Annotated in this window: 288 protein-coding genes, 3 tRNA genes, 1 rRNA gene, 3 pseudogenes, 1 riboswitch and 1 other annotated feature; of the genes and pseudogenes, 173 read left to right on the forward strand and 122 right to left on the reverse strand. The window is 52.8% G+C overall.

Annotated elements, in window-relative coordinates; translation table 11 throughout:
* The 3 genes and pseudogenes from OGX92_RS09985 to pdxY form a co-directional block, all read left to right on the forward strand.
* Positions 1-315: pseudogene (locus OGX92_RS09985) on the forward strand (IS1-like element IS1B family transposase); the annotation flags it as partial.
* A gap of 237 nt (positions 316-552) precedes the next feature.
* Complete coding sequence (locus OGX92_RS09990) at positions 553-1,818, forward strand: aromatic amino acid transporter (RefSeq protein WP_003830097.1); 1,266 nt, start codon at positions 553-555, stop codon at positions 1,816-1,818.
* A gap of 11 nt (positions 1,819-1,829) precedes the next feature.
* Entirely contained in the window at positions 1,830-2,687 is an 858-nt protein-coding gene (pdxY, locus tag OGX92_RS09995; RefSeq protein ID WP_197385316.1) for a pyridoxal kinase PdxY, read from the forward strand.
* A gap of 500 nt (positions 2,688-3,187) precedes the next feature.
* Here the strand turns inward: pdxY and OGX92_RS10000 are convergent, their stop codons facing one another.
* Positions 3,188-4,741, reverse strand: a complete 1,554-nt coding sequence (locus OGX92_RS10000; RefSeq protein ID WP_193134969.1) for an L-lactate permease — start codon at positions 4,739-4,741, stop codon at positions 3,188-3,190.
* A 436-nt stretch (positions 4,742-5,177) separates the two neighbouring features.
* Here OGX92_RS10000 and dld point away from each other — a divergent pair, with 436 nt between their 5' ends.
* From dld to OGX92_RS10020, 4 genes are all read left to right on the forward strand, one after another.
* The gene (dld, locus tag OGX92_RS10005) at positions 5,178-6,875 is read left to right on the forward strand and encodes a D-lactate dehydrogenase (RefSeq protein WP_286586499.1); all 1,698 of its coding nucleotides are present in this window, start codon (positions 5,178-5,180) and stop codon (positions 6,873-6,875) included.
* Positions 6,876-6,949: 74 nt separating this feature from the next.
* Complete coding sequence (locus OGX92_RS10010) at positions 6,950-7,669, forward strand: (Fe-S)-binding protein (RefSeq protein WP_001102107.1); 720 nt, start codon at positions 6,950-6,952, stop codon at positions 7,667-7,669.
* 10 nt (positions 7,670-7,679) lie between these two features.
* Complete coding sequence (locus OGX92_RS10015; protein ID WP_286586500.1) at positions 7,680-9,107, forward strand: LutB/LldF family L-lactate oxidation iron-sulfur protein; 1,428 nt, start codon at positions 7,680-7,682, stop codon at positions 9,105-9,107.
* Positions 9,100-9,795 carry a LutC/YkgG family protein gene (locus OGX92_RS10020; protein ID WP_003830091.1) on the forward strand — a complete coding sequence of 232 codons (696 nt, stop codon included), beginning with the start codon at positions 9,100-9,102 and terminating at the stop codon, positions 9,793-9,795. Before OGX92_RS10015 ends, OGX92_RS10020 begins: the two co-directional genes overlap by 8 nt.
* A 49-nt stretch (positions 9,796-9,844) precedes the next feature.
* Here the strand turns inward: OGX92_RS10020 and gntP are convergent, their stop codons facing one another.
* On the reverse strand, positions 9,845-11,188 hold the full coding sequence (gntP, locus tag OGX92_RS10025; RefSeq protein WP_003033260.1) for a gluconate permease GntP: 1,344 nt from the start codon (positions 11,186-11,188) through the stop codon (positions 9,845-9,847).
* 261 nt (positions 11,189-11,449) lie between these two features.
* Between gntP and uxuA the strand changes: the two genes are divergently transcribed.
* The 5 genes from uxuA to OGX92_RS10050 all read left to right on the forward strand — a co-directional run bounded on the left by uxuA (position 11,450) and on the right by OGX92_RS10050 (position 17,225).
* On the forward strand, positions 11,450-12,634 hold the full coding sequence (uxuA, locus tag OGX92_RS10030; protein ID WP_003830090.1) for a mannonate dehydratase: 1,185 nt from the start codon (positions 11,450-11,452) through the stop codon (positions 12,632-12,634).
* Between the two features lie 80 nt (positions 12,635-12,714).
* Positions 12,715-14,190: a fructuronate reductase gene (locus OGX92_RS10035; RefSeq protein ID WP_003830089.1), complete on the forward strand. Its 1,476-nt coding sequence runs from the start codon at positions 12,715-12,717 to the stop codon at positions 14,188-14,190.
* Positions 14,191-14,366: 176 nt separating this feature from the next.
* Positions 14,367-15,140 (forward strand): Uxu operon transcriptional regulator, encoded by a 774-nt coding sequence (gene uxuR / locus OGX92_RS10040; RefSeq protein ID WP_286586501.1) that lies wholly within the window; start codon positions 14,367-14,369, stop codon positions 15,138-15,140.
* Positions 15,141-15,766: 626 nt separating this feature from the next.
* Positions 15,767-15,976, forward strand: a complete 210-nt coding sequence (locus OGX92_RS10045; RefSeq protein ID WP_003830087.1) for a hypothetical protein — start codon at positions 15,767-15,769, stop codon at positions 15,974-15,976.
* Between the two features lie 193 nt (positions 15,977-16,169).
* Positions 16,170-17,225, forward strand: coding sequence for a porin (locus OGX92_RS10050; protein ID WP_003830085.1), 1,056 nt, complete (start codon positions 16,170-16,172; stop codon positions 17,223-17,225).
* A gap of 62 nt (positions 17,226-17,287) precedes the next feature.
* Here OGX92_RS10050 and OGX92_RS10055 read toward each other — a convergent pair whose 3' ends face one another.
* The 8 genes from OGX92_RS10055 to OGX92_RS10090 all read right to left on the reverse strand — a co-directional run bounded on the left by OGX92_RS10055 (position 17,288) and on the right by OGX92_RS10090 (position 24,195).
* Entirely contained in the window at positions 17,288-17,689 is a 402-nt protein-coding gene (locus OGX92_RS10055; protein ID WP_003830083.1) for a hypothetical protein, read from the reverse strand.
* Between the two features lie 191 nt (positions 17,690-17,880).
* Complete coding sequence (locus OGX92_RS10060; protein ID WP_286586503.1) at positions 17,881-19,068, reverse strand: MFS transporter; 1,188 nt, start codon at positions 19,066-19,068, stop codon at positions 17,881-17,883.
* A gap of 94 nt (positions 19,069-19,162) precedes the next feature.
* Complete coding sequence (locus tag OGX92_RS10065) at positions 19,163-19,414, reverse strand: putative Se/S carrier protein (protein ID WP_003830079.1); 252 nt, start codon at positions 19,412-19,414, stop codon at positions 19,163-19,165.
* On the reverse strand, positions 19,411-20,178 hold the full coding sequence (gene yjiL, locus OGX92_RS10070; RefSeq protein WP_003830076.1) for a putative 2-hydroxyacyl-CoA dehydratase activator YjiL: 768 nt from the start codon (positions 20,176-20,178) through the stop codon (positions 19,411-19,413). Before yjiL ends, OGX92_RS10065 begins: the two co-directional genes overlap by 4 nt.
* Positions 20,179-20,187: 9 nt before the next feature.
* The gene (locus OGX92_RS10075; RefSeq protein ID WP_003830073.1) at positions 20,188-21,339 is read right to left on the reverse strand and encodes a double-cubane-cluster-containing anaerobic reductase; all 1,152 of its coding nucleotides are present in this window, start codon (positions 21,337-21,339) and stop codon (positions 20,188-20,190) included.
* Between the two features lie 95 nt (positions 21,340-21,434).
* The gene (locus tag OGX92_RS10080; protein ID WP_003830072.1) at positions 21,435-21,899 is read right to left on the reverse strand and encodes a GNAT family N-acetyltransferase; all 465 of its coding nucleotides are present in this window, start codon (positions 21,897-21,899) and stop codon (positions 21,435-21,437) included.
* 13 nt (positions 21,900-21,912) lie between these two features.
* Complete coding sequence (locus tag OGX92_RS10085) at positions 21,913-23,193, reverse strand: DUF445 domain-containing protein (RefSeq protein ID WP_003830070.1); 1,281 nt, start codon at positions 23,191-23,193, stop codon at positions 21,913-21,915.
* A 75-nt stretch (positions 23,194-23,268) separates the two neighbouring features.
* Positions 23,269-24,195 carry a LysR family transcriptional regulator gene (locus OGX92_RS10090; protein WP_003830068.1) on the reverse strand — a complete coding sequence of 309 codons (927 nt, stop codon included), beginning with the start codon at positions 24,193-24,195 and terminating at the stop codon, positions 23,269-23,271.
* A gap of 219 nt (positions 24,196-24,414) precedes the next feature.
* On the opposite strand from OGX92_RS10090, the gene OGX92_RS10095 reads away from it, so the two are divergent.
* Entirely contained in the window at positions 24,415-25,647 is a 1,233-nt protein-coding gene (locus tag OGX92_RS10095) for a dicarboxylate/amino acid:cation symporter (RefSeq protein WP_003830065.1), read from the forward strand.
* Positions 25,648-25,677: 30 nt separating this feature from the next.
* A complete protein-coding gene (metC, locus tag OGX92_RS10100; RefSeq protein ID WP_003830063.1) occupies positions 25,678-26,868 on the forward strand; it encodes a cystathionine beta-lyase in 1,191 nt (396 codons plus the stop codon).
* 79 nt (positions 26,869-26,947) lie between these two features.
* Here the strand turns inward: metC and mdtM are convergent, their stop codons facing one another.
* The 3 genes from mdtM to OGX92_RS10115 form a co-directional block, all read right to left on the reverse strand.
* Entirely contained in the window at positions 26,948-28,189 is a 1,242-nt protein-coding gene (gene mdtM / locus OGX92_RS10105) for a multidrug efflux MFS transporter MdtM (protein WP_003830061.1), read from the reverse strand.
* Between the two features lie 324 nt (positions 28,190-28,513).
* The gene (locus OGX92_RS10110) at positions 28,514-29,164 is read right to left on the reverse strand and encodes a LysE family translocator (protein ID WP_003830059.1); all 651 of its coding nucleotides are present in this window, start codon (positions 29,162-29,164) and stop codon (positions 28,514-28,516) included.
* Between the two features lie 48 nt (positions 29,165-29,212).
* Entirely contained in the window at positions 29,213-30,028 is an 816-nt protein-coding gene (locus tag OGX92_RS10115; RefSeq protein WP_286586504.1) for an AraC family transcriptional regulator, read from the reverse strand.
* Positions 30,029-30,258: 230 nt separating this feature from the next.
* Between OGX92_RS10115 and OGX92_RS10120 the strand changes: the two genes are divergently transcribed.
* On the forward strand, positions 30,259-31,221 hold the full coding sequence (locus tag OGX92_RS10120) for an Rpn family recombination-promoting nuclease/putative transposase (protein ID WP_003830053.1): 963 nt from the start codon (positions 30,259-30,261) through the stop codon (positions 31,219-31,221).
* A gap of 51 nt (positions 31,222-31,272) precedes the next feature.
* Here OGX92_RS10120 and OGX92_RS10125 read toward each other — a convergent pair whose 3' ends face one another.
* Positions 31,273-32,685, reverse strand: a complete 1,413-nt coding sequence (locus tag OGX92_RS10125; RefSeq protein WP_003830051.1) for an aminotransferase-like domain-containing protein — start codon at positions 32,683-32,685, stop codon at positions 31,273-31,275.
* A 177-nt stretch (positions 32,686-32,862) separates the two neighbouring features.
* On the opposite strand from OGX92_RS10125, the gene OGX92_RS10130 reads away from it, so the two are divergent.
* The 6 genes from OGX92_RS10130 (at position 32,863) to OGX92_RS10155 (ending at position 36,495) form a co-directional block, all read left to right on the forward strand.
* Positions 32,863-33,027 carry a DUF1127 domain-containing protein gene (locus OGX92_RS10130; protein WP_003019180.1) on the forward strand — a complete coding sequence of 55 codons (165 nt, stop codon included), beginning with the start codon at positions 32,863-32,865 and terminating at the stop codon, positions 33,025-33,027.
* A gap of 148 nt (positions 33,028-33,175) precedes the next feature.
* On the forward strand, positions 33,176-33,640 hold the full coding sequence (locus tag OGX92_RS10135; RefSeq protein WP_003830047.1) for a MarR family winged helix-turn-helix transcriptional regulator: 465 nt from the start codon (positions 33,176-33,178) through the stop codon (positions 33,638-33,640).
* A 5-nt stretch (positions 33,641-33,645) separates the two neighbouring features.
* Complete coding sequence (locus OGX92_RS10140) at positions 33,646-34,713, forward strand: HlyD family secretion protein (RefSeq protein WP_286586506.1); 1,068 nt, start codon at positions 33,646-33,648, stop codon at positions 34,711-34,713.
* A complete protein-coding gene (locus OGX92_RS10145; RefSeq protein ID WP_048215011.1) occupies positions 34,703-35,767 on the forward strand; it encodes a DUF2955 domain-containing protein in 1,065 nt (354 codons plus the stop codon). Before OGX92_RS10140 ends, OGX92_RS10145 begins: the two co-directional genes overlap by 11 nt.
* 151 nt (positions 35,768-35,918) lie before the next feature.
* Complete coding sequence (locus tag OGX92_RS10150; RefSeq protein ID WP_003830043.1) at positions 35,919-36,206, forward strand: BrnT family toxin; 288 nt, start codon at positions 35,919-35,921, stop codon at positions 36,204-36,206.
* Complete coding sequence (locus tag OGX92_RS10155) at positions 36,193-36,495, forward strand: BrnA antitoxin family protein (RefSeq protein ID WP_286586509.1); 303 nt, start codon at positions 36,193-36,195, stop codon at positions 36,493-36,495. The genes OGX92_RS10150 and OGX92_RS10155 overlap by 14 nt, the downstream gene beginning before the upstream one ends.
* Positions 36,496-36,607: 112 nt before the next feature.
* On the opposite strand, the gene yjiA is transcribed toward OGX92_RS10155, so the two are convergent.
* From yjiA to OGX92_RS10175, 4 genes are all read right to left on the reverse strand, one after another.
* Entirely contained in the window at positions 36,608-37,564 is a 957-nt protein-coding gene (yjiA, locus tag OGX92_RS10160) for a GTPase (protein ID WP_003830040.1), read from the reverse strand.
* Between the two features lie 12 nt (positions 37,565-37,576).
* Entirely contained in the window at positions 37,577-37,771 is a 195-nt protein-coding gene (locus OGX92_RS10165; protein ID WP_003830038.1) for a YbdD/YjiX family protein, read from the reverse strand.
* Between the two features lie 106 nt (positions 37,772-37,877).
* Positions 37,878-40,028, reverse strand: a complete 2,151-nt coding sequence (btsT, locus tag OGX92_RS10170; protein ID WP_003830033.1) for a pyruvate/proton symporter BtsT — start codon at positions 40,026-40,028, stop codon at positions 37,878-37,880.
* A 413-nt stretch (positions 40,029-40,441) separates the two neighbouring features.
* Positions 40,442-40,984 carry a hypothetical protein gene (locus OGX92_RS10175; protein WP_003830032.1) on the reverse strand — a complete coding sequence of 181 codons (543 nt, stop codon included), beginning with the start codon at positions 40,982-40,984 and terminating at the stop codon, positions 40,442-40,444.
* A 191-nt stretch (positions 40,985-41,175) separates the two neighbouring features.
* Between OGX92_RS10175 and tsr the strand changes: the two genes are divergently transcribed.
* Positions 41,176-42,837 carry a methyl-accepting chemotaxis protein gene (gene tsr, locus OGX92_RS10180; protein ID WP_063941063.1) on the forward strand — a complete coding sequence of 554 codons (1,662 nt, stop codon included), beginning with the start codon at positions 41,176-41,178 and terminating at the stop codon, positions 42,835-42,837.
* Positions 42,838-43,068: 231 nt separating this feature from the next.
* Here tsr and OGX92_RS10185 read toward each other — a convergent pair whose 3' ends face one another.
* The 3 genes from OGX92_RS10185 to OGX92_RS10195 all read right to left on the reverse strand — a co-directional run bounded on the left by OGX92_RS10185 (position 43,069) and on the right by OGX92_RS10195 (position 46,126).
* A complete protein-coding gene (locus OGX92_RS10185) occupies positions 43,069-43,584 on the reverse strand; it encodes a GNAT family N-acetyltransferase (protein ID WP_063941064.1) in 516 nt (171 codons plus the stop codon).
* A 52-nt stretch (positions 43,585-43,636) separates the two neighbouring features.
* Complete coding sequence (locus OGX92_RS10190; protein ID WP_003830025.1) at positions 43,637-44,998, reverse strand: MFS transporter; 1,362 nt, start codon at positions 44,996-44,998, stop codon at positions 43,637-43,639.
* Positions 44,999-45,211: 213 nt separating this feature from the next.
* Positions 45,212-46,126, reverse strand: coding sequence for a GntR family transcriptional regulator (locus OGX92_RS10195; protein ID WP_286586510.1), 915 nt, complete (start codon positions 46,124-46,126; stop codon positions 45,212-45,214).
* Positions 46,127-46,263: 137 nt separating this feature from the next.
* On the opposite strand from OGX92_RS10195, the gene OGX92_RS10200 reads away from it, so the two are divergent.
* Together OGX92_RS10200 and OGX92_RS10205 are read left to right on the forward strand one after the other, a co-directional pair.
* Positions 46,264-47,286 (forward strand): zinc-binding alcohol dehydrogenase family protein, encoded by a 1,023-nt coding sequence (locus OGX92_RS10200; RefSeq protein ID WP_032942306.1) that lies wholly within the window; start codon positions 46,264-46,266, stop codon positions 47,284-47,286.
* A 13-nt stretch (positions 47,287-47,299) separates the two neighbouring features.
* On the forward strand, positions 47,300-48,745 hold the full coding sequence (locus OGX92_RS10205; RefSeq protein ID WP_286586512.1) for a tagaturonate reductase: 1,446 nt from the start codon (positions 47,300-47,302) through the stop codon (positions 48,743-48,745).
* Positions 48,746-48,850: 105 nt separating this feature from the next.
* On the opposite strand, the gene opgB is transcribed toward OGX92_RS10205, so the two are convergent.
* From opgB to OGX92_RS10235, 6 genes are all read right to left on the reverse strand, one after another.
* A complete protein-coding gene (gene opgB, locus OGX92_RS10210) occupies positions 48,851-51,142 on the reverse strand; it encodes a phosphatidylglycerol--membrane-oligosaccharide glycerophosphotransferase (RefSeq protein WP_149335427.1) in 2,292 nt (763 codons plus the stop codon).
* Positions 51,143-51,372: 230 nt separating this feature from the next.
* Positions 51,373-51,864, reverse strand: coding sequence for a YjjA family protein (locus OGX92_RS10215; RefSeq protein WP_003830016.1), 492 nt, complete (start codon positions 51,862-51,864; stop codon positions 51,373-51,375).
* Between the two features lie 70 nt (positions 51,865-51,934).
* Positions 51,935-52,672 (reverse strand): replicative helicase loader DnaC, encoded by a 738-nt coding sequence (gene dnaC / locus OGX92_RS10220; protein WP_003019133.1) that lies wholly within the window; start codon positions 52,670-52,672, stop codon positions 51,935-51,937.
* 2 nt (positions 52,673-52,674) lie between these two features.
* A complete protein-coding gene (dnaT, locus tag OGX92_RS10225; protein ID WP_003830011.1) occupies positions 52,675-53,214 on the reverse strand; it encodes a primosomal protein DnaT in 540 nt (179 codons plus the stop codon).
* Between the two features lie 125 nt (positions 53,215-53,339).
* The gene (locus tag OGX92_RS10230) at positions 53,340-53,813 is read right to left on the reverse strand and encodes a threonine/serine exporter (protein WP_003830008.1); all 474 of its coding nucleotides are present in this window, start codon (positions 53,811-53,813) and stop codon (positions 53,340-53,342) included.
* On the reverse strand, positions 53,804-54,580 hold the full coding sequence (locus tag OGX92_RS10235) for a threonine/serine exporter family protein (RefSeq protein WP_003830006.1): 777 nt from the start codon (positions 54,578-54,580) through the stop codon (positions 53,804-53,806). Before OGX92_RS10235 ends, OGX92_RS10230 begins: the two co-directional genes overlap by 10 nt.
* Before the next feature lie 458 nt (positions 54,581-55,038).
* Here OGX92_RS10235 and OGX92_RS10240 point away from each other — a divergent pair, with 458 nt between their 5' ends.
* Complete coding sequence (locus OGX92_RS10240) at positions 55,039-55,764, forward strand: helix-turn-helix transcriptional regulator (RefSeq protein ID WP_286586513.1); 726 nt, start codon at positions 55,039-55,041, stop codon at positions 55,762-55,764.
* Positions 55,725-56,402: a DNA-binding transcriptional activator BglJ gene (bglJ, locus tag OGX92_RS10245; RefSeq protein WP_003830003.1), complete on the forward strand. Its 678-nt coding sequence runs from the start codon at positions 55,725-55,727 to the stop codon at positions 56,400-56,402. The genes OGX92_RS10240 and bglJ overlap by 40 nt, the downstream gene beginning before the upstream one ends.
* Positions 56,403-56,459: 57 nt before the next feature.
* On the opposite strand, the gene OGX92_RS10250 is transcribed toward bglJ, so the two are convergent.
* Complete coding sequence (locus OGX92_RS10250) at positions 56,460-56,918, reverse strand: YbaK/EbsC family protein (RefSeq protein ID WP_003830001.1); 459 nt, start codon at positions 56,916-56,918, stop codon at positions 56,460-56,462.
* A gap of 235 nt (positions 56,919-57,153) precedes the next feature.
* Here OGX92_RS10250 and OGX92_RS10255 point away from each other — a divergent pair, with 235 nt between their 5' ends.
* Entirely contained in the window at positions 57,154-57,297 is a 144-nt protein-coding gene (locus OGX92_RS10255; protein WP_003829999.1) for a hypothetical protein, read from the forward strand.
* Entirely contained in the window at positions 57,287-58,630 is a 1,344-nt protein-coding gene (locus tag OGX92_RS10260; RefSeq protein WP_003829998.1) for a PTS cellobiose transporter subunit IIC, read from the forward strand. The genes OGX92_RS10255 and OGX92_RS10260 overlap by 11 nt, the downstream gene beginning before the upstream one ends.
* Positions 58,631-58,659: 29 nt before the next feature.
* On the opposite strand, the gene fhuF is transcribed toward OGX92_RS10260, so the two are convergent.
* Together fhuF and OGX92_RS10270 are read right to left on the reverse strand one after the other, a co-directional pair.
* Positions 58,660-59,448, reverse strand: coding sequence for a siderophore-iron reductase FhuF (fhuF, locus tag OGX92_RS10265; protein ID WP_286586514.1), 789 nt, complete (start codon positions 59,446-59,448; stop codon positions 58,660-58,662).
* A gap of 108 nt (positions 59,449-59,556) precedes the next feature.
* A complete protein-coding gene (locus OGX92_RS10270; protein WP_003829994.1) occupies positions 59,557-60,633 on the reverse strand; it encodes a GGDEF domain-containing protein in 1,077 nt (358 codons plus the stop codon).
* A gap of 255 nt (positions 60,634-60,888) precedes the next feature.
* On the opposite strand from OGX92_RS10270, the gene OGX92_RS10275 reads away from it, so the two are divergent.
* Positions 60,889-61,125: a DUF1435 domain-containing protein gene (locus OGX92_RS10275; RefSeq protein ID WP_003019100.1), complete on the forward strand. Its 237-nt coding sequence runs from the start codon at positions 60,889-60,891 to the stop codon at positions 61,123-61,125.
* A gap of 39 nt (positions 61,126-61,164) precedes the next feature.
* On the opposite strand, the gene OGX92_RS10280 is transcribed toward OGX92_RS10275, so the two are convergent.
* The 4 genes from OGX92_RS10280 to rsmC form a co-directional block, all read right to left on the reverse strand.
* Positions 61,165-61,250 (reverse strand) — tRNA-Leu (locus tag OGX92_RS10280).
* A 32-nt stretch (positions 61,251-61,282) separates the two neighbouring features.
* Positions 61,283-61,368: transfer RNA gene (locus OGX92_RS10285), tRNA-Leu, on the reverse strand.
* 28 nt (positions 61,369-61,396) lie between these two features.
* A tRNA-Leu gene (locus OGX92_RS10290) sits at positions 61,397-61,483 on the reverse strand.
* A 221-nt stretch (positions 61,484-61,704) separates the two neighbouring features.
* Positions 61,705-62,736, reverse strand: coding sequence for a 16S rRNA (guanine(1207)-N(2))-methyltransferase RsmC (gene rsmC, locus OGX92_RS10295; RefSeq protein WP_063941071.1), 1,032 nt, complete (start codon positions 62,734-62,736; stop codon positions 61,705-61,707).
* 103 nt (positions 62,737-62,839) lie between these two features.
* On the opposite strand from rsmC, the gene holD reads away from it, so the two are divergent.
* The 8 genes from holD (at position 62,840) to OGX92_RS10335 (ending at position 69,228) form a co-directional block, all read left to right on the forward strand.
* Positions 62,840-63,253: a DNA polymerase III subunit psi gene (gene holD, locus OGX92_RS10300; RefSeq protein WP_003829988.1), complete on the forward strand. Its 414-nt coding sequence runs from the start codon at positions 62,840-62,842 to the stop codon at positions 63,251-63,253.
* Positions 63,222-63,668: a ribosomal protein S18-alanine N-acetyltransferase gene (rimI, locus tag OGX92_RS10305; RefSeq protein WP_003829985.1), complete on the forward strand. Its 447-nt coding sequence runs from the start codon at positions 63,222-63,224 to the stop codon at positions 63,666-63,668. The genes holD and rimI overlap by 32 nt, the downstream gene beginning before the upstream one ends.
* 14 nt (positions 63,669-63,682) lie before the next feature.
* A complete protein-coding gene (gene yjjG, locus OGX92_RS10310) occupies positions 63,683-64,363 on the forward strand; it encodes a pyrimidine 5'-nucleotidase (RefSeq protein WP_008786125.1) in 681 nt (226 codons plus the stop codon).
* 92 nt (positions 64,364-64,455) lie between these two features.
* Positions 64,456-66,045: a peptide chain release factor 3 gene (gene prfC / locus OGX92_RS10315; RefSeq protein WP_003829982.1), complete on the forward strand. Its 1,590-nt coding sequence runs from the start codon at positions 64,456-64,458 to the stop codon at positions 66,043-66,045.
* Between the two features lie 308 nt (positions 66,046-66,353).
* Positions 66,354-66,971: a molecular chaperone OsmY gene (gene osmY / locus OGX92_RS10320; RefSeq protein ID WP_003829980.1), complete on the forward strand. Its 618-nt coding sequence runs from the start codon at positions 66,354-66,356 to the stop codon at positions 66,969-66,971.
* A gap of 127 nt (positions 66,972-67,098) precedes the next feature.
* Complete coding sequence (locus tag OGX92_RS10325; RefSeq protein WP_003019081.1) at positions 67,099-67,260, forward strand: DUF1328 domain-containing protein; 162 nt, start codon at positions 67,099-67,101, stop codon at positions 67,258-67,260.
* A 121-nt stretch (positions 67,261-67,381) separates the two neighbouring features.
* Positions 67,382-68,455 carry a patatin-like phospholipase family protein gene (locus OGX92_RS10330; RefSeq protein WP_126956944.1) on the forward strand — a complete coding sequence of 358 codons (1,074 nt, stop codon included), beginning with the start codon at positions 67,382-67,384 and terminating at the stop codon, positions 68,453-68,455.
* Positions 68,452-69,228: a metal-dependent hydrolase gene (locus tag OGX92_RS10335; protein ID WP_003829976.1), complete on the forward strand. Its 777-nt coding sequence runs from the start codon at positions 68,452-68,454 to the stop codon at positions 69,226-69,228. Before OGX92_RS10330 ends, OGX92_RS10335 begins: the two co-directional genes overlap by 4 nt.
* 130 nt (positions 69,229-69,358) lie before the next feature.
* On the opposite strand, the gene OGX92_RS10340 is transcribed toward OGX92_RS10335, so the two are convergent.
* Positions 69,359-70,222, reverse strand: a complete 864-nt coding sequence (locus OGX92_RS10340) for a YjjW family glycine radical enzyme activase (protein ID WP_257662277.1) — start codon at positions 70,220-70,222, stop codon at positions 69,359-69,361.
* Positions 70,194-71,744, reverse strand: a complete 1,551-nt coding sequence (locus OGX92_RS10345) for a YjjI family glycine radical enzyme (RefSeq protein ID WP_003829973.1) — start codon at positions 71,742-71,744, stop codon at positions 70,194-70,196. Before OGX92_RS10345 ends, OGX92_RS10340 begins: the two co-directional genes overlap by 29 nt.
* Positions 71,745-72,005: 261 nt before the next feature.
* On the opposite strand from OGX92_RS10345, the gene deoC reads away from it, so the two are divergent.
* The 4 genes from deoC to deoD all read left to right on the forward strand — a co-directional run bounded on the left by deoC (position 72,006) and on the right by deoD (position 76,442).
* Positions 72,006-72,785 carry a deoxyribose-phosphate aldolase gene (gene deoC / locus OGX92_RS10350; protein ID WP_003019042.1) on the forward strand — a complete coding sequence of 260 codons (780 nt, stop codon included), beginning with the start codon at positions 72,006-72,008 and terminating at the stop codon, positions 72,783-72,785.
* 135 nt (positions 72,786-72,920) lie between these two features.
* Positions 72,921-74,243, forward strand: a complete 1,323-nt coding sequence (gene deoA, locus OGX92_RS10355; RefSeq protein WP_016151609.1) for a thymidine phosphorylase — start codon at positions 72,921-72,923, stop codon at positions 74,241-74,243.
* A 51-nt stretch (positions 74,244-74,294) separates the two neighbouring features.
* Positions 74,295-75,518, forward strand: a complete 1,224-nt coding sequence (deoB, locus tag OGX92_RS10360) for a phosphopentomutase (RefSeq protein ID WP_003019037.1) — start codon at positions 74,295-74,297, stop codon at positions 75,516-75,518.
* Positions 75,519-75,722: 204 nt separating this feature from the next.
* Complete coding sequence (deoD, locus tag OGX92_RS10365; protein WP_000224864.1) at positions 75,723-76,442, forward strand: purine-nucleoside phosphorylase; 720 nt, start codon at positions 75,723-75,725, stop codon at positions 76,440-76,442.
* Positions 76,443-76,529: 87 nt separating this feature from the next.
* Here deoD and lplA read toward each other — a convergent pair whose 3' ends face one another.
* A complete protein-coding gene (gene lplA / locus OGX92_RS10370) occupies positions 76,530-77,546 on the reverse strand; it encodes a lipoate--protein ligase (protein ID WP_286586515.1) in 1,017 nt (338 codons plus the stop codon).
* 37 nt (positions 77,547-77,583) lie between these two features.
* Positions 77,584-78,225 carry a YtjB family periplasmic protein gene (locus tag OGX92_RS10375; protein ID WP_003829948.1) on the reverse strand — a complete coding sequence of 214 codons (642 nt, stop codon included), beginning with the start codon at positions 78,223-78,225 and terminating at the stop codon, positions 77,584-77,586.
* A 115-nt stretch (positions 78,226-78,340) separates the two neighbouring features.
* Here OGX92_RS10375 and serB point away from each other — a divergent pair, with 115 nt between their 5' ends.
* The 3 genes from serB to nadR all read left to right on the forward strand — a co-directional run bounded on the left by serB (position 78,341) and on the right by nadR (position 82,093).
* Positions 78,341-79,309 carry a phosphoserine phosphatase gene (serB, locus tag OGX92_RS10380; RefSeq protein WP_286586516.1) on the forward strand — a complete coding sequence of 323 codons (969 nt, stop codon included), beginning with the start codon at positions 78,341-78,343 and terminating at the stop codon, positions 79,307-79,309.
* 83 nt (positions 79,310-79,392) lie between these two features.
* On the forward strand, positions 79,393-80,775 hold the full coding sequence (radA, locus tag OGX92_RS10385; protein ID WP_003829944.1) for a DNA repair protein RadA: 1,383 nt from the start codon (positions 79,393-79,395) through the stop codon (positions 80,773-80,775).
* Positions 80,776-80,863: 88 nt separating this feature from the next.
* Complete coding sequence (gene nadR, locus OGX92_RS10390) at positions 80,864-82,093, forward strand: multifunctional transcriptional regulator/nicotinamide-nucleotide adenylyltransferase/ribosylnicotinamide kinase NadR (protein ID WP_482889789.1); 1,230 nt, start codon at positions 80,864-80,866, stop codon at positions 82,091-82,093.
* A 162-nt stretch (positions 82,094-82,255) separates the two neighbouring features.
* Here nadR and ettA read toward each other — a convergent pair whose 3' ends face one another.
* A complete protein-coding gene (gene ettA / locus OGX92_RS10395) occupies positions 82,256-83,923 on the reverse strand; it encodes an energy-dependent translational throttle protein EttA (protein ID WP_003829940.1) in 1,668 nt (555 codons plus the stop codon).
* 211 nt (positions 83,924-84,134) lie between these two features.
* On the opposite strand from ettA, the gene sltY reads away from it, so the two are divergent.
* Complete coding sequence (sltY, locus tag OGX92_RS10400) at positions 84,135-86,072, forward strand: murein transglycosylase (RefSeq protein WP_286586518.1); 1,938 nt, start codon at positions 84,135-84,137, stop codon at positions 86,070-86,072.
* Positions 86,073-86,161: 89 nt separating this feature from the next.
* Entirely contained in the window at positions 86,162-86,488 is a 327-nt protein-coding gene (trpR, locus tag OGX92_RS10405) for a trp operon repressor (protein ID WP_032934222.1), read from the forward strand.
* A gap of 89 nt (positions 86,489-86,577) precedes the next feature.
* On the opposite strand, the gene yjjX is transcribed toward trpR, so the two are convergent.
* A complete protein-coding gene (gene yjjX, locus OGX92_RS10410) occupies positions 86,578-87,102 on the reverse strand; it encodes an inosine/xanthosine triphosphatase (RefSeq protein ID WP_003829935.1) in 525 nt (174 codons plus the stop codon).
* Between the two features lie 174 nt (positions 87,103-87,276).
* Here yjjX and gpmB point away from each other — a divergent pair, with 174 nt between their 5' ends.
* Positions 87,277-87,924 carry a 2,3-diphosphoglycerate-dependent phosphoglycerate mutase GpmB gene (gene gpmB, locus OGX92_RS10415; RefSeq protein WP_003019006.1) on the forward strand — a complete coding sequence of 216 codons (648 nt, stop codon included), beginning with the start codon at positions 87,277-87,279 and terminating at the stop codon, positions 87,922-87,924.
* On the opposite strand, the gene robA is transcribed toward gpmB, so the two are convergent.
* The gene (gene robA, locus OGX92_RS10420; protein ID WP_003829933.1) at positions 87,921-88,790 is read right to left on the reverse strand and encodes an MDR efflux pump AcrAB transcriptional activator RobA; all 870 of its coding nucleotides are present in this window, start codon (positions 88,788-88,790) and stop codon (positions 87,921-87,923) included. The genes gpmB and robA overlap by 4 nt on opposite strands.
* 211 nt (positions 88,791-89,001) lie before the next feature.
* Here robA and creA point away from each other — a divergent pair, with 211 nt between their 5' ends.
* From creA to creD, 4 genes are read left to right on the forward strand one after another with little or no spacing between them, the layout of a single operon-like run.
* Entirely contained in the window at positions 89,002-89,475 is a 474-nt protein-coding gene (creA, locus tag OGX92_RS10425) for a protein CreA (protein ID WP_286586519.1), read from the forward strand.
* Between the two features lie 12 nt (positions 89,476-89,487).
* The gene (creB, locus tag OGX92_RS10430; RefSeq protein ID WP_003829928.1) at positions 89,488-90,177 is read left to right on the forward strand and encodes a two-component system response regulator CreB; all 690 of its coding nucleotides are present in this window, start codon (positions 89,488-89,490) and stop codon (positions 90,175-90,177) included.
* Entirely contained in the window at positions 90,177-91,601 is a 1,425-nt protein-coding gene (gene creC / locus OGX92_RS10435; RefSeq protein ID WP_003829926.1) for a two-component system sensor histidine kinase CreC, read from the forward strand. Before creB ends, creC begins: the two co-directional genes overlap by 1 nt.
* Positions 91,602-91,658: 57 nt before the next feature.
* Positions 91,659-93,020, forward strand: a complete 1,362-nt coding sequence (gene creD, locus OGX92_RS10440; protein WP_267394620.1) for a cell envelope integrity protein CreD — start codon at positions 91,659-91,661, stop codon at positions 93,018-93,020.
* Between the two features lie 60 nt (positions 93,021-93,080).
* On the opposite strand, the gene arcA is transcribed toward creD, so the two are convergent.
* On the reverse strand, positions 93,081-93,797 hold the full coding sequence (arcA, locus tag OGX92_RS10445) for a two-component system response regulator ArcA (protein ID WP_001194359.1): 717 nt from the start codon (positions 93,795-93,797) through the stop codon (positions 93,081-93,083).
* A gap of 95 nt (positions 93,798-93,892) precedes the next feature.
* Here arcA and yjjY point away from each other — a divergent pair, with 95 nt between their 5' ends.
* The 6 genes from yjjY to thrC all read left to right on the forward strand — a co-directional run bounded on the left by yjjY (position 93,893) and on the right by thrC (position 100,278).
* The gene (gene yjjY, locus OGX92_RS10450) at positions 93,893-94,033 is read left to right on the forward strand and encodes a YjjY family protein (protein WP_042998021.1); all 141 of its coding nucleotides are present in this window, start codon (positions 93,893-93,895) and stop codon (positions 94,031-94,033) included.
* A gap of 399 nt (positions 94,034-94,432) precedes the next feature.
* Entirely contained in the window at positions 94,433-95,119 is a 687-nt protein-coding gene (locus OGX92_RS10455) for a tRNA/rRNA methyltransferase (RefSeq protein ID WP_003829762.1), read from the forward strand.
* 325 nt (positions 95,120-95,444) lie between these two features.
* Positions 95,445-95,571 (forward strand) — a sequence feature (Thr leader region).
* Positions 95,450-95,515 carry a thr operon leader peptide gene (gene thrL, locus OGX92_RS10460; protein WP_032337689.1) on the forward strand — a complete coding sequence of 22 codons (66 nt, stop codon included), beginning with the start codon at positions 95,450-95,452 and terminating at the stop codon, positions 95,513-95,515. Its footprint overlaps the feature before it by 66 nt.
* A 23-nt stretch (positions 95,572-95,594) precedes the next feature.
* Complete coding sequence (gene thrA / locus OGX92_RS10465; RefSeq protein WP_286586520.1) at positions 95,595-98,057, forward strand: bifunctional aspartate kinase/homoserine dehydrogenase I; 2,463 nt, start codon at positions 95,595-95,597, stop codon at positions 98,055-98,057.
* 1 nt (position 98,058) lies between these two features.
* Positions 98,059-98,988 (forward strand): homoserine kinase, encoded by a 930-nt coding sequence (gene thrB / locus OGX92_RS10470; protein ID WP_008786144.1) that lies wholly within the window; start codon positions 98,059-98,061, stop codon positions 98,986-98,988.
* Positions 98,989-98,991: 3 nt separating this feature from the next.
* Positions 98,992-100,278: a threonine synthase gene (gene thrC, locus OGX92_RS10475; protein WP_149281238.1), complete on the forward strand. Its 1,287-nt coding sequence runs from the start codon at positions 98,992-98,994 to the stop codon at positions 100,276-100,278.
* Between the two features lie 84 nt (positions 100,279-100,362).
* Here thrC and yaaA read toward each other — a convergent pair whose 3' ends face one another.
* Positions 100,363-101,136, reverse strand: coding sequence for a peroxide stress protein YaaA (yaaA, locus tag OGX92_RS10480; protein ID WP_286586521.1), 774 nt, complete (start codon positions 101,134-101,136; stop codon positions 100,363-100,365).
* Between the two features lie 77 nt (positions 101,137-101,213).
* Positions 101,214-102,644 (reverse strand): alanine/glycine:cation symporter family protein, encoded by a 1,431-nt coding sequence (locus OGX92_RS10485; RefSeq protein WP_063941080.1) that lies wholly within the window; start codon positions 102,642-102,644, stop codon positions 101,214-101,216.
* Positions 102,645-102,917: 273 nt separating this feature from the next.
* Here OGX92_RS10485 and tal point away from each other — a divergent pair, with 273 nt between their 5' ends.
* The 3 genes from tal to OGX92_RS10500 all read left to right on the forward strand — a co-directional run bounded on the left by tal (position 102,918) and on the right by OGX92_RS10500 (position 106,001).
* Complete coding sequence (tal, locus tag OGX92_RS10490) at positions 102,918-103,871, forward strand: transaldolase (RefSeq protein WP_003829752.1); 954 nt, start codon at positions 102,918-102,920, stop codon at positions 103,869-103,871.
* 110 nt (positions 103,872-103,981) lie between these two features.
* A complete protein-coding gene (mog, locus tag OGX92_RS10495; RefSeq protein WP_286586522.1) occupies positions 103,982-104,569 on the forward strand; it encodes a molybdopterin adenylyltransferase in 588 nt (195 codons plus the stop codon).
* A 124-nt stretch (positions 104,570-104,693) separates the two neighbouring features.
* On the forward strand, positions 104,694-106,001 hold the full coding sequence (locus OGX92_RS10500) for an MFS transporter (RefSeq protein ID WP_286586523.1): 1,308 nt from the start codon (positions 104,694-104,696) through the stop codon (positions 105,999-106,001).
* Between the two features lie 34 nt (positions 106,002-106,035).
* Here OGX92_RS10500 and satP read toward each other — a convergent pair whose 3' ends face one another.
* Together satP and OGX92_RS10510 are read right to left on the reverse strand one after the other, a co-directional pair.
* Positions 106,036-106,602: an acetate uptake transporter gene (satP, locus tag OGX92_RS10505; protein WP_003829744.1), complete on the reverse strand. Its 567-nt coding sequence runs from the start codon at positions 106,600-106,602 to the stop codon at positions 106,036-106,038.
* A 364-nt stretch (positions 106,603-106,966) separates the two neighbouring features.
* Entirely contained in the window at positions 106,967-107,371 is a 405-nt protein-coding gene (locus tag OGX92_RS10510; RefSeq protein WP_003829741.1) for a DUF2541 family protein, read from the reverse strand.
* Between the two features lie 384 nt (positions 107,372-107,755).
* Between OGX92_RS10510 and dnaK the strand changes: the two genes are divergently transcribed.
* Both dnaK and dnaJ read left to right on the forward strand, forming a co-directional pair.
* Positions 107,756-109,678, forward strand: coding sequence for a molecular chaperone DnaK (gene dnaK / locus OGX92_RS10515; protein WP_003829739.1), 1,923 nt, complete (start codon positions 107,756-107,758; stop codon positions 109,676-109,678).
* Positions 109,679-109,763: 85 nt separating this feature from the next.
* The gene (dnaJ, locus tag OGX92_RS10520; protein ID WP_003829737.1) at positions 109,764-110,897 is read left to right on the forward strand and encodes a molecular chaperone DnaJ; all 1,134 of its coding nucleotides are present in this window, start codon (positions 109,764-109,766) and stop codon (positions 110,895-110,897) included.
* A gap of 68 nt (positions 110,898-110,965) precedes the next feature.
* On the opposite strand, the gene OGX92_RS10525 is transcribed toward dnaJ, so the two are convergent.
* Positions 110,966-114,295, reverse strand: a complete 3,330-nt coding sequence (locus OGX92_RS10525) for a DEAD/DEAH box helicase (RefSeq protein ID WP_286586524.1) — start codon at positions 114,293-114,295, stop codon at positions 110,966-110,968.
* A gap of 248 nt (positions 114,296-114,543) precedes the next feature.
* Between OGX92_RS10525 and nhaA the strand changes: the two genes are divergently transcribed.
* Together nhaA and nhaR are read left to right on the forward strand one after the other, a co-directional pair.
* The gene (gene nhaA, locus OGX92_RS10530; protein ID WP_003829733.1) at positions 114,544-115,710 is read left to right on the forward strand and encodes a Na+/H+ antiporter NhaA; all 1,167 of its coding nucleotides are present in this window, start codon (positions 114,544-114,546) and stop codon (positions 115,708-115,710) included.
* 38 nt (positions 115,711-115,748) lie between these two features.
* A complete protein-coding gene (gene nhaR / locus OGX92_RS10535; RefSeq protein ID WP_003829732.1) occupies positions 115,749-116,648 on the forward strand; it encodes a transcriptional activator NhaR in 900 nt (299 codons plus the stop codon).
* Between the two features lie 58 nt (positions 116,649-116,706).
* Here the strand turns inward: nhaR and rpsT are convergent, their stop codons facing one another.
* Positions 116,707-116,970, reverse strand: a complete 264-nt coding sequence (gene rpsT / locus OGX92_RS10540) for a 30S ribosomal protein S20 (RefSeq protein ID WP_003018940.1) — start codon at positions 116,968-116,970, stop codon at positions 116,707-116,709.
* A gap of 105 nt (positions 116,971-117,075) precedes the next feature.
* On the opposite strand from rpsT, the pseudogene OGX92_RS10545 reads away from it, so the two are divergent.
* The 7 genes and pseudogenes from OGX92_RS10545 to rihC all read left to right on the forward strand — a co-directional run bounded on the left by OGX92_RS10545 (position 117,076) and on the right by rihC (position 124,088).
* Positions 117,076-117,291, forward strand: a pseudogene (locus tag OGX92_RS10545) (DUF2575 domain-containing protein).
* Positions 117,292-117,298: 7 nt separating this feature from the next.
* On the forward strand, positions 117,299-118,237 hold the full coding sequence (gene ribF, locus OGX92_RS10550) for a bifunctional riboflavin kinase/FAD synthetase (RefSeq protein WP_003829725.1): 939 nt from the start codon (positions 117,299-117,301) through the stop codon (positions 118,235-118,237).
* A 37-nt stretch (positions 118,238-118,274) separates the two neighbouring features.
* Complete coding sequence (gene ileS / locus OGX92_RS10555; protein ID WP_003829724.1) at positions 118,275-121,091, forward strand: isoleucine--tRNA ligase; 2,817 nt, start codon at positions 118,275-118,277, stop codon at positions 121,089-121,091.
* Complete coding sequence (gene lspA / locus OGX92_RS10560) at positions 121,091-121,588, forward strand: signal peptidase II (protein WP_003018932.1); 498 nt, start codon at positions 121,091-121,093, stop codon at positions 121,586-121,588. Before ileS ends, lspA begins: the two co-directional genes overlap by 1 nt.
* Before the next feature lie 117 nt (positions 121,589-121,705).
* A complete protein-coding gene (fkpB, locus tag OGX92_RS10565) occupies positions 121,706-122,155 on the forward strand; it encodes an FKBP-type peptidyl-prolyl cis-trans isomerase (RefSeq protein ID WP_191221847.1) in 450 nt (149 codons plus the stop codon).
* A gap of 1 nt (position 122,156) precedes the next feature.
* The gene (gene ispH / locus OGX92_RS10570; RefSeq protein ID WP_003018925.1) at positions 122,157-123,107 is read left to right on the forward strand and encodes a 4-hydroxy-3-methylbut-2-enyl diphosphate reductase; all 951 of its coding nucleotides are present in this window, start codon (positions 122,157-122,159) and stop codon (positions 123,105-123,107) included.
* A gap of 66 nt (positions 123,108-123,173) precedes the next feature.
* A complete protein-coding gene (gene rihC, locus OGX92_RS10575; protein WP_126319298.1) occupies positions 123,174-124,088 on the forward strand; it encodes a ribonucleoside hydrolase RihC in 915 nt (304 codons plus the stop codon).
* Here the strand turns inward: rihC and OGX92_RS10580 are convergent, their stop codons facing one another.
* Positions 124,089-124,997 (reverse strand): LysR family transcriptional regulator, encoded by a 909-nt coding sequence (locus OGX92_RS10580; RefSeq protein ID WP_126319296.1) that lies wholly within the window; start codon positions 124,995-124,997, stop codon positions 124,089-124,091. It abuts the gene before it with no gap.
* Between the two features lie 92 nt (positions 124,998-125,089).
* Between OGX92_RS10580 and OGX92_RS10585 the strand changes: the two genes are divergently transcribed.
* The 5 genes from OGX92_RS10585 to caiF all read left to right on the forward strand — a co-directional run bounded on the left by OGX92_RS10585 (position 125,090) and on the right by caiF (position 132,331).
* Positions 125,090-125,722 carry an alanyl-tRNA editing protein gene (locus tag OGX92_RS10585; protein ID WP_286586525.1) on the forward strand — a complete coding sequence of 211 codons (633 nt, stop codon included), beginning with the start codon at positions 125,090-125,092 and terminating at the stop codon, positions 125,720-125,722.
* Positions 125,723-125,990: 268 nt separating this feature from the next.
* Complete coding sequence (gene dapB / locus OGX92_RS10590; RefSeq protein ID WP_008786159.1) at positions 125,991-126,812, forward strand: 4-hydroxy-tetrahydrodipicolinate reductase; 822 nt, start codon at positions 125,991-125,993, stop codon at positions 126,810-126,812.
* Positions 126,813-127,267: 455 nt separating this feature from the next.
* Positions 127,268-128,416 (forward strand): glutamine-hydrolyzing carbamoyl-phosphate synthase small subunit, encoded by a 1,149-nt coding sequence (gene carA / locus OGX92_RS10595; protein ID WP_003829709.1) that lies wholly within the window; start codon positions 127,268-127,270, stop codon positions 128,414-128,416.
* 17 nt (positions 128,417-128,433) lie between these two features.
* On the forward strand, positions 128,434-131,658 hold the full coding sequence (carB, locus tag OGX92_RS10600; protein ID WP_286586526.1) for a carbamoyl-phosphate synthase large subunit: 3,225 nt from the start codon (positions 128,434-128,436) through the stop codon (positions 131,656-131,658).
* 277 nt (positions 131,659-131,935) lie between these two features.
* Positions 131,936-132,331: a carnitine metabolism transcriptional regulator CaiF gene (caiF, locus tag OGX92_RS10605; RefSeq protein ID WP_003829705.1), complete on the forward strand. Its 396-nt coding sequence runs from the start codon at positions 131,936-131,938 to the stop codon at positions 132,329-132,331.
* A 76-nt stretch (positions 132,332-132,407) separates the two neighbouring features.
* Here caiF and caiE read toward each other — a convergent pair whose 3' ends face one another.
* The 6 genes and pseudogenes from caiE to caiT all read right to left on the reverse strand — a co-directional run bounded on the left by caiE (position 132,408) and on the right by caiT (position 139,550).
* Positions 132,408-133,004 carry a carnitine operon protein CaiE gene (caiE, locus tag OGX92_RS10610; RefSeq protein WP_286586527.1) on the reverse strand — a complete coding sequence of 199 codons (597 nt, stop codon included), beginning with the start codon at positions 133,002-133,004 and terminating at the stop codon, positions 132,408-132,410.
* Positions 133,005-133,059: 55 nt separating this feature from the next.
* Positions 133,060-133,845, reverse strand: coding sequence for a crotonobetainyl-CoA hydratase (gene caiD, locus OGX92_RS10615; RefSeq protein WP_286586528.1), 786 nt, complete (start codon positions 133,843-133,845; stop codon positions 133,060-133,062).
* Positions 133,846-133,899: 54 nt separating this feature from the next.
* Positions 133,900-135,453, reverse strand: a pseudogene (caiC, locus tag OGX92_RS10620) (crotonobetaine/carnitine-CoA ligase).
* Between the two features lie 61 nt (positions 135,454-135,514).
* Positions 135,515-136,732, reverse strand: a complete 1,218-nt coding sequence (gene caiB, locus OGX92_RS10625) for an L-carnitine CoA-transferase (protein ID WP_126956952.1) — start codon at positions 136,730-136,732, stop codon at positions 135,515-135,517.
* 123 nt (positions 136,733-136,855) lie between these two features.
* On the reverse strand, positions 136,856-137,998 hold the full coding sequence (gene caiA, locus OGX92_RS10630; RefSeq protein WP_003018898.1) for a crotonobetainyl-CoA dehydrogenase: 1,143 nt from the start codon (positions 137,996-137,998) through the stop codon (positions 136,856-136,858).
* A 34-nt stretch (positions 137,999-138,032) separates the two neighbouring features.
* Positions 138,033-139,550, reverse strand: coding sequence for an L-carnitine/gamma-butyrobetaine antiporter (gene caiT, locus OGX92_RS10635; RefSeq protein WP_003829695.1), 1,518 nt, complete (start codon positions 139,548-139,550; stop codon positions 138,033-138,035).
* 480 nt (positions 139,551-140,030) lie between these two features.
* Between caiT and OGX92_RS10640 the strand changes: the two genes are divergently transcribed.
* From OGX92_RS10640 to folA, 9 genes are all read left to right on the forward strand, one after another.
* Positions 140,031-140,801: an electron transfer flavoprotein FixA gene (locus OGX92_RS10640; protein ID WP_286586529.1), complete on the forward strand. Its 771-nt coding sequence runs from the start codon at positions 140,031-140,033 to the stop codon at positions 140,799-140,801.
* Between the two features lie 15 nt (positions 140,802-140,816).
* Positions 140,817-141,758 carry an electron transfer flavoprotein subunit alpha/FixB family protein gene (locus OGX92_RS10645; RefSeq protein ID WP_126956913.1) on the forward strand — a complete coding sequence of 314 codons (942 nt, stop codon included), beginning with the start codon at positions 140,817-140,819 and terminating at the stop codon, positions 141,756-141,758.
* Between the two features lie 48 nt (positions 141,759-141,806).
* Positions 141,807-143,093 (forward strand): FAD-dependent oxidoreductase, encoded by a 1,287-nt coding sequence (locus OGX92_RS10650; RefSeq protein WP_200920813.1) that lies wholly within the window; start codon positions 141,807-141,809, stop codon positions 143,091-143,093.
* Entirely contained in the window at positions 143,090-143,377 is a 288-nt protein-coding gene (gene fixX / locus OGX92_RS10655) for a ferredoxin-like protein FixX (protein WP_000203736.1), read from the forward strand. Before OGX92_RS10650 ends, fixX begins: the two co-directional genes overlap by 4 nt.
* 146 nt (positions 143,378-143,523) lie before the next feature.
* The gene (locus OGX92_RS10660) at positions 143,524-144,867 is read left to right on the forward strand and encodes an MFS transporter (RefSeq protein WP_003829621.1); all 1,344 of its coding nucleotides are present in this window, start codon (positions 143,524-143,526) and stop codon (positions 144,865-144,867) included.
* A 91-nt stretch (positions 144,868-144,958) separates the two neighbouring features.
* Positions 144,959-145,192 (forward strand): YgdI/YgdR family lipoprotein, encoded by a 234-nt coding sequence (locus OGX92_RS10665; protein WP_003018880.1) that lies wholly within the window; start codon positions 144,959-144,961, stop codon positions 145,190-145,192.
* A 211-nt stretch (positions 145,193-145,403) separates the two neighbouring features.
* Complete coding sequence (gene kefF, locus OGX92_RS10670) at positions 145,404-145,934, forward strand: glutathione-regulated potassium-efflux system oxidoreductase KefF (RefSeq protein ID WP_286586530.1); 531 nt, start codon at positions 145,404-145,406, stop codon at positions 145,932-145,934.
* Positions 145,927-147,789 (forward strand): glutathione-regulated potassium-efflux system protein KefC, encoded by a 1,863-nt coding sequence (gene kefC, locus OGX92_RS10675; protein ID WP_003829616.1) that lies wholly within the window; start codon positions 145,927-145,929, stop codon positions 147,787-147,789. Before kefF ends, kefC begins: the two co-directional genes overlap by 8 nt.
* 198 nt (positions 147,790-147,987) lie before the next feature.
* Positions 147,988-148,467 carry a type 3 dihydrofolate reductase gene (folA, locus tag OGX92_RS10680; protein WP_003018873.1) on the forward strand — a complete coding sequence of 160 codons (480 nt, stop codon included), beginning with the start codon at positions 147,988-147,990 and terminating at the stop codon, positions 148,465-148,467.
* A 96-nt stretch (positions 148,468-148,563) separates the two neighbouring features.
* Here the strand turns inward: folA and apaH are convergent, their stop codons facing one another.
* The 6 genes from apaH to lptD are packed head-to-tail and all read right to left on the reverse strand — an operon-like array spanning position 148,564 to position 155,357.
* Complete coding sequence (gene apaH, locus OGX92_RS10685) at positions 148,564-149,412, reverse strand: bis(5'-nucleosyl)-tetraphosphatase (symmetrical) ApaH (protein ID WP_063941094.1); 849 nt, start codon at positions 149,410-149,412, stop codon at positions 148,564-148,566.
* 10 nt (positions 149,413-149,422) lie between these two features.
* Positions 149,423-149,800: a Co2+/Mg2+ efflux facilitator ApaG/CorD gene (apaG, locus tag OGX92_RS10690; protein ID WP_003018867.1), complete on the reverse strand. Its 378-nt coding sequence runs from the start codon at positions 149,798-149,800 to the stop codon at positions 149,423-149,425.
* Between the two features lie 2 nt (positions 149,801-149,802).
* Positions 149,803-150,624 (reverse strand): 16S rRNA (adenine(1518)-N(6)/adenine(1519)-N(6))-dimethyltransferase RsmA, encoded by an 822-nt coding sequence (gene rsmA / locus OGX92_RS10695; RefSeq protein WP_003829609.1) that lies wholly within the window; start codon positions 150,622-150,624, stop codon positions 149,803-149,805.
* On the reverse strand, positions 150,617-151,609 hold the full coding sequence (gene pdxA / locus OGX92_RS10700) for a 4-hydroxythreonine-4-phosphate dehydrogenase PdxA (RefSeq protein WP_126319277.1): 993 nt from the start codon (positions 151,607-151,609) through the stop codon (positions 150,617-150,619). The genes rsmA and pdxA overlap by 8 nt, the downstream gene beginning before the upstream one ends.
* Complete coding sequence (surA, locus tag OGX92_RS10705; RefSeq protein ID WP_003829603.1) at positions 151,609-152,895, reverse strand: peptidylprolyl isomerase SurA; 1,287 nt, start codon at positions 152,893-152,895, stop codon at positions 151,609-151,611. Before surA ends, pdxA begins: the two co-directional genes overlap by 1 nt.
* A 53-nt stretch (positions 152,896-152,948) precedes the next feature.
* Entirely contained in the window at positions 152,949-155,357 is a 2,409-nt protein-coding gene (gene lptD, locus OGX92_RS10710) for an LPS assembly protein LptD (protein ID WP_286586531.1), read from the reverse strand.
* Positions 155,358-155,736: 379 nt separating this feature from the next.
* On the opposite strand from lptD, the gene djlA reads away from it, so the two are divergent.
* Positions 155,737-156,552, forward strand: coding sequence for a co-chaperone DjlA (gene djlA / locus OGX92_RS10715; RefSeq protein ID WP_003829600.1), 816 nt, complete (start codon positions 155,737-155,739; stop codon positions 156,550-156,552).
* 112 nt (positions 156,553-156,664) lie between these two features.
* Here djlA and rluA read toward each other — a convergent pair whose 3' ends face one another.
* The 6 genes from rluA to araB form a co-directional block, all read right to left on the reverse strand.
* Positions 156,665-157,324: a bifunctional tRNA pseudouridine(32) synthase/23S rRNA pseudouridine(746) synthase RluA gene (gene rluA, locus OGX92_RS10720; RefSeq protein ID WP_003829598.1), complete on the reverse strand. Its 660-nt coding sequence runs from the start codon at positions 157,322-157,324 to the stop codon at positions 156,665-156,667.
* An 11-nt stretch (positions 157,325-157,335) separates the two neighbouring features.
* On the reverse strand, positions 157,336-160,242 hold the full coding sequence (gene rapA / locus OGX92_RS10725) for an RNA polymerase-associated protein RapA (RefSeq protein ID WP_286586532.1): 2,907 nt from the start codon (positions 160,240-160,242) through the stop codon (positions 157,336-157,338).
* Between the two features lie 177 nt (positions 160,243-160,419).
* Positions 160,420-162,771 carry a DNA polymerase II gene (gene polB / locus OGX92_RS10730; RefSeq protein WP_240389386.1) on the reverse strand — a complete coding sequence of 784 codons (2,352 nt, stop codon included), beginning with the start codon at positions 162,769-162,771 and terminating at the stop codon, positions 160,420-160,422.
* Positions 162,772-162,861: 90 nt separating this feature from the next.
* Entirely contained in the window at positions 162,862-163,557 is a 696-nt protein-coding gene (araD, locus tag OGX92_RS10735) for an L-ribulose-5-phosphate 4-epimerase (protein ID WP_126319269.1), read from the reverse strand.
* 105 nt (positions 163,558-163,662) lie between these two features.
* Positions 163,663-165,165 (reverse strand): L-arabinose isomerase, encoded by a 1,503-nt coding sequence (gene araA / locus OGX92_RS10740; protein ID WP_286586533.1) that lies wholly within the window; start codon positions 165,163-165,165, stop codon positions 163,663-163,665.
* 10 nt (positions 165,166-165,175) lie between these two features.
* Positions 165,176-166,885 carry a ribulokinase gene (gene araB, locus OGX92_RS10745; protein ID WP_240389388.1) on the reverse strand — a complete coding sequence of 570 codons (1,710 nt, stop codon included), beginning with the start codon at positions 166,883-166,885 and terminating at the stop codon, positions 165,176-165,178.
* Positions 166,886-167,224: 339 nt separating this feature from the next.
* Between araB and araC the strand changes: the two genes are divergently transcribed.
* Positions 167,225-168,070: an arabinose operon transcriptional regulator AraC gene (gene araC, locus OGX92_RS10750; protein ID WP_003829586.1), complete on the forward strand. Its 846-nt coding sequence runs from the start codon at positions 167,225-167,227 to the stop codon at positions 168,068-168,070.
* 119 nt (positions 168,071-168,189) lie between these two features.
* A complete protein-coding gene (locus tag OGX92_RS10755; protein ID WP_240389389.1) occupies positions 168,190-168,957 on the forward strand; it encodes a DedA family protein in 768 nt (255 codons plus the stop codon).
* A gap of 85 nt (positions 168,958-169,042) precedes the next feature.
* Here OGX92_RS10755 and thiQ read toward each other — a convergent pair whose 3' ends face one another.
* The 4 genes from thiQ to sgrR form a co-directional block, all read right to left on the reverse strand.
* Entirely contained in the window at positions 169,043-169,741 is a 699-nt protein-coding gene (gene thiQ / locus OGX92_RS10760; protein ID WP_286586534.1) for a thiamine ABC transporter ATP-binding protein ThiQ, read from the reverse strand.
* Complete coding sequence (thiP, locus tag OGX92_RS10765) at positions 169,725-171,335, reverse strand: thiamine/thiamine pyrophosphate ABC transporter permease ThiP (RefSeq protein WP_240389390.1); 1,611 nt, start codon at positions 171,333-171,335, stop codon at positions 169,725-169,727. The genes thiQ and thiP overlap by 17 nt, the downstream gene beginning before the upstream one ends.
* On the reverse strand, positions 171,311-172,294 hold the full coding sequence (thiB, locus tag OGX92_RS10770; RefSeq protein ID WP_063941099.1) for a thiamine ABC transporter substrate binding subunit: 984 nt from the start codon (positions 172,292-172,294) through the stop codon (positions 171,311-171,313). The genes thiP and thiB overlap by 25 nt, the downstream gene beginning before the upstream one ends.
* A gap of 30 nt (positions 172,295-172,324) precedes the next feature.
* Positions 172,325-172,422, reverse strand: a riboswitch (TPP riboswitch).
* A gap of 47 nt (positions 172,423-172,469) precedes the next feature.
* Positions 172,470-174,125 (reverse strand): HTH-type transcriptional regulator SgrR, encoded by a 1,656-nt coding sequence (sgrR, locus tag OGX92_RS10775; protein ID WP_191235767.1) that lies wholly within the window; start codon positions 174,123-174,125, stop codon positions 172,470-172,472.
* A 99-nt stretch (positions 174,126-174,224) separates the two neighbouring features.
* Here sgrR and sgrT point away from each other — a divergent pair, with 99 nt between their 5' ends.
* The 5 genes from sgrT (at position 174,225) to idnR (ending at position 179,099) form a co-directional block, all read left to right on the forward strand.
* Positions 174,225-174,353: a glucose uptake inhibitor SgrT gene (gene sgrT / locus OGX92_RS10780; RefSeq protein ID WP_003829577.1), complete on the forward strand. Its 129-nt coding sequence runs from the start codon at positions 174,225-174,227 to the stop codon at positions 174,351-174,353.
* Positions 174,354-174,461: 108 nt separating this feature from the next.
* On the forward strand, positions 174,462-175,640 hold the full coding sequence (locus OGX92_RS10785) for a sugar efflux transporter (protein ID WP_003829576.1): 1,179 nt from the start codon (positions 174,462-174,464) through the stop codon (positions 175,638-175,640).
* 278 nt (positions 175,641-175,918) lie between these two features.
* Positions 175,919-176,683 (forward strand): gluconate 5-dehydrogenase, encoded by a 765-nt coding sequence (gene idnO / locus OGX92_RS10790; RefSeq protein ID WP_003829575.1) that lies wholly within the window; start codon positions 175,919-175,921, stop codon positions 176,681-176,683.
* 57 nt (positions 176,684-176,740) lie between these two features.
* Entirely contained in the window at positions 176,741-178,024 is a 1,284-nt protein-coding gene (locus tag OGX92_RS10795; protein ID WP_286586535.1) for an MFS transporter, read from the forward strand.
* An 82-nt stretch (positions 178,025-178,106) separates the two neighbouring features.
* A complete protein-coding gene (idnR, locus tag OGX92_RS10800; protein ID WP_032934258.1) occupies positions 178,107-179,099 on the forward strand; it encodes a DNA-binding transcriptional regulator IdnR in 993 nt (330 codons plus the stop codon).
* Between the two features lie 45 nt (positions 179,100-179,144).
* Here idnR and leuD read toward each other — a convergent pair whose 3' ends face one another.
* From leuD to leuL, 5 genes are all read right to left on the reverse strand, one after another.
* Positions 179,145-179,750: a 3-isopropylmalate dehydratase small subunit gene (leuD, locus tag OGX92_RS10805; protein ID WP_003829572.1), complete on the reverse strand. Its 606-nt coding sequence runs from the start codon at positions 179,748-179,750 to the stop codon at positions 179,145-179,147.
* 10 nt (positions 179,751-179,760) lie between these two features.
* Entirely contained in the window at positions 179,761-181,161 is a 1,401-nt protein-coding gene (leuC, locus tag OGX92_RS10810) for a 3-isopropylmalate dehydratase large subunit (RefSeq protein ID WP_286586536.1), read from the reverse strand.
* A 2-nt stretch (positions 181,162-181,163) separates the two neighbouring features.
* Positions 181,164-182,255, reverse strand: a complete 1,092-nt coding sequence (leuB, locus tag OGX92_RS10815) for a 3-isopropylmalate dehydrogenase (protein WP_003829570.1) — start codon at positions 182,253-182,255, stop codon at positions 181,164-181,166.
* Positions 182,255-183,826: a 2-isopropylmalate synthase gene (gene leuA, locus OGX92_RS10820; protein ID WP_003829569.1), complete on the reverse strand. Its 1,572-nt coding sequence runs from the start codon at positions 183,824-183,826 to the stop codon at positions 182,255-182,257. The genes leuB and leuA overlap by 1 nt, the downstream gene beginning before the upstream one ends.
* Before the next feature lie 90 nt (positions 183,827-183,916).
* Entirely contained in the window at positions 183,917-184,003 is an 87-nt protein-coding gene (gene leuL, locus OGX92_RS10825) for a leu operon leader peptide (protein ID WP_048998978.1), read from the reverse strand.
* Positions 184,004-184,657: 654 nt separating this feature from the next.
* Between leuL and leuO the strand changes: the two genes are divergently transcribed.
* From leuO to mutT, 23 genes are all read left to right on the forward strand, one after another.
* Positions 184,658-185,605 carry a transcriptional regulator LeuO gene (gene leuO, locus OGX92_RS10830; RefSeq protein WP_020996231.1) on the forward strand — a complete coding sequence of 316 codons (948 nt, stop codon included), beginning with the start codon at positions 184,658-184,660 and terminating at the stop codon, positions 185,603-185,605.
* 318 nt (positions 185,606-185,923) lie between these two features.
* On the forward strand, positions 185,924-187,648 hold the full coding sequence (gene ilvI, locus OGX92_RS10835) for an acetolactate synthase 3 large subunit (protein ID WP_003829567.1): 1,725 nt from the start codon (positions 185,924-185,926) through the stop codon (positions 187,646-187,648).
* Positions 187,649-187,650: 2 nt separating this feature from the next.
* Positions 187,651-188,142, forward strand: coding sequence for an acetolactate synthase small subunit (gene ilvN, locus OGX92_RS10840; protein ID WP_003829566.1), 492 nt, complete (start codon positions 187,651-187,653; stop codon positions 188,140-188,142).
* A 264-nt stretch (positions 188,143-188,406) separates the two neighbouring features.
* Positions 188,407-189,411 carry a catabolite repressor/activator gene (cra, locus tag OGX92_RS10845; protein WP_003018794.1) on the forward strand — a complete coding sequence of 335 codons (1,005 nt, stop codon included), beginning with the start codon at positions 188,407-188,409 and terminating at the stop codon, positions 189,409-189,411.
* Between the two features lie 613 nt (positions 189,412-190,024).
* Positions 190,025-190,483, forward strand: coding sequence for a division/cell wall cluster transcriptional repressor MraZ (mraZ, locus tag OGX92_RS10850; RefSeq protein ID WP_286586537.1), 459 nt, complete (start codon positions 190,025-190,027; stop codon positions 190,481-190,483).
* A gap of 1 nt (position 190,484) precedes the next feature.
* Positions 190,485-191,426 carry a 16S rRNA (cytosine(1402)-N(4))-methyltransferase RsmH gene (gene rsmH, locus OGX92_RS10855; RefSeq protein ID WP_003018789.1) on the forward strand — a complete coding sequence of 314 codons (942 nt, stop codon included), beginning with the start codon at positions 190,485-190,487 and terminating at the stop codon, positions 191,424-191,426.
* Positions 191,423-191,788: a cell division protein FtsL gene (ftsL, locus tag OGX92_RS10860; RefSeq protein WP_000625651.1), complete on the forward strand. Its 366-nt coding sequence runs from the start codon at positions 191,423-191,425 to the stop codon at positions 191,786-191,788. The genes rsmH and ftsL overlap by 4 nt, the downstream gene beginning before the upstream one ends.
* A 15-nt stretch (positions 191,789-191,803) precedes the next feature.
* Positions 191,804-193,570, forward strand: a complete 1,767-nt coding sequence (gene ftsI / locus OGX92_RS10865) for a peptidoglycan glycosyltransferase FtsI (protein ID WP_003829538.1) — start codon at positions 191,804-191,806, stop codon at positions 193,568-193,570.
* Positions 193,557-195,044, forward strand: coding sequence for a UDP-N-acetylmuramoyl-L-alanyl-D-glutamate--2,6-diaminopimelate ligase (gene murE, locus OGX92_RS10870; RefSeq protein WP_003829536.1), 1,488 nt, complete (start codon positions 193,557-193,559; stop codon positions 195,042-195,044). Before ftsI ends, murE begins: the two co-directional genes overlap by 14 nt.
* Entirely contained in the window at positions 195,041-196,399 is a 1,359-nt protein-coding gene (murF, locus tag OGX92_RS10875; RefSeq protein WP_003829534.1) for a UDP-N-acetylmuramoyl-tripeptide--D-alanyl-D-alanine ligase, read from the forward strand. The genes murE and murF overlap by 4 nt, the downstream gene beginning before the upstream one ends.
* Positions 196,393-197,475 carry a phospho-N-acetylmuramoyl-pentapeptide-transferase gene (gene mraY, locus OGX92_RS10880; RefSeq protein ID WP_003018774.1) on the forward strand — a complete coding sequence of 361 codons (1,083 nt, stop codon included), beginning with the start codon at positions 196,393-196,395 and terminating at the stop codon, positions 197,473-197,475. Before murF ends, mraY begins: the two co-directional genes overlap by 7 nt.
* Positions 197,476-197,477: 2 nt before the next feature.
* A complete protein-coding gene (gene murD / locus OGX92_RS10885; RefSeq protein WP_149384459.1) occupies positions 197,478-198,794 on the forward strand; it encodes a UDP-N-acetylmuramoyl-L-alanine--D-glutamate ligase in 1,317 nt (438 codons plus the stop codon).
* Complete coding sequence (gene ftsW, locus OGX92_RS10890; protein WP_003829529.1) at positions 198,794-200,038, forward strand: cell division protein FtsW; 1,245 nt, start codon at positions 198,794-198,796, stop codon at positions 200,036-200,038. Before murD ends, ftsW begins: the two co-directional genes overlap by 1 nt.
* The gene (gene murG / locus OGX92_RS10895) at positions 200,035-201,102 is read left to right on the forward strand and encodes an undecaprenyldiphospho-muramoylpentapeptide beta-N-acetylglucosaminyltransferase (protein WP_003829528.1); all 1,068 of its coding nucleotides are present in this window, start codon (positions 200,035-200,037) and stop codon (positions 201,100-201,102) included. Before ftsW ends, murG begins: the two co-directional genes overlap by 4 nt.
* 51 nt (positions 201,103-201,153) lie before the next feature.
* On the forward strand, positions 201,154-202,629 hold the full coding sequence (murC, locus tag OGX92_RS10900) for a UDP-N-acetylmuramate--L-alanine ligase (RefSeq protein ID WP_286586538.1): 1,476 nt from the start codon (positions 201,154-201,156) through the stop codon (positions 202,627-202,629).
* Entirely contained in the window at positions 202,622-203,542 is a 921-nt protein-coding gene (locus OGX92_RS10905) for a D-alanine--D-alanine ligase (RefSeq protein ID WP_240389393.1), read from the forward strand. The genes murC and OGX92_RS10905 overlap by 8 nt, the downstream gene beginning before the upstream one ends.
* Position 203,543: 1 nt before the next feature.
* On the forward strand, positions 203,544-204,377 hold the full coding sequence (ftsQ, locus tag OGX92_RS10910) for a cell division protein FtsQ (protein ID WP_003018758.1): 834 nt from the start codon (positions 203,544-203,546) through the stop codon (positions 204,375-204,377).
* Positions 204,374-205,636: a cell division protein FtsA gene (gene ftsA / locus OGX92_RS10915; RefSeq protein WP_003018755.1), complete on the forward strand. Its 1,263-nt coding sequence runs from the start codon at positions 204,374-204,376 to the stop codon at positions 205,634-205,636. The genes ftsQ and ftsA overlap by 4 nt, the downstream gene beginning before the upstream one ends.
* Before the next feature lie 62 nt (positions 205,637-205,698).
* The gene (gene ftsZ / locus OGX92_RS10920) at positions 205,699-206,850 is read left to right on the forward strand and encodes a cell division protein FtsZ (protein ID WP_003018753.1); all 1,152 of its coding nucleotides are present in this window, start codon (positions 205,699-205,701) and stop codon (positions 206,848-206,850) included.
* A gap of 100 nt (positions 206,851-206,950) precedes the next feature.
* Positions 206,951-207,868, forward strand: a complete 918-nt coding sequence (gene lpxC, locus OGX92_RS10925; RefSeq protein ID WP_006686706.1) for a UDP-3-O-acyl-N-acetylglucosamine deacetylase — start codon at positions 206,951-206,953, stop codon at positions 207,866-207,868.
* A 283-nt stretch (positions 207,869-208,151) separates the two neighbouring features.
* Positions 208,152-208,658 carry a secA translation cis-regulator SecM gene (gene secM, locus OGX92_RS10930; protein WP_126956890.1) on the forward strand — a complete coding sequence of 169 codons (507 nt, stop codon included), beginning with the start codon at positions 208,152-208,154 and terminating at the stop codon, positions 208,656-208,658.
* A gap of 60 nt (positions 208,659-208,718) precedes the next feature.
* Positions 208,719-211,424 (forward strand): preprotein translocase subunit SecA, encoded by a 2,706-nt coding sequence (gene secA / locus OGX92_RS10935; RefSeq protein ID WP_003829517.1) that lies wholly within the window; start codon positions 208,719-208,721, stop codon positions 211,422-211,424.
* A gap of 56 nt (positions 211,425-211,480) precedes the next feature.
* A complete protein-coding gene (gene mutT, locus OGX92_RS10940; RefSeq protein WP_063941107.1) occupies positions 211,481-211,870 on the forward strand; it encodes an 8-oxo-dGTP diphosphatase MutT in 390 nt (129 codons plus the stop codon).
* A gap of 173 nt (positions 211,871-212,043) precedes the next feature.
* Here the strand turns inward: mutT and yacG are convergent, their stop codons facing one another.
* Genes yacG through coaE form a run of 3 tightly spaced genes read right to left on the reverse strand, consistent with a single transcriptional unit; the run spans position 212,044 to position 213,611 of the window.
* Positions 212,044-212,238, reverse strand: coding sequence for a DNA gyrase inhibitor YacG (gene yacG / locus OGX92_RS10945; RefSeq protein WP_003018740.1), 195 nt, complete (start codon positions 212,236-212,238; stop codon positions 212,044-212,046).
* A 9-nt stretch (positions 212,239-212,247) separates the two neighbouring features.
* On the reverse strand, positions 212,248-212,991 hold the full coding sequence (zapD, locus tag OGX92_RS10950; RefSeq protein ID WP_286586539.1) for a cell division protein ZapD: 744 nt from the start codon (positions 212,989-212,991) through the stop codon (positions 212,248-212,250).
* Entirely contained in the window at positions 212,991-213,611 is a 621-nt protein-coding gene (gene coaE, locus OGX92_RS10955) for a dephospho-CoA kinase (RefSeq protein ID WP_240389394.1), read from the reverse strand. The genes zapD and coaE overlap by 1 nt, the downstream gene beginning before the upstream one ends.
* 225 nt (positions 213,612-213,836) lie before the next feature.
* Here coaE and OGX92_RS10960 point away from each other — a divergent pair, with 225 nt between their 5' ends.
* On the forward strand, positions 213,837-214,880 hold the full coding sequence (locus OGX92_RS10960; protein WP_003829510.1) for a GMP reductase: 1,044 nt from the start codon (positions 213,837-213,839) through the stop codon (positions 214,878-214,880).
* A gap of 60 nt (positions 214,881-214,940) precedes the next feature.
* Here the strand turns inward: OGX92_RS10960 and hofC are convergent, their stop codons facing one another.
* From hofC to nadC, 4 genes are all read right to left on the reverse strand, one after another.
* Entirely contained in the window at positions 214,941-216,140 is a 1,200-nt protein-coding gene (gene hofC, locus OGX92_RS10965) for a protein transport protein HofC (RefSeq protein WP_286586540.1), read from the reverse strand.
* Positions 216,130-217,515: a type II secretion system protein GspE gene (gene gspE / locus OGX92_RS10970; protein ID WP_286586541.1), complete on the reverse strand. Its 1,386-nt coding sequence runs from the start codon at positions 217,513-217,515 to the stop codon at positions 216,130-216,132. Before gspE ends, hofC begins: the two co-directional genes overlap by 11 nt.
* Positions 217,516-217,524: 9 nt before the next feature.
* Positions 217,525-217,962 (reverse strand): prepilin peptidase-dependent pilin, encoded by a 438-nt coding sequence (ppdD, locus tag OGX92_RS10975; RefSeq protein WP_063941110.1) that lies wholly within the window; start codon positions 217,960-217,962, stop codon positions 217,525-217,527.
* Between the two features lie 243 nt (positions 217,963-218,205).
* Positions 218,206-219,099: a carboxylating nicotinate-nucleotide diphosphorylase gene (gene nadC / locus OGX92_RS10980; RefSeq protein ID WP_003829503.1), complete on the reverse strand. Its 894-nt coding sequence runs from the start codon at positions 219,097-219,099 to the stop codon at positions 218,206-218,208.
* Positions 219,100-219,186: 87 nt separating this feature from the next.
* Here nadC and ampD point away from each other — a divergent pair, with 87 nt between their 5' ends.
* Together ampD and ampE are read left to right on the forward strand one after the other, a co-directional pair.
* A complete protein-coding gene (ampD, locus tag OGX92_RS10985; protein ID WP_126956884.1) occupies positions 219,187-219,750 on the forward strand; it encodes a 1,6-anhydro-N-acetylmuramyl-L-alanine amidase AmpD in 564 nt (187 codons plus the stop codon).
* Positions 219,747-220,601 (forward strand): beta-lactamase regulator AmpE, encoded by an 855-nt coding sequence (ampE, locus tag OGX92_RS10990; RefSeq protein ID WP_286586542.1) that lies wholly within the window; start codon positions 219,747-219,749, stop codon positions 220,599-220,601. The genes ampD and ampE overlap by 4 nt, the downstream gene beginning before the upstream one ends.
* A gap of 92 nt (positions 220,602-220,693) precedes the next feature.
* Here the strand turns inward: ampE and OGX92_RS10995 are convergent, their stop codons facing one another.
* The 3 genes from OGX92_RS10995 to aroP form a co-directional block, all read right to left on the reverse strand.
* Positions 220,694-221,644 (reverse strand): glycoside hydrolase family 43 protein, encoded by a 951-nt coding sequence (locus tag OGX92_RS10995; RefSeq protein WP_126319236.1) that lies wholly within the window; start codon positions 221,642-221,644, stop codon positions 220,694-220,696.
* Complete coding sequence (locus OGX92_RS11000) at positions 221,644-223,050, reverse strand: glycoside-pentoside-hexuronide (GPH):cation symporter (RefSeq protein WP_003829494.1); 1,407 nt, start codon at positions 223,048-223,050, stop codon at positions 221,644-221,646. The genes OGX92_RS10995 and OGX92_RS11000 overlap by 1 nt, the downstream gene beginning before the upstream one ends.
* A gap of 158 nt (positions 223,051-223,208) precedes the next feature.
* Positions 223,209-224,582 carry an aromatic amino acid transporter AroP gene (gene aroP / locus OGX92_RS11005; RefSeq protein WP_008786209.1) on the reverse strand — a complete coding sequence of 458 codons (1,374 nt, stop codon included), beginning with the start codon at positions 224,580-224,582 and terminating at the stop codon, positions 223,209-223,211.
* 564 nt (positions 224,583-225,146) lie between these two features.
* Between aroP and pdhR the strand changes: the two genes are divergently transcribed.
* The 4 genes from pdhR (at position 225,147) to lpdA (ending at position 232,242) form a co-directional block, all read left to right on the forward strand.
* Positions 225,147-225,911: a pyruvate dehydrogenase complex transcriptional repressor PdhR gene (gene pdhR / locus OGX92_RS11010; RefSeq protein WP_003018699.1), complete on the forward strand. Its 765-nt coding sequence runs from the start codon at positions 225,147-225,149 to the stop codon at positions 225,909-225,911.
* 163 nt (positions 225,912-226,074) lie between these two features.
* Complete coding sequence (gene aceE, locus OGX92_RS11015) at positions 226,075-228,738, forward strand: pyruvate dehydrogenase (acetyl-transferring), homodimeric type (RefSeq protein ID WP_048214932.1); 2,664 nt, start codon at positions 226,075-226,077, stop codon at positions 228,736-228,738.
* A gap of 14 nt (positions 228,739-228,752) precedes the next feature.
* The gene (gene aceF / locus OGX92_RS11020; protein WP_003829487.1) at positions 228,753-230,642 is read left to right on the forward strand and encodes a pyruvate dehydrogenase complex dihydrolipoyllysine-residue acetyltransferase; all 1,890 of its coding nucleotides are present in this window, start codon (positions 228,753-228,755) and stop codon (positions 230,640-230,642) included.
* Between the two features lie 175 nt (positions 230,643-230,817).
* Positions 230,818-232,242, forward strand: coding sequence for a dihydrolipoyl dehydrogenase (gene lpdA, locus OGX92_RS11025; protein ID WP_003829486.1), 1,425 nt, complete (start codon positions 230,818-230,820; stop codon positions 232,240-232,242).
* 120 nt (positions 232,243-232,362) lie between these two features.
* Here the strand turns inward: lpdA and OGX92_RS11030 are convergent, their stop codons facing one another.
* The gene (locus tag OGX92_RS11030) at positions 232,363-233,157 is read right to left on the reverse strand and encodes a DUF2950 family protein (protein WP_008786213.1); all 795 of its coding nucleotides are present in this window, start codon (positions 233,155-233,157) and stop codon (positions 232,363-232,365) included.
* A gap of 10 nt (positions 233,158-233,167) precedes the next feature.
* Positions 233,168-234,772 carry a DUF3300 domain-containing protein gene (locus tag OGX92_RS11035; RefSeq protein ID WP_286586543.1) on the reverse strand — a complete coding sequence of 535 codons (1,605 nt, stop codon included), beginning with the start codon at positions 234,770-234,772 and terminating at the stop codon, positions 233,168-233,170.
* Positions 234,773-235,220: 448 nt separating this feature from the next.
* On the opposite strand from OGX92_RS11035, the gene acnB reads away from it, so the two are divergent.
* Both acnB and yacL read left to right on the forward strand, forming a co-directional pair.
* Positions 235,221-237,818, forward strand: coding sequence for a bifunctional aconitate hydratase 2/2-methylisocitrate dehydratase (gene acnB / locus OGX92_RS11040; protein WP_003829483.1), 2,598 nt, complete (start codon positions 235,221-235,223; stop codon positions 237,816-237,818).
* A gap of 174 nt (positions 237,819-237,992) precedes the next feature.
* Positions 237,993-238,355, forward strand: coding sequence for a protein YacL (gene yacL / locus OGX92_RS11045; protein WP_003018670.1), 363 nt, complete (start codon positions 237,993-237,995; stop codon positions 238,353-238,355).
* A 33-nt stretch (positions 238,356-238,388) separates the two neighbouring features.
* Here yacL and OGX92_RS11050 read toward each other — a convergent pair whose 3' ends face one another.
* Positions 238,389-238,736, reverse strand: a complete 348-nt coding sequence (locus OGX92_RS11050; RefSeq protein WP_003018667.1) for a YacC family pilotin-like protein — start codon at positions 238,734-238,736, stop codon at positions 238,389-238,391.
* A gap of 153 nt (positions 238,737-238,889) precedes the next feature.
* Here OGX92_RS11050 and cueO point away from each other — a divergent pair, with 153 nt between their 5' ends.
* The 3 genes from cueO to hpt all read left to right on the forward strand — a co-directional run bounded on the left by cueO (position 238,890) and on the right by hpt (position 243,137).
* Positions 238,890-240,509, forward strand: coding sequence for a multicopper oxidase CueO (gene cueO, locus OGX92_RS11055; RefSeq protein WP_063941118.1), 1,620 nt, complete (start codon positions 238,890-238,892; stop codon positions 240,507-240,509).
* 184 nt (positions 240,510-240,693) lie between these two features.
* Entirely contained in the window at positions 240,694-242,349 is a 1,656-nt protein-coding gene (gene tcp / locus OGX92_RS11060) for a methyl-accepting chemotaxis citrate transducer (RefSeq protein ID WP_063941119.1), read from the forward strand.
* A 251-nt stretch (positions 242,350-242,600) separates the two neighbouring features.
* The gene (gene hpt, locus OGX92_RS11065) at positions 242,601-243,137 is read left to right on the forward strand and encodes a hypoxanthine phosphoribosyltransferase (RefSeq protein WP_003018658.1); all 537 of its coding nucleotides are present in this window, start codon (positions 242,601-242,603) and stop codon (positions 243,135-243,137) included.
* A 93-nt stretch (positions 243,138-243,230) separates the two neighbouring features.
* Here the strand turns inward: hpt and can are convergent, their stop codons facing one another.
* Positions 243,231-243,893, reverse strand: a complete 663-nt coding sequence (gene can, locus OGX92_RS11070) for a carbonate dehydratase (RefSeq protein WP_003018654.1) — start codon at positions 243,891-243,893, stop codon at positions 243,231-243,233.
* Positions 243,894-244,001: 108 nt separating this feature from the next.
* On the opposite strand from can, the gene OGX92_RS11075 reads away from it, so the two are divergent.
* The 4 genes from OGX92_RS11075 to OGX92_RS11090 all read left to right on the forward strand — a co-directional run bounded on the left by OGX92_RS11075 (position 244,002) and on the right by OGX92_RS11090 (position 247,530).
* Positions 244,002-244,928: an ABC transporter ATP-binding protein gene (locus tag OGX92_RS11075; RefSeq protein ID WP_003829469.1), complete on the forward strand. Its 927-nt coding sequence runs from the start codon at positions 244,002-244,004 to the stop codon at positions 244,926-244,928.
* On the forward strand, positions 244,925-245,695 hold the full coding sequence (locus tag OGX92_RS11080; RefSeq protein WP_003829467.1) for an ABC transporter permease: 771 nt from the start codon (positions 244,925-244,927) through the stop codon (positions 245,693-245,695). The genes OGX92_RS11075 and OGX92_RS11080 overlap by 4 nt, the downstream gene beginning before the upstream one ends.
* Positions 245,696-245,798: 103 nt before the next feature.
* Positions 245,799-246,239, forward strand: coding sequence for a PTS sugar transporter subunit IIA (locus OGX92_RS11085; protein ID WP_003829464.1), 441 nt, complete (start codon positions 245,799-245,801; stop codon positions 246,237-246,239).
* 61 nt (positions 246,240-246,300) lie between these two features.
* Positions 246,301-247,530 (forward strand): polysaccharide deacetylase family protein, encoded by a 1,230-nt coding sequence (locus OGX92_RS11090; RefSeq protein WP_286586545.1) that lies wholly within the window; start codon positions 246,301-246,303, stop codon positions 247,528-247,530.
* 5 nt (positions 247,531-247,535) lie between these two features.
* On the opposite strand, the gene OGX92_RS11095 is transcribed toward OGX92_RS11090, so the two are convergent.
* From OGX92_RS11095 to thpR, 16 genes are all read right to left on the reverse strand, one after another.
* Positions 247,536-248,639, reverse strand: a complete 1,104-nt coding sequence (locus OGX92_RS11095; protein ID WP_286586546.1) for a fimbrial protein — start codon at positions 248,637-248,639, stop codon at positions 247,536-247,538.
* Between the two features lie 8 nt (positions 248,640-248,647).
* Entirely contained in the window at positions 248,648-249,259 is a 612-nt protein-coding gene (locus tag OGX92_RS11100) for a fimbrial-like protein (protein ID WP_063941123.1), read from the reverse strand.
* 17 nt (positions 249,260-249,276) lie between these two features.
* Positions 249,277-249,864: a fimbrial protein gene (locus tag OGX92_RS11105; protein WP_284962134.1), complete on the reverse strand. Its 588-nt coding sequence runs from the start codon at positions 249,862-249,864 to the stop codon at positions 249,277-249,279.
* 29 nt (positions 249,865-249,893) lie between these two features.
* Positions 249,894-250,532, reverse strand: a complete 639-nt coding sequence (locus OGX92_RS11110; RefSeq protein WP_286586547.1) for a fimbrial protein — start codon at positions 250,530-250,532, stop codon at positions 249,894-249,896.
* 27 nt (positions 250,533-250,559) lie between these two features.
* Positions 250,560-253,160, reverse strand: a complete 2,601-nt coding sequence (locus tag OGX92_RS11115) for an outer membrane usher protein (protein ID WP_286586548.1) — start codon at positions 253,158-253,160, stop codon at positions 250,560-250,562.
* Between the two features lie 59 nt (positions 253,161-253,219).
* Entirely contained in the window at positions 253,220-253,966 is a 747-nt protein-coding gene (locus OGX92_RS11120) for a fimbrial chaperone (RefSeq protein ID WP_032934256.1), read from the reverse strand.
* A gap of 82 nt (positions 253,967-254,048) precedes the next feature.
* Positions 254,049-254,642 (reverse strand): fimbrial protein, encoded by a 594-nt coding sequence (locus tag OGX92_RS11125; protein WP_003829452.1) that lies wholly within the window; start codon positions 254,640-254,642, stop codon positions 254,049-254,051.
* Between the two features lie 418 nt (positions 254,643-255,060).
* Positions 255,061-255,441: an aspartate 1-decarboxylase gene (gene panD, locus OGX92_RS11130; protein WP_000621526.1), complete on the reverse strand. Its 381-nt coding sequence runs from the start codon at positions 255,439-255,441 to the stop codon at positions 255,061-255,063.
* 95 nt (positions 255,442-255,536) lie between these two features.
* The gene (gene panC / locus OGX92_RS11135) at positions 255,537-256,391 is read right to left on the reverse strand and encodes a pantoate--beta-alanine ligase (RefSeq protein ID WP_003829231.1); all 855 of its coding nucleotides are present in this window, start codon (positions 256,389-256,391) and stop codon (positions 255,537-255,539) included.
* Between the two features lie 11 nt (positions 256,392-256,402).
* A complete protein-coding gene (gene panB, locus OGX92_RS11140) occupies positions 256,403-257,194 on the reverse strand; it encodes a 3-methyl-2-oxobutanoate hydroxymethyltransferase (protein ID WP_003829230.1) in 792 nt (263 codons plus the stop codon).
* Positions 257,195-257,314: 120 nt separating this feature from the next.
* The gene (gene folK, locus OGX92_RS11145; protein ID WP_003829228.1) at positions 257,315-257,806 is read right to left on the reverse strand and encodes a 2-amino-4-hydroxy-6-hydroxymethyldihydropteridine diphosphokinase; all 492 of its coding nucleotides are present in this window, start codon (positions 257,804-257,806) and stop codon (positions 257,315-257,317) included.
* A 51-nt stretch (positions 257,807-257,857) separates the two neighbouring features.
* Positions 257,858-259,255, reverse strand: coding sequence for a polynucleotide adenylyltransferase PcnB (gene pcnB, locus OGX92_RS11150; protein ID WP_204192014.1), 1,398 nt, complete (start codon positions 259,253-259,255; stop codon positions 257,858-257,860).
* 71 nt (positions 259,256-259,326) lie between these two features.
* Complete coding sequence (gluQRS, locus tag OGX92_RS11155) at positions 259,327-260,223, reverse strand: tRNA glutamyl-Q(34) synthetase GluQRS (RefSeq protein ID WP_003829223.1); 897 nt, start codon at positions 260,221-260,223, stop codon at positions 259,327-259,329.
* 70 nt (positions 260,224-260,293) lie between these two features.
* Positions 260,294-260,749, reverse strand: coding sequence for an RNA polymerase-binding protein DksA (gene dksA / locus OGX92_RS11160; protein ID WP_003829221.1), 456 nt, complete (start codon positions 260,747-260,749; stop codon positions 260,294-260,296).
* A 177-nt stretch (positions 260,750-260,926) separates the two neighbouring features.
* A complete protein-coding gene (gene sfsA, locus OGX92_RS11165; RefSeq protein ID WP_149335387.1) occupies positions 260,927-261,631 on the reverse strand; it encodes a DNA/RNA nuclease SfsA in 705 nt (234 codons plus the stop codon).
* Positions 261,632-261,645: 14 nt separating this feature from the next.
* Positions 261,646-262,176, reverse strand: a complete 531-nt coding sequence (thpR, locus tag OGX92_RS11170; protein WP_003829217.1) for an RNA 2',3'-cyclic phosphodiesterase — start codon at positions 262,174-262,176, stop codon at positions 261,646-261,648.
* 73 nt (positions 262,177-262,249) lie between these two features.
* Here thpR and hrpB point away from each other — a divergent pair, with 73 nt between their 5' ends.
* From hrpB to fhuB, 10 genes are all read left to right on the forward strand, one after another.
* Positions 262,250-264,679 (forward strand): ATP-dependent helicase HrpB, encoded by a 2,430-nt coding sequence (hrpB, locus tag OGX92_RS11175; protein WP_063941128.1) that lies wholly within the window; start codon positions 262,250-262,252, stop codon positions 264,677-264,679.
* Positions 264,680-264,814: 135 nt separating this feature from the next.
* The gene (gene mrcB, locus OGX92_RS11180; RefSeq protein WP_079225472.1) at positions 264,815-267,355 is read left to right on the forward strand and encodes a bifunctional glycosyl transferase/transpeptidase; all 2,541 of its coding nucleotides are present in this window, start codon (positions 264,815-264,817) and stop codon (positions 267,353-267,355) included.
* 651 nt (positions 267,356-268,006) lie between these two features.
* On the forward strand, positions 268,007-268,549 hold the full coding sequence (locus OGX92_RS11185) for a fimbrial protein (protein WP_149335385.1): 543 nt from the start codon (positions 268,007-268,009) through the stop codon (positions 268,547-268,549).
* A 50-nt stretch (positions 268,550-268,599) separates the two neighbouring features.
* Entirely contained in the window at positions 268,600-269,313 is a 714-nt protein-coding gene (locus tag OGX92_RS11190) for a fimbrial biogenesis chaperone (RefSeq protein ID WP_003829210.1), read from the forward strand.
* Positions 269,314-269,344: 31 nt separating this feature from the next.
* Entirely contained in the window at positions 269,345-271,828 is a 2,484-nt protein-coding gene (locus OGX92_RS11195) for a fimbria/pilus outer membrane usher protein (protein WP_286586550.1), read from the forward strand.
* Positions 271,829-271,961: 133 nt separating this feature from the next.
* Positions 271,962-272,963, forward strand: a complete 1,002-nt coding sequence (locus tag OGX92_RS11200) for a fimbrial protein (protein ID WP_149335383.1) — start codon at positions 271,962-271,964, stop codon at positions 272,961-272,963.
* 222 nt (positions 272,964-273,185) lie between these two features.
* The gene (fhuA, locus tag OGX92_RS11205; RefSeq protein ID WP_126956860.1) at positions 273,186-275,360 is read left to right on the forward strand and encodes a ferrichrome porin FhuA; all 2,175 of its coding nucleotides are present in this window, start codon (positions 273,186-273,188) and stop codon (positions 275,358-275,360) included.
* 47 nt (positions 275,361-275,407) lie between these two features.
* Positions 275,408-276,205, forward strand: coding sequence for a Fe3+-hydroxamate ABC transporter ATP-binding protein FhuC (gene fhuC, locus OGX92_RS11210; RefSeq protein ID WP_003829206.1), 798 nt, complete (start codon positions 275,408-275,410; stop codon positions 276,203-276,205).
* Positions 276,205-277,095, forward strand: a complete 891-nt coding sequence (gene fhuD, locus OGX92_RS11215) for a Fe(3+)-hydroxamate ABC transporter substrate-binding protein FhuD (protein ID WP_063941132.1) — start codon at positions 276,205-276,207, stop codon at positions 277,093-277,095. Before fhuC ends, fhuD begins: the two co-directional genes overlap by 1 nt.
* Complete coding sequence (gene fhuB / locus OGX92_RS11220) at positions 277,092-279,074, forward strand: Fe(3+)-hydroxamate ABC transporter permease FhuB (protein WP_286586551.1); 1,983 nt, start codon at positions 277,092-277,094, stop codon at positions 279,072-279,074. Before fhuD ends, fhuB begins: the two co-directional genes overlap by 4 nt.
* Positions 279,075-279,187: 113 nt before the next feature.
* Here the strand turns inward: fhuB and hemL are convergent, their stop codons facing one another.
* Complete coding sequence (hemL, locus tag OGX92_RS11225) at positions 279,188-280,468, reverse strand: glutamate-1-semialdehyde 2,1-aminomutase (protein WP_257662309.1); 1,281 nt, start codon at positions 280,466-280,468, stop codon at positions 279,188-279,190.
* Between the two features lie 168 nt (positions 280,469-280,636).
* Here hemL and clcA point away from each other — a divergent pair, with 168 nt between their 5' ends.
* From clcA to erpA, 3 genes are read left to right on the forward strand one after another with little or no spacing between them, the layout of a single operon-like run.
* Positions 280,637-282,058, forward strand: coding sequence for a H(+)/Cl(-) exchange transporter ClcA (gene clcA / locus OGX92_RS11230; protein WP_063941135.1), 1,422 nt, complete (start codon positions 280,637-280,639; stop codon positions 282,056-282,058).
* A 23-nt stretch (positions 282,059-282,081) separates the two neighbouring features.
* The gene (gene yadW, locus OGX92_RS11235; RefSeq protein WP_122973801.1) at positions 282,082-282,147 is read left to right on the forward strand and encodes a small protein YadW; all 66 of its coding nucleotides are present in this window, start codon (positions 282,082-282,084) and stop codon (positions 282,145-282,147) included.
* Positions 282,140-282,484, forward strand: a complete 345-nt coding sequence (erpA, locus tag OGX92_RS11240; RefSeq protein ID WP_008786260.1) for an iron-sulfur cluster insertion protein ErpA — start codon at positions 282,140-282,142, stop codon at positions 282,482-282,484. The genes yadW and erpA overlap by 8 nt, the downstream gene beginning before the upstream one ends.
* Positions 282,485-282,603: 119 nt before the next feature.
* Here the strand turns inward: erpA and OGX92_RS11245 are convergent, their stop codons facing one another.
* From OGX92_RS11245 to mtnN, 3 genes are read right to left on the reverse strand one after another with little or no spacing between them, the layout of a single operon-like run.
* The gene (locus tag OGX92_RS11245) at positions 282,604-283,227 is read right to left on the reverse strand and encodes a TRIC cation channel family protein (protein WP_003829199.1); all 624 of its coding nucleotides are present in this window, start codon (positions 283,225-283,227) and stop codon (positions 282,604-282,606) included.
* Positions 283,228-283,263: 36 nt separating this feature from the next.
* Entirely contained in the window at positions 283,264-284,064 is an 801-nt protein-coding gene (gene btuF, locus OGX92_RS11250; RefSeq protein ID WP_003829197.1) for a vitamin B12 ABC transporter substrate-binding protein BtuF, read from the reverse strand.
* Positions 284,057-284,755 carry a 5'-methylthioadenosine/S-adenosylhomocysteine nucleosidase gene (mtnN, locus tag OGX92_RS11255; protein WP_003829195.1) on the reverse strand — a complete coding sequence of 233 codons (699 nt, stop codon included), beginning with the start codon at positions 284,753-284,755 and terminating at the stop codon, positions 284,057-284,059. Before mtnN ends, btuF begins: the two co-directional genes overlap by 8 nt.
* A gap of 83 nt (positions 284,756-284,838) precedes the next feature.
* On the opposite strand from mtnN, the gene dgt reads away from it, so the two are divergent.
* The 3 genes from dgt (at position 284,839) to cdaR (ending at position 289,225) form a co-directional block, all read left to right on the forward strand.
* Complete coding sequence (gene dgt, locus OGX92_RS11260; protein ID WP_126956855.1) at positions 284,839-286,356, forward strand: dGTPase; 1,518 nt, start codon at positions 284,839-284,841, stop codon at positions 286,354-286,356.
* Between the two features lie 129 nt (positions 286,357-286,485).
* Positions 286,486-287,919, forward strand: coding sequence for a serine endoprotease DegP (gene degP / locus OGX92_RS11265; RefSeq protein WP_003829191.1), 1,434 nt, complete (start codon positions 286,486-286,488; stop codon positions 287,917-287,919).
* A 148-nt stretch (positions 287,920-288,067) separates the two neighbouring features.
* A complete protein-coding gene (gene cdaR / locus OGX92_RS11270) occupies positions 288,068-289,225 on the forward strand; it encodes a DNA-binding transcriptional regulator CdaR (protein ID WP_003829189.1) in 1,158 nt (385 codons plus the stop codon).
* Positions 289,226-289,318: 93 nt separating this feature from the next.
* On the opposite strand, the gene OGX92_RS11275 is transcribed toward cdaR, so the two are convergent.
* The 4 genes from OGX92_RS11275 to map all read right to left on the reverse strand — a co-directional run bounded on the left by OGX92_RS11275 (position 289,319) and on the right by map (position 294,251).
* Complete coding sequence (locus OGX92_RS11275; RefSeq protein ID WP_003018562.1) at positions 289,319-289,705, reverse strand: DUF3461 family protein; 387 nt, start codon at positions 289,703-289,705, stop codon at positions 289,319-289,321.
* A 109-nt stretch (positions 289,706-289,814) separates the two neighbouring features.
* Complete coding sequence (dapD, locus tag OGX92_RS11280) at positions 289,815-290,639, reverse strand: 2,3,4,5-tetrahydropyridine-2,6-dicarboxylate N-succinyltransferase (protein ID WP_003829186.1); 825 nt, start codon at positions 290,637-290,639, stop codon at positions 289,815-289,817.
* A 31-nt stretch (positions 290,640-290,670) separates the two neighbouring features.
* Positions 290,671-293,343, reverse strand: a complete 2,673-nt coding sequence (glnD, locus tag OGX92_RS11285) for a bifunctional uridylyltransferase/uridylyl-removing protein GlnD (RefSeq protein ID WP_164563110.1) — start codon at positions 293,341-293,343, stop codon at positions 290,671-290,673.
* Positions 293,344-293,456: 113 nt separating this feature from the next.
* Positions 293,457-294,251, reverse strand: coding sequence for a type I methionyl aminopeptidase (gene map / locus OGX92_RS11290; RefSeq protein ID WP_003829182.1), 795 nt, complete (start codon positions 294,249-294,251; stop codon positions 293,457-293,459).
* A 449-nt stretch (positions 294,252-294,700) separates the two neighbouring features.
* On the opposite strand from map, the gene rpsB reads away from it, so the two are divergent.
* From rpsB to tilS, 20 genes are all read left to right on the forward strand, one after another.
* Complete coding sequence (rpsB, locus tag OGX92_RS11295) at positions 294,701-295,426, forward strand: 30S ribosomal protein S2 (protein ID WP_003018553.1); 726 nt, start codon at positions 294,701-294,703, stop codon at positions 295,424-295,426.
* A gap of 136 nt (positions 295,427-295,562) precedes the next feature.
* Positions 295,563-296,414, forward strand: coding sequence for a translation elongation factor Ts (gene tsf, locus OGX92_RS11300; RefSeq protein WP_003018551.1), 852 nt, complete (start codon positions 295,563-295,565; stop codon positions 296,412-296,414).
* Between the two features lie 145 nt (positions 296,415-296,559).
* The gene (pyrH, locus tag OGX92_RS11305) at positions 296,560-297,285 is read left to right on the forward strand and encodes a UMP kinase (RefSeq protein WP_003018549.1); all 726 of its coding nucleotides are present in this window, start codon (positions 296,560-296,562) and stop codon (positions 297,283-297,285) included.
* A gap of 139 nt (positions 297,286-297,424) precedes the next feature.
* Entirely contained in the window at positions 297,425-297,982 is a 558-nt protein-coding gene (gene frr, locus OGX92_RS11310; protein ID WP_003018547.1) for a ribosome recycling factor, read from the forward strand.
* Between the two features lie 183 nt (positions 297,983-298,165).
* Positions 298,166-299,362, forward strand: coding sequence for a 1-deoxy-D-xylulose-5-phosphate reductoisomerase (gene ispC, locus OGX92_RS11315; RefSeq protein WP_286586552.1), 1,197 nt, complete (start codon positions 298,166-298,168; stop codon positions 299,360-299,362).
* A 187-nt stretch (positions 299,363-299,549) separates the two neighbouring features.
* Positions 299,550-300,308: a (2E,6E)-farnesyl-diphosphate-specific ditrans,polycis-undecaprenyl-diphosphate synthase gene (gene ispU, locus OGX92_RS11320; RefSeq protein WP_008786266.1), complete on the forward strand. Its 759-nt coding sequence runs from the start codon at positions 299,550-299,552 to the stop codon at positions 300,306-300,308.
* 12 nt (positions 300,309-300,320) lie between these two features.
* Positions 300,321-301,178, forward strand: coding sequence for a phosphatidate cytidylyltransferase (gene cdsA, locus OGX92_RS11325; protein WP_003829174.1), 858 nt, complete (start codon positions 300,321-300,323; stop codon positions 301,176-301,178).
* Between the two features lie 11 nt (positions 301,179-301,189).
* Positions 301,190-302,542, forward strand: coding sequence for a sigma E protease regulator RseP (gene rseP / locus OGX92_RS11330; RefSeq protein WP_003829173.1), 1,353 nt, complete (start codon positions 301,190-301,192; stop codon positions 302,540-302,542).
* A 29-nt stretch (positions 302,543-302,571) separates the two neighbouring features.
* Positions 302,572-304,983 (forward strand): outer membrane protein assembly factor BamA, encoded by a 2,412-nt coding sequence (gene bamA / locus OGX92_RS11335; protein WP_003829172.1) that lies wholly within the window; start codon positions 302,572-302,574, stop codon positions 304,981-304,983.
* A gap of 122 nt (positions 304,984-305,105) precedes the next feature.
* On the forward strand, positions 305,106-305,591 hold the full coding sequence (gene skp, locus OGX92_RS11340; RefSeq protein ID WP_003018533.1) for a molecular chaperone Skp: 486 nt from the start codon (positions 305,106-305,108) through the stop codon (positions 305,589-305,591).
* 3 nt (positions 305,592-305,594) lie between these two features.
* Positions 305,595-306,620, forward strand: coding sequence for a UDP-3-O-(3-hydroxymyristoyl)glucosamine N-acyltransferase (gene lpxD, locus OGX92_RS11345; RefSeq protein WP_003018531.1), 1,026 nt, complete (start codon positions 305,595-305,597; stop codon positions 306,618-306,620).
* A 103-nt stretch (positions 306,621-306,723) separates the two neighbouring features.
* Positions 306,724-307,179, forward strand: coding sequence for a 3-hydroxyacyl-ACP dehydratase FabZ (fabZ, locus tag OGX92_RS11350; protein WP_003018528.1), 456 nt, complete (start codon positions 306,724-306,726; stop codon positions 307,177-307,179).
* A gap of 3 nt (positions 307,180-307,182) precedes the next feature.
* Positions 307,183-307,971, forward strand: coding sequence for an acyl-ACP--UDP-N-acetylglucosamine O-acyltransferase (gene lpxA, locus OGX92_RS11355; protein ID WP_003018525.1), 789 nt, complete (start codon positions 307,183-307,185; stop codon positions 307,969-307,971).
* Complete coding sequence (gene lpxB, locus OGX92_RS11360; protein ID WP_063941139.1) at positions 307,971-309,119, forward strand: lipid-A-disaccharide synthase; 1,149 nt, start codon at positions 307,971-307,973, stop codon at positions 309,117-309,119. Before lpxA ends, lpxB begins: the two co-directional genes overlap by 1 nt.
* On the forward strand, positions 309,116-309,712 hold the full coding sequence (gene rnhB, locus OGX92_RS11365) for a ribonuclease HII (RefSeq protein WP_003018518.1): 597 nt from the start codon (positions 309,116-309,118) through the stop codon (positions 309,710-309,712). The genes lpxB and rnhB overlap by 4 nt, the downstream gene beginning before the upstream one ends.
* 24 nt (positions 309,713-309,736) lie before the next feature.
* Entirely contained in the window at positions 309,737-313,219 is a 3,483-nt protein-coding gene (gene dnaE, locus OGX92_RS11370) for a DNA polymerase III subunit alpha (protein WP_286586553.1), read from the forward strand.
* A 12-nt stretch (positions 313,220-313,231) separates the two neighbouring features.
* Positions 313,232-314,191 carry an acetyl-CoA carboxylase carboxyl transferase subunit alpha gene (gene accA, locus OGX92_RS11375; protein ID WP_003829164.1) on the forward strand — a complete coding sequence of 320 codons (960 nt, stop codon included), beginning with the start codon at positions 313,232-313,234 and terminating at the stop codon, positions 314,189-314,191.
* 99 nt (positions 314,192-314,290) lie between these two features.
* Positions 314,291-316,429 (forward strand): lysine decarboxylase LdcC, encoded by a 2,139-nt coding sequence (ldcC, locus tag OGX92_RS11380; protein ID WP_286586554.1) that lies wholly within the window; start codon positions 314,291-314,293, stop codon positions 316,427-316,429.
* Between the two features lie 66 nt (positions 316,430-316,495).
* On the forward strand, positions 316,496-316,885 hold the full coding sequence (locus OGX92_RS11385) for a VOC family protein (protein ID WP_008786273.1): 390 nt from the start codon (positions 316,496-316,498) through the stop codon (positions 316,883-316,885).
* Positions 316,886-316,946: 61 nt separating this feature from the next.
* Entirely contained in the window at positions 316,947-318,242 is a 1,296-nt protein-coding gene (gene tilS / locus OGX92_RS11390) for a tRNA lysidine(34) synthetase TilS (protein ID WP_286586556.1), read from the forward strand.
* Positions 318,243-318,284: 42 nt separating this feature from the next.
* Here tilS and rof read toward each other — a convergent pair whose 3' ends face one another.
* Entirely contained in the window at positions 318,285-318,545 is a 261-nt protein-coding gene (gene rof, locus OGX92_RS11395; protein WP_003018503.1) for a Rho-binding antiterminator, read from the reverse strand.
* On the reverse strand, positions 318,532-318,732 hold the full coding sequence (locus OGX92_RS11400) for a YaeP family protein (protein WP_003018499.1): 201 nt from the start codon (positions 318,730-318,732) through the stop codon (positions 318,532-318,534). Before OGX92_RS11400 ends, rof begins: the two co-directional genes overlap by 14 nt.
* Positions 318,733-318,920: 188 nt before the next feature.
* On the opposite strand from OGX92_RS11400, the gene OGX92_RS11405 reads away from it, so the two are divergent.
* The 3 genes from OGX92_RS11405 to nlpE are packed head-to-tail and all read left to right on the forward strand — an operon-like array spanning position 318,921 to position 320,614.
* Entirely contained in the window at positions 318,921-319,466 is a 546-nt protein-coding gene (locus OGX92_RS11405) for a YaeQ family protein (RefSeq protein WP_003018497.1), read from the forward strand.
* Positions 319,463-319,885, forward strand: a complete 423-nt coding sequence (arfB, locus tag OGX92_RS11410) for an alternative ribosome rescue aminoacyl-tRNA hydrolase ArfB (protein ID WP_032942412.1) — start codon at positions 319,463-319,465, stop codon at positions 319,883-319,885. Before OGX92_RS11405 ends, arfB begins: the two co-directional genes overlap by 4 nt.
* A gap of 30 nt (positions 319,886-319,915) precedes the next feature.
* Positions 319,916-320,614, forward strand: a complete 699-nt coding sequence (gene nlpE, locus OGX92_RS11415; protein ID WP_085951559.1) for an envelope stress response activation lipoprotein NlpE — start codon at positions 319,916-319,918, stop codon at positions 320,612-320,614.
* Positions 320,615-320,658: 44 nt separating this feature from the next.
* On the opposite strand, the gene proS is transcribed toward nlpE, so the two are convergent.
* The 6 genes from proS to metN form a co-directional block, all read right to left on the reverse strand.
* Positions 320,659-322,377 carry a proline--tRNA ligase gene (gene proS / locus OGX92_RS11420; RefSeq protein ID WP_164563107.1) on the reverse strand — a complete coding sequence of 573 codons (1,719 nt, stop codon included), beginning with the start codon at positions 322,375-322,377 and terminating at the stop codon, positions 320,659-320,661.
* 113 nt (positions 322,378-322,490) lie between these two features.
* The gene (gene tsaA, locus OGX92_RS11425; RefSeq protein ID WP_003829147.1) at positions 322,491-323,198 is read right to left on the reverse strand and encodes a tRNA (N6-threonylcarbamoyladenosine(37)-N6)-methyltransferase TrmO; all 708 of its coding nucleotides are present in this window, start codon (positions 323,196-323,198) and stop codon (positions 322,491-322,493) included.
* Positions 323,195-323,599: an envelope stress sensor lipoprotein RcsF gene (gene rcsF, locus OGX92_RS11430; protein WP_003018477.1), complete on the reverse strand. Its 405-nt coding sequence runs from the start codon at positions 323,597-323,599 to the stop codon at positions 323,195-323,197. Before rcsF ends, tsaA begins: the two co-directional genes overlap by 4 nt.
* 116 nt (positions 323,600-323,715) lie before the next feature.
* Positions 323,716-324,531: a methionine ABC transporter substrate-binding lipoprotein MetQ gene (metQ, locus tag OGX92_RS11435; protein ID WP_003829145.1), complete on the reverse strand. Its 816-nt coding sequence runs from the start codon at positions 324,529-324,531 to the stop codon at positions 323,716-323,718.
* A gap of 44 nt (positions 324,532-324,575) precedes the next feature.
* Positions 324,576-325,229, reverse strand: coding sequence for a methionine ABC transporter permease MetI (locus tag OGX92_RS11440; RefSeq protein WP_003018471.1), 654 nt, complete (start codon positions 325,227-325,229; stop codon positions 324,576-324,578).
* Positions 325,222-326,253, reverse strand: coding sequence for a methionine ABC transporter ATP-binding protein MetN (metN, locus tag OGX92_RS11445; protein WP_003829140.1), 1,032 nt, complete (start codon positions 326,251-326,253; stop codon positions 325,222-325,224). Before metN ends, OGX92_RS11440 begins: the two co-directional genes overlap by 8 nt.
* 189 nt (positions 326,254-326,442) lie before the next feature.
* Here metN and gmhB point away from each other — a divergent pair, with 189 nt between their 5' ends.
* The gene (gene gmhB / locus OGX92_RS11450) at positions 326,443-327,009 is read left to right on the forward strand and encodes a D-glycero-beta-D-manno-heptose 1,7-bisphosphate 7-phosphatase (protein ID WP_008786280.1); all 567 of its coding nucleotides are present in this window, start codon (positions 326,443-326,445) and stop codon (positions 327,007-327,009) included.
* A 369-nt stretch (positions 327,010-327,378) separates the two neighbouring features.
* A 16S ribosomal RNA gene (locus OGX92_RS11455) occupies positions 327,379-327,535 on the forward strand; the annotation flags it as partial.

The raw sequence follows: 327,535 nt of genomic DNA on the forward strand, positions 1-327,535 counted from the left end.
GACAGGCTCCGGAAGACGGTTGTTGCGCACGTATTCGGTGAACGCACTATGGCGACGCTGGGGCGTCTTATGAGCCTGCTGTCACCCTTTGACGTGGTGATATGGATGACGGATGGCTGGCCGCTGTATGAATCCCGCCTGAAGGGAAAGCTGCACGTAATCAGCAAGCGATATACGCAGCGAATTGAGCGGCATAACCTGAATCTGAGGCAGCACCTGGCACGGCTGGGACGGAAGTCGCTGTCGTTCTCAAAATCGGTGGAGCTGCATGACAAAGTCATCGGGCATTATCTGAACATAAAACACTATCAATAAGTTGGAGTCATTACCGTTTCTTTACTGCACGCTTTGATTACATCTAAAAAATAGTTATGGCCCCATCACATGATGGGGCTTTTTTGTATTCCTTTTCCATGAACAGGAAGCCTTTGCGGTGCTCGTTACCGTGACATAACTAAAAAAAAGTAAACCCTGACTCCGACATTTTTATTATCCGCATGATGTACAAATGACAGCTGTAATTATAACGAATAGTCTACAGGAACATTTATCATGGATATTAATGCCATTGAGCGACAGAGTAGTACCCCCGGACTGATTAGCGGAACCATGTTGGTTATCGCAACCGTAGTGGGTGGCGGGATGTTCTCCCTGCCGATTGCGATGGCCGGCGTATGGTTCCCCGGTGCGTCTGTTATTCTTCTGTTTATCGCCATCATGATGTTATTAACCGGTCTGATGCTGGTTGAAGTTAATCTGCATTATGGTGCCGGTGCCAGTTTTAATACCTTTACTCAGGATTTATTAGGCCGTAAGTGGAATATCGTAGTCGGTATCGCTTTCGGCTTTGTGCTGTATATTCTGACCTATGCCTATATTTCCGGATCGTCAGCGGTGATGGCGCAAACCGTGTTCAAATACAGCGGCGTGCGCTTTCCGGCGAATATCTCGGTGGTGATCGTCAGTATGCTAGTCGGCGCGATTGCCTGGTACAGCTCCTTGCTGGTTGGACGCATCACTACCGTGTTGATTATCGGTAAGTTTATCGCGTTCTTTGCTACTTTCTCCGGGCTGGTTGGTCATATTGAAGTGGCGAAACTTGTCGACAGCGTGGCGGTGGCGCTGCCCAACTCACAGTACCTGCCTTACATTCTGATGACGCTGCCGTTCTGTATTATCTCGTTTGGTTTTCACGGTAACGTGCCGAGCCTGGTCAAGCTGTATGGCAAGAGTGGGGTCCCGAATATCACGCGTTCGATTATCATCGGTACGCTGTTTGCCCTGCTGCTGTACATCTTCTGGCTGGGCGTCACGATGGGTAACATCAGCCGTTCCGCGTTCCCGCCAATTATCGCCAAAGGCGGCAATATCGATGTGTTTGTTGAGGCCATCAGCGAGCTGTTCACCAGCCGGTATATGGATCTGATCCTGACCTTCTTCGGCAACTTCGCAGTAGCCAGTTCTCTGCTGGCGGCGACGCTTGGCTTGTTCGATTATATCGCCGACCTGTTTCACTTCCCGGATGACGGCATGGGCCGCCTGAAAACCGCGCTGGTGACCTACTTTCCGCCAGCCGCCGTGTGCTTCTTCTTCCCGAACGGTTTTGTGCACGCGATTGGCTACGCCGGTCTGGCCTTTACCATCTGGAGCGTGATCCTGCCGCCGTTCCTGGTGAAAGCCGCGCGGAAACGTTTCCCGACCGCCAGCTATACCGCGCCTTGTAATAACACCGTGCTTAACCTGGTGATTGTCTGTGGGGCGGTTGTCTATCTGACGGTTGTTCTGGACGTATTTGGTCTGCTGCCAACGTTTCGTTAGACGGAGTCAAAATGAAAAACGTGTTGTCTGTTCAGTCGTCAGTCGTTTATGGCTATGCCGGAAATAAAGCCGCTGTGCTGCCGATGCAGCTTTCGGGGATCGATGTCTGGCCGTTTTACACCGTACAGTTTTCCAACCACACCCAGTACGGGATGTGGCAGGGCATGGCGATGCCGCACGGCGAGCTGAGTGCCATCATCAGCGGGCTGGATGACCTGCAAAAGCTGGCGCAATGCGATGCCGTGCTGTCCGGGTATCTTGGAGATAAACGTCATTGTGAAGAGGTGAAGCACGCGGTCACCACCATTCGTCAGCGTAATCCGCAGGCGCTCTATTTTTGCGATCCGGTGATGGGCGATCCGCAAAAAGGCTGCATTGTCGCGCAGGGCGTAGAGTCCTTTTTTGTCGATGATGCCATTCAACTGGCCGACATAATGGGACCGAATCTCTATGAGCTGGGCGTGCTGACTGGCAGACAACTGCGTGGTTTTGACGAGGTGGTGGAAGCTGCGCAACAGCTGGTGGCATGGGGGGTGAAAAAGGTGCTGGTGAAGCATCTCGGCGACTGCTCACGGGACAAACAGGCGTTTGAAATGCTGCTGGTGACGCCGGAACAGATGTTACACATTGCCCGGCCGCTGTATACCTTTGCCAAAATGCCGGTGGGCGTTGGGGATCTGATTTGCAGCGTGATGCTGGCCTCACTGCTCAATGGTTATGAGGATAAGCAGGCGCTGGAGCGGACCACCAGTGTCGTCGATGCGGTGATGCGACTGACAAAAGAGTATGATTCGTATGAACTGCGGCTGATAGATGCGCGTCACCAGATAATGGATCCGCAAATTCTCTATCGGGCAGCGGTACTGTAGCGTCGCAGGGAGGCTTTATGTTTCTGACATTGCTGCGGCTTCAGCATCCGCTGGTCTACCGTTTTGCGTGGCTTCGTCTGTGGGTGGCGGTGTTAAGAGCATGCGGTCTGCGTAAGAGAAAGGGGTGAGCATTTTACGCTGCTGTTGCTGCCGGATGCGGCTCGCGCCTTATCCGGCCTATAAATGAGCGTGAAACGCAGGCCTATAAATGAGTGTGAAATGTAGGCCTGATAAGCGAAGCGCCATCAGGCATAAGTGCCAGGTATTACACGCGGAAGTAGCGTGGTGGAATCAACGCGGAAAAGGCGTCGAACTTCTTCACCATCTTTTTCCAGAACAACATAACAACAATCCTCGATTTGAAACATCGGCGCTATTTTAGTCAGCGCCGACAAATCGTAAAGCCTGTCGCCTTGTTCCGTTTCTGGGGTGGTGTAAACCTTTTTGGTCACTGTGTCGTCAAATACGATTGCCGCGAATTTGACGGGGTTGACAATGGCTTACGCCATAAACCAGTAATAAAAGAGACCGACTTTCAGGCCAAGGATCACAATGTAGGCACAGCAGTATTTCATGGTGCCAGACATGATCTGATTGGCCTGACCGTCCATTTTGGTGGCAGAAACCGCGATGGCGATGCTTTGCGGCGAAATCATTTTGCCCCCCGTAGCGCCAGAGGTATTGGCCGCCGCCAGCCAGTTGGGATCGATGTGTAACTTGCTGGCAGCTATGGTTTGCAGCTTGCCGAACAGAATGTTCGAGTTGGTATCGCTGCCGGTAACGAACGTGCCCAGCGCGCCAATCACCGGGGCGAGGAAGACGTACGAGCTGCCGGTCAGATCGACAATCGACTGCGCCAGCGTGGAGATAATCCCGCTGAGATCCATCACCGTGGCCAGCGCGACGATCGCCATAATTGCCACGATAGAGTTTTTAAGCTGGAAAATCGTTTTGATAAATACTTCCAGCATCCCGCGTGCGGACGCTCCCTGAATAAAACCGCCGATAATGGTCGCAAAGATAATCAGCATCCCTGGTGTGGTCACCCATTCAACTTTCAGTGCCATCGTTTTGCCGTCAGCCAACGTGAAATGCAGCACAGAAGCCAGTTGGGACGCCGTACCTTTTATTGTCGGGAACAGCGGCGAACACAGCAGGATAAACACAAAAATAAACAGATAGATAGAGCCCACGCGGAACAACACTTTTGCCGAGCGCGGCGTGGTTTCGCGGGTATGGCTGACCTCAATGCGCCACTCGGGATCGGTTTTCCCTTTGCGCAGGCGACTGACCATCGCCACGGCAAACAGGCTGACCAGGCTACCGGCAAAGGCGGGTAATTCCGCGCCAAGATGGATGGCGACAAAATATTGTGGAACCAGCGTGGAAATGCCGCAAATCAACGTGATAAGAAATACGCCGCGAATGGCTTTCAGGCCACCGCCAATAATGCAGACAATCACAAACGGCAGCAGGATATTAAACAACGCGAGCTGCAAAATAATGGTTCCGCCTAAGGTATAAACCGGCAGATTAACCTGTTCAGCCAGAATAGAAACCGGGATCCCGACCGCGCCGAATGCGGTGGGAACGGTATTCGCCACGAGAGAAGCAATCGCTGCTTTCAGCGGGTTGAATCCCAGCGCAATCAGAATGCCGATCGGAATAGCGACCGCCGTGCCATAGCCCGCTGCGGCTTCAAGAAATCCACCAAAACACCATGAAATCAGCAGCACCTGAATACGCTTATCTTCGCTAATACTGGCGAGAATATCGCGCAAAATATCCAGCGCTTTGGTCGCCTGCATGACGTTATAACTGAAAATAGCGCCGAGGATCACAATCACGATCGGCCATAGTCCCTTCAGTGCGCCATACCCTATCGCGGCTTTCAGATTTTGTACGGGCATTTCCCAGAATATTGCCGATAGTGCAGCGGTGAATACCAAAGAGATCAGTACGGAATAATGGATGGGCATTTTTAATTTCAGTATTAAAAATACCATCAGCAGCAAAGGAGAGAGTGCCAGAGCAAACATTAAATATTCGTGCATTACAATTCCCGATTTACTTTTTTAGACTTAACTATATTTAGGGGGAAGGAAGCTACCTGAATAATAAAATAAAAAATGCAAACTGAATCGCTTCAGTGAAATAAAGTTACAAAGGTTAATAATTGTATAAATAATGTTATTTTTTTATTAAATATGAATAACCACTAAATATAATAATACCCATTAGAGTTAATCATTAATAGGTATGAAGCGGTCTTTGCAATAAATGAAATAAGCGTTTTGGCATCCAGTAAAAGAACGGAGTATGAATTATGTGGTAGTAGTAATTTCATTAAAAAAATGTGAGCGGTACCGAAAGAAATAAAATGGGGTATTGCATGTGGATATTGATTGAGGGAATATTCTGTTTTGTCATACAAATGAACTTATAGCCATTTTCACTGGCCCTGATATAAGGAGCGGAGAGCCGCCCTCCATGAAACATACTGATAATAAGACCTTTTTGACGACTCTTACCCAATTGGTTGGCCCTGCTCATATCCTCACCGAACCGTCAAAAACTGCGCGTTACCGTAAGGGATTCCGCTCGGGTCAGGGTGATGCTCTGGCGGTGGTTATCCCCGGCTCTTTGCTTGAACTCTGGAAAGTCCTTAGCGCCTGCGTTGAGGCCGATAAAATAATCCTGATGCAGGCGTCGAACACTGGCCTGACCGAGGGTTCGACGCCAAATGGTAATGACTACGACCGCGAGATCGTCATTATCAGCACGCTGCGGCTGGACAGTCTGCATGTGCTGGATGAGGGCAAGCAGGTGCTGGCTTATCCGGGCACCACGCTGTACTCGCTGGAAAAGGCGCTGAAGCCGTTTGGCCGTGAGCCGCATTCGGTGATCGGCTCTTCGTGCATCGGCGCGTCGGTTATCGGCGGTATCTGTAATAACTCGGGCGGTTCTCTGGTCCAGCGAGGCCCGGCTTACACCGAGATGTCGCTGTTTGCCCGCATTGATGAACAGGGACGCTTGCAGCTGGTCAATCACCTTGGCATTGAGCTAGGTCAGACGCCAGAGCAAATCCTTGCCCGGCTGGATAACAATGCGATTGAAGCCGCGCTCGTCAACCATGACGGGCGTCACGCGCACGATCACGACTATGTTAGCCGCGTGCGGGACATCAATGCCGACACGCCAGCACGTTACAACGCTGACCCGGATCGCCTGTTTGAATCCTCTGGCTGCGCGGGCAAGTTAGCGGTGTTTGCCGTACGTCTGGATACCTTTGAAGCCGAGAAGAACCAGCAGGTCTTTTATATCGGTACCAATCAGACTGATGTCCTGACCGAGATTCGCCGCCACATCCTGGCGAATTTTACAAACCTGCCGGTAGCTGGGGAGTATATGCACCGCGATATCTATGATATTGCAGAGAAATACAGCAAAGATACCTTCCTGATGATCGACAAACTTGGTACGGACAAAATGCCGTTCTTCTTCAACCTGAAGGGGCGTACCGAGGCCATACTTGAGAAGGTGAAGATTTTTCGTCCGCACTTTACCGACCGCGCTATGCAGGCTTTTAGCCATCTGTTCCCGAGCCATCTCCCGGCGCGGATGAAGACCTGGCGCGATAACTATGAACACCATCTAATGCTGAAAATGTCAGGCGATGGTGTGGCCGAAGCCCAGGCATGGTTAACGGACTATTTTAAATCGGCCGAGGGCGCGTTCTTTACCTGTACCGCGGAAGAGGGCAGTAAGGCGTTTCTGCATCGTTTTGCCGCTGCGGGCGCTGCCATTCGTTATCAGGCCGTTCATTCCGATGAGGTTGAGGATATTCTCGCGCTGGATATTGCATTACGCCGTAATGATACCGAATGGTATGAGCATTTACCGGCAGAAATTGATAGTCAGTTGGTGCATAAACTCTATTACGGTCATTTTATGTGCTATGTCTTCCATCAGGATTATATCGTTAAAAAAGGCGTAGATGCCCACGCGTTAAAAGAACAGATGCTGGAATTACTGCGCCAACGCGGAGCGCAATATCCGGCGGAACACAATGTCGGTCATCTGTATAAAGCGCCGGAAAATTTGGCACGTTTTTATCAGGAAAATGATCCGACCAACACTATGAACCCAGGTATTGGTAAAACCAGCAAACATAAAAACTGGGCATGAAATACGAATGAACATTTGTTTGATATCGCGATATCAAGCGCAATAAACAGAAATGAAGCAATGGAGTAGTTATTGTGAATGTAAATTTCTTTGTTACCTGCATTGGTGACGCACTGAAATCACGGATGGCACGAGACTCCGTATTGCTGCTGGAAAAACTGGGGTGTCGCGTGAATTTCCCCGAGAAGCAAGGGTGTTGCGGTCAGCCAGCCATCAACAGCGGTTACATCAAAGAGGCGATCCCTGGGATGAAAAACCTGATCGCCGCGCTGGAAGACAACGACGATCCGATTATCTCCCCTGCGGGCTCCTGCACCTACGCGGTAAAAAGCTACCCGACGTATCTGGCCGATGAACCGGAATGGGCGCTACGTGCTGAGAAAGTTTCCGCGCGTATGCAGGATCTCACCTCCTTTATCGTCAACAAACTGGGCGTGGTGGACGTTGGCGCCAGCCTGCAGGGGCGCGCTGTGTATCATCCTTCCTGTAGCCTGACCCGCAAACTGGGGGTGAAGGAAGAGCCGCTCACGCTGCTGAAAAACGTGCGCGGACTGGAGCTGCTGACGTTTGCCGATCAGGATACCTGCTGCGGCTTTGGCGGAACGTTCTCGGTCAAGATGGCCGAAATATCCGGTGAGATGGTGAAAGAGAAAGTCTTACATCTGATGGATGCAAAGCCGGAATATTTGATTGGCGCAGACGTCAGCTGCCTGCTGAACATTGGCGGCCGACTGCAACGGGAAGGCCAGCCGGTCAAAGTGATGCATATTGCTGAAGTGCTGATGAGCCGCTGAGGGGAAAGAGATGTCGATAAAAACCAGCGATGTAGAATTTAAACTGCGCATTCGTCAGCAGATAGAAGATCCGATCATGCGCAAAGCCGTGGCTAATGCGCAGGAGCGTATCGGCGCAAATCGGCAAAAAATGGTCGATGAGTTAGGCCACTGGGAAGACTGGCGCGATCGTGCCAGCCAGATCCGCGATCACGTTCTGAGCAACCTCGACGCTTACCTGTATCAACTCTCCGAGAAAGTGACGGAAAACGGCGGGCACGTCTATTTCGCCAAAACCAAAGAAGATGCCACTCGCTACATTTTGCAGGTTGCGCAAAGTAAAAATGCGCAGAAGGTGGTGAAGTCCAAGTCGATGGTGACCGAAGAGATCGGCGTCAACCATGTGCTGCAGGATGCCGGAATCCAGGTGATCGAAACCGATCTCGGGGAATATATCCTGCAACTGGATCAGGATCCTCCTTCGCACGTCGTGGTCCCGGCGATTCATAAAGATCGCTATCAGATCCGCCGCGTGCTGAACGAACGTCTGGGGTATGACGGCCCGGAAACCCCGGAAGCCATGACCTTATTCATTCGTCAGAAGATCCGTGAGGATTTCCTCAGTGCCGAAATCGGTATTACCGGCTGTAACTTTGCCGTGGCGGAAACCGGCTCGGTGTGTCTGGTGACCAACGAAGGCAACGCGCGCATGTGCACCACGCTGCCGAAAACGCACATTGCGGTGATGGGCATGGAGCGTATCGCGCCGACCTTTGCCGAGGTGGATGTGCTGATCACCATGCTGGCGCGCAGCGCCGTGGGCGCACGTCTGACGGGCTACAACACCTGGCTGACCGGCCCGCGTGAGGCGGATAACGTTGACGGACCGGAAGAGTTCCATCTGGTGATTGTCGATAACGGTCGCTCGCAGGTGCTGGGCTCAGAGTTTCGCGATGTGCTGCGCTGCATCCGCTGCGGAGCCTGTATGAACACCTGTCCGGCGTACCGTCACATCGGCGGACACGGCTATGGCTCTATCTATCCTGGACCTATCGGCGCGGTGATTTCTCCGCTGCTCGGCGGCTATAAAGATTTTAAGGATCTGCCGTACGCCTGTTCTTTATGCACGGCCTGTGACAGCGTCTGCCCGGTGCGCATTCCTCTGTCAAAACTGATCCTGCGTCATCGCCGGGTGATGGCCGAGGAGGGCATTACGCCGAAAGTCGAGCGACGGGCGATCAAGATGTTCGCCTATGCCAATAGCCATCCGGGGCTGTGGAAAGTCGGGATGATGGCGGGCGCGCATGCGGCGAGCTGGTTTATCAATGGCGGCAAAACCCCGCTCAAGGTTGGCGCGATTGGTGACTGGATGGAGGCGCGCGATCTGCCTGATGCTGACGGCGAGAGCTTCCGCAGCTGGTTTAAGAAACATCAGGCGCAGGAGAAAAAGAATGGATAACCGTACCGCGTTTTTAAACACCATCGCCCAGGCGCTGGGTCGCCCGCTGCGTTTCGAACCGCAAGCGGATGCCGCGCCGGTTAACAACTATGCCAACGAGCGCCTGACCGAGCTTAGCCCGCAGCAGCGCTGCGATGCGTTCATCCAGTTCGCCAGCGAAGTGATGCTGGCTCGCTGCGAGCTGACTCGCGAGGACCTGGCCGCAGACGCGGCGTTACGCCTGTGCGAAGAATTGGGTCAGCAGCCGGTGGTGCTGAGCGGCGACAGCCGGCTGGTGGAGCTGGGTATCACCGAACGCTTGCAGCAGGAATGCAACGCCGTGGTCTGGGATCCGGCGCGTGGTAGCGAAAATATTACCCAGGCCGAGCAGGCGAAAGTCGGCGTAGTGTATGCCGAATATGGCCTGACCGAGTCCGGCGGCGTGGTGCTGTTTTCCGCACCGGAGCGCGGGCGTTCCCTGAGCCTGTTGCCGGAGTCCTCGATTTTCGTGCTGCGTAAAAGCACCATCCTGCCGCGCGTGGCGCAGCTGGCAGAAAAACTGCATCAGAAAGCACAGGCCGGTGAGCGTATGCCATCGTGCATTAATATCATCAGTGGACCCAGCTCGACGGCGGATATTGAGCTTATCAAGGTGGTTGGGGTACATGGCCCGGTGAAGGCGGTGTATCTGATTATTGAGGATTGTTGAGGCAGGATGGAAAACCGCTCTGGCGCTATAGGCCAGAGCGGTATCGACGTTATGCAATCATGCTGATGATCAACACGATAATCAGGCCAACCACGGAGTTTACCAGCTCCAGCAGACCCCAGGTTTTCAGCGTATCCTTCACCGACAGGTCAAAGTAGCCTTTGAACAGCCAGAACGAAGCATCGTTGATATGGGTCAGTGTGTTGGAACCCGCCGCTGTTGCCAGTACCAGCAACGCCGGGTCGACGCCGACCAGTTGACCGGTTGCCGGGTCGAGGATTGCTGCGCTAATAATCCCCGCGGCCGTCATGGCTGAGACCACGCCCTGACCCGTTGCCAGACGAATCAGTACGGTTATCAACCACGCCATAATGTACGGAGAAATATTACCGTGCGACATCAGCATGCCGATGGTATCGCCGATGCCGGTATCGATAATGGTTTGCTTCAGTACGCCGCCCGCGCCGATGATCAGGATCACCATGGCGATGCTTTTCACCGCGTTTTCAAAGGCGTTCATTACCCACTGCATGTCATGACCGCGCGCGGTACCAAACAGCACGAAGGCGACAACCATGGCGATAAACATTGCAATCGGCGAGGAGCCTAAGAAGTTGACCACTTCCCACGCCTGCGTCCCTTTCACCAGCCAGATGTTGGCGATGGTGGTGGAGATCATGATGATCGCCGGGATCAGCGGCACCAGGATAGAAACTCCGAAGGACGGCAGGTTGTTCTGGTCAACCGGTACGTCGGCCTTCATGAATGACGGCGTTGGACGATCGAGGTTGCCGAGGAATTTCGGCAGAATAAGCCCGGCGCAGATCACGCTCGGAATGGTCACCAGGATACCGTAGATGTAGACCATGCCCATGTCAGCGCCGTAGGCGTTAACCAGCGCGACCGGACCCGGCTGCGGTGGGAACAGTGAGTGAGCGGTGGTGGCGGCGGCAACCGCAGGAATCGCCAGCTTGAGGAACGGGATCTTCGCTTCCGCGGCAATGACGATCACCAGCGGTGCCAGCATAATAAACGCCACTTCATAGAACATCGCCAGGCCGAAGATCAGACCAATAATGATCACCGACAGCTGCACGTAACGTAGACCGAGTCGCGCCAGCAGTGTATGGGCAATCTGATGCGCCGCCCCGGAGTCAACCATCAGCTTACCGATGACTGCCCCGAATACCACGATAATCGCCAGCTCACCCAGCGTGCTGCCAAAGCCGGATTTCATGGTATGCAGCAGTTCCATTAAATCCATTCCCGCCAGCATACCGACCGAGAGTGCCGCCAGCAGCAGGGCGACCATCGAGTTTATTTTGAATCTTAAATTGAGCACCAGCATCAGGCCGATGCCGAATACAACCCACAGAATATTGAGAACGTGCATATAACGTCTACCTTACTTTGGTTGAACTATTATGATTTTGGTTGAGATGTTACATATATTGGTCAACCTATGATGCGATGGATGTCACATTGCGTTACATGTTTACATTAATACTGGGTTGTCTGGACGTAAAAAGGCGATCTAATCAGCAGGTATCGTGATTTGGTTAACCAATTTAGCGCTTCAGGTTGACATGTAATACCAAAAGGAGGAATTTATGTGCCATATCGTCGAGTCCATAACGTAAATGAGGAATAAAACATGGAACAGACATGGCGCTGGTATGGTCCTAACGATCCGGTCACCTTAGCGGATGTACGTCAGGCGGGTGCTACGGGCGTTGTTACCGCCTTGCACCATATCCCGAACGGGGAAGTGTGGACGGTTGATGAGATCCTAAAACGCAAAGCCATTATTGAGCAGGCGGGTCTGGTATGGTCGGTCGTCGAAAGCGTACCGATCCACGAAGACATTAAAACCCGTTCCGGCAACTATCAGCAGTGGATTGCCAACTACCAGCAAAGCCTGCGTAACCTGGCCGAGTGCGGCATTCGTACCGTGTGCTACAACTTTATGCCGGTTCTCGACTGGACCCGTACCGACCTGGAATACGTCCTGCCGGACGGCTCCAAAGCGCTGCGTTTCGATCAAATTGAATTTGCCGCCTTTGAGCTGCATATCCTCAAACGCCCGGGCGCGGAAGCGGACTACACCGCCGAAGAGATTGCGCAGGCGCATGAACGCTTCACCACCATGAGCGAAGAAGACAAAGCACGTCTGACCCGCAATATCATCGCCGGTTTGCCGGGCGCGGAAGAGGGCTACACGCTCGACCAGTTCCGCCAGCATCTTGAACGCTATAAGGATATCGATAAAGCTGCGCTGCGTGAGAATTTTGCCGTCTTCCTGAAGGCGATTATTCCTGTAGCAGAAGAGGTCGGTGTGCGCATGGCGGTACACCCGGACGATCCGCCGCGCCCAATCCTTGGCCTGCCACGCATTGTTTCCACCGTGGAAGACATGCAGTGGATGGTCGATACGGTCAACAGCATGGCGAACGGTTTCACCATGTGTACCGGCTCCTACGGCGTTCGTGCGGATAACGACCTGGTCGACATGATCAAACAGTTTGGCCCGCGCATTTACTTCACCCATTTGCGCTCCACGCTGCGTGAAGATAACCCGAAAACTTTCCATGAAGCGGCGCATCTTAACGGCGACGTCGACATGTACGAAGTAGTGAAAGCGATCGTTGAGGAAGAACAGCGCCGTAAAGCCGAGGGCAAAGAGGATCTGATTCCTATGCGCCCGGACCACGGTCACCAGATGCTTGACGACCTGAAAAAGAAAACCAACCCAGGTTACTCCGCGATTGGTCGCCTGAAAGGCCTGGCGGAAGTACGTGGCGTTGAGATGGCTATCCAGCGCGCTTTCTTTAGCCGCTAAAGCAGTGTTGCCGGTCGCCTGTCTGGCCGGCTTTTTTCTTTTCTCTCCGTTGGTCTTTCCGACGGGATCTGGAGTTCACGATGACAACGACAATTGCCAATAGCAACCTGCCGGTTGCACGCCCCGCATGGGACAGCTCTCGTCTGCAATCCCGCATTGTTCACCTGGGATGCGGCGCTTTCCACCGCGCGCATCAGGCGCTGTACACCCACCATCTGCTGGAAACCACCGACAGCGACTGGGGTATCTGTGAAGTTAACCTGATGCCGGGTAATGACTGCATACTGATTGAAAACCTGCGCAAGCAACAATTGCTGTATACCGTGGCGGAAAAAGGCGCGGACAATACCGTGCTGAAAGTGATTGGCTCAATGAAAGAAGCCCTGCACCCGGAGCTTGACGGTTGTGACGGTATTTTACAGGCTATGGCGCGCCCGCAGACGGCAATTGTCTCGCTGACGGTCACGGAAAAAGGCTACTGCACCGATGCCGCCAGCGGCCAGTTAGATCTCAATAACCCGCTGATTAAACACGATCTGGCGAATCCGGCCGCGCCGAAATCGGCGATTGGTTACATCGTACAGGCGCTGCATCTGCGTCGTGAGCAGGGGCTGGCGGCCTTTACCGTGATGTCCTGCGATAACGTGCGCGAAAATGGCCATGTGGCGAAAGTTGCGGTGCTGGGCCTGGCGCAGGCGCGCGATCCGCAGCTGGCGCAGTGGATTGAAGCGAACGCCACTTTCCCATGCACCATGGTCGACCGCATTGTTCCGGCGGCGACGCCAGAAACGTTGCAAGAGATTGCCGACCAGTTGGGCGTTTACGATCCGTGCGCTATCGCCTGCGAACCGTTCCGCCAGTGGGTGATTGAAGACAACTTTGTTAACGGTCGTCCTGACTGGGACAAAGTCGGCGCACAGTTTGTTGCCGACGTAGTACCGTTTGAAATGATGAAACTGCGCATGCTCAACGGTAGCCACTCTTTCCTCGCTTATCTGGGCTATCTTGGCGGTTATGAAACCATCGCTGACACTATGACCAATCCAGCGTACCGCAAAGCGGCGTTTGCACTGATGATGCAGGAGCAAGCGCCAACGCTGTCGATGCCGGAAGGTACCGATCTCAGTGCCTACGCGACGCTGCTGATCGAGCGTTTCAGCAACCCGTCTCTGCGCCACCGTACCTGGCAGATTGCGATGGATGGCAGCCAGAAACTGCCGCAGCGCCTGCTGGATCCGGTGCGTCTGCATCTGCAAAACGGCAGCGGCTGGCGTCATCTGGCACTGGGCATCGCGGGCTGGATGCGCTACACCCACGGTGTGGATGAACAGGGGCAAGTCATTGATGTTGTCGACCCAATGCAGGCCGAATTCCAGCGCATTAACCAACAGTTCCAGGGAGCCGAACGGGTGACGGCGCTGCTGGGGTTAAGCGGCATTTTTGGTCACGATCTGGCGGAAAACGCCGATTTTGTGGAAACGATTATCGCGGAGTATCAACAGTTGTGTGAACACGGCGCACGCGAGTGCGTTGCAGCGTTAAGCGCTGACGCATAACCTCCCAGGTATGACGGGTCAATCAAAATACTAATTTGGTTGACCCGTTTTCTGTTTTTGGCTTCCCGCAAATGCTATAGTTCAGGCGAAAAAAACGTTATTGGTAGGCCGGATAAGGTGTGCGCAGTCATCCAGCCTCCGGATTCTGAATTGACGCATCTGACGGACATAACACGATGAAATCAAACACTTCTCAGCAAAGACCCTACCAGGAAGTGGGTGCAATGATCCGCGATCTGATTGTCCAGACGCCGTACCTGCCTGGTGAGCGCTTACCTCCGGAGCGTGAAATCGCCGAGAGGCTCAATGTCACTCGCACGGTGGTGCGCGAAGCGTTAATCATGCTGGAAATTAAAGGTCTGGTGGACGTGCGTCGTGGTGCCGGGATCTACGTACTCGACAATGCAGAAGCACAGACTATCGACAGTTCGGATGTGAATCATTGCAATGATGCAGGCCCGTTTGAGCTGCTACAGGCGCGACAGCTGCTGGAAAGCAACATCGCCGAATTTGCCGCGCTGCAGGCCACCCGCGAAGATATCGTCAAAATACGCCAGGCGTTGCAGCTGGAAGAGCGGGAGCTGGCCTCCAGCGAACCCAACGGTTCTGAAAGCGGTGACATGCAGTTCCATCTCGCTATCGCCGAGGCCACGCATAACAGCATGCTGGTGGAGCTGTTCCGCCAGTCATGGCAGTGGCGCGAGAACAACCCGATGTGGATCCAGCTTCATAGCCATCTCGATGATACCCACTATCGTAAAGAGTGGATGGGTGACCACAAGCAGATCCTGGCGGCGTTAATCAAAAAGGATGCTCGCGCGGCCAAGCTGGCGATGTGGCAGCATCTGGAAAACGTCAAACAGCGCCTGCTGGAGTTTTCAAATGTTGATGACATCGACTTCGATGGCTATCTGTTTGACTCCTGGCCGCTGGATAAAGTTAACGCTTGATTTTACCACCTCTCACGCGGGCTGTTGCGGCCCGCTCGCATTGCATAACAACCTTTCTTTTCACGTCTTAAACCTCATGTAAAAAATGGTTTCCATAGTCTTCAATGATCATTTTTTTCGCCGCCCCTGTGTGATGTAAATTGATTTTCATCAATTAAAAACAACTTATTTTTGCTTGCGAAAAAATGCGCTATTTACCTTATTTTTACCTTTTTGTGCTTATTTTTAGACAATGCAGGTCTGTATTAAGTGAGAATCAAAGTGATTTCCGCTGCAGATAGTGCAGGGCCGCCTGGCATAACAGCGCATAAAAACTGGTGGTTTGCTTAAAAGTAGACATTAATAATGGCATGTAACTCATTGTCTGTAGTGATGTTTTGATTGTGCATTATTATTAATGTGAATGATTCGTGGATTTTTAATCATATGAATAAAAACGGATATATGTAAAGCTAACATTACACATTATTCTATAATCAAGTTATCTTTCATTTGAAATAACGTTCCAGTTTTTTGTTCTTTATTAACAGTTTCATTACTATTGTGACTGTATTTTGCCGTTGACATGTTTTTACACTGACTGCATATTTCATCGCCATAAGCGTGTTTGCGTTCAGGAGATGATTATGCCCTCTCGAGATTACCCTGATATCCGAAAAGCCAGGGGAACCCGATCAAAAGATATGGTTCTATTAAGTGCCCGTGTCGATACTTCTCTATGGGAATATGTTCGGACGCTGGCATTTGAAACTCGTAAAAGTAAACAAGACATTATTGCCGAGGCATTAATGTTGCATCGCTCTATTAATGAGAGCACAAGCGAAGAATCTAAGTAATTACTCTCTGTTCGGGTTTTCTTTAAAACCCAAAATTGAAACAGGTCTTGCCACTTCATTATTGCCTTTATTGGTATATTTTTTCGGTGTGTTATTGGTGTTTCCCCTTATCTGGAGGGGACTTTTTTATGTGGGCATCCCGCCTTCATAACAAAGTTGATAGCAAAATTCACAATTAAAAGTGAGTAATAACATGAAAAAGTCAGTAGTGGCATTAGCTGTAATGGCATTAGGGGTAACCTCCGTTCATGCAGCGGAAATTTATAATAAAGATGGCAACAAACTGGATCTGTACGGCAAAGTAAAAGCGGTCCATTCCTGGACTGACGGCAATAACGCCGATGAGACCTACGCGCGTCTGGGTTTTCGCGGTGAGACACAAATCAACGATCAGCTGACCGGTTATGGCCAATTTGAGAGTCAGTTTGATGCCTCTAAAGCAGAAGGTTCTCAGAATGGCGTTAAGACACGTCTGGCGTTTGCTGGCCTGGATTACGGCCATGACGTTAGCTTTGACTACGGTCGTAACTACGGTATCGCTTACGACGTGGGAGCTTACACTGACACTCTCTCAGAGTTCGGCGGTGACTCCTTTGAAGATGCTGACCGCTTCCTTACTTCACGCACTTCTGGCGTTGCAACACTCCGTACCAAAAATCTGTTTGGTGCCGTTGATGGTTTGAGCGTTGGTGCGCAATATCAGGGGCAGGACGATACCAATACGGATCCGACCAAACAGCACGGCAACGGCTACGGCTTCTCCCTGGGCTATGACAATATCGCGGATTCTGGTGTTTCTGCCATTGCGGCCTATACAAAAAGCTCAATTACCGCGGCCCAAAAGAAAGGCAATACAGACGGTATATGGGATGGTGAAAACGCAGAGTTCTGGGGCGCAGGCCTTAAGTATGATGCAAACGCAATCTACGTTGCGACCATGTACGGCGAATCCCACAACCTGCTCCTGAATACGCGCGAAAAAAATTCTCAGGGTGTCCCTCAGGATGCGGACAAAGCGCAGCACTTTGAAGCGATGGCGGCCTATGTGTTTGATTTTGGTCTGCGTCCGAACGTGGGCTACGTCCATACGCGTGACAACAACAATAACGATCTGACCGAATACGTTGCGCTGGGCACAGACTACTACTTCAACAAAAACATGGTTGCTGATGTGGGTTACAAAATTAACCTGCTTGATGGCAAAGACGGCGACAACAAGGTTGTTGCGGGTCTGACCTATCAGTTCTAAGTAGTTATACTAGTACGAAAAAGGCGTCTTGGTTAAGACGCCTTTTTTACATTTGCTGGAGTTTAAACCGGCTGACTCTCTTTCATCTGTACACCGTTAAACAGCCATTGCCAGATGCCCACTTTTACCCATGCGACCACGCAGAGGATCAGATAAAAAAGCGGATTATGGGTAATGGTAACGCGCATGACTTCCATTAAATCCACATGCAAATTTCCGGCAATTGCCATATTGATAACAAAAATAGAGGCTACCGCGCTGGCCAGTAAAATAAGTATGGCATGTAACTTTGTTATCTCCGGTAACTTGCCAGAGGCCCATTGCCATAAGAATGTTGTTGATAACAGGAAGATAATAAACAATCCCAGTGCGCCAAATAAGCCAAAGTCTTTATAATCCTTTAGCGTGCCAATTAAACCCGCTAAAATAATTAACCCCAGTAGTATTTTTTTAAACCACGACATGTGCCTTTCCCGAAGATGGTGTTGATGTTGAATTAATATGTCCATTTTTACGCATTTTAAATTGAGTTTATAAATGAACAGCCGGGGATTATAAATTGTCTGACGGATAATTGCCGATTATTTGCGGTTTATTAAATGCTGACATTTAATTGCGGACTAATCCGAATATATCTTCTTTAGACGTTAGCCGGTTATACCCTTTTGGGCGAGGCGAAACGCTGTTTGTATAATTGCGTGAGGCTGATAAGTGCCGCAATAAACAACGCGACCGCGCCGCACACCGTGGCGTTAACGATCGCCTGTGCGCCGCTTCCCAGCAGGCTGGTTAATAGCGGACCAAGTATTTGCCCAATGCCGTAAGTCAGAGTGACCAGGCCCAGCAGATTAATATTGCGCGGTACGCTAAGTTGTCGGGCAAGCGGCATCACCAGTGAAGTGGTTCCCATAAACGTTGCGCCAAGCCCCATGCTGCTTATCACCAGCAGCGGCAAGGAGCCGCTGGCGAGCGTCATGACCACGCAGGCGCTTTGAATCAGCAAATTCACCGTCAGGCATTGCAATACACCCCAGCGTCGGGCGGCCCACAGCCAGGCGAAACACCCCGGAATTATCGATATGCCGACCAGCGACCAGAGATGGGCAGTCAACAGCGGCGAACCGGCACTTTTCGCCATCAGCGGCAGGTAGGTGGCGACAATGATGTAGCCAAATCCGGCCAGCCCGTACAGTAGCGCCAGCAGCCACCAGGACATAGGCTGATACTCTGTTTTTACCGGGGCCGCAGCGGGGAGCATGTGGTCGCGAGATGGCAGGAGTATAACCAGTAGCACGAAGAACAGAGCCGAGGCTGCCGCTGCGCCCAGCCAGAGCGTGTGCGATGAAAGCGCAAAATGCAGACCGATAATGACATATTCATTGCCCAGCAAAATGCCTGCACCAACGCCGGAGAACAACGCCGCGATCACGAAGGGATGCCGGGTATGATGCAGAACGATCATTGAGCCAAAGATCATCATACCGGCACTGGCGACGCCTGCCAGAAAGCGGATCAGCATCACCAGCGCGGGCTGCGTAAAGCTGGCCATCGCCAGAATCAGCCCTGCGGTAGCGAGCGCGGACGTTAGCAGCATCGGGCGTAAGCGTGAGGGAAGATGGAAGAGCCCGAAGGAGAAGAGCAGGCTTCCTGCCAGATACCCGGCGTAGTTGGCGCTAGCAATCCAGGAGAGTTGGTCAAACGTAAATAGACCTTCCGACAGCAGCACTGGCAGCATTGGTGTATACAGAAAGCGTCCAATTCCCATACCCAGTGTTAAGACCAGCATGCCAAAAAGCGCGACGCTGATGGCATGACGATTTGAATCTGGGCTTCCCTGGGACATACGGACTCTCATTTCGCGCTGTTAGCTGATAATTGTTATATTACATGCGTAAATGATAATGAAAAGTAAAATAAAACTAAGTCCCTTGACCCGTTCAGGAAGGAGGAAAAGTGGCAAGGCAGCGCCAGTCTCCGTTTTCAAGACGGTAGATAGATTCGGTATGGCCCGGAATTATCCACTCATCCTCCTTGCCAGCAACACAGTCGATGTAAATGCACAGCCCGCAACCACCGCGTAGCTCGCGGGGAATATCTGCCACCCGAAAGCACATACCCGCAGCCTGTAGCGCTTTACGCGTTTTGATGACGCCGAGGGTAGTATGAAACAAAAACAGTGTTTCCTTCACTCACGTTTCCCCTGACGCTGACCAATTAACGCGGCCCCAATCGCCCCAGCAAACTGCGCGTCGGGATGCGTGTGTACGGGAATGCCAATGTGGCCTTCAAGCATACGAGCAAAGGCGTGACAGTGGCTTACTCCCCCGGTAAATAACAGTGGAGCCTGCCCTGAAAGCCGTCCGATGAAATTCGCGCTGCGTCGGGCCATCGCGTTGATCACACCTGCTAAAATGGCCTCCGGCGCGACACCCGCAGAGCGCAGGCTGATAACCTCTGACTCGGCAAAAACCGTACACATGCTGGTGATGGCATGTGGTTCGACGCCAGCGGTAATCGCATCTAGCTGCTCTACGCTGGCGCCGAGCGTGCGTGAGATGACTTCCAGAAATCGTCCGGTCCCTGCCGCACATTTGTCGTTCATCAAGAAATCGCTGAGGTTGCCATCATCATCTAACTGGATGACTTTACTGTCCTGACCGCCGATATCAATCACTGTGCGGGTGCCGGGAGCCAGCAAGCGCGCCCCCAGCCCGTGGCAGGAAATTTCAGTGACCTGTTTGTCGGCATAATCCACGAGCTGCCGTCCGTAGCCAGTGAGGGTTAAAAATGGTCTATCGTTCAGCCCCGCTTGCAGCGTTTCCCATGCCTGAGCGATCGCTTCGGCAGGGCGAAAAGGTGTTGGGCAGAGGAAGCGACGTCTGATGACGTTCCTTTCCAACAAAATACCTTTAGTCGCCGTGGAGCCGGAATCGATCCCTATTGAGTATGTCATCCCTGTTCCTCACAACATTTCAATGAACGCGGCGACACGAGTGCTAAGTTGGCCGATATCCGCGCTGGAGTAGTCGGTTTCAATAGCGATATAGGGAATGTTGTGCTGCTGGCGGACGTGGCGTTTAATGGCCAGTGATTCAACGGCGTAAGTGTGGCAAGCCTGTAAAATGACATCGACGACGCCGTCAGCCTGGTACTCTTCAACCATTTGGCTGAGCATTTTCAGACGTTGATCGTTAGGGGAAATACATGAGCAGCCGATGGCGAGGTATTTATCGGTCAGCGCGTCGTAGACGTCGCCAGTTTCCTCCACGCACTGTTCAGTGGCTTTCGCACCGGTACAGTTTTCATAACCCACCACCCAACCGCCGTTTTCTTCAATGGCACGAACCACTTTTTCTGCCGCGCCGCCGATGGGGCAGCCGGTTATCAGTATGCGTGGACGTGACGCCAGACGTTTCCCGGCCTGCCATTCCTGATGTACCCGCTCGGCCATGCTATTAAGCTCGTCGATCAGTGCTGCTTTATCAAAGCGGAAGGTTGCACCGTAGACGACTTTCAGAATGTCACTGCCGCTGAGTGCGGGTGGGTTGAGCTGACCAACGCGGTAGAAGTTTGCCAGTGCACGACGTTCCTGGTTTTTTAGAATGACGGCTTCACGTAGCGCGGCTTCGGTTATCGGGGTGCCAAAACGGGCTTCGATTACCTGCTGCAAACGCAGGATCTCGGCTTTCCACAGCGCCCGCGAAGCCGCATCACTGGCGCTGTTGGGCAGTTGCATCACATGTACCGCTTTAAATTCAGCCATGTACTCGTACATCTTCTTTTTACCATCGCAGGTCGTTTCGCCCACCACCAGGTCAGAGAAGTAGAAGTACGGACATTTATCCGTTTTACCAAACCCGTAGCTGCTTTTGATCAGTGGACACAGGTTTCGTGGCAGATCTTTTTCGGCCTCTTCAATCGTTTCATCAGAGGTTGAGCATAGCGAAACGACGACCGCGCCTGCCGCCATCGCTATCTCCTGCGGCATAAAGGTGCAATAGGTCCCAACGAGCGGGATACCCTGCTCTTTAAGATCCATTACGGTGAGAAAACCTTTCTGACGGGCGTCGGAGAATTGATTAAAAATGGCGGGTAAATCGGTGATTAGCGACATGATTTTCCTTCCCCGTAACACGGGAGACAGTAAAAAGACGTCGCATTATAACCATGCAATTTATCTGGCTTTATTGATGTACAACAATTGTGCGCTTACAGATTACGACTGTAGACCCGTGAGACTTCCCCCCACGGATGATAGCCCGGCCCGTCAAAGTAAAATCCCGCTTTCTCGTATAAGCCTTCCAGGTCAGTACACAAATGGAGCTGCATAAAGCCTAGCTGTTTAGCCTGCTGCGCAATATGTTCAATCAGGCGAAATGCCAGACCGTGACCACGATAGCGAGGATCGACATAGAGCGCGCATAGCCACGGCCACAGTTCGCCGCGACTGATAAAATCATTAGTGATCAATCCGGCGCAGCCAACAATGCTGTCGCCGTCCTGCAGCCAGTACCACTGCGGTAGCGGGTTCTTTGCGCCAATGCAACGATGCAGCGCATCTTCGTATACCTTCACGGAGTCTTCTGAGGCCCATTGTTGCTGAAAGTAAGCGGTGACCTCGTGCAGTTTTTCCGGTGTTTCGCGCAGGGAAAAAATGCGGATGTTCATCGTCATTGAATTTTTCTCCTTAAAAATTCGCCAGCGTCAGCAGGGACGGAATTTGCGACAACAGATATAACACCAGCCCAATAGAACCGCCAACCAGCGTGCCGTTGACGCGGATAAACTGCAAATCTTTACCGATGTTCAGTTCAATTTGCTGCGACATATCGCGTGCATCCCAGCTTTTCACCGTGTCGCTAATATGGCGCGTCAGGAAGGTGGCGAACTCTGGCGCTACTTTATGCGCGGCCTGTTCCAGATGCCCATTCAGTGAGGCGCGCAGGGCGCTGTCGGCTACCAGCGTTTCGCCAAACCATTGTCCCGCACTAGCGATACGCTGCTTCACGCGGGAATCGTCGGCGTTAATGTCGGTTTTCACCCACTGACGCAGGTCTGCCCACAGCTCGCCAAGATAACGGTTGAAGGCTTCATCTTCCTTCAGATAGCTTTTCAGGCTTTCGGCCCGCACGGCCATCTCCGGATCGTGTTTGAGCTTATCGATGAGTTTAAACGTGGCGCGATCGAAGGCATGGCGGATCTGATGCGCGCGATCGTGGCTGATGTCATCCAGCAAGGAGTTAACGGCATCAGACACCAGCTCGGCACTGTGCTCGCCCAGCCATTCGGTCGGCAGGATCTTCGCTTTCAGCGGATGTTCGGTTTCCAGCCAGTGCACGACCTGTCTGGCGATAAACGCTCGCGAGCTGTCGCGCTGGAGCAGGGCGATCAGTTGGGCGATCAGCGTGTCGAGCAGCACCTGATGGCGATTGTTTTTGGTCATGCTTTCCAGCATCAGCGCACTGGTACCTGAGAGATCGACCTTGTCGATGGCCTTGTGCACCGCCCGCTTGATCAGCCGCTGAATGCGCGAGTCGTCGGTCAGTTCGAGAAAACCGCTCATAATTTGCAGCAGATGCTGGCCGATGCGCTGGGCGTTTTCCGGCTGGCTGAACCAGTTGCCGATCAACAGCGCCGGTTCATGGCGGCGGATCAGCGCGACCAGCGACTGGGTATCGAGAAATTTTTCCTGCACAAATTGCCCGAGATTTTCGCCGATCCGATCCTTATTGCGCGGGATAATCGCCGTGTGCTGCGAGATAAACGGGATCGGCACCCGGCGAAAAAGCGCCACCACGGCAAACCAGTCCGCCAGCGCGCCCACCATCGCCGCTTCGGCGATCGCTTTGATCCCCAGTACCCAAAAGTTAGGCGGCAGAAACAGCGTGATGACGAAAGTGGCAGCGGCAATCAGCAGCAATGAGAGCGCCAGTCGCTTGGCGCGTTTGAGTTCAGCAATTTTATTCATAGGCTTAAGGATAGAGCCAGACGGGGGGATCGCGCAAAAAATGTGGAGCGCCTCCCATTTTCAGGTGGGCTGGGCTTACTCCGGGATCCAGTTGTCCCAGGCGGGTAAGGGGCCGAGTTCCGCCACCAGAAAATCGATAAACGATCGCACCTTCGGATTGCTGTACTTGCTGGGAAAGTACAGCGCATACAGGGCGTGAGTTTCACAGGTGATGGTGCCGTCGAGCATCAGCGGCGTTATCTCTTCTTTTTGAATATGATCGCCAATCAGATAGGTGGGCAAATACGCCACTCCCTGATCTTCTAACACCGACTTCAGTAATACCAGGCTGCTGTTGGCCTGGATTGGCATATGCAGTTTTAACTGGTGCAGGCGATCCTGTTCATCCGCCACCTTCAGCACCGGCGTGAGGCCTGGGTAAACCAGACAATCATGGTTGACCAGGTCGCTTCGGCGCTGGGGCATGCCTTTTTTGGCAAGGTAGCCGGGTGAAGCGCAGTACGCCCAGCGAACAGGCACCAGCTTGCGCATCGCATAGTTTTGCGGCGGTGCGGTGGAGATGCGCAGGGCGATGTCGAAATCTGTTTCGTTCAGATTCACAAAGTTATCGTTGAGATCGATATACAGATTCACATCCGGGAACTGGGAGCGATATTTATCCACCAGGTTCACCAGCCGGGAATAACCAAACGCAATTGAGCAGGTTATGCGTAATTCACCCTGCGGGCTGTGGTAATAACCGGAAGTGGTATTCAGCGTTTCATCGAATTCTTTCAAAAGCTTATTAGCGCGGTTGAAGAGATATTGCCCTGCGTCGGTCAGGGTAATACTGCGGGTGGTGCGTTTAATTAATGTCGTGCCCAGCGTGTCTTCCATCGCAGCCAGACTTTTGCTGACCGCAGATGGCGATACGTTGAGCTGCGCCGCGGCTTCTGACAATCCTCCGCAGTCGACGATTTTAGTAAAAAACTCCAGATGCTTGAGTGAAATCGGCGTACTCATAGTTTCCTTTAATTCACAAGTGATTTGCAAAAACGGTACGAATAGGCCGTTACATTCGCGTTTTAAACATGCAACTATTGAATCACAGGAAACAACTTGCTGGCAAAATGAAAAAATAACAACTTAAGTGAGTTACGTCACAAAATAAAAGGAGGCGAAACGGAAACTCATCACATTGTGAATTTAATCTCATTAATTATTATTCTAAAGGTACCGATTATGTGGTCACGACTCGAACCCTACAAATCGTCGATTATTTTATTAGTTGCTCTGGTGATTGGCGGCTTATTAGGTATTTATGCCCCATCGTTTGCAAGTAAACTCCAGCCAATAGGTCAGATATTCTTAAACCTGCTATTTATGATTATTGTGCCGCTGGTGGGGATCAGCGTTATGTCTTCGATCGCCAGTATGACCGACCTGAAAAGGCTGGGGCGCATTATGGCGATTATCTTTATTGTTTCGATCGCCATGGCCTTTATTCCAGCCGCCGGGATCGTCGCGCTGGCGCTCTGGTATAACCCGGCGCAGGGCGTCACTATCGATCTCTCACAGTCGGTACAGGCGGGCAGCGGTAAGATGGATTTTGTCAGTATGATCACCACCAGCGACTTTATCGGACTGTTTTCTAAGTCCAATATTCTGGCGCTGATCGTAATGGCGATCATCGCCGGTGTCGCAATTGGCCAGTCGGATCAGGCCGGTAAACGCATTGCGTCGCTGCTGGAAGACGCCAATACCGTGATCATGAAGATCGTGTCGATCATTATGAAGGTCGCGCCGATTGGTCTGGGCTGCTACTTCGCCGCCACCATGGCCAGTCAGGACTCTGCACTACTGTTAACCTTTGCCCGCGCCATCGGCCTGTTTATGGTTGCCACGCTGGTCTACTTTGTTTTTGGCTCAATTCTCTATTCGTATATTGGCGGCGGTATTCCGGCGGTCAAAGCCTTCTGGCGTAACGCGATTGAACCGTCTGCGACCGCGCTGGGGACCTGCTCTTCACTGGGGACGCTGCCGGTGACGCTGCGTGCCGGTAAGGCGATGGGGATTAACCCGGAAATCGTTGATGTCTCCATTCCGCTGCTGGTTAACCTCAACAAGGGCGGCGTGGCGATGATTGCCGCGCTAAAAATTGTCTTTATCTATTCCGTGCTGGGCATGGAATTCACCACCGAAACCTTCTTCCTGACGATGCTGATTGCGGTGCTCTCCGCCATTATCGTTGGTGGCGTACCGGGCGGGGCGTTCCTCGGTGAAATCTTTATCGTCACCACGCTGGGCCTGCCGATGGAAGCAATCCCGATGCTGGTGGTGCTGGGCACCATTACCGATGCGCCGGCCACACTGATTAACGTTATCCATGATTTGAATGCGGCGCAGATTGTTGAACGGTTCGCTGGAAAAAAGCAGACCAACACTGAAATAAACTCTACTGCTGCGGTGGTATAGGTCTCACACGGATTAAGAACAGGAGATGTTATGAAAGACGCAATGAAGCTTGAAACGCACCTGGTTGTTGCTGGTCGCGACAAACGCTATACCCAGGGAGCGGTGAATCCGGTTATCCAACGCGCCTCTTCACTGGTATTTGATACCGTGAAGGACAAGAAATTTGCCACCGCCAATCGCGCTAACGGCGAGCTGTTTTACGGTCGTCGCGGAACCTACACCCACTTTGCCTTTCAGAAGGCAATGAGCGAGCTGGAAGGCGGCGTTGGCTGCGCGCTGTACCCTTGCGGCGCTGCGGCGGTGACAAACGCGATTCTGGCGTTTGTTCAGGGTGGTGATCATATTCTGATGACGGGTGCGGCCTATGAACCAACCCAGGATTTTTGCAATAAGATCCTGAGTAAATTCAACGTGGAAACAACGTATTACGATCCGCTGATTGGTGCAGGTATCGTCGATCTTCTGCGTCCGGAAACGAAGGTGGTATTCCTTGAGTCACCAAGTTCTATCACCATGGAAGTCCAGGACGTGCCGGGGATGGTGAAGGCTATCCGCGCGGTGAATCCGGAGATTGTTATTATGATCGACAACACCTGGGCGGCGGGCGTGCTGTTCAAAGCGCTGGATTATGGCGTGGATATTTCCATTCAGGCGGGAACGAAGTACACCATCGGTCATTCGGACGGCATGCTGGGCACGGCGGTGTCGAACGCCCGTTGTTGGGATCGTCTGCGCGAGAACTCCTATCTGATGGGGCAAACGCTGGACGCCGATACGGCCTACAATGGCAGCCGCGGATTGCGCACCCTGGCGGTACGCCTTAAGCAGCATCAGGAGAGCAGCATCCATATTGCCCGCTGGCTGTCGGCAAGGCCGGAAGTGGCACGGGTGAACCATCCGGCATTACCGGAATGTCCGGGCCATGAGTATTTTCAGCGTGATTTTATCGGAAGCTCAGGCCTGTTCTCGTTTGTGCTGAAAAAGAGATTGACCGACGAACAGATGGCGAATTTCCTCGATAACTTCTCGCTGTTCCATATGGCCTATTCGTGGGGCGGATTTGAATCGCTCATTCTGGCGAACCAGCCGGAAGAGCTGAACAGCATTCGCCCGGCTGGAGAGGTGGATTTCAGCGGTACGCTGGTCAGGGTGCATATCGGCCTTGAGGATATCGACGACCTGATTGCCGATCTGGAAGCGGGATTTGCACGCATTGCGTAAGGTGAGGTGAGCGTAGCCGGATGCGGCGCAAGAGCTTATCCGGCCTACATAGTTGTCGTAGGCCGGATAAGCGGGCAGGTTAGTTTTCAGTGGCTAACGTCGTTGCCTCATGCTGGCGTACCCGTTTGAGTAAACCTGCCAGCGTGAACACGACAGTGAGCCCTGCCGCAACCGCCAGCAGATGAAACGAAATCCTGCCGCCGTTAAACCATAGCCAGCGCCCAATTTCGACAGAAACCGCCATCACCGTCAGGATCACCATATTCAACGATGCGGAAACCGTACCCTTCGGTAAGTTGTTGGAAAACAGTGTAAAGCGGAACAGCGTTGGGAAGATCATCCCAATACCAAACGCATACAGGCTGGTCCCCAGCACCGACCACAGCCAGACGTGCGGCCACAGTAAATTGCCGACAATCAGCACTGCCAGCCCGCTCAGCTGTATAGGTGCGGCCCGCCATATGAAGCGTGGTTGGGTCGGATCTTTCACGAAACGAACCACCACCATATTGGCGACGATAACTGCGCCGAACACCGGGGCCTGTGCCCAGGCAAACTCCGATGTGGTCATGCCGCCAGCATCGATCAGAATAACCGGTGAGACCGCCACCCAGCTCATCATCGGGATATAGCTTAACGACAGCGTGGCTGCGCCAAACAGGAACACCCGGTTGCGGAAAACGTCGCGGAAATCACGCACTACGCCGCGGGCACTGAACGGCACCGCGCCGCGCTGGACGGTTTCCGGCATGGCTAACATTAACCCAATCAGGGCGATAAGCCCCATGACGGCAATGATGGCAAACAGGATCTTCCAGTGTACAAAGTGCATCAGCGCGGCCCCGGAGAGCGGGCCGATAACCGGTGCAACCAACACAATGGAAGTGATTATCGCCATTAACTTAATGGCCTTCGTTTGCCCAAACGCCTCCTGCACCGTGACATAGCCAACGGTCGCGATAAAGCAGATGCTGGTGCCCTGCACAAATCGGGCTACCAGAAATTGCGTCATTGAGGTGGTGAACAGCGTGGCAGCGCAGGCGAGGGTAAAGATTAACGCCCCCGCAATCAGCACGGGTCGACGGCCAATTCGGTCGGAAAGCGGCCCCAGCAGCCATTGCAGCGCCATGCCGCCCGCCAGATAGAGGCTCACCGCAGCGGGTGCCAGGCTAACATCGGCGTTGAAATCACGTACCACATTGATGATGCCAGGCTGGATCAGGTCCGTCGACAGATAGGCGGCGAAGTCATATAAAATCAACGCGACAGGAAAAAATAGCGTTGTGGCGCGTTGGGAGAAAAACGCGAGAATCCGTTGCATAAAACAGCTCCTTGTCGGGAGAAAACCCTCAACGGGAATAGCGAAATTCAATACCGTCTTTGAGACGTCAGACCGATGACAGAAAAAAGCAGACTGCAAATGTACTGAATTTCATGTAATCAAAAACGCTGTCTACGCGAAGCGCAAACAGAAGATACGCTCACTGACGCGGGGTCAGAAAACGTAACGATTACAGGTAACAATCAGCACATCGCACCTCAGGAAGAGTAAGTTGAACGGGTAATAACCATCCGCAGTGTAATGCGGATTGGATATTAATTAAACGAGTTTATCCGGTTTATGTGCAGAAAATCGCCCTGGAAATCAGACTACGATGCTCGGCAAAAATCGCAGCGCGATGGCACAACCGAAGATAATCAATACACCCCCAGCGATACGTTCCACCCATAATATCCCTCTGGATAACCGTCGCTGGATCTGCGGTAAACCGATGAACATCACGATCAGCAGATCCCAGCACAGCACTACGCTGGTCATCCAGATCCCGCTCATGGTTTGCTGCAGCAGCGTCACCGACGGGCCGAGCAGGGCGGCCATTAGCGCCAGATAGAACAGCGCATTTTTTGGGTTGAGCAGTGACGAACCCAATCCCAGCAGTAGCTGTTTGCCAAATCCTGGACAGGTAGACTGGGTGTCTGTTCCGGTCAGCGTTTGCGGGCGGCTGCGTACCAGCAGGCTGCCAATCCACAATAAATAAAGCGCGCCCAGCAGCTCAATAACCGTAAACAACAGGGGAAGCTGGCGCAGGATCCCCCAACCGATAATTGCCAGCAGAACATACAGCCCGTTGCCGAAAGCGATCCCCACGCACAACCCGGCGCTGCCGCGCATCCGGTATCGTGCGGCGTAACCGACCAGTAAAAAGAAGTCCGGCCCGGGGCTAAGCAATGCGACGAAATGCGCCAGCGCCAGCGCGGGAAAAGCAGAAGGAAAAAGTACAGAAAGCAGCGACATAGCGACCTCAGAGAATGAATCTGAGAGCACCGTACGCCTGACGCAGCGCTAATTATTGTCTGATATTGATCGTCCCAACGCGTACTGGCGCGGTGTGGCGGCGGTGTAGCGAACAAAGGTGCGATGGAAATGGCTCTGGTCGGCAAACCCGCTCTGGTATCCGACATCGGCAATTTCGTCTCCGGCCCGCAGCCGCTGGCGAGCATAGTCAATCCGTATGATGTTCAGATAACTTCCTGGCGTCAGCCCGGTATCTTGCTTAAAGGTACGGATCAGCGTCTCTTTACGCATATGACACTCATGTGCCAGCTCATCGAGCGAGGGCGGCGCGAGCAGGCTGGACTGCAACCGTTCGCGCAGATACTGGTTGGTTGCGCTTAGGTTGTCTTGTGTGACCGACTGCAACGGCAGCGTGTGCAGCAATGCTTGTGCGGCATCCGTTATTTGCGCGGTTTGGCGTTGCGGCATGAGCGTCACAAGGTGCATATAACGCTGGAATAATTGCGCATCGCGGATTACGGGAGCAGGCGTGCAAAGCCGCTGATTGGTGTTCTGTGCAGGCAGATTAGCAAGACACCACTGGGCATCAAGATAAAGCATATGATAGCTACGAAACTGTCCGTTAACAGGATTACAGCTGTGAGGTGCCAGCGGCGGTATCACAATTAGATCGCCCACCTGCAGATGGTATTCCTCGCCATCGCACTGACAGCACGTTTCCCCCTCGAGAATTGCCCCAATCGAGAGCTGAGAGTGGTGATGCCGCTTATAGGCCTGCTGGCTCTGCCAGGTGCTGCGCAGTTCCAGCCACGGCAACTGCTCATCACGCCAGAACGATTGTGGAATATTCCGGGTATGCGTCACATCGTGTCCTCGCTGAAAGTGATGATTTGTTATAGCACAGGCCGAGTGGTGAAAAAGTGGGAATGCGCATTGAGATGGCGATTTTGCGTGACGTGTTCCAGACAAATGCAGACGTTACATAAGGGCGTTGTTATCCCGGAAATCGCCTCGTAAAGAGAGAAAGTTGCAGGTGAGGATGTGGTTTTCCGGCGCTACAGTCATGGCATCTTATTTTCAGGTGAAGGATCGCCATGAACAAAGCTTCCGCTTTAACACCGCATGATGCGGTTTTTAAAACATTTTTACGTCACCCTGAGACTGCACGGGATTTTCTGCAAATACATCTTCCCGCTTCGCTGCGCGAGCTTTGCGATCTTCAGACGCTTAAACTCGAGTCAGACAGTTTCGTTGAAGAGAATTTACGTGCGTACTATTCCGATGTGCTGTGGTCGGTGAAAACGACGGATGGGGATGGATATATTTATGTAGTGATTGAACACCAAAGCACACCGGATGCGCATATGGCATTCAGACTGATGCGCTATGCGGTAGCGGCCATGCAGAAACATTTAGATGCCGGGCATCAGCAGTTGCCGCTGGTGGTGCCGATGCTGTTTTATCACGGCGCTAAAAGCCCGTACCCTTATTCGCTGTGCTGGCTGGATGAGTTTGCCAACCCGAAGCTGGCTCGTCAGCTGTATGCTGCGGCGTTTCCGCTGGTGGATATTACGGTTATTCCGGATGACGAAATTGTGCAGCATCGACGTATGGCGCTGCTGGAGTTAATCCAAAAACATATCCGTCAACGCGATCTTATGGGATTGGTTGAGCAAATTGTTTCCCTGCTACTTACCGGACTGACTAATGACAGCCAGATAAAGACACTGTTTAATTATATTTTACGAACTGGCGATGCACCTCGATTCAGTGAGTTTATTCGCGGGGTTGCCGAACGTTCACCGCAGCACAAGGAGCATTTGATGACGATTGCGGACAGATTGCATGAGGCAGGATTTCAAAAAGGATGGCTTGAAGGTAAGCAGGAAGGTAAACAAGAAGGCAAAAAAGAAGGCAAACAGGAAGGGCTAATAAAGGGACGACGTGATGAGGCGCTACGTATTGCCCGCACCATGCTGGCAGATGGCATCGATATCAGCACGGTACAAAAAATCACCCGACTTTCCGTTGAAGATATTCAGGGCGTAAGCCATTAGAAATGACTTAAACCGTGCAATCGCCTGCACGGGAGCACCGGGTGGTCCGGTTTACTCTATTGCCGTTTTTACCGCCTCGCCGAGCTTCTGCATTACTTCCCGATGCTTCTCGTTTGGCGGCAACGCGCAGTTGATGCGCACACAGTTGCGATACTTCCCCGATGCGGAGAACAGCGAACCCGGCGCAACCTGGATTTTCAGGCGACAAAGCTGCTTAGCGACACAGACCATATCGACCTGGAGCGGTAGCTCGACCCACAGCATAAAGCCGCCTTTTGGTCGGGTGATGCAGATCCCGCAGGGAAAGTATTCCCGTACCCAGCAGGTGTAGATTTCCATATTGCGCTGATAAATCTGGCGCATACGCCGGATATGCCGATGATAATGACCTTCGCGCACAAAGGAAGCCGCTGCCAGTTGCGTAGCGGGAACGTTAGTTCCAATGACGGCGTACTTCATGTGCAGCAGTTTGTTGTAATAGCGACCGGGCACCACCCAACCCACACGCAGACCGGGGGCGACGGATTTGGTAAACGAACTGCAGAGTATTACCCGACCGTCGCTGTCCCAGGAGTGGATCGTGCGCGGGCGGGGATACTCTGTGGCCAGTTCGCCATACACATCGTCTTCAAAAATCACAATATCGTGCCGTTGGGCGAGGGCGAGCACCGCCCGTTTACGCGCATCCGGCATAATAAATCCGAGCGGATTGTTGCAGTTTGGAACCAGCAGCATACCTTTGATCGGCCACTGATCCAGCGCCAGCTCCAGCGCTTCAATGCTGATCCCGGTATCCGGATCGGTTGGGATCTCAATCACCTTGATCCCTAAGCCGCGCAGTAGCTGCATCGTGCCGTAGTAGGCCGGTGATTCAACGGCGACAATATCTCCGGGCTGGCAGACCGTCAGCAGCGCCAGCGACATTCCGCTCTGACTGCCGCTGGTGATCACAATATCGTCTGCATTGACCACTGAACCGCCGTCCAGCATCAGCCGTGCAATCTGCTGACGCAGTTCACGGCATCCGGATATTTCATCGTAGCCCAGTATCGCGCGCAGATTATGCTGCGCCACGCGGCTGAGCTCGCGCCACAACGGCTTCAGGCTCGGTTGATCAATGTCGGGCACGCCGCTGCTAAACGGAATTATCGATTTGTCCGCGTTGCCCTTTAGCATATCCAGCACCTGATCCCACTGGGTGATTTCGACCGGACGCTGTACCGGACGCGACATCGGTGGCACGGGTGGCTGCGCTTTTTGTGGCGCGACAAAATAACCGGAACGTGGCTGGGGCGTGATCAGCTGGCGCTGTTCCAGAGTCTGATACGCCTGCTGGACGGTGCTGATGCTGACCCCATGCTCCTGGCTCAGGCTGCGAACCGAGGGCAGTTTTTCGCCATGGCGATACAGCCCCTGCTCAATGCGTTCGGCCAGCAGATTGGCCAGATGTTGGTAACGCGTCATGCTGTATCCCTCATGGGTACCATACAGATTAAAAAATCAGTACAGATTGGCGTGAAAAAAGCGATGCAGAACTCTTTTTAACCAATCTGTATGTTAAATAAAAGTACTTTGTGAGTCTGTATTGTTTTAGGCCAGATCCGTGAAGATAAAGCCTCTGGCAAGGCGGGGAGGCAAGGTATGGAATTTCACGAGAATAAAGCAAAACAGCCGTTTATTGGGTTTGTACTGATCTGGCGGGCATACAAGGCGTGGCGGCTTCGAGCGCAAACGCGGCGCTTATTGCAACAGATGAGCGATGAGCGGCTGCGGGACGTCGGGCTGCGACGCGATCAGGTGGAGTGATTTTCTTTCATCGACAGAGGCTGGGGGGTTATCGTCCCGGCCTCTTTTATATTCACGATATTTATCAATTCATGCTTCTGGATAGCCTGTTCCTTGATACTTACCATGATAAGTATTATTTTCTTTTCAGCGATGAGGGGAAAATAAGATGACTGAAGATGAACTGTTTGCCCGCCGACCAATGGGGATGCGCATGGCAATGGTGGTGCGCCAGTGGCGGGCCATTATTGATGCTGCCATCACCGATACAGGCCTGACGCAGTCCAGCTGGACGGTACTGATGCAACTGTATCAACTGGGAGACAACGTCTCAGTCAGTGAACTGGCACAAATGCAGGGCATCGAACTGCCGCCGCTGATGCGCACCCTCTCGCAGCTGGAAAAGCAGGGCTATCTGCTGCGTTCCACATCGCCTTATGACAAACGCATCCGCCTGCTAACGCTGACCGCGCAAGGCCGCGCAAGGCTGGACGAACTCAACCGGGTGATAGAGACATACCAACATCGCGTCACCTGCACCATCCCTGAGGCGGAACTCGCTTCCTTCAGCGCCACGCTCAATCAAATCGCCTGCAATCTGCGGACAATCCGCGAAGAAGACAATCAACACTAAAAAATATGATGACCCCAGAACAAAAATTTGCCCGTTGGGTAAGGGTGAGTATTGCCGCTTTCCTGGTAATATTCGCCTGGTTTATCGTTGCCGATATCTGGATCCCGCTGACGCCGGACTCCACGGTGATGCGTGTGGTAACGCCCGTTTCCTCACGCGTTTCCGGCTACGTCTCGCAGGTGCATGTACACAATAATAGCCAGGTGAAGAAGGGCGATTTGCTGTACGAACTGGATCCGACGCCGTTTATCAATAAGGTCGAGGCTGCGCAAATCGCCCTTGAGCAGGCGAAGCTGAGCAATCAACAGCTGGATGCGCAGATAGCTTCCGCGCGCGCCAACCTGCGCACCGCGCAATTCAACGCCCATAACGATAAGACCACCCTTGATCGCTATCAGCGCCTGAGCGCCATGCAGAACGTGTCGCAATCCGATCTCGACAAGGTGCGTACCGCCTGGCAGACCAGCGAGCAGTCGGTGGCGGCGCTGAATGCCAGTATTCAGAACCTGCTGATCCAGCGCGGCGAGCGCGATGACAAGCGTAACGTGACGCTGCAAAAATACCGTAACGCGCTGGAAGAGGCGCAACTGAACCTCGGCTGGAGCAAAGTATTTGCCCAGACCGACGGTACGGTGAGTAACCTCCAGCTTAGCCCCGGACTTTACGCCACCGCCGCCACGCCGCTACTGGCGCTGGTCAGCCATCAGACCGATATCGTGGCTGACTTTCGCGAGAAAAGCCTGCGCCACACTCGGGTAAATACCGATGCCGCCGTGGTGTTCGATGCCATGCCGGGCAAGGTCTTCTCTGCCCGCGTCACCAGCAGCGATGCCGGTATTCTGGCGGGTCAGGAGCAGGTTAACGGCCAGTTGTCGCAACCGGAACAGTCTACCCGCTGGGTGCGCGATGCTCAGCGTATGCGTATTCACGTCGTGCTAAACGAACCGCTCGACACGCCGTTACCGACCGGGGCGCGCGCCACGGTACAGCTGTATAACAGCGAGGGGATGTTCGCCCGCACCTTTGCCGGAGCGCAGATCCATCTCGTTAGCTGGCTGCATTATGTCTATTAACACGCTGGCCCACGTCTTTACGCCGCACGGGAACATTGTCTACACCGCCAATGATTTTCGCCAGACCCTGCGTATCTCCGTTGCCGGGACAATCGCGCTGAGTATCTCGACATTCTACAACGTGCAGTACGGCGTATTTTTTGTGGTTTATCCGCTGATGCTGCTGTCGCTGGTGCCGGTGTTCAACCGCCATGTGGCAACACAGTTTGTGTTCAGCGCGGCGGTTAACTGTGTCGAAATGGTGCTGATCGTCGGCTATCTTTCACAGTGGCCGCTGGTTATGACACTGGTGGTGTTTGGCCTGTACGTGATGCGTTTTCGTTTTATGAGCAAAGGCCCGCTGTTTCTGCTCGGCTCGATGGGCGTGGTGTGCCAGAGCACGATGCTCAACTTTATGAGTTATCCCACCACCAACTGGCATACGCTGATGTTCTCCAATATGGAAGCCTGCGTCATGGCAGTGGCGCTGAGCGCGCTGCTGCATTATCTGATCCCGGACGTAGAACCTCGCCAGCCGCCACCGCGCATTGAGAAAGATGCCGCCCGGGTGCGCCATGAATCGCTGCTTTCCGGTACGGTGGCGACGATGATTTTTGTTGTCTTCCAGATCTGTGATTTGAGTGATTCGCTGTCGGCACTGATGGCAGGCATTTTGATCCTGTTTCCGATGCACTATCGTGGCGCGGTGATTAGCTCGATCTGGCGCGTGGTTGGGGTGGTGCTGGCCTGCCTGTATATTCTGCTGGTACAGCTGCTTATCTATGATTTCAGCAACCATATGGTGCTGATGATGCCACTGATTGGCCTCGGGCTGGCGTTCAGCGCCCGCCTGCACGTAATGGAAAAAGTCGGCGCAGGCGTGGGGTTTGCCAGTATCACCACCATCGGCATTATGTTTGGCCAGAACCTGCACCCGGATCAGGACCTGGTGTTCAGCGATCTGTACCGCATCACCTCCGTCACCGTTGCGCTGGTGGCAACGCTCACCATGGTGTTTCTGGTACACCGGGTGTTGAACTGTTTTGCCGCGACGCGATTTGTGATTACCGAGTGAGTGGGGCAAGTGCCGGATGGCGGCCGCGCCTGATCCGGCCTACAAAATTCAATTCCTGATCGTCAAATTGTGAAGCTATTTCCAACAACCGAGGTATAATTGCAAGATAATTGTATATACGTTTTTGTATATACAATTAGGGATGAAATACATGCCAATGGAGTTTGAATGGGATGCAAACAAAGCACAAAGTAACCACCGTAAACATGGTGTTCGCTTTGAGGACGCAGTATTGGTTTTCGACGATCCCCGGCATTTGTCCAGACAGGATCGTTATGAGAACGGTGAGTATCGGTGGCAGACCATCGGTCTCGTTCATGGCATTGTGGTTATTCTGGTTGCCCATAGCGTTAGGTTTGAAAGTGGCTTTGAAGTCATTCGTATCATCAGTGCCAGAAAGGCAGACAGTAAAGAGAGGAATCGTTATGAGCATGGTTAAACATAAACGCGGCAGCGTATCCGCGCTGAGTGCTCAGCATGAGGCTGAACTGAAGGCGCTGGCGAATAAACCGGATGATGATATTGATTACAGCGACGTTCCCGTGACCGAAGATGAGCAGTGGTCAGAGGCTCATCGCGGTAAGTTTTTCCGTCCGTTGAAAACGCAGGCATCGGTGCGCATTGATGCCGATGTGATGGAGTGGCTAAAGCGCCCCGGGAAGGGTTACCAGATACGGCTGAATGCTATTTTGCGCGAGGCTATGCTGAGAGAGCAAAACAAGAAATAGCCTTATACTGGGGCAGTAAGTGCCGGATGGCGGCTGTGCCTTATCCGGCCTACGGGGAAGTGCTATTTCCAGGCCCGGTAAGCGTAGCGCCACCGGGCAATTCAGCAGGGGATTACTTCTTCAATCCCGCAAATGCCGCTCTGATCTCGTCTTCCGGCAAATTAATGCCGATAAACACCAGTTGGCTGTGCGGTTGCTCGTCGCCCCACGGGCGGTCCCAGTCGGCGCTGTACAGGCGCTGCACGCCCTGGAACAGCAGGCGGTTCGGCTCGCCTTCAATCCACAGCATGCCTTTATAGCGCAGCAGCTTCTCGGCGGATTCCAGCAGCAGGTTTTCCATCACTCGCGACACGTCGCTGATGTTTACCGGGTAATCCAGCTCGACGACGATCGAGGAGATATCGTTTTGCTTGTCGGCGATAAAGTGGAAGCGCGGTTTGGCGCTGACCACGTTCTCTTCCAGCATAAAACCGTTGGTGTCGAACAATTGCGCGAGGTCGATATCGCCATGCGTCACGGTGTAAATCGGCGCACGGGCGTTGATGCGCGACAGGCGCTCACGCAGTTTTTCGCTTTCACCCGCGACGTCGGTTTTGGTCAGCAGGATCCGGTCGGCGTAGCCGACCTGCGACTGGGCGATGGTGAACTGGTTCATCTGCTCGTCGGCATGTACCGCGTCAACCAGCGCAATTACGCCGTCCAGCAGGTAGCGTTCGCAAATCACTTCATGGGAGAAAAAGGTCTGGATGATCGGGCCGGGATCGGCCATGCCGGTGCATTCGATCACCAGACGGTCGAAATTGATGGCGCCTTTGTCGAGGTTATCGAGCAGGTCTAACAGTGCGTCTTCCAGCTCACTGGAGCGGGTACAGCAAATGCAGCCGTTGGTCAGGGTTTTGATCTGCGTGGCGCGATCGCCAATCAGCTGATCGTCCACCGAGACTTCGCCGAATTCGTTTTCGATAACGGCAATCTTGTAACCGTGCTGCTCGTTGAGAATATGGCGCAGCAGGGTGGTTTTACCCGCGCCAAGAAAACCGGTGAGTAGGGTAACTGCAATCGGGGTCATTCACTTCTCCTTCTAACAGCAACTGCTTCCGCCGCTACCGTAGCGGGCTTCCTGGCGCTCGCGGAAGAATTCTTCGTAGGTCATGTACGGCTTATCGGGATGGTTGGTCTTCATGTGCTCGACGTAGTTGTCGTAGTCCGGAATACCAATCAGCATTTTCGCCGCCTGACCGAGATATTTTTTTGCCTGACCTAAAGTACCAAACATGGAACGCCCTGTTAATGAATAAAGCCGGATGGCGGCTTGCGCCTGATCCGGCCTACGTTAACTTTACTTTGTAGGCCGGGAGCGCAGTGCGCCACCCGGCTTCAGGTTAGTGGTGTGAAGAGGTCTTCACGCCGCCTTCCGGCACCGGTACATACGGCGTCTCTTTATCAGAGCGACCGTTGATGGCGCGGGCTTTCTGCCAGGTACGGAACCCGTAGAAAATGATGCTGTACACCACCACCAGGAACAGAATACTCAGACCTGCGTTGGTGTAGTTGTTGACGACGATGTGGTTCATGTTGGCAATCTGCTGAGCGGTCAGTTCGCCGCCGTTAGCAATCTTCTCTTTGTACTGATTCGCCATGAAGAAGAAGCCTTCCATCTGCGGGTTGGTGCTGAACAGTTTCAGACCCAGCGCCCATGTGGTGCAGATAAGCAGCCATACTGCCGGAACAACGGTAACCCAGATGTATTTGGTGCGCTGCATTTTAACCAGTACCACGGTGCCGAGAACCAGTGCCACGGCAGCCAGCATCTGGTTAGAGATACCGAACAGCGGCCACAGGCTCTTAACGCCGCCCAGCGGGTCAACAACGCCTTGATACAGCAGGTAACCCCACAGGCCTACGCAGCCCGCAGTACCGATGATACCCGCAACCAGAGAATCGGTTTTCTTCAGGAACGGCACGAAGTTACCCAGTAAATCCTGCAGCATAAAGCGGCCAGAACGGGTACCGGCATCCAGTGCGGTCAGGATGAACAGCGCTTCAAACAGAATACCGAAGTGGTACCAGAAGCCCATATCAGCCATCGGCAGCACTTTGTGGAACACGTGAGCGATACCAACGGCCAGCGTCGGTGCGCCACCTGCTCGGTTCAGAACGGACGGTTCACCGATGTCTTTCGCGGTTTGCAGGATCTGCTCAGGCGAAATGACGAAGCCCCAGGAGCTGACGGTCGCTGCCGCATGTGCGGTGACGTCTTTCAACTGCGCCATAATCAGCGGTGCGTTTTCGCCGCTCATTTCATGCAGGTTCGGCATGGTGATGCCAAGGCCCGCAGGCGGGGTGTTCATCGCGAAGTACAGACCTGGTTCGATGATAGACGCGGCAACCAGCGCCATAATTGCGACGAAGGATTCCATCAGCATCGCGCCGTAACCGATAAAGCGCGCATCGGTTTCACAGGCCAGCAGCTTCGGTGTGGTACCGGAAGCAATCAGCGCGTGGAAGCCAGATACCGCACCACACGCGATGGTGATGAACAGGAACGGGAACAGAGCGCCTTTCCACAGCGGACCGGTACCATCAACGTACTGGGTCATCGCTGGCATTTTCAGTTCCGGGTTGAGGATAACAATCCCCACCGCCAGACCGACGATAACGCCGATTTTCAGGAAGGTAGCCAGATAGTCGCGCGGGGCGAGGATCAGCCATACCGGCAGCAGCGCAGAGATAAATGCGTAGCCGATCAGGGTAAAGGTAATGGTGGTGTCTTTAAAGGTCAGCGCCGGGCCCCAATACGGGTCGTGCGCAATCACGCCGCCGAAGTAGATAGAAGCTACCAGCAGCACAATACCAATCACCGACACTTCGCCCACGCGTCCCGGTCGCAGGAATCGCATGTAGATCCCCATGAACAACGCGATAGGTACGGTTGAGCAGACGGTGAACACACCCCACGGGCTTTCTGCCAGCGCTTTCACTACGATCAACGCCAGTACTGCGAGGATGATGATCATGATTAAGAAGCAGCCGAACAGCGCAATGGTTCCCGGGATCGGGCCCATCTCTTCTTTGATCATCTCACCCAGAGATGCGCCGTTACGGCGGGAAGAGATAAACAGCACCATGAAGTCCTGTACCGCACCGGCCAGCACGACGCCTGCCAGCAGCCACAGCGTACCGGGCAGGTAGCCCATCTGCGCGGCCAGTACCGGCCCAACCAGCGGACCTGCACCTGCGATAGCGGCAAAGTGGTGACCAAACAAGACGTTACGGTTGGTTGGAACGTAGTTCAGACCGTCATTGTTGATGACCGCCGGCGTGGCACGCGTTGGGTCAAGTTTCATCACCTTTTGGGCGATGTACAGGCTGTAGTAACGATAGGCCACCAGATAAACAGAAACTGAGGCGACCACGATCCACAGGGCACTAATGTGTTCACCCCGACGTAATGCCACTACCGAGAGGCAGAATGCACCGATGATTCCGAGAATCACCCAGGGTATGTGCTTGAATATCTTTTTCGTATCCATAGTAAAACCTGGTTTTTTACCCGTTATACTTCAAGTTGTATGTGCGTTGGCTTCATTCGCTCACCCCAGTCACTTACTTTTGTAAGCTCCTGAGGATTCCCTCATTTGCCGCCTTCTTACAACTCGAATTATCTAGGGTACCTATTAATAATTGGCCGAAGCCGCGTGGGTTTGATCTTGTGTTTGAGGAGGTTATTTGACTGCTATGTTGGGGGGATCTTGCCAGAGAATTACGCGCGTAAAGTAAGGTAAATAAGTGAGCGGTTGTATGTCAGCTTAAGCGGTCCCAAGTGTCAGTGAGCGGTAAACTGCGGGGGGAACGGGGAAATTTATGTGATTGAGATCACGGCAATATAGCGTTTGCCTGTCTACATGCCGTGTTTTCTCACTGACAAAGCACCTCACTGAGAGACTCAGATTACGATATAACAGTAAGGCGTATGTTCGATGTCTCTGAGCAACACATGTTTCTTACGTGATTTAGTCAGGTAATATTTTTCATCCAGATAGTAGTCAATGAGTTCATCGAGACGCTCTTTATCTATGCGGGGCGTTACCCCCAGCGTCCAGAAGCTACGCAGCTCTAATTCCGAACGTTTGATTTTTGCGCTTTTAACCAAATCAGCAATCATATTTCTGACGCAGCTTGTCGGATCCTGGTTCTGTTTGAGTTCAAGCGCAATGTAGCTATCTTGCGTCCAGCCTTTTTTCCGCAACAAGAAATCTGCACGCACTGACAAACGCTGTGGATTTTTCCGGAGATCGCAAGCAAGAGTTTGTTCACGCCACCATTCATGACCCGTCGAAGCCAGCAGATTGGCAAATTCTATCTGCATCCAGACTTCCCAACCGGAGATGTTGTACTGATCGATGATATTGAGCTTTTGGCGAATATCTTCACGTTCAAAAAAGTGGTGTGCGAGGGTGGATAGGTGATCAAAATCGCGATTTAACATAGAAGCATCCTTTCCTTCAAAAACCGGAATCCTACACCTAGGACGTAATGGAACGACTAATTTTTTGCGTAATTTGTCATAGGGAACGGTATTTAATGTGAAAACGATAATTCTGTGGCAATTGCTGGCACCATAAAGTTTTCTCTTTCCAGGCCGAAAACCAGAGTATCTGTCTAGCGGAAAGAGAAAACATGTTAAAACGAATGAAGATTGTTACCAGCTTACTGCTGGTATTGGCGCTATTTGGCCTTTTACAGCTCGCCTCGGGCGGCTTGTTTTTTAACTCACTTAAGAATGACAAAGAGAACTTTACCGTTCTGCAAACCATTCGCCAGCAACAGTCTGCGCTGAACGCCACCTGGGTTGAGCTGCTGCAAACGCGTAACACCCTGAACCGGGCAGGCATTCGCTACATGATGGATCAGAGCAATATCGGTAGCGGCGCGACCGTTGCCGAGCTGATGCAGGTGGCGAGTACGGCGCTGAAGCTGACGGAAAAAAACTGGGCGATTTACGAGTCGCTCCCGCGCGATCCGCGCCAAAGCGAAGCCGCTTTCCAGGAGATCAACCGCACCTATGACATCTATCATGGTGCGCTGGCGGAGCTGATCCAGTTACTGGGTGACGGGAAGATCAACGCATTCTTTGATCAACCGACGCAGAGCTATCAGGATGGCTTTGAGAAGCAGTACATGAGTTACATGCAGCAGAATGATCGCCTGTATGACATCGCGGTGGAAGATAACAACAGCTCTTACAGCCAGGCGATGTGGGTGCTGATCTGCGTGCTGATTACCGTACTGGCGGCGATTATTGCGGTGTGGTTTGGTATCAAGCTGACCCTTATCTCCCCAATGAACCGTCTGATCGACAGCATTCGTCATATCGCCAGCGGTGATCTGGTGAAACGTATTGAAGTGGAAGGGTCCAACGAGATTGGGCAACTGGCGGAAAGCCTGCGTCACATGCAGGGTGAGCTGATGAATACCGTGGGTGACGTGCGTAACGGTGCCAACGCGATTTACAGCGGTGCCAGCGAGATTGCGATGGGCAACAACGATCTCTCCTCCCGTACCGAGCAGCAGGCGGCTTCCCTGGAAGAAACTGCGGCCAGCATGGAACAGCTGACGGCGACCGTTAAGCAGAACGCCGAAAACGCGCGTCAGGCCAGCCATCTGGCGCTGAGTGCTTCTGAAACCGCGCAGAAAGGCGGCAAAGTGGTGGATAACGTGGTGCAAACCATGCGTGACATCGCGTCCAGTTCGCAGAAAATCGCCGACATTATCAGCGTCATCGACGGCATTGCCTTCCAGACTAACATTCTGGCACTCAATGCCGCAGTAGAAGCCGCGCGTGCGGGTGAGCAGGGCCGTGGATTTGCGGTGGTTGCGGGTGAAGTACGTAACCTGGCCCAGCGTAGTGCGCAGGCCGCGCGCGAGATTAAGAGCCTGATTGAAGACTCGGTCAGCCGCGTGGATGTTGGTTCAACGCTGGTAGAAAGCGCCGGTGAAACCATGGATGAGATCGTCAATGCGGTAACCCGCGTGACCGATATCATGGGTGAAATCGCCTCTGCTTCTGATGAACAGAGCCGCGGTATTGACCAGGTTGGTCTGGCCGTTGCCGAGATGGATCGCGTGACGCAGCAGAACGCCTCGCTGGTGGAAGAATCCGCCGCCGCCGCTGCGGCGCTGGAAGAGCAGGCCAGCCGCCTGACTCAGGCCGTTGCCGTGTTCCGTATTCAGCATGACCAACAGCGTGCTCGCGATGTTGCGACAGCAAAACCGGTTTCAACGGTCCAGCCGCGCAAAGCCGCGGTAACGGATGCCGGGGATAACTGGGAAACGTTCTAAGCCTGTGATGCCGGATGGCGCTGTCGCTTATCCGGCCTACGGGAAAGTTACGTGGTTGCCGGATGGCGCTGTCGCTTATCCGGCCTACGGGAAAGTTACGTGGTTGCCGGATGGCGCTGTCGTTTATCCGGCCTACGGGGAAAGATACGTGGTTGCCGGATGGTGCTGCCGCTTATCGGGCTTACCGGAAATGTTACGTAGGCCCGATAAGGCGTAGCCGCCATCGGGCAATTAGCGCAACATCAGATGCATGGCGCAGCGCGATTCAAATGCCAGTCCATGCGCTGCTTCCTCTTCTCTTTTCTGGCGCAACTTTGCAGGCAGCGTCTCGTCAGCCAGTATTTCAAATCCCAGTCGCGCGTACCATGGCACATTCCACGGCACATCGCGGAAGGTGGTCAGCGTGAGCGACGTGTAACCTTTCTTGCGCGCCTGTTCGGCAACATACTCAATCAATCTGCGGCCAATTCCTTTTCCCTGCCACTCCAGATGCAGCGACAGTTCAGCAATAAACAGCGATGACCCCAGCGTTTCGGCAACCAAAAAACCGACCGGAAGCGCATCGACCTGCGCCAGCCAGCTCATGCCTGCGGCGGCAAAAGCCTGATGCTGAGCAGCCGATAAAATCTGGTCTTCAGCAATCCACGCCAGTTCGGGGATGAGTAAAAAACGTTGCCCCGCAGATCGTTCGATGGCGGGAAGAGCGGCAGTATCTGCCAGGGTAGTGGCGCGCAAGGTGATGTTCATACGAGGAGCATAACATGCCCGATAAACGTGGTGTTATCGGGCATCTGGAGGATTAATCTTTACGCGGATCGCTGATGGGTTGGCGAACCAGGAAGATGTAGGCGAGGGCACCCACCATGGTGACGCAGCCGCAGATGATCAGCGCCAGGCGGAAAGAGTTGGTGGTATCAACTATAAAACCGGTGACGATCGGTGCGAACGACGCGCAGATAAAGCTGGCAAAGTTCTGGATACTGCCCACGGAAGCGGTCATACGTGAGGCGACGGCGACGTGGATCAGACCCCAGCACGAGGTACCTGCGAAGTGGATACAGAACAGCGCCATACCGATCAGTAACACGGCGGCCATTGACGTTGTGGCCTGCGGCACGACGAAGGTGAAGGCTGCGGAGCAGAACATCCCGGCGATAATACAAATCTTACGGCTCTTAATCGGCGCCATACCGCCTTTCACCAGCCAGTCGGTGACAAAACCGTTAATTAGCATGCCGGCTGCGCCAAACAGGAACGGGATCGCCGCCATTAATCCGGTGCTTTTTAAATCCAGGTTGTAGGAGGTTTGCAGGTAGCCCGGCAGCCAGGCCAGGTATAGCCATGCGGTATAGTTGATGCCGCTAAAGCCCAGCATCATGCCCCACATGGTACGGTTGCGGAACAGGCTGCGCCATTCGGCAAAGCTCAGCGGATCGCGGCGGGCATTGACGCTACCGGCGTTCAGGTACGCTTGTTCCGTAGCGCTCAGCTCAATTTGCTCGCGGTTGCGATACAGCATGTACCAGCCGATGGCGAGGAAAATACCCAGCACGCCAATGGTGATGAACATCCAGCGCCAGCCCATTACCAGCATCATGGCAGCCAGAATCGGCGGGCTAATGGCAACCCCGATGGTGGAGGCGGCGTTGAATAATCCCATCGGGCGGCCGCGCTCTTTGATGTTAAACCAGTCGTTGATGACCTTTACGCCGCACGGGTTCATTGGCGCTTCGCCGATCCCCATCCCGATACGCACCAACACAAACTGGGTGAAGCTGTGCACCATGCCGGATAGTGCCTGAAACAGCGACCAGAAGAACATCCCCAGTCCCAGCATAATGCGCGGACCTTTGCGATCCAGCAGCGGACCGCAGGGCAGTTGCGCAATACCGTAAGCAAGAGAGAATACCGACAGCAGCACGCCGATTTGCGTGGCGCTCAACCCCAGTTCTTCACGAATCGTTAAGTTGGCGACCGACAGTGAGCTGCGGTCGAGGTAATTAATCACCGCAGCAAAAAATAATAAAATCATTGCTGTGGTCTGGATACGTTTAATTCGGCTACTGCGTTGCACCATGCCCTCAGGCGGAACATTAATATCCGCAGATGACGACGTGCCAAACGAAGAACTTGGGTCGAGGGTAATATTATTTTTTTCCACGCCGGACTCCTGAACCTCAATAATTTATTTTTCACACAGCAGGACTGTGCAGTATTGAAAAAATACCAGTGATGAATCAATTTGCTCATCACTGCTCACAAAAGTTTTTAATGCAGTCGACTTAGCGTGAGCATAGGCAAGAGGTATTTTTCAGGCGTTTTTATTTTTATAAAATCGTGCTCCCGGTAATGATTTGCTGTTTTTTATCGGTACTTAATGAGCGACGTTACAACCCTGGTTGATGGAGCGAATCATCGATTGTTTGGCTGAATTCAAATGGTTACAGAGCGCGAGGGTGGCATCCAGGTCGCTGCGACATATTAGCGCGCTGAGGATGGTCATATGCTCATCAATGGCAATGATGTTACGCTGCTTGAGGTCGCTCTCATCCCACTGATAGTGGAAGTGGAAAATCACGGAGATGATTTCAAGTGATTGATTAAAAAATACATTATCGGCAGCAGAGAGTAGCAAAGCATGGAACTCACGATCTAACTGCGAGAACATGCGAAAGCTGCTGCCAATGCTGTCGCGTAGGATCCGATGGCGCTCCAGCAGCGTTTTAGCCTGCAACCAACGCGGGTCATCGTCAGGCAGATTGAGGAAATGCTGCAGAGAATGCGTTTCCAGCATCTCTCTGAGTTCAAACAGCTGTTCCGCATAGGCCTGATCGAACTGCTTCATGCTCCACTGACCGCGTTTTTCGTTTTTAATCAGGTTGTAACGTTCGAATTTTAAAAGATATTCCCGTACTACCACCGGGCTGACGCCTGCAGCTCTGGCAAGCTGCAGTTCGGAGAAGCTCTCGCCTGCACGCAGCTGTCGCTGGTTGATCATGGTGAAAAACGCCTGTTCAAAAATCCGGTTTTGCTCGGTCATGGAGGCGGTGGTGCAGGCAAAACCATCGTCATGGTCGGGTTTTCGCACGATGACGTAGTGGCTGCCGACCTGGGTCAGAACGCCGCACTCGCATAAGTGGCTCAGCATATGGCGCACGGTGGTGCGGCTGATGTTGTACATCTCCGCCAGTGCGCTTTGTGAGGGGAGTGGGGAAGGGATATGACCACGCGCCATATCATCGATTATCTGGTTAATCACATTGTGGCGTAAGTTCTGCGAACGGCTCATGGCTTCTCCTTTTTATCTATTAAAACCCGATTTAAAACATTTTTATGCGCTGGGATTCACAGATTGTGTTTCTGCTTTCTCCGTCTTTTTTATTTTCGTTGATATCTGAGGCAACAAAAAAACAGGAGAGCAGAATCATGTCTACGATGAATACGTTGATTTGCCAGGAACCTAAAAAATTAGTCTGGAAAGAGCGCGAAATACCTATTCCGGGTGAGGGTGAAGCATTAATTAAAATTAAGTCGGTAGGAATTTGTGGTACCGATATTCATGCCTGGGGTGGCAATCAACCTTTTTTCAGCTACCCGCGTGTATTAGGGCATGAAATATGTGGGGAAATTGTCGGTCTGGGTAAGAATATACAGAATCTGAAAAATGGTCAGCAGGTGGCGGTTATTCCTTACGTGGCCTGCCAGCAGTGTCCGGCATGCCTGAGCGGGCGCACCAACTGCTGCGAGAAGATTTCAGTGATTGGCGTGCACCAGGATGGCGGTTTCAGTGAATATCTGTCCGTTCCGGTGACCAACCTGCTGGATGCGCAGGGGATTGACCCACAGGCGGCGGCGCTGATTGAGCCTTATGCCATCAGCGCCCATGCGGTACGCCGGGCGGCGGTGGCTCCGGGTGAGCAGGTACTGGTGGTCGGTGCGGGTCCGATTGGTCTGGGGGCGGCAGCGATTGCCAAAGCCGATGGCGCACAGGTGGTGGTCGCCGATACCAGTCCAGCACGCCGGGAGCACGTGTCTTCCCGGTTGGGACTCCCGGTTATCGACCCATCCGCTGAAGATTTTGATGCGCAGCTGCGCGCTCAGTTTGGCGGTTCGTTGGCGCAAAAGGTTATTGATGCCACGGGGAATCAGCATGCGATGAACAACACGGTGAATTTGATTCGTCATGGCGGCAGCATCGTTTTCGTTGGGCTGTTCAAAGGCGATTTGCAGTTCTCTGACCCTGAGTTCCACAAGAAAGAGACCACCATGATGGGCAGTCGCAACGCCACGCCGGAAGATTTCGCCAAAGTGGGCCGTTTGATGTCGGAAGGCAAACTGACCGCTGACATGATGCTTACGCACCGTTACGCGTTTGCCACACTGGCAGAAATCTACGAACGGGATGTGATTAACAACCGTGAGCTGATTAAAGGCGTGATCACGTTCTGAGAGGGGAAATGCGATGAAGACATTGAATCGACGTGATTTTCCGGGGGCCAGCTACCCAACGCGCGTGATCCAGTTTGGTGAAGGAAACTTCCTGCGGGCGTTTGTTGACTGGCAACTGGATATCCTCAACGAGCAAACCGATCTGAACGCTGGCGTGACCATCGTTCGCCCGATCAATACCGATTTTCCGCCGTCGCTGAATACCCAGGACGGGCTGTATACCACGCTTATTCGCGGGCTAAACGAGCAGGGCGAGGCGGTGAGTGAGGCGCGGCTTATCCGTTCGGTGAATAACGAAATCAATCCGTATCAGGATTTCGCGGCGTATCTGGCGCTGGCGCACAATGCGGACATCCGTTTTGTGTTTTCGAATACCACCGAAGCCGGAATTAGCTATCACGCAGCGGACCGTGTGGATGACGCGCCGCCGGTGAGTTTTCCGGCCAAGCTGACACGCCTGCTGCTGGAGCGCTTTAACCACTTTGCGGGCGCGGTGGATAAGGGCTGGGTAATTATCCCGTGCGAGCTTATCGACTATAACGGTGAGGCGCTCAAAACGCTGGTGCTGCGGTATGCGCAGGAGTGGCAACTTCCTCCGGCATTTGCCGACTGGGTGGAGACGGCAAACACGTTCTGTTCCACGCTGGTCGACCGTATTGTCACCGGCTATCCGCGTGAAGAAGCCGCTGCGCTGGAGGCTACGCTAGGCTATCACGATGCATTTCTCGATGCCGCGGAGCATTTTTACCTGTTTGTGATCCAGGGGCCGCAGTGGCTGGCAGAGGAGCTGAAGCTGGCGCAGTGTCCGCTGAATATCCGGGTGGTGAGCGATATCAAACCGTACAAAGAGCGCAAGGTCGCTATCCTCAATGGTGCGCATACGGCTCTGGTGCCGGTCGCGTGGCTGTGCGGGCTGGAGACCGTTGGTGAGGCGATGCAGGATGCTGATGTCCGCCGCTTTGTCGAAAGAGCGATTAGTGAGGAGATTATTCCGGTGTTGGATCTCCCGGCGGACGAATTGCGTGAATTTGCCGACGCGGTGAGCGGGCGTTTTCAGAACCCCTACATTCGCCACCAGTTGTTTTCCATTGCGCTTAATGGGATGACCAAATTCCGCACCCGAATTTTGCCGCAGCTGCTGGCGGGTCAGCACAATGGGCGCTGGCCCGTGCGGTTAACGTTTGCCCTCGCTGCGCTGCTGGCGTTTTATCGTGCAGAACGCGACGGGGAACGCTATCCAATACAGGATGATGAGCAGTGGGTAAGCCTCTATGCCAGCCTGTGGCCGCGAGTTGGCAATGATTTAACGCTGCGTGAACTGGTGGATGCCGTGCTTGGCGATGCGGCGCACTGGGGAGAGGATTTGACGTTGTTACCTGGCCTTGCCGGGCAGGTCACGGCCAATCTGGAGATGATTCTGGTGCAGGGTATGCGCCAGACGGTGAAAGGTCTGGAATAAGGTTGCCATGCAGCGCCCGGTGTGGTGTTGGGCGCTGTTTTTTTTCAGACAATACATTCGGTTAACGATAGGTCTGATAAGCAAAGCGCTATCAGACCTATCATGTTACGAACCCTGAGCCACGACTTTGATTTCAACCATTCCGATCCCCAACTTACGCGGTGAGTGACCGAGAATATTGCCCTCGTTGGTGGCGACCGGATCGGGTGGAACAATTACCAGCGTATCGGCATCAGCCGGGTTATCAAAATGTAAGATGGTGGTGGTGACGTCATGGCCTAACACCAGCGTCTGTTCCTCGTTGCCAACGCGCACGGGAATAGGGCGATTAGCATTGTCGCCGAAGGCTTTCGCGGTAATGACCAGATCGAATTTCTTCGGTAGCGGGGCTTTGTACTCAATCGTTACTTCTTCGCTGAGCTGCGCATTGGACCAGCGTCCCCAGGATTCGGGGCGTGAAATACCGCTAAACTGTTTGACCTCTTCCGGCGCGCCCGCCACGTTGAAAACGAAGCTATCTGCTTTGTAGCGAATGTCATTATCGACAATTTTCAGCGTATCGACGTTACCTTTATAGCGCTCCATGTCGATCACCGTGTCTTTAAATACGGTTTTACTTTTCCACTTAGCTTTATCGACGTGCTGTACGATTTGCTGCCCGCCCAACTGCCCCTGTGATACGCACCAGTCGGTAGAAAGCGCCAGCTCCGGCGCCCACAGTTGCGCCATTTTGTAGCAGCGATCGACCCAGACGAAGTTATCGCGTGGGGCGAAATCTGCCAGTTGGAAGCGCAGCGGGGCCGAGTATTCGCTTTCCGGCAGCGGCTCGACGCGTTTGTCCGATACGCGCAGCAGCAGCGGCAGGCGGAAATGACTGCCGGAGAAAGAGATCATATTTTTGTCCTGGTCGACGGTGAACTCTTTCATCTCTTTCGGGAAATTCCACAGGCGAATGATATCGGGCTTCCACGCCAGCATTTTTTCTTTGATGTTCAGGAACACTTCCGACACGGATTCGCTCGACAAGCTGCTGCGGCCAAGGCCGATAAAGTTATCGCCGCCGAGAATATCCAGTACCGTTGCGCCGTTATCCATCGTGTTACGTTTCACCGCCAGCGTGTCCTGTTGCGGTTGATCGCCGCGCAGCACGAAGAACAGGTTGTTGCGGTCCTGCTTGTTCAGATACTTCCATGCGGTGTTGTTCATCGCCAGATGATCGGAAGACACCACGATAACGGTATCTTTAAACCACGGCGATGCTTTGATTTTATTGATAAATTCGGCAATGTTTTCCTGGCTGCAGCTGACCGCGCTGAACGATTGGTTGGCCTTCCCGTCGATGTCATAACGTTTACGGTTGCAGCTACGGGAGATAAAACCATCCGGATGATGGGTATCCACGGTCAGGGTAAACAGTGAAAAACGCTGGCCCGAGCGCGAAAGCTCTTCGAATTTTTTCCACGCTTCGTCCAGCACGGTATCGTCGTAGAAGCCCCAGTCGTTACGATAGGTCGGGTCCGCCACCACGCTTTTTAACTCTTCCGCACCATACAGATGGTCAAAGCCGTGAGATTTCAGGAACACGTCTTTGCCAGCAAAGCGCAGGTTGGCACCCTGCACAAAGTAGTTCTGATAGCCGGAGTTTTTCAGGATATCGCCCAGACAAATATTGTTAGGGAAGAAACTTGAAACAGACGCAGAGGCGTTGCCTTCAAACGGCGCAAACAGCGGAATACCGCACTGGGAGGCGACCATGCCCGCGATGGTGTAATCCGTACCCGGCAGCTGCATGGTGTTGCTGAAATCCAGACCTTCGTTTTTCAACGCGCCGAGTTCCGGGGTCAGATCCGGGAATGCGTCGTTATTAAAATAGGTGCGTTCGAGGCTTTCGCCGTAGATATAAACCAGGTTCAGCTTCGGGTTGGGAATGGTTTTTGATGGCTCTTTATAATACGTCGGGAAATCCGGGTCGCCATCGCGTGACTGCGACTTCACCAGTTCGGTTATCTGGTGAAACGCTGGGCTGGCGTCAACGGAGGCCAGCGCCAGCAGCAGGGCCAGCAGACTGTAACCCACGTGATGCGGGTGATGGCGACGGCGGCGCAGAACCCAGCCGAGAGCGACAAAAACGGTCGTCAGCGCCAGCGCGATCCCAACGCCCGGCAGGATATATTTGCCGATACCTGCACCGGTCAGGCTGTTGGTCAGCGTGTACAGAACCGCGTCATTGATCCCGTCGCCGGTGAAATAGTCACTGGCGTACAGCGTGATATTCAAGACAATAAAAATCCCCAGCACCGTTAACGTGGCGGCAAACCACCAGGTGTTGCGACCCGCTTTCCAGGCATAAATCAGCACTGAAGCGAGAAACAGAGTGATGGAGATTAATTCTGACAACGGTCGATCCTCAGTAAACCGGGCAATTGCCTGGCAGGCTAATCATTTGGTGAGAGAACAATGTAATAGCGTTGTTACATTGCTGCAATTGTAGTGACATTAAATTACGTTGTTATTCAGAATTGGTTTAGTTATGCGCGTTTTTGTGGGGAAATACTGTTTATTTGGAATGTGAATGTATTGTCGAAAATAAATAGATGCCGCGCAGGTTATACGCGGCATGTCGTGCGTCAGGAAATGAAGTTCATGCCCTGTTTTAACACCAGATCGCAGGCCTTGGTTTTTACCTGCTTCGCCAGCGAGCTGTTGCCAATCGTGTTCAGGTCCAGCTGTTGACCATCTTTGGCGTTGAGCAGACCCTGAATCCCGTCCATATAGTTGGTGTCTTGCTTCTGCTCAGGAGCACTGAGCCCCAGTTTATCCAGCACCTGGTTTTTGACGTTTTGCGTGTCGGTGACCGAGGCCAGCTTCTGTTTCGCGCAATATTCCAGGATCCCGGCGGCGTTATTCATGCTGCTGGAGGTCAACGACTGATTGCTGCCATTCAGCAGGCTGGTCAGGGAAGAGAGCGACGAGCTGCTTTGCGAGCCGGAGCTTTGTTTGCTCAGCTCACTGGCCGCGCTGGAGAGCGAATCCTGCCAGGAGGCGGCGAAAACGCTGGTAGAGATGAGCGTGCTGGCGGCAAGCGCACAGCACAGCAGACGTTTGGTAGTTTTCATCATTATATGCAACTCGTGTTATGCCTTTTCAGCGCAGTATAGCGCTGGCGGTCTTAGGAGTGGTCCTAATACGTTAATACTCTTTACCGGTGACCCGACTACGGTAGCTTTCCCAGTTAAAAATGACCCACAGGCTGTTGCCAAGGCGCATACGATCCATCACGCGCTCGCCGAGCAGCTTGTTCATTTCATCCATATTGCTGTTAGTTAACATACCGGTCGGACGTTTTGAGGACGAACGGCGATCGACAATCTGGTTAATGATCACTTTTTCATAGCGGGATTCGGTCTGCATGCCGATCTCGTCGATCACCAGCAGATCCACATTGCTCAGATCGTTGAGCAGCTGTTCTTCGCTGGTTTCACGATTACTGAACGTTTCTTTCATCGCCGACATTATATCGGCCACGGTAATGATCAACACTGACTTACCACGCAGCAGCAGTTCGTTGCAGATGGCGGCGGCTAAATGGTTTTTGCCGGTGCCGGGTTTGCCGGAGAAGATAAAGCTGGCGATGTTGCCGTCAAACTCTTCAACATACTGGCGGGCTTTGCTCAGGGCGTTCATCTGACCTTCGCACTCTACCCGATAGTTTTCGAACGAACAGTTCTGATGCAGCGGGCGGATACCGGAACGGTTGAATGTGCGCTGCATTTTCATAGCCCGGTTTTCGCGGGCCAGCGCTGCGGCACGAATTTCACCTTGCTCTTTTTGCCATGCCAGCAGCTCTTCGCCCGTTTTAAAGGCGGGCTCGACATTAGGTGGCATCATTTTTTGCAGACGTTTCATCAGGTCGCCAACGTTTTTCATCGTTATCCTCTAAAACCCGGTGGAATGTGGCTGTCAGGTTCACTGACGCTGTTCACATCGCGCTTTGGCATTCCGCCATTGCTGGCCCGTCCAATCTGAATGCTGCGCGCCAGTTTTTGCTGCCACTGAATATGGTGAAAGACTTTTCCTTCAGCCTGCCAGTAGGCAACAAATGAGGCCAGTTCTTCAGCAGTAACCGGCTCTCTCAACGCTACGCCCCATAAAGCGGCCTGACGCTGAAAGTCGGCATCAGGCTGCCAGGCAGCGTACATCGCAAATTTCCCCATTGGTACGGCAACGGGAGCAGCTTGCGGCTCTTCATAAAATTGATCATCTAATGTCACATCGCTTCCCGGGCGTGACAGTTTCTCCTCAAGCGCCAACAGCTCAGCCAGTCTCGCAGGCGTCACCGCGTAAAACGCTGGCGCATTGTTAGCGAATACGGCTACGGCGCCACCCGCAGACCTGGCCAGCACGGCGTGGTGATCGTGTAGTAAGGCGTCAATGCTAGTGACGTCTGGCGTCAAAATTTTGCAGGGCATAATGTTTCTCAATACTGAACAACAACCGAGAAGGGGACTGCTTTTATAGTAACACAGAGAAGAAGGAGAGCAGCAGATGAGGGGGGAGATTCCCCTCTCTGCATGGCATTAAAGAAAGTGCACCGTCAAACGCGTGGGCGTTTGCGATACAGCCATAACCCTGGCACGGATAGTCCGATGGAGAGCGCGCCGACAATTGATGAGGCTTTCAGGAAATTGGTCAGCAGGGTGATCATCAGCGCTTCGCTGTAGCCAAAATGGCCGATTTTTACCGCCGAGATCATGGCGGTGTAGGCGGAGATCCCAGGAAACATCGGGATCACTGCCGCAACGGTAAAGACTTTCGGATGCGCCAGATACCAACGCGACCACTGGATCCCAATGCAGCCGACCAGCAGCGATGCCATAAAGGTTGACCATTCGATATTAAACCCTGCGCTCATCATTGCCATTCGCGAACCGTGACCGAGCGCGCCGAGTAACGCACACCAGGGGAGCGCCCGATGAGGGACATTAAATACCATGGCAAATCCTACTGCCGGGATCGCCGACAGGATCATGTCCTGCATTAACGCCAACATGAAATCGATCACGCCCATCCGCGCAGCCCCCATAAGGTCATCGACATGACCACGCCAATGCAGGTCGCCAGTGTAAGCAAACTGGCAATTGCCCAGCGGGCGAGCCCGGTATTAATGTGTCCCTTAAACATATCCGCGACGGAGTTGATCAGCGGAAAGCCTGGAACCAGCAGCAGCACGCTGGCAGCCATGGCGATGGTCGGGGTGTGGTTAAACGTCGGTAGCGTCAGCAGCAGACCAGAAATCGTTGTCGCCACAAACGCGGTGATGCAAAAGTTAATTTGTGGGTGCAAATGCCGGGATGCCAGAATCTGACGGATATACATTGCCACCATACTGGCGAAAAAAGTGATCACCGCACCATCCCATCCGCCGTTATTGAGCTTACAAAAGCAGGCGCAGGACAAGCCGACCATGAAGGCGACCAGCCATCTTGGATAGCGTAGCGGCTTAATCTGGCTAAAGCGTTTCTCTACCCCTTTAATATCCAGCAGTTTATGTTCCGCCAAAATGACAATGTGCTGCACTTCCGTCACGACGTGCATATTAATGCCGCGATCCTGATTTTTTCGCGTTGATGTCAGGCATTGCCCGTCTTTAATGGTGGTCAGGACGATAGCGTTAGAGGAGATGGCGCTTTCTACGCTATCCATGCCAAGTGCCAGCCCGAGTCGGGTGGATAACTCGTCAACCAGAGCGCTTTCTGCCCCATGCTGAAGTAAAAAAAGTCCGCATTGAATACATAACCGTGTAACCGTTCGCTGTGACGACTGCTCTGTTTGCATGGCTCGCTCTGACTGAAAAGGATCTCTTTGAGTGACGAATGTCTTCTTTTTATCATGAAGCATGAGCCCGCTGGCTCTGGCTAAGATCAATCTTTGTGTCGAAAAAAGACACAGGTGATACGGTTGCGGTATCTTAACGCCCCCGTTCGCTAAGGTACGAGGGGGAGACATGATTGAAATGTAGCGTTATTTTCCCGGATGGCAAATACGTAAGCCATGCTAACGATCTATTGTAGTTATTATAATTGTACAGATAATGTATTTATACGTAATTGTGCAATAATAGCTTAGAATTTGGCGCTATTTGGATGGTGCCGTCAATACTTTTTGAAATAAATACCAAGGATAACAATTCACCCCGCTTATTGTTCGGAGTATTTTCCTGTGAGTTAAGATTATTAATCCACCTGGGAAGATTTAATTAAGTACGATTGCGGACTGGTGAGTGTGGAGGGGATATGTTGCCAGGACGCTGCAAAAACGCAATTATTATTAGTAAATCACCGATTATACAAACTGGTCTTAAAGGTATAATGCAGGGAAAGTTCTCCGATTACGAACTTACCTACTGTCGTTCTGTTGAAGAACTGACGTTATTACAGCTACGGTGTGCTGATTTGGTGATTGCTGATTTAACCGGAGACTGCAATTATCCTCGTTCAGTCTGCGAGCAATATTATTCTTTATTATCTCAATATCGTGATATTCACTGGGTATTTCTCGTATCTCGTATCTTTTATCCTCTGGCGGTTGAACTACTGATGTGTCCTGTCAGTTCGCTGCTCTCTGACGCCGAGCCGATTGAAAGTTTAGTGAATGTCATTCACGCGGAAAATACACGAGCAGAGAGAATAAGCAAGGCACTGCTCTCTCCGCCTGCTATGCCGCAATTATTAGACCATAGCGCACGATCTATTGTTCTCACTCTCTCTGAAAGAAAAGTATTGCGCCTCCTTGGGAAAGGCTGGGGGATTAACCAGATTGCGGCGTTGCTGAAAAAAAGCAATAAAACAATAAGTGCCCAAAAGAATAGCGCTATGCGTCGCTTGTCGATAAATAGCAATGCAGAAATGTATGCCTGGATAAATAGTTCTCAAGGATCGCGAGAACTTAATTTACCTTCAGTTTATGGAGAAACCACGGAATGGAAAGCAGAATCATCAAAAGAAACGTTGCACTGGTAGAAAAGTGCACGATGAGCAGCGTGGGTATTAAGAGTTTATTTAATACCATACCGGATGACCAATATAAACTTCATCTCTTTTCAAACCAGCCCGCTTTTAGCCAGGCAATGTTAAAGATGTCGTTTTCGGCAGTTATTTTTTCCCTCTCTGCAATCAGAACCGATCGTAGAGCAGGGTTGGCCTATTTAACGGAGCTGGCGATAAATTATCCGCGGATTCGCCGTGTGGTGATTGCCGATGATGACGCTGAAGCGCGTTTAATTGGTTCTCTGTCCCCCTTGCCGTTAGATGGCGTTGTGAGTAAAGCTTCTTCGTTAACGGTGTTGCAGGACGCGTTATTTACGGCGTTAAGCAGCCCTGGCCGGGGAACCGAAGGCACGAAAAACCATTGGTATATTAATCAAAGCCGTATGCTCAGTCCGACAGAACGAGAAATACTGCGCTTTATGTCGAATGGTTATTCGATGCCACAGATTGCTGTTCAGCTTGAACGGAACATCAAAACCATTCGGGCACACAAATTTAATGTGATGTCCAAACTGGGGGTCAGCTCGGATGCCGGGTTACTGGATGCGGCCGATATCCTGCTGTATCTGCGTGCTGGAGAGCCAGCGCCTTTTATGCAGGCGGTTTCGTGACGGGCAACGTTGACGTGTTTCTTGCTGGGTTTGGCCGCCGGTTTAGCGTGTGAAACATTACTGACACACGTCAACCCAGGTGGCAGAAGTCAGTTCAGCCATCCTTTCAGGCGTGATGCGAACCGCGCTGTGGATGGCACCTGCGGCAGGCAGCACTTCAGCGTAGTGTTTCAGAGAAACATCACAGTACACTGATATCGGTGTTTCTAATCCGAAGGGGCAAACGCCGCCAACGGGGTGCCCCGTCGCGTTCACGACCTCATCACTACTTAACATTCGGGCTTTGGCACCGAACGTACTCTTTAGCTTTTTATTATCCAGTCGGGCATCGCCTTTTGCTACGACCAGGATGATATCGTTCTTCACCTTTAGCGAAAGTGTTTTCGCTATTTGGCCAGGTTCAACGTTATGGGCTTTTGCTGCCAGATCAACGGTTGCTGTGCTCTGGTTTAATTCGATGATCTCGATATCTGGTGCATGTTGCGCCAGGAATTGGCGTACTGATTGCAAACTCATTCTTCTCTCCCTATCGCTTACAGATAGCCCTGCACAGCAGAAAACTGCAGGATGTAATTTGTCATAGGGGCAACCACACTGTAAATATTTTATTGTAACAACATAGCAACATTAACAGTTTTTCGATCTTCTTCACAATCAAAGAAACCGGTTACAGTAACCGGTTGCAGAATGCTGAAATGACGATTAATACTGAAGTTGTCACTTCCTCTGTATCACATAATAAGAGCCATCTATGAAACTTAACTCGAAAAGCGGTAGCGCTGGTGTTCCTCCCGGCACGGTTGCGAAAAGTGGTAATGGGCTTTACGTGGTGGCGGTGTTGATGCCAGCACCGTTGCAGGGTTTTGCACAACGGGAGAACGGCTATGTCTACTAACCATGCTGTGTTTAACGTGATTTTCCGTTTTGTTGAAAATTACGTTAGTCCTGTCGCCGGGCGCATCTCTTCGCAACGACATGTAATGGCCATTCGCGACGGTTTTATTTCGGCGATGCCTTTTATGATTGTAGGCTCTTTTCTGCTGGTTTTTGCCTATCCGCCGTTTTCTCCGGATACCACCTGGGGATTCGCCCGCGCGTGGCTGGATCTGGCAAAACAGTTTGAAGGCCAAATCCTCACACCGTTTGATATGACGATGGGGATTATGTCGGTCTACATATGTGCGGCTATTGCTTATAACCTGGGTAAGCACTATGTGAAGTCGCATCAGTTAGATCCGTTTATGTGTGCGATGCTATCAATCATGGCTTTTTTGCTGATTGCCGCGCCAAAAACCAAAGGCACAATGCCGGTTGATAGCCTGGGAGGAACGGGGATTTTCACCGCCATCCTGGTGGCCATTTACTGTGTTGAAATGATGCGCTTCCTGAAGGCGCACAACATCGGCATCCGTTTACCCGATCAGGTGCCGCCGATGATCAAAAACTCTTTCGATCTGCTGATCCCGGTGCTGGTGGTAGTACTGACGCTTTACCCGCTGAGTCTGGTGATACAGTCGCAGTTTGACATGCTGATCCCGCAGGCCATTATGGCCATCTTTAAACCACTGGTGTCGGCTGCAGATTCTCTGCCGGCGATACTTCTGGCGGTATTGATTGGCCACCTATTGTGGTTTGCGGGTATTCACGGCGCGGCAATTGTGTCGGGAATGCTGCAAATGTTCTGGCTAACTAATCTTGGAATGAACCAGTCGGCGCTGGCGCAGGGCGCGCCGTTACCGCATATCTTTATGGAAGCGTTCTGGACGTTCTTTATTGTGGTCGGTGGGTCAGGCGCAACGATGGGGTTGGTGATTTGCTATCTGCGTAGTCGTTCGGCTCATCTACGCTCGATTGGGCGTCTGAGCGTAGTCCCCAGCATTTTTAATATTAACGAACCGGTGATTTTTGGTACGCCGATTGTCATGAACCCGGTGTTTTTTATCCCTTTCCTGCTGGCCCCAATGGTGAATGCGGTACTGGCCTGGGCGGCGATGAAACTGGATTTAATTGGGCGGGTCATTTCAGTGGTTCCCTGGACCGCACCGGCACCGGTTGGCGCGGCATGGGCATTAGGCTGGGATTATCGTGCGGCTATCCTGGTGGTGCTGTTGGCGCTGGTGTCGGCCGTTATCTACTTCCCGTTCTTTAAAGTCTACGAAAAGCAGCTATTGGCGCAGGAAAAAGAAGAGGCGCAGCGTATGGAAGAGGAAAACCAGCAGGTTGCATAAATATCTGGCGAGGGGCTACGGCTCCTCGCTTACTTCAGCGTGCAGTCTCCGCATTGCTGAACGTCAGGCAGGCGATAGCGTTGGCAGCAGGTTTTGCGTACTAACAGCCCCTCACGCGGAACAACGGTTCGCCACAGAGGGTTATCCTGACCGCAGGAGAGTTGTTTCTCAAAAAAGCAGGTCTGGCGCAGCGTGGTCAGCAGTTCCTCACCTAGCAACGGCTTCATTTCCGTTAAATACCAGTGAATTAAATATCCGGTGTTGCTCCAGATAAGCTTCGCGTTGATCTCGCCCGTCGCTTCCAGCGCCTGCACAACCGGCGTCAGCGCTGAGAGAATCAGCGTTTCCATGCGTTGTTGAGGGGACAGAGCTGTTGCCTGGTGATCCTGATGGACGTCGATCCAGAAGCAGGCCGCTCGGCCCGTTTCGTGAAACTCTATGCGCATATGTTCAGGAGAGATGTCGATAGCCTCTTTTTGCGTCAGCAGAGCCACCATTAACGGAGGCATCATCAGGCCGATATACCATTGCGCCCAAAGAGAAATCAGGGGCTTATTTTCGCGGGGTAGCGTGGGCTGGTTGCGATAGATATGGTCTGAATAAACGGCCAGCAACGAGCTAAGCATCGCCGGTTGTGTCCATTCATGCAGCGTCATTGCACCTGGCACAGGCGTTTCGTCAAGACGAATGAAGTCCAGCAGGTGCTCGCGAGTTTTGGCTATCGTTGCGCGTACGGCAGCAGCCAGCGAGGGCATCTCTGAGGGGAGATGGCTACGCCAGATGACATCTTCAACGATCGGTGCGGAACGATAAGCCATGTCGATATAAGGATGTTAATATTAATGATAATGATTGCTAATCCTATAATTGACATTGAGCGATGGCAAGATCTTTGTCGCCATCCCGAGCGGCAGCGCACAGAAAGCTCAGGTAGAGGGGCAGTTTACCCGCAGCTCATCGCTGACCAGGGTATTGTTACGCCCAAGATTCTTGGCCTCGTAAAGGGCTTTATCCGCTTTGGCGATAGCAGCATCAATATCCTGTTCTACCAGAGGTGCAATGCCGATACTGACGGTTACGTTGGTTGCCACGCTCTCATTAAACATGTGAGGGATTTTAAGGTCGTACACTTTCTGGCGGATACGTTCGGCGGCAGCCTGGGCCTGCTGTGGATCGACCGCGGTCAGCAAAATCATAAATTCTTCACCGCCAAAACGCGCCACCACATCCCGGGAGCGTACGGAGTCTCGGATGGCGGCAGAAACACGGATCAACGCCTGGTCGCCCATCATATGTCCGTAATGATCGTTATAGGATTTGAAATGGTCGATATCCAACAGCAGAACGAAGTGCCTCGAATTACTCAGAGCCAACAGCGTATCGAGCCGGTGTTGCAGCCCCCGGCGATTATACAAACCGGTTAGCGGGTCGAGCATGCTGAGCCCGTTCAGGGTTTCCCTCTCCTCCAGCAGTTTGTACATCAGTTGCTGAGCGAATCCATCGTAGCGCTTTTGTATCACATGCTGGATGGCGATACCGGCCATAGGCAGCGCCATAAAATAGAAAATCCGCAAACCATGTTCGCTGCCGTTAAGCCATAAACAAACGGCGACGGAGGGGAGTGAGTGGAGCGTAAACGCGATGATATTATTGGCAAAAGCGATAGAGCCAATAAACAGTACGCTGAGCAGCGCTATTAACAGGAAATAATAATCATTCTGACCTAGAGCGTTATATTTCAAGAATATATGTAACGCCCATAACAAGCCAAAAACGATTGAAATAAAAGGGAGATTAATTCTTTTATCCGCGTATTTCCCATGCCATACCAGCAGCAGTGTACTCATCACCAGCATCAGCAACGCCGGTACTGATAAGGCTTTGACCGCAAACAGAGGGAAAAAAAGCGTAAACAGCGCGGAGACTGCGTTGAGCAGTAGAAACAGTCGTAAAGAGAGTTGGTATTTTTTTGTGCGCAGAGTTCGCCAGGATTGTACTGTCATAGGTAAATATTGTTAGTTATCTGCAATGTACGAAGGTGTGTTGGTAAATAAAACAAATAACGAACGGGGTATCATTCGCAGAGGTTTTTATTGTTTTTAGTTGAAGAGCTAACCGGTGAGCAATTTATCACCTTGGATTATTCATGTCATCAATCGTTAAGTAAAACTCATATAATTGATAGTGCTTCACGGCTGACAAATGAGAAACTTTATCATATGATATTGGTTATCATTATCAATGCCATAGGTGAAATCATGTTGCAACGTACGCTGGGCAGTGGATGGGGTGTTCTGCTGCCGGGAATGCTGATTGCCGGGATGGCATATAGCGACCTGTCGGTCTACGTATGGAAGGTGATGATTGTATTAGGATTACTGCTGACTTCGCTCATGCTGTACCACAAACGTTTACGGCACTTTGTTTTGTTACCTTCATGCGCGGCACTGATTGGTGGCATTGTTTTGGTAATGATGAACTGGAATCAGGGATGAACAAAACAGAGAAGGAAATCGAGAGGGAAATAAGATAATTGGTGCGAGGGGGGGGACTCGAACCCCCACATCCTAAGGACACTAACACCTGAAGCTAGCGCGTCTACCAATTCCGCCACCTTCGCACAGTCATCTTATTTTTTTGATATCGCCTCGTTGGTGCGAGGGGGGGGACTCGAACCCCCACATCCTAAGGACACTAACACCTGAAGCTAGCGCGTCTACCAATTCCGCCACCTTCGCCCAGTGCGAGCAATATCAACGTGGATTATGGTGCGAGGGGGGGGACTTGAACCCCCACGTCCGAAAGGACACTAACACCTGAAGCTAGCGCGTCTACCAATTCCGCCACCTTCGCATACCATCGACACTCAAAAAGTATCGTTACCACGGGGGCGGATTTTAGAGATTTTATGCAGGGCGTCAACTGTTAATTATCGAACTTAACGTGATTGCCGAAAAAAAAGGCGTTTCTTCGGCTTTGGTGTTTTATGCAGGCCGGATAAGCGATAGCGCCATCCGGCGTTGCTCGGTGTCACGCCGGATGGCGGCGTAAACGCCTTATCTGGCCTGGAGCAGTTAGGCTTTTTTCGCCTGACGCGTCATTATGGTGCGATAGACCTTGAAGCGCCCGGTCTGCGCGATAACTTCGTGGAAGCCAAACACTTCATCCAGTACCTTCGGATAAGGCAGGAAGGCGTTCGCCACAATACGCAGTTCACCACCGCTGTTCAGATGACGCACGGCTCCGCGAATCAGCGTTTGTGCTGCATCAAGGCTGGTCTGCATACCGTCGTGGAACGGCGGGTTGGAGATGATCATATCAAATCGACCCGTCACGTCAGAAAAGACGTTACTGGCGATGACGTCACCTTCAATGCCGTTGGCTGCAAGCGTTGCGCGGCTGGCTTCAACGGCGGCGGCGCTAACATCGCACAGGGTTAAGCGCACTTTCGGCGAGTGGCTGGCTAAGGCGACGGAGAGAACGCCTGCGCCACAGCCGACATCCAGCACTTTGCCTTTGGTGTGCGGCGTCAGCGTGGAGAGCAGCAGTTGGCTGCCAACATCCAGGCCGTCACGGCTGAAGACGCCCGGCAGCGTTTTGATGGTCAGATTTTCTGTCTGGTATTCATCCCAGTATTTTTCTGCATCAAAGACCGGCTGTTTTTCCAGACGACCGTGGTACAGGCCACAGCGACGTGCGCTGTCGACTTTGTTTAACGGTGCGTATTCGGCCAGCATCTGCTCTGCGCTACGTACACCGCTGCGATTCTCACCGACAACAAAAATATCGGTGCCCACCGGTAACAGCGACAGAATGTTCATCAACTGGAACTGGGCTTCCGGCTTATTCTTCGGCCAGTAGTAGATCAGCGTATCGCTATCGGCAACGTCATCGGCCTGCGCGACGAGGCTGAAGCGGACGTTGTTGCCCATCTGGCGGTTAAGCACCTGCCAGTGGTGAAGTTGCTGGGTGTGCGCACGGCTGGCGGCGCTTTCAAAATGGGCAGGCAGGTCATCCTGCAAATCACCGGCAAACAGAATACGGCTTTGTTCGAAATCATCACTGTGGCGCAGCAAGACTTCACTTGCCGGGGTAAAAGCAGACATGGAATGCTCCTTAAATTGTACAGCGGGGGATTATAGTTGTTTGATGGCACGGATTCGACAAATTTGCTATATTTGCGCCCCTGATAGACAGGAGTGTTTCGCTATGACATCCCGACGAGACTGGCAGTTACAGCAACTGGGCATTACGCAGTGGTCGTTGCGTCGTCCTGGCGCACTGCAGGGCGAGATCGCGATTTCCATTCCTGCGCATGTCCGTTTGGTGATGGTTGCTGCACAGTTACCCGCGCTAACCGAACCGTTGATCAGCGATATTTTACGCGCATTAACCGTTAGCCCGGATCAGGTTTTACAACTGACGCCTGACCGTGTCGCCATGCTGCCGCAAGGCAGTCGCTGTAATAGCTGGCGGCTGGGAACCGAAGAGCCGCTGCTGCTGGAGGGCGCTCAGGTCGAGAGTCCTGCGTTTAATGAATTACGGGAAAACCCAGCGGCACGCGCCGCGTTATGGCAACAAATCTGCGCATATGAACACGATTTCTTCCCTCGAGCCGACTGATTTACCCGCAGCATTTCAGATTGAAAAACGCGCCCACGCTTTTCCGTGGAGTGAAAAAACATTTGCCAGCAACCAGGGCGATCGCTACCTCAATTTTCAGTTGAGGGTTGACGACGTGATGGCCGCCTTTGCAATTACGCAGGTCGTACTGGATGAAGCGACGTTGTTCAATATCGCCGTCGATCCTGACTTTCAGCGCCGGGGCCTGGGGCGTGAGCTGCTGGAGCATCTGATCGATGAGCTGGAAAAGCGTGGCATTTTGACCCTGTGGCTTGAAGTGCGCGCCTCGAATGCGGCCGCTATCGCGCTGTACGAAAGCTTAGGCTTTAACGAGGCGACGATCCGTCGCAACTACTATCCAACGGCCGATGGTCACGAAGACGCCATCATCATGGCGTTGCCAATCAGCATGTAAGATAAGGTGTAATGATGAAGAAGTGGGACTGGATTTTCTTTGATGCCGACGAAACGCTGTTTACGTTTGACTCGTTTACCGGCTTACAGCGGATGTTTCTCGACTATAGCATTACCTTTACCGCTGAAGATTTTCAGGACTACCAGGCCGTGAATAAACCGCTGTGGGTGGATTACCAAAACGGCGCGATTACCTCATTACAACTGCAGCATGCCCGTTTTCAGAGCTGGGCCGAACGCCTGAAGGTTGAACCGGGCCAGCTTAATGACGCATTCATCAATGCGATGGCGGAGATCTGCTCACCGTTGCCGGGGGCGGTTTCTCTGCTCAATGCGATTCGTGATAAAACGAAAATCGGCATCATTACTAACGGCTTTACCGCGTTGCAGCAAATCCGCCTTGAGCGGACGGGGCTGCGCGACTATTTCGACCTGCTGGTGATTTCTGAGCAGGTTGGGGTGGCAAAACCCGACCCCCGTATTTTTGACCATGCGCTGGAGCAGGCGGGTAATCCTGACCGTTCTCGCGTGCTGATGGTGGGTGACACCGCAGAGTCCGATATTCTTGGCGGCATTAACGCCGGGCTATCCACCTGCTGGCTAAATACGCACCACCGCGAGCAGCCAGCGGGCATTCAGCCGACCTGGACCGTAGCGTCATTAAGCGAACTGGAGCAGCTCCTGTGTAAACACTGATTGCCTCCCCCCCGTTGATGGGTAAAATAGCCGCAATTTTTCGTATTCAACTTGCCCGGCCCGTTGCCGTGCTTACCTAAGAAGATTTGACTATGACGTTGTCTCCTTATTTGCAAGAGGTGGCCAAACGCCGCACTTTTGCCATTATTTCTCACCCGGATGCCGGTAAAACGACAATTACTGAAAAGGTACTGTTATTCGGACAGGCCATTCAGACCGCCGGTACGGTAAAAGGCCGTGGCTCCAGCCAGCATGCAAAATCTGACTGGATGGAAATGGAAAAGCAGCGTGGTATCTCCATTACCACCTCTGTGATGCAGTTTCCGTATCATGACTGCCTGGTGAACCTGCTGGACACCCCGGGGCACGAAGACTTCTCCGAAGATACCTATCGTACTCTGACGGCGGTGGACTGCTGCCTGATGGTTATCGATGCCGCAAAAGGCGTCGAGGATCGTACCCGTAAGCTGATGGAAGTTACCCGTCTGCGCGATACGCCGATCCTGACCTTTATGAACAAACTCGACCGTGACATCCGCGATCCGATGGAGCTGCTGGATGAAGTCGAGAACGAACTGAAAATCGGCTGTGCGCCAATCACCTGGCCGATTGGCTGTGGTAAGTTGTTCAAAGGTGTCTATCACCTTTATAAAGATGAAACTTACCTGTATCAGACCGGTAAAGGCCACACCATTCAGGAAGTGCGTGTTGTTAAAGGTCTGAACAACCCGGAACTTGATGCTGCCGTGGGTGAAGACCTGGCGCAGCAGCTGCGTGACGAGCTGGAGCTGGTGCAGGGCGCGTCCAACGAGTTCGACCATGAGCTGTTCCTCGCGGGCGAAATCACCCCGGTCTTCTTCGGTACCGCGCTGGGTAACTTCGGCGTTGACCATATGCTGGACGGCCTGGTGGAGTGGGCGCCTGCGCCGATGCCGCGTAAAACCGACACCCGCGTCGTCGAAGCCTCAGAAGAGAAGTTCACCGGTTTCGTGTTTAAAATTCAGGCCAACATGGACCCGAAACACCGTGACCGCGTGGCGTTCATGCGTGTGGTATCCGGCAAGTATGAGAAAGGCATGAAAATGCGCCAGGTGCGCATTGGTAAAGACGTGGTTATCTCCGACGCACTCACCTTTATGGCCGGTGACCGTTCTCATGTGGAAGAAGCGTATCCGGGCGATATTCTCGGTCTGCATAACCACGGCACTATCCAGATCGGCGATACCTTTACCCAGGGCGAAATGATGAAGTTCACCGGTATTCCGAACTTCGCACCGGAGCTGTTCCGCCGTATTCGCCTGAAGGATCCATTGAAGCAGAAACAGCTGCTGAAAGGGCTGGTTCAGCTGTCAGAAGAGGGCGCAGTACAGGTATTCCGTCCGATCGCCAATAACGATCTGATCGTGGGCGCGGTGGGTGTGCTGCAGTTTGACGTGGTGGTTTCACGTCTGAAGAGCGAGTACAACGTTGAAGCGATTTATGAATCTGTCAACGTAGCGACTGCGCGCTGGGTAGAATGTTCTGACGTGAAGAAATTCGAAGAATTTAAGCGTAAGAACGAAATTCAGCTAGCTCTTGATGGCGGCGATAACCTCACCTATATCGCACCAACCATGGTTAACCTGAATCTCACCCAGGAACGTTACCCGGACGTTCAGTTCCGTAAAACACGCGAACACTAATCGACCTTCCAGGGCACGGTATCCGCCGTGTCCTGCAACTTTTCCTGTCTTTTAAATCCCTTGCGGAATGTTCTTAAAACCTCGCGTTTTTCTTTTGTTTGCCTGTTTTTTAATCAATTCTGACTGCGATCACGAAATCGTGAACTATATTTAACAATGTGATGACATAAATATCGGCGTTTAATGCTTTTTAGGCTGTCTGTTGCAGCGTCTATTGCTGATATTTATTCCACTTACAAGATTAGTTGCTGGTTCAGGCCGTGTAACGGCAGAGCATAGCTTTTAGCAAAACATACAGGAATACATCGATGACAATGACAGGACTTAAGATTTCTAAAACGCTGCTGGCCGTGATGCTGACCTCCGCTGTTGCAACGGGTTCTGCTTATGCAGAAAACGCTACGATGGATAAAGCGCAATCCGGCGTCGAAAGTGCGGGGCAGAAAGTCGATAGCTCTATGAACAAAGTCGGTAATTTCATGGATGACAGCACCATCACCGCGAAAGTAAAAGCCGCGCTGGTGGACCACGAAAGCATTAAGAGCACCGATATTTCCGTCAAAACAGATCAAAAGGTGGTGACACTAAGCGGGTTTGTTGAAAGCCAGGCACAGGCCGAAGAAGCGGTGAAAGTGGCGAAAGGCGTTGAGGGCGTGACCTCCGTTAGCGACAAACTGCATGTGCGTGATAGTAAAGAAACCTCCGTTAAAGGCTATGCGGGCGATACGGCAATCACCAGTGAGGTAAAAGCCAAGCTGCTGGCCGATGATATCGTCCCTTCCCGCAAGGTGAAAGTTGAGACCACCGATGGCGTTGTGCAACTTTCAGGCACCGTCGATTCACAGGCTCAAAGCGATCGTGCTGAGAGCATCGCCAAAGCGATTGATGGCGTGAAAAGCGTCAAAAACGATCTCAAAACTCAGTAATTAGACTTAATTCGTCCTCCTGACGTTTGTCGGGAGGCGTGTTGTGCACCACACTGAAAATATCGCCGATGGGCAGCCTGAGCGCTCATATCAAGCGGTGAAATTAACTATGGTAAAGGAGAAGCATATGTTTCGATGGGGCATCATATTTCTGGTTATCGCGTTAATTGCCGCCGCACTCGGTTTTGGTGGACTGGCGGGTACTGCAGCCGGCGCAGCGAAAATTGTGTTTGTGGTGGGGATCATTTTGTTCCTGGTCAGCCTGTTTACCGGGCGTAAACGACCCTAGTACGTAAACCGTAAAGAAAAATTGCTACTAAGCCAGTCCATTGGACTGGCTTTTACGGTTTTAGCGTCAGGCAATTTGCGTTACTTTGTTGCTCTATTACAAAAACAACAGGAAGGCAGAGGTGGGGCAGAGAATACCCGTCACGCTCGGTAATATTGCGCCGTTATCGTTACGTCCATTTCAACCAGGCAGTGTGGCGCTGGTGTGCGAGGGCGGGGGACAAAGAGGCATCTTCACCGCCGGCGTACTGGATGAGTTCATGCGCGCGCAGTTCAATCCCTTTGATCTCTACTATGGGACGTCGGCTGGCGCGCAAAACCTTTCAGCCTATCTCTGTAACCAGCCCGGTTACGGCCGCAAAGTTATTATGCGTTACACCACCCGACGCGAATTTTTTGACCCGGTGCGTTTTGTGCGTGGGGGAAATCTGATCGATCTCGACTGGCTGGTGGATTCGACTGCAACGCATATGCCGCTGGCGATGGACAACGCCGAGCGCCTGTTTGCCGCAGGGAAAGCATTTTATATGTGCGCCTGTCGGGGCGATGATTACACGCCCGGCTATTTTTCGCCGAACCGGCAAAACTGGCTCGACCTCATTCGAGCCTCCAGCGCGATTCCCGGGTTCTACCGCACAGGGGTTGTATTGGACGGCGTGAACTATCTGGATGGAGGAGTTAGTGATGCCATACCTGTGCAGGAGGCAGCGAAGCAGGGGGCAAAAACGTTGGTAGTGATTCGCACTGTGCCTTCGCAAATGTACTACACCCCGCAGTGGTTCAAACGTATGGAGCGCTGGTTGGGTGAAAGTAGCCTGCAACCGTTTCTGAATCTGGTGCAGCATCATGAGACCAGCTATCGTGCTATCCAGAGTTTTATTGAGAAGCCGCCGGGCAAGCTGCGTATTTTTGAGATCTATCCGCCAAAACCACTCCATAGCATGGCGTTGGGCAGCCGTATTCCGGCACTGCGGGAAGATTACAAAACCGGACGCCTGTGCGGTCGTTACTTTCTGGCGACAGTCGGCAAACTGTTGGCGAAAAATGCGCCACTGCCTCGTCAGACGCCGAAGATGGTGGTGCCGGGGCCGGTGGTAGTTCCTCCCGCGCCGGTGGCCAACGATGCCCATGTGCCAGTGGTGACCAATGTGCCTCAGGCGAACGACACGACGTTTGATAATGAGGATTTGGCGTGAGTTATCGTTTTATCGATACGCATTGTCACTTTGATTTCCCGCCGTTTACCGGCGATGAATCTGCCAGCATTCAGCGCGCGGTGGAGGTTGGTGTACAGAGCATTATCGTTCCGGCCACACAGGCGGCGAATTTTCCCCGCGTACTGGCGTTAGCGGAAAATTATCCTCCATTGTTTGCCGCGCTTGGTCTGCATCCCATTGTTATTGAACAACATAGCGATGACTGCCTGGACCAGTTGCAACAGGAGCTGGATAAGCGCCCACGAAAACTGGTGGCGCTAGGCGAGATTGGATTGGATCTGTATCGGGACGATCCGCAATTCGATAAGCAAGAGTGGGTGCTGGAAGCGCAACTAAAGCTGGCGAAGCGGTACGAATTGCCGGTGATCCTGCATTCGCGGCGCACCCATGACAAGCTGGCGATGCACCTGAAACGTCATGCTTTGCCGCGAACTGGTGTTGTGCATGGTTTTTCCGGGAGCGTGCAGCAGGCAGAGCGCTTTGTGCAACTGGGATACAAAATTGGCGTGGGAGGCACCATTACCTATCCGCGCGCCAGTAAAACCCGCGAGGTAATGGCGCAATTACCGCTGGAATCGCTGTTGCTGGAAACCGACGCGCCGGATATGCCGCTCAATGGCTTTCAGGGGCAGCCTAACCGGCCGGAGCAGGTAGTCAGAGTCTTCGACGTCTTATGCGATCTGCGCCCGGAACCTGCGGACGTGATCGCTGACGCGCTGTATCGTAATACCACGGCGTTGTTTAATGTGTGATTGGATGGCGTATCCGGCCGACAAATGTGTGCGCTCCGTAGGCCTGATAAGCGAAGCGCATCAGGCATAACTTCGTCGGATGGCAGCTGTGTTTTTTCCGGCCTACAGATGATGTCGTCGCATCCGGCAATCACAGGTACAGCGCCGGGAAAATCAAATTATCCACCCCGCGTTCGCGCAATCTTTGCGCCAGCTGTTCCACATCCTCCGGCGTGGCGCTCGGCCAGTCCTTCGCTTCGCCATACACCCCGTGCGCATGGAAGGCATTCAGCCGCACAGGTACGTCACCGGTGCGTATGATAAACGCCGCCAGCGCATCAATATGCTGTAGATAATCCACCTGACCAGGAATAACCAGCAGGCGCAGTTCCGCCAGTTTTCTCTGCCCGGACAAAAAGGTAATACTTTTTTTAATCAGCGTGTTATCGCGGCCGGTAAGCTGCCGATGACACGTGCTGTCCCAGGCTTTTAAATCCAGCATTACGCCGTCGCACACCGGCAGCAGCTTCTGCCAGCCGGTTTCGCTCAGCATGCCGTTGCTGTCGACCATGCAGGTCAGGTGTTGCAACTGCGGATCGGTTTTTATCGCGGTAAATAGCGCCACAATAAAGGGGAGTTGAGTAGTCGCTTCACCGCCACTAACGGTTATCCCTTCGATAAACAGTGACGCTTTACGAATATGTTGCAGCACTTCATCAACGCTCATACTCTGCGCCATAGGCGTGGCCTGCTGGGGGCACATATGCAGGCAGGTGTCACACTGCTGACACATATCGGACTGCCACCACACTTTCCCCGCGCTCAGGTTCAGCGCCTCATGCGGGCAATGAAGCACACACTCCCCGCAGTCGTTGCAGCGTCCCATCGTCCACGGATTGTGGCAATTTTTACAGCGCAGATTACATCCTTGCAGAAACAGAGCCAGGCGACTGCCCGGCCCGTCGACGCAGGAGAAAGGAATCAGCCTACTGACTAAAGCGCATCTGCTGTTCATGGCTAATCACGCGAGGTTGTCGTTCCAGAATGCGCGTATTGCGCGCGGCTTCTTCGCCAAGCCAGGTGGTGTTGGTTCGTGACCCTTCGGCGCGATACTTTTCCAGATCCGACAGGCGCACCATGTAACCCGTAACGCGAACCAGATCGTTGCCGCTCACGTTGGCGGTAAACTCGCGCATTCCGGCTTTAAACGCCCCGAGGCACAACTGCACCAGCGCCTGAGGATTACGCTTGATGGTTTCATCCAGCGTGAGAATGTCACTGATCCCGGCGTGATAAAACGCGTGATGTGGTGCGACGGTTTGCAGATGGGTGATCGGGTCCGGCTCATCGCCGTAAGGCAGGCGTGCACCTGGCGTGGTGCCGATGTCAGAACTGATCCCCGACTGTGCATGCAGCATCGCGCGCTGCTTCCAGCCATATTTCACCGGGGTGTTTTCGACAAATTCCGCCAGTTGGGTGCTGATGCGATAGCCGAGCTGATTGGCGAACTCATCTTTCCCATAGCGCGCATTCTGTCCCGCCTTATCGCACAGCAGGTTCACCGCCTCCGCCAGGCCGTACATCCCGAACATAGGCACAAAACGTTCGGGATCAATCAACCCTTCCTGCACGAGGAAGCTATTCTCAAAGAAATGTGATTTCTCATAGAGGAATTCACATCGTGAATCAATGATGGCGATTTGCTGCTGGCAGTAGTGCGGTAGGGTGCGCGTAAAGAAGTCATCGACAGAGGTGCTGCGCTCTGCGATGGCTTTCAGATTAAGCCTGACCAGCGTGCTTCCACCCCCGGCGAGCGGCAAAGAGTTGTAACAACTGACGACGCCATACTGACCTTTTGTGAAAATTTTATCATTTTCAGGGCCGTTGGAAATATGCGGCTTACTGCACTCGCAGATATTTTGCGCCACGTTGAGCAGCAGATCGTCAGGTGTGATTTGCGGATCATAAATGAATGTTAGATTAGGTGAAACCTGCTTTAACTCTGCGTCTGCGCGTAAAATTGCACGGGTAACTGGTGTATCGGCGGGGCCGATATTGGCATGCATAAACGCGTCTGGCAGGGTTCTGTCGAGATAACGCCAGAAACGTTTTATTCGAATATCGATCTCGTCTTGTGTTAGAATTCTAACATACGGTTGCAGCAGGGCATCAAGCTGGCCGAGATAAACCGGCATCGACGTCACTGACGGAACATGGTGGTAAAGAATAGTGAGTAAGGATAACGCGTCATCAAGATCCCTGGCGCCTTCCAGCTCCAGCCACGATGAGCCATTGGCCAGAAAACGCGCGTAATCGGGTAAAACATAGCGTGGTTTGAACGGGGCATGACCTTCGTACATATCGCAGATTACCCCATCATCCAGCGCCTGACGTGCCTGTGCAGGCAGTTGCGGGTAAGGCAGCGCGTTTTCAGCTTCCAGTGCCAGAAAGTGGCGTTTCTGCTCAGGGCTGAGCACTGGGCTGGTCACGATTTGTTGGCAACGCTGTTGCAGCGCGAGTTCGCTTGAGGTGGGCATCGTTGATTCCTTTTTATCCCGAAGGTGTAACGCCATTGTAGAAAGCAACGCCGCCGCAACCTTTGATCCGGATGCGCCTGATGCCACCGCATCCCTTTAGAAAAGGTGATTTATTTGAAGTAGATCTCATTAGAGTAATGCAAATCTGTATGTGGTTTTCATTAACTGTGATGTATATCGAAGTGTAATAGCGAGCGGATGTTAGAATACTAACAAACTCGCAAGGTGAAATTTTATACGGCGATGCCGTTGGAGAATGTTATGACCGATTTAACAGCAAGCAGCCTGCGTGCACTGAAACTGATGGACCTGACCACCCTGAATGACGACGACACCAATGAAAAAGTGATCGCGCTGTGTCATCAGGCGAAGACCCCGGTTGGCAACACTGCCGCAATCTGTATCTATCCGCGTTTCATCCCTATTGCGCGTAAGACCCTGAAAGAGCAGGGCACGCCGGACATCCGCATTGCAACCGTAACCAACTTCCCGCATGGCAACGACGACATCGAGATTGCGCTGGCTGAAACCCGCGCGGCGATTGCTTACGGCGCAGATGAAGTTGACGTGGTGTTCCCGTACCGTGCGCTGATCGCCGGTAACGAACAGATTGGTTTCGATCTGGTTAAAGCCTGCAAAGACGCGTGTGCGGCAGCAAACGTGCTGCTGAAAGTCATCATCGAAACCGGTGAGCTGAAAGAAGAAGCACTGATTCGCAAAGCGTCTGAAATCTCCATCAAAGCCGGTGCTGATTTCATCAAAACTTCTACCGGTAAAGTGCCGGTCAATGCGACGCCGGAAAGCGCACGCATCATGATGGAAGTGATCCGCGACATGGGTGTTTCTAAAACTGTAGGTTTCAAACCGGCTGGTGGCGTACGCACTGCAGAAGATGCACAGCAGTTCCTGGCGATTGCCGATGAACTGTTTGGCGCTGACTGGGCTGATTCTCGTCACTACCGTTTTGGCGCATCCAGCCTGCTGGCGAGTCTGCTGAAAGCGCTGGGTCACGGCGACGGCAAGAGCGCAAGCAGCTACTAAGCCTTATATTGCCGGAGCTGTAGCGACGTAGGCCGGATAAGGCGTAGCCGCCATCCGGCATTAAGACGACTGCCGGGTGGCGCGTTGCTTACCCGGCCTACAACGGCCTTCTACTCTTTTCCCCTGGGGGTTACCGTGTTTCTCGCACAAGAAATTATTCGTAAAAAACGTGATGGTCATGCGCTGAGCGATGAAGAAATTCGTTTCTTTATCAATGGTATTCGCGACAACACCATCTCTGAAGGGCAAATCGCCGCCCTGGCGATGACCATTTTCTTCCACGATATGACAATGCCTGAGCGAGTTTCGCTGACCATGGCAATGCGTGATTCAGGAACCGTGCTGGACTGGAAAAGCCTGCAGCTGAACGGCCCGATTGTGGATAAACACTCTACCGGCGGTGTAGGTGACGTAACGTCACTGATGTTAGGCCCGATGGTCGCAGCGTGCGGCGGCTATATTCCGATGATCTCCGGGCGTGGCCTGGGGCATACCGGCGGTACACTCGATAAACTGGAAGCGATTCCTGGATTTGACATCTTCCCGGACGACGCGCGCTTCCGTGAAATTATTAAAGACGTGGGTGTGGCGATTATTGGGCAAACCAGCTCGCTCGCACCGGCGGATAAACGTTTTTATGCCACCCGCGATATTACCGCGACGGTGGATTCCATCCCGCTGATTACCGGTTCCATTCTGGCGAAAAAACTGGCGGAAGGGCTGGATGCGCTAGTGATGGATGTGAAAGTGGGCAGCGGCGCCTTTATGCCGACCTACGAGCTTTCTGAAGCCCTTGCTGAGGCGATTGTCGGCGTGGCAAACGGTGCGGGTGTCCGTACCACCGCGCTGTTAACCGATATGAACCAGGTGCTGGCCTCCAGCGCAGGTAACGCGGTCGAAGTCCGCGAAGCGGTGCAGTTCCTGACCGGTGAATACCGTAATCCACGTCTGTTAGACGTCACCATGGCGCTGTGCGTGGAAATGCTGATCTCCGGCAATCTGGCGAAAGATGACGCCGAAGCCCGTGCGAAATTGCAGGCGGTGCTGGACAACGGTAAAGCGGCAGAGATTTTTGGTCGCATGGTTGCGGCGCAAAAAGGCCCGACCGATTTCGTCGAAAATTATGCGAAGTACCTGCCGACGGCAATGCTCAGCAAAGCGGTATATGCTGATACCGAAGGCTTTGTCAGCGCGATGGATACCCGCGCGCTGGGGATGGCGGTCGTTTCCATGGGTGGCGGTCGTCGTCAGGCTTCGGACACCATTGATTACAGCGTTGGCTTTAGCGATATGGCGCGTCTGGGCGACAGCGTAGACGGACAACGCCCGCTGGCGGTGATCCACGCGAAAGACGAAGCCAGCTGGCAGGAAGCGGCGAAAGCGGTCAAAGCGGCAATTAGCCTTGACGATAAAGCGCCAGAAATTACACCGACAGTCTATCGTCGTATTACCGAATAACTGTATACTGATCTGATCGCTTTTTTGCGGCGCAGATGTATGGAGAACAAGATGAAACGTGCATTTATTATGGTGCTGGACTCCTTTGGTATTGGTGCGACTGAAGATGCGGATCGCTTTGGCGACGTAGGTTCAGACACTATGGGACACATTGCAGAAGCCTGTGCGAAAGGTGAAGCTGACAATGGTCGCAAAGGTCCACTGAATCTGCCTAACCTGACCCGTCTGGGCCTGGTGAAAGCTCACGAAGGTTCTACCGGTAAAATTGCTGCTGGTATGGACGGTAACGCGGAAGTGATTGGTGCCTACGCATGGGCGCATGAACTTTCTTCCGGGAAAGACACGCCGTCTGGCCACTGGGAAATCGCGGGTGTCCCGGTTCTGTTTGATTGGGGTTATTTCTCCGATCATGAAAACAGCTTCCCGCAGGAACTGCTGGATAAACTGGTAAAACGTGCCAACCTGCCAGGCTACCTCGGCAACTGCCACTCTTCCGGTACCGTGATCCTGGATCAACTGGGTGAAGAGCATATGAAAACCGGCAAGCCGATTTTCTATACCTCCGCTGACTCCGTGTTCCAGATTGCCTGCCACGAAGAGACGTTTGGCCTGGATAAACTTTACGAGCTGTGCGAAATCGCACGTGAAGAGCTGACCGAAGGTGGTTACAACATCGGTCGTGTTATCGCACGTCCGTTTATCGGTGATAAAGCCGGTAACTTCCAGCGTACCGGTAACCGTCACGACCTGGCCGTTGAGCCGCCAGCACCGACCGTGCTGCAGAAACTGGTCGACGAAAAAGACGGTCACGTGGTTTCCGTCGGCAAAATCGCGGATATCTACGCTAACTGCGGCATCACCAAAAAAGTGAAAGCCACCGGTCTGGATGCGCTGTTCGACGCCACCATCAAAGAGATGAAAGAAGCAGGTGATAAGACCATCGTCTTCACCAACTTCGTTGATTTCGACTCTTCCTGGGGACATCGTCGCGATATCGCCGGTTATGCAGCGGGCCTGGAACTGTTCGACCGCCGTCTGCCTGAGCTGATGGAGCTGGTGGGTGAAGATGACATTCTGATCCTGACCGCTGACCACGGCTGCGACCCAAGCTGGACCGGCACTGACCACACCCGTGAACACATCCCGGTACTGGTTTACGGCCCGAAAGTGAAACCTGGTTCGTTAGGTCACCGTGAAACCTTCGCTGATATCGGTCAGACGCTGGCGAGCTACTTTGGTACGTCACCGATGGACTACGGTAAAAACATGCTGTAATACCCGTTGTCTTTCGCGCTGTAGATGCGTTGACTTCATTCGCTCCCCCCGGTCACATAGTGAATCTATGCTCCCGGGGATTCACGAATTCGTCGCCTTCCTACAACGCGAAATCCTTAAGGTATTTCACTGTTTTGCATACGTTTTGTAGGCCTGATAGGGCGTAGCCGCCATCAGGCAATAACAACGAAATAAGGACAAAAAATGGCAACTCCACATATTAATGCAGAAATGGGTGATTTCGCTGACGTCGTATTGATGCCGGGCGACCCGCTGCGTGCAAAGCATATTGCTGAAACTTTCCTCGAAGATGTTCGTGAAGTGAACAACGTTCGCGGCATGTTAGGTTTTACCGGTACTTACAAAGGCCGTAAGATCTCCGTTATGGGTCACGGTATGGGTATCCCGTCCTGCTCCATCTACACCAAAGAGCTGATCACCGATTTCGGCGTGAAGAAAATCATTCGCGTAGGCTCCTGCGGCGCTGTGCGTATGGACGTTAAACTGCGTGACGTGGTTATCGGTATGGGCGCTTGCACCGACTCCAAAGTTAACCGTATCCGCTTTAAAGATCATGACTTTGCGGCTATCGCTGACTTTGACATGGTGCGTAACGCGGTTGATGCGGCAAAAGCGCTGGGCGTTGACGCGCGCGTAGGCAACCTGTTCTCCGCTGACCTGTTCTACTCTCCGGACGGCGAAATGTTCGACGTGATGGAAAAATACGGCGTACTGGGCGTGGAAATGGAAGCGGCGGGCATCTATGGCGTTGCTGCTGAGTTTGGTGCGAAAGCGCTGACTATCTGCACCGTGTCCGACCATATCCGTACCCACGAGCAGACCACTGCCGCTGAGCGTCAGACGACCTTCAACGACATGATCAAAATCGCGCTGGAATCCGTTCTGCTGGGCGATAAAGAGTAAGACAGTGTTATGCCCGGTGGCGCTGCGCTTACCGGGCCTCGCGATCGTAGGCCGGATAAGGCGTAGCCGCCATCCGGCTTTTTTTTATTAACGTACGGCGAGTGCAATCCATGCCGACAGTTCCCGCAGTTCTTTTTCCTGCTCCGGGAAATCAACCAGCAGCGCCTCGCACTCCTGTTGCAGCATATCAGCACGGTACAAGCATCCTTGCAGACGACCCGCCAGCGCTTCTAACGGCGCGGGATTGAGGCTGTCGGTAAAGACCTGTGCACGGGTGATATGACCTTTTTCGACGTCGAAATGTAGCTCGACGCCGCCCCAGGTGAAACGCTCGTCAAGCAGGTGCGAGAATGCAGGTGCCTGACCAAAATTCCACTCCCAACTGCTCTGGCGGGCAAAGGTGTCGGCAAAGTTCGGCAGATCCGGCGTTTTATCCGGCGAGATAATTTCCGCTTCGACACGTTCGCCGTAGTGGGTAAAAAAGGCTTCCGTGATGGCCTGACAGACCTGTTGATGGGTAATGCCCGGCAACAGCTCCGTTAAATTCGCCACCCGTGAGCGGACAGAGGTAATCCCCTTTGCTGCGAGTTTCTTTTTGTCGGGATTGAGATAGTTTGCCAGGCGGCTGAGATCGGCATTTAGAAGCAGCGTGCCGTGGTGGAATCCGCGATCTTTCGTTTCCCGGTAAGCAGAGCCTGAAACTTTGCGATCGCCGTCTGGCGTTTTCACAACCAGATCGTTACGCCCGGAGGCGTCCGCCGTCACACCCAGAGAATTCAATGCGTTGAGGACAATCGTGGTGGAAATGGTTTTGTCGTACTCCGGTTTACCGGCCATAAAGGTAAAGCAGGTATTGCCTAAGTCATGGAACACCGCGCCGCCGCCGCTGCTACGGCGGGCGAGCCGCACGTTGTCTTCCTCCATACGGCGGGTATTACACTCTTTCCACGGGTTTTGCGCCCGGCCAATCACCACCGTATCGGCGTTACGCCACAAGAACAGGACGCGCTGCGTGGCGGGCATCTGGCGAAAAATGCACTCTTCGACCGCGAGATTAAACCACGGATCGTAAGAGTCTGAGATAAGCAGGCGTAGTGTAGTCATGGTTGATTTCCCTTCTGTTTTACAGTTTTTACTGCTTTTACTCTTTTTTCTCGTTGTCTTCTTCCTGCACCGGTTTGTTGGCGGTCAGCAGGAAAGGGGATTGCTGCCAGCGGGTACGCTTGCCTTGCAATAATGTACGGGTGAGCACGACGCCAATCGCCAGCGCCAGCAGCAGCATCAGGCGTAAGATATTGGTGGTGTTATCTACCTGCTTCGCCTCGGTGGCGAGGGTGTGGGTATCCAGCGTCAGGCGCAAATAGCCCAGCGGACCATTTTTCCCCTGAATGGGTTCGACAATCTGCTGGTTAAAATAACCTCCGGCTTTTTTGCCGTCGAGCGCCAGTCGGTCACGAACGTTGACGCTCTCGCCGGTACGCGTAATCAGGTCTCCCTGTTCATCGTACACGCCAGCGTCCAGAATACGGCTACTTTCCGTCAGCTGTGTGAGTACCGCTTTGATGCGTTTTTCATCCGGCGTTTCGGTACGCATTAGCGGAGCAACATTTAGCGCCACCTGGCGGGCCAGCGTACGGGCCAGCTCTTCGAGCTGCGGATTACGCTGCTGCTGGTGACTTTGACTAAACCAGGATGCGCCCTGCATCAGGGCGACGAGCAGCGCAAGACAGAACAATACAATCACTGCACGATGAAGTCGGAATTTCAGTTTTGCGCGAGCCATATTCCACCTGCTGAAAATTTGAGACTTAATGTTGCCAGAAGCGCTGGTTACAGGGTAGCCTCATGCGTTATTTTCCCCTGATGATTCCGACCCGAACGATTTTACAGGAGCTTTAATGCCTAACATAACCTGGTGCGATCTACCTGAAGATGTTTCTCTGTGGCCAGGTCTGCCTCTCTCTTTAAGTGGCGATGAAGTCATGCCGCTGGACTACCACGCGGGCCGCAGTGGCTGGCTGCTGTACGGTCGTGGTCTGGATAAACAACGTTTAACGCAATACCAGAGCAAACTGGGTGCAGCGATGGTGATTGTTGCTGCCTGGTGCGTTGAGGATTATCAGGTGATTCGCCTGGCTGGTTCGTTAACGCCGCGCGCGGCAAAACTGGCGCATGATGCCAAACTGGATGTTGCCCCGTTAGGCAAAATTCCGCATCTGCGCACGCCGGGTTTGCTGGTGATGGACATGGACTCAACGGCAATCCAGATCGAATGCATTGATGAAATTGCTAAACTGGCTGGAACCGGTGAGATGGTTGCGGAAGTCACGGAACGCGCGATGCGTGGCGAACTGGACTTTACCGCCAGCCTGCGTAGCCGCGTGGCGACGCTGAAGGGCGCTGATGCCAATATTCTGCACCAGGTGCGCGAAACGCTACCGCTGATGCCCGGCCTGACTCAACTGGTGTTAAAACTGGAAACGCTCGGCTGGAAAGTGGCTATTGCCTCTGGCGGTTTTACCTTCTTTGCCGATTACCTGCGTAATAAACTGCGTCTGACGGCGGTGGTAGCAAACGAGCTGGAGATCATGGACGGTAAATTTACCGGCAACGTGATCGGCGATATCGTCGATGCCCAGTACAAAGCCAATACCCTGACCCGCCTGGCGCAAGAATATGAGATCCCGATGGCGCAGACGGTGGCGATCGGCGACGGTGCCAACGACCTGCCGATGATCAAAACGGCCGGGCTGGGTATTGCGTATCATGCTAAACCGAAAGTGAATGAAAAGACGGAGATTACTATCCGCCACGCTGACCTGATGGGCGTGTTCTGCATTCTCTCCGGCAGCATGAATCAGAAATGATTAAATTGCCCGGTGGCAAGCTGTCCGTAGGCCGGATAAGCACCCACGCCATCCGGCAAAAGCGTTAACGAAAGAGGTAAAACGTGGCAAAAGCTCCTAAACGCGCCTTTGTTTGTAATGAATGCGGGGCCGATTACCCGCGCTGGCAGGGGCAATGCAGCGCCTGTCAGGCCTGGAATACCATTACCGAGGTGCGCCTTGCCGCATCGCCAACGGTGGCGCGTAACGAGCGGCTCAGTGGCTATGCCGGGAATGCGGGCGTGGCAAAAGTGCAGAAGCTGTCTGACATCAGCCTTGAAGAACTGCCGCGTTTTTCCACTGGATTTAAAGAGTTTGACCGCGTGCTGGGTGGCGGGGTGGTACCCGGCAGCGCTATCCTGATTGGCGGTAATCCCGGCGCGGGGAAATCAACGCTGCTGCTACAAACGCTGTGTAAACTCGCTGAGCAGATGAAAACCCTGTACGTTACTGGCGAAGAGTCGCTACAACAGGTGGCGATGCGCGCGCACCGGCTTGGCTTGCCGACGGCGAATCTGAACATGCTGTCGGAAACCAGTATTGAACAAATTTGCCTGATTGCCGAAGAAGAACAGCCGAAACTGATGGTGATCGACTCCATTCAGGTAATGCACATGGCGGATATTCAGTCTTCGCCGGGCAGCGTGGCGCAGGTGCGCGAAACGGCGGCTTACCTGACGCGCTTTGCCAAAACGCGCGGCGTGGCGATTGTCATGGTCGGCCACGTCACCAAAGATGGCTCGCTGGCCGGGCCGAAGGTGCTGGAGCACTGTATTGACTGTTCGGTACTGCTCGACGGTGACGCCGATTCCCGTTTCCGTACTCTGCGTAGCCATAAAAACCGCTTTGGTGCGGTGAATGAGCTGGGCGTCTTTGCCATGACCGAACAGGGCCTGCGTGAAGTCAGCAACCCTTCCGCTATCTTCTTAAGCCGTGGCGATGAGGTCACCTCCGGCAGTTCGGTGATGGTGGTCTGGGAAGGCACGCGCCCGCTGCTGGTAGAGATTCAGGCGCTGGTCGATCATTCGATGATGGCGAACCCGCGTCGCGTGGCGGTCGGTCTGGAACAGAACCGTCTGGCGATTCTGCTGGCGGTGCTGCATCGTCACGGTGGCTTGCAGATGGCGGATCAGGACGTGTTCGTTAACGTAGTCGGCGGCGTAAAAGTCACCGAAACCAGCGCCGACCTGGCGTTGCTGCTGGCAATGGTTTCCAGTCTGCGCGACAGGCCGCTGCCGCAGGATTTAGTGGTCTTTGGCGAAGTGGGGCTGGCGGGCGAAATCCGTCCGGTACCCAGCGGCCAGGAGCGTATTTCGGAAGCGGCGAAGCACGGCTTTCGCCGGGCGATTGTCCCTGCCGCTAACGTACCGAAAAAAGTACCGGAAGGGATGCAGGTCTTTGGCGTTAAGAAGCTTGCGGATGCGTTAAGCGTGTTTGACGACCTATAATCAAATACCCGTACGTACTGATTTTGTAGGCCTGATAAGCGAAGCGCCATCAGGCAGTGTTACGCGATTTTTCCAGCAGGAGGCTCTTGTGTCATTTGAATATCTGAAAACCGCCATAAAGCAAAAGGGCTGTACCCTGCAACAGGTGGCGGATGCCAGTGGCATGACCAAGGGATACCTAAGCCAACTGCTGAATGCCAAAATCAAAAGCCCCAGCGCGCAGAAGCTGGAGGCGTTGCACCGTTTTCTCGGGCTGGAGTTTCCGCGCCAGCAGAAAAATATCGGTGTGGTATTCGGCAAGTTTTATCCGCTGCACACCGGGCATATCTATCTTATCCAGCGCGCCTGTAGCCAGGTCGATGAACTGCATATCATCATGGGCTATGACGACACGCGCGATCGGAGCCTGTTTGAAGACAGTGCCATGTCGCAACAGCCTACGGTGCCCGATCGTTTACGCTGGCTGCTGCAAACCTTTAAGTATCAGAAAAATATCCGTATTCATGCCTTCAACGAAGAAGGCATGGAGCCGTATCCGCACGGCTGGGACGTGTGGAGCAACGGGATCAAAACGTTTATGCAGAAGAAAGGGATCCAGCCAAACTGGATCTACACCTCTGAAGAATCAGATGCCCCACAGTATCTGGAACATCTGGGGATTGAAACCGTGCTGGTGGATCCCAAGCGAACGTTTATGAGCATCAGCGGTGGGCAAATCCGTGAAAACCCGTTTCGCTACTGGGAGTATATTCCGACCGAAGTGAAGCCGTTTTTCGTGCGCACCGTGGCGATCCTCGGTGGGGAGTCGAGCGGCAAATCGACGCTGGTGAACAAGCTCGCCAACATCTTTAATACCACCAGTGCGTGGGAATATGGGCGTGATTACGTTTTCTCCCATTTGGGCGGTGATGAGATGGCGTTGCAGTATTCTGACTACGATAAAATCGCCCTGGGACAAGCGCAATACATTGATTTTGCTGTTAAGTACGCCAATAAAGTGGCGTTCATCGACACCGATTTCGTGACCACTCAGGCCTTCTGCAAAAAGTATGAAGGGCGCGAACATCCGTTTGTGCAGGCCCTGATTGACGAGTATCGCTTCGATCTGGTGATCCTGCTGGAGAATAATACCCCGTGGGTAGCGGATGGCTTGCGTAGTCTCGGTAGCTCGGTTGACAGAAAAGCGTTTCAGACGCTGCTGGTCGAGATGCTGCAGGAAAACAATATCAATTTTGTGCACGTTCAGGAGCCTGACTACGACGGCCGCTTCCTGCGCTGCGTGGAGCTGGTGAAAGAGTTGATGGGTGAGCAGAGGTAGGTTTTAGAGGTAGGTTTTAATGCCGGATGCGCTGCGCTTATCCGGCCTACAAGTCGCACTAACCTCATAGACAGGATGGCGCGGTGCATATCCGGCCTACAAGTCGCACTAACCTCGTAGGCCGGATAAGGCGTAACGCCGCCATCCGGCGCTTAACGCTAATTACTTAGAAATACGCTTGTACTTAATACGCTTCGGCTCCAGCGCATCCGCGCCCAGCGTGCGTTTCTTGTACTCTTCGTATTCGGTAAAGTTACCTTCGAAGAACTCAACCTTACCTTCGTCCTGGTAATCCAGAATGTGGGTCGCGATACGGTCAAGGAACCAACGGTCGTGCGAGATAACCATCGCGCAACCCGGGAATTCCAGCAGGGCGTTTTCCAGCGCGCGCAGGGTTTCGATATCCAGGTCGTTGGTTGGTTCATCGAGCAGCAGCATGTTGCCGCCAACCTGCAGCAGCTTCGCCAGGTGCAGACGACCACGCTCACCGCCGGACAGCTCGCCTACGCGTTTGCCCTGATCCACACCTTTGAAGTTGAAGCGGCCCACGTAGGCACGGCTTGGCATCTCGGTGTTGCCGATACGCATGATATCCAGCCCGCCGGACACTTCTTCCCACACGGTTTTGCTGTTGTCCATGGCGTCACGGAACTGGTCAACGGAGGCCAGTTTGACGGTTTCACCCAGCGTGATGGTGCCGCTGTCAGGCTGTTCCTGACCTGACATCATACGGAACAGGGTAGATTTACCCGCGCCGTTCGGACCGATGATGCCGACAATTGCACCTTTCGGTACGGAGAAACTCAGATCGTCGATCAGAACGCGATCGCCGTAGGATTTACGCAGATTGGTGACTTCAACAACTTTATCGCCCAGACGTGCTCCAGGTGGAATAAACAGTTCGTTGGTTTCGTTACGTTTCTGGTATTCGGTGTTGTTTAGCTCTTCAAAGCGTGCCAGACGGGCTTTACCCTTAGACTGACGGCCTTTAGCGCCCTGACGTACCCACTCCAGCTCTTTCTCAATAGATTTACGGCGAGCCGCTTCCTGAGAGGCTTCCTGGGCCAGACGCTGATCTTTCTGCTCCAGCCAGGAAGAGTAGTTACCTTCCCACGGAATACCTTCACCACGGTCCAGCTCCAGGATCCAGCCCGCAACGTTGTCGAGGAAGTAACGGTCGTGGGTAATCGCCACTACGGTGCCTTCGAAGTCGTGCAGGAAGCGTTCCAGCCACGCGACGGATTCCGCATCCAGGTGGTTGGTCGGTTCGTCGAGCAGCAGCATGTCTGGTTTTTCCAGCAGCAGGCGGCACAGCGCAACGCGGCGGCGTTCACCACCGGAGAGATTCTCAATTTTAGCGTCCCAGTCCGGCAGACGCAGGGCGTCAGCGGCACGCTCAAGCTGCACGTTCAGGTTATGGCCGTCGTGCGCCTGGATAATTTCTTCAAACTTGCCCTGTTGTGCGGCCAGTTTATCGAAGTCGGCGTCCGGCTCGGCGTACTTGGCGTACACTTCATCCAGACCTTTCAGCGCACTAACCACTTCGGCAACCGCTTCTTCAACGGATTCACGAACGGTATGCTCTGGGTTTAGTTTTGGTTCCTGCGGCAGGTAACCGATTTTAATGCCTGGCTGTGGGCGAGCTTCACCTTCGATATCGGTATCAATACCGGCCATGATACGCAGCAGGGTAGATTTACCCGCACCGTTCAGACCGAGAACACCGATTTTGGCGCCAGGGAAGAAGCTCAGTGAGATGTTTTTAAGAATATGACGTTTCGGCGGAACGACCTTGCCGACACGATGCATGGTATAAACGAATTGGGCCACGTTGGACTCGCCTCTATGTTTATCGTGATGATGAATAGTTATCAAAGGCGAAGTGTAGCCTTTTTCATTGCCCAATCCCAGCCAGCAGATCCCACTCGCAACAAAAGTAAAAAAGTGTCCGTGACGTGGCGCATTCTGCAATGTCTGGTTAGCATGAATTAATTAAGCGGCATGATGCTGCACAGACGTAACATGAGAAGAGGAAGAGCTTGTGGACAAAGCCAATCAATTTACCTGGCGCCTGCTGGCAGCCAGCGTATGTCTGCTGACGGTCAGTCAGGTGGCGCGAGCCGACTCTCTGGATGAGCAGCGCAATCGTTATGCGCAAATCAAGCAAGCCTGGGACAACCGACAGATGGATGTCGTAGAGCAGATGATACCCGGCCTGAAGAACTATCCTCTGTACCCGTATCTGGAATATCGTCAGATCACTGACGATCTGATGAATCAGCCCACCATTACCGTTACCAATTTTGTGCGTGCCAATCCGACACTGCCCCCTGCGCGTACGCTGCAATCGCGTTTCGTGAATGAACTGGCGCGCCGCGAAGACTGGCGTGGACTGCTGGCGTTCAGCCCGGAAAAACCGGGTACCACGGAAGCGCAATGTAACTATTACTTCGCGAAATGGAGTACCGGGCAAACCGAAGAAGCCTGGCAGGGCGCGAAAGAGCTGTGGTTGACCGGGAAAAGTCAGCCGAACGCCTGTGACAAATTATTTGGCGTATGGCGCGCCTCAGGCACTCAGGATCCGCTGGCGTATCTGGAGCGTATTCGTCTGGCGATGAAAGCCGGGAATACCGGTCTGGTGACGGCGCTAGCCGGACAGATGCCCGCGCAATACCAAACCATTGCCTCTGCGATCATCTCGCTGGCCAACGATCCGAATTCGGTGATGACTTTTGCACGTACCACCGGCGCCACGGATTTCACCCGACAGATGGCGGCGGTCGCCTTTGCCAGCGTGGCGCGTCAGGATGTGGAAAACGCCCGCCTGATGATCCCGTCCCTGGTGCAGGCGCAACAGCTTAATGATGAGCAAACCCAGGAGCTGCGCGATATTGTTGCCTGGCGTCTGATGGGCAATGATGTCACCGACGAGCAGGCCAAATGGCGTGATGATGCGATTATGCGCTCCAATTCCACCTCGCTTGTGGAGCGCCGGGTGCGCATGGCGCTGGGAACCGGCGATCGTCGTGGCCTGAATACCTGGCTGGCACGTCTGCCAATGGAAGCAAAAGAAAAAGACGAGTGGCGCTACTGGCAGGCGGATCTGCTGCTGGAGCGCGGACGTGATGCGGAAGCCAAAGAGATCCTGCACCAGCTCATGCAGCAACGCGGTTTCTATCCGATGGTGGCGGCACAGCGCCTGGGCGAAGAGTACGAGCTGAAAGTGGATAAAGCGCCAGCGAACGTTGATTCTGCGCTGACTCAGGGGCCAGAAATGGCACGCGTACGCGAGCTAATGTACTGGAACATGGATAATACCGCGCGCAGTGAATGGGCAAATTTGGTCACCAGCCGTACCAAGTCCGAGCAGGCTCAGTTGGCGCGTTACGCGTTCAACAATCACTGGTGGGATCTTAGCGTTCAGGCGACGATCGCCGGTAAGCTGTGGGATCATCTGGAAGAGCGTTTCCCGTTGGCCTATAAAGATCTGTTTACCCGTTACACCAGCGGCAAGGATATTCAGCCGAGCTATGCGATGGCGATAGCGCGTCAGGAAAGCGCCTGGAACCCGAAAGTGAAATCACCGGTCGGCGCCAGCGGGCTGATGCAGATTATGCCGGGCACGGCGACGCATACGGTGAAAATGTTCTCGATTCCAGGTTACAGCAGTCCGAGCCAGCTACTGGATCCTGATACCAACATCAACATTGGTACCAGCTATTTGCAGTACGTATATCAGCAATTCGGCAATAACCGCATCTTTGCGTCGGCAGCCTATAACGCCGGTCCGGGGCGCGTTCGCACCTGGCTTGGCAATAGCGCTGGACGCATTGATGCTGTGGCGTTTGTCGAAAGTATTCCATTCTCAGAGACGCGTGGTTACGTGAAGAATGTGCTGGCTTATGATGCGTACTATCGCTATTTCCTCGGCGATAAACCGGAGTTGATGAGCGAGGCAGAATGGCAACGTCGTTACTGATCGTGTCGATTGTGTTATGCTATCGTACTCGTTAAAGAGTACAAAAGGGGGAAGCAAGCACGCTTCCCCCGCAACGATGGCGATATCTTATGACTCAGCAATCACCCTATTCAGCAGAGATGGCAGAACAACGTCACCAGGAGTGGTTACGTTTTGTCGATCTGCTTAAACACGCCTACGAACAAGATTTACACCTGCCACTGCTCAATTTGATGTTAACGCCGGATGAGCGTGAAGCGTTGGGCACGCGTGTGCGTATCATTGAAGAGCTGCTGCGCGGCGAGATGAGCCAGCGTGAGCTTAAAAACGAGCTCGGGGCGGGAATTGCCACTATTACGCGGGGGTCGAACAGCCTCAAATCCGCACCGGTGGATTTGCGTCAGTGGCTGGAACAGGTGTTGCTAAAAAGTGTCTGATTCTCTCGTAGGCCGGATAAGGCGAAGCCGCCATCCGGCAATGGTGCGCGCTGCTTGCCTGATGGCGCTACGCTTATCAGGCCTACAAATTACAATGACTCATCGTATATCGCGTTATGAAACGGGCTGAGCGCCAGAATCACCGCCTGGTGATAGACGCTTGAGCGCGTCAGCTTGCCCGCGGTAAAAACGCCGATTGCGCCTTCTTTACGGCCAATTTCATCAATACCCGTATAGTCCGACATCACCGGGCCGAGTGCTTCACCTTTGCGGACTCTGTCGAGAATGACAGTCGGCAATGGCAGCGTGGCTGAACGGGCTTCACCGCGCTGAATGCCGTTATCAATCACCACCCAACTGAAGGTGGCGTCATCGTCAATTCCTGCTTCAATGGCGACCCAGAAATCAGCCTGCGGGTGCAGGCGGCGAGCGTTAACAACGCGATTTCGTGCGCCAGTGCGCGTTTCCTGGTTTCCGAAAGGTTGTTCCGGCACGCCACTCTCGACGGCGACGGGTTCAATATGGCAGGATCCTTCCCCGAAAATCTCTTCAAATGCCCGCAGAATTGCCTGAATTTTGGCAGGATTGGTGGTCGCAGAGATAACCTTGTGCATAATTAAGCTCAGTTTGAAAATTCATCGCAGAGTCTACTCTAAATAATTTGAGTAACAGAAAGGCGGTAAGCAAGGGAATCCTCAGGAACATAGATAACTATGTGACTGGGGTGAGCGAGCGAAACCAACGCATCTGTTACTCAAAGTATGACGAGTATATAACGGAAAAAAAGCATGTTACAGGTATACCTTGTTCGCCATGGCGAAACGCAGTGGAACGCCGAGCGACGTATTCAAGGCCAGTCAGACAGCCCACTAACCGCTAAAGGTGAACAACAAGCCATGCAGGTGGGTGAACGCGCCCGCTCGTTTGGTATTACGCATGTCATCAGTAGCGATCTTGGTCGTACACGACGCACCGCAGAAATCATCGCCCAGGCCTGTGGCTGTGATATCACCTATGACTCCCGTCTGCGCGAGCTAAATATGGGAGTGCTGGAAAAACGTCACATCGATACGCTGACGCCAGAGGAAGAGGGCTGGCGTCGCCAGTTGGTGAATGGCACGGTGGATGGTCGTATCCCGGAAGGGGAATCGATGCAGGAATTGAGCGATCGCGTCAACGCGGCGCTGGCATCCTGTCTGGAATTGCCGCCGGGAAGTCGTCCGCTGCTGGTCAGTCACGGTATCGCGCTGGGTTGCCTGGTGAGTACAATTCTGGGATTACCGGCATGGGCTGAACGTCGCTTGCGTCTGCGCAACTGTTCTATTTCTCGAGTTGATTACCAGGAAAGCTTATGGCTGGCGCCGGGATGGGTCGTTGAAACGGCAGGGGATATCTCACATCTGGACGCCCCTGCGTTGGATGAACTGCAGCGCTAGCGGCGAATCGGAATCAGGAATTCGCAGCGCAGGTTGATCGGGCGATCTCCCGCTTTGGCATCTTCTGCCGGGTAGTATCGCTCGATATCCTGTCCTTTACGGCGCGTCAGGTTCAGCATTGGCATGCATGTGCCGTAAACCGTCAGGATAAACTCTTGCACACCGGTTCCCAGCCCTTCGTAGGTAAACATCACGTACTCGCCACCCTGTAACAGGATAGGCTGCGCCGACGGCACATAGCCATTGGCCTGTTCCGGCGTCAGTGCTGTGGTGTAAAACACTTCCTGTTCGTCATCTTTTTCAATGCTCGGACGCGTTTCGTTAAGCCCGTACAGCACTGGCGGGATCGCCGGAGCCTGAGCAAGGAAGTCGCGCCAGAACTGAATACGCATTTCATGACGGAAATCTGAAATCTGTTCCAGCGAGCAGGAATAGCTTTGCGTGGTGCCGAGCAGTTGCGTATCTTCCAGGGTGACAAACTCGTGCGCAGGCATTGTAAATTCACCCAGTCGCATTGGTGGGCGAATACCGAATGCGCTCCATTCCGGGGAGCGGCGATACAGCGCTGGTGTCTGCGAAAATTGTTTCTTGAATGCGCGAGTAAAAGTTTGTTGAGAGTCGAAGCGATATTGCAGCGCAATATCCAAAATTGGACGCGCAGTCAGGCGCAGCGCCACTGCGGATTTCGATAAACGACGGGCGCGGATATAGGCGCCAATAGCATGGCCCGTCACGTCCTTAAACATTCTCTGCAGGTGCCACTTGGAATAGCCCGCTTTTGCCGCCACATTGTCAAGCGACAAAGGCTGATCCAGATGACCTTCCAGCCAGATTAATAGGTCGCGAATAATGCCAGCCTGATCCATAAAATATCCTCATCCTTTCAACAACGAGTACCTGACGTCAGGTATGAGGATAATAGCATTTTTTGCTGTTTTAGCATTCAGTGTTTTTTTTGCTCATAAGTGCTTTTTTCGGACATACGAAAGCGTGATTATTGTAATCCTGTGATCTGTATACATTTTATCTTAAAATGTTTAATAATCACGCAGAACAACTTTTAAGAATGGTAACAATATGAAATATAAGAGCTTAGTCATTTCCTCAATTCTGCTGATGTTGGCGCAGGTCGCCCATGCGGAGCAGATTGGATCTGTCGATACAGTGTTCAAAATGTTTGGGCCGGATCATAAAATTGTGGTCGAAGCGTTTGACGATCCGGATGTTACCAATGTGACCTGTTATGTGAGTCGTGCGAAGACCGGCGGCATCAAAGGTGGACTGGGGCTGGCGGAAGATACTTCCGATGCCGCCATCTCTTGCCAGCAGGTTGGGCCGGTAGAACTGAGCGACAGAATCAAGAACGGTAAAGCTCAGGGCGAAGTGGTATTTAAGAAACGTACCTCGCTGGTGTTTAAATCTTTACAGGTCGTGCGTTTTTACGATGCGAAACGTAATGCGCTGGCCTATCTGGCCTATTCAGATAAAGTTGTCGATGGATCGCCCAAAAATGCCATCAGTGCGGTACCCATCATGTCGTGGCGGCAATAACAAGGAAGCACAATGCAACAGCCGTTGATCTGGTTGGTTGAGGATGAGCAGGGAATCGCTGATACGCTTATCTACATGCTGCAACAGGAAGGGTTTAGCGTAGAGGCGTTTGAGCGCGGATTTCCCGTGCTGGAGAAATCTCGCCAGCAATGCCCTGATGCCATCATTCTGGATGTCGGGCTACCGGATATCAGCGGTTTTGAACTGTGCCGACGTTTACTGGAACGCCACCCGGCGCTGCCGATCCTTTTTCTGACCGCGCGCAGCGATGAAGTGGATCGCCTGTTGGGGCTGGAAATTGGCGCAGATGACTATGTTGCCAAGCCTTTCTCGCCGCGCGAGGTGTGCGCTCGTGTGCGTACGCTGCTGCGGCGGGTGCAAAAATTCTCCACGCCTTCATCGATGACACGCTGTGGGGATTTTGAACTTAATGAGCTGGCCGCGCAGATTACCTGGTTCAGCATGCCGTTGAACCTGACGCGTTATGAATTCCTGCTGCTGAAAACATTGCTGATGTCGCCGGGACGTATTTACTCTCGCCAGCAACTGATGGATTTAGTCTGGGCAGACGCGCAGGATACCTTTGACAGAACGGTTGATACTCACATCAAAACGCTGCGCGCCAAGCTGCGGGCTATCAATCCGGAGCTTTCCCCCATCAATACACATCGCGGTATGGGATACAGCCTGAGGAATTGCTGATGCGCATTGGCATGCGTTTGCTGCTCGGCTATTTTCTGATTGTCGCGGTCGCCGCCTGGTTTGTTCTGTCTATCTTTGTGCAGGAAATTAAGCCAGGCGTCCGTCGGGCGACCGAAGGTACTTTAATTGATACCGCCACGCTGCTGGCTGCACTGGCGCGTGATGACGTGCTCTCTGACTCACCGGCTAACGGCAAGCTGGCGCAGGCATTTGCGCAGCTGCATAACCGCCCATTTAACGCCAACATCAGTGGCATTAACAAAGTGCGTAACGAATACCATGTCTACATGACCGACGCGCAGGGCAAGGTGTTGTTTGATTCCGCCAACCAGGCCGTCGGTCAGGACTATTCCCGCTGGAACGACGTGTGGTTAACGCTGCGTGGTGAGTATGGCGCCCGCAGTACGCCGCAAAACCCGAACGATCCGGAAAGCTCGGTGATGTACGTTGCCGCGCCGATCGTAGACGGTGGGCGTATTATCGGCGTGCTCAGTGTCGGCAAACCAAATGCGGCGATGGCACCGGTGATTAAACGCAGTGAACGGCGAATGCTGTGGGCCAGCGCCGTATTGCTGGGCATTGCCCTGGTGATTGGCTTCGGGATGGTATGGTGGATAAACCGATCTATTGCCCGGCTGGCGCGTTATGCCGACTCCGTTACCGAGAATCGCCCCGTCCCACTGCCTGATTTAGGCAGCAGCGAGTTACGCAAACTGGCGCAGGCGCTGGAAAGTATGCGTCTGAAGCTCGAAGGCAAGAACTACATTGAGCAGTATGTCTACGCGTTAACGCATGAGCTGAAAAGTCCGCTGGCGGCCATTCGTGGCGCGGCAGAGATATTGCGAGAAGGCCCGCCGCCAAACGTGGTAGCGCGTTTTACCGATAATATTCTGACGCAAAATGCGCGTATGCAGGCGCTGGTCGAAACTTTGCTGCGCCAGGCGCGACTGGAGAATCGACAGGACGTTACGTTGACGGCGGTGGAGGTAGATACGCTATTTGCTCAGCTCAAAGAGGCGCGTAGCGTGCAACTGGCGGCAAAAAACATCACGCTGACCATTTTGCCTTCATCGCTTAGCGTCGCTGCCGATCCTGCGTTACTGGAGCAGGCGTTGGGGAATTTACTCGACAATGCTATCGACTTCACGCCACAGGACGGGACGATTACGCTGAGCGCGCATCAGCAGGAGGAGCGGGTCACATTGCAGGTTACCGACAGCGGTAGCGGCATCCCTGATTTTGCATTGCCGCGTATTTTTGAGCGCTTCTACTCGCTGCCCCGCGAGAATGGACACAAGAGCAGCGGTTTGGGGCTGGCGTTTGTCAGTGAAGTTGCACGATTGCATGAAGGTACGGTGACATTATCTAACCGACCAGAGGGCGGCGCACAGGCCTCGTTTACGCTTCACCGTCACTTCACATAACTTCAAATTCTCCGCACATAGCTGTTCTACCTTGCTGATATTGCAAAGGAGAACGCTATGTTTAAATCACCCCTGTTTTGGAAAATCGTCACCTTAGGCGGCGCCATAATACTGCTGTTAATACCACTGACGATGGTCAGGCAGATAATCGTTGAGCGATCGGATTATCGTGATGAAGTCGAAGATGCTATCCGCCAGAGCACCAGCGGGCCGCAAAAGATGGTCGGGCCGTTGATAGCCATTCCGGTGACAGAGCTTTACACCTCGCTGGAGGATGGCAAAGAGATCCAGCGTAAGCGCAGCTATATCCATTTCTGGCTGCCGGATTCGTTGGTGGTTGAGGGGAATCAGAACGTTGAAGCGCGTAAAATCGGCATTTATGAGGGCCAGGTCTGGCACAATGAACTCTCGGTGAAGGCCGAGTTTAACGCTGAACGTTTGCGTGATTTAAACCATCCCAACGTCAGCGTCGGCAAACCGTTTATCGTGGTTGGCGTGGGGGATGCGCGCGGGATCGGTGTGGTGCAAGCGCCGCAGATCAATGGGGAATCACTGGCTGTTGAGCCAGGGACGGGGCTGGATGGAGGGGCTCAAGGGATCCACATTCCGCTACCTGACGCGAGCTGGGCGGAGCAAAACCTGAGCATGGCGCTGTCGTTGAATTTGAGCGGAACAGGAGATTTCTCCGTTGTTCCGGTTGGCCGTAACAGTGAAATGACTTTAACCAGCAACTGGCCGCATCCCAACTTTCTGGGGGATTTCCTCCCGGCGAAGCGCGAAATCAGCGAATCAGGATTTAAGGCCCAGTGGCAGAGCAGCTGGTTCGCGAATAACCTCGGCGAACGCTTTGATGGCGAAAAGATTGGCTGGAAGGGAATGCCTGCATTTAGCGTTGCCGTCGCCACGCCAGCGGATCAGTATCAGTTAACGGACAGGGCTACCAAGTATGCCATCCTGCTGATTGTACTGACCTTTATGTCTTTCTTCGTGCTTGAAAGTATGACCAGCCTGCGTCTGCACCCGATGCAGTATCTGCTGGTGGGGCTATCGCTGGTGATGTTTTATCTGCTGCTACTGGCATTGTCTGAGCACATTGGTTTTACGGCGGCGTGGATTACGGCAAGCCTGGTGGGGGCGTTGATGAACGGGGTGTATCTGCAGGCGATATTACAGAGTTGGCGGAACAGTATTTTGTTCACCGTGGCGCTACTGGGGCTGGATGGGGTGATGTGGGTGCTGCTACGTTCACAGGACAGCTCTTTACTGCTGGGAACCGGCGTGCTGTTGGTGGCGTTGTGTGGCGTGATGTTCCTGACGCGTCATCTTGACTGGCACTCGCTGGCACAGCCAAAACCAAAGCCGACAGAAATTCCGGAGCCTCAGCCTGCGCAGAGTGACGAGTTTCGCTTATGGAAATAGGGCTGTGGTGAAATGAAAAACGGCGCATAATGCGCCGTTTTTTTACCTGTAAGGATTGAATTAATCCTGCAGGTCTCCGCAGAAACGGTAGCCTTCACCGTGAATGGTGGCGATGATTTCTGGCGTATCCGGCGTAGATTCGAAATGTTTACGAATGCGGCGGATAGTCACGTCAACGGTACGGTCATGCGGCTTCAGTTCGCGACCGGTCATTTTTTTCAGCAGTTCTGCGCGAGACTGGATTTTGCCCGGATTCTCACAGAAGTGAAGCATTGCACGGAATTCGCTGCGTGGCAGTTTATACTGCTCGCCGTCAGGACCAATCAGAGAGCGGCTGTTGATGTCCAGCTCCCAGCCGTTGAACTTGTAGCTTTCGACGCTACGGCGTTCTTCGCTGACAGTACCCAGGTTCATGGTACGGGACAGCAGGTTACGAGCACGGATAGTCAGTTCGCGCGGGTTAAACGGCTTGGTGATGTAATCGTCTGCGCCGATTTCGAGGCCGAGAATTTTATCGACTTCGTTATCACGGCCCGTCAGGAACATCAGCGCAACGTTAGCTTGTTCGCGAAGTTCGCGCGCTAACAGTAGGCCATTTTTCCCAGGCAGATTGATATCCATAATCACAAGGTTGATGTCATATTCAGAGAGAATCTGATGCATTTCCGCGCCATCTGTCGCTTCGAATACATCATAGCCTTCTGCTTCGAAAATGCTTTTCAACGTGTTGCGTGTTACTAACTCGTCTTCAACGATAAGAATGTGCGGGGTCTGCATGTTTGCTACCTAAATTGCCAACTAAATCGAAACAGGAAGTACAAAAGTCCCTGACCTGCCTGATGCATGCCGTAAATTAACATGATCGGCGTAACATGACTAAAGTACGTAATTGCGTTCTTGATGCACTTTCCATCAACGTCAACAACATCATTAGCTTGGTCGTGGGTAGTTTCCCTCTGGACCCGACAGTGTCAAAAACGGCTGTCATCCTAACCATTTTAACAGCAACATAACAGGCTAAGACATGCCGGACACCCAATAAAACTATGCTTCGTTGACATATATCAAGTTCAATTGTAGCACGTTAACAGTTTGATGAAATCAACGTATCCAAATGTTTGCTTTCATCACAAAATTGCAATATTACAACTAGTTGCACGAGCTAATTAATAAATGTAATGAATCCAACCAATGCGATCCATTTTAAAATAAATTATCATGGATAAACAGAGGGATATACAACTTCTGTTAACATAAAAAGCAATAGTACAGTTTAGAAATAGTTTAGCATTTTTTACCGGATGCGAAATCCTTTTTCAGTGACTTCTGTTAAAAAAATGTAAATTTGCGCTGCGTAATATGTTGATGTGCGTCACATTATTACTTGCAGACTGACCAAAAAGAGTATCGAAATGCGTTTAACAATTATTCTGGTTGCCCCTGCCAGAGCGGAAAATATTGGCGCGGCTGCCCGTGCGATGAAGACCATGGGATTCACTCAATTACGTATCGTTGACAGCGAGGCGCATCTGGAACCCGCCACGCGATGGGTCGCGCATGGATCGGGCGACATTATTGATAATATTAACGTTTTTCCAACGTTAGCCGATGCGCTTCACGACGTTGATTTTACCGTTGCGACCACCGCGCGTAGCCGGGCGAAGTTCCATTATTACGCCACCCCGGTCGAACTGGTTCCCTTGTTACAGGAGAAATCCACGTGGATGGAACATGCTGCGCTGGTGTTTGGTCGTGAAGATTCGGGGCTGACCAATGAAGAATTAGCGCTGGCAGATGTACTCACTGGTGTACCGATGGTCGCTGACTATCCTTCACTCAATTTGGGGCAGGCGGTGATGGTGTATTGCTATCAATTAGCAGGTTTAATACAACAACCGGCCAAAAACGTTGAGGTGACGGATGAGCTTCAGTTGCAGGCATTGCGCGCGCGCGTTTTGCGTTTATTAGCCACGCTGAACGTTTCTGACGACATCAAGCTGACGGACTGGTTGCAACAGCGAATGGGTCTGTTGGGGCAGCGAGACACGGCAATGTTGCACCGTTTTTTACATGATATTGAAAAAAACATCACAAAATAAAATGTTGAATAATTTTTGTTTTGTAGTGTTTTGATCTTGGTTCAAGTGGGCTCGACATGCTGTATTGGTTGAAAGTAAAAGAGCAAGCAGTCGCTCATGAACAAGTTTCGGAATGTGATCAATTTAAAAATTTATTGACTTAGGTCAGCAGATACTTTAACCCTAAAAGAATACAAGACAGATTACCCGTCATACTTCGAGTTGCATGTGCGTTGGCTGCATTCGCTTACCTCAGTCACATAGTTTTCTATGCTCCTGAGGATTCGCTCACTTGCCGCCTTCCTGCAACGCGAATTATTTAGGGTAAATAATTACAGAGCACACAACATCATGAAACGCATCAGCATCACCATTACTACAACCATCACCATTACCACAGGTAACGGTGCGGGCTGACGCGTACAGGAAACACAAGAAAAAGCCCGCACCTAAACAGTGCGGGCTTTTTTTTCGACCAAAGGCAATGAGGTAAACCATGCGAGTGTTGAAGTTCGGCGGTACATCAGTGGCAAATGCAGAGCGCTTTCTGCGGGTTGCCGATATTCTGGAAAGCAATGCCAGACAGGGGCAGGTCGCGACCGTTCTCTCTGCCCCCGCAAAAATTACCAACCATCTGGTGGCAATGATTGAGAAGACCATCGGTGGTCAGGATGCTTTAGCCAATATCAGCGATGCCGAACGCATTTTCTCCGAGCTGCTGGTGGGTCTTGCCGCCGAGCAACCAGGTTTTCCGCTGGCGCAGCTCAAAGCCTTTGTTGAACAAGAATTTGCTCAGATTAAGCACGTCCTGCACGGCATCAGCCTGCTGGGACAGTGCCCGGACAGCATCAATGCCGCGCTTATCTGCCGTGGTGAAAAAATGTCGATTGCTATCATGGCCGGCCTGCTGGAAGCACGCGGGCATAACGTAACGGTCATCGACCCGGTGGAGAAATTGCTGGCTGTCGGCCATTACCTCGAATCTACCGTTGATATCGCCGAATCTACGCGCCGCATCGCCGCCAGCCGTATTCCTGCGGACCACATGATTCTGATGGCAGGGTTTACTGCCGGAAATGAAAAAGGTGAGTTAGTGGTGTTGGGGCGTAACGGCTCTGACTACTCTGCCGCCGTACTGGCCGCCTGTTTGCGTGCCGATTGTTGTGAAATCTGGACCGATGTCGACGGCGTATATACTTGCGATCCGCGTCAGGTACCCGACGCCCGACTGCTGAAGTCGATGTCTTATCAGGAAGCGATGGAGCTTTCTTACTTCGGCGCTAAAGTGCTGCACCCGCGCACCATTACCCCTATTGCCCAGTTCCAGATCCCGTGCCTGATTAAAAATACCGGCAATCTGCAAGCGCCCGGCACGCTGATCGGTGCCAGCAGTGATGACGATGATTTGCCGGTAAAAGGTATTTCTAACCTCAATAACATGGCGATGTTTAGCGTTTCCGGCCCTGGAATGAAAGGTATGGTGGGCATGGCGGCGCGCGTTTTTGCCGCAATGTCGCGTGCGGGCATCTCGGTAGTGCTGATCACCCAATCCTCTTCTGAATACAGCATCAGCTTCTGCGTCCCGCAGGGCGACTGCGCGCGTGCGCAACGCGCCATGCAGGATGAATTCTATCTCGAACTGAAAGAAGGCCTGCTGGAGCCGCTGGCGGTGACTGAGCGTCTGGCCATCATCTCGGTCGTTGGCGATGGTATGCGCACCCTGCGCGGCATCTCGGCGAAGTTCTTTGCCGCGCTGGCTCGGGCGAACATCAATATTGTAGCGATCGCCCAGGGCTCGTCTGAGCGTTCTATTTCGGTGGTGGTGAATAACGATGACGCGACCACCGGCGTACGCGTTACCCATCAGATGCTGTTCAACACCGACCAGGTGATTGAAGTGTTTGTGATTGGCGTAGGCGGCGTGGGCGGTGCGCTGCTGGAGCAGCTTAAACGTCAGCAAACCTGGCTCAAAAAGAAACATATCGATCTGCGTGTGTGCGGCGTGGCGAACTCGAAGGCGCTGCTGACCAACGTCCACGGTCTGAATCTGGAAAACTGGCAGTCGGAGCTGGAGAGCGCGAAAGAGCCTTTCAATCTTGGGCGCTTAATTCGTCTGGTGAAAGAATACCATCTGCTCAATCCGGTGATTGTCGACTGTACGTCAAGCCAGGCGGTAGCAGACCAGTATGCCGACTTCCTGCGCGAAGGCTTCCATGTGGTTACGCCGAACAAAAAGGCCAATACGTCGTCGATGGATTACTACCATCAGCTGCGTTTTGCCGCCGCGAAGTCACGTCGTAAATTCCTGTACGACACCAACGTGGGCGCGGGCCTGCCGGTTATTGAAAACCTGCAAAATCTGCTCAGCGCAGGTGATGAACTGCAACGTTTTTCAGGCATCCTTTCTGGCTCACTGTCGTTTATTTTCGGCAAGCTGGATGAAGGCATGAGCTTCTCGCAGGCCACCACCCTGGCGCGTGAGATGGGCTATACCGAACCCGATCCGCGTGACGATCTTTCCGGTACGGACGTGGCGCGTAAGCTGCTGATCCTGGCCCGTGAAACCGGTCGTGAGCTGGAGCTTTCTGACATTGTCATTGAGCCGGTCCTGCCAAAAGAGTTTGATGACTCCGGTGATGTTTCCGCGTTTATGGCGAAATTGTCGCAGCTGGATGACGTCTTTGCCGCGCGCGTGGCGAAAGCCCGTGATGAGGGAAAAGTATTGCGCTATGTTGGCAATATCGAAGAGGACGGCGTTTGTCGCGTGAAAATTGATGCAGTAGACGGCAACGATCCGCTGTTTAAAGTGAAAAACGGTGAAAACGCGCTGGCGTTCTATAGCCACTATTATCAGCCGTTACCGTTGGTTCTGCGCGGATATGGCGCGGGTAACGATGTGACGGCGGCGGGCGTCTTTGCCGACCTGCTACGCACCCTTTCATGGAAGTTAGGAGTCTGACATGGTGAGAGTTTATGCCCCGGCTTCCAGTGCCAATATGAGCGTCGGGTTTGATGTCCTCGGTGCGGCGGTAACTCCGGTGGATGGTTCGCTGTTGGGTGATGTGGTGTCCGTTGAGGCGGCTGACCAGTTTAGCCTGAACAACCTTGGGCGCTTTGCCAATAAGCTGCCGTCCGAGCCACGTGAAAATATTGTCTACCAGTGTTGGGAGCGATTCTGCCAGGAGCTGGGTAAAACCGTTCCGGTGGCGATGACGCTGGAAAAAAATATGCCGATTGGCTCCGGGTTAGGCTCCAGCGCCTGTTCCGTCGTGGCGGCGTTAGTCGCTATGAACGAACATTGCGGTAAGCCGCTCAACGATACGCGCCTGTTAGCGATAATGGGCGAACTTGAAGGACGTATCTCCGGCAGTATTCATTACGATAACGTCGCCCCGTGCTTTTTGGGCGGTATGCAGTTAATGATTGAAGAAAACGGCATTATTAGCCAGCAGGTGCCAGGCTTTGATGAGTGGCTGTGGGTACTGGCGTATCCAGGGATTAAAGTGTCGACGGCTGAAGCGCGGGCGATTCTCCCAGCGCAGTATCGCCGTCAGGACTGTATCGCTCACGGGCGGCATCTGGCGGGATTCATCCATGCCTGCTATTCCCGTCAGCCTCTTCTGGCCGCGAAGCTGATGAAAGATGTCATTGCTGAGCCGTATCGTACCCGCTTGCTGCCAGGCTTTAGCCAGGCGCGTCAGGCGGTAGCCGAAATTGGCGCACTGGCCAGCGGTATATCTGGGTCTGGGCCGACGTTGTTCGCCTTGTGCGATAAGCCGGATACGGCACAGCGCGTAGCAGATTGGCTGGGTAAAAATTACCTGCAAAATCAGGAAGGCTTTGTTCATATTTGCCGGCTGGACACGGCGGGCGCACGGGTACTGGGATAATCAATGAAACTGTATAATCTGAAAGATCACAACGAACAGGTCAGCTTTGCACAGGCTGTTACGCAAGGACTGGGCAAGAATCAGGGATTGTTTTTTCCGCACGATCTACCGGAATTCAATCTGACAGAAGTGGATGAGATGCTGAAGCAGGACTTCGTTAGCCGCAGCGCGAAGATCCTGTCCGCATTTATTGGTGATGAGATCCCTCAGGAAATTCTGGAAGAGCGCGTGCGTGCGGCATTTGCCTTTCCGGCACCGGTTGCTCAGGTTGCCGCGGATGTCGGCTGTCTGGAACTGTTCCACGGCCCAACGCTTGCATTTAAAGACTTTGGCGGGCGCTTTATGGCGCAGATGCTGACGCACATTAGTGGCGACAAACCGGTAACGATTCTGACGGCGACCTCCGGAGATACCGGGGCGGCCGTTGCGCATGCCTTTTATGGCCTGAAAAATGTGCGCGTGGTGATCCTCTACCCGAACGGCAAGATCAGCCCATTACAGGAAAAACTGTTCTGTACGCTGGGCGGTAACATTGAAACTGTGGCTATTGATGGCGATTTTGATGCCTGCCAGGCGCTGGTGAAACAGGCGTTTGATGACGAAGAGCTGAAGGTGGCTCTGGGACTGAACTCGGCTAACTCAATTAACATTAGCCGTCTGCTGGCGCAAATCTGTTACTACTTTGAGGCTGTGGCTCAACTGCCGCAAGAGGCGCGTAATCAACTGGTGATTTCCGTTCCCAGCGGTAACTTTGGCGATCTGACTGCCGGGCTGCTGGCGAAATCACTGGGCTTGCCGGTGAAGCGTTTTATCGCGGCGACTAACGTTAATGATACGGTTCCGCGCTTCCTTGCAGAAGGTGAGTGGGCACCGAAAGCGACTCAGGCGACGTTGTCGAATGCGATGGATGTCAGCCAGCCGAACAACTGGCCGCGCGTGGAAGAACTGTTCCGCCGTAAAATCTGGCGTCTGAATGAGTTGGGTTATGCCGCCGTTGACGATGCCACGACTCAGGACACGATGCGTGAGTTACATGAGATGGGCTACACCTCAGAACCGCATGCGGCGGTGGCTTACCGCGCGCTGCGTGACCAGCTAAACCCTGGCGAGTATGGCCTGTTCCTCGGTACTGCGCATCCGGCGAAGTTTAAAGAAAGCGTTGAAGAGATTCTTGACCTGACGCTGGCGTTGCCAAAAGAACTGGCGGAACGCGCGGATCTGCCGCTGCTTTCTCATCACCTGCCTGCTGATTTTGCTGAACTGCGTAAGCTGATGATGACCCGCGGGTAATGGTTGTGCCCGCTGGCGCTTTGCTTAGCGGGCCGACAAAATCTGTAGGCCGGATAAGGCGTTAGCCGTCATCCGGCCTTTTTACTATTGCTCGTGGCGTTTAAATACCAGTTCGCTGTTTCCTGATGCTTCTTCATCAAAGAAATAACCTTCACTGTTAAATGCGGTCAGCTGTTCCGGCTGTGTTAAGCGGTTCTCAATAATGTAGCGACTCATCAGGCCGCGCGCTTTTTTGGCATAGAAACTGATGACTTTGAACTTGCCGTTTTTCTCGTCGAGGAAGACTGGTTTGATAAGCTCAGCGTTGAGTTTTTTCGGCTTCACGGATTTAAAATACTCATCCGAGGCGAGGTTGATCACCACGCTGTCGCCTTGCGCTTCCAGCGCTTCGTTAAGTTTATCGGTGATGGTATCTCCCCAGAACTGGTAGAGATCTTTACCCTTCGCATTGGTCAGACGAATGCCCATCTCCAGACGGTAAGGCTGCATCAAATCCAACGGACGTAAAACGCCGTATAGCCCGGACAGCATCCGTAAATGCTGTTGAGCGAAGTCGAAATCCGCCTCGCTGAAGGTTTCAGCCTGCAACCCTGTATAGACGTCGCCTTTAAACGCCAGGATGGCCTGACGTGCATTGTCCGGCGTGAAGTCAGGCTGCCAGTCATGGAAACGGGTGGCGTTCAGATCCGCCAGCTTGTCGCTAATCCCCATCAGCTTGCCAATCTGAGGTGCAGAGAGCTGGCGTGCCACGTGAATAAGCTGCTGAGAGTGATCCAGCAACTCGGGCAGCGTATGACGTGTCGTTGCCAGCGGGCTTTGGTAGTCGAGCGTTTTTGCAGGTGAAATCAGAATCAGCATATCCAGTCCTTGCAGGAAATTTACTGCGACTTTAGCAAAAAAAACGACTGAATTGATCGATGGTTGCGATTGCCGCGCTATTCGCGCGGCGTTTCATCCCAGCTATCGGGCGCAAGCTGTTGTCTGATATCAGGATAACGGCGCGGATCGAATTCTGGACGCACCCCGAGTTTACGCTGGCGCAGATAGTCGCTGGCGATGGTATGGACAACCGGAGAAAGCAGCAGAATCGCCGTCAGGTTAGTGATGGCCATACAAGCCATAATGATGTCGGCCAACTGCCAGACGAGTGGGAAGCTGACTAACGTTCCCCCAACAACGGTACTCACGGTAGCGATACGTAATAGCCAGATGACGCGGATGTTGTCCAGCTTCAGGAAAACGAGGTTGTTTTCCGCATAAATGTAGTTGGCGACGATAGAGCTAAAGGCAAACAGAATCACAATAAAAGCCACGAATCCGGCTCCCCATTCACCCGTCAGCGAGACCATGGCTCTTTGCAGCAACTGGATGCCTTCCATTGGCACATAAGTGGTGCCATTACCCGCCAGTAAAATGATCATTGCGCTGGCCGTACAAAGAATTAGCGTATCGCCCAATACACCAATCATTTGCACAATGCCTTGTGCTGCAGGGTGTGGCGGCCAGGATGCTGCCGAGGCAGCTGCGTTCGGGGTTGAGCCCATTCCGGCTTCATTAGAGAACATACCGCGTTGAAAGCCGCTGGCAATAGCCTGGCTCAGCGTATACCCGGCGGCACCGGCCGCGGCCTCCTGCCAGCCAAAGGCGCTTTTTATGATGGTCATGATAATGCCGGGGAGCTGTCCGAAATGCCAAAGGCAGATGACGAGGCTACAACCGATCCACAGCAGCGCCATCATCGGAACAAACCATTGCATCAGGCGTGCGACGCCTTTAATGCCGCCGACGATGACCACTAATGACGCGATTGCCAGTGCGATACCGGAGAAGAGGGGAGGGATATCAAAAGCAAAATCCAGCGCACGAGAGACTGAGTTCGCCTGAACGCTGTTAAAAATCAGGCCATAGGCAATGAGTAAAAAGATGGCAAACAGCACGCCCATCCAGCGCATGCCCAGCCCACGGGCCATATACCATGCAGGACCGCCGCGAAACTGTCCCTTGCTGTCGCGCTCTTTATACAGTTGGGCAAGTGAGCACTCAGCGAATGAGGTTGCCATACCAATGACCGCCGAGACCCACATCCAGAAAATGGCTCCCGCGCCGCCGGCGGCGATCGCCAACGCCACACCCGCCAGATTTCCGCTACCGACGCGCGCGGCAAGACTGGTGCACAATGCCTGAAAGGAAGTTAAACCGCCCGGCTGCGGGCTGATGCTGTTTTTAAGACTTTTGCCAAACTGGCGAATATAGCGGAACTGCACGAACCCTGTACGCCAGGTGAACCAACATCCTGCGCCAAGCAGGAGGTAGATCATCACCGATCCCCAGAGTATTTCATTAATAAATGAGAAAAAATCAGGCATTAACATCCCTCTTGTTGATGCCGGTAAGCGCGAATAATCCCGTGTAAGCGCTACCAATTATCGACCAGTATATACCTTATAAGGTGATTGATTGCGGGAGTTTACCATAACAATGGGTATATCTTTAATTGCGCATCACGGGCTGTGAGATGCGTAATCAGGGCTGAGCAGCGGGTCGGACAATCCAGGCGGTTGCGCTGAGAGTGCGTCGTGCTATCATCAGGGAAGATCGGTTACATCCCCCTAACAAGCTGTTTAAAGAGAATCGCTATCATGACGGACAAATTGACCTCCCTTCGTCAGTTCACCACAGTAGTGGCCGACACCGGAGACATCGCGGCAATGAAGCTGTATCAGCCTCAGGATGCCACAACTAACCCTTCTCTCATTCTTAACGCAGCGCAGATCCCAGAATACCGCAAGCTGATTGATGATGCTGTAGCCTGGGCTAAGCAGCAGAGCAACGATCGCGCACAGCAGATCGTCGACGCGACCGACAAACTGGCAGTAAATATCGGTCTGGAGATCCTGAAACTGGTCCCGGGTCGTATTTCTACTGAAGTTGACGCTCGTCTGTCCTACGACACCGACGCGTCCATCGCGAAAGCAAAACGTCTGATCAAAATGTACAACGATGCTGGCATCAGCAACGATCGCATTCTGATCAAACTGGCTTCAACCTGGCAGGGCATCCGTGCCGCTGAGCAGCTGGAAAAAGAAGGTATCAACTGTAACCTGACTCTGCTGTTCTCCTTCGCGCAGGCGCGCGCATGTGCAGAAGCTGGCGTATACCTGATTTCTCCGTTTGTTGGTCGTATTCTGGACTGGTACAAAGCCAACACTGACAAGAAAGAGTATGCACCGGCAGAAGATCCGGGTGTGGTTTCCGTAACGGAAATCTACGAGTACTACAAACAGCACGGTTACGAAACCGTGGTGATGGGTGCGAGCTTCCGTAACGTCGGCGAAATCATTGAGCTGGCAGGCTGCGATCGTCTGACGATTGCTCCGGCACTGCTGAAAGAGCTGGCGGAAAGCGAAGGCACTATCGAACGTAAACTGTCCTTCTCCGGCGAAGTGAAAGCGCGCCCTGCACGTATCACTGAAGCTGAGTTCCTGTGGCAGCACAACCAGGATCCGATGGCTGTAGACAAACTGGCGGACGGTATCCGTAAGTTTGCTGTAGACCAGGGTAAACTGGAAAAAATGATCGGCGATCTGCTGTAATCATTAACGCGTGGCCCTGACAGGGGTCACGCTACCTCTTCTGAAACCTGTCTGTCCTTCCCTTCGCAGTGTATCATTCTGTTTAACGAGACTGTTTAAACGGAATAATCATGAATACTTTACGCATTGGCCTGGTTTCCATTTCTGACCGTGCTTCCAGCGGCGTTTACCAGGATAAAGGCATCCCGGCCCTTGAAGAGTGGCTGGCATCTGCCCTTACCATCCCTTTTGAGCTGCAAACGCGACTGATCCCGGATGAACAGGCGATCATCGAACAGACCTTATGTGAGCTGGTGGATGAAATGAGCTGTCATCTGGTGCTGACTACCGGCGGAACGGGTCCGGCCCGCCGCGATGTAACGCCTGATGCCACGCTGGCCGTAGCCGACCGCCAGATGCCGGGCTTTGGCGAGCAGATGCGCCAGATAAGCCTGCACTTTGTGCCAACGGCTATTCTCTCCCGCCAGGTTGGTGTGATTCGCAAACAGGCGTTGATCCTGAATCTGCCAGGGCAGCCGAAATCGATCAAAGAAACGCTGGAAGGCGTGAAAGATGCCGACGGTAAGGTTATCGTGCCGGGTATATTTGCAAGTGTACCGTATTGTATACAGTTGCTGGATGGGCCGTATGTGGAAACCGCACCGGCTATTGTAGCATCTTTTCGTCCTAAAAGCGCAATCCGCGATATAAACGCCTGAAAGTAGTCCGATCGTGACATAAGTGCCAATGACAGTGGAGTATTGAATTGTTTACGATATAGTAATTTTTGCTTTACATATATCGACTGACAGATTCAATAACTCCACTGACTCATGGTTTGCTATGTCACAACACACTCGACCGCTGAATCGCCAGGATTATAAAACTCTTACGCTTGCTGCCCTCGGCGGTGCGCTTGAGTTTTATGATTTCATTATCTTCGTCTTCTTTGCCGCTGTTGTTGGCGAACTCTTCTTCCCTGCAGACATTCCTGAATGGCTACGTCAGGTGCAAACCTTCGGCATTTTTGCCGCCGGATATCTGGCGCGTCCGCTGGGTGGCATCATCATGGCGCACTTTGGCGATCTGGTCGGGCGTAAGAAAATGTTCACCCTGAGCATTTTGCTGATGGCGATACCGACGCTGGCGATTGGTCTTTTGCCTACCTACGCCTCAATGGGGATCCTCGCGCCGCTGCTGTTACTGCTGATGCGCATTTTGCAAGGCGCAGCCATCGGCGGAGAAGTGCCGGGCGCGTGGGTGTTCGTGGCGGAACACGTACCGGAGCGCCGCATCGGCATTGCCTGTGGCACGCTGACCGCCGGGCTGACGGTGGGGATTCTGCTGGGATCGGTGGTCGCAACTCTGGTGAATACCAGCCTGACGCAGCAGGCGGTGCATGACTACGGCTGGCGTATCCCGTTCCTGCTGGGGGGCGTGTTTGGGCTGGTGGCGATGTACCTGCGTCGCTGGTTGCAGGAAACGCCCATCTTCCTCGAAATGCAGCAGCGTAAAGCGCTGGCGCAAGAGCTACCGGTGAAGTCGGTGGTGAGCAAGCATAAAAAAGCGGTGGTCATTTCCATGCTGCTGACCTGGCTGTTATCGGCCGGGATTGTGGTGGTGATCCTGATGTCGCCAGTCTGGTTGCAGAAGCAGTATGGTTTTGCACCGGCGTTGACGTTACAAGCCAACAGTGTCGCGACCATTATGCTGTGCGTCGGCTGTCTGCTGGCCGGGTTTATTGTCGACCGGGTCGGCGCCAGCAAAATCTTTATTGTCGGCAGCCTGCTGCTGGCCTGTTCAAGCTGGTTTTTCTATCACCTGACCGGCAGCCATCCTCAGCACTTGTTCTTGTTATACGGGCTGGTAGGGTTGTGCGTTGGTGTGGTGGGAGCAGTGCCTTATGTGATGGTGCGGGCGTTTCCGGCGGAGGTCCGCTTTACCGGAATCTCCTTTTCTTACAACGTGTCGTACGCCATTTTTGGTGGTCTGACACCAATCGCCGTGACGATGTTAATGAGCGTGTCGCCAATGGCTCCGGCCTGGTATGTGCTGGCGTTATCGCTGGTGGGGTTAGGTCTGGGGATTTGGCTGCGACAGGATATTTATCATCGCGATACGAGCGTGCAGGGAGAGTTACAGCGCTTGTAAGGAATATCCCCCCGTTCGGGGGGATAGCGTCAGTTTAGTGCGCTTCACCGATCGGCAGGATGGTACGGCCAAACTGTTCGTTCAGCACTTCACCCATCGCCAGGTAAATGGCGCTTGCGCCACACACTAAGCCAATCCAGCCAGCAACGTGAATGATCGCTTCGTTACCTGCAATGTTGCCAACCGCCAGCAGTGCGAACAGCACTGTCAGGCTCAGGAAGACAAACTGCAACGCGCGGTTAGCTTTCAGCGTGCCGAAGAACATGAACAGTGTGAACACGCCCCACAGACCCAGGTACACGCCCAGGAACTGACCATTGGTTGCATCCGCCAGGCCCATTTTCGGCATGATCAGGATTGCAACCAGCGTCAGCCAGAACGAACCGTAGGAGGTAAAGGCGGTTAAACCGAAGGTGTTGCCTTTTTTATATTCCAGCAGACCGGCAAATATTTGCGCGATACCGCCGTAGAAAATGCCCATCGCCAGAATAATAACGTCAAAGGCGAAGAAACCCGCGTTGTGCAGGTTAAGCAGAATGGTGGTCATGCCAAAGCCCATCAGGCCCAGCGGTGCCGGATTAGCCAACTTAGTGTTGCCCATAATTCCTCAAAATCATCATTGATTGAATGGTGAAATAGTTTCCCCAAATAACGATCACTGTCTTCGGGGCGCGGCATGATAATCAGGGGAGAGGGCACTGTCTATGATCTAACGAAGGGAAAATGAATTATTTTCCCTGTGATGGGCATCACGCTTACGCATGGTTGAGCATTTTGCTGAGACAGACGATTTGAAGTACCACCGGGAACTGAGGGATTTGGTGGACGATCTGGTGAGAAATACCCATAGCCAGATGGAGCTGCTTCATGCGCGCGGCAGTGGTTATTCCAGTTCAAAGGCTTTCGCATCAACCGCGTGTCTGCCCCGCATGTTTTCTATGGCTTCTGAATCAAAATGTGCGGAATTAGTCGTCGCCAATAACTTTCAGCGTTGCCATGTCAGAGGAGTTTACTGACTGGCCTGAGAAGGTGATTTTAGACACGCAACGTTTATTGTCGTTGTCGCTATTAATAGTGATCCAGTTGGTCGTTTGTCCCTCTTTAATGGATGACGGGACGTTCAGGCTTTGGCTGGAAGTGCGTACTGCTTTGAAGTAGACGGATGCGCCGTTAAGTTTAATATCGCCGCGATCGGCGGTGAGCTGAATGCGCTTCACAACCCGGCAAACGGGAATTCTCAGCGTGAGGTCGTTGGTTGCGTTGCGGGGCATCGCAACCATACCCAGAACTTTATGATCGTTAGCGTGCGCGGCGCTGCTCAGCAGCAGGCCCATAAGCAGGCTGGTGGAAAGGGTTAACACGGATTTCATGGAATTTCTCTTTGACGGCTGTAAAAGTGTGTGACATCAGACCATCTTACCGCCGACGGGAAACCGTTTCATGGTCGTAATCTTTTCTTTTTATTACAATTTTCACATGAATAACCGTGCTGGTGTTGATTTGTTTTGTGAATTGATTTTGATTGGAAACTATTCGTTTTTTTGCCTTTCTGCCTTTTTACCTTAATTTTATCGCCACTGTGCTAAAAAAAATTTTCATGCCCCCCTTGATGACGTGGGTTACGACCCCATCTTGTAGACAACCGCAGTGGTGAGTCTGAAAAAAAACGATTCAGGGTAGTTGAAACCGCACGTTTCGCCCTTATTACAGATTCACAACCACATGATGACCGAATTTTTAGTGGAGACGTTTAGATGGGTAAAATTATTGGTATCGACCTGGGTACTACCAACTCTTGTGTAGCGATTATGGATGGCACTACTGCACGTGTGCTGGAGAACGCCGAGGGCGATCGCACCACGCCTTCTATCATTGCTTATACCCAGGATGGTGAAACTCTGGTTGGTCAGCCGGCTAAACGTCAGGCAGTGACAAACCCGCAAAACACCCTGTTTGCGATTAAACGCCTGATTGGCCGCCGCTTCCAGGATGAAGAAGTACAGCGTGATGAAGCCATCATGCCGTACAAAATCATCGGTGCTGACAACGGTGATGCATGGATTGATGTAAAAGGTCAGAAAATGGCACCGCCGCAGATTTCTGCTGAAGTGCTGAAAAAAATGAAGAAAACGGCTGAAGATTACCTGGGCGAACCGGTAACTGAAGCGGTTATCACCGTACCTGCATACTTCAACGATGCTCAGCGTCAGGCAACCAAAGATGCTGGCCGTATCGCAGGTCTGGAAGTAAAACGTATCATCAACGAACCGACCGCAGCGGCACTGGCTTACGGTCTGGATAAAGAAGTTGGCAACCGTACTATCGCGGTTTATGACCTCGGTGGTGGTACTTTCGATATCTCTATTATCGAAATCGACGAAGTTGACGGCGAAAAAACCTTCGAAGTTCTGGCAACCAACGGTGATACCCACCTGGGTGGTGAAGACTTCGACAGCCGTATGATCAACTACCTGGTTGACGAATTTAAGAAAGATCAGGGTATCGATCTGCGTAATGACCCGCTGGCGATGCAGCGTCTGAAAGAAGCCGCTGAGAAAGCGAAGATCGAACTGTCTTCCGCTCAGCAGACCGACGTGAACCTGCCGTACATTACTGCAGACGCGACTGGTCCGAAACACATGAACATCAAAGTGACCCGTGCGAAACTGGAAAGCCTGGTTGAAGACCTGGTTAACCGTTCTATCGAGCCGCTGAAAGTTGCTCTGCAGGATGCTGGTCTGTCTGTTTCCGACGTTCAGGACGTTATCCTGGTCGGTGGTCAGACTCGTATGCCGATGGTACAGAAGAAAGTTGCTGAGTTCTTCGGTAAAGAGCCGCGTAAAGACGTTAACCCGGACGAAGCAGTGGCAATCGGTGCTGCCGTTCAGGGTGGTGTATTGACCGGTGATGTGAAAGACGTGCTGCTGCTGGACGTTACCCCGCTGTCTCTGGGTATCGAAACCATGGGTGGCGTGATGACTCCACTGATCGCGAAAAACACCACTATCCCGACCAAGCACAGCCAGGTGTTCTCTACCGCTGAAGACAACCAGTCTGCGGTAACCATCCACGTGCTGCAGGGTGAACGTAAACGCGCCGCTGATAACAAAGATCTGGGTCAGTTTAACCTGGATGGTATCAGCCCGGCTCCGCGCGGTATGCCGCAGATCGAAGTTACTTTTGACATCGATGCCGACGGTATCCTGCACGTTTCCGCGAAAGACAAAAACAGCGGTAAAGAGCAGAAGATCACCATCAAGGCTTCTTCTGGTCTGAACGAAGAAGAAATTCAGAAAATGGTTCGCGAAGCAGAAGCGAACGCAGAATCTGACCGTAAGTTTGAAGAGCTGGTTCAGACTCGTAACCAGGGTGACCATCTGCTGCACAGCACTCGTAAGCAGGTTGAAGAAGCAGGCGACAAACTGCCAGCTGATGACAAAACTGCCATCGAGTCTGCACTGACCGCGCTGGAAACTTCTCTGAAAGGCGAAGACAAAGCGGATATCGAAGCGAAAATGCAGGCGCTGGCACAGGTTTCCCAGAAACTGATGGAAATCGCTCAGCAGCAGCACGCACAGCAGCAGGCTGGCGCAGCAGGCGCTGATGCTTCTGCAAACAACGCGAAAGATGACGACGTTGTCGACGCCGAGTTTGAAGAAGTGAAAGACAAAAAATAATCGCCCTTTGAACGGGTAATTACTGGCACGGGCGAAGAGGTTTCCTCTCCGCCCGTGCACGCATGTTAGGGGCAGATAAAAAGAGATGGCTAAGCAAGACTATTACGAGATTTTAGGCGTTTCCAAATCAGCGGAAGAGCGTGAAATCAAAAAGGCCTACAAGCGCCTGGCCATGAAATTTCACCCGGACCGCAACCAGGGTGATAAAGAGGCCGAAGCCAAGTTTAAAGAGATCAAAGAAGCGTACGAAATCCTGACCGATGCGCAAAAACGTGCGGCTTACGATCAGTACGGTCATGCTGCGTTTGAGCAAGGCGGCATGGGCGGTGGCGGCGGTTTTGGCGGCGGGGCTGACTTCAGCGATATCTTTGGTGACGTGTTTGGCGATATTTTTGGCGGCGGTCGTGGTCGTCAGCGCGCCTCACGTGGTGCTGATTTACGTTACAACATGGATCTCACTCTGGAAGAAGCCGTGCGTGGCGTCACCAAAGAGATCCGTATTCCGACTCTGGAAGAGTGTGACGTCTGCCACGGTAGCGGTGCGAAGGCAGGTACTCAGCCGCAGACCTGTCCAACCTGTCATGGTTCTGGTCAGGTACAGATGCGTCAGGGCTTTTTTGCCGTACAGCAGACCTGTCCACACTGCCAGGGTCGCGGTACGCTGATCAAAGATCCGTGCAACAAATGCCACGGTCATGGTCGTGTTGAGAAAAGCAAAACGCTGTCCGTTAAGATCCCGGCAGGGGTTGATACCGGCGACCGTATTCGTTTAGCGGGCGAAGGTGAAGCCGGTGAACATGGTGCACCAGCAGGTGATTTGTACGTTCAGGTGCAGGTAAAACAGCACCCAATTTTCGAACGTGAAGGCAATAACCTGTACTGCGAAGTACCGATTAACTTTGCGATGGCAGCGCTGGGCGGCGAGATTGAAGTCCCAACGCTGGACGGTCGCGTGAAGTTAAAAATTCCGGGCGAAACGCAAACTGGCAAACTTTTCCGCATGCGTGGAAAGGGCGTCAAGTCTGTACGCGGTGGCGCTCAGGGCGACCTGCTGTGCCGCGTGGTGGTTGAAACCCCTGTGGGCCTGAACGACAAGCAGAAGCAACTGCTCAAAGATCTGCAGGACAGCTTTGGCGGCCCGACCGGCGAACAAAACAGTCCGCGCTCCAAAAGCTTCTTCGACGGTGTGAAGAAGTTCTTTGATGATCTGACGCGCTAAGCTTACTGCCGTATATTCTAAAAAGCCTGAAATTGGAAAATCTCAGGCTTTTATTTTTGGTTCTGTTCTCACTTCCACTCCAGGCTTACCTGTTCAACAACGATATTTGTCTCTGCTTTCTCCGGCAAGGTATGTGCGACAATTGCAAATCCGGGTAATGTCTTCCATACCAATGGGTCTCCAATAACAAAAATGTGTTTTTTAGCACGGGTAAGGGCCACGTTCAGAAGATTAGGTTTGCTCGAAGCCCATTCTGCGCCGCCGCGATTGTGTACATCACATCCAAGAACAAAAATAACGATGTCGTTTTCTTTCCCCTGAAAAGTATGGACTGTACCAACACAGCTTTTTTGCCACTCTTTAATTTCTTTATGTTTTAGTCGCGGTGAGTATTGTTGCCAGCTGGCCAGCTCTCTTTGTTCAATCAGTTCCAACAAAGCATATTTAACAGCCTTGAATGGAGTAATAACGTAAATAGACCCCAGATCTATATTTTCCGTGAGTAGACGGTCCAGCAGTGTAATCAGGCTTTGACCGTGACTATCTCGGTACTGCTTGTCTCCCAAACCGCCTCTTGAAACCAACCAGTGGTTTTCAAGTTCGCCATTGACAAGACGACTACAGATTTTGTCTGTATCAAGCCCGTGAATCATCCGGTTATTGTATGCCAGTTTATTAGCAATACTGAACATGGGTTCGATACAACGGCGATGTACCCATAATGGGATCCCAATCCAGATGTTATTGTTCATCATCTCTAATTTGCAGCCCCAATGATTGACGCGATCGGCAACCTGTTGGACTGAGAGCTTTTCTGGATTCCACTTTTCAGCATGCTCGTGTAGAAGGTCCTGACAAAGGTGCCTAACCAGTGATGGAGAGGTGGTGAATACAGGCTCAATCTGTAACGGATCGCCCACAACAAGTACGCGTTTGGCGCGCCATATAGCGCCGACGGCCTGTTGAGGTGATGCCTGGCCAGCTTCATCGATCATTACCCAGCCAAGCTCGCCGCCTTTTACTCCATGCAGCATACGTCCCACTGAGGCAAAGGTTGTAGAGAGTACCGGGACAAACATGCATAACGTTTGCCACCAGGGGAGTGGCGTGGGCTCAAGATGAGGGGAATTTAAAAAATTCCTCAGGCGGAGCAGGAACATTTCTCTAAAGCGATCAACGCTCCCCATTGCCTCGTAAAGCCAGGCTTGATGAAGATCCATCGCAGCCATAAACAACAGTGAGCGTTGGCGGTTGATCTGAGCGTTTTGCCAGAATGCGGTGCGCTGTAAGCCAGCATTATCGATGGGTTTATGGCTATCAGGTAGAGCTATTCCTGAAAACTTATCCTTCAGGCCCCGCAATTTTTGTTCTATTTCCTCGCGCTGCAGGGCAATCCTGTCTATTTCTTGCTGTAAGCGGCGTTTTTGGGCGTCTGCCTCATTCAGTTGTTTACGCTGTTCAGAAATGAGCTGTGTTTTGTGTATTAATGATGCGCTAAGCGTTAAAAGATGCTGTTGTGTGTTACGTAATGATGTCTGGTAAGTCTGTACCTTTTTACGATTGAGCAAACGAGTCAGCAGGCCAGGTGCATCGGCTTCTTCTATTTTTTGCTGTTGCTTGGCATGCTGAATCTGTTTTTCAATTACGTCCTGCTCAGCTTCAAATTCCTTAAGTGCGCTAAGCCGCTCTTGACATCGCACTGCCGCTTTTGCCATGTCCGAAGACAAAACATCAGATGAACAGTAAGGTTTTTTTGCCAGCAGTTCGGCTAATTCTGCTAACTGTTTTTGCAGCTCTTCTGTTGTTTTCAGGCAGTGAATGAAATGCTGCTTTGCTGCGGTAAAAGAGAGTTTATTGTGGCAAGACTTCCAGCGCCAAAGGCTGAGAAAGTTTTCGTTGTCCGGTCTAGCCATTTCGACTGATGTGTCGCGTAAAAAATGCTCATCAAACAGTAATCTTTGGGCGAATTTTGTACGATTTGTTTTTCTTCCAAGAGCTACTGAAATTAATCCCCAACACTGTTTTTCTGTCGCAAGAGGACGAAAGAGATGGTAATTACGCTCAGTTCCTTTTCCATCTTTATCTCTTTTATGCGCAGATTTGGGCAGGGATTTTGCTGCAACTTGATTTGCGGTCGGTGACAAATAGTCAAGAGAACGAAATTCTTCGGCCAGCGATTTCTTTTGCGGTAATTCGTTAGAGATATTTTCTACGGCTGCATTATTGGATGAGGCCACAATCATTTCGAAACCGGTCAGTTCCGGGACGATAAAGCCTTCATGGGTAAGCGTATCTTCCACATTGCTGAAGCCCGCAAGGACTCTCGCTCGTTCAACGACATTATGCGCAACTAAATCACGCAGCAACGTCGTTTTCCCCGTTCCCGGAGGCCCATTTACTGATAGTAACCCACCTTCAGCAAGCTCTTCTACCGCCGTATTTATTGCAAACTGCTGCATTAATGACATCGCGTGCTCTGGCTCTGAAGGCCAACGCCCCAGAGGCATTTTAGTCGGATGCAGCTTATCGATAATGGCTGTTAGTCCTTTCTGAGAATAGAGATCCGGGTTTCTGTGAACAAGGTGAGTGAGGTAAGTATTGAGTGTTCGGCATCGAGTGTCTTCCAATGATGACATTGCATCTTCAATATCCTCAAAAAAGAAGCTATTTAAGATGGGAAGTACTAATGCCTTTTCATTGTCGCTTATGAGGTCTTCCGTTTCGCTAGCTTCTTCTTGTTCCGTGTCCTGGCTCTCATTGTTGCCGTTAAACCAGTCAATTTGTATTGCATATTGCCATTCAGGTGCAAAGTCCGCCCATGATGTTAAATGAGTGTCGAGCAGCGTGAGAATATTGCTTGCGCGCAATACTCCCGGGCCTTTTTCCCTTACGGGCTCTAACGTAACGCAGAAATCATTGAATGTATCGGCAAGATGCATACAATCGACCGCGAAGACTGATGAGTCGAGTTTGTGGAATTGACGTTTTTTAAGATGGCCCAACGCCCAGGGTAGCGAACTTACCGACAGTTTATCTCTCGTGGGTACACCTTCTCCGTTCAACTGCATCTTAGCAAAACAGGTTGTCCCTTCCTGATCCAAGCGCTGTTCGCATTCGTCGTCATTTTCCTCATTTGTTCCAAGAACCTCCTGACTAATACGGCTGACGATATTTTTCTCAAATAGCCCTACGTGAACAATAAATGATGCCTTCGGCGGAATGTCATATTGCTGGCGTAATTTCTCTGAATGCCACGGAAGTGAAGCATCACCTAATGTAATGAGTTTTTTTAGTGGGATCAGCAGGCTTTTATCTTTTCTTTCAAGCGTATAAGGCTGAAAAAATTCTATGCGTTGCCAGGTTCTCAATATTTCTTGCGGGAGAGGTGTCGAGTCCATCTTAGCTCTTTGATTATTATCCCAATATATCAATGAATACGAGAATACTCTGATCCAAGAATTTTTGAAGATCTGAGAGGAGGAATCATTCTCTCTGGCGGTAATGGCACAGGCAGAACATCTTGATGATTGCTGAAATTTTTACTCGTAAAATCCGATCTATCCATAATGAATAATCTAATTTTAACGAGCTTTTTGAGGGTGTAAGATAGTATTTACGAAGTATTCACCTAATAGAGAGAATAAAAGTGAAACATCTGCATCGTTTTTTTAGTAGTGACGCCTCGGGGGGCATCATTCTGATCATCGCAGCCGTGGTCGCTATGCTGATGGCAAATATCGGGGTTACCAGTGGATGGTACCACGCCTTTTTGGAAACGCCCGTTCAACTGCGGGTTGGCGCGCTTGAGATCAACAAAAATATGCTGCTGTGGATCAACGACGCGTTGATGGCGGTGTTCTTCCTGTTGATTGGTCTGGAAGTAAAGCGCGAGTTAATGCAAGGTTCGCTGGCCAGTCTGCGTCAGGCGGCGTTCCCGATCATTGCTGCTATCGGGGGCATGATTGTCCCGGCGCTGCTGTACCTGGCATTCAACTATGCCGATCCCATCACCCGTGAAGGGTGGGCGATCCCGGCGGCAACGGATATCGCTTTTGCGTTAGGTGTGCTGGCGTTGTTGGGCAGTCGTGTACCACTGGCGTTGAAAATCTTCCTGATGGCGCTGGCGATTATTGATGACCTCGGCGCTATCGTCATCATCGCACTGTTCTATACCAGCGATCTCTCGCTGCTGTCGCTGGGCGTTGCCGCGTGCGCGATCCTCGTTCTGGCGGCATTGAATCTGTGCGGAGTGAGACGCACCGGTATTTATATTCTGGTCGGCGTAGTGCTGTGGACTGCCGTACTGAAGTCTGGCGTGCATGCAACACTGGCGGGCGTGATCGTGGGCTTCTTCATTCCATTGAAGGAAAAACACGGACGTTCACCGGCGAAGCGACTGGAGCATGTTCTGCATCCATGGGTGGCATACCTGATCCTGCCACTGTTTGCCTTCGCTAACGCAGGCGTTTCACTGCAGGGCGTCACTATTGATGGACTGACCTCGATATTACCGCTGGGGATCATTGCCGGCCTGTTGATCGGCAAACCGTTGGGTATCAGTCTGTTTTGCTGGCTGGCGTTACGCCTCAAGGTGGCGCAATTGCCGGAAGGAACGAATTTCCAGCAGATTATGGCGGTCGGTATTCTTTGCGGCATTGGCTTTACGATGTCGATTTTTATTGCCAGCCTGGCATTTGGCAACGTCGATCCTGAGCTGATTAACTGGGCAAAACTGGGGATCCTGATCGGCTCCTTGTTGTCGGCAGTGATAGGTTACTGCTGGTTACGTGCCCGGTTGAACGCATCAGCCTGACGGGATAACCCTTTCGTGACAATTTTCAGGGAGAGAGTATGTCTCATATAAATTACAACCATCTGTACTACTTTTGGCATGTCTATAAAGAAGGGTCAGTGGTTGGTGCAGCAGAAGCGCTTTATCTGACACCGCAGACCATTACCGGGCAGATTAAAGCGCTTGAGGAACGCTTACAGGGAAAATTGTTTAAGCGGAAGGGGCGTGGGCTGGAGCCCAGTGAGTTAGGCGAATTGGTTTTTCGTTACGCGGATAAGATGTTTACCTTAAGCCAGGAAATGCTGGATATCGTGAACTACCGCAAAGAGTCTAATTTGCTGTTCGATGTCGGCGTGGCGGATGCGCTATCGAAGCAGCTGGTCAGCAGCGTGCTGGATGCCGCTGTGGTTGAAGATGAACAAATCCATCTGCGTTGTTTTGAATCAACGCATGAGATGCTGTTGGATCAACTCAGCCAACATAAGCTGGATATGATCATCTCCGACTGCCCGATCGACTCTACGCAGCAGGAAGGGTTGTTCTCAGTGCGGATAGGCGAGTGCAGCGTGAGTTTTTGGTGCACCAAACCGCTGCCTGAAAAACCATTCCCGGCCTGCCTTGAGGAGCGTCGGTTGCTGATCCCAGGGCGCCGTTCGATGCTCGGACGTAAGCTGCTGAACTGGATCAACTCACAAGGATTGAATGTCGAAATCCTCGGTGAGTTTGATGACGCTGCCCTGATGAAAGCGTTTGGGGCAACGCATAATGCTATTTTTGTTGCACCTACGCTGTATTCGCACAATTTCTATGCCGATGATTCTATTGTTGAAATTGGCCGCGTAGAAAATGTGATGGAAGAGTATCACGCCATATTTGCGGAAAGGATGATCCAGCATCCGGCGGTGCAGCGTATCTGCAATGCGGACTACTCGGCGCTTTTTACGCCAACGAACAAATGACAGACATAAAAAAACCCGCTTGCGCGGGTTTTTTTACAAAGCGACAACAAGCAGGCGATTAAGCCAGTTTGTTGATCTGTGCAGTCAGGTTTGCTTTATGACGTGCAGCTTTGTTTTTGTGGATCAGACCTTTAGCAGCCTGACGGTCCACGATTGGTTGCATTTCGTTAAATGCTTTCAGTGCAGTAGCTTTGTCGCCAGCTTCGATAGCTGCGTATACTTTCTTGATGAAAGTACGCATCATAGAGCGACGGCTAGCGTTGTGCTTGCGGGCCTTTTCAGACTGAACGGCGCGCTTCTTAGCTGATTTGATATTAGCCAAGGTCCAACTCCCAAATGTGTTCTATATGGACAATTCAAAGGCCGAGGAATATGCCCTTTTAGCCTTCTTTTGTCAATGGATTTGTGCAAATAAGCGCCGTTTAAATTGCAGCACTCGTTGCGTAGTGATGGCGCAGGATTCTACCAGCTTGCGTGGCGTGAATACAGCTTTTCCACGAGAAAAATTGCATTGGCGTGCCCGTGAAGGTCTGCAATTTGTTTCATAACAATGAAAACAATCCTCTTTCTGTTTCGTAGAAACAATCGCCGGTTAACGTTGACCGCGGTACAGGGTATACTTTCACGATTTTCACTGTTTTGAGCCAGACATGAAGCTGATACGAGGCATACATAATCTCAGTCAGGCCCCGCATGGGTGTGTGCTGACTATTGGTAATTTCGACGGCGTGCACCGTGGTCACCGTGCGTTGCTGCAGGGTTTACGGGAAGAAGGGCGCAAACGCAATTTACCGGTGATGGTGATGATTTTCGAGCCGCAGCCGCTAGAGCTGTTTGCGACCGACAAGTCACCTGCGCGCCTCACTCGCCTGCGCGAAAAACTGCGTTATCTGGCGGAATGCGGCGTGGACTACGTGCTGTGCGTGCGTTTTGACAGGCGCTTTGCGGCATTAACGGCGCAGACCTTCATCAGCGATCTGCTGGTTAAGCGCCTTGGTGTACAATTTCTTGCCGTTGGTGATGATTTCCGCTTTGGCGCTAGCCGTGCGGGCGATTTCTTGTTATTACAGGAAGCGGGCGCTGAGTATGGTTTTGATATCACCAGCACCCAAACCTTCTGCGAAGGCGGTGTGCGCATTAGCAGCACCGCGGTACGTCAGGCGCTGGCAGAAGATAACCTGCAACTGGCCGAAAGCCTGCTTGGGCATCCTTTTACTATCTCAGGACGTGTCGTTCACGGTGATGAATTAGGGCGCACCATCGGTTTTCCGACGGCAAACTTACCGCTGCGTCGCCAGGTTTCTCCGGTGAAAGGGGTTTATGCAGTTGAAGTGATGGGACTGGGTGACAAACCGTTGCCCGGCGTCGCCAACATCGGCACCCGCCCGACGGTAGCAGGCGTACGCCAACAGTTGGAAGTGCATCTATTGGACGTTGTAATGGACCTGTATGGTCGCCATATAGATGTAGTACTGCGTAAAAAAATACGCAGCGAACAGCGATTTGCCTCGCTGGATGAGCTAAAAGCGCAGATTGCGCGTGATGAGTTGACTGCCCGTGAATTTTTTGGGCTAACAAAACCGGCTTAATGCCTATACGAGTTTTAAATACGGAACCGAGAATCTGATGAGTGACTATAAATCAACCCTGAATTTGCCGGAAACAGGGTTCCCGATGCGCGGCGATCTCGCCAAGCGCGAACCGGGAATGCTGGCGCGTTGGACTGATGATGACCTGTACGGCATCATTCGTGCGGCCAAAAAAGGCAAAAAAACCTTCATTCTGCATGATGGCCCTCCTTATGCGAATGGCAGCATTCATATTGGTCACTCGGTTAACAAGATTCTGAAAGACATTATCGTGAAGTCCAAAGGACTCACGGGTTATGACTCGCCTTACGTTCCGGGCTGGGACTGCCACGGTCTGCCGATCGAGCTGAAAGTAGAGCAGGAATACGGCAAACCGGGCGAGAAGTTTACCGCCGCTGAGTTCCGTGCCAAGTGCCGCGAATACGCAGCGACCCAGGTTGACGGTCAGCGTAAAGACTTTATCCGTCTTGGCGTACTGGGCGACTGGTCGCATCCGTACCTGACCATGGACTTCAAAACCGAAGCCAACATCATTCGTGCGCTGGGTAAAATCATCGGTAACGGTCACCTGCACAAAGGTGCGAAGCCGGTGCACTGGTGCGTTGACTGCCGTTCCGCGCTGGCGGAAGCGGAAGTTGAGTATTATGACAAAACCTCCCCGTCCATCGACGTAGCGTTCCACGCTGCCGATCAGGATGCGGTGAAAGCGAAATTTGGCGTTTCTGACGTCAACGGCCCGATCTCTCTGGTTATCTGGACCACTACCCCGTGGACGTTACCGGCGAACCGCGCAATCTCTCTGGCACCTGATTTTGACTATGCGCTGGTGCAGATTGACGGCCAGGCTGTGATTCTGGCGAAAGATCTGGTTGAAAGCGTTATGCAGCGTATTGGCGCGGCTGAATACACCATTCTCGGCACCGTTAAAGGCGCTGAGCTGGAACTGCTGCGCTTTACCCATCCGTTTATGGGCTTCGATGTACCGGCTATCCTTGGCGATCACGTTACGCTGGATGCGGGTACCGGTGCGGTTCATACCGCTGGCGGTCACGGTCCGGATGACTACGTCATCAGCCAGAAATACGGTCTGGAAATCGCTAACCCGGTTGGCCCGGACGGCGCATACCTGGCGGGTACCTATCCGGATCTGGACGGCGTGAACGTCTTTAAAGCCAACGACAAAATCGTTGCGCTGCTGAGCGAAAAAGGTGCGCTGCTGCACGTTGAGAAGATGCAGCACAGCTACCCATGCTGCTGGCGTCACAAGTCACCGATCATCTTCCGCGCGACCCCACAGTGGTTCGTCAGCATGGATCAAAAAGGCCTGCGCGCACAGTCTCTGAAAGAGATCAAAGGCGTGCAGTGGATCCCGGACTGGGGCCAGGCGCGTATTGAATCGATGGTTGCTAACCGTCCTGACTGGTGTATCTCCCGTCAGCGTACGTGGGGTGTGCCGATGTCTCTGTTTGTTCACAAAGACACCGAAGAGCTGCATCCGCGCGCTATCGAACTGATGGAAGAAGTGGCTAAACGCGTTGAAGTTGACGGCATCCAGGCGTGGTGGGATCTCGATCCGAAAGATATCCTCGGCGACGAAGCTGACCAGTATGTCAAAGTCCCGGATACGCTGGACGTGTGGTTCGACTCTGGTTCAACCCACTCCTCCGTCGTGGACGTGCGTCCTGAGTTTGCGGGCCATGCGGCAGATATGTATCTGGAAGGCTCTGACCAGCACCGTGGCTGGTTCATGTCATCTCTGATGATCTCCACCGCCATGAAAGGCAAAGCACCTTATCGCCAGGTACTGACCCACGGTTTCACCGTTGATGGTCAGGGCCGTAAGATGTCCAAGTCTATCGGTAACACCGTTTCTCCGCAGGATGTGATGAACAAACTGGGCGCGGATATTCTACGTCTGTGGGTGGCTTCAACCGACTATACCGGTGAAATGGCCGTTTCTGACGAAATTCTGAAACGTGCTGCCGACAGCTATCGTCGTATCCGTAACACCGCGCGCTTCCTGCTGGCGAACCTGAACGGGTTCGATCCGGTAAAAGACATGGTGAAACCGGAAGAGATGGTGGTTCTGGACAGGTGGGCGGTAGGTTGTGCGCAAGCGGCGCAGGACGAAATCCTGAAAGCCTATGAAGCCTATGACTTCCACGAGGTGGTACAGCGCCTGATGCGCTTCTGCTCCGTCGAAATGGGTTCGTTCTACCTCGACATCATCAAAGACCGTCAGTACACCGCGAAAGCGGACAGCGTGGCGCGTCGTAGCTGCCAGACTGCGCTGTTCCATATCGCTGAAGCGCTGGTTCGTTGGATGGCGCCGATCATGTCCTTCACCGCCGATGAAATCTGGGGCTACCTGCCGGGCGATCGTGAGAAGTATGTCTTTACCGGTGAATGGTACGAAGGTCTGTTTGGCTTAGGCGAAACCGAGGCGATGAACGATGCCTTCTGGGACGAGCTGCTGAAAGTGCGTGGCGAAGTGAACAAAGTCATCGAACAGGCACGTGCGGATAAGAAAGTCGGTGGTTCTCTGGAAGCGGCAGTGACCCTGTACGCTGAACCTGAGCTGGCGGCGAAACTGACCGCGCTGGGCGAAGAGTTGCGTTTTGTACTGCTGACCTCTGGTGCGACGGTTGCGGATTATGCAGCGGCTCCTGCTGATGCTCAGCAGAGCGAACTGCTCAAAGGTCTGAAAATCGTACTGAGCAAAGCCGAAGGTGAGAAATGCCCGCGCTGCTGGCATTACACTACCGACGTCGGCCAGGTGGCGGAACATGCAGATATCTGCGGACGCTGTGTCAGCAACATCGCCGGTGATGGCGAACAACGTAAGTTTGCCTGATGAGTAAGCCTCTTTGTTCAACAGGACTACGCTGGCTGTGGCTGGTGGTAGTCGTGCTGATTATCGATTTAGGCAGCAAATACCTGATCCTCCAGAACTTTGCTCTGGGGGATACGGTGTCGCTGTTTCCGTCGCTTAATCTGCACTACGCGCGTAACTACGGTGCGGCGTTTAGCTTCTTAGCCGACAGCGGCGGCTGGCAACGTTGGTTCTTTGCCGGCATCGCCATCGGTATTTGCGTCATCCTGATGGTGATGATGTATCGCTCGAAGGCGACGCAGAAGCTGAACAACATCGCGTATGCGTTAATCATTGGCGGTGCGCTGGGCAACTTGTTCGACCGCCTGTGGCACGGCTTCGTGGTTGATATGATTGACTTTTACGTCGGCGACTGGCATTTCGCGACCTTCAATCTGGCCGATACTGCTATCTGTATCGGCGCGGCATTGATTGTGCTCGAAGGCTTCCTGCCGTCGAAAGAGAAAAAAGCCGCATAAAAAAATGCCGGATGGCGCTATGCTAATCCGGCCTACAATATACTGCGATCCTTGTTTGCCCGGTAAGCGTAGCGCCACCGGGCAAACAGGCGGCAGCAATTTTAAAGAGCAACCTGCATGTCTAAATCAGTACAGAGTAACAGTGCGGTGCTGGTGCACTTCACCCTTAAGCTCGACGATGGCTCAACCGCAGAGTCAACCCGCAATAACGGCAAGCCTGCGCTGTTTCGCCTGGGTGACGGTTCTCTGTCTGAAGGACTGGAACAACACCTGCTGGGGCTAAAAGAAGGTGATAAAACCACTTTTGCTCTGGAACCGGATGCCGCCTTTGGCGTGTCAAGCCCGGACTTAATTCAGTATTTCTCGCGTCGGGAATTTATGGACGCGGGCGAGCCAGAAATTGGCGCTATCATGCTCTTTACCGCAATGGACGGCAGTGAGATGCCTGGTGTGATCCGCGAAATCAACGGTGACTCGATCACGGTTGATTTCAACCATCCGCTGGCCGGGCATACCGTTCATTTTGATATTGAAGTGCTGGACATCGAACCGGCACTGGAGGCGTAAAATGCAGATCCTGTTGGCCAACCCGCGCGGTTTTTGCGCTGGCGTAGACCGCGCTATCAGCATTGTGGAAAACGCGCTGGCTATTTATGGCGCGCCGATTTATGTCCGTCACGAGGTGGTGCATAACCGCTATGTGGTGGATAGCCTGCGCGAGCGCGGCGCTATTTTTATTGAGCAAATCAGCGAAGTGCCGGATGGCGCGATCCTGATTTTTTCCGCTCACGGCGTGTCTCAGGCGGTGCGTAACGAAGCCAAAGGCCGCGACCTCACGGTTTTTGATGCAACCTGTCCGTTGGTAACGAAAGTGCATATGGAAGTTGCCCGCGCCAGCCGTCGTGGTGAAGAATCCATTCTGATTGGTCACGCCGGGCACCCGGAAGTTGAAGGCACAATGGGTCAGTACAGCAACCCGCAAGGGGGAATGTATCTGGTTGAATCACCGGATGATGTGCTGAAACTCAATGTGAAAAATGAAGGAAAATTATCCTTCATGACACAGACAACGCTTTCCGTTGACGACACTTCTGACGTTATTGATGCGCTGCGTCAACGCTTCCCGAAAATTGTCGGGCCGCGCAAAGACGATATCTGTTATGCCACCACCAACCGTCAGGAAGCGGTTCGCGCGCTGGCGGAACAGGCTGATGTTGTGCTGGTGGTCGGCTCGAAGAACTCCTCTAACTCCAACCGTCTGGCTGAACTGGCCCAGCGCATGGGGAAAGCTGCGTATTTGATTGACGATGCGACCGACATCCAGGAAGCGTGGGTGAAAGAAGCGAAGTGTGTGGGCGTGACGGCCGGAGCCTCGGCGCCGGATATCCTGGTGCAAAATGTGATTGCTCGCCTGCAAGAGCTTGGCGGTGGGGAAGCGATCCCACTGGAAGGCCGCGAAGAGAACATCGTTTTCGAAGTGCCGAAAGAGCTGCGTGTGGATGTTCGTGAAGTAGAGTAAGTCTTTTCGGTTACGATTATGAGAAGATGCCAGACTTAACGTCTGGCATTTTTTTATGGAGAAACCATGCGCTTACCGATCATTCTTGATACCGATCCCGGCATTGATGATGCCGCCGCCATTGCCGCCGCGCTGTTTGCCCCTGAGCTGGATCTGCAACTGATGACCACGGTAGCAGGCAATGTTTCGGTGGAAAAAACCACCCGTAATGCGTTGCAGTTGCTGCACTTCTGGAATGCGGATGTTCCGCTGGCGCAGGGGGCATCAATGCCGCTGGTGCGGCCGCTGCGTGATGCCGCTTCCGTGCACGGCGAGTCCGGTATGGAAGGGTATGAATTTGTCGAACACGACCGCCAGGCGATGGCAAAACCCGCTTTCCAGGCGATTCGCGATGCGTTGATGCATGCCCCGCAGCCCGTGACGCTTGTAGCGATTGGCCCGCTGACCAACATTGCGCTGCTGCTGACTCATTATCCTGAATGCGTATTCAACATTCAGCGTCTGGTGATTATGGGCGGCTCTGCCGGGCGCGGGAACTTCACACCCAACGCCGAGTTTAATATTGCTATCGATCCCGAGGCCGCAGCGAAAGTCTTCCAGAGTGGACTGGAGATTGTGATGTGTGGGCTGGATGTTACTAATCAGGCTATGCTCGCCCCGGACTATCTGGCGACGCTCCCCCAGCTTAACCAGACGGGGAAAATGCTGCATGCGCTGTTTAGCCATTACCGTAGCGGCAGTATGAATACGGGGCTGCGAATGCACGATCTGTGCGCTATTGCCTGGCTGGTGCGCCCGGAACTGTTTACCCTGCAGTCGTGTTTCGTGGCGGTTGAAACCCAGGGCGAATATACCTCGGGTACGACGGTGGTGGACATCGAAGGGCGCCTGGGGCATCCGGCAAATGCGCAGGTTGCGCTGGGCCTGAACGTTGAAGGTTTCCAGCAGTGGGTGGCAGAGGTATTTGCCCGCGCGCTGTAATCAGGTGTTGTGCAACGGCACCTTCTCACTGAGATAATCAATCATCGCCCGCATTCTGGCGGGCATATGTTGATTGCGCGTCCATAGCAGCCACAGTTCCCCGCTGTAGTCGCTGATAAATTCCCATTCTGGCAGAACCTGGACAATCTCGCCATTGGCGAGTGCCTCGCTGGCGGTGAACAGTGGCAGGCTGCCGATTCCCAGATCCTTTTTTACCGCGTCCAGACGCACACCGGTGTGGTTGGCGGCGTAACGGCCATAAGTCTGAATGGTCTCCATGCGCTCACCGCGTCGAAACTTCCAACGTGAATCCGCAGGTGTCTCGCCAAGACTGATACAGCTATGCTCGCGCAGTGCCTGCGGATGCTCGGGCGTACCGTGCTTGCGTAAGTATTCGGGGGTTGCGCATATCACATGACTGACCGGCATCAGCGGTTTCCCGTACAGGCCCGGGGAGGGCGACTGGCTGATGCGCAGTGCAAGGTCGACGCCGTCGTCGATTAAATCCATATACCGGTCTTCCAGCCGAAGGCAGACGTCCACTTGCGGGTAGCGCGCAAAGAATTCGGCCATCAGCGGATGAATGACAAATCGCCCCACCGCTTTCGGCACGCTGAGGGTCAGTTGCCCTTGCGCGATGGTTTGTCGACTGCTGCCTGAGTCGACAGCCATTTGTGCCGCATGCAGCATTTCCTGCGCGTGTGCATACACAATTTTGCCCGTTTCGCTGAGCGCCAACTTGCGCGTCGTACGGTGCAGCAGCTTACTGCCCAACGCCTTCTCGAGACGTGAAGCGCTGCGGCTAATAGCGGAAGGCGTAGCACCCGAGGCTTTGGCGGCGGCGGAGAAGCTCCCTTGCTCGATAATCAACACAAAGGTGGCAAGGTCGGGAAGAAGGTTAGGATTCATTTGTGCGTACCAGGCAAAGATGCATTGAACCAGCGTAGGATTATCGCCGTCAGTAAAGTGAATATACTCTTCCCATCAAGAGGAGAGCAATCATGACTGAACGTCTTTATTACACCAGCGATAACACTGAAGGCCAGGCTAACTTACTGAGTTGCTCGGCTGAACCGGATGGACGGTACTCGGTGGTACTGGATAGAACCCTTTTTCACCCGCAGGGAGGCGGGCAGCCTGCGGATGCGGGCTGGATTGATGATGAGCGGGTTGAAACAGTCCTCGCGCGCGGTGACGATGTGGTGCACATCGTGGCAAAACCGCTCCTCCCCGGCATCGTGAACCTGCGTGTGGATGCCGCGCTGCGTCAACTGCACGCCCGCCTGCACTCGGCAGGACATCTTATCGGCCTGGCGGGTACAGCGTTCGGCTGGCTCCCGGTGAAAGCACACCATTGGCCCAATGAGGGGCGCATTACTTTCGCCGCCGGTGAAAACGGTACGTTACCGGATACGCTATCGCTGCAGGAGAAAATCAACGCCTGGCAGGCAGACAATCTCTCCAGACAAGTGACATTCACCGACGGGTTGCGGCAGGTTGGATTTGGTCATCTCCTCGCTTATCCTTGCGGAGGGACGCATGTTGCCCATCTCTCTGAGATTGGACCGGTGACGATTACTCAGGTGAAGATGAAAAAAGGGCAAATGATCGTCAACTACACGCTCGTGCCATAAAACCACACTCGCGAAAATATCTACGCAGACTGGCTGGTTTGTGCTCGTATTTCCGTCGTTTTCCCATCATTTTGCGCCATACTGAGTAAGTTTGACTTCTTTCCTGTGCTCCAGCAATGATTCATCCTGCGGGATGAATCATGTCTTTTACTGATATTCCCCTCTGTTTATCATTAAATTCTAATTATGGGTGTTTTCAGCTAGCGGCCTCCGGGCGCGCTGGTTACTCTGAAAACGGTTTACGCAATTTTTATAAAAGAGAATAGCTATGCATGAAGCACAAATCCGTGTCGCAATTGCCGGCGCCGGTGGCCGCATGGGACGGCAGTTAATCCAGGCCGCCATGGCGATGGAAGGTGTTCAATTGGGTGCCGCGTTAGAGCGCGAAGGCTCGTCCTTACTGGGAAGTGATGCCGGAGAATTAGCGGGGGCCGGAAAAACGGGCGTTACCGTGCAAAGCAGCCTTGACGCGGTGAAAGATGATTTCGATGTTTTCATCGATTTTACCCGTCCGGAAGGCACGCTGGCGCATCTGGCGTTTTGTCGTCAGCACGGTAAAGGGATGGTGATTGGCACCACCGGCTTTGACGATGCCGGTAAACAGGCTATTCGTGATGCCGCGCAGGAGATTGCGATCGTTTTCGCCGCGAACTTTAGCGTCGGCGTGAACGTTATGCTTAAGCTGCTGGAGAAGGCGGCGAAAGTGATGGGCGATTACACCGATATTGAGATTATTGAAGCTCACCACCGCCATAAAGTTGATGCGCCGTCAGGCACTGCGCTGGCGATGGGCGAGGCGATTGCCGGGGCGCTGGATAAAGATTTAAAAGAGTGTGCCGTCTATTCGCGTGAGGGTTACACCGGCGAGCGCGTACCGGGCACGATCGGTTTTGCCACGGTGCGGGCGGGGGATATCGTCGGTGAGCACACCGCGATGTTTGCTGATATTGGCGAGCGTATTGAGATCACGCATAAAGCGTCCAGCCGCATGACTTTTGCCAATGGCGCAGTGCGTTCGGCAATTTGGCTAAAATCAAAGTCAAATGGTCTTTTTGATATGAAAGATGTGCTTGATTTACGCAGTTTATAGCTTTAATTACCCTTCGTGATGTGGTTATTGTAATCATAATTGTTTGATTACATAGGGCAATATTTTATTGCCCTTTTATTTTTAGCTTCTTAATGTGTTTTTTCTTTTTATTGGTTATTTTTCCGTATTTTGTTGGGTGATTCTGTTATCTCAATGTAAATTTTGACCGAATGGTCCACTTTTTTCTCTCCCGCATTCTGTTTTTACACTCTTTGCCTGCCGCAAGCGTTTTCCACCCCGAGTTAGCTGATCTTTTTGCCTGTTAAATCGTGTGATTTATCCCAGTGGCGCAAAATAATAATAAAAATTGCCCTTTTGGGTAGACTTTTACGTGGGCTATCTCTAGAATGCCGCCGTTTGCCAGAAATCCATAGGTAAGCAAATTTGCATTGATTCATGAGGTGTTAATGAATTAATATGCAAATAAAGTGAGTGAATATTCTCTGGAGGGTGTTTTGATTAAGTCAGCGCTATTGGTTCTGGAAGACGGAACCCAGTTTCACGGTCGGGCCATAGGGGCAACAGGTTCGGCGGTTGGGGAAGTCGTTTTCAATACTTCAATGACCGGTTATCAAGAAATCCTCACTGATCCTTCCTATTCCCGCCAAATCGTCACTCTTACTTATCCTCATATCGGTAATGTCGGCACCAATGAAGCCGATGCAGAATCTTCTCAGGTACATGCGCAAGGCCTGGTCATCCGCGACCTGCCGCTGATTGCCAGCAACTTCCGCGATACTGAAGACCTCTCTTCTTACCTCAAGCGCCATAACATTGTGGCGATTGCTGATATCGATACCCGTAAGCTGACGCGTTTGCTGCGTGAAAAGGGCGCACAGAACGGCTGCATCATCGCGGGAGATAACCCGGATGCGGCGCTGGCACTGGAAAAAGCAAAAGCTTTCCCAGGCCTGAACGGTATGGATCTGGCGAAAGAAGTGACCACCGCGGAGCCTTATAGTTGGACGCAGGGGAGCTGGACGCTAGCCGGTGACCTGCCGGAAGCGAAATCTGCCGATGAAATGCCGTTCCACGTTGTGGCTTACGATTTCGGCGCCAAACGTAACATTCTGCGTATGTTAGCGGACCGCGGCTGCCGCCTGACGGTTGTACCGGCGAAAACCTCAGCAGAAGACGTTCTGAAGATGAATCCGGACGGTATTTTCCTGTCCAACGGCCCTGGCGACCCGGCGCCGTGCGACTACGCGATTACCGCGATTCAGAAATTCCTCGAAACCGATATTCCGGTATTTGGCATCTGCCTCGGCCATCAGCTGCTGGCGCTGGCGAGCGGCGCGAAGACCATTAAGATGAAGTTTGGCCACCACGGCGGCAACCATCCGGTAAAAGATATTGATAACAATACCGTGATGATCACCGCACAGAACCACGGTTTTGCTGTAGATGAAGCCTCCATGCCTGCCAACCTGCGCGTGACCCACAAGTCACTGTTCGACGGCACCTTGCAGGGGATTCATCGTACCGATAAACCGGCGTTTAGCTTCCAGGGGCACCCTGAAGCGAGTCCGGGTCCGCACGACGCTGCACCGTTGTTCGACCACTTTATCGAGTTAATTGAGCAATACCGTCAGTCCGCGAAATAATCAGGAGTAAAAGAGCCATGCCAAAACGTACAGACATAAAAAGTATCCTGATTCTGGGCGCGGGTCCGATTGTTATCGGTCAGGCGTGTGAGTTTGACTATTCCGGCGCGCAGGCGTGTAAAGCCCTGCGTGAAGAGGGTTACCGCGTTATTCTGGTGAACTCCAACCCGGCAACCATCATGACCGACCCGGAAATGGCCGATGCCACTTACATCGAGCCGATTCACTGGGAAGTGGTACGCAAAATTATTGAGAAAGAACGCCCGGATGCGGTGCTGCCAACCATGGGCGGTCAGACAGCGCTGAACTGTGCGCTGGAACTGGAACGCCAGGGCGTACTGGCTGAGTTCGGCGTGACCATGATTGGCGCAACGGCGGATGCCATTGATAAAGCGGAAGACCGTCGTCGCTTCGATATCGCGATGAAGAAGATTGGTCTCGACACCGCACGTTCAGGCATCGCTCACACCATGGAAGAAGCGCTGGCGGTTGCCGCTGACGTTGGCTTCCCGTGCATTATCCGCCCTAGCTTCACCATGGGCGGCACCGGTGGCGGTATCGCCTACAACCGCGAAGAGTTCGAAGAAATCTGCGAACGCGGTCTGGATCTTTCCCCAACCAACGAGCTGCTGATTGATGAATCACTGATTGGCTGGAAAGAGTACGAGATGGAAGTGGTGCGTGATAAAAACGACAACTGCATCATCGTCTGCTCCATCGAAAACTTCGATGCGATGGGCATCCATACCGGTGACTCCATCACCGTAGCACCTGCCCAGACGCTGACCGACAAAGAATATCAAATCATGCGTAACGCCTCGATGGCGGTACTGCGTGAAATCGGCGTAGAAACCGGCGGCTCTAACGTCCAGTTTGCGGTAAACCCGAAAAACGGTCGCCTGATTGTCATCGAGATGAACCCGCGCGTATCCCGCTCCTCGGCGCTGGCGTCCAAAGCTACCGGCTTCCCGATTGCGAAAGTCGCCGCCAAGCTGGCCGTAGGTTACACCCTCGACGAACTGATGAACGACATCACCGGTGGCCGTACTCCGGCCTCGTTTGAACCGTCCATCGACTACGTTGTGACGAAAATACCACGCTTCAACTTCGAGAAATTCGTTGGTGCTAACGACCGCCTGACCACGCAGATGAAATCTGTCGGTGAAGTGATGGCGATTGGCCGTACCCAGCAGGAATCGCTGCAGAAAGCGCTGCGCGGTCTGGAAGTGGGCGCGACCGGCTTCGACCCGAAAGTAAGCCTGGACGACCCGGAAGCACTGACTAAAATCCGTCGTGAGCTGAAAGACGCTGGCGCTGAGCGTATCTGGTACATCGCCGATGCCTTCCGTGCTGGCCTGTCCGTCGATGGCGTGTTCAACCTGACCAACATCGACCGCTGGTTCCTGGTGCAGATTGAAGAGCTGGTACGTCTGGAAGAAAAAGTCACCGACCTTGGCATCAACGGCCTCGACGCTGACTTCCTGCGCGTACTGAAGCGTAAAGGCTTCGCCGATGCGCGTCTGGCGAAACTGGCCGGCGTTCGCGAAGCGGAAATCCGTAAACTGCGCGACCAGTACAATCTGCACCCGGTCTACAAACGCGTGGATACCTGTGCGGCAGAATTTGCCACCGACACCGCTTACATGTACTCCACCTATGAAGATGAGTGCGAAGCGAACCCGTCCGTTGACCGCGATAAAATCATGGTGCTGGGCGGTGGTCCAAACCGTATCGGTCAGGGCATTGAGTTTGACTACTGCTGTGTACACGCCTCGCTGGCGCTGCGTGAAGACGGTTATGAGACCATCATGGTCAACTGTAACCCGGAAACCGTTTCAACTGATTACGACACCTCTGACCGCCTGTACTTCGAGCCGGTCACGCTGGAAGACGTACTGGAAATCGTGCGTATCGAGAAGCCGAAAGGCGTCATCGTACAGTACGGCGGACAGACCCCGCTGAAGCTGGCGCGTGCGCTGGAAGCGGCAGGTGTACCGGTTATCGGTACCAGCCCGGATGCCATCGACCGCGCCGAAGACCGCGAGCGTTTCCAGCAGGCGGTTGACCGTCTGAAGCTGAAACAACCGGCGAACGCTACCGTAACGGCTATCGAACAGGCTGTTGAGAAGGCGAAAGAGATTGGCTACCCGCTGGTAGTGCGTCCGTCGTATGTTCTCGGTGGTCGCGCGATGGAAATCGTCTACGACGAAGCCGACCTGCGTCGCTACTTCCAGACCGCAGTCAGCGTTTCTAACGATGCGCCGGTACTGCTGGACCGTTTCCTTGATGACGCGGTTGAAGTGGACGTGGACGCTATCTGCGACGGTGAAATGGTGCTGATTGGCGGCATCATGGAGCATATCGAACAGGCGGGCGTACACTCCGGTGACTCCGCATGTTCTCTGCCTGCGTACACCCTGAGCCAGGAAATTCAGGATGTGATGCGCCAACAGGTGCAGAAACTGGCCTTCGAACTGCAGGTTCGCGGTCTGATGAACGTCCAGTTTGCGGTGAAGAATAACGAAGTTTACCTGATTGAAGTGAACCCGCGTGCGGCACGTACCGTTCCGTTCGTCTCCAAGGCAACTGGTGTACCGCTGGCGAAAGTCGCGGCGCGCGTGATGGCCGGGAAAACGCTGGCACAGCAGGGCGTAACCAAAGAAGTAATCCCTCCGTACTACTCGGTAAAAGAAGTGGTGCTGCCGTTCAACAAATTCCCGGGCGTTGACCCGCTGTTAGGGCCAGAAATGCGCTCTACCGGGGAAGTGATGGGCGTGGGCCGTACCTTCGCGGAAGCGTTCGCCAAGGCACAGTTGGGCAGCAACTCCACCATGAAAAAACAGGGTCGTGCGCTGCTCTCCGTTCGCGAAGGCGATAAAGAGCGCGTGGTGGACCTGGCAGCGAAACTGCTGAAGTTTGGCTTCGAGCTGGATGCGACGCACGGGACCGCGATTGTGCTGGGTGAAGCGGGTATCAATCCACGTCTGGTGAACAAGGTGCATGAAGGTCGTCCGCACATTCAGGACCGTATCAAGAATGGCGAGTACACCTATATCATCAACACCACCGAAGGTCGTCAGGCGATTGAAGACTCCAAGCTGATTCGCCGCAGCGCGCTGCAGTACAAAGTGCATTATGACACTACGCTGAACGGCGGTTTCGCCACAGCGATGGCGTTGAATGCCGATGCCACCGAGAAGGTAACATCGGTGCAGGAAATGCACGCGCAGATCAAAAAGTAATAAACAAAAGGTCCGGTGAATATTGCTCTAACCAGACCTGTAATATAATTTTGAAAGGGTTTCTGTAAAGAAACCCTTTTTTTGTCTTGCGTAAGGTCATTCCTGGACAAGTCCGTTTCCGTAACCACATTTTCAATGTAATAAGCACGATATTGCTCACACTAATCAACATTCAAGTCGCATACTATCCTTTATATCCACAATTTTAATATGGCTTAGTTTTTATTAATTTGGACAGGCCGTAGCCAGATTTTTAATTTGTGAAAATGGTGTGCTTATGTGTGAAAAATATGTTGAAAGACCGCTTTATTTGTTAATTGCTGACTGGATGATGGCCGAGGATCGTTGGATCACCGCAAAGGAAATTTCCCGCCATTTTGATATCGAGCACTGCAAAGCAATTAATACGCTCTCTTATATTCTGTCGGAAGTGGGAGAAATTGTTTGTGAAGTTAAGATGATCCCTAATCAGATTGCCGGTCGGGGTTGTCAGTGCCAGCGTCTGGTGAAAGTCGTGAGTATTGACTCTCATCTCTACAGCCGACTGAATCACAATTTGCAGGAGAAAAAGGTGAGCATGGCGAAAACGCCACGCCTGTCTGCCGTTCCTCCAACAGAGCTCAACCGTGAGCAGAAATGGCAGATGATGCTCTCCAAGAGTATGCGTCGCTAATAATCAGTTTGCCTGATGGCGGCATAAACGGTGATTGATGCGTAGGCCGGATAAGCGTGAGCGCATCCGGCATCAATTACTGTGCTGATTTGGGTTTTACGTCCGTTGTGCCTTTCAGGCGTGGCCGGTTTTCTTCGACCCGCGTTAAGGGCAGTGTTTCGTGTAGACCTGTGTGGCAGCGGATTGCAAGATCCTGATACTCTTTGGTGTTTAGCCGTTTCCAGTGCAGTTCCTGGTCCGTGACTTCACGCAATACGCGAGCGGGTGAGCCAACCAGCATCTGCCTTGCCTCTCCCTGAAATCCGGCTTTGACAAAGCTCATGGCGGCGACAATGCTCTCTTCGCCAATCACTGCGCCGTCTATAATGACGCTGTTCATGCCGATCAGCGCATCTCTGCCCACCACGCAACCGTGCAGGATTGCGCCATGGCCGATGTGTCCGTTCTCATGCACAATGGTATCGGTGTCACAGTAGCCGTGCATGATGCAGCCATCCTGCAAATTAGAACCAGCCTCCAGGATCAAGCGACCATAGTCACCGCGCAATGACGCGTGGGGGCCAATATAAACTCCGGCACCCACTATGACATCGCCAATCAGCACGGTGCTGGGATGGACAAAGGCATCCGGATGTACCACCGGAATCAGGCCCTCAAAGGCGTAGTAGCTCATCGTTTTATCTCGGTTTTATTGCCGGATCAGCGAATCGCTATCCGGCATCGGCTCATTAACGACCTTTCCACACCGGGTCGCGTTTTTCGGCAAACGCCTGCGGACCTTCAAGCGCATCTTCCGAATGCAGTACAGATGGATAGTGCTTCAGCACGCCGCTGCGGATGTAGCGGTAGCCTTCTTCCACCGGCATTTCGCTGGTGGTGCGGTAAATCTCTTTCAGTGCGGCGATCGCGAGCGGGGCGCTATTCACCAACTGCTGCGCCAGTTCACGCGCGCTATCCATCAGTTCGCTCTGGCTGACAACGCGGTTGACGATGCCCCAGCGCAGCGCTTCTTCGGCGCTCATTCGTCTGCCGGTCATCACCATTTCGTTGACGATTGCCGGTGGCAGCAGCTTAGGCAGACGCAGTACGCCACCGCTGTCTGGCACGATCCCGAGCTTGGCTTCCGGTAGTGCGAAGCTGGCGTTATCCGCGCAGACGATAAAATCCGCTGCCAGCGCCAATTCAAAACCACCGCCAAACGCATAGCCGTTTACCGCAGCGATGACCGGTTTATCGAGGTCGAAAATTTCGGTTAAACCGGCAAAGCCACCTGGGCCAAAATCGGCATCCGGCGCTTCACCTTCAGCCGCCGCTTTTAAGTCCCAGCCCGCAGAAAAGAATTTCTCACCGTCGCCGGTGATAATCGCTACGCGTAATTCCGGGTCGTCACGAAAATTAAGAAACGCTTCACCCATGGCAAAGCTGGTTTTGGCGTCAATGGCATTGGCTTTAGGTCGGTCGAGGGTAATTTCCAGGATCGGGCCGTTACGGGTCAGATGTAATGATTCACTCATAGTTCATCTCCAGATAAATAGATTTCCCGGCAGGAGGAGTTCCTGTCGGAAGGGTTATTTCAGATTTTTTTTGATTATTTTTCCTGAACAATTGCGCGGCAGGTCGGCTCTTATCTCCATAAAAGAGGGAACCTTGAATTTCGCCATATTGTTTTCGCAGAAGCTGAAGAACTCGGCTTCGCTTAATGTTTCACCTTCATTAAGGACGATAAACGCTTTAATGGCTTCATCACGGATTGAATCTTTAATACCGACAACCACAATGTCCTGAATTTTCGGATGCGCAGAAATAATATTTTCCAACTCGACGCAGGAGACATTTTCCCCGCCGCGTTTAATCATGTTGCAGCGTCTGTCGACGAAATAAAAATAGCCATCCTCATCCTGATAGCCCGAATCACCGGTATGTAACCAGCCCCCGGGCTCCAGCGCTTTGGCGGTAGCCTCCGGCTGCGCGTAGTACTCTTTGAAGATGGTTTTGCCCGGCACGCCTTTAATACAGATTTCGCCAATTTCTCCGGCGGGCAGGGGACGGTTGTGATCGTCACGGATTTCGGCTTCATAGCTAAATCCCACGCGGCCAATGGAGGGCCAGCGTCGTTTGTCTCCGGGACGGTCGCCGATAATACCGACGATGGTTTCAGTCATACCGTAGGAGGTCAGCAGCCTGACGCCAAAGCGTTCGGTAAAATCGTCTTTTTCCTGCTCGGATAAATTGAGATAGAACATCACTTCGCGCAGGTGATGCTGTTTGTCGGTTGGTGCAGCGGGCTGCACCATTAGCGTTCTGATCATCATCGGAATGCATTCGGTAACTGTCGCCTTATATCTATGCACCTGATTCCAGAACGCCCTGGCACTCTACTTCTCTAGCAGCACAAAGGTGCTGCCTGCGGAGAATGCGGGCATTGCGGCGGTACACTGACAGTCGATATGAAAAGCGGGCATCACCGTCATGTAGACGTCATCATTACGCAGAGCAATTTGCCAGGCAGAGTAATAGCCCGCAAAACGCAGGTTGTAGTGGGTAATTACCACCCCTTTAGGTCGAGAGGTGGTGCCTGAGGTAAACAGAATTTCCGCCGTATCGTCAGTGGATAACGCAGGTGTATAGCACAGCGTGGCGGACTGGCGGGATTGCAGTTGGGTAAAGTGACTCACGCCGTCGTCAGCCGGAAGCTGTTCGCCAATCAGACAGATATGATTAAGCGGGGTGCTATTTTCCAGCCGTATCTGGCGGTACATAGGATAAAACTGGGCGCTGGTGACCAGCAGACTTACCTGGCTGTTTTGCAGGATCCAGGCACTTTCTTCACCCAGCAAGCGGGCATTAATCGGTACCATGATGGCGCCAATTTTTGCCAGCCCAAACCAGCAAAAAATGAATTCCGGACAGTTATCCAGATGCAATGCGACCTTATCGCTCTTGCGGATCCCTAAGGAATGGAACAGGTTTGCGGTGCGGTTAATCTCTTCATTGAGCGAGGCATAGCTAAACTGCCGAACGACTCCTTCGCAGGATTCGAAAATTAACGCCGTTTTATCTCCGTACACCCCGGCCAGGTCGTCCCACATCTGACGTAAGTTTTGTCCGCCAACGATATCCATATTGCTTTATCCACTGAAATCAGGCGTGAGCGCTAACCATCGAGGGGTCAGCGCGTCGCGTTTATTCCTCAACTCTGGCCAGGCCTTTGCCGACCAGCTCATTTATGTCTGCTTCGCTATAACCAATATTTTTCAGAATGGCGGCAGTATCCATGCCATGTGACGGCATGCCGCGCCAGATTTTCCCCGGGTTGTTTTTAAATTTCGGCATGATGTTTGGCCCTTTGCAGGTGCGGCCATCCATTGTTTGCCACTGAGTAATAGATTCACGGGCAACGTACTGCGGGTTGCTTTCCAGTTCAGGAATAGTCAGCACCTTCGCGCAGGCGATGTTCAGCTCAGCAAAGCGCGCCTGGACTTCGGCGATGGTGTGCGTTGCCAGCCAGGCGTCCAGTTTCTCTTCCACGAGCGGGCCGTAAGGGCATTCCACACGATGAATAAGCTGGGTGCCCTCCGGGACTTCCGGTGTGCCAAGAATGTGGGCGAGGCCAATATCCTTGAAGCATTCGTTGATTTGCGTGATGCCGACCAGCTCCATGACGATATAGCCATCGGCGCATTTATACAGGCCGCAGCCAGCGTAATATGGGTCTTTGCCTTTGGACATGCGTGGGCAAATTTCGCCGCCGTTGAAGTAATCCATCATGAAATACTGACCCATGCGCAGCATCACTTCGTACATAGCGATATCGATGCTTTCACCTTTACCCGTTTCGCGCACTTTGTGCAGGGCTGCCAGCGCTGCTGTCGTTGCGGTCATCCCGGAGAAGTAATCGGCGGTGTACGGGAAGGCGGGCATTGGCTGATCCACGTCGCCGTTTTGGATCAGATAGCCGCTGAACGCCTGTGCGATGGTGTTATACGCCGGAAGATTGGTGTACTCCTCGGTTCCAAACTGGCCGAAGCCGGAAAGGTGGGCGATAACCAGTTTCGGGTTATGTTCCCACAGCACTTCATCGGTAATACCGCGGCGGGCAAAGGCTGGGCCTTTACTGGCTTCAATGAAAATATCGGTGGTTTCCATCAGCTTCAGAAACGCTTCCCGGCCTTCATCTTTGAAAATATTCAGCGACAGGGCGTGCAGGTTACGGCGTGAGAGCTGCGGGTAGTTAGGCTGCACGCGGATGGTATCGGCCCATGCGACGTTTTCAATCCAGATAACCTCGGCGCCCCATTCGGCGAACATCTGTCCGGCGAAAGGACCGGCAATTTCGATCCCTGAAAAGACAACGCGTACCCCGGAAAGCGGGCCGAAGGCTGGCATTGGTAAATGATTCATCATTTTTCTCCTGGCATTTATGGGTGTCCATGTAGGCCGGATAAGGCGCTCGCGCCGCCATCCGGCATTGAGTGCCTGATGGCGACGCTAAGGCGTCTTATCAGGCCTACAGGTTGCGTCGTTCTATCGGTATTGCTTGAGTACCGCACGACCCAACGTCAGGATCTGCATTTCGTCAGAACCACCAGAAACACGGTCAACGCGCAGGTCACGCCAGAAACGCGTGATGCGGTGGTTGCCCGCGATACCAACACCTCCCAGTACCTGCATGGCGGTGTCTACCACCTCGAACGCGGCATTGGCGCAGAAGTATTTACACATTGCCGCGTCACCCGAAGTAATGGTGCCGTTATCCGCTTTCCATGCGGCTTCCAGCAGCATGTTTTTCATGGAATTCAGTTTGATCGCCATGTGTGCAAACTTCTCCTGGATCAGCTGGAAACGGCCGATCGTTTCGCCAAACTGTACGCGTTGGTTGGCGTAACGCGCGGCGTCTTCAAAAGCGCACATTGCCGTACCGTAGTTGGTCAGCGCGACGAGGAAGCGTTCATGGTCAAACTCTTCTTTCACACGGTTGAAACCATTCCCTTCCCGACCGAACATGTCTTTCTCGTCCAGTTCAACGTCGTCAAAGGTGATTTCACAGCAGCTATCCATGCGCAGACCGAGTTTCTCCAGTTTGTTGACCTTGATACCCGCCTTGCTCATGTCAACGAACCACTCGGTGTAAACAGGTTTATCCGGCGATGCACCATCTCTCGCCATCACTACGATGTACGGGGTATAGGCGCTACTGGTGATAAAGCACTTACTGCCATTAAGATAAACCTTACCATTTTTGCGTGTATAAGTGGTTTTCAGACTGCCAACATCCGATCCCGCTCCCGGTTCTGTGATCGCCGAGTTCCACATCTGCTTACCGGTCCCCTGGAACGCCATGATTTTATCAATTTGCTCTTGGGTACCTTCACGCAGAAAAGTGTTAAAACCGCCTGGTAATTGGTACAACACGTAAGTCGGTGCACCAAGACGTCCGAGTTCCATCCAAACAGCGGCAACGGTGACAAAACCGGCTTCAAGTCCGCCATGTTCTTCCGGGATCAACAGGCTATCGATGCCCATATCCGCCAGCGCTTTTACAAAACGCTCAGGGTAGACGCTGTCGCGATCGCACTCGGCAAAATAAGCTTCCCAGTTCTCACTGGCCATCAGTTCACGAATACCGGCGACAAACAGTTCCTGCTCGTCATTTAAGTTGAAATCCATCTTTCAGCCTCTTGATCAATTGGGTTAATAAGAATTACTTGTCTTTCCAGTGCACTTTGGCGTCTTTAATAAAGGACAGCGTCACCATGATGTTGACGAAGAACAGCGGACATCCCCCGGCGATAATTGCGGTCTGAATGGGCTTCAGCCCACCCAGCGCCAGCAGAACGATGCCGATGACGCCGACCAGAACGGACCAACCGATACGCACCAACAGCGGCGGTTCTTCACCATCACGAACTTCGCGACAGGTGGACATCGCCAGGGTGTAGGAGCAGGCGTTAATCAGCGTGACGGTGGCAATAAAGCAGAGGATAAAGAATCCCCACATGGTGGCGGTGCTGAGCGGTAAAGCAGCCCAGGTTTCGATAATGGCGCGCGCCACGCCGTGTTGTTCAATTAGCTGCGGGATGTTGAGAATGTTTTTATCCATCAGCAGCAGCGTGTTGCTGCCAAGGACGGTCCACAGGATCCAGGTGGAAGCGGTCAGGCCCAGTACCATCCCGAAACACAGTTCACGTACGGTACGACCGCGAGAAATACGTGCCAGGAAGATACTCATCTGGATAGCGTAAATAACCCACCACGCCCAGTAGAAAACAGTCCAGCCCTGCGGGAAGCCGCCTTTGCCGATGGCATCGGTATAGAACAGCATGCGCGGCAGATGCATCAGCAGCATGCCGACCGAGTCGGTGAAGTAGTTCATGATGAAGCTGGCGCCACTGACGATAAACACCCAGCCGAGCATCAGGAAGCTTAGATAACTACGTACGTCGCTGGCGATCTTGACCCCTTTTTGCAGGCCGCAGGCCACGCAAATGGCATTCAATATGATCCAGCAGGTAATGATGATGGCGTCGAGTTGCAGCGTATGCGGAATACCGAACAGCCATTGCATACACTCGGTTACCAGCGGGGTAGCGAGACCGAGGCTGGTGCCCATCGCGAAGATCAGCGCCACCAGATAGAAGTTATCGACGATGGTGCCGAACAAGCCCTTAGCATGCTTCTCGCCAACTAACGGCACCAGTGTGGAACTGGGGCGGATAACGTCCATTTTGCGTACAAAGAAGAAGTAGGCGAACGCGACTGAAAGGAAGCTGTAGGTTGCCCACGGCAGCGGTCCCCAGTGGAACAAGCTGTACGCCAGAGCTATCTCTTTTGCGCCAACGGAGTTGGGGGCGAGAGCAAAAGGCGGGGTAGAGATATAGTAGTAGATCTCGATGGAACCCCAGAACAGCACCGCGGCGGATGTACAGGAAGCGAACATCATAAAAATCCAGCTGGCGGTACTAAACTCGGGTTTTTCGTCGCCTAATTTCTTTTTCGAATATGGGCCAAAGACCAACCAGAACCAACCGAAGAGCATGACGACCATATACCATTCGAATGCCCAACCCCAGACGTTGGTGACATAACTGAATACCGCATTAATAACGACGTTAGCGGCATCAAGATCTCTTACTGTTAGCCAACAAAGTATCCCAACAATTATTAATGGCGGAAAAAAAACCTTCGGTTCAATTCCCGACTTTCTCTTTTCATTTTTCATAAGTGAATTCCAGTGTGAAAACGAAATTTATTTAGCGTGCCCGTATGTGATTGTTTGTTTATTTGTTATTAATGATTTGTTGATAACTTTTTAACCTCTGGGGCGCCTCAGTGAGTAACTCATAATGGGTATTCACTTCCGGCTATTCTGTTATCTGTGTCACACTTTTTTATGCTGGTTATTTTGTCTGAAAATCCAAATAATTCTTTTATTAATCATAATATTAATGTTGAGTTTTTAACTTTTTTAAGTGACTGGCGTTCAATATTGTTGAACCAGCAAACAATATTGAAAATTTTCGTAATTGACATGTTTCTTTCAATATTGGTGAGGTGCATAACACTATTGAAAGTTACGAATATCAATGTGTGACATTTTCAATATTGGTGATTAATGTTTTATTTCCGAATTAAAGAGCGTGATATCTGTATTTAACACCGCCGATATAAATACGTTTCCTTCATGATTTCTGGAGATGCAATGAAGATAATTACTTGCTACAAATGCGTACCTGATGAGCAGGATATTGCGATTAATAATGCTGATGGAACACTCGATTTCAGCAAAGCGGATGGCAAAATCAGCCAATATGATCTGAATGCGATCGAAGCGGCTTGCCAGTTAAAACAGCAGGTGGGAGAGGCTCAGGTTGTGGCCATGAGCGTCGGCGGCAAAGCGCTGACCAATGCAAAAGGGCGCAAAGATGTGCTCTCCCGTGGCCCTGATGAACTGATTGTTGTCATTGACGATCAATTTGAACAGGCGCTGCCGCAACAAACCGCCACTGCGCTGGCTGCCGCCGCACAAAAATCAGGTTTTGATCTGCTTATTTGCGGCGACGGTTCTTCCGATCTTTATGCTCAGCAGGTTGGTCTGCTGGTGGGCGAAATGCTGAACGTGCCGGCGATTAACGGCGTGAGTAAAATCCTCTCTCTTACCGACAGCACGCTGACGGTAGAGCGTGAACTGGAAGATGAAGTTGAAACCCTGAGTATCCCGCTTCCTGCGGTGATCGCGGTCTCTACCGACATCAACACCCCTCAAATCCCTTCCATGAAAGCCATTCTTGGCGCGGCGAAAAAACCGGTTCAGGTCTGGTCGTCTGCGGACATTGGGATGAACGGCGCGCAAGCGTATTCCGAACATCAGGTTGCCGCACCGAAGCAGCGCGAGCGTCAGCGCGTTGTGATTGAAGGTGACGGTGAAGAACAGATTGCTGCGTTTGTCGAGAATCTTCGCAAAATCATTTAATTATCAGGGGATGTTATGAACAAATTTTCCAGTGTCTGGGTATTCAGCGATACCCCTTCTCGTCTGCCGGAACTGATGAATGGTGCGCAGGCTTTAGGTGAAAACGTTAACACGTTTGTGCTCAGTGATGAGGACAGCGCGGCGGCATGCCATTTAGGGGCGGATCATGTCTGGCTGCTCAGCGGCAAACCAGAAGACCGTATGGTTGAAGACTACGCCGATGCGATGGCCGAAACCATTCGTCAGCACAGCGAGGGCGGCGCGGTGCTGCTGCCGAATACGCGTCGGGGCAAGCTGTTAGCGGCAAAGCTGGGCTTTCGCTTGTCGGCTGCGGTTTCAAACGACGCCAGCGCAGTCGAAGTACAGGACGGAAAAGCGGCGGTCAAACATATGGTCTACGGCGGCCTGGCGATGGGAGCAGAAACAATCGCTTCACCGTTTGCTGTGATCACACTCAGCAGTGGAACGTTTGACGCGCAGCAACCGGATACCGCTCGCAGCTGCGAGGTGCACACCGTCCAGTGGCAGACTCCGGCTATCGCCGTGACCCGTACGGCCACTCAGGCGCGTCAGAGCAATAGCGTTGATCTCGACAAAGCCCGTCTGGTGGTCAGCGTGGGGCGCGGTATCGGTAGCAAAGAAAATATCTCGCTGGCCGAAGCGCTGTGCCAGGCGATTGGCGCTGAGCTGGCCTGTTCCCGTCCAGTGGCGGAAAACGAGAAGTGGATGGAGCACGAACGCTACGTCGGCATTTCCAACCTGATGCTCAAACCAGAACTGTACCTGGCCGTGGGGATCTCCGGACAGATCCAACATATGGTCGGCGCCAACGGCGCGCAGACGATTTTCGCCATCAACAAAGATAAAAATGCGCCGATCTTCCAGTACGCAGATTTTGGCATCGTTGGCGATGCGCTGAAGATCCTGCCTGCGCTGACGGCTGCTCTGGCGCGTTAAACCATTCGGGCAGGGTGCGAAAGTATCCTGCCACTGACAGGAGTACGTATGTCCGAAGATATCTTTGATGCCATCATCGTGGGTGCAGGTCTGGCCGGTTCGGTTGCGGCGCTGGTGCTGGCTCGGGAAGGTGCACAGGTGCTGGTCATCGAGCGCGGCAATTCTGCTGGCGCGAAGAATGTCACTGGTGGGCGCATGTATGCCCATAGCCTGGAACGCATCATTCCCGGCTTTGCTGAGCAGGCCCCCATTGAACGCATCATCACCCACGAAAAACTCGCCTTTATGACCGACAAAGGGGCGATGACCATCGACTATTGCAATGGTGAAGAGGCCGTATCGTCGCAGGTTTCTTATTCCGTCTTACGTAGCAAATTTGACGCCTGGCTGATGGAGCAGGCCGAGGAGGCGGGAGCCCAGCTTATCACCGGTATTCGGGTGGATAATGTTGTGCAGCGCGAAGGCAAAGTCGTGGGTGTGGAAGCCGACGGCGATATTCTGGAAGCCAAAGTGGTGATCCTCGCTGACGGGGTGAATTCTTTGTTGGCAGAAAAACTGGGCATGGCAAAGCGCGTTGAGGCATCGCATGTTGCCGTTGGCGTAAAAGAGCTGATCGAATTGCCAAAATCGGTGATTGAAGATCGTTTCCAGTTACAGGGGAACGAAGGCGCAGCCTGCCTGTTTGCCGGTTCGCCAACCGATGGGTTGATGGGCGGGGGCTTCCTCTATACTAATGAAACGACCCTTTCTCTGGGGCTGGTCTGCGGTCTTCATCATCTGAAAGATGCTAAAAAATCGGTCCCACAAATGCTGGAAGATTTCAAACAGCATCCGGCGGTTGCCCCACTGATCGCTGGTGGCAAGCTGGTGGAATATGCCGCGCACGTCGTACCGGAGGCCGGTATGAATATGCAGCCTGAACTGGTGGGTGACGGAGTGCTGATTGCCGGTGATGCTGCCGGAATGTGTATGAACCTCGGCTTTACCATCCGTGGTATGGATCTCGCCATATCTGCAGGCGAAGCGGCGGCGAAAACGGTGCTTTCCGCGATGAAGCGCGACGACTTCAGCAAGCAGTCGCTGGGCGAATACCGTCAGCATCTCGATGATGGTCCAATGCGCGATATGCGCATGTATCAGAAGCTTCCCGCTTTCCTTGATAACCCACGCATGTTTACCGCCTATCCCGAAATGGCGGTCAGTATCGCGCGCGACCTGTTCACCGTAGATGGTTCCGCTCCGGTGCCAATGCGCAAAAAAATCCTGCGTCATGCGAAGAAAGTGGGCTTCATCAACCTGATGAAAGATGGCCTGAAAGGAGTGACCGTATTATGACATCTCCCGTCAATGTGGACGTCAAACTGGGCGTCAATAAGTTCAATGTGGATGAAGACAGCCCGCACATCATTCTCAAAACCGATCCTGATAAACAGGCGCTGGAAGTACTGATTAAGGCTTGTCCAGCCGGACTGTATAAAAAGCAGGACGACGGCAGCGTTCGTTTTGATTACGCCGGATGCCTGGAGTGCGGAACGTGCCGCATTCTCGGCCTTGATACAGCGTTGGAAAAATGGGAATACCCGCGCGGGACATTTGGCGTGGAGTTTCGCTACGGCTAATAAGTACGAGGTTGTGCACCCGTAGGTCGGATAAGACGCGGTAGCGTCGCCATCCGGCAATCATGTGGCGCCAATGCCGGATGGCGGCGTAAACGCCTTTCCGGCCTACAGATGACGCTTTGCCCGTGTTGAAACAGGAAGTCGCTATGCAGCAGCCCAGGAACTTTGATGACATCAAATTTACCTCTATTCACCGCCGGATAATGCTGTGGGGAAGCGGTGGGCCATTTCTGGATGGTTATGTGCTGGTGATGATTGGCGTGGCGCTGGAACAGCTCACGCCAGCATTGAAACTGGACGCACAGTGGATTGGTCTGCTGGGGGCCGGCACGCTCGCCGGTCTGTTTGTGGGGACGTCGCTGTTTGGCTACATTTCCGATAAGGTCGGGCGGCGAAAAATGTTCATCATCGATATTATCGCCATTGGCGTGATATCGGCGGCAACCATGTTTGTTTCCTCACCCGTTGAACTGTTGGTGATGCGTGTGCTGATCGGCATTGTGATTGGTGCCGATTATCCAATTGCTACATCGATGATTACCGAGTTCTCCAATACCCGCCAGCGCGCTTTCTCCATCGGTTTTATCGCCGCGATGTGGTATGTCGGCGCCACCTGTGCCGATCTGGTCGGTTACTGGCTGTATGATGTTGAGGGCGGATGGCGCTGGATGCTGGGCAGCGCGGTGATCCCCTGTATTTTGATCCTGATTGGGCGCTTCGATCTTCCTGAATCGCCGCGCTGGCTGCTGCGTAAAGGTCGGGTGAAAGAGTGTGAAGCGATGATGATCAAACTGTTCGGCGAACCGGTGGTGTTCGACGAAGAGGCGCCGCAGGAGACGCGCTTCCTGCAGCTGTTTAACCGCCGTCATTTCCCGTTTGTCCTGTTTGTTGCCGCTATCTGGACCTGTCAGGTGATCCCGATGTTCGCCATTTATACCTTTGGTCCGCAGATTGTTGGACTGTTGGGGCTTGGTGCCGGGAAAAGCGCGGCGTTGGGCAATGTGGTGATAAGCCTGTGCTTTATGCTGGGGTGCATTCCGCCCATGTTCTGGCTCAATAGCGCGGGCCGTCGGCCATTGTTAATTGGCAGCTTTATTATGATGACGCTGGCGCTGGCCGTGCTGGGGTTAATTCCTGATATGGGAGCGTGGCTGGTGGTGCTGGCGTTTGCCGTGTACGCCTTTTTCTCGGGGGGACCGGGAAATCTTCAGTGGCTGTACCCAAATGAACTGTTCCCTACCGACATTCGCGCATCTGCCGTCGGGGTGATTATGTCCTTAAGCCGCATTGGCACCATTGTTTCAACCTGGGCGCTGCCGGTGTTCATTACCAAATACGGGATCAGCAATGTCATGCTGATGGGCGCAGGAATTTCGCTGATTGGCCTGCTGGTGTCCATCGCTTTCGCCCCGGAAACGCGAGGTCTGACGCTGGCGCAAACCAGTCAAATGACGATTCGCAGTAAGCCCGTGACCAGGGCGAGTTATTAGGAGTGTTCTGTATTTTCCCTGCAACTCAGTCAGTTAGCCTACAGTTAACTGGGTATATCACTGAAAACAACTGAAAAGCAGGGAGAACACCATGCAAAAACATATCCTGATCACCTCAATTTTTACCGCAGCAGCACTATTTACCGTAGCCGGTTGTTCCTCAAACCAGGCGGTTAAAACCACCGATGGCAAAACAATCGTCACTGACGGCAAACCGCAAGTCGATGATGATACTGGCCTGGTGTCGTATAAAAATGCGCAAACGGGTAAGACGGAACAGATTAACCGCGATCAGGTTAAGGATATGAGTGAGCTGGACAACTAATATACACTTCATCCTTCAAGTTGCCTCAGTGTTGGCTGCGCTCATTCACCCCAGTCACTTACTTTAGTAAGCTTCTGGGGATTCATTCCCTTGCCGCCTTGATGCAACATGAATGATTTTGTGTATAGGCCTCAATAATATTGGCTGTTAGCCTGTGGATTAACTGACTAAACTCACTGTTATTACAATAATGCAGTGAAACAGGCTAATCATGATCCTCATCATTTATGCGCATCCCTATCCGCAGCACTCGCATGCGAATAAGCGGATGCTTGAACAGGCAAGGACGCTGGAGGGCGTGGAGATCCGCTCGCTCTACCAGCTCTACCCCGACTTCAATATCGATATTGCCGCTGAACAGGATGCGCTGGCACGCGCTGATTTGATCATCTGGCAGCATCCGATGCAGTGGTACAGCACACCTCCATTACTCAAGCTGTGGATGGATAAAGTCCTTTCGCACGGCTGGGCGTATGGCCATGGCGGTACTGCGCTGCACGGTAAACATCTGCTGTGGGCAGTGACGACCGGCGGCGGTGAAAACCACTTCGATATTGGCTCCCATCCCGGATTTGATGTGCTTTCTCAACCCTTACAGGCGACGGCACTTTATTGTGGCCTCAAATGGCTACCGCCGTTGGCGATGCACTGTACGTTTATCTGTGATGATGAAACCCTGCAAGCGCAGGCGCGTCACTACAAACAGCGTCTGATGGAATGGCAGGAGGCACACCATGGATAGCCATACGCTGATACAGGCGCTGATTTACCTCGGATCGGCGGCACTGATTGTCCCCATCGCCGTACGGTTGGGGCTCGGGTCGGTACTGGGGTATCTCATTGCCGGGTGCATTATCGGTCCATGGGGCCTGAGGCTGGTGACGGATGCCGAATCCATCCTGCATTTTGCGGAGATCGGTGTGGTGCTGATGCTGTTTGTTATCGGCCTTGAACTGGATCCGCAACGTTTGTGGAAACTGCGAGCCTCGGTGTTCGGCGGCGGCGCATTGCAAATGGTGGTTTGCGGAGGCCTGATTGGTGTGTTCTGTATGTTCCTCGGTCTGCGCTGGCAGGTAGCGGAGCTGATCGGCATGACACTGGCGCTTTCCTCTACGGCTATCGCTATGCAGGCAATGAATGAACGCAACCTGATGGTTTCGCAAATGGGTCGCAGCGCCTTTGCCGTGCTGCTGTTCCAGGATATCGCTGCTATTCCACTGGTGGCGATGATCCCATTACTGGCAGCGAGTGGCGCATCAACAACGCTTGGGGCGTTTGCATTGTCTGCCCTTAAGGTAGCGGGCGCACTGGTGCTGGTGGTGCTGTTAGGTCGTTATGTCACACGTCCTGCCTTGCGTTTTGTCGCCCGTTCGGGCCTGCGGGAAGTGTTCAGTGCCGTTGCGCTGTTCCTCGTGTTTGGCTTCGGTCTGCTGTTGGAAGAGGTTGGATTGTCGATGGCGATGGGGGCATTCCTGGCTGGGGTGCTGCTGGCAAGCTCTGAGTATCGCCACGCGTTGGAAAGCGACATTGAACCATTTAAAGGACTGCTGCTGGGGCTGTTTTTCATCGGTGTAGGGATGTCTATCGACTTTGGTACGCTGATTGATAATCCCTTGCGCATTATCATTCTACTGGTCGGTTTCCTGGTTATCAAAACCGTCATGCTGTGGTTGATAGCGAAACCGTTGCAGGTGCCGAACAAGCAGCGTCGCTGGTTTGCCGTATTATTAGGGCAGGGCAGTGAGTTTGCCTTTGTGGTGTTTGGCGCGGCGCAAATGGCAAATGTGCTCGATCCTGACTGGGCGAAATCGCTGACGCTGGCGGTGGCGTTGTCGATGGCGGCTACGCCGATTTTGCTGGTGATTTTGACGCGTCTGGAAAAATCGGCGACTGAGGAAGAGCGGGAAGCCGATGAAATCGATGAGGAACAACCTAGGGTGATTATCGCCGGGTTTGGGCGATTTGGCCAGATAACCGGTCGTTTGCTGTTGTCGAGCGGGGTCAAAATGGTGGTTCTTGATCATGACCCGGACCATATCGAAACGCTGCGTAAATTCGGGATGAAGGTTTTCTATGGCGACGCGACCCGGATGGATCTGCTGGAGTCTGCCGGGGCGGCGAAAGCTGAAGTCATTATTAATGCCATTGACGATCCGCAAACCAGTCTGCAATTAACCGAAATGGTTAAAGAGCATTTCCCGCATCTGCAAATTATTGCTCGTGCGCGCGACGTGGATCATTACATCCGCCTGCGCCAGGCGGGCGTGGATATGCCGGAACGTGAAACCTTTGAAGGTGCATTGAAGACCGGACGTCTGGCGCTGGAAGGTCTCGGGCTTGGGCGCTATGAGGCACGTGAGCGGGCTGACGTATTCCGCCGATTCAATACCATGATGGTAGAGGAGATGGTGAAAGGGGAAAATGACGCGACTTCCCGCGCGGCCGTTTATAAACGCACCAGCGCAATGCTGAGTGAAATTATTGCGGAAGATCGTCAGCACTTATCGTTAATTCAACGCCATGGCTGGCAAGGCACGGATGAAGGTAAGCATACGGGCGACGTCGCCGATGAGCCGGAAGTGAAACCGTCAGCATAGGGTAAAAAATGTGATGTTCTGCAAACTTTACTGCTAATTGACTGTTTTTGAACTACTGTAATGCTGGCGTACCACCTTAAATAGGTCGGTTCGCCAGCAGAACGGAAAATTTTCCTGTTCATCCTCTTTCCGCCAGTCGACGAAAGATTGCGCTTTCCGTATAGTGGCGACAATTTTTTTGTATCCGGGAAATATTCAATGATCAGTCTGATTGCGGCGTTAGCGGTAGATCGCGTCATCGGTATGGAGAACGCCATGCCGTGGAACCTCCCTGCCGATCTCGCCTGGTTTAAACGTAATACCTTAAACAAGCCGGTTGTCATGGGACGCCACACCTGGGAATCCATCGGGCGACCGTTGCCTGGGCGTAAAAATATCGTCATCAGCAGTAAGCCAGGCACCGACGATCGCGTGCAGTGGGTGAAGTCTGTGGATGAAGCAATTGCGGCCTGCGGCGATGAACCTGAAATTATGGTAATTGGCGGTGGGCGTGTGTATGAGCAGTTCCTGCCAAAAGCGCAGAAACTGTATCTGACGCACATTGATGCGGAAGTGGAAGGGGATACGCATTTCCCGGACTACGAACCGGATGACTGGGAGTCGGTGTTCAGTGAATTCCACGATGCCGACGCGCAAAACTCTCACAGCTACTGCTTCGAGATTCTGGAACGTCGTTAATACTGTAAGTGCCGGATGGCGGCGAAACGCCTTATCCGGCCTACTTTTGTGCCAGATGTAGGCCTGATAAGCGTAGCGCCATCAGGCATAAACCTATCAGGCGTTGACCGCTTCGCCAGGATCCAGATTCAGATGGCGATTTGACGGCTGCACGAAGTACTGTTTGTCATCCCAGCGCAGACAGGTGAGATCGCCTCCCCAGCAACACCCCGTATCCAGCGCGTAAATGCCTTCTGGCGTGCCTTTACCCTCCAGCGATGCCCAGTGCCCGAATGCAATGCTGTACGCTTCACTGACAGGTCCAGGAATGGCAAACCACGGCTTCAGCGGGGCAGGTGCGTCTTCTGGTGACTCTTTGCTGTACATATCCAACTGACCGTTAGGGAAGCAGTAACGCATGCGGGTAAAGGCGTTGGTAATAAAACGCAGGCGCGCCAGCCCGGTCAGTTCCGGGGTCCAGTTATTGGGCATGTCGCCGTACATCGCATCAAGGAAGAAGGGATACGAGTCGCTCGACAGCACGGCTTCAACATCGCGAGCACAGTCTTTTGCCGTCTGCAGGTCCCACTGTGGGGTGATACCGGCATGCGCCATTACCAGCTTCTTCTCTTCGTCTACCTGCAACAGCGGTTGACGGCGGAGCCAGTTAAGTAATTCGTCGGCATCCGGTGCTTCGAGCAGCGATGTGACCCTGTCTTTAGGTTTATTACGACTGATACCGGCGAATACGGCCAGCAGGTGTAAATCGTGATTACCCAATACTAACCGCACGCTGTCGCCCAGTGATTTCACGTAGCGCAAAACGTCCAGCGAGCCCGGTCCACGAGCGACCAGATCGCCGGTGAGCCATAGGGTGTCTTTTTCGGAATTAAAGTCTACCTGATGCAGCAAGGCTACCAGTTCATCGTAACAACCGTGAACGTCGCCAATAAGGTATGTCGCCATAGTTATTGTTTTAATGAATGAGTGTTGGAACGGCGAGTCGGAATACGGGAATATCGATGGTAAAGGCGATGCCTTGTTCATCGATCATTTCGTAATGACCCTGCATGGTGCCCAGCGGTGTTTCAATCACCGCACCGCTGGTGTACTGGTACTCTTCGCCGGGTTCGATGTGGGGCTGGACGCCAACCACGCCTTCACCCTGAACTTCGGTTTCGCGGCCATGACCATTAGTGATCAACCAATAACGCCCCAACAGCTGCACAGGCGCTCGCCCCAAATTGCGGATAGTTACGGTGTAAGCAAAAACGTAACGTTCATCATCAGGTGAGGATTGCGCCTCAATGTAGACGCTTTGTACCTGAATGCACACTCGGGGCGAATTGATCATGTTTAACTCTCCTTCGATGGCGCGTTTTCTGACAGATAGTTAGCCATCCGGCAGTATTGCGCGACAGAGATATTTTCCGCTCGCATCGCCGGATCAATGCCCAGCTCTGTCAGTACTTCAACGCTAAACAGGTTGCCGAGACTGTTACGTACCGTTTTACGGCGCTGATTAAACGCTTCGGTGGTAATACGGCTCAGCACACGAACATCTTTAACCGGGTACGGCATCGTCGTATGAGGAACCAGACGCACAACGGCTGAATCAACTTTAGGCGCTGGCGTAAATGCGGAAGGCGGTACTTCAAGTACCGGGATCACATTGCAGTAATACTGCGCCATGACGCTTAATCGACCATACGCTTTACTGTTTGGCCCTGCAACCAGACGATTGACCACCTCTTTTTGCAACATGAAATGCATGTCGGCAATGGCATCAGTATAGGAAAAAAGATGGAACATGAGCGGCGTGGAGATGTTGTACGGCAGGTTGCCGAATACGCGCAGCGGCTGTCCCATCGTTTGTGCCAGTTCGCCGAAGTTCATGGTCATGGCATCTTGCTGATAAATCGTCAGCTTAGGCCCTAAAAACGGGTGTGTCTGTAGGCGTGCTGCCAGATCGCGGTCGAGTTCAATGACCGTGAGCTTGTCCAGACGTTCGCCTACTGGTTCGGTCAATGCCGCCAGGCCCGGGCCGATTTCGACCATAGCCTGACCTTTCTGCGGGTTGATAGCAGAGACAATACTTTCGATCACAAACTGATCGTTGAGGAAGTTCTGCCCGAAACGTTTACGGGCTAAATGGCCCTGATGGACTCGATTATTCATTGGTATTAACAATCATTTTGATGGCGAGATTAAGCGCCGTAATAAAACTGCCGACATCTGCTTGTCCACGGCCCGCGAGTTCAAGTGCGGTGCCGTGATCGACGGATGTGCGAATAAAGGGCAGGCCCAGCGTGATATTCACACCGCGACCAAATCCCTGGTATTTTAGCACGGGGAGACCCTGATCGTGGTACATTGCCAGCACGGCATCCGCGTGGTCGAGATATTTGGGCTGAAACAGCGTATCTGCGGGCAGCGGACCGTTTAATTTCATTCCCTGCGCACGCAGTTCATCGAGTACCGGAATGATGGTATCTATCTCTTCCGTTCCCATATGACCGCCTTCACCAGCATGCGGGTTAAGACCACACACCAGAATATGCGGATCGGCAATGCCGAACTTGGTGCGTAAATCATGATGCAAAATGCCGATCACTTCCTGAAGCAGGGCGGGCGTAATGGCGTCGGCAACGGCTCTGAGCGGCAAATGCGTGGTTGCCAGGGCAACGCGCAGCTCTTCGGTCGCCAGCATCATAACAACTTTCTTTGCCTGTGAGCGCTCTTCAAAAAACTCGGTATGTCCGGTAAACGGGACGCCAGCGTCATTGATAACGCCCTTGTGAACCGGGCCGGTGATCAGCGCCGCAAACTCACCTTGCAGACAACCATCGCAGGCGCGAGCCAGCGTATCCACCACATATTGCCCGTTTTCTACCGCCAACTGACCCGCGACAACAGGTGCCCGCAGCGCAATCGGTAACAGCGTCAATGTGCCTGCTGATTGCGGTTTGGCTGGGGTATCTGGAGAGTATGGGAGGAGTGAAAGCGGTAAACCGAGCATCGCTGCCCGGTCATTGAGGAGTGCTGCATCCGCACAGACAACAAGTTCTACAGGCCACTCGCGCTGGGCGAGTTGAACCACCAGGTCCGGGCCAATCCCGGCGGGTTCGCCGGGAGTGATAACAACGCGTTGAGCACGAGTCATTAGTTGCTCAGAACTTTAACGTAAGCGCTGGCGCGCTGTTCCTGCATCCAGGTTGCTGCTTCTTCCGAGAATTTACGGTTCATCAGCATACGGTAAGCTCTGTCTTTCTGCGCTGCGTCAGTTTTATCAACGTTACGCGTATCCAGCAGTTCGATCAGATGCCAACCGAAAGAGGAGTGCACCGGGGCGCTCATCTGCCCTTTGTTAAGTTTGGTCAGCGCATCGCGGAAAGCAGGGTCGAAAATATCCGCTGCAGCCCAGCCCAGATCGCCGCCCTGGTTGGCAGAGCCTGGATCCTGAGAAAACTCTTTAGCGGCTGCCGCGAAGGTAGTTTTACCGCTCTTAATATCTGCCGCGATTTGTTCCAGCTTCAGACGCGCCTGCTGATCGGTCATGATCGGCGACGGCTTAAGCAGAATGTGGCGAGCATGAACTTCAGTCACGGAGATGCTCTGGCTTTGGCCACGCATATCGTTGACTTTCAGGATGTGGAAGCCGACACCGGAACGAATTGGGCCAATGATATCGCCTTTTTTCGCAGTGCTTAACGCCTGGGCAAAGATACCCGGCAGCTCCTGAATACGTCCCCAACCCATCTGACCGCCTTTCAGCGCCTGCTGGTCAGCGGAATAAGTAATAGCCAGTTTTCCGAAATCACTACCGTTACGCGCTTCATCAACAACAGAGCGCGCCTGGCTTTCAGCTGCGTTAACCTGGTCGGACGTTGGGTTTTCTGGTAATGGGATCAGAATGTGGCTCAGGTTCAGTTCGGTGCTGGCATCGTTTTGGTTGCCTACCTGCTGTGCCAGGGCATCCACTTCCTGAGGCAGGATAGTGACGCGACGGCGAACTTCGTTGTTACGCACTTCAGAGATGGTCATCTCTTTGCGGATCTGGCTACGATAGGTTGAATAGCTTAAGCCATCCTGTGCCAGACGGCTGCGCATCTGATCCAGCGTCATGTTGTTCTGCTTGGCGATGTTGGCAATAGCCTGATCCAACTGCTCGTCAGAGATTTTCACCCCCATCTTCTGACCCATTTGCAGGAGGATTTGATCCATGATCAAACGTTCCAGGATCTGATGACGCAGCGTGGCGTCATCCGGTAATTGCTGACCTGCCTGACCTGCATTCAGTTTTACTGACTGCATTAAGCCATCGACGTCGCTTTCCAGAACGACGCCGTTATTGACGACGGCTGCGACTTTATCGACTACCTGTGGGGCAGCGAAACTGGTATTCGCGATCATGGCGATACCGAGAAGCAGCGTTTTCCAGTTCTTCATACTTTTTCCATTTCAATTAACCGCAATGCGGATTACGTTGTAAATCAATCAGATCATAAAGCGCTTTGATACGGCAAAATGTTCGAACGTAACATTTGAGTCGTGCCGAGACCGTAGTTTGAGCTCAGGCCGCGGAGTTCGATATTAAAGCCGATCGTGTTGTCATAAATCGCGTGCTGCATTTTGTCATCCCAACCGTTCAGCTTACGCTCGTAGCCGAAGCGAATGGCATAACAGCAGGAGTTGTACTGCAGGCCCAGCATTGAATCTGCTTCTTTGTTCACTTTGGTATCGAAGTAGTAAGCACCGACAATCGACCAACGATCGGCGATCGGGAAGCTTGCCACTGCGCCCACCTGCGAAATCCCGTTTTTATACTGATCTGCCGTAGAGTAGTAAGACGGCAAAGTAGCCTGGATATACTCCGAACTGGCGTAACGGTAGTTCAATTGCAGCATACGGTTTTCATCGCGACGGTATTCAATACTGCTGCTGCTGGTTGCAACGCTGTCCAGACGCGTGTCGTACTGGATCCCACTGCGTAAACCCCAACGATCGGAGATGCGCCAGTAGGTGTCGCCTGCCCATACCAGTGAGCCCGTTTTGTCGTCATTCTCCCATTTAATGTTGTCATCGCCGGTGCGAGACTCGGTGAAATAGTAGATTTGACCCACAGAAATATTAAAACGTTCAACGGCTGCGTCATCATAAACGCGAGATGTGACCCCGGTCGTCACCTGGTTGGCAGAAGCAATACGGTCCAGGCCGCCATAGGTACGGTCACGGAACAGGCCGCTGTAGTCAGATTGCAGCAGGGAAGAGTCATAGTTGAAGATATTACTTTGGTCGCGATATGGGACGTACAGGTACTGCGCGCGCGGTTCCAGCGTCTGGGTATAACCCGGCGCCAGCATTTGCATGTCACGCTCGAACACCATTTTGCCGTCAACTTTAAACTGCGGCATTACGCGGTTCACGGATTCTTCCAGAGAATTGGCCGTGTTAAGGGCGTTTAAATTATCGTTAGTAGGATTGTTACGATAATTGTTTCTTGCGAATGATTGATATTCGCTAATGTTACTTTGCTGATAGTGCGTTGCCAGCAATTTCGCTTCGGTATTAATACTTCCCCAGTTATTCGACAGCGGTAAACTGATAGTTGGTTCAAGGTGTAAACGGGTTGCTTCCGGTCTATTGTCATTGGTATTGACGAAATGGACCGCCTGGCCATAAATACGGGTATCAAACGGACCGACGTCGTTTTGGTAGTAGTTTACGTCTAACTGCGGCTGCGCAGAGTAGCTATTACTGTTTTGTGCGTCGAAGACCTGGAACTGCTTGGTCGATACCGTGGCGTCAAAGTTTTGTACCGCGTAGCCGACGCTGAATTTCTGCGTGGCGTAGCCGTCGGTACTGGAACCGTATTTATTATCGAAATCGTTAAAGTAGCTGGTGTCGCTGACCTTGGTGTAGTCGACGTTGAAACGCCACACCTGGTCCAGTACACCGGCGTGCTGCCAGTAGAACAGCCAGCGACGTGAATTGTCATCATTCGGATGTTCGTCCTCGTACACTTTATCGGAATTCAGATAGTCGAACTCCATCAAGCCCGCACCCGCCTGGGTGAGGTAGCGGAATTCGTTCTCCCACATGATCCCGCCGCGACGGTGCATATAGTGCGGCGTGATGGTGGCGTCCATATTGGGCGCAATGTTCCAGTAATACGGGAGGTAGAACTCAAAATAGTTATTGGTGGAATATTTTGCGTTCGGGATCAGGAAACCGGAACGGCGCTTATCGCCGACGGGTAACTGTAAATAAGGACTGTAAAAGACCGGAACCGGACCCAGTTTGAAACGGGCGTTCCAGATCTCCGCGACCTGTTCTTCACGGTCGTGGATAACTTCGCTACCGACGACGCTCCAGGTATCGGAACCTGGCAGACAGGAGGTAAAGCTACCGTTTTCCAGAATAGTATAACGGTTTTCCCCACGCTGTTTCATCAGGTCTGCTTTCCCGCGCCCCTGACGGCCGACCATCTGGTAATCACCTTCCCAGATGTTGGTATCTTTGGTATTCAGATTGGACCAGCCCTTCGGCCCCTTCAGAATAACCTGATTGTCGTCATAATGGACATTGCCCAGCGCATCGACGGTACGAATTGGCTCCGGCTGGCCTTCAGCCTGCTTCTGATGAAGCTGCACTTCGTCGGCCTGCAGGCGGCTGTTACCCTGTGCGATATCCACGTTGCCGGTAAACACCGCGTCATCGGGATAATTCCCTTTTGCGTTGTCGGCATTGATGGTGACGGGTAACTCATTAGTCTCGCCCTGTACCAGAGGACGGTCATAGCTCGGCACGCCCAGCATACACTGTGAGGCGAGATCGGCTGCCAGGCCCTGATGGCTATAGAGGGCGCTGGCAATCATGGTGGCCAGAAGAGTGGGAATACGTTTTTTCATACGTTGTATTTATTGTTCCATCATCAGTAGCGTCGCGCGTGACAAACGGTCACAGCCTAACTTATCTCATCTTCACTTCGCTAGTATTAATCCTGCCCATTTTATACCTGCCACCTTTCAAGCTGCATCTTCGTTGTCTTCCTCGTTTACCCCAGTCACTTACATGGGTAAGCTTCAGGGGACTCACTACGTTGCCGCCTTGCTGCAACTCGAAATCCAACGGGTATAGCGTTTGTGGTGTTAGGCACGGCATTGAATGACAGGTATGATAATGCAAATTATAGGCGATGTCCCACAATTGACCGCAGCCGTAAATCGGTAAAAGCACCTTATATTGTGGGACATAGCCTGGCTGAGAGCGGAAAGATTTGGGGAGTCTATGCAGTATTGGGGAAAGATAATTGGTGTAGCCGTGGCCTTAATGATGGGCGGCGGCTTCTGGGGTGTGGTTCTGGGGCTGTTAGTTGGCCACATGTTCGACAAAGCCCGCATGCGCAAAATGGCGTGGTTTGCCAACCAACGTGAACGCCAGGCGCTGTTTTTTGCCACCACTTTTGAGGTGATGGGACATCTGACCAAATCCAAAGGTCGCGTCACGGAAGCCGATATTCATATCGCCAGCCAGTTGATGGATCGGATGAATTTGCACGGTGACTCGCGAACGGCAGCACAACATGCCTTCCGGGTAGGAAAATCGGATAATTACCCATTACGTGAAAAGATGCGTCAGTTTCGCAGCGTCTGTTTTGGTCGATTCGATCTGATCCGCATGTTTCTGGAGATTCAGATCCAGGCGGCATTTGCCGATGGGTCGTTGCATCCTAACGAACGTGAAGTGCTGTATGTGATTGCTGAAGAGTTGGGGATCTCACGCACCCAATTTGATCAGTTCCTGCGCATGATGCAGGGCGGCGCACAGTTTGGCGGCGGATATCAGCAGCAGTCTGGCAGCGGTGGTTGGCAGCAGGCGCAACGTGGCCCGACGCTGGAAGACGCCTGCAATGTGCTGGGTGTGAAAACGACCGACGATGCGACTACCATAAAGCGGGCTTACCGTAAGCTGATGAGCGAGCACCATCCGGACAAACTGGTTGCGAAAGGTCTGCCGCCAGAGATGATGGAAATGGCGAAGCAAAAAGCGCAGGAAATCCAAAAAGCTTACGAGCTGATTAAGGATCAAAAAGGATTCAAGTGATTGAATTGCCGGATGCGGCTAGCGCCTTATCCGGCCTACGTTAACGAATTTATGCCGGTAATGAATTTATGCCGGGCAAGCGAAGCGCCCCCGGCATAAATTGGCTCAGAATTTAAAAATCCGCCGGGACTTTAAACGTCATACTGTTGCCGTATTCGGGATGCGTGATGGTTAACATCTCTGCATGCAGCAACAGGCGCGGCGCTAACACCAGAGCTTCCGGCGGAGCATAGAAGCGGTCGCCCAGGATCGGATGCCCTAAAGCCAGCATATGCACACGCAGCTGGTGGGAGCGTCCGGTAATAGGTTTGAGCACCACCCGGGCGGTGTTATCCGCTGCAAACTCCACGACTTCATACTCTGTCTGCGCCGATTTCCCGGTCTCATAACACACTTTTTGCTTTGGCCTGTTTGGCCAGTCGCAAATCAGCGGCAAATCAACCAGACCCTCGGCCGGAGCGGGATGCCCCCAGACGCGTGCAACATACTGCTTTTTCGGTTCGCGCTCGCGAAACTGGCGTTTTAGCTCGCGCTCTGCCGCTTTGGTTAGCGCGACTACAATCACGCCGCTGGTGGCCATATCCAGACGATGAACGGATTCAGCCTGCGGATAATCGCGCTGAATACGCGTCATCACGCTGTCTTTGTGCTCATCCAGACGACCTGGCACAGACAACAAGCCGCTCGGCTTGTTGACCACCATAATGTGTTCATCCTGATACAGGATGACCAGCCAGGGTTCCTGCGGCGGATTGTAGTTTTCCATCCCCATGTATGGCTCCGTTACTGATGCGTCACGACGATCAAGCGCAGGGCATCGAGACGCCAGCCCGCCTGATCCAGGCTTTCCATCACCTGCTGACGGTTGCTTTCGATTGCGCTAAGTTCGTCATCACGGATGTTCGGGTTAACGGCACGCAGCGCTTCGAGACGGGAAAGTTCTGCCGTCAGCTTCTCGTCAGCTTCTTTACGCGCTGCGTCGATCAGCGCGCGGGCTGATTTTTCCACCTGCGCTTCACCGAGTTGCAGAATGGCATGAACATCCTGCTGCACGGCGTTGACCAGTTTGCTGCCGGTGTGGCGGTTAACGGCGCTGAGCTGACGGTTAAAGGTTTCGAACTCCACCTGTGCAGCAAGGTTATTGCCGTTTTTATCCAGCAGCATGCGTACCGGCGTTGGTGGCAGGAAGCGGTTTAGCTGCAGTTGTTTCGGTGCTTGTGCTTCAACAACATAGACCAGCTCAACCAGCAGTGTACCAACAGGTAATGCTTTGTTTTTCAACAACGAAATAGTGCTGCTTCCGGTGTCGCCGGAGAGGATCAGATCCAGACCATTGCGGATCAGCGGATGCTCCCAGGTAATAAATTGTGCATCTTCACGCGACAGGGCGACATCGCGCTCGAACGTAATGGTGCAGCCATCTTCCGGCAGCCCAGGGAAATCCGGCACCAGCATATGATCGGACGGCGTCAGCACGATCAAATTGTCGCCACGGTCATCCTGATTAATACCGACGATATCAAACAGGTTCATGGCGAAGGCGATCAGGCTGGTATCGTCGTCCTGTTCTTCAATACTCTCAGCCAGTGCCAGCGCTTTTTCGCCGCCGTTAGAGTGGATCTCCAGCAGGCGATCGCGACCTTGCTCCAGCTGTGCTTTCAGCGCGTCATGCTGTTCGCGGCAGGTTTTGATCAGATCGTCAAAGCCCTCGGTATTTTCTGGTTCAGCCAGGTAGCCGATCAGATTGTTATAGACCGTGTCATAGATGGTACGGCCGGTCGGGCAGGTGTGTTCGAACGCATCCAGACCTTCGTGGTACCAGCGCACCAGCACAGATTGCGCGGTTTTTTCCAGGTACGGAACGTGAATCTGAATATCATGCGCCTGACCAATACGGTCCAGACGGCCAATACGCTGTTCCAGCAGATCCGGGTTGAACGGCAGGTCAAACATCACCAGATTGCTGGCGAACTGGAAGTTACGCCCTTCGGAGCCGATTTCAGAGCACAGCATTACCTGGGCACCGCTATCTTCTTCGCTAAACCATGCTGCGGCGCGGTCACGCTCAATGATCGACATCCCTTCATGGAATACGGCGGCGCGGATACCTTCGCGCTCGCGCAGAACCTGCTCCAGCTGAAGCGCGGTAGTGGCTTTCGCGCAGATAACCAGCACTTTTTGCGAGCGGTGGCTGGTCAGGTAGCCCATCAGCCATTCCACGCGCGGGTCAAAGTTCCACCAGGTGCCGGTGTCGCCTTCGAATTCCTGATAAATCTGTTCCGGGTAGAGCATGTCGCGCGCCCGGTCTTCTGCACTTTTACGCGCGCCCATAATGCCGGAGACTTTAATCGCCGTCTGGTATTGGGTCGGCAGCGGCAGCTTGATGGTATGCAGTTCGCGTTTCGGGAAGCCTTTCACGCCGTTACGGGTGTTACGGAACAGGACGCGGCTGGTGCCGTGGCGGTCCATCAGCATCGAAACCAGCTCCTGACGCGCGCTCTGTGCGTCTTCGCTGTCGCTGTTTGCCGCCTGCAATAGCGGCTCAATGTCCTGCTCGCCAATCATGTCGCCTAACATGTTCAGCTCATTGTTACTCAGCTTGTTGCCTGCCAGTAGCATCGCGACGGCGTCGGCGACCGGACGATAATTTTTTTGCTCTTCAACAAACTGGGCGAAATCGTGGAAACGGCTCGGGTCCAGCAGGCGCAGGCGCGCGAAGTGACTTTCCATGCCCAGCTGTTCCGGTGTAGCGGTTAGCAGCAGGATGCCCGGCACACGTTCTGCCAGTTGTTCAATGGCCATATATTCGCGGCTGGGCGCGTCTTCGCTCCATACCAGGTGATGGGCTTCATCGACAATCAGCAGATCCCACTCGGCGTCACACAGGTGCTCCAGACGCTGTTTATTACGACGGGCAAAGTCCAGCGAGCAGATGACCAGTTGTTCGGTTTCAAACGGGTTGTAGGCGTCGTGCTGCGCTTCTGCATAACGCTCATCATCAAACAGTGCAAAACGCAGGTTGAAGCGGCGCAGCATTTCGACCAGCCACTGGTGCTGTAATGTCTCTGGGACGATGATCAGCACGCGCTCTGCGGCACCGGACAGCAGTTGTTGATGCAGGATCATCCCGGCTTCAATGGTTTTACCTAAACCCACTTCATCTGCCAGTAAAACGCGAGGGGCATGACGACGGCCAACATCATGGGCAATGTTCAGCTGGTGAGGAATCAGGCTGGTACGTTGACCACGCAAACCACTCCACGGCATACGGTATTGTTCGCTCTGAAATTTACGTGCGCGATAGCGCAGAGCAAAGCGATCCATACGGTCAATCTGGCCGGCAAACAGGCGATCTTGTGGTTTACTGAATACCAGTTTGCTGTCGAGCAGTACTTCACGCAGCGTGACACCGGTTTCTTCTGTATCCAGGCGGGTTCCGATATAGGCAAGCAGGCTGTTTTCTTCTTTTACTTCATCGACATGCAGTTGCCAGCCTTCATGGCTTGTTATCGTATCGCCAGGATTGAACATCACGCGGGTCACGGGGGAATCACTGCGCGCATACAGACGGTTTTCGCCCGTCGATGAGAAAAGTAAAGTGACGGTTCGCGCATCCATGGCGACAACAGTACCAAGTCCCAATTCGCTTTCTGTATCGCTGATCCAGCGTTGACCAAGTGTAAAAGGCATATATGTTCGGCTCTATATCTTTAATTGCAGGCAATACTCGTCATTTTCCGGGCTAGTCCCCGTTATTGAGAGCATACGACCCCGCTACCAGGCTAATAAATCAGTGGTAGTGGTGTTAAATGGGTCCAGGAATGGAAAGGGCGCTATGGTACTGGATGGCGGCGGTTTCGTCACGCGTCAAAATAACCCCAGTTGTCCTGTGAGTAGTGTAGCAAAATTATCGTCAATAAAGGGAAGAATTCCCTCGGCAACGGGTTGGATCTGGCGGGTCAGATAATGCTCGTAATCGAGCACAGATAGCTGATAATCAACAGGTTCTGGGCCATTGACCGTCCAGACATATTTTATGGTTCCGCGATTCTGATACTGTGGCGGACGCCCCAGCTTTACATTCTGCTCATCGGCTAACCGCGCAGCGCGAACGTGTGGTGGAACATTTCGCTGGTATTCACTTAACGGGCGACGCAGGCGCTTGCGGTACACCAGTTGTTCATCCATTTCACCGGCCATCAGACGGTCAATAGTCTCGCAAACAAACTCCTGATAAGGTTCGTTACGAAAAATTCGCAGGTATAGCTCCTGCTGAAACAGTTGGGCCAGCGGCGTCCAGTCGGTTCGTACCGTTTCCAGTCCCTTAAACACCATACGTTGCTCAGCACCGTCCTGAATCATCCCCGCATAGCGTTTTTTACTGCCGGTATCTGCACCGCGAATGGTCGGCATCAGAAAGCGACAAAAATGGGTTTCAAATTCCAGTTCCAGCGCGCTGGTCAGATTTTGTTGCTTCAGCGATTGTGCCCACCAGGTGTTGACATAGCTCACCAGTTCCCGACCAATTCGGGCTGCATCGTCTTCTGAGTGCGCCTTTTTCAGCCAGACAAAGGTCGAGTCGGTATCGCCATAAATGACATCGTAACCCTGAGCCTCAATTAACGCTTTGGTCTGGCGCATGATCGCATGGCCGCGCATGGTAATGGACGAGGCCAGTCTCGGGTCGAAAAAGCGACAGGCAGTGGTGCCCAGCACGCCGTAAAATGCGTTCATGATGATTTTCAACGCCTGCGAGAGTGGCTTATTGCCACGGCGTTTTGCTTCTTCGCGCCCGTGCCAGATCTGAGTAACGATTTCAGGCAGGCAGTGCTTTTCGCGTGAAAACCAGGCGTCAAGGAAACCTTCGGTGCTGTGTTCCGGATCCGGCTGCGCCATCCCTTCGATAAGCCCCACCGGATCGATTAAAAAAGTACGAATTATTGAGGGATACAGGCTTTTGTAATCCAGCACCAGTACCGAGTCGTATAAGCCTGGGCGTGAGTCCATCACGTAGCCGCCGGGACTGGCGTGCGCGGGGACTTCACCCAGATTCGGCGCCACATAACCCGCCCGGTGCATTCGTGGCAGGTAGAGATGTCCGAAGGCGGCAACTGAACCACCGTGCCGGTCGACCGGCAGACCGTTGACCGTCGATCGTTCCAGCAGAAATGGCATGATCTCGGTTTTGTGAAAAATGCGCGTGACCAGTTCACAGTCTTTGAGATTGTAGGTGGCAAGCGCGGGCTTATCCTGGGCAAATCGACGGTCGATTTCGTCCATTCTGTCCCACGGATTATCAATCGACTTCCCTTCGCCCAGCAGCTCCTGTGACACCGTTTCCAGTGAAAATGACGAGAAATTCCAGAACGCGGATTTTAGCGCCTCAATACCGTCGATAATCAGGCGCCCCTTAGCCTGAGCGAAGAATATGCCGTTTTTGAAGCCATGCTCGCGCCACTCAAGCTCGCTGCTATCACGGCCAAAACGCAGGGGAATGCGGTAACGTTCGGCGTGCTGTTGCAGGACGCGTAAATCGAATTGCACGACGTTCCAGCCGATTATCACATCAGGATCGTGACGGGCAATCCAGTCATTGAGTTTTTCCAGCAACTGCGGGCGGCTTGCAACGTACTCAAGTTCAAAATCCAGCGTAGAGGCGTCGCCATTTGCCGGGCCGAGCATGTAGACAATACGCTGCCCGCAGCCTTCCAGACCGATGCAATAGAGTTCGCCGTGGCGCGTGGTTTCGATATCCAGCGATACCCATTTTAGCGGTGGTCGATAGTCAGGGTTCGGCTTCAGGCGGGCATTGACCAGCATGTCATTATGTCTGTCGCCTTCGACCCAAACAGGGGAGGTGATAAAGCGCTCCATCAGATACCGCTCAGGTGGGCGTACGTCGCCCTCATAGACGGTGACTGCGTTTTCGCGCAGCAATTTTTCCAACCGCATGAGCTGGCGATGTGAGCGGCAATACAGTCCGGAAACGGGTTGGCGGTGGAAGTCTTGCAATTGCAGCGGCGTCAGGCGATAGCCGTTTTCAGTGCGTAATAATGGCGTCACGCGAGGAACCTGACTGGTGGGAATAAACGCGACCGACTCCTGAGGAGCGAGCGTGACCTGCAGCGGCCCATTGTCTGTAGCCAGCCAGAATGAGACCTCAGTTCCCTGCGGGGTGTCCCGCCAGTGCCGGGTTAAAATAAAACCTGCTTGCGCCACGCTGCGTATCCGTCAAAAAACCAGGCATTATTATAGCCTGGTTCTGATAGATTAGCTGTGATTTTATACAGTTGTCATGCTCAGAAGAGGTTACTGCCCGTAATACGCTTTAGCACCGTGTTTACGCAGATAATGTTTATCTAACAGGGTTTGCTGCATATTCGGCAATTGCGGCGCGAGCTGGCGACAGAAGATCCCCATATAGGCGACTTCTTCCAGCACGATGGCGTTATGCACCGCGTCTTCGGCATTTTTTCCCCAGGCAAACGGACCGTGAGAGTGCACCAGCACGCCAGGCATCTGCGCGGCGTCAATACCTTGTTTCTCAAAGGTTTCAACGATCACGTTGCCGGTTTCCCATTCATATTCGCCGTTGATTTCTTCGTCGATCATTTTCCGTGTGCAGGGAATCGAACCGTAGAAATAGTCCGCATGGGTGGTCCCCGTTGCCGGAATCGACTGACCCGCCTGCGCCCAGATGGTTGCATGACGCGAATGGGTGTGAACAATACCGCCAATGGTCGGGAATGCCTGATACAGCAAACGGTGTGTTGGGGTATCTGAGGAAGGTTTCTTCGTACCTTCAACAACTTCACCCGTGGCGATACTGACTACCACCATATCGTCGGCGGTCATTACGCTGTAATCGACTCCCGAAGGTTTAATCACAAACACGCCGCGCTCGCGATCGACGGCGCTGACATTCCCCCAGGTCAGGGTGACCAGATTGTGCTTAGGCAACGCCAGATTGGCTTCCAGTACCTGATGTTTGAGATCTTCTAACATGATGCTCTCCGATGAATCTTGCCGGATGGCGCTACGCTTATCCGGCCTACAAATCGCACATTCTTGTAGGCCGGATGAGGTGTTTACGCCGTCATCCGGCAGTTGTTAACGTTTGAAGCCGTAATACACTTCGTTCCAGCGCAGCGCGTCCTTAAAGGCCGGCAGGCGGGTATCGTTATCGATCACCGCGATCTCGATATCGTGCATTTCAGCAAACTGGCGCATATCGTTCAGATCCAGCGCGTGGCTGAACACGGTGTGGTGCGCGCCACCGGCCAGGATCCAGGCTTCAGAAGCGGTTGGCAGATCCGGTTGAGCTTTCCACAGCGCGTTAGCGACAGGCAGTTTTGGCAGGGAGTGCGGCGTTTGTACCGTGTCGATGCAGTTAACCAGCAGGCGATAGCGATCGCCGAGATCGATCAGGCTGGCAACCACTGCCGGGCCGGTTTTGGTGTTGAAGATCAGACGGGCAGGATCGTCTTTACCACCAATGCCGAGGTGCTGTACGTCGAGGATCGGTTTCTCTTCCACCGCGATGGACGGGCACACTTCCAGCATGTGCGAGCCGAGCACCAGATCGTTGCCTTTCTCGAAGTGGTAGGTGTAATCCTCCATAAATGAGGTGCCGCCCTGCAGACCGGTTGACATCACCTTCATGATGCGAAGCAGAGCGGCGGTTTTCCAGTCGCCTTCGCCCGCAAAGCCGTAGCCTTGCTGCATCAGACGCTGTACGGCTAGACCAGGGAGCTGTTTCAGGCCGTGTAAATCTTCAAATGTGGTAGTGAAGGCGTGGAATCCGCCCTGTTCCAGGAAGTGCTTCATCCCCAGTTCAATACGGGCCGCTTCCAGGACGTTCTGACGTTTTTCACCGTGGACTTGCGTCGCCGCAGTCATGGTGTAGGTGCTTTCGTACTCATCGATCAGCGCGTTGATTTCGCCGTCGCTAATTGCGTTCACTACCTGCACCAGATCGCCCACGGCCCAGGTGTTTACCGAGAAGCCGAACTTGATCTGCGCAGCGACTTTATCGCCATCGGTGACCGCAACTTCACGCATGTTGTCGCCAAAACGGCAGACTTTAAGGTGGCGGGTATCCTGTTTGGACACGGCCTGGCGCATCCAGGAGCCAATGCGTTCGTGCGCTTGTTTATCCTGCCAGTGACCGGTGACCACGGCATGCTGCTGACGCATACGCGCGCCGATGAAGCCGAACTCACGACCGCCGTGCGCAGTCTGGTTCAGGTTCATAAAGTCCATATCAATGCTGTCCCACGGCAGGGCGGCGTTGAACTGGGTGTGGAACTGCATCAGCGGCTTGTTGAGAATAGTCAGGCCGTTAATCCACATTTTTGCCGGGGAGAAGGTATGCAGCCAGACCACCATCCCTGCACAGCGATCGTCGTAATTCGCGTCACGACAGATAGCGGTAATCTCATCAGGGGAAGTGCCTAGCGGCTTTAATACCAGCTTGCAGGGCAGTTTGGCTTCAGTATTCAGTGCGTTAACGACGTGCTCGGCATGTTGGGTTACCTGACGCAGGGTTTCAGGGCCATACAGATGCTGGCTACCAATCACAAACCACACTTCATAGTTATCAAAAATCGTCATTGTCGTGTCCTTAATGTGTCAGGGTTGCCAGGTCTACCGGGGCTTGTTGCGCCGGAGCGGCAGTCGGAAGGTATTGCTGTTCAGCGCTTACTGCCCACTGCTGATAGCGGCGGTAAAGCTGTTCAAAACGTTGAGCCTGCTCTGGGCGAGGTTGCAGCGTGTTTTCCACGGCGCTTGCCATCTGCTGTTGAGCGGCAGGGATATCGGCGTGTACTTTCGCGGCAACGGCGGCGAAGATAGCCGCACCGAGAGCGCAGCACTGGTCTGAAGCGACAATCTGTAGCGGGCGGTTCAGCACGTCACAGCAGGCCTGCATGATGACCGGGTTCTTGCGCGCGATACCGCCAAGCGCCATCACGTTGTTAACCGCAATGCCTTGTTCGGTGAAGCATTCCATAATGGCGCGAGCGCCAAAGGCGGTGGCGGCAATCAGACCACCGAACAGCGCTGGCGCGTCGGTTGCCAGGTTCAGATCGGTAATCACCCCTTTCAAACGCTGGTTGGCATTGGGCGTACGGCGACCGTTGAACCAGTCGAGCACGACCGGCAGATGCTCCAGTGATGGATTTTTCGCCCATGCTTCGGTGAGTGCAGGCAGCAGCTGTTTTTGACTGGCTTTAATCTGGGTCTGCAGTTCCGGATGCTGTACGGCAAGCTGTTCCAGCGGCCAGCTCAGCACGCGGCTAAACCAGGCATAGATATCACCGAATGCAGACTGACCAGCTTCGAGGCCAATAAAATTTGGCACCACGCTGCCATCAACCTGGCCGCAAATGCCTTTCACCGCACGCTCGCCAACGCTTTGCTTATCGGCAATCAGAATGTCGCAGGTTGACGTGCCGATGACTTTCACCAGCGTGTTAGGCTGTGCACCTGCGCCGACCGCGCCCATATGACAGTCAAAAGCACCGCCTGCAATCACCACACTTTCCGGTAGTCCAAGACGCTGTGCCCACTCGGCGCACAGGGTGCCAACCGGCAGATCCGCGGTGAAGGTATCGGTAAACATTGGGTATTGCAGATGGAGGTTGAGGATGGGGTCGAGTTCGTCAAAGAAACTGGCTGGCGGCAGACCACCCCAGCTTTCATGCCACAGAGATTTATGCCCGGCGCTGCAGCGACCGCGACGAATATCCTGTGGGCGTACGGTGTTGGAGAGCAGGGCCGGAACCCAGTCGCATAGCTCAATCCACGAAACCGCAGCTTCGGCAACTGCGTGGTCCTGACGAGTTACATGCAGGATTTTGGCCCAGAACCATTCGCTGGAATAAATGCCGCCGATATAGCGGGAGTAATCGATCTTGCCCGGTGTATGGCACAGGCGGGTGATTTCTTCGGCTTCTTCTACTGAGGTGTGATCTTTCCACAGGACAAACATCGCATTCGGGTTTTCCGCGAACTCCGGACGCAGCGCCAGTACATTACCGTCTGCATCGATGGGGGCCGGGGTTGAGCCGGTACTGTCAACGCCAATACCGACCACTTCCGCGCGCTGCTCAGCGCTCAGTTCGGCCAGTACGGTTTTCAGCGCCGCTTCCATGGATTCAATGTAGTCGCGCGGATGATGGCGAAACTGGTTGTTTGGGCCATCGCAATACTGCCCTTCCTGCCAACGTGGGTACCACTCAACGCTGGTGGCGATCTCTTCGCCGGTGGCACATTCCACCGCCAAAGCGCGTACTGAATCACTACCAAAATCGAGGCCAATTGCAATCGCCATCGTCTTACTCCATCCAAAAATACGGGTATGGATAAACAGTAGTGAGTAGCGATAAAAACCGTCAGGCAGGATCCGCTAATCTTATGGACTAAAATGCTGTTGCATCACAAAGTGTGACGCTGTGCAAATAATCAATGTGGACATTTCTGCCGTAGTTATAGACACTTTTGTTAGCCGATTTTGACGTTGGCGTAGTACATGTTTTTTACAAAGAGCTTTTCACAAGCGGGGTTGGTGGTCCATTGCCGCAAATACAGCGGCCCGCAGGGGCGACAGCGATGATGTCTGGCGTAATATGGACAAATTGTTTCTTGGCAGGACGTAGGGAGTATTGAAATTATGGCTGAAACGCAAAACGATCCCCTGTTGCCAGGTTATTCGTTTAACGCGCATTTGGTGGCCGGATTAACCCCCATCGAGGCGAACGGATACCTGGATTTTTTTATCGACAGGCCGCTGGGTATGAAGGGTTATATCCTCAATCTCACCATCCGTGGCGAAGGGGTTATCAATAATCAGGGCAAGCAGTTTGTCTGCCGGCCTGGCGATATTCTGTTGTTTCCACCTGGAGAAATTCACCACTACGGGCGCCATCCTGATGCCAGCGAGTGGTATCACCAGTGGGTTTACTTTCGCCCGCGCGCCTACTGGCAGGAGTGGCTGACCTGGCCGGCCATTTTTGGCCAGACCGGTTTTTTCCGCCCGGATGAAGCACATCAGCCGCATTTTAACGAGCTGTTTGGGCAAATAATTAACGCTGGGCAGGGAGAGGGTCGTTATTCCGAACTGCTGGCGATTAATTTACTGGAGCAGTTGTTGCTCCGACGTATGGAAGCCATCAATGAATCGCTACACCCGCCCATGGACAACCGCGTCCGCGATGCCTGCCAGTACATCAGCGATCACCTGGCGGACAGCAATTTTGATATCGCCAGCGTCGCGCAGCACGTCTGCCTGTCGCCTTCCCGTTTGTCGCATCTGTTCCGTCAGCAGTTGGGGATCAGCGTATTAAGCTGGCGCGAGGACCAGCGCATCAGCCAGGCGAAGCTACTGCTGAGTACCACACGTATGCCTATCGCCACCGTAGGTCGCAATGTTGGCTTTGACGATCAGCTCTATTTCTCTCGTGTTTTCAAAAAATGTACCGGTGCCAGTCCGAGCGAGTTTCGTGCAGGATGTGAATAAAAAGTGAATGATGTATCCTGAAAGTTGTCATAACTCGCAATCTATTCAGACAATTGATGGCTTGACGAAGTTGAGAGGGGTTATCAAAATCCCTGCTTCGTAAATTTGACGGACACATTATGCAAGCATTGCTGGAACACTTTATTCTCCAGTCCGCCCTGTACTCTCTGATCGCCGTACTTCTGGTGGCTTTTTTGGAGTCGCTGGCGCTGGTTGGTCTGATTCTGCCCGGGACCGTGATGATGGCGGGGTTGGGCGCGCTGATTGGCAGCGGCGAACTGAACTTCTGGCATGCCTGGCTTGCGGGCATCGTCGGCTGTCTGTTGGGGGACTGGATCTCCTTCTGGTTGGGCTGGCGCTTTAAAAAGCCATTGCACCGTTGGTCGTTCATGAAAAAGAACAAGGCGTTGCTGGATAAAACCGAGCACGCCCTGCATCAGCACAGCATGTTTACTATTCTGGTGGGGCGTTTTGTCGGACCGACGCGCCCGCTGGTGCCGATGGTTGCAGGCATGCTGGATCTGCCTGTCGCTAAATTTATCGTCCCGAATATTATTGGCTGCGTGCTGTGGCCACTGTTCTACTTCCTGCCGGGGATCCTGGCGGGAGCGGCAATTGATATCCCTTCTGATATGCAGAGCGGGGATTTTAAATGGTTGCTGCTGGCGACGGCGGTGTTGCTCTGGGTGGGCGGGTGGTTTTGCTGGCGGTTGTGGCGCAGTGGCAAAGCGGCTGTTGATCGCTTAACGGCGTATTTCCCCCGCAGCCGTTTGCTGTATCTGGCGCCGTTAACGCTCGGGATCGGCGTGGTCGCGCTGGTGGCGTTACTGCGCCATCCACTGATGCCGGTGTATATCGATATTCTGCGCAAAGTGGTGGGTTACTGACGATACCTTTGCTTGCCTTATCCGGCCTACAAAATGTGCGACCTGCAGGCCGGATAAGGCGTTCACGCCGTCATCCGGCAACGCATTATGCTTTAATGCCCAATAGCGCCGAGGCGCTGGCGTTGCCGCTTAACAGATCGTCCGTTTTGCCCTGCCACGCGATGCGCCCATCGGCGACAACAATCGATCGGGACGCAATTCGCGCCGCATCTTCTACGCTGTGAGAAACCATCAGTAACGTCAACTGCTTCGCGCGACAGACCTCGGCGACCAGCGTTAGCATCTCCTGGCGCAGCGCAGGATCGAGCGCAGAGAATGGTTCATCAAGCAGTAAAATAGGTTGTTCCCGCACCAGGCAACGCGCCAGCGCCACGCGCTGTCTCTGCCCGCCGGAAAGCTCGCCGGGGAGTCGCTCCAGCAGTGAGTCGATCCCCATTTGTTGGGCGATGTGGTGCATTTTCTCCCGCTGCGATGCGTTCAGCTTCAATCCCGGATTCAGGCCCAGGCCGATGTTTTGCTGCACGCTCAGGTGGCTGAACAGGTTATTTTCCTGAAACAACATGGAAACGGGACGGCGTGAGGGCGGCGTGGTGGTGTGATCTTCACCGTCAATCATCATGGTACCGCTGGCGGGCGTGAGGAAGCCGGCAATCAGATTCAAAAGCGTACTTTTCCCGGCGCCGCTGGGCCCGAGTACAGCTATTTGCTCACCGCGCGCGACCGACAGCGTAAAGCGCATGGGCAGATGGTGATAAAGCCATGTGATATCAATCAGTTTTAACATTTCGACCCGGCAATTTCTCAATAACGGTAAACAGCGTAAAGCACAGGATCAGCAGTAATAACGCCGTAACCGCGCCATCCTGACTGCGATAAGAGCCAATCTGCTGATATAAATAAAATGGCAGGGTACGGAAATCCTCATTACCAAATAACGCCACTACGCCAAAATCGCCAATCGACAGGACGCAGGCAAACGCCATCGCCTGCGCCAGCGGGCGCTTCAGGGCGCGCAGTTCAACAACTTTCAGGCGCGACCATCCCTCAATGCCCAACGACTGGCACAACATACTGTAGCGCGCAGTGACGTCACGCATTGGGTTTTCCAGCACTTTCAGCGCGTAAGGGATCGCCATCAACGCATTGGTAAAAATAACAATACCGTCGGCAGATTCGGGAAGCCCAATGGTGTTATTGAGCAGCAGAAAGAAGCCGGTAGCTAACACGATGCCCGGCATGGCGAGGATCATCATGCCGCTCAACTCCAGCATCTGACCTGCCAGCAGTTGCTGTCGGGCACGAAGTTCACGACTGCTCCATAACAGCATCATGGTGAGTACGACGCATAACGCTCCTGCTGCTAATGCGATGCGCAGCGAGGTTCCCAGCGCCTGCCACAGCACTGGCTGCATCAGTACATCCAGAACATGGCGGTTTAAGCCATCGATAATCACCGCCAGCAACGGCGGCAGTAACAGCAACAGGGCAAGAATAATCAGGATTGCGTCAGCCAGTCGGCTGTGCAGGCGATCGTCGGGATCGCGCCAGCCTTGTACCAGGGTAGCGCCGGGAGCAATCGCTCGGCTCAGACGTTGACTGAGGAGTACCAGCGCCAAACAACAAACCATCTGGATCAACGCCAGCATGGCTGCGCGGGCAGGATCGTAATCAAAATTCAGCGCCTGATAGATAGCCAGCTCGATGGTGGTGGCCTGTGGCCCGCCGCCGAGCGACAGAACGGTGGCGAAGCTGGCGAAGCACAGCATAAAGATGAGTGCCGCGACGGGCAGGATCTGACGACGCAGCCACGGCCATTCAACAAAACGGAAGAAATGCCAGCCACGCATACCCAACTGAGCGGCTAACTGCCGCTGTTCGCCGGGAATATTCTCCAGCGACTGTAACAGCAGGCGGCTGGCCATCGGCAGATTGAAAAAGACATGCGCCAGCAGAATGCCCTGCAAACCGTATGGCGAAAACGTCCACTCCAGCCCGAATGTATGCCAGAGCGAAGCCAGCCAACCCTGGCGGCCGTAGACGCTAAGAATACCGAATACCGCGACCAGCACCGGCAGGATTAACGTCATCGCGCACAGACGCAGTAGCGCCAGACGTCCTGGAAAACGACGACGATAGAGCGCTCTGGCGAGGAAAATCGCCGGGACAACCGACAGCACAGCGGATAAAAAAGCCTGCCAGAAAGAAAAGCGCACCACGTACCACAGGTAGTCGTCTTGCCACAGCAAGAGCCACTCTCCCTGCGGGGCGTTAAACCACAGTGCCAGAAATGCGGCCAGGGCAACGGCCACCATCAGCGTGGCGGCGGTAAGCCCTGGAACCAACCAGCCGGGGATTAACGGCTGACGGCGCGTTGCCATTCGCTAATCCATGCCTGACGTTGAGTCGCAACCTGCTGCGGCGTAAATTCCAGCGCGGTGGCCGGTTTATTCAGTTGCTCGAATCCTGGCGGCAGGGCGACTTGCGTCACGGGATACATCCAGTTGCCGGTCGGAATCGCATTCTGGAATGCCGGGGACACCATAAACTTCAGGAATTTCTCAGCCAGTTCCGGCTGCTTGCTGGCCGCAGTGCGGGCGGCGACTTCCACCTGCAAATAGTGGCCTTCGCTAAAGTCGGCTGCGGCGTAGTTGTCTTTTTTATCGGCGATGATGTGATAGGCCGGAGAGGTGGTGTAGCTGAGCACCAGATCGCTTTCACCTTTCAGGAACAGGCCGTAGGCTTCGCTCCAGCCCTTGGTGACGGTGACGGTTTTGGCTGCCAGTTTCTGCCACGCCTCTGGCGCTTTATCGCCATAGACTTTCTGCATCCATAGCAGCAGACCCAATCCAGGCGTGCTGGTGCGCGGATCCTGATAAATGACGCGCCATTTTTGGTCGCTCTCTACCAGTTCTTTCAGGCTTTTGGGCGGATTCTTCAGCTTGTTCTTATCATAAACGAAGGCGAAATAGCCGTAGTCAAACGGAACGAAGGTATCGTTTTTCCAGCCGCCGGGTACGTTAACGGCGTCGTTTGCAACACCACTTTTGGCAAACAGTTTGGTTTGTGTGGCGGCTTCCAGAAGGTTGTTATCCAGACCCAGCACGACGTCGGCTTTGCTGTTTTTTCCTTCCATGCGCAAGCGGTTAAGCAGCGAGACGCCATCTTCCAACGCGACCAGTTTTAGCTCGCAGTTGCAGTCAGCTTCAAAGGCTTTTTTGATTGTCGGGCCCGGGCCCCAGTCAGCTGCGAACGAGTCGTAGGTATAGACGGTCAGTACAGGTTTAGCGAAGGCAGGCGCTGCGCATAGCAGTAAAAGCGGAAGACATTTTTTAAACACTTTGCACCTCAAGAGTTGGGTGGCAAAGGACTTGAGATAAGCCTCAAATCCCTTCGCCGGCATTATCCGGATCAGGTTCGACGGGTATCTCTCAGCCAGCATATTGCATAGCACCCCGTTGAGAACGGCGTTAGTGTAGTGATTTTGTTGCCGGGCAGCAATTAAGAGCTGGCTCTTATGGATCCGGCGGCGCAAACCACGCCGATTTAAAATCAAACCAGCCGAGGGTATTCATGCGCAGCCCGCGCATACTGCGCTGTCCCTGAATGATCAGCCAGTGGTGGATTAATGGCACAATGGCCTTTGTGGCGAGCAACTGTTGGCACCATGCTGCCAGGCTCATTTCGCCCGTTCGCCAGCGAGCCGCATCGTTTTCCCAGTCCCGCGAGATACAGTTTTGCAGCAAAGGGACTTCGCACAAATGGGCGAACAGTGAGAAGTCCAGCGGGAGGGTAAAGTTGGCGCTGTTGAGCCAGATATCGCTGATGATTTCACCTGCATGCCATTGATCGTAGTCGATCTCCTGAATATTCAACTGTACCTGATGCTGCGCCAGCAACGTTTTCATGATCTGCGCGATAATCCGGTGTTCGATATGATCGCGATAGTAGGTGATCGTCAGCGTTTCCAGCCCGGCGGGTTTTTCACCATGGCCAGGTTTGGCGTGGTGCCAGCGGGGAAGCAAACCGTAGGCGGGAAACCACAACCGCTGGTACTGTTCATCGGCGTGGCAGATTAAATTCGTTGGCGAGAGAACGCGGCTTGCCCACTCGCGAACCTCCTGATTAGCGCCACGGTGGCTACGCGCATCAAACAGCAGGTAGTAGCAGCCTTCTTCGAGGCGGCTTTCAATCGCCTTTTCATCCTCTGTGGGGCCTTTTAGCGTCAACCCGCCGCCAGGCTCTTCTCCGATGTCGGGTAATACCCAAACGTTAACTTCGTCGATCAGCGCCCGGTAGCCAAAGTAATCATCAAATGCATGAATTTTCAGTTGGTTATTGGTATTGCGCATTACCGCATACGGACCGGTACCAATCGGGTGGCTGGAAAAGTTGTTTAGCGTTTCCCATTCTCGCGGCAGGATCATGGCCGGGACCTGCCCCAATAGCCAGGGAAGCCAGCGGTCTGGCTGGGCCAGATGGATATCCAGCGTCCAGGCCGTGGGAGAAACTATTTGCGTGATGTGTGAGTACAGTGGCAGGGTGTTAATGCGCCTCAGCGAGGCGATAACATCTTCCATTTCCAGCTCGCGGCCATGATGAAAATGGATCCCCGGGCGCAGGAAGAATCGCCAATGCAAAGGTGAAATTTGCTGCCAGTGATGGGCAATGTCCGCTTCCAGTTCCCCATTTTCCTCATTTACCCGAATTAAGGCACTGAAGATTTGGCGGGCGATATGGGTTTCGGAGCGGCGTAATGCCGTACCGGGGAGCAGGTTGTGCATCGGGCGATAATAGAGAACGCGCATGATATGCCGACCCTGGCGAAAGCTGCGGCCAAGGTGGGAGACCAGCATTTGCCGGACGGCCGTTTTGTCACCGACGAGCTGCACCAGTTGATCGATACGATCCTGTTCCAGTAGGTCTTCCGCGCGCTGCTGCTGGAGCGCCAGCCCGGTATAGAGGAATGTCAGTCGCGAGCGTTTACCTCGTCCAACTTCAGCTTCCCACGTCAACCAGCCACGATCCTGCATGGTATTAAGCAGCGTACGCATATGGCGACGCGAGCAGCTCAGTAGATCCGCCAGCTCGTTGAGCGTCGTGTCTTGCGTCTTACCGTCACAGCATTGCCACAGACGGATGAACTGTTGTTGCAAACGACCAGAAGACATAAAAGGGGAACTCCTGCGGAAAACTCAGCAATTTTATAATCCCTATATTAAGCCAATAATAGATTCCGATGAAGCGATGAGACAACGAAGGGGTCATCTATGCGTCAGTTCTGGTTGAAGTACTTTACCGCGACAGAAAAATCGTCCTGGTTGGCTTGCCCGAGTGCCCCGCAGCGCTTAAAGATGCTCGAAGAGCTGATGCAGTGGGAGATGACATCTGACTCCTGAATTGGAAATTGCAGACATCATGTGTGACTGAGTATTGGTGTTAATCGCCGCGCCAGCAGGTATTATCTGCTGGCTTTTTTCGTTTCAGCTGCGCTTAAAAGGAAAGATATGCTCTGGATTATGACCATGGGACGGCGCCTCAACGGCGTTTACGCGGCATTTATGCTGGTCGCTTTTATGATGGGCGTGGCGGGGGCATTGCAGGCACCCACGCTGAGTCTGTTCCTGAGCCGTGAAGTCGGGGCGCAGCCATTTTGGGTCGGGCTGTTTTACACCGTCAATGCGATTGTCGGGATCGTCGTCAGCCTTGGCCTTGCGAAACGATCTGACAGCCAGGGCGATCGACGTAAGTTGATCATGTTCTGCTGCCTGATGGCAATTGGCAATGCGTTGCTGTTTGCCTTTAATCGTCACTATCTTACGCTGATCACCTGCGGTGTGCTGCTGGCCTCGCTGGCGAATACCGCCATGCCGCAGCTGTTTGCGCTGGCGCGGGAATATGCTGATAACTCCGCGCGTGAAGTGGTGATGTTTAGCTCGGTGATGCGTGCGCAGCTTTCACTGGCCTGGGTAATTGGCCCTCCGCTGGCTTTTATGCTGGCGCTGAATTACGGCTTTACGGCGATGTTTTCCATTGCCGCAGGGATTTTTGCCATTAGCCTGGTGCTGATTGCGCTGATACTGCCGTCAGTTGCCCGGGTGGAGCAGCCTGTAGACGTGCCGCTGGAACAGACCGGCGGTTGGCAGGACAAAAATGTGCGTATGTTGTTTATTGCCTCCACGCTGATGTGGACCTGCAACACCATGTACATCATCGATATGCCGCTGTGGATAAGCCTCGAACTGGGCTTGCCGGACAAGCTGGCCGGGATTCTAATGGGGACGGCAGCTGGACTGGAAATTCCGGCGATGATTCTTGCGGGCTATTACGTGAAGCGCTTTGGCAAACGGCGAATGATGATCGCGGCCGTCGCGGCAGGCGTGCTGTTTTATCTTGGTTTGATCTTCTTTCACAGCCGTACGGCGCTGCTGGTGCTGCAACTGTTTAACGCGGTATTTATCGGTATTATCGCCGGGATAGGCATGCTGTGGTTTCAGGATCTGATGCCCGGACGTGCGGGATCAGCGACCACATTATTTACCAACAGTATTTCAACGGGAGTCATTCTGGCAGGGGTGATTCAGGGGGCTGTTGCGCAAAGCTACGGTCACTATGCCGTCTATTGGGTAATTGCGGTGATTTCGGTGGTGACGCTGTGGATGACCGGGCGGGTGAAGGATGTTTAGTCCGGTGCAATCCCGGCGTCGCTGTGCTCGACCGGACGACATTTCGTATTCGCTTTTGTCGTTTTTGTAGGCCGGATAAGGCGTTTACGCCGCCATCCGGTAACCTGTCCTTACGGCCTGATCGCGTTACGCTTATCAGGTCTATCCTTCTTTTTTTCATCTTGCACGTAAATGTAATGTTGATCACATAACGATCATTTTCCTCTTCCTGGATCTTCTTTTTTCTACTGTTACGCGTATACAGTTACGCGTAACAGTTATTAAAAAAGGAGTTTTTTATGAAAAACCTATTCGACCTGACCGGTAAACGCGCGCTGATTACCGGTTCCGCCCAGGGCATTGGTAACCTGCTGGCCAACGGTCTGGCGGCGCACGGTGCTGAGATTGTGATTAACGATATTACCCAGCAGCGTGCTCAGGCGGCGGCGGACAAACTGGTGGCTGAAGGCTATCGCGCCGTTGGCTATGGATTTGATGTCACCAACGGGGAAGAGGTGGCGCGCGCCATCGCGCAAATCGAAAAGGAAGTTGGGGCCATTGATATTTTAATTAACAACGCCGGAATTCAGCGTCGTTATCCCTTCACCGAATTCCCGGAGGCTGAATGGGATAAAGTGATTGATGTAAACCAGAAATCGGTCTTTCTGGTGTCGCAGCAGGTTTCCCGCTACATGGTGCAACGCCGCCGCGGGAAGATTATTAATATCTGCTCAATGCAAAGCGAATTAGGTCGTAAAACCATTACCCCATACGCGGCGTCAAAAGGCGCGGTCAAAATGTTAACCCGTGGCATGTGCGTGGAACTGGCGGAATACAATATTCAGGTCAACGGCATTGCTCCCGGCTATTTCGCCACCGACATGACCACCGCGCTGGTCAACGATGAAGCATTCTCCGCCTGGCTGTTCCAGCGCACGCCCGCCGCTCGCTGGGGTAACCCGGAGGAGCTGATCGGCGCGGCGGTTTATCTTGCCGCGCCCGCTTCTGACTTTGTGAATGGGCATCTTCTGTTTGTGGACGGCGGCATGCTCGCCGCGGTCTGATAAATAATGGGCCGCAGTCGTGGCTTGCCAGCGAAAACAATAATCCAAGGAGTGAGTATGAATATGCTCGCAAAACTGCCAGCACGTCGCTGGTGGTATTTAATGCCGATTATTTTGATTACCTACAGCTTAGCTTATCTTGACCGCGCCAATTACGGCTTTGCCGCTGCCGCGGGTATTGAACATGACTTGGGGATTACTCAGGGAACTGCATCGTTAATTGGCGCGTTATTCTTCCTGGGCTACTTCTTTTTCCAGGTGCCGGGCGCGATGTACGCCGTTAAGCATAGCGTGCGCAAAATGATTTTTTACAGCCTGATCCTTTGGGGGCTTTGTGCCGCGGCGACCGGCTTTGTCAGCAATATCCCAACGCTGATGGCGATCCGCTTTATTCTCGGCATCGTCGAAGCGGCAGTGATGCCCGCGATGCTGATTTATATCAGCAACTGGTTTACCAAAACTGAACGCTCGCGCGCCAACACCTTTTTAATTCTCGGCAACCCGGTCACAGTGCTGTGGATGTCGATAGTCTCCGGCTACCTGATTGAAGCCTGGGGCTGGCGCGAAATGTTTATTATCGAAGGTATCCCGGCGGTGATCTGGGCGTTCTGCTGGGTGATTCTGGTACGCGACAAACCGGCGGATGCGGGCTGGTTGAGCGAGCAGGAGAAACAGGCATTACAGCAGGCGATGGATCGCGAGCAGCGCGACATCAAACCGATGCGTAACTACGGTGAAGCGATGCGTTCACGCAGCGTCATTATGCTTTGCGCGGTGCATGCGCTGTGGAGCATCGGGGTGTATGGCTTCATGATGTGGATGCCGTCAATCCTCAAAAATGCAGCTCAGATGGACATCGTGGCGGTGGGCTGGCTGGCAGCGGTGCCGTATCTGGCGGCGATTTGCCTGATGCTGACTGTCTCCTGGCTGTCCGATAAGTTCCAGAACCGTAAACTGTTTATCTGGCCGCTGCTGTTGATTGCCGCTATCGCGTTCTTTGCCTCGTGGCTGTTGGGCAACCAGTCCTTCTGGCTCTCCTACGCGCTGCTGGTTGTGGCCGCCGCCTGTATGTATGCGCCTTACGGGCCGTTCTTTGCGCTGATCCCCGAACTGCTGCCACGCAACGTCTCCGGCGTGTCGATGGGGATGATCAACAGTTTTGGCGCGTTAGGGGCATTCCTCGGCGCGTGGCTGGTGGGTTACCTCAACGGCGTGACCGGCGGGCCGGGCGTCTCCTACACCTTCATGGCGATTGCTCTGCTGGCGTCGGTGGTGCTGATGTACTGCGTTCGTGCGCAAAATGAAACCACGTCGCCGTCGGCTGAGATGGCTACGCGTTAAGGTTGAGCGAGGAGTGCAGTCGCTAACCGGCTGTGATAAGGTTCTCTGCGAGCATAATGGGCTGTTGGTCGTAGAGAACCTCATGAAAAACAATCGGATGACATTACAGGATATCGCTAATCTGGCCGGGCTGAATAAGATGACGGTCAGCCGTTATCTGCGTGACCCGAATCAGGTGTCGCAACGCAGCCGCGAATTGATTTCGAAAGTGATGGAAGAGAACAACTACATCCCCAACCGCGCCCCGGAAATTCTGCTCAACGCACGCAGCAAAACCATTGGTGTGCTGATCCCCTCGTTTCGTAATCAGATCTTTGCCGACGTGCTGGCGGGGATTGAATCCGTCACCTCGGCCTGCCAGTACCAGACGCTGATCGCCAACTACGAATATGATGCCGAGCGTGAAGAACGTGAGGTGCTGAACTTGCTCTCTTACAATATCGACGGCCTGATCCTCACGGGAAAGCTGCATACCGAGCGGATGATCCAGTACGTGCGCGCCAGCGGCGTACCGGTGGCGGAACTGATGGATATTAGCGGCCAGTATCTTGATATACAGGTTGGGTTTGATAACGAAAAAGCCGCGTTTGAAATGACGCAGGCTTTTATTGACAGCGGTAAACGCAGCATTGCTTTCTTTGGCTCGATGGATGACCCCCGAGACCTCAGCCGTTTTCGCGGCACCGAGAAAGCGCTGGCGGCGCAGGGACTGGAAGCGTACCACCTGGCGCCAAAAACTATTTCGTCGGTGGCGCTGGGACGCAAGATGTTCCAGCAGGCGATGGGGGAAAAGCCGGATATTGACGCTATTTTCTGTACCAACGATGACCTGGCGGTTGGCGCGCTGCTGGAGTGTCAGGCACAGCAGTACGATGTGCCGGGAAAAATGGCGATTGCCGGTTTCCACGGGCTGGAAATTGGCCGTGCGCGGCTGCAAAAAATCGCCAGCGTGATTACGCCACGCTTTGAGATTGGCAAAACGGCGGCGGATATTCTGATTAAGCGTTTGAACGGGAAAGATGCGCCGGGCAGCGTCAATCTTGGCTACCAAATCTATTACGGCGATACGCTTTAGGCGAAGAGAAAGGGCTGGCCACAGTGCGGTGACCAGCGGAAGAGATTACTGCATAAACGCTGGCTGCTTGTCTTCGTACTCGGTGATGGCCGCTTCATGCTGCAGCGTCAGCCCGATGCTGTCCAGACCGTTCAGCATGCAGTGGCGGCGGAAGTCGTCAATTTTAAAGCTGTAGGACTTATCGCCTGCTTTCACCACCTGCGCTTCCAGATCCACTTCAAATTTAATGCCCGGATTGGCTTTCACCAGTGCGAACATTTCATCTACCTGCGCGTCGCTCAGGGTCACCGGCAACAGTTGGTTATTGAAACTGTTGCCGTAGAAGATGTCGGCGAAGCTTGGTGCGATAACAACTTTAAAGCCGTAATCGGTCAGTGCCCACGGCGCATGTTCGCGTGAAGAGCCGCAGCCAAAGTTTTCCCGTGCGAGCAGAATTGATGCCCCTTTATATTCCGGGAAGTTTAAAACGAACTCAGGATTCGGCTGTTGGCCCTTTTCGTCCAGGAAACGCCAGTCGTTAAACAGATGGGCGCCAAAACCGGTGCGCGTAACCTTCTGCAAAAACTGTTTAGGGATAATTGCGTCGGTATCAACGTTGGCGGCATCCAGTGGGACAACCAGGCCGGTATGCTGGGTAAATTTCTCTGCCATGGTAGTTTCCTTATTTGATGCTGCGAATGTCGGCAAAATGACCGGTTACGGCGGCAGCGGCGGCCATGGCCGGGCTGACTAAATGCGTGCGACCACCGCGGCCCTGACGACCTTCAAAATTACGGTTGCTGGTGGATGCGCAGCGTTCGCCTGGGTTCAGGCGGTCATTGTTCATCGCCAGGCACATGGAACAGCCCGGTAAACGCCATTCAAAACCGGCTTCGATAAAGATCTTATCCAGACCTTCTGCTTCCGCCTGCGCTTTCACTGGACCAGAGCCCGGCACCACCAGTGCCTGCACACCCGGCGCAACTTTGCGCCCTTTGGCGATTTCTGCCGCGGCGCGTAAATCTTCAATACGCGAGTTGGTGCAGGAACCGATGAACACTTTATCGATAGTCACTTCCGTTAACGGAATACCCGGTTTCAGCCCCATATACGCCAGCGCTTTTTCAGCTGATGCACGCTCAACGGGATCGGCAAATGACGCCGGGTCGGGAATATTATCGTTCACCGAGATGACCTGACCCGGGTTTGTTCCCCAGGTGACCTGCGGAGCGATCTCTTCTGCCTGCAGGGTAACGACGGTATCAAACGTCGCGTTGTCGTCGGTTTTCAGGGTTTTCCAGTATGTAACCGCGTGGTCAAAATCCTCGCCCTTCGGTGCGTGTAAACGACCCTGAACATAGTTAAATGTCGTTTCATCCGGTGCGACCAGACCCGCTTTGGCGCCCATTTCAATGGCCATGTTGCACAGGGTCATCCGGCCTTCCATGCTCAATGCACGGATGGCTTCGCCACAAAACTCAACCACGTGTCCGGTACCGCCTGCGCTACCGGTTTTACCGATAATCGCCAGCACGATATCTTTGGCGGTAATGCCAGCGGCTACTTTACCGTTGACTTCAATCTTCATGGTTTTGGCGCGCCCCTGTTTCAGGGTCTGCGTAGCCAGAACGTGTTCAACTTCAGAGGTGCCAATGCCAAACGCCAGTGCGCCGAACGCGCCGTGTGTAGCGGTGTGGGAATCGCCGCAGACGATGGTCATACCCGGCAACGTCACGCCTTGTTCTGGCCCCATCACGTGAACGATACCCTGATACGGATGGTTCAGGTCGTACAGCTCGACGCCAAATTCGTTACAGTTCTTAATCAGCTCCTGCATCTGGATGCGTGCCATCTCACCCGACGCGTTGATATCTTTGGTCTGGGTAGAGACGTTGTGATCCATGGTGGCAAAGGTTTTACCTGGCTGGCGCACCTGACGGCCATGCGCGCGCAGACCATCAAACGCCTGCGGAGAGGTCACTTCATGCACCAGATGCCTGTCGATGTACAACAGTGGGGTTTCGTTTTGCGCCTCAAAGACGACGTGCGCATCAAACAATTTTTCGTACAACGTTTTGGCCATGATTACACCCCTTCTGCGACGTAACGGGCAATGATGTCGCCCATTTCATCGGTACTGACTGCGGCAGCGCCACGGGCTAAGTCACCGGTGCGAATGCCTTCTTCTAATGCGCGGTTGATGGCGCTCTCAATTGCGGTTGCCGCATCATTGGCATCCAGGCTGTAGCGCAGCAGCAGCGCCAGCGACAGGATCTGGGCGATAGGGTTGGCAATATTTTTCCCGGCGATGTCCGGAGCGGAGCCGCCAGCAGGCTCGTACAAACCGAAGCCCTGCTCATTCAGGCTGGCGGACGGTAACATGCCCATTGAACCGGTGATCATGGCGCACTCATCAGACAGAATGTCACCAAACAGGTTAGAGCACAGCAACACGTCGAACTGGGATGGATCTTTAATTAATTGCATAGTCGCGTTGTCGATGTACATATGCGCCAGTTCAACGTCCGGGTATTCATTAGCAATTTCATTGACAATTTCGCGCCACAGAATAGACGTTTGCAGTACGTTAGCTTTATCAATCGACGTAACTTTACGGCGACGTTTGCGAGCGGATTCAAACGCGATACGCGCAATACGTTCGATCTCGAAACGGTGATAAACCTCGGTATCAAAGGCTTTTTCATGTTGTCCGCTGCCTTCGCGGCCTTTTGGTTGACCGAAGTAAATCCCGCCAGTCAGTTCGCGTACGCACAGGATGTCGAAACCGTTCGCGGCAATATCTGCGCGCAGAGGGCAAAACGCTTCCAGCCCCTGGTAGAGCTTAGCCGGGCGCAGGTTGCTGAATAATTTGAAGTGTTTACGCAATGGCAGCAGTGCGCCACGCTCTGGCTGCTGGTTTGGCGGCAGGTTTTCCCATTTCGGGCCGCCAACGGAGCCAAACAGAATGGCGTCAGCTTGTTCACAGCCTTCAACCGTTGCAGGTGGCAGCGGCTGACCGTGGTTATCGATAGCGGCACCACCCACGTCGTAGTGGCTGGTGGTAATGCGCATATTAAAGCGGTTGCGGATTGCGTCCAGTACCTTCAGGGCTTGCGCCATCACTTCCGGGCCAATACCGTCACCCGGCAAAACAGCAATATGATAATTCTTCGACATCACACGGTTTCCTTGTTGTTCTCGTTGTTCTGAGCTTTGCGTTGCAATTCTTTTTCGACTTCTTCGGCGCGCCAGATGTTGTTCAGCACATGCACCATCGCTTTAGCAGAAGATTCGACGATATCTGTCGCCAGACCGACGCCGTGGAAACGACGACCGTTATAGTTGGCAACGATATCCACCTGACCCAGAGCATCTTTACCGTGCCCTTTGGCGGTCAGGCTGTATTTCACCAGTTCGATGTTGTACTCAGTTACACGGTTGATAGCCTGATAAATAGCATCGACTGGACCGTTACCGTTCGCCGCTTCGGCTTTAACTTCTTCACCGCAGGCCAGCTTGACGGAGGCGGTGGCGATGTCGTTTGAGCCGGACTGCACGCTGAAGTAATCCAGACGGAAATGCTCTGGCTCTTCCTGCTGTTTATTAATGAAGGCCAGCGCTTCCAGGTCGTAATCAAATACCTGACCTTTTTTATCCGCCAGTTTCAGGAATGCGTCATACAGGTTGTCCAGGCTGTATTCATTTTCTTTATATCCCATCTCGTCCATACGGTGTTTCACCGCGGCGCGTCCGGAACGGGAGGTCAGGTTCAGCTGTACCTGGTTCAGACCAATGGATTCAGGCGTCATGATTTCGTAGTTTTCACGATTTTTCAGTACGCCGTCCTGATGGATGCCGGAGGAGTGGGCAAAGGCGCCGCTACCGACAATGGCTTTGTTTGCCGGAATAGGCATGTTGCAGATTTGGCTGACTAACTGACTGGTACGCCAGATCTCCTGGTGATTGATGCGGGTCTGTACATTCAGGATATCTTTACGCACTTTGATCGCCATGATCACTTCTTCCAGTGAGCAGTTACCGGCGCGTTCGCCGATACCGTTCATCGCGCCTTCCACCTGACGCGCTCCGGCGTGAACGGCTGCCAGCGCGTTGCCGACGCCCAAACCTAAATCATCATGGGTGTGTACGGAGATGATGGCTTTATCGATATTTGGTACGCGTTCATACAGGCCAGAAATGATTGCCCCAAATTCGAAAGGCATGGTGTAACCGACGGTATCGGGGATGTTAATGGTTTTGGCACCCGCGTTAATAGCAGCTTCAACAACGCGAGCCAGATCGGCGATAGGGGTACGGCCTGCATCTTCGCAGGAGAACTCCACGTCATCGGTATAATTACGCGCACGCTTAACCATGTAGACCGCGCGCTCAATGACCTCATCCAGCGTACTGCGTAATTTCGTCGCGATGTGCATCGGCGAGGTGGCGATAAAGGTATGAATACGGAAAGCTTCAGCAACTTTCAGCGATTCTGCGGCAACATCGATATCTTTTTCTACGCAGCGTGCTAAGGCGCAAACGCGGCTGTTTTTAACCTGACGAGCAATGGTCTGAACTGACTCAAAGTCGCCCGGTGAAGAAACGGGGAAACCCACTTCCATCACGTCAACGCCCATACGCTCAAGGGCCAGCGCAATCTGCAGTTTTTCTTTCACACTCAGGCTTGCCTGTAACGCTTGTTCACCATCGCGTAAGGTGGTATCGAAAATAATGACTTGCTGGCTCATGGTTTAGGTCCTTGGTTTCTTAGGGCGCCTTGCTTCGAGCATAAAAAAACCCGCGCAACGGCGCGGGTTTTTGTCTTAACTGGAGCTGACTTAATGCTGAATGTCGTCCACCAGTCTACCGCGCAATGAAGATGCGTTTAGTAGTAGTAGACCGTTGAAACGAGCAATGTAAGTCATCAATTAAGCTCCAGGCGAATGCGATATGCTTTTAGTGGTACTGGATATGAAGACTGATGTCAACCCTCACCCTAGCAAATGCCTCACTTGAGGGGGGAAGTTTCGGCAAAACTTAAGCGAATTGTGCTGAATTTTTTGGGGTACATAAAATTAATCAGTTGATGGTTGTACATGTTTTTCATGGTTTGACATATTTGAGCATAATTATTTGCATTTATTGTAACGGCGAACTGGAGAAAACTCCGCCTCTGGGATTTTTTATCCTCATGATTTATTTGTTTTTATAGTGACTATGAATGGGTTGGAACGGTGTGATACCACATAATTGATAAATTAATGTTAACTTTTAATGTATTAATAATATAAACATTTAATTAAAACTTAAATATACATTCACTGTATGTATGATTGTGTATTCGCCGCGCTTATGGTTATATTGTTTTTGAAATTTAAACATATGAATCACCGTGCAGTGACACCTGCCACACTGCGCTCGCATTGGTCTTTTGTTCATTTAGGTTTGTGCCTTTATGTTTTCCTAATTTTAATGTTTTTTCTTTTTCTCATCTTATATGTATGGTAAATCATATTAACGGAGATTATTTCTTCACTCCGTCTGGGAAAAGGGAGTTTAGAGTGACAGTGGAGTTAAATATGCCAGAAGTAAAAATAATAGATAAAACAAATATTATAGATATGGGGAAGCCACAGCTTCGCATGGTTGATCTTAATTTATTAACCGTCTTTGATGCGGTGATGCAAGAACAAAACATTACCCGTGCCGCGCATACTTTGGGGATGTCGCAACCCGCTGTCAGTAATGCGGTTGCGCGCCTGAAAGTGATGTTTAATGATGAGCTTTTTGTTCGTTATGGACGCGGTATCCAGCCGACAGCAAGAGCCTTCCAGCTATTTGGTTCTGTTCGCCAGGCATTGCAATTAGTGCAAAATGAACTGCCTGGATCGGGCTTTGAACCAGCCAGCAGCGAACGCGTATTCAATCTTTGCGTGTGCAGCCCATTGGATAATATCCTGACGTCATTGATTTATAATCGGGTTGAGCAAGTTGCACCAAACATTCATGTCGTATTTAAATCTTCACTCAATCAAAATACAGAGCATCAATTACGTTACCAGGAAACTGAATTCGTTATTAGCTATGAAGAGTTCCGACGTCCTGAATTTACTAGTATTCCGTTATTCAATGACGAAATGGTGTTAGTGGCAAGTAAAAAGCATCCGCGCATTAGCGGCCCTTTACTGGAAAGTGATGTCTATAATGAACAGCATGCGGTGGTGTCACTTGATCGCTTCGCATCATTCAGCCAACCGTGGTATGACACACCGGATAAACAATCCTGCGTGGCTTATCAGGGCATGGCATTAATTAGCGTTCTTAATATTGTGTCGCAAACGCATTTGGTCTCTATTGCGCCACGTTGGTTAGCAGAAGAATTTGCCGATTCTTTAGAACTACAGATCTTGCCTTTACCGTTAAAATTGAACAGCCGCACATGCTATCTTTCATGGCATGAAGCCGCAGGCCGGGATAAAGGGCATCAATGGATGGAAGAGCTGTTAGTCTCCGTTTGTAAGCAGTAGCATTTGGCAGAGTAAACCGGGCGGTACATCCTGTTTATTCTGCTTTTAAGTTTATAACTGAAATTTTATGCTGAACTCTATTTTTTACGTCTGTCCAAAAGTGTCAAAAAATAGAGTAATTGCTGTAAGCTCCCATTTTTAAGCGATTTTTTATCATACTGATTGCTTATGCTGGTTTAATTCTCCGTTTATTCGCGTCTTTCCTCCTTTTTATTCTTATTTACTCCAGTGCCACCCCTTCGGAGTCAATTGCCATGCGTCATCGTCAGCGGTTAATGTGTTGTTAAACCGTAATTCATTATAAGAGTGAGGCAAGCCATGGAGATGTTGTCTGGAGCCGAGATGGTCGTCCGATCGCTCATCGATCAGGGTGTGAAGCAGGTATTCGGTTATCCCGGGGGGGCCGTTCTCGATATTTATGATGCGCTGCATACGGTCGGCGGTATTGATCATGTGCTGGTTCGCCATGAACAAGCTGCGGTACATATGGCTGATGGCCTTGCGCGCGCCACGGGAGAAGTGGGTGTTGTATTAGTTACCTCCGGACCGGGGGCGACCAACGCGATTACCGGAATCGCAACGGCTTACATGGATTCCATTCCGCTGGTGATCCTCTCCGGACAGGTCGCAACGTCGCTGATTGGCTACGATGCCTTCCAGGAGTGCGACATGGTAGGTATATCCCGCCCGGTGGTAAAACACAGCTTCCTGGTCAAACAAACGGAAGATATCCCACAGGTGCTGAAAAAAGCCTTCTGGCTGGCAGCAAGCGGTCGCCCAGGACCGGTGGTGGTGGATTTGCCGAAGGATATTCTGAATCCGGCGAAGAAACTGCCTTATAGCTGGCCGGACTCGGTGAGTATGCGCTCGTATAATCCGACGACGACGGGACATAAGGGACAGATCAAACGGGCGCTACAGACGCTGGTCGCGGCGAAGAAACCGGTTGTCTATGTGGGCGGTGGAGCGGTCAATGCTGCTTGCCATGAGCAGTTAGCTCAGATTGCTGAAGCGCTGAATCTGCCGGTTGTCTCCTCGCTAATGGGGTTGGGCGCGTTTCCGGCCACGCATCGTCAGGCGCTGGGTATGTTAGGGATGCACGGTACCTACGAAGCGAATATGACCATGCATCATTCCGATGTGATCTTTGCTGTCGGCGTTCGCTTTGACGATCGAACGACGAATAACCTGGCAAAATATTGTCCGAATGCGACCGTGCTGCATATCGACATCGATCCGACCTCTATTTCTAAAACCGTTACTGCGGATATTCCGATTGTGGGTGATGCCCGTCTGGTGCTGGATCAAATGCTCGAACTGCTGGAGCAGGAGAAATCACAGCAGCCACTGGATGATAACCGTGACTGGTGGCAACAGATTGAGCACTGGCGCGCCCGTCAGTGTCTGAAATATGACACGCAAAGCGAAAGCATTAAGCCGCAGGCGGTGATTGAAGCCATCTGGCGTCTGACGAAAGGGGAGGCGTATGTGACCTCTGACGTTGGCCAGCATCAGATGTTTGCCGCACTTTATTATCCGTTCGATAAACCGCGTCGCTGGATTAACTCAGGCGGCCTCGGCACGATGGGATTCGGTTTACCCGCGGCGTTAGGGGTGAAAATGGCGTTGCCGGATGAAACGGTAGTGTGCGTCACCGGGGATGGCAGTATTCAGATGAATATCCAGGAGCTGTCGACGGCGCTGCAGTATGAACTGCCGGTGCTGGTGCTCAACCTTAACAACCGTTATCTCGGCATGGTCAAACAATGGCAGGACATGATCTACTCCGGGCGTCACTCCCAGTCTTACATGCAGTCGCTGCCCGATTTTGTGCGCCTTGCTGAGGCTTATGGGCATATCGGTATCCAGATTAATCATCCAGATGAACTGGAGAGCAAGCTGGGTGAAGCGCTGGAGCATGTGCGTAACCATCGCCTGGTGTTTGTCGACGTCACCGTCGACGGCAGTGAGCATGTCTACCCGATGCAGATTCGTGGGGGTGGGATGGATGAAATGTGGCTAAGCAAAACGGAGAGGACCTGATTATGCGCCGGATATTATCAGTATTGCTGGAAAACGAGTCGGGTGCATTATCGCGGGTGATTGGCCTCTTCGCCCAGCGTGGTTACAACATTGAAAGCCTGACCGTCGCGCCGACCGATGACCCGACCTTATCGCGGATGACGATTCAGACGGTAGGGGATGAGAAAGTCCTTGAGCAGATCGAAAAGCAGCTCCACAAACTGGTGGATGTTCTGCGCGTTAGCGAGCTGGGGCAGGGTGCCCACGTTGAACGAGAAATCATGCTGGTGAAAATCCAGGCCAGCGGTTATGGCCGGGAGGAGGTGAAACGCAACACGGAGATTTTCCGCGGGCAAATCATCGACGTGACGCCGTCTATCTACACAGTACAACTGGCGGGCACCAGCGACAAGCTGGATGCGTTTCTGGCAACCCTACGTGAAGTCGCCAAAATTGTGGAAGTTGCTCGTTCCGGTGTGGTGGGACTCTCCCGTGGCGATAAAATTATGCGCTAATCGTCAACCGTAGGCCTGGTAAGCACAGCGATATCAGACCTCATCGTGGAGGTCATGCCGGATAGCGGCATAAACGTCTTATCCGGCCTACATGTAACGTACCCGTTTGCGCTGATGCTACCTGCTGCGCTTTTTTTTGCGAAATCAGCAGTAACCAGAGACAAAAGCGGTTGCCGCAGTCATTATTCTGCGCTTAGATGTTAAGAAGTTTAACCCATGCCATCTAAAAGGTTATGGTTTGTACATTTTACGCAAGGGGCAATTGTGAAACTGGATGAAATCGCTCGGTTGGCCGGCGTTTCGCGAACGACTGCAAGCTACGTTATTAATGGCAAAGCAAAGCAATATCGCGTAAGCGACAAAACGGTTGAAAAAGTCATGGCGGTGGTGCGTGAGCATAATTACCACCCGAATGCCGTGGCGGCCGGGCTGCGTGCTGGACGCACACGTTCTATCGGGCTGGTGATCCCGGATCTTGAGAACACAAGCTATACCCGGATCGCAAACTATCTGGAACGCCAGGCGCGTCAGCGTGGGTATCAGCTGTTGATTGCCTGCTCTGAAGATCAGCCGGATAACGAAATGCGCTGTATTGAGCATCTTTTACAGCGCCAGGTCGATGCCATTATTGTGTCGACTTCTTTGCCGCCTGAGCATCCGTTCTACCAACGCTGGGCAAACAGTTCATTCCCGATTGTGGCGCTGGACCGTGCACTGGACCGCGAACATTTTACCAGCGTTGTGGGTGCGGATCAGGATGATGCGGAAATGCTGGCAGAGGAGTTACGCAAATTCCCTGCTGAAACCGTCCTCTATCTGGGCGCGCTTCCTGAATTATCCGTCAGTTTCCTGCGCGAGCAGGGTTTTCGTACCGCGTGGAAGGACGATCCGCGTGAAGTCCATTTCCTGTACGCCAACAGCTATGAGCGGGAAGCAGCTGCGCAGTTGTTTGATAAATGGCTGGAAACGCACCCAATGCCTCAGGCGTTGTTTACCACGTCGTTTGCCCTGTTGCAGGGCGTGATGGATGTGACCCTGCGTCGTGATGGGCAACTGCCGTCTGATTTAGCGATTGCGACTTTTGGCGATCACGAACTGCTCGACTTCTTACAGTGCCCGGTACTGGCAGTGGCACAGCGCCATCGCGATGTCGCAGAACGCGTGCTGGAGATTGTACTGGCAAGTCTGGACGAACCGCGTAAACCAAAACCAGGTTTAACGCGTATACGGCGTAATCTGTACCGTCGTGGTATTCTCAGCCGTAACTAAGTTTCCTCAATTGATGACGTCGGCGGGATAAGCCTCTGACGTCTTCAATTTTTCTATTCTCAGAAATAACCGCATTATATTTAAGAATATTCTTTAGAATTATCTGAAATTCATTCTTGAAATACCTCGAATTAAAAATGCAACTATCCATTTTTGGGTTATTGATACGTAACGACGCGTTACGCTTGTATTATTTTGTTACATGCTTGTATAGATTTGCCGAATTAACAAACACTTTGCTCTCGTATTGCGGCCATCTGGTGCTTACCTCGACTCTGCGCGGCGTACAGACCGATTAACTGGTACTGTTAACTCGCTGCATATTGTCCTAAAATGCCGCTCGCGTCGCAAACTGACACTTTATATTTTCTTTGGATGATATTCAGTTGTTTTAAACAATGATGAGTTGTTGGATTTTTTTCTTACAAATATTCATGACGTTAATTTGCTTCGTTTGCTGTACGGAATTTGTTCAACGCTGATATTAGCCGTAAACAATGGGTTTTTTGCTCCGCTAAGCGCCGTGACTTGCTTGACAAGGTTTTCCTCCGCTCCGTAAACTCCTTTAAGTGGGAATTTGTGGGATAAAGTGGTAATTGGGGGTGAGGCTGGCATGTTCCGGGGAGCAACGTTAGTTAATCTCGACAATAAAGGGCGCTTATCCGTGCCTACCCGTTATCGGGATCAACTGCTTGAGAGCGCTACCGGTCAAATGGTTTGCACCATTGACATCCATCACCCGTGCCTGCTGCTGTACCCCCTGCCTGAATGGGAAATAATCGAGCAGAAGCTATCGCGTCTGTCGAGCATGAATCCAGTTGAGCGTCGCGTACAGCGCTTATTGTTGGGTCATGCCAGCGAATGTCAGATGGATAACGCTGGTCGATTACTGATAGCACCCATTCTGCGGCAACACGCAGGGCTAACGAAAGAAGTGATGCTGGTTGGGCAGTTCAATAAGTTTGAGCTGTGGGATGAAACGACCTGGTATCAACAGGTCAAGGAAGATATCGACGCTGAGCAGTCTGTTACTGGCGCGTTGTCGGAACGATTGCAGGATTTGTCTCTATAAAATGACGGAAAATTATAAACATACAACGGTGTTGCTGGATGAAGCCGTAAACGGCCTGAATATTCGTCCAGACGGCATCTACATTGACGGGACATTTGGTCGCGGTGGTCACTCACGTCTGATCCTCTCCCAGCTTGGCGAAGAGGGACGTTTACTGGCAATCGATCGCGATCCGCAGGCTATTGCCGTTGCAAAAACGATTACCGATCCCCGTTTCTCCATCGTACATGGACCTTTCTCTGCGCTGGCTGACTATGTCGCCGAGCGTGGACTGACCGGTAAGATCGACGGGATTCTTCTCGATCTGGGCGTTTCTTCACCGCAGCTCGATGACGCAGAGCGCGGTTTCTCGTTTATGCGTGACGGTCCGTTAGACATGCGTATGGACCCAACACGCGGTCAGTCAGCGGCCGAATGGCTGCAAACCGCCGATGAAGCAGACATTGCCTGGGTGATTAAAACCTTTGGCGAAGAGCGCTTCGGCAAACGCATTGCGCGCGCCATCGTCGAGCGCAACCGCATCGAACCGATGACCCGCACCAAAGAGCTGGCGGAAGTCATTGCGGCGGCAATGCCGGTGAAGGACAAATTCAAACATCCCGCGACCCGTACCTTCCAGGCGGTGCGCATTTGGGTGAACAGTGAACTGGAGGAGATAGAGCAGGCGCTAAAAAGCTCGCTCAGCGTGCTGGCTCCAGGTGGTCGCCTTTCGATCATCAGTTTCCATTCGCTTGAAGACCGCATTGTGAAACGCTTTATGCGTGAACAAAGCCGTGGCCCTCAGGTACCGGCTGGAATACCGATGACCGAAGCGCAGATCAAAAAGCTGGGCGGCCGTGAGTTAAGAGCACTAGGCAAGATGATGCCGGGTGAAGAAGAGGTAGCTGAGAATCCTCGTGCCCGTAGTTCAGTTCTGCGTATCGCAGAGAGGACGAACGCATGATCAGCAGAGTGACAGAAGCCCTAAGCAAAGTTAAAGGATCGATAGGAAGCAACGAGCGCCATGCCTTGCCTGGCGTGATCGGTGACGATCTTTTGCGGTTCGGGAAGCTGCCACTCTGCCTGTTCATTTGCATTATTTTGACGGCGGTTACCGTCGTGACAACAGCCCACCATACGCGGTTACTGACCGCGCAGCGTGAGCAGCTGGTTCTGGAGCGAGATGCGCTGGATATCGAATGGCGTAACTTGATCCTTGAGGAGAACGCGCTCGGCGACCATAGCCGTGTTGAACGGATCGCAACGGAAAAGCTGCAAATGCAGCATGTCGATCCCTCACAAGAAAATATCGTAGTACAAAAATAAGGATAAACGCGACGCATGAAAGCAGCGGCAAAAACGCACAAACCAAAACGCCAGGAAGAACAAGCCAACTTTATCAGTTGGCGTTTTGCGTTACTGTGCGGCTGTATTTTGCTGGCACTGGGTTTTCTGCTGGGGCGCGTTGCCTGGCTGCAAATCATCGCACCGGACATGCTGGTGCGTCAGGGTGATATGCGCTCTCTACGCGTCCAGGAAGTGTCTACATCACGCGGAATGATTACCGACCGCTCTGGTCGCCCGCTGGCGGTGAGCGTTCCGGTTAAAGCTATATGGGCCGACCCGAAAGAAGTACATGATGCAGGCGGCGTGAGCGTTGGCGAACGCTGGAGAGCGCTGTCAACCGCGCTGAATCTCCCGCTCGATCAACTGGCTTCCCGCATTAACGCTAACCCGAAAGGGCGCTTTATCTATCTGGCGCGTCAGGTAAACCCTGACATGGCCGACTACATCAAGAAACTGAAGCTGCCGGGTATCCACCTGCGCGAAGAATCCCGCCGTTACTATCCTTCCGGAGAAGTGACTGCTCACCTCATAGGCTTTACTAACGTTGACAGCCAGGGGATTGAAGGCGTTGAGAAGAGCTTCGATAAGTGGCTCACCGGACAACCGGGTGAACGTATTGTACGTAAAGACCGTTATGGCCGCGTCATTGAAGATATCTCCTCTACCGACAGCCAGGCGGCGCATAACCTCGCGTTGAGCATTGATGAGCGTTTACAGGCACTGGTTTACCGCGAACTGAATAACGCCGTGGCGTTCAACAAGGCGGAGTCAGGCAGTGCGGTACTGGTGGATGTAAACACCGGTGAAGTGTTGGCCATGGCCAACAGTCCGTCCTACAACCCGAACAATCTCACCGGTACGCCAAAAGACGCGATGCGTAACCGTACCATCACAGACGTGTTTGAACCGGGTTCTACCGTTAAACCGATGGTGGTGATGACCGCGCTGCAGCGTGGCGTGGTACGCGAAAATACCGTCCTCAACACTATCCCTTACCGAATTAATGGTCACGAAATCAAAGACGTGGCGCGTTATAGCGAATTAACCCTCACCGGGGTTTTGCAGAAGTCGAGTAACGTCGGTGTTTCCAAGCTGGCGTTAGCGATGCCGTCCTCAGCGTTAGTAGATACTTACTCACGTTTTGGGCTGGGAAAAGCGACCAATTTGGGGTTGGTCGGAGAACGCAGTGGCTTATATCCTCAAAAACAACGGTGGTCTGACATAGAGAGGGCCACCTTCTCTTTCGGCTACGGGCTAATGGTAACACCGTTACAGTTAGCGCGAGTCTATGCAACGATCGGCAGCTACGGCGTTTATCGTCCACTGTCGATTACCAAAGTTGACCCTCCTGTTCCGGGCGAGCGTATCTTCCCGGAAGATACCGTGCGTACCGTCGTGCATATGATGGAAAGCGTGGCGCTGCCCGGCGGCGGCGGCGTGAAGGCGGCGATTAAAGGCTATCGTATCGCCATTAAAACCGGTACAGCGAAAAAAGTAGGGCCAGATGGCCGCTACATCAACAAATACATTGCTTATACCGCAGGTGTTGCGCCTGCGAGTCAGCCGCGCTTCGCGCTGGTTGTTGTTATCAACGATCCGCAGGCGGGTAAATACTACGGTGGCGCCGTTTCCGCGCCGGTCTTTGGTGCCATCATGGGCGGCGTACTGCGTACCATGAACATCGAGCCGGATGCGCTGACAACGGGCGATAAAAATGAATTTGTGAATAATCAAGGCGAGGCAACAGGTGGCAGATCGTAATTTGCGCGACCTTCTTGCTCCATGGGTGCCGGGTGCACCGGAGCGAGCACTGCGGGAGATGACGCTTGACAGCCGTGTGGCTGCATCGGGCGATCTCTTTGTCGCAGTATTGGGTCATCAGGCGGACGGGCGTCGGTATATCCCGCAGGCGATAGCGCAAGGTGTGGCTGCCATTATTGCAGAAGCAAAAGATGAAGCTACTGATGGTGAAATCCGTGAAATGCACGGCGTTCCGGTCATCTATCTCAGTCAGCTTAACGAACGTTTATCTGCACTGGCAGGCCGTTTTTACCACGAGCCTTCTGAGAAAATGCGTCTGGTCGGTGTGACCGGGACCAACGGTAAAACTACCACCACCCAATTGCTGGCACAGTGGAGCCAACTGCTTGGCGAAACCAGCGCGGTAATGGGAACAGTAGGCAATGGCCTGCTGGGCAAAGTGATCCCGACGGAAAATACCACCGGTTCAGCAGTTGATGTCCAGCATGTGCTGGCGGGGCTAGCAGCGCAGGGCGCAACGGTTGGCGCGATGGAAGTCTCTTCACACGGTCTGGTTCAGCATCGCGTGGCGGCGCTGAAGTTTGCCGCATCAGTATTTACTAACTTAAGCCGTGACCATCTCGACTACCACGGCGACATGGAACATTACGAAGCCGCGAAATGGCTACTGTATTCCACGCACCATTGCGGTCAGGCCATCGTCAATGCGGATGATGACGTCGGTCGTCGCTGGCTGGCGAAACTCCCGGATGCGGTTGCCGTTTCGATGGAAGACCACATCAACCCGAACTGTCATGGTCGTTGGTTAAAAGCGGTTGACGTGAAGTATCACGACAGCGGGGCAACGATTCGTTTTACCTCCTCATGGGGCGACGGCGAAATTGAAAGCCGCCTGATGGGGGCGTTTAACGTCAGCAATCTTCTGCTGGCGCTGGCAACGCTGTTGGCACTGGGCTATCCGTTAGCTGATTTACTGAAAACGGCGACACAATTGCAGCCGGTTTGCGGACGTATGGAAGTGTTCAGCGCGCCGGGTAAAACCACCGTGGTGGTTGATTACGCCCATACGCCAGATGCGCTGGAAAAAGCGCTGCAGGCGGCACGTTTGCACTGTACAGGCAAACTGTGGTGCGTCTTTGGCTGCGGCGGCGATCGCGACAAAGGCAAACGTCCGTTGATGGGCGCAATCGCCGAGCAGTTTGCAGATGTTGTCGTGGTGACTGATGACAACCCACGTACCGAAGAGCCGCGCGCCATTATTAACGACATTCTGGCGGGTATGCTGGATGCCGGACAGGCGAAGGTGATGGAAGGGCGCGCAGAAGCGGTGACAAACGCCATTATGCAGGCGAAAGAAAACGACGTGGTGCTGGTGGCCGGGAAAGGTCACGAAGATTACCAGATCGTTGGCTCGCAGCGTCTCGACTATTCTGACCGCGTGACCGCAGCGCGTCTGCTGGGGGTTATCGCATGATTAGCGTAACGCTCAGCCAACTGGCGGAGATCCTCCGTGGCGAACTGAAAGGGGCCGATCTGACCCTTGATGCCGTAACAACCGATACGCGTAAAGTGACGCCGGGCTGCCTGTTTGTGGCGCTGAAAGGCGAACGCTTTGATGCCCATGATTTTGCAGACAAAGCGCAAGAGAGCGGGGCGGGTGCGCTGCTGGTCAGCCGCCCGTTGGACACCAACCTGCCGCAGCTGATTGTTAAAGATACGCGTCTGGCGTTTGGTGAACTGGCGGCGTGGGTTCGCGCTCAGGTTCCGGCGCGCGTTGTCGCGCTGACCGGCTCATCCGGTAAAACGTCCGTCAAAGAGATGACGGCTGCCATTCTGAGCCAGTGTGGTAACACCCTATATACCGCGGGCAATCTGAATAACGACATCGGCGTACCGATGACGCTGCTGCGCTTAAACAACGATTACGACTATGCCGTGATTGAGCTCGGCGCCAACCATCAGGGCGAAATCGCCTGGACCGTCGGCCTGACGCGTCCGGAAGCGGCGCTGGTGAACAACCTGGCCGCCGCGCACCTGGAAGGCTTCGGCTCTCTGGCGGGCGTTGCGAAGGCAAAAGGTGAGATTTTTACCGGCCTGTCTGCGAACGGTATCGCCATTATGAATGCCGACAACAACGACTGGTTGAACTGGCAAAGCATCATCGGCGATCGCAAAGTCTGGCGCTTCTCCCCGAATGCGGCCAACAGCGACTTTTCTGCGACCAACGTTCATGTGACCTCGCATGGCACGGAATTTTCTCTGCAAACGCCGACCGGAAGCATTGATGTCCTGCTGCCGTTGCCGGGTCGCCACAATATCGCTAACGCCCTTGCGGCGGCGGCGCTTTCTATGGCGGTAGGCGCGACGCACGAGGCGATCAAAGCGGGTTTGAAAGATCTGCAGGCGGTACCAGGACGTCTGTTCCCGATTCAACTCGCAGAAAATCAGCTGCTGCTGGACGACTCCTATAACGCGAACGTCGGTTCGATGACCGCAGCGGTGCAGGTGCTGTCTGAAATGCCGGGCTATCGCGTACTGGTCGTTGGCGATATGGCAGAGCTTGGCGCAGAAAGTGAAGCATGCCATGTACAGGTAGGTGTTGCTGCGAAAGCAGCAGGTATCGACCGTGTACTGAGTACAGGAAAACTGAGTCAGGCAATTAGCGACGCCAGTGGCGTTGGCGAACATTTTGCGGATAAAAGCGCGCTGGCCGCGCATCTTAAAGCATTGATTGCAGAACATCAGGTCATGACGATTTTAGTGAAGGGTTCACGTAGTGCCGCCATGGAAGAGGTAGTACGCGCATTACAGGAGAATGGGACATGTTAGTTTGGCTGGCCGAACATTTGGTCAAATATTATTCAGGCTTTAACGTCTTTTCCTATCTGACGTTTCGCGCCATCGTCAGCCTGCTGACCGCGCTGTTCATCTCTTTGTGGATGGGCCCGCGCATGATTGCCCGCTTGCAAAAAATGTCCTTTGGACAGGTTGTACGTAACGACGGTCCTGAATCGCACTTTAGTAAACGTGGTACGCCAACCATGGGCGGGATCATGATCCTCACCGCGATTGTTATCTCCGTTCTGTTGTGGGCATATCCGTCGAACCCGTACGTATGGTGCGTGCTGGTGGTATTGATTGGCTACGGCATTATCGGTTTTGTCGATGACTACCGCAAAGTGGTGCGAAAAGATACCAAGGGCCTGATTGCCCGCTGGAAGTACTTCTGGATGTCGGTGATTGCGCTGGGTGTAGCCTTTGCGCTGTACCTCGCCGGTAAAGATACCCCGGCTACCGAGCTGGTGGTGCCGTTCTTTAAAGATGTCATGCCGCAGTTGGGGCTGTTCTACGTGCTGCTGGCGTACTTCGTGATTGTGGGTACTGGCAACGCGGTAAACCTCACCGATGGCCTGGATGGTCTGGCGATTATGCCGACCGTGTTCGTGGCAGCGGGTTTTGCGCTGGTGGCATGGGCGACCGGTAACATGAACTTTGCCAACTATCTGCACATTCCCTATTTACGCCATGCCGGTGAGTTGGTGATCGTCTGTACGGCGATTGTCGGCGCGGGGTTAGGCTTCCTGTGGTTTAACACCTATCCGGCGCAGGTCTTTATGGGCGACGTCGGTTCGCTGGCGCTGGGCGGCGCGCTGGGCATTATTGCCGTGCTGCTGCGTCAGGAGTTCCTGCTGGTAATCATGGGCGGCGTATTTGTTGTGGAAACGCTGTCGGTCATTTTGCAGGTTGGCTCCTTTAAGCTGCGCGGACAGCGCATCTTCCGTATGGCGCCGATTCACCATCACTATGAACTGAAAGGCTGGCCGGAACCGCGCGTAATTGTGCGCTTCTGGATTATTTCGCTGATGCTGGTGCTGATTGGCCTGGCAACGCTGAAGGTACGTTAATCATGGCTGATTACCAGGGTAAAAAAGTCGTCATTATCGGTCTGGGATTGACCGGGCTGTCCTGCGTGGATTTCTTTCTGGCGCGTGGTGTGACGCCGCGTGTGATGGATACCCGCGCAACGCCACCTGGCCTGGATAAATTGCCGGAAGCGGTTGAGCGTCATGTTGGCAGCCTGAATGACGATTGGCTGCTGGCTGCCGATCTCATCGTCGCCAGCCCTGGCATTGCCCTGGCGCATCCTTCGCTGAGCGCCGCTGCTGATGCAGGGATCGAAATTGTCGGTGACATCGAGCTGTTCTGTCGTGAAGCGCAGGCGCCGATCGTCGCGATCACCGGTTCCAACGGGAAAAGCACCGTCACCACGTTGGTGGGAGAAATGGCGAAAGCGGCTGGTGTGAACGTGGGTGTTGGCGGAAATATCGGCCTGCCCGCGCTGATGCTGCTGGATGACGAACGTGAGCTGTATGTACTGGAGCTGTCGAGCTTCCAGCTGGAGACAACCTCCAGCTTACAGGCTGTAGCCGCCACCATTTTGAACGTCACCGAAGATCATATGGACAGGTATCCGTTTGGCTTGCAGCAGTACCGTGCGGCCAAACTGCGCGTCTATGAGAATGCGAAAGTGTGTGTGGTTAATGCCGATGATGCGCTGACCATGCCGATTCGCGGGGCGGATGAGCGCTGCGTGAGCTTTGGCATCAACATGGGTGACTATCATCTCAATCGTCAGCAGGGTGAAACCTGGCTGCGGGTGAAGGGCGAAAAAGTCCTGAACGTGAAAGAGATGACGCTTACCGGCCAGCATAACTATACCAACGCACTGGCTGCGCTGGCGCTGGCGGATGCTGCGGGTCTGCCGCGGGCATCCAGCCTGAAAGCGCTGACTACCTTTACCGGTCTGGCTCATCGTTTCCAGTTGGTACTGAATCATAACGGTGTGCGTTGGATTAACGATTCAAAAGCCACCAACGTTGGCAGCACAGAAGCGGCACTGAATGGTCTGCACGTTGACGGTACGTTGCACCTGCTGCTGGGCGGCGATGGGAAATCGGCCGACTTTACGCCGCTGCAACGCTACCTGACTGGCGACAACATTCGTCTGTACTGCTTTGGTCGCGATGGCGCGCAGCTTGCCGCTCTGCGTCCTGAGGTTGCGGAACACACTGAAACCATGGAGCAGGCAATGCGTCTGCTCGCACCGCGTGTGAAGTCGGGTGATATGGTGCTGCTGTCGCCAGCCTGCGCCAGCCTTGACCAGTTCAAGAACTTTGAGCAACGCGGTGACGTCTTTACCCGTTTAGCGAAGGAGTTGGGTTGATGCGATTCTCTCTCCCTCGTCTGAAAATGCCGCGCGTACCGGGACTGGGTGTCCTGGCGTGGATCTTCGCGGCACTTAAAGGCTGGGTGATGGCTTCGCGTGATAAAGACGCGGACAGCCTGATCATGTATGACCGCATGCTGCTGTGGCTGACTTTTGGTCTGGCAGCGATCGGTTTTGTGATGGTGACATCGGCATCAATGCCCGTAGGGCAACGTCTGGCAGGCGATCCCTTCCTGTTTGCTAAGCGTGACGCGCTGTATATCTTCCTCGCGTTCTGTCTGGCGATGGTGACGCTGCGTCTGCCGATGGAGTTCTGGCAGAAGTACAGCACGACGATGCTGATCGCCTCGATCATCATGTTGTTGATCGTTCTGGTGGTGGGGAGCTCCGTTAACGGGGCATCGCGTTGGATCGCGCTGGGGCCGCTGCGTATTCAGCCTGCGGAATTCACCAAGCTGTCGCTGTTCTGTTATCTCGCTAACTACCTGGTGCGTAAAGTCGATGAAGTGCGTAACAACCTGCGCGGCTTCTTAAAACCGATGGGTGTGATTCTGGTGCTGGCAGTCTTACTGCTGGCGCAGCCTGACCTTGGTACGGTAGTGGTGCTGTTTGTCACGACGCTAGCGATGCTGTTTCTCGCTGGTGCGAAACTGTGGCAGTTCATTGCCATTATCGGCATGGGGATTTCGGCGGTGGTGCTGCTGATCCTTGCCGAACCGTATCGTATTCGCCGCGTAACCTCCTTCTGGAACCCATGGGAAGATCCGTTTGGCAGCGGCTACCAGTTAACGCAATCGCTGATGGCTTTTGGTCGCGGTGAGGTTTGGGGTCAGGGGTTAGGTAATTCAGTGCAAAAACTGGAGTATTTACCGGAAGCGCACACCGACTTCATCTTCGCCATCATTGGGGAAGAGCTGGGTTATATCGGTGTGGTATTGGCACTTTTAATGGTATTCTTCGTCGCTTTTCGCGCGATGTCGATCGGTCGCAAAGCACTGGAAATTGACCACCGTTTTTCAGGCTTTTTAGCCTGCTCCATCGGGATTTGGTTCAGCTTCCAGGCCCTGGTAAACGTCGGCGCGGCAGCAGGTATGCTGCCAACAAAAGGTCTGACGTTACCGCTGATCAGTTATGGTGGTTCCAGTTTGTTGATTATGTCGACGGCCATCATGTTTTTGTTACGTATTGATTATGAAACGCGTCTGGAAAAAGCCCAGGCGTTTACACGAGGTGCACGATGAGTGGTCAACCGAAGCGGTTAATGGTGATGGCAGGCGGTACCGGTGGGCATGTGTTCCCGGGGCTGGCGGTCGCGCACCATTTAATGGCCCAGGGCTGGCAGGTTCGTTGGCTGGGCACCGCCGATCGTATGGAAGCGGACTTAGTGCCGAAGCATGGCATTGAAATTGACTTTATTCGCATCTCCGGTTTGCGTGGTAAAGGTGTCAACGCGCTGCTTGCCGCCCCCGTGCGTATTTTTAATGCCTGGCGTCAGGCGCGCGCCATTATGAAGCAGTTTAAGCCTGATGTGGTGCTGGGGATGGGCGGCTATGTGTCCGGCCCTGGCGGTCTGGCTGCCTGGTCATTAGGCATCCCGGTTGTCCTGCATGAGCAGAACGGCATTGCGGGATTAACCAACAAGTGGCTGGCGAAGATTGCAACGAAGGTGATGCAGGCTTTTCCTGGCGCTTTCCCGAATGCGGAAGTGGTGGGTAACCCGGTACGCACCGACGTTCTGGCGCTGCCGTTGCCCGAAGCGCGTCTGGCGGGGCGTGAAGGCCCGGTTCGCGTGCTGGTCGTCGGGGGATCTCAGGGCGCACGCGTATTGAACCAGACGATGCCGCAGGTTGCCGCAAAGCTTGGTGACGCGGTGACTATCTGGCATCAGAGTGGCAAAGGCGCGCAGCAAACCGTTGAACAGGCGTATGCCGACGCGGGACAACCGCAGCACAAGGTCACTGAGTTTATTGATGATATGGCAGCCGCCTACGCGTGGGCGGATGTCGTAGTTTGTCGCTCCGGCGCGCTGACGGTAAGCGAAATTGCCGCTGCGGGTTTGCCTGCGCTGTTTGTGCCTTTCCAGCACAAAGACCGACAGCAGTACTGGAATGCGCTGCCGCTTGAGAAAGCGGGCGCCGCTAAAATTCTTGAGCAGCCGCAGTTTACTGTGGATGCCGTCGCGAACACCCTTTCCGGGTGGTCGCGAGAAACCTTATTAACCATGGCAGAACGTGCGCGCGCCGCATCCATACCGGATGCCACAGAGCGTGTTGCTAATGAAGTGAGCCGGGCTGCCCGGGCGTAATTGTGGTGATGCCTTTTGCATCGCATGAACTAAGAAGTTAATGGCTAAAGAATGAATACACAACAACTGGCAAAACTGCGTTCCATCGTGCCCGAAATGCGTCGCGTTCGGCACATTCACTTTGTCGGCATCGGTGGTGCTGGTATGGGCGGTATTGCCGAAGTTTTGGCCAATGAAGGTTATCAGATCAGTGGTTCTGACCTGGCGCCGAACCCGGTGACGCAGCAGTTGACGAATCTGGGCGCCACGATTTTCTTCAACCATCGCCCTGAAAATGTGCGTGATGCGAGCGTGGTGGTGGTATCCAGCGCGATTTCTGCGGATAACCCGGAAATTGTTGCGGCGCATGAAGCGCGTATTCCGGTGATCCGTCGTGCTGAAATGCTGGCGGAGTTAATGCGTTTTCGTCACGGTATCGCCATTGCCGGGACGCACGGTAAAACCACGACAACAGCGATGGTCTCCAGTATCTACGCAGAAGCGGGGCTGGATCCGACGTTTGTCAACGGCGGTCTGGTGAAGGCCGCAGGCGTCCATGCGCGTCTGGGTCATAGCCGTTATTTAATTGCGGAGGCGGATGAGAGCGATGCGTCGTTCCTGCATTTGCAGCCGATGGTAGCGATTGTTACCAATATCGAAGCCGATCATATGGATACCTACCATGGTGACTTCGAAAATTTAAAGCAGACGTTTATTAATTTCCTGCATAACTTGCCGTTTTATGGTCGTGCGGTTATGTGCGTTGACGACCCGGTGATCCGCGAGTTGTTGCCGCGAGTTGGTCGTCAAACCACAACCTATGGTTTCAGCGATGATGCTGATGTGCGCGTCGAAGATTACCAGCAGATTGGTCCACAAGGACACTTCACGCTGCTGCGTCAGGGGATGGCCGATTTACGCGTGACGTTGAACGCACCGGGCCGTCACAATGCGCTGAACGCGGCGGCGGCGGTGGCAGTGGCAACAGAAGAAGGCATTGAAGACGACGTAATTCTGCGCGCGCTGGAAAGTTTCCAGGGCACCGGACGCCGTTTTGACTTCCTCGGCGAATTCCCGCTGGAGCCGGTAAACGGTAAAGCCGGGACGGCGATGCTGGTGGATGATTATGGTCATCACCCAACGGAAGTGGATGCCACGATTAAAGCTGCTCGCGCGGGCTGGCCGGACAAAAATCTGGTAATGCTGTTCCAGCCGCACCGCTTTACGCGTACACGCGATTTGTATGACGACTTTGCCAACGTGCTGACTCAGGTCGATGCGCTGTTGATGCTGGATGTATACGCCGCGGGTGAAGCTGCGATTCCGGGGGCTGACAGCCGCTCGCTGTGCCGTACGATCCGTGGTCGCGGTAAGATCGACCCGATTCTGGTATCAGATCCGGCTCAGGTGGCAGACATGTTGGCGCCGGTATTAACCGGCAACGATCTGATTTTGGTGCAGGGCGCTGGAAATATCGGCAAAATCGCGCGTTCCTTAGCTGAAATCAAACTGAAGCCGCAAAACCCGGAGGAAGAACAACATGGCTGATAAAATCGCGGTCCTGTTAGGGGGAACCTCCGCAGAGCGTGACGTTTCGCTGAATTCCGGCGCGGCCGTACTGGCAGGGTTACGCGAAGGTGGTGTGGATGCTCATCCAATTGACCCAAAAGAGGTTGATGTCACGCTTTTGAAATCGATGGATTTTCAAAAGGTGTTTATTGCACTGCACGGTCGTGGTGGTGAAGATGGCACGTTGCAGGGCCTGCTGGAGCTGATTGGTCTGCCGTATACCGGTAGTGGCGTCATGGCTTCTGCCATTTCGATGGACAAACTGCGCAGCAAACTGTTGTGGCAGGGGGCTGGTTTACCGGTCGCGCCTTGGGTCGCATTGACTCGCGCTGAATTCGAAAAAGGTCTTAGCGATGAGGTGGTTACGGAGATTTCTGCGTTAGGTTTGCCGCTGATTGTGAAGCCAAGCCGTGAAGGCTCAAGCGTAGGGATGTCAAAAGTTGAAGAAGAAAATGCTTTGCATGGTGCATTAGCATTGGCTTTTCAGCATGATGAAGAAGTACTGATCGAAAAATGGCTCAGTGGCCCGGAATTTACAGTTGCGATGCTTGGTGAAGAAATTTTACCGTCAATACGTATCCAACCCGCGGGAACCTTCTATGATTATGAGGCGAAGTATCTCTCTGATGAGACACAATATTTCTGCCCTGCTGGTCTGGAAGTCGAACAAGAGGCCCGTTTACAGGAATTAGTCCTGAAAGCGTGGACCACATTGGGCTGTAAAGGTTGGGGTCGCATTGACGTCATGCTGGACAGCGATGGCCAGTTTTATCTGCTGGAAGCGAATACCTCTCCGGGTATGACCAGCCACAGTCTGGTGCCGATGGCGGCGCGTCAGGCGGGGCTGAGCTTCTCGCAGTTGGTGGTAAGAATTCTGGAGTTGGCGGACTGATATGTCGCAGGCTGCGCTGAACACGCGAAACGGTGATGAAGAAGAAGTAAACTCCTCACGCCGCAATAATGGAACGCGTCTTGCAGGAATATTGTTCCTGCTGACAGTGCTGTGCACCGTGTTTGTCAGCGGCTGGGTAGTGTTGGGGTGGATGGAAGATGCGCAACGTTTGCCTTTATCGAAACTGGTGTTAACCGGCGAACGGCATTACACGCGCAATGACGATATTCGTCAGTCCATTCTGGCGCTGGGCGCTCCGGGAACCTTTATGACTCAGGATGTGAACATCATTCAGAGTCAAATTGAACGCCTCCCCTGGATTAAACAGGCGAGCGTCAGAAAGCAATGGCCCGATGAATTGAAGATTCATCTGGTTGAATATGTGCCCATTGCGCGTTGGAATGACCAACATATGGTGGATGCTGAAGGAAATACGTTCAGTGTTCCAACCGGTCGGGCCAATAAGCAGGTATTACCCATGTTGTATGGACCGGAAGGCAGCGCAAGTGAAGTGTTGCAAGGGTTCCGCGATATGGGGCAGGTGCTGGCTAAGGATAGATTCACCCTGAAGGAAGCGGCGATGACCGCTCGTCGTTCCTGGCAGTTGACGCTGAATAACGATATTAAGCTGAATCTGGGCAGGGGCGATACGATAAAACGTTTGGCTCGCTTTGTGGAACTCTACCCGGTTTTACAGCAGCAGGCGCAAACCGATGGCAAACGGATTAGCTACGTTGATTTGCGTTATGACTCAGGAGCGGCAGTAGGCTGGGTTCCCTTGCCTCCTGAGGAATCTAATCAGCAACAGAATCAGGCACAGGCAGAACAACAATGATCAAGGCGACGGACAGAAAACTGGTAGTTGGACTGGAGATTGGCACCGCGAAGGTAGCCGCTTTAGTAGGGGAAGTTCTGCCCGACGGTATGGTCAATATCATTGGCGTGGGCAGTTGCCCATCGCGAGGTATGGATAAAGGCGGGGTGAATGACCTTGAGTCAGTGGTGAAGTGCGTACAGCGCGCCATTGACCAGGCTGAACTGATGGCAGATTGCCAGATTTCCTCGGTGTATCTGGCACTTTCCGGTAAACATATTAGCTGTCAAAATGAAATTGGTATGGTGCCCATTTCCGAAGAGGAAGTGACGCAGGAAGATGTGGAAAACGTAGTACATACGGCAAAATCCGTACGCGTTCGCGATGAACATCGTGTTCTGCACGTTATTCCGCAGGAATACGCCATCGACTACCAGGAAGGCATTAAAAATCCGGTCGGTCTTTCCGGCGTGCGTATGCAGGCAAAAGTCCATCTTATTACCTGCCACAACGACATGGCGAAGAACATTGTCAAAGCCGTTGAACGTTGTGGTCTGAAAGTTGACCAACTGATTTTTGCCGGGTTGGCAGCCAGTTATTCCGTGTTGACGGAAGATGAACGTGAGCTGGGTGTCTGCGTGGTAGATATTGGTGGTGGTACAATGGACATCGCCGTTTATACTGGCGGGGCGTTGCGCCACACTAAAGTGATCCCTTATGCAGGGAATGTAGTGACCAGCGATATCGCGTATGCCTTTGGTACGCCGCCGAGCGATGCTGAAGCCATCAAAGTGCGTCATGGATGCGCGCTGGGCTCCATCGTGGGTAAAGACGAAAGCGTTGAAGTGCCAAGCGTAGGTGGTCGTCCACCGCGTAGCCTGCAACGTCAGACCCTGGCAGAGGTCATTGAGCCGCGTTATACCGAGCTGCTCAACCTGGTCAACGAAGAAATTTTGCAATTACAAGAACAGCTTCGCCAGCAGGGTGTGAAACATCATCTGGCGGCGGGGATTGTGTTAACCGGTGGCGCTGCGCAAATTGAAGGTCTTGCGGCCTGCGCACAGCGCGTGTTCCATACGCAAGTACGTATTGGCGCACCGCTGAATATCACTGGTCTGACGGATTATGCCCAGGAGCCTTATTATTCAACGGCAGTGGGGCTGCTTCACTACGGGAAAGAATCCCATTTGAGTGGTGAGGCTGAAGTTGAAAAACGCGTTACGGCATCAGTTGGCTCGTGGATCAAACGACTCAATAGCTGGCTGCGAAAAGAGTTTTAATTTTTAAAGAGACCAACGCACATTAACGGTCTCAGGCGACAGGCACAACGGAGAGAGAAACTATGTTTGAACCTATGGAACTAACCAATGACGCGGTGATTAAAGTCATCGGCGTCGGCGGCGGCGGCGGTAATGCCGTTGAACACATGGTGCGCGAGCGCATCGAAGGTGTTGAATTCTTCGCGGTGAATACCGACGCTCAGGCGTTGCGTAAAACGGCGGTTGGACAGACCATTCAGATTGGTAGCGGCATCACCAAAGGTCTGGGCGCGGGTGCAAACCCGGAAGTCGGCCGTAATGCGGCAGACGAAGACCGTGAAGCTCTGCGTGCAGCGCTTGACGGCGCAGACATGGTGTTTATCGCAGCAGGCATGGGCGGCGGTACCGGTACCGGTGCAGCGCCAGTGGTTGCTGAAGTAGCAAAAGATTTAGGTATTCTGACCGTTGCTGTCGTGACTAAGCCTTTCAATTTTGAAGGTAAGAAGCGTATGGCATTCGCGGAGCAGGGTATCACCGAGCTGTCCAAACATGTGGACTCTCTGATCACTATTCCGAATGACAAGCTGCTGAAAGTGCTGGGTCGCGGAATCTCCCTGCTGGATGCGTTTGGCGCAGCGAACGACGTGCTGAAAGGCGCAGTCCAGGGTATCGCTGAACTGATTACTCGTCCGGGCCTGATGAACGTCGACTTTGCAGACGTGCGCACCGTGATGTCCGAAATGGGCTACGCGATGATGGGTTCAGGCGTGGCAAGCGGTGAAGACCGTGCAGAAGAAGCGGCTGAAATGGCTATCTCTTCTCCGCTGCTGGAAGACATCGATCTGTCTGGCGCGCGCGGCGTGCTGGTCAACATTACTGCGGGCTTCGACCTGCGTCTGGATGAGTTCGAAACCGTCGGTAACACGATTCGTGCCTTTGCATCGGATAATGCGACCGTGGTTATCGGTACCTCCCTGGACCCGGATATGAACGACGAACTGCGCGTCACCGTTGTTGCGACTGGAATTGGTATGGACAAACGTCCTGAAATCACTCTGGTGACCAACAAGCAGGTACAGCAGCCGGTAATGGATCGTTACCAGCAGCACGGCATGGCGCCGTTGACGCAAGAGCAGAAACCGGTAGCGAAAGTGGTTAACGACAATACGCCGCAAACCACCAAAGAGCCGGATTATCTGGATATCCCAGCATTCCTGCGTAAGCAAGCTGATTAAGAATTAGCTGGAATTTGGGAATTGTGGCTCTTTGTGCTAAACTGGCCCACCGAATGTATAGTACACTTCGGTTGGATAGGTAATTTGGCGAGATTATACGATGATCAAACAAAGGACTCTTAAACGTATCGTTCAGGCGACTGGCGTCGGTTTGCATACCGGCAAAAAAGTCACCCTGACATTACGCCCTGCGCCGGCCAACACCGGGGTCATCTATCGTCGCACCGACTTGAATCCTCCGGTAGATTTCCCGGCCGATGCCAAATCTGTGCGTGATACCATGCTCTGTACGTGTCTGGTCAATGAGCATGATGTACGGATTTCAACCGTAGAGCACCTTAATGCTGCTCTGGCGGGTTTAGGTATCGATAACATCGTTATTGAAGTTAACGCACCGGAAATCCCGATCATGGATGGCAGTGCCGCTCCGTTCGTTTATCTGCTGCTTGATGCAGGTATTGAAGAACTGAGCAGCGCCAAAAAATTTGTTCGCATCAAAGAGACCGTTCGTGTCGAAGATGGCGATAAGTGGGCTGAGTTTAAGCCGTATAATGGTTTTACGTTGGATTTCACCATCGACTTTAACCATCCGGCGATCGACTCCAGCACGCAGCGCTACGCGATGAACTTCTCTGCGGATGCGTTCATGCGTCAGATCAGCCGTGCGCGTACTTTCGGCTTCATGCGTGATATCGAATATCTGCAGTCCCGCGGCCTGTGCCTGGGCGGCAGCTTCGATTGTGCCATCGTTGTTGACGATTATCGCGTATTGAACGAAGACGGCCTGCGTTTTGAAGATGAATTCGTTCGTCACAAAATGCTCGACGCGATCGGTGACTTGTTCATGTGTGGTCACAACATTATTGGTGCATTTACCGCGTATAAATCCGGTCATGCATTGAATAACAAACTGCTGCAGGCGGTCCTGGCAAAACAGGAAGCCTGGGAATATGTGACCTTCCAGGACGATGCAGAACTGCCGTTGGCGTTCAAAGCACCATCGACCGTACTGGCATAACGACATACGCTGTCGCATAAATTCGACTGGTAAATCTGGCACTCTCTCCGGCCAGGTGAGCCAGTCGTTTTTTTATCTTCCGAGTGCAAACCACCTTATCTGAAGCGACTTTTTCCCCACAGGTAGATTAAAATACCGTTCGATCGCTGCTTTCTTAAGCATATTTACCCGCGACTTGCTGTCATTACTGCTGTGGTGCGAACGCATTAATGGTAAGATTTGTGCGCAAAAAATGGTTTTGCATTTGTAACCCCAAACGCAGGGTATATCAGGTGGCAATAACGTGAGTGGAATACTGACGCGCTGGCGACAGTTAGGCAGACGGTACTTCTGGCCGCATCTCCTGTTGGGGATGGTCGCGGCTAGTTTTGGCCTGCCCGCGCTCGGTAATGCTGCTGAACCTAATACTCCCGCGAAGGCGACCGCCAGCAATCACGATCAAGGTGCTAAAGTAAACTTTAGCCAGCTTGCTTTGCTGGAAGCGACCAATCGGCGCCCAAATTTTACCGTCGATTACTGGCATCAACATGCCATTCGTACGGTTATCCGCCATCTTTCTTTTGCCATGGCACCTCAGGCGTTGCCCGTTGCCGAAGAGCCATTGCCAATCCAGGCGCACCATCTTGCGTTACTGAATACGCTCAGCGCGATGCTGACGCAAGAAGGCACTCCGCCCGCGACAGTAAGTCGCGTGACATACGCACACTTTACCTCTCAGGCCGCGTTTAGCGTTCCGGTCTGGATTAGCCAGCAGCAGGGTATCCGCGCTGGTCCTCAACGCCTCAGCTAAAAAAGAACCTTCCAACTTATAATTTTTGACTCCGCACCGCGGGGCGTTTGAGATTTTATTATGCTAATCAAATTATTAACGAAAGTATTCGGTAGCCGTAACGAGCGTACGCTGCGTCGTATGCGTAAAGTGGTCAATGTCATCAATGCGATGGAACCGGAGATGGAAAAACTCTCCGATGATGAACTGAAAGCGAAGACCGCTGAATTCCGCGCCCGTCTGGAAAAAGGTGCCAGCGTTGAGAGCCTGATCCCGGAAGCGTTCGCAGTAGTGCGTGAAGCGAGTAAGCGCGTGTTCGGTATGCGTCACTTCGACGTTCAGCTGCTGGGCGGTATGGTGCTTAACGATCGCTGCATCGCGGAAATGCGTACTGGTGAAGGTAAAACCCTGACCGCGACGCTGCCAGCCTACCTGAACGCATTAAGCGGGAAGGGCGTACACGTGGTTACCGTGAACGACTATCTGGCTCAGCGTGATGCCGAAAATAACCGCCCGCTGTTTGAATTCCTCGGCATGACCGTTGGTATCAACATGTCTGGCCTGCCTGCGCCAGCCAAGCGTGAAGCCTACAACGCCGATATTACTTACGGTACCAATAACGAATACGGCTTTGACTATCTGCGCGACAACATGGCGTTTAGTCCGGAAGAGCGTGTTCAACGTAAACTGCACTATGCGCTGGTCGATGAAGTCGACTCCATCCTGATCGATGAAGCGCGTACGCCGCTGATCATTTCCGGCCCGGCTGAAGACAGCTCGGAAATGTACAAAAAAGTTAATAAAATCATCCCGCACCTGATCCGTCAGGAGAAGGAAGATTCCGACACGTTCCAGGGCGAAGGCCACTTCTCTGTTGATGAGAAAGCGCGCCAGGTTAACCTGACCGAGCGTGGTCTGGTACTGATTGAAGAGCTGCTGGTTAACGAAGGCATTATGGACGAGGGCGAGTCACTGTACTCTCCTGGTAACATTATGCTGATGCACCACGTGACTGCCGCACTGCGTGCGCACGTGCTGTTTACCCGCGACGTAGATTACATCGTGAAAGACGGCGAAGTTATCATCGTCGATGAACACACCGGTCGTACCATGCAGGGGCGTCGCTGGTCCGATGGGCTGCACCAGGCTGTTGAAGCTAAAGAAGGCGTAGAGATCCAGAACGAGAACCAGACGCTGGCATCTATTACCTTCCAGAACTACTTCCGTTTGTACGAAAAACTGGCCGGTATGACCGGTACAGCCGACACTGAAGCGTTTGAATTTAGCTCCATCTACAAACTGGATACCGTGGTTGTGCCGACTAACCGTCCGATGATCCGTAAGGATTTACCGGATCTGGTGTACATGACCGAAGCGGAAAAAATTCAGGCGATCATTGAAGATATTAAAGAGCGTACTGCAAATGGCCAGCCGGTACTGGTAGGTACTATCTCCATTGAAAAATCGGAAGTAGTGTCTAACGAGCTGAGCAAAGCGGGTATCAAACACAACGTTCTGAACGCCAAGTTCCACGCCAACGAAGCTGCAATCGTCGCCCAGGCGGGTTATCCGTCAGCCGTGACTATCGCGACGAACATGGCAGGTCGTGGTACCGATATCGTGCTGGGCGGTAGCTGGCAGGCGGAAGTTGCCGAGCTGGAAAACCCAACTCCGGAACAAATCGCGCAGATTAAAGCCGAGTGGCAGGTTCGCCATGACGCGGTATTAGCAGCCGGTGGCTTGCATATTATCGGTACCGAGCGTCACGAATCTCGCCGTATCGATAACCAGCTGCGTGGTCGTTCGGGCCGTCAGGGTGACGCGGGCTCTTCCCGTTTCTATCTGTCGATGGAAGATGCGCTGATGCGTATTTTTGCCTCTGACCGCGTGTCAGGCATGATGCGTAAACTGGGTATGAAGCCTGGCGAAGCCATTGAACACCCATGGGTGACCAAAGCAATTGCTAACGCGCAGCGTAAAGTGGAAAGCCGCAACTTCGATATTCGTAAGCAGTTGCTGGAATATGATGACGTCGCCAACGACCAGCGTCGTGCTATCTACACCCAGCGTAACGAACTGCTGGACGTAACTGATGTTAGCGAAACCATCAACAGCATCCGCGAAGATGTCTTCAAAGCAACTATTGATGCCTATATTCCGCCGCAGTCTCTGGAGGAAATGTGGGATATCCCGGGTCTGCAGGAACGTCTGAAAAACGACTTCGATCTTGAGATGCCGATTTCAGAGTGGCTGGATAAAGAGCCTGAGCTGCACGAAGAAACGCTGCGTGAACGTATCCTGGCAAACGCCATCGAAGTTTATCAGCGTAAAGAGGAAGTTGTGGGCGCGGAGATGATGCGTCACTTCGAAAAAGGCGTGATGCTGCAAACTCTCGACTCCCTGTGGAAAGAGCACCTTGCTGCGATGGACTATCTGCGCCAGGGTATCCACCTGCGTGGTTATGCGCAAAAAGATCCGAAGCAGGAATACAAGCGTGAATCTTTCTCTATGTTTGCGTCAATGCTGGAATCACTGAAATACGAAGTGATCAGCACCCTGAGCAAAGTTCAGGTGCGTATGCCTGAAGAAGTCGAAGCTATGGAGCAGCAGCGTCGTGAAGAAGCTGAGCGCTTAGCGCAGATGCAGCAATTGAGCCATAAAGGCGACGATTCTGCCGCGGCAGAAGAGCTGGCAGCACAAACTGGCGATCGTAAAGTGGGTCGTAACGATCCGTGTCCTTGCGGCTCTGGCAAAAAATACAAACAGTGCCACGGCCGTCTGAGCTAAGAAAATAACTTACTGAAAAGGCGCAGAATTCTGCGCCTTTTTTATGGACGATAAAGATGAAAATACTGCAAATCGCCGTCGGGATTATTCGTAATCATCAACATGAAATTTTTATCACCCAGCGTGCGGCTGATGCCCACATGGCCAATAAGCTGGAGTTCCCCGGCGGGAAAATTGAAGCGGGCGAAACACCGGAGCAGGCGCTGATTCGCGAGCTACAGGAAGAAGTGGGGATCACGCCGACTCAAAGCTCATTGTTCGAAAAGCTGGAGTATCAGTTTCCGGACAGGCATATCACTCTGTGGTTCTGGCTGGTTGAAAGCTGGGAAGGCGAGCCGTGGGGAAAAGAGGGGCAACCGGCGCAGTGGATTGCGCAAGATGCTCTGAATGCGCAGGATTTCCCGCCCGCGAATGCACCGGTCATTGAAAAGCTGATAGCTGGCTAATGGTGCTGTAGGCCGGATAAGGCAATGCCGCATCCGGCAAATTATGGCGGGGGCGCTACGCATGCTCGCCCAACGTTTTAGTTCGTAGGCCTGATAAGCGCAGCGCCATCAGGCAAAACAACATAAAATGCCGGATGCGGCGTTGCCTAATCCGACCCACCGTTTTAGCAGAATTACTTCTGTTCTTCACTCCAGTCGTCGCTTTCTGACAGATCGCCAGAGCTTGGGATGCGTTTCTCTTCTGCGGCCCACTCTCCCAGATCGATTAACTGGCAGCGCTTGCTGCAGAATGGGCGAAACGGACTGACCTCAGCCCATACTACAGGCTTGCCGCAGGTTGGGCAGTTGACGATGGTTTGTTCAGACATGTTGACTCCTTAACAGCACGCCAGTTCAAAATCGAGGCGCTCAGGCACCTGACCATTCTCGCTATCCAGCGGCATAAAGCGGATGGCAAAACGGCTCTTATGACCAGAAATTTGCGGATAAAGCAGCGAATCAAGCGGCAGCTGTAAGCGCAGCAGATCTGCATCTTCGCCGTTGTCCTGATAAAAACCATTCAGGCTGGTTTGCTTACGAAACGGCGCTGAGTTGCGAATTAAATCCAGTACCAGCGACAGCGCCTGATTGAGCGGATTCAGGCTGGCAAGCCAGGTTTCAACCTGCGCGTTACGATGCGACTGTTCCAGGTGTAACCAGATATGCAGGGTCGGCAGATCGAAACTGCAGCACCCGCCAGGAATACTTAAACGCTGACGGACGAGACCAATCAGACGATCTTCGCGCAGCGTCTGTCCAATACGCGGGGCAGAAATCAGAATGCTGCCTGCACTTTTTAACTGCTGACGCAAAGAGTCGATTCTGCTTTGATCGACGCCGGGAACTTCGACCCAGGCCTGGAGTTTACGCTGCTGTCGTTCCAGTTCCTTGAGGAGTTCGGTGCGGACTTCGCCGCGTTCAAATACATCCAGTAAATCTCCGATATTGCGGAAAAAATGCAGAGCGCCGGCATGGTCAGCAATGGGCAAATTAACGGAGAGCTGTTGGATTAAAAACTCAATGCGCAGCCATGTGCGCATCTTCTCATTGAGAGGGTGTTCAAAAAGGACCTGGGTGTGCATTACGGTTTTTCCTGTGAGACAAACTGCGACGCGCATTGCAAATAGAGCGCGTGCAGGCGGGCGACATCCGAGGCGATGGCTTCCGGTGCGCCATTATTATCAATAACATCGTCTGCCACGACCAGCCGCGCTTCACGCGTTGCCTGGGCAGCAAGAATTTGTTCAACATGCTCACGCGTGACGTCATCACGCTGCATGGTGCGTCTGAGCTGGGTTTCGGGGGTGACATCCACCACGAGTACGCGGTCGGCTTTTTTATACAGCGAATTTTCCACCAGCAAAGGGACAACCCATAGCAGATAAGGAGAGGTTACTTGCTGAAACTGACGCTGCGTTTCCTGCTGAATAAGCGGATGGAGCAGGGCATTCAGCCAGCTTTTCTCCTCAGGATTGGAAAAAATGCGTTCGCGTAAAATGCGTCGCTGCAACGATCCGTCTGCGGCTATAACGTCGGAACCAAAATGTTCTTCGATCGCCTTAAGAGCAGGTGTGCCGGGTTCAACCACCTGGCGCGCAATAATATCTGCATCAATGACGTTTATTCCGAGGTCAGCGAACGCATTTGCAACGGTGCTTTTACCACTGCCAATGCCGCCGGTTAAGGCTACCGTATACCTCATAGATGCCGATCCTGGAGTTTAAGTTTGATTATCAAACAGTTAAAAGTTATGCGTGCGAAGGCGAGGCTGCTGCAGGATTAACCTACTATTCGCCAGGTAAATTTATGGGATTGTAGCGTAAAAAAAGAGAATTTCGCAGTCTTGCGCGCCATTGATTAGTGCGTATGATAGCGTCACTGGAGTTGTGAGTTTCGATTTTTCGCCATTAACCCCAGGAATCCGCACATGCGTATCGAAGAAGATCTGAAGTTAGGTTTCAAAGACGTTCTTATCCGCCCTAAGCGTTCTACTCTCAAAAGCCGTTCCGATGTTGAGCTGGAACGTCAATTTACCTTTAAGCATTCAGGTCAGACCTGGTCCGGCGTACCTATTATTGCCGCGAACATGGACACTGTCGGGACGTTTGCCATGGCAACGGCACTGGCATCCTTCGACATCCTGACCGCTGTGCACAAACACTATTCTGTTGAAGACTGGGCCGCCTTCATCGCAGAGAGCTCTGCCGATGTGCTCAAACACGTAATGGTTTCAACCGGTACGTCTGATGCAGATTTCGAAAAAACTAAACAGATTCTGGCGCTCAACCCCGCGCTGAACTTTATCTGCATTGATGTGGCCAATGGCTACTCAGAGCATTTTGTTCAGTTCGTGTCGAAAGCGCGTGAAGCATGGCCGACAAAAACGATCTGTGCGGGCAATGTGGTCACCGGTGAAATGTGTGAAGAGCTGGTGCTCTCCGGTGCTGATATTGTCAAAGTCGGCATTGGCCCAGGTTCAGTATGTACCACACGTGTAAAAACCGGCGTTGGCTATCCACAGCTTTCTGCAGTTATTGAATGCGCCGATGCAGCCCACGGTCTGGGTGGCATGATTGTCAGCGACGGCGGTTGCACAATGCCGGGTGACGTGGCAAAAGCGTTCGGTGGCGGCGCAGACTTCGTGATGCTTGGCGGCATGCTGGCTGGTCATGAAGAAAGTGGCGGCAAAATTGTTGAGGAGAACGGTGAGAAATTCATGCTGTTCTACGGTATGAGTTCTGAATCTGCCATGACGCGTCACGTAGGTGGTGTTGCACAGTACCGCGCCGCAGAAGGTAAAACCGTCAAGTTGCCACTGCGCGGCCCGGTTGATAATACCGCTCGCGATATCCTCGGCGGCCTGCGTTCTGCCTGTACCTATGTCGGTGCATCCCGTCTGAAAGAGCTGACCAAACGTACAACGTTTATTCGTGTACAGGAACAAGAAAACCGTGTTTTCAATAGCCTGTAAGAACAGCTAGTTCTGTGAAATGCCTGATGGCGTTACGCCGCCATCCGGCATTTGAATTTATCACACTCCGCTCATCGCATCTCCCAAATGGAAAATCGGTAAATACATCGCGACGACTAGGGTACCGATGATAAGCCCCGTAATGATCAGCAACGCAGGCTCAAGTAATGCAGCCAAATTCTCAGCCTGAGCCAGGGTTTTCTCGCCATGGTGATGCGCAAGATTGCGCAGCATTGCATCCAGCGAGCCGGAAGCTTCACCAGTTCTGACCAGCTGTATACACAATGGGCTGAATTCACCACTATTTTTAAGCGCTAACCAGATCGGTTTTCCAGCGCTGATATCCTGCTGAACCAGTGCTAAACGTTGCGACCAGAAAGGGTTAGCCAGCGTTTCGGTAACGCTCTCAAGACCCTGCAAAAAGGGAATGCCCGCATTTTGCGTTAACGCCAGAACAGTGAATATCTGCGTGAGTTTTTGCCCTCTCACCATCGGCCCTATGACCGGGAGGCTGAGCAGCAATTTCTGGCGAAGAATGAGCCAGTACGGTTTCTGCTTTATCAAATGATGTGTGGCAACTGCTACCAGGCCAAGTGCTACCGTCAGCCATCCCCATTGGCTGCTACAGTGTGCGATGGTAATAATCCAGTGAGTGAGCGCCGGTAGCGGGGTGTTGAACGTTTGGTAGATAGCGGCAAACTCAGGGAGTACAAACTGCAGCATCGCAAATACGACCATCACTGCCATTGTTATGATGATGATCGGATAGCGCAGGGCTTTTCTAACTTTATCAGCAAGTTGCTGTTGTTTCTTTTGCTGGTGGGCGAGTTCAAAACAGCAGTCGTCCAGCTTACCCGTAAGCTCTCCGGTGCGGATCATTGCCTGGTAAAGGGGCGGAAAAACGTGTTGCCATTGTGATAACGAGGTGGAGAGGGTAATGCCCTGTTCCATATCGTAAGCCAGCGTACGCAGTAGCGCCTGCCATTGACTGCTGGGATGCTGTTCAGCAAGCAGAGCTAGCCCTGTTGAGAGCGTTAACCCTGCCTTTAGTAATGTCGCCAACTGGTGTATGGTTTCGGCACTTCTTGTACGGCTCCAGTGCGAGGTTTTGACACGCATACGTTTAATGCGCAGCGGCGTAATCTGTTGTTTCTCAAGAGCCAGCATCAATGACGGTCGGGTATCGGCCCATAGTGTGCCTTCCAGCGATTTACCTTCGTTGTTAATACCTTGCCAGCGCCAAAGCTGTTTAGTGGACATGAGGCATGCCCAGTACACGAATCAGCTCTTCAAATGTCGTTAACCCTTGCTCGACGGCCTGACAGCCATTCTCGAATAGCGTTCTCATTCCTGATTGCTGAGCATCAGACTCCACTTCGTCTACGGATGTGCCACTGGCAATACTCTGACGTAATGCCGGAGTAACAGGGAGCACTTCAAACAATGCAGCACGACCATAAAATCCGTGATAACAATGTTTACAGCCAGGGGCCTGCCAATTCGGTAGTGGTGTAGGCCAGACAGCTTTCGGGAGCGTGATAGGCGTACTCTGACGTTGTCGGCAATGGGGGCACAACTTTCTGACCAACCGCTGTGCAATAACGAGCGTCAGCGCGGAGGCGATCATCCAGCGTGCGACACCCATTTGTTGCAAGCGCACCAGCGTTTCACTGGTGGAATTGGTATGCAGCGTAGAAAGAACCAGATGGCCGGTTTGCGCGGCTTTAAGGGCTATTTCGGCCGTTTCGCCATCGCGGATTTCACCCACCATGATAATGTCGGGATCCTGGCGCAGCAGAGCACGTAAGACTCCCTGAAAAGTCAGGCCGGCACGTGGGTGAATTTGCGTCTGGTTGAGACCTGCGATCGGGATCTCTACCGGATCTTCCACGCTACAAAGATTCACATCCGGGGTGTTTCGGGTTTGCAGCGCACTGTACAGCGTGACCGTTTTGCCGCTTCCGGTAGGCCCGGTAACCAGAATCAGCCCCTGAGGCTGCTGCAAGGCTTGCGAAAATGCGGCCAGCTGCGCGTCTTGCATTCCCAGCGCGGCGATCTCCAGTGACTGATCGACCTGATGAAGTAGCCGCAACACGACCTTTTCGCCGTAGCGACAGGGCAGGGTGGCGATGCGAAACGAGACCGGCTCTCCTGAAATCTCAACGGTAAATTGTCCGTCTTGTGGAAGCCGATGCTCGGCGATATCCAGGCTGCCTAATACTTTTAACCTTGCGGTAATGGCAATGCCCATCTCGGTCGTCACTTCCGGTAAAGCGTGAAGCACGCCATCTACGCGTAATCTGATTCGATAGTGATTTTCCTCGGGTTCAAAATGAATATCAGAAGCCCGTTGCGTCAGAGCGGAATGAAACGTCTGATTCAGCAAGTCTGCTGCGCTGGCGCTGCTTTTCGTGACCACTGCCGGGAGCATTGTCTGCGGTGTATGTGTGTGGCCTTCCATTTGCTGACGTGTCCAGCAGACAATGTCGATGCGCCGGATGGTGGCAAAATGCAGCGCATCCAGCAGCTCGTGTGATGGGGCGTCTACGACGGCGATATGCACTACTTCATTGTCTGCATCCAGTAATATTGCCTGATAACGTTGGCATAGCGCCGTAAGTTGGGTGGTGTTCATCTCTGTTCCTTAGTGGGTATCAAAGCGGAAAATGTCTTCACAGGCCTGCTGCAATGCGCTGTCGTTCTGGATGACGCAGTTTCGGTTCCAACCGGTAATGCCGTTGGCATTGTCCCAACCTGGCGTCATGGTGATGCTTAGCCCGTTCAGGCTTTCCTGCCCACTAAGACTGACAACTCCCTTTTCAACGCTCATGGCTGAGACGTAACGGGTAGTTGTTGGAGAGGGAATACCATTCGTTCCGGCATCGCAGGTATCTGTTCCGCCATGCTCCAGTGCACAGAGCTCAACTGCCGTGCGATAGGGGACAAAGGTTTGCAGCATGTCTGTCAGCGCGGCTTTGCGCAGATAGTTTTGATATGCCGGAATGCCGATGGCGCTAAGGATGGCAATAATGCCAATTACCACCATGAGTTCGATAAGTGTAAAGCCTCGTTGCTTGTTCATCGTTCGCTCCTTGAGTTTGCTGGCGCTACTTTGGCAAACCGACGGGAGGACGACGAGAGACAAAAAACAAAACGGGAAAGTGGGTTCAGAGGATTTTTACGAAATTACAGAGTCAGACAATGTATTTGCGAAGAGACTCGAAGAAACTGCCGGATGGTGGTGTAAATGCCGTATCCGGCTTACAGAATAAACTTGTATAGTAGGCCCGATAAGCGAAGCGTCATCGGGCAATACAATCAGCAATTAGCGAAATCGCATGGAGAGATCGAGTGCGCGAACATGTTTGGTCAGTGCGCCAACGGAGATAAAGTCGACACCGGTTTCGGCAAATTCGCGCAGCGTTTCATGGGTGACGTTGCCCGACACTTCCAGACGCGCCTGGCCGTTGGTGCGTTTTACCGCTTCGCGCATTTGGTCAGTTTCGAAGTTATCGAGCATGATGATGTCGGCCCCGGCTTTCAGCGCGTCGTCTAGCTCATCCAGGCTTTCTACTTCGACTTCAACCGGCACATCCGGGTGCAACCAGAAGGCTTTTTCGACGGCCTGACGTACCGAGCCGGAAGCAATAATGTGGTTTTCTTTTATCAGGAAGGCGTCGGAGAGCCCCAAACGATGATTCGCGCCGCCGCCGCACAATACGGCGTATTTTAGCGCGGTACGCAGTCCCGGCAGTGTTTTACGCGTATCCAGCAGTTGGGTCTTGGTTCCCACTAACAGGTCGACGTATTTACGCACTTCGCTCGCTACACCTGAAAGCGTCTGCACAAAATTCAGCGCAGTACGTTCACCGGTCAGTAAAACGCGGGAAGGGCCGTCCAGTTCAAACAGCGGCTGATTGGCCTTTATGCTGTCGCCATCTTCGACATGCCAGGTGATGTTGACATCATCGCCAGCCAGCTGAATAAAGACCTCTTCCACCCAACGTTTTCCACAAAAAACGCCATCTTCGCGGGTGATTACGGTGGCATGGGAGCGCATGTCTTCGGGTAAAAGCTGTGCGGTGATATCGTTATTGGCATCAACTTCTCCGCCTAAATCTTCACGCAGCGCCTGAGCTACAGCGGCAGGGATATCCAGATTTATGCGTTCCAACAGCGCGTCACGTCGGTAGTCAGGGTTATAGCGGCGAGGCGGCATGATAAAACTCCAAATTGCTAACGAATCATAAGGTGGAAACATGCTACCCTGAACCTGATATGAGCACCACCAATAAGGAGATTCTGCATGTTGTTAGACGAGGGCTGGCTGGCAGAGGCGCGACGCGTCCCCTCTCCGCATTACGATTGCCGCCCGGATGACGAAAACCCTTCTCTGCTGGTGGTGCATAATATCAGCCTGCCGCCCGGCGAGTTTGGCGGCCCGTGGATAGACGCGCTGTTTACGGGCACGATTGATCCCAACGCCCATCCTTATTTTGCCGGGATCGCCCATCTGCGTGTTTCGGCCCATTGTTTGATTCGCCGTGACGGTGAAATCGTGCAATATGTGCCTTTTGATAAACGCGCCTGGCATGCGGGTGTGTCGAGCTATCAAGGGCGAGAACGCTGTAATGATTTTTCAATTGGTATTGAGTTGGAAGGGACGGATACGCTGGCCTATACCGATGCGCAGTATCAGCAACTGGCTGCCGTGACGAATACTCTGGTTACGCGTTATCCGGCCATTGCTAACAACATGACAGGACATTGCAATATTGCGCCCGAGCGTAAGACCGATCCCGGGCCGTCCTTTGACTGGGCAAGGTTCCGCGCCCTGGTCACCCCCTCGTCGCACAAGGAGATGACATGACGCTGTTTACAACATTATTGGTGTTGATTGTTGAACGCCTGTTTAAGCTGGGTGAGCACTGGCAGCTTGATCACCGGATTGAAGCTTTTTTCCGCCGGACTAAGCATTTCTCGATGATGCGTACGGTAGGCATGACTCTTATTGCGATGGGGGTGACATTTCTGCTACTGCGCGTACTTCATGGGCTGTTGTTTAATGTTCCGTTGCTGGTGGCGTGGATCTTAATTGGCTTGCTGTGCATCGGTGCTGGCAAGGCGCGCCTTCACTATCACGCTTACCTGAACGCGGCTGCTCGCGATGATGCTCACGCCCGTGATGCGATGGCCAGCGAGCTGACGCTTATCCATGGGGTTCCGCCGGACTGCGATGAGCGTGAATTCTTGCGCGAACTGCAGAACGCGCTGTTATGGAACAACTTCCGCTTTTATCTGGCACCGTTATTTTGGCTGATTGTCGGTGGTCCGTGGGGACCTGTGACGCTGGTTGGTTATGCTTTTTTACGTGCCTGGCAGTCCTGGCTGGCGCGCTATCAGACACCGCACCAGCGTCTGCATTCAGGTATTGATGCGATCCTGCATGTGCTGGATTGGATCCCGGTGCGTCTGGCGGGCGTGGTCTATGCGCTATTGGGACACGGTGAGAAGGCGCTGCCGGCCTGGTTTGCCTCGCTTGCGGATCTGCACACGTCGCAATATCAGGTGCTTACGCGTCTGGCGCAGTTCTCGCTGGCGCGTGAACCGCACACCGATAAAGTCGAAACGCCAAAAGCTGCCGTTTCGCTGGCGAAGAAAACCTCGTTTGTGGTGGTGGTGGTTATTGCGGTGCTCACCATTTATGGGGCATTAGTATAGCGTTGTGCCGGATGGCGCTAACGCTTATCCGGCTTAAAATGAAAAAACGTGTAGGCCCGGTAAGCGTTAGCGCCACCGGGCAGTGCAACGGTTTAGTTCGTATCAGCAGGCGGCACGCCAAAATCTGGCATGCCGTTTTCGTCCCAACGCACGAGCTTCAGACGAGTGTGGCGGTTTGGGTCGTACAGCGGATCGCCCTCGATTTCGGTGTAGTTTCTCGCGTGATACACCAGCACATCTTCACCTTCCGGCGTTTGTGTAAAGCTGTTGTGTCCTGGCCCAAACTGGCGGTTTTCATAACTGGTGGTAAAGACCGGGCGCGGTGATTTGTGCCAGTTCTGTGGGTTGAGCGGATCGGCGTTGAGGTCAATCCACAATAATCCCATACAGTAGTTCTCATCGGTGGCGCTGGCGGAATAGCTGATAAACAGCTTATCGCCATGAACCATGACGGCAGGACCTTCGTTGACCCAAAAACCCCGGCATTCCCAGTCATACTCAGGGTGGCTTAGCATGATCGGCTCGCCTTTAATCGTCCATGGATTTTCCAGCTCTGCGAGATAGATATTGGAGTTTCCGGCGATATCGGGAGACTTCTGCGCCCAGAGGTACCACTGTTTTCCCTGATGGTTAAAGGTGGTGGCATCAAGCGCAAAGGTATCAAACTGCGTTTTAATCTGACCTTTCTCAGTCCACTGGCCGGTCAGCGGATCGGCGTCGGCACATTCGAGCGCAAACATGCGATGCTGGAACATCCCCAGCTTGTCGAGCGACTGTGTATGGGTGGCAGCAAAATAGATGTACCACTTGCCTGCCAGATGATGGATTTCGGGTGCCCAGATGAGTTGGCTCATGGGGCCGCTTTCTGGTTTGCGCCAGACGACAACCTGGGCGGCGGTGCGCAACCCTTCCAGCGAGTCGGCCCGGCGTATCTCCAGGCGGTCATATTCGGGTACTGAAGCAATGAAATAATAGTGGCTACCGTCACGTAAGATAAACGGATCGGCACGCTGTTCAATAAAGGGATTTGGCCACTGATTCATTAGGCTTTCCTTACGGTTTCAGTCGTTTTTATATCGTGGTATTCATTCAGTTCACGGTAGTTGGCGCGGCGCTTTTCTAAATCTGTCTGGATTTGCTGCATAAACTCGCGGTCAACTTTCAGCAGACGAACCACGCCTGCGGTAATCAGGTAGCCTACGCCCGGTATGATGGTAAACAGCAGCATAATACCGTTAATGGCAGAGTCGCTTTGCGCTTTCGCCCCAGCGTCGTAACCGTACCAGGAGAGCAGGAAGCCGACCATCGCTCCGGCAATCGCCAGGCCCAGTTTCAGGAAGAACAGGTTACCGGAGAAGCTGATTCCGGTGATGCGTTTACCGGTTTTCCACTCGCCATAGTCATCGACATCCGCCATCAGCGACCAGTGCAGCGGAGAAGGAATTTGGTGCAGGATGTTGAGCAGGAAGTAGAGCACCATAATCATCATGGTGGCTTTCGGATCGAAGAAGTAAAACGCGGCAGAGAAAATCGCCAGGATAATATTGGTCCAGAAGAAGACTTTCAGTTTGCACCAGCGATCGGTTAATACCTTCGCCAGCATACTGCCGATCATCATGCCGACCACACCAAGACTGATAAACAGCGTTGCGAACTGCGTGCTTTGCTGCATAACCCAGGTCACGTAGTACATGGTGGCAGCCATGCGAATAAAGCCCGGACAGACGTTGCACAGTGTTAACAGCAGAATTTTTACCCACTGATCGTTCTTCCACACGTCTTTCAGATCGGCTTTTAAATCATCATTGGTCTGGACAGCAGGGCGTACGCGTTCACGGACCGTAGCGAAGCAAAACAGGAACATACACATGCCGATGAAAGCCAGAACCGCCATCGCCATCTGATATCCTTTGGCTTTGTCTTCCCCGCCGAACCAGTCGGCCATTGGCAGCAAGGTGAGAGACAGAAGCAGGGTTGCAATGCCTACCAACACAAAGCGATATGACTGGCAGGCGACGCGTTCCTTCGGATCGTTGGTGATGACGCTACCGAGCGAGCAGTAGGGAATGTTGATCGCTGTATAAGTAATAGATAGCAGGAAGTAGGTAACGAACGCATAGATAACTTTGCTGTTATAGGTCCACTCAGGGGTGGTAAACATTAGTACGCTGAATAATGCGTACGGGAAAGCCATCCATAAAAGCCATGGACGAAATCGACCATATTTACTACGGGTGCGGTCGGCCATCGCGCCCATTATTGGGTCGGTAACGGCGTCGATAACGCGTACTGAGAGCAGTAATACGCCGACCAGTGCAGGTGCCAGACCAAAAATGTCTGTGTAAAAATAGTTAACAAACAACATGATGGCGCCAAAGATGATGTTGCATCCGGCGTCGCCCATTCCATAGCCGATCTTTTCTTTCACCGTGAGCTTACTGGTTTCCATCAACTGCTCTCCATTAATGAGATATGGAGAGAATTATTGTCCGGCACTGGTGTTTTTGCGTTGCAGGATAACGCCGCTGATATGGACTAAACAGTCGTGAGTGGGAAAGTGTGAGACAGGTAACAACCCCCACCTGACGCAGGTGGGGGGAGGGGGGATTAATGCGCTTTAACCGCGCCGGCCGTTTTCTGTTTACACAGGTAGCCGATGCCAAGAATGGCAATCCATACAGGGATTAAGTATACCGAGATCGCCATGCCCGGCGTCATCAGCATAATCACCAGTACTGCAGCCATGAAAATCAGGCACACCCAGTTACCCAGCGGATAGAGCAGCGCCGGGAAGCGGGTGGTAACACCCTGCTGCTGTTTGGCTTTGCGGAACTTCATGTGCGCCAGGCTAATCATTGCCCAGTTGATCACCAGTGCGGAAACCACCAGCGCCATCAGCAGGCCAAAGGCGGATTCCGGTGCCAGGTAGTTGATCAGCACACAAAGAGCCGTCACCAGTGCGGAAACCAGAATGGTGTTCACCGGTACACCGCGTTTATCTACGTTCATCAGCGCTTTCGGCGCATTGCCCTGCTGTGCCAGACCGAACAGCATACGGCTGTTGCAGTATACGCAGCTGTTATAGACAGAAAGGGCGGCAGTCAGCACTACGATGTTCAGGGCATTAGCAACAAAGGTGTCGCCCAGCTCGTGGAAAATAAGGACAAACGGGCTGGTATCGGCCGTGACACGCGTCCACGGCATCAGGGAAAGCAGAACCGCCAGCGAACCCACATAGAAAATCAGGATACGGTAGATAACCTGGTTGGTCGCTTTGGGAATGCTTTGCTCCGGGTTATCCGCTTCTGCTGCGGTGATCCCGACCAGCTCCAGCCCACCGAAAGAGAACATAATAATAGCCATCATCATCACCAGACCGGTGAAGCCATGCGGCAGGAAGCCTCCCTGGTCCCACAGGTTGCTGACGCTGGCCTGCGGGCCGCCGTTACCGCTAAACAGTAACCAGCCGCCGAACAGGATCATCGCTACGACGGCAATGACTTTAATAATGGCGAACCAGAACTCCATCTCACCAAACACTTTCACGTTGGTCAGGTTGATGGCGTTGATCAACACAAAGAAGGCAGCCGCAGACACCCATGTTGGGATCTCCGGGTACCAGAACTGGATGTATTTACCCACGGCAGTTAGCTCAGCCATGGCAACCAGCACGTACAGCACCCAATAGTTCCAGCCGGAAGAGAACCCCGCGAAACCGCCCCAGTATTTATAAGCAAAGTGACTAAATGAGCCTGCAACGGGCTCTTCAACCACCATTTCACCTAACTGACGCATAATCAAAAAGGCGATAAAGCCGGCAATAGCGTAACCCAGAATAATACCCGGTCCTGCAGACTGGATAACGGATGCGCTACCAAGGAATAACCCGGTACCAATCGCGCCACCCAGCGCGATTAGCTGTATATGGCGGTTCTTAAGGCCGCGCTTGAGCTGATCGCCATGCTGTTGACTTTCCATCATGAAACCTCGTGTGTGGTTTTACTCTTCATATTTCGAGTGCTTATTTTTTGAACTACGCAGCAATGCGTGTGTAAGTTTGCAATTCCGTTTGTTGTATTAATTTGTTTACAGATGCTTTTGATGAAATGTTGCCTTAATACTTTTGTCTTGATCAGAATAATGATATGCGAGCGCGAATGCACCTGCTTTATGCGGGGAAGATGACGAGTTGAATAAAAAGAAACCATTTGTAAATGCGAGTTTATCTACCACAAAATTTCCATTTTGAATTTCTATTCAATAATAGTGGTTGATATATCGATAAATAAGCAGGTGAATCGGTTCAGATGAGATAATTTTTCGTTTCAATTCCGTTAAAACTACCCCGGGGTGGGTAAATTTAACATTTGTGCATAGTTACATGTTTGAAACGTTATTTCTGTAATGTTGTTAAAATATGCCTCCTTTACTGATTTCAATCAAAACCTGTATGGACAGAAGGTGAATACTTTGTTACTTTAGCGTCAAGAACATGAAATTGGTAAGACCAATTGACTCCGGGCAAATGGCTTAAGACAGGAAATCATGGCCTACAGCAAAATCCGCCAACCAAAACTCTCCGATGTGATTGAGCAGCAGCTGGAGTTTTTAATTCTTGAGGGGACACTTCGCCCCGGAGAAAAACTCCCACCGGAACGCGAGCTGGCAAAACAGTTCGACGTCTCCCGCCCCTCCTTACGCGAGGCGATCCAACGCCTTGAAGCGAAGGGCTTACTGCTTCGTCGTCAGGGCGGTGGCACTTTTGTTCAGAGCAGCCTGTGGCAGAGCTTTAGCGACCCACTGGTAGAGCTGCTCTCCGACCATCCTGAATCCCAGTTTGACCTGCTTGAGACGCGCCATGCGCTGGAGGGTATTGCGGCTTATTACGCTGCACTGCGCAGCACGGATGAAGACAAAACGCGTATCCGTGAACTCCACCATGCGATCGAGCTTGCTCAACAGTCCGGCGATCTTGACGGCGAATCTGATGCGGTACTCCAGTATCAAATTGCTGTCACCGAAGCGGCACACAATGTGGTGCTGCTCCATTTGCTAAGGTGTATGGAGCCGATGCTGGCCCAGAACGTTCGGCAAAACTTCGAATTGCTGTATGCGCGTCGTGAAATGCTGCCACTGGTTAGCAGTCACCGTACCCGTATTTTTGAAGCAATTATTGCCGGGAAGCCGGAAGAGGCGCGTGAAGCGTCCCACCGTCACCTGGCGTTTATCGAAGAGATCCTGCTGGACAGAAGCCGTGAGGAAAGCCGTCGTGAACGCGCCTTACGCCGTCTGGAGCAACGAAAGAATTAGTGATTTTTCTGGCAGAACGTTAACCAGAAGATGTTGTAAATCAAGCGCCATATAAAGTGCGCGGCAACTAAACGCAGAACCTGTCTTATTACGCTCTCTGGCGAGAACGTAATGGGACAGGTTCCAGATAACTCAACGTATTAGATAGATAAGGAATACCCCCATGTCAGAACGTTTCCCAAATGACGTGGATCCGATCGAAACTCGCGACTGGCTACAGGCGATCGAATCGGTCATCCGTGAAGAAGGTGTTGAGCGTGCTCAGTATCTGATCGACCAACTGCTTTCAGAAGCTCGCAAAGGCGGCGTGAAAGTAGCGGCAGGTGCAGGGGCCAGCAATTATGTAAACACTATTGCCGTTGAAGATGAACCGGAATACCCGGGCAATCTGGAGCTGGAACGTCGTATTCGTTCTGCTATCCGCTGGAACGCCATCATGACCGTACTGCGCGCGTCTAAAAAGGACCTCGAGCTGGGTGGCCACATGGCATCCTTCCAGTCCTCCGCAACGGTATATGATGTTTGCTTCAACCACTTCTTCCGTGCACGCAACGAGCAAGATGGCGGCGATCTGGTGTACTTCCAGGGTCACATCTCTCCGGGCATCTACGCACGCGCATTCCTGGAAGGTCGTCTGACTGAAGAGCAGATGAACAACTTCCGTCAGGAAGTACATGGCAAAGGCCTGTCTTCCTACCCGCACCCGAAACTGATGCCAGAATTCTGGCAGTTCCCGACCGTATCTATGGGTCTGGGCCCAATCGGTGCTATCTACCAGGCTAAATTCCTGAAATATCTGGAACACCGTGGCCTGAAAGATACCTCTAAACAGACCGTTTACGCCTTCCTGGGCGACGGCGAGATGGATGAGCCAGAATCTAAAGGTGCGATCACCATCGCGACCCGTGAAAAACTGGACAACCTGGTCTTTGTTATCAACTGTAACCTGCAGCGTCTTGACGGCCCGGTAACCGGTAACGGCAAGATTGTTAACGAACTGGAAGGCATCTTCGCGGGCGCTGGCTGGAACGTTATCAAAGTCATGTGGGGCGGTCGTTGGGATGAGCTGCTGCGTAAAGACACCAGCGGTAAACTGATCCAGCTGATGAACGAAACCGTTGACGGCGACTACCAGACCTTCAAATCCAAAGATGGCGCATACGTACGTGAGCACTTCTTCGGTAAATACCCGGAAACCGCAGCACTGGTTGCTGACTGGACTGACGAGCAGATTTGGGCTCTGAACCGTGGTGGTCACGATCCGAAGAAAGTCTATGCTGCACTGAAAAAAGCGCAGGAAACCAAAGGCAGAGCAACTGTAATCCTGGCCCATACCATTAAAGGTTACGGCATGGGTGACACTGCTGAAGGTAAAAACATCGCTCACCAGGTTAAGAAAATGAACATGGACGGGGTGCGTTATATCCGCGACCGTTTCAACGTTCCTGTGACCGATGAGCAGGTTGAAAACCTGTCTTACATCACCTTCCCGGAAGGTTCTGAAGAGCACACTTATCTGCACGCTCAGCGTCAGAAACTGCATGGCTACCTGCCAGCTCGTCAGCCGAACTTCACCGAGAAGCTGGAACTGCCAGCTCTGGAAGACTTCGGTGCGCTGCTGGAAGAGCAGAACAAAGAAATCTCCACCACTATCGCTTTCGTTCGTGCCCTGAACGTGATGCTGAAGAACAAGTCGATCAAAGATCGTCTGGTTCCGATCATCGCTGACGAAGCGCGTACTTTCGGTATGGAAGGTCTGTTCCGTCAGATTGGTATCTACAGCCCGAACGGTCAGCAGTACACCCCGCAGGACCGTGAGCAGGTTGCTTACTATAAAGAAGACGAGAAAGGTCAGATCCTGCAGGAAGGTATCAACGAACTGGGTGCAGGCGCATCCTGGCTGGCTGCTGCGACTTCTTACAGCACCAACGATCTGCCGATGATCCCGTTCTACATCTACTACTCCATGTTCGGGTTCCAGCGTATTGGTGACCTGTGCTGGCAGGCAGGCGACCAACAGGCTCGTGGCTTCCTGATTGGTGGTACTTCTGGTCGTACTACGCTGAACGGTGAAGGTCTGCAGCACGAAGATGGTCACAGCCATATTCAGTCTCTGACTATCCCGAACTGTATCTCTTACGATCCGTCTTACGCGTACGAAGTTGCGGTCATCATGCACGATGGTCTGGAGCGTATGTACGGTGAGAAACAAGAGAACGTTTACTACTACATCACCACGCTGAACGAAAACTACCACATGCCGGCAATGCCAGCAGGTGCCGAGGAAGGTATCCGTAAAGGTATCTACAAACTCGAAACCCTCGAAGGTAAGAAAGGTAAAGTTCAGCTGCTGGGCTCCGGTTCTATCCTGCGTCACGTGCGTGAAGCAGCACAGATCCTGGCGAACGACTACGGTGTAGGTTCTGACGTTTACAGCGTAACCTCCTTCACTGAACTGGCGCGTGATGGCCAGGATTGTGAGCGCTGGAACATGCTGCACCCGATGGAAACTCCGCGCGTTCCGTACATCGCTCAGGTGATGAACGACGCTCCGGCAGTAGCATCTACTGACTATATGAAACTGTTTGCCGAACAGGTTCGTACTTATGTACCGGCTGATGATTATCGCGTACTGGGTACTGACGGTTTCGGCCGCTCTGACAGCCGTGAAAACCTGCGTCACCACTTCGAAGTTGATGCTTCCTACGTGGTTGTAGCGGCCCTGGGCGAACTGGCTAAACGTGGCGAAATCGATAAGAAAGTGGTTGCAGATGCAATCATCAAATTCAACATCGATGCAGATAAAGTTAACCCGCGTCTGGCGTAAGAGGTAAAAGAATAATGGCTATCGAAATCAATGTACCGGACATCGGGGCTGATGAAGTTGAAATCACCGAGATCCTGGTCAAAGTAGGCGACAAAGTTGAAGCTGAACAGTCGCTGATCACCGTAGAAGGCGACAAAGCCTCTATGGAAGTTCCGTCCCCTCAGGCGGGTATCGTTAAAGAGATCAAAGTCTCTGTTGGCGACAAAACTGAGACCGGCAAACTGATCATGATTTTCGATTCCGCCGACGGTGCAGCAGCAGCTGCACCTGCTCAGGCAGAAGAGAAGAAAGAAGCAGCTCCGGCAGCAGCACCTGCTGCCTCTGCGGCGAAAGACGTACACGTACCTGACATCGGCGGTGACGAAGTAGAAGTTACCGAGATCATGGTTAAAGTGGGCGATACCGTTGCGGCTGAACAGTCTCTGATCACCGTTGAAGGTGACAAAGCCTCTATGGAAGTTCCGGCGCCGTTCGCAGGTACCGTTAAAGAGATCAAAATCAACACGGGTGACAAAGTGTCTACCGGTTCCCTGATTATGGTCTTCGAAGTGGCGGGCGCAGCGCCTGCTGCTGCACCGGCTCAGGCGGCTGCTCCAGCAGCAGCGGCGGCTCCGGCAGCTTCTGGCTCGAAAGAAGTTAACGTACCGGATATCGGTGGTGACGAAGTTGAAGTCACTGAAGTGATGGTTAAAGTGGGCGATAAAATTGCCGCTGAACAGTCACTGATCACCGTTGAAGGCGATAAAGCGTCGATGGAAGTTCCGGCACCGTTCGCGGGTACCGTGAAAGAAATCAAAATCAGCACCGGCGACAAAGTTAAAACCGGTTCTCTGATTATGGTCTTCGAAGTCGAAGGCGCAGCACCTGCAGCCGCTCCTGCGCAGGCAGCTGCTCCGGCTCCGGCCGCTGCACCAGCACCTGCGCAAGCCGCAGCTCCGGCAGCGAAAGCGGAAGGCAAATCTGAGTTTGCTGAGAACGACGCTTACGTTCATGCAACGCCGCTGATTCGTCGTCTGGCGCGCGAATTCGGTGTGAACCTGGCGAAAGTGAAAGGTTCTGGCCGTAAAGGTCGTATCCTGCGTGAAGACGTTCAGGCTTACGTGAAAGACGCTATCAAGCGTGCTGAAGCGGCTCCGGCTGCTGCTGCAGGCGGCGGTATCCCGGGCATGCTGCCTTGGCCGAAAGTGGACTTCAGCAAGTTTGGTGAAATCGAAGAAGTGGAACTGGGCCGTATCCAGAAAATCTCTGGTGCTAACCTGAGCCGTAACTGGGTGATGATCCCGCACGTTACTCACTTCGATAAGACCGATATCACCGATCTGGAAGCGTTCCGTAAACAGCAGAACGCCGAAGCTGAAAAACGTAAACTGGACGTGAAATTCACCCCAGTAGTCTTCATCATGAAAGCGGTTGCTGCAGCTCTGGAACAGATGCCGCGCTTCAACAGCTCCCTGTCTGAAGACGGTCAGCGCCTGACCCTGAAGAAATACATCAACATCGGTGTAGCGGTTGATACTCCTAATGGTCTGGTTGTTCCGGTCTTCAAAGACGTGAACAAGAAGAGCATTACCGAGCTGTCTCGTGAACTGACCGTGATCTCCAAGAAAGCGCGTGATGGCAAGCTGACCGCTGGCGAAATGCAGGGCGGTTGCTTCACCATCTCCAGCATCGGTGGCCTGGGTACTACCCACTTCGCGCCGATTGTGAACGCGCCGGAAGTGGCTATCCTCGGTGTCTCCAAGTCCTCTATGGAGCCAGTGTGGAACGGTAAAGAGTTTATGCCGCGTCTGATGATGCCGATTTCGCTCTCCTTCGACCACCGTGTAATTGACGGTGCGGATGGTGCGCGCTTTATCACCATCATCAACAACATGCTGTCTGACATTCGCCGCCTGGTGATGTAAGCGAAAAAGCCGGCCCGACGGCCGGCTTTTTTCTGGTAATCTCATGAAGTCAGTGAGGTTATTGTGCGAAAGACAAATCGGTTGCCGTTTGTTGTTTCAAAATTGTTAACAATTTTGTAAAATACGGGCGGATAGAACGACCCGCTGGACGACGGGTATAAATTAAGAGGTCATGATGAGCACTGAAATCAAAACTCAGGTCGTGGTACTTGGGGCAGGCCCTGCAGGTTACTCTGCTGCCTTCCGTTGCGCAGATTTAGGTCTGGAGACCGTCATCGTAGAACGTTACAGCACCCTTGGCGGTGTTTGTCTGAACGTCGGCTGTATCCCTTCTAAAGCGCTGCTGCACGTAGCAAAAGTTATCGAAGAAGCCAAAGCACTGGCTGAACACGGTATCGTATTTGGCGAGCCGAAAACCGATATCGACAAGATTCGTACCTGGAAAGAAAAAGTTATCACTCAGCTGACCGGCGGTCTGGCGGGTATGGCCAAAGGCCGTAAAGTGAAAGTGGTTAACGGTCTGGGTAAATTTACCGGGGCAAACACCCTGGAAGTTGAAGGCGAAAACGGCAAAACCGTGATCAACTTCGACAACGCAATCATCGCGGCGGGTTCCCGTCCGATCGAACTGCCGTTTATTCCGCATGAAGATCCGCGCGTGTGGGATTCCACCGATGCACTGGAACTGAAAACTGTTCCTAAGCGCCTGCTGGTAATGGGCGGCGGTATCATCGGTCTGGAAATGGGTACCGTGTACCATGCGCTGGGTTCAGAGATCGACGTGGTTGAAATGTTCGACCAGGTTATCCCGGCTGCCGACAAAGACGTGGTTAAAGTCTTCACCAAGCGCATCAGCAAGAAATTCAACCTGATGCTGGAAACCAAAGTGACCGCCGTTGAAGCGAAAGAAGACGGTATCTACGTTTCCATGGAAGGCAAAAAAGCCCCTGCTGAAGCTCAGCGTTACGATGCTGTGTTGGTCGCTATCGGTCGTGTACCGAACGGTAAAAACCTCGACGCGGGCAAAGCTGGCGTGGAAGTTGACGACCGTGGCTTCATCCGCGTTGACAAACAGCTGCGCACCAACGTGCCGCACATCTTTGCTATCGGCGATATCGTCGGTCAGCCGATGCTGGCACACAAAGGTGTTCATGAAGGTCATGTTGCCGCTGAAGTTATCGCCGGCAAGAAACACTACTTCGATCCGAAAGTTATCCCATCCATTGCATACACTGAACCAGAAGTTGCATGGGTTGGTCTGACCGAGAAAGAAGCGAAAGAAAAAGGCATTAGCTACGAAACCGCCACCTTCCCGTGGGCTGCTTCTGGCCGTGCTATCGCTTCCGACTGTGCAGACGGTATGACCAAACTGATTTTCGACAAAGAATCTCACCGTGTTATCGGTGGTGCGATTGTCGGTACCAACGGCGGCGAGCTGCTGGGCGAAATCGGTCTGGCGATCGAAATGGGTTGTGACGCTGAAGATATCGCGCTGACCATCCACGCGCACCCGACTCTGCACGAGTCAGTGGGTCTGGCGGCAGAAATCTTTGAAGGCAGCATTACCGACCTGCCAAACCCGAAAGCGAAGAAGAAGTAATCTTCTCCCTTTTGTGAAAACGCCTCTTCGGAGGCGTTTTTTTTGCCTGAAGCTACCCGTTATTTCGGGCAACATGCCGGGTGGCGCTAGTGCTAACCCGGCCTACGGCTTAACCTCGCTTTACGGTGCTACGGGTTGCCAGTTTTTATCCGGATGGAATGTGGTTAACGCTTGTGCTTTCTGCTGTGATTCAACACCGAGATCGGCCTGGTAGACTTTGTCTTCACCGTTAATCATAAAACTCATCACGCCGGTGTGATCGTAGCTAACGGGCCATGCCACCATGGCAAAGCCGCTGGTTTTATCGGGAAGGATTCGGAAGCGATAGCCGTGATAGCCCATGCCCGGCTCCTGTGGACTGAAGGCTGGGCCAAGCGGGCTTGGCGCTTCGCCGGGCGAAACAGGCCAGTACAGACCATCCTTTTTCCCTTCAGAACTGACAATCTTTTGCGCGTATTTCTGGTTCATCGCAAAATAGCTCTGCTGAGCATCCACATAGGCGTGCAACGCCTCGATGGCAGCAAGTTCGTTGCGTCCAATCTCACGAGTCAGGATCTCTTCGGCCGCTTCCTTGATATCAAATTGCCAGCCTGAAGCGTTTTTGACGACCGGGATTGGCAGTTGCCAGTCGCTGTCCCCAACCACAAGATGCGCCGTATTGCCGTCGATAACGGTGCTATGGCGAACCTTCCAGTCGCGCAGGAAGCGGTCAACCGCATCAGGATCGACGCCTTCTGGCGGCAGAAAATCACGCCAGTTTTCCCCGAGCAGGTTGCTCATTGCACTTTCATTTTGCTCACTGATCGCGTTTGCCAGCGCATCGGTCGCCTGGTCTGGTGTGCTGAAGGATTGTTGTGCCATCGCGGTAGCCGAAACCATGAACAACACCATTCCACTGAGTAGTTTATTTTTCATGTTGGTTCCCTTAACGATGACGGAATTCACGGTGCTCAGCACGCCCGCCAGAAGGCTGGCGCGATGGCTGATTTCGGGCGACCTGCCGGCTCTGGGCACCTCGCTGTTGCTGTGCCTGCCAGTTGGCGGAGCGACTGTCGTTACCGCTCAGCGCATTGGCGCGCGGCTGACTGGTTCGCTGTTGAAGATTGCGCTGTTGCACATTGCGTTGCTGCGCCGGTTGCGTGACCCTTTTCTCCTGTCGCTGGGTGACTGCCTGACGATTCTCACGTTGCTGTGTGCTTGTCCGTTTCGCGGTTTGCGGCTTGGTATCGTAACCGCGGTAGTTATTACGCTGTGAAATTTGCTTCAGCTGTTGGCTGGACGCCTGACGCTGAGCGTCTTTCGTGCCCGAGCGCGCTGTCTGTGGGAATGTTTTCCCCGTTGATTTTTCCATTTGGCTCATCGCAGCCTGGCGCTGGCTATCACGATTGACCGGTCTTTGCTGGGTCGAACTTAAGCCCGTAGCTGTGTTAGTGGAGTGGAAGCGGTTATTGAGTTGGTTATTTGGGTATGGCACACCCTCACGATAGGCCGGGTTATGCTGCCAGGTACGGTTGGCATCTGTCAGCCGTTGACCACTGATTTTATTGAAGTTATCAACGTTAATGTTGATGTTGTTATCACCATTACGGTTATAGCCGCCATGGTTATCCCAGTCATCATTATGATGGTGATCATCGTCGTCATCCCAGTCGATGTTGCTGAAGATGGCATAGGTTGTGGCAACACCGAGGCTGAAGCCTAAACCGTTAACGAAGCTGTTGCCAAACTGCTCGCCGGGCGTAGGCGGCAGATAAGTTGGCGGATAAGCGGTATTCGGCCAGGTACCGTAAACCGTATTCGGGTTATAGGTAGGAACGTACACCACCTGCGGATCGGCGGATTCAATCTTGATAACCGTTGGGCTTGTTGAGGTGGTCGTGGCTGTTGTGGTCGCTGAACTGGTCGTCGACTCGCTGGTGACGGTTTTAGCTGGCGCCGCTTTAGTCACGGTAGTGACGGTCTGTTGCGGTGTTGATTGCAACGCACCGGTCTGTTGCGCCAGCGCGCGCAGACGTTGAACGGAATCCATGACGTCTTTCGGCTGTGCGAGGAAAGCATCGCCCAGACTTTGTACCCACGGCGGATTTTCACCCATCAGCGACATCAACTGAGGAAAAGCGACCAGCGATTTCACGCTGGGATCCCAGGGTTGGCTGGCAACGGCCTGAATGGCGGCATCGCCCTGCATTTTGGGATTGTCTTTTGACCACTGTGCGGCCTGGATAACGTTAGCCGGATAGGTTGAGGCCATCAAAATTTGCGACAGCAGCGAGTCTGGATAGAGCGCGATAGGCGCAACCCACTGATCGATTTGTGCTGCCGAGTAGGTTGGTGCCGCGGCGGGTGCTGTTTGGTCGGCCGGGGCAGGGGCCGCTACGGGAGCTGGAGCCAATGCTGACGGTTGCTGTGCAACGGGAGCCGGAGCTGCAGGTTCCGTTGTGCGACTTTTAACGAACATCACGCCAGAGGCGGCAAACAGCCCGGCACTGCACAAAAGGACAAGCAGATGTGGCTTAAGGGGCAACTTCATAAAATGACTCCAACGAGACAAGCGCTGTGCCGTGAGGCGTTCCTGTTGCCGCGAGTATTATTCACCCGTGTTAGACAGTTTTGACTTTTATTGGGGATTCGCCCGGTAAGTCCGGAAAAAGAGTGTGAAGATTTATTACACAATTATATCTGATGGCGGGAAAATCGCTGGAATATTCAGCCGATCGCGCTTAAAAATCAACCGTTTCAGGGAGGTTTCAGGCAGCCTAAATTGCGTTGCGCCTTGTCGCTATACCATTCTTAACGATTCAGCCAATTTTTTATGTTGCTTTTTTGTAAACGGATTAACACTTAGTGAAAATCCTGTTATTGTGCCTTATGCGGTACCGGGCATTTACCCTACTAACTACTGTCTCACAGGAGCGTGAAGAGAATCGCCCATCTACAAAAGCGCCGCATTATGACAATGAGAGCGAGGAGATATCGTCGTGCTAGAAGAATACCGTAAGCACGTAGCTGAGCGTGCTGCCCAGGGGATTGTGCCAAAACCTTTAGACGCAACCCAAATGGCTGCACTTGTCGAGCTGCTGAAGACCCCGCCTGTGGGCGAAGAAGAATTCCTGTTAGACCTGTTGATCAACCGCGTTCCTCCTGGCGTAGATGAAGCCGCTTATGTTAAAGCTGGTTTTCTCGCCGCTGTCGCGAAAGGCGACACCACCTCCCCGCTGGTTACCCCAGAAAAAGCCATTGAACTGCTGGGCACTATGCAGGGTGGTTACAACATTCATCCGCTGATCGACGCGCTGGACGACGCAAAACTGGCGCCAATTGCCGCTAAAGCGCTCTCTTCAACACTGCTGATGTTCGATAACTTCTACGACGTAGAAGAAAAAGCCAAAGCGGGCAACGAATATGCGAAGCAGGTAATGCAATCCTGGGCTGATGCCGAATGGTTCCTGAACCGTCCGGCTCTGGCTGAAAAAATCACCGTTACCGTCTTCAAAGTGACGGGTGAAACCAACACCGATGACCTTTCTCCGGCACCGGATGCATGGTCTCGTCCGGATATCCCTCTGCACGCGCTGGCGATGCTGAAAAACGCCCGTGAAGGTATCGAACCGGATCAGCCGGGCGTGGTTGGCCCGATCAAACAGATCGAAGAATTGCAGAAAAAAGGTTACCCGCTGGCTTATGTGGGTGATGTTGTCGGTACCGGTTCTTCGCGTAAATCCGCAACCAACTCCGTGCTGTGGTTCATGGGTGACGACATTCCTCATGTGCCGAACAAGCGCGGCGGCGGCCTGTGCCTCGGCGGCAAAATTGCACCTATCTTCTTCAACACCATGGAAGATGCGGGCGCACTGCCGATTGAAGTGGACGTGTCGAACATGAATATGGGCGACGTGATTGACGTTTACCCGTTCAAAGGCGAAGTACGCAACCACGAAACCGGCGAACTGCTGGCAAGCTTTGAACTGAAAACTGAAGTCCTGATCGACGAAGTTCGCGCCGGTGGCCGTATTCCGCTGATCATTGGTCGCGGCCTGACCACCAAGGCGCGCGAAGCGCTGGGTCTGCCACACTCAGACGTATTCCGTCAGGCGAAAGACGTGGCGGAAAGCAGCCGTGGCTTCTCCCTGGCACAGAAAATGGTTGGTCGCGCCTGTGGCGTGAAAGGTATCCGTCCGGGCGCGTACTGCGAACCGAAGATGACCTCCGTCGGTTCTCAGGATACCACTGGCCCAATGACCCGTGACGAACTGAAAGACCTGGCGTGCCTGGGCTTCTCTGCTGATCTGGTGATGCAGTCCTTCTGCCACACCGCGGCCTATCCGAAGCCGGTGGACGTCAATACGCACCATACGCTGCCAGACTTCATCATGAACCGTGGTGGTGTCTCCCTGCGTCCGGGCGATGGCGTTATCCACTCCTGGCTGAACCGTATGCTGCTGCCGGACACCGTAGGTACCGGTGGTGACTCCCATACCCGTTTCCCTATCGGGATCTCCTTCCCGGCAGGTTCTGGTCTGGTGGCGTTTGCTGCGGCGACCGGCGTGATGCCGCTGGATATGCCGGAATCCGTTCTGGTGCGTTTCAAAGGCAAAATGCAGCCGGGCATCACCCTGCGCGATCTGGTTCACGCCATTCCGCTGTATGCGATCAAACAGGGTCTGCTGACCGTTGAGAAGAAAGGTAAGAAAAACATCTTCTCTGGCCGCATCCTTGAAATCGAAGGTCTGCCGGATCTCAAAGTGGAGCAGGCGTTCGAACTGACCGATGCCTCCGCTGAGCGTTCCGCTGCCGGTTGTACCATCAAGCTGAACAAAGAGCCGATCGTTGAGTATCTGAACTCTAACATCGTTCTACTGAAGTGGATGATCGCAGAAGGTTATGGCGATCGTCGTACGCTGGAACGTCGTGTGCAGGGCATGGAAAAATGGCTGGCGGATCCGCAGTTGCTGGAAGCCGACGCTGACGCAGAATACGCGGCGGTGATCGACATCGATCTGGCGGATATCAAAGAGCCAATCCTGTGTGCACCGAACGATCCGGACGATGCGCGTCTGCTGTCTGACGTACAGGGCGAGAAGATTGACGAAGTGTTCATCGGCTCCTGCATGACTAACATCGGGCACTTCCGTGCCGCTGGTAAGCTTCTGGATGCGCACAAAGGCCAGCTGCCGACGCGTCTGTGGGTGGCTCCGCCAACCCGTATGGACGCCGCTCAGCTGACTGAAGAAGGCTACTACAGCGTATTCGGTAAGAGCGGTGCGCGTATCGAAATTCCAGGCTGCTCTCTGTGCATGGGTAACCAGGCGCGTGTAGCCGACGGCGCAACGGTGGTGTCGACCTCTACCCGTAACTTCCCGAACCGTTTAGGTACCGGGGCAAACGTCTACCTGGCTTCTGCGGAGCTGGCGGCGGTTGCGGCGCTGATCGGCAAACTGCCGACGGCGGAAGAGTACCAGACCTATGTAGCGCAGGTAGATAAAACGGCCGTAGATACTTACCGTTATCTGAACTTCGACCAGCTGTCTCAGTATACCGAGAAAGCTGATGGTGTGATTTTCCAGACCGCGGTGTAATGCGCTAACGCGTTTTGTGTAAAAACACATCAATGCCCGGAGAAGTCTGCTTCTCCGGGCATTTTTATTTCTATTCCTTATACCCGCTACGCTTTTTTTCTGCCGCGCTGCTGCGATAATTACAGCAAGGCGCAATGCGGTATTGGCGCATTGCCGGGAGCAGAGGAAGACATTATGGATTACGAATTTCTGCGCGATATTACCGGAGTGGTAAAAGTGCGTATGTCCATGGGCCACGAGGTGGTGGGGCACTGGTTTAACGAAGAAGTGAAAGAAAACCTGGCCTTACTTGATGAAGTGGAACAGGCAGCGCGGGCGGTTAAGGGCAGTGAGCGCTCCTGGCAGAGAGCAGGGCATGAATACACGCTCTGGCTGGATGGCGAAGAAGTGATGGTTCGCGCTAATCAGCTGGAGTTCTCTGGAGATGAAATGGAAGAGGGGATGAGCTACTACGACGAAGAAAGTTTTTCTCTCTGTGGTGTAGAGGACTTTCTTCAGGTTGTGGCGGCATACCGCGAATTTGTGCAACAGCGTTAATTCATGCGGAGCCTGAGGGCTCCGCAAAACTATCTATTTAACGTAGGCCAGCAGGCTCAGAGAGTCACGTGCCAGCGCTTTGCATTTCTTTGCTGTTGGGATGCCGATACCGCTGAGATCGCGGTAGCTGTCTTCACCCAGCGCTTTCATATTGAAGGTGTCGTAATTACTCAGGTCCCACTGGTTTTGCTGGGCAAAAAAGACCAGTGCGCGACGAATCTGCCCATTAGGCAAATTCTGGTATCCACAGTCATTTTTCAGAAAAACAAAAACTGCCGTTAAATCGGCCATATCTTCGGCTTCGGACTCGCTGAGCGCGTAGCTATTTGCGCATACGGCCATCAGGCTGCCGAACAAAACTGTTCTGAAAAACGTCTTCATTGCTTCTACCACTGCATCACGGAATTTAAACGTTAGCATACTGCGAGCGAAGCGACGACCTTTATTATTAGCCGTTCACTTGACCTTCCCGTAAGGGGAAGGCTTATGCTTAAAAGATAGCCTGCTTAAGCTGCTGAATATAAGGAAGTGATTATGCAACGTCGTGACTTTTTAAAGTACTCCGTGGCGCTGGGCGTCGCGTCAGCGTTACCTCTGTGGAGCCGGAGCGTATTTGCCGCAGACCGCCCTGCATTGCCCATTCCTGACCTGCTAACCGCGGATGCCTCAAACCGTATGCAATTGGTGGTGCAAGCCGGAAAATCGAGCTTTGCTGGTAAAACAGCGACGACCTGGGGATATAACGGCAATTTACTCGGACCTGCGGTCAAGCTGAACAAAGGGCAATCGGTGACTGTGGATATCCATAACCAGCTTGCCGAAGAGACGACGTTGCACTGGCACGGTCTGGAAATCCCCGGTGAAGTCGACGGTGGGCCGCAAGGCATTATCCCGGCGGGCGGGAAACGTTCAGTGACCTTCACGCCGGATCAGCGCGCGGCAACCTGCTGGTTCCACCCGCATCAGCATGGAAAGACCGGCCGTCAGGTAGCGATGGGACTGGCCGGACTGGTGCTGATTGAAGATGAAGAGATTCGCAAGCTGATGCTGCCTAAGCAGTGGGGCATTGATGATGTACCGGTGATTATTCAGGACAAACAGTTCTCTGCTGATGGGCAGGTTGATTATCAACTGGACATCATGACCGCCGCCGTCGGCTGGTTTGGCGATACGCTGCTGACCAATGGGGCGATTTATCCTCAGCATGCCGCACCGCGTGGCTGGTTGCGTCTACGCCTGCTGAATGGTTGTAACGCACGCTCACTGAACATTGCGGCCAGCGACAATCGTCCTTTGTACGTCATTGCCAGCGACGGTGGACTGTTGGCGGAACCGGTAAAAGTGACCGAGCTTCCTATGCTGATGGGTGAGCGCTTTGAAGTGCTGGTGGATGTCAGTGACGGCAAAGCTTTTGATCTGGTCACTCTGCCAGTCAGCCAGATGGGGATGGCGATCGCGCCATTTGATAAGCCGCACCCGGTGATGCGCGTTCAACCGTTGCTGATTACCGCTTCCGGCACGCTGCCAGATTCGCTGACATCCATGCCATCGCTGCCGTCACTGGAAGGTCTGACGGTGCGCAAGCTGCAGCTGTCGATGGATCCGATGCTCGATATGATGGGCATGCAAATGCTGATGAAGAAATACGGTGCTCAGGCCATGGCGGGTATGGATCATGGGAAGATGATGGGCCATATGAATAATGACAATATGGGCCACGGCAATATGAATCATGGCAATATGAACCACGGTGAGATGGGGAATATGCAGCATGGTGATATGGGCAACATGAAGCATGGCGGATCGTTTGATTTCCATAACGCCAACCGGATTAATGGTCAGGCGTTTGATATGAATAAACCGATGTTTGCCGCGGCGAAAGGGCAGCACGAACGCTGGGTAATTTCCGGTCAGGGCGACATGATGCTGCATCCGTTCCACATTCACGGCACGCAGTTCCGCATTTTGTCTGAGAATGGCAAAGCGCCAGCCGCACACCGCGCGGGATGGAAGGACACGGTGCGGGTAGAAGGCGGCGTGAGCGAGGTATTGGTGAAGTTTGACCACGATGCGCCAAAAGAGCATGCCTATATGGCGCACTGCCATCTGTTAGAGCATGAAGATACCGGAATGATGCTCGGCTTCACCGTCTAAATAAATCGCGCTGTGCTTATCCGGCCTGCAGAAATCTCTCGTAGGCCGGATAAAACACTGTCTCTTTACAGCGTTTCATCGCACGACTCCCTCCTCCTGCAAATTCTGCTATTGCACATAAAGTAATCGCCTTTGGAGCCGATAATCATTGGGTACCCAATGTGAGTTCAATGGATGAAATACTATGATTAAAAATGTGCGCGTTATTACCGGCATTCTTCTGGTTCTCGCCATTTTCTGTTTGCTACAGGTCGTGACAGGAAGCTTTTTTTATTCTGCGGTAAACAATGATCGCCATAATTTCCAGAACTCAGGCACCCTGAACGCCCAACAGGAAAATCTGAGTGATAGCGTCAATACGCTGATTAAAACCCGGGTAACGGTAACCCGTGTAGCAATTCGTTTCTTAAAGAACCAACGCGATCCGGCCTCACTGGCGGCAATTGATACTTTGCTAAAAACGGCGAGTGAGTCTATGAAGAAGGCTGAGGGATACTTTGCGCATTATCAGTCATTGCCGCAGGTGTCGGGGCAGAATCCGCAAATTGCATCTGAAATGGAAAAACAGTATCGGCAGATGCACGACGTGATGGCGTTATCGATAGAGTATCTGCGCGCGAATAACTATCAAGCCTATGGCGATCTTGATGCTCAGAAGGCGCAGGATGAGATGGAAGCCAGCTATGACCAGTGGCGTAACGAAAATAACGCGCTGCTTCAGCACGCGGCGGCGGAGAATCAACACAGCTTTACCCGCATGCAATGGACATTAGGGGCAATTGTCGTCGCTGTGCTCATTGTTCTGGGCATGATCTGGAGCGGGTTGCAGCATATGCTGCTTAAACCCCTGGCGCAGATTATGGAGCATATTCGCATTATTACCCGTGGTGATTTGACCCATCAACTCGACGTCCAGGGACGTAATGAAATGGGGCGTTTGGCGACGGGCTTAGATGAAATGCGACAGTCGCTGATTTCGACAGTCACGTCGGTGCGTAACAGCTCAGAAACGATTCATAGCGGTGCAGCGGAAATCTCATCAGGTAACAACGATCTGTCTTCGCGTACCGAGCAGCAGGCCGCTTCACTTGAAGAGACAGCCGCCAGCATGGAACAGCTTACCGCGACTGTGAAGCAAAATACGGACAATGCGAAACAGGCAACTCAACTTGCTAAGAATGCGTCTGATACTGCCGCACGTGGTGGACGGGTTGTTGATACTGTCGTGCATACAATGAGTGAAATTGCCGGTAGTTCACAGCAAATTGCGCAGATCACCAGCGTCATCGACAGTATTGCTTTTCAGACCAATATCCTGGCGCTCAATGCGGCGGTTGAGGCTGCCAGAGCAGGAGAGCAGGGCCGCGGATTTGCTGTTGTGGCGGGCGAAGTCCGTACCCTGGCAAGCCGTAGCGCTCAGGCAGCCAAAGAGATCAAGGCGTTGATTGATAACTCAACCCACAGCGTGGGGATGGGATCTCAGCAGGTGTCGGACGCGGGTAAAACGATGAAAGAGATTGTCGCTGCGGTTACCCGCGTGACGGACATCATGGGGGAAATCGCCTCCGCCTCGGAGGAGCAGAGTCGGGGAATTGAGCAGGTGAGTCTCGCGGTCTCGCAGATGGACAGTGTCACACAACAAAACGCCGCGCTGGTAGAGGAGTCTGCCGCCGCCGCCGCTTCGTTGGAACAACAAGCTGAACAGTTACGCCTGGCCGTGGCGGCATTTCGCATCACTCGCGATGCCTCCAACAGTGAGCATCGAAAACCACCTAAGGATACTCCACGAGCGACCTCCGCGGGGAGTTCGCCACAAGACCCACACTGGGAAACGTTTTAGCCACAGGCTGCCGTGCGCTCCTGGTGTTGATTAATAAGCGTACAAAAAACGACGCAAACGGGTTCTCCTGTGAACTATCAGAGGAACCCGCTCTCTTTACTGGTATACTTCATCAACTGAATTGTTTGTATGCTGTCGCAAGTTTTGTGGTTAGAGCGGGTCGCCGTCTGTCAGTCGGTGTATCAACGTAAGCGCTTTCTTTCGATCTGCATGATGTGTCAACTGATAAAAATCAGTGAGTTATAGGGTTTATGAAACATACTGTTGAAGTGATGATCCCGGAAGCGGAGATCAAAGCGCGTATTGCTGAACTGGGGCGCCAGATTAACGAACGTTACAAGGACAGCGGCAGCGATATGGTGCTGGTTGGTCTGTTACGTGGCTCATTTATGTTTATGGCGGATCTGTGCCGCGAAGTGCATGTCTCTCACGAAGTCGATTTCATGACGGCATCCAGCTACGGTAGCGGAATGTCTACCACGCGTGATGTTAAAATCCTGAAAGACCTGGATGAAGACATTCGTGGCAAGGACGTGCTGATTGTCGAAGACATCATCGACTCCGGCAATACGTTGTCCAAAGTGCGTGAAATTCTGAGCCTGCGCGAGCCGAAATCCCTGGCTATTTGTACGCTGCTGGACAAACCTTCTCGTCGTGAAGTGAATGTTCCTGTCGAGTTTATCGGCTTCTCAATTCCTGATGAGTTTGTGGTCGGTTACGGCATCGACTATGCCCAGCGTTATCGCCATCTGCCGTACGTTGGCAAAGTGGTGCTGCTGGACGAGTAATTGGCTGGAGCGCCTGATGGCGCTTCGCTTATCAGACCTACGGTGTAGGTTTGTAGGCCGGGTAAGGCGTCGCCGCCTCCCGGCAATGTCACATTATTTATGGTTGCTGTGTTTCTGACTCAGGTTAGATAAGCCCTGGCGATAGCGCTGCTCCAGCGTTTCGCGGCTGGTGGCGGTGACGTCCAGATCGCGCAGCAGACCGTCATGAATGCCGTATGCCCAGCCGTGAATGGTCACTTTCTGACCGCGCTTCCAGGCTGAACGCATAATGGTTGAGTGGCCCAGGTTATAGACCTGTTCCATGACATTCAGTTCGCACAGGGTGTCCATGCGACGTTCCTGCGGCATTTCGCCCAGCAGTGAGCTGTGTTTGAACCAGATATCGCGGATGTGCAGTAACCAGTTATCAATCAGCCCCTGTTCTTTATTTTCAATTGCCGCCTGGACGCCGCCGCATCCATAGTGGCCGCATATAATAATATGTTCCACTTCCAGCACATCCACCGCATACTGAACGACTGAGAGACAGTTCAGATCGGTGTGAATAACCAGATTAGCAACATTACGGTGAACAAACAGTTCACCCGGTTCAAGACCGGTTAAACGTTCAGCGGGAACGCGGCTATCGGAACATCCAATCCATAGAAAACGCGGATTCTGGGCATGCGTCAGCGTTTCAAAAAATCCGGGATCCTCTTCTACCAGCATCTTTGACCATAGTGCATTGTTGCTGATGAGTGTATCTATGTCTTTCATGGAGTTGTACGACCCGAAGCCAGATAAATTCGATGGGCTAATATAGGGTAACTCCATCATTATTTAAACTATATATAAAATGTCAGAACGTAAGGTAAGTATAAAAACATGACCATTGCTCTGGAACTTCAACAACTTAAAAAAACCTATCCCGGTGGCGTTCAAGCGTTACGCGGCATAGATTTGCAAGTCGAAGCGGGTGATTTCTATGCGCTTTTGGGACCGAATGGCGCAGGAAAGTCCACCACCATTGGGATAATCAGCTCGTTGGTGAATAAAACCTCCGGGCGGGTGAGCGTCTTCGGGTACGATCTCGAAAAAGACACGGTTAATGCTAAACGTCAGCTTGGTCTGGTGCCGCAGGAGTTTAACTTTAACCCGTTTGAAACCGTGCAGCAGATCGTGGTCAACCAGGCGGGTTACTACGGTGTTGAGCATAAAGAAGCGGTCAAACGCAGCGAACTATATTTAAAGCAGCTCGATTTATGGGAAAAACGTAACGAGCGCGCACGCATGCTGTCTGGTGGGATGAAACGTCGTCTGATGATTGCCCGTGCGCTGATGCACGAGCCGAAATTACTCATTCTGGATGAACCAACGGCGGGCGTCGACATTGAGTTACGTCGTTCAATGTGGGGCTTTTTAAAGGATTTAAACGACAAAGGCACCACCATTATTCTGACCACCCACTATCTCGAAGAAGCGGAAATGCTGTGTCGCAATATCGGTATTATTCAGCATGGTGAGTTGGTGGAAAATACTTCGATGAAGAGCCTGCTCTCCAAACTGAAATCCGAGACTTTTATCCTCGATCTGGCGCCGAAAAGCCCGCTGCCGAAACTGGAAGGTTATCAGTACCGGCTGGTCGACACTTCCACGCTGGAAGTGGAGGTTCTGCGTGAACAAGGGGTCAACAGCGTCTTTTCTCAGCTGAGTGCGCAGGGCATTCAGGTATTGAGTATGCGTAACAAAGCGAACCGACTGGAAGAACTGTTTGTTTCTCTGGTTCATGAAAAACAAGGAGATCGCGCATGATGCAGCTTTACTGGGTTGCGCTGAAAAGCATCTGGGCGAAAGAGATCCACCGCTTTATGCGTATCTGGGTCCAGACTTTGGTGCCTCCCGTCATCACCATGACGCTCTATTTTATTATCTTTGGTAACCTGATCGGCTCGCGTATCGGCGAAATGCATGGCTTTAGCTACATGCAGTTTATTGTGCCGGGGCTGATTATGATGGCAGTGATCACCAACTCGTACGCCAACGTGGCCTCGTCGTTCTTTAGCGCCAAGTTTCAACGCAATATTGAAGAGCTGCTGGTCGCCCCGGTGCCGACGCACGTGATTATTGCCGGTTTCGTCGGCGGCGGCGTGGCGCGTGGCCTGTGCGTAGGCATTCTGGTGACGGCTATTTCACTGTTCTTCGTGCCGTTCCAGGTGCATTCCTGGGTCTTTGTGGCGCTCACGCTGGTGCTAACGGCAGTACTGTTCTCGCTGGCCGGTTTGTTGAACGCAGTCTTTGCAAAAACCTTTGATGATATCAGCCTGATCCCCACCTTCGTGTTGACGCCGCTGACCTATTTGGGTGGCGTGTTCTATTCGTTAACGCTGCTGCCGCCGTTCTGGCAGGGACTGTCGCATCTGAACCCAATTGTCTACATGATTAGCGGCTTCCGCTACGGCTTCCTGGGTATTCATGATGTTCCGCTGGTCACCACGTTTGGCGTGCTGGTGGTGTTCATTGCGGCGTTTTACTTGCTGTGCTGGTACCTGATTCAGCGCGGACGCGGCCTGCGTAGCTAATTCTTTCTTCCTCTTCCTGGCCGGGAGAGGAAGACTTTTGATGCTTATCACCATTACCGATTTATCACCCTGATAAACTACTTGCCTGCTAAGGAGGTAGGCAATGTTAGGTTGGGTAATTACCTGTCATGACGATAAGGCACAGGATATGCTGCATCGTCTGGAGAAAAAGTACGGTCCGTTGGAGCAATGTCAGGCGGTAAGTTTCTGGCGTGGGCTCAGCTCGAATATGTTAAGCCGCATGATGTGCCATGCCCTGCATGCCACCGACTCAGGCGAGGGCGTGATCTTCCTGACGGATATGGCCGGGGCCGCGCCGTACCGCGTAGCCTCGTTAATGAGCCACAAACACCCCCAGTGTGAAGTGATTTCAGGTATCAGCTACCCATTACTTGAACGAATGGTTTCGTCGCGGGAATCGCTGAGCAGTTCTGCGTTTCGCGATTGCATCGTCGCGCTTGGCGGCCCCGAAGTCACCAGCCTCTGGCATCAACAACAAAAAAATCCCCCCTTCGTGTTGAAGCATGATTTGTATGAGTATTAATCATTGGTATTGATGGCGCTTTTGCTACAATAACCGAGGTTTCTCGCCTCGGTTATCTCAGATGGTTATGCGCGTTCTGTTTGTTCTGTTGCTCCTGTTCTCTGGCAGCCTCGCCGCGGCTTTGCCTGCTCGCTATATGCAAACCACCGAAGCGGCCGCCGTATGGGCGCAGATTGGCAATAAGATGGTGACGGTCGGGAATATTCGCGCCGGGCAGATCCTTGCCGTTGAGCCCATCGCGGCAGACTATTACGAATTTACCTTTGGCTTTGGCACCGGATTTATTGATAAGGGACATCTGGAGCCGGTTCAGGGGAGGCAGAAAGTTGACGATGGTCTGGGCGATCTCAATAAACCGCTTAGCAATCAAAGCCTGGTAACCTGGAAAGATACGCCGGTGTATAACGCTCCAGATATCGGTAGCGCTCCGTTTGGCGTGCTGGCAGATAATCTGCGCTATCCCATTATCAGTAAGCTTAAAGACCGACTCAACCAGACGTGGTTCCAGATCCGCATTGGCGGCAGACTGGCTTATATCAGTGCTCTGGATGCGCAGGAAGACAACGGCATCCCGGTGTTAACGTATCACCATATTCTTCGCGATGAAGAGAATACCCGCTTTCGCCATACCTCCACGACGACCTCCGTACGTGCCTTCAGTAACCAGATGGCCTGGCTCCAGGACCGCGGCTACACCACATTGACGATGTATCAACTGGAAGGCTATGTACGCAACAATATGAACCTCCCGGCGCGGGCGGTGGTGCTGACGTTCGACGATGGCCTGAAGTCGGTGAGTCGTTATGCTTACCCGATTCTGAAGCAGTATGGCTTTAAAGCCACGGCGTTTATCATTAGTTCACGTATCAAGCGTCACCCGCAGAAGTGGGATCCGAAATCGCTGCAGTTTATGAGCCTTTCTGAACTGAACGAGATCCGCGACGTGTTCGACTTCCAGTCGCATACTCATTTCCTGCACCGTGTGGATGCCAATCACCGGCCAATCCTGCTGAGTCGAAGCTATCACAACATTCTGTTTGATTTTGCCCGTTCTCGCCGGGCGCTGTCCCAGTTCAATCCTCACGTCCTGTATCTTTCGTATCCGTTTGGCGGCTATAACACTACGGCGGTACAGGCGGCGAGCGACGCTGGTTTTCATCTGGCGGTGACGACGGTGAAAGGGAAGGTGAAGCCGGGGGATAATCCGTTCTTACTGAAGCGCTTGTATATTTTAAGAACGGATTCTCTCGAGACGATGGCGCGGCTGATCAGCAACCAGCCGCAGGGGTAAGATGTTTATTCGTAGCTGACGGTGAACGTGGCCGCATTTTCGAAAGTGCCGGCTTTAACCGTACCCAGTTTCTTTAACTGTCCGGTGAACGGAATGGAGTAACGATCATGATACCAATCGGCATCGCCTGAAAATGCTACACCAAATGCTTCGGTACCATCAAATTTGACTGAATGCCAGTTGCCGTTTACCTGTGCGGCAAGTTCGACACCAATACCTTCAGCGGTGCCACTCGCTCCATTGGTTAAATAATTGCCTGAAGCATCGCTTGGGCCATTTACTGTTATGGAGAATTTGTTCATCGAGCACTGGAATAAATCGAGTGTAAAGGTTCTCTTCTCCGTAGTGTCACCGCTGCTAAAATCGGACGTGTAGAAATCACCAAAGTTAACGGTGCGATCATAAGCATCGCCATTGACGCCGTAGCTTCGGCAAGTGGGTTCGGCTAATGTGAATAACACCGAACCACTGCTGATATTCATCGTGACTTTATTTGCGTACAGCGTTCCCATCTGCATAGAGCCGATGGTGCCGCCTATGGCCCTTACCTGTGTCTGCCCTGGATGAGGGCGATACTCCGGGGTCTGGTACAGCGTGAAAAAGACATCCCAGTTTTTTTCACTCCCTTTATAACCTGCACTGGAAGCGCTACTTTTTGTTGTTTTTCCCTGAGGCGGCAGGTTTAAATACAATTGCTGACCGCCAAGGCAGTTACTCGTACATCTGACCACATAGGTATAAACAATACCTGGGACGTTGGTTTTTAGTAGCCCAACCGTCGCACCGTCAGTGTATGTTGCCGTGTAGGTGGCATCCACCATACTGGCATCGGGTGGGAATAATTCAACGACGTTATTGGTACCTTCAACAGGGCACGTTATTACGTCACTCATACCGGAAAACAGTAGAGAACTTTCTGGGTTGACATCAGTGAAGGGTTCCGGCAGCGTCAGGCCACCTATTGCCCCAATAGCCTGGTTGCTCGTCCAGACATCAGGCAGTGTAATCGTATAATTTTTACTGAACCAACAGTTATACGCCAGTGCCTGTCCTGCAAATGTAGAGAGCACACAGAAGAGTAACGGCAGTAAATAACGCAATTTCATCATAAATCCCTTTATTGATAGGTAACGTCGACCACCACATTACTGGTGATGACTCCGTTGCCTACGTCGCCGGTGTTCTGATAACGGGCGTAAAACGCGTAATCCGCAGGAAAGCGCGGTTCGGCTTTCCCGGAAAGGTCATACACCACATCGGAACTGCCATCATCGTTCAATACGTTGGTATGGAACGCTTCAGAAAAAACCACTACCCCAACGTTACTGGCCTGGCCGCTGGTGGCATTATTGGCAAACACGCGTTTGTTAAGCGGGTCAATACCAAATTGCGGCGTAAACTGAAAATGAACCTGCTGGCTGTTGTTGCTTTCCGTACCGGAAATATCGCAGCTGACCACCTGGATGACAAACGGCGTACCGCCTGCGTCGGTCTCTGGCTGCAGGCGGTTGCTGTTATCTGCGTTGTAAAACCAGTCTTGAGACACTGTGGGCAACGTCACATCACTACCGTCTTTTAAATTTATCTGGCAAGTATTCGCAAGGATCCTGGCCGTAAAATTCACGTTCACTCCGCTGTCCTCCGCTGGACTGGCGGCAGACCATAGCCCCGCTGCCAGCGCAGCCAGTAAAACGAAGATGGGTTGTGTAGAAAGGAGTTTCTGTTGCATTGTTGCCCATCCATGGCTTATTCGTAACTTATTGAAAAGGTAACGGGTGCAGTAGCTGTGCCGACGCCAATGTCTGATGCCGTTTTACCGTTTGCCAGTACCAGGGTGGCGTACATATCAAAGGTGACGCCATCATCTGTTCTGTTGGTAAATCTATGGTGGATCGTGTCATCCACGCCCGTGGGGGTCATTGCACAGTTAAGCGGATGCGGTGTTTTCTTTGCGCTGTGCTCTTCCTGATGTATTTGTATGGAGGTGTTGGTATTTGTCGCGTCGTTAGTGGGGTAATTGGTGCTGTCGCAGGTGCCGCCGGTTGCCTGCGCGGTAATATAAATATCGGCTACCCCCGCACACTCTTTGAATGCGATGTAAAACGGTTTTTGGGCCGTAGCTGTCCCAACATCCTCTTTATAGAGATCGCCAATATTGACGGTGCTCGTCGCGGCACCTGTTCCGTCCTGAATCTCAAAATTACATGTGCCAGGAATAAGTTCAGATGAAAACGTAATGGCTAATGAGTCAGTACCCGTCGTTGCGGCATAGCTCACCGTGCTGAATAACCCGCCAGCCATCACCAGGGCGAGAAAAAGAGAATTATATTTCATTGTAGCGCTCCGTAATATCATCGCTGGAATTATTCATAGTCAAAGTTAAACGTTGCGATCGCGTTAAACTTACCCGAGGTCAGGCCCGTAATAAGGGTCGTGGTTGGAACTAAATGGGCAATCAAGTCCAGTTGTTTTCCATCACCCACTTCACTGGCTGTGTCCCAGAGAATCACTTCTGAACCATCCGTGCTCGCGGTCTTACTCGTGAAGATGGTGAACGGTTGATCTGGTGCGCTGGCACGAGCAATCTTCACACCGACGCCTTTTGCATCGCCATCAGCTATGCTACTGGGAACTAATACTTTGTTGCCGTTTTGGGTGCCTGTAATGGTCGTTTTAATGCTTTGCAGCGATGCTGGGCAGCCACTGGCCTTGATATTAAAGGCGGCGATAGTTGGGCCCGAGGTCGCGGTACTGTTTTGCTCATTGATGAGATCACCCAACGTGACCTTGTGATCGGCGTCGCCAATGTAAACAGTGGCTGCGCCGCCCGCGGCACCATCATTAACCGCCATGTTGCAGGTCGTTGCCAGTATTCTGGCGGTAAACGTGACATCAAATTGACTTGGTGTCGCATGGCTTGTGAGAGGAATGGCAGAACCAATGGCCAACGCCAACATGGCGATCGGCAGACCACGGCAATATTTAACGTTTTGATGTGTCATTAAGGAAGCTCCCTGTAAAATAATGACTTATTGCATATGGCAGCGCTGACCATTCAGGACGGTGGTTAAACCCGCCTTGAGTGCGCTATCCGTAATTTTATAATGGACGGTACAGTCGCTATCTGCTTCGTTACCCCAGACCACCCGCAGATTGCCTTCTTCTTCCACGCCGCGCACATAGGCTTGTCCCGCCTGACCCACAACGCCAACCCGTTCGCCTTTCTCGCTCAGAACATCGGCACCCAGCGGGATAAAGCCCTTATCATCGCGCAATAATTCAAGGATGACCGAACGGCCTTCGTCAGTGGCAAACTCGACTTTTACCACTGCGCCATCGCGCGGTACGACGTTTTCACTGGTATTTTTCACTTCCACATCACGCTCCAGCGTGCTGATATTTAATCCCACGCGGTTTTCACGGTAGGCGGAGGCGTAAGGCATAAGCGCGTAACCGGAGCTATTCAACTCACCCTGTCCGTAGCCCAGTTTTGCGCCTTCGGCACCGCTGGCGTGAACGAGAATAATGGGGGCGTTGTTGTCTAATGAACCGGGTGACAGAGTTACGCCGCCTGAGTGCAGCACCATCCCGCCGTTATAGCTCGCGGAATACTGCCTGCTGCCATCGTCAGAGAACGAGGACGAAACAGAGAGCGGCCCGTATGGGCTTCGCCATGAACCATAGCCACTCACCTGATTCAGGTTACTATCATCATTGTTGATATTGTTGGCCGTGCTGATGGAGTAGTTAAACAACCCGTTCCGGGCGCTGCCGCTCGCGGAGTTATTGATATTGGCGCTGCCTTTTGTATCGCTATTTACGCTCATATTCAGCGTGTTGAAACCGGCAACACCTTTACCATCGCTGGAGAACACATCCAATGGGACGCTGATGCTAAAGTAGATACTATCGTCGCGCTCCCCTTCTTCGTCGTAGGAGCGTTGCACGGAGAGGCTATAACTGCCGTAGCGGAAGCTGTTGCTGTAGCCGATGTTATAGCTGGAGGTGTTACCACTGTTGTTCCAGTAATCTTCCCAGGAACCAGAGGCATAGAAAGAGCCGTAATTTTCCCCGTAAAAGTCCAGCGGTTGGCTAATGCTTACCTGATACTGGTTTTTTGTACGCTGATAGTTGCTGTAGAGCGCTTCGCTAGAGTCGTAGATGCTGCGATCGTCGCGACCATGTTTAATGTCGTCGTTAAGCTGCGCCGCATCGCTCAGGCTGAGATAATCTTTCGTTGAGAAGCGATATGCCGCGATGTTGAATGACGTGTCGGTCGCTTCGATCATTTTACTGTAGGTCAAACGGTAGCTCTGACCTGAGAGCGAGCCCAGATTCTCAATATCCGCCTGTGAGTGCGTGACGTCCAATGCAAAAGCACCGATACGCGTATTCATCGCGACACCCAACAATCCAGCGTAAAAATCCATATCGGTAAACTGCACGCCAGCATAACCGGTAAAGGTGTTATTGATGCCGTAATAACCGGTGGCATAGCCGACCTGGGGGGCATCATACAGTGAGTCATTGTTCAGCTCACCCGCGCCAAACTCCCAGCGTGTAGCTCCAGGACGCACCATTTGCGTCACAGAAGAGTAAGGCACCACAAAGGTATGCTTGCTGCCGTCAGACTCTTCAACAGTCACTTCGAGATCGTTACCAAAACCGGTGGTACTCAAATCATTTAATTCGAATGGCCCTGGCGGGACGGTCGTTTCATATATTTTTCGGCCGCTTTGCTCGACGCTGACTTTGGCGTTGCTGTTGGCGACGCCACGGATTACAGGCGAATAGGAGGTAGTCCCTTCCGGGCGCATGCGGTCATCGCTGTACAAACGCATCCCGCGAATACTGACGGAATCAAAGGTATCGCCATCGGTGTAGGTTTCACCCGCCACAAGTTGAGCGGATAGCACGGGAATATCGCGTTGGAGATAAATATCCTGGCTGGTGTACGATGTGCCATTGTCGCTATCCCAGTCCAGAGTGCCGCGAGAACGCAGATGCCATGCCCCCAAATTGAGGCCATATTGCAGGCCCGCATAGGCGGTATCCGTTGTATAACCATCGGTTTCCCGGTGCCAGCTGTTAATATTGTATGATAATAACGCTGCGGGAATACCCGCATCCCATAAAGACGGATCGACATAACCCGGTGGACGCTTTAACACGTAAAGTTGTGGCACGGTCAATTCCAGAACCAGTTTTGAACTGTCGAAATTCACCGATGAACTGGGATAGATTGTTTTAACATCGACGCAGGTCGATTCACCCATGCTATCATCTGGCACGGCTTTGATATCAACACCGGCTTGTTTAAGCAGTTGAGCCGTAATACAAGGCGTGGCGCGGGATGTGCCGTTGTCTTTAAACTCCACCTCTTGCGTAACGGTATTTATTCCGTTTAGGCTGATTTTGACCCGATAAATACCCGGCGGAACAGGGTTGCCCTGAGCATATCTGTTAACATCAACAGTGCTGCCCATATTCAATAAAAATTGCTCGTTAAATTCTACCTGTTCTTCAGCTTCAGGCTTAGTTGATTGCGTAGATGTATTTTCAGCTGCCTGAGTCGAAAGCGGGAACGTCGCGCTGATAGCGAGGCATAATAAAGAGCGTCGAAAAAACATAGCAACCCCAGAAAATAAATGAAGATGGTTCTTATATATGATGTTATGTATTAACTCGTTTATTTTGTTACTTTAGATACTATTTTCTCGGTGCCGCCATAATCATTAATGGCGATATATTCCACTTCACCACTGGTCGTACTGCTAAGACCTTTTACTGGCATCGTTTCACTAGAGAAGGGTTTAATTGACTGTGTATTAATTTCATATTTTTTGTCGCCAATTTTAAATACTGCACCAGAGATGGAAACGTTGTACGGGGAGTCATTGCGGCCAACAACAGACAGCTTGCCACCTTGCAGCGTTTGTGACCATTTCACTTGTTTCATCGCTTCTTTGGCGGTGCCTTTCAGCCCATCAGGACGGAAAAACATCTTAATACGGGTGCGAAAAGCGAGCTGCAATTGGTTCTGGCTTTCACCGTCTTTTTGGGCCGATTTTTTGGGGATTTCCAGAACGTTAAACCAGAATAACGACTCCCGATCCTGTGCTAACGGTTGATTCAGATAGGTCACACGGACAGACTGGCCTTTGCCAGGATCCATTCGCGTAATCGGCGGTGTTATGACAAACGGCAATTTTAATTCTTGTGGGCTGACATTTGCGCGTCCGTCGTCTATCCAGATTTGCAACAGCAGTGGATTTTGACCACGGTTGGTCATATTCACAATCACATCTTTCATGGATTGTTGGTAAACAATTCGCGTGCCGGAGATCACAACATCGGCGCTACTCTGAAAAGAGGCGAAACCAATAACTGCGGCTATAAGCGTTTTTAACCCTGTTTTCGTGTGTGAGCTGAACATCATGGGATCCACTTCCTTTTGGATTAGAAAGAAACATCCCCTGGAGTCGCCAAGGGATGTAGAAAGGCAACGGCCTTATTACTTATTCATAGCTAATGGTGTAAGTGGTATAAGCGGTAACGGTACCATCAGTCACGGCAGTATCTGTCTTGGTGTAGGCAACTTTATAAGTCAGTGAAGCATGACCGTTTGCATCTAACGGTTGTTTCTGGTCATTGTTTGCCTGACCCATTTTGACCTGGCTGTTGTCAGCGTTTTTCAGCACCAGTGCAACGTTATCGGCTGCGCCTTCAATATTTTCTTGCGGGAACAACAGGCCGCTAGAGTCGGTAGTTGTGCCGTTAAACGTATTGAACTGTACGCTGATATTTTTGTTTTCGTCTGGAGTGACTGTACCTGGGCAAGTTACATCCATAGTGAAGTTAGTTTCACCGAGAACACTGGCTACGTCGTTATTAGAAGCACCAGTGAAGTCAGTAATGTCTACAGTTTTCAATGCAACTTTGAAATCTTCTTGGTTCTGAGTCACTGAATCGGCCAGCATTTTAACAGTACAGGTATTCGGGTTTACCAGACCGTTAAACTGGATGTGACCAGCGTTGAGATTCTCTGCCATTGCAGAACCAGACATGATAGCCATTACTGCTACAGCCAGTGTGTATTTTTTAAATGCCATGATAATAAATATCCATATTGATTGATAGGGACTAAAGATATAATTTATATCTTTAGCTTCTTGCCGTTAAATATAACATCTAATTGAGTTATATATTAATTTTCGAGGAGTGTATTAGATGTGGGTTGTCAGCATCAAATTAGTTTATGTGTAATGATTTTTAAATTTTTCTAAAATAAATTCAATGTATGTTTTTGTTTTATTTTATTTGTTTTTTAGATAATAAGGGGAGGGGTGATGTTTTTATATCATATAATTTATTTCTCTAAAGTGTATTTGATATTTTTTATTTGAATATTATTTATTTGAGCATTATTTATGATGATTAACGTCTGTTGTTATGTTGATTTTTTGGGGGAGAGACTTAAAAGGAGTCATGATTAATTGACTCCTTGTATATAAATTTTGAATACCTGTTTTAGGCAACCTGTACCGGAATCGCTTTTGCTGTGCGCTTCATTTCGTTGTCACCTTCGAAGTAAGCCACTTTCGGACGCCATGTACGGGCTTCTTCGTCAGACATGGTGACGAAGCTTGCGATAATCACAATGTCGCCAACTTCAGCGCAGTGTGCCGCTGCACCGTTCACCGAGATGATTCTGGAGCCGCGTTCAGCCGCAATGGCATAGGTTGAGAAACGTTTACCATTGGTCACGTTCCAGATATCAATAGCTTCGTTTTCCAGAATACCTGAGGCATCAAGGAAATCCTGGTCGATGGCGCAGGAGCCTTCGTAATGCAGGTCCGCCTGCGTGACTTTTACGCGGTGGAGCTTGCCTTGCAGCATGGTGCGAATCATAACTTCTATACCCTGTCGTTTACCTTGGCTAAGCAGGCGCGACTGGCCTGCTTTGAGAAATCTTCAGGCAGTATTGCCCGATTTTTAACCCCTGTCTACTGGGCTAATGTAACGCTTTGATTATCGATCAGACGTGCCTGACCCAGCCATGCAGCGGCCAGAATCACCGCGCGTTTACTGGTTTCAGTCAACTCCAGCAGCGTGTCGGCATCACGAATCTGAATATCGTCGGCGCGGAAGCCTTTTTCATTCAGTTCTTGTTCGGCAATGGTAATAATTTCTTGCAGCTCACGATTACCCGCAATCAGCTTTTCAGCGATACCGTTCATCACGTTGTGCAGGCCTGGCGCAATTTTACGCTGTTCTGCCGTCAGATAACCGTTACGTGAGCTGAGGGCCAGACCGTCTTTGGCGCGAATAATCGGTACGCCAACGATCTCAATGTCATAACCCATGTCCGCTACCATTTTGCGGATCAGCGCCAGCTGTTGGAAATCTTTTTCACCAAAGCAGGCGATATCGGGTTGGATCAGGTTAAACAACTTGCTGACGATAGTGGAAACACCACGGAAGTGGCCTGGACGGCTGGCACCTTCCAGCATGGTAGAGAGACCGGGAACATCAACGAAAGTCTGGCCTTCCAGACCATGCGGGTAGATCTCTTCAACGGCCGGAGCAAAGACATAATCGACTTTACGCTTGTTCAGCTTTTCGCAATCTTCCTGCAGGGTACGCGGATAGCGCACCAGATCGTCCGGTCGGTCAAACTGCATCGGGTTAACGAAAATGCTGACGAACACCACATCAGCCCGCGCTTTTGCTTCATCGACCAGTTTCATATGGCCGTCGTGCAGGTTGCCCATGGTGGGAACCAGAGCGACGCGTTTACCTTCCTGACGCAGACGACGAATATGCTGGCGCAGCAGCGGCAGGGTTTCAATGATTAACACAACAAGACTCCTTAATGGAAACTGTGCTCTTCGCCCGGATAAACGCCGGACTCCACTTCAGCCATATACTGCCGCACTGCGGCGCGCATGTCGCCTGCTTCATTGAGGAAATTCTTCGCAAATTTCGGGATGTGGCCGCCGGTAATGCCAAACGCATCATGCATAACGAGAATTTGTCCGTCGGTGACGTTACCGGCGCCAATACCAATCACCGGAATCGACAGCGCTTCCGTGACGCGCTTCGCCAGCTCAACCGGCACGCACTCCAGCACCAGCAGCTGAGCGCCAGCGGCTTCTAAGGCCAGCGCATCATCCAGCAGTACCTGCCCGGCGTCGCCGCGGCCCTGAATTTTATAACCGCCGAAGATATTCACCGACTGGGGCGTTAATCCCAGATGGCCGCAAACCGGCACCGCGCGTTCGGTGAGCATTTTCACCGTATCTACCAGCCAGGCGCCGCCTTCGATTTTGACCATATTAGCGCCCGCGCGCATAACCACCGCAGCGTTTTCAAACGCCTGCTCCGGAGTGGCATAAGCCATAAACGGCAGGTCGGAGAGCAGTAGACAGTTAGGCGCGCCACGACGCACGGCACGAGTGTGGTAAGCGATATCTTCAACGGTCACGGGCAGAGTGGAGTCATGCCCCTGAATCGTCATGCCCAGCGAGTCGCCAACCAGCATCACATTGATACCTTCGTCGGCAAATAACTTAGCGAAGCTGTAGTCGTAGGCGGTAATTGTCGCGAAGCGTTTTTTCTCTTGCTTGCATTTCTGCAGCAGTGAAATGGTGGTGGGTTTCATAACATTTCCTGATGATGAAAGTCATATTTATCGGCATTCTAACAGTCACATTCAGGGGGGCAATTGTTTTAAGCAATCGTTTGGCGCTAAAGCAGTAAACGCTAAAGGGGAGAAGATACTTTACCAGTGTGCAGGTTTTGCAGCACCAAGATGGGTGAGGTGCTGATGCAGGCTGATACCATCCGGAAAGATAAGCTCAGGGGCAATTTCGAATAACGGCCACAGCATAAAACCACGGTTTTTCATGTCGTAGTGCGGTACCGTCAGACGTTCGGTGTTAATCACCTCATCGCCAAACAGCATAATGTCGAGGTCCAGCGTTCGTGGCCCCCAGCGTTCGGCTTTGCGCACCCGGCCCTGCTGTAACTCAATACGTTGGGTATGATTGAGCAATTCTTCCGGCGCGAGGGTGGTTTCCAGCGCGACGGCGGCGTTCAGGTAATCGGGTTGATCCTGTGGGCCTAATGGCGGTGTACGGTAGAACGAGGAGACAGCCACGATTCGGCTGTCAGGGATTTCACCGATCGCTTTAACGGCAGCATTAACCTGCTCCAGAGGGGAGGCTAAATTACTGCCGAGGGCGATATATACCCGTCGTTTTTCAAGCTGCATCTGTGTCACCACCTTGATGCGACTCGAAATTTGTTGGGTATACGTGATGGGTCATGCGGAACCTTCACGGCGTGGCGCGCGTTTACGCGGGCGACGATGGCGCCGACGTGCGTCTGGCTCTTCATCCAGCTCGTTCAGCATACCTTTTTGTTCCGGCGGCGCAGAAACCTGGAATTCACCCCACCATTTCGCCAGTCGCTGCAATTCCGCATTGTGTTCGACTTCGGCACGCAGCGCTAACAGGTCGTAAGCTGCACGGAACTTTGGATGTTCCATCAGCTTCCAGGCGCGTTTACCCTGGCGACGGGACATCCGTAGCTGCAACTGCCAGATATCGCGGGTCAGCGAGGTCAGACGTTTCGGGATCGCCAGCGAGCGGCAGGCTTCGTCCAGCACGTCGTTCATTGCCAGCGCGAAAGCGTCGTAGTAGGCCAGACCGCTTTCTTGCGCAATTTTCTGTGCGGCTTCCAGTAGCGGATACCAGAACATTGCCGCGAACAAGAAGGCCGGGTTAACGCGCATATCATTGTGAATGCGGTTGTCGGTATTCTTCAATACCTGGGCAATGATGCGTTCCATTGGGCTGTCACCGTCTTCGGTGAAGTAGCGCGTAATGGTGGGGAACAGCGGCTGGAACAGGCTGTACTCACGCAGCTTTTTATAGGTTTCGTATCCATAGCCCGCCTGTAATAGTTTGAGTGCTTCTTCAAACAGGCGTGCGGGAGGAATATCGTTAAGCAGCGTTGCCAGACGCGGGATCGGCTCTGCGGTTTCCGGGCTGATACGCATGTCGAGCTTGGCGGCAAAGCGTACGGCGCGCAGCATGCGCACAGGATCTTCGCGATAGCGCGTTTCCGGATTACCGATCAGGCGAATGATACCCTCTTCGAGATCCTGCATTCCCCCGACGTAATCACGTACGGTGAAATCGGCCACGCTGTAATACAGGCTGTTAATCGTGAAGTCGCGACGCTGGGCATCTTCTTCAATGGAGCCGAAGATGTTGTCGCGCAGCAGCATTCCGTTTTGTCCGCGCTGGGATGTTGTGCGATCGGACTCGCTGCCTTCATGATGACCGCGGAACGTCGCCACTTCGATAATTTCAGGGCCGAACATGACATGGGCCAGACGGAAACGGCGACCGACCAGGCGACAGTTACGAAACAGTTTGCGCACCTGATCCGGCGTTGCGTTAGTGGTGACATCAAAATCTTTCGGCTTTTTGCCCAGCAAAAGATCGCGTACACCACCGCCAACCAGCCATGCCTCGTATCCGGCCTTATTGAGCCTGTACATTACCTTCAGGGCATTTTCACTGATATCTTTGCGGGAGATAGAGTGCTGCTCACGCGGAATTACCGTCATATGTGGACGGGCGACGGCGAGCTCAGCCTCGCGCTCCTCGCGGCTTAGCACCTTGCGGCAAAAATTAGCGACTCGGGTAAAAATAGTGCACCTCGGTAGTGTCAAACTTCAATCAGAACAAGTGTTGCTGTGTAAAAATAGCGGCTAATCATAGCTCAGCATGATGCATTTGAGAATGCCGGATTTAAGATCGCCGATTCAGGCACCGCTGTCAGACGCCAGTTCTCAACGGCAAACGCCAGGATCTGGTCGACACGCATCTCCTGCCACGGGATATCGGCACGTTGGCCGAGAAAGCGTAGCGCGGCAATAATCACCGGACGCGGATCGCCTTGCGGCAGCGCAGGTGCATGATTTTGTTTTGAAAGTTTAGCGCCTTGTTCGTTGAGCGCCAGCGGAAGATGAATATAGTCAGGCGCTTGCCAGCCAAACTGCTGATACAAAGAGATTTGCCGCACCGTGGGTTCGATAAGATCGGCGCCGCGTACAATCTCCGTTACGCCCTGAAAGTGGTCATCAACCACCACGGCGAGGTTATAGGCAAACAGCCCGTCGCGTCGGTGGATAATAAAATCTTCGCCTGCAAGCTGAGGGTCAGCCTGAATCACCCCGCGCAACTGGTCCGTAAACTGCATTACCGGATGGCGTTGCTTAATGCGAACTGCGGCCTGTTCAGGTCCGCAGCGCAGCTCACGGCAGTGACCATCGTAAATACCGCCGACGCTTTGAATACGCGCCCGCGTACAGGTGCAGTAATAGCTCAGATCCTGCTGGTGTAGCCAGGCGAGCGCCTCGCGGTAGGCGTCATGACGCTGAGATTGCCATAAAATATCGCCATCCCAGTGCAGTCCGTAATGTTCCAGCTGACGCAGAATCGTATTTGCAGCACCGGGAACTTCACGAGGGGGGTCAATATCTTCAATGCGTACTCGCCAGATTCCGCGCCGGGCACGAGCCTGCAGGTAACTGCCGAGGGCGGCAATCAGTGAACCGAAATGCAGTTCGCCGGAGGGGGAAGGGGCGAAGCGGCCAATATAATGTGAATCGCTCATTTTGCGGACTAACAAATAATAAGGCGGGAGATGCTCCCGCCTGTAGTAAACGTGGTAAAAATGACCGGAATTAACCTGCCATTTGTTTTTCGCGGATTTCTGCTAGCGTTTTACAGTCGATGCACAGATCGGCTGTCGGACGCGCTTCCAGACGGCGAATACCAATTTCTACGCCGCATGATTCGCAGTAGCCGAAATCTTCGTCTTCTACTTTCTTCAGCGTCTTCTCGATCTTTTTGATCAGTTTGCGCTCACGGTCACGGTTACGCAGCTCAAGGCTGAATTCTTCTTCCTGTGCGGCGCGGTCCACCGGATCAGGGAAGTTAGCCGCTTCGTCTTGCATATGAGTTACGGTGCGATCGACTTCATCCCTAAGTTGATTGCGCCATGCCTCAAGAATACGCCTGAAGTGCGACAGCTGGGCTTCGTTCATATACTCTTCGCCCGGTTTCTCCTGGTACGGCTCCACCCCAGCGATGGCGAGAATACTCAGGGACGATGTTTTACGGTTTTGCCCTTCTTGCATGTTGCTTCTCCTTAACACGCACTATCGATCCCCATGTTCGGGGGAAAAATCAGGTCGCTATAAATAGCAGATGCTTTTCCGGATAGCAATTATCTAAACGTAACACTTGACAACCCTGTGAGGAAAAGCGTATTTGCCCACGCGCCCGGAATACTAATTGACCAGATATTTACACCATTACAAGGTAATGGGCAACGGCTCTTTAAGAGTCATACCGTGGGCAGAAAGTTCCGCTTTATAAACCAGAATTTCTACCCCCTTAAGCTGTGCTTCAACTAATAATTGCGCATATTTCGCATCGATATGGCGCGCGGGTGAAAACCGTGTAATGGCTGAATGTAGCACGGCGAAAAATATCACTGCCCGCTTGCCTTCAGCCGCTACGCTCATCAATTCCCGAAGATGCTTCTGACCTCGTTCAGTGATGGCATCGGGAAAATAACCCTGTTCTTTTTCCGCCAACGTGACTGATTTCACTTCAATATAGCAGTCAGGTCGGGAATCTGCCTGTAACAAAAAGTCGATGCGGCTCCCTTCGGCACCGTATTTTACTTCACTTTTCAAAGTGCTGTAGCCTGAAACTTCCGAAATTAACGCCTGCTGAATCGCCTCTTTCGTTAATCTGTTGGCCCACAGCGTGTTAACACAAATAAATTCACCGGATTGAGTTTGCGTTAATTCCCAGGTATGTGGATATTTGCGTTTAGTATTTTCTGATGTCGAATACCAAACGGTGTCACCTGGCATTGCGCATCCGGTCATCGCACCGGTATTTGGGCAGTGTAGCGTTAACTCTGTGCCAGCTGGTGTGATCACATCCGCTAAAAAGCGCTTATAGCGCTGAATGAGCGTTGCAGGTTGTAAAAGTGGAGAAAATTGCATAAACAGTCCTTTGATTATTCAGTCAGCGTCCAGCGTTGCAACTGCGTGTAACGCGTGCGTCCTCGTGCAAATGAGGAGGAATAAAGCGCAAATTCCGTGACTGGAAACGACCAGCCAAAGCCCGGTGGCGGGATTGGCACCGCGTGGCCGGCATCGCGCAGCAGCGTGATATGTGGATGAAACGGCTGCGGGCTCTGGTAGCAACCGCTGCGTGCGGCCTGTGCCCGCAGCATATTCGCCAGTTGCAGCAGTCCGCGCGGCGGCTGACGCATTCCCAGCCACACAACCCGGGATCGCAACCATTGCCCGGCATCATCGAATTTGAGCGTAAAACCCGGCTGGCGAATACGTCCCGCGAGTTGCGACAGCGCCTGCTGCTTCTCGTCGCTGACGTCGCCTAGAAAGGCCAGTGTCAGATGCAAATTATCAGACGCGACGGGACGACCCGCTTCCGGGGGGAACTGCGCGGCTCGCCAGTGGATTAGCTGCTCCCGAACCTCGCCTGGCAATTCAATCGCAAAGAACAGCCTTTTTGGCTCAGACATGATGGATACTCGGTTATGAATTAACGCGATGCTACAATGCAGCGCGAAGAATGTTAACCCTCTGGAGTCATTTGTGACGTCGTTGCCCGTTGCCGCCGTAGTGCCTGAACTGCTTACCGCTCTTGATACCTCGTCGCAGGTTTTGCTGACGGCGCCGACCGGTGCCGGGAAATCGACCTGGCTGCCGTTACGACTTCTTGAGCATCGCAGTATCAAGGGACGGATTATTTTGCTGGAGCCGCGGCGCCTGGCAGCGCGTAACGTGGCGCAGCGGTTAGCGGAATTGCTGAATGAAAAGCCTGGCGAGACCGTGGGTTATCGCATGCGCGCGCAAAGCTGCGTAGGGCCGCAGACCCGGCTGGAAGTGGTAACAGAGGGCGTCCTGACGCGGATGATCCAACGCGATCCCGAGCTGACGGGCGTCGGGCTGGTGATCCTCGACGAATTTCACGAACGGAGTTTACAGGCTGATCTGGCGCTGGCGCTATTGCTGGATGTGCAGCAAGGGCTGCGGGACGATCTGAAACTGTTGATCATGTCCGCCACTCTGGATAACGGGCGTTTGCAGCAGATGTTGCCCGATGCGCCGACGATCGTTTCTGAAGGCCGCGCATTTCCCGTTGAGCGGCGGTATCAGCCGTTGGCGGCGCATTTGCGTTTTGATGAAGCGGTGGCGATAGCGACGGCGGAGCTATTGCGCCATGAAAGCGGGTCACTGCTGCTATTTTTACCGGGTGTGGGCGAAATCCTGCGCGTACAGGAACAATTGGCTACGCGTGTGGGCAGCGATGTTGTGCTGTGTCCACTGTATGGCGCGTTAACGCTTTCCGAGCAGCGTCAGGCGATTGTGCCGGCGCCACAAGGCAAACGCAAAGTGGTGCTGGCCACCAATATTGCTGAAACCAGCTTGACGATCGAAGGCATCCGACTGGTGGTGGACTGCGCTCAGGAACGCGTGACGCGCTATGACGTGCGTACCGGTCTGACGCGACTGATTACCCAGCGCATCAGCCAGGCTTCGATGACTCAGCGCGCGGGACGTGCAGGTCGTCTGGAGCCCGGTATTTGCCTGCATCTGCTTGCCAAAGAGCAGGCAGAAAGAGCGGCAGCGCAGGGTGAAGCGGAAATATTGCAGAGCGATCTGTCCGGGCTACTGATGGAGTTGCTGCAATGGGGATGTACCGACCCTGAGCAACTGAACTGGCTGGATACGCCGCCCGCCATCAACCTGCAGGCGGCAAAACGGCTGTTGCAGATGCTGGGCGCGCTTGAGGGCGACAGGCTTAGCGCCACGGGGCAGAAAATGGCGGCGTTGGGTAACGATCCTCGTTTAGCGGCGATGCTGGTCGGTGCCAAAAATAATACCGAAGCGGCTACGGCGGCAAAACTGGCTGCGATTCTGGAAGAGCCGCCGCGCGGTGGCAGTACCGATCTAACCGTGGCATTTTCGCGAAACCAGCCTGCCTGGCAGCAGCGCAGTCAACAGTTGCTGAAACGGCTTAATGTTAGCAGCGGACAGCCGGACAGCACGCTGCTCTCCCCGTTGCTGGCGCGGGCGTTTGCCGATCGGATCGCGCGCCGACGTGGGCAGGAAGGACGCTATCAACTGGCGAATGGCATGGGCGCAATGCTGGATGCCGATGATGCCTCAGGACGCCATGAATGGTTGATAGCGCCACTTTTGTTGCAGGGCAGCGCTTCGCCAGACGCGCGTATCTTGCTGGCTCTGCCGCTGGATATCGAGTCGCTGATGCAGGCATGTCCTGAGCTGCTACAACAGTCCGACACCATCGAATGGGATGAAACCCAGGGAACGTTAAAGGCATTGCGTCGGTCGCGCATTGGTCAGCTCACGGTAAAAGTACAGCCATTGGCCAAACCTTCGGAAGAGGAGTTGCACCAGGCGATGTTGAACGGCATTCGCGATAAAGGGCTAAGTGTGCTCAACTGGACGCCGGAAGCTGAGCAGTTTCGCCTGCGTCTGCAATGTGCGGCAAACTGGTTGCCAGAATACGACTGGCCCGCGGTAGATGAGGAGTCTCTGCTGGCGACGCTGGAGAGCTGGCTGCTGCCGCACATGAGCGGTGTACACTCGTTACGTGCATTAAAAGCACTCAATATGGGGCTGGCGTTGCGCGGTTTGCTGGATTGGTCAATGCTGCAACGTCTGGATAGTGAACTGCCAGCGCATTACACTGTGCCGACGGGAAGCCGGATTGCCATTCGCTATCATGAGGATAATCCTCCGGTATTGGCAGTTCGGATGCAGGAAATGTTTGGTGAAGCAAAGACCCCAACCATTGCCCAGGGGCGCGTGCCGCTGGTGCTGGAGCTGCTGTCGCCGGCCCAAAGACCGTTACAGGTGACGAGCGATCTGAGCGCGTTCTGGCAGGGATCGTACCGTGAGGTGCAAAAAGAGATGAAAGGGCGTTATCCCAAACATGTCTGGCCGGACGATCCGGCGAATACCGCGCCAACGCGGCGCACCAAAAAGTATTCGTAATGAAACGGTAGGCCGGATAAGGCGTTATGCCGCATCCGGCGAAAGAGCGGTAATAATTGAGAGATTTCTTCTTCTGTCGCAGGACGGAAGAACAGAGAATCGGGCCCTTGCGCCTGAATGTTGCGGAGAAAAAGCATGGCGGGGAATGACCGCGAGCCAATTGGACGTAAAGGGAAACCCTCGCGTCCGGTGAAACAAAAGGTGAGCCGTCGTCAACTCAGAGATGAAGAGTATGACGACGATTATGATGATGATGACTATGAGGATGAAGAACCGATGCCGCGTAAGGGTAAAGGCAAAGGGCGTAAGCCTCGTGGTAAGCGCGGCTGGTTCTGGCTGCTGGTAAAACTGTCGATTGTCTTTTTGGTGCTGATCGCCATTTATGGCGTTTATCTGGATCAAAAAATTCGTAGCCGTATTGATGGCAAAGTCTGGCAGCTTCCTGCGGCAGTATATGGCCGTATGGTTAACCTTGAGCCAGAAATGCCTATCGGCAAGAACGAGATGGTGAAGCTGCTGGAGGCCACGCAGTACCGTCAGGTGACGAAGATGACGCGTCCGGGCGAATTTACCGTGCAGGCGAAGAGCATCGAGATGATTCGTCGTCCGTTTGACTTCCCGGACAGTAAAGAAGGGCAGGTGCGTGCGCGTCTGACCTTTGACGGCGATCATCTGGACACTATCGAGAATATGGATAACAACCGCCAGTTCGGTTTCTTCCGTCTCGATCCGCGTCTGATCACCATGCTCTCTTCACCTAACGGTGAGCAGCGCCTGTTTGTTCCGCGTAGCGGCTTCCCGGATCTGCTGGTGGACACGCTGCTGGCGACCGAAGACCGTCACTTCTATGAGCATGACGGTATCAGCCTTTATTCCATTGGTCGTGCGGTGCTGGCGAACCTGACGGCGGGTCGTACGGTACAGGGTGCCAGTACGCTGACTCAGCAGCTGGTGAAAAACCTGTTCCTCTCCAGCGAACGCTCTTACTGGCGTAAAGCTAACGAAGCCTATATGGCGCTGATCATGGATGCGCGTTACAGCAAAGACCGCATTCTTGAGCTGTACATGAACGAAGTCTATCTCGGTCAAAGCGGTGATAACGAGATTCGCGGCTTCCCGCTGGCAAGCCTCTATTATTTCGGCCGTCCGGTAGAAGAGCTGAGCCTCGACCAGCAGGCGCTGCTGGTGGGGATGGTTAAAGGGGCGTCGATCTACAACCCGTGGCGTAACCCGAAACTGGCGCTCGAGCGTCGTAACCTGGTTCTGCGTTTGCTGCAACAGCAGCAGATTATCGACCAGGATCTGTATGACATGCTGAGTGCGCGTCCGTTAGGCGTACAGCCGCGTGGTGGGGTGATCTCCCCGCAGCCTGCCTTTATGCAGATGGTGCGTCAGGAGCTCCAGGCGAAGCTGGGCGATAAAGTTAAAGATCTCTCCGGCGTGAAGATTTTCACCACCTTTGATTCCGTGGCGCAGGACGCCGCAGAAAAAGCGGCGGTGGAAGGCATTCCGGTACTGAAGAAACAGCGTAAGCTGAGCGATCTGGAAACCGCGATTGTGGTTGTTGACCGCTTTAGCGGCGAAGTTCGCGCCATGGTCGGCGGAGCAGAACCGCAGTTTGCGGGCTATAACCGTGCGATGCAGGCGCGTCGTTCGATTGGTTCTCTGGCCAAGCCTGCGACCTATCTGACCGCGCTCAGCCAGCCGAAGTTGTACCGCCTGAATACCTGGATTGCCGACGCGCCGATTGCACTGCGTCAGCCGAACGGCCAGGTGTGGTCACCGCAGAACGATGACCGTCGCTATAGCGAAAGCGGGAAAGTGATGCTGGTGGATGCGTTAACGCGTTCAATGAACGTGCCAACGGTAAATCTGGGGATGGCGCTGGGCCTGCCTGCTGTAACCGATACCTGGTTGAAGCTGGGGGCGCCGAAAGATCAGCTTAACCCGGTTCCGGCCATGCTGCTGGGGGCGTTGAACCTGACGCCAATTGAAGTGGCGCAGGCATTCCAGACTATCGCCAGCGGCGGGAACCGTGCGCCGCTGTCGGCGCTGCGTTCGGTGATTGCCGAAGATGGAACCGTACTGTACCAGAGTTTCCCACAGGCCGAGCGTGCCGTTCCGGCGCAAGCAGCGTATATGACGCTGTGGACTATGCAGCAGGTGGTTCAGCGTGGTACAGGTCGCCAGCTTGGCGCGAAGTATCCGGGTCTGCATCTGGCAGGGAAAACCGGGACCACCAACAACAACGTGGATACTTGGTTTGCTGGGATCGACGGCAGCCAGGTGACCATCACCTGGGTAGGCCGTGATAACAACCAGCCAACCAAGCTGTACGGTGCCAGCGGCGCGATGTCGATTTATCAGCGTTATCTGGCCAACCAGACGCCGACCCCGCTGGTGCTGACGCCGCCTGAAGATGTGGTAGATATGGGCGTGGACTACGACGGTAACTTCGTATGTAGCGGCGGGATGCGTACGCTCCCGGTGTGGACCACCGATCCGGATTCGCTGTGTCAGCAGGGTGAAATGCTGCAGCAGTCGGGTAATCCGTTTGATCAATCTTCTCAGCAGCCGCAGCAACAGCAGCCTCAACAGCAGCAACCGCCGCAGCAGGAGAAGAAGGATAGCGACGGTGTCGCTGGCTGGATTAAGGACATGTTCGGCAGTAACTGATTTTGGTTTTAACTGTTCTTCCCCCGCATCGGCACAGGCCGGTGTGGGGGACTTCTTCTTCGCGCTGTTATCGCCTTTCTATTCATTTCCTCTCTGGGAACTGGATGTCTTTGCTGGTCTTCACGTCAGGCTGTAATTTGTTGTGGATCACATTTTAATATTTGTTGCATGTTCCTCATCTATGATCTGTAATGGCAATTTCCGCAGGACATTTCCCGATTAACCATAAACGCAACATATTATTTTTTTATATATTTGGTTTTGACTAATTTTTTGTGGATTTTTTTGTTGATTTTCCACCTTTTTTATTTTTTTACAGTATGAAAAAAAGTAATTAATAATTCCCTGTGATAATTTAAAGTTAACCAAATTTAATTTTAAGTAAATCTTTAATGAATTATTTTTTTATTAAAATCAGTGTGTTGTTTTTATTTTGACCTTGCTGGTGTGAATGGGTTGGTTAGCGTTTATTTATCGTAAATCGTAGAATAACTCATGCAAAGGAATGTTTGGGATTGAACAAGTTGATAAAGATATATTATATCATCCAGGGATGCTGTTGCATCTGTATCTCCAACCAGTCTCTATTTCCTTTCGTTAAAATTGACTTCTCCTCTGTTGGTTTTTGTGAGCATATGTAAGGAATACGTTATGTGCAAAAAAATTCTCACCTCATTGTTTGTAAGCAGCGTGCTGGCGGGGGCCGCGATGCCTGCGTTGGCCGTTGATACCGGAACAGTCACCTTTAACGGCAAGATTATTCCTGATAGCTGTGCCGTGGATGTCAACGGTACGTCGACAAACGGTACAGTGACCTTTAATAATCTGTCGCAAACCGCGTTTGGCGCTGATAAAAAAGTAGGTGACTCGCAATCTTTTGCCATCATACTGACGGAATGTGATGCCGCGATTGCCAATCTCAATATCAAATTTGATGGTACGCGTGTTGCCGGTTATGGCGAGGAAGTGCTGCAACCGACGGGGACGGCGACAAATCTCGGCGTACGTATGTTGCCAGAAGGCAGCAGTGATTACGTAAAATTTGATGGCTCGGAGCCAGATGATTCGCTGAATAAGGCCAATGGCGAGAGCGTGGTTTTCAATTATAAAGCTGAAGTTATTCAGGTTGGCAGTACACTACCGACCACCGGTGATTATACCGCGCAAGCAACCTATACCCTGATTTATCGTTAATCGTTGTACGCACTGGCCCAGGCTGGGCCAGTATTTCAATGGAATGGAAAATGAAACGACTTATTACAATATTAGCTTTGGTACTCACTACCGGCATAAATATTGCTCATGCGGGGGTGGTGATTGGCGGAACGCGAATTATTTATCCTGCCAGCCAGTCTGAAGTACAGGTAACCCTAAAAAATAAAGATAATGATAAACGTTATCTGGTGCAAAGTTGGGTGAGTAATATTGATGACAGTAAAGCGCCATTTGTTATTACACCGCCAATTTATAAGTTGGACGAAAATCGCCAGACGCTGCTGCACGTAGTTTATACCGGTAATAAAACGGCACTGCCGCAGGATCGCGAATCGTTGTTTATGGCGAATGTTAAATCGGTTTCTGCGATCCCGGAAGAGTTACGTGATAACAACACGCTACAATTTGCAATTAAGACCAAGTTAAAGCTGTTCTATCGCCCGGCTTCGCTGAAAGAAAGTGAGGCGAAAACGGCCTGGCAGTCATTGCAGTTTAGCCGCAGCCAAAATCAACTGGTAGTGAAAAATCCCACGCCATTTTATGTCACCTTCGGCCAGCTTACGGTTGCGGGAAAAGCTATTAAATCCGCAGTGGATCAGCATTCACCCTCGGCATTAACCATGATGGTCGCCCCGTTTGCTGAGCAGCGTTTCCCGTTATCTTCCGGAGCAAAAGGCGACGTAGCCTGGACCGCGATTAATGATTTCGGATCAGAAACCGGACAGCGTAAACAGCCGCTGTAAATGAGCTATCGATTTCTTACGGGTGGCGTTTATGTCTTCTCATCGTACTGTCCGGCTTTTTGCGCTCAATACGCTGACATTCGCGATATTAACGGCGAGTGGTTCCGTTTGCGCTGACGATTATTTCAATCTCAGTGCGCTGGAAACGGGGACGCCGCTGGAGAATACCGGCGCGCTGGAAGCTTATTTACGCAATAATGGTCTATCGCCAGGGCGGTATTTAACGTCCATTGTCTGGGATCGGGATCGCATCGATAAACGAAATTTAAATTACGTCCTTTCAAAAGATAACAGCAAACTGGTTCCGCAGTTTACTAAAGCAGAACTGCGTGAACTGGGCGTCAAAGTTGATTCCATCCCGGCGTTAAAGAATATTAATGATAATGCCGCATTAGGCGATATTAGTGAATATATTGCTGATGCGCGCTATGACTTCAGCCCGGAAACTCAGGTATTGCAATTACGTATTCCGCAAATCTACCGCGGCAAACAAATTTCGGGCGAAAGCAATCCCGCTTCCTGGGACGATGGCATTCCGGCTCTGTGGACCAGCTACTATGTTTCGGGCTCGCATCAGCAGTCGAATAGGGACAACAATGCCTCTAACTGGGCCAGTCTCAATTCGGGTATGAACATTGGCCCATGGCGAGTGCGCAATTCCAGTAGCTGGGGGAATGACAGCGGCTGGCAATCTATAAGCACAACGCTGGAGCGTGATATCAAACGCCTGCGCAGCCAGCTTCAGCTTGGGCAAACCTACACCAACGGCGAACTGTTTGACAGCGTACAAATGACCGGGGTGAAGCTGGAGACCGATACCAGCATGCTGCCCAGCGGATTACAGGGATTCGCCCCGGTGGTGCGCGGCATCGCCAACAGCGATGCCAAAGTGGCCATCAAGCAAAACGGTTACACCATCTACCAGACCAACGTCTCGCCCGGCCCGTTTGAAATCCGTGATTTAACCCAGGTCACGGCAGGGGCGGATCTGGAAGTCACCGTGACGGAGGCTGACGGTACGGAGCGCAGCTTTATTCAGGCCAGCTCCTCGGTGCCGATTATGCAACGCGAAGGCGCGCTGAAGTACAGCCTGGCGGCAGGTAAATATCGCGATGTGGATAATGGCGAAGAACCTGAATTCGGCCAGGTGACGGCAATTTACGGCTTACCTTTCGGAATTACCGCCTACGGCGGTCTGCAGGGCGCGTCGATGTATCATGCCGGGCTGGTCGGCATCGGGGCCGATTTACGCGATTTTGGTTCAGTGTCGATGGATTTGACGGCCGCCAGAACCGCGTTTGACGACGGTCGCGCAGATGCGAACGGCCAGTCGTGGCGCGCGCAGTACGCAAAAGATTTTCCGCTGACCAATACCACGATCACGCTGGCCAGCTATCGTTATTCCACCTCTGGATTTTATACCTTTCAGGAGGCTCTCGATCAGCGCAATAACGCCTATGACGACGACAGCATTTACAGCTATCGCAATGCTTTTAACCGCCGGAGCCGCTTACAGCTAAACCTTTCACAGTCGTTACATAGCTGGGGGTCGGTATATGCCAACGCCTATCAGCAGGACTACTGGGGAATGGAAGGCCATGAGCGCAGCGTCAGCTTGGGTTACAGCAGCAGCTGGCAGGGCGTTAACTGGTCGCTGAACTATAGCCTGACGAAAACGCCATCGACCGATAACGACCAGCAGGTTTCGATTTCGATTAACATTCCGCTCTCGCGCTGGCTGGCGAACTCCTGGGGCACCTATAACCTGACCAGTTCTAAAAAAGGTAACACCTCGCACCAGGCGGGCGTTAGCGGCTCGCTGCTGGAAAACAACAACTTAAATTACAACCTTCAGCAAACCTACACCGATAACAACGTGGGCTACGGCGCTTATCTCTCCTCGCGCTATCGGGCTTCGGTGGGGGAGTTCAGCGCTAATTACAGCTATCAGCAAGACAGCAAGCAGTGGGGCTATAGTGCACAGGGCTCCGTTGTCGCGCACTCGCAAGGAATAACTCTGGGACAGTCGATCCAGGATGCTTTTGCGGTGGTGCATATTGTCGATGGCGATAACGTCAAAATCCAAAATTCACAAGGGGTGTATACCGACCGTTGGGGCAATGCCATTGTGCCGACCTTAACCAACTATCGGCGTAATACCATCACCGTGAATACCATGGGGCGCGATGATTTAGATATTAAGGATGCGTCTTTGGACGTGAATCCGACCAAGGGGGCGGTAGTGGCGGTGGATTTTACCGCGCGTGCGGGTAAGCGTGCCTTGCTGACGTTGCGATATGGTCAGGGTATGGTGCCTTTTGGGGCGATGCTGAGTATGGACGGCGCAACCTCTATCGTGGGCGATGCCGGTGAAGTGTTTATCACTGGGTTAAAAGGGACGCAGCGTGTGACCGCGCAATGGGGTGATACGGCGCAGCAGCGCTGCTCGGCGGAGGTGACGGTTCCGGCACAACCTGAACCGGGAATTTTCACCGCAACGCTCAACTGCCGTTGATAAATGGAGGAGATATGCAAAAGCGGACAAGCAGCAGGTGCTGGATAGTGGTATGCGATGGCTATGTTTGCCGTACTACCACTGGTAGTGGCAACGGTGGATGTTGTTGTTTAGCTAACAGGGAAATGACCAGATGCAAAAAGGAATAAAGCCTGTTGTCAGGCTCTTCATCACGCTGATGTTAGCTATTATTAGCGTCTGTTTTCAGCAGGCCTGGGCTGAATGCTCGTTTACCAATCCGGATGCGAATCCAACGATTATGTTTACCATGCCCGCGCAGATTGTGATTGAGTCTGATGCAGCTGTAGGAACTGTAGTCTATTCCGGAGAAACAGTTGGAGAATCACACGGCTTAAGCTGTGACGGCAATGAGCGGGTGTATGACGGCTATTTGGTATTGACTGATGCTGATTATTCAGGAGTATTGCCGGGAGTTTATAAAACAACAGTACCTGGTATTGGTTTTCGCGCTGCTCGCGCAGAGAATAAGACAGCGACATTCACTGGCGATAATCTCATTACTCCCCGGCACTATATTGGTAGATTAGGGAGTTGGGCTTCTTTTGACTCAACCTATCATGTGGGGGTTGAGTTGGTCGTTATTGACACCGTTCAGTCTGGTACGCTGGATACCAGCTTATTTAATGCCGATTATCAAATGGGGAACCTGATAGCGGCAAAACTGCGTTTTGGCCCAACGGTGGTCGATGTGCTGACCAATACTTGTAATTTGGTCAGTAAAGATATTGCCGTTCTGATGGACTCGGTAACCTCAGGTAGTTTATCTCAGGGATATTCTTCCGTACTCACCGATGACAGCTTTAAAATTGAAGTCGCCGATTGTACTACCGGAACGCACATTGATTATAAGTTTACCAGCGCCGGTTCAACCGGTGTTACCGACGGCAATATTCTGAACATTGCCAGTGGGGAAGGGGCTGCCAGCGGTGTGGGGATCCAGATCCTCGACAAAGACAATCATGTGCTGAGTTTTGATCAGGAATATACGGGGATCGAAAGCGCAACCGGGCGGGGAACAGAGGAGATCCCCCTGAAAGCGCGATACGCTAAAACCGGAACGGTGAAGGGAGGTCAGGTCGATGCGGTGGCCACCTTTGAAGTGTATTACCGTTAATTTGCAGGCGTATATACGCAGCAGTACGACAGGGCTCTTTCTGAGCCCTAACATTCCAGCCTAATTTATTAACCCTTTCTTTTCATCTGGTTATTTCTTAACCCCTCAGTTTTAGTAGGGACGCGTATTGCTTGCTATCTCGCCAGAGTTTCGAATATTATGCTGTCGTTATAATAATAATTCTCGTTTACGTTATCATTCACTTTCATCAGAGAAATACCAATGGCGCGTCTTAAAACTGCTCAGCCAAGTTCATCACTGCGTAAAATCGCAGTAGTGGTAGCCACAGCGGTTAGCGGCATGTCTGTCTATGCACAGGCGGCGGTTGACCCGAAAGAAGAAACCATCACCGTAACTGCTGCACCTGCTCCGCAGGAAAGCGCATGGGGGCCTTCGCCGACGATTGCCGCGAAACGTTCCGCCACTGCCACAAAGACTGATACGCCTATCGAAAAGACCCCACAGTCTGTTTCGGTTGTTACGCGTGAAGAGATGGATATGCATCAACCTGGGTCGGTAAAAGAGGCTTTAGCCTATACCCCTGGTGCTGCCGTTTCTACGCGTGGCGCTTCCAGTACTTATGATTTCGTTATTATTCGTGGCTTCTACACGCCAGGCCCAACACCAAACAATTACCTTGATGGCGTCAAGTTACAGGGTGATTACTACAGCTCTGCCGTTGTTGATCCTTACATGCTTGAACGCGTCGAGCTTATGCGCGGGCCAACGTCTGTACTTTACGGGAAAAGTAATCCGGGTGGCTTGATCTCCATGGTTAGCAAAAGCCCGACATCAGAGCCGTTAAAAGAAATTCAATTCAAAATGGGTTCGGATAATCTGTTCCAAACCGGTTTTGATTTCAGCGATTCCCTGGATGACGACGGCGTGTACTCATACCGCCTGACAGGGTTGGCACGTTCTAATGACGAACAACAAGATTTTGCGAAGCAGAAGCGTTATGCCATTGCTCCCGTGTTTAGCTGGAAGCCTGATGACCGAACCAACCTGACTCTGCGAGCAAACATTCAGAATGAGCCTTCAACAGGTTATTACGGCTGGCTGCCGAAAGAAGGTACGGTTGAGCCGTTACCTGATGGTTCCCGTTTGCCTGTGAGCTTTACGGATTATGCGCCGAATAATACCTATTCGCGTTATGAGCGAATGGTTGGTTACAGCTTTGAACACAGTTTTGATGACACCTTCACTGTGCGTCAAAATTTGCGTTATAGCCAAATCAAAACATCTCAACAGAGTGTGTACGGCTTCGGCGCAGTGGGGAATCAATTGACCCGTCAGATTATCGTCGCCGATGAACGCTATAATGATTTTGGCGTAGATACTCAATTGGAAAGCAAGTTCGCGACGGGAGATGTTGGACATACTCTGCTTACCGGTGTCGACTATTCGCGTCTGCGAAACGATATCGATAACGCCTACGGAAGTGCACCGCCTTTAGATATGAATAATCCGGTGTATGACGATGTTGACTTCCCTGACGCGAAACCGTTCCAGCTTAACACGCAGCACCAAACAGGTGTGTATGTACAGGACCAACTGGAATGGAATAAATGGGTTGCAACGCTGGGAGGCCGCTATGACTGGTCTCAGCAGGCAACAACTATTCGTTCCAGTAATCAGAAAGTTGAACGTAACGATGAGCAGTTCACCTGGCGCGGTGGGATAAACTATCTCTTTGACAATGGTATTACGCCATACTTTAGCTACAGCGAATCGTTCGAGCCGAATCCTTCTAAAGCATGGGCAGCAACACCTGCCGACAACGTTGCTTATGCACCGTCAAAAGGTAAGCAATATGAAGCTGGCGTAAAATATGTTCCAAAAGATCTGCCCGTTGTTGTTACTGCCGCGGTATATGAGCTGACGAAAACGAATAACCTGACTACCGATCCGCTTAATCCGTATGCGCAGGTTCCGGCGGGTGAAATTCGTTCTCGTGGCGTTGAATTAGAAGCAAAAGCCGCAGTGAATGCGAACATTAACCTGACAGCGTCTTATACGTATACCGATGCGGAATATACAGAAGACACGACGCTTAAAGGTAAAACACCTGTGCAAGTACCAAAAAACATGGCTTCTCTGTGGGGGGATTACACCTTCTACGAAGGCCCGCTGTCAGGGTTAACGTTGGGCACAGGCGGTCGTTATGTTGGCTCTAGCTATGGCGATCCGAAGAACACCTTCAAAGTGGGTAGCTCAACCGTGATGGATGCAGTCGTTAAATACGATCTCGCGCGCCTGGGTATGGCAGGTTCTAGTGTTGCCGTTAACGTTACAAACCTGTTTGACCGTGAATATGTTGCCAGCTGCTTCGATACCTATGGCTGCTTCTGGGGCGCAGAACGTCAGGTCGTTGCGACTGCAACCTTCCGTTTCTAATTTCTCTTTGGGCACGCTTTGCGTGCCCGTTTTACAAGTTGGCTGCTATGCAGGAAAACAGATCCCATCCCGACACCACTTTTGCGTTGCGTAATGTCTCCTTTCGTGTGCCTGGCCGCACGCTATTGCATCCTCTCTCATTAACTTTTCCTGTGGGAAAAGTGACTGGTCTTATCGGCCACAACGGTTCCGGTAAATCGACGTTATTGAAAATGCTGGGACGTCATCAGCCGCCGTCAGAAGGTGAAATCCTGCTCGATGAACAGCCGCTGGAGAGCTGGAGCAGCAAAGCGTTTGCCCGCAAGGTCGCCTATCTGCCGCAGCAGTTACCGCAGGCGGAAGGGATGACAGTGCGTGAACTGGTGGCGATTGGTCGTTATCCATGGCACGGGGCGCTGGGGCGTTTTGGCGTTGCCGACAGAGAGAAAGTAGAAGAAGCGATTTCGCTGGTCGGTTTAAAACCGCTGGCGCACCGTCTGGTCGATAGCCTGTCCGGTGGTGAACGCCAGCGCGCGTGGATTGCCATGCTGGTAGCGCAGGACAGCCGCTGTCTGCTGCTTGATGAACCGACTTCCGCGCTGGATATCGCCCATCAGGTTGACGTGCTGGCGCTGGTGCACCGCTTAAGCCAGCAGCGCGGGCTGACGGTGGTTGCGGTGCTGCATGATATCAATATGGCGGCCCGCTACTGCGATTACCTCGTTGCGCTGCGCGGCGGTGAGATGATTTCTCAAGGAACGCCAGCTGAACTGATGCGCAGTGAAACTCTGGAACAAATTTACGGTATCCCGATGGGTATTTTGCCGCATCCGGCCGGTGCCGCACCCGTGAGTTTTGTCTATTAATGATCGGATTACATCATATTACCCGTCGGCGATTGCTTACGGCGATGGCGCTGTCGCCTCTGCTGTGGCGGATGAATACGGCGCACGCCGCGGCGGTTGATCCACAGCGCATTGTAGCGCTGGAATGGCTGCCGGTAGAGCTGCTGCTGGCGCTGGGGATTACGCCGTACGGCATCGCAGATATCCCTAACTACAAGCTGTGGGTCAGTGAACCTCCTCTGCCTGATTCGGTGATTGACGTCGGGCTACGTACGGAGCCCAATCTCGAACTGCTGACCGAAATGAAGCCCTCATTTCTGCTCTGGTCGGCAGGCTATGGTCCTTCCCCTGAAAAGCTGGCGCGGATTGCACCTGGCCGGGGATTTAACTTCAGCGATGGCAAAAAGCCGCTGGCCGTTGCGCGACAATCGCTGCAGGAAATGGCGCAATTGTTCAATCTGCAAGCCTCTGCTGAACGCCATTTGACTGAGTACGATCGTTTTATCGCCAGCCTGAAACCGCGCTTCATTCAACGTGGCGCGCGCCCCGTATTGCTTACGTCCTTGCTTGATTCGCGACATATGCTGGTGTTTGGCTCAAACAGCCTGTTCCAGGACGTACTGGACGAATATGGGATCCCAAATGCCTGGCAGGGAGAAACAAACTTCTGGGGTAGCACTGCCGTGAGTATTGACCGTCTGGCTGCTTATAAGGATGTCGATGTGCTGTGCTTTGATCACGGCAACGATAAAGAGATGGCTGCGCTGATGTCTACGCCATTATGGCAGGCGATGCCGTTTGTCCGTAGCGGACGTTTTCAACGTGTGCCTGCCGTTTGGTTTTATGGCGCAACGCTATCGGCCATGCATTTTGCCCGTATTCTGGATAATGCGTTGGGAGGCAAAGCGTGAGTAAACGTATTGCGTTGTTCCCAACTTTCCTGCTGGCTGTTCTGTTTGTTGCTGCCTGCTGGCTGACATGGGTTAACTTCTCCGTTGCGCTACCGCGCAGTCAGTGGCAACAGGCTATCTGGTCACCGGATATCGACATCATTGAGCAGATGGTTTTTCACTATAGCCTGCTGCCGAGGCTGGCGATTTCTCTGCTGGTCGGCGCCGGGCTGGGGCTGGTCGGCGTATTGTTTCAGCAGGTGTTGCGTAACCCTCTGGCGGAGCCAACCACACTGGGCGTTGCGACCGGGGCGCAGTTGGGCATTACGGTTACCACGCTGTGGGCTATTCCAGGTGCGCTGACCACGCAATTTGCGGCGCTGGCGGGAGCATGTGTCGTTGGGGCGCTGGTGTTTGGCGTTGCCTGGGGCAAGCGCCTTTCTCCGGTGACGTTAATCCTTGCCGGGCTGGTGGTCAGCCTGTACTGCGGGGCGATTAACCAGTTGATGGTTATCTTCCATCACGATCAACTGCAAAGCATGTTTTTATGGAGCAGCGGCACGCTAACGCAAACCGACTGGAGCGGCGTACAACGTCTGTGGCCGCAGCTGCTGGGCGGCGTGATGCTGACTCTGTTGTTATTACGCCCAATGACGCTGATGGGACTGGATGACGGCGTGGCGCGTAACCTCGGTCTGGCATTGTCGCTGGCGCGTCTGGCGGCGTTATCGCTGGCCATTGTTATCAGCGCCTTACTGGTTAACGCGGTTGGGATTATCGGCTTTATTGGCCTGTTTGCACCGCTGCTGGCGAAAATGCTCGGTGCGCGTCGTTTGCTGGCTCGTCTGGTGCTGGCCCCGCTGATTGGTGCGTTGATCCTCTGGCTCTCCGACCAAATCATTCTGTGGTTGACCCGCGTATGGATGGAAGTCTCCACCGGTTCAGTGACGGCGCTGATTGGCGCACCGTTGCTGCTGTGGTTGTTGCCGCGCTTAAGGAGTATGAGCGCCCCGGATATGAACGCCAGTAATCGCATCGCCGCTGAACGTCAGAATGTGCTGATGTTTGCGCTGGCAGGTGGCGTAATTTTACTGCTAACCCTTGTGGTGGCGCTGTCGTTTGGCCGCGACGCACATGGCTGGACTTGGGCCAGCGGTGCGATGCTGGATGAGCTGATGCCCTGGCGCTGGCCTCGCATTCTGGCGGCCCTGATTGCCGGGGTGATGCTGGCGGTAGCGGGCTGTATTATTCATCGTCTGACGGGCAATCCGATGGCCAGTCCGGAAGTGCTGGGCATTAGCTCCGGTGCGGCATTTGGCGTGGTGCTCATGCTGTTTTTGGTCCCTGGAAATGCTTTTGGCTGGCTGCTGCCTGCCGGAAGCCTCGGGGCCGCGGCTACTCTGCTTATCATTATGATTGCCGCCGGGCGCGGTGGTTTTTCACCGCACCGTATGCTGCTGGCCGGCATGGCGCTCAGTACGGCGTTTACTATGCTGCTGATGATGCTGCAGGCCAGCGGCGATCCGCGCATGGCGGGCGTGCTGACCTGGATCTCCGGTTCAACCTATAACGCGAGCGGAGAGCAGGTACTGCGTACCGGGATTGTGATGGTGATTCTGCTGGCGCTGACGCCGCTGTGCCGCCGTTGGCTGACAATTTTACCGCTCGGCGGCGATACGGCTCGGGCGGTGGGTATGGCAATCACGCCGTCGCGCGTGGGGTTACTGCTGCTGGCGGCAGGGTTGACGGCGACAGCCACCATGACCATTGGACCGTTGAGCTTTGTCGGGCTGATGGCGCCGCATATTGCCCGTATGATGGGTTTTCGGCGGGCGATGCCGCATATGCTGATTTCGGCGCTGGCGGGTGGCGTGTTGCTGGTCTTTGCTGACTGGTGCGGCAGGATGGTGCTGTTTCCGTATCAGATCCCGGCGGGGTTATTGTCGACGTTTATTGGCGCGCCGTACTTTATCTATCTGCTGAGAAAGCAGAGCCGCTGAGGTTGACCCCTTTTATGTAGGCCGGATAAGACGCTTTGCGTCGACATCCAGCAATAAAAAAGCCGGGTGGCGGCTTCGCCTTACCCGGCCTACATATCTGCACGTTCTCTTTTTTACAATTTCGCAAACACCCGGCGCGCGGCGTCGATGGTGTTATTGATATCGTCTTCACTGTGCGCCACGGACATAAAGCCTGCTTCGAACGCGGACGGCGCCAGATAAATTCCTTCATCCAGCATCATGTGGAAGAAACGCTTGAAGCGTTCAACGTCACATGCCATCACATCCTGATAGCAGGTTACGGTTTCTGCATCGGTGAAGAAAATCCCGAACATCCCGCCCACATGGTTAACCACCAGCGGAATATTCGCTTCTTCGGCAGCTTCCAGCAGACCTTCCGCCAGACGCGTCGTCAGTTCGTTCAGCGTTTCATGAATACCCGGTTGGGCGACTTCGGTCAGACAGGCATAACCTGCCGCCATCGCGATTGGGTTACCGGAAAGCGTCCCCGCCTGGTAAACCGGACCGGTCGGCGCCAGCGCGTCCATCACATCGCGGCGGCCACCGAATGCGCCAACGGGCATCCCACCACCGATGATTTTACCGAGGCAGGTCAGATCCGGCACAACGCCGTAATAATCCTGCGCTCCGGCCAACGCCACGCGGAAACCGGTCATTACTTCATCAATGATCAACAGCGCGCCAAACTCATCGCACAGGGCACGCAGGCCCGGCAGGAATTCCGGCAGCGGCGGGATGCAGTTCATGTTGCCGGCGACCGGCTCAACGATGATGCACGCAATCCCCTGCGGATACTGTTCAAATGCCGCACGTACTGAAGCGAGATCGTTGTAGGTGCAGGTCAGGGTGTGTTTCGCGAAATCGGCCGGAACGCCCGGAGAGTTCGGCTGGCCCAGCGTTAATGCGCCGGAACCGGCCTTAACCAGCAGGCAGTCGGCATGGCCGTGGTAGCAGCCTTCAAATTTGATGATTTTATCGCGACCGGTGAAACCGCGCGCCAGACGGATGGCGCTCATTGTCGCTTCCGTACCGGAGTTCACCATGCGCACCATGTCCATGGTCGGCACTAATTCGGTGACCAGCTCCGCCATTTTCACTTCCATCTCGGTCGGTGCACCGAAGCTTAAACCGCGCTCCGCTGCTTCAATCACCGCATTACGGATTGCCGGGTGATTATGGCCCAGCACCATCGGTCCCCAGGAACCGACGTAGTCAACATAGGCTTTACCATCGACATCGTACAGATACGCGCCGTCGGCTTTTTCGATAAACAGCGGAGTACCACCCACGCCAGTAAAGGCGCGAACGGGGGAGTTAACGCCGCCTGGGATAAGTTCGCGTGCTGCGTTGTAGAGATTTTCAGACTTACTCATGGATGGGGTCCTGGTTCGTAGAAAAAGTAAATGCCCGCTATTCTAGTTATTCAGAGAAGGTTATGAAAGTTTTACGCATTTGAAACAATACGATTTGCAGGGGATTTTCGTGAAATGTGCGAGTAGAATGCCGATTCCGTATTTGTATTACCAATTAATGATCATCTGATGAAGACAGACACTCCCTCTTTTGAAGCACAACAAATTGTGCGTTTACGCCGCAGGGATCAAATTCGTCGTCTCCTGGAACGAGACAAAACGCCGTTGGCGATCCTGTTGATGGCTGCCGTAGTGGGTACAGTGACAGGGCTTGTTGGCGTGGCATTTGAGAAAGCGGTGACCTGGGTGCAGAATCAGCGCATTGGCACGCTGGCTCAGGTTGCGGACCATGACATTCTGCTGTGGCCGCTGGCGTTTATTCTTTCCGCGTTGCTGGCGATGGTCGGCTATTTCCTGGTGCGTAAGTTTGCGCCGGAAGCCGGTGGTTCGGGGATCCCAGAGATTGAAGGCGCGCTGGAAGAGCTGCGACCGGTGCGCTGGTGGCGCGTTCTGCCGGTGAAATTTATTGGCGGCATGGGCACGCTGGGAGCCGGCATGGTGCTTGGGCGAGAAGGACCGACCGTGCAGATTGGTGGTAACCTCGGGCGCATGGTGCTGGATATTTTCCGTATGCGTAGCGCAGAAGCGCGACATACCTTATTGGCTACCGGTGCGGCAGCGGGTCTTTCGGCGGCGTTTAACGCTCCGCTGGCGGGGATCCTGTTCATTATTGAAGAGATGCGCCCGCAGTTTCGCTATAACCTCGTGTCGATCAAAGCCGTGTTTACCGGCGTTATAATGTCGAGCATTGTGTTTCGTATTTTCAACGGCGAAGCCCCGATTATTGAAGTCGGAAAGTTGTCTAATGCGCCAGTAAATACACTGTGGCTGTATCTGGTGCTCGGACTTATTTTTGGCTGTGTCGGGCCGTTGTTCAACACTATGGTGTTGCGTACCCAGGATATGTTCCAGCGTTTTCACGGCGGTGAAATTAAAAAATGGGTGCTGATGGGCGGCGCGATCGGTGGCCTGTGCGGGATCCTCGGATTAATTCAACCTGAAGCGGCAGGCGGTGGCTTTAATCTGATCCCGATTGCCGCAGCAGGCAATTTTAGCGTCGGTCTACTGCTGTTTATATTTATCACCCGGGTGATCACCACGCTGCTGTGCTTCTCATCCGGCGCGCCCGGTGGGATCTTTGCCCCGATGCTGGCGTTGGGCACGTTGCTTGGTACGGCGTTCGGTATGGCTGCGGCAGCCTCTTTTCCGCAGTATCACCTGGAGGCCGGAACCTTTGCCATTGCCGGAATGGGGGCTTTGTTGGCTGCTTCGGTGCGTGCGCCGCTAACGGGTATTGTGCTGGTGCTGGAGATGACTGATAACTATCAGCTCATTTTGCCAATGATTATTACCTGTCTTGGCGCAACACTATTAGCCCAATTTATGGGCGGAAAGCCGCTATACTCGACTATCCTGGCTCGTACGCTGGCAAAACAGGAAGCGGAGCAGGCGGCAAAAAGCCAGGGTACTGCCGCTGGCGAGAATACTTGAACGAAATACCAGGGTATTAGATAATGGCCCAAAATATTGGGTTGAAATTTACCCAATTGCCGATGTCGTTTGGAGCAAAATATGAGTGATGACGTAGCGCTGCCACTGCAATTTACTGAAGCAGCAGCCAATAAAGTTAAAAGCCTGATCGCTGACGAAGATAACCCGAATCTGAAATTACGCGTGTATATCACTGGCGGTGGTTGCAGCGGTTTCCAGTACGGTTTCACCTTTGATGATCAGGTCAATGAAGGTGATATGACCATCGAGAAACAAGGTGTTGGTCTGGTCGTTGATCCGATGAGTCTGCAATATCTGGTGGGCGGCGCGGTTGACTATACCGAAGGTCTGGAAGGTTCCCGCTTCGTTGTGACTAACCCGAATGCGAAAAGCACCTGCGGGTGTGGTTCTTCTTTCAGCATCTGATTGCTGTCTGTAATACCGATGGTCTGATGGTGTAGGCCCGGTAAGCGTAGCGCCACCGGGCAATGTGCCGGATGGCGGCGTAAACGCTTTATCCGGCCTACGTGTTCTGTATCGTCACATCAACGCCCGTTATCATCCAGCGCAAACGTCGGCAATTTCAGATGCCAGCGAATGGCGGCAAGCCGAATCAGCAGGGTGACAATCATCCCCATCATACTGGCGTTTTCCAGTGAAACATCAAAGGTATAAAACGCCGTTGCATGCACGATCCCGCCGATAATACAGGCTGTGGCGTAGATCTCGGTGCGCAAAATCATCGGGACTTCACGAGCTAACACATCGCGAATGATCCCACCACCAACGCCGGTAATCACCCCCATACAAATCGCCACCAGCGGCCCTGTTCCTGCGAGAAATGCCTTGTTGACGCCAATACCCACGAACACCGCCAGGCCAACGGCATCCAGCACCGGAAGGATCCATTTCGGTATGCGTCTTGGTTGACGTACCAACAGGATCGTCAGCATGCTGGTGATCATCGCCACCACCAGATCGGTCGGATCCTTAACCCAAAAAACCGGTCCATTATCCAGCGCCATATCGCGGATCGTACCACCACCAACGGCGGTAACCACGCCGAGTACCAGGACGCCAAACGGATCCATACGTAATTTTCCGGCCAGTAATACGCCAGAGATTGCAAATACCGCGGTGCCGACAATATCAAGCCAATAGACGAGCATTTTTAAATCCTCACAACAGACCTGGTGGGGCAGGCGCTAATTTATCTGTGAAAGCGCATTACAGAGTTGTTTTGCGGCGAGGATAATACGCGGGCTCGCGCGTTCGAACCAGTCACTATTAAGTGTAATAATGGGTATTTTTAGCTGGTTTCCCCAGTATTGCTCAATTTTCAGAGTTTCACCCGGACCGCCTGTGGCAACAATAGCCTGGGGGGCTCGTGCCAGGACCTGCTCACGGCTAACCTGCGGCCAGGGAACCCGACTACCGGCAAAGATGTTTTCTCCGCCGCAGACCTCAAGAACTTCGTGCTGAATAGAACCTTTTCCACTGGTAAACAGAGGATTGGCACCAAACTGGAGAAACACGCGTTTTTTCGGTTTGTTGGCATACTGAGATTTAAGTAAAGCATAGTCATCAAGCATGGTTTGCGCCGCCTGTTTAGCTTGTTCAGGCTTGGGGCTCCATGCCGCTAATTGGCGTAGCGCATCGGCAACCTGCTCAATAGTAACGGCGTCCACCCAGATGACCTTAATACCCAGAGAGGTCAGTTGATTCACCTGCCGCTCAGCATTTCCCCCGCGCCAGGCGACAACCAAATCAGGTTTCAGCGCCACAATACGTTCAAGATTCATCCCTTGCCAGGTTGAGACTTCCTCAATATTTTTGGCTTCTGGCGGGTAGTTTGAATAGCTGCTGACGCCAACGGGGGTAATGCCAGCGGCAAAAGCGAGTTCAGTATTGGCAGGAGAAAGCGTCACAACACGCGGCGCGGCGTAAAGGAACGCCGGGAGAGTGAAAAGCAGGGCGACCAGCGCCCTGGAGAGTAATTTAGCCATGCGCCAGTTTCTGTACCAGCGTTTCAACCATCAGACTTGACTGCTTCGCGGCAACCACCAGGAATTCGTCAAAGCTGAGATGGGACTGCTGATCGGCAACGTCAGAGATAGCGCGAACCACGACAAATGGCACGTTAAAGTTGTGGCAAACGTGCGCAATTGCGGTCGCTTCCATCTCAACGGCAATCGCCTGCGGGAAGTTATGCTTAATTTTAGCTAGTCCCACGGAACCATTAATGAAGGCATCGCCACTGACGATAAGTCCGCGAACGGCGTTCAGATTGAGTTCGGCGATGCAAGACTCTGCGGCAGCAATCAACGCAGGATCGGCTTTAAAACCAGCCGGGCAGCCCGGTAGTTGACCAAATTCATAGCCAAAGGCAGTGACGTCGGCGTCGTGATAGCGCGCTTCGTCAGAAACTACGATATCCCCGACTTTCAGCGTAGAGGCCAGGCCACCCGCAGAACCGGTATTAATGATGGCGTCCGGCTTGCAGCGTTCAAGCAACAGCGTAGCGCCCAGTGCCGCAGCCACTTTACCGATACCCGATTTCAGCAGCGCAACCTCTGTACCGTTCAGTTGGCCGGTGTAAATTTCACAACCGCCGAGCGCGATGGTCTGACGGTTTTCGATTTTGTCACGCAGCAGCGTAACTTCTTCTTCCATTGCACCAATGATGCCGATTTTCATAGATTTACTCGCGATAAGCCAGATTTGAGGGCATAGTCTATCATGCGCTTAAGGGGTAGCGCATTTCTCAGGCGGGAGAGGACATGGCACAGATCGATTTCCGAAAAAAAATAAACTGGCATCGTCGTTACCGTTCGCCGCAGGGCGTGAAGACTGAGCATGAGATCCTGCGTATTTTCGAAAGCGATCGCGGACGTATTATCAATTCACCGGCCATTCGCCGACTGCAACAAAAAACGCAGGTCTTTCCGCTGGAGCGTAATGCGGCAGTACGCACGCGCTTGACGCACTCGATGGAAGTTCAGCAGGTTGGGCGCTATATCGCGAAAGAGATCCTCAGCCGACTGAAAGAACTAAAGCTGCTGGAGCAGTATGGCCTGGATGAACTGACAGGGCCATTTGAGAGTATTGTCGAAATGTCCTGCCTGATGCATGACATTGGTAATCCGCCGTTTGGCCATTTCGGGGAGGCGGCAATTAATGACTGGTTTCGCCAGCGACTGTATCCCGCAGACGCAGAAAGCCAGCCCCTAAGTGATGACCGTTGCCAGGTGACGGCATTACGATTGCGTGAAGGCGAGGAGTCGCTGAATGATATTCGCCGCAAGGTGCGCCAGGACCTGTGCCATTTTGAAGGCAATGCACAGGGTATTCGCCTTGTGCATACGTTGATGCGTATGAACCTTACCTGGGCGCAGGTCGGCGGTATTTTAAAATATACCCGTCCGGCGTGGTGGCGCGGCAGTGCACCCGAGACGCACAACTATTTAATGAAGAAACCGGGTTATTACCTTTCTGAAGAACCGTATATTGAGCGGTTGCGTAAAGAATTATCATTAGCGCCTTACAGTCGCTTTCCATTAACCTGGATTATGGAAGCTGCCGATGATATCTCTTATTGCGTGGCGGATCTGGAAGATGCCGTTGAGAAAAGAATCTTTAGCGTCGAGCAACTTTATCACCACCTGCATGAGGCGTGGGGGCAGCATGAAAAAGGTTCTCTGTTTAGCCAGGTTGTTGAGAACGCCTGGGAGAAGTCACGTTCAAATACATTAAGCCGGAGTACCGAAGATCAGTTCTTTATGTATTTACGCGTCAATACGCTGAATAAACTGGTGCCATATGCGGCCCAGCGGTTTATTGATAATTTGCCGCAGATTTATGAAGGCAGCTTTAATCATGCGCTGCTAGAAGATGCCAGTAGCTTCAGCCAGTTACTGGGTGTTTATAAAAATGTGGCGGTAAAACATGTGTTTAGCCATCCGGATGTTGAACAACTGGAACTACAGGGCTATCGGGTGATCAGCGGGTTGCTGGAGATCTATCAGCCGTTATTAAAAATGTCTCAGTCAGATTTTTCTGAACTGGTCGACAATGAAAGAGTAAAACGTTTTCCTATCGAATCCCGTTTATTTCAGAAATTGTCTACCCGCCATCGTCTTGCGTATGTTGAGGCAGTTAGTAAAATATCGACGGGGTGCGCCGAGTATTCGGTTCTGGAATATTATTATCGCTGCCGACTGATCCAGGATTATATCAGCGGAATGACAGATTTGTATGCCTGGGATGAATATCGTCGCTTGATGGCCGTAGAACAATAAACACTCATTTGTAAAGACGGACAATAAAATTTTACTTTTTCCTTAAACTTAATTCTGGAACTTAGCGCTATAAAACGACTCTGACGTATACAGCAATTTTGCGTTACCTGTTAATCGAGAACGAAACACATGAAAAAAACCACATTAGCAATGAGTGCACTGGCTCTGAGTTTAGGTTTGGCGTTGTCCCCCCTGTCTGCTACAGCGGCTGAGACGTCGTCTTCAGCAATGACCGCCCAACAGATGCCAAGCCTGGCCCCGATGCTCGAAAAAGTGATGCCATCGGTGGTAAGTATTAACGTCGAGGGGAGCACGACGGTAAATACGCCGCGCATGCCGCGTAATTTCCAGCAGTTCTTCGGTGATAATTCACCGTTCTGCCAGGACGGTTCTCCGTTCCAGAGTTCGCCGTTCTGCCAGGGCGGCGCACCGGGCGCTGACAATGGCGGCGGCCAGCAGCAGAAATTTATGGCACTCGGTTCCGGCGTAATTATTGATGCCGCGAAAGGGTATGTCGTGACCAATAACCACGTGGTAGATAACGCCACGGTGATTAAAGTTCAGTTAAGCGATGGTCGTAAATTTGACGCGAAGATCGTGGGTAAAGATCCGCGCTCCGATATCGCGCTGATCCAAATTCAGGATCCGAAAAACCTGACGGCGATTAAGCTGGCAGATTCCGATGCGCTGCGCGTGGGTGATTACACCGTGGCAATTGGTAACCCGTTTGGCCTCGGCGAAACGGTGACTTCCGGTATTGTTTCTGCGCTGGGACGTAGTGGCCTGAATGCGGAGAACTATGAAAACTTTATTCAGACGGATGCTGCGATCAATCGGGGTAACTCCGGTGGTGCGCTGGTCAACCTGAACGGTGAGCTGATCGGTATTAACACCGCGATCCTCGCGCCGGACGGCGGTAACATCGGTATCGGTTTTGCGATCCCAAGCAACATGGTGAAAAACCTGACCTCGCAGATGGTTGAGTTTGGCCAGGTTAAACGCGGTGAGCTGGGCATTATGGGTACCGAGCTGAGCTCTGAGCTGGCGAAAGCGATGAAAGTTGACGCCCAGCGTGGCGCATTCGTCAGCCAGGTGATGCCGAACTCTTCCGCAGCGAAAGCGGGGATTAAAGCTGGGGATGTGATTACCTCCCTGAATGGCAAACCGATCAGCAGCTTCGCCGCCCTGCGTGCGCAGGTCGGTACGATGCCGGTTGGCAGCAAAATCACCCTGGGTCTGCTGCGTGACGGTAAGCCGGTCACCGTGAACCTGGAATTGCAGCAGAGCAGCCAGACTCAGGTTGACTCCAGCTCTATCTTTAAAGGCATCGAAGGTGCCGATATGAGCAACAAAGGCCAGGATAAAGGTGTCGTGGTAAGCGACGTGAAACCGAATTCTCCGGCTGCACAGATTGGCCTGAAGAAAGGGGATGTGATTATCGGCGCGAACCAGCAACCGGTGAAAAACATCGCTGAACTGCGCAAAATCCTCGACAGCAAACCGGCTGTGCTGGCGCTGAACATTCAGCGCGGTGACAGCTCCATCTATCTGTTGATGCAGTAATCTCCCTGAACCCCTTCCTGCACAGGAAGGGGTTTCTTTTTGTGATACTTCCCACAACTCCATACTTCTCCCTTTCGCTTTGTGCATTTGCACAATGTCGCCGCTTATTATCTTCCCTATGCTTGAGCTCTGCTCACAGGAGGGTTTTATGGCTGGTTGGCATCTTGATACCAAAATGGCGCAGGATATCGTGGCGCGTACCATGCGCATCATTGATACCAATATCAACGTAATGGATGCCCGTGGGCGGATAATCGGCAGCGGCGATCGCGAACGTATTGGTGAATTGCACGAAGGCGCACTGCTGGTGCTTTCGCAAGGGCGGGTGGTCGATATCGACGATGCGGTTGCACGTCACTTGCACGGTGTACGACAGGGGATAAACCTGCCGCTGCGTCTGGAAGGCGAAATCGTTGGCGTTATCGGCCTTACCGGCGAGCCGGAACATCTGCGCAAATACGGCGAGTTAGTGTGTATGACCGCCGAGATGATGCTGGAACAGTCGCGCTTGATGCATCTGTTAGCGCAGGATAGCCGTCTGCGTGAAGAGCTGGTGATGAACCTGATTCAGGCGGAAGAGAATACGCCAGCGCTGATGGAATGGGCTCAGCGTTTAGGCATTGATTTGAACCAGCCGCGCGTGGTGGCGGTATTGGAGGTCGATAGTGGCCAGCTTGGCGTCGACAGTGCAATGGCGGAGCTACAGCAATTGCAGAATGCGTTGACTACGCCCGAACGTAATAATCTGATTGCGATTGTTTCTCTGACTGAGATGGTGGTGCTGAAACCGGCGCTCAATCAGTTTGGCCGCTGGGACGCTGAAGATCATCGTAAGCGCGTTGAGCAGCTTATTGCCCGTATGAAAGAAAACGGACAGCTGCGGTTTCGCGTATCGCTGGGCAACTATTTTACCGGGCCCGGTAGCATTGCCCGTTCGTATCGTACGGCGCGCACTACCATGATGGTCGGTAAACAGCGGATGCCGGAAAGCCGTAGCTATTTCTATCAGGATTTGATGCTGCCAGTGCTGCTGGACAGCCTGCGCGGTGGCTGGCAGGCCAATGAGCTGGCGCGTCCTTTGGTGAGGCTGAAGGCGATGGATAACAACGGGTTGCTGCGTCGGACATTGGCGGCATGGTTTCGTCATAACGTCCAGCCGCTGGCCACCTCAAAGGCACTGTTTATTCACCGCAATACGCTGGAATATCGCCTGAATCGTATTTCAGAACTGACCGGGCTGGATCTGGGAAACTTTGACGACCGACTGCTGCTGTATGTGGCGTTACAACTGGATGAACAGCATTGATTAATTGCCTGATGGCGCTAGCTTATCAGGCCTACGAGGATATACCTGTAGGCCGGATAAGGCGTAAGACGCCGCCATCAGGCAACAAACGGCTTATTTACGCGTCAGTTTTTCGAGATCGGCTTCAATTTCGCTGATCTTGTTGGTCACAACGCTTTCAAGATGACGTAAATCATCAAGGATCTTGCGTTTAAGATCGACTTCGCTGCGATCGCGCTGGCAGATCTGATCCAGTTCGTCGATCACATAGCGCAGGTTGGGACTGATCTCCTGCACTTCTTTGTAACCCTGGCCGACGCCATCGGCAACCACCGTTTTGCGCTGACGGGGATATTTGAACTTCACGCTCTTGGCAAAAAACTCGCCTTTATCCTTCTGGAAATAGATTTTCAGGATATCGTTGTTGGCTTCTTGCCGCAGGCTGTAACGATCGATCTCTTCAGGATTAGTAATGCCCAGACTTTTCAGATTGTCATACATAGCGGTACCCTTAAGCTCACTATAACCATTGAATAATTAACGAAAAGCCTTGTTTATGCCACTCGCAGATGTAAAAAAAGCGGGCTAAGCCCGCTTTTTCAAATCGCTGTTAGTCGATGGTGCGTAACAGCTCGTTGATTCCCACTTTGCCACGCGTTTTGGCATCGACTTTCTTCACAATCACCGCGCAGTACAGGCTGTATTTGCCATCTTTCGACGGCAGGTTGCCGGAGACGACCACGGAGCCTGCCGGAACGCGACCATAATGCACTTCGCCAGTTTCACGATCGTAAATACGGGTGCTCTGACCGATGTACACGCCCATAGAAATAACAGAGCCTTCTTCGACGATTACGCCTTCAACCACTTCAGAACGTGCGCCGATGAAGCAGTTGTCTTCGATGATGGTCGGGTTAGCCTGTAACGGCTCCAGTACGCCGCCGATGCCAACGCCGCCGGACAGGTGTACGTTTTTACCGATTTGCGCGCAGGAACCGACTGTCGCCCAGGTATCAACCATCGTACCTTCATCAACATAAGCGCCGATGTTTACGTAAGATGGCATCAGCACGGTGTTACGGGCGATAAACGCACCCTGACGCACGGCCGCAGGCGGAACCACACGGAAACCTTCCTTCTGGAAGCGCGCTTCGTCATAGTTGGCGAATTTCATCGGTACTTTATCGAAGTAACGGCTTTCCGCACCTTCGATGACCTGATTATCGTTAATACGGAAAGAGAGCAGGACCGCCTTTTTCAGCCACTGATGCGTGACCCACTGACCCTCAATCTTCTCTGCGACGCGCAGTGCACCGGAATCCAGTAAAGAAATAACCTGATTCACCGCTTCGCGGGTTACGGTATCTACATTTGCCGGAGTAATGTCGGCACGGCGCTCGAAAGCGGACTCAATAACGTTCTGTAACTGCTGCATTGTTAAACTCTTTCCATAATAAATAAAAACATCACCCTTTATCGTTTGGATTGAGGGCCTCTGTCAACCGTTGATGCACTTCCTGCTGCAGCTCATTATTAAGGGCGCGCCGGTCGGCGGTGGCGATTATGAATAAATCTTCTACTCGCTCGCCAATGGTTGTAATTCGGGCGCCATGCAGCGAAATTCCCAGATCGGCAAAAATCTGCCCGACCCGCGCCAGCAGGCCGGGCTGGTCGAGAGCGATAAGCTCCAGGAATGATTTTCGGTCGGTATGGGTCGGCAAAAAGGTGACCTCAGTATCGACGGTAAAGTGGCGTAATTTTGCCGGCTGGCGACGCGGTTGCGGTGGCTGCCAACTGCGCTGCGTGATGGCCTGTTCCAGTCCAAAACGGATCGCTTCATGTCGGTCTGAAGACAGCGGGCTGCCGTCCGGTTCCAGTACGATGAACGTATCCATCGCCATCCCATCGCGGGTAGTGAAAATCTGCGCATCATGGACGCTAAGATTACGCCTGTCCAGTTCAGCGCAGACGGCGGCAAACAGGTAAGGACGGTCAGGGCTCCAGATGAAAATTTCTGTCCCGCCGCGCGTGGCCTGTGGGCTGAGCAGGATCAGCGGCTTGCTGAGATCGTGTTGCAGCAGATGGCGCGCATGCCAGGCCAGCTGATTTGGGCTGTGACGCACGAAGTAGTTGGCGCGACAGCGTGACCAGATGTGGTGCAACGCTTCTTCATCAATGTTGTCCATTCGCAGTAGCGCCAGCGCCTGAAGCTGATGATGGCGTACACGCTCACGCATATCCGGCGTATTTTGCATGCCACGACGCAGTTGTTTTTCCGTTGCGAAGTACAGCTCGCGTAGCAGGCTTTGCTTCCAGCTATTCCACAGCGTTTCGTTGGTGGCGCAAATATCCGCGACGGTCAGACACACCAAAAAGCGCAGACGGTGTTCCGTTTGTACCTCTTCGGCGAATTGCTTGATCACTTCGGGATCCTGAATATCGCGGCGCTGAGCGGTCACCGACATCAGCAAATGTTGGCGCACCAGCCACACGATCAGCTGCGTTTCGCGGGAATTCAGGCCGTGCAGTTCGGCGAACTTGAGCACGTCCTGAGCGCCGAGCACCGAGTGATCGCCGCCGCGGCCTTTGGCGATATCGTGGAACAGCGCGGCAATCAGAATCAACTCCGGCTGTCGCAGACGCGGCCATAGATCCACACACAGCGGATGGCGCTGACGGGTCTCTTCGTTGGCAAAACTTTCCAGCTTGAGCATTACGCGGATGGTGTGTTCATCCACCGTATAGGCATGAAACAGGTCAAACTGCATTTGGCCGACAATATGCGACCATTGCGGCATATAGGCCCACAACACGCTGTGGCGATGCATCGGCAGCAGACCGCGGCTCACCGCGCCCGGATGGCGTAACATACTGAGAAACAGCGATCGCGCTTCCGGGATGTAGCACAGCGGTTGGGTTAAATGACGGCGGGCATGACGCAGATGGCGCAACGTGGTGGAGTAAATCCCGCTGATCGCGCTGTTACGCACCATGATGTAAAACATCCGCAGTATCGCTTCGGGTTTGCGGATAAACAGATCGTCGTTGCGCAGATCGATCAACGTGCCGCGCAGTTGGAAGTCGTCATCAATCGGGCGAGGTTTTTCATCGGCGGGCATGGCGAGGATCGCCTCGTCGAACAGTTGCAACAGCATGTGATTCAGTTCGCTGACCCGTCGGGTGACGCGGAAATAGTCTTTCATCATCCGCTCGATAGGTTCGTTGCCTTCGCCGCCGTAGTTTAGCCGTTGCGCCACGCTGAGCTGGCGGTCAAACAGCAGGCGGTTGTCGTAACGACTAACGACCAGATGCAGGGCGAAGCGAATCCGCCACAGGATATGCAAACATTCATTGAGCTCGGCACGTTCTGCCAGCGTCAAAAAGCCGAAACCGACCATTTCGTCCAGTGAGGTGGCGCCAAAATGGCGACGGGCCACCCACTGCAGGGTATGGATATCGCGCAGGCCGCCGGGACTGCTTTTGATATCCGGCTCCAGGTTGTAGCTAGTGCCGTGATAGCGCTGGTGGCGCTGATTCTGCTCTTCCACTTTGGCGGCGTAAAACTTGTCGGAAGGCCAGAAACCTTCGCTAAAAATATGCTTTTGCAGCTCTAGAAACAGCGCCACATCGCCGATCAGCAGGCGAGTTTCAATCAGGTTGGTGGCGACGGTTAAATCTGATAATCCTTCCAGCAGACACTCTTCCAGCGTACGCACGCTATGTCCAACCTCCAGCCTCACGTCCCATAGCAGCGTTAACAGCTCACCGACTTTCTCGGCCTGCGCATCAGGCAGCTTTTTACGACTCAGGATCAGCAGGTCAATATCGGAAAGCGGGTGCAGTTCGCCTCGCCCGTAGCCGCCAACGGCAACCAGCGCCAGATCGGCTATTTGCCCGAACCCAGCTTCTATCCACAAACGCTGTAGCAGTTGGTCAATAAATTCGGTGCGGGCCTCAATGAGCTGTTCTGCGGAAATTCCACTGTCAAACGCTTCGCCTAACCAGCTCTGGAAGGTGTCAATATGCGCTTTAATGCCGGAGCAGTTGAGATCTTGCTGTGGCCATGTCCCTGGGTTTTGCGGTTGGCCTGGCAGGGTGGGGAGGGCAGTATTTGCGTGCTGTTCAGGAAGAGTATTCATTATGCGCCACCCATTAAAAAGCCGGATGATGGCGTGAACGCCTTATCCGGCCTACTAAGTAGTACAATTTGTAGGCCTGATAAGATGCGAATGCATCGCCATCAGGCAAAACATTATTCGCCGTGTGTGATGATCGCCGGGATGGTGTCATCCTTGCGTAACGTCAGAATTTCACAGCCGTTTTCCGTCACTACAATAGTATGCTCGTACTGTGCAGACAAGCTCCGGTCTTTGGTTTTCACCGTCCAGCCATCTTTCATGGTGCGGATGCGGTAATCACCGGCATTCAGCATCGGTTCTATGGTGAACGTCATGCCCGGTTGCAGTACCACACCACCGTCGTCTGCATCGTAGTGCAGAACCTGTGGCTCTTCATGGAAGCCGCGACCGATACCGTGACCGCAGTATTCACGAACGACAGAGAAACCTTCGCCTTCCGCGTATTTCTGAATAGCAGCGCCCAGCGTGCGCAGGCGAATGCCCGGTTTTACCATTCGCAGCGCCAGATACAGGCTTTCCTGTGTGACGCGGCACAGACGCTCGCCCAGAATAGTAGGTTTGCCGACGATAAACATCTTGGAGGTATCGCCGTGGTACTCGTCTTTAATCACGGTTACGTCGATGTTGACGATGTCGCCGTCTTTCAGAAGTTTGGCGTCGTCCGGGATCCCGTGGCACACCACTTCATTAATAGAGATACATACGGATTTCGGATAGCCGTGATAGCCCAGGCAGGCGGAAATGGCCTGCTGCTCATTCACGATATAGTCATTACAGAGGCGATCCAACTCGCCGGTGCTGACGCCCGGTTTAACAAACGGCGCGATCATTTCCAGTACATCAGCGGCCAGGCGGCCAGCGACGCGCATTTTTTCGATTTCTTCAGGGGTCTTGATTGAGATAGCCATAAATTCTGTCCATCAGTGTCGATTATTTCGACAATAATTGTGTAAGTGCTGTCAATGGTATCAGTCTGGGGTGTACCCTGCCAAATTGAGAATCATTCTGAACTTCGCCTTTCGTGCCACAAATGCGTTGGCTACATTTTTTCACCCCAGTCACTTACTGGTTGTAAGCTCCCGGGGATTCAAAATTTTGCCGCCTTCCTGTAACACGAAATTCATCGTTCATTCAGCACAGACCGCCAACAATTATTGGTGTCGGTGGCGTATTTGTGGTATAAAGCGCGCCGGACTTCCGATCCATTCGAAGACTACACACGATGGACGGGAGCGACAAATCTCACTTTGTGTAACAACACACACGTATCGGCACATATTCCGGGGTGCCCTTTGGGGTCGGTAATATGGGATGCGTGGAGGCTTAACCCCAACTTTTATATATAGAGGTTTTAATCATGGCAACTGTTTCCATGCGCGACATGCTCAAGGCTGGTGTTCACTTCGGTCACCAGACCCGTTACTGGAACCCGAAAATGAAGCCGTTCATCTTCGGTGCGCGTAACAAAGTTCACATCATCAACCTTGAGAAAACTGTACCGATGTTCAACGAAGCTCTGGCTGAACTGAACAAGATCTCTGCTCGTAAAGGTAAAATCCTTTTCGTTGGTACTAAACGCGCTGCAAGCGAAGCGGTGAAAGAAGCTGCTAACAGCTGCGACCAGTTCTTCGTGAACCATCGCTGGCTGGGCGGTATGCTGACTAACTGGAAAACCGTTCGTCAGTCCATCAAACGTCTGAAAGATCTGGAAACTCAGTCTCAGGACGGTACTTTCGAAAAGCTGACCAAGAAAGAAGCGCTGATGCGTACTCGTGAGCTTGAGAAACTGGAAAACAGCCTGGGCGGTATCAAAGACATGGGCGGTCTGCCGGACGCTCTGTTCGTAATCGATGCTGACCACGAGCACATTGCTATCAAAGAAGCAAACAACCTGGGTATCCCAGTATTTGCTATCGTTGATACCAACTCTGATCCGGACGGTGTTGACTTCGTTATCCCGGGTAACGACGACGCAATCCGTGCTGTGACCCTGTACCTGGGTGCTGTAGCTACTACCGTTCGTGAAGGCCGTTCTCAGGATCTGGCTTCCCAGGCGGAAGAAAGCTTCGTAGAAGCTGAATAATAAGGCACGCTCGTTAGAGCCCTTATAGACCAGGTAGTATCACGTTTGGTTAGGGGGCCTGTATATGGCCCCCTTTTTCACTTTTAAATCTGTGCGGTTTCATGCCGGGCAGATCAAATCTTCCGAGGATTTTAGAATGGCTGAAATTACCGCATCCCTGGTAAAAGAGCTGCGTGAGCGTACTGGCGCAGGCATGATGGATTGCAAAAAAGCACTGACTGAAGCTAATGGCGACATCGAGCTGGCAATCGAAAACATGCGTAAGTCCGGTGCAATCAAAGCGGCGAAAAAAGCAGGCAACGTTGCTGCTGACGGCGTAATCAAAACCAAAATCGACGGCAACATCGCTTTCATTCTGGAAGTTAACTGCCAGACTGACTTCGTTGCTAAAGATGCTGGTTTCCAGGCATTTGCTGACAAAGTATTGGACGCTGCCGTTGCTGGCAAAATCACTGACGTTGAAGTTCTGAAAGCACAGTTCGAAGAAGAACGTGTTGCTCTGGTTGCTAAAATCGGTGAGAACATCAACATCCGTCGCGTTGCTTCCCTGGAAGGCGAAGTTCTGGGTAACTACCAGCATGGTGCTCGTATCGGTGTTCTGGTTGCTGCAACTGGCGCTGACGAAGAACTGGTTAAACAGCTGGCAATGCACGTTGCTGCAAGCAAACCAGAATTTGTTAAGCCGGAAGACGTTTCTGCTGAAGTGGTAGAAAAAGAATACCAGGTTCAGCTGGACATCGCTATGCAGTCTGGCAAGCCGAAAGAAATCGCAGAGAAAATGGTTGAAGGCCGCATGAAGAAATTCACCGGCGAAGTTTCTCTGACCGGTCAGCCTTTCGTCATGGAACCGAGCAAATCTGTTGGTCAGCTGCTGAAAGAGCATAACGCTGACGTAACTGGTTTCATCCGCTTTGAAGTGGGTGAAGGCATCGAGAAAGTTGAGACTGACTTTGCAGCAGAAGTTGCTGCGATGTCCAAGCAGTCTTAATTTTTAAAGGAGCCGCCTGAGGGCGGCTTCTTTTTGTGTCTGGCTTGTAAATTCAGCGAACCGCTATAGTGGTCATGCTGAAAAGCGACATACAATGTCGCCGGAATTAACTCATCTCATTCGTTGACAGTCTCAGGAAAGAAACATGGCTACCAATGCAAAACCCGTCTACAAACGTATTCTGCTTAAGTTAAGTGGCGAAGCTCTGCAAGGTTCAGAAGGCTTCGGTATTGATGCAAGCATCCTCGACCGCATGGCTCAGGAAATCAAAGAGCTGGTTGAGCTGGGTATTCAGGTTGGCGTAGTGATTGGTGGTGGTAACCTGTTCCGTGGCGCTGGTCTGGCGAAAGCGGGGATGAACCGCGTTGTGGGCGACCACATGGGCATGTTAGCCACCGTAATGAACGGTCTGGCGATGCGCGATGCGCTTCACCGCGCCTATGTGAACGCTCGCTTGATGTCCGCAATTCCTCTGAACGGCGTGTGTGATAACTACAGCTGGGCTGAAGCTATCAGCCTGCTGCGTAACAACCGCGTTGTTATTTTGTCTGCGGGTACCGGCAATCCGTTCTTCACCACCGATTCTGCAGCCTGCCTGCGCGGTATTGAAATTGAAGCGGATGTGGTTCTGAAAGCCACCAAAGTCGATGGCGTATTTACTGCCGACCCGGCTAAAGATCCAACGGCGACTATGTACGAACAGTTGACCTACACTGAAGTACTGGATAAAGAGCTGAAAGTAATGGATCTTGCCGCGTTCACGCTGGCTCGTGACCACAAATTACCGATTCGTGTCTTTAACATGAACAAACCAGGTGCACTGCGCCGTGTTGTTATGGGTGAAAAAGAAGGCACGTTAATCACGGAATAATTCCCGTTGCGGCTAAATGCAGGTAATATTCCGCTTTAATGTCGCGGGATACGTCCCTCAAAATTAATCAAGACTATACTTGTCACATCTTGCGTGGCGGGTATGGTCTGACTGAAACAAGCTTTCAAGGATTCGTAACGTGATCAACGATATCAGAAAAGATGCTGAAGTACGCATGGACAAATGCGTCGAAGCGTTCAAAAACCAAATCAGCAAAATTCGCACGGGTCGTGCTTCTCCTAGCCTGCTGGATGGTATTGTCGTGGAATATTACGGCACGCCGACTCCGCTGCGCCAGCTGGCAAGCGTAACGGTTGAAGATTCCCGTACCCTGAAAATCAACGTATTTGACCGTTCTATGGGTCCAGCCGTTGAGAAAGCAATCATGGCTTCCGACCTCGGTCTGAATCCAAGCTCTGCGGGCTCTGACATCCGCGTTCCGCTGCCGCCGCTGACCGAAGAACGTCGTAAAGATCTGACCAAGATCGTACGTGGTGAAGCTGAAGGCGCGCGTGTTGCGGTACGTAACGTACGCCGTGATGCAAACGACAAAGTGAAAGCGTTGTTGAAAGAAAAAGAGATCAGCGAAGATGACGATCGCCGTTCTCAGGACGACGTACAGAAACTGACTGACGCAGCAATCAAGAAAGTTGATGCGGCGCTGGCAGAGAAAGAAGCAGAACTGATGCAGTTCTGATTCGCCTGTACGCTAAAAACGCCGCTTAGAAGGCCTGAGAAGGCTGGATGGCGGCGTTTTGCTTTTTTCTGTCTACATACTCTAAATAATTCAAGTTGCAGGAAGGCGGTGACGCCAAAGGCCGAGTAAAGCCAACGTACATGCAACTTGAAGTATGACGAGTAAAATTCTTCTGGATGTCCGATGAAGCAATTAACCATCCTGGGATCAACCGGTTCCATTGGTTGCAGTACGCTGGATGTAGTACGCCATAACCCGGAAAAATTTCGTGTTGCTGCGTTGGTGGCGGGTAAAAATGTTGCCCGTATGGTAGAGCAATGCCTGGAGTTTGCGCCTCGCTATGCGGTAATGGATGATGAAAAAAGCGCGGCACAGGTAAAAGCTGCTCTTTTGGCACAGGGTAGCCGTACCGAGGTGATGAGCGGGCAGCAGGCTGCCTGTGATATGGCTGCGCTGGATGATGTTGATCAGGTCATGGCGGCGATTGTCGGCGCAGCGGGTTTGCTGCCGACGCTGGCGGCAATTCGTGCGAGTAAAAGCATTTTGCTGGCGAATAAAGAATCGCTGGTGACCTGCGGTCGTCTGTTTATGGACGACGTGAAACGCCACAAAGCGCAGCTTTTGCCGGTAGATAGCGAGCATAACGCGATTTTTCAGAGTTTACCGCAACCTATCCAACACAATCTGGGATACGCTGACCTTGAGCAAAACGGCGTCATGTCAGTTCTGCTTACCGGGTCTGGTGGCCCATTCCGTGAAACGCCATTGCGCGATCTGGTCTCTATGACCCCCGATCAGGCATGTCGTCATCCGAATTGGTCGATGGGACGAAAAATTTCTGTCGATTCCGCCACCATGATGAACAAAGGTCTGGAATACATTGAAGCGCGTTGGTTATTTAATGCCAGTGCAAGCCAGATGGAAGTGCTGATCCACCCGCAGTCGGTTATTCATTCGATGGTCCGTTATCAGGATGGTGGTGTTCTGGCGCAGTTGGGTGAACCTGATATGCGTACACCTATTGCCCATACGATGGCATGGCCAGAACGTGTGACGTCTGGTGTTAAGCCTGTCGACTTTTGCAAACTAAGTGCGTTGACGTTTTCCGCACCTGATTACCAGCGTTATCCGTGCCTGAAACTGGCGATGGACGCGTTTGAGCAAGGTCAGGCGGCGACGACCGCACTCAATGCCGCGAATGAAATTACCGTTGCCGCATTCCTGGCGCAGCAGATCCGATTTACCGATATTGCCGATCTCAATTTATCCGTACTGGATAAGATGGATTTGCAGGAACCACAGAGCGTTGACGACGTGTTGAAGGTCGATGCCATCGCGCGGGAAGTCGCCAGAAAAGAAGTGATGCGACTCTCAAGCTGATGATAATCCCTCTACGGAGAATCGTGCTATTTGTTAGCGTTGGGCTTCAGTGATATAGTCTGCGCCACCCGATCGCGGGTATTTGCTTTTTTTCGGTCGGGTAAGCCGTGGTTTGACACGGCTTTTTTGTGGATAGGCTTCAGTATTCCTGAGTACCGTAAATCCTTTCAGGGACTAATAACGCGTTATGTTGTCTGCAACTAAACCATTAAGCGAAAATTTGCCAGCACATGGTTGTCGCCATGTCGCAATTATCATGGATGGCAATGGCCGCTGGGCGAAAAAGCAAGGGAAGATTCGCGCCTTTGGGCATAAGGCTGGAGCAAAATCCGTCCGCCGGGCTGTCTCTTTTGCTGCAAATAACGGTATTGATGCGTTAACGCTGTATGCCTTTAGCAGTGAGAACTGGAACCGACCTGCGCAGGAAGTGAGTGCGTTAATGGAACTGTTTGTGTGGGCACTTGATAGCGAAGTGAAAAACCTGCATCGCCATAACGTACGCCTGCGTATTATCGGGGATATCAGTCGATTTAACTCACGTTTGCAAGAACGGATTCGCAAATCAGAAGCGATTACCGCCCAGAATACCGGGTTGACGCTGAATATTGCAGCGAATTACGGTGGACGGTGGGATATTGTCCAGGGAGTCAGGCAACTGGCACAACAGGTGCAGGACGGTGTGCTGCATCCTGAGCAAATCGATGAAGAGATGCTTGGGCAGCAAATTTGTATGCATGAGCTGGCTCCTGTGGATTTAGTGATAAGGACTGGGGGAGAGCACCGAATTAGTAATTTTCTGTTGTGGCAAATTGCCTACGCCGAACTTTACTTTACCGATGTTCTCTGGCCCGATTTCGATGAACAAGACTTTGAAGGTGCGCTGCATGCCTTTGCTAATCGTGAGCGTCGTTTCGGCGGCACCGAACCCGGTGATGAAAAAGCCTGATGGGGGTCGCTTTTGCTGAAGTATCGCCTGATTTCTGCTTTTGTTTTAATACCCGTTGTCATCGCGGCGCTGTTTTTGCTGCCGCCGGTGGGGTTCGCCATTGTTACGTTGGTCGTCTGTATGTTGGCCGCCTGGGAATGGGGACAGTTAAGCGGTTTTACCACGCGTACGCAGCGAGTCTGGCTGGCGGTTTTGTGCGGGCTATTGCTGGCACTGATGCTATTTTTGCTGCCAGAATACCATCGCGATATCCATCAACCGCTGGTTGAAGTATCGCTGTGGGCGTCGCTGGGCTGGTGGGTCGTAGCGCTATTACTGGTATTGTTTTACCCAGGGTCTGCGTCGGTCTGGCGTAATTCCAAAACATTACGCATAATTTTCGGCGTGTTAACCATTGTCCCGTTCTTTTGGGGAATGCTGGCGCTACGTGCATGGCACTATGATGAGAATCATTATAGTGGCGCGCTATGGCTGCTATATGTCATGATCCTCGTTTGGGGGGCGGACTCTGGTGCGTATATGTTTGGTAAGCTGTTTGGCAAACATAAGCTGGCACCGAAGGTTTCTCCTGGTAAAACCTGGCAGGGTTTTATTGGCGGACTCGCCACTGCGGCCGTGATCTCATGGGGTTATGGCATGTGGGCGAATCTTGAAGTTGCGCCTGTCACCTTGCTCATTTGCTCCATCGTTGCAGCCCTGGCCTCCGTGCTGGGTGACCTGACCGAGAGTATGTTTAAGCGTGAAGCAGGTATTAAGGACAGTGGTCACTTAATTCCAGGACACGGCGGTATTCTGGATCGTATTGATAGCCTGACGGCTGCGGTACCGGTCTTTGCCTGCCTGTTGTTACTGGTGTTCAGGACGCTCTAACGGATGGTCTTATGCTGAGTATTCTCTGGAATTTGGCTGCGTTCATCATCGCACTTGGTGTGCTTATCACCGTGCATGAATTTGGTCATTTCTGGGTTGCGCGGCGCTGCGGAGTCCGGGTCGAACGCTTTTCCATTGGCTTTGGAAAAGCGCTTTGGCGGCGTACCGATAAATCAGGTACGGAATACGTCATCGCCATGATTCCCCTCGGCGGTTACGTCAAAATGCTGGATGAGCGCGCTGAACCGGTCGCACCGGAATTGCGCCATTACGCCTTCAACAATAAAACGGTTGGACAACGTGCTGCTATTATCGCCGCGGGTCCGATTGCAAACTTCCTTTTTGCTATTTTTGCTTATTGGCTGGTGTTTATCATTGGTGTCCCTGGCGTTCGTCCTGTTGTTGGTGAAATAACACCCAACTCGATTGCTGCACAGGCGCAAATTCAGCCGGGTACGGAACTAAAAGCGGTTGATGGCATCGAAACCCCTGATTGGGATGCAGTGCGATTGCAACTGGTATCCAAAATCGGCGATGAGCATACAACCCTCAGCGTGGCGCAGTTTGGCAGCAACCAGCGGCAGGACAAAACGCTGGATTTACGCCATTGGGCATTTGAGCCAGACAAAGAGGATCCTGTCTCTAGTTTGGGCATGCGTCCGCGTGGTCCGCAGATTGAACCGGTACTGTCAGAAGTGCAGGTTAATTCCGCTGCAAGTAAGGCAGGTTTGCAAGCTGGCGACAGGATCGTTAAAGTCAATGGTCAGTCACTGACGCAATGGATGACGTTCGTGACGCTGGTGCGCGATAATCCGGATACGCCGTTAGCGCTAGATATTGAAAGACAAGGAAGTTCCTTGTCTTTAACGTTAACCCCAGATTCAAAACAGGTTAACGGGAAGGCAGAAGGGTTTGCGGGCGTGGTGCCTAAAGTTATTCCTCTGCCTGATGAGTATAAGACTGTACGCCAGTATGGGCCATTCAGCGCCATCCTCGAAGCCTCGGATAAAACGTGGCAGTTGATGAAGCTGACGGTCAGTATGCTGGGAAAATTGATTACCGGTGATGTAAAACTGAACAACCTCAGTGGGCCGATTTCTATCGCCCAGGGGGCTGGGATGTCAGCGGAGTTCGGGATTATTTATTACCTGATGTTCCTTGCGCTTATCAGCGTGAACTTAGGGATAATCAACCTGTTTCCGTTGCCCGTTCTTGACGGGGGGCATCTGCTGTTCCTGGCGATTGAAAAGCTGAAGGGCGGTCCGGTATCCGAGCGGGTTCAAGACTTTAGTTATCGCATTGGCTCTATCTTGCTGGTGTTGTTAATGGGGCTTGCACTTTTCAATGATTTCTCTCGGTTGTAAGAGAGTGTTAGGAAGAACGCATAATAACGATGGCGATGAAAAAGTTGCTCATAGCGTCGCTGCTGTTTAGCAGCGCCACCGTATACGGTGCTGAAGGGTTCGTAGTGAAGGACATTCATTTCGAAGGCCTACAGCGAGTCGCCGTTGGTGCGGCTCTCCTCAGTATGCCGGTGCGCACAGGCGACACGGTTAATGATGAAGACATCAGTAATACCATTCGTGCTCTGTTCGCCACCGGTAACTTTGAGGATGTCCGCGTCCTGCGCGATGGTGATACCCTTCTGGTTCAGGTAAAAGAACGTCCGACGATTGCCAGCATCACTTTCTCCGGTAACAAATCGGTGAAAGATGACATGCTGAAGCAAAACCTCGAGGCGTCTGGCGTGCGTGTTGGCGAGTCTCTGGATCGCACAACGCTTGCCGATATCGAAAAGGGCCTGGAAGATTTCTACTATAGCGTCGGTAAGTACAGCGCCAGTGTGAAAGCGGTGGTGACGCCGTTGCCGCGTAACCGTGTTGACCTCAAGCTGGTCTTCCAGGAAGGTGTTTCGGCGAAGATCCAACAGATCAATATCGTCGGCAACCATGCCTTCTCGACTGACGAACTTATCTCTCACTTCCAGTTGCGTGACGAAGTGCCGTGGTGGAACGTGGTGGGCGATCGTAAATACCAGAAACAGAAGCTGGCGGGCGATCTTGAAACCCTGCGCAGCTACTATCTGGATCGCGGTTATGCTCGCTTCAATATTGATTCCACTCAGGTCAGCCTGACGCCGGATAAAAAAGGCATCTACATCACCGTTAACATCACTGAAGGCGAGCAGTACAAGCTTTCTGGGGTTCAGGTGAGCGGTAACCTGGCCGGGCACTCCGCCGAAATTGAGACCCTGACGAAGATCGAGCCAGGTGAACTCTATAACGGCACCAAAGTGACCAAAATGGAAGATGACATCAAGAAGCTTCTGGGTCGCTATGGCTATGCCTATCCGCGCGTTCAGTCGCAGCCTGAAATCAACGACGCTGACAAAACCGTTAAATTGCGTGTAAACGTGGATGCGGGTAACCGTTTCTATGTGCGTAAGATCCGTTTTGAAGGTAACGACACTTCTAAAGACTCCGTTCTGCGTCGCGAAATGCGTCAGATGGAAGGCGCATGGTTGGGCAGCGATCTTGTCGACCAGGGTAAAGAGCGTCTGAACCGTCTGGGTTACTTTGAAACCGTTGATACTGATACTCAGCGTGTTCCGGGCCGCCCGGATCAGGTTGATGTAGTCTACAAGGTTAAAGAGCGTAACACCGGTAGCTTTAACTTCGGCGTCGGTTACGGTACCGAGAGCGGCGTGAGCTTCCAGGCTGGCGTTCAGCAGGATAACTGGTTAGGTACCGGTTATTCTGTCGGGATTAACGGCACCAAAAACGATTACCAGACCTATACTGAGTTGTCTGTCACTAACCCGTACTTCACCGTTGATGGTGTGAGCCTTGGTGGCCGCGTCTTCTATAACGACTTTGAAGCGGATGATGCAGACCTGTCCGACTATACCAACAAAAGTTATGGTACAGACGTGACGCTGGGCTTCCCGGTCAACGAATACAACACGTTGCGCGCGGGCCTGGGTTATGTACATAACAAACTGTCCAATATGCAGCCGCAGATCGCAATGGATCGTTATCTTGAGTCGATGGGACAATCCGCTGATACCAGCAGTTTTGCCGCTGATGATTTCACCTTTAACTACGGTTGGACATACAACAAGTTAGACCGTGGTTATTTCCCGACAGACGGTTCGCGTGTCAACCTGAACGGTAAAGTCACCATTCCGGGTTCTGACAACGAATACTACAAACTGTCGATGGATACCGCGACCTATATGCCGATCGATGACGACCACAAGTGGGTTGTTCTGGGTCGTACCAAGGTAGGTTATGGGGATGGCATTGGCAGCAAAGAGATGCCGTTCTACGAGAACTTCTACGCCGGTGGTTCCAGTACCGTGCGTGGCTTCCAGTCCAACACCATTGGTCCGAAAGCGGTCTATAAAAAGGGTGCTAGCACAGACTGGAATGACGGCGATAACGAAGAATGTACTCAGGATTCAGGCTGTAAATCAGATGATGCGGTAGGTGGTAACGCCATGGCTGTCGCCAGCCTGGAATTTATTACCCCGACGCCGTTTATCAGCGATAAGTATGCTAACTCGGTCCGTACTTCCTTCTTCTGGGATATGGGTACCGTTTGGGATACTAACTGGGATCCGTCATCTGCGCCGTCGGATGTGCCGGACTATAGTGATCCGAGCAATATCCGTATGTCAGCGGGTATCGCGTTACAATGGATGTCCCCATTGGGGCCGTTGGTTTTCTCCTACGCCCAGCCGTTCAAGAAGTACGATGGAGACAAAGCGGAACAGTTCCAGTTTAACATTGGTAAAACCTGGTAACTGTTCTTCGCAAAGGAATGTAGTGGTAGTGTAGCGATGACTTTAGGCGATCTTGTATGGGATCGCCTGGCCACGCAAAGAACTGCACCTTCGGGTGCAAATGGGATGGTAAGGAGTTAATTGTGAAAAAGTGGTTATTAGCTGCAGGTCTCGGTTTAGCGATGGCAACGTCCGCACAGGCTGCTGACAAAATTGCAATCGTCAATATGGGTAGCCTGTTCCAACAGGTTGCACAGAAGACGGGTGTTTCTGCTACGCTGGAAAACGAGTTCAAAGGCCGTGCCAGCGAACTGCAGCGTATGGAATCCGATCTGCAATCTAAAATGCAGCGTCTGCAATCAATGAAAGCGGGTAGCGATCGTACCAAGCTGGAAAAAGACGTTATGGCTCAGCGCCAGACTTTCTCTCAGAAAGCTCAGGCTTTCGAGCAGGATCGTGCACGTCGTTCCAACGAAGAACGTGGCAAACTGGTTACTCGTATCCAGACAGCTGTGAAATCTGTTGCCAGCAGCCAGAGCATCGATCTGGTCGTTGACGCAAACACCGTTGCATACAACAGCAGCGATGTAAAAGACATCACCGCTGACGTACTGAAACAGGTTAAATAAGTAATGCCTTCAATTCGACTGGCTGATTTAGCAGAGCAGTTGGATGCAGAATTACACGGTGATGGCGATATCGTCATCACCGGCGTAGCGTCCATGCAATCTGCGCAAACTGGCAATATCACGTTCATGGTGAATCCTAAATACCGTGAACATTTAGGCGTATGCCAGGCGTCTGCCGTTGTGATGACGCAGGACGATCTTCCTTTTGCTAAGAGTGCGGCGCTGGTAGTGAAGAATCCCTACCTGACCTATGCACGTATGGCGCAAATTTTAGATACCACGCCTCAGCCTGCACAGAACATTGCACCCAGTGCAGTGATCGATGCAACGGCGAAGCTGGGTAATAATGTCTCTGTGGGCGCAAATGCGGTCATTGAGTCTGGCGTAGAACTGGGCGATAACGTGGTTATCGGTGCAGGTTGTTTCGTCGGAAAAAATACCAAAATCGGTGCAGGTTCACGCTTGTGGGCGAATGTGACGATTTACCACGACATCCAGATCGGTGAAAATTGCCTGATCCAGTCCAGCACCGTCGTTGGATCTGATGGATTTGGTTACGCGAACGATCGTGGTAACTGGGTGAAGATCCCCCAGCTTGGTCGCGTGATTATCGGCGATCGCGTCGAGATCGGCGCTTGTACCACCATTGACCGTGGTGCTCTGGACGATACTGTGATCGGTAATGGTGTTATCATTGATAACCAGTGCCAGATTGCGCATAACGTTGTGATTGGCGACAATACGGCGGTAGCCGGTGGCGTCATTATGGCGGGTAGCCTGAAGATTGGCCGTTATTGCATGATTGGCGGTGCCAGCGTGATCAATGGGCATATGGAAATATGCGACAAAGTTACGGTAACTGGCATGGGTATGGTGATGCGTCCTATCACTGAACCTGGCGTCTATTCCTCAGGCATTCCGCTACAACCCAACAAGGTATGGCGTAAAACAGCTGCACTGGTGATGAATATTGATGATATGAGCAAGCGCCTCAAAGCGATTGAGCGCAAGGTTAATCAACAAGACTAAAGCACCGTTTTTGCATGTCTGACTTTTCGGCCTGTCCCATTCATACGATTGCGACAGGCCGTGTTATTATTGCCTTTTAGTATATTTTGACAGGAAGAGTATTTTGACTACTAACACTCATACTCTGCATATTGAAGAGATTTTAGAACTTCTGCCGCACCGTTTTCCGTTTCTGCTGGTTGACCGCGTGCTGGATTTTGAAGAAGGTCGTTTTCTGCGCGCAGTGAAAAATGTATCCGTTAACGAGCCTTTCTTTCAGGGCCACTTCCCGGGTAAACCTATTTTCCCTGGCGTATTGATTCTGGAAGCGATGGCACAGGCTACCGGTATCCTCGCGTTTAAAAGCGTAGGAAAACTGGAACCAGGCGAACTGTATTATTTCGCGGGTATTGATGAAGCACGCTTTAAGCGTCCTGTCGTGCCTGGCGATCAGATGATCATGGAAGTGACTTTCGAGAAAACGCGCCGTGGCCTGACCCGTTTTAAAGGGGTTGCGCTGGTCGACGGTAAAGTTGTGTGCGAAGCAACGATGATGTGTGCCCGTAGCCGGGAGGCCTGATACGTGATTGATAAATCCGCCTTTATTCACCCGACCGCCATTGTAGAAGAGGGCGCCAGCATTGGTGCCAATGCTCACATTGGCCCATTTTGTATTGTTGGACCCCATGTTGAAATTGGTGAGGGTACCGTACTGAAGTCTCACGTTGTCGTGAATGGCCATACAAAAATTGGTCGCGATAACGAGATCTATCAGTTTGCCTCCATCGGTGAAGTTAACCAGGATCTTAAATATGCTGGCGAACCGACCCGTGTGGAAATTGGCGATCGCAACCGCATCCGCGAAAGCGTCACCATTCATCGTGGCACAGTGCAGGGCGGTGGAGTGACGAAGGTGGGCAGCGATAACTTATTGATGATTAATGCGCACGTCGCGCATGATTGTACGGTAGGAAACCGCTGTATTCTGGCGAATAACGCCACGCTTGCCGGACATGTTTCGCTTGATGATTTTGTTATCATCGGCGGCATGACCGCGGTGCATCAGTTCTGCATCATCGGTGCTCATGTGATGGTTGGCGGCTGTTCTGGTGTAGCCCAGGACGTGCCTCCGTACGTTATCGCCCAGGGCAACCACGCGACGCCGTTTGGCGTCAATATCGAAGGTCTGAAGCGTCGTGGATTCACTCGCGAAGCGATTACCGCGATTCGTAACGCCTACAAAGCGTTGTACCGTAGCGGTAAAACGCTGGAAGAAGTGAAACCAGAAATCGCGGAACTGGCGAAACAGTACCCCGAAGTTCAGGCTTTCAGCGACTTCTTTGAGCGCTCAACGCGTGGCCTGATTCGTTAATGACTGAACAGCGTCCTTTAACGATTGCCCTCGTCGCCGGAGAAACCTCCGGCGATATTCTTGGTGCAGGGTTAATCCGTGCACTCAAGGCTCGCGTTCCCAATGCGCGCTTTGTTGGCGTTGCGGGGCCGCTGATGCAGGCCGAAGGTTGTGAAGCCTGGTACGAAATGGAAGAGTTGGCGGTCATGGGCATTGTTGAAGTGCTCGGACGCCTGCGCCGTTTACTGCATATTCGTGCCGACCTCACTCGCCGATTCACCGACTTAAAGCCGGATGTTTTCGTCGGCATTGATGCACCTGATTTCAATATTACCCTCGAAGGGAATTTGAAAAGACAGGGCATTAAAACCATTCATTATGTCAGTCCGTCCGTTTGGGCGTGGCGACAGAAACGCGTTTTCAAAATAGGCAGATCCACCAACATGGTGCTGGCCTTTCTGCCTTTCGAAAAGGCGTTTTATGACAAATTTAACGTCCCGTGCCGCTTTATCGGTCATACCATGGCAGATGCCATGCCGTTGGACCCGGATAAAAATGCGGCGCGTGATGTTCTGGGCATTCCTCATGACGCTCACTGCCTGGCGCTACTGCCAGGAAGCCGTGGTGCAGAAGTGGAAATGCTCAGCGCCGATTTTCTGAAAACGGCGCAGCTATTACGCCAGCATTATCCGGATCTCGAAGTGGTGGTGCCGTTGGTGAATGCCAAACGTCGCGAGCAGTTTGAACGCATTAAAGCGGAAGTTGCACCGGAGCTTTCTGTACATCTGCTCAATGGGATGGGACGTGAAGCAATGGTGGCCAGCGATGCCGCACTGCTGGCTTCTGGTACCGCCGCGCTGGAATGTATGCTGGCAAAATGCCCGATGGTGGTTGGCTACCGTATGAAACCCTTCACCTTTTGGCTGGCGAAGCGCCTGGTGAAAACGGATTACGTTTCGCTACCGAACCTGCTGGCGGGAAGAGAACTGGTTAAAGAGCTGTTGCAGGAAGAGTGTGAACCGCAGGCGCTGTCGCAAGCGCTGTTGCCGTTGCTGGCAAATGGTAAAACCAGCCATGCGATGCACGACACATTCCGTGAACTGCACCAGCAGATCCGTTGCAATGCTGATGAGCAGGCGGCGGATGCGGTCCTGGAGTTAGCGCAATGATTGAATTTGTGTATCCGCATACGCATTTAGTGGCGGGTGTGGATGAAGTCGGGCGCGGCCCTTTGGTCGGTGCGGTCGTCACTGCTGCCGTCATTCTGGATCCGGCTCGCCCTATTATCGGTCTTAACGACTCAAAAAAACTGTCAGAAAAACGTCGCCTGGCGCTGTTTGATGAAATTAAAGAAAAAGCGTTAAGCTGGAGCCTTGGTCGGGCGGAACCGCATGAAATCGACGAGCTGAACATTTTGCATGCCACCATGCTGGCCATGCAGCGTGCGGTTGCGGGATTGCATATTGCGCCCGAATACGTGCTGATTGACGGCAATCGTTGCCCGGCATTACCGGTACCGTCGATGGCGGTGGTCAAAGGCGATAGCCGCGTGGCGGAGATTAGCGCCGCATCGATTCTGGCAAAAGTGACCCGTGACGCTGAAATGGCGGCGCTGGATACGGTTTTTCCACAGTATGGTTTTGCACAGCACAAAGGCTATCCAACCGCATTTCATCTGGAAAAATTGGCACTGCATGGTGCGACTGAGCACCATCGCCGCAGCTTTGGCCCCGTCAAACGCGCACTGGGACTCTCGTCCTGATTCTTGTGTCGAAGGAATCTGAAGATGTCTGAACCACGTTTCGTCCACCTACGGGTGCACAGCGACTACTCCATGATCGATGGGCTGGCGAAAACCGGGCCGCTGGTAAAAAAGGCGGCCGCGTTAGGCATGCCTGCGCTGGCGATCACCGATTTTACCAACCTGTGTGGTCTGGTGAAGTTTTACGGAGCGGGTCACGGCGCGGGTATCAAGCCGATAGTTGGCGCAGATTTTCATGTCCGCAGTGAGCTGTTGGGCGATGAACTCACGCAGCTCACCGTGCTGGCCGCAAATAATACCGGCTATCAGAACCTGACGTTGTTGATTTCGAAAGCCTATCAGCGCGGCTATGGCGCAGAAGGACCGGTTATCGACCGGGACTGGTTGGTCGAGCTAAAAGAAGGTTTGATTTTGCTCTCCGGCGGTCGCATGGGCGATGTCGGACGCAGCCTGCTGCGCGGCAATAGCGCACTGGTTGACGAGTGCGTGGCGTTTTACGAAGAACATTTTCCCAATTGCTATTTCCTCGAATTGATTCGCACCGGCAGGCAAGATGAAGAAAATTATCTGCACGCAGCCGTAGCACTGGCCGAAACGCGTGGTCTACCGGTGGTGGCGACTAACGATGTCCGCTTCCTGGAAACCGGAGATTTCGACGCGCATGAAATCCGCGTAGCGATCCACGACGGGTTCACCCTTGATGACCCGAAACGCCCGCGTAACTATTCGCCGCAGCAATACATGCGCAGCGAAGATGAGATGTGCGAGCTGTTCTCCGATATTCCGGAAGCACTGCAAAACACTGTCGAGATAGCCAAACGCTGCAACGTGACGGTGCGTCTGGGCAAATATTTCCTGCCGCAGTTTCCGACCGGCGATATGACCACCGAGGATTTCCTCGTGGCGAAATCACGCGAAGGTCTGGAAGAACGTCTCGAATTTTTGTTCCCTGACCCTGAAGTTCGTGCGCAGAAGCGCCCGCCTTACGATGAACGTCTGGAAGTTGAACTTAAAGTTATCAACCAGATGGGATTCCCTGGCTACTTCCTGATCGTTATGGAATTTATCCAGTGGTCGAAAGATAACGGCGTACCGGTAGGCCCGGGACGTGGTTCCGGCGCTGGCTCACTTGTCGCCTATGCGCTGAAAATTACCGATCTCGATCCGCTGGAATTTGACCTGCTGTTCGAACGTTTCCTTAACCCGGAACGTGTCTCAATGCCCGACTTCGACGTTGACTTCTGTATGGAGAAACGCGACCAGGTTATCGAGCACGTGGCGGAAATGTACGGTCGTGATGCGGTTTCGCAGATTATTACCTTTGGTACGATGGCTGCAAAAGCAGTTATCCGCGACGTGGGCCGTGTGCTGGGGCATCCGTACGGTTTCGTTGACCGTATTTCGAAACTGGTGCCGCCCGATCCGGGCATGACGCTGGCAAAAGCCTTTGAAGCCGAACCGCAACTGCCGGAAATCTATGAGGCAGATGAAGAGGTTAAAGCGCTGATCGATATGGCGCGTAAGCTGGAAGGTGTCACGCGTAACGCCGGTAAGCACGCCGGTGGTGTGGTTATCGCACCGACAAAAATTACTGATTTTGCGCCGCTGTACTGCGATGAACAGGGGCTGCACCCGGTTACTCAGTTTGATAAGAACGACGTGGAATATGCCGGTCTTGTGAAGTTCGACTTCCTCGGCCTGCGTACGCTCACCATCATCAACTGGGCGCTGGAAATGATCAACGCGCGCCGTGAAAAGAACGGTGAGCCACCGCTGGATATTGCGGCTATCCCGCTGGATGACAAGAAAAGCTTCGATATGCTGCAACGCTCGGAGACCACGGCTGTCTTCCAGCTTGAATCCCGCGGTATGAAAGACCTGATCAAACGTCTGCAGCCTGACTGCTTCGAAGACATGATCGCACTGGTGGCTCTGTTCCGCCCTGGTCCGCTACAGTCGGGGATGGTAGATAACTTTATCGACCGTAAGCATGGTCGCGAAGAGATTTCCTACCCGGACGTACAATGGCAGCATGAGTGTCTGAAACCGGTACTGGAGCCGACCTACGGCATTATCCTGTATCAGGAACAGGTTATGCAGATTGCCCAGGAGTTGTCCGGGTACACCCTTGGCGGCGCGGATATGCTGCGTCGTGCGATGGGTAAGAAAAAGCCGGAAGAGATGGCTAAGCAGCGCGGCACCTTTGAAGAAGGGGCGAAAAAGCGCGGCGTAGACGGCGAACTGGCGATGAAAATCTTTGACCTGGTGGAGAAATTCGCCGGTTACGGATTTAACAAATCGCACTCCGCAGCCTATGCGCTCGTCTCTTACCAGACGCTGTGGCTGAAGGCGCATTATCCTGCTGAGTTTATGGCGGCGGTAATGACCGCCGATATGGATAACACTGAGAAAGTGGTCGGGCTGGTAGATGAATGCTGGCGTATGGGGCTCAAAATCCTGCCGCCGGACATCAACTCCGGGCTTTACCATTTTCACGTGAATGATGATGGCGAGATTGTTTATGGCATCGGCGCGATAAAAGGCGTGGGTGAAGGACCAATTGAAGCTATTATTGAGGCGCGTAACGAAGGCGGTTACTTCCGTGAGCTGTTTGATCTCTGTGCGCGCACGGATATCAAAAAACTTAACCGCCGGGTGCTGGAAAAGTTAATTATGTCCGGGGCGTTTGATCGCCTTGGCCCGCATCGCGCGGCGTTGATGAATTCGCTCAACGATGCGCTAAAAGCCGCCGATCAGCATGCAAAAGCCGAAGCCATCGGTCAGGCCGATATGTTTGGCGTGCTGGCGGAAGAACCGGAGCAAATTGAACAATCCTATGCCAGTTGCCAACCGTGGCCGGAGCAGGTGGTATTAGATGGTGAGCGTGAAACGTTGGGGCTTTACCTGACGGGACACCCCATCAACCAGTATTTAAAAGAAATTGAGCGCTATGTCGGAGGCTACAGGCTGAAAGACATGCATCCGACAGAACGTGGTAAAGTCACCACGGCTGCGGGGCTCGTCATTGCTGCGCGGGTAATGGTCACCAAGCGCGGCAATCGTATCGGCATCTGTACACTGGATGACCGTTCCGGACGTCTGGAAGTTATGTTGTTTACCGATGCTCTGGATAAATACCAGCAATTGCTGGAAAAAGACCGCATACTTATCGTCAGCGGACAGGTCAGCTTTGATGACTTCAGCGGCGGGCTTAAAATGATGGCCCGTGAAGTCATGGATATTGACGAAGCCCGGGAAAAATATGCTCGCGGGCTTGCTATCTCGCTGACGGACAGGCAAATTGATGACCAGCTTTTAAACCGACTCCGTCAGTCTCTGGAACCCCACCGCTCGGGGACAATTCCAGTACATCTCTACTATCAGAGGGCGGATGCACGTGCGCGGTTGCGTTTTGGCGCGACGTGGCGTGTCTCTCCGAGCGATCGTTTGCTAAACGATCTCCGTGGCCTTATTGGTTCGGAGCAGGTGGAACTGGAGTTTGACTAATACAGGAATACTATGAGTCTGAATTTCCTTGATTTTGAACAGCCGATTGCAGAGCTGGAAGCAAAAATCGATTCTTTGACTGCGGTTAGCCGTCAGGATGAGAAACTGGATATTAACATCGATGAAGAAGTGCATCGCCTGCGTGAAAAAAGCGTAGAACTGACGCGTAAAATCTTCGCCGATCTTGGCGCATGGCAGGTAGCCCAACTGGCGCGCCATCCACAGCGTCCGTACACCCTGGATTATGTCCGCCTGGCGTTTGATGAATTTGATGAGCTGGCGGGCGATCGTGCCTATGCGGATGATAAAGCTATTGTCGGCGGTATCGCGCGTCTTGATGGCCGTCCGGTGATGATCATTGGTCATCAGAAAGGCCGTGAGACCAAAGAAAAGATTCGCCGTAATTTCGGCATGCCAGCGCCGGAAGGCTATCGCAAAGCGCTGCGTCTGATGGAAATGGCCGAGCGTTTCAACATGCCGATCATTACCTTCATCGACACCCCAGGGGCTTACCCGGGCGTGGGCGCGGAAGAGCGTGGTCAGTCAGAAGCGATCGCGCGCAACCTGCGTGAAATGTCGCGTCTGAGCGTACCGGTAATCTGTACCGTTATCGGTGAAGGTGGTTCCGGTGGCGCGCTGGCGATCGGTGTAGGCGATAAAGTGAATATGCTGCAATACAGCACCTATTCCGTTATCTCCCCGGAAGGTTGTGCTTCCATTCTGTGGAAAAGCGCCGACAAAGCGCCGCTGGCCGCAGAAGCGATGGGAATTGTTGCCCCGCGTCTGAAAGAGCTTAAGCTTATCGACTCTATCATTCCGGAACCGTTAGGCGGCGCACACCGCAATCCGGAAGTGATGGCTGCGTCCCTGAAAGCGCAGCTGCTGGCTGATCTCGCCGATCTCGACGTGTTAAGCAAAGACGATCTGAAAAACCGTCGTTACCAGCGCCTGATGAGCTACGGTTACGCGTAAACTGCATTAATTCCGAAAAGGGCCGCAACGTTGTGGCCCTTTTTTTTACCTGCGGTTTGACCAGGCTATGATTAACTAAGGTTTTTCCAGGAGGAACGCATGAATATCATTGCCATCATGGGACCGCATGGCGTCTTTTATAAAGATGAGCCCATCAAGGAACTTGAGCGTGCGCTGCAACAGCAGGGATTTCAGATTATCTGGCCGCAGAATAGCGTTGACCTGCTGAAGTTTATCGAACATAACCCGCGAATTTGCGGCGTCATTTTTGACTGGGATGAATATAGCCTGGAGCTGTGCAGTGACATCAACCAGCTCAACGAGTATCTCCCGCTCTACGCCTTTATTAATACCCATTCGACGATGGATGTCAGTGCGCACGACCTGCGCATGGCGCTGTGGTTTTTTGAGTATGCGCTGGGTCAGTCTGAAGATATTGCCACCCGCATCCGTCAGTACACCAGCGAATACCTCGATAACATCACGCCTCCGTTCACCAAGGCGCTGTTTACCTATGTGAAGGAAGGAAAGTATACCTTCTGTACGCCCGGGCACATGGCGGGTACGGCGTACCAGAAAAGCCCGGTCGGCTGCCTGTTCTATGATTTCTTTGGCGGCAATACGCTGAAAGCCGACGTGTCCATTTCCGTAACCGAACTGGGTTCATTGCTTGATCATACCGGACCACACCTCGAGGCGGAGGAGTACATCGCTCGCACCTTTGGTGCTGAGCAGAGCTATATGGTGACCAACGGCACCTCGACATCGAACAAGATTGTCGGCATGTATGCTGCGCCTGCAGGCAGTACGTTACTGATTGACCGCAACTGCCATAAGTCGCTGGCGCATTTGCTGATGATGAGCGATGTGGTGCCAATCTGGCTGAAGCCTACGCGTAACGCGTTGGGGATCCTCGGCGGTATACCCCGCCGGGAATTTACCCGCGCAAGTATTGAACGCAAGGTAGAAGAGACGACTCAGGCGCAATGGCCGGTACACGCGGTGATCACTAACTCCACCTATGACGGGCTGCTTTATAACACCAACTGGATCAAGCAAACCCTGGATGTGCCCTCCATCCATTTTGATTCAGCCTGGGTGCCGTATACCCATTTTCATCCGATCTATCAGGGGAAAAGCGGGATGAGCGGCGAACGGGTACCGGGAAAGCTGATTTTTGAAACCCAGTCCACCCACAAGATGCTGGCGGCGTTGTCACAGGCTTCGCTGATCCACATTAAGGGTGACTATGATGAAGACACGTTCAACGAAGCCTTTATGATGCATACCTCCACGTCTCCGAGCTATCCGATTGTGGCGTCGATAGAAACGGCGGCGGCAATGCTGCGTGGCAATTCCGGCAAGCGGTTAATCAATCGTTCGGTGGAACGGGCGTTGCATTTCCGTAAAGAAGTGCAGCGTCTGCGCGAAGAGTTGGATGGCTGGTTCTTTGATATCTGGCAGCCGGAAAAGGTCGATGAAGCAGAATGTTGGCCGGTAGCGCCAGGTGAAGACTGGCACGGATTTATTGATGCTGATGCCGACCACATGTTCCTCGACCCGGTGAAGGTCACGATTCTGACGCCGGGAATGGATGAACAGGGAAATATGAGCGAAGAGGGGATCCCCGCGGCGCTGGTGGCGAAATTCCTTGATGAACGCGGCGTCGTCGTCGAAAAAACGGGACCGTATAACCTGTTGTTCCTGTTCAGTATTGGCATTGATAAAACCCGGGCGATGGGGCTGCTACGTGGCCTGACGGAATTTAAGCGCTCGTACGATCTGAATTTGCGCGTGAAAAATATGCTGCCGGATCTGTATGCTGAAGATCCCGATTTCTATCGCAATATGCGTATTCAGGATCTGGCACAGGGGATCCATAAGCTGATCCGCCAGCACGATCTCTCCGGACTGATGCTGCGGGCATTTGATACCTTGCCGGAAATGAAAATGACACCGCACCAGGCCTGGCAGCGGCAGATCAAAGGTGAGGTGGAAACCGTGGCGCTTGATCAACTGGTAGGACGCGTGTCCGCCAATATGATCCTGCCTTATCCTCCCGGCGTGCCGCTCTTGATGCCCGGGGAAATGATCACTGCCAAAAGCCGGGCTGTTCTCGATTTTCTGCTGATGCTGTGCTCGGTAGGGCAGCGCTACCCGGGATTTGAAACTGATATCCATGGCGCTAAACTGGGCGAGGATGGCGTGTATCGCGTGAGAGTCCTAAAAATGGCATAACGGCTTGCCTGACCCTAAGACGTACGAGTAACGTGCTGACAGAAAAACGAAAGAGGCGATGACGCTATGCTGGGATTAAAACAGGTTCACCATATTGCCATTATTGCGACGGACTACGCGGCGAGTAAGGCATTTTACTGCGATGTGCTTGGCTTTACACTGATGAGCGAAGCCTATCGGGAAGAGAGAGACTCGTGGAAAGGCGATCTGGCATTGAACGGCCAGTATGTGATTGAGCTTTTTTCTTTCCCGTTTCCACCTTGCCGTCCGAGCCGACCGGAAGCCTGCGGTTTGCGTCATCTGGCGTTCAGTGTGGAGGATGTGGAAAAGTCGATCGCGCATCTGGAAGCACACCACGTGAAGTGTGAATCCATACGTATCGATCCATTTACCGGTAAACGCTTTACGTTTTTCAACGATCCGGACGGATTGCCCCTCGAACTGTACGAGATGTAAGGCTTGTCATTGTGGTGTTAGCCCGGTAATGTGCCGGGCAATGCCATTGTAAGTAACCATCATGACGACACTCACGCTGAACACTTCACTGCTGAATTTTCAATCGATTTTGGTCGCCTTTAGCGGCGGGCTGGACTCAACCGTACTCCTGCATCAGCTGGTGCAGTGGCGAGCGCAGCATCCTGAGGTCGCTTTACGCGCAATCCATATTCATCACGGATTAAGCCCACATGCAGACAGTTGGGTGCAGCACTGTGAGTCAGTATGTATACAGTGGCAGGTGCCGCTGGTGGTTGAGCGGGTACACCTTGAGGATGATGGTCTGGGCATCGAAGCTCAGGCACGACGCGCGCGCTATCAGGCATTTGCGCAGACCTTACTACCGGGCGAGGTGCTGATGACCGCCCAGCATCTCGATGACCAGTGTGAAACCTTTTTGCTGGCGCTTAAGCGCGGTAGTGGTCCTGCCGGACTTTCCGCCATGGGCGAAAACTCACCGTTCGCCGGAACCCAGCTGATTCGACCGCTGCTGGCGCAAACGCGAGAGTCGCTAGAAGCATGGGCGCGGCAGCATGAATTATGCTGGATTGAAGATGAAAGCAATCAGGATGATACCTACGATCGCAATTTCCTCAGATTGCGCGTTACCCCATTGCTGCAACAGCGCTGGCCGCACTTCGCGCAAGCCGTAGCCCGCAGCGCCGCGCTGTGTGCTGAGCAGGAGAGTTTACTGGATGAACTGCTGGCCAGCGATTTAGCCGATTGCATCACAGCCCACGGCACATTGTTACTGGTACCGTTAATGATGGTGAGCGACGTGCGTCGTGCCGCGCTGCTTCGTCGCTGGCTGGCGGGGTTAAATGCGCCGATGCCTTCTCGTGATGGACTGGAACGTATCTGGCAGGAAGTGGCGCTGGCGCGGGAAGATGCCTCACCCTGTTTTCGCCTTGGGGAGTACGAGGTCCGTCGTTATCAGTCACAGCTGTGGTGGGTGAAGTCAGTCGATGGGCAAAGCGAAACCGTTATCCCATGGTTAGAGTGGAAAACACCGTTGGCGCTGCCTGCCGGATTGGGTTCGGTTCAGTTAATCTCTGCGGGTGAATTGCGCATGCCGCAAGAGGATGAAGCCGTCAGCATTCGTTTCAAAGCACCAGGCTTATTGCATATTGTCGGGCGTAACGGTGGACGGAAATTAAAGAAAATCTGGCAGGAGCAGGGGATCCCGCCCTGGCGACGAGATACCACACCGCTGCTGTTTTACGGCGAAACGTTGATTGCGGCTGCGGGTGTTTTCGTGACGCGTGAGGGAGCGGCGGAAGATGAAGAAGGCGTGAGTCTGGTTTGGCGTGGAAAGTAGGCCGGATAAGATGCTTTGCACCGTCATCCGGCACCAAAATAATCAGGATTCGCTGACCACCACAGTACCGATCTGCGGGTGGCTGAAGCTGGCAATTTTGTCGAGGCGAAGCTCCCGGGTTTCACCTGCGACATCTGCGACCAGATACTCCACGTTTTTGCGTGAAACCAGGTCGTTCGCTTTCGCCTGCAAAACTTCGCCATCTTTTAACGCCAGCGTCAGTAACAAATGGTGCTGGCAGGCGAGTTCAAGATTGTCGTAATCATCGCAGTTGATGGGTTGATACGTTTCATTCATTGACATAATCGCTCACCAGTAAGTTCGCGGCAGCATAGGCCGCTTTTTCCCTGACCGACTCTGGAAGGGCGCTGTCTGCCGCCACTTCATTAAGCACCTTCAATACGCAACCCAGCGCATCCGGGATATACCCTAAGTCTCCGCTGGCGATTTCCGCGTACCGCTTGCGTATTAACTCACAATATTTTTCCACATGCCCTCCTGTCAGCACTCTGACTTAACCGTGGATGCAAGTCTAAGCCTACGAAGATAAACTCTGTTTAGCAAGGTGACTATACCATACTCATTCAAGCAATATCAGCGTCTTGATAGATGAGCAGTTAGCAGCCTTTTGCCGCAGTTTTCGCTACAATGTGCGCCTGATTCGAAAGGAGTTCTCCCATGGCGCTTAAAGCGACAATTTATAAAGCCGTCGTCAACGTAGCGGATCTTGACCGCAACCAGTTTCTTGACGCGGCCTTGACGCTGGCGCGTCACCCCTCTGAAACCCAGGAGCGTATGATGCTGCGCCTGCTTGCCTGGATTAAATATGCCGATGAGCGGCTGCAGTTCACGCGTGGCCTGAGCGCGGAAGACGAGCCTGAAGCATGGCTGCGTAACGACCATCTGGGCATCGATCTTTGGATTGAGTTGGGTCTGCCGGATGAGCGCCGTATCAAGAAAGCCTGTACCCAGTCTGGTGAGGTTGCTCTGTTTGCCTACAACAGCCGTGCGGCTCAGATCTGGTGGCAGCAAAACCAGAACAAATGTGCGCAGTTTAAAAATCTCACCGTGTGGTATCTGGATGATGAACAGCTGGCGCAACTGAGTGATTTTGCTGGTCGTACAATGGCGCTGCAGGCGACTATTCAGGACGGCGCTATTTGGCTGTCCGACTCTCAGAACAATCTGGAAATTCATCTGACCGCGTGGCAGCCGCGTTCATGATTGTTCTCTCCCGAAACGTCTCTATCCCTGATAATGAGCTGGAAATCACGGCGATTCGGGCACAAGGCGCGGGTGGTCAGCACGTTAACAAGACCTCGACGGCTATCCATTTGCGCTTTGACATTCGGGCCTCGAGCCTGCCAGAGTATTACAAGGAACGCCTGCTGGCTGCCAGCCATCATCTGATTAGCGGCGATGGCATTATTATCATTAAGGCGCAGGAATACCGTAGCCAGGAGCTCAATCGGGAAGCGGCAATCTCCCGACTGGTGGCGGTGATAAAAGAATTAACCGCGGTGCAAAAAAGCCGACAGGCAACTCGCCCTACGCGCGCCTCGAAAGAGCGCAGGTTGTCATCGAAGGCGCAAAAATCCACAGTGAAAGCACTGCGCGGGAGAGTTCGTCGAACGCAAGACTGACGAGCGGGAATAAAAATAAATAAGGAATTGATAGTGAAAACAGCAATATTGTCCGTGGTCGCTGCATGCACGCTTTTTTCCTTGATTGGCTGTAATAACCGTACTGAAGTTGAAGTACTACAGCCGACGCGGGCGGCAGAATTAAAACCGATGCAGCAAAGCTGGCGTGGCATCTTACCTTGTGCGGACTGCGAAGGGATTGAAACCTCTCTGTTTCTGGAAAAAGACGGCACATGGGTGATGAACGAACGCTATCAGGGCGTGCGGGATGAACCGTCTTCATTTGCCTCTTATGGCACATGGGCGCGTACAGCTGACAAACTGGTGCTGACCGACAGCAAAGGTGAGAAGTCGTACTACCGGGCTAAAGGCGAGGCGCTGGAAATGCTCGATCGTGAAGGTAACCCGATTGAGTCACAGTTTAATTACACGCTCCAGCCGGTTTCCGCCAGCTTACCGGTGACGCCAATGCCGATGCGAGGCATGTATTTCTATATGGCTGACGCGGCAATCTTTACCGACTGCGCAACGGGTAAACGGATGCCGGTGGCGAATAACGCTCAGCTTGAACGCGACTATTTAGCCGCTCGTGCGGAAAACGGACAGTCCGTACTGCTGACGCTTGAGGCGCATTTCACGTTGGAGTCAAACCCGGATACGGGTGAGAAAGTGAAAACGTTGATGGCGGATAAAGACGCGAAATTTATCCCTGGTAAAGCGTGTAATTAATCGATAGAAAAAAGGCCCTGATCATCAGGGCCTTTTTGTTGGTATTAGCCTTTAATGGCTTTGACCAGGAAGTCGACGATGTCGCCGGTTTTAATCAGCTCTTTCTCGCCGTTACGACGGTATTTGTATTCGATATCGTCGTTATCGAGGTTACGGTCGCCCAGTACGATGGTGTGTGGGATACCGATCAGTTCCATATCGGCAAACATCACGCCCGGACGCTCTTTACGATCGTCCATCAGCACTTCGATACCCTGCGCGCGCAGCTCAGTGTACAGCTTTTCAGCCAGCTCCTGCACACGGTAGGATTTGTGCATGTTCATCGGCAGAATAGCGACCTGGAACGGGGCAATGGCATCTGGCCATACGATGCCACGATCGTCAAAGTTCTGTTCAATAGCCGCGGCAACCACGCGAGTGACCCCGATACCGTAACAGCCCATAGTCAGCGTCTGGTTACGGCCATCTTCGCCCTGAACAGCGGCTTTCATCGCTTCAGAGTACTTGGTACCCAACTGGAAGATGTGGCCGACTTCGATACCGCGTTTGATCATCAGCGTACCTTTGCCGTCCGGGCTAGGGTCGCCGGCGACCACGTTACGGATGTCAGCAACTTCCGGGGTGGCCACATCGCGATCCCAGTTGATACCGAAATAGTGTTTACCGTCGATGTTGGCACCGGCAGCGAAATCGCTCATTACTGCAACGGTACGGTCGATAACCACCGGAATTGGCATATTCACCGGACCGAGCGAGCCAGGACCTGCTTTTACCAGCGCACGAATTTCTTCTTCGGTGGCAAAGGTCAGTGGGCTGGCAACCTGCGGCAGTTTTTCTGCTTTGACTTCGTTCAGCTCGTGATCGCCACGAACCAGCAGGGCGACCAGCGGGTAGCTGCTGCCTTCAACCGCTTTCACCAGCAGGGTTTTCACGGTTTTTTCGATAGGCAGGTTGAACTGCTCAACCAGTTCGGCGATGGTTTTAGCGTTCGGCGTATCTACCAGCGTCATTTCCTGGGTTGCTGCCGCGCGCGGCTCTTTCGGCGCAACGGCTTCGGCAAATTCGATGTTCGCCGCATAGTCAGAGGAATCGGAGAAGATCACATCGTCTTCGCCGCTCTGCGCCAGCACCTGGAATTCGTGAGAGGCGCTGCCGCCAATAGAACCGGTATCCGCTTGTACTGCACGGAAATCCAGCCCCATACGGCTGAAGATTTTGCTATACGCAGCGTACATCGCGTCGTAGGTTTCCTGCAGGGATTCCTGAGAGGTGTGGAAAGAGTATGCATCTTTCATCAGGAATTCGCGGGAGCGCATCACGCCGAAGCGCGGACGGACTTCGTCACGGAATTTGGTCTGGATCTGATAGAAGTTCAGCGGCAGCTGTTTGTAAGAGCTCAGCTCGTTACGGATCAGGTCGGTGATCACTTCTTCATGCGTTGGGCCGAGGACGAACGAACGATCGCCACGGTCAGCAATACGCAGCAGTTCCGGGCCGTATTGTTCCCAACGGCCGCTCTCTTCCCACAGTTCAGAAGGCTGAACGACCGGCATCAACACCTCGATCGCACCGGCGTTGTTCATCTCTTCACGCACGATGTTTTCGACTTTTTTCAGGACGCGCACGCCGGTCGGCAGCCAGGTATATAACCCGGAGGCCAGCTTGCGGATCATCCCGGCGCGCAGCATCAGCTGGTGGCTGATGACTTCGGCGTCGGCAGGTGTCTCCTTCAGAGTGGAGAGCAGATATTGGCTAGTACGCATGTTGTTACGGTTCCAGTTGAACGATCGAACAGGCTCAAAACGAGCCTGGCACAAAACAAAAGTGGTTTAGTTTACCAGCGAGAAAGGGATGTCAAAAGAGTACGCGACGCAAATTAGCGGGCTTCCAGAGCAAAGACCTCAAATCCTGACGGCGTGACGCGCCAGCGGACGTTAAAGTCCAGCAGCCAGACGGCGTAGGTTTTGCCTTCTTCCTCGTTTTTACGGTAGGCAGGACGCGGATCCTGCGCCAGCACTTCGGCAATAAACTGACGAAGATGCGGGTAACGTTGTTCGAGCTTCGGTAGCTGCTCCGCGAGATCTTCACTGAACGTCACGTCTACGCTGGCCTGGGGGGCATCCTGAGCATAGCTGGCACGAGCATCGGGTAACGATTCGGCAAACGGCAGATACGGTTTTATATCTACGACTGGCGTGCCATCAACGAGATCCAGCCCACCGAGTTCGAGGATCACGTGCTCTTTATGGCAGCGGATGCCCCGTAGCTCAACCAACGACATGCCAACAGGGTTAGGACGAAACGTTGAACGCGTGGCAAAGACACCCATTCTGGCGTTGCCGCCAAGGCGGGGAGGGCGCACGGTCGGACGCCATCCACCTTCCATTGTCTGGTGAAAAACAAAAATCACCCACAAATGACTGAAGGCTTCCAGGCCGCGAACGGCATCGGCCTGGTTATAAGGTGCGAGCAAATGCAGTTCACCGCTGGCGCTTTTCACCAGACCGGGCTGGCGTGGAACGGCGAACTTTTCTTTATAAGGTGAGCGGATAACGCCTATTTGCTCGAACTGAAAATGGCTCATTTCGCCGAAATGTTCAGTGCAGAACCGATGCAAACCGCCTGGCGATAGCAACCCGGCGTTCCGCTGGTCACTTCGCAACTGTGCAGCAATACCGCATTAGCTTTCATTTTTGATGCGTTAATCTGCATGCGTTTGCGTGCGGTTGGAATGCTCGGAGGGGAATCCTGGTTTGAAGCCTGGCAGGATTCACCGCTAACTTCGCCAAGATCGCGGAACGGTTTGCCTACTAAATCTTCAGCGTTAGTAATGATTCTTACCGGCGTAGCGCGCGGTGCTTTCGGTTTTTCCGGCTCCGCTTTCGGCGGGGTTGCGGTGCTTTGAACGGGTTCAACAGGGGATCTGCTTAACATAGAACAGCCGCTCAGCAAGAGTGCTACTAAACAGATCGGTAAAGCACGCATAATATTTCCTCAATGAATGATCTAAACGTCAGATATTGAATCAGGTGCTTGCATAAATGACAAGACGGGCAAGCGCCCGTCCTGATGATATTACAGATTCTGTAAACAGCCTAAAATTACCAGCCCTTAACAGCACCGCCGTTGAAGACTTTGTTTGCTGCTTCGTACACTTCGTCAGACTGGTATGCTTCAACGAATTTCTTCACGTTCTCAGCATCTTTATTGTCTTCACGAGTCACAATCAGGTTTACGTACGGGGAATCTTTATCTTCAACAAAGATACCGTCTTTTGCCGGAGTCAGGCCGATCTGGCTGGCGTAGGTGGTGTTGATGACCGCCAGTGCGATTTGTGCATCGTCCAGGGAACGTGGCAGTTGCGGTGCTTCAAGTTCAACCAGCTTCAGGTTTTTCGGGTTTTCAATCACGTCCAGCGCGGTCGGCAGCAGGCCAACACCGTCTTTCAGTTTGATTAAGCCCACTTTTTGCAGCAGCAGCAAGGAACGACCAAGGTTAGTCGGGTCGTTTGGAATCGCGACCTGGGAACCGTCCTGCAGCTCATCCAGTGATTTGATTTTTTTGGAGTAGCCCGCAATCGGGTAAACAAAAGTATTGCCTACAGCAACCAGCTTGTAACCGCGATCTTTGATCTGCTGGTCCAGGTATGGTTTGTGCTGGAAGGCGTTAGCATCGATATCGCCTTTGCTCAGCGCTTCGTTAGGCAGAACGTAATCGTTAAACGTGACCAGCTCAACGTCCAGACCGTATTTTTCTTTTGCTACTTTCTGCGCGACTTCTGCAACCTGCTGCTCTGCGCCAACAATAACGCCCACTTTGATGTGATTAGGATCTTTTTCATCCTGACCACAACCCACAAGTGCCAGAGAACCGATCAGGGCTCCAACTGCCGCAAAGGTTTTGAATTTAAACGCCATGCTTATTTCCTTTTCTTAATGAGTTTTTAGTGTTGTGTGCAACGTTATTTGTGCGTGACAGCCCGGACGATGCGATCGCCGGATAACTGAATTAAATAAACCAGAACGACGAGCAATACCAGTACTGTATTCATTACGGTAGCGTTGTAACCAATATAGCCGTACTGATAGCCAATCTGTCCAAGACCACCGGCACCGACGGCACCGCCCATCGCGGAGTAACCAACCAGCGTGATAAGGGTGATGGTGGCCGCATTGACCAGTCCTGGCAGCGCTTCTGGCAGTAATACCTTACGTACAATTTGCAGCGGCGTGGCGCCCATCGCACGAGAGGCTTCTATCAGCCCGGTCGGGATTTCGAGCAGCGCGTTTTCCACCATACGGGCGATAAACGGCGCGGCACCGACGGTCAGCGGAACGATAGCGGCCTGCAGTCCGATAGAGGTGCCTACGATCATGCGGGTGAACGGAATCATCCACACCAGTAAGATGATGAACGGGATGGAACGGAAAATGTTCACCAGCGCAGAGAGCGTACGGTAGAGCTTCGCGTTCTCAATAATTTGCCCCGGACGCGTTACGTACAGCAACACGCCGACCGGCAGACCAATCACAAAGCCAAAAAAACCGGACACAAAGGTCATTGCCAGCGTTTCCCATACGCCGCGAACCAGCAGCCACATCATCGGCTCAGACATAACCCAGTACCTCTACTTTTACATGGTGTTCCTGCAACCAACTGATGGCTGCTTGTGTATCTTCCTGTGTGCCGTGCATTTCAGTCAGCATGATGCCGAACTTCACGCCGCCGGCGTAATCCATCTGCGCGCTAATAATGTTGTTATTCACATTAAAGCGACGGGCCGTCTCAGAAAGTAGCGGTGCATCGACCGAATGGCCGGTGAATTCCATACGCAGCATCGGCACGCTGTCGGCTTCCGGCTCCGCTTTTAAACGTTCCAGATAATCTTCCGGAATATCCAGGTGCAGCGTGGACTGGATAAATTTCTGTGCCAGCGGCGTTTTCGGATGAGAGAAAACTTCGCTGACGGTGTCCTGCTCAATCAGTTCACCATTACTGATGACCGCCACGCAGTCACAAATACGTTTTACAACGTCCATTTCGTGGGTAATCAGCAGAATGGTGAGTCCCAGACGACGGTTAATATCTTTCAATAATTCCAGAATTGAGCGGGTCGTTGCCGGATCGAGTGCGCTGGTAGCTTCATCGCACAGCAACACTTTGGGATTACTTGCCAGCGCACGGGCGATCGCCACACGCTGTTTTTGTCCACCGGAAAGGTTGGCCGGGTAGCTATCGTGCTTGTCTCCAAGACCAACCAAATCCAACAGTTCTGTTACGCGGCGTTTGATCTCTTCTTTTGGCGTGTTATCCAGTTCCAGCGGTAGTGCGACGTTACCGAACACCGTACGGGAAGAGAGCAGGTTAAAGTGCTGAAAAATCATGCCGATTTGGCGGCGAGCTTTAGTCAACTCCGACTCAGAAAGCGTGGTCAGCTCCTGACCGCCAACCTGAACGCTGCCTTCGGTAGGGCGTTCGAGTAGGTTAACGCAGCGGATGAGCGTACTTTTACCAGCACCGGAGGCGCCAATAACGCCATAAATCTGCCCGGCAGGAACATGCAGGCTGACATTATTTAGCGCCTGAATGGTGCGAGTCCCCTGCTGGAACACTTTGGTGATATTCGAAAGTTTAATCATTGGTTATTTATTATCGTAATTAAGTTAGCCGTGGCATTTTCGTCTGTCAGGTACGGTCGAAGCCGTCAACAAGATGGATGTTAAGGCATCCAGACGTCTAAATCAATCGGGCTTTGCACGATGAGCACTTTCTTGCCCGCTGAAACATGCGATACTAGAGTCACATGCCTTATTCAGGAGCTATAAAAGGTGGCAAAGTCTGTACCCGCAATTTTTCTCGACCGTGACGGTACCATTAATGTGGACCACGGTTATGTACATGAGATTGACGAGTTTGAGTTTATCGACGGCGTTATTGATGCCATGCGTGAACTTAAAAAGATGGGTTACGCGCTTATTATCGTGACGAACCAGTCTGGTATCGCGCGTGGTAAATTTACTGAGGCGCAGTTTGAAACGTTGACCGAATGGATGGACTGGTCGCTGGCCGATCGCGACGTTGAGCTGGATGGCATCTACTACTGCCCGCATCACCCGCAGGGTACTGTAGAAGAGTATCGTCAGGTCTGCGACTGTCGTAAACCACATCCTGGCATGTTTATCTCCGCCCGAGACTTCTTGCACATCGATATGGCCGCTTCTTATATGGTAGGCGACAAAATTGAAGATATGCAGGCGGCGACAGCTGCGAATGTTGGCACGAAGGTATTGGTCCGCACGGGTAAACCCGTCACGCCGGAAGCAGAAAATGCGGCAGATTTGGTCATAAACAGCCTGGCAGACCTGCCAATGGCGATAAAAAAGCAGCAAAAGTAAGCGTTGTGGATAAAAGGTGAGCGGTTGAAACAAAAATGCATTTTTCCGCTTGTCTTCCTGAGTCGACTCCCTATAATGCGCCTCCATCGACACGGCGGATGTGAATCACTTCACACAAACAGCCGGTTCGGTTGAACAGAAAAACCTGGAAATGAGGGTTGACTCTGAAAGAGGAAAGCGTAATATACGCCACCTCGCGACAGAGCGCTAAAGCGCGTCGCAACTGCTCTTTAACAATTTATCAGACAATCTGTGTGGGCACCCGAAGATACGGATTCTTAACGTCGCAAGACGAAAAATGAATACCAAGTCTCAACGAGTGAACACGTAATTCATTACGAAGTTTAATTCATTGAGCATCAAACTTTTAAATTGAAGAGTTTGATCATGGCTCAGATTGAACGCTGGCGGCAGGCCTAACACATGCAAGTCGAACGGTAGCACAGAGGAGCTTGCTCCTTGGGTGACGAGTGGCGGACGGGTGAGTAATGTCTGGGAAACTGCCCGATGGAGGGGGATAACTACT

The sequence above is a fragment of the Citrobacter sp. Cpo089 genome (assembly GCF_030332695.1).
In the GTDB taxonomy this organism is placed as follows: Bacteria; Pseudomonadota; Gammaproteobacteria; order Enterobacterales; family Enterobacteriaceae; genus Citrobacter; species Citrobacter portucalensis.

What these genes read in the sequence shown, in the direction of transcription:
- erpA (WP_008786260.1), top strand. Translation starts at nt 282,140, where the DNA reads ATGAGTGATGACGTAGCGCTGCCACTGCAATTTACTGAAGCAGCAGCC.
- OGX92_RS10055 (WP_003830083.1), bottom strand. Translation starts at nt 17,689, where the DNA reads ATGTCGTGGTTTAAAAAAATACTACTGGGGTTAATTATTTTAGCGGGT.
- OGX92_RS11050 (WP_003018667.1), bottom strand. Translation starts at nt 238,736, where the DNA reads ATGAAGACGTTTTTCAGAACAGTTTTGTTCGGCAGCCTGATGGCCGTA.
- OGX92_RS10140 (WP_286586506.1), top strand. Translation starts at nt 33,646, where the DNA reads ATGATGACCCCAGAACAAAAATTTGCCCGTTGGGTAAGGGTGAGTATT.
- folA (WP_003018873.1), top strand. Translation starts at nt 147,988, where the DNA reads ATGATCAGTCTGATTGCGGCGTTAGCGGTAGATCGCGTCATCGGTATG.
- OGX92_RS10665 (WP_003018880.1), top strand. Translation starts at nt 144,959, where the DNA reads ATGCAAAAACATATCCTGATCACCTCAATTTTTACCGCAGCAGCACTA.
- murF (WP_003829534.1), top strand. Translation starts at nt 195,041, where the DNA reads ATGATTAGCGTAACGCTCAGCCAACTGGCGGAGATCCTCCGTGGCGAA.
- OGX92_RS10185 (WP_063941064.1), bottom strand. Translation starts at nt 43,584, where the DNA reads ATGAACATCACCTTGCGCGCCACTACCCTGGCAGATACTGCCGCTCTT.
- metQ (WP_003829145.1), bottom strand. Translation starts at nt 324,531, where the DNA reads ATGGCGTTTAAATTCAAAACCTTTGCGGCAGTTGGAGCCCTGATCGGT.
- lptD (WP_286586531.1), bottom strand. Translation starts at nt 155,357, where the DNA reads ATGAAAAAACGTATTCCCACTCTTCTGGCCACCATGATTGCCAGCGCC.
- OGX92_RS10120 (WP_003830053.1), top strand. Translation starts at nt 30,259, where the DNA reads ATGAACAAAGCTTCCGCTTTAACACCGCATGATGCGGTTTTTAAAACA.
- lpxB (WP_063941139.1), top strand. Translation starts at nt 307,971, where the DNA reads ATGACTGAACAGCGTCCTTTAACGATTGCCCTCGTCGCCGGAGAAACC.
- panD (WP_000621526.1), bottom strand. Translation starts at nt 255,441, where the DNA reads ATGATTCGCACCATGCTGCAAGGCAAGCTCCACCGCGTAAAAGTCACG.
- tsaA (WP_003829147.1), bottom strand. Translation starts at nt 323,198, where the DNA reads ATGAGCCATTTTCAGTTCGAGCAAATAGGCGTTATCCGCTCACCTTAT.
- rpsB (WP_003018553.1), top strand. Translation starts at nt 294,701, where the DNA reads ATGGCAACTGTTTCCATGCGCGACATGCTCAAGGCTGGTGTTCACTTC.
- lpdA (WP_003829486.1), top strand. Translation starts at nt 230,818, where the DNA reads ATGAGCACTGAAATCAAAACTCAGGTCGTGGTACTTGGGGCAGGCCCT.
- OGX92_RS10215 (WP_003830016.1), bottom strand. Translation starts at nt 51,864, where the DNA reads ATGATGAAAACTACCAAACGTCTGCTGTGCTGTGCGCTTGCCGCCAGC.
- thpR (WP_003829217.1), bottom strand. Translation starts at nt 262,176, where the DNA reads ATGTCTGAGCCAAAAAGGCTGTTCTTTGCGATTGAATTGCCAGGCGAG.
- OGX92_RS10645 (WP_126956913.1), top strand. Translation starts at nt 140,817, where the DNA reads ATGAACAAATTTTCCAGTGTCTGGGTATTCAGCGATACCCCTTCTCGT.
- kefC (WP_003829616.1), top strand. Translation starts at nt 145,927, where the DNA reads ATGGATAGCCATACGCTGATACAGGCGCTGATTTACCTCGGATCGGCG.
- OGX92_RS11075 (WP_003829469.1), top strand. Translation starts at nt 244,002, where the DNA reads ATGACCATTGCTCTGGAACTTCAACAACTTAAAAAAACCTATCCCGGT.
- OGX92_RS10525 (WP_286586524.1), bottom strand. Translation starts at nt 114,295, where the DNA reads ATGGACTCGACACCTCTCCCGCAAGAAATATTGAGAACCTGGCAACGC.
- cdaR (WP_003829189.1), top strand. Translation starts at nt 288,068, where the DNA reads ATGGCTGGTTGGCATCTTGATACCAAAATGGCGCAGGATATCGTGGCG.
- OGX92_RS10995 (WP_126319236.1), bottom strand. Translation starts at nt 221,644, where the DNA reads ATGAATCAGTGGCCAAATCCCTTTATTGAACAGCGTGCCGATCCGTTT.
- OGX92_RS10785 (WP_003829576.1), top strand. Translation starts at nt 174,462, where the DNA reads ATGCTCTGGATTATGACCATGGGACGGCGCCTCAACGGCGTTTACGCG.
- OGX92_RS11100 (WP_063941123.1), bottom strand. Translation starts at nt 249,259, where the DNA reads ATGCAACAGAAACTCCTTTCTACACAACCCATCTTCGTTTTACTGGCT.
- OGX92_RS11275 (WP_003018562.1), bottom strand. Translation starts at nt 289,705, where the DNA reads ATGTATGACAATCTGAAAAGTCTGGGCATTACTAATCCTGAAGAGATC.
- murD (WP_149384459.1), top strand. Translation starts at nt 197,478, where the DNA reads ATGGCTGATTACCAGGGTAAAAAAGTCGTCATTATCGGTCTGGGATTG.
- creD (WP_267394620.1), top strand. Translation starts at nt 91,659, where the DNA reads ATGTTTAAATCACCCCTGTTTTGGAAAATCGTCACCTTAGGCGGCGCC.
- caiD (WP_286586528.1), bottom strand. Translation starts at nt 133,845, where the DNA reads ATGAGTGAATCATTACATCTGACCCGTAACGGCCCGATCCTGGAAATT.
- OGX92_RS10580 (WP_126319296.1), bottom strand. Translation starts at nt 124,997, where the DNA reads ATGAATCCTAACCTTCTTCCCGACCTTGCCACCTTTGTGTTGATTATC.
- pdhR (WP_003018699.1), top strand. Translation starts at nt 225,147, where the DNA reads ATGGCCTACAGCAAAATCCGCCAACCAAAACTCTCCGATGTGATTGAG.
- OGX92_RS11120 (WP_032934256.1), bottom strand. Translation starts at nt 253,966, where the DNA reads ATGTTCAGCTCACACACGAAAACAGGGTTAAAAACGCTTATAGCCGCA.
- gspE (WP_286586541.1), bottom strand. Translation starts at nt 217,515, where the DNA reads ATGAACACCACCCAACTTACGGCGCTATGCCAACGTTATCAGGCAATA.
- OGX92_RS10240 (WP_286586513.1), top strand. Translation starts at nt 55,039, where the DNA reads ATGTTGCCAGGACGCTGCAAAAACGCAATTATTATTAGTAAATCACCG.
- creC (WP_003829926.1), top strand. Translation starts at nt 90,177, where the DNA reads ATGCGCATTGGCATGCGTTTGCTGCTCGGCTATTTTCTGATTGTCGCG.
- deoD (WP_000224864.1), top strand. Translation starts at nt 75,723, where the DNA reads ATGGCAACTCCACATATTAATGCAGAAATGGGTGATTTCGCTGACGTC.
- prfC (WP_003829982.1), top strand. Translation starts at nt 64,456, where the DNA reads ATGACGTTGTCTCCTTATTTGCAAGAGGTGGCCAAACGCCGCACTTTT.
- ispU (WP_008786266.1), top strand. Translation starts at nt 299,550, where the DNA reads ATGTTGTCTGCAACTAAACCATTAAGCGAAAATTTGCCAGCACATGGT.
- OGX92_RS10325 (WP_003019081.1), top strand. Translation starts at nt 67,099, where the DNA reads ATGTTTCGATGGGGCATCATATTTCTGGTTATCGCGTTAATTGCCGCC.
- OGX92_RS10090 (WP_003830068.1), bottom strand. Translation starts at nt 24,195, where the DNA reads ATGAGTACGCCGATTTCACTCAAGCATCTGGAGTTTTTTACTAAAATC.
- clcA (WP_063941135.1), top strand. Translation starts at nt 280,637, where the DNA reads ATGAAGACAGACACTCCCTCTTTTGAAGCACAACAAATTGTGCGTTTA.
- OGX92_RS11115 (WP_286586548.1), bottom strand. Translation starts at nt 253,160, where the DNA reads ATGTTTTTTCGACGCTCTTTATTATGCCTCGCTATCAGCGCGACGTTC.
- ppdD (WP_063941110.1), bottom strand. Translation starts at nt 217,962, where the DNA reads ATGAACAAGCAACGAGGCTTTACACTTATCGAACTCATGGTGGTAATT.
- mutT (WP_063941107.1), top strand. Translation starts at nt 211,481, where the DNA reads ATGAAAATACTGCAAATCGCCGTCGGGATTATTCGTAATCATCAACAT.
- hemL (WP_257662309.1), bottom strand. Translation starts at nt 280,468, where the DNA reads ATGAGTAAGTCTGAAAATCTCTACAACGCAGCACGCGAACTTATCCCA.
- surA (WP_003829603.1), bottom strand. Translation starts at nt 152,895, where the DNA reads ATGAAGAACTGGAAAACGCTGCTTCTCGGTATCGCCATGATCGCGAAT.
- OGX92_RS10660 (WP_003829621.1), top strand. Translation starts at nt 143,524, where the DNA reads ATGCAGCAGCCCAGGAACTTTGATGACATCAAATTTACCTCTATTCAC.
- OGX92_RS10155 (WP_286586509.1), top strand. Translation starts at nt 36,193, where the DNA reads ATGAGCATGGTTAAACATAAACGCGGCAGCGTATCCGCGCTGAGTGCT.
- OGX92_RS11110 (WP_286586547.1), bottom strand. Translation starts at nt 250,532, where the DNA reads ATGACACATCAAAACGTTAAATATTGCCGTGGTCTGCCGATCGCCATG.
- glnD (WP_164563110.1), bottom strand. Translation starts at nt 293,343, where the DNA reads ATGAATACTCTTCCTGAACAGCACGCAAATACTGCCCTCCCCACCCTG.
- thrB (WP_008786144.1), top strand. Translation starts at nt 98,059, where the DNA reads ATGGTGAGAGTTTATGCCCCGGCTTCCAGTGCCAATATGAGCGTCGGG.
- rsmA (WP_003829609.1), bottom strand. Translation starts at nt 150,624, where the DNA reads ATGAATAATCGAGTCCATCAGGGCCATTTAGCCCGTAAACGTTTCGGG.
- leuD (WP_003829572.1), bottom strand. Translation starts at nt 179,750, where the DNA reads ATGGCAGAGAAATTTACCCAGCATACCGGCCTGGTTGTCCCACTGGAT.
- kefF (WP_286586530.1), top strand. Translation starts at nt 145,404, where the DNA reads ATGATCCTCATCATTTATGCGCATCCCTATCCGCAGCACTCGCATGCG.
- yjjG (WP_008786125.1), top strand. Translation starts at nt 63,683, where the DNA reads ATGAAGAAGTGGGACTGGATTTTCTTTGATGCCGACGAAACGCTGTTT.
- ispC (WP_286586552.1), top strand. Translation starts at nt 298,166, where the DNA reads ATGAAGCAATTAACCATCCTGGGATCAACCGGTTCCATTGGTTGCAGT.
- mraY (WP_003018774.1), top strand. Translation starts at nt 196,393, where the DNA reads ATGTTAGTTTGGCTGGCCGAACATTTGGTCAAATATTATTCAGGCTTT.
- fkpB (WP_191221847.1), top strand. Translation starts at nt 121,706, where the DNA reads ATGTCTAAATCAGTACAGAGTAACAGTGCGGTGCTGGTGCACTTCACC.
- apaG (WP_003018867.1), bottom strand. Translation starts at nt 149,800, where the DNA reads ATGATCAATTCGCCCCGAGTGTGCATTCAGGTACAAAGCGTCTACATT.
- dnaK (WP_003829739.1), top strand. Translation starts at nt 107,756, where the DNA reads ATGGGTAAAATTATTGGTATCGACCTGGGTACTACCAACTCTTGTGTA.
- OGX92_RS10485 (WP_063941080.1), bottom strand. Translation starts at nt 102,644, where the DNA reads ATGCCTGATTTTTTCTCATTTATTAATGAAATACTCTGGGGATCGGTG.
- dapD (WP_003829186.1), bottom strand. Translation starts at nt 290,639, where the DNA reads ATGCAGCAGTTACAGAACGTTATTGAGTCCGCTTTCGAGCGCCGTGCC.
- tal (WP_003829752.1), top strand. Translation starts at nt 102,918, where the DNA reads ATGACGGACAAATTGACCTCCCTTCGTCAGTTCACCACAGTAGTGGCC.
- leuA (WP_003829569.1), bottom strand. Translation starts at nt 183,826, where the DNA reads ATGAGCCAGCAAGTCATTATTTTCGATACCACCTTACGCGATGGTGAA.
- OGX92_RS10375 (WP_003829948.1), bottom strand. Translation starts at nt 78,225, where the DNA reads ATGGCTCGCGCAAAACTGAAATTCCGACTTCATCGTGCAGTGATTGTA.
- OGX92_RS10110 (WP_003830059.1), bottom strand. Translation starts at nt 29,164, where the DNA reads ATGTCGCTGCTTTCTGTACTTTTTCCTTCTGCTTTTCCCGCGCTGGCG.
- rnhB (WP_003018518.1), top strand. Translation starts at nt 309,116, where the DNA reads ATGATTGAATTTGTGTATCCGCATACGCATTTAGTGGCGGGTGTGGAT.
- rof (WP_003018503.1), bottom strand. Translation starts at nt 318,545, where the DNA reads ATGTCAATGAATGAAACGTATCAACCCATCAACTGCGATGATTACGAC.
- OGX92_RS11080 (WP_003829467.1), top strand. Translation starts at nt 244,925, where the DNA reads ATGATGCAGCTTTACTGGGTTGCGCTGAAAAGCATCTGGGCGAAAGAG.
- OGX92_RS11085 (WP_003829464.1), top strand. Translation starts at nt 245,799, where the DNA reads ATGTTAGGTTGGGTAATTACCTGTCATGACGATAAGGCACAGGATATG.
- OGX92_RS10250 (WP_003830001.1), bottom strand. Translation starts at nt 56,918, where the DNA reads ATGAGTTTGCAATCAGTACGCCAATTCCTGGCGCAACATGCACCAGAT.
- OGX92_RS10270 (WP_003829994.1), bottom strand. Translation starts at nt 60,633, where the DNA reads ATGACAGTACAATCCTGGCGAACTCTGCGCACAAAAAAATACCAACTC.
- creA (WP_286586519.1), top strand. Translation starts at nt 89,002, where the DNA reads ATGAAATATAAGAGCTTAGTCATTTCCTCAATTCTGCTGATGTTGGCG.
- secA (WP_003829517.1), top strand. Translation starts at nt 208,719, where the DNA reads ATGCTAATCAAATTATTAACGAAAGTATTCGGTAGCCGTAACGAGCGT.
- OGX92_RS10085 (WP_003830070.1), bottom strand. Translation starts at nt 23,193, where the DNA reads ATGAATAAAATTGCTGAACTCAAACGCGCCAAGCGACTGGCGCTCTCA.
- mog (WP_286586522.1), top strand. Translation starts at nt 103,982, where the DNA reads ATGAATACTTTACGCATTGGCCTGGTTTCCATTTCTGACCGTGCTTCC.
- OGX92_RS11405 (WP_003018497.1), top strand. Translation starts at nt 318,921, where the DNA reads ATGGCGCTTAAAGCGACAATTTATAAAGCCGTCGTCAACGTAGCGGAT.
- leuL (WP_048998978.1), bottom strand. Translation starts at nt 184,003, where the DNA reads ATGACTTACATTGCTCGTTTCAACGGTCTACTACTACTAAACGCATCT.
- OGX92_RS10340 (WP_257662277.1), bottom strand. Translation starts at nt 70,222, where the DNA reads ATGAACAGCAGATGCGCTTTAGTCAGTAGGCTGATTCCTTTCTCCTGC.
- yaaA (WP_286586521.1), bottom strand. Translation starts at nt 101,136, where the DNA reads ATGCTGATTCTGATTTCACCTGCAAAAACGCTCGACTACCAAAGCCCG.
- btsT (WP_003830033.1), bottom strand. Translation starts at nt 40,028, where the DNA reads ATGGATACGAAAAAGATATTCAAGCACATACCCTGGGTGATTCTCGGA.
- tilS (WP_286586556.1), top strand. Translation starts at nt 316,947, where the DNA reads ATGACGACACTCACGCTGAACACTTCACTGCTGAATTTTCAATCGATT.
- btuF (WP_003829197.1), bottom strand. Translation starts at nt 284,064, where the DNA reads ATGGCTAAATTACTCTCCAGGGCGCTGGTCGCCCTGCTTTTCACTCTC.
- OGX92_RS11000 (WP_003829494.1), bottom strand. Translation starts at nt 223,050, where the DNA reads ATGGAAACCAGTAAGCTCACGGTGAAAGAAAAGATCGGCTATGGAATG.
- rsmH (WP_003018789.1), top strand. Translation starts at nt 190,485, where the DNA reads ATGACGGAAAATTATAAACATACAACGGTGTTGCTGGATGAAGCCGTA.
- thiQ (WP_286586534.1), bottom strand. Translation starts at nt 169,741, where the DNA reads ATGTTAAAACTGATTGATATCACATGGCTTTATCACCATCTGCCCATG.
- deoB (WP_003019037.1), top strand. Translation starts at nt 74,295, where the DNA reads ATGAAACGTGCATTTATTATGGTGCTGGACTCCTTTGGTATTGGTGCG.
- sgrT (WP_003829577.1), top strand. Translation starts at nt 174,225, where the DNA reads ATGCGTCAGTTCTGGTTGAAGTACTTTACCGCGACAGAAAAATCGTCC.
- OGX92_RS10015 (WP_286586500.1), top strand. Translation starts at nt 7,680, where the DNA reads ATGTCGATAAAAACCAGCGATGTAGAATTTAAACTGCGCATTCGTCAG.
- OGX92_RS10205 (WP_286586512.1), top strand. Translation starts at nt 47,300, where the DNA reads ATGAAGACATTGAATCGACGTGATTTTCCGGGGGCCAGCTACCCAACG.
- deoC (WP_003019042.1), top strand. Translation starts at nt 72,006, where the DNA reads ATGACCGATTTAACAGCAAGCAGCCTGCGTGCACTGAAACTGATGGAC.
- ftsA (WP_003018755.1), top strand. Translation starts at nt 204,374, where the DNA reads ATGATCAAGGCGACGGACAGAAAACTGGTAGTTGGACTGGAGATTGGC.
- yjiL (WP_003830076.1), bottom strand. Translation starts at nt 20,178, where the DNA reads ATGACATACTCAATAGGGATCGATTCCGGCTCCACGGCGACTAAAGGT.
- mrcB (WP_079225472.1), top strand. Translation starts at nt 264,815, where the DNA reads ATGGCGGGGAATGACCGCGAGCCAATTGGACGTAAAGGGAAACCCTCG.
- coaE (WP_240389394.1), bottom strand. Translation starts at nt 213,611, where the DNA reads ATGAGGTATACGGTAGCCTTAACCGGCGGCATTGGCAGTGGTAAAAGC.
- osmY (WP_003829980.1), top strand. Translation starts at nt 66,354, where the DNA reads ATGACAATGACAGGACTTAAGATTTCTAAAACGCTGCTGGCCGTGATG.
- zapD (WP_286586539.1), bottom strand. Translation starts at nt 212,991, where the DNA reads ATGCACACCCAGGTCCTTTTTGAACACCCTCTCAATGAGAAGATGCGC.
- lplA (WP_286586515.1), bottom strand. Translation starts at nt 77,546, where the DNA reads ATGACTACACTACGCCTGCTTATCTCAGACTCTTACGATCCGTGGTTT.
- OGX92_RS10060 (WP_286586503.1), bottom strand. Translation starts at nt 19,068, where the DNA reads ATGTCCCAGGGAAGCCCAGATTCAAATCGTCATGCCATCAGCGTCGCG.
- ampE (WP_286586542.1), top strand. Translation starts at nt 219,747, where the DNA reads ATGACGCTGTTTACAACATTATTGGTGTTGATTGTTGAACGCCTGTTT.
- OGX92_RS11185 (WP_149335385.1), top strand. Translation starts at nt 268,007, where the DNA reads ATGTGCAAAAAAATTCTCACCTCATTGTTTGTAAGCAGCGTGCTGGCG.
- nadC (WP_003829503.1), bottom strand. Translation starts at nt 219,099, where the DNA reads ATGCCGCCTCGCCGCTATAACCCTGACTACCGACGTGACGCGCTGTTG.
- fhuD (WP_063941132.1), top strand. Translation starts at nt 276,205, where the DNA reads ATGATCGGATTACATCATATTACCCGTCGGCGATTGCTTACGGCGATG.
- mdtM (WP_003830061.1), bottom strand. Translation starts at nt 28,189, where the DNA reads ATGCAACGGATTCTCGCGTTTTTCTCCCAACGCGCCACAACGCTATTT.
- murC (WP_286586538.1), top strand. Translation starts at nt 201,154, where the DNA reads ATGAATACACAACAACTGGCAAAACTGCGTTCCATCGTGCCCGAAATG.
- dld (WP_286586499.1), top strand. Translation starts at nt 5,178, where the DNA reads ATGAAACATACTGATAATAAGACCTTTTTGACGACTCTTACCCAATTG.
- metC (WP_003830063.1), top strand. Translation starts at nt 25,678, where the DNA reads ATGAAAGACGCAATGAAGCTTGAAACGCACCTGGTTGTTGCTGGTCGC.
- aceF (WP_003829487.1), top strand. Translation starts at nt 228,753, where the DNA reads ATGGCTATCGAAATCAATGTACCGGACATCGGGGCTGATGAAGTTGAA.
- OGX92_RS10050 (WP_003830085.1), top strand. Translation starts at nt 16,170, where the DNA reads ATGAAAAAGTCAGTAGTGGCATTAGCTGTAATGGCATTAGGGGTAACC.
- dapB (WP_008786159.1), top strand. Translation starts at nt 125,991, where the DNA reads ATGCATGAAGCACAAATCCGTGTCGCAATTGCCGGCGCCGGTGGCCGC.
- OGX92_RS10175 (WP_003830032.1), bottom strand. Translation starts at nt 40,984, where the DNA reads ATGTTAAATCGCGATTTTGATCACCTATCCACCCTCGCACACCACTTT.
- hofC (WP_286586540.1), bottom strand. Translation starts at nt 216,140, where the DNA reads ATGTCCACTAAACAGCTTTGGCGCTGGCAAGGTATTAACAACGAAGGT.
- sfsA (WP_149335387.1), bottom strand. Translation starts at nt 261,631, where the DNA reads ATGCAATTTTCTCCACTTTTACAACCTGCAACGCTCATTCAGCGCTAT.
- OGX92_RS10075 (WP_003830073.1), bottom strand. Translation starts at nt 21,339, where the DNA reads ATGTCGCTAATCACCGATTTACCCGCCATTTTTAATCAATTCTCCGAC.
- ldcC (WP_286586554.1), top strand. Translation starts at nt 314,291, where the DNA reads ATGAATATCATTGCCATCATGGGACCGCATGGCGTCTTTTATAAAGAT.
- tcp (WP_063941119.1), top strand. Translation starts at nt 240,694, where the DNA reads ATGATTAAAAATGTGCGCGTTATTACCGGCATTCTTCTGGTTCTCGCC.
- map (WP_003829182.1), bottom strand. Translation starts at nt 294,251, where the DNA reads ATGGCTATCTCAATCAAGACCCCTGAAGAAATCGAAAAAATGCGCGTC.
- OGX92_RS10235 (WP_003830006.1), bottom strand. Translation starts at nt 54,580, where the DNA reads ATGCAAACAGAGCAGTCGTCACAGCGAACGGTTACACGGTTATGTATT.
- OGX92_RS11105 (WP_284962134.1), bottom strand. Translation starts at nt 249,864, where the DNA reads ATGAAATATAATTCTCTTTTTCTCGCCCTGGTGATGGCTGGCGGGTTA.
- robA (WP_003829933.1), bottom strand. Translation starts at nt 88,790, where the DNA reads ATGGATCAGGCTGGCATTATTCGCGACCTATTAATCTGGCTGGAAGGT.
- panB (WP_003829230.1), bottom strand. Translation starts at nt 257,194, where the DNA reads ATGAAACCCACCACCATTTCACTGCTGCAGAAATGCAAGCAAGAGAAA.
- OGX92_RS10095 (WP_003830065.1), top strand. Translation starts at nt 24,415, where the DNA reads ATGTGGTCACGACTCGAACCCTACAAATCGTCGATTATTTTATTAGTT.
- OGX92_RS11200 (WP_149335383.1), top strand. Translation starts at nt 271,962, where the DNA reads ATGCAAAAAGGAATAAAGCCTGTTGTCAGGCTCTTCATCACGCTGATG.
- ispH (WP_003018925.1), top strand. Translation starts at nt 122,157, where the DNA reads ATGCAGATCCTGTTGGCCAACCCGCGCGGTTTTTGCGCTGGCGTAGAC.
- ilvN (WP_003829566.1), top strand. Translation starts at nt 187,651, where the DNA reads ATGCGCCGGATATTATCAGTATTGCTGGAAAACGAGTCGGGTGCATTA.
- OGX92_RS10795 (WP_286586535.1), top strand. Translation starts at nt 176,741, where the DNA reads ATGAATATGCTCGCAAAACTGCCAGCACGTCGCTGGTGGTATTTAATG.
- satP (WP_003829744.1), bottom strand. Translation starts at nt 106,602, where the DNA reads ATGGGCAACACTAAGTTGGCTAATCCGGCACCGCTGGGCCTGATGGGC.
- OGX92_RS11095 (WP_286586546.1), bottom strand. Translation starts at nt 248,639, where the DNA reads ATGATGAAATTGCGTTATTTACTGCCGTTACTCTTCTGTGTGCTCTCT.
- OGX92_RS10255 (WP_003829999.1), top strand. Translation starts at nt 57,154, where the DNA reads ATGAAACTTAACTCGAAAAGCGGTAGCGCTGGTGTTCCTCCCGGCACG.
- OGX92_RS10455 (WP_003829762.1), top strand. Translation starts at nt 94,433, where the DNA reads ATGCGTTTAACAATTATTCTGGTTGCCCCTGCCAGAGCGGAAAATATT.
- murG (WP_003829528.1), top strand. Translation starts at nt 200,035, where the DNA reads ATGAGTGGTCAACCGAAGCGGTTAATGGTGATGGCAGGCGGTACCGGT.
- OGX92_RS10135 (WP_003830047.1), top strand. Translation starts at nt 33,176, where the DNA reads ATGACTGAAGATGAACTGTTTGCCCGCCGACCAATGGGGATGCGCATG.
- mtnN (WP_003829195.1), bottom strand. Translation starts at nt 284,755, where the DNA reads ATGAAAATCGGCATCATTGGTGCAATGGAAGAAGAAGTTACGCTGCTG.
- gntP (WP_003033260.1), bottom strand. Translation starts at nt 11,188, where the DNA reads ATGCACGTTCTCAATATTCTGTGGGTTGTATTCGGCATCGGCCTGATG.
- OGX92_RS10195 (WP_286586510.1), bottom strand. Translation starts at nt 46,126, where the DNA reads ATGAGCCGTTCGCAGAACTTACGCCACAATGTGATTAACCAGATAATC.
- dnaE (WP_286586553.1), top strand. Translation starts at nt 309,737, where the DNA reads ATGTCTGAACCACGTTTCGTCCACCTACGGGTGCACAGCGACTACTCC.
- caiT (WP_003829695.1), bottom strand. Translation starts at nt 139,550, where the DNA reads ATGAAAAATGAAAAGAGAAAGTCGGGAATTGAACCGAAGGTTTTTTTT.
- nhaR (WP_003829732.1), top strand. Translation starts at nt 115,749, where the DNA reads ATGTCTCATATAAATTACAACCATCTGTACTACTTTTGGCATGTCTAT.
- pdxA (WP_126319277.1), bottom strand. Translation starts at nt 151,609, where the DNA reads ATGACTCGTGCTCAACGCGTTGTTATCACTCCCGGCGAACCCGCCGGG.
- rcsF (WP_003018477.1), bottom strand. Translation starts at nt 323,599, where the DNA reads ATGCGTGCTTTACCGATCTGTTTAGTAGCACTCTTGCTGAGCGGCTGT.
- ftsW (WP_003829529.1), top strand. Translation starts at nt 198,794, where the DNA reads ATGCGATTCTCTCTCCCTCGTCTGAAAATGCCGCGCGTACCGGGACTG.
- OGX92_RS10200 (WP_032942306.1), top strand. Translation starts at nt 46,264, where the DNA reads ATGTCTACGATGAATACGTTGATTTGCCAGGAACCTAAAAAATTAGTC.
- mraZ (WP_286586537.1), top strand. Translation starts at nt 190,025, where the DNA reads ATGTTCCGGGGAGCAACGTTAGTTAATCTCGACAATAAAGGGCGCTTA.
- OGX92_RS10125 (WP_003830051.1), bottom strand. Translation starts at nt 32,685, where the DNA reads ATGACGCGTTACCAACATCTGGCCAATCTGCTGGCCGAACGCATTGAG.
- araD (WP_126319269.1), bottom strand. Translation starts at nt 163,557, where the DNA reads ATGTTAGAAGATCTCAAACATCAGGTACTGGAAGCCAATCTGGCGTTG.
- OGX92_RS10345 (WP_003829973.1), bottom strand. Translation starts at nt 71,744, where the DNA reads ATGCCCACCTCAAGCGAACTCGCGCTGCAACAGCGTTGCCAACAAATC.
- ilvI (WP_003829567.1), top strand. Translation starts at nt 185,924, where the DNA reads ATGGAGATGTTGTCTGGAGCCGAGATGGTCGTCCGATCGCTCATCGAT.
- bamA (WP_003829172.1), top strand. Translation starts at nt 302,572, where the DNA reads ATGGCGATGAAAAAGTTGCTCATAGCGTCGCTGCTGTTTAGCAGCGCC.
- leuO (WP_020996231.1), top strand. Translation starts at nt 184,658, where the DNA reads ATGCCAGAAGTAAAAATAATAGATAAAACAAATATTATAGATATGGGG.
- fhuF (WP_286586514.1), bottom strand. Translation starts at nt 59,448, where the DNA reads ATGGCTTATCGTTCCGCACCGATCGTTGAAGATGTCATCTGGCGTAGC.
- fixX (WP_000203736.1), top strand. Translation starts at nt 143,090, where the DNA reads ATGACATCTCCCGTCAATGTGGACGTCAAACTGGGCGTCAATAAGTTC.
- yjiA (WP_003830040.1), bottom strand. Translation starts at nt 37,564, where the DNA reads ATGACCCCGATTGCAGTTACCCTACTCACCGGTTTTCTTGGCGCGGGT.
- OGX92_RS10650 (WP_200920813.1), top strand. Translation starts at nt 141,807, where the DNA reads ATGTCCGAAGATATCTTTGATGCCATCATCGTGGGTGCAGGTCTGGCC.
- aceE (WP_048214932.1), top strand. Translation starts at nt 226,075, where the DNA reads ATGTCAGAACGTTTCCCAAATGACGTGGATCCGATCGAAACTCGCGAC.
- OGX92_RS10260 (WP_003829998.1), top strand. Translation starts at nt 57,287, where the DNA reads ATGTCTACTAACCATGCTGTGTTTAACGTGATTTTCCGTTTTGTTGAA.
- ftsZ (WP_003018753.1), top strand. Translation starts at nt 205,699, where the DNA reads ATGTTTGAACCTATGGAACTAACCAATGACGCGGTGATTAAAGTCATC.
- rapA (WP_286586532.1), bottom strand. Translation starts at nt 160,242, where the DNA reads ATGCCTTTTACACTTGGTCAACGCTGGATCAGCGATACAGAAAGCGAA.
- OGX92_RS11195 (WP_286586550.1), top strand. Translation starts at nt 269,345, where the DNA reads ATGTCTTCTCATCGTACTGTCCGGCTTTTTGCGCTCAATACGCTGACA.
- can (WP_003018654.1), bottom strand. Translation starts at nt 243,893, where the DNA reads ATGAAAGACATAGATACACTCATCAGCAACAATGCACTATGGTCAAAG.
- holD (WP_003829988.1), top strand. Translation starts at nt 62,840, where the DNA reads ATGACATCCCGACGAGACTGGCAGTTACAGCAACTGGGCATTACGCAG.
- serB (WP_286586516.1), top strand. Translation starts at nt 78,341, where the DNA reads ATGCCTAACATAACCTGGTGCGATCTACCTGAAGATGTTTCTCTGTGG.
- caiA (WP_003018898.1), bottom strand. Translation starts at nt 137,998, where the DNA reads ATGGATTTCAACTTAAATGACGAGCAGGAACTGTTTGTCGCCGGTATT.
- caiE (WP_286586527.1), bottom strand. Translation starts at nt 133,004, where the DNA reads ATGAGCTACTACGCCTTTGAGGGCCTGATTCCGGTGGTACATCCGGAT.
- cueO (WP_063941118.1), top strand. Translation starts at nt 238,890, where the DNA reads ATGCAACGTCGTGACTTTTTAAAGTACTCCGTGGCGCTGGGCGTCGCG.
- proS (WP_164563107.1), bottom strand. Translation starts at nt 322,377, where the DNA reads ATGCGTACTAGCCAATATCTGCTCTCCACTCTGAAGGAGACACCTGCC.
- pdxY (WP_197385316.1), top strand. Translation starts at nt 1,830, where the DNA reads ATGAAAAACGTGTTGTCTGTTCAGTCGTCAGTCGTTTATGGCTATGCC.
- rimI (WP_003829985.1), top strand. Translation starts at nt 63,222, where the DNA reads ATGAACACGATTTCTTCCCTCGAGCCGACTGATTTACCCGCAGCATTT.
- accA (WP_003829164.1), top strand. Translation starts at nt 313,232, where the DNA reads ATGAGTCTGAATTTCCTTGATTTTGAACAGCCGATTGCAGAGCTGGAA.
- rihC (WP_126319298.1), top strand. Translation starts at nt 123,174, where the DNA reads ATGCGCTTACCGATCATTCTTGATACCGATCCCGGCATTGATGATGCC.
- gluQRS (WP_003829223.1), bottom strand. Translation starts at nt 260,223, where the DNA reads ATGAGCGATTCACATTATATTGGCCGCTTCGCCCCTTCCCCCTCCGGC.
- lpxC (WP_006686706.1), top strand. Translation starts at nt 206,951, where the DNA reads ATGATCAAACAAAGGACTCTTAAACGTATCGTTCAGGCGACTGGCGTC.
- OGX92_RS10035 (WP_003830089.1), top strand. Translation starts at nt 12,715, where the DNA reads ATGACAACGACAATTGCCAATAGCAACCTGCCGGTTGCACGCCCCGCA.
- OGX92_RS10905 (WP_240389393.1), top strand. Translation starts at nt 202,622, where the DNA reads ATGGCTGATAAAATCGCGGTCCTGTTAGGGGGAACCTCCGCAGAGCGT.
- OGX92_RS11035 (WP_286586543.1), bottom strand. Translation starts at nt 234,772, where the DNA reads ATGAAGTTGCCCCTTAAGCCACATCTGCTTGTCCTTTTGTGCAGTGCC.
- degP (WP_003829191.1), top strand. Translation starts at nt 286,486, where the DNA reads ATGAAAAAAACCACATTAGCAATGAGTGCACTGGCTCTGAGTTTAGGT.
- OGX92_RS10145 (WP_048215011.1), top strand. Translation starts at nt 34,703, where the DNA reads ATGTCTATTAACACGCTGGCCCACGTCTTTACGCCGCACGGGAACATT.
- OGX92_RS10585 (WP_286586525.1), top strand. Translation starts at nt 125,090, where the DNA reads ATGACTGAACGTCTTTATTACACCAGCGATAACACTGAAGGCCAGGCT.
- ribF (WP_003829725.1), top strand. Translation starts at nt 117,299, where the DNA reads ATGAAGCTGATACGAGGCATACATAATCTCAGTCAGGCCCCGCATGGG.
- ampD (WP_126956884.1), top strand. Translation starts at nt 219,187, where the DNA reads ATGTTGTTAGACGAGGGCTGGCTGGCAGAGGCGCGACGCGTCCCCTCT.
- dnaJ (WP_003829737.1), top strand. Translation starts at nt 109,764, where the DNA reads ATGGCTAAGCAAGACTATTACGAGATTTTAGGCGTTTCCAAATCAGCG.
- araA (WP_286586533.1), bottom strand. Translation starts at nt 165,165, where the DNA reads ATGACGATTTTTGATAACTATGAAGTGTGGTTTGTGATTGGTAGCCAG.
- OGX92_RS10000 (WP_193134969.1), bottom strand. Translation starts at nt 4,741, where the DNA reads ATGCACGAATATTTAATGTTTGCTCTGGCACTCTCTCCTTTGCTGCTG.
- arfB (WP_032942412.1), top strand. Translation starts at nt 319,463, where the DNA reads ATGATTGTTCTCTCCCGAAACGTCTCTATCCCTGATAATGAGCTGGAA.
- arcA (WP_001194359.1), bottom strand. Translation starts at nt 93,797, where the DNA reads ATGCAGACCCCGCACATTCTTATCGTTGAAGACGAGTTAGTAACACGC.
- ileS (WP_003829724.1), top strand. Translation starts at nt 118,275, where the DNA reads ATGAGTGACTATAAATCAACCCTGAATTTGCCGGAAACAGGGTTCCCG.
- yacG (WP_003018740.1), bottom strand. Translation starts at nt 212,238, where the DNA reads ATGTCTGAACAAACCATCGTCAACTGCCCAACCTGCGGCAAGCCTGTA.
- thrA (WP_286586520.1), top strand. Translation starts at nt 95,595, where the DNA reads ATGCGAGTGTTGAAGTTCGGCGGTACATCAGTGGCAAATGCAGAGCGC.
- pyrH (WP_003018549.1), top strand. Translation starts at nt 296,560, where the DNA reads ATGGCTACCAATGCAAAACCCGTCTACAAACGTATTCTGCTTAAGTTA.
- caiB (WP_126956952.1), bottom strand. Translation starts at nt 136,732, where the DNA reads ATGAATCATTTACCAATGCCAGCCTTCGGCCCGCTTTCCGGGGTACGC.
- OGX92_RS11385 (WP_008786273.1), top strand. Translation starts at nt 316,496, where the DNA reads ATGCTGGGATTAAAACAGGTTCACCATATTGCCATTATTGCGACGGAC.
- rsmC (WP_063941071.1), bottom strand. Translation starts at nt 62,736, where the DNA reads ATGTCTGCTTTTACCCCGGCAAGTGAAGTCTTGCTGCGCCACAGTGAT.
- OGX92_RS10020 (WP_003830091.1), top strand. Translation starts at nt 9,100, where the DNA reads ATGGATAACCGTACCGCGTTTTTAAACACCATCGCCCAGGCGCTGGGT.
- djlA (WP_003829600.1), top strand. Translation starts at nt 155,737, where the DNA reads ATGCAGTATTGGGGAAAGATAATTGGTGTAGCCGTGGCCTTAATGATG.
- araB (WP_240389388.1), bottom strand. Translation starts at nt 166,885, where the DNA reads ATGGCGATTGCAATTGGCCTCGATTTTGGTAGTGATTCAGTACGCGCT.
- thrC (WP_149281238.1), top strand. Translation starts at nt 98,992, where the DNA reads ATGAAACTGTATAATCTGAAAGATCACAACGAACAGGTCAGCTTTGCA.
- OGX92_RS11245 (WP_003829199.1), bottom strand. Translation starts at nt 283,227, where the DNA reads ATGCTCGTCTATTGGCTTGATATTGTCGGCACCGCGGTATTTGCAATC.
- yacL (WP_003018670.1), top strand. Translation starts at nt 237,993, where the DNA reads ATGGATTACGAATTTCTGCGCGATATTACCGGAGTGGTAAAAGTGCGT.
- creB (WP_003829928.1), top strand. Translation starts at nt 89,488, where the DNA reads ATGCAACAGCCGTTGATCTGGTTGGTTGAGGATGAGCAGGGAATCGCT.
- uxuA (WP_003830090.1), top strand. Translation starts at nt 11,450, where the DNA reads ATGGAACAGACATGGCGCTGGTATGGTCCTAACGATCCGGTCACCTTA.
- dksA (WP_003829221.1), bottom strand. Translation starts at nt 260,749, where the DNA reads ATGCAAGAAGGGCAAAACCGTAAAACATCGTCCCTGAGTATTCTCGCC.
- OGX92_RS10960 (WP_003829510.1), top strand. Translation starts at nt 213,837, where the DNA reads ATGCGTATCGAAGAAGATCTGAAGTTAGGTTTCAAAGACGTTCTTATC.
- OGX92_RS11030 (WP_008786213.1), bottom strand. Translation starts at nt 233,157, where the DNA reads ATGAAAAATAAACTACTCAGTGGAATGGTGTTGTTCATGGTTTCGGCT.
- OGX92_RS10130 (WP_003019180.1), top strand. Translation starts at nt 32,863, where the DNA reads ATGGAATTTCACGAGAATAAAGCAAAACAGCCGTTTATTGGGTTTGTA.
- lpxD (WP_003018531.1), top strand. Translation starts at nt 305,595, where the DNA reads ATGCCTTCAATTCGACTGGCTGATTTAGCAGAGCAGTTGGATGCAGAA.
- araC (WP_003829586.1), top strand. Translation starts at nt 167,225, where the DNA reads ATGGCTGAAACGCAAAACGATCCCCTGTTGCCAGGTTATTCGTTTAAC.
- yjjX (WP_003829935.1), bottom strand. Translation starts at nt 87,102, where the DNA reads ATGCACAAGGTTATCTCTGCGACCACCAATCCTGCCAAAATTCAGGCA.
- fhuC (WP_003829206.1), top strand. Translation starts at nt 275,408, where the DNA reads ATGCAGGAAAACAGATCCCATCCCGACACCACTTTTGCGTTGCGTAAT.
- OGX92_RS10165 (WP_003830038.1), bottom strand. Translation starts at nt 37,771, where the DNA reads ATGTTTGGTACTTTAGGTCAGGCAAAAAAATATCTCGGTCAGGCGGCG.
- OGX92_RS11090 (WP_286586545.1), top strand. Translation starts at nt 246,301, where the DNA reads ATGGTTATGCGCGTTCTGTTTGTTCTGTTGCTCCTGTTCTCTGGCAGC.
- ftsI (WP_003829538.1), top strand. Translation starts at nt 191,804, where the DNA reads ATGAAAGCAGCGGCAAAAACGCACAAACCAAAACGCCAGGAAGAACAA.
- gpmB (WP_003019006.1), top strand. Translation starts at nt 87,277, where the DNA reads ATGTTACAGGTATACCTTGTTCGCCATGGCGAAACGCAGTGGAACGCC.
- fhuA (WP_126956860.1), top strand. Translation starts at nt 273,186, where the DNA reads ATGGCGCGTCTTAAAACTGCTCAGCCAAGTTCATCACTGCGTAAAATC.
- idnR (WP_032934258.1), top strand. Translation starts at nt 178,107, where the DNA reads ATGAAAAACAATCGGATGACATTACAGGATATCGCTAATCTGGCCGGG.
- thiP (WP_240389390.1), bottom strand. Translation starts at nt 171,335, where the DNA reads ATGGCAACGCGCCGTCAGCCGTTAATCCCCGGCTGGTTGGTTCCAGGG.
- yjjY (WP_042998021.1), top strand. Translation starts at nt 93,893, where the DNA reads ATGACTAAAGTACGTAATTGCGTTCTTGATGCACTTTCCATCAACGTC.
- OGX92_RS10500 (WP_286586523.1), top strand. Translation starts at nt 104,694, where the DNA reads ATGTCACAACACACTCGACCGCTGAATCGCCAGGATTATAAAACTCTT.
- rluA (WP_003829598.1), bottom strand. Translation starts at nt 157,324, where the DNA reads ATGGGGATGGAAAACTACAATCCGCCGCAGGAACCCTGGCTGGTCATC.
- dnaT (WP_003830011.1), bottom strand. Translation starts at nt 53,214, where the DNA reads ATGCCCTGCAAAATTTTGACGCCAGACGTCACTAGCATTGACGCCTTA.
- ftsL (WP_000625651.1), top strand. Translation starts at nt 191,423, where the DNA reads ATGATCAGCAGAGTGACAGAAGCCCTAAGCAAAGTTAAAGGATCGATA.
- idnO (WP_003829575.1), top strand. Translation starts at nt 175,919, where the DNA reads ATGAAAAACCTATTCGACCTGACCGGTAAACGCGCGCTGATTACCGGT.
- caiF (WP_003829705.1), top strand. Translation starts at nt 131,936, where the DNA reads ATGTGTGAAAAATATGTTGAAAGACCGCTTTATTTGTTAATTGCTGAC.
- dgt (WP_126956855.1), top strand. Translation starts at nt 284,839, where the DNA reads ATGGCACAGATCGATTTCCGAAAAAAAATAAACTGGCATCGTCGTTAC.
- OGX92_RS10510 (WP_003829741.1), bottom strand. Translation starts at nt 107,371, where the DNA reads ATGAAATCCGTGTTAACCCTTTCCACCAGCCTGCTTATGGGCCTGCTG.
- OGX92_RS10275 (WP_003019100.1), top strand. Translation starts at nt 60,889, where the DNA reads ATGTTGCAACGTACGCTGGGCAGTGGATGGGGTGTTCTGCTGCCGGGA.
- dnaC (WP_003019133.1), bottom strand. Translation starts at nt 52,672, where the DNA reads ATGAAAAACGTTGGCGACCTGATGAAACGTCTGCAAAAAATGATGCCA.
- apaH (WP_063941094.1), bottom strand. Translation starts at nt 149,412, where the DNA reads ATGGCGACATACCTTATTGGCGACGTTCACGGTTGTTACGATGAACTG.
- OGX92_RS10150 (WP_003830043.1), top strand. Translation starts at nt 35,919, where the DNA reads ATGCCAATGGAGTTTGAATGGGATGCAAACAAAGCACAAAGTAACCAC.
- tsr (WP_063941063.1), top strand. Translation starts at nt 41,176, where the DNA reads ATGTTAAAACGAATGAAGATTGTTACCAGCTTACTGCTGGTATTGGCG.
- tsf (WP_003018551.1), top strand. Translation starts at nt 295,563, where the DNA reads ATGGCTGAAATTACCGCATCCCTGGTAAAAGAGCTGCGTGAGCGTACT.
- folK (WP_003829228.1), bottom strand. Translation starts at nt 257,806, where the DNA reads ATGCAGCTTGAAAAACGACGGGTATATATCGCCCTCGGCAGTAATTTA.
- OGX92_RS10080 (WP_003830072.1), bottom strand. Translation starts at nt 21,899, where the DNA reads ATGACGATGAACATCCGCATTTTTTCCCTGCGCGAAACACCGGAAAAA.
- uxuR (WP_286586501.1), top strand. Translation starts at nt 14,367, where the DNA reads ATGAAATCAAACACTTCTCAGCAAAGACCCTACCAGGAAGTGGGTGCA.
- sgrR (WP_191235767.1), bottom strand. Translation starts at nt 174,125, where the DNA reads ATGTCTTCTGGTCGTTTGCAACAACAGTTCATCCGTCTGTGGCAATGC.
- OGX92_RS10755 (WP_240389389.1), top strand. Translation starts at nt 168,190, where the DNA reads ATGCAAGCATTGCTGGAACACTTTATTCTCCAGTCCGCCCTGTACTCT.
- bglJ (WP_003830003.1), top strand. Translation starts at nt 55,725, where the DNA reads ATGGAAAGCAGAATCATCAAAAGAAACGTTGCACTGGTAGAAAAGTGC.
- leuC (WP_286586536.1), bottom strand. Translation starts at nt 181,161, where the DNA reads ATGGCCAAAACGTTGTACGAAAAATTGTTTGATGCGCACGTCGTCTTT.
- OGX92_RS11190 (WP_003829210.1), top strand. Translation starts at nt 268,600, where the DNA reads ATGAAACGACTTATTACAATATTAGCTTTGGTACTCACTACCGGCATA.
- trpR (WP_032934222.1), top strand. Translation starts at nt 86,162, where the DNA reads ATGACTCAGCAATCACCCTATTCAGCAGAGATGGCAGAACAACGTCAC.
- ftsQ (WP_003018758.1), top strand. Translation starts at nt 203,544, where the DNA reads ATGTCGCAGGCTGCGCTGAACACGCGAAACGGTGATGAAGAAGAAGTA.
- hpt (WP_003018658.1), top strand. Translation starts at nt 242,601, where the DNA reads ATGAAACATACTGTTGAAGTGATGATCCCGGAAGCGGAGATCAAAGCG.
- OGX92_RS10640 (WP_286586529.1), top strand. Translation starts at nt 140,031, where the DNA reads ATGAAGATAATTACTTGCTACAAATGCGTACCTGATGAGCAGGATATT.
- leuB (WP_003829570.1), bottom strand. Translation starts at nt 182,255, where the DNA reads ATGTCGAAGAATTATCATATTGCTGTTTTGCCGGGTGACGGTATTGGC.
- OGX92_RS10230 (WP_003830008.1), bottom strand. Translation starts at nt 53,813, where the DNA reads ATGGGCGTGATCGATTTCATGTTGGCGTTAATGCAGGACATGATCCTG.
- OGX92_RS10045 (WP_003830087.1), top strand. Translation starts at nt 15,767, where the DNA reads ATGCCCTCTCGAGATTACCCTGATATCCGAAAAGCCAGGGGAACCCGA.
- carB (WP_286586526.1), top strand. Translation starts at nt 128,434, where the DNA reads ATGCCAAAACGTACAGACATAAAAAGTATCCTGATTCTGGGCGCGGGT.
- OGX92_RS11125 (WP_003829452.1), bottom strand. Translation starts at nt 254,642, where the DNA reads ATGGCATTTAAAAAATACACACTGGCTGTAGCAGTAATGGCTATCATG.
- metN (WP_003829140.1), bottom strand. Translation starts at nt 326,253, where the DNA reads ATGATTAAACTTTCGAATATCACCAAAGTGTTCCAGCAGGGGACTCGC.
- lspA (WP_003018932.1), top strand. Translation starts at nt 121,091, where the DNA reads ATGAGTAAGCCTCTTTGTTCAACAGGACTACGCTGGCTGTGGCTGGTG.
- OGX92_RS09990 (WP_003830097.1), top strand. Translation starts at nt 553, where the DNA reads ATGGATATTAATGCCATTGAGCGACAGAGTAGTACCCCCGGACTGATT.
- rseP (WP_003829173.1), top strand. Translation starts at nt 301,190, where the DNA reads ATGCTGAGTATTCTCTGGAATTTGGCTGCGTTCATCATCGCACTTGGT.
- OGX92_RS11440 (WP_003018471.1), bottom strand. Translation starts at nt 325,229, where the DNA reads ATGTCTGAGCCGATGATGTGGCTGCTGGTTCGCGGCGTATGGGAAACG.
- aroP (WP_008786209.1), bottom strand. Translation starts at nt 224,582, where the DNA reads ATGATGGAAAGTCAACAGCATGGCGATCAGCTCAAGCGCGGCCTTAAG.